The organism is Candidatus Poriferisodalis sp. (genome assembly GCF_965198245.1).
In the GTDB taxonomy this organism is placed as follows: domain Bacteria; phylum Actinomycetota; class Acidimicrobiia; order Acidimicrobiales; family Poriferisodalaceae; genus Poriferisodalis.
The window spans coordinates 3,789,731-4,251,103 of the sequence record NZ_OZ240249.1 but is presented as its reverse complement, the minus strand read 5'-3'; the positions used below and the strand labels follow the sequence as shown (position 1 = coordinate 4,251,103).

401 protein-coding genes, 1 tRNA gene and 7 pseudogenes (2 of these 409 only partly in view) are annotated in these 461,373 nt (G+C 65.2%); 241 read left to right on the top strand and 168 right to left on the bottom strand.

The genetic code is table 11. The features are described 5' to 3' along the window. The 11 genes from ACOCMM_RS18860 to ACOCMM_RS18810 all read left to right on the top strand — a co-directional run. Positions 1 to 671, top strand: partial view of a hydantoinase/oxoprolinase N-terminal domain-containing protein gene (locus tag ACOCMM_RS18860; RefSeq protein WP_419554667.1) — the end only. The gene continues 886 nt to the left of window position 1, outside the view; only the last 671 of its 1,557 coding nucleotides appear in the window; its start codon lies beyond the left edge, outside the window; its stop codon occupies positions 669 to 671. Further along, entirely contained in the window at positions 668 to 1,726 is a 1,059-nt protein-coding gene (locus ACOCMM_RS18855; RefSeq protein ID WP_419554666.1) for a dipeptidase, read from the top strand. The genes ACOCMM_RS18860 and ACOCMM_RS18855 overlap by 4 nt, the downstream gene beginning before the upstream one ends. An 8-nt stretch (positions 1,727 to 1,734) precedes the next feature. Continuing rightward, positions 1,735 to 3,321, top strand: a complete 1,587-nt coding sequence (locus tag ACOCMM_RS18850; protein WP_419554665.1) for a helix-turn-helix domain-containing protein — start codon at positions 1,735 to 1,737, stop codon at positions 3,319 to 3,321. Between the two features lie 8 nt (positions 3,322 to 3,329). Continuing rightward, positions 3,330 to 4,457 carry an NAD(P)/FAD-dependent oxidoreductase gene (locus ACOCMM_RS18845; RefSeq protein WP_419554664.1) on the top strand — a complete coding sequence of 376 codons (1,128 nt, stop codon included), beginning with the start codon at positions 3,330 to 3,332 and terminating at the stop codon, positions 4,455 to 4,457. A gap of 128 nt (positions 4,458 to 4,585) precedes the next feature. Continuing rightward, complete coding sequence (locus tag ACOCMM_RS18840; protein WP_419554663.1) at positions 4,586 to 5,764, top strand: substrate-binding domain-containing protein; 1,179 nt, start codon at positions 4,586 to 4,588, stop codon at positions 5,762 to 5,764. Then, complete coding sequence (locus ACOCMM_RS18835; protein ID WP_419554662.1) at positions 5,761 to 7,302, top strand: sugar ABC transporter ATP-binding protein; 1,542 nt, start codon at positions 5,761 to 5,763, stop codon at positions 7,300 to 7,302. The genes ACOCMM_RS18840 and ACOCMM_RS18835 overlap by 4 nt, the downstream gene beginning before the upstream one ends. Beyond that, positions 7,302 to 8,279, top strand: a complete 978-nt coding sequence (locus ACOCMM_RS18830; RefSeq protein WP_419554661.1) for an ABC transporter permease — start codon at positions 7,302 to 7,304, stop codon at positions 8,277 to 8,279. Before ACOCMM_RS18835 ends, ACOCMM_RS18830 begins: the two co-directional genes overlap by 1 nt. Positions 8,280 to 8,442: 163 nt before the next feature. Then, positions 8,443 to 9,666: an ISL3 family transposase gene (locus tag ACOCMM_RS18825; protein WP_419554660.1), complete on the top strand. Its 1,224-nt coding sequence runs from the start codon at positions 8,443 to 8,445 to the stop codon at positions 9,664 to 9,666. Positions 9,667 to 9,724: 58 nt separating this feature from the next. Continuing rightward, complete coding sequence (locus ACOCMM_RS18820; RefSeq protein WP_419554659.1) at positions 9,725 to 10,156, top strand: site-specific integrase; 432 nt, start codon at positions 9,725 to 9,727, stop codon at positions 10,154 to 10,156. Continuing rightward, positions 10,137 to 10,796 (top strand): tyrosine-type recombinase/integrase, encoded by a 660-nt coding sequence (locus ACOCMM_RS18815; protein ID WP_419554658.1) that lies wholly within the window; start codon positions 10,137 to 10,139, stop codon positions 10,794 to 10,796. Before ACOCMM_RS18820 ends, ACOCMM_RS18815 begins: the two co-directional genes overlap by 20 nt. Then, positions 10,790 to 11,578, top strand: coding sequence for a hypothetical protein (locus ACOCMM_RS18810; RefSeq protein ID WP_419554657.1), 789 nt, complete (start codon positions 10,790 to 10,792; stop codon positions 11,576 to 11,578). The genes ACOCMM_RS18815 and ACOCMM_RS18810 overlap by 7 nt, the downstream gene beginning before the upstream one ends. Before the next feature lie 22 nt (positions 11,579 to 11,600). Here ACOCMM_RS18810 and ACOCMM_RS18805 read toward each other — a convergent pair whose 3' ends face one another. After that, complete coding sequence (locus ACOCMM_RS18805; RefSeq protein WP_419551533.1) at positions 11,601 to 12,887, bottom strand: IS256 family transposase; 1,287 nt, start codon at positions 12,885 to 12,887, stop codon at positions 11,601 to 11,603. A 164-nt stretch (positions 12,888 to 13,051) separates the two neighbouring features. Between ACOCMM_RS18805 and ACOCMM_RS18800 the strand changes: the two genes are divergently transcribed. From ACOCMM_RS18800 to ACOCMM_RS18780, 5 genes are all read left to right on the top strand, one after another. Beyond that, on the top strand, positions 13,052 to 14,167 hold the full coding sequence (locus tag ACOCMM_RS18800) for a tyrosine-type recombinase/integrase (protein ID WP_419554656.1): 1,116 nt from the start codon (positions 13,052 to 13,054) through the stop codon (positions 14,165 to 14,167). Next, entirely contained in the window at positions 14,164 to 14,562 is a 399-nt protein-coding gene (locus tag ACOCMM_RS18795; protein ID WP_419554655.1) for a DUF6262 family protein, read from the top strand. The genes ACOCMM_RS18800 and ACOCMM_RS18795 overlap by 4 nt, the downstream gene beginning before the upstream one ends. A gap of 428 nt (positions 14,563 to 14,990) precedes the next feature. Further along, complete coding sequence (locus tag ACOCMM_RS18790) at positions 14,991 to 15,635, top strand: hypothetical protein (RefSeq protein ID WP_419554654.1); 645 nt, start codon at positions 14,991 to 14,993, stop codon at positions 15,633 to 15,635. A gap of 3 nt (positions 15,636 to 15,638) precedes the next feature. After that, positions 15,639 to 16,019, top strand: coding sequence for a type II toxin-antitoxin system RelE/ParE family toxin (locus ACOCMM_RS18785; RefSeq protein WP_419554653.1), 381 nt, complete (start codon positions 15,639 to 15,641; stop codon positions 16,017 to 16,019). Then, entirely contained in the window at positions 16,003 to 16,350 is a 348-nt protein-coding gene (locus ACOCMM_RS18780; protein ID WP_419554652.1) for a transcriptional regulator, read from the top strand. The genes ACOCMM_RS18785 and ACOCMM_RS18780 overlap by 17 nt, the downstream gene beginning before the upstream one ends. 547 nt (positions 16,351 to 16,897) lie before the next feature. On the opposite strand, the gene ACOCMM_RS18775 is transcribed toward ACOCMM_RS18780, so the two are convergent. The 3 genes from ACOCMM_RS18775 to ACOCMM_RS18765 all read right to left on the bottom strand — a co-directional run bounded on the left by ACOCMM_RS18775 (position 16,898) and on the right by ACOCMM_RS18765 (position 21,427). Beyond that, positions 16,898 to 19,327, bottom strand: coding sequence for a hypothetical protein (locus ACOCMM_RS18775; protein ID WP_419554651.1), 2,430 nt, complete (start codon positions 19,325 to 19,327; stop codon positions 16,898 to 16,900). 34 nt (positions 19,328 to 19,361) lie between these two features. Beyond that, positions 19,362 to 20,555, bottom strand: coding sequence for a hypothetical protein (locus ACOCMM_RS18770; protein ID WP_419554650.1), 1,194 nt, complete (start codon positions 20,553 to 20,555; stop codon positions 19,362 to 19,364). Between the two features lie 533 nt (positions 20,556 to 21,088). Next, positions 21,089 to 21,427: a helix-turn-helix domain-containing protein gene (locus ACOCMM_RS18765; protein ID WP_419554649.1), complete on the bottom strand. Its 339-nt coding sequence runs from the start codon at positions 21,425 to 21,427 to the stop codon at positions 21,089 to 21,091. Positions 21,428 to 21,701: 274 nt separating this feature from the next. Here ACOCMM_RS18765 and ACOCMM_RS18760 point away from each other — a divergent pair, with 274 nt between their 5' ends. The 3 genes from ACOCMM_RS18760 (at position 21,702) to ACOCMM_RS18750 (ending at position 23,578) form a co-directional block, all read left to right on the top strand. After that, positions 21,702 to 22,337 (top strand): hypothetical protein, encoded by a 636-nt coding sequence (locus ACOCMM_RS18760; RefSeq protein ID WP_419554648.1) that lies wholly within the window; start codon positions 21,702 to 21,704, stop codon positions 22,335 to 22,337. A 102-nt stretch (positions 22,338 to 22,439) separates the two neighbouring features. After that, positions 22,440 to 23,207 carry a TIGR02391 family protein gene (locus ACOCMM_RS18755; RefSeq protein WP_419554647.1) on the top strand — a complete coding sequence of 256 codons (768 nt, stop codon included), beginning with the start codon at positions 22,440 to 22,442 and terminating at the stop codon, positions 23,205 to 23,207. 116 nt (positions 23,208 to 23,323) lie between these two features. Then, positions 23,324 to 23,578: a hypothetical protein gene (locus ACOCMM_RS18750; RefSeq protein WP_419554646.1), complete on the top strand. Its 255-nt coding sequence runs from the start codon at positions 23,324 to 23,326 to the stop codon at positions 23,576 to 23,578. A gap of 95 nt (positions 23,579 to 23,673) precedes the next feature. Here the strand turns inward: ACOCMM_RS18750 and ACOCMM_RS18745 are convergent, their stop codons facing one another. Both ACOCMM_RS18745 and ACOCMM_RS18740 read right to left on the bottom strand, forming a co-directional pair. Next, positions 23,674 to 23,994, bottom strand: coding sequence for a superinfection immunity protein (locus ACOCMM_RS18745; protein ID WP_419554913.1), 321 nt, complete (start codon positions 23,992 to 23,994; stop codon positions 23,674 to 23,676). 634 nt (positions 23,995 to 24,628) lie between these two features. Next, positions 24,629 to 25,801 (bottom strand): hypothetical protein, encoded by a 1,173-nt coding sequence (locus tag ACOCMM_RS18740; RefSeq protein WP_419554645.1) that lies wholly within the window; start codon positions 25,799 to 25,801, stop codon positions 24,629 to 24,631. 1 nt (position 25,802) lies between these two features. Between ACOCMM_RS18740 and ACOCMM_RS18735 the strand changes: the two genes are divergently transcribed. From ACOCMM_RS18735 to ACOCMM_RS18710, 6 genes are all read left to right on the top strand, one after another. After that, positions 25,803 to 25,931 (top strand): hypothetical protein, encoded by a 129-nt coding sequence (locus ACOCMM_RS18735; protein WP_419554644.1) that lies wholly within the window; start codon positions 25,803 to 25,805, stop codon positions 25,929 to 25,931. Between the two features lie 348 nt (positions 25,932 to 26,279). Further along, positions 26,280 to 27,764, top strand: a complete 1,485-nt coding sequence (istA, locus tag ACOCMM_RS18730; protein ID WP_419554912.1) for an IS21 family transposase — start codon at positions 26,280 to 26,282, stop codon at positions 27,762 to 27,764. Next, complete coding sequence (istB, locus tag ACOCMM_RS18725) at positions 27,761 to 28,525, top strand: IS21-like element helper ATPase IstB (RefSeq protein WP_419554643.1); 765 nt, start codon at positions 27,761 to 27,763, stop codon at positions 28,523 to 28,525. Before istA ends, istB begins: the two co-directional genes overlap by 4 nt. Before the next feature lie 315 nt (positions 28,526 to 28,840). Further along, complete coding sequence (locus tag ACOCMM_RS18720) at positions 28,841 to 29,473, top strand: type IV toxin-antitoxin system AbiEi family antitoxin domain-containing protein (protein WP_419554642.1); 633 nt, start codon at positions 28,841 to 28,843, stop codon at positions 29,471 to 29,473. After that, complete coding sequence (locus tag ACOCMM_RS18715) at positions 29,466 to 29,993, top strand: nucleotidyl transferase AbiEii/AbiGii toxin family protein (protein ID WP_419554641.1); 528 nt, start codon at positions 29,466 to 29,468, stop codon at positions 29,991 to 29,993. The genes ACOCMM_RS18720 and ACOCMM_RS18715 overlap by 8 nt, the downstream gene beginning before the upstream one ends. Before the next feature lie 220 nt (positions 29,994 to 30,213). Next, positions 30,214 to 40,893, top strand: coding sequence for a Calx-beta domain-containing protein (locus tag ACOCMM_RS18710; protein ID WP_419554640.1), 10,680 nt, complete (start codon positions 30,214 to 30,216; stop codon positions 40,891 to 40,893). 27 nt (positions 40,894 to 40,920) lie between these two features. On the opposite strand, the gene ACOCMM_RS18705 is transcribed toward ACOCMM_RS18710, so the two are convergent. Both ACOCMM_RS18705 and ACOCMM_RS18700 read right to left on the bottom strand, forming a co-directional pair. Next, positions 40,921 to 41,364 carry a hypothetical protein gene (locus ACOCMM_RS18705; protein WP_419554639.1) on the bottom strand — a complete coding sequence of 148 codons (444 nt, stop codon included), beginning with the start codon at positions 41,362 to 41,364 and terminating at the stop codon, positions 40,921 to 40,923. A 47-nt stretch (positions 41,365 to 41,411) separates the two neighbouring features. Beyond that, a complete protein-coding gene (locus ACOCMM_RS18700; RefSeq protein ID WP_419554638.1) occupies positions 41,412 to 41,654 on the bottom strand; it encodes an AbrB/MazE/SpoVT family DNA-binding domain-containing protein in 243 nt (80 codons plus the stop codon). Between the two features lie 279 nt (positions 41,655 to 41,933). Between ACOCMM_RS18700 and ACOCMM_RS18695 the strand changes: the two genes are divergently transcribed. Then, positions 41,934 to 42,800 carry an NAD(P)/FAD-dependent oxidoreductase gene (locus ACOCMM_RS18695; protein WP_419554637.1) on the top strand — a complete coding sequence of 289 codons (867 nt, stop codon included), beginning with the start codon at positions 41,934 to 41,936 and terminating at the stop codon, positions 42,798 to 42,800. A 41-nt stretch (positions 42,801 to 42,841) separates the two neighbouring features. Here ACOCMM_RS18695 and purH read toward each other — a convergent pair whose 3' ends face one another. Together purH and purN are read right to left on the bottom strand one after the other, a co-directional pair. Then, positions 42,842 to 44,398, bottom strand: a complete 1,557-nt coding sequence (gene purH / locus ACOCMM_RS18690; RefSeq protein WP_419554636.1) for a bifunctional phosphoribosylaminoimidazolecarboxamide formyltransferase/IMP cyclohydrolase — start codon at positions 44,396 to 44,398, stop codon at positions 42,842 to 42,844. Next, positions 44,395 to 45,147 carry a phosphoribosylglycinamide formyltransferase gene (gene purN / locus ACOCMM_RS18685; RefSeq protein ID WP_419554635.1) on the bottom strand — a complete coding sequence of 251 codons (753 nt, stop codon included), beginning with the start codon at positions 45,145 to 45,147 and terminating at the stop codon, positions 44,395 to 44,397. The genes purH and purN overlap by 4 nt, the downstream gene beginning before the upstream one ends. 215 nt (positions 45,148 to 45,362) lie before the next feature. Between purN and ACOCMM_RS18680 the strand changes: the two genes are divergently transcribed. Next, positions 45,363 to 48,293 carry a UPF0182 family protein gene (locus ACOCMM_RS18680; RefSeq protein ID WP_419554634.1) on the top strand — a complete coding sequence of 977 codons (2,931 nt, stop codon included), beginning with the start codon at positions 45,363 to 45,365 and terminating at the stop codon, positions 48,291 to 48,293. A gap of 201 nt (positions 48,294 to 48,494) precedes the next feature. On the opposite strand, the gene ACOCMM_RS18675 is transcribed toward ACOCMM_RS18680, so the two are convergent. Continuing rightward, entirely contained in the window at positions 48,495 to 48,782 is a 288-nt protein-coding gene (locus ACOCMM_RS18675; RefSeq protein ID WP_419554633.1) for a helix-turn-helix domain-containing protein, read from the bottom strand. A 443-nt stretch (positions 48,783 to 49,225) separates the two neighbouring features. On the opposite strand from ACOCMM_RS18675, the gene ACOCMM_RS18670 reads away from it, so the two are divergent. Continuing rightward, a tRNA-Met gene (locus ACOCMM_RS18670) sits at positions 49,226 to 49,302 on the top strand. A gap of 213 nt (positions 49,303 to 49,515) precedes the next feature. Here ACOCMM_RS18670 and ACOCMM_RS18665 read toward each other — a convergent pair. Both ACOCMM_RS18665 and ACOCMM_RS18660 read right to left on the bottom strand, forming a co-directional pair. After that, positions 49,516 to 51,231 carry a hypothetical protein gene (locus ACOCMM_RS18665; RefSeq protein ID WP_419554632.1) on the bottom strand — a complete coding sequence of 572 codons (1,716 nt, stop codon included), beginning with the start codon at positions 51,229 to 51,231 and terminating at the stop codon, positions 49,516 to 49,518. Next, on the bottom strand, positions 51,228 to 52,598 hold the full coding sequence (locus tag ACOCMM_RS18660) for a hypothetical protein (protein WP_419554631.1): 1,371 nt from the start codon (positions 52,596 to 52,598) through the stop codon (positions 51,228 to 51,230). The genes ACOCMM_RS18665 and ACOCMM_RS18660 overlap by 4 nt, the downstream gene beginning before the upstream one ends. Before the next feature lie 459 nt (positions 52,599 to 53,057). On the opposite strand from ACOCMM_RS18660, the gene ACOCMM_RS18655 reads away from it, so the two are divergent. Beyond that, positions 53,058 to 53,927, top strand: coding sequence for a hypothetical protein (locus tag ACOCMM_RS18655; RefSeq protein ID WP_419554630.1), 870 nt, complete (start codon positions 53,058 to 53,060; stop codon positions 53,925 to 53,927). Between the two features lie 948 nt (positions 53,928 to 54,875). On the opposite strand, the gene ACOCMM_RS18650 is transcribed toward ACOCMM_RS18655, so the two are convergent. Beyond that, positions 54,876 to 55,940, bottom strand: a complete 1,065-nt coding sequence (locus ACOCMM_RS18650; protein ID WP_419554629.1) for a hypothetical protein — start codon at positions 55,938 to 55,940, stop codon at positions 54,876 to 54,878. A gap of 195 nt (positions 55,941 to 56,135) precedes the next feature. On the opposite strand from ACOCMM_RS18650, the gene ACOCMM_RS18645 reads away from it, so the two are divergent. After that, entirely contained in the window at positions 56,136 to 56,915 is a 780-nt protein-coding gene (locus ACOCMM_RS18645; RefSeq protein ID WP_419554628.1) for a hypothetical protein, read from the top strand. A 36-nt stretch (positions 56,916 to 56,951) separates the two neighbouring features. On the opposite strand, the gene ACOCMM_RS18640 is transcribed toward ACOCMM_RS18645, so the two are convergent. Together ACOCMM_RS18640 and ACOCMM_RS18635 are read right to left on the bottom strand one after the other, a co-directional pair. Then, complete coding sequence (locus ACOCMM_RS18640; protein ID WP_419554627.1) at positions 56,952 to 57,134, bottom strand: hypothetical protein; 183 nt, start codon at positions 57,132 to 57,134, stop codon at positions 56,952 to 56,954. 268 nt (positions 57,135 to 57,402) lie between these two features. After that, the gene (locus ACOCMM_RS18635; RefSeq protein ID WP_419554626.1) at positions 57,403 to 57,528 is read right to left on the bottom strand and encodes a hypothetical protein; all 126 of its coding nucleotides are present in this window, start codon (positions 57,526 to 57,528) and stop codon (positions 57,403 to 57,405) included. A gap of 182 nt (positions 57,529 to 57,710) precedes the next feature. On the opposite strand from ACOCMM_RS18635, the gene ACOCMM_RS18630 reads away from it, so the two are divergent. Next, positions 57,711 to 58,748 carry a TIGR04255 family protein gene (locus ACOCMM_RS18630; protein WP_419554625.1) on the top strand — a complete coding sequence of 346 codons (1,038 nt, stop codon included), beginning with the start codon at positions 57,711 to 57,713 and terminating at the stop codon, positions 58,746 to 58,748. Positions 58,749 to 59,539: 791 nt separating this feature from the next. Here ACOCMM_RS18630 and ACOCMM_RS18625 read toward each other — a convergent pair. Both ACOCMM_RS18625 and ACOCMM_RS18620 read right to left on the bottom strand, forming a co-directional pair. Then, on the bottom strand, positions 59,540 to 60,397 hold the full coding sequence (locus ACOCMM_RS18625; protein WP_419554624.1) for a metallophosphoesterase family protein: 858 nt from the start codon (positions 60,395 to 60,397) through the stop codon (positions 59,540 to 59,542). A gap of 1 nt (position 60,398) precedes the next feature. Next, on the bottom strand, positions 60,399 to 60,770 hold the full coding sequence (locus tag ACOCMM_RS18620) for a hypothetical protein (RefSeq protein WP_419554623.1): 372 nt from the start codon (positions 60,768 to 60,770) through the stop codon (positions 60,399 to 60,401). Positions 60,771 to 60,906: 136 nt separating this feature from the next. On the opposite strand from ACOCMM_RS18620, the gene ACOCMM_RS18615 reads away from it, so the two are divergent. Together ACOCMM_RS18615 and ACOCMM_RS18610 are read left to right on the top strand one after the other, a co-directional pair. Further along, positions 60,907 to 61,227 carry a helix-turn-helix domain-containing protein gene (locus ACOCMM_RS18615; protein WP_419551537.1) on the top strand — a complete coding sequence of 107 codons (321 nt, stop codon included), beginning with the start codon at positions 60,907 to 60,909 and terminating at the stop codon, positions 61,225 to 61,227. Then, entirely contained in the window at positions 61,224 to 62,276 is a 1,053-nt protein-coding gene (locus ACOCMM_RS18610) for an integrase core domain-containing protein (RefSeq protein WP_419551538.1), read from the top strand. Before ACOCMM_RS18615 ends, ACOCMM_RS18610 begins: the two co-directional genes overlap by 4 nt. A 60-nt stretch (positions 62,277 to 62,336) precedes the next feature. Here ACOCMM_RS18610 and ACOCMM_RS18605 read toward each other — a convergent pair. The 3 genes and pseudogenes from ACOCMM_RS18605 to ACOCMM_RS18595 all read right to left on the bottom strand — a co-directional run. Next, positions 62,337 to 62,942: pseudogene (locus tag ACOCMM_RS18605) on the bottom strand (IS21 family transposase); the annotation flags it as partial. Positions 62,943 to 63,385: 443 nt separating this feature from the next. After that, positions 63,386 to 63,697: a hypothetical protein gene (locus tag ACOCMM_RS18600; protein WP_419554622.1), complete on the bottom strand. Its 312-nt coding sequence runs from the start codon at positions 63,695 to 63,697 to the stop codon at positions 63,386 to 63,388. Positions 63,698 to 63,713: 16 nt separating this feature from the next. Continuing rightward, a complete protein-coding gene (locus tag ACOCMM_RS18595) occupies positions 63,714 to 64,760 on the bottom strand; it encodes a LacI family DNA-binding transcriptional regulator (protein ID WP_419554621.1) in 1,047 nt (348 codons plus the stop codon). 245 nt (positions 64,761 to 65,005) lie between these two features. On the opposite strand from ACOCMM_RS18595, the gene hisD reads away from it, so the two are divergent. The 7 genes from hisD to ACOCMM_RS18560 all read left to right on the top strand — a co-directional run bounded on the left by hisD (position 65,006) and on the right by ACOCMM_RS18560 (position 73,262). Beyond that, positions 65,006 to 66,340, top strand: coding sequence for a histidinol dehydrogenase (hisD, locus tag ACOCMM_RS18590; RefSeq protein ID WP_419554620.1), 1,335 nt, complete (start codon positions 65,006 to 65,008; stop codon positions 66,338 to 66,340). 13 nt (positions 66,341 to 66,353) lie between these two features. Continuing rightward, a complete protein-coding gene (locus ACOCMM_RS18585) occupies positions 66,354 to 68,162 on the top strand; it encodes a thiamine pyrophosphate-binding protein (RefSeq protein ID WP_419554619.1) in 1,809 nt (602 codons plus the stop codon). 125 nt (positions 68,163 to 68,287) lie between these two features. Beyond that, positions 68,288 to 69,217 carry a branched-chain amino acid ABC transporter permease gene (locus ACOCMM_RS18580; protein ID WP_419554618.1) on the top strand — a complete coding sequence of 310 codons (930 nt, stop codon included), beginning with the start codon at positions 68,288 to 68,290 and terminating at the stop codon, positions 69,215 to 69,217. Beyond that, on the top strand, positions 69,204 to 70,226 hold the full coding sequence (locus ACOCMM_RS18575; protein WP_419554617.1) for a branched-chain amino acid ABC transporter permease: 1,023 nt from the start codon (positions 69,204 to 69,206) through the stop codon (positions 70,224 to 70,226). The genes ACOCMM_RS18580 and ACOCMM_RS18575 overlap by 14 nt, the downstream gene beginning before the upstream one ends. A 46-nt stretch (positions 70,227 to 70,272) precedes the next feature. Beyond that, entirely contained in the window at positions 70,273 to 71,685 is a 1,413-nt protein-coding gene (locus tag ACOCMM_RS18570; protein WP_419554616.1) for an ABC transporter substrate-binding protein, read from the top strand. 90 nt (positions 71,686 to 71,775) lie between these two features. Further along, positions 71,776 to 72,543: an ABC transporter ATP-binding protein gene (locus ACOCMM_RS18565; protein WP_419554615.1), complete on the top strand. Its 768-nt coding sequence runs from the start codon at positions 71,776 to 71,778 to the stop codon at positions 72,541 to 72,543. Next, positions 72,540 to 73,262, top strand: coding sequence for an ABC transporter ATP-binding protein (locus ACOCMM_RS18560; RefSeq protein WP_419554614.1), 723 nt, complete (start codon positions 72,540 to 72,542; stop codon positions 73,260 to 73,262). Before ACOCMM_RS18565 ends, ACOCMM_RS18560 begins: the two co-directional genes overlap by 4 nt. A gap of 408 nt (positions 73,263 to 73,670) precedes the next feature. Here the strand turns inward: ACOCMM_RS18560 and ACOCMM_RS18555 are convergent, their stop codons facing one another. After that, the gene (locus ACOCMM_RS18555) at positions 73,671 to 73,841 is read right to left on the bottom strand and encodes a hypothetical protein (protein ID WP_419554613.1); all 171 of its coding nucleotides are present in this window, start codon (positions 73,839 to 73,841) and stop codon (positions 73,671 to 73,673) included. Between the two features lie 485 nt (positions 73,842 to 74,326). Here ACOCMM_RS18555 and ACOCMM_RS18550 point away from each other — a divergent pair, with 485 nt between their 5' ends. Then, positions 74,327 to 74,986 carry a Panacea domain-containing protein gene (locus ACOCMM_RS18550; RefSeq protein ID WP_419554612.1) on the top strand — a complete coding sequence of 220 codons (660 nt, stop codon included), beginning with the start codon at positions 74,327 to 74,329 and terminating at the stop codon, positions 74,984 to 74,986. A gap of 225 nt (positions 74,987 to 75,211) precedes the next feature. Here the strand turns inward: ACOCMM_RS18550 and ACOCMM_RS18545 are convergent, their stop codons facing one another. Beyond that, positions 75,212 to 76,042, bottom strand: coding sequence for a PP2C family protein-serine/threonine phosphatase (locus tag ACOCMM_RS18545; RefSeq protein ID WP_419554611.1), 831 nt, complete (start codon positions 76,040 to 76,042; stop codon positions 75,212 to 75,214). Positions 76,043 to 76,292: 250 nt separating this feature from the next. Between ACOCMM_RS18545 and ACOCMM_RS18540 the strand changes: the two genes are divergently transcribed. From ACOCMM_RS18540 to ACOCMM_RS18525, 4 genes and pseudogenes are all read left to right on the top strand, one after another. Next, complete coding sequence (locus ACOCMM_RS18540; protein WP_419554610.1) at positions 76,293 to 76,661, top strand: Panacea domain-containing protein; 369 nt, start codon at positions 76,293 to 76,295, stop codon at positions 76,659 to 76,661. A gap of 182 nt (positions 76,662 to 76,843) precedes the next feature. Beyond that, complete coding sequence (locus ACOCMM_RS18535) at positions 76,844 to 77,161, top strand: hypothetical protein (protein ID WP_419554609.1); 318 nt, start codon at positions 76,844 to 76,846, stop codon at positions 77,159 to 77,161. Positions 77,162 to 77,314: 153 nt separating this feature from the next. Further along, a pseudogene (locus ACOCMM_RS18530) lies at positions 77,315 to 77,782 on the top strand (integrase core domain-containing protein); the annotation flags it as partial. 102 nt (positions 77,783 to 77,884) lie between these two features. Further along, positions 77,885 to 79,222 carry a hypothetical protein gene (locus ACOCMM_RS18525; RefSeq protein WP_419554608.1) on the top strand — a complete coding sequence of 446 codons (1,338 nt, stop codon included), beginning with the start codon at positions 77,885 to 77,887 and terminating at the stop codon, positions 79,220 to 79,222. A 308-nt stretch (positions 79,223 to 79,530) separates the two neighbouring features. On the opposite strand, the gene ACOCMM_RS18520 is transcribed toward ACOCMM_RS18525, so the two are convergent. Both ACOCMM_RS18520 and ACOCMM_RS18515 read right to left on the bottom strand, forming a co-directional pair. Then, positions 79,531 to 79,905: a transposase gene (locus ACOCMM_RS18520; protein ID WP_419554607.1), complete on the bottom strand. Its 375-nt coding sequence runs from the start codon at positions 79,903 to 79,905 to the stop codon at positions 79,531 to 79,533. A gap of 22 nt (positions 79,906 to 79,927) precedes the next feature. After that, positions 79,928 to 79,972, bottom strand: a pseudogene (locus ACOCMM_RS18515) (hypothetical protein); the annotation flags it as partial. An 88-nt stretch (positions 79,973 to 80,060) separates the two neighbouring features. Between ACOCMM_RS18515 and ACOCMM_RS18510 the strand changes: the two are divergent. Then, the gene (locus tag ACOCMM_RS18510; RefSeq protein ID WP_419554606.1) at positions 80,061 to 81,347 is read left to right on the top strand and encodes an IS256 family transposase; all 1,287 of its coding nucleotides are present in this window, start codon (positions 80,061 to 80,063) and stop codon (positions 81,345 to 81,347) included. Here ACOCMM_RS18510 and ACOCMM_RS18505 read toward each other — a convergent pair. Then, the gene (locus ACOCMM_RS18505; RefSeq protein ID WP_419554605.1) at positions 81,344 to 82,090 is read right to left on the bottom strand and encodes a hypothetical protein; all 747 of its coding nucleotides are present in this window, start codon (positions 82,088 to 82,090) and stop codon (positions 81,344 to 81,346) included. The genes ACOCMM_RS18510 and ACOCMM_RS18505 overlap by 4 nt on opposite strands. A 158-nt stretch (positions 82,091 to 82,248) precedes the next feature. Further along, the gene (locus ACOCMM_RS18500) at positions 82,249 to 83,547 is read right to left on the bottom strand and encodes an ATP-binding protein (RefSeq protein ID WP_419554604.1); all 1,299 of its coding nucleotides are present in this window, start codon (positions 83,545 to 83,547) and stop codon (positions 82,249 to 82,251) included. Between the two features lie 469 nt (positions 83,548 to 84,016). Here ACOCMM_RS18500 and ACOCMM_RS18495 point away from each other — a divergent pair, with 469 nt between their 5' ends. The 3 genes from ACOCMM_RS18495 to ACOCMM_RS18485 all read left to right on the top strand — a co-directional run bounded on the left by ACOCMM_RS18495 (position 84,017) and on the right by ACOCMM_RS18485 (position 85,242). Beyond that, a complete protein-coding gene (locus tag ACOCMM_RS18495) occupies positions 84,017 to 84,181 on the top strand; it encodes a hypothetical protein (protein WP_419554603.1) in 165 nt (54 codons plus the stop codon). Between the two features lie 429 nt (positions 84,182 to 84,610). After that, a complete protein-coding gene (locus tag ACOCMM_RS18490) occupies positions 84,611 to 84,811 on the top strand; it encodes a hypothetical protein (protein ID WP_419554602.1) in 201 nt (66 codons plus the stop codon). Next, the gene (locus ACOCMM_RS18485) at positions 84,808 to 85,242 is read left to right on the top strand and encodes a hypothetical protein (protein WP_419554601.1); all 435 of its coding nucleotides are present in this window, start codon (positions 84,808 to 84,810) and stop codon (positions 85,240 to 85,242) included. The genes ACOCMM_RS18490 and ACOCMM_RS18485 overlap by 4 nt, the downstream gene beginning before the upstream one ends. Here the strand turns inward: ACOCMM_RS18485 and ACOCMM_RS18480 are convergent. Both ACOCMM_RS18480 and ACOCMM_RS18475 read right to left on the bottom strand, forming a co-directional pair. After that, positions 85,189 to 85,896, bottom strand: a complete 708-nt coding sequence (locus tag ACOCMM_RS18480; protein WP_419554911.1) for an N-formylglutamate amidohydrolase — start codon at positions 85,894 to 85,896, stop codon at positions 85,189 to 85,191. The genes ACOCMM_RS18485 and ACOCMM_RS18480 overlap by 54 nt on opposite strands. Before the next feature lie 69 nt (positions 85,897 to 85,965). Beyond that, positions 85,966 to 86,166 (bottom strand): annotated as a pseudogene (locus tag ACOCMM_RS18475) (D-alanine--D-alanine ligase); the annotation flags it as partial. Positions 86,167 to 86,253: 87 nt separating this feature from the next. Between ACOCMM_RS18475 and ACOCMM_RS18470 the strand changes: the two are divergent. Genes ACOCMM_RS18470 through ACOCMM_RS18460 form a run of 3 tightly spaced genes read left to right on the top strand, consistent with a single transcriptional unit; the run spans position 86,254 to position 88,204 of the window. Further along, positions 86,254 to 87,372 carry a magnesium transporter CorA family protein gene (locus tag ACOCMM_RS18470; RefSeq protein ID WP_419554600.1) on the top strand — a complete coding sequence of 373 codons (1,119 nt, stop codon included), beginning with the start codon at positions 86,254 to 86,256 and terminating at the stop codon, positions 87,370 to 87,372. Positions 87,373 to 87,374: 2 nt separating this feature from the next. Continuing rightward, the gene (locus ACOCMM_RS18465) at positions 87,375 to 87,917 is read left to right on the top strand and encodes a hypothetical protein (protein WP_419554599.1); all 543 of its coding nucleotides are present in this window, start codon (positions 87,375 to 87,377) and stop codon (positions 87,915 to 87,917) included. Beyond that, entirely contained in the window at positions 87,914 to 88,204 is a 291-nt protein-coding gene (locus tag ACOCMM_RS18460; protein WP_419554598.1) for a hypothetical protein, read from the top strand. Before ACOCMM_RS18465 ends, ACOCMM_RS18460 begins: the two co-directional genes overlap by 4 nt. A 58-nt stretch (positions 88,205 to 88,262) precedes the next feature. Here the strand turns inward: ACOCMM_RS18460 and ACOCMM_RS18455 are convergent, their stop codons facing one another. After that, positions 88,263 to 88,388: a hypothetical protein gene (locus ACOCMM_RS18455; protein WP_419554597.1), complete on the bottom strand. Its 126-nt coding sequence runs from the start codon at positions 88,386 to 88,388 to the stop codon at positions 88,263 to 88,265. 5 nt (positions 88,389 to 88,393) lie between these two features. On the opposite strand from ACOCMM_RS18455, the gene ACOCMM_RS18450 reads away from it, so the two are divergent. From ACOCMM_RS18450 to ACOCMM_RS18440, 3 genes are all read left to right on the top strand, one after another. Continuing rightward, entirely contained in the window at positions 88,394 to 90,142 is a 1,749-nt protein-coding gene (locus ACOCMM_RS18450; RefSeq protein WP_419554596.1) for a cation:proton antiporter, read from the top strand. 219 nt (positions 90,143 to 90,361) lie between these two features. Continuing rightward, positions 90,362 to 90,913 carry a hypothetical protein gene (locus tag ACOCMM_RS18445; protein WP_419554595.1) on the top strand — a complete coding sequence of 184 codons (552 nt, stop codon included), beginning with the start codon at positions 90,362 to 90,364 and terminating at the stop codon, positions 90,911 to 90,913. A gap of 224 nt (positions 90,914 to 91,137) precedes the next feature. Then, complete coding sequence (locus ACOCMM_RS18440) at positions 91,138 to 91,320, top strand: hypothetical protein (RefSeq protein ID WP_419554594.1); 183 nt, start codon at positions 91,138 to 91,140, stop codon at positions 91,318 to 91,320. Positions 91,321 to 91,501: 181 nt separating this feature from the next. Here the strand turns inward: ACOCMM_RS18440 and ACOCMM_RS18435 are convergent, their stop codons facing one another. The 5 genes from ACOCMM_RS18435 to ACOCMM_RS18415 all read right to left on the bottom strand — a co-directional run bounded on the left by ACOCMM_RS18435 (position 91,502) and on the right by ACOCMM_RS18415 (position 94,735). Continuing rightward, positions 91,502 to 92,494, bottom strand: a complete 993-nt coding sequence (locus ACOCMM_RS18435; protein WP_419554910.1) for an LLM class flavin-dependent oxidoreductase — start codon at positions 92,492 to 92,494, stop codon at positions 91,502 to 91,504. A 142-nt stretch (positions 92,495 to 92,636) separates the two neighbouring features. Next, positions 92,637 to 93,113 carry a mobile mystery protein A gene (locus ACOCMM_RS18430; protein WP_419554593.1) on the bottom strand — a complete coding sequence of 159 codons (477 nt, stop codon included), beginning with the start codon at positions 93,111 to 93,113 and terminating at the stop codon, positions 92,637 to 92,639. A gap of 127 nt (positions 93,114 to 93,240) precedes the next feature. Continuing rightward, on the bottom strand, positions 93,241 to 93,666 hold the full coding sequence (locus tag ACOCMM_RS18425) for an aspartyl protease family protein (protein WP_419554592.1): 426 nt from the start codon (positions 93,664 to 93,666) through the stop codon (positions 93,241 to 93,243). Positions 93,667 to 93,671: 5 nt separating this feature from the next. After that, the gene (locus tag ACOCMM_RS18420) at positions 93,672 to 93,944 is read right to left on the bottom strand and encodes a hypothetical protein (RefSeq protein ID WP_419554591.1); all 273 of its coding nucleotides are present in this window, start codon (positions 93,942 to 93,944) and stop codon (positions 93,672 to 93,674) included. A gap of 242 nt (positions 93,945 to 94,186) precedes the next feature. Further along, on the bottom strand, positions 94,187 to 94,735 hold the full coding sequence (locus ACOCMM_RS18415) for a peroxidase-related enzyme (RefSeq protein WP_419554590.1): 549 nt from the start codon (positions 94,733 to 94,735) through the stop codon (positions 94,187 to 94,189). A gap of 225 nt (positions 94,736 to 94,960) precedes the next feature. Here ACOCMM_RS18415 and ACOCMM_RS18410 point away from each other — a divergent pair, with 225 nt between their 5' ends. Then, the gene (locus ACOCMM_RS18410) at positions 94,961 to 96,277 is read left to right on the top strand and encodes a hypothetical protein (protein WP_419554589.1); all 1,317 of its coding nucleotides are present in this window, start codon (positions 94,961 to 94,963) and stop codon (positions 96,275 to 96,277) included. Further along, the gene (locus ACOCMM_RS18405) at positions 96,274 to 96,459 is read left to right on the top strand and encodes a hypothetical protein (protein WP_419554588.1); all 186 of its coding nucleotides are present in this window, start codon (positions 96,274 to 96,276) and stop codon (positions 96,457 to 96,459) included. The genes ACOCMM_RS18410 and ACOCMM_RS18405 overlap by 4 nt, the downstream gene beginning before the upstream one ends. 87 nt (positions 96,460 to 96,546) lie before the next feature. Here ACOCMM_RS18405 and ACOCMM_RS18400 read toward each other — a convergent pair whose 3' ends face one another. After that, a complete protein-coding gene (locus tag ACOCMM_RS18400) occupies positions 96,547 to 96,720 on the bottom strand; it encodes a hypothetical protein (RefSeq protein WP_419554587.1) in 174 nt (57 codons plus the stop codon). 265 nt (positions 96,721 to 96,985) lie between these two features. On the opposite strand from ACOCMM_RS18400, the gene ACOCMM_RS18395 reads away from it, so the two are divergent. The 4 genes from ACOCMM_RS18395 to ACOCMM_RS18380 all read left to right on the top strand — a co-directional run bounded on the left by ACOCMM_RS18395 (position 96,986) and on the right by ACOCMM_RS18380 (position 103,208). Further along, complete coding sequence (locus ACOCMM_RS18395; RefSeq protein ID WP_419554586.1) at positions 96,986 to 97,207, top strand: hypothetical protein; 222 nt, start codon at positions 96,986 to 96,988, stop codon at positions 97,205 to 97,207. Between the two features lie 160 nt (positions 97,208 to 97,367). Then, positions 97,368 to 101,522: an AAA domain-containing protein gene (locus ACOCMM_RS18390; RefSeq protein WP_419554585.1), complete on the top strand. Its 4,155-nt coding sequence runs from the start codon at positions 97,368 to 97,370 to the stop codon at positions 101,520 to 101,522. 67 nt (positions 101,523 to 101,589) lie between these two features. Beyond that, on the top strand, positions 101,590 to 101,787 hold the full coding sequence (locus tag ACOCMM_RS18385; RefSeq protein WP_419554584.1) for a hypothetical protein: 198 nt from the start codon (positions 101,590 to 101,592) through the stop codon (positions 101,785 to 101,787). Between the two features lie 260 nt (positions 101,788 to 102,047). Then, on the top strand, positions 102,048 to 103,208 hold the full coding sequence (locus tag ACOCMM_RS18380; protein ID WP_419554583.1) for an exonuclease domain-containing protein: 1,161 nt from the start codon (positions 102,048 to 102,050) through the stop codon (positions 103,206 to 103,208). A gap of 96 nt (positions 103,209 to 103,304) precedes the next feature. Here ACOCMM_RS18380 and ACOCMM_RS18375 read toward each other — a convergent pair whose 3' ends face one another. The 4 genes from ACOCMM_RS18375 to ACOCMM_RS18360 form a co-directional block, all read right to left on the bottom strand. After that, a complete protein-coding gene (locus ACOCMM_RS18375) occupies positions 103,305 to 106,022 on the bottom strand; it encodes an ATP-dependent helicase (protein WP_419554582.1) in 2,718 nt (905 codons plus the stop codon). A 275-nt stretch (positions 106,023 to 106,297) separates the two neighbouring features. Further along, positions 106,298 to 106,999, bottom strand: a complete 702-nt coding sequence (locus ACOCMM_RS18370) for a type ISP restriction/modification enzyme (RefSeq protein WP_419554581.1) — start codon at positions 106,997 to 106,999, stop codon at positions 106,298 to 106,300. After that, a complete protein-coding gene (locus tag ACOCMM_RS18365; RefSeq protein ID WP_419554580.1) occupies positions 106,996 to 107,127 on the bottom strand; it encodes a hypothetical protein in 132 nt (43 codons plus the stop codon). Before ACOCMM_RS18365 ends, ACOCMM_RS18370 begins: the two co-directional genes overlap by 4 nt. Continuing rightward, complete coding sequence (locus tag ACOCMM_RS18360; protein ID WP_419554579.1) at positions 107,121 to 111,656, bottom strand: type ISP restriction/modification enzyme; 4,536 nt, start codon at positions 111,654 to 111,656, stop codon at positions 107,121 to 107,123. The genes ACOCMM_RS18365 and ACOCMM_RS18360 overlap by 7 nt, the downstream gene beginning before the upstream one ends. A gap of 378 nt (positions 111,657 to 112,034) precedes the next feature. Between ACOCMM_RS18360 and ACOCMM_RS18355 the strand changes: the two genes are divergently transcribed. The 15 genes and pseudogenes from ACOCMM_RS18355 (at position 112,035) to ACOCMM_RS18285 (ending at position 129,320) form a co-directional block, all read left to right on the top strand. Further along, positions 112,035 to 114,311, top strand: a complete 2,277-nt coding sequence (locus ACOCMM_RS18355) for a GmrSD restriction endonuclease domain-containing protein (RefSeq protein ID WP_419554578.1) — start codon at positions 112,035 to 112,037, stop codon at positions 114,309 to 114,311. Between the two features lie 200 nt (positions 114,312 to 114,511). Continuing rightward, complete coding sequence (locus tag ACOCMM_RS18350; protein WP_419554577.1) at positions 114,512 to 115,264, top strand: hypothetical protein; 753 nt, start codon at positions 114,512 to 114,514, stop codon at positions 115,262 to 115,264. A gap of 111 nt (positions 115,265 to 115,375) precedes the next feature. Next, positions 115,376 to 116,350: an AAA family ATPase gene (locus tag ACOCMM_RS18345; RefSeq protein ID WP_419554576.1), complete on the top strand. Its 975-nt coding sequence runs from the start codon at positions 115,376 to 115,378 to the stop codon at positions 116,348 to 116,350. 189 nt (positions 116,351 to 116,539) lie between these two features. Beyond that, positions 116,540 to 118,684, top strand: coding sequence for a S8 family peptidase (locus ACOCMM_RS18340; RefSeq protein ID WP_419554575.1), 2,145 nt, complete (start codon positions 116,540 to 116,542; stop codon positions 118,682 to 118,684). Between the two features lie 128 nt (positions 118,685 to 118,812). After that, positions 118,813 to 118,938: pseudogene (locus ACOCMM_RS18335) on the top strand (topoisomerase DNA-binding C4 zinc finger domain-containing protein); the annotation flags it as partial. 712 nt (positions 118,939 to 119,650) lie between these two features. After that, positions 119,651 to 120,397, top strand: a complete 747-nt coding sequence (locus ACOCMM_RS18330) for a DUF5131 family protein (RefSeq protein ID WP_419554574.1) — start codon at positions 119,651 to 119,653, stop codon at positions 120,395 to 120,397. A 4-nt stretch (positions 120,398 to 120,401) separates the two neighbouring features. Further along, complete coding sequence (gene tcmP / locus ACOCMM_RS18325; RefSeq protein WP_419554573.1) at positions 120,402 to 121,478, top strand: three-Cys-motif partner protein TcmP; 1,077 nt, start codon at positions 120,402 to 120,404, stop codon at positions 121,476 to 121,478. Between the two features lie 17 nt (positions 121,479 to 121,495). Then, on the top strand, positions 121,496 to 122,242 hold the full coding sequence (locus tag ACOCMM_RS18320; protein ID WP_419554572.1) for a DUF5131 family protein: 747 nt from the start codon (positions 121,496 to 121,498) through the stop codon (positions 122,240 to 122,242). Between the two features lie 495 nt (positions 122,243 to 122,737). Continuing rightward, entirely contained in the window at positions 122,738 to 123,058 is a 321-nt protein-coding gene (locus tag ACOCMM_RS18315; RefSeq protein WP_419554571.1) for a helix-turn-helix domain-containing protein, read from the top strand. A 589-nt stretch (positions 123,059 to 123,647) separates the two neighbouring features. Continuing rightward, positions 123,648 to 123,995: a hypothetical protein gene (locus ACOCMM_RS18310; protein ID WP_419554570.1), complete on the top strand. Its 348-nt coding sequence runs from the start codon at positions 123,648 to 123,650 to the stop codon at positions 123,993 to 123,995. Between the two features lie 7 nt (positions 123,996 to 124,002). Further along, positions 124,003 to 124,617 carry a nucleotidyl transferase AbiEii/AbiGii toxin family protein gene (locus tag ACOCMM_RS18305; protein WP_419554569.1) on the top strand — a complete coding sequence of 205 codons (615 nt, stop codon included), beginning with the start codon at positions 124,003 to 124,005 and terminating at the stop codon, positions 124,615 to 124,617. Between the two features lie 107 nt (positions 124,618 to 124,724). Beyond that, the gene (locus ACOCMM_RS18300) at positions 124,725 to 125,315 is read left to right on the top strand and encodes an ArsR family transcriptional regulator (RefSeq protein WP_419554568.1); all 591 of its coding nucleotides are present in this window, start codon (positions 124,725 to 124,727) and stop codon (positions 125,313 to 125,315) included. A 150-nt stretch (positions 125,316 to 125,465) separates the two neighbouring features. After that, on the top strand, positions 125,466 to 126,308 hold the full coding sequence (locus tag ACOCMM_RS18295; RefSeq protein WP_419554567.1) for an alpha/beta fold hydrolase: 843 nt from the start codon (positions 125,466 to 125,468) through the stop codon (positions 126,306 to 126,308). 149 nt (positions 126,309 to 126,457) lie between these two features. After that, positions 126,458 to 127,567 carry a dienelactone hydrolase family protein gene (locus ACOCMM_RS18290; RefSeq protein ID WP_419554566.1) on the top strand — a complete coding sequence of 370 codons (1,110 nt, stop codon included), beginning with the start codon at positions 126,458 to 126,460 and terminating at the stop codon, positions 127,565 to 127,567. A gap of 163 nt (positions 127,568 to 127,730) precedes the next feature. Further along, complete coding sequence (locus ACOCMM_RS18285; RefSeq protein WP_419554565.1) at positions 127,731 to 129,320, top strand: HNH endonuclease signature motif containing protein; 1,590 nt, start codon at positions 127,731 to 127,733, stop codon at positions 129,318 to 129,320. A gap of 353 nt (positions 129,321 to 129,673) precedes the next feature. Here ACOCMM_RS18285 and ACOCMM_RS18280 read toward each other — a convergent pair whose 3' ends face one another. After that, positions 129,674 to 130,411: an SDR family oxidoreductase gene (locus ACOCMM_RS18280; RefSeq protein ID WP_419554564.1), complete on the bottom strand. Its 738-nt coding sequence runs from the start codon at positions 130,409 to 130,411 to the stop codon at positions 129,674 to 129,676. A 102-nt stretch (positions 130,412 to 130,513) separates the two neighbouring features. On the opposite strand from ACOCMM_RS18280, the gene ACOCMM_RS18275 reads away from it, so the two are divergent. From ACOCMM_RS18275 to ACOCMM_RS18260, 4 genes are all read left to right on the top strand, one after another. Continuing rightward, positions 130,514 to 132,046, top strand: a complete 1,533-nt coding sequence (locus ACOCMM_RS18275; RefSeq protein WP_419554563.1) for a DUF3179 domain-containing (seleno)protein — start codon at positions 130,514 to 130,516, stop codon at positions 132,044 to 132,046. Positions 132,047 to 132,535: 489 nt separating this feature from the next. Beyond that, positions 132,536 to 133,315, top strand: a complete 780-nt coding sequence (locus ACOCMM_RS18270; RefSeq protein WP_419554562.1) for a 2-phosphosulfolactate phosphatase — start codon at positions 132,536 to 132,538, stop codon at positions 133,313 to 133,315. Then, on the top strand, positions 133,315 to 133,461 hold the full coding sequence (locus ACOCMM_RS18265; protein WP_419554561.1) for a hypothetical protein: 147 nt from the start codon (positions 133,315 to 133,317) through the stop codon (positions 133,459 to 133,461). The genes ACOCMM_RS18270 and ACOCMM_RS18265 overlap by 1 nt, the downstream gene beginning before the upstream one ends. 3 nt (positions 133,462 to 133,464) lie before the next feature. Beyond that, positions 133,465 to 133,959 (top strand): NUDIX hydrolase, encoded by a 495-nt coding sequence (locus ACOCMM_RS18260; protein ID WP_419554560.1) that lies wholly within the window; start codon positions 133,465 to 133,467, stop codon positions 133,957 to 133,959. A gap of 165 nt (positions 133,960 to 134,124) precedes the next feature. On the opposite strand, the gene ACOCMM_RS18255 is transcribed toward ACOCMM_RS18260, so the two are convergent. Further along, positions 134,125 to 134,703, bottom strand: coding sequence for an NADPH-dependent FMN reductase (locus tag ACOCMM_RS18255; protein WP_419554559.1), 579 nt, complete (start codon positions 134,701 to 134,703; stop codon positions 134,125 to 134,127). 69 nt (positions 134,704 to 134,772) lie between these two features. Next, complete coding sequence (locus ACOCMM_RS18250) at positions 134,773 to 135,705, bottom strand: alpha/beta fold hydrolase (RefSeq protein WP_419554558.1); 933 nt, start codon at positions 135,703 to 135,705, stop codon at positions 134,773 to 134,775. Positions 135,706 to 135,992: 287 nt separating this feature from the next. Here ACOCMM_RS18250 and ACOCMM_RS18245 point away from each other — a divergent pair, with 287 nt between their 5' ends. Continuing rightward, positions 135,993 to 136,397 (top strand): VOC family protein, encoded by a 405-nt coding sequence (locus ACOCMM_RS18245; RefSeq protein ID WP_419554557.1) that lies wholly within the window; start codon positions 135,993 to 135,995, stop codon positions 136,395 to 136,397. A gap of 202 nt (positions 136,398 to 136,599) precedes the next feature. Here ACOCMM_RS18245 and ACOCMM_RS18240 read toward each other — a convergent pair whose 3' ends face one another. The 7 genes from ACOCMM_RS18240 to ACOCMM_RS18210 form a co-directional block, all read right to left on the bottom strand. After that, positions 136,600 to 137,535 carry a DUF1295 domain-containing protein gene (locus ACOCMM_RS18240; protein WP_419554556.1) on the bottom strand — a complete coding sequence of 312 codons (936 nt, stop codon included), beginning with the start codon at positions 137,533 to 137,535 and terminating at the stop codon, positions 136,600 to 136,602. A gap of 34 nt (positions 137,536 to 137,569) precedes the next feature. After that, positions 137,570 to 138,406, bottom strand: coding sequence for a hypothetical protein (locus tag ACOCMM_RS18235; RefSeq protein ID WP_419554555.1), 837 nt, complete (start codon positions 138,404 to 138,406; stop codon positions 137,570 to 137,572). A 71-nt stretch (positions 138,407 to 138,477) separates the two neighbouring features. Beyond that, complete coding sequence (locus ACOCMM_RS18230) at positions 138,478 to 138,981, bottom strand: FxsA family protein (protein WP_419554554.1); 504 nt, start codon at positions 138,979 to 138,981, stop codon at positions 138,478 to 138,480. A gap of 193 nt (positions 138,982 to 139,174) precedes the next feature. Continuing rightward, positions 139,175 to 139,480 carry a putative quinol monooxygenase gene (locus tag ACOCMM_RS18225; RefSeq protein WP_419554553.1) on the bottom strand — a complete coding sequence of 102 codons (306 nt, stop codon included), beginning with the start codon at positions 139,478 to 139,480 and terminating at the stop codon, positions 139,175 to 139,177. Positions 139,481 to 139,688: 208 nt separating this feature from the next. Continuing rightward, positions 139,689 to 141,080, bottom strand: coding sequence for an amidase (locus ACOCMM_RS18220; RefSeq protein WP_419554552.1), 1,392 nt, complete (start codon positions 141,078 to 141,080; stop codon positions 139,689 to 139,691). A gap of 93 nt (positions 141,081 to 141,173) precedes the next feature. Then, the gene (locus ACOCMM_RS18215) at positions 141,174 to 142,517 is read right to left on the bottom strand and encodes an ATP-binding protein (RefSeq protein WP_419554551.1); all 1,344 of its coding nucleotides are present in this window, start codon (positions 142,515 to 142,517) and stop codon (positions 141,174 to 141,176) included. A gap of 94 nt (positions 142,518 to 142,611) precedes the next feature. Beyond that, positions 142,612 to 143,343 (bottom strand): flavodoxin family protein, encoded by a 732-nt coding sequence (locus tag ACOCMM_RS18210; protein WP_419554550.1) that lies wholly within the window; start codon positions 143,341 to 143,343, stop codon positions 142,612 to 142,614. A gap of 172 nt (positions 143,344 to 143,515) precedes the next feature. Here ACOCMM_RS18210 and ACOCMM_RS18205 point away from each other — a divergent pair, with 172 nt between their 5' ends. The 10 genes from ACOCMM_RS18205 (at position 143,516) to ACOCMM_RS18160 (ending at position 170,530) form a co-directional block, all read left to right on the top strand. Continuing rightward, positions 143,516 to 143,929 carry a hypothetical protein gene (locus ACOCMM_RS18205; protein WP_419554549.1) on the top strand — a complete coding sequence of 138 codons (414 nt, stop codon included), beginning with the start codon at positions 143,516 to 143,518 and terminating at the stop codon, positions 143,927 to 143,929. 57 nt (positions 143,930 to 143,986) lie between these two features. Further along, positions 143,987 to 144,190, top strand: coding sequence for a hypothetical protein (locus ACOCMM_RS18200; RefSeq protein WP_419554548.1), 204 nt, complete (start codon positions 143,987 to 143,989; stop codon positions 144,188 to 144,190). 150 nt (positions 144,191 to 144,340) lie between these two features. Beyond that, positions 144,341 to 144,691 (top strand): type II toxin-antitoxin system RelE/ParE family toxin, encoded by a 351-nt coding sequence (locus tag ACOCMM_RS18195; RefSeq protein WP_419554547.1) that lies wholly within the window; start codon positions 144,341 to 144,343, stop codon positions 144,689 to 144,691. Between the two features lie 35 nt (positions 144,692 to 144,726). Continuing rightward, positions 144,727 to 144,930: a hypothetical protein gene (locus ACOCMM_RS18190; RefSeq protein WP_419554546.1), complete on the top strand. Its 204-nt coding sequence runs from the start codon at positions 144,727 to 144,729 to the stop codon at positions 144,928 to 144,930. A gap of 69 nt (positions 144,931 to 144,999) precedes the next feature. Continuing rightward, the gene (locus tag ACOCMM_RS18185; protein ID WP_419554545.1) at positions 145,000 to 146,193 is read left to right on the top strand and encodes an acyl-CoA dehydrogenase family protein; all 1,194 of its coding nucleotides are present in this window, start codon (positions 145,000 to 145,002) and stop codon (positions 146,191 to 146,193) included. 880 nt (positions 146,194 to 147,073) lie between these two features. Beyond that, entirely contained in the window at positions 147,074 to 166,882 is a 19,809-nt protein-coding gene (locus ACOCMM_RS18180; protein WP_419554544.1) for a Calx-beta domain-containing protein, read from the top strand. Between the two features lie 162 nt (positions 166,883 to 167,044). Then, complete coding sequence (locus tag ACOCMM_RS18175) at positions 167,045 to 168,106, top strand: hypothetical protein (protein WP_419554543.1); 1,062 nt, start codon at positions 167,045 to 167,047, stop codon at positions 168,104 to 168,106. 157 nt (positions 168,107 to 168,263) lie between these two features. Then, a complete protein-coding gene (locus ACOCMM_RS18170) occupies positions 168,264 to 169,346 on the top strand; it encodes a hypothetical protein (RefSeq protein WP_419554542.1) in 1,083 nt (360 codons plus the stop codon). Positions 169,347 to 169,356: 10 nt separating this feature from the next. Next, a complete protein-coding gene (locus ACOCMM_RS18165; protein WP_419554541.1) occupies positions 169,357 to 170,142 on the top strand; it encodes an enoyl-CoA hydratase/isomerase family protein in 786 nt (261 codons plus the stop codon). 1 nt (position 170,143) lies between these two features. After that, positions 170,144 to 170,530: a cupredoxin domain-containing protein gene (locus ACOCMM_RS18160; protein ID WP_419554540.1), complete on the top strand. Its 387-nt coding sequence runs from the start codon at positions 170,144 to 170,146 to the stop codon at positions 170,528 to 170,530. Positions 170,531 to 170,558: 28 nt separating this feature from the next. Here ACOCMM_RS18160 and ACOCMM_RS18155 read toward each other — a convergent pair whose 3' ends face one another. Beyond that, entirely contained in the window at positions 170,559 to 171,437 is an 879-nt protein-coding gene (locus ACOCMM_RS18155; RefSeq protein ID WP_419554539.1) for an LLM class F420-dependent oxidoreductase, read from the bottom strand. Positions 171,438 to 171,525: 88 nt separating this feature from the next. On the opposite strand from ACOCMM_RS18155, the gene ACOCMM_RS18150 reads away from it, so the two are divergent. Further along, positions 171,526 to 172,887, top strand: coding sequence for an MFS transporter (locus tag ACOCMM_RS18150; protein ID WP_419554538.1), 1,362 nt, complete (start codon positions 171,526 to 171,528; stop codon positions 172,885 to 172,887). A gap of 104 nt (positions 172,888 to 172,991) precedes the next feature. Here ACOCMM_RS18150 and ACOCMM_RS18145 read toward each other — a convergent pair whose 3' ends face one another. The 6 genes from ACOCMM_RS18145 to ACOCMM_RS18120 form a co-directional block, all read right to left on the bottom strand. After that, a complete protein-coding gene (locus tag ACOCMM_RS18145) occupies positions 172,992 to 173,825 on the bottom strand; it encodes a YbaY family lipoprotein (RefSeq protein ID WP_419554537.1) in 834 nt (277 codons plus the stop codon). Between the two features lie 50 nt (positions 173,826 to 173,875). Then, entirely contained in the window at positions 173,876 to 174,730 is an 855-nt protein-coding gene (locus tag ACOCMM_RS18140; protein WP_419554536.1) for a hypothetical protein, read from the bottom strand. 63 nt (positions 174,731 to 174,793) lie between these two features. Next, positions 174,794 to 175,555, bottom strand: coding sequence for an SDR family NAD(P)-dependent oxidoreductase (locus ACOCMM_RS18135; RefSeq protein WP_419554535.1), 762 nt, complete (start codon positions 175,553 to 175,555; stop codon positions 174,794 to 174,796). 99 nt (positions 175,556 to 175,654) lie between these two features. Beyond that, positions 175,655 to 176,950: a TauD/TfdA family dioxygenase gene (locus tag ACOCMM_RS18130; protein WP_419554534.1), complete on the bottom strand. Its 1,296-nt coding sequence runs from the start codon at positions 176,948 to 176,950 to the stop codon at positions 175,655 to 175,657. A 3-nt stretch (positions 176,951 to 176,953) separates the two neighbouring features. Continuing rightward, on the bottom strand, positions 176,954 to 178,153 hold the full coding sequence (locus ACOCMM_RS18125) for a mandelate racemase/muconate lactonizing enzyme family protein (RefSeq protein WP_419554533.1): 1,200 nt from the start codon (positions 178,151 to 178,153) through the stop codon (positions 176,954 to 176,956). Between the two features lie 102 nt (positions 178,154 to 178,255). Continuing rightward, a complete protein-coding gene (locus tag ACOCMM_RS18120) occupies positions 178,256 to 179,011 on the bottom strand; it encodes an SDR family NAD(P)-dependent oxidoreductase (RefSeq protein ID WP_419554532.1) in 756 nt (251 codons plus the stop codon). Positions 179,012 to 179,156: 145 nt separating this feature from the next. On the opposite strand from ACOCMM_RS18120, the gene ACOCMM_RS18115 reads away from it, so the two are divergent. Further along, positions 179,157 to 179,531 (top strand): VOC family protein, encoded by a 375-nt coding sequence (locus tag ACOCMM_RS18115; protein WP_419554531.1) that lies wholly within the window; start codon positions 179,157 to 179,159, stop codon positions 179,529 to 179,531. Between the two features lie 45 nt (positions 179,532 to 179,576). On the opposite strand, the gene ACOCMM_RS18110 is transcribed toward ACOCMM_RS18115, so the two are convergent. From ACOCMM_RS18110 to ACOCMM_RS18095, 4 genes are all read right to left on the bottom strand, one after another. Further along, positions 179,577 to 180,737: an NAD(P)/FAD-dependent oxidoreductase gene (locus ACOCMM_RS18110; protein WP_419554530.1), complete on the bottom strand. Its 1,161-nt coding sequence runs from the start codon at positions 180,735 to 180,737 to the stop codon at positions 179,577 to 179,579. A 97-nt stretch (positions 180,738 to 180,834) separates the two neighbouring features. After that, positions 180,835 to 181,095 carry an RDD family protein gene (locus ACOCMM_RS18105; protein WP_419554529.1) on the bottom strand — a complete coding sequence of 87 codons (261 nt, stop codon included), beginning with the start codon at positions 181,093 to 181,095 and terminating at the stop codon, positions 180,835 to 180,837. 165 nt (positions 181,096 to 181,260) lie between these two features. Further along, a complete protein-coding gene (locus ACOCMM_RS18100; RefSeq protein WP_419554528.1) occupies positions 181,261 to 182,376 on the bottom strand; it encodes a hypothetical protein in 1,116 nt (371 codons plus the stop codon). Positions 182,377 to 182,473: 97 nt separating this feature from the next. Then, a complete protein-coding gene (locus tag ACOCMM_RS18095) occupies positions 182,474 to 182,668 on the bottom strand; it encodes a hypothetical protein (protein ID WP_419554527.1) in 195 nt (64 codons plus the stop codon). 19 nt (positions 182,669 to 182,687) lie between these two features. Here ACOCMM_RS18095 and ACOCMM_RS18090 point away from each other — a divergent pair, with 19 nt between their 5' ends. After that, a complete protein-coding gene (locus tag ACOCMM_RS18090; RefSeq protein ID WP_419554526.1) occupies positions 182,688 to 182,852 on the top strand; it encodes a hypothetical protein in 165 nt (54 codons plus the stop codon). A gap of 86 nt (positions 182,853 to 182,938) precedes the next feature. On the opposite strand, the gene ACOCMM_RS18085 is transcribed toward ACOCMM_RS18090, so the two are convergent. From ACOCMM_RS18085 to ACOCMM_RS18060, 6 genes are all read right to left on the bottom strand, one after another. Beyond that, positions 182,939 to 183,694 (bottom strand): glycerophosphodiester phosphodiesterase, encoded by a 756-nt coding sequence (locus ACOCMM_RS18085; protein ID WP_419554525.1) that lies wholly within the window; start codon positions 183,692 to 183,694, stop codon positions 182,939 to 182,941. Continuing rightward, positions 183,691 to 184,389 (bottom strand): GntR family transcriptional regulator, encoded by a 699-nt coding sequence (locus tag ACOCMM_RS18080; RefSeq protein ID WP_419554524.1) that lies wholly within the window; start codon positions 184,387 to 184,389, stop codon positions 183,691 to 183,693. The genes ACOCMM_RS18085 and ACOCMM_RS18080 overlap by 4 nt, the downstream gene beginning before the upstream one ends. A 120-nt stretch (positions 184,390 to 184,509) precedes the next feature. Next, positions 184,510 to 185,592 carry a phosphotriesterase family protein gene (locus ACOCMM_RS18075; RefSeq protein ID WP_419554523.1) on the bottom strand — a complete coding sequence of 361 codons (1,083 nt, stop codon included), beginning with the start codon at positions 185,590 to 185,592 and terminating at the stop codon, positions 184,510 to 184,512. Further along, on the bottom strand, positions 185,589 to 186,551 hold the full coding sequence (locus tag ACOCMM_RS18070; protein WP_419554522.1) for an ABC transporter permease: 963 nt from the start codon (positions 186,549 to 186,551) through the stop codon (positions 185,589 to 185,591). The genes ACOCMM_RS18075 and ACOCMM_RS18070 overlap by 4 nt, the downstream gene beginning before the upstream one ends. Then, a complete protein-coding gene (locus tag ACOCMM_RS18065) occupies positions 186,548 to 187,378 on the bottom strand; it encodes an ABC transporter permease (protein WP_419554521.1) in 831 nt (276 codons plus the stop codon). The genes ACOCMM_RS18070 and ACOCMM_RS18065 overlap by 4 nt, the downstream gene beginning before the upstream one ends. Before the next feature lie 64 nt (positions 187,379 to 187,442). After that, entirely contained in the window at positions 187,443 to 189,092 is a 1,650-nt protein-coding gene (locus ACOCMM_RS18060; protein ID WP_419554520.1) for an ABC transporter substrate-binding protein, read from the bottom strand. A gap of 118 nt (positions 189,093 to 189,210) precedes the next feature. On the opposite strand from ACOCMM_RS18060, the gene ACOCMM_RS18055 reads away from it, so the two are divergent. The 10 genes from ACOCMM_RS18055 (at position 189,211) to ACOCMM_RS18010 (ending at position 197,424) form a co-directional block, all read left to right on the top strand. Further along, positions 189,211 to 190,230 carry an ABC transporter ATP-binding protein gene (locus ACOCMM_RS18055; protein ID WP_419554519.1) on the top strand — a complete coding sequence of 340 codons (1,020 nt, stop codon included), beginning with the start codon at positions 189,211 to 189,213 and terminating at the stop codon, positions 190,228 to 190,230. Positions 190,231 to 190,232: 2 nt separating this feature from the next. Next, a complete protein-coding gene (locus tag ACOCMM_RS18050; RefSeq protein WP_419554518.1) occupies positions 190,233 to 191,243 on the top strand; it encodes an ABC transporter ATP-binding protein in 1,011 nt (336 codons plus the stop codon). Beyond that, the gene (locus tag ACOCMM_RS18045; protein WP_419554517.1) at positions 191,243 to 192,274 is read left to right on the top strand and encodes a proline racemase family protein; all 1,032 of its coding nucleotides are present in this window, start codon (positions 191,243 to 191,245) and stop codon (positions 192,272 to 192,274) included. The genes ACOCMM_RS18050 and ACOCMM_RS18045 overlap by 1 nt, the downstream gene beginning before the upstream one ends. After that, positions 192,271 to 193,050, top strand: a complete 780-nt coding sequence (locus ACOCMM_RS18040; protein WP_419554516.1) for an SDR family oxidoreductase — start codon at positions 192,271 to 192,273, stop codon at positions 193,048 to 193,050. Before ACOCMM_RS18045 ends, ACOCMM_RS18040 begins: the two co-directional genes overlap by 4 nt. After that, the gene (locus ACOCMM_RS18035) at positions 193,050 to 194,066 is read left to right on the top strand and encodes a phosphotriesterase family protein (RefSeq protein ID WP_419554515.1); all 1,017 of its coding nucleotides are present in this window, start codon (positions 193,050 to 193,052) and stop codon (positions 194,064 to 194,066) included. The genes ACOCMM_RS18040 and ACOCMM_RS18035 overlap by 1 nt, the downstream gene beginning before the upstream one ends. A gap of 69 nt (positions 194,067 to 194,135) precedes the next feature. Further along, entirely contained in the window at positions 194,136 to 195,032 is an 897-nt protein-coding gene (locus ACOCMM_RS18030; RefSeq protein ID WP_419554514.1) for a dihydrodipicolinate synthase family protein, read from the top strand. Positions 195,033 to 195,133: 101 nt separating this feature from the next. Next, a complete protein-coding gene (locus ACOCMM_RS18025; protein WP_419554513.1) occupies positions 195,134 to 196,327 on the top strand; it encodes an aspartate aminotransferase family protein in 1,194 nt (397 codons plus the stop codon). Between the two features lie 96 nt (positions 196,328 to 196,423). Beyond that, a complete protein-coding gene (locus tag ACOCMM_RS18020) occupies positions 196,424 to 196,759 on the top strand; it encodes a transposase (RefSeq protein WP_419554512.1) in 336 nt (111 codons plus the stop codon). After that, the gene (locus ACOCMM_RS18015; protein ID WP_419554511.1) at positions 196,756 to 197,178 is read left to right on the top strand and encodes an IS3 family transposase; all 423 of its coding nucleotides are present in this window, start codon (positions 196,756 to 196,758) and stop codon (positions 197,176 to 197,178) included. Before ACOCMM_RS18020 ends, ACOCMM_RS18015 begins: the two co-directional genes overlap by 4 nt. Further along, complete coding sequence (locus ACOCMM_RS18010) at positions 197,179 to 197,424, top strand: DDE-type integrase/transposase/recombinase (protein WP_419554510.1); 246 nt, start codon at positions 197,179 to 197,181, stop codon at positions 197,422 to 197,424. It abuts the gene before it with no gap. Here ACOCMM_RS18010 and ACOCMM_RS18005 read toward each other — a convergent pair. Beyond that, complete coding sequence (locus tag ACOCMM_RS18005) at positions 197,372 to 198,748, bottom strand: IS30 family transposase (RefSeq protein WP_419554813.1); 1,377 nt, start codon at positions 198,746 to 198,748, stop codon at positions 197,372 to 197,374. The genes ACOCMM_RS18010 and ACOCMM_RS18005 overlap by 53 nt on opposite strands. Positions 198,749 to 198,797: 49 nt before the next feature. On the opposite strand from ACOCMM_RS18005, the gene ACOCMM_RS18000 reads away from it, so the two are divergent. Further along, on the top strand, positions 198,798 to 199,103 hold the full coding sequence (locus tag ACOCMM_RS18000; protein WP_419554509.1) for an integrase core domain-containing protein: 306 nt from the start codon (positions 198,798 to 198,800) through the stop codon (positions 199,101 to 199,103). Here the strand turns inward: ACOCMM_RS18000 and ACOCMM_RS17995 are convergent. The 6 genes from ACOCMM_RS17995 to ACOCMM_RS17970 form a co-directional block, all read right to left on the bottom strand. Continuing rightward, positions 199,100 to 199,483 carry a DUF4365 domain-containing protein gene (locus ACOCMM_RS17995; RefSeq protein WP_419554508.1) on the bottom strand — a complete coding sequence of 128 codons (384 nt, stop codon included), beginning with the start codon at positions 199,481 to 199,483 and terminating at the stop codon, positions 199,100 to 199,102. The genes ACOCMM_RS18000 and ACOCMM_RS17995 overlap by 4 nt on opposite strands. Positions 199,484 to 199,737: 254 nt before the next feature. Further along, positions 199,738 to 201,147, bottom strand: coding sequence for a hypothetical protein (locus ACOCMM_RS17990; RefSeq protein ID WP_419554507.1), 1,410 nt, complete (start codon positions 201,145 to 201,147; stop codon positions 199,738 to 199,740). After that, positions 201,144 to 201,521, bottom strand: coding sequence for a hypothetical protein (locus ACOCMM_RS17985; RefSeq protein WP_419554506.1), 378 nt, complete (start codon positions 201,519 to 201,521; stop codon positions 201,144 to 201,146). Before ACOCMM_RS17985 ends, ACOCMM_RS17990 begins: the two co-directional genes overlap by 4 nt. Positions 201,522 to 201,627: 106 nt before the next feature. Further along, on the bottom strand, positions 201,628 to 202,101 hold the full coding sequence (locus ACOCMM_RS17980) for a DUF7665 family protein (protein ID WP_419554505.1): 474 nt from the start codon (positions 202,099 to 202,101) through the stop codon (positions 201,628 to 201,630). 2 nt (positions 202,102 to 202,103) lie between these two features. Beyond that, a complete protein-coding gene (locus tag ACOCMM_RS17975; RefSeq protein WP_419554504.1) occupies positions 202,104 to 202,418 on the bottom strand; it encodes a hypothetical protein in 315 nt (104 codons plus the stop codon). Then, on the bottom strand, positions 202,415 to 202,615 hold the full coding sequence (locus ACOCMM_RS17970; protein ID WP_419554503.1) for a hypothetical protein: 201 nt from the start codon (positions 202,613 to 202,615) through the stop codon (positions 202,415 to 202,417). The genes ACOCMM_RS17975 and ACOCMM_RS17970 overlap by 4 nt, the downstream gene beginning before the upstream one ends. A gap of 126 nt (positions 202,616 to 202,741) precedes the next feature. On the opposite strand from ACOCMM_RS17970, the gene ACOCMM_RS17965 reads away from it, so the two are divergent. The 5 genes from ACOCMM_RS17965 (at position 202,742) to ACOCMM_RS17945 (ending at position 211,310) form a co-directional block, all read left to right on the top strand. Then, positions 202,742 to 203,947, top strand: coding sequence for a helix-turn-helix domain-containing protein (locus tag ACOCMM_RS17965; RefSeq protein ID WP_419554502.1), 1,206 nt, complete (start codon positions 202,742 to 202,744; stop codon positions 203,945 to 203,947). Further along, entirely contained in the window at positions 203,940 to 204,584 is a 645-nt protein-coding gene (locus tag ACOCMM_RS17960) for a hypothetical protein (protein WP_419554501.1), read from the top strand. Before ACOCMM_RS17965 ends, ACOCMM_RS17960 begins: the two co-directional genes overlap by 8 nt. Before the next feature lie 92 nt (positions 204,585 to 204,676). Beyond that, a complete protein-coding gene (locus ACOCMM_RS17955; RefSeq protein WP_419554500.1) occupies positions 204,677 to 206,230 on the top strand; it encodes a type I restriction-modification system subunit M in 1,554 nt (517 codons plus the stop codon). Further along, entirely contained in the window at positions 206,227 to 207,504 is a 1,278-nt protein-coding gene (locus ACOCMM_RS17950; RefSeq protein WP_419554499.1) for a hypothetical protein, read from the top strand. The genes ACOCMM_RS17955 and ACOCMM_RS17950 overlap by 4 nt, the downstream gene beginning before the upstream one ends. Continuing rightward, positions 207,501 to 211,310, top strand: a complete 3,810-nt coding sequence (locus tag ACOCMM_RS17945) for an HsdR family type I site-specific deoxyribonuclease (RefSeq protein ID WP_419554498.1) — start codon at positions 207,501 to 207,503, stop codon at positions 211,308 to 211,310. Before ACOCMM_RS17950 ends, ACOCMM_RS17945 begins: the two co-directional genes overlap by 4 nt. On the opposite strand, the gene ACOCMM_RS17940 is transcribed toward ACOCMM_RS17945, so the two are convergent. Together ACOCMM_RS17940 and ACOCMM_RS17935 are read right to left on the bottom strand one after the other, a co-directional pair. Then, positions 211,295 to 212,602 carry an ISL3 family transposase gene (locus tag ACOCMM_RS17940; protein WP_419554497.1) on the bottom strand — a complete coding sequence of 436 codons (1,308 nt, stop codon included), beginning with the start codon at positions 212,600 to 212,602 and terminating at the stop codon, positions 211,295 to 211,297. The genes ACOCMM_RS17945 and ACOCMM_RS17940 overlap by 16 nt on opposite strands. A gap of 422 nt (positions 212,603 to 213,024) precedes the next feature. After that, positions 213,025 to 213,906, bottom strand: coding sequence for a toll/interleukin-1 receptor domain-containing protein (locus ACOCMM_RS17935; RefSeq protein WP_419554496.1), 882 nt, complete (start codon positions 213,904 to 213,906; stop codon positions 213,025 to 213,027). 297 nt (positions 213,907 to 214,203) lie between these two features. Here ACOCMM_RS17935 and ACOCMM_RS17930 point away from each other — a divergent pair, with 297 nt between their 5' ends. The 3 genes from ACOCMM_RS17930 to ACOCMM_RS17920 are packed head-to-tail and all read left to right on the top strand — an operon-like array spanning position 214,204 to position 214,928. Beyond that, the gene (locus tag ACOCMM_RS17930; protein WP_419554495.1) at positions 214,204 to 214,548 is read left to right on the top strand and encodes a hypothetical protein; all 345 of its coding nucleotides are present in this window, start codon (positions 214,204 to 214,206) and stop codon (positions 214,546 to 214,548) included. A gap of 3 nt (positions 214,549 to 214,551) precedes the next feature. Further along, complete coding sequence (locus tag ACOCMM_RS17925; RefSeq protein ID WP_419554494.1) at positions 214,552 to 214,731, top strand: hypothetical protein; 180 nt, start codon at positions 214,552 to 214,554, stop codon at positions 214,729 to 214,731. After that, positions 214,686 to 214,928 (top strand): hypothetical protein, encoded by a 243-nt coding sequence (locus ACOCMM_RS17920; RefSeq protein ID WP_419554493.1) that lies wholly within the window; start codon positions 214,686 to 214,688, stop codon positions 214,926 to 214,928. Before ACOCMM_RS17925 ends, ACOCMM_RS17920 begins: the two co-directional genes overlap by 46 nt. 5 nt (positions 214,929 to 214,933) lie before the next feature. Here ACOCMM_RS17920 and ACOCMM_RS17915 read toward each other — a convergent pair whose 3' ends face one another. Then, a complete protein-coding gene (locus ACOCMM_RS17915; RefSeq protein ID WP_419554492.1) occupies positions 214,934 to 215,998 on the bottom strand; it encodes a hypothetical protein in 1,065 nt (354 codons plus the stop codon). Continuing rightward, the gene (locus tag ACOCMM_RS17910; protein WP_419554491.1) at positions 215,995 to 217,224 is read right to left on the bottom strand and encodes a hypothetical protein; all 1,230 of its coding nucleotides are present in this window, start codon (positions 217,222 to 217,224) and stop codon (positions 215,995 to 215,997) included. Before ACOCMM_RS17910 ends, ACOCMM_RS17915 begins: the two co-directional genes overlap by 4 nt. Before the next feature lie 56 nt (positions 217,225 to 217,280). Between ACOCMM_RS17910 and ACOCMM_RS17905 the strand changes: the two genes are divergently transcribed. The 5 genes from ACOCMM_RS17905 to ACOCMM_RS17885 all read left to right on the top strand — a co-directional run bounded on the left by ACOCMM_RS17905 (position 217,281) and on the right by ACOCMM_RS17885 (position 220,727). Further along, entirely contained in the window at positions 217,281 to 218,054 is a 774-nt protein-coding gene (locus tag ACOCMM_RS17905; protein ID WP_419554490.1) for an SRPBCC family protein, read from the top strand. 20 nt (positions 218,055 to 218,074) lie between these two features. Then, positions 218,075 to 218,344: a type II toxin-antitoxin system Phd/YefM family antitoxin gene (locus tag ACOCMM_RS17900; protein ID WP_419554489.1), complete on the top strand. Its 270-nt coding sequence runs from the start codon at positions 218,075 to 218,077 to the stop codon at positions 218,342 to 218,344. Further along, positions 218,341 to 218,625 (top strand): type II toxin-antitoxin system RelE family toxin, encoded by a 285-nt coding sequence (locus ACOCMM_RS17895; protein ID WP_419554488.1) that lies wholly within the window; start codon positions 218,341 to 218,343, stop codon positions 218,623 to 218,625. Before ACOCMM_RS17900 ends, ACOCMM_RS17895 begins: the two co-directional genes overlap by 4 nt. Before the next feature lie 266 nt (positions 218,626 to 218,891). Continuing rightward, positions 218,892 to 219,806, top strand: a complete 915-nt coding sequence (locus ACOCMM_RS17890) for a substrate-binding periplasmic protein (protein ID WP_419554487.1) — start codon at positions 218,892 to 218,894, stop codon at positions 219,804 to 219,806. 183 nt (positions 219,807 to 219,989) lie between these two features. Then, the gene (locus tag ACOCMM_RS17885) at positions 219,990 to 220,727 is read left to right on the top strand and encodes an amino acid ABC transporter permease (RefSeq protein WP_419554486.1); all 738 of its coding nucleotides are present in this window, start codon (positions 219,990 to 219,992) and stop codon (positions 220,725 to 220,727) included. A 33-nt stretch (positions 220,728 to 220,760) separates the two neighbouring features. Here the strand turns inward: ACOCMM_RS17885 and ACOCMM_RS17880 are convergent, their stop codons facing one another. The 6 genes from ACOCMM_RS17880 to ACOCMM_RS17855 form a co-directional block, all read right to left on the bottom strand. Next, positions 220,761 to 221,153 (bottom strand): nuclear transport factor 2 family protein, encoded by a 393-nt coding sequence (locus ACOCMM_RS17880; RefSeq protein ID WP_419554485.1) that lies wholly within the window; start codon positions 221,151 to 221,153, stop codon positions 220,761 to 220,763. Between the two features lie 183 nt (positions 221,154 to 221,336). Further along, entirely contained in the window at positions 221,337 to 222,398 is a 1,062-nt protein-coding gene (locus ACOCMM_RS17875) for an LLM class flavin-dependent oxidoreductase (protein WP_419554484.1), read from the bottom strand. A 51-nt stretch (positions 222,399 to 222,449) separates the two neighbouring features. Next, the gene (locus ACOCMM_RS17870) at positions 222,450 to 222,614 is read right to left on the bottom strand and encodes a hypothetical protein (protein ID WP_419554483.1); all 165 of its coding nucleotides are present in this window, start codon (positions 222,612 to 222,614) and stop codon (positions 222,450 to 222,452) included. A gap of 8 nt (positions 222,615 to 222,622) precedes the next feature. Further along, entirely contained in the window at positions 222,623 to 222,811 is a 189-nt protein-coding gene (locus ACOCMM_RS17865; RefSeq protein WP_419554482.1) for a hypothetical protein, read from the bottom strand. A 4-nt stretch (positions 222,812 to 222,815) separates the two neighbouring features. Further along, on the bottom strand, positions 222,816 to 223,829 hold the full coding sequence (locus ACOCMM_RS17860; protein ID WP_419554481.1) for a hypothetical protein: 1,014 nt from the start codon (positions 223,827 to 223,829) through the stop codon (positions 222,816 to 222,818). A 337-nt stretch (positions 223,830 to 224,166) separates the two neighbouring features. Continuing rightward, a complete protein-coding gene (locus ACOCMM_RS17855; RefSeq protein WP_419554480.1) occupies positions 224,167 to 224,499 on the bottom strand; it encodes a trimethylamine methyltransferase family protein in 333 nt (110 codons plus the stop codon). 322 nt (positions 224,500 to 224,821) lie between these two features. Here ACOCMM_RS17855 and ACOCMM_RS17850 point away from each other — a divergent pair, with 322 nt between their 5' ends. The 3 genes from ACOCMM_RS17850 (at position 224,822) to ACOCMM_RS17840 (ending at position 231,902) form a co-directional block, all read left to right on the top strand. Further along, positions 224,822 to 228,025 carry a hypothetical protein gene (locus ACOCMM_RS17850; protein ID WP_419554479.1) on the top strand — a complete coding sequence of 1,068 codons (3,204 nt, stop codon included), beginning with the start codon at positions 224,822 to 224,824 and terminating at the stop codon, positions 228,023 to 228,025. Between the two features lie 134 nt (positions 228,026 to 228,159). Further along, positions 228,160 to 229,275 carry a cache domain-containing protein gene (locus tag ACOCMM_RS17845; protein ID WP_419554478.1) on the top strand — a complete coding sequence of 372 codons (1,116 nt, stop codon included), beginning with the start codon at positions 228,160 to 228,162 and terminating at the stop codon, positions 229,273 to 229,275. Between the two features lie 122 nt (positions 229,276 to 229,397). Then, positions 229,398 to 231,902 (top strand): DUF5050 domain-containing protein, encoded by a 2,505-nt coding sequence (locus ACOCMM_RS17840; protein WP_419554477.1) that lies wholly within the window; start codon positions 229,398 to 229,400, stop codon positions 231,900 to 231,902. Positions 231,903 to 231,975: 73 nt separating this feature from the next. Here the strand turns inward: ACOCMM_RS17840 and ACOCMM_RS17835 are convergent, their stop codons facing one another. After that, positions 231,976 to 233,895: a flavin-containing monooxygenase gene (locus ACOCMM_RS17835; RefSeq protein WP_419554476.1), complete on the bottom strand. Its 1,920-nt coding sequence runs from the start codon at positions 233,893 to 233,895 to the stop codon at positions 231,976 to 231,978. Between the two features lie 90 nt (positions 233,896 to 233,985). On the opposite strand from ACOCMM_RS17835, the gene ACOCMM_RS17830 reads away from it, so the two are divergent. The 7 genes from ACOCMM_RS17830 to ACOCMM_RS17800 all read left to right on the top strand — a co-directional run bounded on the left by ACOCMM_RS17830 (position 233,986) and on the right by ACOCMM_RS17800 (position 243,833). Next, the gene (locus ACOCMM_RS17830) at positions 233,986 to 235,902 is read left to right on the top strand and encodes a hypothetical protein (protein ID WP_419554475.1); all 1,917 of its coding nucleotides are present in this window, start codon (positions 233,986 to 233,988) and stop codon (positions 235,900 to 235,902) included. A 35-nt stretch (positions 235,903 to 235,937) separates the two neighbouring features. After that, positions 235,938 to 237,281, top strand: a complete 1,344-nt coding sequence (locus tag ACOCMM_RS17825) for a DUF3179 domain-containing protein (protein WP_419554474.1) — start codon at positions 235,938 to 235,940, stop codon at positions 237,279 to 237,281. Between the two features lie 633 nt (positions 237,282 to 237,914). Next, positions 237,915 to 238,643, top strand: coding sequence for a hypothetical protein (locus ACOCMM_RS17820; protein WP_419554473.1), 729 nt, complete (start codon positions 237,915 to 237,917; stop codon positions 238,641 to 238,643). A gap of 45 nt (positions 238,644 to 238,688) precedes the next feature. After that, the gene (locus ACOCMM_RS17815; RefSeq protein ID WP_419554472.1) at positions 238,689 to 239,945 is read left to right on the top strand and encodes a hypothetical protein; all 1,257 of its coding nucleotides are present in this window, start codon (positions 238,689 to 238,691) and stop codon (positions 239,943 to 239,945) included. Next, the gene (locus tag ACOCMM_RS17810; RefSeq protein ID WP_419554471.1) at positions 239,942 to 241,189 is read left to right on the top strand and encodes a hypothetical protein; all 1,248 of its coding nucleotides are present in this window, start codon (positions 239,942 to 239,944) and stop codon (positions 241,187 to 241,189) included. Before ACOCMM_RS17815 ends, ACOCMM_RS17810 begins: the two co-directional genes overlap by 4 nt. Positions 241,190 to 241,299: 110 nt before the next feature. Further along, positions 241,300 to 242,574 carry a hypothetical protein gene (locus ACOCMM_RS17805; protein WP_419554470.1) on the top strand — a complete coding sequence of 425 codons (1,275 nt, stop codon included), beginning with the start codon at positions 241,300 to 241,302 and terminating at the stop codon, positions 242,572 to 242,574. Further along, positions 242,571 to 243,833 (top strand): hypothetical protein, encoded by a 1,263-nt coding sequence (locus ACOCMM_RS17800; RefSeq protein ID WP_419554469.1) that lies wholly within the window; start codon positions 242,571 to 242,573, stop codon positions 243,831 to 243,833. The genes ACOCMM_RS17805 and ACOCMM_RS17800 overlap by 4 nt, the downstream gene beginning before the upstream one ends. Before the next feature lie 256 nt (positions 243,834 to 244,089). Here ACOCMM_RS17800 and ACOCMM_RS17795 read toward each other — a convergent pair whose 3' ends face one another. Then, on the bottom strand, positions 244,090 to 244,482 hold the full coding sequence (locus ACOCMM_RS17795) for a hypothetical protein (protein WP_419554468.1): 393 nt from the start codon (positions 244,480 to 244,482) through the stop codon (positions 244,090 to 244,092). 72 nt (positions 244,483 to 244,554) lie between these two features. Between ACOCMM_RS17795 and ACOCMM_RS17790 the strand changes: the two genes are divergently transcribed. The 3 genes from ACOCMM_RS17790 to ACOCMM_RS17780 all read left to right on the top strand — a co-directional run bounded on the left by ACOCMM_RS17790 (position 244,555) and on the right by ACOCMM_RS17780 (position 247,244). Continuing rightward, a complete protein-coding gene (locus ACOCMM_RS17790) occupies positions 244,555 to 245,226 on the top strand; it encodes a hypothetical protein (RefSeq protein ID WP_419554467.1) in 672 nt (223 codons plus the stop codon). Between the two features lie 143 nt (positions 245,227 to 245,369). Further along, complete coding sequence (locus ACOCMM_RS17785) at positions 245,370 to 246,086, top strand: DUF3179 domain-containing (seleno)protein (RefSeq protein ID WP_419554466.1); 717 nt, start codon at positions 245,370 to 245,372, stop codon at positions 246,084 to 246,086. A gap of 132 nt (positions 246,087 to 246,218) precedes the next feature. Beyond that, complete coding sequence (locus ACOCMM_RS17780) at positions 246,219 to 247,244, top strand: methyltransferase domain-containing protein (RefSeq protein WP_419554465.1); 1,026 nt, start codon at positions 246,219 to 246,221, stop codon at positions 247,242 to 247,244. Here ACOCMM_RS17780 and ACOCMM_RS17775 read toward each other — a convergent pair. From ACOCMM_RS17775 to bfr, 3 genes are all read right to left on the bottom strand, one after another. Then, positions 247,204 to 248,457, bottom strand: a complete 1,254-nt coding sequence (locus ACOCMM_RS17775) for a hypothetical protein (RefSeq protein WP_419554464.1) — start codon at positions 248,455 to 248,457, stop codon at positions 247,204 to 247,206. The two genes, ACOCMM_RS17780 and ACOCMM_RS17775, sit on opposite strands and share 41 nt — an antisense overlap. 30 nt (positions 248,458 to 248,487) lie before the next feature. Next, on the bottom strand, positions 248,488 to 249,312 hold the full coding sequence (locus tag ACOCMM_RS17770) for a sterol desaturase family protein (RefSeq protein ID WP_419554463.1): 825 nt from the start codon (positions 249,310 to 249,312) through the stop codon (positions 248,488 to 248,490). A 72-nt stretch (positions 249,313 to 249,384) separates the two neighbouring features. Continuing rightward, positions 249,385 to 249,858, bottom strand: a complete 474-nt coding sequence (gene bfr / locus ACOCMM_RS17765; protein ID WP_419554462.1) for a bacterioferritin — start codon at positions 249,856 to 249,858, stop codon at positions 249,385 to 249,387. 195 nt (positions 249,859 to 250,053) lie between these two features. Between bfr and ACOCMM_RS17760 the strand changes: the two genes are divergently transcribed. Then, on the top strand, positions 250,054 to 251,778 hold the full coding sequence (locus tag ACOCMM_RS17760) for an HNH endonuclease signature motif containing protein (protein WP_419554461.1): 1,725 nt from the start codon (positions 250,054 to 250,056) through the stop codon (positions 251,776 to 251,778). 50 nt (positions 251,779 to 251,828) lie between these two features. Here ACOCMM_RS17760 and ACOCMM_RS17755 read toward each other — a convergent pair whose 3' ends face one another. After that, positions 251,829 to 252,095: a (2Fe-2S)-binding protein gene (locus ACOCMM_RS17755; RefSeq protein ID WP_419554460.1), complete on the bottom strand. Its 267-nt coding sequence runs from the start codon at positions 252,093 to 252,095 to the stop codon at positions 251,829 to 251,831. 243 nt (positions 252,096 to 252,338) lie between these two features. Then, complete coding sequence (locus ACOCMM_RS17750) at positions 252,339 to 253,016, bottom strand: metal-dependent transcriptional regulator (RefSeq protein WP_419554459.1); 678 nt, start codon at positions 253,014 to 253,016, stop codon at positions 252,339 to 252,341. 188 nt (positions 253,017 to 253,204) lie between these two features. Between ACOCMM_RS17750 and ACOCMM_RS17745 the strand changes: the two genes are divergently transcribed. Both ACOCMM_RS17745 and ACOCMM_RS17740 read left to right on the top strand, forming a co-directional pair. After that, positions 253,205 to 253,972 (top strand): SDR family NAD(P)-dependent oxidoreductase, encoded by a 768-nt coding sequence (locus ACOCMM_RS17745; protein ID WP_419554458.1) that lies wholly within the window; start codon positions 253,205 to 253,207, stop codon positions 253,970 to 253,972. A 68-nt stretch (positions 253,973 to 254,040) separates the two neighbouring features. Further along, the gene (locus tag ACOCMM_RS17740) at positions 254,041 to 256,434 is read left to right on the top strand and encodes a xanthine dehydrogenase family protein molybdopterin-binding subunit (RefSeq protein ID WP_419554457.1); all 2,394 of its coding nucleotides are present in this window, start codon (positions 254,041 to 254,043) and stop codon (positions 256,432 to 256,434) included. Between the two features lie 26 nt (positions 256,435 to 256,460). Here the strand turns inward: ACOCMM_RS17740 and ACOCMM_RS17735 are convergent, their stop codons facing one another. The 4 genes from ACOCMM_RS17735 to ACOCMM_RS17720 all read right to left on the bottom strand — a co-directional run bounded on the left by ACOCMM_RS17735 (position 256,461) and on the right by ACOCMM_RS17720 (position 261,704). Then, positions 256,461 to 259,301, bottom strand: a complete 2,841-nt coding sequence (locus tag ACOCMM_RS17735) for an ABC transporter permease subunit (protein ID WP_419554456.1) — start codon at positions 259,299 to 259,301, stop codon at positions 256,461 to 256,463. Between the two features lie 58 nt (positions 259,302 to 259,359). Next, entirely contained in the window at positions 259,360 to 260,751 is a 1,392-nt protein-coding gene (locus ACOCMM_RS17730) for an ABC transporter substrate-binding protein (protein ID WP_419554455.1), read from the bottom strand. Positions 260,752 to 260,764: 13 nt separating this feature from the next. Beyond that, positions 260,765 to 261,529 (bottom strand): ABC transporter ATP-binding protein, encoded by a 765-nt coding sequence (locus ACOCMM_RS17725; RefSeq protein ID WP_419554454.1) that lies wholly within the window; start codon positions 261,527 to 261,529, stop codon positions 260,765 to 260,767. Between the two features lie 94 nt (positions 261,530 to 261,623). After that, entirely contained in the window at positions 261,624 to 261,704 is an 81-nt protein-coding gene (locus tag ACOCMM_RS17720; protein WP_419554909.1) for a hypothetical protein, read from the bottom strand. A 105-nt stretch (positions 261,705 to 261,809) separates the two neighbouring features. On the opposite strand from ACOCMM_RS17720, the gene ACOCMM_RS17715 reads away from it, so the two are divergent. The 4 genes from ACOCMM_RS17715 (at position 261,810) to ACOCMM_RS17700 (ending at position 266,008) form a co-directional block, all read left to right on the top strand. Next, a complete protein-coding gene (locus ACOCMM_RS17715; protein WP_419554453.1) occupies positions 261,810 to 262,466 on the top strand; it encodes an RNA polymerase sigma factor in 657 nt (218 codons plus the stop codon). After that, positions 262,463 to 263,425, top strand: coding sequence for a hypothetical protein (locus ACOCMM_RS17710; protein ID WP_419554452.1), 963 nt, complete (start codon positions 262,463 to 262,465; stop codon positions 263,423 to 263,425). The genes ACOCMM_RS17715 and ACOCMM_RS17710 overlap by 4 nt, the downstream gene beginning before the upstream one ends. Before the next feature lie 132 nt (positions 263,426 to 263,557). Then, the gene (locus tag ACOCMM_RS17705) at positions 263,558 to 264,709 is read left to right on the top strand and encodes a serine hydrolase domain-containing protein (protein WP_419554451.1); all 1,152 of its coding nucleotides are present in this window, start codon (positions 263,558 to 263,560) and stop codon (positions 264,707 to 264,709) included. A gap of 45 nt (positions 264,710 to 264,754) precedes the next feature. Next, positions 264,755 to 266,008, top strand: coding sequence for an LLM class flavin-dependent oxidoreductase (locus tag ACOCMM_RS17700; protein ID WP_419554450.1), 1,254 nt, complete (start codon positions 264,755 to 264,757; stop codon positions 266,006 to 266,008). Here ACOCMM_RS17700 and typA read toward each other — a convergent pair. Both typA and ACOCMM_RS17690 read right to left on the bottom strand, forming a co-directional pair. Further along, positions 266,005 to 267,879 (bottom strand): translational GTPase TypA, encoded by a 1,875-nt coding sequence (typA, locus tag ACOCMM_RS17695; RefSeq protein ID WP_419554449.1) that lies wholly within the window; start codon positions 267,877 to 267,879, stop codon positions 266,005 to 266,007. The two genes, ACOCMM_RS17700 and typA, sit on opposite strands and share 4 nt — an antisense overlap. A 311-nt stretch (positions 267,880 to 268,190) precedes the next feature. After that, on the bottom strand, positions 268,191 to 269,723 hold the full coding sequence (locus tag ACOCMM_RS17690; protein WP_419554448.1) for a carboxylesterase/lipase family protein: 1,533 nt from the start codon (positions 269,721 to 269,723) through the stop codon (positions 268,191 to 268,193). A gap of 230 nt (positions 269,724 to 269,953) precedes the next feature. On the opposite strand from ACOCMM_RS17690, the gene ACOCMM_RS17685 reads away from it, so the two are divergent. Continuing rightward, positions 269,954 to 271,117 (top strand): MFS transporter, encoded by a 1,164-nt coding sequence (locus ACOCMM_RS17685; protein ID WP_419554447.1) that lies wholly within the window; start codon positions 269,954 to 269,956, stop codon positions 271,115 to 271,117. A gap of 65 nt (positions 271,118 to 271,182) precedes the next feature. Here ACOCMM_RS17685 and ACOCMM_RS17680 read toward each other — a convergent pair whose 3' ends face one another. The 3 genes from ACOCMM_RS17680 to ACOCMM_RS17670 form a co-directional block, all read right to left on the bottom strand. Continuing rightward, positions 271,183 to 271,602, bottom strand: a complete 420-nt coding sequence (locus ACOCMM_RS17680) for a Zn-ribbon domain-containing OB-fold protein (protein WP_419554446.1) — start codon at positions 271,600 to 271,602, stop codon at positions 271,183 to 271,185. 40 nt (positions 271,603 to 271,642) lie between these two features. Beyond that, the gene (locus tag ACOCMM_RS17675; RefSeq protein ID WP_419554445.1) at positions 271,643 to 272,815 is read right to left on the bottom strand and encodes a thiolase C-terminal domain-containing protein; all 1,173 of its coding nucleotides are present in this window, start codon (positions 272,813 to 272,815) and stop codon (positions 271,643 to 271,645) included. Positions 272,816 to 272,940: 125 nt separating this feature from the next. Beyond that, positions 272,941 to 274,638 (bottom strand): flavin-containing monooxygenase, encoded by a 1,698-nt coding sequence (locus ACOCMM_RS17670; protein WP_419554444.1) that lies wholly within the window; start codon positions 274,636 to 274,638, stop codon positions 272,941 to 272,943. A 203-nt stretch (positions 274,639 to 274,841) separates the two neighbouring features. Between ACOCMM_RS17670 and ACOCMM_RS17665 the strand changes: the two genes are divergently transcribed. Next, a complete protein-coding gene (locus ACOCMM_RS17665; protein ID WP_419554443.1) occupies positions 274,842 to 275,870 on the top strand; it encodes an LLM class flavin-dependent oxidoreductase in 1,029 nt (342 codons plus the stop codon). A gap of 61 nt (positions 275,871 to 275,931) precedes the next feature. Here the strand turns inward: ACOCMM_RS17665 and ACOCMM_RS17660 are convergent, their stop codons facing one another. After that, positions 275,932 to 276,699, bottom strand: a complete 768-nt coding sequence (locus ACOCMM_RS17660; RefSeq protein ID WP_419554442.1) for a gamma-glutamyl-gamma-aminobutyrate hydrolase family protein — start codon at positions 276,697 to 276,699, stop codon at positions 275,932 to 275,934. A gap of 144 nt (positions 276,700 to 276,843) precedes the next feature. Here ACOCMM_RS17660 and ACOCMM_RS17655 point away from each other — a divergent pair, with 144 nt between their 5' ends. The 7 genes from ACOCMM_RS17655 (at position 276,844) to ACOCMM_RS17625 (ending at position 291,273) form a co-directional block, all read left to right on the top strand. Then, the gene (locus tag ACOCMM_RS17655; RefSeq protein ID WP_419554441.1) at positions 276,844 to 278,541 is read left to right on the top strand and encodes a hypothetical protein; all 1,698 of its coding nucleotides are present in this window, start codon (positions 276,844 to 276,846) and stop codon (positions 278,539 to 278,541) included. 69 nt (positions 278,542 to 278,610) lie between these two features. Continuing rightward, positions 278,611 to 281,910: a helicase-related protein gene (locus ACOCMM_RS17650; RefSeq protein ID WP_419554440.1), complete on the top strand. Its 3,300-nt coding sequence runs from the start codon at positions 278,611 to 278,613 to the stop codon at positions 281,908 to 281,910. Continuing rightward, positions 281,910 to 285,341, top strand: a complete 3,432-nt coding sequence (locus tag ACOCMM_RS17645; protein WP_419554439.1) for a type ISP restriction/modification enzyme — start codon at positions 281,910 to 281,912, stop codon at positions 285,339 to 285,341. Before ACOCMM_RS17650 ends, ACOCMM_RS17645 begins: the two co-directional genes overlap by 1 nt. A 191-nt stretch (positions 285,342 to 285,532) precedes the next feature. Then, positions 285,533 to 286,432, top strand: coding sequence for a hypothetical protein (locus ACOCMM_RS17640; RefSeq protein WP_419554438.1), 900 nt, complete (start codon positions 285,533 to 285,535; stop codon positions 286,430 to 286,432). A 937-nt stretch (positions 286,433 to 287,369) separates the two neighbouring features. Beyond that, positions 287,370 to 288,800, top strand: coding sequence for a UvrD-helicase domain-containing protein (locus tag ACOCMM_RS17635; RefSeq protein ID WP_419554437.1), 1,431 nt, complete (start codon positions 287,370 to 287,372; stop codon positions 288,798 to 288,800). Then, the gene (locus tag ACOCMM_RS17630; protein WP_419554436.1) at positions 288,797 to 289,486 is read left to right on the top strand and encodes a DarT ssDNA thymidine ADP-ribosyltransferase family protein; all 690 of its coding nucleotides are present in this window, start codon (positions 288,797 to 288,799) and stop codon (positions 289,484 to 289,486) included. The genes ACOCMM_RS17635 and ACOCMM_RS17630 overlap by 4 nt, the downstream gene beginning before the upstream one ends. Continuing rightward, a complete protein-coding gene (locus tag ACOCMM_RS17625) occupies positions 289,483 to 291,273 on the top strand; it encodes an ADP-ribosylglycohydrolase family protein (protein WP_419554435.1) in 1,791 nt (596 codons plus the stop codon). Before ACOCMM_RS17630 ends, ACOCMM_RS17625 begins: the two co-directional genes overlap by 4 nt. 3 nt (positions 291,274 to 291,276) lie before the next feature. On the opposite strand, the gene ACOCMM_RS17620 is transcribed toward ACOCMM_RS17625, so the two are convergent. Further along, on the bottom strand, positions 291,277 to 291,816 hold the full coding sequence (locus ACOCMM_RS17620) for a DUF488 family protein (RefSeq protein WP_419554434.1): 540 nt from the start codon (positions 291,814 to 291,816) through the stop codon (positions 291,277 to 291,279). Between the two features lie 112 nt (positions 291,817 to 291,928). On the opposite strand from ACOCMM_RS17620, the gene ACOCMM_RS17615 reads away from it, so the two are divergent. Further along, positions 291,929 to 292,333 carry a hypothetical protein gene (locus ACOCMM_RS17615; protein ID WP_419554433.1) on the top strand — a complete coding sequence of 135 codons (405 nt, stop codon included), beginning with the start codon at positions 291,929 to 291,931 and terminating at the stop codon, positions 292,331 to 292,333. A 166-nt stretch (positions 292,334 to 292,499) separates the two neighbouring features. Here the strand turns inward: ACOCMM_RS17615 and ACOCMM_RS17610 are convergent, their stop codons facing one another. Then, entirely contained in the window at positions 292,500 to 292,814 is a 315-nt protein-coding gene (locus tag ACOCMM_RS17610) for a hypothetical protein (RefSeq protein ID WP_419554432.1), read from the bottom strand. Between the two features lie 176 nt (positions 292,815 to 292,990). Here ACOCMM_RS17610 and ACOCMM_RS17605 point away from each other — a divergent pair, with 176 nt between their 5' ends. The 7 genes from ACOCMM_RS17605 to ACOCMM_RS17575 all read left to right on the top strand — a co-directional run bounded on the left by ACOCMM_RS17605 (position 292,991) and on the right by ACOCMM_RS17575 (position 298,658). Beyond that, the gene (locus tag ACOCMM_RS17605; protein ID WP_419554431.1) at positions 292,991 to 293,872 is read left to right on the top strand and encodes a hypothetical protein; all 882 of its coding nucleotides are present in this window, start codon (positions 292,991 to 292,993) and stop codon (positions 293,870 to 293,872) included. Between the two features lie 184 nt (positions 293,873 to 294,056). Next, complete coding sequence (locus ACOCMM_RS17600) at positions 294,057 to 294,257, top strand: hypothetical protein (RefSeq protein ID WP_419554430.1); 201 nt, start codon at positions 294,057 to 294,059, stop codon at positions 294,255 to 294,257. A 668-nt stretch (positions 294,258 to 294,925) separates the two neighbouring features. Further along, positions 294,926 to 295,396 carry an EVE domain-containing protein gene (locus ACOCMM_RS17595; RefSeq protein ID WP_419554429.1) on the top strand — a complete coding sequence of 157 codons (471 nt, stop codon included), beginning with the start codon at positions 294,926 to 294,928 and terminating at the stop codon, positions 295,394 to 295,396. Positions 295,397 to 295,522: 126 nt separating this feature from the next. Next, complete coding sequence (locus tag ACOCMM_RS17590; RefSeq protein WP_419554428.1) at positions 295,523 to 297,373, top strand: SWIM zinc finger family protein; 1,851 nt, start codon at positions 295,523 to 295,525, stop codon at positions 297,371 to 297,373. Between the two features lie 36 nt (positions 297,374 to 297,409). Continuing rightward, a complete protein-coding gene (locus ACOCMM_RS17585) occupies positions 297,410 to 297,694 on the top strand; it encodes a type II toxin-antitoxin system Phd/YefM family antitoxin (RefSeq protein WP_419554427.1) in 285 nt (94 codons plus the stop codon). Then, positions 297,691 to 298,116, top strand: coding sequence for a type II toxin-antitoxin system VapC family toxin (locus tag ACOCMM_RS17580; RefSeq protein WP_419554426.1), 426 nt, complete (start codon positions 297,691 to 297,693; stop codon positions 298,114 to 298,116). Before ACOCMM_RS17585 ends, ACOCMM_RS17580 begins: the two co-directional genes overlap by 4 nt. Before the next feature lie 104 nt (positions 298,117 to 298,220). Further along, on the top strand, positions 298,221 to 298,658 hold the full coding sequence (locus ACOCMM_RS17575) for a GFA family protein (protein WP_419554425.1): 438 nt from the start codon (positions 298,221 to 298,223) through the stop codon (positions 298,656 to 298,658). Positions 298,659 to 298,771: 113 nt separating this feature from the next. Here the strand turns inward: ACOCMM_RS17575 and ACOCMM_RS17570 are convergent, their stop codons facing one another. From ACOCMM_RS17570 to ACOCMM_RS17560, 3 genes are all read right to left on the bottom strand, one after another. Further along, the gene (locus tag ACOCMM_RS17570) at positions 298,772 to 299,563 is read right to left on the bottom strand and encodes a pyridoxamine 5'-phosphate oxidase family protein (RefSeq protein WP_419554424.1); all 792 of its coding nucleotides are present in this window, start codon (positions 299,561 to 299,563) and stop codon (positions 298,772 to 298,774) included. Positions 299,564 to 299,655: 92 nt separating this feature from the next. Continuing rightward, positions 299,656 to 300,582 carry a HalD/BesD family halogenase gene (locus ACOCMM_RS17565; RefSeq protein ID WP_419554423.1) on the bottom strand — a complete coding sequence of 309 codons (927 nt, stop codon included), beginning with the start codon at positions 300,580 to 300,582 and terminating at the stop codon, positions 299,656 to 299,658. A gap of 3 nt (positions 300,583 to 300,585) precedes the next feature. Next, entirely contained in the window at positions 300,586 to 301,494 is a 909-nt protein-coding gene (locus ACOCMM_RS17560) for an NAD(P)-dependent oxidoreductase (protein ID WP_419554422.1), read from the bottom strand. A 257-nt stretch (positions 301,495 to 301,751) separates the two neighbouring features. Here ACOCMM_RS17560 and ACOCMM_RS17555 point away from each other — a divergent pair, with 257 nt between their 5' ends. The 5 genes from ACOCMM_RS17555 (at position 301,752) to ACOCMM_RS17535 (ending at position 307,666) form a co-directional block, all read left to right on the top strand. Beyond that, entirely contained in the window at positions 301,752 to 302,987 is a 1,236-nt protein-coding gene (locus ACOCMM_RS17555; RefSeq protein ID WP_419554421.1) for an LLM class flavin-dependent oxidoreductase, read from the top strand. Positions 302,988 to 303,148: 161 nt separating this feature from the next. Further along, positions 303,149 to 303,271: a hypothetical protein gene (locus tag ACOCMM_RS17550; RefSeq protein WP_419554420.1), complete on the top strand. Its 123-nt coding sequence runs from the start codon at positions 303,149 to 303,151 to the stop codon at positions 303,269 to 303,271. Positions 303,272 to 303,410: 139 nt separating this feature from the next. Beyond that, the gene (locus tag ACOCMM_RS17545) at positions 303,411 to 305,678 is read left to right on the top strand and encodes a UvrD-helicase domain-containing protein (RefSeq protein WP_419554419.1); all 2,268 of its coding nucleotides are present in this window, start codon (positions 303,411 to 303,413) and stop codon (positions 305,676 to 305,678) included. A gap of 145 nt (positions 305,679 to 305,823) precedes the next feature. Further along, positions 305,824 to 306,483 (top strand): exonuclease domain-containing protein, encoded by a 660-nt coding sequence (locus ACOCMM_RS17540; protein WP_419554418.1) that lies wholly within the window; start codon positions 305,824 to 305,826, stop codon positions 306,481 to 306,483. A gap of 136 nt (positions 306,484 to 306,619) precedes the next feature. After that, positions 306,620 to 307,666: a hypothetical protein gene (locus ACOCMM_RS17535; protein WP_419554417.1), complete on the top strand. Its 1,047-nt coding sequence runs from the start codon at positions 306,620 to 306,622 to the stop codon at positions 307,664 to 307,666. A gap of 35 nt (positions 307,667 to 307,701) precedes the next feature. On the opposite strand, the gene ACOCMM_RS17530 is transcribed toward ACOCMM_RS17535, so the two are convergent. After that, a complete protein-coding gene (locus ACOCMM_RS17530; RefSeq protein ID WP_419554416.1) occupies positions 307,702 to 308,097 on the bottom strand; it encodes a hypothetical protein in 396 nt (131 codons plus the stop codon). 357 nt (positions 308,098 to 308,454) lie between these two features. On the opposite strand from ACOCMM_RS17530, the gene ACOCMM_RS17525 reads away from it, so the two are divergent. Together ACOCMM_RS17525 and ACOCMM_RS17520 are read left to right on the top strand one after the other, a co-directional pair. Next, positions 308,455 to 309,315 (top strand): DNA adenine methylase, encoded by an 861-nt coding sequence (locus ACOCMM_RS17525; RefSeq protein ID WP_419554415.1) that lies wholly within the window; start codon positions 308,455 to 308,457, stop codon positions 309,313 to 309,315. Positions 309,316 to 309,356: 41 nt separating this feature from the next. After that, positions 309,357 to 310,448: an IS630 family transposase gene (locus ACOCMM_RS17520; protein WP_419554414.1), complete on the top strand. Its 1,092-nt coding sequence runs from the start codon at positions 309,357 to 309,359 to the stop codon at positions 310,446 to 310,448. On the opposite strand, the gene ACOCMM_RS17515 is transcribed toward ACOCMM_RS17520, so the two are convergent. The 3 genes from ACOCMM_RS17515 to ACOCMM_RS17505 form a co-directional block, all read right to left on the bottom strand. Next, positions 310,449 to 311,174 (bottom strand): hypothetical protein, encoded by a 726-nt coding sequence (locus ACOCMM_RS17515; RefSeq protein ID WP_419554413.1) that lies wholly within the window; start codon positions 311,172 to 311,174, stop codon positions 310,449 to 310,451. A gap of 895 nt (positions 311,175 to 312,069) precedes the next feature. Further along, positions 312,070 to 312,948, bottom strand: a complete 879-nt coding sequence (locus tag ACOCMM_RS17510) for a haloalkane dehalogenase (protein ID WP_419554412.1) — start codon at positions 312,946 to 312,948, stop codon at positions 312,070 to 312,072. A gap of 175 nt (positions 312,949 to 313,123) precedes the next feature. After that, the gene (locus ACOCMM_RS17505; RefSeq protein WP_419554411.1) at positions 313,124 to 314,008 is read right to left on the bottom strand and encodes a YceI family protein; all 885 of its coding nucleotides are present in this window, start codon (positions 314,006 to 314,008) and stop codon (positions 313,124 to 313,126) included. A 28-nt stretch (positions 314,009 to 314,036) separates the two neighbouring features. Here ACOCMM_RS17505 and guaB point away from each other — a divergent pair, with 28 nt between their 5' ends. From guaB to ACOCMM_RS17490, 3 genes are read left to right on the top strand one after another with little or no spacing between them, the layout of a single operon-like run. Further along, a complete protein-coding gene (gene guaB / locus ACOCMM_RS17500) occupies positions 314,037 to 315,116 on the top strand; it encodes an IMP dehydrogenase (RefSeq protein WP_419554410.1) in 1,080 nt (359 codons plus the stop codon). Between the two features lie 35 nt (positions 315,117 to 315,151). Further along, the gene (queF, locus tag ACOCMM_RS17495; protein WP_419554409.1) at positions 315,152 to 315,520 is read left to right on the top strand and encodes a preQ(1) synthase; all 369 of its coding nucleotides are present in this window, start codon (positions 315,152 to 315,154) and stop codon (positions 315,518 to 315,520) included. 52 nt (positions 315,521 to 315,572) lie between these two features. Beyond that, complete coding sequence (locus ACOCMM_RS17490; RefSeq protein ID WP_419554408.1) at positions 315,573 to 317,564, top strand: putative glycoside hydrolase; 1,992 nt, start codon at positions 315,573 to 315,575, stop codon at positions 317,562 to 317,564. 12 nt (positions 317,565 to 317,576) lie between these two features. Here the strand turns inward: ACOCMM_RS17490 and ACOCMM_RS17485 are convergent, their stop codons facing one another. Together ACOCMM_RS17485 and ACOCMM_RS17480 are read right to left on the bottom strand one after the other, a co-directional pair. After that, positions 317,577 to 319,301, bottom strand: coding sequence for an AMP-binding protein (locus ACOCMM_RS17485; protein ID WP_419554407.1), 1,725 nt, complete (start codon positions 319,299 to 319,301; stop codon positions 317,577 to 317,579). Between the two features lie 33 nt (positions 319,302 to 319,334). Then, complete coding sequence (locus tag ACOCMM_RS17480) at positions 319,335 to 320,282, bottom strand: LLM class flavin-dependent oxidoreductase (RefSeq protein ID WP_419554406.1); 948 nt, start codon at positions 320,280 to 320,282, stop codon at positions 319,335 to 319,337. Positions 320,283 to 320,381: 99 nt separating this feature from the next. Here ACOCMM_RS17480 and ACOCMM_RS17475 point away from each other — a divergent pair, with 99 nt between their 5' ends. From ACOCMM_RS17475 to ACOCMM_RS17465, 3 genes are all read left to right on the top strand, one after another. Continuing rightward, entirely contained in the window at positions 320,382 to 321,521 is a 1,140-nt protein-coding gene (locus ACOCMM_RS17475; RefSeq protein WP_419554405.1) for a serine hydrolase domain-containing protein, read from the top strand. Between the two features lie 55 nt (positions 321,522 to 321,576). Further along, a complete protein-coding gene (locus tag ACOCMM_RS17470) occupies positions 321,577 to 322,293 on the top strand; it encodes a type 1 glutamine amidotransferase (protein ID WP_419554404.1) in 717 nt (238 codons plus the stop codon). An 87-nt stretch (positions 322,294 to 322,380) separates the two neighbouring features. After that, positions 322,381 to 324,882, top strand: a complete 2,502-nt coding sequence (locus ACOCMM_RS17465) for a CoA transferase (protein ID WP_419554403.1) — start codon at positions 322,381 to 322,383, stop codon at positions 324,880 to 324,882. Positions 324,883 to 325,124: 242 nt separating this feature from the next. Here ACOCMM_RS17465 and ACOCMM_RS17460 read toward each other — a convergent pair whose 3' ends face one another. After that, entirely contained in the window at positions 325,125 to 325,625 is a 501-nt protein-coding gene (locus tag ACOCMM_RS17460) for a hypothetical protein (RefSeq protein WP_419554402.1), read from the bottom strand. Between the two features lie 761 nt (positions 325,626 to 326,386). On the opposite strand from ACOCMM_RS17460, the gene ACOCMM_RS17455 reads away from it, so the two are divergent. Next, positions 326,387 to 331,780 carry a cadherin-like beta sandwich domain-containing protein gene (locus ACOCMM_RS17455; protein WP_419554401.1) on the top strand — a complete coding sequence of 1,798 codons (5,394 nt, stop codon included), beginning with the start codon at positions 326,387 to 326,389 and terminating at the stop codon, positions 331,778 to 331,780. A gap of 309 nt (positions 331,781 to 332,089) precedes the next feature. After that, positions 332,090 to 334,771, top strand: coding sequence for a hypothetical protein (locus ACOCMM_RS17450; RefSeq protein ID WP_419554400.1), 2,682 nt, complete (start codon positions 332,090 to 332,092; stop codon positions 334,769 to 334,771). 283 nt (positions 334,772 to 335,054) lie between these two features. Here ACOCMM_RS17450 and ACOCMM_RS17445 read toward each other — a convergent pair whose 3' ends face one another. Both ACOCMM_RS17445 and ACOCMM_RS17440 read right to left on the bottom strand, forming a co-directional pair. Next, entirely contained in the window at positions 335,055 to 335,459 is a 405-nt protein-coding gene (locus tag ACOCMM_RS17445; protein ID WP_419554399.1) for a hypothetical protein, read from the bottom strand. Between the two features lie 239 nt (positions 335,460 to 335,698). Next, on the bottom strand, positions 335,699 to 338,158 hold the full coding sequence (locus ACOCMM_RS17440; protein ID WP_419554398.1) for a CoA transferase: 2,460 nt from the start codon (positions 338,156 to 338,158) through the stop codon (positions 335,699 to 335,701). A 94-nt stretch (positions 338,159 to 338,252) separates the two neighbouring features. On the opposite strand from ACOCMM_RS17440, the gene ACOCMM_RS17435 reads away from it, so the two are divergent. Both ACOCMM_RS17435 and ACOCMM_RS17430 read left to right on the top strand, forming a co-directional pair. After that, a complete protein-coding gene (locus ACOCMM_RS17435) occupies positions 338,253 to 339,419 on the top strand; it encodes a thiolase domain-containing protein (RefSeq protein WP_419554397.1) in 1,167 nt (388 codons plus the stop codon). 25 nt (positions 339,420 to 339,444) lie between these two features. Beyond that, positions 339,445 to 339,864, top strand: a complete 420-nt coding sequence (locus tag ACOCMM_RS17430; protein WP_419554396.1) for a Zn-ribbon domain-containing OB-fold protein — start codon at positions 339,445 to 339,447, stop codon at positions 339,862 to 339,864. A 27-nt stretch (positions 339,865 to 339,891) separates the two neighbouring features. Here the strand turns inward: ACOCMM_RS17430 and dtd are convergent, their stop codons facing one another. Continuing rightward, positions 339,892 to 340,329 carry a D-aminoacyl-tRNA deacylase gene (dtd, locus tag ACOCMM_RS17425; protein ID WP_419554395.1) on the bottom strand — a complete coding sequence of 146 codons (438 nt, stop codon included), beginning with the start codon at positions 340,327 to 340,329 and terminating at the stop codon, positions 339,892 to 339,894. 231 nt (positions 340,330 to 340,560) lie between these two features. Between dtd and ACOCMM_RS17420 the strand changes: the two genes are divergently transcribed. Continuing rightward, positions 340,561 to 341,010, top strand: coding sequence for a VOC family protein (locus ACOCMM_RS17420; RefSeq protein WP_419554394.1), 450 nt, complete (start codon positions 340,561 to 340,563; stop codon positions 341,008 to 341,010). Between the two features lie 54 nt (positions 341,011 to 341,064). Here ACOCMM_RS17420 and ACOCMM_RS17415 read toward each other — a convergent pair whose 3' ends face one another. Both ACOCMM_RS17415 and ACOCMM_RS17410 read right to left on the bottom strand, forming a co-directional pair. Then, entirely contained in the window at positions 341,065 to 341,475 is a 411-nt protein-coding gene (locus tag ACOCMM_RS17415) for a RidA family protein (protein ID WP_419554393.1), read from the bottom strand. Between the two features lie 41 nt (positions 341,476 to 341,516). Further along, entirely contained in the window at positions 341,517 to 344,018 is a 2,502-nt protein-coding gene (locus ACOCMM_RS17410) for a CoA transferase (RefSeq protein ID WP_419554392.1), read from the bottom strand. A 231-nt stretch (positions 344,019 to 344,249) separates the two neighbouring features. On the opposite strand from ACOCMM_RS17410, the gene ACOCMM_RS17405 reads away from it, so the two are divergent. The 5 genes and pseudogenes from ACOCMM_RS17405 to ACOCMM_RS17385 all read left to right on the top strand — a co-directional run bounded on the left by ACOCMM_RS17405 (position 344,250) and on the right by ACOCMM_RS17385 (position 346,145). Next, on the top strand, positions 344,250 to 344,669 hold the full coding sequence (locus ACOCMM_RS17405; RefSeq protein ID WP_419554391.1) for a hypothetical protein: 420 nt from the start codon (positions 344,250 to 344,252) through the stop codon (positions 344,667 to 344,669). Then, positions 344,558 to 344,812: pseudogene (locus tag ACOCMM_RS17400) on the top strand (ABC transporter substrate-binding protein); the annotation flags it as partial. The gene ACOCMM_RS17405 and the pseudogene ACOCMM_RS17400, both read left to right, overlap by 112 nt. Before the next feature lie 28 nt (positions 344,813 to 344,840). Then, a complete protein-coding gene (locus ACOCMM_RS17395; RefSeq protein ID WP_419554908.1) occupies positions 344,841 to 345,221 on the top strand; it encodes an ABC transporter permease subunit in 381 nt (126 codons plus the stop codon). Beyond that, positions 345,125 to 345,754 carry an ABC transporter permease gene (locus ACOCMM_RS17390; protein WP_419554907.1) on the top strand — a complete coding sequence of 210 codons (630 nt, stop codon included), beginning with the start codon at positions 345,125 to 345,127 and terminating at the stop codon, positions 345,752 to 345,754. The genes ACOCMM_RS17395 and ACOCMM_RS17390 overlap by 97 nt, the downstream gene beginning before the upstream one ends. A 109-nt stretch (positions 345,755 to 345,863) precedes the next feature. Then, the gene (locus ACOCMM_RS17385) at positions 345,864 to 346,145 is read left to right on the top strand and encodes an HU family DNA-binding protein (protein ID WP_419554390.1); all 282 of its coding nucleotides are present in this window, start codon (positions 345,864 to 345,866) and stop codon (positions 346,143 to 346,145) included. An 8-nt stretch (positions 346,146 to 346,153) separates the two neighbouring features. On the opposite strand, the gene ACOCMM_RS17380 is transcribed toward ACOCMM_RS17385, so the two are convergent. Then, complete coding sequence (locus ACOCMM_RS17380; RefSeq protein ID WP_419554389.1) at positions 346,154 to 347,467, bottom strand: MFS transporter; 1,314 nt, start codon at positions 347,465 to 347,467, stop codon at positions 346,154 to 346,156. 17 nt (positions 347,468 to 347,484) lie between these two features. Continuing rightward, complete coding sequence (locus ACOCMM_RS17375; protein ID WP_419554388.1) at positions 347,485 to 348,702, bottom strand: cytochrome P450; 1,218 nt, start codon at positions 348,700 to 348,702, stop codon at positions 347,485 to 347,487. Positions 348,703 to 348,781: 79 nt separating this feature from the next. Between ACOCMM_RS17375 and ACOCMM_RS17370 the strand changes: the two genes are divergently transcribed. From ACOCMM_RS17370 to ACOCMM_RS17360, 3 genes are all read left to right on the top strand, one after another. After that, entirely contained in the window at positions 348,782 to 349,564 is a 783-nt protein-coding gene (locus tag ACOCMM_RS17370) for a crotonase/enoyl-CoA hydratase family protein (RefSeq protein ID WP_419554387.1), read from the top strand. A 35-nt stretch (positions 349,565 to 349,599) separates the two neighbouring features. Next, complete coding sequence (locus ACOCMM_RS17365; protein ID WP_419554386.1) at positions 349,600 to 350,619, top strand: zinc-binding dehydrogenase; 1,020 nt, start codon at positions 349,600 to 349,602, stop codon at positions 350,617 to 350,619. Between the two features lie 91 nt (positions 350,620 to 350,710). Then, complete coding sequence (locus tag ACOCMM_RS17360) at positions 350,711 to 352,135, top strand: DHA2 family efflux MFS transporter permease subunit (RefSeq protein WP_419554385.1); 1,425 nt, start codon at positions 350,711 to 350,713, stop codon at positions 352,133 to 352,135. A gap of 13 nt (positions 352,136 to 352,148) precedes the next feature. Here ACOCMM_RS17360 and ACOCMM_RS17355 read toward each other — a convergent pair whose 3' ends face one another. The 5 genes from ACOCMM_RS17355 to ACOCMM_RS17335 form a co-directional block, all read right to left on the bottom strand. Next, complete coding sequence (locus tag ACOCMM_RS17355; RefSeq protein WP_419554384.1) at positions 352,149 to 353,222, bottom strand: alpha/beta hydrolase fold domain-containing protein; 1,074 nt, start codon at positions 353,220 to 353,222, stop codon at positions 352,149 to 352,151. 83 nt (positions 353,223 to 353,305) lie between these two features. Beyond that, positions 353,306 to 354,922, bottom strand: coding sequence for a SulP family inorganic anion transporter (locus ACOCMM_RS17350; protein WP_419554383.1), 1,617 nt, complete (start codon positions 354,920 to 354,922; stop codon positions 353,306 to 353,308). Between the two features lie 87 nt (positions 354,923 to 355,009). Next, positions 355,010 to 357,238 (bottom strand): acetyl/propionyl/methylcrotonyl-CoA carboxylase subunit alpha, encoded by a 2,229-nt coding sequence (locus ACOCMM_RS17345; protein ID WP_419554382.1) that lies wholly within the window; start codon positions 357,236 to 357,238, stop codon positions 355,010 to 355,012. Between the two features lie 82 nt (positions 357,239 to 357,320). Next, a complete protein-coding gene (locus tag ACOCMM_RS17340; RefSeq protein ID WP_419554381.1) occupies positions 357,321 to 358,946 on the bottom strand; it encodes an acyl-CoA carboxylase subunit beta in 1,626 nt (541 codons plus the stop codon). A 77-nt stretch (positions 358,947 to 359,023) separates the two neighbouring features. After that, positions 359,024 to 360,241, bottom strand: coding sequence for a hypothetical protein (locus tag ACOCMM_RS17335; RefSeq protein ID WP_419554380.1), 1,218 nt, complete (start codon positions 360,239 to 360,241; stop codon positions 359,024 to 359,026). A gap of 23 nt (positions 360,242 to 360,264) precedes the next feature. On the opposite strand from ACOCMM_RS17335, the gene ACOCMM_RS17330 reads away from it, so the two are divergent. The 4 genes from ACOCMM_RS17330 to ACOCMM_RS17315 all read left to right on the top strand — a co-directional run bounded on the left by ACOCMM_RS17330 (position 360,265) and on the right by ACOCMM_RS17315 (position 363,204). After that, complete coding sequence (locus ACOCMM_RS17330) at positions 360,265 to 360,924, top strand: O-methyltransferase (RefSeq protein ID WP_419554379.1); 660 nt, start codon at positions 360,265 to 360,267, stop codon at positions 360,922 to 360,924. Positions 360,925 to 360,934: 10 nt separating this feature from the next. After that, positions 360,935 to 361,717, top strand: a complete 783-nt coding sequence (locus ACOCMM_RS17325) for an alpha/beta hydrolase (RefSeq protein WP_419554378.1) — start codon at positions 360,935 to 360,937, stop codon at positions 361,715 to 361,717. 121 nt (positions 361,718 to 361,838) lie between these two features. Then, on the top strand, positions 361,839 to 362,990 hold the full coding sequence (locus tag ACOCMM_RS17320) for an amidohydrolase family protein (RefSeq protein WP_419554377.1): 1,152 nt from the start codon (positions 361,839 to 361,841) through the stop codon (positions 362,988 to 362,990). 22 nt (positions 362,991 to 363,012) lie between these two features. Beyond that, on the top strand, positions 363,013 to 363,204 hold the full coding sequence (locus ACOCMM_RS17315; protein ID WP_419554376.1) for a hypothetical protein: 192 nt from the start codon (positions 363,013 to 363,015) through the stop codon (positions 363,202 to 363,204). 12 nt (positions 363,205 to 363,216) lie between these two features. Here ACOCMM_RS17315 and ACOCMM_RS17310 read toward each other — a convergent pair whose 3' ends face one another. From ACOCMM_RS17310 to ACOCMM_RS17300, 3 genes are all read right to left on the bottom strand, one after another. Continuing rightward, positions 363,217 to 363,687, bottom strand: a complete 471-nt coding sequence (locus ACOCMM_RS17310; RefSeq protein WP_419554375.1) for an SRPBCC family protein — start codon at positions 363,685 to 363,687, stop codon at positions 363,217 to 363,219. 763 nt (positions 363,688 to 364,450) lie between these two features. Continuing rightward, the gene (locus ACOCMM_RS17305) at positions 364,451 to 364,873 is read right to left on the bottom strand and encodes a PIN domain nuclease (RefSeq protein ID WP_419554374.1); all 423 of its coding nucleotides are present in this window, start codon (positions 364,871 to 364,873) and stop codon (positions 364,451 to 364,453) included. After that, a complete protein-coding gene (locus ACOCMM_RS17300; protein ID WP_419554373.1) occupies positions 364,864 to 365,082 on the bottom strand; it encodes an antitoxin in 219 nt (72 codons plus the stop codon). Before ACOCMM_RS17300 ends, ACOCMM_RS17305 begins: the two co-directional genes overlap by 10 nt. 193 nt (positions 365,083 to 365,275) lie before the next feature. On the opposite strand from ACOCMM_RS17300, the gene ACOCMM_RS17295 reads away from it, so the two are divergent. The 4 genes from ACOCMM_RS17295 (at position 365,276) to ACOCMM_RS17280 (ending at position 368,448) form a co-directional block, all read left to right on the top strand. After that, positions 365,276 to 365,572, top strand: coding sequence for a transcriptional regulator (locus tag ACOCMM_RS17295; RefSeq protein WP_419554372.1), 297 nt, complete (start codon positions 365,276 to 365,278; stop codon positions 365,570 to 365,572). Beyond that, entirely contained in the window at positions 365,569 to 366,000 is a 432-nt protein-coding gene (locus tag ACOCMM_RS17290; RefSeq protein ID WP_419554371.1) for a type II toxin-antitoxin system VapC family toxin, read from the top strand. Before ACOCMM_RS17295 ends, ACOCMM_RS17290 begins: the two co-directional genes overlap by 4 nt. A 74-nt stretch (positions 366,001 to 366,074) precedes the next feature. Next, positions 366,075 to 366,752, top strand: a complete 678-nt coding sequence (locus tag ACOCMM_RS17285; RefSeq protein ID WP_419554370.1) for a dienelactone hydrolase family protein — start codon at positions 366,075 to 366,077, stop codon at positions 366,750 to 366,752. Positions 366,753 to 366,837: 85 nt separating this feature from the next. Next, the gene (locus tag ACOCMM_RS17280; protein ID WP_419554369.1) at positions 366,838 to 368,448 is read left to right on the top strand and encodes a M1 family aminopeptidase; all 1,611 of its coding nucleotides are present in this window, start codon (positions 366,838 to 366,840) and stop codon (positions 368,446 to 368,448) included. Positions 368,449 to 368,560: 112 nt separating this feature from the next. On the opposite strand, the gene ACOCMM_RS17275 is transcribed toward ACOCMM_RS17280, so the two are convergent. The 3 genes from ACOCMM_RS17275 to ACOCMM_RS17265 all read right to left on the bottom strand — a co-directional run bounded on the left by ACOCMM_RS17275 (position 368,561) and on the right by ACOCMM_RS17265 (position 371,460). Next, a complete protein-coding gene (locus tag ACOCMM_RS17275; protein WP_419554368.1) occupies positions 368,561 to 370,162 on the bottom strand; it encodes an ATP-binding protein in 1,602 nt (533 codons plus the stop codon). A 149-nt stretch (positions 370,163 to 370,311) separates the two neighbouring features. After that, positions 370,312 to 371,205, bottom strand: coding sequence for a MaoC/PaaZ C-terminal domain-containing protein (locus tag ACOCMM_RS17270; protein ID WP_419554367.1), 894 nt, complete (start codon positions 371,203 to 371,205; stop codon positions 370,312 to 370,314). Positions 371,206 to 371,289: 84 nt separating this feature from the next. Then, positions 371,290 to 371,460, bottom strand: coding sequence for a hypothetical protein (locus tag ACOCMM_RS17265; protein ID WP_419554366.1), 171 nt, complete (start codon positions 371,458 to 371,460; stop codon positions 371,290 to 371,292). A gap of 119 nt (positions 371,461 to 371,579) precedes the next feature. Between ACOCMM_RS17265 and ACOCMM_RS17260 the strand changes: the two genes are divergently transcribed. The 3 genes from ACOCMM_RS17260 to ACOCMM_RS17250 are packed head-to-tail and all read left to right on the top strand — an operon-like array spanning position 371,580 to position 374,871. Further along, positions 371,580 to 372,326 (top strand): lysophospholipid acyltransferase family protein, encoded by a 747-nt coding sequence (locus ACOCMM_RS17260; protein ID WP_419554365.1) that lies wholly within the window; start codon positions 371,580 to 371,582, stop codon positions 372,324 to 372,326. 23 nt (positions 372,327 to 372,349) lie between these two features. Then, positions 372,350 to 373,600 (top strand): CaiB/BaiF CoA transferase family protein, encoded by a 1,251-nt coding sequence (locus ACOCMM_RS17255; RefSeq protein WP_419554364.1) that lies wholly within the window; start codon positions 372,350 to 372,352, stop codon positions 373,598 to 373,600. Continuing rightward, the gene (locus ACOCMM_RS17250; RefSeq protein ID WP_419554363.1) at positions 373,600 to 374,871 is read left to right on the top strand and encodes a CaiB/BaiF CoA transferase family protein; all 1,272 of its coding nucleotides are present in this window, start codon (positions 373,600 to 373,602) and stop codon (positions 374,869 to 374,871) included. Before ACOCMM_RS17255 ends, ACOCMM_RS17250 begins: the two co-directional genes overlap by 1 nt. A gap of 27 nt (positions 374,872 to 374,898) precedes the next feature. Here ACOCMM_RS17250 and ACOCMM_RS17245 read toward each other — a convergent pair whose 3' ends face one another. Then, complete coding sequence (locus ACOCMM_RS17245) at positions 374,899 to 375,642, bottom strand: helix-turn-helix domain-containing protein (protein ID WP_419554362.1); 744 nt, start codon at positions 375,640 to 375,642, stop codon at positions 374,899 to 374,901. Positions 375,643 to 375,927: 285 nt separating this feature from the next. Between ACOCMM_RS17245 and ACOCMM_RS17240 the strand changes: the two genes are divergently transcribed. After that, entirely contained in the window at positions 375,928 to 377,040 is a 1,113-nt protein-coding gene (locus tag ACOCMM_RS17240; protein ID WP_419554361.1) for an LLM class flavin-dependent oxidoreductase, read from the top strand. Positions 377,041 to 377,396: 356 nt separating this feature from the next. Next, positions 377,397 to 378,560: an RCC1 domain-containing protein gene (locus tag ACOCMM_RS17235; RefSeq protein WP_419554360.1), complete on the top strand. Its 1,164-nt coding sequence runs from the start codon at positions 377,397 to 377,399 to the stop codon at positions 378,558 to 378,560. 353 nt (positions 378,561 to 378,913) lie between these two features. Here the strand turns inward: ACOCMM_RS17235 and ACOCMM_RS17230 are convergent, their stop codons facing one another. Together ACOCMM_RS17230 and ACOCMM_RS17225 are read right to left on the bottom strand one after the other, a co-directional pair. Then, on the bottom strand, positions 378,914 to 379,402 hold the full coding sequence (locus tag ACOCMM_RS17230; protein ID WP_419554359.1) for a type II toxin-antitoxin system HicB family antitoxin: 489 nt from the start codon (positions 379,400 to 379,402) through the stop codon (positions 378,914 to 378,916). Positions 379,403 to 379,405: 3 nt separating this feature from the next. Next, the gene (locus ACOCMM_RS17225; RefSeq protein WP_419554358.1) at positions 379,406 to 379,603 is read right to left on the bottom strand and encodes a type II toxin-antitoxin system HicA family toxin; all 198 of its coding nucleotides are present in this window, start codon (positions 379,601 to 379,603) and stop codon (positions 379,406 to 379,408) included. 223 nt (positions 379,604 to 379,826) lie between these two features. Here ACOCMM_RS17225 and ACOCMM_RS17220 point away from each other — a divergent pair, with 223 nt between their 5' ends. From ACOCMM_RS17220 to ACOCMM_RS17210, 3 genes are read left to right on the top strand one after another with little or no spacing between them, the layout of a single operon-like run. Then, on the top strand, positions 379,827 to 380,567 hold the full coding sequence (locus ACOCMM_RS17220; protein WP_419554357.1) for a plasmid pRiA4b ORF-3 family protein: 741 nt from the start codon (positions 379,827 to 379,829) through the stop codon (positions 380,565 to 380,567). A gap of 29 nt (positions 380,568 to 380,596) precedes the next feature. Next, the gene (locus ACOCMM_RS17215; protein ID WP_419554356.1) at positions 380,597 to 380,950 is read left to right on the top strand and encodes an antitoxin Xre/MbcA/ParS toxin-binding domain-containing protein; all 354 of its coding nucleotides are present in this window, start codon (positions 380,597 to 380,599) and stop codon (positions 380,948 to 380,950) included. Positions 380,951 to 380,952: 2 nt separating this feature from the next. Further along, complete coding sequence (locus ACOCMM_RS17210; protein ID WP_419554355.1) at positions 380,953 to 381,507, top strand: RES family NAD+ phosphorylase; 555 nt, start codon at positions 380,953 to 380,955, stop codon at positions 381,505 to 381,507. Positions 381,508 to 381,810: 303 nt separating this feature from the next. On the opposite strand, the gene ACOCMM_RS17205 is transcribed toward ACOCMM_RS17210, so the two are convergent. Beyond that, on the bottom strand, positions 381,811 to 381,969 hold the full coding sequence (locus tag ACOCMM_RS17205; protein ID WP_419554354.1) for a hypothetical protein: 159 nt from the start codon (positions 381,967 to 381,969) through the stop codon (positions 381,811 to 381,813). A 432-nt stretch (positions 381,970 to 382,401) separates the two neighbouring features. Between ACOCMM_RS17205 and ACOCMM_RS17200 the strand changes: the two genes are divergently transcribed. Beyond that, entirely contained in the window at positions 382,402 to 383,016 is a 615-nt protein-coding gene (locus tag ACOCMM_RS17200) for a plasmid pRiA4b ORF-3 family protein (RefSeq protein WP_419554353.1), read from the top strand. 51 nt (positions 383,017 to 383,067) lie between these two features. On the opposite strand, the gene ACOCMM_RS17195 is transcribed toward ACOCMM_RS17200, so the two are convergent. Both ACOCMM_RS17195 and ACOCMM_RS17190 read right to left on the bottom strand, forming a co-directional pair. Next, the gene (locus tag ACOCMM_RS17195; RefSeq protein ID WP_419554352.1) at positions 383,068 to 383,226 is read right to left on the bottom strand and encodes a hypothetical protein; all 159 of its coding nucleotides are present in this window, start codon (positions 383,224 to 383,226) and stop codon (positions 383,068 to 383,070) included. A gap of 332 nt (positions 383,227 to 383,558) precedes the next feature. Continuing rightward, a complete protein-coding gene (locus ACOCMM_RS17190; RefSeq protein WP_419554351.1) occupies positions 383,559 to 383,696 on the bottom strand; it encodes a hypothetical protein in 138 nt (45 codons plus the stop codon). A 38-nt stretch (positions 383,697 to 383,734) separates the two neighbouring features. Between ACOCMM_RS17190 and ACOCMM_RS17185 the strand changes: the two genes are divergently transcribed. Then, a complete protein-coding gene (locus ACOCMM_RS17185; protein WP_419554350.1) occupies positions 383,735 to 384,574 on the top strand; it encodes an LLM class flavin-dependent oxidoreductase in 840 nt (279 codons plus the stop codon). 206 nt (positions 384,575 to 384,780) lie between these two features. Here the strand turns inward: ACOCMM_RS17185 and ACOCMM_RS17180 are convergent, their stop codons facing one another. Together ACOCMM_RS17180 and ACOCMM_RS17175 are read right to left on the bottom strand one after the other, a co-directional pair. Beyond that, positions 384,781 to 385,683, bottom strand: coding sequence for an alpha/beta fold hydrolase (locus tag ACOCMM_RS17180; protein WP_419554349.1), 903 nt, complete (start codon positions 385,681 to 385,683; stop codon positions 384,781 to 384,783). 64 nt (positions 385,684 to 385,747) lie between these two features. Continuing rightward, complete coding sequence (locus tag ACOCMM_RS17175; protein ID WP_419554348.1) at positions 385,748 to 386,131, bottom strand: nuclear transport factor 2 family protein; 384 nt, start codon at positions 386,129 to 386,131, stop codon at positions 385,748 to 385,750. Between the two features lie 20 nt (positions 386,132 to 386,151). Here ACOCMM_RS17175 and ACOCMM_RS17170 point away from each other — a divergent pair, with 20 nt between their 5' ends. Then, positions 386,152 to 386,274 (top strand): hypothetical protein, encoded by a 123-nt coding sequence (locus ACOCMM_RS17170; protein WP_419554347.1) that lies wholly within the window; start codon positions 386,152 to 386,154, stop codon positions 386,272 to 386,274. Between the two features lie 158 nt (positions 386,275 to 386,432). Further along, on the top strand, positions 386,433 to 386,888 hold the full coding sequence (locus tag ACOCMM_RS17165; protein WP_419554346.1) for a plasmid pRiA4b ORF-3 family protein: 456 nt from the start codon (positions 386,433 to 386,435) through the stop codon (positions 386,886 to 386,888). A gap of 61 nt (positions 386,889 to 386,949) precedes the next feature. Here ACOCMM_RS17165 and ACOCMM_RS17160 read toward each other — a convergent pair whose 3' ends face one another. Both ACOCMM_RS17160 and ACOCMM_RS17155 read right to left on the bottom strand, forming a co-directional pair. Continuing rightward, on the bottom strand, positions 386,950 to 387,438 hold the full coding sequence (locus ACOCMM_RS17160; RefSeq protein ID WP_419554345.1) for a hypothetical protein: 489 nt from the start codon (positions 387,436 to 387,438) through the stop codon (positions 386,950 to 386,952). A 4-nt stretch (positions 387,439 to 387,442) separates the two neighbouring features. Further along, entirely contained in the window at positions 387,443 to 387,649 is a 207-nt protein-coding gene (locus tag ACOCMM_RS17155) for a type II toxin-antitoxin system HicA family toxin (protein ID WP_419554344.1), read from the bottom strand. Between the two features lie 124 nt (positions 387,650 to 387,773). Here ACOCMM_RS17155 and ACOCMM_RS17150 point away from each other — a divergent pair, with 124 nt between their 5' ends. The 4 genes from ACOCMM_RS17150 to ACOCMM_RS17135 all read left to right on the top strand — a co-directional run bounded on the left by ACOCMM_RS17150 (position 387,774) and on the right by ACOCMM_RS17135 (position 393,650). Beyond that, positions 387,774 to 388,625, top strand: a complete 852-nt coding sequence (locus ACOCMM_RS17150; RefSeq protein WP_419554343.1) for an LLM class F420-dependent oxidoreductase — start codon at positions 387,774 to 387,776, stop codon at positions 388,623 to 388,625. A gap of 47 nt (positions 388,626 to 388,672) precedes the next feature. Further along, on the top strand, positions 388,673 to 390,253 hold the full coding sequence (locus ACOCMM_RS17145; protein ID WP_419554342.1) for an acyl-CoA carboxylase subunit beta: 1,581 nt from the start codon (positions 388,673 to 388,675) through the stop codon (positions 390,251 to 390,253). 205 nt (positions 390,254 to 390,458) lie between these two features. Further along, positions 390,459 to 391,160, top strand: coding sequence for an ABC transporter ATP-binding protein (locus ACOCMM_RS17140; RefSeq protein WP_419554341.1), 702 nt, complete (start codon positions 390,459 to 390,461; stop codon positions 391,158 to 391,160). Positions 391,161 to 391,169: 9 nt separating this feature from the next. Further along, positions 391,170 to 393,650, top strand: a complete 2,481-nt coding sequence (locus tag ACOCMM_RS17135; protein WP_419554340.1) for an FtsX-like permease family protein — start codon at positions 391,170 to 391,172, stop codon at positions 393,648 to 393,650. 157 nt (positions 393,651 to 393,807) lie between these two features. Here ACOCMM_RS17135 and gluQRS read toward each other — a convergent pair whose 3' ends face one another. Together gluQRS and ACOCMM_RS17125 are read right to left on the bottom strand one after the other, a co-directional pair. Then, a complete protein-coding gene (gene gluQRS, locus ACOCMM_RS17130) occupies positions 393,808 to 394,797 on the bottom strand; it encodes a tRNA glutamyl-Q(34) synthetase GluQRS (RefSeq protein ID WP_419554339.1) in 990 nt (329 codons plus the stop codon). Further along, a complete protein-coding gene (locus ACOCMM_RS17125) occupies positions 394,794 to 396,005 on the bottom strand; it encodes a nitroreductase family protein (protein ID WP_419554338.1) in 1,212 nt (403 codons plus the stop codon). The genes gluQRS and ACOCMM_RS17125 overlap by 4 nt, the downstream gene beginning before the upstream one ends. Before the next feature lie 41 nt (positions 396,006 to 396,046). On the opposite strand from ACOCMM_RS17125, the gene ACOCMM_RS17120 reads away from it, so the two are divergent. Both ACOCMM_RS17120 and ACOCMM_RS17115 read left to right on the top strand, forming a co-directional pair. After that, complete coding sequence (locus ACOCMM_RS17120) at positions 396,047 to 397,615, top strand: hypothetical protein (RefSeq protein WP_419554337.1); 1,569 nt, start codon at positions 396,047 to 396,049, stop codon at positions 397,613 to 397,615. A gap of 96 nt (positions 397,616 to 397,711) precedes the next feature. Continuing rightward, positions 397,712 to 398,875 (top strand): pyridoxal phosphate-dependent aminotransferase, encoded by a 1,164-nt coding sequence (locus ACOCMM_RS17115; RefSeq protein WP_419554336.1) that lies wholly within the window; start codon positions 397,712 to 397,714, stop codon positions 398,873 to 398,875. A 227-nt stretch (positions 398,876 to 399,102) separates the two neighbouring features. On the opposite strand, the gene ACOCMM_RS17110 is transcribed toward ACOCMM_RS17115, so the two are convergent. Further along, entirely contained in the window at positions 399,103 to 400,527 is a 1,425-nt protein-coding gene (locus tag ACOCMM_RS17110) for an ATP-binding protein (RefSeq protein ID WP_419554335.1), read from the bottom strand. Between the two features lie 267 nt (positions 400,528 to 400,794). On the opposite strand from ACOCMM_RS17110, the gene ACOCMM_RS17105 reads away from it, so the two are divergent. Continuing rightward, the gene (locus tag ACOCMM_RS17105) at positions 400,795 to 401,085 is read left to right on the top strand and encodes a nucleotidyltransferase family protein (protein ID WP_419554334.1); all 291 of its coding nucleotides are present in this window, start codon (positions 400,795 to 400,797) and stop codon (positions 401,083 to 401,085) included. Between the two features lie 403 nt (positions 401,086 to 401,488). Next, positions 401,489 to 402,463, top strand: a complete 975-nt coding sequence (locus tag ACOCMM_RS17100; RefSeq protein ID WP_419554333.1) for a Swt1 family HEPN domain-containing protein — start codon at positions 401,489 to 401,491, stop codon at positions 402,461 to 402,463. Positions 402,464 to 402,515: 52 nt separating this feature from the next. On the opposite strand, the gene ACOCMM_RS17095 is transcribed toward ACOCMM_RS17100, so the two are convergent. The 3 genes from ACOCMM_RS17095 to ACOCMM_RS17085 form a co-directional block, all read right to left on the bottom strand. Then, the gene (locus ACOCMM_RS17095) at positions 402,516 to 402,797 is read right to left on the bottom strand and encodes a hypothetical protein (protein WP_419554332.1); all 282 of its coding nucleotides are present in this window, start codon (positions 402,795 to 402,797) and stop codon (positions 402,516 to 402,518) included. Positions 402,798 to 402,808: 11 nt separating this feature from the next. After that, positions 402,809 to 403,351 (bottom strand): hypothetical protein, encoded by a 543-nt coding sequence (locus tag ACOCMM_RS17090; RefSeq protein ID WP_419554331.1) that lies wholly within the window; start codon positions 403,349 to 403,351, stop codon positions 402,809 to 402,811. Between the two features lie 88 nt (positions 403,352 to 403,439). Continuing rightward, positions 403,440 to 404,582 carry an LLM class flavin-dependent oxidoreductase gene (locus ACOCMM_RS17085; RefSeq protein WP_419554330.1) on the bottom strand — a complete coding sequence of 381 codons (1,143 nt, stop codon included), beginning with the start codon at positions 404,580 to 404,582 and terminating at the stop codon, positions 403,440 to 403,442. Between the two features lie 127 nt (positions 404,583 to 404,709). Here ACOCMM_RS17085 and ACOCMM_RS17080 point away from each other — a divergent pair, with 127 nt between their 5' ends. Then, positions 404,710 to 406,008: an AMP-binding protein gene (locus tag ACOCMM_RS17080; protein ID WP_419554329.1), complete on the top strand. Its 1,299-nt coding sequence runs from the start codon at positions 404,710 to 404,712 to the stop codon at positions 406,006 to 406,008. A gap of 31 nt (positions 406,009 to 406,039) precedes the next feature. Here ACOCMM_RS17080 and ACOCMM_RS17075 read toward each other — a convergent pair whose 3' ends face one another. Then, complete coding sequence (locus ACOCMM_RS17075) at positions 406,040 to 407,203, bottom strand: Fic family protein (RefSeq protein WP_419554328.1); 1,164 nt, start codon at positions 407,201 to 407,203, stop codon at positions 406,040 to 406,042. A gap of 351 nt (positions 407,204 to 407,554) precedes the next feature. On the opposite strand from ACOCMM_RS17075, the gene ACOCMM_RS17070 reads away from it, so the two are divergent. Together ACOCMM_RS17070 and ACOCMM_RS17065 are read left to right on the top strand one after the other, a co-directional pair. Next, entirely contained in the window at positions 407,555 to 407,863 is a 309-nt protein-coding gene (locus ACOCMM_RS17070; RefSeq protein ID WP_419554327.1) for an NIPSNAP family protein, read from the top strand. Positions 407,864 to 407,981: 118 nt separating this feature from the next. Continuing rightward, positions 407,982 to 408,785: an HpcH/HpaI aldolase family protein gene (locus ACOCMM_RS17065; RefSeq protein WP_419554326.1), complete on the top strand. Its 804-nt coding sequence runs from the start codon at positions 407,982 to 407,984 to the stop codon at positions 408,783 to 408,785. On the opposite strand, the gene ACOCMM_RS17060 is transcribed toward ACOCMM_RS17065, so the two are convergent. Next, on the bottom strand, positions 408,779 to 410,353 hold the full coding sequence (locus tag ACOCMM_RS17060; protein WP_419554325.1) for a hypothetical protein: 1,575 nt from the start codon (positions 410,351 to 410,353) through the stop codon (positions 408,779 to 408,781). The two genes, ACOCMM_RS17065 and ACOCMM_RS17060, sit on opposite strands and share 7 nt — an antisense overlap. Positions 410,354 to 410,533: 180 nt before the next feature. On the opposite strand from ACOCMM_RS17060, the gene ACOCMM_RS17055 reads away from it, so the two are divergent. From ACOCMM_RS17055 to ACOCMM_RS17000, 12 genes are all read left to right on the top strand, one after another. Next, positions 410,534 to 411,367 carry a vWA domain-containing protein gene (locus ACOCMM_RS17055; protein ID WP_419554324.1) on the top strand — a complete coding sequence of 278 codons (834 nt, stop codon included), beginning with the start codon at positions 410,534 to 410,536 and terminating at the stop codon, positions 411,365 to 411,367. 85 nt (positions 411,368 to 411,452) lie between these two features. Then, a complete protein-coding gene (locus ACOCMM_RS17050; protein WP_419554323.1) occupies positions 411,453 to 412,601 on the top strand; it encodes an amidohydrolase family protein in 1,149 nt (382 codons plus the stop codon). 157 nt (positions 412,602 to 412,758) lie between these two features. After that, entirely contained in the window at positions 412,759 to 413,535 is a 777-nt protein-coding gene (locus ACOCMM_RS17045; protein WP_419554322.1) for a TIGR00266 family protein, read from the top strand. Between the two features lie 58 nt (positions 413,536 to 413,593). After that, complete coding sequence (locus ACOCMM_RS17040) at positions 413,594 to 414,658, top strand: hypothetical protein (protein ID WP_419554321.1); 1,065 nt, start codon at positions 413,594 to 413,596, stop codon at positions 414,656 to 414,658. A 49-nt stretch (positions 414,659 to 414,707) separates the two neighbouring features. Beyond that, positions 414,708 to 415,487 carry a hypothetical protein gene (locus tag ACOCMM_RS17035; RefSeq protein WP_419554320.1) on the top strand — a complete coding sequence of 260 codons (780 nt, stop codon included), beginning with the start codon at positions 414,708 to 414,710 and terminating at the stop codon, positions 415,485 to 415,487. A 116-nt stretch (positions 415,488 to 415,603) separates the two neighbouring features. After that, the gene (locus tag ACOCMM_RS17030) at positions 415,604 to 416,122 is read left to right on the top strand and encodes a UGSC family (seleno)protein (protein WP_419554319.1); all 519 of its coding nucleotides are present in this window, start codon (positions 415,604 to 415,606) and stop codon (positions 416,120 to 416,122) included. An 81-nt stretch (positions 416,123 to 416,203) separates the two neighbouring features. Then, positions 416,204 to 416,671: a VOC family protein gene (locus tag ACOCMM_RS17025; RefSeq protein WP_419554318.1), complete on the top strand. Its 468-nt coding sequence runs from the start codon at positions 416,204 to 416,206 to the stop codon at positions 416,669 to 416,671. Between the two features lie 235 nt (positions 416,672 to 416,906). Beyond that, a complete protein-coding gene (locus ACOCMM_RS17020) occupies positions 416,907 to 417,377 on the top strand; it encodes a DoxX family protein (protein ID WP_419554317.1) in 471 nt (156 codons plus the stop codon). Positions 417,378 to 417,511: 134 nt separating this feature from the next. Beyond that, positions 417,512 to 417,739 carry a CopG family transcriptional regulator gene (locus ACOCMM_RS17015; RefSeq protein ID WP_419554316.1) on the top strand — a complete coding sequence of 76 codons (228 nt, stop codon included), beginning with the start codon at positions 417,512 to 417,514 and terminating at the stop codon, positions 417,737 to 417,739. After that, the gene (locus tag ACOCMM_RS17010; RefSeq protein ID WP_419554315.1) at positions 417,736 to 418,155 is read left to right on the top strand and encodes a type II toxin-antitoxin system VapC family toxin; all 420 of its coding nucleotides are present in this window, start codon (positions 417,736 to 417,738) and stop codon (positions 418,153 to 418,155) included. Before ACOCMM_RS17015 ends, ACOCMM_RS17010 begins: the two co-directional genes overlap by 4 nt. A 74-nt stretch (positions 418,156 to 418,229) precedes the next feature. Beyond that, complete coding sequence (locus tag ACOCMM_RS17005; protein WP_419554314.1) at positions 418,230 to 423,551, top strand: RecQ family ATP-dependent DNA helicase; 5,322 nt, start codon at positions 418,230 to 418,232, stop codon at positions 423,549 to 423,551. Positions 423,552 to 423,632: 81 nt separating this feature from the next. Continuing rightward, complete coding sequence (locus ACOCMM_RS17000) at positions 423,633 to 425,423, top strand: 3'-5' exonuclease (RefSeq protein ID WP_419554313.1); 1,791 nt, start codon at positions 423,633 to 423,635, stop codon at positions 425,421 to 425,423. A gap of 18 nt (positions 425,424 to 425,441) precedes the next feature. Here the strand turns inward: ACOCMM_RS17000 and ACOCMM_RS16995 are convergent, their stop codons facing one another. Continuing rightward, positions 425,442 to 425,846, bottom strand: coding sequence for a type II toxin-antitoxin system VapC family toxin (locus tag ACOCMM_RS16995; protein ID WP_419554312.1), 405 nt, complete (start codon positions 425,844 to 425,846; stop codon positions 425,442 to 425,444). Then, on the bottom strand, positions 425,843 to 426,070 hold the full coding sequence (locus ACOCMM_RS16990) for a FitA-like ribbon-helix-helix domain-containing protein (RefSeq protein WP_419554311.1): 228 nt from the start codon (positions 426,068 to 426,070) through the stop codon (positions 425,843 to 425,845). The genes ACOCMM_RS16995 and ACOCMM_RS16990 overlap by 4 nt, the downstream gene beginning before the upstream one ends. 143 nt (positions 426,071 to 426,213) lie before the next feature. On the opposite strand from ACOCMM_RS16990, the gene ACOCMM_RS16985 reads away from it, so the two are divergent. Together ACOCMM_RS16985 and ACOCMM_RS16980 are read left to right on the top strand one after the other, a co-directional pair. Next, a complete protein-coding gene (locus ACOCMM_RS16985) occupies positions 426,214 to 427,251 on the top strand; it encodes a TIGR03617 family F420-dependent LLM class oxidoreductase (RefSeq protein WP_419554310.1) in 1,038 nt (345 codons plus the stop codon). Further along, positions 427,248 to 427,925: a DNA-3-methyladenine glycosylase I gene (locus ACOCMM_RS16980; protein WP_419554309.1), complete on the top strand. Its 678-nt coding sequence runs from the start codon at positions 427,248 to 427,250 to the stop codon at positions 427,923 to 427,925. The genes ACOCMM_RS16985 and ACOCMM_RS16980 overlap by 4 nt, the downstream gene beginning before the upstream one ends. Here the strand turns inward: ACOCMM_RS16980 and ACOCMM_RS16975 are convergent. Next, positions 427,917 to 428,216: a hypothetical protein gene (locus ACOCMM_RS16975; RefSeq protein WP_419554308.1), complete on the bottom strand. Its 300-nt coding sequence runs from the start codon at positions 428,214 to 428,216 to the stop codon at positions 427,917 to 427,919. The genes ACOCMM_RS16980 and ACOCMM_RS16975 overlap by 9 nt on opposite strands. A gap of 28 nt (positions 428,217 to 428,244) precedes the next feature. After that, entirely contained in the window at positions 428,245 to 428,868 is a 624-nt protein-coding gene (locus ACOCMM_RS16970) for a 5-formyltetrahydrofolate cyclo-ligase (protein ID WP_419554307.1), read from the bottom strand. A gap of 23 nt (positions 428,869 to 428,891) precedes the next feature. On the opposite strand from ACOCMM_RS16970, the gene ACOCMM_RS16965 reads away from it, so the two are divergent. From ACOCMM_RS16965 to ACOCMM_RS16955, 3 genes are all read left to right on the top strand, one after another. Beyond that, the gene (locus ACOCMM_RS16965) at positions 428,892 to 429,020 is read left to right on the top strand and encodes a hypothetical protein (protein WP_419554306.1); all 129 of its coding nucleotides are present in this window, start codon (positions 428,892 to 428,894) and stop codon (positions 429,018 to 429,020) included. A gap of 157 nt (positions 429,021 to 429,177) precedes the next feature. Beyond that, positions 429,178 to 430,113, top strand: a complete 936-nt coding sequence (locus tag ACOCMM_RS16960) for a DUF4032 domain-containing protein (RefSeq protein WP_419554906.1) — start codon at positions 429,178 to 429,180, stop codon at positions 430,111 to 430,113. 10 nt (positions 430,114 to 430,123) lie between these two features. Next, on the top strand, positions 430,124 to 431,068 hold the full coding sequence (locus ACOCMM_RS16955; RefSeq protein WP_419554305.1) for a sterol desaturase family protein: 945 nt from the start codon (positions 430,124 to 430,126) through the stop codon (positions 431,066 to 431,068). Positions 431,069 to 431,305: 237 nt separating this feature from the next. Here the strand turns inward: ACOCMM_RS16955 and ACOCMM_RS16950 are convergent, their stop codons facing one another. Beyond that, a complete protein-coding gene (locus tag ACOCMM_RS16950) occupies positions 431,306 to 432,034 on the bottom strand; it encodes an SDR family NAD(P)-dependent oxidoreductase (protein WP_419554304.1) in 729 nt (242 codons plus the stop codon). Positions 432,035 to 432,141: 107 nt separating this feature from the next. Between ACOCMM_RS16950 and ACOCMM_RS16945 the strand changes: the two genes are divergently transcribed. Continuing rightward, complete coding sequence (locus ACOCMM_RS16945) at positions 432,142 to 433,440, top strand: MFS transporter (protein WP_419554303.1); 1,299 nt, start codon at positions 432,142 to 432,144, stop codon at positions 433,438 to 433,440. A gap of 181 nt (positions 433,441 to 433,621) precedes the next feature. Here the strand turns inward: ACOCMM_RS16945 and surE are convergent, their stop codons facing one another. Continuing rightward, entirely contained in the window at positions 433,622 to 434,467 is an 846-nt protein-coding gene (gene surE, locus ACOCMM_RS16940; protein WP_419554302.1) for a 5'/3'-nucleotidase SurE, read from the bottom strand. A gap of 143 nt (positions 434,468 to 434,610) precedes the next feature. On the opposite strand from surE, the gene ACOCMM_RS16935 reads away from it, so the two are divergent. Continuing rightward, positions 434,611 to 435,441 carry a metallophosphoesterase family protein gene (locus tag ACOCMM_RS16935; RefSeq protein WP_419554301.1) on the top strand — a complete coding sequence of 277 codons (831 nt, stop codon included), beginning with the start codon at positions 434,611 to 434,613 and terminating at the stop codon, positions 435,439 to 435,441. Positions 435,442 to 435,541: 100 nt separating this feature from the next. On the opposite strand, the gene ACOCMM_RS16930 is transcribed toward ACOCMM_RS16935, so the two are convergent. After that, complete coding sequence (locus tag ACOCMM_RS16930; protein ID WP_419554300.1) at positions 435,542 to 437,566, bottom strand: ABC-F family ATP-binding cassette domain-containing protein; 2,025 nt, start codon at positions 437,564 to 437,566, stop codon at positions 435,542 to 435,544. A gap of 91 nt (positions 437,567 to 437,657) precedes the next feature. Here ACOCMM_RS16930 and ACOCMM_RS16925 point away from each other — a divergent pair, with 91 nt between their 5' ends. Beyond that, complete coding sequence (locus ACOCMM_RS16925; RefSeq protein WP_419554299.1) at positions 437,658 to 439,562, top strand: ABC transporter ATP-binding protein; 1,905 nt, start codon at positions 437,658 to 437,660, stop codon at positions 439,560 to 439,562. Positions 439,563 to 439,595: 33 nt separating this feature from the next. Here ACOCMM_RS16925 and ACOCMM_RS16920 read toward each other — a convergent pair whose 3' ends face one another. Next, a complete protein-coding gene (locus ACOCMM_RS16920) occupies positions 439,596 to 440,513 on the bottom strand; it encodes an LLM class F420-dependent oxidoreductase (RefSeq protein WP_419554298.1) in 918 nt (305 codons plus the stop codon). Positions 440,514 to 440,742: 229 nt separating this feature from the next. Here ACOCMM_RS16920 and ACOCMM_RS16915 point away from each other — a divergent pair, with 229 nt between their 5' ends. Further along, positions 440,743 to 442,428 (top strand): ABC transporter substrate-binding protein, encoded by a 1,686-nt coding sequence (locus ACOCMM_RS16915; RefSeq protein WP_419554297.1) that lies wholly within the window; start codon positions 440,743 to 440,745, stop codon positions 442,426 to 442,428. A gap of 111 nt (positions 442,429 to 442,539) precedes the next feature. Here the strand turns inward: ACOCMM_RS16915 and ACOCMM_RS16910 are convergent, their stop codons facing one another. Together ACOCMM_RS16910 and ACOCMM_RS16905 are read right to left on the bottom strand one after the other, a co-directional pair. Further along, positions 442,540 to 444,141, bottom strand: coding sequence for an FAD-binding oxidoreductase (locus tag ACOCMM_RS16910; RefSeq protein WP_419554296.1), 1,602 nt, complete (start codon positions 444,139 to 444,141; stop codon positions 442,540 to 442,542). 47 nt (positions 444,142 to 444,188) lie between these two features. Next, complete coding sequence (locus ACOCMM_RS16905; RefSeq protein WP_419554295.1) at positions 444,189 to 445,412, bottom strand: acyl-CoA dehydrogenase family protein; 1,224 nt, start codon at positions 445,410 to 445,412, stop codon at positions 444,189 to 444,191. A 68-nt stretch (positions 445,413 to 445,480) separates the two neighbouring features. On the opposite strand from ACOCMM_RS16905, the pseudogene ACOCMM_RS16900 reads away from it, so the two are divergent. Both ACOCMM_RS16900 and ACOCMM_RS16895 read left to right on the top strand, forming a co-directional pair. Next, positions 445,481 to 446,533: pseudogene (locus tag ACOCMM_RS16900) on the top strand (LLM class F420-dependent oxidoreductase); the annotation flags it as partial. Positions 446,534 to 446,570: 37 nt separating this feature from the next. Continuing rightward, positions 446,571 to 447,050, top strand: coding sequence for a YbaK/EbsC family protein (locus ACOCMM_RS16895; protein WP_419554294.1), 480 nt, complete (start codon positions 446,571 to 446,573; stop codon positions 447,048 to 447,050). Positions 447,051 to 447,104: 54 nt separating this feature from the next. Here ACOCMM_RS16895 and ACOCMM_RS16890 read toward each other — a convergent pair whose 3' ends face one another. Together ACOCMM_RS16890 and ACOCMM_RS16885 are read right to left on the bottom strand one after the other, a co-directional pair. Then, on the bottom strand, positions 447,105 to 449,420 hold the full coding sequence (locus ACOCMM_RS16890; protein ID WP_419554293.1) for an MMPL family transporter: 2,316 nt from the start codon (positions 449,418 to 449,420) through the stop codon (positions 447,105 to 447,107). 152 nt (positions 449,421 to 449,572) lie between these two features. Further along, complete coding sequence (locus tag ACOCMM_RS16885) at positions 449,573 to 451,210, bottom strand: HD domain-containing protein (RefSeq protein WP_419554292.1); 1,638 nt, start codon at positions 451,208 to 451,210, stop codon at positions 449,573 to 449,575. Between the two features lie 73 nt (positions 451,211 to 451,283). On the opposite strand from ACOCMM_RS16885, the gene ACOCMM_RS16880 reads away from it, so the two are divergent. Next, positions 451,284 to 451,694 carry an acyl-CoA thioesterase gene (locus ACOCMM_RS16880; protein WP_419554291.1) on the top strand — a complete coding sequence of 137 codons (411 nt, stop codon included), beginning with the start codon at positions 451,284 to 451,286 and terminating at the stop codon, positions 451,692 to 451,694. Between the two features lie 57 nt (positions 451,695 to 451,751). Here ACOCMM_RS16880 and ACOCMM_RS16875 read toward each other — a convergent pair whose 3' ends face one another. Further along, entirely contained in the window at positions 451,752 to 452,537 is a 786-nt protein-coding gene (locus tag ACOCMM_RS16875) for an SDR family oxidoreductase (RefSeq protein ID WP_419554290.1), read from the bottom strand. 105 nt (positions 452,538 to 452,642) lie between these two features. Here ACOCMM_RS16875 and ACOCMM_RS16870 point away from each other — a divergent pair, with 105 nt between their 5' ends. Further along, positions 452,643 to 452,936 carry a hypothetical protein gene (locus tag ACOCMM_RS16870; protein WP_419554289.1) on the top strand — a complete coding sequence of 98 codons (294 nt, stop codon included), beginning with the start codon at positions 452,643 to 452,645 and terminating at the stop codon, positions 452,934 to 452,936. Between the two features lie 52 nt (positions 452,937 to 452,988). Here the strand turns inward: ACOCMM_RS16870 and ACOCMM_RS16865 are convergent, their stop codons facing one another. Both ACOCMM_RS16865 and ACOCMM_RS16860 read right to left on the bottom strand, forming a co-directional pair. After that, positions 452,989 to 453,300, bottom strand: a complete 312-nt coding sequence (locus tag ACOCMM_RS16865) for a hypothetical protein (RefSeq protein WP_419554288.1) — start codon at positions 453,298 to 453,300, stop codon at positions 452,989 to 452,991. 10 nt (positions 453,301 to 453,310) lie between these two features. Continuing rightward, positions 453,311 to 453,526 carry a hypothetical protein gene (locus ACOCMM_RS16860; RefSeq protein ID WP_419554287.1) on the bottom strand — a complete coding sequence of 72 codons (216 nt, stop codon included), beginning with the start codon at positions 453,524 to 453,526 and terminating at the stop codon, positions 453,311 to 453,313. A gap of 242 nt (positions 453,527 to 453,768) precedes the next feature. On the opposite strand from ACOCMM_RS16860, the gene ACOCMM_RS16855 reads away from it, so the two are divergent. From ACOCMM_RS16855 to ACOCMM_RS16840, 4 genes are all read left to right on the top strand, one after another. Next, positions 453,769 to 455,319 (top strand): acyl-CoA carboxylase subunit beta, encoded by a 1,551-nt coding sequence (locus ACOCMM_RS16855; RefSeq protein WP_419554286.1) that lies wholly within the window; start codon positions 453,769 to 453,771, stop codon positions 455,317 to 455,319. A 226-nt stretch (positions 455,320 to 455,545) separates the two neighbouring features. Beyond that, on the top strand, positions 455,546 to 456,796 hold the full coding sequence (locus tag ACOCMM_RS16850) for an acyl-CoA dehydrogenase family protein (protein ID WP_419554285.1): 1,251 nt from the start codon (positions 455,546 to 455,548) through the stop codon (positions 456,794 to 456,796). A 70-nt stretch (positions 456,797 to 456,866) separates the two neighbouring features. Beyond that, a complete protein-coding gene (locus ACOCMM_RS16845) occupies positions 456,867 to 457,637 on the top strand; it encodes an SDR family oxidoreductase (RefSeq protein WP_419554284.1) in 771 nt (256 codons plus the stop codon). Between the two features lie 43 nt (positions 457,638 to 457,680). Continuing rightward, positions 457,681 to 458,112, top strand: coding sequence for a hypothetical protein (locus tag ACOCMM_RS16840; RefSeq protein WP_419554283.1), 432 nt, complete (start codon positions 457,681 to 457,683; stop codon positions 458,110 to 458,112). Positions 458,113 to 458,131: 19 nt separating this feature from the next. Here the strand turns inward: ACOCMM_RS16840 and ACOCMM_RS16835 are convergent, their stop codons facing one another. From ACOCMM_RS16835 to ACOCMM_RS16820, 4 genes are all read right to left on the bottom strand, one after another. Beyond that, the gene (locus ACOCMM_RS16835; RefSeq protein ID WP_419554282.1) at positions 458,132 to 459,262 is read right to left on the bottom strand and encodes a Fic family protein; all 1,131 of its coding nucleotides are present in this window, start codon (positions 459,260 to 459,262) and stop codon (positions 458,132 to 458,134) included. Between the two features lie 87 nt (positions 459,263 to 459,349). Continuing rightward, positions 459,350 to 460,171: an alpha/beta fold hydrolase gene (locus tag ACOCMM_RS16830; protein ID WP_419554281.1), complete on the bottom strand. Its 822-nt coding sequence runs from the start codon at positions 460,169 to 460,171 to the stop codon at positions 459,350 to 459,352. After that, complete coding sequence (locus ACOCMM_RS16825) at positions 460,168 to 461,148, bottom strand: crotonase/enoyl-CoA hydratase family protein (protein ID WP_419554280.1); 981 nt, start codon at positions 461,146 to 461,148, stop codon at positions 460,168 to 460,170. Before ACOCMM_RS16825 ends, ACOCMM_RS16830 begins: the two co-directional genes overlap by 4 nt. 60 nt (positions 461,149 to 461,208) lie before the next feature. Further along, positions 461,209 to 461,373: the 3' end of an RES domain-containing protein gene (locus ACOCMM_RS16820; RefSeq protein WP_419554279.1), read on the bottom strand. 447 nt of this gene lie beyond the right edge of the window; only the last 165 of its 612 coding nucleotides appear in the window; its start codon lies off the right edge, out of view; the stop codon is at positions 461,209 to 461,211.

Genomic DNA, 461,373 nt, shown 5'->3' with positions numbered 1-461,373 from the left:
CAGCGGTCGAAGTCGGCGGCGTTCGCACCAACTTTCGCATGCCTGACCTGATCTCGGTCGGGCTCGGGGGCGGCACCTTCGTGCGCCAGGACGTCGATGGCGTCGCGGTCGGACCCGACTCGGTGGGGTACCGCGTCATCAGCGACGCACTGTGCATGGGCGGGACGACGCTGACGCTGTCCGATGTGTCACTGGCAGTAGGCCGTCTCACCGGATTCGGCGATCCGGCACTCCTGAACGGCGTGGAGGACTCGGTCTGCGAGGCCGCCATCGCCTGGGTTGACGAGAGAGTCCAGGTGCTGTGCGAGCGCATGAAGGCGTCCAGCACGGCGCTGCCCCTGATGGCGGTCGGCGGCGGAGCCCACCTGGTTCCGGCGCAGCTTGCAGGGATCAGCGAGGTCGTCTGGCCGCCGCATCACTCTGTGGCGAATGCGTTCGGAGCGGCGATCGCCGAGGCTGCCGGGTCGATCGACAAGGTTTATAGCTACGACGCGTCAAGCCGTGAGGACTGCCTGCGCAGCGCCACCGAAGAAGCGACGGACGCAGCGATTCGCGCCGGCGCCAACGCATCCGATGTGCGCATCACGAGCGTCGTGGAGATTCCAATGACCTACGTGCCGGGCGGAGGCTGCAGGGTCATCGTCAAGGCGGTCGGGCCGCTCGCAGCGTGAGCTTGGGCGAGATTCGCGTCGCCGATTCGCACAACGACTTGCTGCTTGCCGTCCTGCATCAGCGAGAGCGCGGCCATGTTGACCCCTTCGGGGACTACTGGCTGCCCGAATTGCGTGGCGGCGGCGTTGACCTGCAGTTCCTCCCGATCTTCACCGAGGACCAGCACGTGGGTGAGGGTGCCCTGCGGCGTGCGTTGCTCCTGTTGGAAGAGGCGCGGCATCTCGCCGACGTTCACGCCGCCGACGTCGCGATCGTGGAAACCCGAGACGAACTCGAGCAGGCACTGGCGTCGAATCGCATAGCGCTGCTGCTGGCCATCGAAGGCTCGGAACCGCTGGGCGCCGACCTCGCGCTCCTCGCGACCTTCTACCGGCTGGGTGTTCGCTGCATGTCGCTGACGTGGAATCGTCGCACGATGATGGCCGACGGCGTCGGCGAGGCGGCAACCGGAGCGGGACTGACAGCGCTCGGCATCGACGCCGTCGCGGAAATGGAGCGACTGGGAATGGTGGTCGACGTCAGTCACTTGTCGGCGGCCGGTGTGAGGCATGTCGCCGACATCGCCATCCGTCCATTCGTTGCGACCCATTCGTCCTGCCACGCCCTGTGCCCTCACCCTCGCAACGTCACCGACGCCCAGATGCATCAGATCGCAGCCTCCGGCGGCATCATCGGCATCAACGCCTTCGGCGGCTTCCTCGCTCATGAGTCGCCGACTGTGGCCGATTACCTGTCCCACATCTCTCATGCCATCGGCGTCGTCGGGGACTCGGCCGTGGGTCTGGGACCGGACTTCATCGACGACCTGCTGCACACGATCGACCCGATTCTGGGCGCCGGACTGGTCGACCCCGATTGCCTGCCGTTGTTGGACGGAATGCGGTCGCCATCTGATCTCGGGCCCCTGGTGGAAATCCTGTCCGCCAAGCTCGGTCCGGAAGTCGCTGGGCGCGTCGCCGGAGGCAATTGGATCGATTTCGTCCTGAACAACCTGCCGTCACACCAAGCGCCCGAAGTCGCGGAGAATAGAACCGCCGAGGCTGCCTGCGTGTAGGAGCCGGTGTGTTGCATTCCAGCTCGCGAGCTCGACCACTGACCCTGCGGCAACTGCTCGCCGCGGGTGTGTTCGGCGATTGTCGCGTCGTCTCGGGCGGCCGAGGTCTCGACCGTGTCGTCACTGACGTGGCGGTGGTTGAGCGCTGCGACATGGACACGCCTATGTCGGCCGGACTCCTGATCGCCCTGAACGCGAGCTCGCTGGCGCCGAATTCCTACGCGTTGGACATCGCCCTACGTGCGGTGCGCGATGGCGATGGTGCCGGACTCGTGGCGCTCAACGCCGTGGCATCGCCTGGGCTCGCCACGCGCCGGCTAGCGGACCGTTTCGAAACCGTGCTCATCGAGGCCGCTGCGCCCGACGTGCTCGCCATGGCCGCCGCCGCACGCGAATTGCTACTGCAGCCCACCGTGCACCAAGCGGCGATGGTGTCCAGGCTGCTGAGCGGCCTGATCGATGTGGACACGGTGCCCGACACCCTCGCCCTTGTAGCGGACGTGATCGGCCGCCCCTGTTCGCTGGTCGAGGCCACCGGTGCGATCATTGCGGGTCCGGACATGTTCGTCGAGACCGGGGCGCTACGGCACCGACCCTTCAGTTCGCCCCGCGTGGGCGGTAGTGGAACCCCGGGCATGACCTGTCCCGTCATCGTGGTCCCCGGAGAACCCGCCCGGTTCTGGCTTGTCTGCGTGCTCGACGAAGCCGACGAAGCGATCATGGGCACGGGTCTCGACATGCTCGGCGTGGCCTCATGGGCGGTCGGGGCCCACCTCGTGCGGGATCGCCTTGTCATGGAGCGCGACGCCCGCCACCGGTTGGCGCTGCTCAACGAAGTCGTAGGCGGCGGGGAACTGCCCGACGAGACCGTTCTGGCGCAGATGGCCACAGCCGGATGGTCGGCTGCGGGATGGGTGACCGCCTTCCATGTCGAGGTCTCCGGCGGTGTCGATGCCGCCTGGGTGCTGGTCAACACCGACACCTTTGGCGAGCTGCTGCGCTCGTGCGGAGTCGACGGTCCGCTCATCGAACGAACCGACGGCTGGTCGAGCTGGGTGAGTTCCCGCGCTGAACCGCCGGTCGAGGACTATCGAGGCATGGCGCGGCGGCTTCGCGACGCCATCGCGCAGCTTGTCGACGGAATGGCAGATGTCATGGTGCATGCCGGTGTGGGGCGACCGTCGACGGGTCTGCCTGGCTTGCGGGCGAGTCTCACCGATGCGCGCCAAGCCGCCACGCTGGCAGGCGCCGGCGGGAAGCGTGTCGCAGTGAGACACATCGACGAGCTCGGCATCCAGCGGATCATGCTCGGCTGGTACGGCTCGGCCGACTTCGGGCGTGTCGTGGATGCCTTCTTGGCCCCGCTCGAGGCGACAGGTGTCGACGAGACCCTGCTTCGCACCTTGGAGGTTTATCTCGACTGCCAGTCATCGGCGACGAATGCGGCCGCCATGCTCGGCGTGCACCGCAACACGGTGATGAAGCGAATCGACCGCATATCCGAAGCGCTGCACATCAACTTGAACGACCCGGACCAGCGGCTGGCGCTGCAGCTCGTCATGCGCAAGCACCGGCTCGATCGGTCCCAGCAGTAGTGACACCGGTGAATCGACGGTTCGACGTCGTCATCGTGGGCGGAGGCATTGCCGGCGTTTCTGCGGCCTTCGAACTCGCAGCGCGCGGTCACGAGGTTGCCGTCGTCGAACGCGAATCGACGCTGACGGCGCACAGCACCGGACGCTCCGCTGCTCAATTCTTGGCCTCCTACGGCGAGGCCACCAACCGGCTGCTGAGTGCAGCGTCACGATCCTTCCTTGACTCCAACGCCAATGGCCTCGCGGACAGCGACGTGCTGTTGCCGCGCAATGTGCTGTGGGTAGCTCCCACCGGGCACGAGGACCACCTCGTCGAGCGCCTGGAAGCCAACGTGACGACGTCGACCGCTTGCGAGGCGCTCAACATCCAACAGGCAACCGAGATCTGCGGCGCCCTCGACACGGAGTGGCTGGCCGGGGCCGTCCTCGAGTTCGGAGGCTTCGACATCGACGTTGCGGGGCTCCATCAGGCGTACGTGCGAGGCGCCCGAGACCGTGGGGCCGCCATCCTGCGCCAGCACGGCGTGCGCGGTCTCGCCGGGGGCGACGATGGCTGGCAGGTGGAGACGGACGACGGTGTGCTCAGCTGCACAGTCGTCGTGAATGCAGCTGGCGCGTGGGCTGACGAAGTAGCTGCTCTGGCGGGCGCGCCTGCGCTCGGCATGCGGCCCCTGCGCAGGACGGTCTTCACGTTCGCGACGAGCTACGAGTGCACCGAATGGCCGCTCGTCATCTCGGCCGACGAGACCTTCTACTTCAAGCCCGAAGGCCCGGGCCAGTTGCTGGTGTCGCCAGCCGATGAGCACCTCGACCGACCCTGCAATGCCCAGCCGCGCGAGATTGACGTGGCCACCGGCATCGAGGCCATCAACCAGGCGACGTTGCTGGCCGTGCGCTCGATCCGTTCGACGTGGGCCGGGCTGCGAACGTTTGCGCCCGACCGCATCCCGGTCGTCGGGTTCGACGCTGCCGTTGCAGGGTTCTTCTGGTGCGCTGGCCAGGGCGGCACCGGAATCCAGACCGCTCCAGCCATCGCACGGCTGACGGCCGATCTCATCGGCGACGAGACTCCCGACGAGGCCTTGGTCAAGCTCTCGCCCCAGCTGAGCCCGGAGCGGTTCGCCAACACGGGGTAGCAAGAACTTATGTGCACGAACTGCACCGCATGACCCTGCAATCACAGCGATCTGCCCATTGAGAGGTAATGAGCGCGTCCTTACGGTCGCCCCAATAGGCCTGAACACCCAGGCCCAAGGGGGATCCGATGAAGGCACGCCACTTGATGAAACTGCTCGGCGCCGTGCTCGCGTTCACGCTCTTGGCTGCAGCGTGCGCAGACAGCGACGACAGCGAGACGACGCAAGAAACTGCCGCAACTGCGCAGACCGTAGCTGCGTCTTCTGACGCCGGAGATTCCGGCGACGATGAGCCCGATGGCGCCACCGACGACGGCCAAGCAGCCGCCGAGCCGGACGACGAAGGCACCGCGGACACTGTTGCGCCCGAAGAGCCTGCGGAGGACGAGCCTGCTCCCGAGCCACGCCGGATCGCGTACCTCTCCGCGAGTTCGGCCAACACGTTCCTGCTGGCGTCCGTCGGCGAGATGCAGCGTCTCGCGGATGAGAACAACATCGAAATTGTCGAGTTCGATGCGCAGTTCAACGCTGAGCTCCAGACCACCCAGCTCCAGGACGTCATCGCCAGCGGCCAATACGACGGCATCATCCTGGTAGCGCTTAACGGGCCGGGTCTGGTGCCCGACGTGGAGGCGGCGCTGGCGGGCGGGATGCAGGTCGTGCTGTTCAACCAGATCGTCGGTGCCGACCTCTCCACCAACGAACCCCAAGTGGACGGCATTGCAGCCTCGGTGCTCGCGCCCCCGGTCGTGACCGGTGAGCGGGCCGGACGGCTCACCATCTGGGCATGTGAAGGGCTAGACCCGTGCCGGGTCGTTTACTTCTTCGGCATCCGGGGGATTCCGCTGGACGTTGCGCTCCGGCAAGGATTCGACAGTGTCGTCGTTGACCATCCGAGCATCCAGGTGGTGGCCGAAGGCGAAGGCCAGTACCTCGGGCCGGAGCGAGGGATCAATGCGATCCAGGACATCCTTCAAGTGCAGCCCGAATTCGATGTCGTCGTCGGCGCCGACCAGTCGCTGCAAGGCGTCGAATTGGTGCTCACTGAAGAGGGGATGCTCGGTGACGTCGCCCTCATCGGCCTCGGCGGCTCCTCGCCGGCAGTTGAAGGCGTGAGAGATGGACGCTGGTTCGCGACGGTGTTCTATGCGCCCGCGAGCGAAGGCCGCCTCGCCATGGAAGCGATGATCGCTGCATTGGCCGACGGCACCATCACTGGCGGCGTGGACCCGAACGCAGGCTTCCTCGATGAGGGCCTGGTCACCTCGGCCAACGTCGACCAGTTCACCGCGGAGTGGGATGGGTGATCTCCCGGGCGACTCCCGGACCCGTCCACATTGAGCTGAAGGACGTCTCCAAGCGGTTCGGATCGACGCAGGCGGTGGACGGCGCCAACCTCGTCGTCCACCGCGGCGCGATCCACGCCCTCGTCGGCGAGAACGGTGCGGGCAAGTCGACGGTCGGAAAGATCATCTCGGGGCTGTACGTCGCAGACAGCGGCTCGCTTGCCGTCGATGGTCGGATAGTCCGGTTCCGCTCGCCGTGGCATGCCTTCGATGCCGGAATTACCACCATTGCCCAGGAGCTGGCGCTCGTCCCGGATCAAACGGTGGTGGACAACGTGTTCCTCGGCGTCGAGGCGACCAGGTGGGGATGCGTGCGCCGCCCCGAGTCATTGAGGCGCTTTCGCGAGCTGGCCGACCGCACCGGAATCCACGTCGATCCCGCTGTGACGGTCGGCGAGCTCAGCGTGGCTGACCAGCAGCGAATCGAGATCTTGCGCGCCGTTGCCCGCCGAACCGAACTCGTGGTGATGGATGAGCCGTCGGCGCGCCTCTCGACCGCCGAGCGCAGCCAACTCCACCGGTTGGTGCGGTCGCTGCGCGACCAGGGCATCACCGTGTTGTTCATCTCGCACTTCCTGGACGAAGTGCTCGAACTCGCTGATGCAGTGACGATCATGCGCGACGGGCGAGTAGTGCGCACCTCCGCGCCGTCGCAAGAGACGACCGACTCATTGGTCGAAGCCATGATCGGTCGCAAGCTCGACGCCAGCTTTCCGCCGAAACCGCGGCTTCCCGACGAGCAGGACGCCCCAGCGCTGCGTGTCAGGGGATTGCGGTGCTCGGGTTCATCCCCGAGCGACGACGGGCTCGATCTCGACGTGGCCGCTGGCGAGATCGTCGGGATCGCAGGACTGGTCGGCTCGGGCCGAACCGAGTTCCTGCGAGCGGTGTACGGAGCAGACCCCGTTTCCGGAGGCGAGGTCACGGTCAGCGGGCAGCGGCTTCGCGGCACGCGGCCCGATCGGGCGATCCGGGCAGGCGTGGGCCTCATTCCCGAGTCCCGCAAGGATCACGGGCTGCTGATGGAGCGAAGCGTCCGGGAGAACGTCAGCTTGCCGCACCTGCGTCGCTTCGCTACGGCGGGGGTTGTCAACCGCATCGCTGAGCGTCGACTCGTTCGAGCCGCGAACTCCGGTGCCGGCGTCCGCGACGGCGGCATGGAGTCCCCGGTGCGGCTGCTGTCGGGCGGGAATCAGCAAAAGAGCCTCTTCGCTCGCTGGCTGGTTCCGGGGCTCAGGGTGCTCATCGCTGATGAGCCGACTCGCGGTGTCGACGTGGGCTCCAAACGCGCCATCTACGACCTCATCGCGACCGCCGCCTCGCAGGGTCTTGCCGTGCTCGTGGTCTCCTCCGAGTTGGAGGAATTGGTGGGGCTGTGCCACCGCATCCTCGTGATGCGAGAAGGCCGATTCGTCGCCGAGTTCACGCATCCGGACCTGGACGAGACAGCGTTGCTCCGTCCTGCATTCGGTGAAGCGACCTCGAACGGGATGAGCTAGTGGCCGAATCGACCGCATCGTCGGCAACGGCGCCGAGTGCAGGGCGCTACCTCGGCGTGCTGGGTCGATTCGGCATCGTCTGGGTGACGCTTGCGCTGTTCGTCGTGCTGGTGGCGACGACGGACGGGTTCCTGACCGGCCCGAATCTCCGCAACGTGCTGGACCAGCAAGCCACGCTCCTGATTGCGGCGTCAGTGGCGACGCTGACCATGATCGCCGGCGGGTTCGATGTGTCCATTGCCGCCGTGGCGGTGGTGTCGCCGCTCGTCGCGCTGCGGGTGGAGAACGCCACCGGCTCGGTCCTCCTGGCGCTCCTCGCCGGATGCGCGTTCGGTCTCGTGGTGGGCCTCGCCAATGGCTCGATCGTGGCGTTCGCAAGGATCAACTCGTTCATCACGACCCTCGCCACGTCGTTCATCGTGTTCGGCCTGGGCTACATCGTCAGCGAGCGCAGCATCTTGCGCCCCGTCACGGAGAGCTTCCGTTCCATTGCGCGGACACGGGTGCTGAACCTGACGACCGCAACCTGGATCTCACTCGCGGTGGTTGCCGTGGCGTGGTTCGCGCTCGCAGGAACCCGCTTCGGACGGCATGTGTACGCCACCGGCGGCAATGCCGAGGCAGCACGATTGGCCGGCGTGCGAACGCGGCACATCGTCGTGTCGGTCTTTGCTTTGTCCGGTCTCGCGGCCGGTCTCGCGGGCGTCGTGGCGGCCTCGAGGACAATCAGCGCGACGCCGTCGGACGACTTCAGCTTCGTCTTCGGGGTGATCGCCGCCATCGTCGTCGGCGGCACGTCAATTGCGGGCGGCACCGGTGCCGTGTGGCGGACCCTGCTCGGCGCGTTCTTCATCGCGTTCATGGTCAATGGTTTCAACCTGCACCAGGTCGACCCGATCTGGCAGCGAGTCATCCAAGGCGTCGTGATTCTCGTCGCGGTGTCCGCCGACGCCTGGTCCCGATCGCGACGAACCTGAATGCCCACTCTTGGACTCAATCGAAAGGACTTGCCATGAAGATCCACATCGTTGTTGGCCCTTCGGCTTTTTGTGGGATGAGGGTGGGTTGAGGGTCCGCGGGTAGGGGTCGAGGCCCTGCTGGGATCGGTGTTTGCGCAACGCCGAACCCTGGAGGGCCTCGATGAATCGTGATGTTATGTCGGTGCGGCTGTGGCTGCCGCGGATCAGGGTGCTGGGGGTGGTCGCCGACGCGCCTGAGCAGCTGGTGGTGCGGGTGTGTTCGACGGTGTCGCGTCCGCGCTGTGGGGTTTGCGGGACGCCGAGCGGCCGGACTCATGACCGTCGGGACCGCGAGGTCCGGGATCTGGAGGTGTCGGGGCGGCCGGTCACGTTGGTGTTCTCCCAGCGGCGCATGGTGTGCGGGCCGTGCGGGCGCCGGTTCGTGGAGGACCATCGGGCGTTCGAGGGCCGCGTCACGGCGCGTCTGGCGCGGCGGCTGGTGGCCGATGCTCGGGAGATGACGGTCAACGCGGCGGCGAAGCGGCACCAGGTGGGCTGGAGGCTGGTGAACGCTTTGGTGGTCGCCTGGGCGGGCGTCGTCGGCGATCATCGCCGGCGGCGGCGGTGCCGGGTGCTGTTGGTGGAGGGGACCTCGATCCGCAAGCGGCACCGCTATGTGACGGTGCTGGTGAACGGCGACACCGGCGAGGTGCTTGCCATGGTGCCCCACCGAGACAGCGCAGCATTGTCGGGCTTTTTGGCTGGGCAGGGAGCCAAATGGTGCCGCCGCGTCAAGGTCGTGGTGTCCGACGGCTCCAAGGCGTACAAAACAGCAATAGACCGGCGGCTCGGCCACGCCCGCCATGTCCTGGACCGGTTCCACGTCATCAGATGGTTCGCGGCAGGCCTCATCGCGGTGCGCCGCGACGTGCAGCGCCGCCCCGAAGGGTCCACCCCGGCGTTCGATCGCGACGTGTTCGGGTCGCGGTTCTTGCTGATGCGCCGTCCTGACAAGCTCGACGCCGCCGAACGCGAACGCCTCGACAAGCTGTTCGCAGCCCATCCGCGGCTGCGGGCAGCCTGGGACGCGCTCGGCGAGCTGCACCAGCTCTACCTCGCCGAAGACCGCGAAGGCGCCCTGGCGGCGCTGGACCGGTTCGCCGACATCTACGGCTCCGGGCAGATCCCCGAGTTCAGCGACACCGTCGACACCTTCTTGGCGTGGCACAACGAGATCCTCGAGTGGCACCGGACCGGACGGCCCAGCAACGGCCGCATCGAAGGCACCATTCTCTGGAGTGTGTCGGAGGGTGTCGGCGATGTCGCTGACGGGCACATGGCGGGCGGTCGTGGACGCGTTCTCTGGAGCGTGTCGTTGGAGTCCGCGATGTTGCTGGCGGCGTGAGCTAGACAGCGCTTCCTTCGGCCTGCGGTCGCCGGTCGAGATGCGGTGGAGGTGGCCTGTGAGGGTGCAGCGTGTGGTGATGCCGGTGACCGGCGCGGAGTCCTGGACGGTCGTCGACGACGGATGGGCTCTGGTGGAGCCGGTGGAGCGCTACCTGGCGCACCTGGCTGGCATCGAGCGTTCACCGAACACGGTGAGGGCCTGCGCGCACGGTCTGCGGCTTTGGTTTGAGTTCCTCGGGGCCCGTCGCCTGGTCTGGGACAGCGTTGGGATCGAGGACGTCTCGCGGTTCGTGGCATGGCTGCGGGCTCGGGCCGACAACGTGATCGTGTTCGATGACACGGCGGCGGTTCGCAGCGCGGCGACGGTGAACCGTCACCTGGCCGCGCTGTTCGGGTTCTGCGACTTCCACGCTCGCAGCGGCGGCGCGGGCGTGGCGGCGCGGGTCTCGGGGTTCCTACAAGCCGTTCTTGCGCGGCATCGCTGGTGACGGGCCGGTGCGGCTGCGGCCGGTGGGGCTGGGTGTGCCGCGGCGGCTGCCGGCTGTGCTCGGCGTCGAGGAGACCGCTGTGATCTTGGCGGCGTGCACCCGGCTGCGGGACCGGTTCTTGTTCGCCTTGCTGGCCGAGACGGGCATGCGGGTCGGCCAGGCGCTTGGTCTGGGGCACGAGGACTTCGTGAGCCGTCGGCGGGAGGTGCGCATCGTGGCCCGGGCCGACAACGCGAACGGGGCACGGGCCAAGTGCTCGTCGCCGGCGACGGTGCCGGTGTCGGCGCCGCTGGTGCGGCTCTACAGCGATTGCATGCACACCGAGTACGGCGAATTGGACTCTGACTACGTGTTCGTGAACCTGTGGTCGGCGCCGGTGGGCAGGCCGCTGCGCTATGACACGGTAGCGAAGCTGGTGCGGCGGCTGCGAGCCCGCACGGGCATCGAGTTCACCCCGCACACGCTGCGCCGCAGCCGCGCCACCGAGCTGATCCGCGCCGGTGTGGCGATCGAGGTCGTGTCCAAGCTGTTGACGCACCGGTCGGTGACCACGACCAGCGCCGCGTATGTGCATCTCGATGTCGAGGACCTGCGGGCCGAGCTGGTGCGTGCGGGCGCCTGGGATGACGTCTCATGCTGAGCGTCGTCCCCGCCCGCAGCGGCCGCGGCGACCATCTGGGCGAGCTCGTGGCGGCTGTTCGCCCCGAGTTCTGCGGCGAGGTGATCGCGGTGTCGCCCGAGGATCCGGTGTTCGGTCGGGGCCGCTGCGGGGTGGTGCGATGCGGGCGCAGCGCCTGGGCGCGGGGTCTGTGCGCTGCTCACCACCAACGGTGGGCCAGCCACGGCAAGCCCGACCTCGGGGAGTTCAAGGCGGGGGCCGCTGCGGTCGCGGTCCGGGCCGGCTCAGAGAACGTGGACGGCTTCGACCTGTCGGCCCTGGCCGTCGGGCCCCGCCTGGAGGTCGCGTACGTGCTGGGGTGCCGCCACGACGACCGCACTGTGAGGGTGCCGCCCCCCACGGTGAGGCATTTGGTCGGTCTGCTGGCCGACAGCGGCGCCGGCTCGCTGCTGGACCGGCCGCTGCAGGACTGGCTCGACGAGGTGAGGTCCCGAGGCCACAAGGACCCGAGTCGCACGATCGGGCTTGTCCGCTACGCCTACCGGAGTCTGAGCGACCTCGGCGGCATCGACATCGAAGCCGAGTACGCGTCGGACGTCTGGGTCGCCTCGCGGCTGGGGATCAAGGTGACCCGGTCGCCGGCTCAGACCCGTTTCGACACCATCGACCAGCCGTGGCTGCGCGCCGCGGTGAAGCGCTGGGCGAGGCTTCGGCTGGGGTCGGGAAATACCTACCGCAGCGTGCATGTCGATGTGCGGGCGATGCTGTGGTTCAGCCGAGGGAGTGTCCGATGTTCTGTGTAAGCGGGCCGGTCGGTTGGTCATTTTAGGTGAGCGGGAGTCGTCCTGGGTAGCGGACGGCGAGCTGGTTCAAGCAGCGTTTCCATCCGATGGTTCCTGTTCCTTGTGGTCCTCCTCTGTTGGTGGTGATGTTCCTCACGGCGAGGTAGAGCAGTTTGAGGGCGGCTTGCTCGTTGGGGAAGTGCCCTCGGTTCTTGGTGACCTTTCTGAGCTGGCGGTTGATGGACTCGATCATGTTGGTGGTGTAGATGACCCGGCGGGCTTCTGGGGGGTAGTCCAGGAACGGGATGAACTGTTCCCAGCTCGACCGCCACAGGCTGACCACGGCGGGGTATCTGGCGCCGATGCCGGCTTCGAACTCATCGAGCGCCGCCTCGGCGGCTTGGGCGTCGACGGCGGCGTACACGGGCCGCAGTTCCTTGGCGACTTGTTTGCGGTCGTTCCAGGTGACGTAGCGGTGCGAGGCTCGAAGCAGGTGCACCACGCAGGTCTGCACGGTGGCCGCGGGCCAGGTCGCCTCGATCGCGTCGGGGAGGCCTCGCAGGCCGTCGCAGCACACGATCAGCACGTCTTGGACGCCTCGGTTGCGCAGCTCGGTGAGCACCCCCAGCCAGTACTTGGCGCCCTCGCCGTCGCTGTCGCCGATCCAGATGCCCAGCACATGCTTGCGGCCGTCGAGATCGACGCCCACGGCGAGATAGGCGGGCCGGTTGGCGACGTGGCCGTCGCGGATCTTCACGTTCAGCGCGTCGATGAAGATGATCGGATAGACAGCATCGAGGGGCCGGCTGCGCCACGCCTCGAGCTCGTCGAACACCCCGTCGGTGACACGGCTGATCAGGTCATGTGACACCTCCACGCCGTAGATCTCGGCCAGATGGGCCGCCACGTCGCGCACGGTCATGCCCCTGGCGTACAAGGCGATGATCTTGTCGTCGAACCCTTCCAGGCGCGATGTTCCCTTGGGCACGATCCGAGGCTCAAAGGAGCCGTTGCGGTCCCGGGGAGCGTCCACATCCACGGTGCCGACGCCGGTGTGCACCCGCTTGGGCGTGACGCCGTTGCGCGAGTTGCCCGACCCCGCTCCCGCAGGGTCGCCCTTCTCATAGCCCAGATGATCGGTCAGCTCCTCCGCCAGCGCCCGCTCGAGCACCGCCTTGGTGAGCTGGGTCAAAAGCCCGTCCGCGCCCAGCAGCTCGGCGCCCTCGGCGCGGACGCGTTCCATCACCGCGTCCAGCGCCCCCTCAGGCACCAGCGGCGTCGTGTCCGCCGCCGGCCTCGCCGGCAGCCTCTCTCGATAATTCTCAGTCATTGCGGTCCTTCCTGTCGCCTCGGCATCCATCACCGACACGACACTCTCAGACCAACCCCCTTACACAGAGGATCTGACACTCTCTCAGCCGATTCTTCACCCAACGCGATCCCCGAGCCGTCGACGAGGCTGTCGCCACCCGCGACGCGCTGGAGTCCTGCCTGGTGTGGGTCACCGCCTCACATCTCGCTGCCCACACCTCCAGCACCTACATCACGTGTCTGCGGGTCTTTCTCGATGCCTGCCGACGCCACGGCTGGCTGCCGCGGCTGCCCGCGACGGCGGCGGTCTATCACGACGATCTGCCCAGCCGACCCCGGCCCCTGCCCCGGTTCATCCCCGAGTTCGTCATGGCCCAGCTCGAAGACCCCGAACGCCTCGCAATGCTGCCCGACGCCACCACCCGGGCGCTGGTCATCGTGATCATGGAGACCGGCCTGCGGGCCAACGACGCCTGCTCGCTGCCGTTCAACCCGATCATCGACCACAGCACCCGATGGCCCTGCCTTCGCTACTTCAACACCAAGATGGCCGCTGAGCAGCTCGTGCCCCTCAGCGCCGCCGCCGCCGAAGCCATCCGAGCCCAACAGACGCATCTGCTCGACCGGTGGCCCGACGCTGTGCCGGTGCTGTTCCCCGCCCCGCACTCCAACCCCGACGGGACCCGACCGTTCAGCTACGCCACGCTGCGGGGGCGTCTGGCCCGCCGGCAACACGACATCGACCCGCGCGACGAGGTCGGCCGGCCCGTGCGGGTCACCGCCCACCAGTTCCGCCACACCTTCGGCACCCGGTTGATCAACACAGGCGTCCCCCAACACGTCATCCAGCGGCTCCTCGGCCATGCCAGCCCCCAGATGACCGCCCGCTACGCCGCGCTCGGTGACACCACCGTCCGCGCAGCCTTCGACGAATACTGCCAGCAGCGAGTCAACCTCGCCGCAGAACGCATCGCCTACGACCCCGGCGCGCTCACCGCCGAAGCCGAGCGGACCACCCACAACACGGCCCGCGTCCAGGCCAGCCTGCCCAACGGCTACTGCGGACGCCCACCACAACAGGACTGCCCTCACCCCAACGCCTGCCTCACCTGCCCCGACTTCCAGACAACCCCGGCGTTCCTCAACATCCACCGCCGCCAACGCGACCAGACCCGGCTGCTCATCGCCACCGCCGAAGCCGACGGCCGGTTCCGGCTCGCTGACAACCATCGCCAAGTCCACGACAACCTCGACGGGCTCATCGCCGCGCTCGAAGACATCGCAGACACCACACCATGACCGCCGCCCTCGCCGCTGCCGCCCGACAACGCTCCGACCAGACCCGCCAACGCGCCACCGAAGCTCTACAGCGCCTCCACGCCACCGGGCAACCGATCACATTCGCACACGTCGCCCGCACAGCAGGCGTGTCTCGGTCCTGGCTCTACCGCCAGCCCGATCTGCGAGCCGAGATCGATCGGCTCCGTCGAACCACCACAGCCCAGGCTGTCCCCGTTCCATCACCCGAACGAGGATCAGCCGAATCGCTGCGACAACGCCTCGAGGCTGCCCTCGACGAGATCACCAGACTCAAAGCCGACAACCACCAACTCCGAGAACACCTCGCCCAGCACCTCGGTCACCGGCGCCACAACCGCATCCCCGACCCCGTCAGCGACATGTCTCTCACATGAAACCCAAGCTCCAAACCACAACTGCACCAAGCCCTCCAGATAACCGCCAACAACCACCTCCAAGTGCTCAGACGCAAGGCCCACGGGTTCACCAACTACCAGAACTTCGAAGCCCGCGGCCTGCTACTAACCTGACCCCCGCCGAGCCCAGCAACCCGAATCCCCAAAAAAGACGAAGGCTCCAATTTCGCGGCGCGTCGTCTTCCAGGACGAAAGCGCGCTGGCGCGCTCTGCGCCGTGGCATCTGCGGCGTCATATGCAGCCGCCGGGCCGCATCCGAGCGGCAAGTCGGCACAGCGCACAAGGAGCGGTGAACGCTCTCGGTGCTCCGTCTGCTGTTCGCTTGTCGCTGCATGGGCGGAGAATGTAGTAAGTGACAGTTCCCGGCAGACCCCAAGTGACGCAAGGAGGCCGCTACGCCTCGCATCGTGATCCCAGGCCCCGTCGAGCCGATCGACGCTGACGGTTCGTGGCTGATCGGGGTCGCAGACGGTCTCGGCGGCCTTCCGCGTGGCCGCGCCGCAGCCCGCCGAGCGATCAGGGCATTGCCACGGCGAATCGCCGGACCGAAGGAGATGTGGTCGGCGTTCGGCGAAGCCAATGGGTCGGTGGCAGCTTTGGCGCCGCCGCACTTCTACGAGATGGTTTCGCCGATCACCCGCGCTCCGGCGAGCACGCTGTGTGTCGCCGCTTGGACCCCCGAAGGCGGAATGGTGGTTGGCGTCACCGGGGACACACTGCCTGTCCTGTTGTGGAGCGAGGGTGGGTCGTGGCACGGCAGGTCGCTGTGCGCGCCGCATCGCAGCGACGGTGATGTCGCGTATCTGACGCTGTACTTGGGCCAAAGCGCCGGGTGGCGTGACGAACCGCTCAGCATCATCGGCGACGAGAAGCAGCTGCTCGCCGGCGCTGACCTCGAACCGCCCGCCACCGCAGACACCACGGCCATCGTGATACTCAGCGACGGAGCGTGGGAGGCGATCATGCGCCCAGCGTTTGAGCAACACGCACACGGCTCCGCCACAAACAGACGCTCGCCGGCAACGATCTTGAGCGCCATTGCCTATTGGTAACGCGTGCGTTACCATGCAGGCATTGCTGAAGCGAAACTGTACGAGTCAAGAGAATATGTGGACAGCCGTGATCGCAGCCCGTTTCGTCGCTGGTTCAACGGTCTCGATGCGATACCTGCAGCCAAGATTTTCAGAGCCGTCGCCCAGATGGAGACCGGGAACTTCGCAGACCACCGTGGCGTCGGAGGAGGCGTCCTGGAGCGTCGCATCCACAGCGGCCCCGGTTACAGGATTTATGTCGCCATCGACGAGGACACATTGATCATTTTGCTCGGCGGTGGGACCAAGCGAGACCAACAATCTGATATCGCAACTGCTCAGGATCGCTGGAAGGACTACAAGAACCGCAAGGCTCAAGGAGAACAACATGCCGCTCACCCGTGATTTCAAGGAGACCGTGCAGGCTCGCGTGCAACGCGACCCCGAGTTCCGTCAGAGCCTGTTTCAAGAAGGAATCGAGTGCACGCTCGCCGGGGACATCGACACAGCCAATTCCCTGTTGCGTACCTACATCAACGCAACCATGGGCTTCTCAGAACTCGGCAAACTCACAAAGAAACAGCCCAAGAGCCTCATGCGGATGCTGGGGCCTCAAGGCAACCCAAACGCACGCAATTTCTTCGCCATCATCGGCTGCATCCAGCGTCACGAGGGAATCCAGCTCGCAGTGACGCTTCGCGGAGCAGCGCAAGCCCCAACCGTCAGCGCCGATTAGCCAACCGACACCGAGGGTGCCGATCTGAATGCACCGGACGCGTGCGGCCAAGGAGACCGTCACCGAGAGCGAGAGACCGGCTGTAGCCGCGCGAAGCGGCGATGACATGCAGAGACACGACGGGGGTCAGGTCCAAACGTCTCGAAGCCGGCTTGTCGGGCATGGGTCACGTCCTTCGGACAGGAGACACGACATCCGGCGACGCCCAGCGAGCCGCGGAGCCGCCCCAAGGTTGCGTGGACAGCTGGGAACGATCGGGCACGCCTCTGTTGGCCCCGACACCGAGTTGCTCCGCTACAGGACCACCGCACCTCCACGACGCCCCAGAGTGTTCATGCTGGGCATGGCTTTGGGTTCCAGACGAGGCCGCTGGACTCGTCGAGCAACGGTGGGTTGTCGAGGTCCGCGCACGCTTCGTCGAGCTGAGCGTAGGTTAAGCGCACGGTCGGGCTGTCCGTAGCGATATCCGCGCCGCCAGCACACGACAGGCCGGCGCCCAACAAGTTCGCTCTCGGACTAGAGATCTCGCTGAGGACTAACTCACGAACTATTCGTCAGCTGGAAATTCTTTGTCGAGAATCGCGAGGCCCATCTCAATAGCCCCGAGTGCCCGCTCTTGCTCGCTGTTCTCAAGAACTCCGCGAGCTTGATCGCGGACAATGCTCACCGCTGGCACCGGTACCTTTCCGAGGGCTGCTGCCAAGAGCAGCTCTCCTATGATCAGTCGACGGTCATGTTGTGAGCTATAGCTATTGAGAAGTTCCCGGACAACTTGAACGCTGGCATCAACTTCCCTGCCCCACCAGCATTCTTCCGGTTGCAACCATCGCAGCACCGATGCCACGATAAACGGGTCGTAGTAAGACCGGAAAACTGCAGGAATCTCGAACTGCCTCCACTCGGGCGCAATTCCAGCTGTCTCTTGAACGTGGCGTCTCCGTTGGATCGCAGAACCGACTGCGATTAATGTAGCTAATCCAGAAAGAGATTCACCGTACCAGCTTCCGGGACGCATTATTACTGGATCATCTTTGTCCAGGCCCCAAAATATTCCCATATTCTCCTGGGCATCGAGAGAACCTTCGCGCAGATAATCCAATCTTGTCCGGAAGTAGTCAATTGTTTCTATTTCGGTCCAATGGCTAAGAGAATTCAAGTAATCTTGTTCATCCCTCATCGGTGATCTGCCGTACGGCAAGAGGCTCTCATAGATCGCATGAAACCGAGAGCTTCCAAAGGGATTGATTATGGTGCTGCGTTCACGCTCTGACGGCGGACGCAAGTGAATTACTAGAGCACCCACTTCGGCAGCTGGCAGATTCAAATCACGCCGAACGTGCTGTATATATGCGAGGACATTGTGCAGCGAGGCCCCCGTTACCACGCCCAGCGCCACGAGGCAGATTTGGTCGCGGCTCTTGATCAATTCTCGCAGTTCCTTTGAAGCGTGCTCCTCTTGGGCAGAGACTGCGTGTACCTCTACACCCGGTCGAACGTTTCCGAGCAGTGTCCGGAAGAATGCCTCTCCCGCTCCATCACCGCGCTGGAACTCACTAGCCAAGCCAACGAACAGCTGAGATCTTGCCGGGAATGAGTCGGGGGAATTATCGACAAGACGTGCCAGAAATTTCGACGCTGCCTCTTGCAGCGTCTCGACGCTCTTCGGAGACTGGCCCGCCTCGGCTGGTTCTGGGCTCGCACTAGGAGGGTTGGAACTCGTCGGCAGCGAAACCGGCTCAGGCTTGACCAGTAGTGGATCAAAATCCACGCGAATGCCCATAGTGAATCTATGAGGACGGAAAGGCGCACTGGACGGATGCGGTTCGACGTCAAGCGCCAAGGCGTTCGCCCCGTCACAGATACTCCAGAAATCCCCCGACTGTTCCGCGAACCTGATGTCCGGCGTGACTAGTTTCGGGTCGGGCAATACCAGTCCATCGAATGAACGCGGATCGATCTGCACAACACGCGCACGGGTGCCACTCTTGCATAGCTTACAAGCCTGCGCTGGCAACTCGCTTCGATACGTGTCATCGATATCGGTACAGAACCAAGTGCATGTGTTGCCGACAAGGTCCCCTAGAGATGAGTCAAATGCCGTCGCTTCAGTTCCCAGCTTGTCTACGAATACATGCATTCGCCATCGATCGCCGACGACACTCTTCAGCGCAGTAACGAGTCGCTCTTTCAATGTGCCCGTCGAACTCACCGACAACAGCGCCAGGACCGGAGCATTGCGAATGGAAGCGTCGCGAACTGCTCTTGCAAACTCGGAGAGCGTGGCAGGATACGAGCGCAATGAGTGCAACGCACCGAGCTGAACACCGGCCGCAGCGCACTGGGAGCGCAACGCCAAGGCGATCGGCACAATGGTCGAAGTGTCAATCACCAAACCGCTGCCGGACTCAACGTCCGATAGCAGCCACCATGCGAGCACGTCCGCGTCTCGAACGCTGCGTACGGCGTCAGCCAACCGTACGAAACTGCCGCTATGCCGGCCGCTCGGCAGCCGGTAGTGGTAGTGCTCAGGCTGCCATAGCGCCCTCCCGTTCTTGATGAGCGTCGCCAATTCGACCTGGCGGCAGCGAACCAAGACTTGAAGGTCGAATGATTCTTGGGCACCATCGCTGTTCTGCCCGTCAAGCCACTGGATGGAATGCTGCTCTCCGACTCTGACGCTCACCAGACCGATAGACGCCGATACTCGCAACGCGTCGAGCTGATCGCGGAGTAGCTCCAAGAGCGACCGAGCAGCCGGTTCGGCCGGCTCATCAGGATTCGGCCACCGAACCACGACCATAGCGACGTTTCCCAGTCCCACCGGCGACATCCGCCGCAGATGCCCAAGAGCTTCTACGGCACGCTCCACATCCTCGATTTCGAGATCCAAGAAGAGAAGCGCGCCTGCTGTCGAAGCCGGTTGGCTCTCCATTGCAACTCGCGTCGCGGTCAATCGTGCATACATGTCTCGCGCCACGGTCGCGTTCCTAGATCCCACCAGTCGGTCTGCGCTAGACCGTTGTCTTGTCGAGGTCGTCTCGGTTGCTCTCGTCAAGTCGGAGTATCACGTGTGCAGTAGTTCCACGAAAACGGAGACGCTCATCGCGAATGATTCTTAGCTTGGAAGATTCCGCGGCCACATACTGCGAATGTGCGCGCATCGTTTGACATTGGCCGGATGAATTAGCGAAACCAGTCGTCAAGAAGAGATCGCCGCTATACTCTTTGAGGATCGATGTAATGCGGTCGTATCCTCGACCGCTGCTTCGCCCGTAGTCTGGCAGCTCTGTATTGATCAGCTGACGTATGATCAACTCAGAGCTAGACTCGTCGTACTCTCCGCTCCTGACCAACTTGGGCAAGAGCGTCGCGACTATGCCGAACCCAGTGTCTGCAGCGACGAAGTGCAGACGATCGAAGCTATTCGTGCCACCACGAGTCACATACAGCTGCACATAAGAGCGCTGCAAGAAGTTCCGCCGCGCGCGACCCGCCACATTGTGGCTACAGAATGCATAGGAAAGGTTAGTTACCAGCTCATAAATTACTCTGCGAAGCTTCCCAATCAGTTCCTGTTGTGTCTTTTTGCGTTCACCCAATTCGTGCACGCTGTCAACCCATGTCGGCCGAGTCCTGACGAGCTGTGAAATCCACTCGCCTGCCTGATTTTCAGTCAATTCCCAGACGAGGTCATCATCGGCAGCGTACGCGTGCGGATTAAGAAACGTAACAAACTTGCCATCCAACAGTACGTCAGGCTCGTCACCGACCTCAAATATGCGCTGCCGGAAGTTCGAGTCGAACGGCGACCACGTGCGGCCCCAATCAACAGCTGGCCAAGACTCTTTCTGCCGATCAGTTTCCAAGTGAGTCAAGCGAGGCGGTCTTTGCCTAATCGCAAAGGCCAAGCCAGCACGTTCGAGATTCTTGCGGCCATTAGGACTTGACGGTGGGTGAACTATCAAGTCTGTTTCGGCAAACTCAGTGAGCAAAGCGTTTGCAACTATTTCGGTTCGATGTGCATTGATTCGCTGTGGTCTGGCTCGCGCAAGGCTCCGGAAGTCGAGTGCAATCGGTGCCGAACTCGACGAACTCGCTTCGCGCAGCGAATCAACGAGTGCATAGACATCTGCATCCGACGTCAGCTTGTCGATTTTGACATCGACCGCAGTGGGATTGTCGTCTGTCGTGACCATTGAGTTCATCGTTCCAATCCCACGCTACCCCGTGTACTTCGGCGCCGTTCGCATCGTATCCTGCATGCAGAATAGCGGCTTGTTCAACTGGGGGTATCGAGAATCGTGCATGAGGGGTAGATCGCGTTCGGCGTAGCCAACCGACGAGTGGCCCTCTTGGTGCCAGCGCACCCCGTTCAAGCCGCCCCTCGGCCTCGCATCTCTTGCGGAACGGGCAATACGCTGAGCTTCGTGGCGTGGATCTTGGGACGCGGTTTTCTGGACGATGTCGCCACGGAAACGCTGCCCCTCTAGTTGTGGAGCGAGAGTGGGACGCAGCACGGCAGGCATCTTTGCTCGCCGCCTCGCAGGCAAGACGAATTCGAACGCCTCATGGGGTTCAAAAAGCCAGTGCGACTTGTGGCGTGACGAGCCGTCCAGACACAGCGGACACGTTGATCGTCGTGATTGTCAGCAACGGAGCTTGACCCCCGCTCACGCGGCCGGCCCTTGAGCAAATCGCACAACCGACCAATTGGCGCGCAACCGCCGCTCGCTGCGGTTCACCCGAGCGGCCCGTCCATGTCGGAGAGGTCGACGTCAAGCTCGCCTGCTTCTTCGGCTTGTTGCAGGAATTCTTCGATGAATTGGACTGCCTCCAGCCATGACATCGCGTCGAAGCTCGCTGCCGACGGACCGCGGCAGGCTCGCGAACCGAAGTCACGGTCCGCGAGCGCCGACGCGACCTGCCGATACAGCATCGGATCAGCTTGTCGCCACCGCGCCACAGTGCTCACGCTGACGCCTGCGGCTTGTGCTGCTGCCGTCACAGTGCTGCCAGCGCGCACGCACTCCACCACCCGCTGCTTCTTGAACTGCCTCTCACGCTGTGCCGCTGTCATAGTCCCGAGAATGCCCTCAGACCCCGAACGGCCCCGAAGCAGCGCCGAGGTCGCAGACCGCACGGGAACTCTCGGACACATCGGCCGGCTGCCGCTGAACTGGAGTACACAGCCAGCGGATCTCGGCGAGGCACGGTGGTCTGTCAGAGTCGCATCAGCGAAATAGCCCGATCTCGCCGTCAGGCGCCTCCCCATCGGCTCTCGATGGCATGGCTCCCGCGGGTGCTTGGCGCTATTCGGTTCCTTGCGGTGCGGCTCTCGTTACGTTCCCTCTATGACTGATACAACTCTTGAACTTGGTTCCTGTGTGCAGACTGTCAATGGGTTCTGCGCTGATCTTGTGGAGGACTCCGAGGTGTCATCGTTCACGCTGGAGGACCTGCGCCGACGCATAGACGAACACCGCGAAAGCTGTGATGATCCCGGTCGGGTGCTTGCGGCGTTGTCGGTCGCGTGCGGGTATGAGACGCGATCAGTCCGGCCCGGTGCTCGTTCGGACTTGGCGTTCGGGGAGTGGGTGCCGGGATGGACAGATGTCGAGTCCGACTCCATGCTCGTGTGCCCGCCGCCGCTGGGCCGCGTCGACAACTCGATCCGAGATGCCTGGGCGCAACTCGCCTGCGAAGACGGCCTTCATCCGTTGGTGCGCGCGCGCATCGCGGACCTGCTCAGCACCTTGGGATACCACAGCTCATACGAGTCGGGGCAGATCGCGGTGCAGGGATATCTCGAAGCTATCGCCGACCCCGCGATCCACGAACGAGAGCGCATGGTCGCACTCAAACGAGTCGCACTGCTGTGCTACGAGATCAGAGACCCCAGCCTGCTTCGCATCGTCGAGCAACACCAGTTCACGGGACACACGCAGCAGCACACCCAAAGCAGCGACAAGGCGCCTGCGGCTGCATGACATCACGAGACAGCAAGATCGCTCCGTAAGAGTCCGCAGGTACATTGCGCGCTGCTCGGGCCAGAGACCCGATCAGGGTCGACACGGAGTTTGGAGATCGTGATGGCTGAACTCGACATCGAGGAAGCGCAGCGAACAATCAGCGAGTTCCTTCATCTGTTGGCGCAGAACAAGTTCGTAAATGACGCTGACAGACCCCACGATTGCGATTCTCCGACAACCAGCCCTTGGGAGCACCCGTCGCATTTTCAGCTGCTTCGGTTGCAGCCGCTCATCGAGCAGATCGCCGGAGTCATCGACCCTGACGAACCTCCGGACAGATTCAAGCCGCAGGGCCAGTTCTGGCTGTGGCGCGACGCCAATGAAGCCGTCGAGCGTCTCGCCGGCATTCTCGGCCATGCCGACCGCAGGGAGGCTCTGTTTCCGACGCGAGGCCCTGCGCTCAGAGCCGACGGCCTTCACGACTGGGTCTGGGAAGCAGCGAGCAGTCGCTGGGACGACGGGTACTACCGCGACGCAGTCCACGCGGCCGCTGAAGTCGTGCAGCACAAGGCACGTGCCCGACTTGGCAGACGGGACCTCTCGGGCAAGCGCCTCTACGAGCAGGCGTTCTCGCTCGACGAAGCCAGCGAAGACAGTCCTCGTCTTCGAATCACCTTCGTAGATGCGGAAGACTCCGAGACCTGGCGTTCGGCGCATCTCGGTGCCATGAGTCTCGGCACCGCTGTGACTTCGGGCATTCGCAACCTCTCGGGTCATCATGCGGTCGACTTGAGCGAGCAAGAGGCCCTTGAGCAGCTCGCAGTGGTCAGCGTGCTGGCTCGCTGGGTCGATGCCAGCGAGCGGCTTCCTCAGATAAAGGAGGCTTGAGGCCGGCGATATGGGCTTCGAGACGCCGGGTCACGTCCTTTGAATCTGAGGCGGAACGCGAGGCATAGAAGAAGTCGCTCAAGAAGAAGTATTCACACGCGCAGCGAGAACTCGAAGTGCCCGACTCAAGCGATGTCCGATCGCAACTGGGTACGCCGCGCCGAGCCTTGCTGTCGCTTATCCCGAGCTTCTTCCACGGCTTCTACCCCAACCGCGACGATCCGATCCCCGAGACGACATCGCGGCATGCGACGGTCAATCTGCCGACCGTCGCGCACCTGACGCGAGAAAACGCCCTCTTGGCGATCATGCTGTGCACATCGCTGCTGCGTGAACAGCAAGACTGGATCGAAGAAGTCGCTGACGGCTGAGGCTCCCGCGGTGCAACCACACTGTCCGCATCCCACCTCAACTGGAACCTGTGCGAAAAGCAATGCGGGAAGCGGTGCGGAATAGTTGGCGTCGTTCAGTCTGATTCTGGTGTGTCGTGGTGATCGGGCTGCGTTTTGCGGCTGGTCTGGGGGCGTTCTCGGATGCGATCTTCGGTTTCGGAGACGATGGCTGTTGCTGGTGCTGTTCGCCGGGGACGCGGAGCTACCAGAGGACTCGAGCTGGGGCTGGACCAAGAGCCGCGTTGCTGCCGCCGCTCGTTCGGGTCGGCGCAAGACCAACTGAGCGCAAGCAGCCAACCGACAACTGTCCACCCTCCCAGAACGTTCAATGCAATGATGCGGCCAGTGCGAGGTTGCCTCCGCAACAGCGCCACGACAGACGGCAGGCAATACACCCCGGCCGCCAAGCCCCCACCGTCGATGGTCCACAGCAAGGGTGCCAAGGTCCCACCGTCGAAATTAGCGAGAACCGTTAACACTTCCCCTCCGGCCGTGCGTACTCAACCGACAGCCACAGAGTACCCAGATCGGTACAAGCGCGATCTGCCCCAGCAGAGCCGCCAGACACGTGCCGATTCCAGCCCGCAGAGATGAGATTGGCGACGAACGTCCCGAAATGACCTCCAGAAGCCCTCAAATCAGCCAACAGGAGGCGTGCCGGGCCTCAGTTTCGGCTCCCAAACAAGCCACAAAACGCACAAAACGCCACAAAATGCCGAAAATGCGGGCAAAATGAGGGGCTGAGCGATGCTCAGGTCATCGAAATCGGGTTCACAGACGGCCAAAACGCAAGAATCTGGCCGAACGTGGTCTTTGCGCGCATTCGAGCGGCTGCGCGCACCATAGGAAGCCGTCGCATTGCGATGTCAGCAGCAGTGACTCCGGAACACAGCGGAACGCTGCTCAATTTGCCCGAATCGATCTGATGCGCTCAGGATCATCTCCGCCGCCAGCGTCGAGGGCTGCTAGGCAAAGCACTTGTCAACCGCGACGATTCTGCAATCGCGCTGACATAGCCCTGCTGCAGACTCACGACCCCGGCTCCTGAAGGCGCCAATTGCTAAAGTCATCATCGACAGTCCACTCGCGAGTCTCGTCACATGGAGCGGGTGAGTCAAAGCGGAGGCTGCGACCTTCGACAATTCGAATGCCCGTGTTTGTTGCCTCGATACTGCACACCCACATGTCTGCAGTATCCACGCCATCAGCCAGCGTCAAATCACTTTGCGGCAAGGCCACCTCTTGCCACTGGACTCCGTCCAAGGAATAGAATAGCTTCGGAGGCCACTCTGCCCGCGGTCCGTATCCCCCGGCAACATTGTTCGTAGTCAGCGCATAGCCTTCGTTCAGTGCGAATAGTTCACAGCACTCGCCCGAACTCTCAGGCAAATCAGATCGTACGGGGATGCCACCCCACTCTGAATGCCAGAAAAGGCCGCGGTATTCATCCGGGACGAGATAACCCTTCATAGTGCGAAAACCGTATAGGTACCAGTCGGCTTGGGAAATTCCCAGGTCTTCGAAGGACACGAAACAATTGAGGCCTCGGGCGTTACCTCCGGTATGAACATAGAGATACAGGCCGTCTATATCGTGAGGAGACTCACCCGGCCAGGGCCAATCGCTAACATAGCTGCTGCGTGGGCCTTTTTCGTCAAAGTCGCCGGGAATGAGTTCTCGGATGCTCAGATAGGTGATGCCGCTTGCGGCGAACATCCAGCCTCTCGGGCCGATGATGAGCACTTCGGGAATGACGGCGTAGTGCAAGTGATCCGGAAGAACCTCGGGCGGGTCCAGCGGCAGCAGGTGCCGTTGTGTGCGGCCCTCGGTGTCCGTGATCTCGACGACGAGTGTTTGCGGCTCACGTGCTTCCGGGTGGACTCGCCGGCTCCCGTCCCGGTCGTGAGCGGCCGCACTGGCATAGAAGGGATGGGGAGAGATCGTCGCGACGACCTGGAAGTCCTCATCTGACGCCTCCAAAGCTGAGTAATACGACAAGTCGACACGCCCGAACCCCGCAGCATCATCGGGATCGAACTCCAACTCGTGACAAAGCGGCGGCGGTTCAGCCGGCTGCTCGGACGCAGATTCTGATTCTGCGGCACCGCCATCTTCGGCTTCGTCCGGTTCGTCAGGCTCAGGTTCGACGGCTTCCTCGGCCTCAGCTGCCGTCGTCGCGGGCACCTCAGGCGCTGCGGGCATCGTGGTGCTTGGTTCGGACGCTTCGGTGTCGTCGGGACCCGTGACGCTCACCGCATCAGACGTCGTGGTGTCGATCGCAGTCACGGTCGGCACCGGATCGGTGACAACGGACTCGTCCGCTGCCCCCTGACAGCCAGCCATGAACAGCAAAGATGCAATGCCCACAGCGATCAACGATCTTCGCTGTCGTGACCGCATCAAGAGTTCACCTCGCAATCAAGACTGCCAACCGGAGAGTAATCTCTGCATGTCAGCATCGTCGTGCCAATCGGACCGATACCCGTCTGTCGGCGGTCATGAGATTCTGCCCAGTGGCGGCCATGTAGCTGCCCGTTGGCGGTCAACAGAACTGCCCGGCGGCGGTCAACAGAACTGCCCGCGTTGAAGTCCATCTTCCGTCGGGGTCCACCGCGGCGGGGTGCTCCTCCTACTCGAATTGCCGGTGACCGCGACCGTGGCGATCGAGCAGGAGGAGCGAGTGAAGTCTCGCGAGGAAATCATGAACATGTTGGAAGCGTTCGACCTGACTGGGTCGTTGCGGGATGCCGGCGAGCTGGCCGGTTGTTCCCATCACACCGTCGCCGCGTATGTGGCCAGGCGCGACGAGGGTCGGCTGGGGGGTGCGGGCCCGGTGCGGCGGGAACGGATCATCGATCCGTGGGTGGCGAAGATCGAGGAGTGGGTGGAGCGCTCCTGTGGCAAGATCCGCGCCGATCGTTGCTATGCCAAGTTGAAGGCGTTGGGGTTCGAGGGTTCGGACCGCACGGTGCGCCGAGCGGTGGCGGAGGCCAAGAGGAGCTTCGCGGCGGGTCGGCGGCGGGTGTATCGGCCGTGGATCCCCGAGCCGGGCATGTGGGCGCAGTGGGACTGGGGCGCGGGTCCGGTCATTTCTGGGCGAAGGACGGATCTGTTTTGTGCGTGGCTGGCGTGGTCGAGGTTCCGGGTGGTGATCGCGACCTGGGACCGCACCTTGCCCACAGTGATCGCCTGTGTGGATCGGGCGATGCGAGCCTTTGGCGGCGCGCCGACGTATTGGTTGACCGACAACGAGCGCACGGTCACGATCGATCACGTCGCGGGGGTGCCGGTCAGGCATCCGGAGATGGTCGCGGTCGGAGGCCACTACGGGATCACGGTGGCGACGTGTGTGCGGGCGGACCCCGAGTCCAAGGGCGGGTCAGAGGCGACGGTGCGGGTTGCCAAGGCCGACTTGGTGCCAACCGACGCGAACCTGCGCGGCGACTACGCCAGCTGGTCCGAACTGGTCGAGGCTTGTGAGTTGTTCACCGCTGAGGTGAACGCCCGGGTCCATCGGGTGACCCGCCGGCGGCCGGCCGAGATGCTGGCTGAGGAACGGCATCGGCTGCACGCGCTGCCCGAGGCCCCTTACACGGCGGTGCTGGGCGAAACCCGGAAAGTCTCCTGGAGCTCCACGATCAGCTTCGGCGGTGTGACCTGCTCAGTCCCGCACACGTTGGCCGATGAGACGGTGTGGGTGCGTGTGGACGGCGACCACGTCGTGGTGACGCACTGCGCACCGTCGGGCCCTGTCGAGGTTGCCCGCCACCAGCGTTCGACGCCCGGGCATCCGATGATCGACGACGCCCACTACCCGCCGCGCCCGGCTGGGCCGCTGGGGCGGCGTCCGAAGCCGACGAGCGCGGCCGAGGCCGAGTTCCTCGCCATCGCAGACGGCGCCCGCACCTGGCTCGTTGAAGCAGCCGCCGCGGGAACGAGCCGCATGAAGGTCAAGATGGCCCAAGCCGTCACCCTTGCCCGACTGCACGGCGCCGAGCGGCTCGACTGGGCGCTCGGCCACGCCGCGATGTTCGGCCGCTCCCCAGACGGCGATCTGGCCTCGATCCTGGCCGCTGATGCGCCCGGACAACGCCGACGCGCCGATGACGTGCACTCGCTGCAGCCCGGCACCGCCGCTTGGGGTCGCCTCGGAGGCGACCGATGAACCCAGCACCGATCGATGAGGTCGTCGACCTGCTGCGCACCCTGCGCCTGCCCCACATGCGCGCCGCAGCACCGGAGCTGTTGGCCACCGCCAAAGCTCAGCGATGGGACCCAGCCGAAGCAGTCAAAGCGCTGCTCACCGAAGAACTCGCCGGCCGCCAAGCGTCGTCTGTGCGGGTCCGGCGCAAAGCGGCCGCGTTCCCCACCGGCAAGACCTTCGACGCCTGGGACGAGACAGCGTCATCGATCCCGGCACCGACCCAGCGGGCGCTGCGCACCCTCGAGTGGATCCACCGCCACGAGAACCTCGTCGTGTGCGGACCATCAGGCACCGGCAAGACCCACTTCTGCGAAGCGCTCGGACAAGCCGCAGTCGATGCCGGCCACAAGGTCGCATGGTTCAGTCTCGAGCACCTCGGCGCGCTCGTGCGCCGCCACGGCGCCGACGACACCGCCGCCAAGGCCATCCGCCGGATCATGCGCGCCGACATCATCGTGATAGACGACATCGGCCTGCTCCCGGTCGCCACCGAGACCGCCGAAGCGCTCTACCGCGTCGTTGACGCCGCCTATGAGAAACGCTCCATCGCTTTGTCAAGCAATCTTCACCCCGCCGGATTCGACGAACTCATGCCCAAGACCATCGCAAACGCCACCGTCGACCGGCTCTTGCACCACGCCCACATCGTCCTCACCGCCGGCGACAGCATCCGCCTCACCCAAGCCACCTCCGGCAAGGGGGTGACGCCACTGGCCAACTGAACTACGGGCAGAACACCCGGCCGCCACCGGGCAGTTCTGCTGGCCACTACTGGGCAGGTCCACTGTCCGCCACTGGGCAGATCCCGTTGGCCGTTGACAGTTGGAATCGCCGAGGGTCAGTGGCCCCTGAAGAACGAGCCGTTGAGACAGCGCCGAAACGGCAGATCGGCCGTCATCCCAAGAGTGCTGCAGCTAGCAAGATTCACTTCGGCAATCGAGGTACTGAGAAACTTGCGCATATTGCAAGGTTCTCAGTATGTCACTATGATTTCTGTGTAGAGGATCACGACGGAGTGCAAGAGAGGAGGGTTCGACATGGCTGGGAGCATCATCAGACGACTGGGGGATCTCCCTGCAGCTCAGCATGGCTATTTCACGCGCGCGCAAGCCTCGGCGGCTGGAATACCGGATTTCGATCTGACGAGGTCTGTGGGGCGCGGCCTGATCGAACGCGTGGGGCACGGCGTGTACAGGGTCGCCGGCGCCGGCGCCGACCCCCTCGCGGAACTGCGCATCGAGTCGCTCCGGCTCGACCCGCAGCGCACACCGCGCCAGCGGGCCGCCGACCCCAGGGTCTGGGTTGCCCTTCAGTCAGCTGCGAAAGTCCACGGTTTCGGGGTATTCGCCGGCGGGCCGCACACATTCGTGTCGCGCGGCCGCATCCAGCCTGGACACGGCACGAGGGTCCGCCGCCGATCGCGAGGTCTTGAGCGCAGTGAGTGGGAACTCAAGGATGGATTCGCTGTGACGACAGTGAGCCGGACCACTGCCGACCTCATGAGCGACCATGTCGACGGCGGGCACATCGGCCGGTTCGTCAGCGACGCGCTCAACGCAGGCGCAATCAGCATGGCCCAGCTGTGCGAGCGGCTCAGCGTGGACCCCGACGAGATTCAGTCCATCCTCATGCAGAGCGGGGACCACGCGGGCGCCGGCATCGATGACTGACACCGAAGGCGACGGCGGCGGGCGTTCGGTTCCCTATCGCACACCCGATGCGTTCGACCAAGCGCTCAAGGCGCGATTTGCGAGGGCTACGAGTTCCGACGCGGTGGACATCTCAGAGATTCGCCGCCAATTCGCCTACAGCCGATTCCTCTACCGAGTGTTCGCGTCGGAAGATTCCGGATGGGTGCTCAAAGGCGGCACAGGGCTGCTGGCACGCATACCCAGCCGCGCCCGCCACAGCCTCGACATCGACCTGATGCGCCGCGACGACATGAGCGAATCCATCAAGCTGCTACAGGACCTTGGACACCAGCACGCTGACACAGACTTCTTCACATTCGATGTCCAGCTGCAACGAGAACCGGCGCTCGGCACTCCCAACGCGGCGCTGACGGCGACGGCATATCTCGGAGAACGCGAGTTCGAAAGGTTCAAGATCGATCTCGTTGTCGAATCGAACATGACGGCAGAACCTGAATATGTGACTTCTCCCGGCCCTAAAGGGCCGGGCTTCTACTAAGCGGGTTGGTGCTGTTTGAAGTTGAGCCTTCGTCTTTTTGGGGATTTGCTCATGAAATAGTGCGAGTGTCACATAGAATGCCCCGGCGACGAGGGGGGTATCTGCATGACGCTCGACAGACCGGTCCATCCAGCTGAGACGGGGGACGCAACGATGGTTCCGGCCATCGCTTCTGCGTTCGCGCTGACCCCCCCCCCCCCCGCGACTTTGGGGGTAGGTCATGACCGCCTCCCGGCGTCTTGTGACGCTCCCGCTGCTGGCCTTGGCGCTGGTCGCCGTGCTCCTCGTGCCGGTGCCGCCGCCGGCGGAAGCGCAGACGATGAGCATCCTGGCGACCACCCTGGTCAAGAACACGGGGCAGTCCGCCGGCGTCCCTCGTGATCTGAGTAGTACCCAGCCCAGGCTGGCCCAGCAGTTCACCGCCGGCACCAGCGAAGCGGGCTACACGCTGAGTTCCATCGGCATCGATTTCAACACCATCACCCAGACCAGCTTCGTCGGCGGCCAGCTGACCGTCACGCTGAACGCGAACAGCAGTGGCAGTCCCGGCGCCGCTCTGTGCACGCTGAGCGACCCGGACACCTTCTCCGGCTCGGGCGTACATACCTTCGTTGTGCCGGCGACGTGCCCCACCCTTGCGGCGGGTACGGCCTACTTCGTTGTCGTCGAACGGTCGGGCTTCTTTGGCGCCGTCACATTCAACTCAACCAGCGCGAACAACGAAGACGCTGGCGGCGCGACGGGCTGGTCAATTGGGAATGACTCCCATCAATATGGCAGCGGTTCGTGGGGATCCTTCGTGCAGTCGCTCAGGATCGAGATCAAGGGCTCCGTGTTCGTGCCGCCCCCGCCGGTGCGGGTGACGGGCTTCGGCCTGGACAGCGGCAACATTGCTCCTACCGGCATGTGGGGCAACGAAGACACCTTCTGGGTGGTCAACAACGGCGCCGCCCTCGGCAACAAGGTCTACGCCTATGACCGCGCCGACGGATCCCGCGACAGCGCCAACGATTTCGACGGCCTGAGCGGCGCCAGCAACTCGACTCCCACCGGCATCTGCTCTGACGGCACGACCATGTTCGTGGCGGACAGCGACGACGGCAAGCTCTACGCCTACAAGATGTCCGACACCACCCGCGACTCGACCAAGGACATCACCCTCAACTCGGCCAACGGCCAGCCCAGGGGCGTGTGGTGCGACGAGACGACCGTATACGTGGCCAACGATGGCGCCACCAGCGCCAACAAGATCTTCGCCTACAAGATTGCCGACGGCACCCACGACACCGCCAAGGACTTCGAGCAGCTGTACGTCTCGACCGACACCGCCGCCCAGAACGCCGAGGCGCCGTGGGGCATCTGGTCGGACGGCACCACCATGTTCGTGGCGGACAGCGATGACGACAATGTCTTTGCCTACAAGCACTCCGACGAGTCCCAGGACTCGGCCAAGAACCTCGCCCTGACCAGCGGCAACGACGATCCCGTGGGCATGTGGTTCGACGGCCGGGTGCTGTGGGTGGTCGACGAAACCGACGACAAGATCTACGCCTACGACCTGCCCGGCGCACAGCCGGACAACACCCCCGCCACCGGCGCCCCGCAGATCACCAGCGCGTTCGCCCAGGAGGTCTTCACGGCAACGGTTACGCCTGCGGAAGTGATCGTCGGTTCGTCATTCGAGGCAAGTGGATACGCCACGGCGGCAGCGACTGCGCACTCTCTCGGTTTCGGGTCCATCTCTGAGTCGCTGTTCACTGTGGATGGGGTCGCGTACACCGTTCTCGCCGTATTCGACGATGAACGCCACGTCAACTCCGGTGATCTGGTCATTGTGCTGGACAGGGAACTGCCACGCGGGTTCACGTTCAAAGTGAACAGTGTGTCTTACTCCTCGGCCGACGCCGCTGAGAGCGAGCCGGGCGCAGGCCTCTATCAGTACCAGTGGGCCGCCAGCCTCCACTGGCCCGGCAACGTGACGATGGCTCTGAACGTCGAGACGCCGAAGGAGGGCGTGGAGGTGTCCGCCGACGTGTCGGGCATCACCGACTCCAGCGACGGTGTCGCGAGCGCTGCCTACGACTACCAGTGGATCCGGGTGGACGGTGCCGACGAGGCCGACATCGACGGCGAGACCGGCGCCGCGTACACGCCCACCGCCGACGACGTGGGCAAGCACCTCAAGGTGCGGGTGGTCTTCGACGACGACGCGGGCAACCGGGAATACCCCCGCACCAGCCCCCGGCTCGGCCCCGTCGCCGGCCCGCCGCCGGAGATCACATCGGTTGCCATCACCTCGACCCCGGCCACCGCCGGCACCTACATCATCGGCGAGGCCATCGTCGTCACGGTGACGTTCGACAAGGTGATCTCGCTTGGGACAGGAACGGACAACCCCTACAGCGAGATCAGGATTGGGACACGGACAGTGGGCATCGATTGCACCATCGGCATCACTGACAATAAGACGCTGACTTGCACCGCGTCCGTCTCACCAAGCGCGCAGGACACCGACGGAATCAGCATCGAAGCCAACGCGCTCAAGCTCGGCGCAGATGTCAAACCGATCCTGGGTCCGCTCGGGCAACTCGCAGTCCTGACCCACGGTGGTCTCGCGGACGACTCGGACCACAAGGTCGACGGCGTGCGGCCTGAGTTGACGGGGGCTCGGCCGTCGGCGGACAAGTCGAAGATCATCCTCACCTTCAGCGAGGTCATCGGCACCGCAGACCGCACGAAAATCACCTTCGACTCGAGCGGGACGACCCTGACCACGACGGGGACCACGGCGATCGACATTGTCACCCAACAGACCGTCACGATCACCCTGGACACGGCGCTCACCGCCTCGGACACCGACGTGACCGTCGCGCTGGCCGCCGGCGCGGTCACCGACGCGGCCGGCAACGGCAACGCCGTGCTGGCGGCCACCGCGCTGGTGGACGACACCCCGCCCGCTTTGTCGTCGACGTCCACCCCGTCGAACACCGAGGTGCTGCTGACCTACGACGAGCCCCTGGACCCGGATTCGGTTCCGGCGGCGTCGGCATTCACCGTGGTGGTGGGGGCCGAAGTGATTTGGTCGGCGACGCTCACGGTCAAAGACATCGGCGCCAACGACTTCGGATGCGACACCCAGGAGGCCAATCAGGGATGCGAGCCGAGCGACCTTCTGACCGACCATACGTTCTCCTATGACTCGGTGGACTACACCATCGAACAGCTGTACATCTCTGGCGGGCAGCTGATACTCGCAGCCGACAAGAGCATCCCCGCGGCGGCGCGGGCCGACCTGACGCTCGATGTGGGCGGCCGCTCGTTCGCGTTCGCGGACGCAGCCCACTCGTCGGGCAGACTCACCTGGACCGGCACCGGCCTGGCCTGGAGCGAGGACGACCAGATCGCCCTGGGCATCGTCGGCGGGGGGACTGCCCGGGCCGTCTCGGCGGCGTCGGCCAGCGGCACGTCGGGCATCGTGCTCACGGTGAGCCCGGCGTTCCGCCCCGGCGACACGCTGACGGTCGACTACACCGTGCCGGGGACGAGTCCCATCCGCGACATCGCCGAAAACGAGGCCGCGGCCCTGGACATCCTGTTCGTCGACAACACCCTCGCGCCCACCGCTCCGGAGGCTGTGACGGGGATGTCGTCCGCGAACACTTCGACGTTCGGCGAGGTGGGTCTCCAGTGGGACGGCGGCACCTGGGCCAACGGCAGCGCCATAACCGGCCACGAGGTGCGCTACCGGACGCCGCCCATATGGTCGGCAACGCTCACGGTCGGCGACCTGGGCTCCAACTTTTTGGGATGCGACACCGCGGAAGCCAATAAAGGATGCCTGCCGGCCCAGCTTCTGAGCGACGCTGCTTTCTCCTATGACTCGGTGAACTACCTGATCGATTCGATAGACCTCATCGGCGGGCAGCTGAGACTGCATACCAACAAACTCAGCATCCCCGCGGCGGCGCTCGCCGACCTGACGCTCGACGTGGGCGCCTCCTCGTTCGCGTTCGCGGACGCAGCCCACTCGTCGGGCATACTCACCTGGACCGGCACCGGCCTGAGCTGGAGCGAGGACGATACGGTCTCGCTGGGGATCAGCGTTCTCTCCGGGTGGACCGCGGTCGCGGACAGCGCGCCGGGTGGGGCCAACGCGACCAGCCACACGCTGGAGGGCCTGGACCTGGGCGCGCAGTACACGTTCGAGGTCCGCGCCGTGAACGACGTCGGCGGGGGCGGTGAGGCCAGTGACACGCTGATGCTGCTCGCGCCGGAGTGGAGCTTCACGTTGCGCGACTCTGGTGGCAGCGACGTGACCGGGCTGACCGAGGGCGGCGCTTCGGCGACCGCGACGGTGACCATCACCAACGCCGGCGAGGCCACGTTCGGCGCCGACCAGGAGATCGCCTTGGAGTGGGGCGGCATCCCGCTGACCAGCCGGATCCGGGGCGCAGGCAACACCTCGGCCATCACCATCGCGGCCGGAGCGTCGAGCGGCAGCCTCGTCGTCAGCGCGCCCGACAACGACATGAACCCGGTCTATATCCCCGAGACCCACGACCTCACCGCCAAGTGGGCGGACGCCGTCATCGCGACCATCGAGCAGTTCCGCCGCATCGAGGACGAGAGCCCGCCCGTGGCGCGCATCGCCGACGCCCCGGAGTCGGTGAACGAGGGCGACACGTTCGACATCGACATCGAGCTGTCCGTGCGCTACCCGGCGCCCGGAGCGCTCAAGTTCACCATCACCGACAGCGACAGCGCCCTCAGCGGGACGCTGCCCGACAGCACATTGCTGGTCTCGGGCCTCTTGGACGCCACCGTCACGCTGACCGCGGCCGAGAACACCACCCAGAACGACGGCGCCCGCGAGGTGACCTTCGCCCTCGAGACGAGCACCGACATCCCCTACACCCTCGGCGCCCCCCACACGGTGACGGTCATCGTGCGCGACGACGACACGGCGCCGCTGGCGGTGGGGAACCTGCGGGCGCAGGCGGGCAACACCGAGGCGACCCTGAGGTGGAGTGCGCCGGCGGCGCCCGCGCCGGACCACGGCCAGCCCGTACTGCATTACGAGTACCGGGTGAAGGAGGGGACAAACGCCTTCGGCGCCTGGACGATGGTCCCGGGCAGCGACGGCGCCACGACGAGCCACAAGTTCACGGGCCTGACCAACGGCACGGTCTACGCCTACGAGGTGCGGGCCGAGAACGTCGCCGGCGACGGGGCCGAGACGTCGGTGACGGTGACGCCGCGGGTCGGCGTTGCGGTCTCGTTCGCCTCGGCGACGGCATCGGTCACCGAGGGCGGCGCGTATTCGGTGGTGGTGCTGCTGGACGAGGCGCCGTCGACGGGGGTGACGGTGGTGGTGCCGATCACCGCGACACGCGGCGCCGGGCTCGGCACGACCGAGTATTCGGGCGTGCCGGCGAGCGTGACGTTCAACGCGGGCGACACCTCCGAGGTCTTCGCGGTCACGATGTTGCAGGACATGTTGGACGAGGACGACGAGGTGCTCACGCTGGGGTTGGGGGCGCTGCCGTCGGGTTACGTGCCGGGGACCAACGACGAGATCGCCATCACGGTGGCAGACGACGACACAGCGCTGTTGGGGTTCACCGTTCGCGATTCGGGGGGCAACGACGTCACCGAACTGGTGGAGGGCGGCGCTTCGGCGACGGCGACGGTGTGGATCACCAACAGCGTGCGGTTCGAGACCGACCAGACGGTAACTCTGGAGTGGGGCGGCCAGGAGATCACCAGCGGGCCCGTCATCCAAGGCGCCGCCGGGAGCGCGACCGTCACCATCGCCGCCGGGCAATCGAGCGGCACGCTCGCCGTCAGCGCCCCGCAGCGCCCGGGCGACCTGTACCACCCGCCGGTGACCGAGACACTGACCGCCGCGCACGGCGGGTCCCGGATCGGCGGCGGCATCGACCTCAGATACGTCGACGACGAGGACCCGCCGGTGTTCACCATCAGCCTGGAGGACTCTTCGGGACGGAGCGGAACCAGAGTCGTCGAGGGCGGCACAGTGCGCCTGGTCGGAACGCTCTCGCGGGGATACGACCTGGGCAACGTCTTTCTGCACGCCTTCGCCATGGGGGCGACGACCAGGATCCCCGCGCTCGGGGCCGTCCCCATCGACGGGCAGCCGAACGCTGTCTTCGCATTTTCATCAACAGAATCCGGCTACGGTCTGACGCCTACCGGCAACTCGGCGGCGGGGGACCACGCCACGGTCACCTTCGCGATCCCGTCGAACCCGGACTACTACACCATCGGCACTGCGTCGACGGCGACGCTTTTGATCCTCGACGACGACGCCGCGCCGGGCGCTCCCCGCAACATCGCCGCGAGGCCGGGGGACACCGAGGCGACGCTGGGCTGGGACCACCCGGCGACCTACGACCAGATCTGGGCCGGCGACTACCAGTACCGCCGGCGCGCCGGGACCGGCCCTTGGACGAGCTGGGCCGCGATCGGCGGCAGCGACGGCGAGACTGTCGGCCACACGTTCACGGGCCTCACCAATGAGGTCGAGCACGCCTTCGAGATCAGGGCGCGCAACGCCAACCACAACGGTGCTGTTGCCCAGGTGCAGGTCACGCCGCGCGAAGGGATAGCGGTGTCGTTCGGCGCGGCGTCGGCGTCGGTCACCGAAGGCGGCTCGGCGACGGTGACCCTGACGCTGGCCGTGACGCCCGCAGCGGGCACGACGGTCACCGCGCCGATCACGGCCACGCCCGGCACGGGGCTCGACGCGACCGAGTACTCCGGCGTGCCGGCGAGCGTCACGTTCAACGCGGGCGATACCTCGAAGACCTTCACGGTGACGACGGTGGACAACACCGACGACGAGCCGCACCGCACCTTGACGCTGGGCCTGGGGACGCTGCCCGACGGCTACGTGGCGGGGACGCACCACGAGTTCGTGCTGACGCTGCTCGACGACGATGTGCCGGTGGTGTCGGCGACGTTCGACCCGGCGTCGGCCTCGGTGCCCGAGGGCGCCCAGGTGAGCGTCACGGTGCGCCTGAGCCAGGCGCCCGAGCGCGAGGTGGCGCTGACGCTGTCGGCGGCGCGGGGCGCGAACCTGGACGCGGACGAGTTCTCGGGCGTGCCCGCCGGCGTGATTTTCGCGGCCGACGCCACCGAGGCGGCCTTCACGGTGACGTTCGGCGACGACGCCGCGGTGGAGGGCAACGAGACCCTGACGCTCGGCTTCGTGACGCCGCTGCCGGGGCGGGTGACGACGGGAGCGAACCCGCGGCTCGTGGTGACGGTGACCGACGACGACGGCCCGCCGGCGGCGCCCGATGTGTCGGTGGGCACGTCGGGGGACGGGTTCGTGGTGCTGTCGTGGGCGCCGGTTGTCAACGACAGCCCGGTGCTGCGTTATGAGGTGCGCTGGCGGCGCACCGACGGCGCGACGTTCAACGCCTGGGAGTCGGTGGGGCTGGTGACGGGCTACCGGGTGGAGGGGCTGACCAACGGCGTGGCTTATGTGTTTGAGGTGCAGGCGGTGAACGCCCACGGGTCTGCGAACGCGGCGCAGGTGCAGGCGATGGCGACCGAGCGGCTGACGGGGACCCCGAAGGGGATTCAGGGCCTGTGGGTGCGGGCGACTGACAGCGGTCGTGCGGAGCTGAGCTGGGGCCGGCCCTCCAATGCCACCGACAGGGTCACCGCGAACAGCGCGACGGCGACGTTCTCGCAGATCCAGGGCTACCGGATCGAGGTGTGCCGCACGACGTGCGTCGGCGATGAGGCCCACTGGTATGCGCTGGTGGCGAACACGGGCCGCTTCGAGCACCGCTACACCCATCAGGTGCTGGCGCCGGGCGTGATCCGGGAGAACCATTACCGGGTGCGGGCGATCAACATCAACGGCGTGGCGGGGCCGTGGTCGAACACAGCGACGCTGGACGACACGGTGGTGGAGGGCGTCTATTTGCAGACGCCGGACGACTCGACGCTGTGGGTGCGCTTCGGGGTGCGCAACCCCGACGGCAACCCGCTGTATGTGCGCTACACCGACACCGCCACCGGCGCGGTGGGCTACGCCGAGCCGTACCCGCTGTTGAGGAAGGAGGCGTGGCAGGCCGTGAAGCTGGTGCTGGGCGGTCTGGACGCGGACAGCTGGTACCGGGTGGATCTGGACTTCTCGCCGGACTTCGACTCTCCGCGCCGCCAGAGGTACTGGCACGCCACGGCCCGTGAGGGGGAGACGCCGCTGACGAGCCCTTATGCGCGTGACTTGGTGGAGGCGCAGGTGCTCAACGACGGCGCCTGGCACGACGCGTCGACCACCGCGCTGCGGATCCGGATGGGCGAACAGGGCAAGTACCGGGTGCGCCTCAAGCCGTGCACCAGGAAATACAACGTGAACCCCCAGCGCGTCTCGTCGCCGGCGGGCCGGCTCGCGACGAGCCCGATCGACACCGCCCCGACGCTGTTCACGAACCTGTGGTGCGAGGTGGAGGGCATCGGCTTCCGCACCGATGAGAACGGCAACGAGCTCACCATGAGCGATGTCTACGACATGACGAACTTCCCGGACCGGGCCAACGACCGCATCCCGATCTTCGGGGGCACCCCGAACGACTGGCACGAGGTGACCGTTACCGCGGCCGCCCTGGAGGACTACCCCTATGACCGGCGCTACGACGCGTTGTTGAGCGCGCCGTTCGAGGTGAAGTACAACCACCGGGTCTCCTACGCCCGCGACGACACCCGCTCGGGCCTGGTGTCGGGCGGCACCGGTTGGGTGCGGATCCTGGTGGACCGCCCCGCCGATGCGGTGATGGCGGTGCCGACCGGTGTGGAGATCGGCTCGGACCGGGTGATGAGCTGGGACGCGGTGCCCGGCGCGTGGGGCTATCTGGTGGTGTGGCGCCACGGATTGCATTACAGCAACCGGGCGAACCAGGGCCGCAACCTGCAGGCGGGCACGAGCATCACGCTGCCGCCGGGCCCCTCGGGCCGGGGCCCGGTCACTGCCCGGGTGCGCGCCTACAGCAACGCAGCGGTGAGCGGATGGTCGTCTGAGCACACCTGGGACTCCCGGGCGCCGACGCTGAGGGTGTTCGACGCGGCGGCGAACGAGGCCGACGGCTCGGCCGGGTTCCTGGTGACGCTGGACCCGGCTGCATCGGGGACGGTGACGGTGGACTACACCACCGCCGACGCCACCGCGGTGGCGTCGGCGGACTACACGGCCACGAGCGGGACGCTGACGTTCGCGCCGGGCCAGACGCGCAAGACGGTGTGGGTGCCGATCACCGACGACGGCGAGGAGGACACCGGCGAGACGTTCGGTCTGGTGCTGAGCAATCCGGCGGGGCGCGATGCGAACAACGGGGCGGCCGTGATCGGAGACGGCTCGGCGGTGGCGACGATCCTGAACAGCGAGCGCGAGGCGGCGTGGCTGACGGGGTTCACGCTGGTGGACGCGGGCACGAACGCGGACCTGATGGCGCTGGCGGACGGCTCGACGGTGCAGCTCGGCGAGCTGGCGGCGGCGAGCTACGGGATCCGGACCGACATCAGCCCGGGCCTGGTGCCGGGGAGCGTGCGGTTCGCGCTCTCGGGCGCCAAGACGGCGACGAGCAGCGACGACGCGGCGCCGTACTCGCTCTACGGCGACGGAGCCGGCAGGGTCAACGGGCAGGCGCTGCCGGCGGGCGCCTACACGCTGCGGGCGACGGCGTACGCGGATCCCGGGGGCCAGGGCGATGTGCGGGGCTCGCTGGAGGTGTCGTTCACGGTGACCGCGGGCGCCACGACGGCTGCGACGCCCGGCGCATCGGACACCGGCACCGGGAACACGGCGAGCGGGTCGACCCCAGTCGGTGCGGACGACGACGGCGATGCTGCCGGCGGCGGCTCTGACGGCGGCGGTGGTGGCGGCGGCGGCGGTGATTTCGATGTCGGTGTTGCGACGTTTGTGGTGGCGAACGGGTGGAGTGCTGCCGATGTGGGCGTGGCGTCGGTGCTGGCGGCTCGTACCGACGGCGCGGTGGTGGTCTATACCGCGAGCGGCGAGCTGTCCTCGGAGACCAGGGCGCTGTTGAGAGAAGCACTGCCCGCTGAGGTGGTGATCGTGGGCGGCACTTCTGCGGTGTCGCGTGATGTGCGGACCCAGATCCGTGCTGCGTCGCCCGATTCGGGCATCTCGCGGGAGTCGGGGGTGGATCGCGCTGACACCGCGGCGGCGACGGCGCGACGCATTCTGGGTGCGCCCGCTGCGGCGGGTCGGGTCACGCTGATTGTGGCCAACGGCTGGTCGCCGCCTGACATCGGTGCCGCGGCGGCGCTGGCTGCGCGCAGCGGCCGCGCCGCGGTGCTGTACACCGAGGCCGCCACGCTGTCTGAGGCGTCCGCGGCGCTGCTGCGCGACTACGACGTAGCGCGGGTGATCCTGGTGGGGGGCACCGCCGCGATCGGCCCTGACGCGGCCGACGCGGTCGCCGACGCGGCAGACGGAGCCAACATTTCGCGGCTCACCGGCGATGACCGCATCGACACTGCCGCACAAGCAGCACGCCGCGTGCTGGGCAACCCCGCTGCGGCGCCCGCCGACGTCACCTTGGTGATCGCGAACGGCTGGTCCGCGCCCGACGTGGGCGTCGCCGCCGCACTGGCCGCGGCGACCGACAACGCCGCGGTCGCCTACACCGCGCAGGGCATGCTGCCCGAGGCGACAGCATCGCTGATACGCGACTACCGGCCGACCCGGGTGATCATCGTGGGCGGGCGCACAGCAGTCGCCGAAGACGTGCGCACCACCGTCACCCAAACAGCGCCCGACAGCGCCGACATCCGACGCATCACCGGCCAAACCCGCACCGACACCGCCGCACGAGCAGCCCGACGCACCCTCGCTAACCTCTGACTCCGACTCAGCAGCGAAGGCACCTGCTCAGATCTGCAGGCTGCGAATCGGTATTGCGTGGGTGTGAGCCGCGTCGATGAGCGGTTCGTTCTCGTTGGCCTGCGCGTAGCAGATCTCCGCATCCAGAAAGCGAGCGGCAGCCAGTGCTTCGAGCGAGAGCAGGTTGAGGCGGGCCCCGTCTCGTACGAGTTCGCCCATCGGCCAGCCGATCGCGCGAAGCGGCACCAGCTCGATTGATGCCGGCAGCTCGATGACCGCGGCAATGACCTCGGCTGCGACTTCGGGCGACACACCTCCGAGCCGGCGCGACATCGACCCCACGACTGCTTGATCGGAGAGTGCACGGCAGAGACGGTGGTACCACAGCCCCGTCGTGGCGACGCCGCCGCCTCGGGGCCGCAACTCGCGTGGCTCCTCGCCGAGCAGCATCCTCAACAGGATGTGGTCATCCACGAGGACGCCATTGCTCATGGAAGCTGCGGGCTCATGGAAGCTGCGGGCTCATCGTAGAGGTGGGCTCATGCGAGATCCGGCTCGCTGGCAGCGACGCGGCGCGCGAGCGACTGGTAGCCACCGGCCTCCTCGAGAGCCTCGCCGAGCATTGACCGCAGTCCGCCTCTGCCGGCCGGCACTACCACCACCGCAGCGCCGAGATCGGCGATCTCGACTGCTCCTCCCGCAGCGATTCCCCACCGGCGGCGTGTTTCAGCCGGTAGTGCCATCTGACCTCGTTCCGAAACCCGATAGTGCGCAACAGCCACGATGCCAGTTTACAAGGGAAACATGTATATTTACAAAGCTGCATGGCAAAGCTGCTGAGCGCAGTGCGCCAGCTACATGTGCCGGTACCGAGAACTTCATTTGGCGAGTGTGACGCGCCCGACCTCCGCGATCGCAATGGTTTTTTCGCGCGCGCGTTTCGTTCGCCGGTGGCTACGGGGTCGTGGTGGAGTCATCGGGTGCTTCTGGCCGCCAGCGTTGAGGGGTGCAAACTGAGGAACGGCTGGTCCAGGTGCGTCGTCAACGGAGGGAATCGATCTATGGCCGACGCGTACGACGTCGTTGTCATCGGTGGAGGCATCGCCGGAATCTCTGCCGCGTTCGCCGTGGCGCAGCGCGGCCAGCAAGTCGCCGTGGTGGAGCGTGAGTCGACGTTGACAGCCCACAGCACTGGCCGATCAGCGGCGCAGTTTCTGGCCTCGTACGGTGAGGCGACAAACCGTCGGTTGAGCGCTGCGTCACGTGAATTCCTGGATTCGGACGCTGACGGGCTCGCTGACAGTGCCGTGCTGATCCCGCGCAATGTGCTGTGGGTGGCGCCGGCTGGGCTCGAAGACCGCTTGGTGGAGCGGGTCGAGGCCAATCAGGTCACCGAGACCGAGTGCGAGTTGATCGATGCGGCTCGCACGATCGAGATATGCCCAGCACTCGACCCGGATTGGCTGGCCGGGGGAGTGATCGAATACGGCGGATTCGACATCGACGTCGCTGGACTGCACCAGGCGTACGTGCGAGGGGCCCGGGAACGTGGCGTGACGATCCTTCGCGACCGCAATGTGCGCAACCTGATCAACAAACGCAGTGGCTGGCACGTCGACACGGCAGAGGGCTCGCTGAGCTGCGATGTCGTGGTGAATGCTGCGGGGGCGTGGGCAGATGAGGTCGCCAAACTTGCCGGGGCAGAAACCGTGGGCATGCGACCGCTACGCCGCACGGTCTTCACCTTCTCGACTGGTTTCGACCCCCGGGCCGATGACTTCGTCTGGTGCGCGGGCCAAGGCGGAACGGGCATCCAAACCGCGCCGGCGATTGGGAGGTTGGTGGCGGCGCTGATCTCAGACGAGGTACTCCCCGAAGAGCTCGCAAGTTTGACCCCAGCAGTGAGTCCCGAACGGTTCATGCACTGACTCGCGCTAGTGCCGCCTGAGCCTGGCGCTGCCGCCGCTTGTCAGTGCCGGAACTGCCTCTCCCCGGTGAAGAGCATGGCGAGGCCGAGTTGGTTGGCTCGGGCGATGACGTCGTCATCTCGCAGGGCGCCGCCTGGCTGCACCACCACAGCCACGCCGGCTTCGGCGGCGGCCTCGACGCCGTCACCGAACGGGTAGAAGGCGTCGCTGGCGCAGGCGCCGCCCGCGGCACGGCCGTCGGCCTTGGAGGCGGCGAGCTGGCCTGACTCCACCCGGTTCTGCTGGCCGGCACCGATGCCCCACGCCGTGCGGTCACGCGCCAGCACGACGGCGTTCGACGTGACATGCCCGCACACCCGCCAAGCGAATCGGGCATCGGCCAGCTCCTGCTCGGTCGGCCGGCGTTGGGTCACCACTTGCCAGTCCTCGGGCGCTGAGGCGAAGGTATGCGGCGACTGCGCCAGCCAGCCGCCGTTGATCTGCCGCAGCGAGATGCCCACCGACTCAGGCCGGGGCGCTTCCAGCACGCGGGTGTTGCGCCGTTTCGCCTCGATGCGCTCAACAACCCCGTCCTCGTACCCGGGCGCGATCACCAAGTCGGCCTGTGCTGCGGCTTCCAGGCGTTCGACCGTGTCCAGGTCGACCACCCGGTTGAACGCCACGATGCCGCCGAACGCCGAACGGGCATCGCAGTCATACGCCCGTTGGTAGACGTCTGCGAGGTCGTCGCCGACGGCCGCTCCGCACGGGTTGGCGTGCTTCACAATGACCACAGCCGAGCAGTCCTCGGCATCGCCCAGGTCGTGCACGATCCGCCAGGCCGCATCGGCGTCGAAGAAATTCAGGTAGCTCAGCGCCAGCCCTTGGTGCTGGAAGGCGTGGTCCCACCACGTCAGCTCGCCGACCGGGCGATACCGGGCCCCGAGGTGGTGCGGGTTCTCGCCGTAGCGGCACTCGTCGACCCGCTCCAGCGCCAGATGCACGGTGGGCGGCAGGGGAGCGCCCCCCGGATCGGAGGTCCCGGATTCCGCATCGTCGACCGGCTCGTCCAGCCAGCTGACAATGGCCGCGTCGTACGCAGCCGTATGTGCAAAGGCGGCCCGCGCCAGCCGACGCCGGGTCGCGGTGCTCAACGCACCCTGCTCAGCCAGCTCGGCCAGCACCGGCTCGTAATCGGCCGGGTCAACCACCACACCGACACCACCGGCGTCGTCGCCGTGGTTCTTGGCGGCAGCCCGCACCATCGCCGGTCCGCCGATGTCGATCAGCTCCGGACCCGGATCGGACCGGAACGGGTACAGGTTGCACACCACCAGGTCGATGGCCGCAATGCCGTGCTCATCCAATGACGCCAGATGGGCAGGCTTCGACCGGTCCGCCAGGATCCCGCCGTGGATCCGCGGGTGCAGCGTCTTCACCCGACCGTCGAGCATCTCGGGGCTGCCGGTCACGTCTTCGGTCGCCAGCACCGGCACGCCTGCATCGGCCAGTGCCCCAGCGGTCCCGCCGCTCGACACAATCTCCCATCCAAGCCCCGACAGCCGAGTTGCGAATTCCACCACGCCGGTCTTGTCCCACACCGAGATCAACGCCCTCATCGGGTCAGTCCCTCCTGAATCCGTTCCTGCCCGCCAGCCTGCCCGCCAGTCGAACCACCGACTGGTACGGCGACCTCATCGGTCTCGCAGCGCTCCAAGAACGCCGCAATCGTCGCCGGGTACAGCTCGCGCTCCACGGTCTTGATCCGCTCGTGCAGCGTCGCCTCATCGTCGCCCGCCAGCACTGGCACTACACGCTGGGCCAGCACCGGGCCCGCATCCACTTCGGGAATCGCGACATGCACGGTGCAGCCCGATTCGGCGGCACCCGCAGCCAACGCGTCACGTACCGCGTGCCAGCCCGGATGCGCTGGCAGCAGCGACGGGTGCGTGTTCAGCACCTGCCCCCGGTAGCGCCCGCCGCCCCACTCGAAGAACGATCCATCCAGCACAGTGCCGAAGCCGGCCATCGCCACCACGTCCACGTCTCGCCCGGCCAACACCGCTGCCAGCTCGCAGCTGTAGCCGTTGCGGTCGAACTGCCGCCGGCCCGATCCACCGGACTCGCCGCCCGCACCAGCCCCGTCGGACGGCCCAGCCCCGCCGGACCGCCCAGCCCCGCCGGACCGCCCAGCCACATCCACCATCCAATCCTCACGCACCACCAGCACCGTCTCGATCCCGGCATCGGCCGCAATCCCCAGCCCCCTGCACGGTCGATCGGCCGCCACCAAGCCCACCGGCAGCCCGCGTCCCAGCATCGCTTCGAGGATGGAACCGGTTCCCGAAACCAATACCGCCAGCCGCACCCCGATGAACCTACGCGCCTCGTCCGCCAACAGCGCGGTCCGCTCGCTGCGCTTCCCGCGCGTCCCGCTCGTCGGCAGCGCGGTCCGCTGGCTGCGCCACCCACGCGCCCCAGTAGCCTCGCTCCCGTATGCGCCCCCCCGAGGACATGCCGCCTCCGTCTTCTGAACCGCCGGGGAGACCACAGGGTCCCCAAGGACCCCAAGGTCCCCGACGGGTGCCCCGCCGCCGAAACATCAACCGTTTCCGCCTGATCATCGGCATCGTCATCGGCGCCGGGCTGATCCTGCTGCTGTCCATTCGCGGCCTCGCCGGCTTCTACACCGACTACCTGTGGTTCGACAGCCTGGGCTTCGCCTCGGTGTGGTGGAAGGTGCTGTGGGCCAAGATCGGCCTCGGCCTGCTGTTCACAGCGATCTTCTTCGTCCTGCTGTGGGTGAACCTGTTCATCGCCGAGCGCCTCGCCGCCAAGTCGGCTCCTCCAGGCCCGCCCGAGGACATCGCCGCCCGCTGGCGTCAGATGAGCCGCCGGCGCCGCGGCCTCATTCGTCTCGCCGTAGCGCTGATCCTGGCGTTCATGGTCGGCTCGGGCGTCTCGGGCCAGTGGGAAGCGTGGCTGTTCTTCATCAACAGCACCGAATTCGGCCTCGCTGACCCGCAGTTCGGCCGCGACGTCGGCTTCTACATCTTCCGCCTGCCGTTCTTCAATTTCCTGATCGGCTGGGCCTTCGCTGCCGTTCTGGTGACGTTCATCTTCACCACCATCTGGCACTACCTGAACGGGGCAATCCGGGTCCAAGCACCCGCAGGCAGCCGGGTCATACCGCAGGTGAAGGCGCACCTGTCGCTGCTGCTGGGCCTGCTGGCGCTCATCAAGGCCGTCGGGTACTACTTCGACCAATTCGAGCTGACACTGTCGACGCGGGGCTTCGTGGACGGCGCCACCTACACCGACGTGAACGCGCAGCTGCCGGTCCTGCGGCTGCTCATGATCATCAGCATCTTCAGCTTCTTGCTGCTGATCGTGAACATCTGGCGGCGCGGCTTCACCTACCCGGTGATCGCGGTGGCGTTGTGGGCGGTCGTTGCCGGCTTGGCGGGAGCGGCGTACCCGGCCATCGTGCAGCGCTTCCAGGTGGAGCCCTCGGAGTCCACCCGGGAGGCGCCTTACATCGAGCGCAATATCGACATGACCCGCATCGCGCTCGGGCTCGACGACGTGACGTCGAGTGAGTTCCAGTACGAACCAGAACTGACGGTCACCGACATCGAGAACAACTTCGAAACGGTCCGTAACGTGCGCCTGCTTGACCCTGCGGTCATGCGGGACACGTTCCAGCAGACCCAGGGCATCAAGAGCTTCTACGACTTCCGCGACATCGACGTGGACCGGTACGAGATCGACGGCCAGGTCACCCAGATCGTGCTGGCGGCCCGCGAGCTTCGACCCACCGAGCTGCCGACCGACACGTGGGAGACCGAGCACGTCGCCTACACCCACGGCTATGGCGTGGCGGCGGCGCCGGCCAATGCGGTGGACGCGAACGGCCGGCCGGCGTACGCACTGGGCGACATCCCGAATGTGATCTCTGCGGGTGCTGAGGCCTTGGAGCTGGACGAGCCCGGGCTGTATGTGGGCGAGGATCTGCCCGGCTACGCCATCGTGGGCGCCCGGCGTGCCGAGGTCGACTTCCAGGACGACGACGACCGCACCGAGACGACCCGCTACGACGGTGAAGACGGGGTAGGCATCGGCGGCATTCTGCGGCGGCTGGCGTTCGCAATGCGTTTCGCCGAGCCGAACCTGCTGGTCTCGGGTGAGATCACCGGCGACAGCCGGATCCTCTACAACCGTGACATCACCGATCGGGTGCGTCTGCTGGCGCCGTTCCTGTCCTATGACAACGACCCCTATCCGGTCGTCCTCGACGGGAAGGTGCAGTGGGTGCTCGACGCCTACACGACCACGTCGCAGTTCCCGTATGCGCAGCGGACCAATTCACGGGCGGCGACGCCCGGAAGCGACCTGCGTCAGCCGCTGAACTACGTGCGCAACTCCGTCAAGGCCGTGGTGGACGCCCACGACGGGACGGTCACGTTCTATGTGGTGGACGACGACGATCCGATCGTGCAGTCCTACATCAAGCAGTTCCCTGCGCTGTTTGCCGATGGCCCGCCGCCGGCCGAGCTGCGTGAGCACTTCCGGTACCCGGAGGACCTGTTCCGGGTGCAGACCGATGCGTGGGGCCGTTACCGCCTGGACAGGCCGTCGGAGTTCTACGACGCGGCCGGTGCGTGGGCGGTTGCGCAGGACCCGGGCGATTCGATCGGGCAGACGACGGTCGAGACGGTGCGTGACGAGACGACTGGGCAGGTGATTGCCACCGTCGAGGCTCGGATTTCGCCGCAGTACTTGCTGTTCCGATTGCCGGGGGACGACTCTGCCTCGTTTGTGATCTTCCGGCCGTTCGTGCCGTTCTCCGAAGACGACTCTCGTAAGAACCTCGAAGGCTTCATGGTGGTCCACAACGATCCGGACCGGTATGGCCAGATCCAGGTGTTCGAGATCCGTTCCGATCAGCCGATCGACGGTCCGGCACTGTTCAACTCGAACATCCAGACCGAAGAGGAGATCTCCGAGCGTCTGACGCTGCTGAACCAGAACGGCTCGGTGGTGCGGCCCGGCAACCTGCTGCTGATCCCGGTGGAGAACTCGCTGCTGTATGTGCGGCCGCTGTTCATTGCGGCGACCGGGCCGACGGCGGTGCCCGAGCTACAGCTGGTGATTGCCGGCATCGGTTCGAACGTGGCGATCTCCGAGACGTTCGAGGGAGCGCTCGAGAAGGCGATCGGCGGAGCTGACATCGACATCGGGAACGGGACGATACGGCTGGACGGTGCCGCGCCCGCCGCGACGCCCGAGGTCGAGGATGAGCCGGCGCCTGCCGCGCCTGCCGACGACGAGCCAGAGCCGTCCGTGGATACCGACACGGTGAGCAACCTGCTCGAGCGGGCCGCGAGTGCCTTCAACCGGGCCGATGCGGCGCTGCGCGAAGGCGACCTCGCGGCCTACCAGGAGGCAGTCGACGAGGCCGAGCGCTTTATCGCCAGGGCCGCCCGCATTCTCGAACAAGCCGCCACCGGCTAAGAGCGTGAGCGGATAGGTGGCGATGCCCGGCAGCCCCGACGGCTTGGACTTTGCGCAGAAATGCCGCCACAGACGGCAAAATTGCACAAAGAAAGCGTGACAACAAGTTTCCGAGACGTCACCTATCCGCGCGGCCTCTAAGCCCGCGCTCAGCGACGCATCCAATAACCCGCTCGCGCTCAGGGCGGCTGTGCGAACCCGTCAAGTGGCGCGGGCCACGAGGCGAACGTCGGCATCGAGAGCGTCAGCGATCCGCTGCAGCGTGCGCGCAGTGGGGCTCATCGCACCGCGTTCAATTCGGCAGATATCGGCCTGATTGACACCGCACTGCGCAGCCAATTGGGCTTGGGTCAGGCTGTGCTTCTCGCGTAGCTCAACGACCTGCATGGCAATGCTGTATGCCTGCGCGAGCACCTCGCCGCGTGCTGCCGCGTCTGGACCAACGCGCGCTCGGCGCGCCGCAACCACTTCGTCGTAGGCGCGTGCCATCAGCGGCGACCTCCCATACGTTATTATGGTGAATTACACATATCAAGTCAATCGCAGGATCGCCGCTCGCGGCGCTGGCGCACCTTGAACTGCACGAGCAATCGCCGGGCTTGAGCCATTCGGTTCGCACGAGCTCGAGACCACGGACTGCGAGAACATGGCGTATTGCCGCGTCGAGAGCCACGAACTTGAAGTCTGAGAGGCCATCGGTGAATCGCTCGAACGGGACGGTGCCGTCGTCGGCCTCGAACACCTCCGGCCTCCACCAGCCCTCCACCTGGCGGACCGTAGCTAGGCCGCTTTGGAACGCCCGTGTGGTTTTCGGGAGTCAGTGCGCCCCGTCGGGGAATCTCTCGACAGCTGATGGCGCAACGCGGAGCAGGCAGTTGGAGTCCACGGCCTTGCTGGCTTCGAACGGCCGCTGGTAGTGTTGTCGCTCTCGCCGCGGGGTGGAGCAGTCTGGAAGCTCGTCGGGCTCATAACCCGAAGGTCGCAGGTTCAAATCCTGCCCCCGCCACCAAGGGGTCTTGGCCAGTGCACCCCATTTGTGTTGGCCAGTTCCATTGGAAACGGGCCGATTCGGCCCGTTTCTGCGCGTTTCGGCACCGGTTTCGGACTTGTTGACGTGCTGTCTTGGCGGTTCGCGCAAATCAGGCCGCTGGCTGTGTGTGGACGCGCGCGGCGAAGCAGACGGCTTGGTGGCCGTCTGCCTCATTGAGCTATTGGTCTTGAGCTATGTCGGTGGCGGCGGGCGTGCGGGGGAGTCGGGCGCATCGCCGGCTGGCTGGCTCGAGGCCGGTTGGTCGGCGTCTTCCCGTTGTTCGGGTGTGTTGGTTGCGGTACGTGTTTTGTTGGCGGTTCGCCGAGCCTGCTTTGTGGCTTTGAGTTCTTCTTCGCCCTTGCGGGTGAGCTTGAGGTTGTACCAGACGGCTTGTGCTAGGCACATGATGTGGCGGGCGGCGCTGCCCATGATGCGGTTGACCTTCTTGGAGAGGCCGTTCTCGTCCTTGATCTGGGCGAAGATGTTCTCGGCGGGATTGCGCTGTCCGTAGACCTGGTCGTGCAGCGGTGTGCCCCACGGTGGCCACTGGAAGTAGTCGAGGTCTTCGACGATTGCGGTGATGAGTCCCTGGTGGAGGATCTCCTGGGGGAGGTTCTTGAAGATCCCGGTGAGGTCCGCCGGCGGCGGGTACAGGGGCTGTCGTCTCGGCCCGGCGGTCCGGTTGGGGTCGATGTTGAGGCGTCCGTCTCGGGTGGGCGACGAGAGTTGCTTGGCGCCGCCGTCGAGGTGCCGGTGGACTCTCAGCCCGAAGCGTTGGGCTCGTTCGGTGTAGAACTCCCGGAGCTCCTCGCCCTTGAGTCCTGCCGGGGGTTTGCGCCAGTTGGGCGGGGTGCAGGCGTGCAGGAAGGTGCCGGCGTGGAGGAACGCGGGATAGCCGCTGGGGCCGAGCCTGACTGGCTTGACGCCCGTGCGTGCTGGTTCCTTGTAGTCCATGGTGATGTCGATGTTGATGGTGTGGATTGGGCGGTTGAAGCTCGGTCCGAGCTGGCTGTAGCCGCGGTCCACGACGAGCTTTGAGATGTTCGGGCACAGGCTCAATGCGTCTTCCATGGCATCGATGCCCGTCGTGGCGACGTTGGCGGCGGCGGTCTCGAATATCAGCGACACCACATAGGGAGGCACAGGGGGACCGAACTTCACTGTCTTGGTGCTGCGGGTCAGGTGCCAGGACCTCACTGCGATGCCAGTCGTGAGGAAGTAGCCGTAGAACGGGCCGGGTCCGTGCTCTGAGTTGCCGCTGCGATGGCTGAGCGTCGCGTCAGGGTCCGAGCCGTGGCGGCCGTCGTCGTCGGGTTGTTTCCATCTGGCCCATGAGGGAACGGCGGTTGCGTCCATCGCGACGTGTTCGATCATTCGGGCGATGCGCGGCGGCATTGATGCATAGATGAGGGCAGTGGTGAACCAGCGCAGGTGGCAGTGGGTGCCGTCCTCGTCGGTCCAGCCTTCGCGCAGGGCTTGCTCGAGGCGTCGGGCCTGCTTGCACACGACGTCGTAGGAGATGGGCTTGAGCAGCGCGTCCAGCGGCTGCACGCCGAGGTCCACGGCGTCTTGGGGTTCCAGGCTCGCCAGAAAGTTGGCGACATGTGTGCGCCAGTAGGTGTTCCATTCGCCGGCGACGTAGAACAACGCGATCAGCAGAGTGCGCACGCTCAGCCGCGGTTTGGGTCCGCTTCGCCGAAGCTTGCGCTCGAGGTAGGGAAGCACGCCTGCGGCCTCGAATAGCATCTTGAGTTCGCGGATGTGCCTGCCGTCGGGCGTCTTGCGGAACACGGTGGACTGGGGATGACCTGGAGGCTCCTGATGTGCCTTCAGTCGGGCCACGATCTGTGCATCCGTGAGCTCGCCGGCCGCGTGGTGCCGTTTGGACGGGGTCAGTCGGCGGCTCATGCTGTGAGCCCCCTGATGGCTGTGCCGACGGGGTCGGCCGGTTCGGCGCAGTGGGCGAGCATCTGTTGGAGATAGGAGCCGGTGATCGGTCCGGCGATCTCGTGCAGGACGTCGAGCGGGGTGCCTGCGTTGATGTGCGCGCACACGAACGTCGCCCTGGCGCGGTGCAGCTTCAGCCGCCCGAGACCGTCGACGGCGAGTCGCGTTGCGAGTCTCGACGGCGCTGCAGGATTGTCGCTCTCGAAGAACCGGTCGCCGCCGCACAGGTCGCGGGCCTCGATGGCGAGGGCGGTGTACCGCTCGCGGATGGGGACGATTCGCTGCCGGTCGCGCTGAATCTCGATGCCGAGCCGTCCCGCGTCGAGACTCACCAGATCGCCCGGACCGAGCCCGTAGGCCTCAGTTCCTCGCAGCCCCGCGCCGAGCGTCGCGGCGACCAGCCACAGCCGTTCGCAACGCCGCTTGCGGCCCGCCATCAAGGCGGACTCGCGGAACGAGAACTCGTCGACCGCCGAGTACGGCACCACGGCATCTCTCGCCCCGACCGACACAGGACCGTCGGGCCACAGCTGCGGGCTGACCTCCCGCCCGACGCGACGCAGCACAGAACGCACTTGGGCGCGCCAGCCGTCGGACCAGCCACGGGCAGGGTCCATGGTGAACGCTTCGACGTTGCGGGGATGCAGCACGTAATCGGGATCGGCGGTGCCGAGCTCGCCCTCGGACCACAGCAGCGCATCGGTCACGATCCGCAGCCACGCGGTCGCCGAGGATCCCGACGGCGGGCCGGTGCGGGTCACCCACTCGCGTGCAGTCGCCAACAAGTGAGTCGCAGAAATGGACCGTTCGTCTCTGGGGCACCAGAGCTCGATGGCGAGCGCGATGTGTTCCGGGTCGTCGCCTGTGACACCTTCAGGGCGTCTGCGCTGCCGCGACGTGTTCGCCAGTTCCGCGATCGCACTGTCAGACGGCAGCGACCCTGTGGCGATCGCGGCCTGAACGGCCCGAGGGACTGCCCAGCGGCGCTGCTTCTTCGACAGCCGAGACTGACCCGGCCGACGACCCGTATCGGGATCTGCCCAGTCTCCGTCGCACCAGGCAACGAACATCTGTAGGGCGACGTTGTCCCAGCGGTCACCGGCAACGCGAGCCAAGTACTCCAGCAGGCTCTTCGCGAGCCACAGCAGATTGCTCCTGGTTGCGGGACTCAGCCCGTCGATCTTCCGCAGCTCGGCGAGGATCAGCGGGATCGACCCACGGATGCTCCCGCTCGCCTCGCGGCCGCGGGAGGCCTCGTCAGCCGAGACGGCTGCCGTCTCCGGCCGGCCCTTGTCTCCTTGGGCCCCGCCGGCGGCGATGCCCGTCACAGCAGCACCTCGAAACCGCGCGCGTCCCGGTGGTGGCACCTGGCGGTCTGCGGGGCCGCATCGACGACGGGTCGGTAAGTTCTCATTTGCCGGGTTCAGCAGCCGCGGTGTCGCTTGCCGAAATGGCGACCGGCACTGCGGCTGCTACCTCTGAGCAGTAATCACGTGCACCCACTGGGAGCGCCGCGATTGCCAGGTCGAAGCGCAACTCCTCAGTGTCTATGCGGCTCAGCGCATGAATCAGAAAAATCAACTCATCTGGGTATCGCGCGCGGACCCCGAAGGGCGCACAGCGCCGGGGCGCAAGTGACTCGGGTCCGCGAAGGGGCGCTCGCGGCGGGGGGAGCTGAGAGCGTTAGCTGTCGCTAGCGGCGGTTCGATCCAGTCGCGCTCTCGGACGAGGACGGGGCAATACGCGCCGTCGATTCGCGCGACGATGCGAGCCGAGGAACCCGAACCATGGCCCGCATCGTCTCCCGAAGACTCGTCGAAACGTGGACCCTCCAAGCGCTGTTCACTGCCCTGGGACCCGAGACTTGGATCTGCACACACGAGGACGCGAACAGCATCAGCCACTGGCCGGACGCGCTCGCCAAGTGGTTCATCGTCAAGCCGACCACGCCCGAGCAGATTCCGTCTGCGGACGCCCAGCCGCCCTCAACTGGATCCATCGACTCCTACATCAGGATCAACCTGGAGCTGGTCGCCGCGCATGACGCAGGCTTCCGCGAACTCAATCACCCAGACGTCATCTACGTGATACCGGACCTGTCCCAGTGGCTGACCGCCGGCTGGGAAACCAGGACCCAGACGGGTGTCGCCCCTCCTGCGATCGAGCACTTCGTGAAGCACTCCGTCGCCATCGGCGCGAGCAGACTGCTGTCACAGCTGCAACACCGCAAAGGCAGCCGCACCGCGAAAGTCCAATTCCATCAAGGCCAGCTCACGTACCGGCCCCACGCCACCCAGCACGCCGTCGCGCTCGAGACCGTGCCTCTGTGGCAGCTGCTGGCACAGCTGTTCCAATGCAAAGAACCCGCCGGGCTCGCCCTGAGACGAACCCCACGAGGACAGCCACGCCTCCACACCGACGACACCGACACGATCCACACCCGCGACATGACCATCGGCACCAACAACATCGACCGAGCCATCAGAAAGGTCAAGCACAGCCCCCCGGACCTGATCCTGTACGTAGGACAAATCCGCACCAAGCCCCGTCTTGGAGCTGATGCACGACCACGAGTCCGACGGTCACCCGACTCGAGATGGAACCTCCGGGAAATGCGATTCGCCCGGAACCGACGGCGCGGATCTGGGGGATCCTGACCTGCCTCTGCATCTGCTTGCCGGGAGCAGAAGCGGAACAAGAGCGAGTCTGCAGAGACATGTGAGCGCGAGCAGGCAAGGTGCCACCGTAAAGGTGGCCATGTCGGACCAATTCCACGACAACACCTACATCCCGAGGCGCAGAGACGGAAGCAGCGCGCAGCGGGGCTGTGCATTCTTGAGCAATGAGCGGAGTGGAAGCCCAGTCGGATGCGGTGACCAAAGGCAGTGGTGCGGGCGTAGGGATGACGGCTCTAAATGGCGGGCGGTCTGTGTGTCAGTGCGCCATGCTCTGGGTCCCCTGCATTTGGAAGGAGCACGGTAATGAGCGGTTATGTGACTTTCAAGGAAGATCGTCGTGACGGGAGACGCGTCGAGTTGCGGGCGGTTGCATCCGCGCGACGTCTGCCGCCGGACAATGCAGCCGACTATGCATGGCAAGTGAAACTAGGTGGCGGAGGCGGGCAAGCACCTCCCGCCAGCTCAGTCGTGTACTTCGAAATAGGCGACACCTACCCGATGTCGTCGATCAGGCGTCTCACGCTAGTCAGCGAGTCAACGTACGAACAGATTCAACGCAGCGCCGACGTAGCTCGTTTCCGTCCGTATGGCGAATTCGCTGCAGCCGCCAGACAGGACGCGTGACCGAAAGAGTCGGTGCCAAGACGTGGATTGCGACGCTGAGGACATGCCGGTGAGCGACCACGGCGGAATCCGGCAACGAGCGCGGAGCTTGGCCTTCGTTCCTTGGAGTTCGCTCTGGAACGCTCCCAGCCGGCGGCGACTGTCATCCCACCTACGAACCCTGCCTGTCGAACCTGCCCGACAATGCACTCAACTGCGGCGGCCTCGCCAATGACCAGGAGGTGCTTCGCCGGTGCCGCGCTGCGGTCGCTGAGGTGCGTGTCAGCTTCTATGACCGAGGGTTCGAATAGTCCCCACCCACTCTCATCTGCTGTGAATGGGTAGTTGTGCTCCGCGAAAGTAGCGGTCGTGGCGTGTCGCGTCTTCGGCGGCGGCGACCAAGCCTTCGAGGTGTCCGCTGAGCCCCAGCGCTTGAGCACCGAAACGCCGGGCCAAGAGGTAGGCGAACACAGCATCTTCGTAGATGAACACGGAGCCACGGCTCCGGTCGTTGGTGTAGTCGTGCTTGGACGGGTTCCCTACGAGCCTCATGAATTCGCCTGCGCCGGCGAGCGCGTCTGAGGGCATGAGATTCTTCGCAGCAGGGGTGCCGAGGAGCGCTCCGAGAGGCCGCTTGGCATCGCTCTTGTCCAGCGCCTTCTTGACGCAGCCTTCGAGATGCGCTGTCGCCATCTGAACGACAGAACGCACATGAATGGGGTCGCCCCAAGCCAAGCTGAGATACACGGGTACGTACCGGAGCGGCCTCAGGACCGCTTCGAACTCGTAGTCGAAGGGGTAGTCGTACTTGTCATTTCCATCCCACACAGCTGTGTGAATGCCGACACCGGGGATCTGTCGATCGACCTCTATCAGGAAGTTGTGGACCTGCGGGTTGAACGGAGGGGATGAGGCTTCCAGTTGAGCGAGCTTGGCGTGCATAGGGGTGTAGTCAGGCAGATGGTCCCGTGCCAGTGATTCGAGCCGGGATGCCTCAGGCATGGTCGGCTGCGGGCGGGGTGATGACGCCAGTATCCGGATTGCAGTCGCATCGTCGGGGAGAGCGGGGCGTATCGAGCGCTCCAACTGCGACAGCCGGTCGGCCTCGCCGAGCAGCCGTTCGATCTCAGCGACACGGACTGCGTACTCATCGTCAGTCGGCCCGTCACAGATCTGCGTGTAGTGCAACTCAGCCAAGCGACACGCGGTCTCATAGCGGACAGCGAGTTCCCATGCGACGAATCGGTGGCCGGGATGGCGGGTGCTCACATCCCAGCCGTCGTCGCGCTCGAAAACGAAACTCTGCGCCGTGTCGTAGAACAGCAGCTCAGAAGGCCAGATCCCAGGAAGCAGAACATCCTTGGGGCGACGTCGTGGGAGCAATCTCATGGTGATGCACCATAAGGACGTGTCGTGTCGCCCGGTTGGGATCTCCGTGCCCTGACGTCTCCGCATTAGCTTCAGGGCACGGTGCCTCACCTGGCATCCACCGCCACCGTTCGACGAGTCCTCTGCATGCTGCCGTGTGAGGTCGCGGAGAGCATGCGATGCCGAGGCTCTCGCGAAGAATGATCGAGGTAAGCGATGTCTGACGACAGATTCGGCGTGGCCGAACGCCGATCTCGGGATCGAATGTACGCCGCAGCTCGATCTGTAGAGAAGGAAGCCGACGAGATCAGGAAGGGGATTGGGATTGAGGCCAAGAAGGCACTGGATGAGATGGTCTCAGAGACCCGCTCAGACCTCGCTGGGCTCGACAACGAGATCGCCACGGCAATAGAAGCGGCGGGCGCGAACAGGGCTCGCTCTAAGGAGCTCTTGGAAAGCATCGAAGAGGTGCATCGGATCTCGACGGAGACAGCCTTGGGCGGATCACACAGCGACACAGCGCACGCTGAGGGCGAACTCGCTGCGCAGTGGCACGAGAGATCGATCAGGTACCGATGGGCAGCCGTTGCTGCTGCCGTCGCGACGACGGCCCTGAACGTCGTGTCACCCGCCGAGGGTTGGGAATGGGCGTTCCGCAGTCCTGCCGGGGCTGGTGTCGCAATCCTCATCTGGATGTCGAAGTACGCATCGGACCAAGGGGAACAGCACCGAGTGGCGGGCTTGATCTTCAGGCATCAAGCCTTGGCGTTCTTGGCTCTTGGCCGCTTCGCTCAGAACATGGCGGATGAGAGCGTCGTCGGGGAGCACGACTCGGATGCGGTCAACCCGTCACAGCAGTTCCTGCTGGATGTCGCAAAGCCGTTGTTCACTGAGCAGATTGATGCGCTTGTGGAGCGCAGCAAGGTACGGACCAGACGGACGTTGCGATGGCGACGCTCTGACGGCGAAAGCGCCTTGGCAGCCGATACCGACTAGGTGTCACTTCGCCTGAGGTTGTGTGCGCTGCTACCTCTAACCCCAATCGGGCTCGCAAGAGAGTGTCGACGGCGACGGTTCGGGGACGTCGAGGCACAGGTCCGGGTCGGATTCGGTCAGTTCCCGGCTGGCCTCGACGTAGATGTCGGCGATCTGCCGGAACGCCTCGGCCACGGCCGGGTTGTGGGCCGGTCGGTGGGGGTCGCCGGTTGCCGACACGGGTTCAGCGTAACTGGAGCTGCCAGACAGGCCGGCCGGATCGACAGGGGGATCGTCGCTCTGCCCGGGTCGCGGATGGCGTTGTGGCGACAAGTTCCGCTTCGATGAGTCAGGTCCCGGTTGCGCCGTCTCGCTCCGAAGTGGGACCGACTGAGCGTGCGGGCGCGTCGGCCCCGGTCGGCACGGCGACGATCCCGGAACCGTGACTGCTGCGGCAAACGGCCGGGTTTGCGCTTCTGGATGACGGTCAGCGCTCCAGCTTCGAGAATCACCGCTCCGCGAAGAATCGCTCGCGCATTGCGGCGACACTGTCGGGGTCTGGTGGACCGGACTCGGTTTCCCACTCGTCCATGAAGCTCGCGAGGGGCGCGTCGGCGGGTCTGCTCTTTGGCAAGCATCGCTCGTTCTTCGTCGCTGAGGCGAACGCTGATTGTGTCGGCCATCCCCGCAACCTAGAACAAGCGCTCTTGAGCGCAATCCGCAATTTCGCTGTCTCGCCTTCCGGGTCGGCGAGGGCGCCGTATCCCGTTACCTGCAGAAAATCTTGAGCGTCGGCTGTGTGCTGAGCAGCGCAGTGTGGTTGGACCGTCCGTCTTCGGCGAGTCCGATCACTTCGGTGCGGTCGCTGATTCGTTCGCGGTTGGCTTGGTGCCAGTGGTCGTGCAGCACGAGCTCGGGCTGCGAGCGGTCGACGGCTTGGACGTCACGACTGACCAGATTGCCGCCCACCTGCTAGATCCTGTGTCAGGATGGAATACAGATACTTGGGAGCGCTCCGCGTGGGATCCCAACGTCATAGGCAAGACAGGAGAGTGCGGCCTTGGCTCCACCCGATTTTACCGAAACGGCATGACAGCGACGGGCTTCCCCACGTTTGACCGCCCCCCAGTCGTAGAAGTCGGGCTCATCGCACAGTTCGCGGAACCGCTGCCATGGGAACACGCAGACTCACTTGCAGCCGCATGGCCCGACTACGAACGCCACTCGCGACAGGTGCTTACCAGGATGGATCTGCTGCCTGAAAGCGGAGCCACCGCGGACGAAGACGCACCCGGCGAGCGGCTGTGGCTGGAGAACGCACCCGGCAGCAGGGTGGTGCAGATCCAACCGGACCGTCTCATGGTCAACTGGTCCGACGACGACCCCACCGAGGACTACCCACGCTACGAACAGATACGAGAATTCTTCGAGAAGGCATGGCAGCACGTCGAGAGCGTCGCCGGGACGCCTTTGGAGCCCGACATCTGCGAAGTGTTCTACCTCAACTACATCACCGCACAAAACGGCTGGACCGGCCCAGAGGACACCGCCTCGATCGTTGCCCCGTGGAGCGGCGAAATGAGCAACGACTTTCTGTCCGAGCCCTACAGAGCGGCGACGTACCTGCACTTTCACGTCCCCGAACCGTGCCAATGGCTCGACATAGAAATTGGCCCCGTCACTGTCGAAGAAGAACGCATGCTCATCATCCATCTCGCCTCGCGCGGCCTTGCCCCGTCGCTCGGCCTCGACGGTGCGCTCGCGGTCCTGAACGCAGCCCATGAACAGATCGTCAAGGGTTTTGTGTCCCTTACAACTGAGCACGCCCACGCCATATGGGGGTTGGAGCGATGAGCACCCAGTCCAGGTCCCGCATCAAGACACCCGGAATCGTGACAGCGAGGAACAGTCCAGGCCGCAACGCACGATCATCGGGGCAGACGATCAGACTGTTGGGGACACGGGCACACGTACACATCTCACCGTCCAGCGCAAGACGCGGCACCAAACCGCGTCGAAAGCCCAGCCAACGAAATGACGCGCCGACTGCTGTGCCACAGCCGCCCTCTCGGGTCGGCGCATCGCCGTTCGGAGGCAGCACACTTGCGGAAGCCCGCAAACTCGAAGAGGCATACCACCAAGATTGGGTGCAGCGAGGCTCACAACGCGAGAACGAGATGTCACTTGACGAACTCGCGGAAGCTCTGTCGCGCCGCCGAAGCGAACGGTGAGATCGCCTGACGGATGGAATTGGGTTTATCCCGACGGCGGCGTAGAACGTCTTGCTGAGATGTTGCAGGGCTACGACGAGAACGAACACGAGGCTGCGCTAGAAGCGATGAGAATCGTGAAACGCCAGTCCACCGCTGAGATGCCTGGCCAACAGGTCCCCGACCAGTCAGACATCACAAGGCGCTACCACGTACATGCTGGTTGGTATGTCGAGTTCCGTGTTCTTCGTAGTCACCACCAACTGAGACTGATCTGGCTAGCACCAGCCGCCTAGATCTGAAACTGGCGGAGGTTGTTGAACGTCAGGGGTTCTCGTGAGAGAAAGTCCTGATGGACGACCGGGAGAAGCAACGCCACACCCAGCATCGCCTGGTGGCGTTTCGCCACGCTGATTGCGGAGTGTGTCGCGCCGGCTAGGTGTACGCGGCGACCAGTGACGTCTTTGTGCTGAGCAGTGCGGCGTGGTTCTGTCGTCCATCCTCGGAGAGACCGATCACCTCGGTGCGCTCGCCGATGCGTTCACGATTGGCTTGATGCCAGTGGCCGTGCAGCACGAACTCGGGCTGGGTGCGGTCGACGGATTCGGCCAGCAGCCGTCGACCGTGTTCTGCTTCTCGCAGCACGTCGAAGGGGATGCCGGTCATGCCTGACTTGAGGCCTTGGACTTGTGCGGGGGCGTCGTGGGTGAACAGCACATCGAGCCGGCCGTCGAACTCCGCTTCGGTGTTCGCGATGAGCCGCTCGACATCATCCTCGTCGAGGGCTTCTTCGGGCCATCGGTAGTGGCGCACCTCTGGCAGTCGCTTGTCGGGCGACACGGCGCCGCCGAGCGCGCCGAATGCGTGGCTGTTCCAGCGCCAGACGCTGCCGCGCCACGCCCACCACAGCGACCCGCCCAGATGCAGCGGCCGCCGCGCCTGCATTGCTTCGCGGGCGGCGGGCGTGAGGGCGTATCGGCCGAGCGCCGGCCAGATCTCGTGGTTGCCGTCGATCACGATGATCGGCAGCGGCGAGTCGCAAGCAGCCTGCATGTAGTCGGCTTGGACGGAGCTGAAGCGGCTCCAGTGTCGATCCGCCAGCCAGAAATCGCCGACCTGCACGATCGCCTGCGCGCCGAGGTCGACGGCGCGGGTGATGGCGTCGGCGAGGTGTGTCTTGGTGCCGTGGATGTCGCCGACCACCAGCACGTCACAGACCGCGTCGGGGGCGACCTCGGCTGTGTCGTCCCACCTCTTGTCGGTCGTGAACTCGAACATGTCCCGCGCAGCCATCTCAACTCTCCGAGGCCATTGAACCGGCAGAGTCCGCTGAGCGGTCGGGTATGAGGCGGGCCACAGCGATCGTGGTGTTGTCGCTCAGACCTGTGACACGGGCGGCGTCCATCAGCGTGTCCGCCGCGTTCGAAGCGGTGCCGCGCCGATCCGCCGGCAACGCGAAGCCGAGGGAGTTGTCGTCGGGATCGTCGTCGAACCACTCACGGTAGTGAGTTTCGAGGACCGGGGGGATCAGCCCGTCACTGGCCAGCACCACCAACAGGCCACCGTTGTCGATCCACCTCTGGACATGCTCTTTGGGCAAGTCGTCGACCATGTGGTCCACGTGCCCGGGCGGCAGATCGAGACTGTCATCCCCGGCGCGGGACATGCCGATGCATCTGCTGACGAACCCCAACATGTCATGTGTGTTGCGTCTGACTTAACGCGACGGGATTCTGGTTCTTTCAGGTTGCATCTGAGATGGTGGCTGGCCTTGATCATGGAGGCCGTCAACGATGACGTCGATGCAGCGAGAGCCGAAGCGGATGCTGACAGCGGAGCAGAAGTACGACTTGTGGGTGCGGATGCTGTCGGGGCAGATTTCCCAAGCGGACGCCGCGGCCGAGGCGGGGGTGGATCGCTCGGTGGTCGCTCGGCTGCGCGCTGTGGCTCGCGACGGGGCGATCGCCGCTTTGCAGGCCTCCAGGCCGGGCCGGCCGCGCCAGTCCCGCGCCGAGGCGTCGGAGGCGGCCGCGTTGCGCGCCGAAGTCGAACGGCTCCAGTCCACGGTGATCGAGCAGGCGGTCGAGTTGGCGGTGCTGCGGGGAAAATCGCACTGGGGATGAGCGGCCCGATCCCCGCCCGCGTCGACGGGGCCGCCAAAGCAGCGCTGCTCGGCTTGATCGACGACGCTGTGCGCGCCGGCTGGAGTCTCACCCGGGCCTGCGCGGCCCTCGAGGTCGACCGGGCCAGGGTGTGGCGCTGGCGACAACGCCGAGCCGCCGGCCGCCTCGAGGATCTCGCTGCGGGCGGGAACCCGATCCATGGGCTCCTCGAGTGCGAAGAGGCCGAGATCTTGGCGCTGTTCGATGACTGGGGCGACATCGACCGCTCGCACCGCAAGCTCGCCCACCGCGGCTCCTACGAACAGCGAGTGTGGGTATCGCCATCGACAGTGGATCGGGTCCTGGCCCGTCACGGCCTTGCCCTGCAAGGAGATCCGCGGCCCGCGCGCAGCGTGAAGACGCCGTGGCCGGCCTGGCATGAATGGCGCCCGAACCAGCTGTGGTGCTGGGACGGCTCCCAGTTCGAACGCTGCGCTGCCGCCAAGCACGCGTACGCGATCGTCGACCTCGTCAGCCGCAAATGGATCTCCACCCACCTCACAGCCAACCCCGACTCGGTCGCCGCCCGGGTCCTGTTCAGCCGCGGTCTCGACAACGAAGGGCTGCTCACCAACGAGCTGCGGGCACGCCTCGACGACCCCGACGCCGAACCGCCCGACGACACCACGATCCCGTTGCTGCTGGCGATCTCGGACAACGGCACCGAGATGCGCGCCAACGAGACCCGCCGGTTCATGGCCCTGTGCTCGATCGCTCAACACTTCGGCCGCCCCTCCACACCGACCGACCAGGCCTGGATCGAGTCGCTGTGGGGCCACGCCAAACGCGAGCACCCCCACCTGACCACGATCACCGACCCGACCGTGCTCACCGCCGAACTCGAACGGATCCGAGCCCACCACAACAGCGTCCGGCTGCACGAAGCCATCGGCTACGTCACCCCCAACGACGAACACGACGGCCGCGGCGACACCATCCGCGCCGCCCGCCAGCACGGGATGCACACCGCCGACCAACAACGCCGAGCCTGGCACCGGAGCCAACGATGACCCAGACCACTACTCTCACCAACCACAACCCGCCAGCAACCCACCGACGCAGTCTGAACCCAACCCCAACCCGTCGCGAAGAGTCAGAAACACCTCATTGTCGGTCAACCAATACGTCGGCGCGCCGCCAAAGGCTCGCATCGCCCGATCCACACAGGCGATCACCGTGGGCAGGGTGCGGTCCCAGGTCGCGATCACCACCCGGAACCTCGACCACGCCAGCCACGCACAAAACAGATCCGTCCTTCGCCCAGAAATGACCGGACCCGCGCCCCGATCCCACTGCGCCCACATGCCCGGCTCGCCGATCCACGGCCGATACACCCGCCGCCGACCCGCCGCGAAGCTCTTCTTGGCCTCCGCCACTGCTCGGCGCACCGTGCGGTCCGAACCCTCGAACCCCAACGCCTTCAACTCGGCATAGCAACGATCGGCGCGGATCTTGCCACAGGAGCGCTCCACCCACTCCTCGATCTTCGCCATCCACGGATCGATGATCCGTTCCCGCCGCACCGGACCCGCACCCCCCAGCCGACCCTCGTCGCGCCTGGCCACATACGCGGCGACGGTGTGACGGGAACAACCGGCCAGCCCGCCGGCATCCCGCAACGACCCAGTCAGGTCGAACGCTTCCAACATGCTCATGATCTCCTCGCCAGACCTCACTCGCTCCTCCTGCTCGACGGCCACGGTCGCGGTGACCGGCCATTCGAGTAGGAACAGCACCCCGCCGCGGCGGACCCCGACCGGAGACGGACTTCAACGCGGGCAGTTCTGTCGGCCGCCGCTGGGCAGTTCTGTTGACCGCCAGCGGGCAGCTACATGGCCGCCACTGGGCAGGATCTCATGACCGCCGACACCTGGGTATCGGCGGCGTTTGTCCCTGGTCCCTATGGCGACGTGCCTCTAGATGCTGGCGCCCTGTTGGACGTCAAGTTGCTACGTAGCTTCGAGAGGCCAACTTGGGCCCTGGTGCCAACGATGCGGAACTACGACGACTCCGTGCCGCTGAATCGATACGTGAGATGAGAAGTGAGTCTCACCGATTATTTTGCGGGCTCCGACCCTTGAGAGGACGGAGCCATGTGAGAGCAGCCGCGAAAGCACGGTCACGGCGAATCGGCGTCGTCGATCTTGATTGGCGACGTTCCGGTCAGCTCCTCGAATCTGCCTGGCGCGGAGAATTGCTTCACGAGCCGCTCGACCCATGCGGGGGTGTACAGGTAGCCCTTGTAGCTGGTGAGGTACTCCGCGTAGCTGAGTCTCATGGTCCGATCAGGCTGGCCCTTGGGGGGCCGCACCCCGAGCGCCCGTGCGACCTCGGCGTGCATCGCGGCGGTGAATCTCAGCCCTGTCATGTCGCGCACATGGTCCACGACGTGGGACGGCCGGAAGCCGTGGCGTGCGACCGCACGATGCACCGTTACGGCAACATCCTCAGGAATCGGTTCTCAGCGGCCCGGTGGTGGCTCTGACGGTGAGGCTGACGGGGAATATGTCGTGGTGCGGCGGGCTGTCGGGTTGTTCGATACGGTCGACGAGGCGGCGGGCGGCTTGTTCGGCGATGGCCTTGCTGTCCTGGCGGACGGTAGTGAGGTTGATGGCCTGCCAGGCGGCCATGGGTATGTCGTCGAAGCCGAGGACCGAAAGGTCCTCGGGTGTCGACAGTCCGCTTCGCCAGGCTGCGTCGAGCACGCCGATGGCCATGACGTCGTTGCCGGCGATGATGGCGGTGGGCGGGTTGTCTGTCATCATCAGCCGTCTGCACATCGCGTAGCCCGTCTCGTGCCGGTACGGGCCGTGCATGACTCGGTCGGGCGGCAGCTCGGTCTGAAGGATTTCGAGCACGCCTCGCAGTCGGTCACGGGTGGTGGAGGTCTCCTTGGGGCCCATCGCGACTGCGATGTCGGTGTGGCCGAGCGCGACGAGGTGGCGCGCTGCTTCTCGCCCGGCGGCGACGTTGTCGGATTCGACGGTGTCGACGTCGAGGTTGGGCACGGACCGCACAGCGAGCACGAGCGGCATCCCGCTGGCGTGCAGAGCGCGTGGGGTCTCGCTGTCGATCGTGGCTGTGCTGATGAGCACGCCGTCGAGGGAGTCGTCGAACAGCTGCCGCATGCGCGACATGTCGGCGCGCCGGTGCAGCGGATCGACGATGAGCACGATCGCATAGCCGGCGGCGGTCAGCTCTCGGTGCATGTCCGACAGAAGGAGTGGATAGAAGGCGTTGTCGATGTCCTGCACCATGACGCCGACGACGCCACTTCGGCGCGCTCTGAGATTCTGGGCGCGTCTGCTTGGGACGTAGCCGAGCTGCTCTGCGGCGGCTTCGACTCGTTTTCGGGTGTCGCTGCTGATGCGCTGGTCGCCGTTAAGCACGCGGGAGACCGTGGACTGGTGCACGCCTGCTGCCGTGGCGACGTCGCGGCTGGTGACCCGCTGTCGCTGCTCGGCGCCGCTCGGCAAGTCGTGCTGCGGGGTCATATCGGCTCGTAAGTGTACACCGCTGCACCTATCGCAGCGAACTATGCACTGCTATATGCACATATTGGTGCTGTATTGCACGGAGAAGTTGCAGAAATACCGCCGTCAAGATGTTGTCAACGCGGCAGAGGTTGTCACTTGACACCACCGTTAGCCTGCGTATACGCTCGCGCGCCACGGTTGCGCATACGAATGCATAAAAATGTGTGCATCGGCGGCCGAAAACGATCAATTCCGGGGGAGGAATGCAACTACGAGACGCCAACCTCGGGCGGTACCTCAAGGAGCCGGAGCAGCAGTACTCCCAGATCGACGTGTCCGAGACGGTCCGCGAGGTCCTGGCGGACATCTCGACCAGCGGCATCGATGCGGTGCGCGGCTACAGCCGGCAATTCGACGAGTGGGATCCGCAGTCGTTTCGGGTCCACGCCGACGAAATCCGCGAGGCCCAGTCCGTTGTCGAACCGCATCTCGTCGCTCAGATCGACTTCGCTTTGGAGCGGATCCGATCGTTCGCGATGGCGCAGAAGGAGTGCATCCTGCCTTTGGAGCACACGGCGTGGCACGGGATGCGCCTGGGGCATCGGATCGTCCCGGTGAGCTCCGCGGGCTGTTATGTGCCCGGCGGGGTATATCCGCTCATCGCCTCTGCATTGATGACGATCGCCGTCGCCAAGGTCGCAGGCGTGGAACGCATCGTCGGGTGCGCGCCCGCCAAGCCCGGCCGGGGCGTTCATCCCGTCCAGCTGACTGCTATGTCGCGTGCGGGCGCGGACGAGATCTACGCCGTCGGCGGAATTCAGGCGCTTGCGGCGATGGCATACGGCGTCGAGGGATTCGGCGGGCCGGTGGACCTGCTGTGCGGCGCCGGTAACGCGTTCGTGGCCGAGGCCAAGCGCCAGCTGTTTGGCACGGTCGGCATCGATCTGCTGGCAGGCCCGACCGAAGTGCTGCTGATTGCCGACGACAGCGCCGATCCTGGGCTGTTGGCCTATGACCTGCTGGGCCAGGCCGAGCACGGCACCAACAGCCCCGCTGCGTTGGTCACCGTGAGCGAGACGGTCGGCACAGCGACGATCGGAGAGGTCGAGCGCCTGCTCGGATCCGGTTACCCGACAGCGGACGTGGCCGGAGCTGCGTGGCGCGACTACGGCTGCGTAGTGCTGTGCGACAACAGAGAAGCCGCGGTGGCCGTCGCTGACGACATGGCGCCCGAGCATCTCGAAGTGCATGCCGTCGATCTGGGGTGGTGGCATGACGAGCTGCGCAATTACGGCACGATCTTCTTGGGCAGCGACGCGACTGTCGCATACAGCGACAAGGCGATCGGCACCAACCACGTGCTGCCCACCCGAGCGGCAGCCCGCTACACGAGCGGGCTGTGGGTCGGCAGCTTCCTGAAGACCCCGACCTACCAATACGTCGACGACGCGGCCTGCGCCGAGGGCGTTGCGCTAGCAACCGCAGCGATCAGCGACGCGGAGGGAATGTTCGGGCACGCGCTGACGGCCACGGTACGCCTCGACCGTCTCGGCCTCGCCGGGGCCCAAGCGGCAAACGGCGCCGACGATCACATCTGAGGAGGCAACCCCTATGGGCCACACAACCGGACAACTCATCGCCCAAGCGCTCAAGAACTACGGCGTCCCTTATGTCACAGGGCTGCCGGGGCACGGCAACTGGAGTCTGCTGGACGCGTTCCTCGACGACGGTTGCCGGCTTCCGTTCGTCCAGGTGTTCCACGAGCAGTCTGCTGTCCACATCGCGGACGCCCACTACCGAGTGACCGGCCAGCCGATCGCGGCGACGGCCTCGATCGGGCCGGGCACGACCAACACAGTCATCGGCCTCGCGACCGCGTACGCGGACTCGACGTCACTGCTGCTGCTCACCGGATCGACAGCGACGCACATGCGCAACCACGGCGTGATGCAGGAACTGGACCGGTTCCACTCCCCGGACTTCCCCGCCGTGTCCGCAGCCGTCACGAAACGCAACTTCGAGATGGTCCGCGCAGAGGAGGCACCGTTCCTGATGCACCGCGCGTTCAACGCGATGCTCACCGGCCGCCGAGGCCCCGTGCATATCGAGATCCCCCTCGACGTGCAAGTCGAGTCCGCCGACGTCGAGGTATCCGAGCTCGAACGCAGGCTTCCCGTCGGACGCCCCCGCGCAGACCAGCACGCCATCGAAGCCGCGGTGCGACTGCTCACAGAAGCCCAGCGGCCGTGCATCGTCGCGGGAGGCGGCGCAGTCATGTCCGACGCCGCACCAGAGCTGGCATCACTCGTCGACGGACTCCGCATACCGGTCGTGTACACGTGGAACGGCAAGGGTGCGCTCCCCGACGATCATCAGCTGAACGCAGGCACCGCGGGCTGGCCCGGTTCGCTTCCCGGCAACACCGTCGCCGCGAACGCGGACGTGGTCCTGTCGCTGGGCTGCAAGTTCACCGACTGGTCCGCGTCGTCGTGGCGCAAAGGAGCGACCTTCTCGCTGCCGCCCGGCAGGCTCATCCAGGTCGACATCGACCCGGCAGAGATCGGCAAGAACTATCCCGCCGAGGTCGGCATCGTCGCCGATGTCAAGTCGGCGCTGGGCGACATGCTCGACGCGCTCTCACCAGCGGACCACCAGCGAGCCGCCGGGGATCGGGACGCTTACCACGGCGAGATCGCACGGCTCAAGGCCGACTGGGAGGAGGTGCTGCGGCCGCGTCGCTACCACGAGGGATCGCCGCTGACGATGCTGCGGGTGCTGCACGAACTGCGTCAGGCGCTGCCGCGCAACGGCATCGTGACCGTCGGTTCGGGGCATCCCCAGTCGTCGACCAAGCAGGCCTTCCCCATCTACGAGCCGCGCACCCACATCACCTCGGGCAGCTTTTCCCCCATGGGCTTCGCAGTGCCCGCGGCGATCGGCGCCAAGCTCGCGAAGCCCGACACCCCGGTGGTGTGCATCGTCGGCGACGGCGACTTCATGATGACGATGCAGGAACTGGCGATCTGCGCAATGCTCGACCTGCCGGTCGTGTTCGTGATCCTCAACAACAAGGGGTTCATCTCGATCCGCGACGGCCAGCTGGGTCTGATGACTCGCCAGATCGGCTCGGAGTTCAGCCACGTCTCAGGCGAGGAGTACTCGGTCGACTTCGAAGCTCTCGCACGCAGCTTCGGCTTCTCCCAAGTGAGCAAAGTCGACCGTCCCGACGATCTCGCCAAGGCCCTGCAGCGAGCAATCGAGTCGAACGAGCCGGCACTGGTTGAGACCATCATCACCCGTGACGCAGCGATCGCCGCAGCCGAGGTCGTCGGCTGGTGGGACTTTCCACTGCTGCCCACAGCGCCCGCGGAGGCCCGCGAGGACTACGCGGCGGCGCTGACCGAGGAGCAGCACCTCTGAGCTCTCTCCGCGTCCCGCCGCGCCCAGCTGCGACTGGCCGTCGCAGCCCTGCGGCCGGGCGCGCCGACGCGACACAGAGCCCGCGGCCCCCAGCGATCCGTCTTCCCACTGACAGGCGTCTCGCAGTGGTCGCCCTCGCCGGAGCCATCGCGTTCTACGTCGTCTACAAATCGGTCGGGATCGGGGACCGGTCGCTGCTGGTCCTGCTAAACGGGCTGACGTCAGCGGGCCTGTACTTCCTGCTGGCGAGCGGTTTCACGCTGGTGTTCGGCTTGGTGCGGGTGACCAACCTCGCGCACGGCGGCATCTACCTCATCGGCGGGTACATCGCGCTCACTGCACAGCGCACCACCGGCAATTGGCTCGCGAGCGCAGCAGCCGGGGCGGCGTTCTCCGCGGTGCTGAGCATCGCGCTGTACCTGGTGCTGCGCCGACTGCGCGGCGACGGCCTGCGCGAGACGATGTTCACGCTCGGCGCGGCGATCGTCATCGCAGACCAGGTGCTCGCACGCTGGGGAGGCGTCCCTTCGGACCTTGACCCACCCTCGCTGCTCAGCGGATCGATCGGTCTGCCCGGTTCGGACCTGCTGTACCCCAAGTTCCGGCTGGCGGTCGTGGGAGTCGCGCTCACCGTCGGCATTGCGCTGTGGGCGGTGATGCACCGCACCCGCTTCGGCACCACCATCCGCGCCAGTGTCGACGACCGCGACATGGTGTCGATCCTGGGCATACGCGTCGAGCTGGTGTTCGCCGCCGCTTTCGGGCTCGCCGGCGCGCTCGCGGGCATCGCAGGAGCCGCTGGGGGCACGTATCTGTCGCTCGCCCAGGGCGAGGACAACCGGATCCTGCTGGCGTCGCTGATCGTCGTCATCGCCGGCGGGCTCGGCAGCATCGGCGGTGCCGCCGCCGCATCGGTGATCGTCGGGCTCGTCGAGGCGTTCGCGCAGACCCACCACCCGATCCTGAGCGTGCTGATGACCTTCGGCACCTTGATCGCGATCCTGGCGCTGCGACCCAACGGCCTGTTCGGGAGACGAGCCGATGCGCGCCTCTAGCCGTACCGCAGCGACTCTGGGCATCGCCGCTGCAGCGATCGTGGCCCTGCCGGCGCTGGTGTCGGACTTCGTGCTGCTGCAGATCGTGATCAAGTCGCTGTGGCTGGGCATCGTGGGAGCCGGGCTCGCGTTCCTGATCGGCCAGGCTGGCGTGCTGTCCCTCGCCCAGACAGCGGTCTTCGGCACATCGGGCTACATCATGGCCATCTTGGTGCTCGATCACGGTTGGGGCACTTGGTGGGCCGTCGCCGTCGCTCTCGCCTCGGGCCCGGCGGCCGGATTCGTCGTCGGGGTCGTCAGCCGTCGCAGCTCAGGCCTGTACCTGATGATGCTCACGCTGGCGATCGGCGTGTTCGTGTTCTTCTTTGCTCAGCAGTACCAGCCGATCACACGTGGCCACACCGGATTCAACGGATTCGACGCGCCGATGCTGTTCGGCTTCGACCTCAACGAGCGACGGCCGTTGTTCTATGTGACCGCCATCGCTGCGGTCGCCGTCACAGCGCTGCTGCGATATGTGGCGCGCACCCCCGCAGGTCTCGCGTATCGAGGCCTGCGCGACAACCGGCACCGGCTGCAGGCCCTCGGGTACAGCACCGAGACGACGGTCGTGTCCGCGTTCGTCGTGGCAGGCGTCGCCGCCGGCCTCGGCGGTGTGATCTCGGTTTGGTACAACGGCGCCATCTCCCCAGGCTCGATCGACATCACGCGCACGATCGAGCTGCTGATCGTCGTGATGATTGGCGGGACGCTCCGCTTCGAAGGCGCCTACATCGGCGCTGTCGCGGTCACCCTGCTGCGCAACTACGCAAGCGACTTCACCAACCGCGCCGAGACCCTCGTCGGCGTCGCGTTCATGGCTGTCGTGTTGCTGTCCCGACACGGACTCACCGGAGTCCTGATCGGGTTCCGATCCCGAGCGCGACATGCGCTCAGGTTGGTCCGAGGCCATAGGCCGGCCCCGGACCAAGAAGTGGCTGGCCGACCAGTCGGTCGCCCCGGCCCATGACCGGCCTCGGCGGAATGCCGCGGCCAGCGAACAAGGAGGAAAACACATGCGAACCCCCAAGAGGAGGGCGCTCGGGCGTCTTCTGGCGGTCTTAGCCGCTGCGAGCCTATTTGCCGTCGGATGCGGTGACAATGGCGACTCGGCAGAACCGGCAGATGAGCCGGCGGCAACAGCGGCCGGCCAGGACGCTCCCGATAGCACCGAGGCCAGCGACGCGAGCGAATCCGACAGCGACCCCGAGCCGAGCAGCACAGACGACGACGCCCCCGGCACTGACCGGATCGTCATCGGCGCCATCTCGACACTGGACGGGCCGTTCGCGGCGCTCGGGGACTTCTCGATGCACGGCGTGAAACTCGCGTTGCTGGAGTACGGCGGCACGCTCGACGGAACCGCGACCCGCGACGGCGTCTCGGGAGCATCCGTGGCAGGGATTCCGATCGAACTTGTGATCGAAGGCTCCGACGCCACACCCGACGTCGCAGTCGAGGCGACCCGAAAGATGGTCGAGCAAGACGGCGCCAACATCGTCATCGGGCCACTGTCAGGCGACGAAGGCCTAGCACTTAAGGACTACATCCGAGAGCTGCCACACGTCACCCTGGTGAACGGAACCTCGGCGTCGCAGGATCTCACGCTTCGAGATCCCGCGGACAACGTGTTCCGCTTCGGAGGCGACGGCGCGATGTGGACCTTCGGTGTGGGCACCTACGCGTATGAGGAACTCGGCTATAGACGCATTGCGACGGTCGCCGAGGACTACTCGTACCCCTACGACCAGGTCGGCGCCGTGCTCACCGAGTTCTGCGCTTTGGGCGGCACCGTCGCCGAGCGGATCTGGGTGCCGCTGGGCACCCAGGACTACTCGTCGTTCGTCGCGCAGATCCCAAGCGACGTGGACGGTGTGTTCTTCGCGATGGGCGGCACTGACGCCATCAACTTCGTCAAGCAGTACGACGAGTTCACCGGACAGGCCATTCCCCTGATCGCCGGACCCACAGCGGTCGATCAGTCGGTGCTGTCCGAGCTCGGCTCCCGCGCAGAGGGACTGATCTCGTCCGGGCCGGTGGTCGACGATTCTGGACTGGCCGAGTTCGACGCCTTCGCGGAGTACCTCGACTCGGTGTTTCCCGGGCAGACGCCCAACATCTTCAACGTCTACTACTACGTGGCCATCAAGTCCGCGCTGCAGGCACTCGAAGAGGTGGGCGGCGACATCAACGACGACAGCCGGGCGTTCCAGGCAGCGCTCGCGCAGCAGAGCTGGGTGACCCCGATCGGACCGGTGTCGCTCGACGACAACCGCCAAGCCGTCGTGGACATGTACCTCCGCCGCGTCGAGAACGGCGCTCAGGGGACGATCGAGACGCTCCCGAAGGTCAACGCCACGCTCGGCTTCGACCGGGACGACTACATCGCCCAAGGAAGCTTCAGCCGCGAGAACCCGAGCTGCGGCTGACCTTGGAGCAACTGCGAGGCGTTCCCCGACATGAGACCTGCCCGACACGACCGATCCAGGTGTGCTCCCTCCCCACTCCGGGTCGAGAGCTTGTCACGGTCGTTCGGCGGCCTGCGCGCCGTCGACGATGTGAGCTTCGAGGTCGCTGTCGGGGAACGCCTCGCCGTACTCGGCCCTAACGGGGCCGGCAAGTCGACACTGTTCAACCTCGTCTGCGGGGACCTCGAAGCCGACTCGGGACGCATCATCCTGGCCGGCGAGGATGTGACCGTCTTGCAGCTTCACCACCGGGTGCGCCGAGGACTGGCGCGCACCTACCAGACGTCGTCGGTGTTCGACGGCCTGTCTGTCGCGGAGCACCTCATCCTCGCTCGTCGAGGCATCGAAGCTCACCGCCTGTCGCTGCGGTTCAGCCGAGCCGAGCGCCAGCGGATGCGCGAAGCGGCCGAGGATCTCGCCGGAACCGTCGGTCTGACGCACCGCATCGACGACATCGCGGAAGTGCTCAGCCACGGCGAGCGCCGTCAGCTCGAAGTTGCCATGGCGCTCGCCGCGCATCCGGTGGTGATCCTGCTTGACGAGCCCGCCGCGGGTCTGTCCGCAAGCGAGCGGTCGTTGCTCACCGAATTGCTGCTCGGCCTCGACGGGAGTGTCGCGCTCGTGCTCGTCGAGCACGACATGGAAGTCGCGCTCACCGTCGCCGATCGTGTCATCGTGCTCGAATCGGGGCGGATGATCGCCGCCGGCACTCCCGACGAGATCGAGGCCGACCCGTTGGTGCGCGCCGTGTACCTCGGCGAACAGCACGGCACACGAGCTGAGCCGTCGGCCAACTCCCATCATGGCGGGGCACCGTGAGCGCGCACGACACGCTCCTCGACGTCCGCATCGACTCGGCTGCATACGGCACGGCACAGGTCCTGCACGGCGTGCGCTTCGCGATGGGCCGAGAGCGCGTCGCAATCGTCGGACGAAACGGCATGGGCAAGACCACTCTGTGCAACGTGATCACCGGGATCCACCGCGATGCGCACGGCACGGTGCATCTCGACGGCCAGCAGATCCTGGGCAAGAAACCCGTGATGATCGGACGCGCCGGCATCGGGTACGTCCCCCAAGGCCGGAGAGTGTTCGCCAGTCTCACCGTCGACGAGCACTTCACCATGCTCGGCCCCAGGCAGGACCGAGACTGGCCCACCAGCGCGATCTACGACCTGTTCCCCCAGCTCGGCGAGCGAAGGCGCAGCCTCGGCCGAGACCTGTCCGGAGGCGAACAGCAGATGCTGGCAATCAGCAGAGCCGTCGCGACCGGGCCGGAGCTGCTGGTCATGGACGAGCCGTCCGAAGGCCTCGCACCCCTCGTCGTCGACGAACTGATCGACCAATGCGCGTCGTTGTTCAGAGACGCCGGGATCGGCATCCTCGTCATCGAGCAGAACCTCCACGCGGCGCTGCGCATCGCCGAACGGCTCCTAGTAATGGTGCGTGGCGAGACCCTCCTCGACATGACCAGCACCGAGTTCGCGCACAGAACCGACCTCCAAGAGACACATCTCGGGGTTAGCCGACCGGCCTGACGGGCACCGGCTCCGCAGCCGAGACTTCACTCAGTTCGCGTTCATTTGATCAGCCGGCATTGACACGCCGACTCTCTGGACCGCTGGGCCGGAGCCCCCAAGGGGCAAGGAACTCATAACCGTGAGCGCCGCGAGGGCGCTCAGGGCGCCCGAAAACGGTCATTTCGCGCCGAACATGACCCTCTGAGAGCGCATTTCTGCACTACCCACTTGGCCTCGGTGTGCCGTGCAGCGCTCTGACCGGGGGTTTTGGCTCTGCGGGGCCAATGTGGAGATTCGGCTAGAAGCATGTGGAGATTCACGGACCGGCCAAAATTTGCCCCGTCTGACCTGGGCCAACGCGACTGGCCAACACGCCACCAATCAGCAAGCCCCGGGAGCCCAGCTCCGGGGCTTGTTTCGCGCCGTTCAGTGCTCGCGTCGCACGCCCTTGAACGGCCCGCCAGATCGCTTCATCGCCATGAATCGGCCCGAGGACATGTCGCGCTTGGTCCAGTTGCCGTTCTTCGGATTCTGGAACTGACTGCGGCCTCTTATGGCACCGTTCCGGCCGCCGCCCTTTGCGCTGTTCTTGGCCATCGTGCCTCCCGGCTCCGTGAATTCAGTGTATTTCTCCACTCATCCGACTGATGTCGTCACCCACCCAATCCCGGGCCGATTCGGTCCACCTCACGTCGGCGTGCAATAGCAATCGACCCAGCCGTGGCAGCCAACCCCTGGACGCCGCAGCACGTCTGCGGCTCCGCGGGTTTGTTGTGACACCCCCGTGGCAGTATTCGCGACCTCACCCCGCAGCGTCTCCTGCGCCCCGCCCCCACCGAATCCCACCCGACCCGAGAGACCCGAACGTGTTCAGGCCATTCCGACATCAACAAGACAACTGCCTCGGACGGCTGTTGCGCAGCCCGGCACGCCATCGAAGCCCGATGCTGCGGCACGCAGGAGTCTCGACTCCGCGGGACATGACCCAACTTCGAGCACACTCCGAATTGGCTGGAGCTAACGAAATGTCTGAGAATCCGTCTGTCGCGGCGTCTCATCATGAGACGGTTACGCTGAACTTCGTGGCCCGTCTGAGCACCGATGTCGCGCGTGCGTCGTCGGCCATGAAGACACTGCTGGGATTCGCGGCTGCTCGTGAACAGCGAATGACGCGTATGAAGGTCGCGAAGCTCCTCTATCTGGCGGACCTGCGCTCGATCGAGCACGACGGCCGCTCTGGTTCAGGCGTGGTGTGGCTGTGGCAGAAACACGGACCGTTCACCGAAGACTTGTACCGCGTGGAGGAAGCATTGAAGACGGCGGGCGAGATCAGCGTCAAGCCAACCCTGAACCTGTTCGGCAGCCCGGAATTTCGTCTTACTGCCCCACCGCTCGTATTCGAGCAAGCCGAGCGCGCAGATCGCTTCGTTGAGCACCTCGACGCGATCCTGGCGGAATACGGGCACCTCAGCCCCACCCAGCTCAAGAACCTGACCTACGAGACCGCTCCCATGCAAGAGGCTCAAGACGGCGGGGAACGCAACGTCATCCTCGACCTCGACGAGACACCCACCGTCCCGGACGCATCCGCGACGCTGCGCCGCTTCCAGCGGATGCTCGACAGCCACACCGATGATGACGAGCCAGCGCCGCGCGGATGCAGCGAGAAGATCTTGGACCCATTGAGGGCTGCCCGAGGACGAGCGAACCGGCTCCTGCTCGACGAGACGCGTCGCGCTTGATCCAGTTGCCGTTCTTCGGATTCTGGAACTGACTGCGGCCTTTCACGGCACCGTTCCGGCCACCGCCCTTGTCGCCGTTCTTGGCCATCGTGTCTCCTGCTTCCGTGAACGCAGGGTATTCCTCGGCCCATTCAACCCCGTGAAGCTGAATCGTTGGCCCTGAAATGACTCAAGTTGACCGGGTATCGCCGTTCGTCCATCTCGTAGGAGTCTCGCGGCGCTATCTCAAGCCTCTGCTGGCGTCGAATCGCCTGAGTCCTCAGAGACCTCGGGTGTGATGCGTGCGACCGCAATCGTGATGTTGTCCTGGAGTCCCGCGAACCGGGCGGTGTCCATCAGCGTGTCTGCCGCGTCCGCGGCGGTGCCGCGTCGATCTGCCGGCAGCGCGAAGCCGAGGCTGTCGTCGTCTGGATCGTCGTTGAACCACTCCCGGCCATGAGCGCCCAGGATCGGGCCGAACAATCCGTCGGTGGCGAGCACGACCAGCAGGCCGCCGTTTTCGATCCAGCGATCCACACGCTCGCCGCGCACATCGTCACCGAGATGATCCACGTCACCGGGCGGCAGGTCGAAGCTGTCCTGGCCGGCGCGGGACATGCCGATGCAACGGCTGATGAACCCGAAAGGGTCGTTGTGCGGTGTGCTGTGCCAACCCGACCCGCCTCCGAGGGGAACCACGAATCCCATCGAGTCCCCGATCCACGACAGCAGCAACCCTCCTTCGGGTGTCCATGCTGCGACGACCAGCGTCGTGAGCGCGATCGCCGACGACACGCCCTCGTTGTGGGCGCGCATCTCTGGGCGCAGCGCCCACGCCGCAGCATTCGCCGCGTTGAACGCGGCGGTCATCTCGGCTACATCGGCGATGCGCTCGGGCAGCGTGTCGACTGCCGCTTGTGCGGCTTCATCCCCATACGGATGCCCGCCGAGTCCGTCTGCGACAGCGATCATCCACGATCCGTCAGGGTTCACGACAGCGCGGGCGCGGTCCTCCTGGCGGTCGCGGGGACCGATCTCGGTGCGGGTCGCGATGTCGGTGGTCAGGTCGGAGTTCATGTCCGGTGCCCATTTCGAGTGCTGTTGTGACCGTACCGAGGAGATGTGACAGCACACGAACGCATTTGCCCAACCGCCTCGCGAACTCCCGCGGCACCGACACCGCCAGTGGTGACGATTGGGTGTTGCAGGAGCACCTCGAGCAGCCTGAACGTTGCGGATACGAAACTGGCCAACGTCCCAACATCCCACCATCCGGCAAGGCCGATGCTCCTATGGTTCGTCACACCCTTCTCGTACGGTGAATCCCATGGATGTCGCCTACGTCGAGGACAAGTTCGCCGAGTTGCTGCTGCACGTCTCGTCTCGGTTGCAGGGCGACCGCGCTGGAGGCGCCACGAAGCTCAACAAGGTGCTGTTCTTCGTCGAGTTCACGCACTTGCGGCGACATCATCGAGTGGTGTCGGGTTGTCAGTTCCAGAAGCTTCCTCATGGACCGGCCCCGCATCAGCTCCTTCCGGTCCGGCGACGGCTGATTGACTCCGGCGCGGCCGAGTTGATCGAAGAGGATTTCCTCGGTCGCCCTCAGCACCGATTGGTGCCGAAGCGCGCAGCAGACCTGACCTGGTTCACCGCCGAGGAGATGCAGACCATCGAAGATGTGCTCGACCAGCCATAGGGGATGTCCGGAACTCAGGTCAGCGAGCTGTCTCATCAGGAGCCGGGCTGGCGACTGACCGAGATCGGCGAAACGATCCCGTTTTCGACGGCGTTTCTCGACTTCCCGCAGGCTGCGACCCCAACCAGTGAGCGGCTATCCAGATCGGTGGCGGAGCGATACGGGCTTGCAACGGCTGGTTGATGTTCGAGGTTCGTGTCGGCGAGGCTGCAGTCGAGAAGATCACGAGCACGTACGGCCCCGAACGAAGCGCCACCGGACGGCCGTCGGAGTGGGACTTCTGGTCCGGGCCGCCCGCTGCCGCACTCATCGGATTTCGGGACTTCGGAAACCTGCTCTTCGACTTCCACTCGGAGATCCGCACCCTCCACATTGTTGACCCGGTCTTTGGCGCTCTGGTTTTTGCTGGGGTGCTCGTGGAGCCAGGTGTGGTCGAGATCGCCGACTACGAGGTCGATCCTGGCTACTGGGACATGATCGAGGACGACCCGAACGACTGAACCACGAACTCCGGCCACGATCCGCCGCGAGCTCGAACGACCGATCATCACCGACCTGCTCGACATCAACACCAACCGGCAGCACGAATCCGACATCACGCCGCCACCGAACCCAGGGACCCCTAGAGCCTTCACGAAACCCGGGGTGATTCAGTGGTCGAGCGGATCGTGCACCTGCGCCAGAGCTACCACTTCGGTCCCGCGCGGATCGCGATGTACCTCAAGCGTTACCACGACGTCGAGAACTCCTCCTCAGGAGTGTGGCGGATCCTGCACCGGCTGGGGCTCGGCCGCCTGCCGGCCAACCAGCGCTACCAGCGCCGCGCCCAGCGATGGAAGCGGTATGAGAAACAGCGACCGGGCCACCGGGTCCAGATCGACGTCGGCCACGTCTACATCAAGCCCGCCACGCCCAGGCTCAACGGCAAGGTAGAGCGCTCCCACCGCATCGACGCCGAGGAGTCCTACCGGCTGCTCGAAGGCGTCACCATCGACGACACCGACATGTTCAACGACCGGCTCCGCGAATGGGAGGACTACTACAACTTCGAACGACCCCACGGCGGACTCGACGGCCAGACCCCCTATGAAAGACTCAAACAGAAAACCAGCCAACCCTGATGTCAACCGCCTACGTCAGCAGCACAGCTAGTCTCCGAATGGCAGCCTCGACTGCGATTGGAACTATTGGTGTGGTCACGACAGCGACGATTGTTCATTGCTGTGGGCATTGCGTCGTTGATGATCGTGTCCGGTTGCCAGGGTGCAGTGGATGAGCCCGTTGTTTCCGCTCCGGTGCCGACCGAGGCTGCAAGCAGCGCGACGACGAATGTTCCGGTGAGCGTCACGCGTCCCGACGACACCGAAGCGGCCGAGCCAAGCACTACCACCATCGCAGCAAGCACCACGATGCCTGTAGCGCCTACGACGACCGTGTCGGAGGTGGAGGATGCCGTCGAGCCTGAAGCTGACAAATCAGACGATGCCGAGGATGGCGTTGCCGCCGAATCAGAGCCTGTAACCGAGCTACCTGCTGAGCCGCCGCCGCTTTGCCACGAGTTGGAGTTCGATCCTGCTGATGCCGCCGATTTCCAGCCGGTCGACTTGTCGTACTACTCACCTCTAAGGGCATCAGATGAGAACTATGAAATTGTCGCGGCAACCTCTCCCCATCCCTTCTATGCCAGCGAGGCAGCACACGACCGGGATGGATACTGGCGAGTCCGGCAGGAAGCATACGAGCCACAAACGCTCATTATTGACATTACGGATTCTGCAGGCCGCAAGGTGCAGCACTCACTGCCGTTGGACCCTCCAGAGGCTCTTCCGTATCCGTTGCACTATGCCGTAATCCCGGAAGCGCTCATCATCGGTCCGACGGGCTGGATGTTCGCCGCGAGCGGCATCACCTATCTGAGGATACGAGAACTCATTCCCGGCGACTTTGACGAACGCGGCCAAAGTATTAGCTATGTCAGCGATTGGGTATGGGATCAACCTAGCCACGAAACAGAAGGCCTCTACCCAACGCTATTAGTGGACGGCGGCCACGACGCCTTCACTTGCTTCGTATCTTTTGAAGACCTTGGGATTACGCAATTCGACTGGTATCGCTACGGCACGCGCAGCATGAAGGGTTATCTGAGCCCGGACGAGTACCGTGGTCTCTTTTGGCATTCAGAATGGGACGGCACGCCCGTACGATCTGACTTACCTGAATTCTCAGGAGCCTGCTGCAAACTCTTCGGCCTCAGCACAGGATATGCGCTAACCACAAGCGGAGTGCCAGGTGGGTATGGCCCACGGGCCGAATGGCCTCCAAAACTGTTCTACTCATCGGACGGAATCCAATGGCTAGAGATTGCGCTTCCGAGCAACGACTTGGCTTCCGAAGGTGACTATCGAGCGTGGGTGTGCCAAGTCGAATCGAGTGGTGCAGAAGTTCGAATTCTCGAAGGACGGGATTTCTCCATCGACGCGTGGAATCCTTGCAACAAAACCCGCGAATGGACAGCCGACGATGACTTCGGAAATTGGCGACTACAAGAGCCAGGGTCGTGAATCTGCAGCTTCGCAGCAGCCTCCAGCACCCAGGTGAGATCGTCGCTGTCGGTGATTGTGATGCTCATTGGACGGGGACGCTCGCGAAAGTGGTGATCCGGAGCGCATCAGATCGGTTCGGGCCATTTGAGTAGCAAGTCACGGAATCCGCGAGCCGCTGCAGCTGACCACGCGATGCGTCAGCTTCCGATAGTGCGCGCAGCTTGTGGGTTGCGCGCAAGGTCTCTATTGGGCCGATTTCTTGGGCTTTGGCCCGCTCGGGACGCGATTTGGGCCTCTTGAACTCCGCTTAACGGGCTCTTCGGATTTCAGTGGAGTGTGATGGTGTCGAGGAGTGTCCAGTCGGGTTTGCCGGCGTAGAGGAGTGATCGGATCCGGTAGTGCCGGAACTGGCGGAACCCGAATGCTGCTCGCTTGACGCGTTTGACGAGGTTGTTGATGGCTTCAGCGGGGCCGTTGGAGGCTCGGGCTTGGTGCCGGTTGACGATCTGGGTGTGCCACCTGTTGAGTGTGCGGCCCAGGGATCGGACCTCTGGTGGGAACTCGTTGTCTTGGAGGTCCCCGGCGAGTGCTGCGAGGTATCGGTTGGCGGTCCGCGCGTTGGGAATGTCGTAGAAGAACCGGACCGCCTCTTTCGCGTGCCAGGCGTAGGCGACCTCGCCCCGAGGGTCGCCGGCACTCATCGAGCTTGGAGTTCGCGTGCTTGACCACATGGAACGGATCGGCGACCTGTTCGGCGTCGGGAAGCATCGTGGAGAGTGTCAGATCCTCTGTGTAAGGGGGTTGGTCTGAGAGTGTCGTGTCGGTGATGGATGCCGAGGCGACAGGAAGGACCGCAATGACTGAGAATTATCGAGAGAGGCTGCCGGCGAGGCCGGCGGCGGACACGACGCCGCTGGTGCCTGAGGGGGCGCTGGACGCGGTGATGGAACGCGTCCGCGCCGAGGGCGCCGAGCTGCTGGGCGCGGACGGGCTTTTGACCCAGCTCACCAAGGCGGTGCTCGAGCGGGCGCTCGCGGAGGAGCTGACCGATCATCTGGGCTATGAGAAGGGCGACCCTGCGGGAGCGGGGTCGGGCAACTCGCGCAACGGCGTCACGCCCAAGCGGGTGCACACCGGCGTCGGCACCGTGGATGTGGACGCTCCCCGGGACCGCAACGGCTCCTTTGAGCCTCGGATCGTGCCCAAGGGAACATCGCGCCTGGAAGGGTTCGACGACAAGATCATCGCCTTGTACGCCAGGGGCATGACCGTGCGCGACGTGGCGGCCCATCTGGCCGAGATCTACGGCGTGGAGGTGTCCCATGACCTGATCAGCCGTGTCACCGACGGGGTGCTCGACGAGCTCGCGGCGTGGCGCAGCCGGCCCCTCGATGCTGTCTATCCGATCATCTTCATCGACGCGCTGAACGTGAAGATCCGCGACGGCCACGTCGCCAACCGGCCCGCCTATCTCGCCGTGGGCGTCGATCTCGACGGCCGCAAGCATGTGCTGGGCATCTGGATCGGCGACAGCGACGGCGAGGGCGCCAAGTACTGGCTGGGGGTGCTCACCGAGCTGCGCAACCGAGGCGTCCAAGACGTGCTGATCGTGTGCTGCGACGGCCTGCGAGGCCTCCCCGACGCGATCGAGGCGACCTGGCCCGCGGCCACCGTGCAGACCTGCGTGGTGCACCTGCTTCGAGCCTCGCACCGCTACGTCACCTGGAACGACCGCAAACAAGTCGCCAAGGAACTGCGGCCCGTGTACGCCGCCGTCGACGCCCAAGCCGCCGAGGCGGCGCTCGATGAGTTCGAAGCCGGCATCGGCGCCAGATACCCCGCCGTGGTCAGCCTGTGGCGGTCGAGCTGGGAACAGTTCATCCCGTTCCTGGACTACCCCCCAGAAGCCCGCCGGGTCATCTACACCACCAACATGATCGAGTCCATCAACCGCCAGCTCAGAAAGGTCACCAAGAACCGAGGGCACTTCCCCAACGAGCAAGCCGCCCTCAAACTGCTCTACCTCGCCGTGAGGAACATCACCACCAACAGAGGAGGACCACAAGGAACAGGAACCATCGGATGGAAACGCTGCTTGAACCAGCTCGCCGTCCGCTACCCAGGACGACTCCCGCTCACCTAAAATGACCAACCGACCGGCCCGCTTACACAGAACATCGGACACTCCCGCATCGTGTCGAACGCCGCCCGATACGGCCCCGACAGATCCATGACCGCCCACCCGATCCCCGCCAGCCAGCCGGGGTCCCGTGCTGCGAGCCAGCGGGCCGGGGCCCCAGCGTCACGTCCTTCGACGACCCCGAGCAACTGGCCCGATCTGGCGTCGACGATCTGGGTTGACCACCGCTGGACCCGCCAGCGCCATTCGCGCATGAACAGGGTCTCGTCGAGCGACAACGCCCGAACCGCCCCGATCCGGTCGTTGTCGGCACCCACGAGCGCTTCGCCGTAAGCGACCACGGCGTCGTTGACCGTGCGCCAGTGCGTCCCCAGCGCGTCGGCGACCTCGCTGACCCAGCGGCCCCAGCGGCCGACCTGCTCAGTCGCCCAGCGAGCCGCTCGGGCCCTCAACCGGTGACCGGCCGGCGCGACCGCGAGATGCTCAACGGTCCACGAACCGATCCCGCGCCCAAGCACCGGGCAGCGCCAACGGGTCCGGATCACCCGCAGCACCACGCGCTGATCGAACGCCGGGAGATCCACCAGATCGACCTCGCGACGATCCTTCACCCACGCGGCGGCTCCGCACCCTGCACAGCTCGGACGCTCTTCGCGAACCGCGACCACAACCACCAGCCACCCCCGCACCAACTCATCGACGCCGACCACATCGACATCAGGCAACCCGACCAACAGCTCACACATACGCGCAGGATCAATCTCCACGAGGACTCCACAGACTCGACGGCGCAACAAATCACCGATTCTTGGAGTCCTCGTCTCGCGTACCGAGGAACCTCCCGCCTAACCCAAACCCCGCTCAGATCCGAAGAGCCGGTAATCGTCGCGGCCGCCGAGGCAGCTCAGGGGCCCAGAGCGGTGAGGGGGGCCACACTCACGCCGTCGGGACGGGTGTAGGAGTAGCCGGTCGGCGTGATGACCAATAGCGCGGCGAGCGGTCCGGCTCTGGAGGTGTCCACGGCGGCGGCGACGCGACGCAGTGACCGGGCCGCGGCGTCGACGGCGTCAGGAGTGTGGGACAGCTTCACCTCCACCGCCATCCACTCGCCGGTGTAGCGGCGCCGGATGATGGCGTCGGCCTCGAGACCGTTGTCGAGGCGGTGGTGGTAGAGGTCGCACTCGTGGGCGTCTGCGTAGACGCGCAGGTCGCGCACGGCCAGCGACTCGAACAGCAAGCCGCAGGCCTCCAGATCGGCGGTGAGCGCGTCGGGGCCTGCCCGCAGGGCCGCAGCAGCCAGCGACGGGTCGACGAAGTGCCTCTTGGGAGACTTCGTTAACCGGGCGCGCGAACGCAGATGGGTGGGCCAGGCGGGCAGATCCTCGGCAATGAACAGCCGGGTCAGAGCATCGAGGTAGGCGCGCACGGTCTGGTGGTTCAGCGGCCTGTCGTTGTCGGCGTCGTAGGCCAGGCGGGAGTTGGGAGCCGTTGTAGCGGTGTTGCGTGCCAGCGAGATGAGCAGCTTCTCGACCAGCACCGGATCGCGTCGGCGCCCCGAACCGATGTCGAGGTCCAAGCGCCGCACCTCGTCGAGGTACTCGCGAAGTCTTCGCTGGGCCACCTCCGGAGACTGGTCGAGGAGCCACGGCCATCCGCCCACACAGAGGGCTTCGAGCACGTCGCGAAACTCGGCCTCGCTGGTCCCTGCAGGGGCTGGCTCACCGCCCAGCAGGCCGCCTAGGGACACCAGTCCGCTTGACATGCCAGACTCCAGCAGGGACATCGGACGCAGCCTCGCCCTCGCCACGCGGCCTGCGCCGGAGTGGCGCACGATGTCGTCGACCGGAGCCGCCGATCCCGTCAGCAGGAACCTGCCTGGCTCGCCCGACCGGTCGCATGCGTGGCGGACGTGGTTCCAGATCTCGGGAGCGAGCTGCCACTCGTCGAGCAGCCTCGGAGCCTCACCTCGAAGGACGGCCTCCGGGCTCACAGTGGCGAGCCGTCGTGCCGCCGCGTCGCCGTCGAAGCGGACAGAGCTGCGGGCGTGGCGCAGAGCGGTCCACGTCTTGCCGCATCCCTTCGGCCCCTCTATCAGCACTGCGGCCACCGAGTCCAGGCACTCGGTGACTCGGGCATCGGCCACGCGTGGCCGATAGCCGCTCGGCATGAGCGTCCGGTTGCGGGGTGCGTGAGGGGCGCTCACTGTGTCTCTCCGGCAGTCGACATATGGATGTAGCGATTCCAGTCCAGCGGGCGTAGCGATCACGTTGACGTGAGTGTAGCAATCGCGTTGATGTGAGCGTAGTGATTCCCCACGGTCTGACGAACGAAAACCCCACCGAGCTACTGCTCAGCAGGGCTTTCAACCCGGCCCTGCTCTGCGGGGGCGCCAGCGGATAGGCGGCTCGGCCTGCCGGGGCCCCTTGCTGCTCAGTTCTCTGTGCAGAAATACCCGCACAGAGGGCAAATTTGCACACAGAAAGCGTTCCAGTTATTGCCCGAGCCGTGACCTCTCCTCGTGGCCACTCAAACAAGAGAATCAATGCCCTATCGGCTATCGCAATTCCGACCGTATTCGGACTACGTATGAAACGACAATTCGAGCCTTCGCGGTTTTGTGGAATTGAGCGGCTGAGGGTCCCTGTGCAGGGGTCGAGGCCCTGCTGGGATCGGTGACGGCGCGGCTGGCGCGCTGGATCGTGGCCGACGCGCAGGTGATGACGCTCGCCTCGGCGGCGCGCCGGCACCAGGTGGGCTGGCATATGGTCAACGCCCTGGTGGGCGCCTGGGCCGGGCTGTGGGCGAGCGTCGCCGCGCCGAGCGCTGCTGGTCGATGAGACCTCGATCCGCAAGCGGCATCGCTATGTGACCGTGATCATCAACGCCGACACGGCCGCATCCCGCCGGGCGTCACCCCGGCGTTCGACCCTGACGTGTTCAGAGCCCGGTTCGTGCTGGGGCGCCGGCCCGACACCCTCACCGACGCGGACCGCCGCCAGCCCGACGCGCTGTTCGACACACATCCTTCGCCCAAATCAATGTGGAGATCGCGACGAGGGCCAAAATCCACCCCATCTGACCTGGGCAAACGGAACTGGCCAACATCCCACCAGGTCTCGTAGCCACCAAAATCCCCGTCTGTTGCCATCTAGGCGAAATCGGGGTCTTGGGGGCTGATTTTGGCGCTTCGGGCGCGCTCTTGTTGATGGACCCACTGGCATCCGGGAGGCCCCTACACGCGGTCGCCCGGCGGGTGGCCGCGCAGCGTGAGCCTCGACTCGGGCAGAATGTTCACGGTGTGGGTGTGCTTCAGCGAGCCCGTCACCGAGATGGTCATCAACGACGACTACCGGGGGACGCTGATTATTGTCGACGACGACGGTCCCGATGTCCCGCAGACCCACGACGGCGACCAGGACAACACCTACTCCCACCAGTACCTGTTCGTGGTGCCGTCATGTCGATGAGCACGCCGCTCACGGTCATCGTGAGAGCCGCGGCTGCGCTGCTCGCGGTTCTGGTCGTAGCCGGGTGTGCTCCGAGCGACCCTGCCCGAGCAGTGGCGGCGGACGAGCTGACCGCTCCGCCGGAATGGGCTGAGCAGGCGCGCGGCGAGCTGCGCACCGACTTCCTGTGCACCGGAACGGGCTGCACGTCGTACAGGGTCGAGTGGTCGGCGCAGGACCCGCCCGAGGCGGAGGACTTGCGGTCGGCGGCAACCGGCGCCGGCTGGGACCGCATCGACATCGACGAGCCGTGCCCGCCGCCGCCGCCCGACACCGAGCCGGGCCCCTACTGCACGCTCACCGCCACGAGCGGCGACGTGGCCCTGACCCTGTGGACTTCATATGTACCCCGCAAGGATCCACCCTGGCGCATCACCCTGCTCGCCGAGTGAGCGGGTGATGTAGCCGCCCCGAAAGGGATCGTTGACGTTCACCGGCCCGTCGACGAGTTCGGCGAAGCACGCCCGCATGCCCTCGATCCAGGTCCGCGGGCAGGTTCCGTCGCCGTTGCTCAGACAGATCCACGGCCGCTCCTTGCCGTGGTCGGGTCCGACGGGCGGCCCGCTCGCGGCCATCGTGTGGCAGTCGACACCCAGGGGCCACCGGCCGCTCCGTCCCAGCTCGCTGAGCTGGTCGTGATAGGGGCTGTGGTAGGCGCCCAGGAGTCGCTCGACTTCGGATTCGCTCAGCGGCCGACGGTAGACGGGCACCTTCCAGCAGGTATGGGTCTTGACGACCGCGACCAGCACATCGGTGGCAATCCGTGACGCCTCCACCGAAACCTCGCCTTGCAGCGAGCAGTGGATGCGGGGCGCGTCCACCGCTGCCATCGGTGACGAGTTCCGCAGGCGTAGCAGCACTTGCAGGATCGTGGGCGGAATGCGTTCGCTGTCGGGCGAGCCGATCGCCAGCCACGGCTCGGAGGACCGGAACACGATCGTCGGAGCCACGCTGGCCCACGGCACGGCGTTCGGGCGCAGGTAATACGGATGCGTCACGTTCTCGATCGACTGCGTCAGCGCCACGACGTTGCCGTGCGCGTCCATGACCGACAGGTGAGTGGTCTCGCCGTGCCCGAAGCGCTGCGCCACCCCGCTGGCAACCTCGACCAAGCGGTTGACGAACGCGGCGAAGTCCATGCCCACATGGGCGGCGCCCATCAGGTACGACCCGTGCTCGCCGAGGCTCGGCAGGCTGTTGACCTCGAGCACGTAGATGTTGTCGTCGTCGTCCACTCTCATGTCGACGCGGGCGCAGTCGAACAGTCCCAGCACCGAGAACGAGCGGAGGGCGATGTCCTGGGCCTGCTGGGAGAGCTCATCGGATACGCCACGCCGCCGCCCGCCCCTTCGCCTGAGTGCGGATCAGCCAGTTCGCTGTGGCGGCGTGCCAGCATCGTGTCAGTGTTGATTCGAGCACTTCAGTTCGGTGCGAGTGAGTGCGCCGAAGCCATGGAGCCGCCGCCGACGCTGCCCGCATCCGGCTGGGTGTGGATCGATATCACGGCGGCGCCCGACAAGGTCGAAGAAGTCAGCGCCTTCACCGACCTGCTGGGGCTGGATGCGCTTGCCGTCCGGGACGCAGTCCAAGACACGGATCTTCCCAAGGTCGACGACTTCGGCGGGACGGTGTTCGTTGTTCTGCATGCGCTGAGCGGCGAGCGCATCGATTGCTACGAACTCAGCTGTTTCCTCTCGCAGCGGTGCCTTGTCACCATTCACAGCGGGCAGTCGCCGTCCGTTGATGTGCTCTGGGACGGCGTCATGTGCCAGCCCGAAGTCGCCAACGGCGGCCCCGACGAAACACTTGCCCGGCTGGCTGATGTCGCGACCCGCCGGCTCGTCACGGTGCTGGATGTCTTCGACGACCGCAACGAGGAATTGACCGGGCTCGCATTGCGGGCCGACGCCGACTTCCTCCACGAGATCACCGCAGTCCGCGCCGACTTGGCGGCGCTGCGCCGGTCCGTGCATCCCCAGCGCGAAGCACTCGACATCCTTCGGCGCTCCACCTCAGCAGTAGTCACCGACGCAGGTCGGCGCCGTTTCTCGGACGTCTTCGACACGGCGTCGCGTGCCGCTCAAGGTGTCGACGGGGCGCGAACCGCACTCGCGGAGAGCCTCGACGCTTACCGGGGTGCCGAAGCCCGCCAAGCAACCGAGGTGACCAAGGTTCTGACCGTGTACGCGGCGATCATGCTGCCGTTGACGCTCGTCGTCGGCTTCTTCGGCATGAACTTCGCCGACCTCCCCCTCCTCGGTCGGCCGGGCGGCTGGATCTGGGTCACAGCATTCATGGTGCTGGTTGCGGCGCTGTCGCTCGGGGTCTTCGTCTCGGTGGGATGGATTCGTCGCCCCTCGGGCCGAACGGCCGGCGACGTGCTCGGTCGAGGCCTCATCGAGGCCGCACGCGCACCGGCACAGCTCGTCGAAGCGGTCTTCGAGATCTCCGCCACGCCGCTGCGGACCATCGCGGGCTCAGTGGCTCGCCGTCACCGGCCCAACGAATCGAGCCACGACTGATCGTGCCACGACAGCCGCGTCCGAGCGCACGATCGGTCGAAGCTGAGCCCGCGCCGCCCGCTGACGCCGAAGGGTCGCGGACTGCAGATGCGCTGGCGTACGGGGGAGGTGCGCTTGTGCTGTTCGGGCTGCTCGCACTGGCCTTCACCTGGTGGTTCCGTTCGCGAGCCGCTGGGGCCTGGGCAGTGATCGGACTTGTCGCGTTGCCGCTGGCGTTGGCGACCGGCAGCGAGACACGACTGGGCTTCACGCTTCCGCTCAGCGTCACGGTGTCCGAGGTGTCGGTCTGGGTCGCCTTGGCGCTGATGGTGGTGGCCGTGACGCTCGTCGAACAGGCCACTCGGGTGGCGGCGCGGCGCGGGAACGTTACTGACGCGACCGTCACGTGGATCGTCTTCGTTGCCTCTTCAGCGCTGGGCATGGCGCTGGTGATTTCCGCCCGCGTGCAGGGTGAGTCCTGGTGCTGTCGCTCAGCTTCGCCACGTTCGCACCCTTCGTGCAGCGGCTGCCCAGCCACTTCTCGGTACGAGCCTGGCTGCGGATGATCTGGTTCACGGGGTTCTGTGCATCCTGCGCGTTTGCGTTTGCGCCGGGCGCTTGGCCGGCCGCGGGCGGGCTGTGGGCGGTTGGGGTGATCGTGCTGGCGGCGGTTCAGCGGCGCGTGCCGGCGATCGTGCTGGCCTCATTGGCGTTGTTCGTCGTGTTCATCGTCACGGTGATCGAGATGTTCGGCGCCATCACCGGAACAGGGTTCGGGACAATCTTCTTCGGGATCACGCTGCTCGGCGTCGTGGTCGCCTGGCGCCAGTGGGTCGGCGCCGAGCGGAGCTAGCCGTGCTCTCGGGCTTTCCTGTTTCGTGGTTGGATGGGGTCGCGGATCAGTGGGTAGTTCAGGGTTCGGTTTCGAGGCCGAGACCGTCGGCGATGCGGTTGGCGTACGCGTAGTAGCCGACGACCCGGGCTCGCGGCTGCCCGATGCGGGCTCCCCGGCTGACGCCCGCACCAATAGCCTCCAAGACACATGCTGATGGCTGCGTCAGCACCACCGCTGTTGACCGAACTTGCGATTCTGCTGGTAGCAGGAACGCTGATCGCTTTCCTGTCTTCGCGGTTCGGTGTCTTGCCAATCGTCGGCTTCCTGATCGCCGGTGTGGTGATCGGACCCGGTGGCGTCGGCCTCATCGGCGACATCGATCTCGTCGGCCAGTCAGCGGACATCGGCGTGATGCTGTTGCTGTTCACCCTCGGGATCGAATTCAGCCTCGATCGGGTACGCCGATTGGCGTCGCTGTTTCTGGGCGGCGGCGCCATTCAGGTGGTCCTGACCACCGGAATCGTCACAGCGATCGTCGCCGCCTTCGGCGTCGATTGGCGAACGTCGATCTTCACCGGGTTGCTCGTCTCGCTCAGCAGCACGGCGATCGTGCTCAAGGTGCTCGCTGAGCGGCGTGCCACGACATCGCCGATGGGCAATATGTCGGTCGCCCTGTTGATCTTTCAAGACTTGGCCATCGTCGCCATGGTGCTGTTCGTGCCGCTGCTGAGCCGCCAGACCACGGGTCCCGCCGACGTGGGGATCGCGTTGGCCAAAGCGGTCGGGATCATCGTCGCCGTGGTGTTCGTCGCCCGCACGCTGGTCCCCGCAATCCTGCGGCTCCTGGCGCGGCACCAGTCGACAGAGGTGTTCCTTCTGACCATCTTGGCGATCTGTTTCGGGACCGCGTACGTGACCAGCCTGCTTGATGTCTCGATCTCATTGGGCGCGTTCCTCGCGGGGCTGATGGTGAGCGAGAGTCGCGTCGCGTCGCGAGCCCTTGGCGAGGTGATGCCGCTGCAGATTCTCTTCTCCGCGACGTTCTTCGTGTCGATCGGCATGCTCGTCGACGCCAGATTTCTCGCGAGCAACCTGCCGTTGGTGATCGGCTTGGCGCTCGGTGTTGTCGCCGTCAAGCTGTTCGCCACTGCAGTCGCCGGAGTGCTGCTGCGGCAGCCCCGAGCCGTAGTCGTTTCCTCGGCAATGGTGCTTGCCCAGATCGGCGAGTTCTCCTTCGTGCTCGAACGAGCCGGCGAGGAAGTCGGGCTGATGCCTGCGGGTCTGCAAAACGGCACCGATGCCTTCATATCGGTTGCCGTTCTGCTGATGGCACTTGGCCCTTACAGCGTGCGCTTCGGTGAGTCTGTCGCGGCGCGGCTCGAGACAGGCGACAGCGACGACTGGAGGGATCGCCCGCTAGATCGCCCCGCCCTCGAACCAGATCCCGGCGAGCACGAGCCCCTGCGCGACCACGCAGTCGTGAACGGCTTCGGGCCCCGGGCCCGCCGGATCGTGGCTGCCCTGGAGTTGGCGAACGTGCCCCACACCGTCGTCTCGATGGACCCAGCAGCACAGCAATGGGCAGCCGCGACAGGCCGCACGGTGGTTGCAGGCGACGTGTCGCGTCAATTCATCGCGGACCGGGCAGGCTTGCGTGACGCGCGGGTCGCTCTTGCCGTGGACAGCCCGCCGTTCGCCGTCGAACAATTCGCCCGCGTCGCACGTGAGCACAACCCTGAGATAGCGGTGCTCGCTTGGGCGGCCGACCCCGCCGACGCCGCCGATCTGGAGCGCGACGGGCTCGTCGACCATGTCGTCGCTGAACGGCAGGCTGCCCTCGATGCGCTCATCGCCCACGCTCTCGGCCACTTCGAAGTGCCCGAGCCGGACAGCGAAGCTGTCACGCACGCGGTCTTGCATGACGACGACTCCGAAGACGATCGCCCGAGTCCCTGACCCCCGGCAGGCGCTCGTGTCGCGGCCGGTGCGAGGTACGAGCACATAGACGAGGTCGCAGGTCAGTCTGTGAGCTGGCGGGATCGTGCCGCCTCACTACGGTGGGCCGCGTCGAGGGGAACGTTTGTGAATGCCAGCGCGGAGTTCAAGCCTTCCTCTCGAGAGCCACCGGTGAGGTCGCCGTTTTCGTGGCGTCGGCCCCGCTGGGCTGATGGGCGGTTGATCAGTCCGCGCGATGACGGGATCGCCGCGTGGATCAAGATCGGTTCTTGGTGTCTGGCCGCAACCGGATTCTGGTTGTTTGGGTTGGCGGGCATTCCGACCAGTGCAACGGTGCCCGGGGCCGGGTTGGTGGTTGTGCTGTTGGTGGCTGTGTCGGTCGGTGCTCTGCTGGTGGTGAACGTTCGGGCTCTTTCGGTGGCTGAGCGTGGGTCGTGGGCCGTTGCCCCAGTCGAGTACGTGTTGCTCGACACTGCTGGTTCGACGACTTGGTGGCGGGCGGCACGTTGGCCCGATGGCCGTTATGTGGCCGCCGCCGGCGTCGTCGCCTTCATGGCCGGGTTTGCCGCGCCGGTGGTGTTGTCCTTGGCACTGTGGGTGCTCGGGCGGATGAGCGCGCCGGATCTCGGCGTTCCGTCATGGTGGGGATCGTTGGGCTCCGCTCTGCTCATGCCGATGATGCCTGTGGGCCTCGTCTCGAGCCGGCGGCTCACGGCGCTCGCCTTGAAGGACGCGGCCGGGGGCCTGGCCAGCACTGAGCACTGGGCGTGATTGAACGCCCGCGACAATGGGGCTGGCCGAGTTCGTCGGCTTCGCAATCGGGCTGGTTGCTGCGGTTCGGCGGATTCGTTGAGAGCGGGACCGGCGGATTCGCGGTGGGCTGACCGGCGAAGCAATGCTCGGCGCTGCCGGGAAGTCGGCAGCTGGAGAAGTCAGCTGTCTCGAGAACGAAATTCAGGCGCTCGATCCGATCAGGCTGAACCTATGATCGGCATATGGCCGAGGACATCGTGACGGCGGCAGAACTTGAGAAGCTCAGCCCGGCCGAGCGTCACGCTCTGTTCGAAGCGAGCATCGTCACGGACCTCGACGAGGCGCCTCCGCAACTCGTTGAACGGGCGCGGGCGCGGTCGCGGGTGCAGCAAAAGGTCGCGGAATCTGAGCCTCAGCGAGGATGACTACCGGATCTTGATTTCGACGGGAGTGCTGGTTCGTGCGTTCACGGTCGTCGGCCAGCTGTCGGCCGACGGGGCGATCGAGTTCATCTCACTCGATATCGACCTCGGCGACGACTGGTCCTGACAGTCCGAGGTCGACGGCGGCGACCAGTTCGTCGTCTGCGATGAGGCGGCGCAGCCGCTAAGCGGCGTTGACTTGGGGCATGATCTCCTCGTCGATCTGGCGGAGATCCTCGAGCGTTTTCGATACCGGCACATCGCTGAACGGCGGCCAGAGGAGGGGCATGGTCAGGCCCGCAGCCTTCAAGTCGATCAGGTTTTGTGTGATCTGCGAGGCGGTGCCCGCCAGGAGGTTCGTCAGCTTGCCGTTCGGGGTCTGATCGGTCGCTTCGTCGGTGATCACAAACCAGCACATGCTGGAGATCTCCATGTCGTCGACGCTGTGCGAACCGTCGAGCTTGTCCAGTTCTTCGCCGATGGCGGTGAGCCACCCAGCCAATTCCTCGGGTGTGTCCTGAATGCCAATCCAACCGGACAGGTTGTACTGGGCCACTCGCTTCGCGGAGATGGCTGGGTTGCGCAAGCCGCTCATGAAGATCGGCGGATGCGGATCCTGGACCGGCTTGTGGCCGAACCCGCTGGGGTCGAAGTCTGCGAACTCGCCGTGGTACTCGAACAGGTCGTTCGTCCAGATGCCCAGGCAGATCTCGATCGTCTCGCGCACGTGCTTGTGCCGCTTTCCGAAGAGGTGCGCTGCGCTCGCAGCAGCGAACTCTTCGGGCATCCAGCCCGAGCCGACTCCCACGTTCACGCGCCCGTTGGACAGGTGATCCACCGTTGCGATCTCGGCGGCGAACACGCCGGGCGAGCGGTATGGCGTGTCGGTGATGCTCATGCCGATTCGGCACTTCGAGGTCTTCGCAGCGAGCCAGGGAATGAGCGGCCAGCCCTGGAACCACTGGCCGCGGGCCGTGACGGGGAGCTGCGTGGGAAACTGCTCCATCATCCCGAACGGGTACTGGAGCTCCCCGCGGTCGGATGCTTCAGGCACGACGATGCGGTCGAGTGTCCAGATCGAGTCGAAGTCCAGTTCTTCGGCGAGCTCGGTGAGGTCTTCGAGCTCGGAGACGGTCACGTGGTCGCGGAAGTTCGGCAGGTACAGCGCCAGCTTCATGTCGGCCATTTCTGATTCCCCTTGTTCGTGGGTCACCGTCGAGAGTAGGTGCTGTCGATCACGAGGTCGGCCGCGCTGGCTGCGGTTCCGAGTCGGGCTGTTGTTTGGGCTGCGCGCTAGCCGGTGGCGATGCCGAGGTTGTTCATCGGGAATTGCCTCGCTCGGTGCGCCACAGATCGCGCCTGCGTCTGAATTCGTAGGCGAGGTCAGCGATCAGGGCTTCGAGATCGTCGGGAGTGACCTCCTGATCCTCAAGTTGCGAATGGACGATGACGTTTCGCAAGTGCTTGACGGCTCGGCGCCGGGCTTGAACGTCGACCATGCCGTCGAGGCTTGTGCGGGGCACGAGTGCATAGACGAGGTCGCAATTGAGGGCGTCAGCGACCCTGGTGAGGGTGTCGAGCTTGAGCGTCCGTTCCCGCTCGCCTCGCTCGATGGCGGGGATGCGCGACGGGTGAACGCCCATGCGGCGAGCCAGGTCTCCGCTGGTCATCCCCAGTGAGTCGCGCAGCGTGCGGATCCAGCCCTGGGAAGGAGGGGCAAGATCGGCGAGGTCGCCATGCCGACTGAAGCGCTGGTCGAGTCGGCGCCGTGATTGGGCTCGTTTGTCTCGCAGCATTCTTGACCTGCTGTAGATATCGATATCTATAAGTATTCAAATTCAATAAGTTCAAGTATCTATATATAGCATTCAAGTAGTAGAATGAATACAAATAGCGCACAGACCTGGGCGTCACCACGACTGCTCAGGCATGCATCTCGAAGCGGCCGTCGCACATCGTGAAGCACACCCTCGACAGCACGTCCATGCCGAGCACGATGTCGCAATCGCTGATACGGCGACTCAGTCCGATCGCGATGACGGCGTGCGCTGTGCCGTACGCGTAGCCGTCGCCCCATGCGCTGGCCGCACCCGGCGTGTTGACAGGAAGAGCGATGTCCAGGTCGAAGGTGTCCGTCTGCACCTGCCCGATGGGTGTGTTGACGGTCTCGATGCCGCTCGCCGTGACTTCCAGCCGTTCAATGACTTCGCGGGTCGCCGCCGTTGTCGTTGCGCCCGTGTCGACGAGCGCCCTGTACCGGGCCGGATTCCGTTCGCTCGTCGGAGCGCTGACTTCGACATAGAACCGCACATAGCGGCCCTGTTCGATGTCGGTGTCGAATGCAGTCACCCGTGTCAGGTCAGGGCGGCGGCCATAGTGCCCAGCTCGATCGGCTCGGAACGGATCTCTTGGGTGGTGAAGTTCCCGACTCCGCAGCGCGCGTTGCCGGCGGTGCGGGCCTCGCGAACGCTCGCATACGTGCCGATGAGCTGGCCGTCGTGCAGCACGGCGAACTGCCCGAGGTGGCTTGCTTCGAGTTCAACGCGAATGGCTTCGAAGGCTGCGTAGTTCTTCAGCACTTCGGCTCGTTCCATGGTGGCCTCCGAGACTGCGGCGCTGAACTGCACGATAGCGACGCCAGCACCTCTGTTTCGGGATCGCTGGCGCTTCGACGGCTTCCTTGGTATCCGCGCTCCGCGGCTCTGTCCATGCACGCAATCGGGAGAACGATGGAGATGCCGTTGGACCACTCAGTGGAGGACCCTTTCAGCTATCCAAGTCCCCATCACTCACCGGGATGCAGGCAAGCCCTGTGTGCCTTACTGGCATCAGTGGTGCAGGAAAGTCCGTGAGCAACGTTCCTAGAGGATCACTCGGGGATCCAGTCTTCGGTTTGGAGGCCGAGCCCGTCGGCGATGCGGTTGGCGTAGGCGTAGTAGCCGACGACTTCGGTGATGTCGAGGATGTCGCGGTCGCTGAAGCCGGCTTCGCGCAGGGCGTCGACGTCGGCGTCGCTGGCGGCGGCGGGGGTCTCGGTGAGCTTGACGGCGTAGCGGAGCATGGCGGTGCGCTTGGGCGACAGTGCGGCGGTGGTCCAGTCGTGCTCGACGGCGGCGACGAGTTCGTCGTTGCGGAGCAGGCGGCGCAGACCGCGCCGGTGGTGGACCACTCAGTAGTGGCAGTCGTTGGTGAGGCTGACGACCAGGGCGACGAGCTCGCGTTCGGCTTTGCGCAGTGTGGCGGTGCCGGTCATGGCCGATTCGTAGAGGCCTTGGTGTGCGGCCATGGAGCGGGGGTTGAGCGAGTGGATGGCCAAGATGTGGTCGACCCGGCCGTAGCTGGGGTCCACGACCCGGGGGTACAGCTCGCCGAGGGGGCCGTCCCAGTCGTCGTCAGCAATGACCTCGATGCGCGCCATGAGCCAGCGTCCCACACCGGCAGGGCGCCAGTCGCACTGGGCCGCACCCCGCCTGGCAGCAACTTTCCGACGTATCGCGATCCGCACGATCACTCCGAGATCGGCGAGGACGTCGAGGCCTCAGTCCGAGCGTCCGCCAGTGGGGACGGAATCGATGCAATTGCCAAATGTGTTCGCCTCCGTGTGGCTGCTTCGTGTAAGGATTCGCCGGCGAAAGGAGCGCCTGTGACAGCTGAGGTTGTGATCCTGAATCGTGAAGCGGTGGCCATTGCAGCGGACAGCGCGGCCACCGTCGCGGGCCGGGGTCCCAAGATCTACAACACCGCCAACAAGCTGTTCTCACTGTCGACCGTGGAACCAGTGGCAGTGATGATCTATGGAGCGGGAACCTTTGGCCAAGTGCCATGGGAAACGGTGGTGAAGGAGTATCGGAAGACAGCCGGTGCGAAGACCTTCGGAACCGTTGCCGAGTACGCCGCCGACTTCATCGACCACCTTGCGAATCTGACTCAGCACGTGACCCGAGACGAGCAACTCGAGCGAGTCGCGATGACTGCGCGTTGGGAACTTGAGATGATCCACGACGTCGTGGAAGACGACGCCATTGCAGCGTTGGCCGATGGCAGCCCGCTCGACGACTCAGACATCATCGAACCCATCCTCGGCGCAATCGACGCGACGATTGAGCGACTCGCACGCGGCGCGTTCGTCGAGGGGCTCAGCGCTGCGATCGTCGGGCGGGAGATCAGCAGCGCCATGCCTGATTGGCCCGCCTTCGTCACTGCCGTGTTTCGAGGTCTGCCGGTCGATAGTCGCGTCGTACGCCGCGCAAGGGTGCTGGTACGAATGTCGTTGCGGCTCGCGGACCGTTCGCCCGGAAGCGGGGGAGTGGTCGTCACAGGATTCGGCGAATCAGAGATTTTCCCGGCGCTCTCGCACTATCTACTGGACGGAGTTGTTGCGAACCGTGTACGAGTGCATCCAGCAGGCCATGTCCGCATCGACGGCAACCAATCGGCGGGCATCTACCCGTTTGCGCAGGAAGACATGGTGGCCACCTTCATGGAAGGCGTGCATCCGGGTTTCCGGATAGCGCTTGACGAGTTTGTCGATCAGACGGTCGCACTGCTCATCGAGCGCTTCTGCGGCCTTGTCGAGAGCTCGCTTCCCGCTGCGGTTTTCGGGCTGCTGCAGGACGAGATGCAGGAGGCGCGTGCTTGGGTCACCGAGCACTTTGAGAGCGGTCTGGACGAGTTCCTTGAGCGCAACAATTCGGGGCCGATCATGTCGGTCGTGGAAGTGCTGCCCAAAGAAGAGCTAGCCGAGATGGCTGAGGCGCTCGTCAACCTCACGTCGTTCAAGCGAAGAGTGACGCCGGGGGCTGAGACCGTGGGAGGCCCCATCGATGTTGCAGTGATCTCAAAGGGAGATGGCCTCGTGTGGATCAAGCGAAAGCACTATTTCGACCCGGAGCTGAATCACCGGTACTTCGACCGCGATCGCCGACTTAGCGGTTCTGGCACACTAGGAAGAGCATCATGACACGGACGGCTGACAACGACCTTCGACAGGAATTGGCTCGATCGCGGTCGATCAGGATCAACCCCGGGCTGGACAGGCGGGACGACCCGCGCGAATTCGGGCGCCGAGTCGCACAAGAGACCTTTGAGCGCTACGTGAAGTCTCGGGACGGAACAGAGGACGCCGAGAAGCGCCGACGCTGACTCCACCTCGCGGCTGCCCTTGGGGTCGTGAGTGAACCCTGCGTAGGGCTTCCCGGCTCCTCGTTCTGCAGGGCGGGTTGCGCTGCGCTATTCCGCCAGCAGGATGCGGTTCGCCTCGGCGCGTGCTGCTCGAAGCGGGATCAACAGGTCTTCGCTGCATCCAGTAGGTGCGGGCCCGTCCTCGTCGTTGCGCGATTCGAGTTCCTTCAGGTGCTGACGGAGTCTCGCCTTGGTGCTGGAAAGGTCGGGTAGAGAGTTCACGATGCCTCGGTTGTGATGCCGGAGCGTGGGTCGTGCCGGTGTGCCACGAGGATCAGGTTCGCACAGTCGTCGCCTGTGGACTGCGCATAGTGTCAGCGTCGATGACGAGACTTGGGCTGCTCAGGTGACGAACGGCACGATTCAACGGACTGAGTTGTCGTTTTGGCGAACGGTGCGTCGGACGTTGGGGAGATTCCCGGAGTTCCGCAGTCGTGGCGAGCGGTGGGCTTGGCACCTGGCGGCTACGGCGGTGCCGTGAATGATTGTGCCGTGGTCCAGGTACTGGACCTCTCTGAGCCTGGTCGGCGCACTCGCTCTGGTGGGTGTGTATGGGGTGGTTGCGTCGTTGGCGGGTGGATGGTGGCTGCATGATGGACGCGCGCGCTTCCCGCTGAGTCCCGAAGCGGTAGAGCGCATCAAGGCACGCGAGGTCCGCAAGCAGGCACGCGACGAGCGTCGGGCTGGGCAGTGGCGAGGCACTGTCTGACCGATCAGCGTTGCGCGCGCAGAGGGGGCGTGAGCTCTCGTCGAAGTTTGTTGTCGTTTCCTGCGCAGGGCTTGCCGAGCGTTAGCCCGCGGCTCGGTTCACAGCTTCGAGCAATGCGCTTCATAACCGCTTCGGTTCGCTTGGCTATGATTCCGCCGCTATGGCGCAATCTGAAGACGACCCAAGCGATGCGTTGTCTCGTCTCGACGCGCTGGCAGCTACAACGCAAGTCCAGGACGACCGCCTTGACGCTGTGCGCAGGGCCGCTCAGCGGTGGCAGAACGAGCTGCTTGACACGACCGGCCGCAATCGGTTGCGCCGATACCGCGATCTGCAGACCGGCACGCTCGATCTCACGCCTGGAGCTGCTGCCGGCGCGAGTGCCCAGGCGCTCGACCGGCTGCTGGCCGGCCGCAAAGTGCGTCTGAGCGACATCTACTCCACGGTGACGTCGACCGTCGCGGCGCCGCCATTTGACGATGCCCGGCGACGGATGTCCGCAATCCACAAGAAGGCGCTGACGAACCTCGAGGAAAAGGGAATTGATACCTGCTTCGCAGCGATCGGCCTTGCAAGTTGGAGGGTCGAGCTGGGCACGGAGCCCAATGCACCGGTCATCCTTGTGCCGTTGCACACAGTGCCCACCGGGGCTGCCACTCGCGACTTCGAAGTTTCTGTCGCCGGTGATGCGCACCTGAATCCAGTGCTTGCACGCATGGTGCGCAGCGATCATGGCATCGAGATAGACGACATCGAGGCCGATGTTGCCGAGGACCCTCCCACATCGCTCGAAGCCTTCGATGAATTCTTGGACCAGTTGACCGGTGCATGGAGTGAGCTGCCGGAGTTTGCGATCACATCACGCGTCGTGGGAGGCAACTTCTCGTACTCGACGATGCCGCTAGTCCAAGACCTCGATCAAAGCGCCGAAGCGTTCGCACAGAACGACCTCGTGGCGGCCATCGCGGGAGTTGAACCCGCCCGGGCCGCGCTCACCGCGCGAGCATGCAATCCGAGTCCCAGCCAACCCGACGTCGATCCGCCCGAGTCAGAATTCCTGATTCTCGACGCTGACTCGAGCCAACACTTGGCCATCAACCGCGTTCTCGGTGGCGAGTCCGTAGTTATTCAGGGTCCGCCCGGGACCGGCAAGTCACAGACGATCTCGAACTTGATCGGCACCCTTGTCGCTCACGGCAAGCGAGTGCTGTTCGTGGCAGAGAAACGCGCAGCCATCGAAGCTGTCACAAAGCGGCTGGACTTGGTCGGTCTCGACGATCTGGTGATGGACCTGCATGGAGGCGTCACCTCTCGCCGGGAGTTTGCAAGCCATCTTTCAGATTCGCTCGATCACGTCGCGACGATTCCGGCCCAAGACCACACTGAGTTGCACAGTCGCCTGCAAGACCGCCGGGGCGAACTTCTTGCCGACAAAGCCGCCGTGCACGACCAACGCGCACCGTGGAACCTCAGCGTGTTCGAAATGCGCCAGCGCCTGCTTGGAGTTCCTGTTGAGGCACATACCCCGTCGCGGTTGTCGTCCGATTCGGCAAACGGCATCGATCGCGAGAGCTTTGAGCGACTTAGCCGCGACATCACGGAGTGGGTCGACCTTGCCGGGCATGATCTGCCGACTTCGCACCCGGAATGGTCGAGAAGCACCATCGAAACGACTCAAGAGGCGCAAGCTGCATTTGAATTCGTTCGGGGCCTTGCCGCAGATCAGCTGCCCGCGGCGCGCAGCGTAATCGAGGCTTGTCTCGACGAAATCGGGGCCGCCCTTCCGGTCGCCTATGCACAATGGCGTGATGCGTTGGATTCGCTCGCGGACATCAGGCAGATGTTCGAACGGTTCAGCGACGACCTGTACGCCTTGGACATCTCCGGGTTGCGGAGCTCGCTGGCGTCGGCACGGAAATCGGGGATGGCACGCGCCAGCGCACGGCTGTTCTCCGGCGCCTATCGAAGAGCGCGCAAGTCGGTCGCCGCAACGCTGAGCGAGTCGGGGGATCTGTCGCCCATAGACGCGCTCGACACGTTGGAACAAGCGGGGAAGCATCTCTCAGCGTGGTCGGAGTTCTCAGCGGAGGGCCTGCCCCGAGTACCACAGGGTCTCGACGACGCGATCGACAGGGTCACGGTGGCGGCCGAGAGCCTCGCATCGCTGCAGAAATACGGGGTTCTGACCGAGAGCGACACAACGGCTGGGCCGGTGCCGGCGCTGGCCGAAACGCTCGACCGCTTGGCATCGAGTTCCGATGTCGCCCAGAAGCTGCCGCGGATACGCGAGCTTGAGTCCGGCTTTCGCACCGCCGAGGTGATGTCGCTTCTTGAGCAAGCCGGCGACTCATACCCGGCTCACATGGCTGCCTGCGCCGTCGAGCACGCCTGGCTGTCCCGGGTGTTGGAGGACTTGAGCTTCACCGACCCGCGCCTGTCCGGCTTCGACAGCGATCGCGCGACGCGGGTCCGCGACGAATATGCGCAGTTCGACCGGCAGCACCTCGACGTTGCGCCGATGCGACTGCGTCGCCGCATTGCCCAAAGTGTGATCTCTGCCATGGACGCACACCCTGAAGAAGCGACGTTGATCCGTACCGAAGCCGGCAAGAAGCGCCGTCACTTGAGCATTCGCCAATTGCTCGCACGCGCACCACATGTGCTGACAGCGCTGCGACCTTGCTGGACCATGTCTCCAGTGCTCACGGCCGAGATGATTCCATCCGACGCGAACATCTTTGACGTCGTCGTGTTTGACGAGGCCTCCCAGATTCCTCCCGCCGAAGCCATCGGCAGCCTCGCCCGCGCGCCACAAGCTGTCATCGCCGGCGACAGTCGCCAGCTTCCTCCCACAGCGTTCTTCGGCCGGGAGAGCGCGAACGACGATGAAACCGATGACGACGAGGCACTGATTGCCACCGACGACATCGAATCGCTGCTCGAAGTAGCCGACATCTTCCTGCGCGACACGATGCTGACGTGGCACTACCGCAGCCGCGACGATCGGCTCATCGCTTTCTCGAACCAGCACATCTACGGCGGGTCGTTGACGGCGTTTCCCGGGTCCGCAACCGGCTCCCCGCTGACCCACCATCTGGTTCCGTTCCGGCCGCATGCCGAGGTCAATGGCACCCGGTCGAATCCCGATGAAGCGCTGCTTGTAGCTGAGCGCGTGCTCGATCACGCTCGCACCTCGCCCGACGAGACGCTCGGCGTCATCGCCTTCGGCCAAGCGCATGCAGACGCGATCGAGAATGCGCTCATGCGCGAGCTGCGGGACGTCAACGACCCCGCGCTCGACGAGTTCTTCTCCGAAGCCAACGACGAACGCTTCTTCGTGAAGAACATTGAACGTGTCCAGGGCGACGAGCGCGATGCCATCATTCTGAGCGTCGGATATCACAAGGATGCGAACGGCCGGCTGCCGTACCGCTTCGGTCCGCTGAATCAGGACGGTGGGGAGCGTCGCCTCAATGTGGCGGTGACCCGGGCTCGATCACGGGTAGACGTTGTGTCGTCATTCGGCCATCACGACATGGATCCGGGTCGTTCGTCCGCTAAGGGCGTCGAACTCCTGCGGCAGTACCTGCAGTACGCGGCCACCGAAGGTCACGTACTCGGCACAAGCGCTCATGACGTGCCGCTCAACCCCTTCGAACTCTCCGTCAAGGAAGGTCTCGAGCGCCGTGGAATCCCGGTGACGCCGCAGTACGGCGTCTCGGGATACCGAATCGACTTCGCGTGCGCGCACCCCGACAAGCCCGGCCAGATGGTGCTGGCAGTCGAAGCTGACGGCGCCACCTACCACTCCACACCGACTGCCCGGGACGCGGACCGGCTGCGTCAGCAAGTGCTCGAAGGCAAGGGGTGGCGCGTCCACCGCATCTGGTCGACCGCTTGGTTCAGCAATCAGGAAGCGGAACTCGACAAGGCCGAGGCTGCGTGGCGCGCGGCGGTTCGCGCCGCCGACGGATTCGGAAACACCGCCGCCAGCGTGAGAGACGTAACAAAGAGGCATGGTCGTACGGGAGCGTCGGCGACCGGACTCTCGCCCGCGACCGACGGGCCCGAGACGCAGTCAGTCCAAAGGGCCCCGCGGCCAGCAGTCCCTCGTCGTGGATCGCTTGGCTACGACAGCATCGCCGACTATCGACACGACCAGCTCGTGGCACTTGCACGCTGGATCGAGTCAGACACGTTGCTGCGCACTGAGAGCGACATGATCGCCGCGATGATGGACGAACTGGGGTTCCGTCGAGGCGGCAAGAGGATCGTCGCCGCGCTTGAGATTGCAATCCGCGAAGCTCGAAGCTAAGGCACTGTGCCGCGGTGGCGGACAAGGTCTCGTCGGCACGTGCCGGTGGAGCGCGAGACTCTCCCACATGGCGAACGAACGCAGCTATCAAGGGCTTCCCCTGCACGAAGCTGTGAGACGTATTGCGCGCCACCACGTGCACCGTGACGTGCGACACATCAACGATGAGGAACTGCACATCTTGCTGGACGCCGCCGACTGGCTGGCACGGAATGGCTGTGAGGAACAAATCGGGGGGCCGCAGCTGTTCGGAGGCAGCGATTAACTCGAGATCGTTCGCCTCAGAGGCTTTGTAGCCCGACTCCTCCAAATCGCGGCGGCAACGGGCTCAATCGTGCCCTCATGAGTGAGCATGGGGCACGCGCCGCCCGATGACGGTGCTCCAAGGCGTAGGCAGACCGCCCTGCGAGGTCCGGTTCATCCGGCGGCGGGCTCGTTCAACCCCCACAGATGACGGGGGCGCCCGATGCTTGACAGACTCTCGGGTCGCGGGATCTTGGACTTGATTGACGACGGGGGTGCATTGTGGACCGGCGCTGGGTGGTGTTCGATTGCGAGACGACAGGACTTGGGAAGCGCGATCGGATCGTCGAGATCGCAGCGGTAGAGGTGGACGTAGACACCGGCGATGTGGTCGATGAGTTCGACACCTTGGTGAACCCGGAGCGTGACGTAGGGCGGACCAACTTGCACGGCATCACCGCTTCGATGGTTGAGGCTGCGCCCACATTCGCCGAGATCGCTGCTGCGTTAGCGCGCCGCATGCACGGCAGCACTCTGGTAGCTCACAATCTGTCGTTTGATTCTCGAATGCTTAGCCAGGAGTTCGCGCGGATCAACACGGCTTTCGCTGCGGGGTCGGGCTTTTGCACCCTCAGGGCAACGTCGGAGAAGCTCGGCGTCGCATGCCAGCGCCACGAAATTGCGGCCTTTGAGCAACATCAAGCCTTGGCCGACGCTCGCGCCACTGCACTCTTGCTCACGCGCGTATACGAGGCTGAGGAATCAGACCGGCGTGACCGAGGCTTGGTCCCATGCCGCATCGGCTATATCGACGGGAGCGGGACGCCCCGTACCCAGCGGCGCGCGGGCGGGGGCGCGGTTTCCAACGAGATGGTGCGCACCATCAGCAGAGCCCACTACCCGTATTCCGATGAGGCGATGTTGGCGTATCTGGACATGCTCGATTGGGTGCTCGACGATCACGTGATCACTGCGGAGGAGCGCCGTGAGCTGACTGAACTAGCGCGGGACCTTGGAATCAGCTCAGCGCAGGCGCGACTGGCCCACCAGCGTTACTTCGACGCGGTCGTCGCTGCTGCGCTGCGCGACCATGTCGTTACGCCAGACGAGCATCATCTGATGCGGCAGATCGCTGTCGCGCTCGAACTGCCTGAGGCTCCGATCCCAGACATCACCGAATTGCCATCCGTGAACGGCATCGCCGCCGGTGCACGCGTTTGCTTCACCGGGACAGCGGTGGTGGACGAACAACACTTTGAACGCGAGGCGTTGGAGTTCCTTACAGCCAAGGCCGGACTGCAACCAGTCGGATCGGTGACCAAGAAGAACTGCGATTTGTTGGTAGCGGCCGACGCCTCCAGCCAGTCGGGCAAGGCCAAGAAGGCGAGGCAGTACGAGATCCCGATCATGGAAGTTGCCGACTTCCTGAACTGCATCGACTGAGCCGATTCCAAGCGCTTCCCGGGATCGTGAGCAGGCCGCTCCCGATCCGGTCGCGGCGGGGGTTGAGAACTGGCTGCTTGGAGCGATTCTCGTTTTCTATTGGTGTCTCGCCTTGCAGATGGTGCGGACATCGCACGTACGGCATCGGGTCCCGGGCGAAGGATCGAATTCGCGGTTACGAATCCTGTGGGCAGCTTCGTCAACTTCGCGTTCGGCCGACTGAATCGTGGCAGTGTCGATCTTGACGGGTTCTCGGGTGCCTTTGAGATCGTGGACGTAGGCACCTCGCACGTCGAGACCCTCTCTGCGACCGGCGTCGGCGTAGACCTGCAACTGGAGCTTGTAAGGATCAGTCGAACCATCTGTTGATGTCTTGTAGTCGACGATCGCGAGCGCGCTCGGGACTTCATTCTCCTCGTCCAAGATGACGTCGGCGCGCCCTGACACGGTGACAGCGTCGAGGTGAAGCTCGAACGGTCGCTCGGTTTCCCACACGCGGTGCAGATCGTCCTCGTGGTTCCTGATGTAGCCCTGGATGAGAGCCTTGGCTGCGTCCTTCATGGTCCGGTGGGCGGCCTTGTTGGCTGCGGGCAGGAAGAAGTGGTTGTCGAGCATCTGCTCAACGTCGCTCTCGGTCGGTACCGCCCCGACGGATTGAGTTTGCTCCGCGACGCGTCGTAGGAGGTGGTGCACGGCTCTTCCGTAGCCCAGCTCGGGGGCGAGCCGGGGCTGGAAGCCGACAAGGGTGCGGAGCCGGTATGCCATCCCGCAGTTGAGAAATGAAGCCAGATCGCTGAAGGTGATCGCGAGCGGGTCCTGGTCAGCCGACGAGCGAGACTCGACCTCCGGCAGCACGACGTCGCCCGGGTCGATGTGGTGGGAGTCGAGTTCCGTCCAGTAAGGGCTGGGCTGGACGTAGTTCTTGGTGACCCGATCGTGCCGCGAGACCGACAACCAATCACGTGCACGCGAGATCGCTACGTAGAACAGCCGGCGCTCATCGGCATCGGATCCTTCGTATCGGGTCGCATTGAACAACTTGCGAGGAATGATCCAGTCCCGCTCTCGCCCCATCCTGGACGGAGGGAATCGATTCTTGGTCATCGAAGGGACGAACACGGCCGGCCACTCCAAGCCTTTGGCCCTGTGAATCGTGGTGATGTCGACCGCGTCGACGGTGACGTCCGGTTCGCCGTCGAATCCTTCGTAGTTGCCTTGGGCGTAGTTGATGATGTGAATTGCGAGATTCCTGTGGTACCACTCGCCGGCCCACTCACCCCCTACCTGCTCGCCGTAGTTGTCTGCGTCCTGTCGGGAACGACGCCGGACGCTTTCGTAGTCAGCGAGGAGCGACGTGAAGCGGGCAAGCGTGCCCAGCGAGCTGAGCCGGATCGGGTCGTCGAGATTCCAATCACGAACCTCGAGTACGTCGAGCAGATCGTAGTAGTCCCCTACGAGATCGGCGGTTCGACTCTCATCGAGTGAGTTCTTCTGCCACCGCCTTAGGTGGCGCTTCAGCCGGTTCGCGTGTGTCTGGTCTCGAAGTCCAAACACCGATTCGTACTCTGCCACCAGTGACCCGAGTTCCACGGCACCGCCTGTCTCGTATGGCTCTCGCCAGTCGACGTCAGTCAGCCAGCAGTAGGTCATGCCAAGGGCCTGGGCCTCCGGCTGGTCGAAGAGCCCGGTGCGACCCCCAGGCTGGACTGGCACGCCGTTCGCGTTGAATGCCACGAGCAGCTTCGAATAGGCCGCTCTGGTCCGGACGAGTACGCCGATGTCCTTGTAGGGAAGCCCCGCGTCATGCAAGTCGCAGACCATCTCGGCGATCCCGCCGGCTTCTGCCTGTTCGTCCTTCTCGTCCCATACGACCACCCGCGGGGCAGACCCAGCCGAAGGCCGATGCGACCGCATGACCTTCGGCAGTCGGTCGGGAATGGACTTGGCGAAACCGTTGGCGGTCCTCACTATTTCGGGCCTACTCCGCCGATTTGTCGTGATGCTGAAGCTGGTCACCGGCGCGTAGCGATCCGCGAACGTGACGATGTTCTCGACGTCTGAACCACGCCACTGGTAGATGGCCTGATCGTCGTCGCCGACGACGCACAGCTCGGTGTGCGGACCGGTGAGCCGCTCGATGAGCGTTTCTTGCGCAGGATTGATGTCCTGGTACTCATCGACAATCAGGTGTCGAAGTTGGTCGTGGACTCTTGCAGCGACCTCGGGACGACCGAGCTCCTCCACAGCCGAGCGGATCTGCTGACCGTACGTCAGCAGCCGGTATCGGCTGAGAGCCGCGTGGTAGTCCGTGAGGGCCGACCTGAATTCCTCGGGGAGCCCGTCGACATCCAATAGCTCGTTGTCGACTACCTCGACATTCTCGAGGAATCTTGCAACAGAGCGAAAGAGTCGGTTGCTCTCGTCGAACTGTCTAATTCCAAGCCGGCTCGCCTCCCTGCATGCAAAGGCTGTGAGTTGATTCTCGTCGAGGACATCGAAGTTCTCATACTCGGGCACGTGCACCTGGAGCAGCCTGAAGCAATAGGCATGAATGGTGCCGACAAAGAGGCCACTGAGCTGGTCGATGGATCCGGGCCCCATCCGGTCGACGACCCGAAGTTCGATGCGCTCCTTGAGCTCACTCGCCGCTCGCTCCGTGAAGGTGAAGGCGACGATGCCATCAGGCCGGACACCATCCGCCAGCAGGTCTGCCACACGCTGGGACACCACCTCGGTCTTGCCCGAGCCAGCTGACGCAATGATCTGCAGGTGCGTGCCTCGGTGCTTGACAGCCTTGAGAGCGTCGCCGCTCAAACGTGGTGCTACGACCATTGCGTACCAACTTCTGGCATGAGGATCAGGTCGACGAATATCGAAGGACTGGCGCATTCTTGCCGAGAGCCGTTGGTCAAGCAGCCTTGCCTGAGATGACCTGGTCCCGCGCCTCCCGGTGTCATCGGCTCATGCCAAGTCACGCTGGGGCGCTGTCCGCCAGATCGCTTGATCATTCGTGGTGCAACCGGAATGAGGGGCTTTGACGGCAGGCCTGCGGCCGTATCAGTGGCTTCGTGCAGTTCAGGCTTGCTGTGTCAATCCTCTGGTGTCAGCGATGGCGGAAGTTCGCCGATGATGCGGGCGCTCTCGACGGACACGTGGATGAGCCGGCGCAGGTGCCGGATGAGGTTGTAGGGCTCGTCTGCCCACGCTTCCCATTCGTTCGGATCGTCGGTGATGCCGGACTTCGAGTCGTGCTTGTGGCGGAGGCTGTCGATCGCCCACTTGAGCGGTGATCGTCCCGAGATCGTGTACGCATGTGCAGCGTCGGGGATGTTGACGAGTCGGCAGCGGGCGTTGACCTCCAGCACGCTGCGGTCAGCCTTCTTATCCGCTCCCTTGCCCCAAACGAGTTTCTCGATCCGATACGCACTCGGGTCAGCGATCGCGTCGGAGGCGCCGTCGTTATCTACCTCGCCGTCCAGGAGGCAGTCCACTGGGTGCTCCGGCACTTCGTCGTAGCCGATGTGCAGGTCCATCAGTTCGCGTCCCGCTGCTCGGAATGCTCCGAAGTCCGACGCGAACGGCACCCGAGGCAGGTTTCGCTGCAAGTCGTGTTTGTACTTGTCGCGCCAATCAGGGGCGTGCATCACGCCGTACAGGTACTCCCAGACGTCGTCCTTCGAAATTGAGTCGTCGCCATAGTGCTCTCGGAAATGTTCCAGGCACCAGTCCGTCACATTGTCGCCATCACCATCAGATACCTCCTCCAAGCCGAGGTCAAGGGTGCTGCTCATAGCGGAACCTCACTGATCTTGCGGTGGCGGACGATGACGCGCCCGGCAGGGTCCACGAGATGAAGGTCGGGAAGCACCCCCGTTGCCAGCGCCGCGAACATGGTGCGAGTCGACGGTGTGCTTACCATGACTGCCTCCGAAGTATCACGCGCGTCTGCTGCGAACCCTTGATGGCGGCGATGTCCGGCACCGTGTCTGATGCCAACGCTTGGAATGTCATGTTCGAGGGACTTGTCACCAGGATCGCCTCCGTGGCATGATCCTGGACGGTTGAATGGTTCCAACCGCTTGTAAGTCGCCGACCCGCCGACTCGCCAGGGCTCCGAAGACTGCTCGGTTGTTCGGTGCCGTGATGAGGATCGAACTTCTGTTTCTCTCTCTCTCTCTCTCTCTCTCTCTCTCTCTCTCTCTCTCTCTCTGCATCTGGGAACAGCGAGGTCGCGGCTTTGCTCTGGGCCAAGATGCGGTCGTCGTCATAGAGCCAGCGGGTGACGAATGGGCGATACAGCACCTTGCGAATTCGATCTGAATCGAACTCAATTTCGTCTTTCCGCTTGAGAGCTTGCTTCAGAGCCGCGGTCCAGCGGATAGCACCTGGATTCTCGTTGCTGGTGAGATAGTCGAAACTCCCGCCCTGCTCGACGTACAGTTTTCGAGCCGTCTCATAAGCCTTGATGAGCCGCTTGACTCTCTCGATCAGAGCGTCGCGGCTGAACGAATAGACATATGGGTCAAGGTTGGTCTTGACGCCGAGTTCATGCCTTGACACAGCCGATGCGTCACCGTCTCTAGCGCTGGCGCACACGGGGAGCAGTTCATGGAAGCTGCCATCAGTGATGTTCACCCAGTGGTGCCTGTCGTTGACTGGCACCATTTCGAATTGATTGTTGCTGATGTCGCTGAGGTCGTTGAGCCAGCGGAATTTCTCGCCACGCTTCGTGTACGCCGGGACTTCTGCGTAGTGCAAATTGCCTTGATCGCGTCCAAGGCGTTTTGGGTCGCGAACGAGAACTGTGACTTGTACACCGTTGCGCGAGTGCTGATCGAAGACATTGTCGGCTTCGGCTTTCCGATCGTCGCCGGATTTCCTTGCATCGCCGCGCAGGTTGATCACATAGATGTCGCTGAACTCATCCCTCAGAGCGGCGCGTGCACCTGTGAGGGAAGGTGCGTTCGCCAACGAGTTCGGGTGTACAAGCGCGATGATGCCGGGCTTCTCCTCGCTGTCAGTGGACTGCTGGATGCGGTCGGAAGCCCAACGGAGCGCCTCGATGTAGAGATCCCCGGCAGCGGGTCCCATGCCGACACCGGTGACCTCCTTGTGCCTCACGCCGAACGTGGCGCGTACCCGCTGCTCGATTTCGGGATACTCGATGTTGGGGTTGTCGTCGCCTGCTGACTTCTGCCCAGCGGACCATGGCGGGTTGGCGACGATGACTCGAATGGGCAGCTTGTTCTGCGCGCGGGCGCGTGCGGAGTTGTCGTCGAATCCGGGGATGCTGCCTTGACGTGTGTTGCTGCTGAAGGTGTCGCCGAAGACGATGCCCCGGTATTGGCGGTAGTCGGTATCGACGCCTCGTTCGGCGGCTGCGGCTTCGATCTTGAGTGCTGCGATGTAATAGGGGAGTAACACGACTTCGTTGGCGTGCATTTCGGGCGGGTTGCAGTTCTGGTGTTCGCCTTCGCCGTCGCACGCGGCGGCGGCGCCTTGGAGGCACTTGCCGCTGTACTTGCGGACGAGATCGCTGTCGTCCACGAGCGGGCTGCCGTCGGGGCGTGTGGCGGTGAGCAGCCGGTGCAGGAATGTGCCTGTGCCGACGAACGGATCGAGGACGTGCACGCTCTCGGCAGTCAGCCCGTAGCCGAAGTGCTTGCGGCAGGCTGTATCAGCGGAGCGCAGCATGAAGTCGACGATTTCAACTGGGGTGTAGACGATGCCGAGTCGCGAGACCGTGTCTGCCATCGCGTGAGCGAAGAACCCTTCGTATATCTGTCTGAGCAGGTCGACGGTTTCAGCGGGGCTGTGGCTGTCTTTGAGCATTTGCTGCATGGTGCGGTAGCTGCGCGCCAAGGGTGTGAGCAGGTCGCCGAAGACTTGGTCGGCGCTGGACGCCTCCGGGTCGGTTGTGGACGCGGCGTGGGCATCGGCGAGCGCGTCCAGGAACCGATTGACGGCTCGCGAGATGGGGTTGCGGGTAGCGAACTGGGCTTCGGCGAACAGGTGGTCGAACACGGGGATGGTGACGATGTGGTGGGCGACCATCTGCTGTGCGGCGTTGGGGGTGAGGTGCGCTCCGACGGCTTCGCGCATGGCAGCAACGAATCCGTCGAAGGCGACTCTGCAGGTCGGCTCGCCGATTAGGTCCGCGGTTCGGCGTTCGACGCGTTTGCAGACATCGGCGGCGCGTTGTCCCCATGTGGGCCACATCTGTTTGTCGCCGCACTCGGTGACGATCTTGGATGCGACGGCTTCTTCAAGCCGCTTGACGAACTGGAGACTGAGAATGCCCTGCTCGGCTATCTCGGAGTCGGTGAGGACTTCAGGGTTTTCGGGTTGGTTGGGCTTGATGATGATGGGCGAGTTGACTTGGGGGTTGTTGACCCAGTAGTCGACGCGTTCGTCGTGGCTGCGCAGCGCACGCACGACTTCCCACACGGTTTTGAAGTCGCTGCCGTCGAGCACCTCGGTGTCGGTCATTTGGCAGCCGTCTGGCACGATGACCGGGATGACCACATAGCCGTAGTCCTTGCCTTCGGCTTTGCGCATCGCCCGGCCGACAGCCTGTGTCACCTGAACAGGCGACCGCTTGGGCTCCAGGAACACCACGGCGTCCAATGCGGGGACATCCACGCCTTCGGTGAACAGCTGAGCGTTGCTGATCACCCGGCAACGCGGCTCGCCAGTGGTGTCGCGGCTCTGCTGTTCCAAAGCGTTGAGAGCTTCAGCGCGTGCTACCGCTCGTGTGGTGCCGTCCACATGGTCCACTTTGAGGTCAAGGAAGTTGCGTCCGGTGTTCGCTTCGCGGACTTCCTCCGCGATGGCTTCCCACAGCCGCCCCTCCAGGCCCTCGTCCGCGAAGTAGGCGTCCTCTGAGCAGGCTTGGGAGGATCGCACGGTGTTGGTAAATGCGATCGCTGTGCGCAGATGCCGATGCTGCGCGTCGCTGGTGATCTCACCTGCGACGGTGCCCGGAGCGCGAATCTGACTCTCTGGGGTCGCCATCGCGTCCCAGCAGCCGAGCAGCTTGGTGGCGTAGTCGGAGTCCACCTTGGCTTTGCGGGCACGATCAGACGCAGTGATCTCTGTGACGCGCTTGCCCGCGCCGTGCATTGCCGCTTCTTTTTCGTTGACGCCGACCACCAGCACCCGGTAGTCGGACACCAGGTCCTGTTCGATGGCTTCTACGAAGCTCATCTCGTAGAAGACCGGACCGAACACCAACTCGTCGTCCATCGAGAACGAGTCTCCTGCGGCGCCGAGCTCTTCGACTTTGCGGCGTTGACGCTCGGTGAACACGCGCGGTGTTGCCGTTTGATACAGCCGCTTGGTTGCGGGCACGTAGTCGTCTCTGTGGACCATCACGAACGCCGACGCGGACTTCTCCTTGGTTGCTGAGCCAATGCCAGTGCTGCGGTGCGCCTCGTCGCACACCACCAGATCGAACACGACCCCAGGCGCATGCTCTTCGAGCACTTGAGACAGCAGCGGCACCGACTGGTAGGTGCAGAACCACACATGCATCGCCCCGTCAGTGACCGGGGTCTGCATCGTCTCGGCGATCTGATCCCGGTTCGTACTCGGCGGCGCCAGCAGCTCAGCCAGCTCGGACTTTGTGGCAGAGGTTCTCTTGCCGGCGGTCACATCCGAACACACCGCCCCATAGCGATGAGGCAGCGCACGATGCGCAGCCCACACACGCATCGTCTGGGACATCAACGCGATCGACGGCACCAGATACAGCACACGACCGCCTCTTCCGACCTGCTGCTCAGCAGCCCACAGCGACACCAGCGACTTGCCGGTGCCACACGGCATGTGCACCTGCCCGCGGTCATGTTCAAGGAAGCCCTTGGCGATCTTGTTGAGTGCCTCGGTCTGGTCGGGGCGCGGTACAGCGCGCTGTGTGAATTCGACCTTGCCGGGATCCTCAAAACACTCCTGCCAGCGGATCGGCCACTTGTCCAACTCGAAGCTGCTGAGCACCTCGCAGCGTTTGGTCGCGTTTTCGATCTTGCTCCACGACGGATCGGTGAGCTCCCCAGTGTTCACCAGCAGACTGCTCGTGAACGGCTGCTTGCCCGCCTCGGCCAGGAAGCTGTTGATGTCGCTGCTGGGCACCTTGGAGCCCGCCTCATAGAGCTTGCACTGGATCGCGCACACGCCGCCGTCGCGCTCCGCGGCCACCAGGTCCACGCCCGCGTCGGAGCCATAGCCGAACGTGATGCGATCAGGCCATTCCGTCCACAGCCAAACACGCTCGAATCGGTCGCTGTACTGCGGGTTCTTCTCGAATGCGGCGCGCATCACACGCTCGAATATGCGGCCCCGTTCCTGCGGCGATTCGCTCACCCGGCGCAGCGCCCGGAAGACCTCAGGATCGAAGAGCACGCCTTGATTCATCTGCTCGGCGAGTTCGCCGCCCAGGGTTGCCGCCACTACGACTCCGCTGCGCCTGTTCCCGCGCAATGTCGTGTGAGGGTGCACGGCCGCTTACACCCAGAGCCACGCGCGAAGTTGCCCCTACGAGATCGCGTGCCTCGGTTCTTGTCGATTCCATCTGCCCTGTTGCGCTGCATGACGTATGACAATAGTAACAATGCTCAATATAGGGTGCAGATAGTTCATAATCGAAGCATTGTCTTGTGATCGGCGACGGTGTGGCTCGACCTGTGAGAGCAGAACAGCGCTTTGACACGGGTGCCCGAAACGTCGTCGCGCCGATTCCGATTGGACGCTTGCGTAGCGGCTGACCTCGACGAACTTGCGGTCCCTTGGGGAACCCTCCGGATCTTGCTCCCCGTGAAAGGAACGAACATGACGCCGACGTTGTACCGGGACACGGGCTACTCGCTCACGCATCTGGTCGAGGACATCAAGCACGGCAACATCGCGTTGCCGGACATCCAACGACCGTTCGTCTGGTCGGCAGCGAAGGCGCGGGACCTGTTCGACTCGCTCTACCGGGGGTACCCGGTCGGCACGCTGATGCTCTGGGAGACAGGCGCGGACGCCGGCACACGGCAGGTCGGTGGTGGCGAGAACGAGAAAGTGGCGGAGCTCCTCATTGTTGATGGGCAGCAACGGCTCACATCGCTCTACGCGATCCTGACCGGCCGACCGGTGCTGACCAAGACGTTTGAGGAGCGGCAGATCCGCGTTGCCTTCTGCCCCGAAGACGAGACCTTCGAGGTCACAGACGCCGCCATCGAACGAGATCCCCAGTTCATTCCCGACATCACGGCACCGTGGCGCGGCGGGTTCAAACAAACCGTTCGTAGCTTCCTCGCCCGCCTAGCGGACGACGAATCGAAGCACCTGACGGAAGAACAGAAGGACGAGCTCGAAGACCGCATCGACCGGGTGCGTGATCTCCAGAACTTCCGCTTCCAAGTGATTGAGCTCAACGCTTCGGCCGACGAGGAGCAGGTCGCCGAGGTCTTCGTTCGAACCAACTCTGAGGGCGTCAAGCTCAACCAAGCGGACTTCATCCTCACGCTCATGTCGGTCCACTGGGAGAAAGGCCGTCAACAGCTCGAGCTGTTCTGCAGAGACGCCGTTGATGTTGCGGTGAAGGGCCCCTCGCCGAGGAACGCGTTCATCGACCCAAGCCCCGATCAACTATTGCGGGCCGGCGTCGGCTTGGCGTTCCGCCGCGGCAGGCTGCAGCACGTCTACAGCATCCTGCGCGGCAAGGACCTTGAGACCGGCGACGTTTCGGCTGGTCGTCGGGCCGCACAGTTCGACGAGCTCCGACGCGCGCAGGACGACGTCCTCGACCTGACGAACTGGCACGAGTTCCTGAAGTGCCTCACCCACGCTGGCTTCCGAAGCCGTCGCATGGTCACCTCAGAAAACGCTCTCATCTACACCTACGTGCTCTGGCTCATCGGCAAGCGTGACTTCGGTCTCGACCTCAAGACGCTGCGAGGTGTCATCGCCAGGTGGTTCTTCATGGCACACACAACCGGCCGCTACACGTCCTCGCCGGAGAGCCAGATCGAGGCGGACCTCGGCCGGGTGGCCGCACTCGCGCACGGCGACGGCGCGGCCTTTTGCAGTGAGTTGGATCGCTTGGTCCGGGCGAACTTCACCGGTGACTACTGGGAGATCTCGCTGCCGAACCGCCTGGACACGTCGTCGGCGCGATCGCCTGTCCTCTTCGCTTACTGGGCCGCGCTCAACCTGCTCGACGCCGAGCTGCTCTTTAGCGACCTGAGGATCCGGGAGCTGCTTGATCCGAACGTCACGGCGCCAAGGTCGATCGAACGGCACCATCTCTTCCCGCGTGCGTACCTGAATGCGCAGGGGGTCACCACGACTCGCCAGGTGAACGCGATCGCCAACATGGCCTTCCTCGACTGGCCCGAGAACGCCACGATCAGTGCGGAAGACCCTCTGGAGTACTGGCCGGGCATGACCGCTGGTATGGAGGCGGAACGCCTACATCGACAGCGCTACTGGCATGCACTGCCCGTGGGGTGGGAACAGCTCGATTACCCGACGTTCCTTGAACGGCGTCGCGATCTGATCGCGCGGGTGGTGCATGACGGCTTCAATCGCCTATGGGACGAGGATCCGGGGGATGAGGTGTCGTCGACGCTCGCTGACCTGCTTGCCGTCGGTGAATCGCAGACGGTCGAGTACAAGTCGACTGCTCGGTGGAATCTCCACACGGAACAGGTCGACAAGAAGCTGGAGCACGTCATCACCAAGACGGTGTGCAGATTCTTGAACGCAGAGGGCGGGACGCTGCTGATCGGCGTCGATGATGGCGGTCAGGTGCTCGGTCTACAAGACGACATGGCCACGCTTGGCGGCAAGGCGTCTCGCGACGGCTACGAGCTCTTCCTGCGCCAGCGGTTGGACAACGACCTGTCGATCCCGACCGCAGGCGTTGTCAAGCTCGGTTTCGAGCGGGTCGACGATGCCGACGTTTGCGTTGCATCTGTGGCTGCGAGCGGTAAGCCGGTCTTTGCTCGCCCGAGGGATGGAGGACCCGCTCCGACCGAGTTCTGGGTACGGGTCGGCAACGCAACGAAGCAGCTGCATGGCGAGGACATGCTGGAGTACCAGTCTGGCCACTGGGCTTGAGGGCTGAAGTCTCCAGAACACGTCGAGGTCCTTCCTAGGATTTGAGACACTGAAGTCGCGATGGTGCTGCGGGTACGACGACAGGGCCGCCCAAGCTGGAAAGGGCATCGATGGTAAGAGCGCCATTCTCAATCCGAAGGAGTTCTGATCCAACTGCGCGAGAGCAGTTCGAGACACTCAGAGAAGGCGTACCCCGTGGCTTGAACCCCACCCTGTTGAAGTTCGTACAAGAACACCTCGGTGAGTCGACAGGGCTTGGTAGACCGCCCAAAGTCATCGACGATCACCGGTACCGGCTGTCGCGGATTGTCGACCAGCCCTTGCCCTATTGGCTTCGTGACCTTGTCGACGAAGCCAAGGACAACCCAAGTCTGCTTCTGAACGTCGTCGACTACGTAGTTCACTACTGCCAGTTGAAGCCGTCTCGATTGCCTCAGCTGCAAGTGGCTCTCGAAGAAGGACGCAGCGCGTACGTGGTGGGTGTCGACAGTGGAGGGCATCTCGAGCTACAGCACCGTCAGCCGCCCGAACTAACGGAGTTGATGAACGAGACCTTGAGCGGTCGAGACGAAGTGGCGCGGCAGTTGGCGGCTGCTTGGTCCGGTGCCTTTGGGCGCACTCCCGACTTGAAGGCAGCGTGTGACGCAGCCGTGGTAGCAGTCGAAGAGGCTGCCAAGCCGGTAGTAATCCCGAATGACCAACGAGCGACACTCGGGCTCATCATCAAGGCGCTTGAGGACAAGCCGGAAAAGTGGACGACCGTCACGGGTTCCGACCGAGACATCGATTCCGTGATCGGAATGCTGCGATTGGTGTGGACGGGGTTCACCCGGCACGGCGGTGACCCATCGCCGATCCCGCTTACCCCAGAATTGGCGCAGATGATCGTTCACACAGCGGTGCTGCTGGTGCACTGGTTCCAATCCGGAAGCGTGCGGCGAATGACTGCCTGATCCGTCAATCTCGTTTTAGCTTGGAACCACACCTCGTCTGAGCTAGACCGTCAACAACCGCCGTCAGCCTCGGCTCTAGGCTCGGGGCGCGACGCGGACCCGGAGGGGTGCATGGCTGGCCGTGATCTCAAGGAGCTGTTCCGCGCATTCCGCAACGCTGACGAGCTGGCGTTTCGCCGGGCGGCGAACACGATCATCGAAGAGGAAGAGGCGCGCCATCACGTTGCCCTCGCCCGCGACTTGCGCAAGATCCTTGCCAGCGGTGAGTCCATCGACATCGGCCAAGGCGATGTTCGGCTGTTGCCTCCGCCAACCGACCCCGATCAAGGTTGGGATCTTGCGACCCTCCAGCACCCGGAGCGCTACCTCGGCAACCTTGTCCTCCGCCCTGCGGTGCGGACCGTACTGACCGACCTTGCCAAGGAAGTCCCTGAATGGAGCAAGCTTGAGGGGCTCGGTGTGCCACGTCGCAACCGGGTCATCTTCTACGGTCCGCCTGGTTGCGGAAAGACGTCAGCCGCCGAGGCACTTGCGGCCGAGCTTGGCGTGCCGCTAGTCGTGGTTCGACTCGACGCAATCGTGTCGTCGTACCTCGGACAGACGGCGAGCAACCTCAGGCGGATATTCGAATACGCAAGCTCCGCGCCGTGGGTCGTGCTGTTCGACGAATTCGATGCGCTTGGTCGTGAACGGAGCGATCCCAGCGAACATGGCGAGATCAAGCGAGTCGTGAATTCGTTCCTCCAGCTGCTCGACTCGTACACGGGTCCTGGCATGCTGATTGCTGCGACAAACCACGAAGAGACACTTGACCGAGGATTGTGGCGGCGCTTCGACGAGGTGGTTGAGTTTCCGCTGCCGACGGTCAGGGAGATTCGATCGATCCTGCGGCGCGGCCTCAAGCACGTGAAGGCGGAGCCGCTGCCCATCGACGAGATGGGAACCGAGCTGCGCGGTCTGCCCCATGCAGCAGCCGAGGCAACTGCATGGACGGCGATAAGGATCGCAGTGAGAAGCAACCGGACGGCAGTGTCGGTCGACGATCTCACGGAGGCGGTCGCAGCGACGAAACGGCGTCGTTGGTAATTCGTGCCGAGACATCTTCCGTTGCCGCGGCCGCACGATGTCGGATCACGCCGTGCACAGCCGGCGGGAGCCGGCGACGTGCCGCGGCCCGAGCACCGCTCCCATGGCAAGAGACTCCAAGCGAGTCTCGAGGTAGCGCTCGCCCCACCACAAGTATCAGCGCGTGTAGGGGGAGTCGAACCGAGGCTGGTGTTCAAGATTCGCGCGACGTCACGACTTACTGATGGCGACCTCTGGAATAAAGGGCTCCAGCACCTCGGTGAATCTTCGGGCTGGGACTACTTCGTCCTGCCACACGACGAGAATGCGACCACCTTCCGGGAGGCAATTGAGACGTACCGGCGCAGTGCTCAAGGCAAGTCGGTCTTCGAGCTGATCGACGACATCGAGCCGTATGGCCCCGAGGATCGACGAGGTCCAGGCATCGAGTCAGGTCAGGCGCTCACGTTCCCGCTGCTGGTCGATGTTCATCTCTGGCCAGCTTCGACGGGCATGGAGGCAAGGGAGCGCCTCGCGGCTGTCCGGACCTTGCTGCGTGAACAAGAACTCGCGGCAGACGAGCAGCCCGCTTTTCTGCTGGTTCGTGCGTTGGTAGATGAAGCGACGCTGGATGAACTGCTCTTGGTTTCCGCAGTCGAACGTGTCCGCGTGCCGCCGAGCCCCTACCTGTCTCCCAGCGACTGGATAGGCCCATCAGCTCTGGACGCCGTCGAACAGCCGCCGTCGCGTTCCGGCGTTGTTGGCGTGATCGACGATGGAGTGTTGACCGGGCACCCGCTCCTCCAAGGACTTGTTGATGGCTTCGAGGTGCCGGCTGAACGCGCTTGGCAACCTCCCACACAGCACGGGACTATGGTCGCTGGTCTCGCGGCTTACGGGGACTTCGAGAGTGCTTTGGGCGGTGGAGCCCCGCTGCCTTCACCCATTCGGGTAGTTGCGGCCCGAGTAGTCGAGGATTCGACGAGAAATGGCGCGGCGACGTTCCCCACAGCGACACCGGAGCATCGGATCCTTGAGGCGGCGATTCGCGAAATTGTTCGGCGCGGTGCACGTGTGATCAATATTTCACTCGCAGACCGGTCGCGGTACGCAGGACCCCATGTGGATCACCGCACCGAGATGCTGGACCAGCTTGCGCGGGAACTGGATGCCGTCATTATCACGGCGTCAGGGAACGTAGGGGAAGCACTCCTTCCTGATGTCGAACATTTGCATTCCGGCCATCCGGATCACCTGCTGTCCGACGAATGCCGGGTGGCCGAACCCGCGATCGCCGCCAACTGCCTCACTGTCGGGAGCGTCGCACGGTCCAGTCAAGGTGCGCATCCCGACGGTGATACGCCGCCGCAGCTTCGAGCCGTTGCCGAAGTCGACCAGGTGTCACCGTTCTCACGTTCTGGGCCGGGCTTCCGCCCGAAAGGCTCCGTGAAACCGGACCTCGTGCACTACGGCGGCAATCTCGTAAGCCAGGCCAGGCTGTCGCAGCGAACGCTGTCCAACACGAATGTTGGAGTTGCTGCGATTTCACTCGGGTTTCCCGACCTGTTCCATGCGTCGAGCGGTACGTCGCTTGCGGCACCGCGCGTCGCCAGAATCGCCGCCGTCGTTCGTGACGAGTATCCGGAGGCCTCGGCAAATCTGACCAGAGCACTTGTCGGGCTCTCGGCACGAGTACCGACTCCACACAAGACGAGGAGCACCGCCAAGGCCGCAGAGGTCGCGAAACATCTAGGTCTTGTCGGTTACGGACTTCCAGATGAGCGACGCGCGGTCGAATCGCTTCAGCACAGGGTGGTGATGACCTTCGATGGAGACATTGAGACGGACACGAGCGTCATCCATCAGATTCCTGTGCCCGAGGAATTCGCCATTGGCAAGTCAGACCGGACTATCGCGATCGCCCTCGCCTACGATCCACCGACGCGTCGCTTTCGCCGCGAATATCTGGCAGGTCGTATGCGAATCGATCTGTACCGGGCATTCGACTTGGACGAGCTGCGAGCAATCATGGCGAGGCAGCCGACGAATGCCGACAAGTTGAACCTGCCGAGTGATCGGCGACGAGTGCAGCACTTGAAGCCATCCACGAACGCGGTCCGCTTCTCGACACTTCAAGTGCGACGGTGGCATGCGCCAGCTGCCACGTCCCTCGACCCGAACGATGGGGAGACCTACTACCTCGTTGTGACTCACGTCAGCGAACCTTGGTCTGAGCTAGCGGAGCCGGGATACGACCGGCAGCGTTACGGCCTTGCTGTGGAATTGGAGGACCGTGAACGGCAACAGATCAACATTCTCGAACGAGTTCGGGCACGCCTACGCGCCGTTGTCTGAGCCTCGATGTTGGTCGTCGGCCGCTTCCGGATGAAGCGAAACTCGAGACTTCACGAGTCATGAGGTGAAGCGCCCGGCGTCGCTACGATCCTCCGTTCGTGGAGCACACGTCGAATGAACCGTCGCCAAGTCCTGCTGAAACGCCGCCTGACTGCCCGCGCTGCGGTGCGGGAATGGTTCTGCGCACCGCTCGACGGGGGGCGAATCAGGGGAATCAGTTCTGGGGTTGCCCGACCTTCCCGAAATGCCGCGGCGTCGTCCCAGTTGCCGGCTCAGAAGCTGTCGCGAGCGGCGCCCAGGACCCCGTCGGGCCCGCAGCTGAGATTCCTGATGGCCAGCCGAAAGCGGCTGAATCGGATGCTTACGCTGAACCGGCGGCACCGGACACGAACGGCGACCGCAGCGTCAACGGACGACGTCGTTGGCGGGACAAGCTCGCCAAGGCCGCCATCGGCACGGTCAAGACGGTCGACAAGACCCGGCGATTCATGCTGGAGGCCGAGGAACCGGACGCATCGGGCCGTTGGACTCCCGAGCATCGCCGCAAGGTGCTTCGTTACGTCTACGAGCGGGACGGTCGTCGCTGTGGAGTGTGCGGTGCCGAGACACGTATCGAAGCCGCCCACGTGGAGCACATCGTCCCGAAGATATTCGCCTACTTCGACATCAGCACGGCCGGCAAGGCAGTGCAGGGCACCCGGTACAAGAGCCTGCTGCACAAGCTCGACAACCTCCAGGCGTCCCACACCTACTGCAACAAGAACAAGGGCAACACGTCGGACGTGACCCGCTGGCGGCACGCGACGATGCCCCCGCTCGCGGTAGCGCTCGCCGAGGACGGTGCCGAGTTCCGGGTGCCGCAGCAGCCTGTCCAGGGCCATTAGCTAGCAACGCTCTGTGCGGGATCACGTCACCCCTGCTGAATCTGGCTTCGTGGCCGTCACAGCCCGCCTCTACGGTTGAGGCATGGCCGACAAGTCAGCGATCGAGTGGACCGAGGCAACGTGGAACCCGACCACGGGTTGCGATCGCACCTCGCCGGGCTGTGACAACTGCTACGCGCTCACTTTGTCCAAGCGGCTCAAGGCCATGGGCTCGCTGAAGTACCAGAACGACGGTGACCCCAGGACGAGCGGACCTGGCTTCAAGCTGACCCTCCACCCCTCATCGCTCGATGTGCCGAAACGCTGGAACGCTCCCCGGCTCGTCTTCGTGAATTCGATGAGCGATCTCTTCCACGAGGACGTGCCCGTCGAATTCATCGGACAGGTCTTCGATGTGATCCGAGAGACGCCCCAGCACACCTACCAAGTGCTCACCAAGCGAGCGCAGCGTCTGAGCCGAATTGCAGATGAGCTGGACTGGCCGTCGAATCTGTGGATGGGTGTCAGTGTCGAGTCGCGTCGCTACACGTTCCGTATCAATCACCTTCGCAAGACTCCCGCCGTCGTGAAATTCGTCAGCGCCGAACCGTTGCTCGGCCCGCTCGGTGAGCTGGATCTCGCAGGCATTCACTGGGTGATCGCGGGTGGCGAGTCCGGTGCCAACGCTCGGCCCATGGAACTGGACTGGGTCACTGAGCTTCGAGACACCTGCACGTCTGCTGGCGCGGCGTTCTTCTTCAAGCAGTGGGGTGGCAGGACTCCCAAGGCCGGCGGCCGGGAACTCGAGGGCGAATACTGGGACCAACTTCCGCTCAAGGTGGCGAGCTAGCCCAGTGGCGGTTCCAACCGGAGTCCTTTGGGAGCGCGACCCCCATACGGCCGCGAAGCACACGCTGCTACGTCGCTACCTGGACGCGTGGTTTCCGATCATGGCCAGCACGTTCCGGGACGTTGGCATCACATTCTTGGACGGCTTCGCGGGGCCAGGCAAGTACACGAACACCAGCGAGAGCTCGCCGGCGATTGCGATGGAGCGGGCGATGCGGGGCGAGGTAACGAGCTTGGGCACCCGGACGCGTCTTGTCTTAATCGAAGAACATCGCGGACGTTCCGAGCACCTGCAGAGCCATCTTGACGCCCGCTTTCCGCAGTCGGTCAGGCCGCCCGGATTGGTCGCTCGCGTCCATCATGGCGAGTGCGTCGATCTCTACGAGCAGGCCATAGCAAGCGTGGGCGGATGGGTTGGACCCGTGTTTGCGAACCTCGATGGTTGGGGAGCGGACGTCGATTACAGGATCGTGGAGCGCATTGCCCAACAGCGCTCATCAGAGGTGCTCGTCACGTTTCAAGGTCAACACTTCGTCCGATTCGTCAATCTCGAGCACCAGACGGGCGAGCGTGTCTTCGGCAATAGCGATTGGCGAGGTGTCGGTGACCTGCCGACAGAGGAGAAGCGGCCATTTCTGCTCGACCTATATCGCCTAGCCCTCCGTGCTGCTGGTTTCGACCATGTGCTGACTTTCGAAATGCTCGATGAGGGAGGGCGCTCGCTGTACCAGTTCTTTGGCACGAACAGCGAAACGGCCGTGGAGAAGTTCAAGGACGGGCTGTGGGAGGTGGACGGCGTCTCTGGCCAGCGCTTCCGAGATCCACGTGATCCCAATCAGTTGGCGTTCGACATTCTCGAGCCCGATTTCGCACCTCTTGAGAACACCATCTTGGAGTTGCTCGACGAGCGTGAGCAAAGCATGGAAGAGCTTCGCCAACACGCCCTGCTCGAGACGATCTACAAGCAGGCCCACGTCAAGCCGAGAGTGGATGCGCTGGTGGCCGAGGGGAAAGTGGAGCAGGTGCGCACGGGTCGGTCGTACAGGGAACGCGTCTTCGCTCGAACCCAGCAGTTGTTCTGATTCCCCGCTGTCCAGGCGTGGCTGACAAGTCGGCGATCGAGTGGACCGAGGCGACGTGGAACCCGACCACGGGCTGCGATCGGGTGTCGCCGGGTTGCGACCGCTGCTATGCGCAGACCCTGGCCAAGAGGCTCAAGGCGATGGGGTCGCCGAAGTACCAGAACGACGGCGACCCGCCGACGAGCGGGCCGGGCTTCAGGCTCACCTTGCATCGGTCATCGCTCGATGTGCCTCGACGCTGGAGCGCACCCCGCCTCGTCTTCGTGGATTCGATGAACGATCTCTTCCATGACGATGTGCCGCCCGAGTTCATCGCGCAGGTCTTCGAGGTGATCCGCGAGACGCCCCAGCACACCTACCAGGTGCTCACCAAGCGAGCGCAGCGGCTGAACCGGATCGCAGGCGAGCTCGACTGGCCGTCGAACCTGTGGATGGGCGTGAGCGTCGAGACCCGCCGGTACGCCTTCCGCATCGATCACCTGCGCAAGGTGCCCGCGGCGGTGAGGTTCGTGAGCGCCGAGCCGTTGCTCGGCCCGCTCGGCGAGCTCGATCTTGTGGGCATCGGCTGGGTGATCGCCGGCGGCGAGTCCGGTGCCGGCGCCCGGCCCATGGAACTGGACTGGGTCACCGAGCTTCGCGACACCTGCATCTCGGCCGGCGTGGCGTTCTTCTTCAAGCAATGGGGAGGCCGGACGCCCAAGGCCGGTGGCCGGGAACTCGAGGGCGAGCTGTGGGATCAGCTGCCGGTGAGCACGGCAGGCTAGGTCGGTGGCTGTTCCAGCTGGAGTATCGGCGCGGACTGCGAACCCGCTGGTATGGGCAGATTCAGAATTGCGTTGCATGGGCCGCTGGAGTGCCAATATCGTGGGCATCGTAAGCTCCTCGTCGGCCTCTCGTTGAAGCTGCTTGGGGCAGAACTTGGGGGGCGACGCCAACCGCGGCGGCGCCCCCCGATTGTTTCCCGAGGAAACCTCTGCCATGCCCTCGCCGAGTGATCAGCGGTTCTGAGCTGACCGTAGGCAGCATGCGAGTGTCGGCCGAAGCGATTTCTTCGATACGGTGTCCACACCCCACCGGGGCGCGTAACCCCGGTCCAACGGCCCCGACTTCGGTCGGGGCTGTTTAGCGTTTAGGCCTCGAATGCCTGGGCGTCGTGCTTGGAGTTTGCTCGAGCAGCGCCAGGCGGCGGCATCGCTTGGATGGAATTATCGTAATAATGCGATAATTCCATCTGCCGACAACCGTGATGGAGCCGAGCCGTGGCCAGACGATCTCGCTGGGAGGATGTCAAGGCAGGCCGCGGCGAGCCTTCCTCGACAACTCGTGCCGCCGTCGAGCAGGACCTTGCCTTGGGCCAGCTCATCCACGACCTGCGGGTGCAGGCAGGCCTGAGCCAGCGCGAGCTGGCAGAGCGCATGGGAACTACCCAGTCAGTGATTTCGCGCCTCGAGGAGGGTGGCGGAGCACGCAACCGAATCGACACCCTCGTTGGCCTTGCCTCTGGGCTGAACCGACACCTCGTGCTGTCATTTCCCGAGGAGCCTCCCAGCCAACTCCGCGACGCAGTCCAAGTCGTCTGAAGCGACCGCCATCCACTACGCCCGCGCCGCGTCATGCCGCGGACAGGTAGCCGCCCGCGAAAACGTCTGGAGTTCGTGAGCTGCCGTGGCTTATGGTGCTTGTGCACTTCGACATCGGCGCATAGGCCCTGGGCCGAACGCCACGTCCTACGGTCGCCTTCGGGCGGCCGTAGTTGCGTACCGATAGCGGTACTCCTGCGGCCGTCGCGCTGGGCAAGAATCCATAGCGTTGGATCGGGCCGAGGCCTCTCCAACGAGCGCAGCGAATAGGAGGACTTTGCTGATGCCGAGCGCCAGGAGATTCAGCGAACTGCGAGACGAAGCACGGCGCGATCCCGAACGTGCTCGGCGGATCAACGAGGCCAAGCTGAGAGCGATCGCCGAGTTACGCCCTAACAGCTCGTCGATGTCCCCACGACACGGGGAGTGACGCGGGTCAGATCAGAAGGCGGGATGACGGGCAACCACTCGGGACTGCTTGCCAAGCAGGCCACCGCTCTGTTCGTCCGCCTACTGGGGCTCAACTAGGTCGAATGCCGGAGGAACTGGTGCAGATCGTGAGATCTGGACCCACAAATACACTGGGTTGATGGCCGGCCGTCTTGAGACCGACACACGCGAAGTCGAGCGCCGTCCGCTCGGGCGGATGCCAGTCGCGATTCCGGCAGATGTTGGCGATCGATCGCTGGCCAAGGCAAAGGGCACGGTGAGGCTCCCGGACCACATCGCGTGGAGCCCGCCGTATGTCTATGACTTGGATGATCGCCAACAGCGGTGCCGGGCCTACGCCAGAGTCATGAGCGAGGGACTCGAAGCTGACGTGCGGTACTTCGTCGACATCGACGCGCTCGTCGACATATGGGACGAGATCTACCTCGCACCGCACGTGCGGGAGCGGTGGCATAACTGGCTCGCCGAACACGGGCGATTGACCTAGCTTCGCAGTGCTCACCGACCTGCAGGGACAGATTCGGCGCATCCTGACCGGGCTTGCCGAGTGCGACGAGTTCGCTCTCGCCGGCGGCGCAGCAATCATCGTCAGCGGAATCGCAGACCGTCCGACCAATGACCTCGACTTCTTCACACCGCATCCGAAGACTGTCGAAGCCTTGCTCCACGCCGCTCAGACCGCCCTTGAGCATGCAGGCCTCGAAGTGACACGCCTTGCCGAAGGAGCGACGTTCGCACGGCTGCGTGTCGGCGGGCCCGACGAGGCGACCTTCGTCGACCTCGCATCAGATGCCCGTATATTGCCTGCCCGCTCAACGGACACAGGTTTCGTGCTGGCAGAGGCCGAACTGGCGGCGGACAAGGTGCTCGCACTTGCCGGTCGTGGCGAATCCCGGGACTTCATCGACTTCCGGGGCTTGCTGAACCGCTTCGACATCGACCAGCTCTGCCAGCTCGCCGGCGAGAAGGACCCTGGCTTCGCTCCCGAGCAGCTGGCAGCCGTCTTGGAGTACTTCGACCGTATTCCGCGCGCTGAATTTGCGGACTACACCGACGATTACGACGGATTACGCGACTGCGTGCATGCAGCGCGTCAATCCCTCGAATAGCAGGCTCTGGCCGTCAACTTGTATGAGCGCTCGCCCGTAGCACCGCTCGCCGGTGAAGTGGCGCGACTTCTCACTATTTTCATAATTAGGGATATAGTTTCCAAAATATGGGCAAGTCAGCGACGCCGAAGCTGCTGCCGCTGCTGCGGTCGCGCCAGCAGGGCGAGATACTGGCTCGGCTGCTCGGCGATCCTGAACTCGAAGCCAGCGTCACGGACATCGCTGCGATGCTGGGCGTGCCGATCAGCTCTGTGCACCGCGAGATCGAGCGGGCACACGCCGCCGGCATCGTCACCAGTCGGAAGATCGGCAACGTCCGGCTCGTGCGGGCCGACACCGCCAGTCCCTACTACGGGGGACTCGCCGACGTGCTGGTCAAGGCATTCGGTCCCCCGCAGGTGCTTGCGGAAGTGCTCGAGGATGTCGACGGCATCGAGGCTGTGTACATCTTCGGATCGTGGGCGGCGCGCTGGGCTGAAGTTGGGGGCGACCGTCCCGTCGCCGACATCGACGTCCTCGTGCTTGGCGCTCCAGACCGCGATCGGCTCTACGCAGCGCTCTCCGCCGCCGAGAAACGACTCGGGCGCCCGGTCCAGGAAGCCGTGCGCCCGGCGGACTGGATTGCCAACGGCACCGACAGCTTCCACACAACCGTCGTCAGTCGGCCTCTGGTTCAGATCGATCTCGGTCAGGGCTGAACGGCCCCACGGCACCTTCTTCGCCGACCCGCTTCGGGGCTTCTACGAAGTCCTCCGCAAGCCTGGGTAGGACACCCTCCGCAAGCGGTGGTCGGCGTTGGGCGTTCGGGGGCTTGCGTACGCTGGCCGCACAGCGTCGGGAGTGTGCCGATGGAGCCGGACAGGCGAGCCGCAGCAGGCTTCATGTACTCCGACACGGGTGGCGACGGTCCCGTCGTGGTGCTGCTGCATGGCGTGCTGACCAGCGGCAGCCTGTGGGACGACGTGGTCGACGGGCTGGCGGACCGCTACCGCTGCATCGTGCCCGAGTTGCCATTGGGCGCCCACCGCACCCCGATGCCCGACGACGCAGCCCTCGACCTGGCCTCGATCGTCAAGATGATCGCTGCGTTCCTGGCTGAGCTTGACGTGCGCGACGTCACGCTGGTTGGCAACGACTGGGGCGGCGCACAGCTCGTCATCAGCCCCGGCGGCAGCGACCGGGTGGCAAACCTCGTGCTCGTCTCCTGCGAGGCATTCGACAACTACCCGCCCGGACTGCCCGGCCGGCTGCTGTGCCTGAACGCAGCGCTGCCCGGAGGCACCTTCCTGACAGCCCAGCTGCTGCGGCCCCGCTGGATCCGGCACCTGCCGGTGACCTTTGGCGCCATGTCGGCGAAGCGAGTGGCCGACGATGTGTTCATGAACTGGATCCATCCGCTTCGTCACGACCAGCGGGTGCGCCGCGACCTCGACAAGTACCTGCGCAACGTGCCGAAGAAGCGGGTGTTGCGCCAATGCGCCGAGGAGCAGCGGTCGTTCGGCGGGCCCGTGCTAGTGGTGTGGGCGCGGGACGACAAGCTGATGCCCTCGGCGCATGCCGAGCGGCTTGCCCAGCACTTCGACAACGCGCAGCTGGTGTGGATCGACGACAGCCGGACGCTCGTCCCGATCGACCAGCCCGAAGTTCTGACGGAGCATCTGCGGGCGTTTCTCGCTGCGAATGCCGCTTGAGGCGGTGCTGCGGCGTTGCGCCACGGACAGCCAGACAGCCAAGTCGCCCCATCAACTCAACTGGCCGGCCCGGACGGGGCGCCGACATAACGGCTATCGCAGCTGGCTGGCATCGCCGAGAATGGTTCAGACATGGGGGAGGGGACACGGTGACTGACGACGAGGCTGTCTATGACGACTTCTATGACGACGACTTCTGCCTGACGAACGGTCTGGTCGGCGAGGCGTTGGCGATCCCGTCCGCGAGTCCCAAGAACTTCTTTCAGGCGATCTCCGACACCGATGCGATGCCCCGCCAGAACCTGTGGGGGAAACTGTTCCTGCCCGACGGGGCGGGTCGGTCCGGTGGGGCCGGTGGGGCCGGTCAGCCCGGTCAACCCGGTGGGGCCGGTCAGCCCGGTCGGTCGGGTGGGGCCGGTCAGTCGGGTCGGTCGGGTCAGCCCAGTCGGCTCGACGAGCCCGGTCCATACCCGGTTGTGATCATTGCCCCGGGCAGCCTCGGGCTCCAGAAGCACCACATCTCGTACGCAGCCGAACTCACCGACGCCGGCATCGCAGCGTGCGCCATCGACCCCTTCGGCAACCGGGGCGTCATCAGCACCGTCGAGAATCAAGCCCAGTATTCGTTTGCGGCCAGCGCCTGGGACGTGCTTGCGACGGCTGAGCTGCTTGCGGCCCGGCCTGAGATCGACGCAACCCGCATCGGCGCGCAAGGCCACAGCCGGGGCGGTTCGGCGGTGCTGAACGCCGCTTCGGTGCACCTCGCGGCGGCATCGGGTGCGCCGAAGCTCGTCGGGGTGTACGCCGCCTATCCCTGGTCGGGACACCAGTTTGTTGATCCAGCAGTCGGCGGTACTCGGGTGCGGGCGATCATCGGGGATCTCGACGACTGGTGCTCGCCGACACAGGTCCAAGCCCATATCCACGCCATGCGGGTCGGGGGCGGCGATGCGACCGTGCGGATCGTGCCGGACGCCCGCCACAGCTTCGACCGCACAACTCCCCTCGAGCACATGCCCGACGCGGCCGTGGCACCCGGGGCGCCCACGCTCTACATCAATGATGACGGGGCCTTCATCCTCCCGACATCCGACGAGCCGGATCCCGAACTGGTCGATCTCGACGGCTTCCTCTACGCCTTCAATGCGGGGTACGCCGTGCGGGGCGCCCATATCGGTGGAAGCCCCGAGCTGGCGCCGTTGTTTGTTGAGGACATGATGGCGTTCTGGACCGGCGTGATGGGGCTGGGGCGGCGCTGACTTGGTGTGCCGCGAGCCTGACGGCGAACGGTTGTCACAGCCCTTCTCTACGGTGATGGCCATGGATCCAGGCGCCGAGGACCGACCCGATGTCGGGCGACGCGCGGCAGGCGGTGAGGTTCGGGGCGAACGGTTGTCACACCCCCCGCCTACGGTGATGTCCATGGACTCGAGCACCCGAGAGATCACTGGTGGCAGCCGGCGACCGTCGCGCCGGCCGGTCGAGAGCGTGTGCTTGTCGGAGCTGCGTGCGGGGTTGGCGCAGCGTTGCGAGACCGGCGAGGTGTGTGACGCGGTGGATGCGGCTGTGGGGCCGTTGCTCGCGGGTCCGCTCGTTGGGGGCGACGCAGTGCGCGCAGCCGATGATGGCGATCTGGTGAGGTCTGCGCAGCAAGTCCAACGTGCGCTCAATGCGCTCGAAGGCGCCCGCGTCGCCCTCGCGGCCGAGGCAGCGCGGCGCGAGTTGCATGTGCGCCGAGGGGAAGCATCAGTGGCCGAGACGCTGGCCAGCGCGACGGCGTTGAGCGGCGCAGCGGCGCGCCGTGTCGAACGCGACGCAGTGTCGCTGCAGGACCGCCCGCAGGTGGCTGATGCATTGGCGTGCGGGGAGATCAACGCTGATCAGGCCGCCGTGGTCGCCACAGCGGAGGTACCCGAAGAAGTGCGCGGCGAGCTGTGCGCCGGCGCCAAGTCCCAGACGGCAGACCAAACACGGCGTGCAGTGCGTGCTGCGGAGGCCGCATGGCGCAGCGAGTCCGAGACTCAGCGGCGGGCTCGGTTGCGGGCCGCCCGGTACGCGTCGATGTGGATCGATCCCAGTGACGGCATGTGGCACCTGCGCGCCAAGTTCGACCCGTTCACCGGGGATCGGATCAATCGTCGCTTGATGCAAATGATCCAGCGGAACTGGCGCAGTGACAAAGACCTGCCCGAGTCTCAGCGACGCAGCGTCGCCCATCGAGCTGCCGATGCGCTCGCGCAGATGCTCACCGCAGACAGCCAACGAGACGCGAGCTCCCAATTGGGCGAAGACCCGACAGACGCAGATCCAATAGGCGCAGCCGCCTCGGGCGAAGACTCGACAGACGGATCGGTGACCGGCAGCGTCGGCGACACCGCCTCCAGCGAAGGCTCGACGGCCGAATTGGCGACGGGCGACGCGACTGCCGGCACAGGTACCGCCGGCGGTCCCAATACGAACACGAACGTCGGCAGCGAGCACTGGGTTGTGCCCAGCTCGACGCAGATGATCGTGCTCACCAGCCTCGACAATCTCCGCAACAACACAGCCAGCGCAGTACCGCCGCTGCTGGCAGCACCTGGTGTCTGCGGCGTCACCGAGACCGGTACAGAGTTGAGCGGCGCCGAGCTGCGCAAGCTGGCGTGCGACGCCCAGGTCGTGCCCGTGGTCATGGGCGGCGCAAGCGAAGTGCTCGACGTCGGACGCGCCAGCCGCACCATTCCGCCGTCGATCCGCCGGGCGCTGATCGCACGCGACCAAGGCTGCGTGTGGCCCGGCTGTGAGCGAGCCCCCATCCACTGCGACGGCCACCACATCCAGCACTGGATCGACGACGGGCCCACTTGCCTGGCCAACTTGGCTCTGCTGTGCCACAGCCACCACCACCGACTCCACGAGCACAACTTGGTGCTGCATCCCCCCACCGGACCGGCACCGCCCGGCACTGGGTGGACAGTCACACCAGCGCCACCCCCCACACCCGCCCGACCCAGCACCAAGCAGATCTGCTGAACCGGGGACGACCAGCGTGAGTCGCGAGATGCACACCGTCCGATCCGGTGCACCTCCCCGGCCCAGCACGCCCCCTTGGCTCCGCAGACGCGCCCGACCCGGCGGACCTCCCCGGCCCGGCGCACCGCCCGCCTCAGCACGCGTCAGATCTGCTGAACCGGGGTTTGCTGAACCGGGGTTTGCTGAACCGGGGTTTGCTGAACCGGGGTTTGCTGAACCGGGGCCGACCGAGACGAGGAGCGAGACACACACCGTCCGATCCGGCGCAAAGCCGTGTCTGTGCCGACGATCTTGTCGAGGCGTCAGGACACACGACCCGCGTTGCGCGACAAGGACGCTGCGGCAACTCCCGGTCAGACGGTGCGGAGGGTCTCGGTGTTGCCGTCCACGCTGAGGACTTGGCCTGAGACGTAGCGGGCTGCGTCCGAGAGCAGCCATGCGCAGGCTTCGCCGATGTCTGTGCCGGTGACGAGCGTGCCCATCGACACCTGGGCGGTGTAGCCGGCTCTGATCGCTTCGGCGGTGGCGCCGGTGGCCGCTGCTTCCCGCTCGATGACGCCATCCATGCGAGGGCCCTCGACGGTGCCGGGGCAGACAGCGTTGACTCGGATGTGGCGCCCGCCGAGCTCCATCGCCCAGGTCTTGGTCAGCCCGACCACAGCCCACTTCGAGGCGGCATAGGGGCTGCGCAGGGGGTACCCGAAGATCCCCGCCGTGGAGACGATGTTGACGATCGAGCCCCCGGCGGGCAGCAGCGGTGCCGCGGCGGCGGTGCATCGGAAGGTGCTGCCGACGTTGACGCGCACGCAGTGATCGAACTCCGCCGGGTCGAGGTCTTCCACCTGGCCCGTCGGGCCTGCGATGCCGACGTTGTTGACCAGCCCATCGATGCCGCCCATCTTGGCGGCGGCGGCTTCGAACAGCCGGGCCACGTCGGCCTCGTCGGCAACGTCGTAGTGCCCGTCGACGGCGGTGTCCGGATCGATGTCGGCGCCGAACACCACGGCGCCATATCGGCGGGCCGTGGCCGCAATGGCTGCGCCGATGCCTGCGCCGGCCCCGGTCACCACGATTCGCTTGCCTTCCAACATGAGCGGCACGCTACGAGCCAGCGGGGACCCGCTTCGACGGCCGGAGTTTGTGGTGAGCAGGGGCGAGGCAACTACAGCCTCACCGCGTCATAGGGTGGCCGCGTGCGGTTCCGCTTCTTCGCCCCGCTGATCGGAGCCGCACTGCTGGCCGCAGCATGTGCCGGCAGCGACACGACCACGCCGACGTCGGCCATGACCCCGACGTCGGTGGCTGAGGCGGCCGAGGATCCCGTCCAGCAGACCGCCTCGGCCACCACTTCGGCTGGCATATCGACGTCGGAGGCTGGATCGAGCCAGGATGCCGTGCTGTTGGACCCGCGGGAAACCGGGTCGCTGCGCAACCACCTCGGGTACGCGTTCCCGCTCCCACCGGAGGTGCCGACGGGCCCGCTCGCACAAACCGCAGTCGACGACCTCGAGTTCATCTGGTCCGGCTTTCAGACCGAAGTCAATTTCAGCGGCCTCACCGTCGCCAGACTCGCCCAGTCGGGCGATCCGAGACTGGCCTGGATTCTCTCGGACCTGCTCAGGTTCTTCCCCCGTGGCGACATTGCGGACGGGGCCGTCTCGGCCTTCCAGTCGCTGACCGGCGCGAGGCTGGCCGACGACCCCGTGGCAGCCCGAAGCCCGTGGCAGTCCGTGACCGATCACCTGCTCGCATGGGATCTGCCCGCCTTCGACGGCTACGACGACTACAAGGAGCGGCTGTTCACGCTGGTCGAGCCGGGCTGGCAGCCGTTCTTCGATGACGCCGACGCCGACATCGACTGGCGCATCGTGAGCTGGGGCGGGGTGCTGATCGACTACCGTCAACTCGGCGACGCCCGCCCGTGCCCGCGGGGCTGCATCCCGGCCCTTGACGACCCTGCGGTCACCGACGCGTCGGGAGGCTCGTGGTACCCCGACGACGGCATCGTGTTCGCAGTCGTCATCGGCGATGAGGCCCGGGCGTACCCCCGCCACATCATGGAAATCCACGAGATGGTCAACGACACGCTCGGCGGGCGCCGCATCGGCATGCCGTACTGCACGCTGTGCGGCTCAGCGCAGGCGTACCTGACCGATGCGGTTCCCGATGGCGTAGCAGTGCCCGTTCTGCGGACATCAGGATTGCTCTCACGATCGAACAAGGTCATGTACGACCTCGTCACCAAGTCGGTGTTCAACACGTTCACCGGCCGGGCGGTCTCGGGGCCGCTGCGTGAGCAAGGCATCGTGCTGCCCCAGGCCACCGTCGTCACCACCACCTGGGGCGAGTGGAAGGCCGCCCATCCCGACACGACGATCGTGGCCCGAGACGGGGGGACCGGCCGCCAGTACCCGTTCAACCCGCTGGGCGGCCGCGACGACCACGGGCCCATCTTCCCGGTCGGCGACGTCGACGGTCGCCTCAGTGTTCACGACCAGGTCTTCGGCGTGGTCCTCGACGACGGCACCCCCGTTGCATTCCCCGTCGCCGCAGCAGTGGCTGCGCTCGAAGCCGGCGGGACCGTGGAACTCGGCAGTGTCACGCTGCACCTCGACGGAGGCGGGCTGCGGGCCGTCGATGCTGCCAGTGCGGAGATTGAAGGTCACCAGTCGTTCTGGTTCGCCTGGAGCCAATTCATGGCCGACACGCTCCTGTGGGAGCCCTAGGAGGGTGGTCGGCAATGGGTGTCAGGCCCAGATCGCAAGCCTCTGACCTGCGGTTTCGCGTGCATCAAACACCCGAAATGCGACTTTCCGACCACGCTCCTAGGCCGCGCTCTGGCAGGCTGCTGAAAAGCCCTCTTTGGGCGCACCCGCAACGCGCTGACCTGCTGTTTTGCACGGATGAAACAGCGAGTTGGGCACCTTTTCAGCACCCTGCTGGCCCCGAGTCGTCAAGATCATCGCCGAGCTGTAGTACACGCAGCATCGGGTGGGCGCAGGCCTCGGTGCCGGCGAGACCACGACGGGCCGAGTGCCCCAGCCGAGGTGCCGGTAGCCCGGCCCGGTTGGCCGTATCGTGCGCATGGCTGATGACGGCCCCTGAGACGTCGCAGCATGAGCACGACTGAGCACGACTGAGCACGACTGAGCACGACTGAGCACGACTGCGCACGACTGCGCACGACTGAGTACCGCTGAGCGACGGTGAGGCACATGGTTGAGGTCCATCTGGAGTGGGGGCCTCGTGCTGTCGAGGTGTTCGGGGGATGGGCCGATGTAGTTGTCGTGGTCGACGTGCTGAGCTTCAGCACAGCGGTGGACGTGGCGGTGTCGCGCGGTGCGGCGGTCGTGCCCTGCGCAGTTGACCGTGCGGAAGCGGAACGACTGGGTGCGCAGCTCGGGGCCCAAGTGGCCGTGCTCCGTCGCAAGACATCGCCGGTCCGGCCGTACTCGCTCTCACCCGTATCGCTCGCCTCACTGCCGGCGAACTCGACCGTAGTGCTGCCGTCGCCGAACGGCGCGGCGTTGACCGCTCGACTCGTCTGGACCGATCTGACCGTCGTGGCTGGGTGCCTGCGCAACGCGGCCGCCGTCGGCGCTCATGTGGCACGCATCGGATCGCGGGTGGGAGTGCTTACCGCGGGGGAGCGGTGGCCGCACGATGACAGCCTGCGGCCAGCATTCGAGGACTTCATCGGAGCTGGTGCCGTCATCGCCTCCATTGCCGGCGCCCGCCGAACGCCGGAGGCCGAGACGGCAGCGGCCGCATACCTCGATGCCAGAGATGATCTGGAACAACGCTTGTCGGAGTGCGTCTCGGGACGCGAACTCACTGAGCGCGGCTACGACATCGATGTCACGTGGGCTGCGGCGGTCGACGTCAGCCACACGGTGCCGGTGCTCGTCGACGGCAAGTACGTCTCGGCGCCATCGGAGGGACCGACCCCCGAACAAGTCGTCGGGCATGAACCGGACGGGATCGATGGTGTCTGATGCGTGCAGACGCGCAGAACTTGCCGTTGATGCCGTCGTCGGTGACCGCGCCGATCACGTCGATGGTGTCTGATGCGTGCAGACGCGCAGAACTTGCCGTTGATGCCGTCGTCGGTGACCGCGCCGATCACGTCGACGGTGTCTGATGCGTGCAGACGCGCAGAACCGGTGAGCTCAATGTGCAGTGCGGTCGCGTGACCGCCCCGGGGCCGATGGAAGCTGCGGCCATGGCCGGAGCGCGTTGGCCGGTGTCGGTCAAGGGAGTGCTTGGCTGGGACGGCCGGATCGTCGTGCTCCGAAACCACCGCGGCGAATGGGAACTGCCCGGTGGTCGTCTTGAGACCTCCGACGACAGCCCGCAGCACGCCCTCCGTCGAGAAATCAACGAGGAACTCGGGCTCGATGCCGAGATCGGCCCGCTGGTCGACTCATGGATCTACGACGTCGAAGGCAAGCGAGTCCTGATCCTCACCTACGCATGCGAAGCCCCCCAACCCGAAGCGCTGAGCCACAGCGACGAGCACACGGATGTCAGGCTGGTCACACCCGCCGAACTCGCCGACGCCCCCATCCCCAGCGGCTACCTCGGCTCCGTTGAGACGGCCCTAGCAGGGTGGTCGGAAAGTCGCATTTTGGGTGGTTGATGGACACGAAACCGCAGGTCAGGGACTTGCGATCCGGGTCTGACAGCTATTGCAGACCAAACCATCGCTTGCTGGAATTGGACCACCCAACTCCCTGAACACGTTGCCTGGCAATCGCAGCAGCAACGGTGAACTTGTCCATGACCTGAGCCTGAGCCCTGAACCTCACGATGTGGTGTTCTCGGTGACCTTGGACAGGGTGGCGAGGGCGTCCCGCAATTGAGCATCGAGGTCGGCATCGGCAAGGGTCCCCGTGGCCGTGTCGAAGTTCTCCCCGAACCGTGGGATGGCCAGGCTGGCCAGCACCTCGTTGCCGAAGTACTGGGCGAGGTGACCGGCAGTCCGCAGCACGAACCCGCCCCCGCCGCCCCCCGGCGACGTCGACAGCATCACAATCGGCTTGTCGTGGTACACGCGCATGTTGATCCGTGACGCCCAGTCGAAGACGTTCTTATAGGCGACCGTGTAGGAGCCGTTGTGCTCCGCGAAGGAGATCAGCAGCGCGTCGGCGGCGCCGATCGTGTCGTAGAAATCGTGGGCCGGCTGGGGGATCCCATCAGCGTTCTGGCGGTCGATGCTGTAGATCGGCATCTCGAAGTCGTTCAGGTCGATCGTGCTGACCTCCACCTCACCGGAAGGAACGCCCTCAATGTGTCCGTCTTGGAGAAGGCGGACGGCGTAGGTCACGAGCTGCCGGTTGATCGACTGGCTGCTGTTGGAGGCGGCAAACGCCAGGAGCTTCATGTCAGGTGCCTCGATTCGTCATATCCCGGTCATAACCCGGTCGTGTCCCGGTTCAGGACCCCGTCGAATTCACCGACGAGGGCCGGCGTGAGCAGTGTGGCTGATGATCGCGTCAATGAGCATCGGCCACAGAGGCGTCGGCAGGTCGTGGCCCATGTCGCCGACCAGCAGCAAATTGGCGCCGGGCACGAGCTCGGCAGTGCGCTCGCCGCCGTTCGGCATGATCAGCGGGTCGTCTCGACCGTGGATCACCAGCGTCGCCACGTCGAGCTGCCGCAGGCTCTCGACCCGGGACCTCGAACACCGCACGGCCGCCATCTGCCGGGGCAGGCCCTCGGGGTAGAACATGCGGTCGTAGGCGGCGGCCACCATCTCTGCCACCCGGTCGGGGTCGAAGTAGCGCCGGCTGGAGCTGATCTTGCGGGAAGCGACGCTGGCCGCGATGTACCCCTCACGGTCGGGCGGCGGCGGCGTCATCAGCGCCGCCATGGCCTCGGGCGTGGCCTCGAAGTAGCCAGGCTCATTCGTCGTCGACATGATCGATGTCATCGACAGGACCCGGTCGGGATGGTCGATGGCCATCTGCTGCACGATCATCCCGCCCATCGACATGCCGGCGATATGCGCGGCCCCGATGCCGAGGTGGTCGAGCAGTCCCGCGGCATCATCGGCGAAGTCGGACAGCGTGTAGGGCACCGGCGGCATGGGCTCGCCGCTCACAGCTGCCGCGGCGGCGGCCTTGCTCACCGCGGCGAGATCCACCTCGACCCCATCGAGGTGTGTCGACAGGCCGACGTCCCGATTGTCGAAGCTCACGACGAACCGTCCCCGCTCGGCGAGCTGCTCCCGGAATCCCTCGAACCACCCGATGATCTGCGACGAGTACCCGTTCACCAGCAGCAGCGCCGGATCGGCCGGATCGCCGTGGGTCTCGTAGTAGAGCCGGATCTCGGTGTCGTCCTGATCTGTCCCTGCGAACTGGTTGACGGACGCAAAGGGCATGGTGGTCTCCTGCTCGCTGCCGGGGCGACGGCGAATCTCAGCATCCGACTCGACTGCTCAGCTCGGATAGCCGGTTCCAACGGCGAGCAGTCTGCCGCGGCAGCGCCAACGTGCCACTGACGCAGCCGTTGGCACCCCTGTGCTGTTCCGCACGTCACGGCACGGAGACGACCGATGCAACGCCGCGAATCAGCCGGCCGGCGTCACCAGTTGCTGTAGACAGTTGGTGCTGCTGGTTGGTGCGACCGGTCAGATCGCGCGTCGCTGGGTGCCGTAACGTGCGGGCCATGCGGCGGATGCACATCGGGTTGCAGGTCGACGACCTCGACGAGTCGATCGAGTTCTACACGCGGCTGTTCGGCTGCGAACCAACGCTGCGGCGCTCCGACTACGCCAAGTGGATGCTGGACGACCCCCGGGTCAACTTCTCGCTCGACGTCCACGGCGACGGACCGCCCGGCTCGGCCCACTACGGCATCCAGGTCGAATCCCGAGACGAACTCGAGGACATGCGCACCCAGATCGACTCGGCCGACCTGTCCCGAGCCGACCAGGACGACCTGGTGTGCGGCTACCAGCTCCAGCACAAGTCCTGGGTCACTGATCCCAACGGCCTGTGGTGGGAGGCGTTCTTCACCGAGGGTGTGGTGGACGGGGGCTACGGCACTCCCGAGATGCCCGGCCCCGCCTAGCCAAACTGCCCCGGCCGAGCCTTGGCCCAGCCCTGCCCAGCCATGGCTGGGAGCGCGCCAAGCACCAGCGAACCGCCGGACGGCCCAGCGAGCCCTCCGCTAGCAGGCTGTTGAAAAAGCCCGTTTCAGCTGCTTGACCAACTCTCTGACCAGCGGCTTTGCATCTGCCGGTCTGCGGTATCGGCACTTTTTTAGCATCCTGCTACAGGTACACAGGCTGCGCCCGCCGCCGTCTCGGGTTGAGCGGATTCGGAATGAACATCGGAACCGCGGCCTGGTAGCGGCTGTAGCCGGGGTATCTCGCGCTGGAGATCTTCTCGGTGAGCTGCGTCGAGCCCAGAAACAGCACCACCAAGATCACGCAGCCAAGTCCGGTCCAGTGCCACAGCCGACCGGATGCCGAAATCGCGAACAGGTTGAACACCACCCACATGCCCATTTCGCACGCGCAATTGGGATGGCGGCAGTAGCGAAACAGGCCCTCGGTCATGAACGGCCGCTCCACCTCGGCCCCCGTCGCCACCAGCCGCTTCTTGTCCTGCTGGAAGCGCCACATCTGTCCATCGGCGACGCTCTCCAGCACCAGCAGGGTCAAGAATGCCGCGATCGCGACATAGTCCAGCCAGCCCAACGGCACCTCGGCGTGCAGCCAGGCCTGGTGAATGGGCGACGTGAACCACCACACGATCGCCAACTGGATGAATGAGACCAGTGTCACGTTGAACAACTGGAATTGCAGCTCAGTGAGCTGATCCTGGATGTAGGTCCACCGGTAGTCCTGACTGCCCGCGCGGTACCCGCCCCTGCGTGCCAGGTTGAATGTCAGCCGAGCCCCCCACAGGCACGCCAGCACGGTCATCACGGTGATCCGGGCGGAACCGAAGCCCACGTCGGCAACCACGATCCCGCAATAGAGCGCCGGCACCAGTGACCACAGCCGGTCGACCCAGGAATGGTCGCGCGTCACGATCGAGGCCATCCAGCACAGCACCACCAGAGCGAGGCAGACGTTCAGCGCAGCCCCGTACGGCGTGCCGACGAACCGATGGTCGATTGCCGAATAGACGCTGACGCCCAGCACGAACGACACCACGCCAATGGCGACTGCGGCGAGCACGCGCAGATGGCGTCCGCGCATCACCGCCGCCCCCATCCGTCAGCAGCCGCCCCCCTTAGTTGCAGAGACCCTCTGCGCTGACGCCCCGCTCGGTGTAACACATCACGGTGCTCTCGACGTTGCGAAGCGTGAACGATCCGCCGCCATCGCTCGGTGTCGCAAACAGGTGCAGCCGGAAGCCGCGGATCGAATCGTCAGGCTGACCGACGACATCCATCGTGATCTCGCTGACATCTCCGACGGTGGGGGCACCCGAGATCCTCACACGCGACTCGGGCTCCTCCGATGCCACAGCCCCCGCAACGATCCGACCCAACGCCGTCATGTTGTCCGCGCTGGGCGTCTCGCCCAGGAGCGCAACGATCTGCGTCGTGGCGTCGATCGTGACACCCAGCGGTGTCACGTACTCGCCGCTGACCCAGCCGACGACTCCAGCTGCGTGCACCTCGTACCAGATCGCCCCGGTCACCTCTCGAGTGGTGCCGGTGGGAACTATTCCCGCGGCGTCCGAGTCGAGCTTGCCGACGATCTGGCCTCCCGGCGTCTCGCGCACGTTCAGAGTGCTGTCGTGGCCGATGCCCACGACGGCCAGCAGGTTGTCCGAGAACTCGGAGTCGGCCATCTCGTCCGACTCAGCAGCCGTCGTGGCCGTCACGATCAACTGGGTCGCGGCCGTCGTCGCGGGCGCCGGAGCCAGCGTCTGAACGGTGTGCACCGTGGTGGTGGTCTGGAATGCTTGAGTCGTCGCTGGCGCAGACGCTGTGACGCTTGTCTCGGGCTCGTCGACGGCGTCGTCGCTGTCGGAGTCGCTGACGGCGACTACCAATGCTGCGATCGCTACCGCGAGCGCCAGCAGCGAGACGCCGATCGGGAGCCGGTCCTTGGGTTCCATAGACGAGTTCTAGTCGTTGGGCGGCCCCGCGCTCGGGACACCCCCCGGCCCGAAGCGCTCAGGCGAAGTGGTCAGGCGAGACGGTCGTCGTCGTCGGAGAAACTCTCAGCGTCCAGCGGGGGACCGGAGCGCCCAGCATCGCTTTGTCCGCCCTGTCCGCTCGACCCGCGGGGTCCACCGGGCTCACTCGGCCCGCCAGACCAGCCGGCAACCGAGATGCGCTTGGAGTAGCGACGCACGAGCACCGAGCGAACAGCGATCCGGGTGGGTGGGAACAGCAGCAGCAGTCCCACCGCGTCGGTCAGAAAGCCGGGCGTCAGCATGAACGCCCCGGCCAGCAAGATCAGCAGCCCGTCCACCAGTTCGTTGCCGGGAAGCTCGCCCTGGGCCAATCGGGTGCGGATCTGGTTCAGCACGCCGAGCCCGGAGCGGCGCACCATCCAGGCGCCAACCACCGACACGACGAGCAACAGCACGATCGTCTGGCCCGCGCCCAGCCCGCCAGCGACCTGCACGATCACGTAGAGCTCCAGCAGCGGAACCGACACGAGCAAGAGAACCAGCACCGCCAACACGCCGCCCAGCGTACGAGAGCCTCCAGGCGTCGCTCCGCCGCAGACATCGTTCATCAACCGATCGATCCAGAATTGCCTTCAGTTCGGCTCACACCGTCGACGAGCTCGTCGGTTCTCTCCATGTCGACCCCGACGACGACATCGATGCTGTGGAGTACGGATTGCATCAATGAGGTTCGCCGACACGTCGTTCTCAGAGGTCGAGGCCGACCGCCGCGATCGGCGTGGTCATCTGCATCTGGGGCGGTGACGCCATGAGCGGCATGAACGCTGCCATCGCCTCCTGCATGGCGGGGGTTTGGCCGTGGTGCTGCATCGACTCGGCATCGCTCATGAGGGCAAAGAACCAGAAGTGGTTTCCCTCGCCGCGGTGATACGAATAGATCTCAACGCCCGGCTCGTCCTTGGCGGCCTCGACCATCGAGGCCAGCACGGCCTCCATCTCGTCAGCTTTGCCGTCTTGACAAGCGAAGCTGCCGATCACCGTTGCCTTGCCCATGACCCTGCTCCTCAGTTGCAGTCGGCTGCGCTCGTGCCAGGATGCGATTCGCGCCGCGGCTGTATGCCTCGGCCCGTATGACTAGCAGGGCCGGCGCGAACTTGCCTGCGCGGCAGGCACAAAGGAGCTGCCCTCGGGTGCCAGGCGGCGGTCTTCAGGCGCGCCAGGCCGCGGGGTCGGCATCGTCGGGCAGCGCACCGAGCGTCGCTCAGTCACCGGCCCACAGCGGCGGGCTCGGCATCGGCCCCCGTGCCGCCTCGTACGCCGCCGCCAACGCAAGCGACAGCGTCTCGTCGCCGCCGCGGCACATGAACTGGATCGACGTCGGCAAGCCGCCCGCCGACACGCCCGTCGGCACGGTCGTCGAACACAGGGCCAGATAGTTGGCCGCTCGGGTGAACAGCGCCGGGGTGTTCGTCTCGTCGGCCTCGTCCACCGGCAGCGGCAGCATCGGCGTGGTCGGCGTCACCATCGCGTCGAAGCCCTCGAACGCTGCCGCAAACTCGGCAAGGTCGATGCGCCGCTGCAGCGCGGCCGCGATGTAGTCGCTGGCTGAGATCTTGGCCCCCGGGAGAACCCGAGCCCGCACGCGCTCATCCACTTTCGACTTCGGGTCCTCCATCAGCTCGCCGTAGTAGTAGTACGACTCCGCGGTGACGACGACGAACCGGGTGTTCTTCATCTCCTCGAACGACGTCGGCACATCGAAGGACACCACGTCGGCTCCCAGATCGACCAGCACCTCAAGCGCGGCGTCGTACGCCGCGAGTTGGGCGGCATCCACGCCGACACGTTCGGCATCGCTCATGCAGCCGATGCGGCGGCCCTCAATGCCGGCTTGCAGCGCCCCGTAGCGACCGGTGCCCGCCAGCCAGTCCCGCTCGAGGGCGTTGGGCGGCGTGCCCAGCATGGCGTCGAACATCAGTGCCGCATCGAGCACGGACCGGGTCAAGGGCCCCGGCGTGTCCAGCGTGTGCGACAGCGGAACGATCCCGTCGATCGGCAGCAGGCCCTCAGTGGTCTTGAGCCCGACGATCCCGCACATCGCAGCCGGCAGTCGCACCGACCCGCCCGTGTCGGTGCCCACCGCGCACGGCGCCATGCCCGACGACACCGCCGCGCCCGAACCCGACGACGAGCCGCCCGGAGTGCGGGCCACGGCCGGATCCCAGGGATTCCACGGCGTGCCCATGTGCTGGTTGGTGCCCCAGCCGCCTATCGCGAACTCGACGGTCTTGGTCTTGCCCAGCAGGATCCCGCCGGCTTCCAGCAAGCGTCGCGCGATCGTCGCCGTCGTCGGCGAGATCCGATCCGCCCACTCTGCGCACCCAGCGGTCGTCACCCGACCCTCGACGTCCACGATGTCCTTCAGCGCGAACGGCACCCCCCAGAACGGCCCCAGCGGCTCACCCGCCGACAGCGCCAGCGCCGTATCGGCAGCCTCCGCCGCCGCCCGAGCCTCGTCCGCGTACACCGCCTGCCAGGCACCGACCCGCCCATCCAGCGCCGCAATGGCAGCCAGGCATTCCTCGGTGGCCTCGACCGGACTGCGTGACCCGTCCCGGTAACCCGCCGCCAGCTCAGTAATCGTCGCCGTCACAAGTCCCCCGCTCGCCGCCCGTTCAAGAGCCAGCGAGCAGTCTCGCGCTCAGCAGGGCTCGCCGCCCATCCGCTGTGTCTTGCCCGCTTGGTGTCAGTTCGGCAGTGTGAGCATCCATTCATAGGCGGGTTGGGTCGTCACGTCGGCGGGTGTTTCGGTGGGCAGGCCGCGGCGGTCCTGGATCAGCAAGCGCTTGGCAGCCGTCGGGAACATTTCGGCCGCGGCGGCGAGGGCCCTCAGCTCGCGTGCAGCGGTGGCTTGGTCCGAGGCATCGGCGCACACCTGGATCAGCTCGGTGCTGCCGTCGTCGCCGCGGGCCAGGAAGTCCACCTCGTAGCCCTCCGGAGTGCGCACATAGGTCACTTCGCAGCCCCGCCGCTCCAATTCCACCAGCACGGCGGTCTCCAAAGCGTGGCCTGTGTTGGCGCGACCGCTGCGATCGAAGACCCCGATCAGACCCGCGTCGACGGGGTAGGCCTTGCGAGGGTTGACCATTCGCTGGCGCTCGGAGCGGGACTCCATCCACACCGTGCGCACGAGGAAGCAGTCCTCGAGATGGGCCAAGTGCTGATGCACCGTGTCACGGGCAACGGCGATGCCTTGCGAACGCAACGTCGCGTGGAACTTCTCGACGCTGAAAGACGATCCCGCGTTAGCCAGCAGATGCCTCGCGAGCCAGCGCAGGCCCACCACATTGCTTGTGCCGTGGCGGTCGATGACGTCCCGCAAGATCGCCACGTCGACGTAGTCCGCAAGCAGCCGCCTGCGACTCGGCGCGTCCAGCCCTTGGGCCTCGGGGAAACCGCCAGTCTCAAGCCACGTGGCAAACGACGACTCCAGGCGGGCACGCGCTGGCCTGCCCATCGCCGACGGGTCATCGGGCACACGCTCGCCGTTGTGGCGCAGCGCTTCGTCGAAGCCGAATGGGTGGATGAGCACCTGCCAGGAACGCCCTCGGAGTGCGGTCGCTATCTCACGCGACAACAGGGCCGCCGACGACCCCGAGACGAACACTTCTGTGCTGCGCGTGTCGAGCAAGCGGCGCACGAGCCGCTCCCAGCCGGGCACGACCTGTATTTCGTCGAGGAACCACGCCACTGGCCCGCTGTCGTCCGCGGCGAATTGCTGATCGGTGTACTCGTCGATCAGCGAGCCGAGCTGTGCAGCATCGATCCCGGTGAGCCGCTCGTCCTCGAGCGACAGCATCGGTAGACGCCCCGTCGGTGTCCCTGCGGCGGCGCGCTCGCCACGCAACTGCTGCAAGAACGTCGTCTTGCCCGCCCGGCGCATCCCGACCACCGCAGTCGCTTTGCCGGCGAACTCCACTCGGCCCCGCACTCGCCGCTGTGTCAACCCGGCCGGCGGCTTGTGGGGTCCGGCGGCCTGTTCAAGAATCACGCGCCGCAACGCCGGTCCAGCGGTGGACGAGTTGTCCATAGTTCTCCTTTCCATAAGGAGAATTTAGGCCATATATCTCCTTTTGACAAGGAGAAATAGCGTATGAAGCCCCGGCGCAGCGGGCCCGCCGCCCTCAGTCGGCTTCGGGGTCTTGTTCCTTGGCGTTGGGGAGCTGCTGCCAGGTTTCGGGCAGGTTGCCGATGGCGGGGAGGCCGTCGTTGTCGCGCAGCATCTTCGCCGTGTGCATCAGGTTCCATGACATGAAGGTGGTGTTGCGGTTGGTGAAGTCGTTGTCGTAGCCCTCGTGGCCGCCGTCGGGGCGGGGGTCGCCGTAGCTGGGGCCGGGGCCGGCCTCGCCCAGCCAGGCACAGTCGGCCTGCGGCGGGACGGTGTAGCCGATGTGCGACATGGCATACAGCAGGTCCATGGCACAGGCCTTGGCCCCGTCCTCGTTGCCGGTGATGATGCAGCCCGCCGTCTTGCCGTAGTACAGGTACTGGCCCTTGGCGTTGCGGTCGCCGCTGTAGGCGTACATGCGCTCTACCACCAGCGTGGCCACGCTCGACTTGACGCCCAGCCAGATGGGCGTGCCGATCACGAAGATGTCGGCCTCCATGATCTTGGCGTGGATCCCGGGCCAATCGTCGGCCATGCCGTTGATCGTCTGGTCCTTTTCCATGCCGAAGGCGATGGTGTGGGAGAGCGCATGGATGATCTCCACGTCGACGCCTCGGTCACGCATCACCCCGGCTGCCCGGTTGATGAGCCGCCGGGTGTGCGACTGGGCGGGGTCGTGCTTGATCGAGCAGTTGATGAACAGCGCCCGCAGGCCGCTGAAGTCGGGAAGTTCGTCAGTGTTCGTCATGCTCGCTGCTCGTCTTTGTTGTCTGTCGATGCTTGATCGTCAATGTAGGACTGGGGCGCCGCTCGGTGAACGCGCCCCGAGTCGACCGCAGCGACGGGCCTACGGGGAAGCCCGTCAAGCACCCGGCGAGTAGGTTCGCAGCGGTCAGCGGTTCAACCTGGGGGAGGCCGCGATGACACTTCCGGCAGACGAAGACGACCGGTTCTCGCCGGCAGGCGTGACGATGCTGTGGGCGCTCGCAGTTTTCGGGGGCCTGACCCTGATGTTCCTGCTGACGCAGTGGGGCGTTCTCGACAATGTCCCGAACTCCGAGACCAGCCTCGGCATTGCCATCGGAACGCACAACGCCATCGGGATCGTGGCACTCGGCGGGTGGAATGCGATCGGCATTGTGACGATCGGCGGCGCCAACTCCATCGGCGTGATCAGCATCGGCGGGCTCAACAGCATCGGGGTCATCTCGTTCGGCGGCGTGAACTCGATCGGTCTGTCAGCTCTCGGCGGCTTCACTGCTTTCGGGGGGAGGGGAGCCTCGATCTTTGGCTGGATGCCGAGCAAGATCCGCAATGGTTCCTGCTTCCCCTAGCCGAGGGCTCCTCAGCCGAGGGCCGGAGCGCGGAGCGCTGACCGGCCCGGGACGGATATGACCACCGGCCCCGGCGAAGCCGACGTGCGCCAGCGCAACCCGAACATCTGGCCCGATTCGATGATGGAGCAAGTCGTGCTGGCCGACGCCGTCGAGCGCGGCGCCGATACCGACGCGATCCTGACCGAGTTGGGCCGAACGCCCGAGACCATCGCGGAACTACGCGCTGCCGGAATCGTGCTTGAGAGGCCACGTCAATAGGCGAACCTTCTCGCTGTCGCACACGGGCCGCTCGGGCCACGGCTTCGCCCATCGGCTCAGCCTCTTGGGAGCCGCGCCGATGAGTGCGCCGCCACAGGCGATCCCAGAAAACCATTGGATGCGGCGGCCCGGGCGAGATTGACTTTCCCGGTGTGGGAGATCGTGACGACGGCCGAGTACCGCGCTTGGGCAAGATCTCTGCCCGACAGGGATCGTGCGCGGCTGCAGCGGGCCGAACATCGCATCATCGACTCCGGCCCACGCTTGGGCAGACCAATCGCCGACAGTGTTCGGGGCTCCAAGCACAGCAACATGAAAGAGCTTCGTCCGGCGCGGACACTCCGCGCGTTCTACGCCCTCGACCCTCGGCAGCGCATCGTGTTGCTCTGCGGCGGTGACAAGACCACTGGCCAGCAGGGAGCGAGGTGGTACCGCAAGGCGATTCGCCGAGCGGATCTCCTCTACAGCCGCCACTTGGCAAACATTGAAGCGGAGGCATAGAAGCCGTGCCCAACAGGGTTGCTAGCGTCGGAGCGATGAGCTGGTTCCGACGTCGCCGCGATCTCGAATTGCAGCCGCTCGCCGAACTGCACGACGAGTTCGCGAACCGCCCTGATGCGGAACGGCTTCTGGCAGAAGCCGAGGACGAACTGACGCGCCGCGAGCGGACCGACGCCCCCTATGCCAAGCAACACCCAGCGGGAACTGAGAACCTGAGCCAGCAGGCACAGACCCCATAGCTGCGGAGGCGGCAGCAGACTCTGCGACACCCTACGACGCCGAGCAGGAAGTGCAGTAGGAATAGTGGGATGAGCACGACCGATGTGCCCGGTTCGGCTGGCCCGAACGGTTCGGGCCGGGACCTGCGCATCGACGAGCGTACGGGAGCGGTGCTGGCTTCCCATGCCGCATGGAACGAGGAACACCGACATCTCGCGGAAGGGGCATTGACGGCCCTGCGCGACGCCGGTGCCCTGCGCCTGCTGGTGCCCGAGCGCGCCGGAGGCGACGAGCGGGAATTCGCCGACATGGTTGCCAACGTCCGAGAGGCCGCCCTGTACGACGGTGCCGCGGCGTGGGTGCTGATGGTTCTGGTCGGGCACAGCTGGATGCTCGGGTCGATGACCGAGGACCTTCAGGACGAGGTGTACGGGGCCGATCCCGATGCGATCGTGCCCGGCTCGCTGGCACCGGTCGGTTCCGCCACCGAGTGCGACGGCGGCTGGCTCGTCGACGGCCGCTGGCCGTTCACCAGCGGTGCGGTCTGGGGTGACTGGTTCCTGCTCGGCTCTCAGGTGCTGGCGCCTGGCGAGCGGCCGCGCCTTCTCCACGTGGTGATCCCGCGGTCCGACATCGAGATCGACGACAACTGGTATGCCATCGGGCTGCGCGGCACCGGCTCGTGTGACGTGGTCGCAGACGAGGCGTTCGTGCCGACGCACCGTGTGATCGACTCCGGCGACCTGCTCGGCGGCCGCTCGCCGTGGTCGAGCCGCCACCGCACCAGCGTGTACCGCACCCCGACCCTGCCTGGGTTGGCCGTGCATGTGGCAGCGACGACGCTCGGACTCGCCCGTGCAGGGCTCGACGATGCCGCCGAGCGCTTCGGCATCCAGGACGACCGTTACATGGGTTCGTCGAAATCCAAGCGCCCAGGGCTGCACATGCGCCTGGCCGAGGCCAACACCGAGGTGCGGTCGGCCGAGTTGCTCATCGAAGACACGCTCGGATTGCTGCGCCAGGCAGCCGAAGGAGCCGATTCCAAAGAACTTCGGGCCCAAGCGAAATACCAGGGCAGCTACGCCATCGACTTGTGTCGCCGGGCGCTCGACCGCGTCACCACTGCGGCGGGAGGACGGGCCGTGTTCGACGGCAGCCGCCTGCAGCAGACGTTCCGCGACGTGACGATGGCCTCCCAGCACCAAGTCGCCGATCTCGACACGGTCGGCGAGGCCTACGGCCGCACCCGCCTCGGCATGGACCCCGGCCCCCACCCGCTGTAGGAGACATGCGGCGGATGGGCTAAGGAGCCGCGCGGGCAGGTGCTCGCCGGCGCCGCGAAGCCGTGAACGGGCAACGCTTTGCCCCGCGGTTCCCCGCCTACCGGCTCGCCTCCTAAGCGACCCTGCGGAGAAACCGGCCAGACGCTGCCGCAGTCGCGGGCAACGCCAGCCGACGAGTCGGATCGGGTTCGCTTGCCCGTCGAGATTGCGTTGCCTGCAGCCCTCGCGGCGGCTCATGCCCTCATGGCCAGCGGGTTGACGACTCACGCTCGTCGTACTGATGGGGATCCGATAGTTGACCCAGTCGTTCTGGGTGCTGGGCTGTACATGGACTCATAGTCATTTGCGTCAACATTCATAATCTGTCTATTGTTGGCCATGCGATCAATTCATACAGTCGTGAGCACAGTCGCCGCGTCCGGCTGATGGTTGCCGTCGCGAGTTCGGCATTTGTCGGATGCATCTGTTCTGCACATCTTCGAACCTGTCGCTCGAGCGCGTGAATGAATGGTTCGGCGTCTGATGCTGCCCAATCGGGGGGGGGGGGGGGGGTAAGAGCCGCGGGACACAGCCGCCACGGTTCGGGCTGCGCTGCGCAGCGGCCCTCATTGCACTGTGCCTGGTCGCCGGGTCGCTGGCAACGACACTTCCGCCGGCAAGCGCCCAAACCTCGGAGACGCCCGAATATTCGGTAACGGCGCGCAACGAGTCGGTCAATGAGGGCGAGACCGCCTACTTCGACTTCACGCGAACTGGGAGCACCTCCGGCGTCGTCTGGATACTGGTCGAGATCGAGGCAGTCGGCGCGTCTTTGACGAACCATACGGGGCCGACGAAGTCTGTTCGCTTCGCAGCAGGACGGGCAGGTGCCAGCATTGGCTTGGCGACTGCCGACAACCTCGACATCGGTCCAAACGGTTCGGTCACTGTCACCATCAACTCCGTCTTCGGTTCGTCGACCTACATCGGCGCCAGCGCCGTCGTCACCGTGCTGGACGACGAGATGCCTGAGGTGACCATTGAGGCGCAGCAGAGCCAGATCACCGAAGGCGGCGACGCCAATTTCCTTGTTCGGCGCCGCGGTAGCGATGCATCGCCGCTCACTGTCGCCGTGAGCGTCACCGGCGGGGACAGCTTCCTCGCCGAGCGCCCGACCGAGGTCACGATTCCCGCCGGGGCCGCCAGCCAACAGCTCACGCTGTCCACCACGTCGGACGTGAACGTCAATGAAGACGAGACCGTCACGGTGACGTTGACCGCTGCTGCGGACGCTGTGTACAGCCTCGGCAGTCCGGCAAGCGCCTCGACCGCCATTCAGGAGTCGAGCACTACCCACTCAACAGTGACCATCGTGGAGACGGAGAGCCGAGGCTGGGTGTATGAAGGCACCGATGTCGAGTTCACGCTGACCAGAGGCTTTACGAATATCGGCAGCAGATTGAGCGTTGCAGTGCAGGTGGTCACGTTCTCATTCGAGAGCAGCTTCGCCTTCGGCGCGCTTTCGGTCAAACGTGAGATCCAGAACCTCGAAGCGAGCTTCGCCGCGAATTCCTTCACCACCACCTTGACGGTCCCCTCGGTGGACAACAAGCTCAACGAGGGCAACAGGCAAGTACGGGCGACGATCTTGCCGGGACTCTATGCCGTGCCTGTCGACAGCAGGCAGGCCTCCGTCTGGGTCCGCGACGACGATCTCCCGACGCTCACCCTCACGCCGGTGACCGAGGATCACGTTGAGAGCGACGATTCGTTCCCGCAGTACACCCTGCAGCGAAGCTGGAGTTCCGACGACGCGGAGGAGTACGCCGAGGCCGATGTCGCACAGTACGACTTGATCGCCCGCGTGGGCCGCTACGCCATTCGCTGGTTCCCGGATTGTCCCTATGTCGTCGGCCCCGTCCTCTATGAGGGCTCGCGTCTCAACGGCAGTAGCTGTGAGTTCGGCATGGAGGACATCGAGGACGGGACTGAGGCGAGCCTGCTCCCGGTTGACATGCCGCCCCAAGGAGATGTGTTCCCCTACTCGTCATCGACCCACTTCCTGCCTGTGCAGATGCCCAGCGGCGATTCCAGTCACACCTATGACATGCCGCCTCGACATGTCCTTGCCTTGGGAGGCTTCGCCTACGTCGCCCTGCAGCCGTTCAAGTGCGATGTGGTGCCAGGTAACTGCGGCTACTGGCCCCAGTACGAGATCGGGACGCCCGACGACGCCAAGGTGAACCTCCACAACAACGCCCAGGGTGTTCGCATCGAGTCGGACCACCAGTGGGTCCTCGAGGGCGAGGACATCACCTTCACGATGAGCCGCTACGGCGGTGTGCCGGTCAATTCCCGCCAGGCGCTCTCGGTGGGCGTCGCTGTTTCCCAGGATGGCGAGTTCATCAGCGGCAGCACGCCCCAGACGGTCTCCTTCGCCGCTGCGAAAGAGGGCGAGGATCGCGACCTCTCACAGACGGTGACGATCTCGACCACCGACGACAGCATCGATGAGGCCGATGGAACTGTCACGCTGACGATTCTCGATCCGCCGGCTGCGCTCATAGGGGAGAATGTCGCCAACTACGAGCCCGTCGGCGCAAACGGTGCGGCTGTGGGCTGGTACCGCACGATCACGGTCACTGTTGCGGACAATGACGATCCGGCGGTGGAGGTGGACTTCGAGCATGCCGCCTATGAGGTGGACGAGGGCGACTCGGTCGATGTGACGGTGACGTTGAACAAGGATCCCAAGCGAACGGTCGTGGTGCCGCTCACGGCGACTGGCCAGGGGGGTGCGTCGGACACTGAGTATTCGGGTGTGCCCGAGTCGGTGGAGTTCTTGTCGGGGGAGACCATCAAGTCGTTCACGTTCACCTCGATCGACGATGACGATTTCGAGGACGGGGAGAGCGTGCTGCTGGGCTTGGGGGCGTCGCTGCCGGCGGGGGTGAGTGCGGGCACCGTCGCGCAGTCGACGGTGTCGATCACCGACGACGACGCCCCCCCGGCGGTGACGGTGGCATTCGCGCAGGACTCCTACAGCGTGAATGAGGGCGACTCGGTGATGGTGACGCTGACCTTGTCGGAGGACCCGAAGCGCTCGGTGTACGTAGAGCTCCAACCGACGCTCAAGGGAGGCGCGTCGGGCTTGGACGGCAATGGGGTGCCAGCGGGCGTGTTGTTTGTCTCGGGGGAGACCTCGAAGACGTTCACGTTCACAGCGCACGCCGACTCGGTGAGTGACGACGGCGAGAGCGTGCTGGTGAACATTCTCGAGGGCACTTTGCCGGACCGCGTCACCGAGGGCACGATTGCTCGAACGGAAATCACGATCGTTGACGTGCCGGCGGTGACGGTGAAGTTCGGGGCGGCGTCCGTCGCTGTGGACGAGGGCGACTCGGTAACGGTGGAGGTGACGTTGAGCGCCGACCCGAAGCGCACGGTGTGGGTGCCGATCACGACGGCGTATCAGGGCGGCGCATCCAGAGACGACCACGAGGGTGTGCCGGGGAGTCTGCAGTTCTCGTCGGGGCAGACCAGCAAGTCGTTCACGTTCACCGCGACCGACGATGACGTGGACGACGACGGCGAGTCGGTGAAGCTGGGCTTCGGTTCGCTGTCGACCGGTGTGACCAAGGGCACCCCCGCGGAGTCGACGATCTCGATCACCGACGACGACGACCCGGCGGTGACGGTCAGCTTCGGCGCGGCGTCCTACAGCGCGGACGAGGGCGGCACGGCGACGGTGGAGGTGCGGCTGAATGTTGAACCCGAACGGGAGGTGGTGATCCCGCTCACGGCGGCGGGCCAGGGGGGCGCGTCGAGTCCTGAGGACTATTCGGCTGTGCCCGCCAGCGTGACGTTCGCTTCGGGGGAGAAGTCGAAGTCGTTCACGTTCACGGCTGCGGCCGACGACGTGGATGATGACGACGAGTCGGTGCTGCTGGGGTTCGGGGCGTCTCTGCCGGCGGGCGTGACCAAGGGCACCCCTGATGAGTCGACGGTGTCGATCGGCGACGACGACTACCCGGCGGTGACGGTGAATTTCGCTGCGAGCGCATATGAGGTGAACGAGGGCGACTCGGTGACGGTGGTGATGACGTTGACCGCATCCCCTGAGCGCACGGTATGGGTGCCGGTCACGATTGCGTATCAGGACGGCGCATCTAGTGCCGATCACACGTCGGTTATTCCCGTGGCTATGCCGTTCGCGTCGGGGACGACCTCCCGGTCGTTCACGTTCACGGCGACCGCGGACTCGGTGGACGATGACGACGAGAGCGTGAAGCTGACGTTCGGGGCGACGCTGCCTGCGGGGGTGACCAAGGGCTCGGTGGACGCGGCGACGGTGTCGATCGTCGATGACGACGACCCGGCGGTGTCGGTGTCGTTCGGTGCGGTTTCTTACAGCGTGGCCGAGAGCGATGACGTGTCGACTGCGGCGGTCAGCGAGCACGAGGCGGTGGTGACGGTGACCTTGTCGGCGGCGCCTGAGCGCACCGTGGTGGTGCCGATCACGGCGACGGGCCAGGGGGGCGCGTCGGCTGGGGACTATTCGGGTGTGCCCGCCAGCGTGACGTTCGCGGCTGAGGACACGTCGGCGTCGTTCACGTTCGCGGCGACCGCGGACTCGGTGGACGATGACGACGAGAGCGTGAAGCTGACGTTCGGGGCGACGCTGCCTGCGGGGGTGACCAAGGGCTCGGTGGACGCGGCGACGGTGTCGATCGTCGATGACGACGACCCGGCGGTGTCGGTGAGCTTCGGTGCGGTTTCTTACAGCGTGGCCGAGAGCGACGACGTGTCCACGGCGGCGGTCAGCGAGCACGAGGCGGAGGTGACGGTGACGCTGTCGGCGGCGCCTGAGCGCACGGTGACGGTGCCGATCACGGCGACGGGCCAGGGGGGCGCGTCGGGCGATGACTATTCGGGTGTGCCCGCCAGCGTGACGTTCGCGGCTGAGGACACGTCGGTGTCGTTCACGTTCGCGGCGACCGCGGACTCGGTGGACGATGACGACGAGAGCGTGAAGCTGACGTTCGGGGCGACGCTGCCTGCGGGGGTGACCAAGGGCTCGGTGGACGCGGCGACGGTGTCGATCGTCGATGACGACGTGCCGGCGGTGTCGGTGTCGTTCGGTGCGGTTTCTTACAGCGTGGCCGAGAGCGACGACGTGTCCACGGCGGCGGTCAGCGAGCACGAGGCGGAGGTGACGGTGACGCTGTCGGCGGCGCCTGAGCGCACGGTGACGGTGCCGATCACGGCGACGGGCCAGGGGGGCGCGTCGGGCGATGACTATTCGGGTGTGCCCGCCAGCGTGACGTTCGCGGCTCAGGACACGTCGGTGTCGTTCACGTTCGCGGCGACCGCGGACACCGTGGACGATGACGACGAGTCGGTGCTGCTGGGGCTGGGGGCTTTGCCTGACGGGGTGGCCGAGGGCACGGTGGACGAGTCGGTGATCTCGATCGTCGATGACGACGACCCGGCGGTGTCGGTGAGCTTCGGTGCGGTTTCTTACAGCGTGGCCGAGAGCGACGACGTGTCCACGGCGGCGGTCAGCGAGCACGAGGCGGAGGTGACGGTGACGCTGTCGGCGGCGCCTGAGCGCACGGTGACGGTGCCGATCACGGCGACGGGCCAGGGGGGCGCGTCGGGCGATGACTATTCGGGTGTGCCCGCCAGCGTGACGTTCGCGGCTCAGGACACGTCGGTGTCGTTCACGTTCGCCGCGACCGCCGACGACCTCGACGATGACGACGAGTCGGTGCTGCTGGGGCTGGGGGCCCTGCCTGACGGGGTGGCGGCGGGCAGCCCCGACGAGTCTGTGGTGTCGATCGTCGATGACGACGTGCCGGCGGTGTCGGTGTCGTTCGGTGCGGTTTCTTACAGCGTGGCCGAGAGCGACGACGTGTCGACTGCGGCGGTCAGCGAGCACGAGGCGGTGGTGACGGTGACCTTGTCGGCGGCGCCTGAGCGCACGGTGGTGGTGCCGATCACTGTGTCGGGCCAGGGGGGCGCGTCGGGCGATGATTATTCGGGTGTGCCGGCGTCGGTGTCGTTCGGGGCTGAGGACACGTCGGTGTCGTTCACGTTCGCGGCGACCGCGGACACCGTGGACGATGACGACGAGTCGGTGCTGCTGGGGCTGGGGGCTTTGCCTGAGGGGGTGGCGGCGGGCAGCCCGGACGAGTCTGTGGTGTCGATCGTCGATGACGACGTGCCGGCGGTGTCGGTGAGCTTCGGTGCGGTTTCTTACAGCGTGGCCGAGAGCGATGACGTGTCGACTGCGGCGGTCAGCGAGCACGAGGCGGTGGTGACGGTGACCTTGTCGGCGGCGCCTGAGCGCACGGTGGTGGTGCCGATCACTGTGTCGAACCAGGGCGGCGCGTCAGGGGATGACTATTCGGGTGTGCCCGCCAGCGTGACGTTCGCGGCTCAGGACACGTCGGTGTCGTTCACGTTCGCGGCGACCGCCGACGACCTCGACGATGACGACGAGTCGGTGCTGCTCGGGCTGGGGGCCCTGCCGGCGGGGGTGTCGGCGGGCAGCCCGGACGCGGCGACGGTGTCGATCGTCGATGACGACGACCCGGCGGTGACCGTGAGCTTCGGGGCGGTTTCTTACAGCGTGGCCGAGAGCGACGACGTGTCGACTGCGGCGGTCAGCGAGCACGAGGCGGTGGTGACGGTGACCTTGTCGGCGGCGCCTGAGCGCACGGTGGTGGTGCCGATCACTGTGTCGGGCCAGGGGGGCGCGTCGGGCGATGATTATTCGGGTGTGCCGGCGTCGGTGTCGTTCGGGGCTGAGGACACGTCGGTGTCGTTCACGTTCGCGGCGACCGCGGACACCGTGGACGACGACGACGAGTCGGTGCTGCTGGGGCTGGGGGCTTTGCCTGAGGGGGTGGCCGCGGGCAGCCCGGACGAGTCTGTGGTGTCGATCGTCGATGACGACGTGCCGGCGGTGTCGGTGTCGTTCGGGGCGGTTTCTTACAGCGTGGCCGAGAGCGATGACGTGTCCACGGCGGCGGTCAGCGAGCACGAGGCGGTGGTGACGGTGACCTTGTCGGCGGCGCCTGAGCGCACGGTGACGGTGCCGATCACTGCGACCGGTCAGGGAGGCGCGTCGGGCGATGACTATTCGGGGGTGCCTGCCAGCGTGACGTTCGCGGCTGAGGACACGTCGGTGTCGTTCACGTTCGCGGCGACCGCGGACACCGTGGACGATGACGACGAGTCGGTGCTGCTGGGCTTCGGGGCTTTGCCGGCGGTGGTGACCAAGGGCTCGGTGGACGCGGCGACGATCTCGATCGTCGATGACGACGACCCGGCGGTGTCGGTGAGCTTCGGTGCGGGCTCTTACAGCGTGGCCGAGAGCGACGACGTGTCGACTGCGGCGGTCAGCGAGCACGAGGCGGTGGTGACGGTGACCTTGTCGGCGGCGCCTGAGCGCACTGTGGTGGTGCCGATCACTGTGTCGAACCAGGGCGGAGCGTCGGGCGATGACTATTCGGGTGTGCCCGCCAGCGTGACGTTCGCGGCTCAGGACACGTCGGCGTCGTTCACGTTCGCCGCGACGGCGGACAGTGTGGACGATGACGACGAGAGCGTGGAGCTGGGGTTCGGGGCGTCGCTGCCTGAGGGCGTGACCGCGGGCTCGGTGGGCACTGCGACGGTGTCGATCGTCGATGACGACGTGCCGGCGGTGTCGGTGTCGTTCGGTGCGGTTTCTTACAGCGTGGCCGAGAGCGACGACGTGTCCACGGCGGCGGTCAGCGAGCACGAGGCGGTGGTGACGGTGACCTTGTCGGCGGCGCCTGAGCGCACTGTGGTGGTGCCGATCACTGCGACGGGTCAGGGGGGTGCGTCGGGCGATGACTATTCGGGGGTGCCGGCGTCGGTGTCGTTCGGGGCTGAGGACACGTCGGTGTCGTTCACGTTCGCGGCGACCGCAGATGACCTCGACGACGACGACGAGTCGGTGCTGCTGGGGCTGGGGGCTTTGCCGGCGGGCGTGTCGGCGGGCAGCCCGGACGCGGCGACGGTGTCGATCGTGGACGACGACGACCCGGCGCTGTCGGTGAGCTTCGGGGCGTCGAGCTACAGCGTGGCCGAGAGCGACGACGTGTCGACTGCGGCGGTCAGCGAGCACGAGGCGACGGTGACGGTGACGCTGTCGGCGGCGCCTGAGCGCACCGTGGTGGTGCCGATCACTGCGACGGGCCAGGGCGGCGCGACGGGCGATGACTATTCGGGGGTGCCCGCCAGCGTGACGTTCGCGGCTGAGGACACGTCGGCGTCGTTCACGTTCGCCGCGACGGCGGACAGTGTGGACGATGACGACGAGTCGGTGCTGCTGACGTTCGGGGCGACGCTGCCTGCGGGGGTGACCAAGGGCTCGGTGGACGCGGCGACGGTGTCGATTGTCGATGACGACGACCCGGCGGTGTCGGTGAGCTTCGGTGCGGGCTCTTACAGCGTGGCCGAGAGCGACGACGTGTCGACTGCGGCGGTCAGCGAGCACGAGGCGACGGTGACGGTGACGCTGTCGGCGGTGCCTGAGCGGACCGTGGTGGTGCCGATCACGGCGACGGGCCAGGGGGGCGCGACGGGCGATGACTATTCGGGGGTGCCCGCCAGCGTGACGTTCGCGGCTGAGGACACGTCGGCGTCGTTCACGTTCGCGGCTGCCGCGGACTCGGTGGACGATGACGACGAGAGCGTGAAGCTGACGTTCGGGGCGACGCTGCCTGCGGGGGTGACCAAGGGCTCGGTGGACGCGGCGACGGTGTCGATCGTCGATGACGACGACCCGGCGGTGTCGGTGTCGTTCGGTGCGGGCTCTTACAGCGTGGCCGAGAGCGACGACGTGTCCACGGCGGCGGTCAGCGAGCACGAGGCGGTGGTGACGGTGACCTTGTCGGCGGCGCCTGAGCGCACCGTGGTGGTGCCGATCACGGCGACCGGCCAGGGCGGCGCGACGGCTGGGGATTATTCGGGGGTGCCGGCGTCGGTGTCGTTCGGGGCTGAGGACACGTCGGTGTCGTTCACGTTCGCGGCGACCGCGGACACCGTGGACGATGACGACGAGAGCGTGAAGCTGGGGTTCGGGGCGTTGCCTGACGGGGTGGCCGAGGGCACGGTGGACGAGTCTGTGGTGTCGATTGTCGATGACGACGTGCCGGCGGTGTCGGTGAGCTTCGGTGCGGTTTCTTACAGCGTGGCCGAGAGCGACGACGTGTCCACGGCGGCGGTCAGCGAGCACGAGGCGGTGGTGACGGTGACGCTGTCGGCGGCGCCTGAGCGCACTGTGGTGGTGCCGATCACTGCGACGGGCCAGGGGGGTGCGTCGGGCGATGACTATTCGGGGGTGCCCGCCAGCGTGACGTTCGGGGCTGAGGACACGTCGGTGTCGTTCACGTTCGCGGCTGCCGCGGACTCGGTGGACGATGACGACGAGAGCGTGAAGCTGGGGCTGGGGGCCCTGCCGGCGGGGGTGGCGGCGGGCAGCCCCGACGCGTCTGTGGTGTCGATCGTCGATGACGACGTGCCGGCGGTGTCGGTGTCGTTCGGTGCGGTTTCTTACAGCGTGGCCGAGAGCGACGACGTGTCCACGGCGGCGGTCAGCGAGCACGAGGCGGTGGTGACGGTGACCTTGTCGGCGGCGCCTGAGCGCACTGTGGTGGTGCCGATCACGGCGACGGGCCAGGGCGGCGCGACGGGCGATGACTATTCGGGTGTGCCCGCCAGCGTGACGTTCGCGGCTGAGGACACGTCGGTGTCGTTCACGTTCACGGCGACCGCGGATGACCTCGACGATGACGACGAGAGCGTGAAGCTGACGTTCGGGGCTTTGCCTGACGGGGTGGCCGAGGTCAGCCCGGACACCTCGACGGTGTCGATTGTCGATGACGACGTGCCGGCGGTGTCGGTGAGCTTCGGTGCGGTTTCTTACAGCGTGGCCGAGAGCGACGACGTGTCCACGGCGGCGGTCAGCGAGCACGAGGCGGAGGTGACGGTGACGCTGTCGGCGGCGCCTGAGCGCGCCGTGGTGGTGCCGATCACGGCGACGGGCCAGGGCGGCGCGACGGGCGATGACTATTCGGGGGTGCCCGCCAGCGTGACGTTCGCGGCTGAGGACACGTCGGTGTCGTTCACGTTCGCCGCGACCGCGGACGGCCTCGACGATGACGACGAGAGCGTGGAGCTGACGTTCGGGGCGACGCTGCCTGAGGGGGTGACCAGGGGCACGCCCGACACTTCGACGGTGTCGATCGTCGATGACGACGTGCCGGCGGTGTCGGTGTCGTTCGGTGCGGGCTCTTACAGCGTGGCCGAGAGCGACGACGTGTCCACGGCGGCGGTCAGCGAGCACGAGGCGACGGTGACGGTGACCTTGTCGGCGGCGCCTGAGCGCACTGTGGTGGTGCCGATCACGGCGACGGGCCAGGGCGGCGCGACGGGCGATGACTATTCGGGTGTGCCCGCCAGCGTGACGTTCGCGGCTGAGGACACGTCGGTGTCGTTCACGTTCACGGCGACCGCGGATGACCTCGACGATGACGACGAGAGCGTGAAGCTGACGTTCGGGGCTTTGCCTGACGGGGTGGCCGAGGTCAGCCCGGACACCTCGACGGTGTCGATCGTCGATGACGACGTGCCGGCGCTGTCGGTGAGCTTCGGTGCGGTTTCTTACAGCGTGGCCGAGAGCGACGACGTGTCCACGGCGGCGGTCAGCGAGCACGAGGCGGAGGTGACGGTGACCTTGTCGGCGGCGCCTGAGCGCGCCGTGGTGGTGCCGATCACTGCGACCGGCCAGGGCGGCGCGTCGGCTGGGGACTATTCGGGTGTGCCCGCGAGCGTGACGTTCGGGGCGGGCGAGACGGTCAAGTCGTTCACGTTCGCCGCGACCGCCGACACCGTGGACGATGACGACGAGAGCGTGAAGCTGACGTTCGGGGCGACGCTGCCTGAGGGCATGACCAAGGGCACGCCCGACACCTCGACGATCTCGATCGTCGATGACGACGTGCCGGCGGTGTCGGTGAGCTTCGGTGCGGGCTCTTACAGCGTGGCCGAGAGCGATGACGTGTCCACGGCGGCGGTCAGCGAGCACGAGGCGGCGGTGACGGTGACCTTGTCGGCGGCGCCTGAGCGCGCCGTGGTGGTGCCGATCACTGCGACCGGCCAGGGCGGCGCGTCGGCTGGGGACTATTCGGGTGTGCCCGCGAGCGTGTCGTTCGGGGCGGGCGAGACGGTCAAGTCGTTCACGTTCACGGCGACCGCGGACACCGTGGACGACGACGACGAGTCGGTGCTGCTGGGGCTGGGGGCTTTGCCGGCGGGGGTGTCCGCGGGCAGCCTCGACGCGTCTGTGGTGTCGATCGTCGATGACGACGACCCGGCGGTGTCGGTGAGCTTCGGTGCGGGCTCTTACAGCGTGGCCGAGAGCGATGACGTGTCTACGGCGGCGGTCAGCGAGCACGAGGCGGAGGTGACGGTGACCTTGTCGGCGGCGCCTGAGCGCGCCGTGGTGGTGCCGATCACTGCGACCGGCCGGGGCGGCGCGACGGGCGATGACTATTCGGGGGTGCCCGCGAGCGTGTCGTTCGGGGCGGGCGAGACGGTCAAGTCGTTCACGTTCGCCGCGACCGCCGACACCATGGACGATGACGACGAGAGCGTGGAGCTGGGGTTCGGGGCGACGCTGCCTGCGGGGGTGACCGCGGGCTCGGTGGACGAGTCTGTGGTGTCGATCGTCGATGACGACGTGCCGGCGGTGACGGTGTCGTTCGGTGCGGCTTCTTACAGCGTGGCCGAGAGCGATGACGTGTCCACGGCGGCGGTCAGCGAGCACGAGGCGACGGTGACGGTGACGCTGTCGGCGGCGCCTGAGCGCACCGTGGTGGTGCCGATCACGGCGACGGGCCAGGGCGGAGCGTCGGGCGACGACTATTCGGGTGTGCCCGCCAGCGTGTCGTTCGGGGCGGGCGAGACGGTCAAGTCGTTCACGTTCGCGGCGACCGCCGACGGCCTCGACGATGACGACGAGTCGGTGCTGCTGGGGCTGGGGGCTTTGCCGGCGGGGGTGGCGGCGGGCAGCCCGGACGCGGCGGCGGTGTCGATTGTCGATGACGACGACCCGGCGGTGACCGTGAGCTTCGGGGCGGCTTCCTACAGCGCGGACGAGGGCGACACGGCGGTGGTGACGGTGCGGCTGTCGGCGGCGCCTGAGCGGGCGGTGGTGGTGCCGATCACTGTGACGGGCCAGGGGGGCGTGTCGGCTGGGGACTATTCGGGTGTGCCTGCGTCGGTGTCGTTCGGGGCGGCCGAGACGGTCAAGTCGTTCACGTTCACCGCGACCGCCGATGACGTGGACGATGACGACGAGAGCGTGAAGCTGACGTTCGGGGCGACGCTGCCGGCGGGGGTGACCAGGGGCACGGTCGACACCTCGACGATCTCGATCGTCGATGACGACGACCCGGCGGTGTCGGTGTCGTTCGGTGCGGTTTCTTACAGCGTGGCCGAGAGCGACGACGTGTCCACGGCGGCGGTCAGCGAGCACGAGGCGGAGGTGACGGTGACCTTGTCGGCGGCGCCTGAGCGCACCGTGGTGGTGCCGATCACGGCGACCGGTCAGGGCGGCGCGTCGGGGGATGATTATTCGGGTGTGCCCGCCAGCGTGACGTTCGCGGCTCAGGACACGTCGGTGTCGTTCACGTTCGCGGCGACCGCCGATGACCTCGACGATGACGACGAGTCGGTGCTGCTGGGGCTGGGGGCTTTGCCGGCGGGGGTGGCGGCGGGCAGCCCGGACGCGGCGACGGTGTCGATCGTCGATGACGACGACCCGGCGGTGACGGTCAGGTTCGGGGCTGCCGGCTACAGCGCGGACGAGGGCGACACGGCGGTGGTGACGGTGCGGCTGTCGGCGGCTCCTGAGCGGGCGGTGGTGGTGCCGATCACTGCGACCGGCCAGGGCGGCGTGTCGGCTGGGGATTATTCGGGTGTGCCCGCGAGCGTGTCGTTCGGGGCGGCCGAGACGTCGAAGTCGTTCACGTTCACCGCGACCGCCGATGACGTGGACGACGACGGCGAGTCGGTGAAGCTGGGCTTCGGGTCGCTGCCGGCGGGTGTGACCGAGGGCAGCCCCGACGAGTCTGTGGTGTCGATCAGCGATGACGACGTGCCGACGGTGTCGGTGAGCTTCGGGGCGTCGAGCTACAGCGTGGCCGAGAGCGACGACGTGTCCACTGCGGCGGTCAGCGAGCACGAGGCCGAGGTGACGGTGACCTTGTCGGCGGCGCCTGAGCGGGCGGTGACGGTGCCGATCACTGTGTCGGGCCAGGGCGGCGCGTCGGGGGATGACTATTCGGGTGTGCCCGCGTCGGTGTCGTTCGGGGCTGAGGACACGTCGGTGTCGTTCACGTTCGCGGCGACCGCGGACACCGTGGACGACGACGACGAGTCGGTGCTGCTGGGGCTGGGGGCTTTGCCTGAGGGCGTGTCGGCGGGCTCGGTGGACGCCTCGACGATCTCGATCGTCGATGACGACGTGCCGGCGCTGTCGGTGAGCTTCGGGGCCGGCTCTTACAGCGTGGCCGAGAGCGACGACGTGTCCACGGCGGCGGTCAGCGAGCACGAGGCGGAGGTGACGGTGACCTTGTCGGCGGCGCCTGAGCGCACCGTGGTGGTGCCGATCACGGCGACCGGCCAGGGGGGCGCGTCGGGCGATGACTATTCGGGGGTGCCCGCCAGCGTGACGTTCGCGGCTGAGGACACGTCGGTGTCGTTCACGTTCACGGCTGCCGCGGACAGTGTGGACGATGACGACGAGAGCGTGCTGCTGGGGCTGGGGGCCCTGCCTGAGGGCGTGTCGGCGGGCTCGGTGGACGCCTCGACGATCTCGATCGTCGATGACGACGTGCCGGCGGTGTCGGTGAGCTTCGGGGCCGGCTCTTACAGCGTGGCCGAGAGCGACGACGTGTCCACGGCGGCGGTCAGCGAGCACGAGGCGGAGGTGACGGTGACCTTGTCGGCGGCGCCTGAGCGCACCGTGGTGGTGCCGATCACGGCGACGGGCCAGGGGGGCGCGTCGGGCGATGACTATTCGGGTGTGCCGGCCAGCGTGACGTTCGCGGCTGAGGACACGTCGGTGTCGTTCACGTTCGCGGCTGCCGCGGACTCGGTGGACGATGACGACGAGTCGGTGAAGCTGACGTTCGGGGCGACGCTGCCGGCGGGGGTGACCAGGGGCACGCCCGACACGGCGACGATCTCGATCGTCGATGACGACGACCCGGCGGTGTCGGTGTCGTTCGGTGCGGTTTCTTACAGCGTGGCCGAGAGCGACGACGTGTCGACTGCGGCGGTCAGCGAGCACGAGGCGGTGGTGACGGTGACCTTGTCGGCGGCGCCTGAGCGCACCGTGGTGGTGCCGATCACTGTGTCGAACCAGGGGGGCGCGTCGGCTGGGGACTATTCGGGTGTGCCTGCGTCGGTGTCGTTCGGGGCGGGCGAGACGGTCAAGTCGTTCACGTTCACGGCTGCCGCGGACACCGTGGACGATGACGACGAGTCGGTGCTGCTGGGGTTCGGGGCTTTGCCTGACGGGGTGGCCGAGGGCACGGTGGACGAGTCGGTGATCTCGATCGTCGATGACGACGACCCGGCGGTGACGGTCAGCTTCGGTGCCGGCTCTTACAGCGTGGCCGAGAGCGACGACGTGTCCACGGCGGCGGTCAGCGAGCACGAGGCGACGGTGACGGTGACGCTGTCGGCGGCGCCTGAGCGCACCGTGGTGGTGCCGATCACGGCGACGGGCCAGGGCGGAGCGTCGGGCGATGACTATTCGGGTGTGCCCGCCAGCGTGTCGTTCGGGGCGGGCGAGACGGTCAAGTCGTTCACGTTCACCGCGACCGCCGATGACCTCGACGATGACGACGAGTCGGTGCTGCTGGGGCTGGGGGCTTTGCCGGCGGGGGTGTCGGCGGGCAGCCCGGACGCGGCGGCGGTGTCGATCGTCGATGACGACGACCCGGCGGTGACCGTGAGCTTCGGGGCGGCTTCCTACAGCGCGGACGAGGGAGACACGGCGGTGGTGACGGTGCGGCTGTCGGCGGCGCCTGAGCGGGTCGTGGTGGTGCCGATCACTGCGACGGGCCAGGGCGGCGCGACGGCTGGGGACTATTCGGGTGTGCCCGCCAGCGTGACGTTCGCGGCTGAGGACACGTCGGTGTCGTTCACGTTCACCGCGACGGCGGACAGCGTGGACGATGACGACGAGTCGGTGCTGCTGGGCTTCGGGGCTTTGCCGGCGGGCGTGTCGGCGGGCACGGTGGACGAGTCGACGGTGTCGATCAGCGATGACGACGTGCCGACGGTGTCGGTGAGCTTCGGGGCTGGGTCCTACAGCGCGGCTGAGGGCGATTCGGTGACCGTCGTCGTGGAGCTGCACAAGGATCCTGAGCGGACTGTGGTGGTGCCGATCACGACGACCGACCAGGGCGGCGCGTCGGGCGATGACTATTCGGGTGTGCCTGCGTCGGTGTCGTTCGGGGCGGCCGAGACGGTCAAGTCGTTCACGTTCACCGCGACCGCCGACAGCGTGGACGATGACGACGAGAGCGTGAAGCTGGGCTTCGGGGCGACGCTGCCTGCGGGGGTGACCAGGGGCACGGTCGACACCTCGACGATCTCGATTGTCGATGACGACGACCCGGCGGTGTCGGTGTCGTTCGGTGCGGTTTCTTACAGCGTGGCCGAGAGCGATGACGTGTCCACGGCGGCGGTCAGCGAGCACGAGGCGGAGGTGACGGTGACCTTGTCGGCGGCGCCTGAGCGCACCGTGGTGGTGCCGATCACGGCGACCGGTCAGGGCGGCGCGTCGGGGGATGATTATTCGGGGGTGCCTGCCAGCGTGTCGTTCGCGGCTGAGGACACGTCGGTGTCGTTCACGTTCGCGGCGACCGCTGATGACGTGGACGATGACGACGAGAGCGTGCTGCTGGGCTTCGGGGCTTTGCCTGACGGGGTGGCCGAGGGCTCGGTGGACACGGCGACGGTGTCGATCGTCGATGACGACGTGCCGGCGGTGTCGGTGTCGTTCGGTGCGGTTTCTTACAGCGTGGCCGAGAGCGACGACGTGTCGACTGCGGCGGTCAGCGAGCACGAGGCGGTGGTGACGGTGACGCTGTCGGCGGCGCCTGAGCGCACGGTGGTGGTGCCGATCACTGTGTCGGGCCAGGGGGGCGCGTCGGGCGATGATTATTCGGGTGTGCCGGCGTCGGTGTCGTTCGGGGCTGAGGACACGTCGGTGTCGTTCACGTTCGCGGCTGCCGCGGACAGCGTGGACGACGACGACGAGTCGGTGCTGCTGGGGTTCGGGGCTTTGCCTGAGGGGGTGGCGGCGGGCAGCCCGGACGAGTCTGTGGTGTCGATCGTCGATGACGACGTGCCGGCGGTGTCGGTGAGCTTCGGGGCCGGCTCTTACAGCGTGGCCGAGAGCGACGACGTGTCCACTGCGGCGGTCAGCGAGCACGAGGCGACGGTGACGGTGACGCTGTCGGCGGCGCCTGAGCGCACCGTGGTGGTGCCGATCACTGTGTCGGGCCAGGGCGGCGCGTCTGGCGATGATTATTCGGGTGTGCCCGCGAGCGTGACGTTCGCGGCTGAGGACACGTCGGTGTCGTTCACGTTCACCGCGACGGCCGACGGCCTCGACGATGACGACGAGAGCGTGGAGCTGACGTTCGGGGCGACGCTGCCTGCGGGCGTGACCAAGGGCTCGGTGGACGCGGCGACGGTGTCGATCGTCGATGACGACGACCCGGCGGTGACCGTGAGCTTCGGGGCGGCTTCCTACAGCGCGGACGAGGGCGACACGGCGGTGGTGACGGTGCGGCTGTCGGTGGCTCCTGAGCGGGCGGTGGTGGTGCCGATCACTGTGACGGGCCAGGGGGGCGTGTCGGCTGGGGATGACTATTCGGGTGTGCCTGCCAGCGTGTCGTTCGGGGCTGAGGACACGTCGGTGTCGTTCACGTTCGCCGCGACGGCGGACAGCGTGGACGATGACGACGAGTCGGTGCTGCTGGGCTTCGGGTCTTTGCCGGCGGGCGTGTCGGCGGGCACGGTGGACGAGTCGACGGTGTCGATCACTGACGACGACGACCCGGCGGTGACGGTCAGGTTCGGGGCTGCCGGCTACAGCGCGGACGAGGGCGGCACGGCGGTGGTGACGGTGCGGCTGTCGGTGGCTCCTGAGCGGACGGTGGTGGTGCCGATCACTGCGACCGGCCAGGGGGGCGCGTCGGGCGATGACTATTCGGGTGTGCCCGCGTCGGTGTCGTTCGGGGCTGAGGACACGTCGGTGTCGTTCACGTTCGCGGCTGCCGCGGACACCGTGGACGACGACGACGAGTCGGTGAAGCTGACGTTCGGGGCGACGCTGCCGGCGGGGGTGACCAGGGGCACGGTCGACACGGCGACGATCTCGATCGTCGATGACGACGTGCCGGCGGTGTCGGTGTCGTTCGGTGCGGCTTCTTACAGCGTGGCCGAGAGCGACGACGTGTCCACGGCGGCGGTCAGCGAGCACGAGGCGGAGGTGACGGTGACGCTGTCGGCGGCGCCTGAGCGGGCGGTGACGGTGCCGATCACTGCGACGGGCCAGGGCGGCGCGTCGGGCGATGATTATTCGGGTGTGCCCGCCAGCGTGACGTTCGCGGCTGAGGACACGTCGGTGTCGTTCACGTTCACGGCGACCGCTGATGACGTGGACGATGACGACGAGAGCGTGCTGCTGGGCTTCGGGGCTTTGCCGGCGGGGGTGACCAGGGGCACGGTCGACACGGCGACGATCTCGATCGTCGATGACGACGTGCCGGCGGTGTCGGTGTCGTTCGGGGCGGGTTCTTACAGCGTGGCCGAGAGCGACGACGTGTCCACGGCGGCGGTCAGCGAGCACGAGGCGACGGTGACGGTGACGCTGTCGGCGGCGCCTGAGCGCACCGTGACGGTGCCGATCACGGCGACGGGCCAGGGCGGCGCGTCGGGCGATGACTATTCGGGGGTGCCCGCCAGCGTGACGTTCGGGGCGGGCGAGACGGTCAAGTCGTTCACGTTCGCGGCGACCGCCGACGGCCTCGACGATGACGACGAGTCGGTGCTGCTGGGGTTCGGGGCTTTGCCGGCGGGGGTGGCCGAGGGCAGCCCGGACGCGGCGACGGTCACGATCAACGATGACGACGACCCGGCGGTGACGGTCAGGTTCGGGGCTGCCGGCTACAGCGCGGACGAGGGCGACACGGCGGTGGTGACGGTGCGGCTGTCGGCGGTGCCTGAGCGGGCGGTGGTGGTGCCGATCACTGTGACCGGCCAGGGCGGCGTGTCGGCTGGGGATTATTCGGGTGTGCCCGCGAGCGTGTCGTTCGGGGCGGCCGAGACGTCGGTGTCGTTCACGTTCACCGCGACCGCCGACAGCGTGGACGACGACGGCGAGTCGGTGAAGCTGGGCTTCGGGTCGCTGCCGGCGGGTGTGACCGAGGGCAGCCCCGACGAGTCTGTGGTGTCGATCAGCGATGACGACGTGCCGACGGTGTCGGTGAGCTTCGGGGCTGGGTCCTACAGCGCGGCTGAGGGCGATTCGGTGACCGTCGTCGTGGAGCTGCACAAGGATCCTGAGCGGACGGTGGTGGTGCCGATCACTGTGACCGGCCAGGGCGGCGCGTCGGGCGACGACTATTCGGGTGTGCCTGCGTCGGTGTCGTTCGGGGCGGGCGAGACGGTCAAGTCGTTCACGTTCACCGCGACCGCCGACGACGTGGACGACGACGGCGAGAGCGTGAAGCTGGGCTTCGGGTCGCCGCTGCCGGCGGGCGTGTCCACGGGCACGGTGGACGAGTCGGTGATCTCGATAGTGGACGACGACGACCCTGCACTGACGGCCAGCTTCGGCGCTGCCGGCTACAGCGCGGACGAGGGCGGCACGGCGGTGGTGACGGTGTCGTTGTCGGTGGCTCCTGAGCGGACGGTGGTGATCCCGCTCACGGCGACGGACCAGGGGGGCGCGTCGGCTGATGATTATTCGGGTGTGCCCGCGAGCGTGACGTTCGCGGCGGCCGAGACGAGCAAGTCGTTCACGTTCGCTGCGACCGCGGACTCGGTGGACGACGACGGCGAGTCGGTGAAGCTGGGCTTCGGGGCGCCGCTGCCGGCGGGCGTGTCCACGGGCACGGTGGACGAGTCGGTGATCTCGATAGTGGACGACGACGACCCTGCACTGACGGCCAGCTTCGGCGCTGCCAGTTACAGCGTGGACGAGGGCGACACGGTCGAGGTGAAGGTGCGGCTGTCGGTGGCTCCTGGGCGGACGGTGGTGCTCTTGCTCCTGAAGGCGCTGGGAGGTGGCGCGTCGGCTGATGATTATTCGGGTGTTCCCGACATCGTGTCGTTCGCGCCGGGTGAGACGGTCAAGTCGTTCACGTTCGCGGCGACGGCGGACAGCTTGGACGATGACGACGAGAGCGTGCTGCTGGGGTTCGGGGCTTTGCCGACGGGTGTGTCCACGGGCACGGTGGACGAGTCGGTGATCTCAATAGTGGACGACGACGAAGCATCCCGGCCGACCACGAGCTTCAGCAGCGACCCGCCAAACCGGAATCAGCCCGATGACAGCAAGCAGCCCAAGGATCCCGTTCTGGACCTGCCGGAGTGGTTTGGCCGCGAGAGCGACAAGGGGACCGTGATGGTGGTCAACGGCTGGCGTTCACCTGATATCGCTGTCGCGTCAGTATTGGGCGGCATTGCCAGCGGCGCGGTCATGCTGTACACGGACGGAACGGAAATGTCCGATGTCACGCAGCCGGTGCTCAGCGAATACGAGCTCGACGGTGCCTGTGTCGTCGGGGGCCTGGCTGTCATTTCCGACACGGTTCACAGCACTCTCAGGCACAAATTGGGTCCGGACCGCGTCGCATGGGCCTACGGCCTCACCCGTCTTGAAACCGCCGCCGCAGTGGCACGACAGCAGCTCGGCGAACCCGACCACGCCAACCCTCCAACAATCATCGTGGCCGACGGCTGGCGTCCTCCCGACACCGCGCTGGCGGCTGTGATGGCGGCTCAGGCGGATAACACCGCGGTGCTGTACAGCAAAGACTCCAAGTTCTCCCCCGCAGCCATCGCAGTGCTGCGCGACTATCAGCCTGAGCAGGTGATCCTCATCGGGGGCACCTCAGCGATCAGCAACGAACTACACGCCGATGTGACCGCGGCGGCGGCGAGGGCCCGCATCGAGCGCATCAGCGGAGCCACGCGCATCGAGACAGCGTCATTGGTCGCACGGCAGAGGCTCGGCAGTCCCGATAGTGCCAACCCCCCCACGATCATCGTTGCCAATGCATGGAGTCCGTCCGACGTGGGCTTAGCAGTTGTGCTGGCCGCTTCCATGCCGCACGCCGTCGTTCTCTACGTGGACGCCGACACGATGTCTCCGGCCACCGCATCAGTAGTGGCTGAGTACGGCCCCGAGCGCGTCACGATCTTGGGTGGTGAGGCCGCTGTGGGACCTGCAGTAGAAGCGGCTATCAGAGGTGCTCTGCCGGCGGGCGCCATCGTGTCACGCATATCGGGCTCAACCCGCGCCGAGACAGCGGCTGCCGTCGCTCACGACATATTCGAACGCTTCGGCAACCGCATGTGAGATGGACCACTCCGGCGAAGGCGGCTCAGACCGGCGAATGATGCCCATGCTGAGTTCACCGGCGATCCCATCTCGTCGGCACAGCTGCCAGCGCCGGTCCCGGCCGAAAGACCTGACGCTGCGCGGACATGAACTACTGAGATACTGGCCGAAGGCCGGTTCGTGTCAGCGGTGCCCGTCCGACAGCGCCGCCGCTCCGGCAAGGAGATGATGATCGTGAAGGCTCGCTGGGCCAAGGTTGCCGCGGCCCTCGCGGCGCTGGCGCTCGTCGCCACTGCCTGTGGTGGTGGCGGAGGCGAAGTCGCAACGCAGGCGACGACTCAAGAGATCTCTGCGCCGGCAACGACCGCTGCGCCCACGACCGCACCGCCGACGACTGCAGCCGCTCTTCCTACTGATCCGCTGGAGCTGCTCACGCATGCGTTCGAGTCGAGCGCAGGGCGCTCGGTTCGCGGCGAGATGCAATCTGACTTCGGAGGAATGGCAGCGATTGCGCTGTCGTTCGAGGTCGACCCCGACGCCAACATGGCGATGACGATGAGCGTCGACGACCCGGCAGCGGGCGGTCTCGCCTTCGAGATCCTGATGATCGACGGCACCAACTACATCCGTTTCGTCATTCCCGAACAGATGCAGGGTCTGACCCTTGGGGCACCGCCTGAGGGTTGGTTCACGCTCGACGCCACCGCAGCAGCGGGCATGGGCATCCTGTGCCCCTCGCCGCTGCCCGGTGTGGCCCCCCGCGCCGGCGCCTGCCCTGCGCCGAACGAGAACTCCCATCTGATCGAATTCGTGACCGATGTCGAGACCATTGGTTCTGAGGACATCGACGGCGAGCCGATGACCGTCCTCCGCTACACCCTCGATGCTGTGGCCTTGGCCGAATCGCAGGGGACCGGGCCCGACATCAGCGACGGGTCAGCTCCGTTCGCTGCGGAAATGTTCGGCGACGGCCTGGCCACCGACATCTGGATCGACGGCGATGGCCTCACGCGGCGAGTCAGTCTGGATCTGGGGTCGATGTTCGGGGACCTCGCGGCAGGATTCGGCGCCGACGCCGAGGACATCCCCGAATTCGCCATCGTGATCGACTTCTTCGACTACGACGCCGACATCACGATCACCGCACCGCCCGCCGATGAGATCGTGGGAGATTTCGGCGACATGATGGGCCTCGGCTTTGACGAGGGTTCCGGCACCGCGCCTGGCTACGGCGGTTCATAGGGCTGCTGCTGCGACCGACTCGAGCCGGTCACGCTCGTCGCCTGGGCATGGATCGTGGCGCCCACCCTCTGCAATCCGGGTGACTCCCGCAACAAGAACTGAGATCCCTGGCTCTTCGCGGACATGAACTGCTGAGATACTGGCCGAAGACCGGTTCGTGTCAGCGGTGCCCAACACATGGTGCCGCCGTTCCGGCAAGGAGATGATGATCGTGAAGGCTCGCTGGGCGAGACTTGGCGCCGGACTCGCGGCGCTGGTGCTCGTCGCCGCCGCCTGCGGTGGTGGCGCTGACGACGATGGTGGAGGCGAAGTCGTAACTCATGCGGCGACTCAGGAGACCTCTGCGCCGGCAACGACCGCTGCGCCCACAACCACACCGGCGACGACAGCCGCCGCGCTTCCCACTGACGCGAAGGAGCTTGTGACCGTCGCCTTGCAAAACAGTGCGACTCGTTCGGTCAAGGGCGACATGCGCATGGACATGGGCGATCTGGCGACCGTTGCCGTGCATTTCGAGAGCGACGGCAACCAGAACTTCTCGATGCTGATGAGCTTCGAGGAGATGATGGGTGCTGGCGAGGCGGGCTTCGGATTCGAGATCCGGTTCGTTGACGGCGTTCAGTACCTGCAGTTCGCGGTGCCCGAAGAGATGAGCGACCTGGTCGGCGATGCGATGCCCCAGGGCTGGTTCACCCTCGACGCAGAGACAGCTGCCGCAATGGGAATCGTGTGCCCGTCCGCGCTGCCCGGCGCGACGCCGGACGATGGCCTGTGCCGACTGCCCAACGACAGTACGGACATGATCGAGAACGTGACCAGCGCCGAGATCGTCGGTCCCGAGGAGCTCGATGGCGTGCCGACGACACGGGTGCGCTTCATATTGGACTACGCCGCCGCATTGGATGCCTACCTTGCTGAGCCCGAGGGCAGCGACAGCGCGCTTCCCTTCGTCGGTGACATGTTTCCCGACGAAGTTGCTTACGACATCTGGATCGATGCCGAGGGCCTGACGCGACGCATGAGCGTCGACTTGGGCTCCCTCATGGAGAACCTCATTGGCGGCCTCGATGATGCCGAGACGGAGGGCCACGAGGACGAGATCGCAAGTCTGTTCAACATCACCAACGTCGTCGACTTCTACGACTACGACGCGGACATCACTATCGAGGCGCCGCCCGCCGATGAGATCGTGGGCGATTTCGGCGACATGATGGGGGAGGGGTTCGGAGCCGCCGGATAGGAGTTCAGCGATGTCATTGGAATTGGAGACAGTGCGGGTGGACGGCGACGGTCCGGTGCGCCACCTGGTGCTGAACCGGCCCGAAGTGCACAACGCCGTCAACGCCCAGCTGGTCGCTGATGTGCATGCGGCGTGCCTCGCGCTTGACGCCGACCCCGGCGTGCGGGTTGTGATCGTGCGTGGCGAGGGCAAGAGCCTCTCGTCGGGCGCCGACCTCAAGCAACAGCGCGGCAGCAGCCTCGATGCGATGCTCGGCTCGAAGCACGGCGCCCGCATGTACGACACGCTGATGCACCTCAATCCGATCACCATCGCCCTGTGCCACGGCTACATGATCGGCGGGGGAGGGGTGCTGCCCGCAGCCTGCGACTTCCGCATCGGCAGCCCGTCGATCAGCCTCACGCTCAACGAGGTCAGCATCGGCTTCAACCTGACGTGGCACTCGCTACCGGCGCTCGTCAACCTGGTCGGCCCGCACCGCGCCAAGGAAATGCTGATCCTCGGGCGCACCTACGGGATGGAAGAGCTGGACAAGTTCGGCTTCTTCACCGAGACGGTTTCGAGCGACGACGAGTTGGTGCCCGCTGGCGAACGGCTGGCCGCCGCGATCGTGAACCAGCCGCCGGTGCCGGTGACGGCGTCGAAGGCGTCGATCAATGCGCAGGCGATGCCGCTGGGCCGAGCGATCAACCACCTCGACCACGTTGCCGTCGGCTACATGGGCAAGAGCGACAGCTCGCGTACCGCCCGGCACACCTACTTCGACCAGAACGAACGCAACTGGTCCGACGATTGACATGCGCCGTCGAGATGTCGGCTGGCCCAACCAGCGGACACTGCTGCTGTACCTGCTGGGCGGATTGCTGATTGCGGCGATCCCCGTCGTCGTCTCGCGCTTTGTCGATCAGCCCGATCCCGTCACTCACACGATCGACATCCCGCCGGGAACAGCCGAGCGCCTGGCTGCCGGCGAGGACGTCGAAGTCATTCCCGACGAGCTGGACTTCAAGCTGCGCGACGTGCTGATCATCGTGAACCGCGACTCGGTGGCACACACCATCGGCCCCTTCGAGGTTGGGCCGGGTGAAAGTTCCGAGCACAGCTTCGGTGAGACGGCGGCTTTCAGCAGCTACTGCTCGCTGCACCCCTCCGGCAGCATCCGCATCTCCATCGGAGACGGCTGAGGCACCGCCGGGCGAGCGCCAAGCGTCGTCATGCCTCGGCGCAGGCCGGCAGGGCATCGGTGGCGAACTGAGCGATGGCGTCCTCGGGTTGACCCATGCGCAGCGCTGCGGTGTTCACCAGCAGCCGCTGCACGCCATGATCGCGGTACACCTCAAGGCCTTCGAGGCCCTCGCGGTGGTAGTTCCAATAGGCAGTCAGGGACAGCTCGGCGGGGTCGCGGCCTTGGCGGTCGCATTCGGCGTGCATCTCGCCGATGAGCCGCTTGAAGTCGTCGAGGTCTTTGTGGATGACGTACCAGCCGTCCCCGCGGGCCACCAGGCGGCGAATGGCAGGCGGCGTTGTGCCGCCGATGAGCAACGGCATGCGGGGTTGCTGCGCCGGCGTCGGCAGCATCGAGAAGCCTGACCAGTCCACAAACTCGCCGCGAAAATCCACGTCCTCGCCGGTCCACGCAGCGGTCATCGCGTCGATGTATTCATCGGCTCGGGCGCCCCGACGGCCGAACGGCACGCCGATGGCGTCGAACTCCTCTTCCAGCCAGCCCACGCCGATGCCCAACTCCAGCCGTCCGCCCGACAGATGGTCGAGCGATGACGCCTGCTTGGCGAAGTACAGCGCGTTGGCCTGAGTGACGATGTTGACGCCGGTGCCCAGTCGCAGGTGCTGCGTGGCCCCGGCGACGTACGTCAGCGCAATGAACGGGTCGGTGAAGCCGGCGTTCGTCGGGAGGCCCAGCTTGCCGCTGGGGTGGTACGGGTACCGACTCTCGTAGTCGTGGGGCACGATGACGTGCTCGAACGTCCACACCGACTCGTAGCCGAGTTCTTCGAGCTGCTGTGCGAACGACCGCAGGAATCCAGGGTCGAGGTAAGCGGCGGAGTTGATGGGAGTGATGCCGACGTGCATCTGCGGGACCTTACGCGCACCCGCGCCGGTGCCGCCGTGGCCGTGGGGCCTTCCACCGTGGGCCGTTGACCGTGCGAGACACCCGTGCATGGGCCATGCTGTTGCGATGTCGGGGGACTCGGTGTTCGCGGTGCATCGCGCGTCCGCGTACTCGCGTTCGGACCGGCAACGCATCCAAAAGCGCACCATTGTTGTGCTGATCGCCAGCCAGGCCGCGGGCGGTTTCGGCTTGGTGGCGACCTACATCGTGAGCGCCCTGCTCGCAAAGGACATCACCGGCAGCGCGACACTTGCCACTATCGCCGCGAGCTGCTTGTCGATCGGTGCGGCGGTGGTCGCCGTGCCGATGTCGAAGTTGATGAACCGCAACGGGCGGCGCGTCGGGCTGCGTTTCGGGTACCTCGTAGGGGCCGCGGGTTCGACGCTCGCGGTGCTCGGCGCAATCCTGCTGAGCTATCCGCTGCTGTGTCTGGGCGTGTTCGGCGCGGGAGCCGGCAGCGCCGCCAACTTGGCGACTCGCTACGCAGCTTCCGATCTCGCACCCGAGCACCGGCGCGCCAGCACGATCAGCATGATCGTGTGGGCCACAACATTCGGCTCGACCGCCGGCTCGGTGGTGTCGGGCTTCGCGAGCGACGTCGGCCGTTCGTTCGGACTGCCCGATAAGACCGGCTCGTACGTGTTCGCTGCTGTGATGTTCCTGCTGGCCGCTGCGATTGTGGAGCTGTTCCTGCGGCCTGACCCGCTGGAGGTCGCGAACGAAGTCAGCGAATCACGCAATGGCGCCCGCGGCCGATCGGAAGCGTTGCCGACGCCAACGACGCGTGACGCGCTGGCACTGATCTGGCAAAAACCGGAGGCTCGTCTGGCCGTGCTGGCGATGGTCGTCAGCCAGGTGACCATGCTGGGCGTCATGGCGCTGACGCCATTGCACATGGATGCGGGCGGCCAGTCCCAGAACGCCATCGGGTTCATGATGGGATTCCACATTCTGGGCATGTACCTGTTCTCGCCGGTCATCGGGCAACTCACCGACCGCATCGGCAACTATCCGATGCTGTACATAGCGGGCGGCCTGTGCACCTGGGGGGCGTGGTGGGCGGCAGTCACCCCGCCTGCGGGAGTGGTGGGTGTGTTCATGGGGAACTTCCTCATCGGCCTGGGTTGGTGCTTCGGGGTGATCGCAGCGTCGAGCCTGCTGGTGGCGCTGTACCCCATCCACCAGCGAGTCGCAGTGCAAGGCGTCGGTGACTTCGCCATGATCGGCTCGGGCGCATTGGCTGGGCTGACCTCGGGTGCGCTGTACGCGACATTCGAATACCAGGGCGTGAATTACGCCAATGCACTGTTCGGCGTGGCGCTAGTGGTGGCCACCTTCTTCACCTTCACCGGGGTGCGCAGGGCGATGCGGCGCCCGCAGCAGCAGACGGCCGCAGCCGTCGGCGGCTGAGCCACAGCGCCGACGAAACGCCAAGCTATTCGACGGCTATTCGCTGGACCGTTGCCGCAGGACCGGCCCGGGCGGCGTTGTGCGCGGCCATGCCGCGCTGCGAACTACGGCGCGGTGAATGTGAAGGTGCGCTCGTCGTTCAGGACGACTTCGAACGTCTCGCCTGAGATGAACCCGTTGCCGAGGTGGACGATGGCGTCGAGCTCCAGATCCCGCTCGGAGCAGTCCTGCGCCCACGGCTCCGGCGCCGGCACGCGTGCAGCGACGGTGACCTTGTAGCGCTGGACGCCGTTGCCGGACTCGTCTCGGGCAGCTTCCTCACGGCCCTGGTGGTAGCAGCCGTCTTGGCTGGACGTGGCAAAGGCAACGCGCAGGTAGCCGCTGTTCTGGCTGCCGGTCGAGCCTTCCCAGATCATGTGTACGTCGGTGGCGTGGACCGGTGCCTCGACGCGCTGAGAATCGGTGCGGTTCCACCCGTCGGGGACAAGTTCGGGCGGCGGCTCCACCATGACCAGGGTCATGTCGACGTGGCGCGGGTTGCCGCGAGTGATCACGTCGTAGGCGGTGTCGTTGGTGAAGGCCATGCGACCGTCGCCTTCGGTGATGACGACCGCGATCGAATACGTGTTGCGGTCGTCGATCTCGTCGCTGACATAGCGCACGTTGAAGTCGATCGGCACCTGGCCGGGATTGCTGATGATCTGCTCGGCGATGAGCACGGAGGCTGCATCGGCGTAGGACGTGTCGCGCAATTGGATGGTGACGACCGCATCCGGCGTGAGCGCAATGCGCTCCCGGTAGGTGATGGAGCCCCTCACGGAGGCGTCTGCACCAACCGGTTCCATTCCGACCTCCACGGTCGAGTCGTAGGCACACGCGCTGGCGGCGAGCGCGAGCGCTGCACCCGTCAGCCGGAGTGCTCTGCGCAATGCGTGCATGGGTCCCCGCTCGAGTCGACCACGCGTCGGCGGCCGCCCGGTCGACGTCCTCAACGCTCGCGCCTCCCATTCGGTTCCGTGGCCAGTTGCAGCGAGGACAGCAGCGAGCCTTGGTGGCCCAGTGGCGACACGCCGAGGGTGCGGAAGATCCGCCAGTGCAGGCTGATGTCTGAGGAGATGACCGGGACGCCGAGCTGTTCTTCGATGTCGGCGGCCAGGCTGACGAAGCGCTGCGGCAGACCGTCGTAGCCGCGGTAGTTGGACATGCCGTTGACCAGCACCGCGTCCACGTCCGGCGCCTGGGCGAGCGTGTACTCGGTTGATCGCAGAGCAAGGTCGCCGGGGAAGATCCAGATGCAGTCGTTCACTTCGTCCTGGGTGGCGTACCGACCCTGGTCAACGAAGTTCCCCGCCCACACCACGTCGATGCCCGCACTGCGAAGGAAACGCACCACGCCGTCGCGCCAATCAGGCCAGAAATAGACAGCGTTGAGTGCGACCCGCTCGTAGCCATTCGCCTCGCAGGCCTCCACCAGTGTCAGGCCGGCCATGTGAAACGGCGTCTCGTACTTGTCAGACATCTCGGCCGTGAACCGGCGGATGTCGGAGGCGTCGGTCCCGGCGGCATGCACCCAGTTGGTGCCGACCTGCCCGATCACGTCGGCGGCGCTGTTGGACAGGCAGTGGACGGTTTCTTCGAGCAGGTGGAAGAGCCCGGCGCGGTCGCTGAGCTGGTGGGAGTAACCGGGCGCGTGCAGCAGGCGACCGTGCACGCCGACCGACGGCGGGCACATGCGCAGGAAGTCGCTCGGAGCGGCGTCGAAGTCCATCGGCGGCGCGGTGAAGCCGACTTGGTGCGGGAACAGCTTCTTGGCCGGGTCTTTCCATTGCTCGGGCTTGCTCACCAGTCTTGCGACCTCTCTCGTTGTTGCAGCTCCGCTGCGGGATTCGGGACGATCGGTGAGCGCTCAGGCGCTCCAGCCGCCGTCGACGTGAATGGTCTGGCCGGTGATGTAGCTGGCACCGGCGCACAGGAACAGGCAGGCGTCGGCGTACTCGGCGGCGGTCCCAGGACGGCCCAGCGGCAGCGACTCGGAGTCCTCGAAGACGGTCTCCCAGCGGATCGGGAAGTTGGTGGAGTCGGGATGCACGTAGCTGGGGGAGATGGCGTTCACCCGCACGTCGGGGGCGAGGCCGCGGGCGAGCTCTTTGGTGAGCGTGATGAGGCCCCCCTTGGCGACGCTGTAGGGCGAGCTGGAGCCGCCGCCTCGCCAGCCCGACATCGACGCTGTGTTCACAATGGCGCCGCGGGACGCCTTCAGGTAGGGCGCTGCGGCCTTGGCCGTGCGGAACGCGGAGAGCAGGTTGACCGACAGTGCCTCCGCCCAGAGCTCCTCGGTCTGCGATTCGAGGTCGCCGGCGGGAATGGTCTGGAGCGTGACCGGGTGGCCGGCGATGTTGAGCAGGTAGTCGATGCCGCCCATCCGGCCGGCGGCGGCTTCGACCATGGCCGCCACCGAGTCGGTGTCGCGCAGGTCGCAGGGGGCTTCGAACACGTCGAGGCCGTCGGCTTGCAGCGTGCTCACGGTGTCGGTGAGGCGATCACCGGGCAGGTCGGCGATGGCCACGGTGCTGCCGTTGGCAGCGAATGTGCGGGTCACGCCGAGGCCGATGCCGCTGGCACCGCCGCTCACGATGCTGCGCTTGCCGGTCAGGTCGGCGCTGATCACGAGGCGCTCATCATGGGGCAGTCTCCGTGTCGGTTCGCAGTCGAGGTGTGTCGGTCAGGAGTCTGTCGGTGAGTGCAGTGTCGGCGTGCCGGGGCATGCTCATGAGCCCTGCGGCAGGTACTGGTCGTGGGACCACGGGTCGAGCCGCAGGCTGAGCTCGCGCAGCCGGCCGTGAAACTCGTCGCGGGGCACGTGACACAGCCGGATGTGGCGGCCAGAGGCAGGGTCAAACTCAGTGCGGCCGTGCATGACCCGGTGGTTGTCGATGAGCACACCTTGACCGGGCTCGACCCGGATCACGGCCGTGAACTCGGGGCTTGCCATCCGGTCGCTGAAGGCGCGGATGGCGTCGTAGAGCCGGTCGACATCGGCGGCTGGCACGTCGAGCGGGCCCAGCGCCCGGTCGAAATAGCGAACACCGCTCGGGCGGCCGAACTCGTCGAGCCGGATGAGCGGGCTGCGGCTGCGCATGTTGATCTCGCCGGGGTGCCGTCGCACGTGGGTGACCGGCAGGGTCGTGAGCGCTTCGTAGGCGGCGGGTTCCTCAAGCCGCAGTGACTCGGCGATGGCGAAGCCGTCCACGTAGGTGCTCATGCCGCCGACGTCGGTATTGGACAGGCAGTGGAAGATGTCGATGCCGGGCGGGGAGTAGTAGAAGGCGTCGTCGATGTGGGGCGCCTGGGCCATGCCGGTCTTGGCGCCCAGCTTCGCCACCGGTTCGGCACGCACGTCGTAGATGCGGCCATAGACGGTGGTCTCGTGGATGGGGCCGACGAGGTTGGCGAGCTGCTCGGTCTGTCGGGGGTCGGTGCCCAGGTGGTCGATGCGCACGATGCCGTAGTCACACAGCAGCCGGTACGCGCCGAGTTGGCCGACACCGCCGTCGCTGGCGTCGTCCCAGTCCACGGTGGGGAAGCAGTTCGCCAGTTCGGCGCGCCACGTCGTCGGTTGCCACGCGGCACGCCGCTGGCGGGCTTCGTCGTCGTAGGCGTTGGCGGCCAACCAGTCGCTGCTGTAGGTGGACCGGTGGCCGTCGGGCCACGTGAGCACGAGGTCGCCCTCGTCGGCTTCGGCCAGAGTCGGCGTGATGTCGGCGGGGAAGCTGGCCACGGTCACAAAGCGGATGCCGTCGGATGGATTGCCGCACTCGGCGCACCAGCAGCAGTGCCGCAGCCACTGGGCAGCGAAGGTGCGGCACTGGCCGTCCGAGAACTCGACGTGTACCCGGCGCCGGTCGATGGTTGCTGCGGTCACCGCGGGTGCATCGGCGATGCCGAGCCGGTTGCCGAGGTGCGGGTTGTGGGTGGTGATGCTGCCGACGGCCCCGTGTTCGTTCGAACTGGACTCAGGACCGCGTGCCGACTCCGCCGACAGCCCAGCCGACGGCTCGCTCACCGCTCAGTCGCTCCCGGTGCCGGCGGCGTCCAGCGTGTGGGCCGCCACCAGCTCGTCGTTCAGTTCCACGCCGAGGCCTGCGCCGGTGGGCAGGGTTGCGTACCCGTCGATGATCTCGGGCTCGGGAGGGTGCACCAGCTCGGTGCGCAGCCGAGACGGGCCGAGCCGTGACGAGCGGAATTCCACCATCGGGATCGTCAGCGCTGCGGCTTGGAGATGGAAGTTGGCGACGTCGGTGATGCCGGTGGCGAAACTGTGGGGGATGAGCTGCGCACCGTGCAGTTCGCACAGCTCGGCGATGCGCATCAGCTCGGTGAAGCCCCCGGCTCGGCTGACCCCGGGTTGCACCAGCGACACGCCGCCGGTGGTCAGCCACTCGCGCACCTCCCAGCGGCCCGCTGCGAACTCGGCCCCGCCGACCCGGACGGGCGACACCGCAGCCAAGCGGTTGTGCCCGGCGAGGTCGTCGTGGCGCAATGGGGCCTCGGCGAAGGCGATGTCGAAGTCCTCGATCCGCCGCAGCGTCCAGGCGGCGTCGTGCCAGTCCCACCAGCGGTAGCCGAAGTCGAGCGCCAGCGTCATCTGGTCGCCGAGATTGGCCCGGCAGGTGCCGACGAATTCGACGATGTCCCGGTCAACCACCTCGTTGCCGAACAGCACTGGCACCTTGACAGCGGTGAGGCCCTGGTCGGCGGCGATGGTGGCCTGGCGGGTGATCTCGTTGAGCACGGCGTTCATCGGGCCGTCGTAGATGTCGCCTGGGTAGCAGGTGGCGTACGGCCGGATGCGCTCTGTGCGGGCCCCACCGAGCAGCTTGTATACCGGCAGTCCGAGCTGGCGGCCAGCGAGGTCGTAGAGCGCGATGTCGACGGCGGAATAGGCCTGGATGTAGGTGCCGCGGCGCCCGTGGTAGAAGCTGCCGTGGTATGCCCGGTCGTACAGCGCGGCGGCTTCGATCGGGTCGGCACCGACCACCACGTCTGTGATGCCCTGGCTCCAGAAATGGATGGTGCGCTGGTCGATCATCGCCTTCGTGACCGCCGGTGTGCAGACCGACTCGCCGATCCCGACCCGCCCGTCGGCGTCGATGACCTTGACGAGCAGAGTCTCCTCGGAGCCTTCGGCGAAGGCGTTGCCCACGGCGGGCACCGACACGATCAGCGCTTCGATCGCGGCGACCGGGCACGGCTGGCGGGCGGTCATCACCGATGTTCCGCCCGAGGGGTCACCCCGTGGCCCCGTCCGAGCCACCGGTCCGGCATCGCACTTGCCGCAACGTGATCACACGCATCAGCCGCTCGGATCTCATCCGATGGGGCTCTGTGCTGTGAGGCCACCGTCCACAGTAAACACGCTGCCTGAGATGAAGCTGGCCGCCGGACCCGCCAGCCAGGCGACGACCTCGGCGACGTCGTCGGGAGTGCCGAGCCGGCCGACAGGATGGCGGCCGACGGCCTCGGCACGCGCAGCTGCGGGATCGGTCTGCAGATCGAACACAGCGTCGGCCAGCGCTGTGGCGATCCATCCGGGACTGACCGCAACGCAGCGGACGCCCTGGTGCCCGTGATCGACGGCAATGGCACGGGTGAGGGCCTCGACGGCACCCTTCGAGGCGTTGTAGACGGCCATGCCAGCGTCGGCGTGGGATGCGGCAATCGAAGCGATGTTGATGATCACGCCGCCACTGGGCAGGCCGGCTTCACTGCCGGATTGCTGGCCCGTCATCTGACGCACGGCCGCTCGGCACATGTTGAAAACGCCCCGCACGTTGGTGTCGATGACGTGATCGAACTCCTCGTCGGTGGTGTCGGCGATGGTCTTTTCCACCTGTACGCCCGCGTTGTTCACCACCACATCGAGCTGGCCGAATTGCTGGACGGCCGCGGCAACCAGCGCATCAGCCTGAGCCGGGTCGCCAACATCGGTACGCAGCCACCCGGCGCCCTCAAGCGCAGGCTCGCTCCGGCTGCCGGTCAGCACGTCCCACCCGTCGGCCAAGAACCGCCGGGCGATTGCCTCGCCGATCCCCGAACTCGCCCCAGTCACCACCACCCTGCTCACGGCTGTTCCTTTGTCTCGGTTGACGCTGTCGTCTTGCTCACGTCCGCCCCTTCCCACCGATCTGCCGCCACAGTTGGCAGGCTTGCAGCATGACCGATGTGCAGCGCGCCGCTCGCACACCTGCCGCCAGCGACGGAGCGGTCACATGATGATCGTCGCCATCGACCACGTGCAGCTCGCCATGCCTGCCGGCGAGGAAGCGGCCGCCCAAGCGTTCTACGAAGGCCTGCTCGGCCTGCCGCGGGTGCCCAAGCCTCCGCACCTTGAAGCCCGCGGCGGCTGCTGGTTCGAGAGCAACACCGTCAAGATCCACCTCGGCGTCGAGGATCCGTTCCGCCCCGCCCGCAAGGCTCACCCCGCCTTGTTGGTCAGCGACTTGGCGGCACTGGCAGAGCGACTCCGAGCCAACGGTGTCGCAGTCCGAGACGACGAGCCGCTGGAGGGCTACGACCGCGTCTACGTCGACGATCCGTTCGGCAACCGCATCGAGCTCATGGAGCCGCTGGAGCTGCGCTCCTAATGGAGGTGATTTCGCCGGCGGCGTCTCGTCAGCGTCTTCCCCTCATCAAGTGTCCGAAGGCCGGAATGACGCGAGCTTGAGTACCGGGTCGCTCCAGCCTTCGTCGCTGAACAGCGTCCCAGCCAGCCGCCCGATCTCATCGGCCGATTTTGCAGCCGAGCCGCAGCCGCCGACCGCGACGGCGACACGGTCATCGACCCAGTCGATCCATGGCAGGTCGTGCGGAGTGTTCGTGACCACGCAGGGCTTGATTTCGCGTGAACGGATCGTGCGGTCGGGGAGGAATTCCCGCAGCCGGCTCTCGAGGTCGTCCGCCTCGGCTTGGCTCCCGCCGCTGCGGAACCAGTCGCCCACGGTGGCGACGTCCTCGGCGATGGTGGCGGCGGGGTCATAGCCGCCGATCTTCAGCATGACCCGACCGTCTGGGAACCGAACGGGCGGAACCCAGTAGACGTCGTGGCGGGGATCTGCCTCACACGTGGCCGGGTCCGTCCGGGAGATGAGGCTCGGCAGCGTCGGGCCCTCGTCGAGTTCTGCCATCAGGATCGTCCGCAAGCTGCGCTCCAGCGGCAGGTCGACCCCGACGAGTTCGGCCGCCCACGCCCCTGTGCACAAGAGGACCTTGTCGGCGAGCATCGTGTCGTTCCCGACGGTCAGCTGCACGCCGTCGGGTGTCGGCACGGCCGCAGAGACCGGCGCCTCCACAACGAGTCCGCCCGCTGCGGCCGTCAACTGGCTCTGCGCCACGATCATCCGTCGGGGGTTGATGTGACCCGCCGGCGCAGCCTCGAGGATGATCGTGTCCGCGCTAGACATGTCAATTCCGAAGCGCTCTGCGACCTCAGCCACGCTGATCTCATGTGCGTCGACGTCGAGCTTCCGGGCATGAGCCAGATCCGCTTGCGGATCAGCCGGGGAATAAACGAGTCCGGCACCGGTATGAAACGGGATGCCCGATCGTTCCTCGATGTCTGCGTACCTGGCAATCGAGCGGATCGCCATGTGCGACCAAGCGGGATCAGGATCGATCATCCGCGTGATGCGGCCCTCGTCGTAGTGGCTCGCGAACGGGCCCTCCGAGGTTGCGTAGTCCGCCGGTTCGCCCGGTCCGATCAGCGCTACGGAGCGCCCGGCCTCTGCAAGATGTCTCGCAGCAGCGCTGCCGATCAGACCTCTACCGACAACCGCTGCCTCGACGTTCGACATGGGTGCAACGTAGATCCGTGCTGCTAGCGCTGCAGCGCCGCGACGTGGACGATGGTGCTGCCCGTCACCCGGTCAGTGATCGAGCGGCCATCGCCGCTCAGCAGCGATACACCTGCGTCGAGGAGGAGTCCAAAGCCGAAGGTGACGCTCCAGAAAATAAGTCGGAAGAGTTCACGGACGGACATGCGGCCCAACTGAACGGGGTGCCGTCGCGGCGCACAGCGACGATGCCCACAAAGAGCTTGCCGGGCGTCTGGCCCCAGGCCAGCACGATGAGCCAGAACAGCAGCAACAGGGGGAAGAGCAACCAGATCAATATCACCGGCAGAAGGAGAAGCTCGTCGACGAGTTCGGACACGAAACGTCGCATTGGTCCTGCCCTGATCTCATCGAGCGAGACGTCGCTTGGCGGCGGCTCCGGTGCCATCGACACGGGCAGGATTGTCTCAGAAGCGACCGCGACGGTGCGCGGCTGCGCGAATCCCTCAGACGCTGGGCCGATTGTCCCTGATTTTGGTTGCTGCTACCAGTTGCTCGCCAACTCCCGCAGGCCTGCCAAGCCGAGTCGGCGATCATGGCACCACCACCAGGCGTAGCTGTACACGGCGCCATTGGTGAGGTCATAGGAGTCGGTGATCTGGCGCAGATGATGGATCGACAGGTACGCCTCGGTATGGGCGTAGGCGATGACTGCAGGATCCCAGCGGTCGGTGTCGACACTGGCCCATTCGTATGCGTGGGCGAACGTGGCCGTGGCCAGGCGCACTGCGGCAGGAACGACGGAGCCGTACCAGTCCTGCACTGATGCCTGCACTCGGTCGACCTCTGCCGGTGACGGGTCTGGCACATCAGGGTTGTCGCGGGCCCACAGATAGCTGTGCAGCATGGCGGCGTCTTCCTGCTGGCTGACCCGCGTCCCGGCGAGGGCGTCGTCGAGATCGCGCCGGGCGACGCTGAGCGCTGGCGAGGCTTCGGGAGGCGGCCACACCACCGGGCTGGGAGCAACATGCGCCAAGCTGAGTCCGAGCGAGCTGGCAGCACTCACGTCGTGCGCGAGTTCCATGACCGCGTCGAGCGCCTCGTACATGCCGGCCGGCCTCGGCGCCTCGCCCTCGCAAACCGACCGCAGCGAGACACTGTGGTCGTACAGGACCGGGTCGGGCTCGAGGCCTGCGTGGGGGCTGGTGGCTGCCTCGTCCAGCGCCGAGTCCCAGCAGCGCGGGTACGCCGTGCGACACAGATCGTGGGCCTCGTACGGCGACGCAGCTCTCGTAGCGATGCCGCCCAGCAGTTCCGCTGCCATGGCAACCTCGAAGCCACCGTGTGGCGTGCAGCTCTCGTCTGCAGCGTCGCCGCCGTGGCCTCGTCGGGCATCGGCCCGGGTTGCCAACTGCTGTGTGCCGCCGCCGGCCTGAGGCCGAACTGCGCTCGGCGGGTCGCTGCCGGGACCGGGGAAGCCGGGGAGCCCATCGGCGGCGGTGGCCATTTCGTCGCACGCGCGCACGACGAATTCGGACCAATCGATGGACTCGTCCGTCGGCAGCGCGGCGCACAGCGCCTCTTTGGCGCCATGCACCAGCCACGGCGGCCGCTCGGCTGAGTCGTATCGGGGAAGGATGCGTGTGGTGTGTTGTGTCATGGCCCGCACCGTACGCAGGGGCTGTCACGACCCTCGTCTGAAATACGGCATGAGGCTGCGCCGCCGTCCTCGGTCCCCGATCGTCGGCAAGCCAGCTTCAGCAGTCAGCGACTGCTCGGAGGGCCGCGCACATGCGCTCGCGGCCGATCGCGTCGAGCTGTCCGAGTCGCCGCGTCAGCAACGTCTTCGGCACTGCAGCGAGGCTGTCGAACGTCACCGCGCTCTCGTGTTCGATCCCGTGTTCTGGGCCCACCGGCACACAGGTCGGAATGTCTCGGATGGCGCGTGTCACCGGCGCCACAATCACGTTGTTGAGCATGGGAAGGGCGGGCAATGGGCGCCAGAAGCGCCTCCAAGGGCACGGAGTGCTCTTCGGGCGTCTCGTTGAGGCTCAGCCCGTCGACGCGGTCCAAGAGGCCGTCGACCAGAAGGTCCTCGACAGCGTTCCCTGCAAAGTCCGGGACAAGCTGGCGTAGAGGGATCACACCAACGGACTCGTCGTCGACGGAGTCGCGACGGACGCCAAGTTCAGCACCATGAGCGCCTCCGTATCGCACCAACTTCATGTTGCACTCGCTTTCGATCGGACAGCGAGATTGGACGCGACCGAGCCAGCAGACACCACGTCAGGTTTCAAGCTGTAGGCGTGGGCAAGTTCGCTGGGGTCATCGCTGCTCCACACCCATACGGCCAGCCCCGCGTCCTGCATTTCTCGTACGTGTGCCGCGGTGAGCAGACTCGCCGTGTGAAACACTCCTTCGGCTTGCAGGAGGCGCGACACTTCGAGGTGCTCGGCTACGTCTGGCGGCCGATCTTCTGGCATCCAAGGGAGCAGACGCGCGTTCGAGAAGTTGCTTCGCACCGCTGAGAGGGCCCCCATGTCAAAGGAGGAGATGAGGTGTTCTCCGAGGGCGCCATGGCTGGACAGCGTTTCAGCAAGAACGCCTGCCGTTTCCAAGGCTTCTTGGGGGCTCTCCGCCTTTACCTCGATACACAGATCTATGGAGGCCGACTCGGCGAACTCCAGGATCTGAGGAACGGTAGGAACGGTGCTGGCGAAAAAACGCGCGTCGAACCACGAGCCTGCATCGAGCTTGCGCACTTCAGCCAGCGACATTGCTCCTACTCGACCGGAGCCGTTGGTCGTCCGTTCCAACGTTGCGTCGTGAATCACGGCGAGCTGCTGGTTGGCGGTCAACCGGACGTCAAGCTCGACGGTGTCAGCGCCGAGTTCGACAGCACGGCTGTACGCGAGCATCGTCTGTTCCGGACGCTCATCTGTTGCGCCTCGGTGCGCGCAGACCCGTGGGACGCTCATTTGGTCGCCTCCGTCACATGCGTTTGATCCCTCTTGAGCGTTTGATCCCTCTTGAGGACCTCCGCAAGTCGCTTACCGTCGGCCAAGATGTGTTCGTCGACGACGGTTTGCGCTCCGCTGGTATCGCCACTCCTGAGCAGCGTGATAAATACTTCGTGCCGATCCGCCATCTCGTCAGGGTCCTCGTAGAGGAGGTGGACGAATGAGAGGAAAGTAGCTATCTGGTCGCCCAATCCTTCGAGAATGGTATCGAGGCGCGAGTTTCCTGACTTCGACGAAATCAACGAATGGAACGCTCGATGGCGATCGTACAGTTCATCGGGGGTCGAGGCGCTACGCATCTCCTCGACCAGTCCTTCTGCCTCTTCAATCCACTGTGGATCGACTTGCTGGAGGGACAACTTCAGGGCAAGCCCTTCGAGGGCTACACGTAGCACCATTATATCATCGATGTCCTCTGAGGCAAGCGTCCGGACGAATGTTCCTCGTCGGGGGCGTATTTCTGCCAGGCCTTGGCGTTCAAGCTCGCGCAATGCTTCGCGAACTGGCGTCTTGCTAACGCCGAACTTCGAAGCCAGATCCGGCTCAACCAATCGATCTCCAGGCTTCAAAACGCCAGACTTGATGGCTTCACGGATTTGCTGCGCAACAACGGCAGCCAGTGACTTGCGCGATGAAAGCTCGCTAAATTCCATTTCGTGACCTCATAGCTGTCCGACGCGCATAACTACGTGTCAACCATTCTCCAGAATGGGGCGGAAGCCAGTCTCCATTAATGTAGTTTCCCTTAGGGGCCAGCAAGTCGTCTTTCACAGTCATGACGGTCTCTCCTTTCGGCTCGGGCGAGCAAAAGAGAATGCTCGCGCTGGATTGTCGATAAGTAGGGCATCAATCTCGCGTTGACTCAGGCCGACATACTCCAAGATGGTGGGCACCATTCGGAGTATGTACCCGTAGCCGTGCCCGCCATATTCGGCGAGTCTGTGTTTCATGGCGATGTCTTGGCCAACCAGAATGTTTTCGCCATATCCGCCGTCGATGAGCGCGGCAATCATTTTGGCGCGCTCGACATCGCCGGGCATCGGCATGCCGCGCGCTTCGGGTGCGATCCACGGCTCAAGCCCGAAACAGTCGAAGGCAAGAAAGCACCCCGTTGCCGCAAGTTGACGCAGGCCTGCGTCGTCATCGATGCGACGATCCACGTGGCAGATCACCACACTTGAGGGAGCGACGCCCTGCTTGCCAAGTTCGTCGACGTGGTCTCTAGCGGCCTGGCGGTTCCGGCCTGTATGCACGCTGATGGCTACGCCAGTGTGACCGTGGGCAATCGCCCCGGCGGCCAAAACCTTCCGCTCGTTCGGTCGGACAGGCCACGAACATCCCAGTTCGCCGATCACGCCTGCGCGAACACTCGATCCGGCTATCCCCGTCTCGATGTCGTCGACGAAACGGGCAGCTATACTTTCGACCGGCTCATCGTCCAGTCCTGCAGGGTGGGAGTCTTCGACGTAATGGCCGCACCCGAGCACGATCTGCACGCCTGATTCGACGGATATTCTTCGGACATCGTCGGGCCGCGGCCCGAGTCCATCGCAGGTGACGTCGACGATCGACGCACCGCCAGGCTGTTTGAAGTGGCCGACCTCGCGGATAGCAAGATCGATGTCGTCAAGCACGCAGTTGTCGAGGACGTCGATGTGGTGCTCACGGAGCCACCAGAGTTCACTCTGCGCGACAGATGTCACAAGAACGTCACGATGGTCGGAGGCTCGGGTTTTGCCGGCAAATCTCCACGACATGTCGCAGAGTATATGTTCGTGCGCCGAGGTTCGTCCGAGGTCCCTGGGCGCGATATCGCCCGTGACGGTTCGGATGATGCGCCCTTCGGAGTGATTCATGACTTTGTCCTCATGGTTCGTACTCTGGGATCGATGATGCCGTAGACAAGATCGGTGAGGAAGTTGATCGTCACATATATGGCCGCGATAACCAGAACGGCGCCTTGCACCATCGGGTAATCCCGCTGCGCGATCGCATCGACGACAAGCCGCCCGAGACCAGGAAGGGAAAACACCGCTTCGGTAATGACGGTTCCGCCGAGCAGAGTGCCGATTTCGATCCCGACGACCGTCAGAACGGGGATGGACGCGTTCCGAAGCGCATGCCGATTGGTAATCGACAATTGGTGCAGGCCTTTGGAATACGCCGTCCGTACGTAGTCTCGACTGAGCTCATCGAGCATCGCACCTCGGGTCATTCGAGTAATGCCAGCGGCGCTCGTGAGGCCGAGCACCAGCGCAGGCGTAATGACCGTCGAAAGGTTTCTCAATGGGTCTTCGAACAACGAGGTGTACCCAGTTGGGGGAACCCAGCCCAACCACATCGATCCGACAAGGAGAATTAGCGTTGCCGAAATGTAGGGTGGTATCGCAGCACCCAAAAGGGAGATCCCTCGGGTGATGTGGTCCAGCAAACGATCTTGGTTGCGTGCACCGATGACGCCCAGAGGAATGCCCACGAGCAGCGCAATAATGATCGAAAACAGAGCGATCTCGGCGGTCAGAGGTAGGCGATCGAGAATCGTGTCCATGACGGGCTCAGCAGTTCGCCAGGACGTTCCTAAGTCGGCGCGAAGGACATTGCCGACCCACGAGAAGAATTGCACGTAGATAGGCCGGTCGAGACCGAATTCTCGCTCGAGCCGGAGCGCAAGCTCGGGAGAACTTGCACCCTCGACACCGAGTATGGTCTGGGTGACATTCCCCGGTATTGCTAGGAGGACGACAAACACAATCGTCGACAAGCCGAAAAGGGTTCCTATCCCGTTTACGACTCGCCAGGCCATGAAGCGAATCATCGGCTCCCCTTTGGGTCGAGTGCGTCTCGGATGCCGTCAGCCAGGATGAACAGCGAAAGGACCGTGAGGGTGATCACGGCGCCCGACGCCAGCGTCATCCAAGGCGCGACGGTCAGCACGAAACGACCTTCACCGAGGATCGAGCCCCACGAAGCGGTCGGCACCTGGGCGCCCAAGCCCAGAAAGCTCAACGCCGACTCGATAAGGAGTGCTTGTGCGAGCCCGAGACTGACTTGCACGGCGATAGGTGTTGAGATGTTCGGCACGAGGTGGCGTACCGAAATTCGCCGACTCGAGGCACCGATGACTTTGAGTGCAGCCACGTAGTCGTTCGAGACTTCCATAAGAACGCGGGCGCGTGCGACACGGGCGAAGACTGGGATGTAAATGATTGCAATCGCGATGGCGGCGTTTCGTGCGCTCGGACCGAGAGCGGCTGCTAGCGCGATTGCCAGCAGCAGGGGAGGGAAGGCAAAGAGGATGTCGACCGCGCGCATGATGATTTCATCGACCTTGCCACGCAGGTAGCCGGAGACGACCCCGATGGCCCCACCGACCAGCGCACCAACGGTGATACTCACGGCAGCGACGAACAGCGACACCCGGGATCCGTAGATGATGCGACTGAACAGGTCTCGTCCGAAGCGGTCGGTACCCAACCAATGTCCGCTTGACGGTGCCACCAGTCGTTCGAAGCGGCTGAGGGTGTTGGGTTCGTGGACCGAGACTATCGGCGCGAACACCGCTAGCAGGATGACAATCACCAAGAAGCTCACCGCCAACAATGATGCCGGGCGGTGACGCAAGTCGCCGATGAACTCCCTCACCGTCTGTATCCGATCGAAGATGGGGGCGGGCGATGGCTTGTGCCATCGCCCGCCCCCATCGGGCCTAGTTCTCGATAAATATGGTCTCGAACCGCCGCTCGATCAGCGGCAGTGGCTCATAGCCCTTGACTTCGTCCGCCCAGCCCCACAGGGACCGCCCGACAAACAGGAAGGAATACGGCATGAGATCGTTCACGAGCTTGCGTTGCAGCTCGTGGTAACCAGAGATCCTGTCTTCGTCGGAAGCGGCCCACACCTGGCGGACCAACTCGTCGAACGACTCATCGCAAACGCCTGAGTAGTTCCACGGTCCGTTGCACATGAACGAGTTGCCGAAGGGGATGTCAGGATTTGGCGCTCCACCACTCGAGCCGAGGATCAGGTCGTAATCGAAGGTCGTCAGCCTGTCTATCCAGACGCCGGACTCAACCATCTCGATACTGACGGAGATGCCGACGGCTGCCAACTGCTCAGCGACCACCGGTGCAATTCCGACATGCGCTGCGTTCCCGCTGTTGGCCGTGAGCGTCACCGACAGGTCAGTGACGCCTGCTTCGGTGAGGAGCTGTTGCGCGCGCTGAGGATTATGGCTGTACGAAGTGAACTCACTGAAAGGAAGGACGAGTTCTGTCTGGGCGGGCACGATTGGTCCCGTGACGTCTGCTCGTCCGTCGGCCGCCAGGTCAACGACCGCTTCGCGGTCGAGGGCGAAACTGATCGCCTGACGCACATTGGGATCGTCGAAAGGAGGCAGGTTGAAGTTGTAGGCCAGGTACTGGTAGGCCAGTGACGGCGATTCTGTATAGGTCAGGCCACTCGCCCCATCAATTTGCGTAGCGACCAGTGGGTCGCTGAATTGGAACCAGTCGATCTCGCCGGCTCGCAACGCTGCCACAGCTGATACCTCATCGGGAACGATTTTGAACACCAGTTCGTCAAGATGCGGTTTGCCTTCATCCCAGTAGTTGGGATTTGCGACGAGGACGATCTCGCTGCCGGATCGCCATTCCCCAAACATGAAGGGTCCAGACCCGCCGGAGGTGCGCCGCAGGTCGCCGTTCGATTCAACGACGTCGCGGTCCATGAGCAGGCCGCCATTCGCCGCAAGAATTGCCAGCAGCGCATTTGGCGCGGCATCAATGAGCGTGAACATCACCGTGTAGTCATCGAGTGCTTCCACGGACGACACGTTTGCGAACAGGCCCTGACTTATGGCCTCCTCTGACGTCCATCGTTCGTAGGAGTAGACGACGTCCGCTGATCTCAGTGCCCGGCCGCTGTGGAACGTCACGTCCTGTCGAAGGACGAACGTGACCTCCAAACCATCGTCGGACCAACTCCACGATTCCGCGACCTGTGGTTCGTAGGCGAGATCGGGAGCGAATCTGACGAGCCGGTCGTACATCGGAAGAAGGACGAGATAGCTCGTGAGAGCGGTCTCAAGAACTGGGTCAAGAGAAGTGGGCTCTGTTGTAGTGCCGGCGGTGAGACGCCCGCCCCGAGCGGGTTCCTCGACCGGTGCCGGCTGCTGCTCGGAAGTTGCCGTCGTCTGCTCGGAAGTCGTCTGCTCGGAAGTTGCAGGTGGTGTCGTATCGACCACCCCCGAATCTCCGCCGCTGCAGGCCGCAGCGAGCATCGCAAGCGCTCCCACCACAGCAATCCGTCGTATGCGTCGCACTTTGCCACCTTTCGGGTCGTGCTCGTCATCGAGCATGGAATAGAGTCGACTGTGGTTGGTCGACAGTGTTGACCCTAGCACTGCCGCTGGACTACGGTCACCAGGAAGAAGAGTCAGCCGGTGTCTGGAGCTCAACGTGGGTCGAATCTCTGGATTGAGCACGCCCCTGAACGCTGTGGAACCAGCGAACGGTCGGCCCACGGTGCTCGAGCTCCGCAACATCGATGTGCTTTTCCGACGCCGAAACCAGTCCGTGCACGCTGTTCGCGGGGTGAGCCTCGACGTGGGAGCTGGCGAGGCCGTGGGAATTGTCGGAGAGTCTGGCTGTGGCAAGAGTGCGCTGGCGCTGTCGGTACTCGGCCTACTGCCGCCGAGCGCGCAGGTCAGCGGCAGTGCCCGCATGCACGGCCAGGAAATCCTGTCCATCCGGCGGGCCGAGCTGCGCAAGTGGCGTGGCAATCAGGTGGGGATGGTGTTCCAGGACCCGATGGGGTCTCTCAATCCTCTCATGAAGGTCGGCCAGCAGATCACAGAAACCATTCGTGCCCACAAGGCGGTCTCTCGCAAAGCTGCGCGGCGCAGGGCCATTGAACTGCTCGAGATGGTCGAGTTGAAAGATCCGAAACGGCACGTGGATTCCTACCCGCACGAGTTGTCGGGCGGGATGCGTCAGAGAGTCATGATCGCCATCGCCTTGTCGTGCGAACCGACGCTCTTGATCGCAGACGAGCCGACGACGGCACTCGATGTCACCGTGCAAGCCCAACTGCTCGACACGCTGGACCGTCTTCGAACCTCATTCGGGATGGCGCTCATCTTGATCACGCACGATCTAGGGGTGGTTGGACGGGTCTGCTCGAAGATTCATGTTGTCTATGCCGGCCGGATTGTCGAGTCAGGCCCACTGGGTGCGGTCATGCGATCGCCCGAGCATCCCTACACGATGGCTCTGCTGTCGTCCCAGCCTCGGGTTGGGAGCAAGAGCCGCGAACCGGTGCGTTCCATCGACGGATATCCGCCTTCCATGGAGGACCCAATCGTCGGATGCAGCTTCCAACCCCGGTGTATTCATGCGACGGACGAATGCTCCCATAGTGATCCTGCGTTGGTGGGCGTGGGTGACGGTCGCCGGGCTGCATGTATTCACGTCGGCGCGCTTGACCGGCGGTTATGAGCATGGACCCCTCGTTGCTTCGCGTGGAGGATCTGACCGTTCGATTCTCACGCCGCGGCATGCCGGAGTTGACGGCTGTCAAGGCAGTGAACCTTGAGTTGGCGCAGGGCGAGGCCCTCGGCGTCGTCGGTGAGTCCGGTTCCGGCAAGTCAACCCTGGCGCGGGCAATCGTTAGCATCCAACGCCTCACATCCGGCACCGTGGAGATTGATGGCCACGATCTGTCGCGCTACAAGCGCGTGCCTCTGCACCTTCGCCGAAAGGTGCAGATGGTATTCCAGGATCCGGCGAGCAGCCTCGATCCACGCCAACGCGTTGGATCGGCCGTTGAAGAGCCGCTCACTGTCCACAGCCTGCTCGAAAGGTCCGAGCGCAAAGCTCGAGTCGCTGAGATTCTGCAGATGGTCGGCCTCAATGAGCATCACGCGGCGCGATTCCCGCATGAACTTTCGGGTGGTCAACGCCAGAGAGTCGCGATCGCCCGCGCACTGGCCGTTTCACCGCAACTGATTGTTTGTGACGAAGCCGTCAGTGCACTGGACGTCTCAGTGCAGGCGCAAATCATCAACCTTCTCATCAAGCTGCAGGATCAGCTGGGCCTGGGACTCATCTTCATTGCTCATGATCTGACGGTGGTTCGCCACCTCGCCCACCGTGTAGCGGTCATGCATCAGGGCCGGATCGTTGAAACCGGACCTACTGCGCAGGTCTACGACCATCCGCAGCATCCGTACACGATGGCGCTCCTTTCGGCAGTCCTGCCCGCGCACCCCGACGACCGCCTTCCCGATCGCATCATGCTCAACGCTGACGTCGGCGAACTCGACGAGCCAACCGAGCGAACACCTATTGGAGGATGTGCGTTTCGTAGTTCGTGCTGGCGTTGGAAGGAGAATGGCGAACACGCCATCTGCGCGACGACCGAGCCACAACTCGATGAGATTTCGGCTCATCACCTGCACGCCTGCCATTTTCCGACGGCCAAAGCCATCTTGCCGGCAGGAGGTCAGTGATGTCCACTCGTTCGATTGAAGTCATCGACTCGCATACGGAAGGCAATCCGACGCGTGTTGTCATTGGGGGAGTGCAGCAACCGCCCGGGAATTCAGTCCTCGAGCAGCAGCGCTGGCTCGCCAAGAACGACGACGGGCTACGTAAGCTGCTGAACTGGGAGCCGCGCGGTAATCCGATGATGTGCGCGGTCCTGCTTGGCCCGGCGCACGACTCAAACCTTGATTTTAGTGCCATCATCATGGAGCAGGATGTCTACGTACCGATGTGCGGACATTGCGTGATCGGTGCCGCGACGACAGTCTTGTACGCGGGCATCAAACCGATTGAAGGCGACGAAACAACCGTCCAGTTCGATACACCTGCCGGTCCCGCCCGATGCACCGTTGATACGAGCGGCGGAGAGATCGGCGCTGTCACGATCGCCAATGTGCCGTCGTTCTTGCTCGAGGAGGGACGTGCCATTCAAGTCCCGGGTGTGGGTCGCGTCACCATCGCTCTCGCCTTTGGCGGCGACTTCTACGCCATCGTCGACGCCGATGCGCTCGGCGTGCAGATCGACAGAACGCAGGAAGGTCCGGTCGGTGAGCTTTCTCGACAGATCATCCGTGCGGTAGAGGCATCCGGAGGAGCACGGCACCCAAACCGCGAGGGAATCGACCGATGTTACGAGGTGTTGTTCACGACAGCGCATCCCTCACCGCGAACGTTTCGCCACACCGTGGCCTCACCGCCCGGAAAATACGACCGCAGCCCGTGCGGCACGGGGACCTCTGCACGACTCGCGGCGTTGATTGCCAAGGGCGAGGCCCAGTGCGATGAAGCCTACGAGTTTGAGGGTCCGCTCGGCACCAGATTCAAGGCCATCGCCACCGAGGGGCCGTCGGTTGCGGGCGTCCCAACCATCTTGCCGAAGATCACCGGTCGGGCCTACGTGACGGCACGATCCACAATTCTCGTGCATCCGGACGACCCGTTTCCCGACGGTTACCGGATCGGCCCTGACAGCGAGCATCAGGCGGTGACTTCATGAGCATGCCAAGCGCGCTCGACCTGACCGGACAACGCGTGGTCATTGTCGGCGGAACGAGGGGAATGGGCCTGGCAATCGCCGAGCTTTCGATGACGCTGGGTGCCGATATCGCCATCGCGGCGCGCACGGCTTCGCGGGTTCAACTCGTCGCCGAGGACTTTTCGGCCCGATTCGGCCGGCCGGTGCAATCGGCCGCCTTGGACATCGCCGACAGACCTGCGGTCGCCGACTTCTTCGAGTCGCTCGGTGCCTTTGAACACCTGGTGTTGCCAGGTTCAGAAGTCAACCCGCGTCGCTACGACGACTTGACGGACGAGATCGCACGGGCGTCGTTCGACAGTAAGTTTTGGGGCCCGTTCTGGGCTGCGTTTGACGCACGACCGCATTTGAGTGCGGGGGGGAGCGTGACGTTTTTCAGTGGCGTGGCCGCAGATCGCCCCGTGCCCGGTTTTGTGATTGGTGCAGGCATCAACGGGGCGCTCAATGCACTCACCCGGTCGCTCGCCCTCGAATTTGGCCCGCTCGGCGTGCGGGTCAACTGCCTGGCTCCGGGAGCTGTGCGAACACCGTTGTGGGACAACATCGATCATGGCCTCAGTTCAGATGAAATGGCGACCCGAGCTGTCGCTTCCCTGCCATTGCGGCGGGTGGGGACAGCCGAAGATTGCGCCTTGGCCTGCGTCTTGCTGATGTTGAACAAGTTCGTGACCGGTGAGGTGCTGGGCGTTGATGGTGGCGCCGAATCGATGCCGCTCAGTCATGTGGGGAAGGCCTAATGCGTGCGGTGACCGTGACGGGCGAGATAGATGAAGCCTCGATGGGGATCACGCTCGCCCATGAACACCTGTACGTCGATTCACGCTTCCTGTGTTCCGACCCGAGCGCCATCGACGTCCCGATTGGACAGGTAGACGAGGAACAATTGCGCGCTGAGCCGATGCGCTTCGTCCAGAACCTCGACATGCGCGACGAACGAATTGCGGAGGCGGAGCTGTCCGCGTTCAGCGCTGCAGGCGGAAAAACACTGGTCGATCTGACCTGCCATGGGCTTTCGCGTGACCCTGAACTTCTCAGGCGCCTGTCGATCTCGACGGCAACCAACATCATCATGGGCACCGGTTGGTACGTAGAAGCCGCGCACCCAGCCGGCCTCACGCAGCGGGGCTGTGACGCGCTGGCCGGCGAGATGGTCGACGAGATCGTCGTCGGCGTCGGACCAAACAAGGTGCGTGCTGGAGTTATCGGAGAGATCGGCACCGGTGATCCTTTCACCGACGCAGAACGCCTCGTCGTAGCTGCTGCCGCACGGGCCCACCTGGAAACCGGCGCGCCGGTGAATGTCCACATGGCTGCTGGATGCCGCCAGGTGATGGCCGTTCTCGATGTCTTCGCCGACGAGGGCGTACGAGATCTCAGCCGGGTCATCATCAGCCACATGGACGTTGTGCTTGACCTGCCGCAACAACGCGAGGTGATCAGTCGTGGAGCGATCGTTGAATACGACACGTTCGGCCACGAGAACTATCCGGATAGTCGTGGATTTCTGATGCCTACCGACGACACCAGGCTTCAGGCACTGGCGACGCTGTGGGAAGAAGGGCTGATCGGGCGGGTGCTCGTGAGTCATGACGTCTGCCAACGGTCCCTGTGGCTGCACTATGGCGGACATGGGTACACAAAACTTCTCGCCGACCTTCCCACCAGGCTGGCGAGCGTCGGTCTCCCTAGCCGCGTCTGGATGGACCTGCTCACGGTCGGCCCGCAGGGGGTGTTCGGCTATTTGCCGACATAGTGCAACTCCAACCATTCAATGATGCAGTCGACTCAATGATACAGTCGACTTTGTACCGAAAGGATTATCATGTCTGAGATGCGCGGGATCGTCGTCCCACTTGTTACACCGTTCGCTGCCGACAGCAGTATTGACGTCGACCGACTCGTCAAGCATGTCGATCGTGTGATTGAGGCAGGGGTCCACGGTGTGATCGTTGCGGCGAGTACGGGTGAAGGCGTGTCACTGCTCGACGGCGAACGGGATCTCCTGATCAGAACGACGGTGGAAGTGGCGGCGGGTCGCGTGTTGGTCCTTGTCGGCTGTTCGTCGTACGCGACGAACGACGTCGTGGCCAAAATTGACCGTGCCGCCGAATTGGGCGCGGTGGGGGCGATGATCACCCACCCGTACTACGCACTGCCAGACGAGCGCGAGTTACTGACGCACTACGAGACGGTTTCGGGGCGTGTCGCACTGCCCGTGATGGTCTACAACAACCCGGCCACGACCGGCATCGATATGCAGCCTGAAGCGTTCGCCGAGGTGCTGAGCATGCCCAACCTTGTTGCCGCCAAGGAAAGCTCTGGAGATTGCACACGAATCCCCAGGCTGCGCCGCCTTGTTGCACCGGAGTTCCCACTGCTGTGCGGTACCGATAACCAGGCCTTGGAGCAGTTCGTGGGAGGTGCCGACGGCTGGGTAGCGGGCGTAGCGAACGTCATCCCGGCGCAGTGTGTGGCGTTGTTCAACTTGGTGGCTGCCGGCGATCTGGTCGGCGCTCAGTCGCTGTATCGACGCATCTACCGGTATTTGACGGCAGCTGAATTGACGGGCAAGTACGTCCAGGTCAACCGAGCCGGTCTGGAAGTGCTCGGTTTCCCTGTCGGACCGCCGCGGCAGCCACTGCTTGCCATCGACGAGGAACTGATGGCAGAGGTTGCGTCAGCCGTCGAAGAAGCCAACAGGACTCAGGAACTGTCATGACGGGGTCAGACGCCGATAGGTATCGTCGTTCTCGAGAGCTGCTTGCCCGCGCCCAGGCCTCGATCCCCGGCGGCGTTACGTCATCGGTGCGAGCAGGCGCCGTGCCTCTTCCGCTCTACTTCGACCGGGGTGCCGGGTCTCGGCTCTGGGACGTTGACGGCAATGAATACATCGACTTTCTGCTGGCCTACGGCCCTTCGTTTCTCGGCCACTCACCTCCCGCTGTCGCCGAAGCTTTGTCTCAGCAGGCCCAACGTGGGCTCACGTTCGGTGCGCAGCACGCCGCCGAAGCCGAGGCAGCCGAACGGATTCTTCGCGCGGTGCCAGGCGCGGAGAAGGTCATGTTTGCGTCAACCGGTAGTGAAGCTGTCGCGGTTGCCCTTCGCGTCGCTCGCGCCTACACCAACCGACCCAAAGTCGTGAAATTTCAGGGCCACTACCACGGATGGCTGGACGGGATGTTTGCCTCCGTCGGTAATGCCATGTCACCGGAACATCCTGCAGAGAACTTGGCCTGGCCGCAAACCGCGGGGACGTCGCCCGGCGCCACGGCCGACACGTTGACCTGCCGTTGGAACGACCTCGAGGCGCTGAGCCAACTGATGGCGGAACGAGGCCACGAGATCGCCGCCGTCATCGTAGAGCCGGTCAACGTCAACGGCGGGGTAATCCTGCCTAGTCCTGGGATGCTCGCGCTGATCCGCGATCTCACGGCGCGCAACGGTGCAGTGTTGATCTTCGATGAAGTCATCACAGGGTTTCGTATCGCACTCGGAGGGGCACAAGAGCGCTACGGGATCCAAGCGGACTTGGCGGTTTTCGCCAAAGCGATCGCTGGCGGATTCCCGGTCAGCGCAATCGCGGGATCCGACGAACTCGTCTCGGTCATCAACGATGGCCGACTCGCGCACAATGGCACCTTCAACGGCAATCCGATGGGGACGGCAGCCGTCATCGCCACTCTCGATGTGCTGCTCGGGTCGGCGGACGAGATCTATCCGCGGCTCGAACGACTTGGCAATCGGCTTGCTGACGGGCTTGCTGCGCTCTCGCCGTCTTTGACGGTGCGCTCGATCGGGCCGATTTGCGCGACGAGCTTCGACGAACCTGCCGATGTTGTTCGCATCCAGGACCGGACCGGGGGTGACGTTGACAAACAGCAGGCCTTCGCCACGGGACTGATCGACCGAGGCATTCATTCGACCGGATTGTGGTACCTGTCGACAGCCCACACTGAAGGTGACGTCGACGCGGCGCTGGAAACGGCAGCAGACGTTATGGCAACCATCACCTGAGGCTAGGACGACTTATGGAGTCCGTTGCGAACACCAGGCCTTATCTGCTGGAGTGGGGGTCCCCCGTTGACCGGTCACCTCGATTAGGAGGTAGCCATGTCAACGACGCAGGCACAGAGCCGGTCGGGGCCGGTGTTGCCGCAGGGTCGTACGCGAAGATCGTTCCCCAGAGAATTCAAGGCTGACGCTGTCGCTTTGGTGCTCGACGAGGGCCGCACGATTGTGTCGGTGGCTCGGGCGCTGGGGATCGGCGAGTCGAATCTGGGCAACTGGGTCCGTCAGGCGCGTATCGACCGCGGCGAACGCGAGGGGCTCACCACCGGCGAGCGGGCCGAGCTGGCGCGGTTGCGGCGGGAGAACGCGCAGCTGCGCATGGAGCGCGATCTGCTCAAACGAGCGACGGCCTTTTGGGTGAAGGAATCGGGACAGTGACCCGCTATCGGTGGATCGCTGCCCGGAAGGCCGAAGGGTTCCCGACCGCGATGTGCTGCAGGGCTGCGAAGGTGAGCCGGCAGGCGTTCTATGACTGGCGGCGCCGGTGCGCGGCTGGTCCGACGGACCGTGAGGCGGCCGAGGCGGACCTGGTGGCGGAGATCAGCCAGATCCATGCCGCCTCGGGCGGCGCCTATGGGTCTCCTCGGGTGGCAGCGGAACTGCGCGCCAGAGGGCATCGGGTGAACCCAAAGCGTGTCGCCAGGCTGATGAGAGCCCACCAGATCGCCGGGATCCGCCCTCGGCGCCCCAAGCGCACCACCACCCCGGCACGCTCGGCGCCGAAGCTTCCCGATCTGGTGGGCCGCCGGTTCGCTCCGGGCCGGCCCGACCGGGCGTGGGTGTCGGACATCACCTAGGTGCGCACCGGCGAGGGCTGGCTGTATCTCGCGGTGGTGCTCGACTTGGGCAGCCGCCGGCTGCTGGGACACCAGATGAGCGAACGCATCGACACCCGGCTCGTCGCCGACGCGCTCGACATGGCCGCCAACACCCGAGCCGGTCGCACCGCCGGGATCGTCTTTCACTCCGACCGCGGCAGCCAAGCCGGATTCAAGGGGTCGTCGCAACACCGGGCTGTTGAAGAGAGCGTAGGTGTTCGTTGAAGGCTTCGGCGGGCGTTTGCCAGTCGAGTGTCTTGCGGGGTCTGGTGTTGAGGGTGTGTGCGACTGCGTCGATGTCGTCGCGGCTGTGGCGGGCGAGGTCGGTGCCTTTGGGGAAGTACTGGCGCAGCAGTCCGTTGGTGTTCTCGTTGGTGCCTCGCTGCCAGGGGCTGTGGGGGTCGCAGAAGTAGATGTCGAGTCCGGTGTCGGTGCAGAGCTGGGCGTGCTGGGCCATCTCGGCGCCTTGGTCCCAGGTCAGCGAGCGGCGCAGCTGTTGGGGCAGTGTGCTGACCGACGCTGCGATGGCGTCGCGGACCGCTTCGGCGCCATGCCCGGCCAGGGGCGGCCCGTTCTTGACCCGTGGCTGTTGGCCGTGGCCTTCCATGCGGGGCAGGTGCAGCAGCATCGTGAAGCGGGTGCTGCGCTCGACGAGAGTGCCGATGGCCGAGCGCTCCAGCCCGATGATCAGATCGCCTTCCCAGTGGCCGGGCACCGCCCGGTCCTCGATCTCGGCGGGCCGCTGGGAGATCAGGATCTCCGGGGTGATGAACTTCTTGCCACGCTGGCGAGTGCGGGCCCTGGGCACTCGCAGCGCCCGCCCGGTCCGCAAACAGGCGACGAGCTCTCGCTTGAGGGCGCCGCGTCCTTGCACGTAGAGCGCTTGGTAGATGGCCTCGTGGCTGATTCTCATGGTTTCGTCATCGGGGAAGTCGAGCTTCAGCCGATGCGAGATCTGCTCAGGGCTCCATGCGGTGGCCCAGCGCCGGTCCGCCCGGCGACCGTGACGGCGACCAGTGAACGGCACCTCGGGGCCGGCCACCAGCCCGCCGTCGGGCCTGGCGATCCGCCCGGCCAGACGATCGGCCACATAGTCCCGCAACCGGTCGTTGGCGGCGAGCTTGGACACCTTCGGACGGCTCGCTCGCCGCTCGGCGTGCCATTGCGCCGTCGACGCCCGATACGCCAGCTCGTTGCTGCGCGTCGACGCGTTGCGGCGAAGCTCACGCGAGATCGTTGACGCGCAGCGGCCCAGCTCCCGGGCGATCGCCCGCACGCCAGTCCCCTGTGCGTGCAGGATCGCGATCTCCTCACGCTCGGCAAAGGACAGATAACGGCCCGAAGTCGGCGACACCTCCACAGGACACATCCCGCCAGCCTCACGGAACCATCTGGTCCCAACCGCCTGGGACACCCCCGCCAACCCGGCCGCGTCCTCGCTCGACACCCCACGAGCGATCGCCTCCCAGAACCGAACCCGGTCCTCACGACACGCCACACCGGGCCGGCCCGGCGACCAGACCTTCCCACGAAACTCCCGCACCGCCATCTGACGCTGATGCCTGGTCTCGGCCACGAACCACCTCCATCACGAGGCGTTGCAACCACCGATTGAATCCGCCCAATACCTCGCCAAGAACCTCCGCACCTGCGTCGCCGGCTGGGGACTGGCACAGTCGGTGGGCCGTGTCGGCCCGTCCGCGGACAACGCCGTGGCCGAGGCGTTCTTCTCCAGCCTCAAACGAGAACACGTCCACCGGCACCGCTACCCCGACCGCGCGACAGCCCGCCGGTCGATTTTCGAATGGCTCACCCACTACAACACCACCAGGCGCCACACCAGCCTCGACTGCCGAACACCCGACGAATACGAAGCCAACTACCGTCACACCACGAGCGACTAGCCCGTCTTAACCACCTGACCAGTCAACGGGGGGAAGTGCCTGTCGAGGTCCTCGTTGTGGAGTACGAGCAAGACCGGCACGTCGCATCCGAGCCAGAAGTTGAAGCGCTTCTTGTTGCGCTCCAAATACCACCAACCGACGATCCCACGGCCCTCCCCTCTCTTCGGTCGCCCGAAATATGACTCTCCCGTCTTGACCTGCACTCCAATGTGGAATTCCTCCACGCCAAGACTCGAATCGCGGGCTTTTGCGAGCAGGTCTATGCCTCGGTCGTCTCGCGCGTTGTCCGCGATGCCCCACCAAAAGGGAGGTCGCTCCAACTTGAGTCCGACAGCGCTGACACCAATGTTCCCAAGCTGTTGCGGAGTAGGTCCCGTCATTGCGGGACCTTCGGATTCGCGCACATCAGACCGTCGCCTTTGTCTCCTGTCACGCCGACGCCGGGTTGACCGACTGCGGTGCTCAAGTCAGATCCGGGCTGCGGTCCACCCGTCGCCACAGCGGCGATGCTGGCCAAAGCGATCTCGTCGGACGATCCCACGAACGCCGCGCGAACCTAGCCGTGGGACTTTGGCGCATTTCCGAACTCCGCGAGGCTGACCTGTGCACCATGCCCTTCGACGTACGAGCCCGATCAGGCCGCTCGATCTTCGTCGAGTCGCGGCGTGGGAATGCTGGCTGGCGCGAAGCCGGGATTGGTCGGCTGCTCGAGGCCTATGGCTAGGGCGGTGAGGATGTTGTCCGGGCTTCGAAGGTCGAGGCTGATGGTTGCGTAGTGGCGGCCGCCGTGGAGGATGCGCAGCAGGTCTGCGACGCTTAGAGCGCCTGCGATGGCACCGACGAAAGAGGCGGCTGCCGTGGCGCCGGCCAGTTCGATGACTCCGCAGAGCGCATCGCCCGGGGGCTCGCCTTGACCGGTGCGTTGGCTGATTTCGGATTCATAGGCGGCGGCCAGCGGATAATCCGCCTTTTCATGGTCCTCGAACGCCGTCATTGGCGTGAGTTGCGACGGAAACGAGTGGATGAGCATGTCGAGGTAGCCGGTTGGGCCCGCGCCAAGTCCAGCGTCGACAACCCGAGAGAACTTTTTGCCGAGGGCTCGCCGAGGCTCAGGCTTGTCGAAGCCGGCGAGCGCCAATCCCGGCTCCTGTGGCAATGGAATCGTGTTGTCGTCGAAGCGCCGTTCAGCCAGACGGGTTCGATGGCCGAGCGCTTCCAGATGTGCCTGCACGACGCGGGTCTTGTAGCGGCCAATGTCGGATTGGTCGGTCAGCAGTCCAGTGGACCAGTTGGCCTTGATGATCTGGTCGAATTCGACGAGGAACACCTCGAGCTCCTCAGGCCGCTCGTAGGGCAGGCAGCCGAGATTCCACGCATTCGCTTGACCGAGGTGACCCAAGCCGAGCAGCCAGAGGCCGTTTGGCAAGAACTGAAGTGCTGGCCCGAGTGCATCAGATGACCGCCATCCCAAGTCTGGCCGCCACAACGAGAGCCCAACAGTGCGGCGGGCGGCGATAGGGGAGCCGAGCAGGTGCTGGAACAACTCCGAAATCCCTAGTGCGCCGGCCACGACGCCGGCTAGCGGGATTGCTGGTTCGCATGATTCGGTACCGGTGGAATCGCTCACGCCACCGCACCAACCGTGCCATGCGAGGTTCAACCGCACCTCGTGTCGGGCCTGGTGACGTGGGAGAGGTGTACCGATTCGCAGCGCCGGACGGTCAGGGTCTAGCTGGTCCACTACAACGCCCCTGAATTCGCCAATTGCCTCAACAAGCTTCTGGCCACGTGCCCACGGCAGCGAGAGATCTGGGTTGTCGGTGATGGCCACTTGAACGCCGCCGAGCATCGCTCGATGTCCTGTGTTGAGGGTCGTCAGCAGCGCTGGCTGCGCGGCGAGATCCGTGGCGATGTCGGGCCCCACCTCAACTTGGAGAACAAGGTCATTGAGGCGACGGTAGGCATCGTCGATGTTGTTCGCCTGATTCCCGTCCATCAGGACCTTGGCCGTTCGGTTGAGCTCGTCGCGGCCGATGGCGTTCATGCCCATCTCCTGATCGACAGGCGTCGAGCAGCATTCCGCCCGAACCAGGAAGCCCATTCACCATTGCCGAAGTACTGATGCACACCGACATGGCGGGGCTTGACTCGGCGTGTCGCAAGGTGAGGCACGATCAAGGCGACGTGCTCGACGCGGGCGACCATCGGATTGTCCCTGTCGATGTAGCTCTGCTGGACCGATGAACCACTGTGGGTGTGGACATCCGCGATCACGGTGAGCTGCCTCGCCTCGCAAATGTCCCAGAGCTTGCTGAAGGCGTGTCCCTCAATTTCGATGTGCCCGCGCAAGCACGCTGGGTCGAGATCATCGAAGTACTCGACGTGAGCGACGGTGCGTGAACCGGAGGGCGGCGCCAAGAGAAACGCCCCAGCCTCGCGCCTGCAATCTCCTCGGCGGCCGAGCTCTCGGATCAGCGAGCGCCACTGCCGACGGGTGAGCCTGACGAGCGGCTGACGAGCCGTACTAGATGCCCGTGTAGTCATCAGCGTTCAGCAGTTCGTGGACACGGCCGAGGAAGAACGCGATGTCACGTCCGGGGTGCCAAGCGTCCCCTGGATGTTGATTGGGCCAATCGGAGTGGCCCTTCAAGGCCACGCGATCCCACGGGGCGTACAGCGCTCGTCCATTCTTCCAATCAGTGCGAAATACCCAACCAACTCGATCACCCTTCGGCCGCCGGTCCGGAGCGAGGAGCGCATTGAGACCAAGGTCCCAAGGTGTGGCAGTCGGCGCCTGCTGCGGATAGCCCGACAGGTCAATTCGGAGTCCGTACTCGCTTGGCGAGTCGGGGCGCCCGGCAGCGGACACGGCGAAGTTGCCGATCGGCCAATCGAGATCGATCAGCCGCCAACGCCCGCCATCGACGCCACCCCGGAAGGCAGCGGAATTCAAGGCGGCGCGCAGTGCCCGCTGGTCAGGCGCCAAGTCCAACGCCATCACTAACCCTCAAACCGCTTTCTCGGAACGAGGTCAAGATCAACATCACAGCGATCGCTGGTCACGAGGGAACCCAGATGAACCTCGGGATCGACGATCTCCTTGCCGCCGCGGACGATGAGGCCATGCTTGGGGATCTGCTCATTCGGCAGCTTGAAGCCGTCAGGACCCGCAGCCCAGCGATGTACCCGAGCAACTTGCGTCGTCGGAGGGAAGGCCTCGTCGAGACTCTGGTCGTGATGACGGACGCGCGCCTTGACACTGGCACAGCGTCCGCGGTGCACATGGCACTGGTCGGTGACCCCCGCGTCAATCAACGGGCAATCGATGTCCAGCGGTTCGCCTTGGTCTGACAGCCAGACTGAGTCGACGGATGCCCCGATTCATCAGGCGCCAGCAGGTCCCGCACGTGGCCATCACGGCTGACTGAGAGCACCTGCAGGTCCATCACGCCCTCGGTGTGGACGTAGACCTCGATGACGTTGTCCGTGTCGGGATTGTTCGTCGTAGTCAATTCAGTTCCTCCTGTTACGAGATCGAAATTGATCCATGGAGAATTGTAACAGCAAGAGTGTTGCGTTTCGCGGCGAGTTGCACCAGAATCCGTAACAGACCCGTTGTAGGGGACCGGAGGGGCAAGATGAGCAAGCTGGACGAGGTGCTAGCGCGCGCTCGCGCGCGCGCCCACTATTCGCAGGACGATGTGGGCGCAGCGCTCGGCATCAACAGAGTGATGGTGTCCTACTGGGAGGCCGGCACTCGAACGCCGAACGACCGGCAGCTGAGCGCGCTAGCCCGGCTCTACGGGATCGAACCTGCTGACCTCGTGGAGGGCCGGCACGTCGAACCTGCCCCTAACGACTTGGCAGGCATGCTGCTGCGCGCGGAAGATGACATCGATCCAGGAGCCGTACCGGGCATCCGTGATTTTGTCCACTTTCTCGATCGCTTCGCCGAGCTGGCGAGAATCCTGGGCGAACCCATCCGGGGCCTGACGCAGAGCCCATTTGTGTTTCGGCAAAAGTTCACTCAGAAGGACGACATTCGTCGGAAGGCTGAGGAAGTCCGCGCGTACCTCGGACTCGGCTCTGGCCCGATTTCGGACTTGGACCCGGTATGCGAGACGCTGGGTGTCGCCGTCTACCGAGCGCCCCTTGGATCAGATCTAAGTCGAGCGCCGTCTGGGGCCTTCTTGAGTCATCCCGAGGTTGGGTATGCGATTCTCGTGAACCTCGACATGACGCCGGGACGGCGGAGGTTCACCGTTGCGCACGAACTGGCCCACGCTTTGTTCCACAGCAACGAGACCAACCGCGTGCTCTCGCACGGCAGAGGGCCGCGGGAGAGCTTCGCCGACGCATTCGCTGGCGAATTCCTGATGCCGAGCGAGGGCATTCGACGCTTCGCCGAGGAGGTCGGGCTACCACCCCGCATCGTCGATCCAATCGACATCGTTCACATGCAGCGGTACTTCAAGGTCTCCTGGCCGACCGCGCTGGTGCGGTTGCGCCAGATGAGTGCAATACCACCTGACAGGTATGAGGAACTCAGGGCCTCAGTGCGTCCGGTCTCGCTCGCACGCGCGCTCGGCTACACGATCCACCCCGAAGAGGATGCGCAAGATGCCGAGCGGTGGCGAATACAGCGCTTCCCCATGTCGTTTCGTCGGATGCTGCGCCAAGCGGTCGTGACGGAAGTCATGTCGCCGCCGACTGCCGCCTCGTTCGCCGGGCTGGCGGTTCCCGACATTGTGCAGATCCTGGGCCAACCTCTCGGCGGCGCCGAGCAAGAATCGCCGTACCTCCAAACAGAGTTCAACGAATTCGAGGCCTCTGGCGTTGTCTGAGAACTCGCACATCATCGACACCGTGGTGCTGATGTATTTCCTGCTCGTCGGGCAGGAAAGGCTCCTAGGGGAACTCCTCGGCAAACCGCTCCAAGTTCCCTTGGCGGTCTACGACCCAGATGATCGGACGCCTCAGGCGGGAACGGTGCCAAGGTCGGAGTTCTTGTCGGAAATGCGGCAGTCGGTGAGGCACTACGAGAGCGGGGCAGCGTACGCCGAAGAAGAAGAAGCCGTAGACCACGAGATCGAGTCGTTCACCAGGATCAAACGTGTCGATGATCTCTACGACGACGGCGATCTCGTACCCGTATCGATGACCTCGGATGAACGATCGCTGGCCGCACGTCTCCAGAGCAGTGAAGTTGCCACCTACGGACTCAAGGTCGCGCTGGGGCCCGGCGAGGCGGCGTGCGTCGCGATCTCGTATCAACGTGGGTGGACAATCGCGACGGACGATGCTGATGCTCTCAAGGTGCTCGACCGACTGCACGGTGCTCGGGATTATCCCTACGAACGCATCCGCAAGCTGCTCAAACGCGCTGCGAACGAAGGCCGCGTCACACGCGAGGACGCGAGTCGGCTCCACGGCGAGATGCGTTCGCTCGGATTTTGGGACACCGGTCAGTTGTTCGACTGATCGCCTCGTCGTGGCGCTCGCTACGAGCCCCTGCGACGTCGTCGCGACGTGGACTTGCCGTGACGGCCACAATGGGGCGTTCCTGCGAAAGGATGAGCGTGGCGACAGATCTTGGTGAACTGCAGCGCAAGCTCTGGGAGACGGCGGACCAGTTGCGGGCCAACTCCGGGCTGAAGGCGTCGGAGTACGCCTCGCCAGTGCTGGGGCTGATCTTTTTGAGGTACGCCGACCAGCGATTCGCCCAGGCAGCTGATGCGGTGGGGCCGGGCTCCGACCGTCGTCCGACCGGGCCCGAGGACTATCAAGCCGCAGGGGCTTTGTATCTCCCCATGGAATCCCGGTTCGAGACCCTGCTCGATCTGCCAGAGGGCGCCGACATCGGCAAGGCGATCAACCAAGCCATGGGCGGCATCGAAATCTTCAATCCAGCTCTCCAAGCTGTCCTGCCGAAGGACTACTCCCGCATCCCCGACGACATTCTGGGCGAGCTCCTGCGGCTGCTGAAAACACTGCCAAAGGCGATCGAGGGTGACGGGTTCGGGTTGATCTACGAGTACTTCCTCGGCAACTTCGCTTTCTCTGAAGGTCAGAAGGGCGGCGAGTTCTTCACGCCGACCTCGATCGTGCGGCTCATCGTGGAGATCCTGGAACCATTCCACGGCAAGATCTACGACCCTGCCTGTGGCTCAGGCGGCATGTTCGTGCAATCTGCTCACTTCGTCGAACGTCACCGTCACGATCCCGGCCAAGAATTGTCGATCTACGGTCAGGAGAAGATTGGCGACACCGTCCGCCTAGCCAAGATGAACCTCGCCGTGCACGGGCTCGACGGCGACATACGAGAAGGCAACACCTACTACGAGGACCTCCACGATTCGGTTGGCAAGTTTGACTTCGTCATGGCGAACCCGCCGTTCAACGTGAACAAGATCGATAAGACCAAGCTCGAAGACGATCCGCGGTTCCCGTTCGGCTTGCCGAAGCCCGACAACGGCAACTACCTGTGGATCCAGACGTTCTACTCCGCTCTCAACGACACCGGGCGGACTGGGTTCGTCATGGCCAACTCAGCGTCAGACGCCCGCGGCAGCGAACTCGAGATCCGTCGCAAGCTTGTCGAGGACCGCAGCGTGGACGTGATCGTCGCCGTCGGGACAAACATGTTCTACACCGTCACCCTTCCGGTGACCCTGTGGTTCCTCGACCGCGGAAAAAGAAGCACCGACCGAGCCGACCAGGTGCTCTTCATCGATGCCCGCGAGATCTATAACCAGATCGACCGAGCCCACCGAGACTGGACGCCACAACAAGTTGAGTTCCTCGCCAACATCGTTCGGCTCTGGCGGGGCAAGAAGCCTGAGTTCGACGCAGGAAGCGAGAAATTGCTTAACGCCGTGCTCCCCAAGGGGATGTACGAGGACGTACTGGGTCTCTGTGCGGTCGTAAGCTCCGATCAGATCGCCGAGCATGTGTGGAGCCTGAACCCAGGGCGTTACGTGGGCTACGAAGCCACCCAGGCTGTCGGCTCCAGTTTTCGCGAGCGGTTGGAAGAGCTGACCGAAGAGTTTCAGGCTCTTGCTGAGCGGTCGAGCGAGTTGACAAGACAGGTCGGTCGCAGCCTCACTACGGCCCGCACTGGCTCATGACAAATTGCTGGCCGTTCGCAAAGCTTGGTGATCACATCGACCTTCTGGCTGGCTATGCATTCAAGAGCCGAGACTTCACCGAGGAGGCCGATGACATCAAGCTATTGCGAGGGGCGAATATCGGTCAGGGATGCTTGAAGTGGGATCGGGAGCGACGGTGGCCCCGGTCGAGGGCTGCCGAGCACTGCAAATTTGAGCTTGCCGCGAACGACATCGTGCTGGCGATGGATCGCCCATGGATCGAAGCGGGACTCAAATGGTCGGTTGTCCGTGAGCCGGATCTGCCGATGCTGTTGGTTCAGCGAGTCGCGCGGCTGCGTGCGACTGGGCCGCTTAGTCAGCACTACCTCAGGTACATGATTGGAAGTCCTCAATTCGAAGCGTACGTGCGACCGATTGTTACGGGAGTAAACGTTCCGCACATAAGTCCAACACAGATTCGTGACTTCTCATTCGGGCTCCCGCCACGTGGTATTCAGGACTCCATATCTGGCCTTCTCCGTCCGATGGATGATCTGATCGAGAACAATCGGCGGCGGATTGAAATCTTGGAGGAGATGGCTCGATTGCTGTATCGGGAGTGGTTCGTGCACTTTCGGTTCCCTGACCATGAGGATGTTGAGTTAGTCGACTCCGACCTCGGCCTAATCCCCAATGGCTGGGGTCAAACCTGTCTAGGCGAGGAAATCGATCTACAGCGGCTTAATATTCGTCCGTTCGAGTATCCGGACGAGGAGTTTGACCATTATTCGATTCCGGCATTTGATGATCGAAGGTTTCCTTCGGTTGAGTCCGGCGCGGAGATAAGAAGCGGCAAGTACCTCTTATTGGGCGAGAGCGTGATGGTCTCCAAGCTCAATCCGCGATTTCCAAGAGTTTGGCGCGTGGATCGTTCAGCCCTCGTTCGACGCGCTGTCGCGTCGACAGAGTTTCTCGTGCTAGTGGAGCCCGCCAGATGGACGCTCGCCTATGTGCATGGACTCGTCACTTCTACCGACTTCGCAACTCGATTGGCAACGACGGCGGGAGGAACCTCGACAAGTCATCAGCGCGTGAAACCCACTGATGTCATGAACATGGTCGTAGTGCAACCACCCGAAGAGGTGATGCAGCTATTCACACGACAAGTAGAGCCGATGTTGAGGCTTGCCGATAATCTCATCCAACAGATCGAAGTTCTGCGAGACGTTCGAGATCTACTGCTTCCGCGCCTCGTCACGGGTGAGCTCGACGTGTCGGAGCTTGTCCTGAAGTTGGAGGCGTTGGGGGTGTGAGCGCGGGGCGTCTGACCGAGGATGAGCTGGTTGAGCAGCCAGCTCTGCAGCTGCTGTCGCAGTTGGGCTGGGAGGTGGCGTCGGGGTTTGAGGAGACTTTGGGCCCGACAGGCACCCTCGGCCGCGATGCCCAATCGGAGCCAGTCCTCGGTCATCGGCTCCGAGACTCGCTGCGCAACCTGAACCCCGGTCTGCCGGTTGCGGTGCTTGATGAGGCTGCGGAGAAGCTGGTCGAGGATCGGTCGGCGATGGATCGGGTACGGGCGAACCGCGAGGTCTACGACTTGCTGCACGAGGGCGCCAAGGTCGAGACGACCGACAGCGGTGGCAAGCGCCAGACAGTCAAGGTCCGGTTCATTGACTGGAACCTAGCCGACGAGAACGACTGGCTCGCGGTCTCGCAGTTCTGGATCATCGGCGACATGTACAAGCGGCGTGCCGACGTGGTCCTGTTCGTCAACGGCATCCCGCTGGTGTTCATCGAGCTCAAGGCTTCGCACAAGAACGTCCGCGACGCTTTCGACGCCAACCTTCGCGACTACCGCGACACCGTCCCGCATCTGTTCTGGTTCAACGCCTTCGTCATCCTCTCCAATGGTGCCGAGACAAGAGTCGGCTCCACGTTCGCGCCTTGGGCCAACTTCGCCGAGTGGAAGAAGATCAACTCCGAGGGCGAGCAAGGCGTCGTCTCGTTGGAGACTGCGCTGAGAGGCACATGCGAACCGCACCGGCTGCTCGACTTGGCCGAGAACTTCGTCGCCTTCACCGAGCGCCCTGGAGGCCTCGTCAAGGCGTTCGCCAAGAACCACCAATTCCTCGGAGTGAACAACTCGTTGGAGGCGCTGCGAGAGCTGAAGCAGCGGGAGGGCCGGCTCGGGGTGTTCTGGCACACCCAGGGTTCGGGCAAGTCGCTGTCGATGCTGTGGTTCACCCAGAAAGTGCTGCGCAAGGAGCCCGGCAACTGGACGTTCGTCTTGGTGACCGACCGCAAGGAGCTCGACGAGCAGCTGTACGAGCAGTTCGCCGATTCCGGAGTGATCACCACCGGCCAAGAGGTCCACGCCGAGACGTCGGCCCATCTGCGCGGGCTGTTGGCACAGGACCACCGGTACGTGTTCACGCTGATCCACAAGTTCATCCCGCCGGAGAAGGGCCAGCCGATGCCGGTGCTGTCTGAGCGCGACGACATCGTGGTGATCACCGACGAGGCCCACCGCTCCCAGTACGACACGCTGGCCGCCAACATGCGCCTGGCGTTGCCCAACGCCTCGTTCCTGGGGTTCACCGGTACCCCGCTCATCGCCGGCGAGGAAGAGCAGACCCGTCGGGTGTTCGGCGACTACGTGTCGATCTACAACTTCCGGGACTCGATCTCCGACGGCGCCACGGTTCCGCTCTACTACGAGAACCGCATCCCCGAGCTGCAGCTCACCAACGATGACTTCGACGATGACCTCGAAGACCTGCTCGAGGCGGCCGAGTTGGACGAGGCACAGGAGCGGGCGGTTGCGCGACGGTTCTCACAGCAGTACGAGCTGATCACGCGTCCGCAGCGGCTCCGTGAGATTGCCGCGGACCTGGTCCATCACTTCGTCAACCGGGGCTTTCGGGGCAAGGCCATGTACGTGGCCATCGACAAGGCCACCGCCGTGCGGATGTACGACCTGGTCGAAGCCGAATGGGCCCGCTATCTGGCCGAGCTCGAGGACCGACTGGCGGACACCGCCGAGTTGGAGCGCCCGCATCTGGAGTTGCTCATCGAGTTCATGCGCTCGACCGACATGGCTGTGGTGGTGTCGCAGGCCCAGAACGAAGTGGCCCACATGGCCGACGCCGGGCTCAACATCGCCAAACACCGCAAGCGGATGGTGGACGAAGACCTCGACTCGAAGTTCAAGGACCCCGACGACCCATTCCGTCTCGTGTTCGTGTGCGCCATGTGGCTGACCGGGTTCGATTCGCCGTCGACGTCGTCGGTCTACCTCGACAAGCCGATGCGCAACCACACGCTGATGCAGACCATCGCCCGGGCCAACCGGGTGTTTCCCGACAAGGACAACGGCCTCATCGTCGACTACGTGGGCGTGTTTCGGAACCTCGAGAAGGCCCTCGCCATCTACGGCGCCGACCGCACCGGCTCGGGCGTCGATTCGCCGATCCGGCCCAAGGACGACTTGGTCGATGAGTTAAACGCAGCGCTTGCGGAGGCCGCCGAGTTCTCCGAGGCCCATGACATTGACCTCGACGACATGGAGGGCGCTCGGGGCTTCGAGTTCATCGCCCTGCAGAAGGCGGCCGTCGAGTCGCTGCTGATCGACGAGCAGACTCGCCGCCGGTACGTGTCGTTGGCCCGCCAGGTCCGCAAGACCTTCAAGGCGCTGCTGCCGGATCCTGCGGCAATGGCCGTCACCCACCGGGTGGCGGTGATCCGGTCGATGGCGTCGAAGATCGAGTCGTCGTCGGAGTCGCCTGACATCCGCGGCGTGATGGACTCAGTGTCGGAACTGCTGGACCGGTCGGTGGGGGCCAGGGAGTACATCATCCGCAGCGCCGGTGGGGCCGATCCGCTGATCGATCTCAACCAGCTCAACTTCGAACAGCTCGCCCTGCGCTTCGCCGCCAACAAGCGCACTGCGGCCAAGGCGATCGAGAAGGATCTTGAGCAGCGGCTTGACGAAGCGGTGCGCAAGAACCCGACCCGGCTGGAGTTGGCCGAGCGGTTCCGCCGGCTGATCGAGGAGTACAACGCCGGCGCCCACAATCTGGAGGAGTTCCTCCGCCGGCTCAAGGCCATCAACGACGAGCTGACCGAAGAAGAACAGCGTGCGGTTCGCGAAGACGCAAGTGAGGCCGAGCTAGCGATTCTTGATCTGCTCACCAAGCCCGAGCCGGAGTTGAACGCCACCGAGGCGATGAAGGTGAAGGCCGCGGCGACGAAGCTGTTGGAGCACATTGAGGAGAAGCTGGTTCTCGACTGGAAGCGCCGTCAGCAAACTCGCTCGGCTGTGCGGGTCGCAGTCGGCACCGTCCTCGACGCCGAGCTGCCCGACATCTACGGTCCGGAACTCTTCGACCAGAAGGTCGATGCCGTCTACGGCCACATCTACGCCAGCTACTTCGACGATGGCGGTAGCGTCTACGACACTCCCGGTGCTGCTGCCGACGCGGGGATGGCTGTCGCGACACTGCCGACCAGGGCCGAGGAGGTCACAGACGATCTCCTGACCCAGGTCCGCGCCGACCCCGAGCTGTTCGCCCGCCTCGTGGAAACCGTCTTCGGCGCGAGTGCGACCTGGGCCTGCCCCACCGAAGAGCTTCTGATCGACGACGAAACCCGAACGGTCGAGTACAAGCAGACCGCTCGCTGGAACGTGCGCGAGCAGCGCCGGGATACAGCGATGGAGCAAGTCATCGTGAAGACGGTCGCCGGAATGCTGAACGACCGCGGCGGCACCCTGCTGATCGGCGTGACCGACAACCGAGAACCCGTCGGCCTCGACAACGACTACGCCCAGGTGAGACCGGCCGACGCCGACGGCTACGTGAACTGGCTCGACACTCTGTTCGAAACCACTCTCGGCCACACCGGCGCCAGCCGCCTCGACATCCGCATCGACCGCATCAACGGCCACGATATCTGCCGCATCGACATCCCCGCCAGCTCCCGCCCCATCTGGGTCAAGAACCCGAACGGCGCCGACACCCTCTACCAGCGTCGCAACAATTCAACCCGTGCAATCTCCGCCGGCGAGATTGATGACTCCCTCACCGACCGCTTTGGCGGGCAAAGTCAGTCGAGTCGCTGACTCCAACAGTCCTGGTCAGCGCCACATGCGAACACGGCTCCGAAGTTCGAGCCTTCGCGGTTTTGTGGGATCGGGCTGCTGGGCTCGGTGTTGTCAGGCTGTGTGATGAGGATGCCGCGGGCTTCGAAGTTGGCGTAGTTGGTGAATCGGTGGGCTTTGCGGCGCAGGACCTGCAGCAGGTTGTCGGTCCGGTCGATTCGGCCGTTGGGGGGCCGTCGGGCTCGGTGCCAGTCGAGGATTTCCTCGTGCCAGGCGAGGAACGTGTCGACGATGTCGCTGAACTCGGGTATCTGGCCGGTGCGGTAGATGTCCGCGAACCGGTCGAGCGCTTCGAGGGCGCCTTTTCGGTCCTTGGCGAGGTAGAGGCCGTGCAGCTCGCCGAGCGCTGCCCATGCAGCCTTGAGCCTCGGGTGGGCGGCGAAGAGGCCGTCGAGGCGTGCTCGCTCGGCGGCGTCGAGCGTGTCGGGGCGGCCCATGAGCAAGAACCGTGCCCGGAACACTTCGGGGTCGAACGCCGGCTTGGAGCCCTCGGGGCGGCGCTGGACGTCGCGGCGCACCGCGGTCAGCCCCGCTGCGAACCATCTGATGACCCGGTACCGGTCCAGCACGTGGCGGGCGTGGCCGAGCCGCCGTTCGATTGCTGCCTTGTATGGCTTCGAGCCGTCGGACACCACGACCTTCACGCCCTTGCACCATCTGTGCCCCTGGGAGGCCAGGAACCCCGACAGCGCCTGGGCGTTGCGGTGGGGCACCATCGCGAGCACCTCGCCGGTGTCGCCGTTCACGAGCACCGTCACGTACCGGTGCCCACGGCGGATCGAGGTCCCCTCCACCAAAAGCAGCCGGCATCTCCGCCGCCGCCGGCGGTCCGCGACCAGCCCCGCATAGACGACCACCAGCGCATTGACCAGACCCCAGCCCAGCCGGCGGCGGCGGGCCGCCGCGTTGACCGTCATCGCCCGCGCGTCCTGGACCACACGACGGGCCAGCCGGGCCGTGAGACGGCCCTCGAACGCCGGGCGGTCCTCGCAGAACCGACCGCCGCACGGCCCCCACACCAGCCGCCGCCGCTGCCACACCAGCGTCACCGGCCGACCCGACACCTCCAGATCGCGCACCTTGTTGTCGCGGCGGTCATGCACCCGCCCGCTCGGCGTCGCGCAGCGCGGGCACTTCGCACCCAGCACTGTCGAGACGACCCCCACCGCCAGCCGCTCGGGCAAGTCGACCAACACCCCCAGCACCCCCACCTGCGCCAGCCACAGCCGCACCCACACAACATCTCTCGCCATCGAGACCCTCCAGGGTACGGCGTCTGCAAACACCGATCCCAGCAGGGCCTCGACCCCTGCCCAAGGACCCTCAACCCACCGTCATCCCAAAAAATCGCGAAGAGCCCGAAGTTCAGACCCGCCGCGACATCGCCAAATGGATCACCGACTGGCACAACACCCGACGGCTCCACAGCACCCTCAACATGACCAGCCCCATCGACTACGAAAAAGCCAATACTGACTGACCAACCCTCCACAATTTGGGGGGAAGCCCACTAATCCGTCGGTATTGGTTGCGCGGAGTCTGGCCTGACGTTTGACACATACACAGGTGACGACACGTTCACCAATAGAGTCGCGGCAGTCTAAGATCCTTTTCGCTTCGCGGTTGGCGAAGACTAGCTTGACCCGTGACGTACACCCGGCGAGAGTCTGCTGATTCAGAAAGGCGGCTCTTCGTCGAGACCGTGAGTAGCGTCGATTCTGGTTTCGATCGCAGAGATGTGTCGGTCGAAGGAGAAGGCTTCTTGCAGTTGCCGGTTCTCTTTCTCGGCATTGCGTAGTCTTTCGACCTGATCTCGTGAGACTAGCGAGGCCTCTTCGTCGAGAATCTGGGACAGTTGATTCGCCTGCTTAAATGAAGTCGCATCGATCAGCCCGTTTACTATGGCCTCCGTCAGTCTTCCGGCGGTCCTCTTGTCTTTCAACAGTATCAGGACAAGCCCTCTTGCGAGGTCCTTCGGTTGTAGGTCGACTGCATTGTTCACAGCTTGTACTGAGCCAAAGAAACCGTATGGGAGGAGGTCATATTGAATTGGCACGACAGGGATCCCACGACCCAAAGCAATTCCGACTTCTTGATCGCACCAATCGCTCTTGCGGAATCCGTCGTGAAGAAGGCCCGCCAGTGCATCGCAGGAACGTAGCGCTGACTCAATGACTACTTGCCATTCTTTGCCCGCTTGAATGTCATCATGCGCGACGAAGGCGTCGACGCCAAAATAGCGGAGGTGAGATTTTAGAGTGTGAGCGATCTGCTTTCTCTTGGCCAGATGCGTCAGGAACAGCCGGAAACCCTCGCCTTCCCAAGGCTCATCGCTGGGGCGAGGATGTCCCATGAGGTACTGATCGATGGCAGAGAGATTGTCGTCGTCTCCCTGCTTTAGGCAGTCAATGACATATGCGTCCTTGGTTCCGTTCCATTCCCAACGGATCGGAAAACCAAACTGTTCCAGGACGAGATCGATAATGGTCCAGTCATCCTCTGAACCGAGTCGAGTCGCTACGCGTCTGATGACGTCGACTCGTTGACCTGGTTGCATGCTTGAATGCTATAGGTCATAGACACTGGACGTGTTCGGTGAGAGTGCCTCGGAGTTCGTCAGTCAGATTGCGCCTTCCGCATTGGCAACAGTTCGCGCAATATGGGCCCGAGCCGGATTGGTGCCCTGTGTCAGGTCGTCGGTGACGGTTTCCGCGGGCAAACGTGCTACCCCGCGACAGGTCTGGCGTAGAGCGTGGCTGCACGACGTGGAGACAGCAAGACTCTCGGATGTCTCGATGCCGAAGCCGAGACGCCGATGTCGCAGAAGCCAGTTCGCGGAGGCAGGATTGGGGGCATGGTGCATTCGGGACGGGTGATTGATCTGCCGGTCGAGGTGATCGGCGACGTTGAGACGGTGTGGCGGGCGGTGGCGACGAGGCCGGGAATCTCGTCGTGGTGGGTGCCGCACACCATCGAGGAAAGGACCGAGGGAGCTGCGATCGTGTCGTTCGGACCGGAGCCGGAGATGCAGATCCCTGGTCGGGTCGCGGCCTGGGAGCCGCCGCATCGGGTGCCGTTCGACGGTGGCGAAGACGTCGAGGGGCTGACGTTCGAATGGATCATCGAACCCCATGACGACGGCACCTGCTCCGCGCGCCTCCACAACGCTGGCTTCGGCGACGACGATCCTCAGCACTAGGCCATGGTCGATGGCTGGAAGCTGTTAATGGCCAACCTCCAGCTCTACTTGCAGCACTTCGCTGGCCAGACCGCAACTTCCACTTTGCCGATGGTCATGTGGCAGATCACTCCCGACGAGGGCTGGGCATTGACGAGATGCCTGCTGTTGGCGACCGACTCGACGTGGGAGTGGACGACGTGACGGGGCTGGCGGGCACGGTGATCGAAACAGCCGCTCGCCGGATCACTGTGCTGACCGACCAGCCAGCACCGGGAACGGCGTTCCTGACGTCCGAGGACGCAGGCGGGTTCACGATGGTCTGCGCCTGCGACCTTGAGTCGCCTGGGCAGCATGTGATTCGTGCTGCACGCTGTCGACGATCACCCGCCGCGGCGTGACGTGGCTACAACTCGTCGAACAGGGTGGCCGGTTCTTCGACCGCGGTCTCCAGATTCGTTGCCGGGTTGGCCGGATCCGCTCGTTCGAGACGGTCGGTGACCGCTTCTTGAACCTCGGCGTTCGGAAGGCCTACTTCTCGGCAGTCGCCTGAAACTCGACGCACCTCCACCACCGGCTTGAGTGCTCTATCCACAATCTTTCCAACGGCTTCGCTGAACTCTTGCCTATCGGTGTCTCGCCACTGATCGAACACACCAAACGTCGCGGCGCTCAAGAGTCGGGTGCCATCGAGCATCAGCGTCGTCGGAGGCCGTGCCTGGCCGACCGCGGCGAGCATGTGGGTGAGTACGCGCGCCGTCAATTCCTGAAGCCCGGAAGAGCGAAGTTCTGGTTCTTGGCTGTCGTCAATACCCGGCATCCAGGGAACGAAGTAGAGGGGCCGTACATCGTTTTCCCCATCGGCTTGAAGAACGATCGGTCGGTTGGCGAGTGCGGCGCCGAGCGGGGTCGGCAGATCGGCCGGATTCGGACTCGACAAGGCGACCCCTTCGGCTTCGAGTGAGAGACCGATGGCCCCGGTTGGCGCAGCGGGAGCGTTCTCCGCGACAAGGGATTGGGCCAAGTCCTTGAGCGTCGAAGCGAGTCCGTCGGCGTCGGCGGCAGTGGTTGCGTAAAGGACGTGACCCGGCCGTTTGCCTGGCTCGGCGAGCGACGGCGCGAGGTTGAAGGCTGCGGCGATGAGCTTCAGGGCCTGTCGACGATTTGACGAGTCCGGTGAGAAGCCACGCGCCTTCAGTTCGACGATGGGCTGGACAGGGTCGCTTGAGTGCCTCAGCCAAAGGTCCGGACGACATGGCGATCGATCTGCGGAACCGGTCAGATTCGTGAGCGCCGCGATCGCCCGCTCACCGCTCGGCATGAAAACGCTTCTGCCAATGGAGCCGAGGTAGTAGCCAGCTTGCCGTAGGACCGGTTGGATCTGGCTCTCGTCAGGGAGATCTTCGAGAGCCCACAAGAACGTGTTGAGCTGGAAGACCTGATCCGAGAGAAGTGAGGATGCGTCGGTCATGCGGCGGCCAGCATGGAATTCTCGACAGCAGTTTCGTAGCGCTCGTTTCCGAGCCATACGTCCACGCTTGGGTCGAGGAGGCGCTGGACGTTGGTCACTAGCCGGTGGATCGTGTTGCCGCAGGTCCCGCGAGGCAGGACGGCGACAAGTTGCTTGCTCGTAACTTCGAGAAGGAACGGTTGCCAGAGGTGACGATCGATAGCAGCGACATGGACCTTGGTCGGTCCACGTCGCGTGACATAGCCGCCGATTCGAAACCGACTGGTCCGGCGTTCAAGTCCGAGATCGACGAATCGATTGAATGTCGCCTCGCTCAAGGGTTGACGGAACTGGATGGTGACCGGCGCGCCCTTAACCGTGAAGCCGTCCTCACCAACCTCGGTTGTGTCGACCCAGAGCTGATCTTCAGAGTGCTCGGTGATGCGCCGATACAGACCGAGGACCTGTGCAACTGCCGCCCGATGCTCAACGAACGAGTCACTTCGATTGGTCGCGTGGCCGTCGTGGTAGAGCAGGTGGCCGCCCCTGCTCCCGCTGGGGATCTGCAACTGAACGAGCGAATGCATCGGGTCGTACAGGGTCAGGAAGTGCGGCAGTTTCTCTTGAAGGACACCTAGCCGCTCGGTGAGCGCCACCTTCGACCGTCGGCGCTCGACAAACCCTTGAGCCGCTTCGTCGTCGGCCGGCTCTTCGCCGTCGACCTCGGCCGCATCTGTGTCACCGAGGTCGGAGGCGGTCTCATACCACGCTTCGTGCTCGAAACCGAGGCGGACGTAGCGGTGGGCTGGCGTGGTGCGTTGCACGTACTTCCAGAGTTCGAACAGAATCGGCGACGAGAGCCAGAGCCGGTCCAGCCACGGGTTGCGGTCGACGACCTGCCGAACCCACTTGTTGCTGTCGTCAGCGGCCAGCGTCGTATAGAACACCGGATGCCGCTCTTCGAGCGATTCCAGCAGTCCGACGACGCGACCCTCGTGAGTTGCGTCCTCGACGCGGTAGAGCGTGTCGTCGAGGCGATGCAACTGAACGTGAGGCGGGAAGAGCGCCGTCAGCGCCGGGGTCGCGTGGTCGTGCCGGGCTGTCTCAAGCATGTAGGTCTTGAGCAGTTTTCGAGTCAACCTGCCATCACGAAGCTCGGCCACCGTGGGCTCGGTGTAACCCTCGAGGTGGTCGACGAACGCTTCTCGGGACTGGAGCCGGGGCAAGTATCCAGAATCCGTCGCCATGGCTCGTCAAGCGTACGCAGTTGCGGAGTTGGCCACGAGACGGGCAGGCTGGGGGGATGGCGAGCACGGGACGGGTGATCGATCTCTCGGTCGAGGTGATCGGCGACGTGGAGACGGTGTGGCGGGCGGTGGCGACGGGGCCGGGGATCTCGTCGTGGTATGTGCCGCACACCATCGAGGAGCGGACTGGGGGAGCGGCGACGGCGTCGTTCGGGCCGGAGCCCGAGATGCAGATCGCAGGCCGGGTCGCGGCCTGGGAGCCGCCGCAGCGGGTGCTGTTCGATGGGGGTGAAGGCGTCGAGGGGCTGACGTTCGAGTGGACGATCGCGCCGCACGACGACGGCACCTGCACCGTGCGCCTCCACAACGCCGGATTCGGCGACGACGACCCGCAGTACGAGGCCATGGTCGACGGCTGGAAACTATTCATGGCCAACCTCCAGCTCCACCTGGAGCACTTCCCCGGACAGGCTGCGACCTCTGCATTGCCGATGGCCATGTGGTCGGTGAGTCCCGACGAGGGGTGGGCGATCCTCGCGGGCGGGTTGGGCATCGACGAGATGCCCGAGGTCGGCCATCGTCTCGAGGTGGCTGCCGACGACGTGGCGAAGCTGGCAGGCACGGTGATCGACACGGCCGCCCGCCGGATCACCCTGCTGGTCGACGAACCAGCGCCCGGCACGGCCTTCCTGACATCGGAGGACGGTGGCGGATTCACGATGGTCTCGGCCTGGCTGTACCTCTACGGACCCGATGGCGCCGCCGCGGCTGAGCGCGACGACCCCCGCTGGCGACAGTGGCTCGCCGACCGCGTTCCGGCAACCGGATGATCCGTGGCACAATTGTGCCCATGACCACTGAATCGCTGAGAACAGTGAGGGACCGCTTCTCAGACTTCGTCGAGCGAGTCCACAGCCACCACGAACGGATCGTCATCACTCGCAACGGAACGCCTGCGGCCGTCCTCATGAGTCCCGAGGATCTTGAGTCGATCGAGGAGACGCTGGCGATCCTGTCCGACCCGGATGCGATGCGGGAGATTGCGCTGGCCGAGCGTGAGATAGCCGAAGGCAACGTCGTGCGCGGCGTGGAGGCTGTCAGGGCGCTTCGGCCACGGTGAATGCGGCGCCGTACCGCATCGTTATCGCACGCTCCGCGGCCGCCGCGATCGCCGAGCAGCTTCCCGAATCGGTCGCTTCGGCCATTGTCGAGTTGATCACAGGAGCTTTGGCTGAGGCGCCGCGCAGGGTCGGGACGCCGTTGCGCGATGACCTTGAAGGCAAGTGGACTGCGCGTCGCGGCACGTACCGAGTCGTGTATCGCATTGACGATATGCAGCGCGAGATCGTGGTGCTTCGGGTGGCACACCGCCGAGACGCGTACCGGAGCCTCGGTAGCTGAGGACTCCCAGCGGCCTCGAGGGGCGGCGGTTCCCACCTTGCCGCCGCCGATCAGCGCCAGGATGCGGAACTTCAGCCCCACCCCCTCGTCGGACTCGTTCACGTAGATGTTGGTCATCGTGTGGGTGCGGGGATGCTCGGCTTCGTCGGCCGACCGAGACGACCCTTGCTGGCGAGCCTGGCGCGCCACCCGCGCCCCAACTCCTGATTGAACCGCTGTGAGCCGCCAGCGACACGCGATGTGTGAGACTTGACAGGTTTGCGCCGATGAGCGGCGCGCAGCAGGAAGAGTGCACCATGAACCATCTGTCTCACTCGCACCGAACCGGCGAGGGGCGTGTCTACGACCGCCGAAATCCGAAACGAAACAGCATCGGGCTCCGCCGCTGGCCGCTCGGCCTCGTGGTTGCGATGCTGCTTGGATTGGGCTTGGCCGGGTGCGGGTCCGACTCAGACCGCGGCGAACTGACCATCGCCGTCGAGAATGCCTACCTGCCGTTCAACTATCTCGACCCCGAGACGGGCGAGCCGACCGGCTGGGATTACGAGGTGCTCGACGAGATCTGCGAGCGCATCGGCTGCACGCCGGTGTTCGAGAACTTCCCGTGGGAGCCGATGATCCAGGCCGTTGCCGATGGGCAGTTCGACATGGCGGCCGACGGGATCACCATCACCGCCGCACGCGCAGAGATCGTGGACTTCTCCGATGGCTATATCAATGTGGACCAGCGGCTGATGGTGCGCAAAGGCGAAGATCGCTTTGTTGACGCCGCCAGCTTCGCCGCCGGGAATTTCGTGCTGGGAACTCAGATCGGCACGACCAACTACGACACCGGCGTCGAGCTGGTTGGCGAAGACCGGGTGGCGCCCTTCGAGGAGTTCGGCTTCGTGGTGCAGTCGCTGATTGCCGGCGACATCGATGCCGTCATCATCGACGAGACTGCCGGTCAGGGATACATCGGCCAAAACGCCGACCAGGTCGAGCTGGTCGGCGGGTCGCTGTCATCGGACCAGCTCGGATTCATCTTCCCCAAGGGCAGCGAGTGGGTGGAACCGATCAACGAGGCACTCGCCGACATGAAGGCGGATGGAACGCTCGAAGAGATCAGTTCCCGGTACTTCGGCGGGGCATTCACCATCACGTACGACGATCTCGAATTCCCCGAATACGACGGGGAATAGCCTGAGCCATCGACGTCGGTCTGCAGCGGTTCCGGTGGACTCACTGCGGATACGGTGCCGATTCGGCGCAGTGCGGAGCACCTGACCGTGCGATCGCTGCGCCGAATGCGTCGAGGGCACACGCGAAGCCAACCCGGGGGTGGGCGCGCCAGATTCAGCGCCGAATCATTTCCTTACTGGGCGGTGCTGCTCGTCCTCATCGTCGGCTGGCTGGGCTGGCTGTCGCTGTTCACCGAGCGCTACCGCGACGCGTGGGACCGCATCGCCGTCGGCATCGGGTTCACAATCCGCACGACCGCGCTCGCATTCGTGATCTCGTTGGCTCTCGGGCTGGTGCTGGCATTGGGCCGGATCTCACGCAACGTCGTATTGCGCAACGTTGCCCGTACGTACATCGAGTTCATCCGGGGCGTTCCGATACTGCCGCTGATCTTCTTCTTGGCGCTGGTTGTCGTTCCCGACGTCGCCGCCTGGCTCGGCTTCGACAATCGCAGCATCAGCACCGAATGGCGGGGCGTGATCGCGCTGGCCATCATCTACGGCGCCTACATCGCGGAAGTTTTCCGCGGCGGAGTGCAGTCGGTGCCGCGTGGGCAGACCGAAGCCGGTCTTTCCCTCGGGCTGAGTCGTCGGGCGACCCTGCGCCGGGTGATCTTCCCGCAGGCGATGCGGGCCGTGATCCCGCCGCTCGGGAATGATTTCATAGCGATTCTGAAGGATTCGTCGCTGCTGTCGGTGCTGGCAGTCGGCGAGGTGACGCTGAGGGCTCGGCAGTACGCCGCAGGGAGTTTTCGGTTTCGTGAGAGCTACGTCGTGCTGGTGTTCATTTACGTCAGCCTCGTCTTGGTGCTGTCGTTCGGTCTCAGCCGACTCGAACGCCGCCTCCGCGGGGGCGAACAGCCTCAAGAGGCGCATCACTAGGCAGCGGCGGGCAATCGCAGCGAAGTTGACAACTCAGTCGGGATACACCTGGGTGCGGCGGTGCTTCAGCATCCGGTCTTGGACGCGCCAGCCGTTCGGCGTGCGCACCACGAGGTCGTGATACGAGGCGGTGCCCACCTTGCCGCCGCCGATCAGCGCCAGGATCCGGAACTTCAGCTCCACCCCAGCGTCGGTCTCGTTGACGTAGATGTTCGTCATCGTGTGGGTGCGGGGATGCTCGGCCTCATCGGCCATGAAGTCCCGGATCGCCGTTAGTCCCTCCAACCGGGGCGCACCCAGATCGGTCAGGTCGAACACCGCATCGTCGGTGAAGATCGTCCCCAGCCGGTCCCAATCGCGGTCGTCGATGATGTCGCCGTAGCGGCCCGGCAGCTCGTGCAATTCCAGACGGTCAGCAATGTCCATGGCCGGACCCTAAGTCACTACCGGTCACCCCAGCCAAGCCCCGAGCCGCTGCTCGATCGCCGCCGAGCCGACGATCAGGCACCGCCGAGCCGACGATCAGGCACCGCCGAGCCGACGATCAGGCACCGCCGAGCCGACGATCAGGCACCGCAGCACAGTCGTCCGACGGCGAGTGCGTCGTCTTCACTGCAAGGAAAGGTTCGCGCGGACGCGGGGGATCACCTCGCGGGCCATGCGCTCCAGCGAGTCGTTCATGACCGATGGGGGCAAGCCTGGCGGGCCGCCCCAGGTGACCAGGTCGGTGACGTCGTGGTCGCGGATCATCGTGGTCAACTCGGCAACGCAGTGGTCGGCGTCACCGGCGGTCCACACCAGCGGGTTGAGCGGATCTGGCTGGCGAGAACCGGTCCGGGCCGAGCGTTCGGCAGCGGCCTGCTTGTGGTCGGCGCTGGCCTTGATGATGCCGATGTAGACATCGCGCCGGTACTTCTCGGCCGCTGCAATCGCCTCCCAGGTCGGGTCGTCGGCGGGGTCCGATCCGTCGGTCACGTAGACGCCACGGATGATCCCGACCCGCTTGTCCCCGATGTCTCGACCGTCGGCTGCCAGCGCTGCCTTCCATGGTTCGAGCACCTTGGCTTTGGGTCCTTGCGGCAGCAGGTTCGTGTCGAATCGGGCCGCCCGCAGCGCACCGGCCTCGCTGGTGGCTGCCACCCACAGCGGGGGACCGCCGTCTTGCACCGGGTCGGGCGTGACCCGCAGATCGCTGTAGCGGTACCGCTTGCCCTCGAACGTGAACGGCTCGCCCGACCACGCCAAGCGCAGGATCTCGATGGCCTCCTCGGTCAGCGACACTCGCCGGCTGATCGGCAGGCCGAAACCGGCGAACTCGTGCGCGGCGTAGCCCATGCCGATTCCCAGCTCCATGCGGCCGCCGGAAACGTTGTCGAGCACGGCAAGGTCCTCGGCCAGCCGCACGGGATCCCGGAACGGCATGAGGCAGATGTCGGTGGAGAACCGCATGGTGGTGGTCAGCGCCGCCGCCGCACCTGCCACCGGCACGAAGTTGGGCAGGTAGCCGTCGGACATGAAGTGGTGCTCGGTGAACCAGCACAGCTCCATGCCGATCTGCTCTGCATGGACAACCTGGTCGAACGTCTCGGCGTACACCTGCGGCATCGTCACGTCGCTGCCCGGCGGGCAGCGGAAGTCGTGCACGATCCCAAATCTGAGCGACTGAGCCATACCTTGCTCCTCGTTCGGATACGGGACGCTAGTTGGACGCCCCCTAACCGATCAGGCCTTCAACTCGTGGAGCAAGTCGCCGACGAGAACTACAAGTGACGACGCGACGAAGTCCGGGTCTTCGAGCGTTCCGACAGCGCGTACGGCCATGCGAACGCCGAGGCCGTCGGCGGTGCCGAAGAGTGAGCCCAGTAGTGCAATTGCTTCATCGGTCACCCCCTTGCTCAGATCGTCCTGCTGCAAGCTGTCGAGCCGAGCGCGAAATCGGCGTCGGTCGTGTACTCGTCGACGACAAATTCGGTCTCGCTGGTGTGCGCATAGACGGCTTGAGCTCCCACGAGCACGACCGCATCGAGATGAACCCCCAGCGCATCGGCGGCATCCAGAAGGCCCGCACGTGCACGTATGTACAACTGTCTACGTTCGCCAAGCTTGTTCATTGCTCGTCATCCAATCGAAGAGTGCTTCGCCTTGCGACGGCTCTCGACCTGGTCCAGTCAGCAAGTCGACAGCGAGTTGGCTCGGGCTGACGCAGCGCAGACGGTTGCGGATCGTGGCGCCTTCGAACACGATCGGGTCAAACGGTTCGAGCAGAACGACGTTCGCGCCATAGTCGACTTCGCGCAGGCCGAGTTCGTGAGCCGCTTCGTAGGGGTCCTCGACAAAGAGCGTCGCCGTTCTCGCGCCCGCGATCGGGTTGAAGCGTTGGGCCGCGAAAGCACCGGTGGCCGCATACTTGAACGAAGTGCGTGCGAGGCGACGTTCGGTGGTTCGAAGCCCGCGCGGATCAAGCAACATGGACGGCTGGTTTGACGTCAACTGTCCGTAGTCCTCGGCCCACCGGCGGATGGCGGCTTTCCAATCGACATCAAGAACGCGGCCGCGTGGCTCGCGCGTAGTGATCCCTTCGCGGTCGAGCAATTCAATGACACGCGAGAGCGTCGGTGCTGATGCCGCGGTGGTTTCCGCAAGCCGTCGGATGCCGAATGGCGGCGAATTGTCGATGATGGCTCGCAGTGCGACAGCAGCGCCGCGACCACGGAGAGAAGTCAGCGGATACTCCGCGGGCCAGGGATCACGGTCAGCGCCCGCAGCCGAGATGAACAGTCCCGGCGACGAGACTTCCAACTTGACGTTGCCAGTGGTGTCGATGTAGCCGACGCCGCAGCTCACGAGTGTGTCTCGAGTGCGCGGCGAGAGGTAGGCGGCGCCAACGATTGGCACTGCTTCCTCTTCTAGGGCGGTGCAGTACTGCTGCACCTGGTCCACCACCGATCTTGCCGCGCGAGGTTCGATCCGCCGTTTGGCCTCGATGACGATCTGAGCGGACTCTCCACTCGGCGACTTAACCTTGACGACGGCATCGGGCCTGAGCGCCGTTGCACCGATTCGTGCGTCGAGGCCTACGTCGGCGTTCCAACCTGTCGGCAACCGAGCAGCAAGCGTGCGAGTCAGGTCTCGGATTATTCGAGTTTCGCTGGGAAGGCTTGACGATGGCATGGTTGCTCGGGTTCCGGGATGGTGGACAGTGATTCGAGTTCGTTTCATATCTTACTCTGTTTCAATAGCAGTGAAACAAGTAATTTTCTGAAACATCCTGAGAGCGTTAGCAGATAAGCGGCGATTCCCGGCAGCCCCGACGACAGACTCTGCGCAAAAATGCCGCCACAAACGGCAAATCTGCGCACAGAAAGCGTGACAGCAGCATTCCGAGCGGTCGCCTATCCGCGCGGCCCGGTGCGGGCGGCATGCTCAAGAACGAGCGGGGTCAGTACCAGGCGTCGGGCGCGGCTGCCTTGCAGTCGTCGACGAAGGCTTGCAGCTCACGGTCGACCGGCGGGTCGAGCGGCGGCGGCGGCTCGTAGTCGGCCAGCATCTGCTTCCACTGGTGGTTGGCGCGCTGGGCCATGTCGAGGCTGCCTTCCTCGGACCATTGCTCGAACGACCGGGTTTCGCACAGTGCCGACTCGAAGTTGGCCGTCTCGAAGTTCGCCATGGTGTGGGCAGTCGCCAGGTAGTTGCCGCCCGGACCGGCCTCGCTGAACGCCGACGTCCCGAGGGCGTTGTCGTTGAGGGTGAGCCCCTCGAGCAAACGGCGCACCAGGTCGCACGAGCTGGGTGAGGGCGATCCCAGTCATGGCTTCCGCATGCGCCTCGAGCCGATCCAGGGTCGCATCGTCCAGCAGCTCATAGGTGGGAATGCGTCGGCGCGGTGTCGGCCCGCCTGCCGATGGCGACGGCCCGGCGGTGCGTGCAGCGACCCGGCTCGACCGTGCGCGCCGCACGCCGCGTCGGCGACAACTGACTGTGCGCCGCTGCCCGACGGCCGCCGTGACGCACAGCATCGCATCGCATCGCACACACAAGGTGCACTGCACGCATGAAGACATGAAGCCATCCTTGTGCGGCCTACAATTCTGTGCATGGCATACATGCATCGCGATCATGGTCACAGCTCCTCCGGGTCTTGGGGGTCTGCCCGCAAGCGAGGGAGGCTGAAGCGATTGCTCATAGCGACGCTGGCAGCGGCTCTGGCCACGGCGACGGTCGCCCTGCCTGCCGCAGCACAATCCGGGGACGATGACGCCTCGGTCACCTGGGATCGCGACTCGAACCGGGACATCGACCTGCACGCTGCCTGGAACAGCCCGACAGCGATTGCTGGGATCGGGTCCACCATGTACGTCAGCACGCGCGACTCGAGTCAGGTGCGCGCACTTTCCCTGGAGGACGCTGGTGCGTATCGGTTTGGCGATCAGATCCATGAGGACGACATCGACACCGTCGCGGTTGCCGATTCCCACTCAGGCATTTGGGCCAACGACCAGTATCTCTACGTGGTCGCCCCAACGCCTGGGTCCCCAGCGGATGGATCCGCTGCACCCAGTGGAACCAACCAGCGAACGATTGTGGCGTTCGACCGTGAGGCAGGCCAGCACGTTCCGGATGTAGAAATTGCGCTCGACGCACCGAACCGGCAGCCGGAAGACATCTGGTCCGACGGCCAGACGATCTATGTGCTCGACAGCCATTTCGACCTGATTTTCGCTTATGACCTCTTCACGGGCGATCGTCTGCACAATCAAGAACTCACATTGGATCCCTTGAACGGAAGCCCGCGAGGACTCTGGTCCGACGGTGCTGTCATGTGGGTCAGCGACCTGAGCGGCGCCAAGCTTTTTGCCTATTCGATGGACGAAGACTCGCGCGGCGAACGCCAGGTCGAGCATGAGTTCCAGACTGACGGTGACAATGACCGGCCGCGGGGCATCTGGTCTGACGGCACGACCATGTGGATTGTCGACGAGGCCGATCGCAAGCTGTTCGCATATACGCATCCGGGCGACACAGAAGAAGAACAAGCCGTAGATCCCGGCGTGGAGCTGATGATTCCCGACACTTGGGGTGATGTCTTCGAAGGAGACAGCGTTGCGTATTCGCTGGTCCTGCGGGCTGAGCCCGACGCCGATGTTGTCATTGATGTCACCCACACCGAGAACGAGGACTTCTCGATATCGCCGAGCTCGTTGACGTTTACTCCGCAGAACTGGTACACGCCCCAAGACATCACGATCAGCATCACCCATGACAGCGACACGTTCAACGACGGCATCCAGATCACCCATACCGTCAACGCCGAGAGCAGCTCGGACGAATACGACGCCGTCGTCATCGACACGCTTGGGCTCACCGCACTCGACATCGATACCGCCGGGATAACGGTTTCCGCCCTCGCACTGGTGATCGACGAACCGAGCAGCACCCCCTACACCGTGGTGCTTGACTCAGCCCCTGCCTCAAATGTCGTGATCGAGGTTTGGAAAATGGGAGATGCCACCGTCTCCGTCGCACCCAGCCTGCTGACCTTTACGCCGACGAATTGGCTCGAAGAACAGCAAGTCGTCGTCACTGCGAGCGACGACGCAGACCGGGCCGACGGAACCGCAACCGTCTTTCACCGTGTGACCGTCGACGGCACGTCGAGCAGCGAGTTCGTCGGTGTCCGTATCGACCCGGTCGCGGTGGCTGTGAACGACACGGACGATGTGGTTGTCACGGTCGATTCGCTGGCATTCGATGAGGGCAGCAACTCCTCGTACTCGGTCGTGCTCGACGCGGCTCCAAGCAATGACATCCTCATCGGTGTCACGGTGAGCGGGGACAGCGATATCACCGTGTCGCCGTCGACACTGACGTTCACGAGCTTGAACTGGTCCACATCGCAAGACGTCACCGTGTCCGCGCTTGAGGACGCTGACAGCACGGACGACGAAGCAACCATCAGCCACACAGTCAGCCCTGCCAGCGCTCACATCACCGTCAGCGACGTCGCCATTGCCGTCACCGACAACGATGAAACCAGCGGTGACGACACTTCTGGGGATGACGAGTCTGGGGACGACACTTCCGGGGACGACGATTCTGGCGACGACGCCGTTGTGATCGCTCCGGGAGCCACCGTCTCGGTCAGCAGGCTGACGGTAGATGAGGGTGGCAGCGGCACCTACACCGTTGTGCTCAACGCCGCCCCGACGTCCTCCGATGTCGTCGTCAAAGTAGCGGTGACCGGCGTCTGGGAAGTCGAAACAAAGCCGGCCAGCCTGACGTTCACTGCCTTGAACTGGTCCACGGCGCAGACCGTCACAGTTACTGCTGCCCACGACGCTGACAGCGGCCATGATTTCGCTCGTCTTCTCCACCTTGTCGACGCAGACGCCAGCTCGAATGAGTATGACAGCGTCGGTATCGGCACTGTCTCCGTTGCCGTCACCGATGATGACATCAACGTGAACGGTTTCGGGTGCAGTGGCGAGACGCTGACAGACTCGGATACGTCGAACGATTCCACAACGTTGTTCGGCCGAGTGCAGAGCAAAGACATCAACTTGAATGCCGGCTGCAACGACGATCAATATCGGTCGAAGAGTTCACGAGGCGTATCAGGTGACGCAGGCCGCAACCTTGTCTGGGTGGCCGATCAGGGGCGTGACGCGGCGTTGGCATGGTCGATTGGCGACGACTCGTTCAGCGAATATAAACCCGACGATTCGTTTGTGTTCCCTGGCCATGTGTCTGCTGTACGCGGCTTCTGGGTCGATGTCGACTCTGGCAGTTTCCATATTGCCAACGGCAAGCGCTCCACTCACTTTTGGCGTGATGACATCTACTCGAAGTTCTATGAATTGAACTCCTCGGGTGAAGAGTTGGCATCCGCCGATTACGACTCTGCGAACGAGTTTGCATACGGCATGTGGGGCAATGAAACGACGACGATGTGGGTGCTGGACAAGAGCGATTCGAGAATCTATGCGTATGTGCTCGAGACCGGAGCTCTGGACCCCGAAAGGGATATCGGGCTCCATGCAGACAACCAGGATGCGAGCGGCATATGGTCCGACGGCAGCATCATGTGGGTGGTCGACGAGCGCGATGACATGGTCTACTCCTACCGCATGACCGACACGGAATGGGGCGCCCGCACCCTCACCCAGGAGTTCAATCTTGCGAGCGCAAATGACCATCCGCGCGGATTGTGGTCAGACGGGTCGACGATGTGGGTGCTCGACAGCACAGATCACAAGCTGTACGCCTACAACGCGACCGGTCAGCGCGCCGGCGGTCTGTAGGAAATCGCGCAGACAGTCATCGGTCGATCCGGGTGACGTAAGCGCCCGAATCGACCGATGACTGTGCCGCGCCTCATTGTTTGACCTGTTCGGGAACGAACCCGACGAAATCTGACGGCTCGGAGAAGCTCATCATGAACAAGAAGAACATTGCCCTCGCCGTGATGCTGGCTGCCGTGACGCATCTGGGAATCGCCGGCTGCAGCGATGAGGCCGATGACGGCGATGCCATGCCGGAGTCCGATGCGCCGTCGGTGACGGCGGCAAGCGCAGAGACCGAAGGCGGCACTGCGGCGCCTGTTGTTGCTACCGAGCCTCCGACGACCACGTCCGGTCCTGGCAGCGACGACGGGGGCAGCGACGACGGGGACAGCGACGACGGGGGCAGCGACGACGGGGACAGCGACGACGGGGACAGCGACGCAATGGCCGCCGCACCGCCGAAATCTGAAGCTGTGCTGTACACGCGCTGGGTCGTCGACTCGGCGATCGAGAAGTACCGCAGCGATGGCCGCGAGGCCACGCTGGCCCACTACAGCGACATCGAGAGCGTCGACGACCAGTGGTACGTATTCATCGTCGACACCGAAGGGGAAGTCCTCGCCCACTTCGACCCGGAGCGCGTCGGTTCGTCGTTGACGAGCTGGGTGGGCGTCGATGCCGGCGGCTACGCCTTCGGGCCCGAAATGCTGGCCGCAGACGAGAACGGCACATGGGTGACCTATGTGTTCCAGAATCCCGCGACGGGCGACTTGGAGGCAGGGGACTTCGGGGAGACCCAGCTCAAATCTGCCTGGGTGGTGCGCCACGACGGGCTGCTCTTCGCGTCCGGTTACTACATCAACGCCGACGGGTTTGTCGAGGACGGCGTCGCGGCCGCCATCGCCGGCTATGACGAATCGGGATTGGACGGCTACACAGACCGATTTTCGAGTTCCGACTCTGTCCTAGGCAGCATCACCGCGACCCTCGCGTACTACAACACGTCGAACTTCGATGCACGGTGGATCGTCTTCGTCGCCAATCGGGACGGCGAGATCATCTCGGCCTTCTTCGACCCTGAGCTGGAGGGTCGCAGCATCGTCGATGTGCTCGGTTCGGCTGCACTTGATGCGGGCCCGGAGGGCGTGTGGATCACTGAGGCCGACAACGAGGCCGGAACAGGCCCCGCGTACATGCGGTCGTGGGTCGTGCGCCACGACGGCCTGATCTTCGGCGCAGCACGGACCGACTGGAGCTACCTCGAGTAGCGCACCGAACGGGCCTCAGCAGCCGGTCGCGTCGTGCAGGCGTCGGCCGGTTGGCCAAGCCCTTTTCTTAAGTTAGGAGAATGCAATGCCAACTGCGATACCCCCCCCCCCCCCCTCCCTCGGTGAGACGACATCGCCGAGGTTGGGCTTCGGCGGTTGTGGCGGTCGTGGTCGCCGCGGCAGTGCTGGCGCCGGTGGCGGCGCATGCGGCGCCGTCACCCGACCGCCCGTCGAGGCCTTCCGCAGCGATCGTCGACGGAGTTGTGGAGTTGAGCTGGGGCGCGCCCGCGCAGGACGCTGCATCGGTGACGGGCTATCAGGTGCTGCGCCGCCGTCCTGGTGTGGACGCAATCGGAGCGTTCCATGTGATTGCCCACGACACGACGGCGACTGACACCTCGTTTGCCGACGTGTGCGCCCGTGACGCGGGTGCTTCGTACACCTATCGGGTCAAAGCGTGGCGCGATGGCGAGCTGTCGGGCTGGTCGGGGTACAGGCGAATCAATCTCCGGAACGACTTCGTCGCGGCTGAGAATGCGCCGGATTGCGACCCGGACACCGGGGTCATCGCCGGCGACAGCAGTGACGACAGCGATACCGAGATCGACGCTGACGACACCCAGCTGTTGGGCGTCCTCGCGGGGAAGCAAGGCGGTGCAGTTGTCGATGACGGCGGAGGCGACACCGACACCGACGACGGCGACGACAGCGACGACAGCGACGACGGTGACGACGGTGACGACGCGGACGACGGTGAGGACGTCTGTGCACGAGCAGGCACACCGGCCGCAGATGAGCAGGCATCGGAGGAGTCGGAGTCGGGCGGCGTGTACCGCATCGCCTATTCCAACCCCGGCGACGCGTTCTCCATCCAGGTGATGGATGCCGACGGCAGCAACCAGGAAATGGTCACGAGCCACTCGAGCGACGTGCACGGAACCGAGTGGTCGCCCGACAGCACCAAGATCGCGTACTACACCGAAGTCGCCGCCGACTACGAGCTCTTCGCCATCGGCGCCGACGGCACCAACCGTGTGCGCCTCACCGATGACAGCTACGAGAACCGTTACCCGTCGTGGTCCCCTGACGGAACCACCATCATCTACCAGACCGAGCAGGCCCTCGGCCACCCAGCCAAGATCAAGTCCATTGCGCCCGACGGCACCGACGAAGCCGTGTTCTACGCCGGGAAAGCCAGGGAGCCCGTATGGTCGCCCGACGGCACCAAGGTGGCCTTCTACAACCGCGACTACTACGTCGTGGACTCCGCTGGTGAGAACCTCGTGCAGGTCAACGACACTGTCACGGTTGATGATCAGATGGCGTGGTCGCCTGATGGCACCAAGATCGCCTACCGCAACTACGGCAGGATTTACGTAGCGAGCGTCGACGGCAGCGGCAGCACCGAGGTCGCAAAAGGCAAGGATCCGGTGTGGTCGCCCGACGGCAGCAAGATCCTCTTCTGGTCCTATGACCAGCGTGAGCTGTACACCGCCGAGCCCGACGGCACCGATCTCACCCAGGTCACCACCAGCGGCCACACCGAGCAAGCCGCATCATGGTCGCCTGACGGCACCAAGATCGCCTACTACGCGTGGGGCGCCCACGGCGGCGAGATCTTCGTGGTGGATGCCGACGGCAGCAACGAGACCAAGCTGACCAGCGACCGCAACCACAACATCGACCCGGTGTGGTCGCCCGACGGCACCAAGATCGCCTTCAGCAGCAAATCCACCGACGACGAGATCTTCGTGATCAATTCCGATGGGACCGGCAAGCAGCGGCTCACTGACAACGACGTCGACGACTGGGCCCCTGACTTCTCGCCTGACGGCACCCAGATCACCTACGTCACCAACGACGGCGACCCGGAGATCGCTGTGATGGCGGCCGACGGCACTGACGTGGTGCATCTCACCGACAACACCACGTCCGATTCGCTGCCGAAATGGTCGCCTGACGGCACCAAGATTGCCTACGAGATCGATGACGGCGACAAAGAAATCGGGGTCATGGCAGCCGACGGCACCGACGTGGTGCATCTCACTGACAACAGCACACATGACACGCAGTTCTCGTGGTCGCCCGACGGCACCAAGATCCTCTACACCAGCAACGACGGCGACAACGAGATCTCCGTCATCGGCGCCGACGGCACCGGAGGGGTGCAGCTCACCGTCAACGATGTGCCCGACGAAGACCCGGACTGGTCGCCCGACGGCACCAGGATCGCCTTCACGCACATGGCCTCCCCGGGCGATTTCGAGGTGTTCACTGCGGATGCCGACGGTGGTTGTCCTCAGCAGATGACCAACGATCCGACGCACAGCTACCGGCCGAAGTGGTCGCCCGACGGCACCAGAATCCTGTTCACCAACAGGCTCCTGTGGCTCCAGAGGCCAGGAATCCTGATTGCCGACGGCACCGACGACCGGACCACCCAGCAGCAGATACTCGGGATGTTCCTTGCAGCCCCGAATCCGAAGTGGTCGCCCGACGGCACCCGCCTTGCTTTCGTCCGGGCGGGCATCGGCGTCATGAACGCAACCGGCAACGGCATTCGACGGCTGACCTACAGCTACGACGACCGCGACCCCGTGTGGTCCCCCGTGCCCAATTCGGACTGACGATCGACTGCCATCAAACAAGGACTGCGGCTGCTCGCTCAGGAACGCCGTCGCCGAGCATCCATCACTGGCGCTAACCGGCGGGCTGGGCTACCCGGTCGGACCTGAACTCGAATAGGTACGGGTCGAGCGATTCCTGGGCCGCAATACGGAACTTGTGCCAGTAGCCGCCGCCGTAGTACGCCAGGCTGCCCGGCTGCGCTTCACCGTGGCCGTTGTAGTACGACAGGCAGTCACGCAGCGGGGCGGTGGTGATGTCGGCTACGCGGCAGTGCTCGGCGTACTTCACTTCTGAGTCGGCAGTGATGTCGACCACGTTGAGGGCCTTGTCGCGCATCTCGGTCAGCATCCAGATGATGTAGTCGCCGTGCTGGTCGATGGCGTCGGTGAAGTTGAAGCTGCCGCCGCCGCCTTGGGGCCCCGACACGATGAACAGGTTCGGGAATCCGTGGCTGTGCAGGCCCAGGAACGTCCTGGTGCCCTCGGTCTGCCACTTCTCGCTGAGCGTGGTGCCCTCGCGGCCTCTGATCATGTTGAACGTCGCGGTTGCCATCCACTGGAAACCCGTCGCGTAGATCAGCACGTCCAGCGGGTACTGGACGCCGTCGTGCACCACGCCGCGCTCGTTGATCTCGCTCACGCCCATCGGCGCGGTGTCCACCAGGTGCACGTGCGGCAGGTTGAACGTGGGCAGGTACTCATCGTGGAAGGTGGGCCGTTTGCAGCCGTAGGGGTAGTACGGCTTGAGCGCCTCGGCCGTCTTGGAGTCTTCGATGATGGCGTCAACACGGGCTCGGATCTGTTCCATGATCCGGAAGTTCGTGTTGAGTTGTTTCTGCACCAGTTCTTCGGGCGTCAGCTTGCGAGCGTGCTGCTTGCGTTCCTTGAAGTCCGCGACGCGGCCGGCGAGGTAGTCGTCGTTGGCCTTGATGGCGGTACGGCCCGACGAGATGCGCGCGAATCGCTTGCGGCGGGCCCGCGCCCACCCCGGCTCCTTGCTCCACTCGGCGATCTCGTCTGGGTCGGTCTCGCGTTGGTCGCGCACGTCGATCGACGACGGCGTCCGCTGGAACACGTACAGCTCATCGACGACCTTGGCGATCTCGGGGATGACCTGCACCGCGGTGGCGCCGGTGCCGATGATGCCGACGCGCTTGCCTTCGAGGTCGACGTTGTAGTCCCAGCGAGATGTGTGGAACGACTCGCCTTGGTACGTCGCCATGCCGTCGATGCGCGCCAGCTTGGGGCTGGTCAGGATGCCGTTGGCCAAGATCACGTAGCGCGCCTTCATGGCGTCGCCGCGGTCGGTGATCACCGTCCAGCGGCCGGTGTCCTCATCCCACTCGGTGGCGTCGACGGTGGTGTGGAACAGGCAATGGTCGTAGAAGCCGAACTTGGTGGCCATCGCCTGGCAGTACTCGAGAATCTCGAAGCCAGAAGCGAACTTCATCGACGGGATGTACCCCATCTCCTCGAGCAGCGGCAGGTAGCTGTACGACTCGACATCGCAGGCGATTCCCGGGTAGCGGTTCCAGTACCAGGTGCCGCCGACGTCGCCGCCCTTCTCGCAGAAGCGGACATCGGTGATGCCGGCGTCGCGCAGCTTGTGCCACAGCAGCAGCCCGGCGAATCCGGCGCCGATCACCAGCACCTCGCATTCGTCGGTGAGCGCCTCGCGCTCGATGGGCGGCTCGGAGTACACGTCTTCGAGGTAGCGCTTGAACTCGCCCTCCATCGCCATGTAGTCGGCGGCGCCCCGGCGGATTTCCTTGAACTCCCGGTACTTGGCCTGCTCTTCGGCATTGAAGACGGCGCCCGGCGGGGGAGGCGGCAGTTCCTTCAGGTGCTCGTCCGCATTGACCGAGTAGCCCTTGCCCTGGATCTTCTCGGAGGCCTTCGCCGCACGTGTGTTGAAGATCTTCAAGCCGGTCTCGGGATCGAGGCTGATCGCGGGTCGCGTGAACGTGTCCGTTGCCGTCTGGCTCTGCGCCATGAGTCCTCCGACTTCATTCGATTCAGTGCCCGTTCGATATTACGTGAGGCGCCCTCTGGCGTGCCGGGATGTGACAGCCTTCCCAGCGTCATGCAGCGCGTCTTCGTCTGGTTCACAGTGGCGATGGCGGCCCTGATTGCCGTGCTTGCCGGCCATCTCGTCACTGCGATGTCCGCGGGCGGGCCAGTCGCCGTGCCTGACGTTCCGGCGTATCTCAGCATCGCCCAATGGGTCGGCGGTGACGGGCTTGCACCCACCGACGTGCCGTTCCAACCCGGGTACGGGCTGCTGGTGGCGCCGCTCGTAGCGGTGTCGCAGGTTTCGCTTCTCGGTACCCAGGGCGAGGTGGTGCACCTCCTGGGGTTGGTGGTGAACTCGCTGGCAGCGGTCGCCGCTGTCGTGGTTGCGGGCCGGCTGGGGTTGGTCTGGGCGCAGCGATGGTGGGTGGCGGGGGCCGCCGGGCTCATCGCAGCCGTGCATCCGTCGCTGTCGAGCGCTTCGCGCATCGCGTGGTCCGAGACGCTGCTCGGGCTGGCCGTGCTTCTCGCGGCGCTCGCGGTGGCCGGCGCGGCGCTGCACGCCGGTACAGCCACGAGTTGGCGCTGGTGGGGTCGCGCAGGGCTGCTGGCGACCTTGGCTGTTGCGCTGCACGCCCGCATGGTCGTGCTGGTTGTCGCCGTCGTCATGACGGCGCTGGCGTGCCGGATCAGCCGCCGAGACTGGTCGGGGCTCGTCGGCGGACTGCTCGTCGGCGGAACTGCGGCTGCGGTGGCCCTCACGCTCACCCACACCTGGCCGACGGCCCGCCTGAACGAAGCGGCACAGCTCGATCGCGGAGTGGAACCGATCGCCACCGTGTCGGGACAACTGTTGGCGCTGGGCGGCGGCACCGTCGGACTCGGGCTGCTGGGCCTGATCGCCGGTCTGGGCATCGCTGTCCGGCTCGTTCGAAGGTGGCCCGGCAACAAGACCGGCAGCTCGAACGGCATCGGTCCGCTGGCCGCGTCAGCGCTGTTTGTCTCGCTGGGTGCCTTGGGCGCGGTCGTGCTCGGCGGTTGGACGCTGACCGGCAGCGATCGTGCCGACGCATTGCTGTATGGCCGCTATGTCGATCCGTGGGCCGTGCCGCTCGCTGCCGTTGCTATCGCTTGGCTCGCGACACGGCGGGCACGGCGTCGTCGCGACTGGCGTGTGTTGGCTATCAGCGCAGCCGTGGCGCTGGCTGCCTGCGCTGTGGTCATCGGGGCAGCCGATGCCTACGACGCACCATCGCGCCGCATCATGACCTTGTCGTTCAGCCCGGCATGGACTTGGCTCGATGGGCGCCTGCCCGCTGTCGCCGTGGCTGGGTTCACCGCAGTCCTGCTTGGTGTGCTGCTCGCGGCGATCGCACAACGCCAACACGGCGAGACTGATCAGCAACCAACAAGTTCGCCGTCCGACGAGACGCCGCACGACGACGAGACGCCGCCCGACGCGGAGCCGCACGACGACGAGACGCCGGACGACGACGAGACGCCGGACGACGAGACGCCGGACGACGAGACGCCGGACAACGACGAGACGCCGGACGACGAGGCGGCGCAGGGGCGAATGGCGACGGGTCCAGTTGCAGCTCTCGGCGTACTCGTCGCAGCAATGCTCGCGCTCGGAGCTACCGCGACCGTGCTGAACCATCGCCATCTCGCAGATGTCGGCGCCGTCGCCCGCGATCAGGTCACCGCAGCGCACACGGTTGCCGATGCCGTCGACAACGACGGTTTGGCCTGCCTCGCGCACGACCGGACATCGGTACCGGACTACGCACTGTGGCTCTACCGCCTCGAGCTGCCCGAGATCGCCCACGAACGGGTACGCCTTTCTGCTGGCGACCGGCCCTGCTCGGAACTGGTCATTGCTGACGATGACCTGGGGGAGCGGTGTACGAACGCCCGGCATCTCATCGACGAACCCGCCGCGTCGTGGGCGCTGTGGCACCTGCCAGCACGCAAGTGCACCGGCGTGTGAACCCTCCGAGCAGGGTGCCGAAGTAGCGTCGCATGATGGCTCCACGACAGCGGCATGCGTTCCGGCTGAAGTCCGCGCCGGCAGGACGGGTCGCCACCGGTGGGGTTCTGACTCTGCTGGCAGCGGCTCTGCTGGCCGGCGCATCGGGGTGCGCCGACACCTCGTCCGGCGACGACCAATCCGCGCCTGACCCGACGGCCACCTCCGCTCCGGCCACCACCGCTGCCGCCGCAGCCCCGGCGACCACGACAGCGGGGCCGATCATCGACCTCAAGGTCACCCAGATCCCCGGCGGTCCGCGCGAGTCCACCGTCTCGGCGTTGCGCGACGGCATGACCGCACCGCTGCTGCCCGAGCCGCTGGTGTCCCCCATCGACGTCCTTTCCGGCGGTCCGCCGCCCGACGGCATCCCCTCCATCGACGCTCCGGACTTCGAGCGAGCCTCCGACGTCGAGTTCCTGCAACCCCAGGAAGCCGTCGTCACGCTCACGCTCAATGGCGACGCCCGCGCCTACCCGGTGCAGGTGATGCTCTGGCACGAGATCGTCAACGACACCGTCGGCGGCGAACCGGTCACCATCACCTACTGCCCGCTGTGCAACACGGCCATCGGGTACCACCGGCAACTCGGCGACCGGATCTTCGACTTCGGCACCTCGGGCCGGCTCTACAAGTCAGCGCTGGTCATGTACGACCGCCAGACCGAAAGCCTGTGGGCGCACTACACCGGGCAAGCCATCGCCGGCGCCTTGACGGGATCCCAGCTGGAGCTGATCCCCGTTGCCACCGTGGCCTTCGAGACGTTCGTGGCCGAGCACCCCAATGGCTTGGTGATGAAGCGCCCCGGCGGTTTCGGGCGGTCGTACGGCAGCAATCCCTATGTCGGCTACGACGAGCCCGATGGCAGACCGACCTTCTTCGGCGACGTTCCCGATCCGCGCCTGCCTCCCCAGACCCGTGTGCTGGTCATTCGGCACGGCGGCGCTGCTGTAGCGGTGGAACTCGACACGCTGCAGGCCGGCGGGGTGATGCCGGTCGATCTGGGAGGCGTACCGGTGGTTGCCTTCCACTTGCCTGGCACTGCGACGCCGATCCAGAACCAGCAGGTGGCTTTTGGCCGTGACGTGGGTGCAACCGGGGTGTTCGACCCCACCGTGGAAGGGCAGCTCCTGACGTTTGTGCGCATGCCCGACGCTGCGAGTTCAGCAGGGCCGGGAGGGTTCACCGACGATCAGACCGGCTCGACGTGGACAGTGCTCGGCCAGGCGCTTGACGGCCCGCTGGCGGGAACCCAGCTCGAACCCATCGAGCACGTCGACACGTTCTGGTTCGCAGCGGCTGCCTACGATCCCGACATCGAAATCCTCGCCGCCCCCTAGCAAACGATCGTCGGCGTCAAGCTCCGTCGTCGATCTGTAACTGCAGGTACCGCTCAACGCATGGGACCGCATCATGGGCCTGCGGCTGGCTGATGTGCCATAGACGGTTCGATCCACAAGGCGCCGTGCGGCGGCGAAGGAATCGGCAAGAGCCCTGTCGACAGGCGAAGACTGGGCTGGAAGTGGTCCGCGGCCACCGACGCGGCCGGCACTCCGGTGAGATGGGCCGCTGGGGCTGCGCTGGATCGTAGAGCGCACCAACTCGTGGCTGTCGAACTATGGACAACTGCGACGCAACACCGACCGATGGCCCGAGCACCGTCTCGCCCAGCTCGCCCTTGCCGTCACCTTGATCATCGCCATCGAACTCATCGACCACCGCAACCGATGGCAACCCCATCGACCAACTATCCTCATACTTTTATGCCGCTCGTCAATCCACAACTCGGCCAGCGGGCGCCGGCGGCATACTCCGGACGCCACCGGCGTCTGATGTCGCTCTTCGTGCGATGCCTTGTCTGGGTTGCGCTGCTCTGCCTTGGAGCGTGCGCGTCCGACGACACGGCGTTGCCGGGCGACGGAGGGCGGGCCGTCGAAGCTCCCCCTGACACGGCCTCTGTCGCCTCGTCCGACATGACACATGCAGATGCGGTGTCGGCTGAGACGGTGCCGGGCGACGGCCCCGACGCCGGCAACGGCGCCGCATCGAGTGCGCAGGCGTCTTCGACGACGAGGCAGCCGTCTGCTGACCGGCCCGTGTGGGAAAGCCCTGCGACCTCCGGCAGCGCACCTGACTGCGCCGGCCAGCGGGCCAAGTGGCCCGACGCCCCGTCGAGCGGCAACACACCGACCGCAGAGCCCTGGAACGGCCCGGCCGTGTTCGATCTCGAACTCGCCGTCAACGGCGCCACACGCGCCGTCGAGTTGGTGTCACAACCCGGCACGGGCCGTCTGTTCGTGGTCGGCCGCGACGGGATCGTCAGCGAAGCCCGCAACGGCGGGCTGGTCGAACCCGCTTTCTTGGACATCGAGGCCGGGGTGCTGTCTCAATCCGACGCAACCGACGGAGACTCGGCGCCGCCCCCCGGCGCGGGCGTCGAGTCGCTCTCCTCCGAGCAGGGCCTGCTCTCGCTCGCGTTCCACCCCGATCACCAGGCCAACGGGCTGCTCTACACCTTCCACACCCGGTTCGGCGACGGGGCCAGCGTTGTCACCGAGTGGCGGGCCCGATCCGGCGGCGAGATCGACATGGGCTCGGCACGAACCGTCATCGTGTTCGAATTCCTCGACTACATCATGATGCACGGGTTCGCAGACCAGGCGGCCGGGCACTACCAATGGGGTGGTCTCATTGACCTGTGACGAGGCGTGCCGACGCACGCACGGGTGATCTGACAGGAAGCCGATATGGGCAAGATGCTTCGCGCAATGTCGGCCGGTATCGCAGTTGCGTGTGCGGGAGTGTCGTGCGCTCAGCCCGTGCCCTCGGACGGCGCCGAGGCACCGATGGGGTCAGTTTCAGACCTAGGCGCTGTTCAGGTTGCGTTGCCGGCAACTTCTGCAGGGCACACGGTGCCGGTCGGCAGCGATATCGAGTTGGAGCCGATCACCTCGACGACATCCACGGCAGCGACCACCACCGTCGCGGAGGTGACATTCGACGAGCCCGATGTGAGCGCGGCACCCGTTGCCGACTCGGCCCCGGCGCAAGCGCCCCCGGCTACGGCCGCGCCTGCTTCCGGTGATGAGGACGACACGGTCGGCTCGGCCGAACAAGTGCCACCAGAGGTGCTGAACACACACCTGCCGTCGGCTCCGTTCCGGGGGATCGTTCACATCCACTGGAATCCGGACACCAGGGAGGATCTCTTCAGTCCTCGTGTGAAGTTGTTCGACACTGCCCGCTCTGAGCTGACCGAGACTCAGCTCGACCCCGGCGAACTGGGGCCAGCACCCGTAGGCGTGGACAGGTGCTTGATGTGGCCGGTCGTGTCGCCCGCGGGAGTCGAGCTGTGGTTCTACGGCACCCAACGCATCAACGATGAGGTGTGGCCTCATGGGCTTGTTGTGGCTCAGGCGCCGTGGGGCGGACCGATGGTGGTGCACACAAGCGACCGTTCGGACTGGGACTTCAAGTATGCGTCGTTCGGGATGGCCGCTGCGTACGGCAACGACCGGATCGAGCTGACCGCGGACGACGGCGGGTTCACGCTCACGCTCGGCTCGCAGCAGGCACACTTCGACCTGGATCCCGGGCGGCCTGCGGGGGCGCCGCCCACGATCGTGGACCCCGACTATCGGCCCGAAGTCGACATCGGCTGGCTGTCGTGGATGGCGGGAACCAACGGGGAGCTTGTTGCGGTAGAAGCGTGGGACGGTCACGCGTGTGGCCGGCCCAATCGCCTGTACATCATCTCGTTTCGCACCGGCACTGTCGTGTCGTGCACGTCGAGCCTCGACCGGTTCGCGCTGGTCGCCACTGCGGACGCCAGCGACACCGAGGTGTGGCTCGAAGACGCGCAACTGCCGCCGTCCGCCAACCTCTCGGGCATGCCGTGCGAACCCTACGACGGCAACTTCGCCGCCCTCGTCCCCTCAGGCTCGCGAAGTGCTTCGGGTTCTTCTTTCGATTCCGACAACGGAACCACTGACACACGGCCATGAAGCGTGTGGTTGTTGTTCTCGGTGCCGTGGCGATCGTCATCAGTGGCTGTGACGGGGACCCGGGGCCGCCCCATGTCGACTCGCTGCCGGCAACGACTACCGCGATCGAGCAACCAGCACCCACCACCACCGAAGTTGACAGCCAAGAACTCGCCGATTCAGGCGATAACTTGCCGGAGCCTCCAATCACGTCTTCGGACGAACCTCTCGACCTCGACACGGAGACAGCGTTTCACGACGCAAAGGCCGACACAACTGTGCCGAAGGATTTGTCGATACCTGAGGTGACTGCTGGCGAACACCGCTCCGAGGAAGATCCTCAAGCTGAGCCCGCTGCCGAAGAACCTGTGAATGAGGCGACGCAATCGTGGGATATCGCCTGTGCGTCAGCGGGGTCCCTTTCAGCCCTGTCACCGAGCGCTCCTTTTCGAGGACTGGTGCATGCCGGCGCCCGCGAAAGGGAATCGGAGACGTTCGGTTGGGTTCTTGATATCGGCTTCAGTTACTTGAGCTCAAGCGATTATGAAGTAAGTCGTCTGTGTCTGGAAGTACCTCAAGTGAGCTATTGTCAGACTTGGTTGGGGGTATTCCCGCACGGCCTGAACTTTGATGTCTCTGGAGGTGTCGAGACGGGCACGGTGCGCTCGAATTGGGACAGCCTACCGCAGTGGCAGCCGGGTCCGCCGGAGGTATTCGAGTGGCCAGGGTGGCCGGATCCCACGTTCGGGCGGTTCCTGAGATATGGCAATGACACCTTTGAGCTGACGGAATATGCCAACGGGTTCGCGCTCGAATACCAAGACATCCGCCGCGAGTATTACCTAGGGCCGTGGGAACCCTACCGTGGCAACCATGATGGACGCCTGTCCCCCGACGATGCCCTTTCGGGAAGCGAGTACGACAACTACGGTACGTTCTATTTCGCGGGCACCGACGGCGAGCGTATCGCGATCGAATATTCGCACTATGAGCCTGCGTGCCACTACCAGAGGGATCTATACATTATCTCGCTCACTGAAGGCATTGTCGAGCCGTGTATCAGTTTCACCAGTGGGGATGACTTCAGACTGGCTGCAAGCGACGGTGCCTATGAGCCAATTGAGGATGTTCGATTGCCTCCCAGCGGATGGCTCTACGAAACCCCGTGCACCATATTCAGCTCGAGTGTGCGCGGTGCCAGATTCGGAGGACCAAACACCGACTGGCAGGCGCTTGCAGAACTTGTATTCCCCTCAGAGAAATAGGGACTCAATTCAAGTGGAAGTGTTCCGACTTGGAGGGCAATCATGAGCCCCACCGTGACCTGTAGCGACGCGTGTCGGCGCACGCATCGCTGATCTGACAGGAAGCCGATATGGGCAAGATCCTGCGCACGATGGCGGCCGGTATCGCAGTTGTGTGTGCGGCAGTGTCGTGCGCTCAGCCTGTGCCCTCGGACAGCGCCGAGGCACCGGTTGGGTCGGGTACTGGGCTAGGCGCCGTTCAGGTTGCGTCGCCGGCAACTTCTGCAGGGCACACGGCGCCGGTCGACAGCGACATCGATCTGGAGCCGATCACCTCGACGACATCCACGGCAGCGACGACCACCGTCGCGGAGGTGATTGTTGACGAGCACGCGGCCGAACCTGACGAGGACACAGCATCCGACGGTGACACGGCCTCCTCGTCGGAGCTTTCAAGTTCGGCGACGACCGAGCCGGCGCCCGACGCTCAAGACGACACCGCCGACGCGATCGGACAAGTGCCACCACAGGCGCCGAACACGCACCTGCCGTCGGCCCCGTTCCGCGGGATCGTTCACACCCATTGGAGTTACGTCTGGGGAGCGGACGAAGCCCCTCCTCGTCTGCTGTTGTTCGACACCGCCCGGGCTGAGCTGACCGAAACCGAGCTCGACCCCGGCGAGTTCGGGCCCGCACCCGTTTTCGTGGAAGGGTGCCTGATGTGGCCGGTCGTGTCGCCGGTGGGGGTCGAATTGTGGTTCTACGGCACCCAACGCATCAACGATGAGGTGTGGCCTCATGGGCTTGTTGTGGCTCAGGCGCCGTGGGGCGGACCGATGGTGGTGCACACAAGCGACCGTTCGGACTGGGACTTCAAGTATGCGTCGTTCGGGATGGCCGCTGCGTACGGCAACGAACAGATCGAGCTGACCGCGGACAGCGGCGGGTTCACGCTCACGCTCGGCTCGCAGCAGGCACATTTCGACTTGAATCCCGGGCGGCCTGCTGGGGCACCGCCCACGACCGTGGACCCCGACTACCGACCCGAAGTCGAGGGAGGCTGGTTGTCGTGGCTGGCGGGAACCAACGGAGCATTCGTCGCCGTGGAGGCCTTCGACGGCCACGCCTGCGGCTGGCCCAATCGCCTGTACATCATCTCGCTTCGCACCGGCACCGTCGTCGCATGCACGTCGAGCTTCGACCGGTTCGCGCTGGTCGCCACCGCCGACGCCAACGACACCGAGGTCTGGCTCGAAGACGCGCAACTGCCGCCGTCCGCCAACCTCTCGGGCATGCCGTGCGAACCCCACGACGGCAACCTCGCCGCCCTCGTGCCCTCAGGCTCACCAAGTGCTTCGGATTCTTCTTCTGAGTCTGACAATGGAACCACTGACACACGGCCATGAAGTGTGTGGTCGCTGTTCTCGGTGCCGTGGTGATCGTCATCAGCGGCTGCGCCGCCGAACCGGGGCCGCCCCATGTCGACTCGCTGCCGGCAACGACTACCGCGATCGAGCCTTCGACGCCCACCATCACCGAAGTTGACAGCCAAGAGCTCGCCGATTCAGGCGATAACTCGCCTGAGCCTCCAATCACGTCTTCGGACGAACCTCTCGACCTCGACACGGAGACAGCGTTTCACGACGCAAAGGCCGACACAACTGTGCCGAAGGATTTGTCGATACCTGAGGTGACTGCTGGCGAACGCCGCTCCGAGGAAGATCCTCGAGCTGAGCCAGCCGCCGAAGAACCAGTGAATGAGGCGACGCAATCGTGGGATATCGCCTGTGCGTCAGCGTGGTCCCTTTCAGCCCTGTCACCGAGCGTTCCCTTCCGAGGACTGGTGCATGCCGGCGCCCGCGAGAGGGAATCGGAGACGTTTGGCCCCGTTCTTGATATCGGCTTCAATTACATCCATTCTCGCGATCAGGGCACTACTCATCTTTGCTTGGAGATACCTGGGTCGTGGTATTGCCAGACCTCGTTGGGTGTGTTCCCTAACGGCCTGAACCTAATGATTACTAGAGACTTCGAAGAGGGCACAGTGCGCTCGGATTGGGGCAGCCCACCGCAGTGGCAGCCGGGTCCGAGTGAGGTGGTCGAGTGGCCGGGATGGCCGGATCCCACATTCGGGCGGTTCCTGAGATATGGCAATGACACCTTTGAGCTGACGGAATATGCCAACGGGTTCGCGCTCGAATACCAAGACATCCGCCGCGAGTACTTCCTAGGGCCGTGGCCACCTCGTCATGGCAACGACGACGGGCTGACTTTCTCGAATGCTGTCCTATCGGGAAGCGAGTACGACAACTACGGTACGTTCTATTTCGCGGGCACCGACGGCGAGCGTATCGCGATCGAGTACTCGCACTATGAGCCTGCGTGCCACTACCAGAGGGATCTGTACATTATCTCGCTCATTGAAGGCATTGTCGAGCCGTGTATCAGTTTCTACAGTGGCGATGATTTCAGACTGGCTGCAAGCGACGGTGCCTATGAGCCAATTGAGAACATTCGGCTGCCTCCCAGCGGATGGCTCTACGAAGATCCGTGCACCTTGTTCCGCCCGAGTGTGGCAAGTGCCAGATTCGCAAGCGCCAGATTCGGGGGACCAAACACCGACTGGCACGCATTTTCAGAACTCGTGTTCCGCTCGGGGGAATAGGCACTCAATTCAACTGGAAGTGATTCGACTTGGAGGGCAATTGTGATATTCACCGATTGCGATTCCGCAAATGTACCAACGTGACGGCAATTGACGTAGTGCTCGGCGCTGCCGAGGCCAGGCGTTCTGATGAAGCCGAGGCTCCGTCCGATCGTCACCTTGGGCTCGTCGAGAGCCTCGGGATCTTCGCCCGACGTGACAATCGAGCCAATCAAACACAGCCATGAGACGCTCTCGTGCATGCATCAGTGATCTCTCAGGGAGCTGATATGGGCAAGGTGATTCGCACAATGTCGGCCGGCATTGTTGTTGCGTGTGCGGCGGCGTCGTGTACCCAGCCTGAGCCCTCCGCCGGCACCGATACGCCGATCGGGTCGGGTTCTGTGATGGTCGTCGTAGAGGCCCCATCACCGACAGCCTCCGCCGGGCAAGCGGTGCCGGTCAACAGCACCGACGAAGTGGGACCGAACACCTCAACGACGGCCACGTCAGTGACGGCCGCCACCGCGGAAGTGACACGCGACGAGCCCCACGTGAGCGCGGCGCCCGCTGACGACACGACCCCGGCGCAGGCACCTCCGATTACGGCCGCGGCTGCTTCTGGTGATGAGGACGACACGGCCAGCAGGCCTTCGAGTGACAGATGCACGCCGCCACGATCACCTTCCGCCGATGTTCCTCCCGAGCCGTTTCGTGGGTTGGTGCATGCGGGGATGCCCTGGTGGATCGTCCAGACGGGCTCTTGTTCAATGCCCCGATCAGCGGCGACTCTGGGTCATTGGAACTCAATGCGCACCTGAGATGGGGCAGCGCCCTGCAATTCGAGCTCGAACCCGAAGATCCGTCGGCCTGGCCACCGTGGCCCGACGGGGCTTGGGAGCGAACTTTGCCCTACGGCGACTATGTGTTCGAGCTCGCCGACTACGGCAGCGGATTCGTACTCGAGTACGGCGGCATTCGCCGTGAGTACCACATCGGGCCTTGGAGCCATGAACGCGTGAGCGCCTCCAACATCCAGCCCGGAGATGCCCCGGGGCACAGGCACGAACCGCCCGACGCCCCGCTGTCGGGGACAGCCGATTACTACGGCATCTTCTTCTTCGCAGGTACCGACGGCGAGCGGATCGCCATCGAATCTGTTCACAACGAACCGACATGCGGCGCAGCCAGGGAGGTCTATCTGATCTCGCTGCGCGACGGAACCGTGCAGACCTGCATCGGTACCAATGGCGCAGTGCGGCTCGCTGCGAGCCCTGGCTCATACACACCCCTCGACGATCTTCGGCTGCCGCCGAGCGGCTGGCTCTACGAACAGCCGTGCATCTCTTACAGCCACGAACGACTGCCAGCAGTCGCAGCTCACATCACCCCGCAGAATGCGGGCAGGAGGTGAATTCGCTTGCCGGGCAGACGGCGCAGCCTCATGGACACATTGGACACGGCATGTTCGGGGAGCGCGAGACGGCGCGCTGATGACATGCGGCGATGTCACCGCGACCACAGCCGTGATCGGTACCACTGTCGCCAGACGTCCCGATGAAGTCGAAGTCCCCTTCGGCGGACACCTCGTCGGTCAGACATGCACGCCCAACAGCGGCGACCTTGCGTCACTCGTCGCCCCGGGCTCGTCGAGTGCGTTGGGTTCTTCGCTCGAACCTGACAATGGGCCAGCAACACACAGCCATGAAGCACACCGGCACAGTCCTCTGTGTTCTGGCGATCATCGGTGGTGGCTGTGCCATCGGTCCGGAGTCCCGCCCACCCGGCTCGCTTCCAGCAGCGACTACCGCGATGGAGCCATCGACGCCCACGGATACCAAATTTGACAGCGAAGACGTAGCTGTCCCAAGCGACACTTCGCATGAAGCTCCTGTCGAGACGGCGGTTCCAACCACTACGGCCGCAGCAGTCGAACTAGGCGGTGTGGCGGTGGTTGCCTTCCACTTGCCTGGCACTGCGACGCCGATCCAGAACCAGCAGGTGGGCTTCGGCCGCGACGTGGGCGCAACCGGGGTATTCGATCCCAACGTCGACGGGCAGTTCCTGACGTTTTGGCGCATGCCCGACGCTGCGAGTTCAGCAGGGCCGGCCGCATTCACCGACGATCAGACCGGCTCGACGTGGACCGTGCTCGGCCGGGCACTCGACGGCCCGCTGGCGGGCACCCAGCCCCAACCCATCGAGCACGTCGACACGTTCTGGTTCGCAGCGGCCGCCTACGACCCCGAAATCGAACTCCTTGCCGTCCCTTAGCCCGCTGTTTCGGTGAGACGGGCAGCTGTGGGGGGGGGGGGGGCAGGGGCGTGTGTGCGGCACCCCAGCAGTTTCGCTGCATGCCGCTAGCCTGCGCTGTGCTGAATCCTGGATCAGATCGGGTCACGACTCATGCCGACGCGGCTCTCTCAAATTCTCAAGCGATCATTCGATCCCGAGGCTGTGAAGTCGAGCGTCGAATCGCACGAACGCAGTTTCGAGTTTGGTCGCCGCAATGGTCGAGATCGTCGCGTCACCGACCATTGGGGTTTTGTAGAGAACTACTACGATCTCGCCACCGACTTGTACGAATACGGCTGGGGCGAGTCATTCCACTTTGCGCCGCGGGTACCCAGCGAGAGTCTCCGTGAATCGATAGCGCGTCATCAGCACTATTTCGCACTCACTCTTGGCCTGCGGCCGGGCATGCGTGTGGCAGATCTGGGATGCGGTGTGGGTGGCCCAGCGCGGGAGATCGCACGAATCTCGGGGTCGCAGATCGTGGGCGTCAACATCAGCGCCTACCAGATCAAGCGCGCTGTCAGGTACACCGAGGATGCCGAGCTGAGCCACGCAGTCACCTACATGGAGTCCGACTTCACCGACATCGATCAGCCGGACGAGTCATTCGACGCCTTGTACGCGTTCGACTCCACGTGTCATGCACCTGACCGGATCGATGTGTTCGCAGAAGCCTTTCGCCTGCTCAAGCCCGGCGGCTGCTTCGCCTCGCACGAGTGGTGCGTCACCGATCGGTTTGACCCGCAGGATTCGCACCATCAGCAGATCAAGAACGACATCGAGCTGGGGGGAGGGCTCCAAGACATCCCCTCCACACACGAAGTGGACAGCGCTTTGCAAGAGGTGGGTTTTGAATCGCTGGAAGCCCGCGACCTGGCCGAACAGAATGGTCCCTCGATCCCGTGGTATGAGCCTTTGGTCGGCACCGGCCTGTCGCTGGTGAGCCTCAGGAGTTCGCGCCTCGGACGGTCGGCGACCTACCATTTCCTGCGGCTGCTCGAGGCTCTCCGGGTGGTGCCACGAGGCACACCAGGAGCGTCGAGAATTCTCAATATCGGTGCGGCGGCACTCGCAGAATCCGGCCGGTTGCAGATCTTTACCCCGATGCACTTCGTGGTGGTGCGCAAGCCGGCGTAACCCCTCGCGAGTGTCCCGGCACGGACGGCCGTGCGGTCGCTGACTGCACGCGACGATGGCCTGTGCGTTCAGGCGCGCTCTGCGGCTCGCTGCCGCGCCCCCACGCGCCGAACAACACGGTGAACACCACGATCCCCGTGAGCGCGAGGCTTCCGACGACTGCGGCATACGCCGGGTGGTTGGAGTGTTCCCTGCCGCACACGGTGTACCACTCAGCCCCGTGCGCCGGCGGCGTGGCGCAGTCGAACGAGTAGTCCTCGTCGTAGTCCGACACGCAGAGGTATTTCTCGCGCGTCCCACCAGTGATGTCGGACTCCTCGACGCCGCAAGGGCCGGGCAACTGGTGAATGCCGACGCTCACATGGGACTGCGGTGCGAAGAAGGTCATGTTGAAAGCGAGCATGAGGAAATAGACGGCGGCTACGCGCCCAAGCCAGTCGACACCGAGCTTGCCCGGGCCCGAACGGCTGCGCTGTGCCAATGCCACGATGCCGTAAATGGCCACGCCGACGCCGAACGCCGCATAGCCAGGCGTGCCGCCGTCGGTCAACTGCAATGTGAACATTTGCGCCATCATCGTCGGAGTGATGAGGCACGCAGCCAGCGCGAGGCCCGTGAAGAACCGTGTGCGGGTGACGTTCCTGTCACGCACGACTAGATCGATCGCCAGCGCGAACGAGCCCGTGAACGTGAGCACCCACAGGCTGCTGCTGAGAGGAGCTCCGAAGAACCGCTCCGCTATCGCGGGGTCGGTGTCATGCCAGGTCCACCACAGGAACTTTGCGCCGACGATGTCGTAGGGCGCATAGAACAGGCAGGCGACCAGGCCGGTGAGTGCCGACGCAGACCAGCGCCCTAAGCCCAGCCGCCGGATGCCGACCGTCGGCCAATACATGAACAGCACGTACACGCACGGGATGTACAGCGGCAGCCGTGGAGTGAGCATGATGCTCGCCTGCGCCTGCCAGAAGTTGTCCACCAGCGGCAACGCAATGAAGATCAGATCGTTGGCCGTGCCGGCGATCAGTGCGGCAGCCCAGATGAACCAATTGGCGCGCCCAGAACGGAGCGCGTGGACCAAGGCGAGCACGGCGCACCCGATGATGACGTATTCCCCGATCAGGAACGTCGGCTGCGCGGCCCACTGCTCAGCAGGGCTGGTGAACACTTTCCATGGTAGATGCGGCGACGCATCCCACGGGAGAGTTCTCATTGTCGGGACACGCTGCCAGCACCTGGCCTGTCAGTACCTGATGAACGGCTCGAGACCACGCCCCTCGCCGGCGTCGCTGCGATCGCGTTCGCCGCGCCCGCCGAAGACCTCCGGGCCATAGCGCCTGCCGTGCCTGCGAAGCGTGCCGTGCAGACGGTCCCAGATCATCAGATGCTGTCCGAAGTTCACATGGACCCAGGCGTGATGGTCATCGTGGAACCGGGAGGGGGGCTGCCACGGCAACGCCGAGGTCAGCCTGACACCGGAGTGGTCCACGACGTTGTACACGAGGATGTACAGCAGGATTGCGGCGACCGACGCTGCGTGAAAGGGGATGACGAGCAGCGGTGTCAGCGTGGCCGCCTGCAGTGCTAGCAGTTCGACCGGGTGCAAGGCGATCGCCACGTACGGCGTAGTCGCGACGAAGCGATGGTGAAAGCGGTGCAAGCGCCTGAACAGCAATCTGGTGTGCAGCGCGCGGTGCACCCAGTAGGCGATGTAGTCCATCAGCACGAACAGCAGAACGGTCGAGCCGATGGTGTACGCCCAGCCGGAAGCCCCAGCGATCTCGGTGTAGATCGGCGGGTCGAAGCTGCCGCTGACGATGGCGTAGACCAGAACGCCGGTCAGCACACCGCTCAGAGCCATGTTCCTAGTGCCGGACCGAATGGCAAGGCGGTGAAGCTCGGGCGTCAGGAAGCGCTCTGGCTGGAGCTTCCACGACTCCAGTGCGTCGCGCCGGCGGACGTAGTAACGGTAGTGGAGGTAGCCGGCCACGGCGTGATAGACGGCAAGGCCCACGAAGCTGGCACCGCCGACGCATGCAGCGAGAAGGTCCCAGTCGACATCCCTCACACGGGCTGATCCACACGCTGTGGCACCGTCATGTCTGTCGCGGATCCTCGGTGAAAGTCTGTCACGACAGATCTAGCCGGCGCCGATCTGGCTGAGCAGGTACCGCTCGACGCCGATGTCATCGATGAGGCTCTGCTGGGTCTCGATCCAGTCGAGGTGCTCTTCCTCGCCTGCGAGCACGTGTTCGAGCAACTCCCTGGTGCCTGCGTCGCCCTCTTCCAGGCACAGCCGCACGCCCGCCCGGTAGCGCTCGATGGCGTGTTCCTCGAGCTGTCGATCCAGCGAGAGCTGCTCGGGCACGGTCTCACCGACCATCACCGTTCCGAGGCGCTGCATGTTGGGGAGCGCGTCGAGCAGCAGGATGCGCTCAATCAGCTTCTCGGCGTCACGCATCTCGGAGATCGATTCTTCGTGGTACTTCGAGGCCAGCCGGCCGTAACCCCAGTTGTCGGCGATCTTCGAGGCTGCAAAGTACTGGTTGATGGCCGTCAACTCGGCCGTCAGTGCTTCGTTCAAGAACTCAATGACCTCGGGTGATCCCTGCATGGCACCACTCTATGCGCCTGTTGTGACAAGACCGGCATGAGATTGCGCTGCGGCCGTGCACCGGGTTGACGAATCGCGGTGAGGGAAGCAGGCCTGTGGCGATGTGGGTTGGGCCCGGTTTCGGCTGCTGGCTCGGCCGTGGTGGCCGTCGTGACGCTGCTTTTGATGTGACACCGTGTGTTTATGGTTCTTGTCATGAAGCGCACAGACGTTCGCAGCGGTTTGGCGGAGGGAATGCCGACAGGCTCGGTGCCGCCGGGCGACGCTGTCGGGGCGGTGTCGGCTGGGCTGGCACCGACTGTCGGTTCGGTGTCGTCGCTTGAGCCGGTGTCGTCGCTTGAGCCGGTGTGGCCTGTCGGGTCGGTGTCGCCTGTCGGGTCGGTGTTGTCGGTGTTGTGCGGGGCGCGTGACGTGGTCGCTGGGGCGTCGCGGGTGCCGTTGGGTGACGCAGACAGCGAGACGCTCATCCAGGTCATCGCCGCCGCCGGGCTTTTGCGCTCAGCGACACAAGCGCTGCTGCTGGGAGCGACCGCTGCTTTGGAAGCCGCCCGTCCCGGCTCGGGCCGCACGGCGCTGCGCGACCAGGCACGTGCGAGCGGGCGCGCTGCCAAGCGCACCGTGCAGGTCAGCGAACAGGTCGCCCAGATGCCCAACGTGGCACGCGGCCTCGCCGCGGGCGAGCTCACCGCGGAGCACGCCGAAGTGCTCGCCGACACCGCCCGGCGCACCAGCCCCCAAGCCGTCAACGACGCCGCAGAGCTGCTGCGCGCCGCTGGAGAGGTCTCGCCTGAGACGCTGCGCCACGACGCCCGCAGCTTCGCAGCCCACCACGACCCCGACTCCGCCCGGACCGTGCTGGACCGCCAACGCCGCGACCGATCCGCGGCGCTGTTCGTCGACAAGGCCACCGGCATGGGCGTGCTCAACGCCCGGTTCGACCCGATCAGCTACGCATTGGTGCTCCAAGCAGTCGAGAACTACAACGACGCCCTGTGGCGCCAAGACGGCGGACGCGACGGCACCCCAGCCCAGATACGCGACAACCGCCAGCGCCTCGCCGACAGCGTGTTCGAGATGCTCACCGACCGAAACGCCCTAGCCACCATCGGACACCCCGCCGCCCGCGCCCAGCGCAGGCACAGCGACACCACCCACAACGCCGACAGCGACGCCGAATCGGTCCACGACGGCGCTGCCAGCCACGATGCCCACGACGGCGCTGCCAGCCACGATGCTCACGGCGGCGCTGCCAGCCACGATGCTCACGGCGGCGCTGCCAGCCACGATGCTCACGGCGGCGCTGCCAGCCACGGTGCTCACGGCGATGCCGAATACCGTCCGCGCAGCGAAACCGAGCGCGACCAGGGCGGCGGCGGTCCTGGCGGGGACGACGATGTCGTGCCTGTGGGCACTGCGGGTCGCTCGGTTGAGCGGTGGCGGCCCTCCCAAGCACCCAACCAGCTCGTGATCATCGCCGACATCGGCGTCATCGACGGCACCAAACCCAACGGGCTCTGTGAAGTGCTCGGCACCGGACCCGTCCCGCCAGAGATCTTGAACAACCTGTCGCCGGACACGCGTATCAGCGGCGCGATCTTTGGTGGACCTGGACAGGTGCTGTGGCTGGGGCGCGGCCGCCGACACGCCAGCATCGCCCAGCAGCTCGCCATAGCGATACGAGACAGCGGCTGCGTGCTGTGCCGCGCCCCCATGCACCGCTGCAAGTTCCACCACATCGACGAATGGCACGCCGACAACGGCAGCACCGACACCGACAATCTCGCCGCCCTCTGCGGGGACTGCCACAACCATCTCCACAAGAACAACCAGCGCCTCCTCCGGCACCCCACCACCAGCCGATGGACCACCGAACCTCGCACCGACCCCGACGACACGTGCGTCCCGAGAGCGCCGCCTTGATGCAGCGCGGCGACACATCGTCGCCGGCAGATGCGTCGCTTGACGCAGTGCTAGACGCCGACGGCGATGGTGTCGAAAGCGATCGAGTGAACCGCCGTGTGCTCGGGATCCATCAACTCAAGCCTGCACTGTTCGAGCACGGCGCGGATCATGCCAACGCAGCTGCCGCAATCGGTGCCGGCACCGCACGCTGCACCTATTTCGAGCGCTGTCGTTGCGCCCTGTGCAACGAGGTGCCGGATAGCGGCCTCGTTCGTGGCGAGACACTGGCAGATGATCATCGAAGCAACGATCTCCAGTTCTGCACAAGCGGGCACCTGCGAGCGGTACACGCAACCTTGATGCTCAATGTTAGGCACCGCTAACGCGGCGCGCACAAGCACCGACACCCAAGTACCGGCATCGGAGCATCACTCGACCGGCGCTCGATCTGTCTGCTGCGCAGGCGTTCGCGCTGCCGCTGGTCGGACGTTCCGCTGCTGTTCGGACCTTCGCGCTGCTGTTCGAGCGTTGCGCTGCTGTTCGAGCGTTGCGCTGCTGTTCAGGCGTTCCGCCGCTGCTCAGTTGTTCGCAGTGACCAGGATCCGGGCTGCGGTGTAGGCGCTGACGCCCACGGTGCCCTCAACCATCTCCACCGTGGCCGTGCCGTCGGGCGACACTGACATGAGCGTGCCTGTGCGGCCCGGCATCAGCCCCGACTGTTCCAGGAATTCCAGCTGTCCGGGTTCGAATTCGAGTTCCTCGGGAATGCGTTGCACGATGAAACCACCGGTCGCCCCGACGTCGGCGAGCGGCTTCGCATTGACCGGCGCGACGTAGTCGGAGCCGGGGATGGGATTGCCGTGCGGGCAGGTGTTCGGGTCGTTGAGCACGTGCATCATCGCCCGCTCCACGACAGGAGAGATCACGTGCTCCCAGCGGCCCGCTTCGTGATGGGCATCGGCCCAGCTCAGCTTCAAGATGTCGGTCAGGAACCGCTCGGCCAGCCGGTGCCGGCGCACGACCGTCGTGGCGATCTGCTGGCCCTCGTCGGTGAGGGTGATGTGGGCATCGTCGTCAACCTTGACGAGGCCTTCACGCTGCATGCGCCGGATCATCTCGGACACCGCGGGCCGCGAGACTTCAAGCCGCTCGGCAATGCGGGCCTGGATGACCTCGACGCCGTCCTCTTCCAGCTCGTACACCGTCTCGGAGTACTCCTCGAAAGCAGGGTGGTATTCCACCGGCGTGTACCCCATGGTCGCCACCATAGCTGTGACCCCGAGACCCGCTGCACCGGGTTTGCGGGTAGCTGGTGCGTTCGCCGGGGCAGAGTTCTTTGCCGTCGCACCAGTACGGCCTCAAGGTTCGCGGGCGCTCACGTTCCGGCCGGGGCAGACTGGCGCAGCGGTTCGGCCCCGACGGCCGGAGAAAAACGGAGCGCGTGATGGATTTGCAGTTGGCAGGCAAGAACGTCCTGGTGACAGGCGCAGGCCAGGGACTCGGCCTGGCCATCGCTGCTGCGTTCGCCGACGAGGGCGCCAACGTCGCCTTCGCCTACCACGCGTCGAGCGAAGGGGCCGAGAAGGGCGCCGCCGCAGCACAGGAAGCCGGCCGGGCGGCGCTCGCCGTGCGATGCGATGTCACCAGCCAGGAAGACGTCGAGCGCACGGTTGACGAGGTCGTGAGCGAATTCGGCGGCATTGACGTGCTGGTCAACAACGCCGCGTACACCGACACGGGACCGTTCATCGACATTGACCCTGACGAGCTCCAACGCATGGTTGACGTGACCGTCATGGGCATGATGCGGATGACCCAGGCCGTTGTGCGGCACATGGTCGCCGCCAATATTGCAGGATCGATCGTGTCGCTCATGGGCGACTCGGGTCGGGTGGGCGAAAGCCGCCTGGCGGCCGTGGCCACGACACGGGCATCCACCATGGGCCTGATGAAGTCGGTGGCCAAGGAATTCGGCCGCAACGGGATCCGAGCGAACACGGTGTCGCTTGGCCTGGTGCGCTCGGAGCGATTCGCCCATCACACCGGCAATGCCGACGGCGAGCGCATGGCCCGCATCGCCAAGATGTACCCGCTGCGCCGGGTCGGCGTTCCCGACGACGTGCCGCCGATGGTGCTGCTGCTGGCCTCGCCGCTGTCGGGTTGGACGACCGGCCAGACCATCTCGGTCAACGGCGGCTACTCAATGGTCTAGACGACCCATTTCGTCTACCCGGCTCGCGCCCGCGCAGCCGGTCGGACGTCGGTCGAGGAGAAAAAAGCGTGGCAGACGAGCCGTTCCGACTGGACGAGACAGCGCCGACTGAGGGCGACCCATTCGGCCAGTCGATCCCGCGGCGAGAGGATCCGCGACTGCTGCGGGGCCGGGGCCGCTATATCGCGAACGTCCGCTACGACGGACAGCTCGCGGTCGCGTTCGTGCGCAGCCCGGTCGCACACGCCCGCATCGTGAGCATCGACACCTCCGCTGCGCTCGACGCCCCCGGTGTGGTCGACATCGCGACCGGTTCCGACCCGGACTTTGCCCCCATGGCGCTGGTGGCCGAGTCAGCGCTGCGGACCCACATCGCCACGCCCCAGCCGGTGCTGGCGGCGCAGAAGGTCCGCTACCAGGGAGAGGCGGTAGCCGCCGTCGTCGCCACGAGCTCAGCGTTGGCGGCCGACGCCGCAGAACTGGTGGACGTCACCTACGCCGAGCTGACCTGCCACGTCGACGCGGTCGCTGCGGCCGCCGATCCGGCCGATCCGGTGCACGACCTCGCTCCCGACAATCTCATCGTCACGAGGCTGTTCGACGCCGGCGAAGTCGACCGGGCACTCGCCGACGCGCACATGGTGATCGAGCGGGAGTACCGCACGAACCGCCACGGCGGGACACCGATGGAAGGCCGTGGCGCGGTGGCGCGCTGGAGCAGCGACCGGACCAAGCTGACGCTGCACGCGACCTCGCAGGTCCCGCACCTTCACCGCAACGGCATCGCAAAGGTGCTGGGCGTGCCCGACAGCGCGGTGCAGTTGCTTGTCGGCGACGTGGGCGGCGGCTTCGGCATCAAGGCGGTGCTGTATCCCGAAGATCTGGCGATTGCACAGCTGGCGCGACGGCTCGGACGCCCAATCGGCTGGATCGAGACACGCTCGGAACATCTGCTGACCGCCCTGCACGCCCGCGACCACCACTACACAGTGCGGGCCGGTTTTGATCCTGACGGGACGCTCATTGCCGTCGACGCGGTGCTGCACGCCAACGTGGGTGCATACAGCGCGCCGCCGTGGACCGCAGGGGTCGAGCCGCTCATGGCGGGCGGGCTGCTGACCGGGCCCTACAAGCTCGGCCACTACCGCTGCAACGTGCTGGGTGTCGCAACCAACACCACGCCGACGGGTCCCTATCGAGGTGTGGCGCGGCCCGCCACGGTCTTCGTCATGGAACGCCTGCTCGACGACGCTGCCGCGGCGCTGGGCCTCGACCCGCTCGACATCCGCCGCAAGAACCTGGTGACACCCGACGACCTGCCCTATGTCGCACCCACCCGGCTGGTGCACGACTCGCGCACCTACCTCGACTGTCTCGAAGGAGTCGTCGAGCGTGTGGGGTACGACGAGTTCCGCGCTCTGCAGCGGGCATCTACGGCATCAGGCGGCGACGGCCGGCTGCTCGGCATCGGCTTCGCTTGTTACAACGAGCTGACCGGTCTGGGCCAGAAGGCTTCCGCGGGGCCACGGCTGCCGTTCCGCACCGGCCACGAGTCGGCCAGCGTGCGCATCGACCCCACCGGTGCGGTCACCGCTGCGATGGGTGTGACCTCCCAAGGCCAGGGTCTCGAGACCACGATGGCCCAGGTGGTGGCAGCCGAATTGGGCATCGACGTCGACGACGTGTCCGTAGAGATGGGTGATACCGACCGGATCTCCTTCGGGCTGGGAGCATTCGCCAGCCGCCAGGGAGTCATCGGCTCGGGGGCCGCAACCCTCGCAGCCCGCACCGTGCGAGCCAAGATGCTCACCATCGCCGCGCACCTGCTCGAAGCCGAGCCGGAGTGGTTGACCATTGACGACGGCCTGATCCACACAGCCGATGCGCCGGCGGTCGGCGTGACGGTGGCCGAGGTGGCTCGCGTCGCCTACTTCGAGCCGCAGCGCCTGCCACCCGGCACCGAGCCTGGCCTCGAAGCCTCCCGCTTCTACGACCCGATCACCGGCACCTTCGCCGCGGGCGCCCAAGCCGCCATCGTCGAGGTGGATCCCGACACCGGCGAAGTGGAAGTGCGCCGGATCGTGTGCGTGGAGGACACCGGGCGGACGATCAACCCGATGATCGTGGACGGCCAGGTGCAAGGCGCCATTGTCCAGGGCGTGGGCGGGGCGCTGTACGAGCACTTCACCGACGACGGCAACGGGCAGCTGCTGTCGGGCACGTTCATGGACTACCTGGCGATCTCAGCGGACCGTGTGCCGCCGATCGAGCTGGGGCACATCGCCGATCCCGCCCACAACCTCAACGGCATCCGCGGCGTGGGCGAGGGCGGCACGCTCGGCCCGTACGCCGCAATCGCCAACGCGGTGTGTGACGCGCTCGCCCCCTACGGCATCACGATCGACGACTTGCCGCTCAGCCCTGCTCGCGTCCACGCTGCGCTGGCTGCCGCACGCCAGTAGCCGCTACGCGTGCTTCTCGCTGCGGCTCAGGCGTTGGCCCCTGAGCCGAGGTAAGCATCGACGACGGCTTCGTTGACCCGGATCTCCGCCGGCGTGCCTTCCGCGATGATCTGGCCGAATTTGAGCACGTAGATGTAGTCGCAAACTTCCAGGACGAGGCCCATGTCGTGGTCGATCAACAGGATCGACACGCCGCCCGACGCCACGTCGGTCAGCCGGCGGCCCAGCGCCCTGCTCTCGGTGTTGGTCAGGCCGGCGGCAGGCTCATCGGCCAGCACAACGCGGGGCCCCGGAGCCAGCGCCCGTGCGACACCGACAAGCTTCTGGCGACCGAGCGGCAGGTTCTGGGGCCGCGCCTCGGCGTCACCGACCAGACCCACAAGTTCCAGCGCCTCGTCTACCTGCGACTCGTCTGCGGGTCGCGTCGGCACCACCATGTCGGCAAGCACGGCACGGATCGAAGACCGCTCGGCTGCGACCTGAACGTTCTCGCGCACCGACAGGTCGCCGAACAACTCGAGCGACTGCCACGTCCGCGTCAGGCCAAGTCGCGCCCGTTGGTGCGGCGCTTGGTGGGCCAGTTCCTGCCCGTTGAAGGTGATGCGCCCTTGCGAAGGGACAAAACCGGTCAGCGCGTCGACCACGGTTGTCTTGCCGCCGCCGTTCGGCCCGATCAGCCCCACGATCTCGCCCTCACGGATACGCAGCGATGCCCCATCCACAGCCGTCAGACCGCTGAATCGAACCGTGAGGTCTTCGACGGCGAGCACCGTCGGTGCCGCATCGAAGCTCGACGGGCGTGCGGGGCGCGCGTCGTCTGCCATAAGCGCGGGAGAATCGACGAGGGTCGGGGCGGCGCCGGGGAGTTCAGCCGTGCTGCCGCCGCCTTCACGGACGGCCCTGACGGCACGCCTCGCGGAACGCATGGCCCTGAACTTTGCGAGGTTCTGGCGGTATGCACCGGCGACGCCTTCGGGGAAGAAGATCGCGGTCAGCACCAGTCCGATGCCAGCCAGGAACTGGTACCACCTCCCCAGCGATGCCGCGCGGTCGGCCACGACGTAGCCGATGCCGAGGGGCGCAAAGATCCCGGCGATGATTGCCCCCGCAACACTGGTAATGCCGCACAGGTAGGCGAGTGCCAAGAAGCTCAGGCCGACCAGCACTGCGAAGCTCTCAGCAGACAGCTGGCCTCGGCTGTAGCCGATGAACGCACCACCCACGCCGGCCAGGAACGAGGAAATCCCGAACGCCAGCAGCTTGGTCTTGGCAACGGAGATCCCGACCGAGGCGCCAGCGCGCTCGTTTGATCGCACTGCCAGGAATCGCCGCCCGGTGGCGCTTCGGGCAAGATTTCCGACCACGACGCCGCACACGGTCACCACGATGAGCACGAGGATCCCGAACTCCAAACGGGCGAAGTTCCGCCCCTCGCGCACCCCCAGGTTGATCCCGAACAAGGACGGATCCGAAATGGGGTTTCCGAACAAACCGGTGATGGAGGGATTGCGGAAGACGAACTCCTCGAGCGCGACGGCACCCGACAAGGTGACCACGGCTAGCTGTGCACCCCGGATGCGAAGGGCTGGAATCCCGACCAGAACACCGAAGACCGTCGCCATGAGAGTCGCCAGCAGCGGCGAGATGGGAAACGGGATGCCCATCGAGTCGCCCAGCTTGCTGAGCGCGAAACCTGAAGCCCCGGCGATGGCAGCTTGGGCCAGCGAGATCTGCCCGACCAGACCCGTCAGCACCACCAGCGACAGCATGACGATCGTCATGATCATGCTGGTGATGACGCCCAGCCGGTAACTGCCGTGGGTCACGACGGTCAACACGCCTGCCGCCAGCGCAACCAGCACCACCACTGACGGGCGCATCCGTGGCCGGACCACCTCCGGCAGGGGATCAGCTTCGACCGCACCTCGGGTCGGCAGCGAATGGCCCAAGCCGAACAGGGCGATCACGATGACCCCGAACGGCAGCGCATGGGACAGCCCGGTGATCGCCCAGTCCGGCCACCATGGATTGGTGGTCTGGTAGACGACGATCGACTGGAAGATGCCGAGGCCGAACGCGGCCGTCACCGTGATGGCGATGGACAACAACCGGCCGATGACCGCAGCGGCCAGCGCCGGCACGATGGCCAGCACGTAGGTCAAGGGATTCAAGGTCACAAGCGGCGACGTCAAGATGACGAGGAAGCCGACGATCGTGCTTGACAGCACCCACGTCGAGCCGGCGAGGACCTGCGGCGAGTAGCGGGCGAGGCTGATGGCCCGCTCATTCTCGGTGGACGCCCTAGTGGCAAGGCCCAGGCGAGTGAACCGGAACCAGGCCCATGCCAACGCGGCAGTTACCAACACGACGGCGGTGAGCCACAGGCGGTCGCGTGAAAAGTTGATGCCGGCGAAGCTCACGGGCTCGTTCGGCAGGATCGGGCTGACGATGCGAGCCGAGCTGGTGAAGTGCATCACGATCATCGCTTGGATCACCAACAGCACGCCGACCGACGCCACGACTCGCGCCAGGATCGGGGCGCGTCGCAGCGGCCGGAACACGAGAAAATGCACCATCAGGCCGATGAGGCTGCACGACAGCACGGCGAGCACGATCGCTGCCGGAAACGGCACCGAGCCTGAGCTGCCGCCCAGGCTGACGCGGTGCCGAACGACGATGACCGGCAGCACGAGGTCGCCTGTGCGGCTCAGCTCCTCGAAGACGTATGCCCCCCACATCGCCATCGCGCCGGTGGCGAAGTTGATGATGCCCGTGCCCCGGTACGTAATGACCACGCCCATCGACAACGCCGCGTAAATGCTGCCGAATCCCAGCCCGACGATTGCGAAGAGGAGGTACTGCTGCACTTCAGTCGGGCCGACCCCTCATGTCTGATTGCTCTGCGCGTCTCAGGGCGTCTCGCGTCTAGAAGCCGCTGTAGGAATAGGCGTCGAAGAAACCACCGCCGATCGGTACCCGGCCCACCGTTCCGTCATCGCGTTCTTGGATCTGCCAGACCATGATCTCCGACGTGCAGTGCGAGGACTCCGCTGGCCATGGCGCTTGGCCGCAACGCAGGTTGGGACCGAACCAGCCAGGGGTCTCGCCTGCATTGCCAAAGGCCGCAATGATCGACTCGGGCGTGATCGGGCCTTCGATGGTCTCCAGGATGAACTCCAGCTCGCGCCACGCCGAATACGGGGCCACAGCGAAGCCGTCGATCATGTTCGCGTAACCAGCGGCTGTCATGTCCTCCCTGAATGCCTCGAGACGCTCCGCGATCTCGGGTGGTGCGAATTGTTGGATCGACGGAATCCACTGGTCGCCCTGGGTGTAGGTGCCCAGTGCGGCCGGACCCAGCAGGTCGATGTAGATGGTGCATGAGCCGGCGAAGATCGGCTTGTCGAAGCCGCTCGCGGCAGCCGACCCGACCATGCCGATACAGCCGAACTCGTCCAGCTGGCCCATGAGTCCTTCGACGCCCGCCGTCTGCGCCGCCGCGATTGCGGCGGTCCAGTCGGGTGCTGAGGAATCGACCACGATGCGCACCATCTCGATCCCGTTGTGTTCGAGGACGGGCCCGATGATGTTGTCCAGGAAGTCCAAGCCGGTGGGCGAGTCCTGGGTGATCACGCCGATGTGGTCGATGCCCAGATCCTTGAACGTCTTGGCCGGGCCCACGGCGTAGGCCCCGGATGCCGCGTGCAGCAGGAACGCGCCAGGACTGTTTCTCTCGGTGGGGCCCCACGAGTTTGACGAGACATAGGGGATACCGGCGTCGAGCCACAGGTGGATCGCTGCTTCTGAGGACAGTTCGAGTCCCATGTAGGCGAGGACGACGTCTTCCTCGATGAGCTTGATGGCGCAGTTGATGGCACCTTCAGGCGTGCCGTCGGACAGGCAGACGATCGGCTCGATCATCGCCCCGTTGATCCCGCCGGATTCATTGATGGTCTGGATTGCCACCTCACCGCCGACTCGCAATTCGGGCAGCGAGATAGCGCCTCCCTCGTTGTTGACGTAGCCCACCTTGATGACTTCGCCCGTGCGGTCGACGGCAGTCGTGTCGTCTGAGGTGTCACCGCTGCCGTCGCCGGCTCCATCACCGCCATCACCCGCCGAGGCGTCAGCTGCGCCGTCGCCGTCGTCGGTGGTGACTTCGGCGTCTGTCGTGTCGGCGCCAACGTCGGATTCGGTGGTGGCTGCAGGCTCTTCAGCGGCGACACCGTCGTCGGAGCCGCCGCATGCGGCAGCGGCGAGGCCGAAGGCGAAGAGCAGTGCGAGCAGTCGAGACAGTCGAGACAGTCGAGATGTCATGAGGTCCACGACGCTACTCGTGGTTGAGTGTGCGCTCGCCGAGATAGCTGGCCTCAAGCACCTCGGGACGCTGCGCCAATTCGTCGGCAGTTCCTGACAGCGCCAGCTCGCCATGATTCAGCACGTACGCCCGGTCGGCGATCGCCAGCGCGGCGTGCACGTGCTGCTCGACCAGCAGCACTGCCGTGCCCGTCTCGTCGGCTATGCGTCGCACTACCGGAAGCAGCCGCTCCACAATGATCGGGGCGAGGCCGAGGCTCATCTCGTCCACCATCAGGAGCTTCGGATCGGCGATGAGCTTGCAGCCCAGTGCCAGCATCTGCTGTTCGCCGCCTGAGAGCAGTCCCGTCCGGCGGTCCAGAAGATCCCCCAGGGCCGGGAACCAGCCCACCACGTCAGCTTCGGTGACTTCGCTGCGACGGTGGCGGTGCAGGCGCAGGTTCTCCGCCACGCTGAGCTGGAAGAAGATGCCGCGATCCTCGGGCAACAACGCGGCGCCCCTGCGGGCCACCTGATGTGCGCTGGCACCGTCGAGAGGCATGCCGAGCACATCGATCTCGCCGTCGATGGGCTTCAAGACCCCTGCGATGGTCAACAGCGTGGTCGTCTTGCCGGCGCCGTTGGGTCCCAGAAGCGCCACCACTTCGCCGGGATGGACGTGCAGGGACAGGTCACGCACGGCCGGCACGCCGCCCCAACCGGCAACCAGGTTCCGTACGTCCAGCGCGGGCGCCGTAGCGGCGCTGCCGTTCGGGGTCGGGGCTTCCCCTGGGTTCATGTGACTGGGTTCATGTGACTGGGTTCATGTGACTGGGTTCATGTGACTGGGCTCATGTGACTGGGTTCATGTGACTGTGTTCATGTGACTGGGCTCATGTGTGGACCTCGGAACCAAGGTAGGCGTCGATGACGGCCTCGTTCGCACGAATGTCCGCTTGGGTGCCCTCGGTGATCTCGGATGGCGCAAACTCGGCCGATCCTGTGTCGCACCACGCTTGACTGTCGTTGGTGCCTGCAGCCTTGCGCTGCCATGGTGAAAGAGTCGGGCGGGTCCGGACATGACAGCCATGATGGCTGTCTGCATGCTAGGTGCCCACGACAAGGATTGGTTCCGGGATGTCTATTTCGAGACGTACCGGCCGCTGCTCGCGTACGCGCGTCGCCGGGTGGACCACGCAACCGCCGATGAGGTCGTCGCCGACACGTTCTTGACAGCGTGGCGCCGGCGCGACGACCTTCCCGACGGCTCCGAACGGCTGTGGCTGTTCGGCGTGGCCCGCAACATGATCCGCAACGCCGCACGCTCGAATAGGCGACGCCAAGCAGCGCATGATCGGCTGCGCATTGCGAACCCTCCAGAGGCGTTCGACAGTGTCGCCGATGTCGCTGATGACCGTTCGACACTGCTGCGAACGGCACTCGACTCCCTGTCCGAGGCCGATCGTGAGGTGCTCATGCTCGTGGCTTGGGAGGAACTCAGCCATGGCGAGATCGGGCAGGTTCTGGGCATCTCGGCCAACGCCTCGGCGATCCGTGTCCACCGGGCTCGCAAACGGCTCGCCGCGCGCCTTGAGCACCTCGAGCATCTCGACCACTCAGAGGCGGGCGAATCGAACGTGAAAGAGCTGCGCCGACGCGGACAGGCAGCAAGAGAACGGGTCGATGAGCATGAGCCAGAGCGGCCCGACGACGATTCGGCAAGGAAGGCCCAATGACCGGCACCGATATCCACGACGCTCTGCTCATCGAGCTGCGCCGAGCCAACCCGGTCAACGTCGATTCGCTCGCATCAGCGACCGACCCGGACCCGGCGTGGACGCTGGAGATGATCCTGGCGGACACCGGAGACGCACCACCGCCCGTTCGAACGCTTCGCAGCGCATCCCCATTCGGTCCACACGCTCGTCAGCGGTGGATCAATGCCGCTGCTGCAGCCGTCGTGATCTCACTCGTAGCAGCGTCGACGATCGTCGCCTACGACACGGGCACCGGCCGCGACGCGACTGCTGCGGTGCACCAGGCCGTCGAGGCCACGATTCAGGTCAGCGACTCCGCCACCTCGCAGACGACGGTCACGTTCGACTTCGACGACTTCGCTGAGCCGTGGGAATTGACCGTCGAGGCGACGTTCTCGGACGGGAACGTCCAGTACCGGCTGACCCCCGGACCCGCCCTGCCGGAGGTGGGCATCCCGCAGATGGACTCCTACACCGAGGTCATCGTCGACGGTCAGGCGTACCGTTCGGTTGCGGAGGGACCATGGGAGGGTCCCATTCCGATTGCTTCCGAGACAGATGCTCCAGGCTCCGTCGGACCCATCCAGTCGAACCTGACGTTCGGCGTCGCGGTCGACGACCTCGGAGGTCTCTACGACTTCATTGACGTGGGTGACGAGAACCTCGATGGCACCGCAGTGGCGCACTACCGCACCCACACCACGCCTGCCGGCGCAGGGGCCGGCTTCCACATGTCGCTCGGCATGTTCATGATGATGACGAGCCAGGCGCCAGCCACCCAGCCCGACGGCATCCAGCTCGACGTCTGGGTCGACGGTGACGATCTCATCCGACGGGTGAGCTACAGCGCCACCATCGACGGCACCGGAACCTTCAGGGTCGTCACGGACTGGGCCGATTTCGGCGACGCCCCGCCGATCACTGCGCCTACGAACTGAGCCCCGCCATCGTCACGTGCCGGCCGCCGCCGATTGAGCGCAGATCCGGCTTGGGCGACCCCTGGTCTCGACTGCAATGATGAACCCCAGACGTGTTGGCCCAGCGGGCTGGCACCGCAAGGGGGGCAGTTCATGGAGATTCACGGGACGTGCAAAGAGGGCTTCGAGGCAGTTCGTGACGCCTTTGAGCAGAACTTCGCCGAAGGTCTTGAAGTCGGTGCAGCGGCGGCCGTGACGGTCGACGGCGAGTCCGTCGTGGACATCTGGGCCGGTGACGCCGGTCCCAACGGCGATCCGTGGGAGAGCGACACGATCGTCAATGTGTACTCCACCACCAAGACCATGGCGGCGACAGCGATGCTGGCGCTCGCCGACCGAGGCGAGTTGGACTTCGACGCTCCCGTATGCCAGTACTGGCCCGAATTTGCCCAGAACGGCAAGGAAGGCGTGCTGGTCCGCCACGTCATGTCGCACACAGCAGGTGTGCCCGGCTTCGTGCCGCCGGCGACAGCTGCCGACCTGTACGACCTCGACGCCATTGCCGAGTGCCTCGCAGCCCAGGAACTCTGGTGGGAGCCGGGCACCAAGTCCGGCTATCACGCTGTCACCCAAGGCAACCTTGAGGGCGAGATCTTGTACCGCATCACCGGCGAGCGCATGGCTGACTGGTTCCGCGACGAGATCGCCGGGCCGCTGGGTGCTGACTTCCACATGAGCCTGCCCGCCTCTGAGGATCACCGGATGGGGGAGTTGCTTCCGCCAGAGGTCCTGTCTGAGGGACTGGAGATCAACGGGGTGAAGGTTGAGCTGGACTCGATCTGCGCACGCACGCTGATGAGCTGCCTGCTTGACGCCACCGAGCCTCGGACTCGGGAGTGGCGTGCGGCCGAGATCCCGGCCGCGGGTGGCATCGGCAATGCCCGCTCCATTGCACGGATCCACTCGATGCTGGCCTGCGGAGGCGAAGTTGACGGGATTCGGATCATGTCCGAGGCGGGGGCGCGTAAGGGCCTCGAGGAGCAGATCGACAACGTCGACGACGTGCTGTACATGCGGTTGCGACACGGCATCGGCTTCGCCCGCGAGCTCGAAGGCTGGGTGAGCAGCCCGAACCCGAACCACATGTTCTGGGGCGGCTGGGGCGGCTCGGTCGCCGTCGTCGATTTCGACGTGCGGGCGTCGGTGTCCTATGTGATGAACAAGATGGACGCCGCCATCACCGGCGACCCCCGCGGCGGCCGCATCGTGGACTCGGCCTTCGCCAGCATCGCGGCCGCCGGCTGATCAGCCCAACGGCCTACAACCTCCAAGAAGACACGGGGAATCGCCATGCGTTTCAGCATCTTCTACGAGCATCAATTGCCGCGCCCGTGGGACGACGGGGCCGAGGCACGGGTGGTCCACGAGGCCCTCGAGCAGGTCCAGCTCGCCGACAAGCTCGGCTTCAGCACAGTGTGGGAGGTGGAGCACCACTTCTTGGAGGAGTACTCGCACTCGTCCGCGCCTGAGGTGTTCCTGGCAGCGTGCGCCGCGACGACGGAGAACATCCACATCGGCCACGGCATCGTGCCGGTGCTGCCGGGCTACAACCACCCCGCCCGGGTTGCGGAGCGCATCGGAACGCTCGACATCATCTCGAATGGTCGGGTCGAGTTCGGCACCGGCGAGACGTCGAGCGACATGGAGCTGCTGGGCTTCGAGATCGAGCGGGCCGACAAGCGCTCGATGTGGGAAGAGGCGGTCCCCGAGATCGCCAAGATGATGTCGCAGACGCCGTACGAAGGGCACACCGGCAAGTTCTTCTCGATGCCGGCCCGCAATGTGGTGCCCAAGCCCACCCAGCGCCCGCACCCGCCCATCTGGGTGGCGTGCAGCCAGCGCGACACGATCCTGATGGCGGGCAGCCGGGGCATCGGGGCGCTGAGCTTCGCGTTCATCAATCCTGAGGAAGCGAAGCAGTGGGTCGCCGACTACTACGCAGCGTTCGAGGCGTGCACCGACCCGGTGGGCCTGGCGCCGAACCCGAACATCGCAGTGACGACGGGCTTCATGTGCCACCCGGACGAGCAGACGGCGCTGGACCGGGGTCTCGACGGCTTCCACTTCTTCGCCTACTCGCTGCTGCACTACTACCAATTCGGCACCCATACGCCAGGCCGCACCGACATCTGGACCGAGTTCGAGCAGAACCGTGCCGAGATGGGCTTCGAGAAGCTGAACGCCCAGGTCGACGAGGCCAGGGCTGACGACGGCACGGGCATCGAGGAGGGCGGGCTCGACTCGCTGCGTGGCTGCATCGGCACGCCCGATCAGATTCGCGACTTCGTGCGCGCCTACGAGGACGCCGGGGTGGACGAGCTGATCTTCGTGAGCCAGGCGGGCCGAAACCGCCACGAGGACATCTGCGAGTCGATGGAGCTGTTCGCCCGGGAAGTCATGCCCGAGTTCGCTGAGCGTGCTCCAGAGCGCGAGGCCAGAAAGCGTGAGCGCTACGCGGAGACCATCGAGCGGCTCCAGAACTTCCACAACATCGACTTGGCCCCGCGCCTGGAGCTGGCAATCCCCGCCAACCCCAGCGTCTAGCCCTCGGAGGCGTTCGTCCGCTGGAGGCGCTTGCGGGCGCGGCCGCGGGCGGTGGCGTCGATGACCGTCTTGCGGACGCGGATGGCGTTCGGAGTGACTTCCACGCATTCGTCGTCGCCGATGAATTCCAGCGCTTGCTCGAGCGACAGGACACGCGGTGGTGTCAAGCGGATGGTGTCGTCGGAGGCAGCGGCGCGGACGTTGGTCTGCTTCTTCTCGCGGCAGATGTTGACGTCCATGTCCTCGGTGCGTGGGTTCTCGCCGATGACCATGCCCTCGTAGACCTCGTCACCGGGTGCCACGAACAGCGACGCCCGCTCTTGCACAGCAGCCACGGCGTAACCGGTGACTGAACCTTTGCGGTCTGCGACGATCGATCCCGAGTGGCGGGTGCGAAGCTCGCCGAGCCAAGGTGTGTAGCCCTCGAACACGTTGGCCATGAGGCCGGTGCCCCGCGTCTCGGTCAGGAATTCAGTGCGGAAGCCGATGAGGCCACGTGCCGCCACGATGTAGTCCAGCCGAACCCATCCGGTGCCGTGGTTGGACATGGCGACCATGTCGGCCTTGCGCTCGCCGAGTAGCTGGGTAACTGCCCCGACGGAACTCTCGGGGATGTCGATGGTGACGCGCTCGGTGGGCTCGTGAAGCGTTCCGTCGATGGTGCGGGTGACTACCTTGGGCTTGCCCACGGTCATCTCGAAACCCTCGCGGCGCATGATCTCCACCAGCACTGCCAACTGAAGCTCGCCTCGCCCCTGGACCTCCCAGGTGTCGGGCCGCTCGGTGTCCAGCACTCGCACCGACACGTTGCCGATCAGCTCGACGTCGAGGCGGTTCTTGATGAGGCGGGCGGTGACCTTGTCGCCCTCGAGTCCTGCCATCGGAGAGGTGTTGATGCCGATCGTGATGGACAGACTCGGCTCGTCCACGGTGATGAGGGGCAACGGCTCGGGGTTGGTCGGATCGGCGAGCGTGTCGCCGATCGTGATGTCCTCGATGCCCGAGATGGCGATGATCTCGCCGGCGCCGGCCTCGTCGGCGTCCACTCGATCGAGGCTTTCGGTGACATACAGCTCGTTGACCTTGGCTGTGGTGGTCGTGCCGTCGGTGCGGCACCACGCCACGCTCTGGCCTCGCTTGATGGTTCCGTGCATGACCCGGCACATCGCGATGCGCCCCACGTAGGGACTTGAGTCGAGGTTGGTGACCCACGCCTGGAGCGAATGCTCGGGGTCGTGCAACGGAGCGGGCACGGTCTCGAGCAGCGTCTCGAACATCGGACGCAGGTCAGTGCCTGGCTGGCCGAGATCGAGCGTTGCTGTGCCCTGGCGGGCGTTGGTGTACACGATCGGGAAGTCGATCTGGTCGTCGGTCGCGTCGAGGTCCAAGAACAGCTCGTACACCTCGTCGACGACGTCAGCAATGCGAGCGTCGGACCGGTCGATCTTGTTGATCACCAGCACGACGGGCAGTAGCAGCTCCAGTGCCTTGCGCAGGACGAAGCGCGTCTGGGGCAGTGGGCCCTCGCTGGAGTCGACCAGCAGCAGGACGCCGTCCACCATCGTCAGGGCGCGCTCCACCTCGCCGCCGAAGTCGGAGTGGCCCGGCGTATCGACGACGTTGATCTTCGTCTTCTCGCCGCTGTCGCGCACGTAGCGCACAGCGGTGTTCTTGGCCAGGATCGTGATGCCCTTTTCGCGTTCGAGGTCCATCGAGTCCATGACCCGCTCGGCAACCGTCTCGTTGGCGCGAAAGGCCCCTGACTGCCACAGCATGGCGTCGACGAGGGTGGTCTTTCCGTGATCGACGTGAGCGATGATGGCCACATTGCGCAGGTCTGCGCGCGCAACGAGATGAGGGGATGCAGCCATGGTGATCCTCGCAAGGAGACGGCGCCGACGCAGCGTTGGGTTGCAAGCTCACCCGAAGTGAGCGGAGTCGAAGGACTCCGGGCGCAGAACGGAGGCCCACCGAATCTGGAGGCTCTGATTCCTGCCGGATTCGAAGGCCTCAGCAGAGCTTGATTCTACGGGCGGGAGCGAACGGCACGTCCGCACGATGCGGACACGTGAGCACTTGCAAACAACGCAACAGAACGATTGCAATCCATGCATTGCGTACGTTGCAATCCATGCACCGACCTGTGGCTGATGGCAGGCCGGCGCTTGTGTGTTCCGAGCGGCTAGATCACGCCGTCCCAGAGGCTGATCTCCGCGGCGGCGGGGCTGTTGGCGACTCGGCATTCGTCGTCGAAGAGCATCGTCGGGCGATTGCTCGCATCCCAGCGCGGCCAGTCGGGCAGGCCGCCGTGGTTGGGATTGCCGTCGGTTGCAAACCGGACCCATGCGTCGTGCGTGGCCGCGATCAGATCGGTCGGCGGGTTATTGCCGACGAAGCCCCGACCCATGTCGTTGTCGGTCTGGTCGAATGCGAACGGCACCTCGATGAAATGGTGCGCGCCCCATTCGCCTTCGCGCTCAGGGTTGTCCCAGTCGAAGCGGTACGTCCACAGGTCCGAGTTGTGCGCGGCTTGGGCGTCGGCCATGCGGATGGCCGGCACGGTGAACATACGGTCGGTCTCGACGGCCGCTGCCAACTCGTGCGGCGCGGCGCCGGGCCGATTCTCGCTGTAGAGCTGCAGAGCCGCATCGCCGTCCTTGCCGGCCATGCCGAAGACTGCTCCCACGGTGGCTTGCACGAGTTCTTCGTTGAACATCTCTTTGAGGTCGACCACGAAGATCAGTGCTTCTTCCTTGGTCGAGCCGACCATGACCGAGACATCTTTCGCCGAGCCGGCAGCGATCGCGTCGATCGGCCGCTGCGGCAATTCCTCGGTGAAGTAGACGGGCTGGAAGGCCATCGGCACCGCCGCTGCCTCGCGGTACTTCTCCGGGTCGCGTGTAGCGCTCAGATCGTCGGTGATCGCGATCTGCGCGGCGAGCAGGTCGTCGTTGCTGACCGCCGCCAGCGCAGCTGTGTCGCCCGGTGTGATGCCGACCGCGTCCAGCACGTAGCTGCCGATGAGCGAGGTTGTGTCGGCGCTGAGGCCGTTGTGGGCGGCGCCGCTCTGGGGGATGGCAGCCCGGAACAGGCCCTTCGCCGCGGGCATCGCCATCAGCGTCGAGCAGCTCATGCCGCCCGCAGACTCGCCGGCAATGGTGACCTTGCCGGGATCGCCGCCGAACGCGCCGATGTTGTCTTGTACCCACTCCAGCGCAGCGATCTGGTCGAGCATGCCGTTGTTGCCGGATTGGGACAGGTCGGGGAAGTGGCTTGCCAGATTCCAGAATCCCTGCACGCCGAGGCGGTAGTTGATCGTCACGCAGACGACGCCATCGCGGGCAAACGCTGCACCGTTGTACACGTCGTCCACGCCGCTGCCGGCGTAGAAGGCGCCGCCGTGGATCCACACCAGCACCGGCATGCCGCCTGCAGTGGGGTCCGGCGTCCAGACGTTCAGCCGCAGGCAGTCGTCACCGGCGGGGTTCGGCGGGGTGCCCAGCTCGCCGAAGATGCCGGGCATCGACTGCTGCAGCGCCACTGGGCCGAAAGCCGAGGCGTCGCGTACGCCGTCCCAGCCGGCTGGCGCGACCGGCGGCCGGAAGCGCAGGTCGCCCACCGGAGGCGCCGCATAGGGAATGCCCTTGTAGGCGTGGACGCCCTGGTCGTCGGCGCCTCCCAGTCGCCCCGAGGTGATCGTTACTTCTGCAGCCATGCCTGCCCCCTGTCGGTTCCCGGCCGATCGCCGGCCGGTTTGTGCTGCCTGGGTCTCGGCGGGCTCACCGGCAACCCTCCCACTGCAGGCAGACCGTCGCCGTGACGCCGTGACGCCGTGGCGGCGATGCTAGGCGCGAGGTGCGCGGAGCCGCTGCGGCCGCCGGATGCTGCCGGCAATCTGCCCCGAACGGCCTGTAGCTCTGGCGCAGAACTAGCGTGCGAGCGCTTATGAATGGACGGTTCGCGGGTGGGCAGTGGCGCCGGGTGCTACTCTATCTCGGCGGACTGATGGGACCGCTCGGCACCTTCGTGATGCTGCCGATGATCCCCGAGCTGCGTTCGACCTTCTCGGTCACGACGGGTCAAATCGGGTGGGCGTTGTGGTGCTACCTCTTGCCGTTCGCGGGACTCTTGCTGGTGTCGGGCACGATTGCCGACCGCTGGGGCCGCGCCCGGATATTGCGCCCTGCCGTTGTGCTGTACGCAGTCGCGACCGCTGCGTGCGCCGCGGCGCCCTCGTACCTGTGGTTTCTGGCGGCCCGCGTCGGCCAAGGCTCGATGAACGCGTTCATCACGCCGCTGCTGCTGGCGACACTGACCGAGACGGCACCAGCGGATCGCGTGGGCCGGATCGTCGGCCGGTACGCAGCATGTCAAGCGCTCGGTCAGCTGGCCGCCCCGGTTGTGGGCGGCTACGGCGCCGACCTGAACTGGCGCTTGGCCTATGTGGCGACGGCAGTCATCGGTGCGGCCATTGCGTTGCTGCTGCCGAGCGTCTCTCACCTCGGCGAATCAGGCTCGCATCAGGCCTCGAGCTCACCGCCTCGCTTGCGTTCCCTGATTCGCCGCCCGACGCTCTTGCTAGCGGTCACAGCGCTACTGAGTGCTCTTGGGCCCGTCGGGGCAAGGGTCCTGGTCGGTTTGAGTGGCCGGGATGTCATCGGATTGACGGGTTCACAGGTCGGCTGGCTCTTGTTCGGCGGAGGATTGGCCGGCATGTTGGCGGCTCCATCGTGGGGGATCATGCTTGACCGTTTGGGCGGGAGACAAGCGGCCACCATCGCGATCGCCGTCTGCTCGGGGCTCGTGGCGCTGCTCCCCGCCGCACAGTCGACATGGTCGCTGGCGATCTTGTGGTTCGTCACCGGCGCCGCGACGCAGTCCGTGGTAGTCAGCTTCCAATCGCTCGCCTCGGTTGCTGCGCCCGACAACCGTGCCGGCGCGCTGTCGTTCACCCTGTCGCTTCGATTCGGGGGTCACGCGCTGGGCGCGATCATCTGGCTTCCCGTCTTCGCGATCAGTCCGACCACGGCCTATCTCGCCTCCGCCGCGGTCGGCGGATTGGCCATCGTCGCCGTACTCGCCAGCGGGCTCGACACACGGAGTGCTTGAGCGTCGCCCCGACCGTCGGAGCCGGCCGTCGGCGGCTCCCGCCTCGGCCGTTCGACGCCGATGCCTCAGACCAGGTCGACCCAGAGGTAGGCGAATTCTTCGCCCCGTGGCTCGACCGAGATGTGCACCTGCCGGCCGAGGCTGGCCTCGCCCGGCTGCACGTCGCGCAACGAACCGACCACGCGGGGGCCCTCGTCGAGCTCCACGACTGCGGTGATGTACGGCAGCTCGTCGACCCAGCCGCGATCGACGGTGAAGTGGTTGACGGCCATGGAGTAGATGCGCCCGCTGCCGCTCACCGGAGCGAAGTCGTAGTTGCGGCTGTGGCACGACGGGCAGTACCAGCGCTGCGGGTGGCGGAACTGCCCGCAGTCCGAGCATCGCTGGATGCACAGCAGTCCCGCTTCCAGACACGCCAAGTGGAATTCGAGGTTCAACCCCTCGGGCTGGGGGATGTACTTGCGGGCCGGCTTGGCCGGGCTCATCGGGTCGGGCTCATCGGGTCGGGCTCATCGGGTCGGGTCCTCAGCCCCGGGCCAGCACGGCGATGCTGCCGTCGCCCAGATCGCCGTAACCGGTCACCAGCCCCACTTCGGCGCCAGGCACTTGGGCGTCGCCGGCCTCGTGGCGCAGCTGTCGGGCCGCTTCCACGACGTGGTTGAGGCCCCATGCGTGACCCTGGGACAGCAGGCCGCCATGGGTGTTCATCGGGTAGCGGCCGCCGAGCGAGATGTTCCCGTCGGCCACGAATTCCTTTGCACCGCCCTTCGGGCACATGCCGATGGCCTCAAGCTCCATCAGCACGACGTAGGTGAAGCAGTCGTAGATCTGCAGGAAGTCCATGTCGGACGGCTGCACGCCCGCCATCGCGAACGCCCGGGGAGCTGCGGAGTCGAGGCCCAAGCGGAGCATGTCGGGCCGATTGGTGATCTCGTCGGCGGGGTAGGGGTGCCCCTCGGCACCGCCCAGCCACAGCACCGGCGTATGGCGCAGGTCTTTCGCCCGCTCAGGCGAGGTCAGCACCACGGCGGCTGCGCAGTCGGTCTCCAGGCAGCAGTCGAACTTGCGCATCGGCTCGGTGATCAGCGGTGAGGCCAGGTAGTCCTCCATGGTCATCGGCCGACCGCCCATGAGGGCCTTGTCGTTGAGGTGTGCGTGTTCGCGGCAGGTCAATGCCACCTGAGCGGCATCGGTCGGCTCGACGTCGTAGATGTCCACATAGCGCTGGATGTACATCGAGTACCACTGCACAGCCGAACGCACGCCGTAGGGCGCATAGAAGTTACGGCTCACGTCCACGAACGGTCCCGGTTCCAAGCGTCGCTTGGTCGGACGGGTCTCGGGCCGGGGCCGCATAGCCGAGTAGCCGTTCCAGCCCATGGTGATCACGACGTTGGTGGCAACGCCCGCGGCGATGGCCATCGTGGCCGACTGCAGCGCTGCGACCGGGCTGGCGCCGCCCATGTGCACCGTGACGGCGTAGCGAATGTCACGAGCGCCGAGGTTGGCGGCGATCTCCTCGGACGAGATGAACCCCGGGGGCGGCAGGATGCCGTCGATCTCGCTGGGATCGAGTCCGGCATCGGCGATGGCGGCCATCGTCGCTTCCAGCACCAGTTCGGGCACGCTCAGCGAGGTGCCACGCATGTAGTCGGTCTCGGCAACCCCGACGATGGCAGCAGCTCCAGAGATGTCCACGATTCACCTCAAGTCAGGAACGGTCAGATGCACAAGCGCCGCGAGGGGCCCGCTATCAGCACCTCAGGATCCATAGCCCAGGATCCCCAGCCCAGGATCGGCAGCTCAGGATCGGCAGCTCAGGTTCAGCCGACTCCGACCGCCGTGCGCTCGGTTGCGAACGACACGCCTTCGTAGTCATGGTCGGCGATCTCGTCGATGCGGCGCTTGTACTTCGGCGCGCCGCCGTTGTACACGAGGTAGCGAATGGTGCCCTTCTCGTGTCCGTCCACATTCGAGTTGTAGCCCGTGAACCAGCCCTGGGCCTTGCGCATCAGCATCATGCTGTACATCTCGACGACGTGGTTGGTCCAATCCCGCTCGGCGTCTTCGTTGGCCTCGAAGCGGGTGTAGCCGTTTTCCCAGATGTGGTCGAGCATCCCGGTCACCCAGTCGACGCCGATCTCGATGCCCCGCGGGTAGTTGGTGGATGCTGAGCCACTCTGCGGCCCGGCGATGGTCAGCAGGTTGGGGAATCCGTTGACCATCAGACCGATGTAGGTGACGGGCCCGTCCCCCCACTTGTCCCGCAGCTTCAGGCCGCCGCTGCCTTGGAAGTCGATGCGGTCGAAGGCGCCGGTGATGGCGTCGAAACCCGTGGCGTAGACGATGAGATCGAACTCATAGTGCTGATCGGTCGTCTGGACGCCGGTCGGGGTGATCTTCGTGATCGGCGTCTCCTGCAGATCCACCAAGTCCACGTTGGGCCGGTTGTACGTCTCGTAGTAGAGCGTCTCGAGCGGGACCCGCTGCACGCCGAAGCCGTGGTCTTTGGGGACGAGCTTCTCGGCGATGACCGGATCGTCGACCCGCTCGCGGATCTTGTCGCCAATGAACGCCGACAGCTCCGCGTTGGCCTCTTCGTCGAAGAAGATCTCGCGGAAGTTGGCCATCCAGATGCCGAATCCCGGCTCCCCGTACAGCTTCTCCCACATCGCCCGGCGCTCTTCGGGCGGCACGTTCCAGAAACCGCGACGGTCTGGCTCGTGCTCGAAACCGCCAGGGGTGCGGGCGCACTTGTCGAAGATCTCGTCGTAGCGGGCTCGGATGCCCGCCATCTCGGAATCGGAGATCTCGCTGTTGTGCAGCGGTGCACACCAGTTCGGCCGCCGCTGGAAGACCGTCAGGTGCTCGGCCTGCTCGCCGATGGCGGCGATGGCCTGCACCCCCGTGGCGCCGGTGCCGATGACCGCGACTCGCTTGCCCTCGATCTCGACCGGTTCGGCCGGCCAGTGGTAGGTGTGGAACGACGGGCCCCCGAACACATCAGTGCCGTCGGCGTTGACGCCTTCGATGCGGGGATAGGTCGGCGCGGACAGCAGGCCCAGTGCGGTGAGCAGGAAGCGGGAGGACAGGTCGCGACCGTCGGCAAGGTGCAGCCGCCACATATTGTGGGTGTCGTCGAAGTGCGCCCATTCCACAGTGCAGTCGAACTGCATGTACTTGCGCAGGTCGAACTTGTCGGCGACGTAGTTCAGGTAGCGCAGGTTCTCGGACTGGCCCGAGAAGCGCTCTTGCCAGTGCCACTCGTCGAGCAGCTCGTCGGAGAACGAGTAGCCGTAGGTGTAGCTCTCGGAGTCGAAGCGGCAGCCGGGGTAGCGGTTCCAGAACCACGTGCCGCCCAGGTCGCTGCCCATCTCGAGCACGGTCGCATGGACACCGCGTTCGGCGAGCCGGTACATCTGGTAGATGCCGGCAACGCCTGCACCGATGATGATGACCTCGTAGTCGGGCTCGTCGCTGGTGCTGCCGTTCGTCGTGCCGTTGGTCGTTGCTGCTGCCATGTCTGGATTCCCCCCGGTGAAATCGCTCGGCGCGTCGCCGTATCGGACGACTTGAAAGCGGCGAAGCCGTCCCGGCCCGCTCGAATGCGCTCGATTGATCTGCCTCCCCACAATAGTCGAACGGGCCTTAGGAAATTTTCAGACGGCACGGCGTCGGCGGGCCGGCCAGCCCGAGCTTGCCGGCTTGGCCCTAATCTCCGGCCATGGTTCAGCCACTCCGATTCGGTGTCGTTCACGATCTTCGCAGCCCGCCCGGCAGCGAGGTGTCGTTGCAGGAGATGTACGCACAGGCGCTCGACCAGATCGAGATGGCCGACGAGCTGGGCTTCGATCTGGCGTGGTTCACCGAGCATCACTTCCTCGACGATGGCCACCTGCCGAACTTCGTGCCGGTAGCGGGCGCTGTTGCCGCTCGCACGTCGAGAATTCGCATGTCGACCGACATCCTGCTGGCACCGTTCGCCCATCCGATCCGGCTCGCCGAAGACTTGGCGATTCTCGACAACATCTCCAATGGGCGCATCGAGCTGGGCATCGGCATGGGCTACGCGGCCCACGAGTTCCGCGGTTTCGGGATCCCGCAGTCCCGCCGGGTGTCGCTGACCGAGGAGCTGGTACAGATCCTGCGGCTGGCGTGGAAGGGCGAGCCGTTCAGCTTCCATGGGAAGCGCTACCAGTTCGACGACCTGCTGGTGACCCCCGCACCGGTGCAGCCCGGCGGACCGCCGCTGTGGATTGCCGGCATGAGTACCAATGCGGCCGTCCGGGCCGCTCGCTTCGACACGCATCTGCTGCCCCAGGGCGCACCCGAGGTGGTGATGGATCCGTGGAAGGCGGAGCTGCGGTCGACCGGACGTGACCCCGACGACTACCGCGTGGGCATCATCCGCTCGGTCTTCGTGACCGACGACGCCGAGCGTGAGTGGAACCCGATCAAGCCAGCGGAGCGTTACCGGCTCGGGGTGTACGCCAAGTTCTTCGCCGAGACGCCCGACACGTTCACTGCGTTTGATCTGACGAAGGGTGCGATTCCTCAGAATTGGATTGTCGGCGACGAGGACTATTGCGTCGCCGAACTGGTCGACTTCATCACGCGCTACGGACTTACCGACGTGTGCACCTGGGGTGCCTCGCCCGGCATGGCCCCGTCGCTGTTCAACTCGTCGCTCGAACGGCTCGCTCGCAATGTCATCCCGCGGGTGCGCGCCGCCGTCGAGGGCGGGGGCGATTGATCGCTATCGCCGGACTCTCCGTAGCCGGCGTCCGAGCTGGGTCACCGGCCAGACGCAGCGGTCAACGGCTGGCGTGATCGACCAGCCAGCGGAAGCAGGGGTCGGCCAGCGCTCCGGTCATCAGCTCGGGATGCCATTGCACGGCGATGATCGGGAACTCGGCGTGCTCCATGCCTTCGATGATCCCGTCGGGGGAGTGAGCGGTGGCGACGTAGCCGTCTCCGAGCTGGTCGGCGGCTTGGTGGTGCAGTGAGTTCACGGCGACCTCCGGCCCGTACAGGCGCCGCAATTCGCTGCCTTCGGTGGTGGTCACGACATGCGGCGTGGCGTCGGGAGGTCCGTCCACGAACGCGTGAGCAGGCAGGTCCGGGTGCAAGGTGCCGCCGGCCGCGACCGTGAGGAGTTGGATGCCGCGGCAGATGCCCAGCACCGGCACGTCGGCGGTCACGGCGGCGTCGAGCAACTCAAGCTCGAAGGCGTCGCGCAGCGGAATCTGACCGTCTGGCACGACGGCGTCGTCCGGCGTGTCGAAGGCGCTCACGGCGCTGGCACCGGACCCGTCTCCAGCTTCGGTGACCAGCCGGTCGGCGTACAGGCTCGCGGCCACGTCTTCGCCGCCGGTGAGCAGTACTCCGTCGAGTCGGGGGGCAATGTCTGTGGGGTCAGCGTCGAGCGGCAGGTAGACCGCAATGCCGCCAGCGGCGTTCACGGCCTGGGCGTAGTGGGCGATGTACAGGTCGACGTCGACATCGGTGAACACCGGCGGGAAGCCACCGATTCGTGATCCTTTGCGTCGGCGTCCGACGAGCCCGATCAGCGGTTTCGGCACTCGTCCACCCTAGATGGGTCGTTTCAAGACCCCCTCCGCCACACCATTCGCGGGCACGCGCAAGTACGGTCAAGCCCATGGTGGTGCGTTGCCCGAGCTGCCACGGCGGGCTGGGCCGGGAGCGAGGTCGGGAGGCGTTCGCAAGTGCCGACTGAACGCGAAGAACCGGTGGTGGTCGTGCCGCTGGAGCCGGCTGACGGCGGGTCGTCGACCATCGAGATCGAGCAGGGCTCTGATGGGCCGCGAAAGCGCTGGTGGCTGGTAGCGACGATCGCCGCCGCTCTGCTCGTCGCCGCTGTTGCTGTCAATTCGCAGCTTGGAACAAGCCGGGGCGCTGACGATGCCGAGACGGCAGAAGCGGTGGATGGCGCAAGCGCGGACGGATCGTTGCCCGATGATCCAGCGGCACCGGAGGCGACGACCTCCGAATCGGAGACACCGGCGCCGCCGGAGCCGGACATTTCAGGCGACGAGCGCGCAGGTGTGGGCGACGAAACCGGTGCGGAGCCGTCGCGGGCTTTCGGTGAACCAGAGCACCCGGTCTCGGGAGTGGAGCCGTACATCCCCAGCCGAATCCGGTCCGATGAGCCTGGTCCGCCTGCGGAATTCTGTGCTGGCAGCTTTTCGGCGACCCGATTCCAGCTTTCGCTGCGGTTCGCCAGCACGAAACCGGAGGGCGTTGACTACCTGTCGTGGGCGCCGGACTGCCGGAGAATGGTGTTCCGGGTTGGGAGCACGCTGTGGGTGGCGGATGCCGATGGCACGAGCGATCTACCGTTTCTCACCGCTCAGCATGGTCTGAGCGCGCCTGCGTGGTCACCCAGTGGCCGGTGGATCGCTTTCTCGCAGGGAGCGATTGTCGACGGGGAGCGGGCGAGTCACATCTACATCGTTCAGTCCGATGCGCTGGGTCTCACGCAGATCACGGACGGTGTGGTCTTGGACCAAGACCCAGCCTGGTCTCCCGACGGGACGCGGATCGCGTTCTCGCGCCGAGCACGGGCCAGCGAAGAGTCAGCCACGGGCCAATTCGACCAGTACATCGTGGTGGTGGAGCTCAACACCGGCAGCGAGCAAGTGCTGACTGCAGGCGGTGAGCACGAGTCCGCACCGTCTTGGTCTCCTGATGGCGAATCGGTCAGCTATCGCTCGGGCGGCTCGCTGATGCAGTTGCGACTCAATGACGCCGTCGAGTTCGAGCGGCTCGCAGGCATAGTGGGGCGCGGTGCATCGTGGTCGCCGAATGGTTCGCGAGTCGCAGCATTCCGGGACTGGTTCGACGGCAGAGCGACGATCGTGGTCAGTGACCTGCCGGGGCTGTATCCCGGGGATCAGCATGTGATTGCTGTGGAGGGTCTCGAGCAGGCTTCGCCCACCGTGGTGCCGACGCTGCGGTGGAGCGCTGACGGCCAGCGCCTGCTTTTCCACAGCTCCGACACGCCTGTCAGCCACTGGGCGCACTCGATCGTGGTTCCAAGACCAGCCCGCTCGGCGGAGTACTGGGCGATGCTGGATGTCGCCGAGGGGGTCGTGCGGGAGGCCGGGTACGAGGTAGTCGCCGTTCAGCATTCAGTTGCGGTCGAAGCAGAGTTCTCGGTTCGGGGTCGGGCCGGCGAGACGACGATCGAGGCCTGGATCGCATTCGGGCGCAGCGAGCCGCGCCGCTTCTTTGAGGTCATCGAGAACCCGCATTCGGAATTGCCCGGCATCCGCCGCAGTCCCGAACGGATCGGCGTGTGGTTCGAGTGCGAGGGGGTGTACGGCGAGGTACTCGCCTTCTCGCAGGCTGCCGCCGATGCTCTCGCTGCAGACCTGATGCCAGCCGCGTGCCCTGCCAACTAGCTCATACTCAAGTGCAGGTAGTTGCTCACTCGCCCATTCGTGTTGCACCGCGCCGGTATGGTCGCGCCGATGAGTGGTCTTGCTCGGAGGCGCAGCAGCGGTACCGACGGCAGCGAGCTGTTCATCGTGGACAACTCGGTGTCGGGCTGGACCGGGCTGGAGTACCTGCGGCAGTGGTGCGAGATCTCGCGCAGCTTCGACATTGCCACCGGGTTCTTCGAGATTGGATCACTGCTCGATTTAGACGGGCACTGGCAGCAACTCGACAAAATTCGCATTCTCATGGGCGAGGAGGTGTCGCTGCGCACCAAGCAGGCCTTCACGACGGCTCTCGCCGAACGCATGGACCGTCTCGACGGGAGCTTGGAGGGCGAGAAGGACCAGAACCCCTTCTTGGCAGGAGTCGACGGGATCGTCCAGGCGTTGAAGAGCGGCCAGATTGAGTGCCGTGTCCTGCGCAAGTCGAAGTTTCATGCCAAGGCCTACATCACACACTCCAAGCTCGATGTGGTCGGTGCCAGGGCGCTGGTGGGTTCGAGCAACTTCACTCGTCCGGGGCTCACGCGAAATATCGAGCTGAACATCCAAGTGCAAGTCGGGGCCGAGGTCGCACAGCTGCAGGACTGGTTCGATGAGCACTGGGACCGCGCTGAGCCGGTCACCGACGAAGTGCTGCAGACGATTAGGCGCCACACCGCCGAACTGACGCCGTTCATCGTGTACGCCAAAGCGCTGCACGAGTACTTCCGGGGCCATGAGCTTCCGGGTGGCGAGTGGGATCGAACAGGATCCAAGGTGTTCGACCAGCTCGACCAATACCAGCGCGAGGCGTACTGGTCGCTCATGAAGATCGCCCGCCAGCACGGCGGGGCATTCCTGTGCGATGGCGTCGGATTGGGCAAGACCTTCGTCGGCCTCATGCTCATCGAACGCCTCGTGTTGCGCGAGGGAAAGCGAGTCGTGCTGTTCGCGCCGAAGGCAGCGGTTGAGGGTGTTTGGATACCGCACCTAAGTCAGTGGCTCGGCCACATCGGAGGTGCGGGTGGCGGTACTGACTTTTCCAACCTCGCGGTCTTCGCTCACACCGACCTGAGTCGTGGCGGCGACTACCCCGAACGGTTCGAGCGGATCGCCGGATTGGCCGATGCCGTGGTGGTCGATGAAGCCCACCACTTCCGGAACCGTGGTCGTCAGGGCGTGTACGAGGGTCCGGGAGGCGATGACACCCGCTCGCGCTATTGGCGGCTGTTCGATCTCATCCATGGCGCGCCTGACCCTCGCACCGGGGTGCGCAGCGCCTCTCACCGGCACAAGCAGCTGTTCATGCTGACAGCGACGCCGATCAACAACCGCGTTACCGACCTTCGCCACATGATTGAGCTGTTCACCGCGGGGGACGACAGGTACTTCGCGCAGACGTTGGGGATCAACAACCTGACTACCCACTTCCGCAACGTCGAACGTGCGCTCGAAGGACGTCCCAGCGACGCTGATGATGGCCAGCCGGTGCTGTTCGAGCTCGCCGATGAGAGCATCGGCAAGATCGGAACAGGGGCGATCTCTCGTGAGCTGGTCGTGCAGCGCAGCCGCGTGTACGCCAAGCAAAGCCAAATCGCGCAGGGTGCCAGCGCAGCGATGTTCCCTCGCCGACAGGAGCCCGAAGTCGCCGACTATTCGATTCGTAAGTCGTACGGCGAAGTGCTCGACATGTTTGAAGAGGCCTTCAAGCGCGAGAACCCGCTGTTCACGCTGCCGATCTACTACCCGTTGCACTACTACATCGGCGACAGCGCCGACATCAATCCTCTGGAAGAGAATCGCCAGAGACAAGTGGTCGGCCTCATCAGGTCGATGTTCCTGAAGCGTTTCGAGAGCAGCGTTTTCGCGTTCCACCTGTCGCTCGACAGGCTCATGCGCAAGCTGCTGGCCTTTGCGCGGTCGAACGTCGAGACGACGCGTGAACGCGCCGAACTCGACCAATGGACCTATGACAACGCTGAGATCATCGGCTTCCGTCCGGAACAACAGCTTGGCCTCGATGTCGATGACGATGAAGCTGATGGCGACGGAGACAGCGAGGACATCGTTCCGCCAGAGTGGGAAGAGGCAGCCGAGAAGCTGAACCGCGATGAGTACGACGTCTCCGCCATCCTGGTTGAGGTCCGGCACGACCTGAATCGCATTGCTGGGTTCCTGGCCAAGACCAAGGAGTTCAAGCCCAGCGATGACGACAAGCTGCGCCGGCTCATCGAGTTGCTGAAGAGCGATGAGGTGCGGGAACGCAAGGTGCTCGTGTTTACGGAGTTCGCCCACACGGCCCGGTACTTGGCGAAGCACCTGCGCGAAGCGGGCATCACCGGACTAGCGCAGCTCGATGGCGGCTCCTCAGCCCGGCGTGCTGCGGCGATACGCCGGTTCGCTCCGTACTACAACGGCACTTCGCCAAGCGACTTGGAACCGGGTGAGGAGATCACTGTCCTGGTATCGACGGACGTCTTGTCCGAGGGCCTGAACCTGCAGGACGCGACCCTGTTGATCAACTACGACATCCATTGGAATCCGGTGCGACTCATGCAGCGCATCGGCCGCGTGGATCGCCGCATGAACCCCGCGATCGAAGAGCAGATCAAAGCCAACAACGCTGCCGTCGGTGCGGAACGTGGCGAAGTGAAATTCTGGAACTTCCTGCCGCCGGATGACCTCGACCGGATCTTGAAGCTGTACGGGCGGGTGAGCGGCAAGACGCTGTTGATCTCGAAGACCTTCGGTATTGAGGGCCGCAAGCTTCTGACGCCCCAAGACGACTACGAGGCTCTCAGGGAGTTCAATGCTGGCTACGAGGGTGAGGTGACGTCGATTGAGCAGATGCACTTGGAATACCAGGACTTGCTCCGCGAACACCCTGGCCTCAGCGACCGCCTTGAAGCGTTGCCGGGCGCGACCTTCTCAGGTCGTGAGCGTGATTCACAGTTGCCGGCTTGGAAGTCTCGCGATCCGAAGCTGCCCGGAACCCCGGCCTCCCTTCAAGACGACGCGGACGAAGGCGTGCGCGGCGTGTTCTTGTGCTACACGCTGCCAGCACTGGACACCGAGACCGGCACATTCACCCTCGAAGCTGGGTCAACGCGTTGGTACCTCTACGACGCCGACACCGATGTGATTCACGAGGCGGACGATGACATCGGTGATATCGCTCAGAGCATCCGGTCGATGCCGAAGACTCCGCGCCGAACCAGTTTCGACCCTGCCGATTTGGTCAAGGTGCGCGGTCGCGTGCTCGTTCACATCGCCAATGGCTATGAACGAGTGGCCCAGGTCCCGGCCGACGCGCCACGTCCGCGTCTCGACTGCTGGATGGAGTTGAACTGATGGCTGAGCCACGGCCGATGCTGAGCGGTGCCGTGCTGCGGCGTATCCGCACCCAGTCCGATCTTTTCGAATACCTGGCCGATGAACTCGACTGGCCGCTCGATGTCGCAGACATGGACGAAGAGCTCCTGACGTGGGAGTGGCTGCCGGACGAGGTCGGCATCGATCCGGCTGAGATGTCGAGCCTGCGACGGCTGCGCCAGTTGCGGCCGCTGAGTGCCGACCAGCCGTGGGGCATCTTCTTTGTCGAGTTCGACCGCGAACGGCTGCCCGTCACTCAGTTCCGCCGTGTGGCCCAAGCATTCGCCCGCCGGCGGAGCCAACGGGCACCGGGCGATAACCGACCGCGTTGGGACGCCGAGAATCTGCTGTTCGTGGTGACCACTGGAGGTGACCAGACGGTGCAGCTGCATCTGCTGGCGCTGTGGAACCGCGAAGGGCGTGCAGACGAAATCCGCTCGTTGGCGTGGCGGCCTCGCCAAGGCAGCGACCGTCACTTGGCGCGGCTGCATCACGAACTGCTGCCCCGCCTGGCATGGCCTGCCGACGATCAGGCAATCGCGGACGCATGGACGGTGCAATGGCGTGAGGCGTTCAAGCTGCCGCTCGGTGCCGCTATCTCGACTGCTTCCCGACTGGCTGAGCAGATGGCTGCCTGCGCCAGCGACCTCCGCGACCAGATCGCTGAAGCGTTGGCTGCCGAAGGGGGATCGGGTCCGTTCACGGCCATGCTCGGCACGGTCCGCTCGCAGCTGATCGCCGATGTGGACGAGGCCCGCTTCGCCGACATGTGCGCGCAGACGCTCGTCTACGGATTGCTGTCGAGCCGGGTCACCTCGCCGGAGGACTTCGGCACCTCGCCCGTGTACTCCTCGGTGCCGCTGTCCAATCCATTCTTGGAGGCGTTCTTCGAGCAGGTGCATGACGAGGCCAGCGTGCTTGATCTGGCTGGTAGCGGCCTCGATCATCTCATCGCTGATCTGCGGGTCAGCAACGTCGAAGCGATCCTCGACCAGTTCGGCACGACCGCGAAAGGCGGCGACCCGGTCATCCACTTCTACGAGGAGTTTCTGAAGCAGTACGACCGCAAGCTGCGCGCCGACGCCGGAGCGTTCTACACGCCCCAGCCCGTGGTCGACTTCATGGTGCGCGCAGTCGACGAGGTGCTGCGCGAGCGATTCGGCCTCGCCATGGGCATAGCTGACTCCTCCACATGGACCGAGGCCGCTGAGCGCAACGGCTTCGAGGTGCCCGACGGAGTGCCCGTAGATCAGCCGTTTGTGACCATGATCGATCCAGCCACGGGAACCGGCACATTCCTGGTGGCCTGGCTGCGCCAAGCCCGCGAATCGTTCCTGTCGAGCGGCGGCAGCGAGAATGACTGGCCGGAGCACTTGCGTCGCCATGTGCTTCCGCAGATGCATGGCTTTGAGCTGATGCTCGGCCCCTATGCGATAGCGCACCTCAAGGTGGCCTTGGAGCTTTACACCCACGGCGTTGCCGATGCGAATGTGAACGTGCTGCTTACCGATTCGCTTGAGCACCAAGCGGCCCAAGGCCAATTCGGCACGATGGTCGACCCGATCTCCGTCGAGGGCGGGGCCGCTGCGGACCTCAAGGCGCAGAAGCGCTTCACAGTCGTGATTGGCAACCCTCCATACGACCGCGAACAGAAGGCCTTGGGCGATACCGGCAAGCGAAAGGGCGGCGTCATCCGGTTCGAGACTCCCGGCGTCGAGGGTTCGCCGCTGCTGCGAACGGTCACTGAGCCGATGAGCCAAGCCGGACTCGGTGGCCATCTCAAGAACGTCTACAACGACTACGTCTACTTCTGGCGCTGGGCAGTGTGGCAGGCCACTGAACTGCCGCCCGGGCCCGGAGTGGTGGCGTTCATCACTGCATCGTCGTATCTCGACGGCATCTCAATGGGCGGGGTGCGCAACTTGCTGCGTCAGGCGTTCGACGAGATGTGGATCGTCGATCTCGGGGGCGAGGGCCGAGGCGCCCTCACGGAAGAGAACGTGTTCGACATCCAAACGCCGGTCGCGATCGCTATCGGTGTCCGGACTGGCGCCGAGTCCACGGGCGAATGTGTTGTCCATTACCTGCGTGTCGAAGGTGACAGAACCGACAAGTTCGCTCGCTTGCGCCGCATGAAGCTCGGCAGCCAATCCAAACGAGTGAACGGCGAGGGTTTGGAACGCCTCGTCCCGCTGAGTGCCCACGAATATCACGACTGGCCCGACGTAACCGGCCTTTTTCCCTGGAGTCACTCCGGGTGCCAGCTCAAGCGCACGTGGCCCATCGCCGAGTCCAAGAGCCTTCTCCAGAGGCGTTGGAGGACGCTGCTCACAGCCGTGCCACGACGACGAAACGATCTCATGCGCGCGACCGACTCCCGGAATGCGGCCGCCACGCCACTGCCCATAGCGGGCGGTGGTCGAAGACTGCGGTCGCTGAATGCCATCGGTCGCGACGGTTCACCAGAGGGCATTGAGCGCTACGGCTATCGCAGCTTTGACCGCCAATGGATCATCGCTGATAACCGGCTCGCGGACCGCCCGCGGCCCGATCTGTGGCGGGTTCGTGGTAGCAGTCAAGTGTTCTTGACCACCCTCACCTCAACCAAGCTCGGTTGGGGTCCTGTGCTCACCGTTTCGCCCTACGTGCCCGACCTCGACCACTTCCGCGGTTCCTACGGCGCCAAGAATGTGATGCCGCTGTATCGCGACGCTGAGGCAGAGACAACCAATGTCACCGAAGTCGTCTTGACGGCCCTCGGCAATGTACTTGGTGAGGCTCCGACTTCCGAAGATCTCTTGGCCTACGGCTACGGCCTCGGCGGAACTTCGGCGTTCAGTGAGCGGTTCGGTGACCAACTAGCCGAAGCCGCTGGACCCGTCCGCATGCCGATGACGAGCGATTCGGACCTGTTCGACGAGGCCGTTGCCTTGGGGCGTGACCTCCTGTGGTGGCACACCTGGGGTGAGCGTTTCGCCCCCATCAAGAACGCCAAGCTGCCCGAAGGCCGAGCCGTCGAAGTAGCGGCCGTCAGCGGCATGCCAGAGGACTACGACTATGACCCAGAGAGCGAAGAACTCTTCGTGGGCAGCGGCGTCTTCACCCCGGTCAGCCCAGAAGTCTGGGAGTTTGAAGTCTCCGGCCTCCGAGTCCTACCGTCATGGCTCGGCTACCGGATGAAGACTCGCAAGGGCAAGAAATCCAGTGAACTCGAAGACATCCGCCCGACCCGCTGGACCCAATCCAAGGAACTCCTGCTCCTGCTCTCGATCCTCGAACACACCATCGAGGTCACCCCGCAGGCCGCCGACATCCTCGAACGCATCGTGAACGGCCCACTCATCCCCGCCGCCGACCTCCCAACCCCCACTCCCGCCGAACGCAAACCCCCGAAATTCCTAAGCAAGTGAGCCACCTTAGGGTCATTCGCTCTATGCCGAAGGGTGCCAAGTCAAAGAGGAGTTGCGATCGGATCAAGCTCGGGATTACTTAGAACTAGGTCCTACCGATGTCCCGAGAGCGGATTATAGATCTCGTTTGGCCACACGATCGAGTTCGACGATACACTTTGGCTGACTCTGGGCAATGATAGAGAGGTAAGATGAACTCAAATGCAAACGAACGGGAATTAACCGGAATCATATTGTCGACTAGACCCGTCGATTTTCCTGAAGACGGTCACTCTGTCTGCTTCACGCGAGATGCCTTGGAAGGAGTGGCGGCTCAAATCAACGAGCGCCAGATACCTCTCAACCGCGAGCATTTGCGGTTTGTGCCTCCGCTCGGACACGTCACATCTGCTCAAGTCGAAGAAGCCGAAGATGGCGAATTCGAGCTGCATGTCAAGGGTACGTACGTCACCCAGACGGTTGAAGAACGCGATCTTGATCTATCGCTGTCGTCAGATGGATTGCTCAATGCTGCCGATGTCCAACTTCAAATCAACGTCGAATTTACGCCAAGGAACTTCGACCCAGACGTAGCGACTGAGATTGCCGATCATCTTGGCGACAAGGCACGGCAGAATGAGAGATGGGCAGAGCTACCGCCTCTAGAATTTGCCCTTGTAGTGCCCATGCTGTGGGGTGCTGTCCGCTTCGCAGGCGCGTTCTTTGACGCATTGGGGCAAGCGGCGGGGCAGAGTCTTGCTTCCAAGGTTGCAAGTTGGTGCCGGCGAAGTCGGCAACCCGAGCGCGTTCCAGTCATTGCCATCTATTTCGAAATGCCTAATGGGCGCTTCGTATCCGGATACAGCATCTCATCGGGTCGTGACGCAGAAAGCGCTGTTAGCCAGCTTCTTCAACATGCAGAGTGTCTGGCGGAAATTGCCGGATTTCTGAGTCAGAGTCAGATACTCCCGGGCATGAGGGATGCGGCATTCTTCCTGCAGGACGGAGAATGGCAACTCGGATGGTGGAACGATGATAGGAATGTCTATGAGACGAGCTGGTTTCGAGGCAATAGGCCGGACCTAAGTCAATTCTTGGACGGGCCGGAGTAGCCATTAGCTATGAAACGGATTGGAAAATGATGTGAATCAGTCAACGTCGGTTCATTGAGTTCTAGGGCAAGCACTTGGCCATTCCAGTTGGAGACTAGTGTGATTCGAGAGATCCACTATCGAACTCAGTAATGGAGTTTATCCAAATGGATGACGCTGGCAACAATGCTGCCGATGCCAATCTACGTGCTCCGAGATCCGAAACGAGTGGTCAAGCACTGTTTCTGACGAAACTGCTACCAAGATCTAGAGGTCCTAGAATGTTCTCCATTTATCGTGCGATCTATTTGGCCCGTATCTGGCTGATACGGGCGGTGCCAACTGCCGTCGTATTCTTCGTACTCCTTACGCTTGAAGCCATTGCGTTGGCACTTGTATCGATTGTCGTATTCCAAGGTCTAAAGTTGATAAATCTCTTGCTAGGGCAACCCATGCCACGCTGGTGGCGAGCATGGGGCGCATGGCGGATTGCGCGCAATAGCTCTAGTGGCGTACGCGTGCGTGACATGTTGCACAAGGCACGATGTCCTGGCTCCAAAAAGCCACCCCGGTCTAGTAGAGATTCCCAGTCGTTCGAATGTGCCCATTGCTGGTACGAAACCGACGTCGTGAACGGCCGAGTCGCTGCCCACCTACTGCCACAGATGCACTTGGGGGCGGAACCGATTCCAGTCGTGTGTGACCCTCGTATCGCAACTCTTACGCTTCGAGAATGGCGCAGCGACATTTGAACTAGTGCCTCGAGTTTTGTGCTGTACGAGTAATGATACGAGTCTAAGTGTGTGGTTGATACGAATGTGCTATGGCCGCTGCGGCAGACGGTGCCAGCATCCATTGTTCGTGAGCAGTGCGACAAACGGCGGTCTCGGGTTGACGTCGTCTACAATGTTCGCTACGTGGTCCCAGGCAGTGGGGCCGACAATAGAGAGCGATCGAGATGCGCACCTTGCCGACCGTCACGCCGACACCCGAGCAGCTGAAGGTGCTCGCCGATGTCAAGCCGGGGTTCCGAATAATTCGGGGTGCTGCAGGAAGCGGCAAGACCACGACGGCTCTCTTGAGGCTGAAGGAGCAGATCCGGGTTCGCTTGGATCGACGCGAACGTCTCGGCCACGATGCGCCCGTACGCGTGCTCGTCCTGACCTTCAACAGGACTCTTGAGGGCTACATCACCGAACTCGCTCGGAACTCGGCGCCGCAGGACGATGCGCTGGACCTAGAGATCAAGACCTTCAGCCGGTGGGCAAGGTCGCTCGTGGGCCGTGTTGACATCGTCGGCGGCGATGAGACCTCGGCAATGCTCCGGCCACACACCGATGGTTTCGCTACGAATCGCCAACATGAATTCTTCGTTGACGAAGTCCAGTACGTCATGGGCCGTTTCGAGTATGACCCCGTTAACTTCGATCCGGACGATCTCTCGGGCTACCTCACGGTTGATCGGGAAGGCCGAGGCAAGGCTCCGCGTGTCGCCCGTCCGACGCGTGAGAAGTTGATCTATGGCGCCATACCCGCCTATATGGACTCCAAGCGGCAGCGCGGGAAGATCGACTGGAGCGATCTCTCGATGCTCGCCGCCGCGGCCGCGTCCTACAAGGCCTACGACGTTGTGATCGTTGACGAGGCGCAGGATTTCTCGGCCAACCAGATACGCGCCATTCAGCAACACCTACAGGACCCGCACAACACGACATTCGTGCTCGACGCCGTGCAACGCATCTACCCGCAGTACTTCAAGTGGCGCGAGGTTGGCATCAACGCTCGTCCGGAGATCATCCACACCCTCAAGACGAACTATCGCAATACCGCCGAGATAGCAGCCTTCGCCTACCCGCTGGTCAACGGGCTCCCGCTCGAGGATGACGGCACGCTGCCAGACTTCGAAGCGTGCCGCCGTTCAGGATCAAAGCCGCTGGTGGTGGCGGGTAAGTACAGCGATCAGCTCAGGATCATGATCGACCGGCTCGAACTGACGGCCGATCTTGAGAACGATTCCGTCATTTTACTGCAGACGCGTGGCGGCGGTTGGTTCAGCGAGGCGCGCAAGGTGCTGGCCCAGCGCGTAATTCCCTACTGCGAACTGACAAGGCAGAACGAGTGGCCCACCGGTCCCGAGGTCGCCGCCTTGTGCACGATTCATTCCGCGAAGGGCCTCGAATTTGACCACGTACTGCTTCCCGGCCTGAGCCAACGGGTCACTCCGCATGGCACCGATGACGGCGACGCCGATCTCGAACGGCTTCGCCGCATGATGGCGATGGCCGTAGGCAGGGCCCGCAAGTCCGTGATGGTCGGATACAAGCCAGGTGAGGAATCTTCGCTGATCGGCTTGCTCGACCCCTCAACGTACGAGCTGGTCTCGGCATGAGCACTGGCAAGCGGGTGCCGGAATCAGAGCCGCAGACGCGAGAGCAGGTGCGGGAAGCTCCACGGTGCCCAGAAGTTGCTAAAGCTGCGACCGAACGCAGTATCACCAGCATCGTGCACTTCACGACAGTCAAGGGGCTTGTGGGGATTCTGTACAGCAAGGCCGTGAAGAATCGCCAGGATCTTCCAGCGGACGAATTAGTGCAGCATGTCTTCGAGCCCAACGCCGTCGATCGGCACCTTGACGAGCGCTGGCACACCTACGTCAACTTGTCGGTGACAGACATCAACTTTCATATGTTCAACTTCTCGCGGCGCAGACGCCCAAAGGAAGAATGGGTGATCCTGAAATTCGGTCCTGAGATCCTCGGTGATCCCGGCGTCGTGTTCTGCACGACGAACAACATCTACCCAGCCGCGCAGCGCTGGGGCGACCTCCAGGGCTTCGAGCAGCTCTTTGCGCCGAGCGTCGCTGGCCGGTACGGACATCCGACTGAGCGAAGCGGCAAACCGGCCAACCGCACTACGGATCGGCAGGCCGAGGTGCTGTACCCGTTCGAGCTGCCGCTAACGCATCTGCACGAGATCACCGTTGGCAACGATGACGCCTACGAGGCAGTTATCGCAGCCCTGAGTCACTTCCCAATCGAACCTAGAGTCGAGATCAACCCGGAGGCGTTCCGATGACCGAGGCGACGCACGCCGTCCATCAGCAATCGGGTCTCTTCCCGAGCGACGGCAGTGGCGACCCCGCGACTGCCGAGGATCGTGCCCACTCGGCGAAGTCGGATACGGGCGAGGAGGGCCGTGATCCCGTTGTCGACAGCGTGTCTGGGCCTCGCATTGAGGGTCTACGCGAGTCCAGGGATGTCCCCGGATCACACGCGGGAGCGGTATCCGAGTCGCGGATACGGAATTCGATGCTGTGGGCTGCGTACGGCGACGCGCTCGGCTTCATAAGCGAGCTGACGGATCGCAAGGGCCTAGAACGCCGCACACATGGCCAGCCATTGGACCGGCTCATGGCCTGGCGGCGACGCGTTGGCGGCAGGCAGGGGACCGAGGTTGGGCTGCCTCCGGGGTGCTGGTCCGACGACACTCAGCTCCGAATGGCGGTGAGCAGGTCCATGACCGGCCGCGGATTCGACGTCGAGACGTTCGCTCGGATCGAACTTCCGGTCTGGCCCTCGTATTCCTTGGGAGGCGGCCGGGCGTCCAAAGCGGCCGCGAGGAACCTAGGCAAGCCCCGGACGCTGTGGTACGCCAACACGTTTCGTGGATGGGTCGACGCGGGTGGCAACGGCGCCGCGATGCGCATCCAGCCGCATGTGTGGGCATCAAGAGACCGGCTGGACGACTTTCTGCTCGAAGTGATCGCCGACAGCGTCTGCACCCACGGCCATCCGCGCGCCATCGTGGGTGCCTGCTTCCACGCGGCGACACTCGCCCATTGCTTGAGACACGGCTCTGTCCCTGATCTCTACGAGTGCCACCACATTGCCGCCGAGATTGAAACTTGGTTCCTGTCGGTCGAGACTCATTCGAATCTGGGATCCACTTGGATGAGACTCTGGCAGGACACCGCGAGGATGTCGTTCGAAGAAGGGTGGCATGCAGCCGTTGGCGAACTGCATCAGGCCATCGGCGATGCTGAAGGCTGTGTCGGCACGGCCAAGCACGCCGATGTGGCCTACCGAGAGATCGTTGACCGCCTCAACCTGACCGATTCTCGCCAGCGCGGCAGCGGGATCCTGACGACCGTCGCTGCCGTGGCCGTGGCAGTCGTAGCTCGTGACGCATATGAAGCGGTCGTCGTAGCCGCTAACGCGGTAGGCACCGACACCGACACGATCGCCACCATGGCCGGCGCGCTGCTGGGTGCCTGCCATTCGGCTGGTCTGCCGCCTGAAGAACCTCTCGACAGTGGCTATCTGCAGAGCGAAGCACGTCGTCTGGCTGCTCTCGGCCGAGGTGAATCGGCTAAGGCACACGCTTATCCGGACGTTCTGACGTGGACGGCGCCGAAAGCCCAGGCGGATGCACTCGTCATGAACGACGGCCGCTTGGTGGTCGAGGGCCTCGGGCCAGTGCAGGAAATCGGAGGTGAGATCATTCGCGCGGCCAATGACGACTTTGGCTGGCAATGGGTGATGACAACCTTCGGCCAAACGCTGTTGATCAAACGGCGCCCGAGCCTTCGGGAACTCAGCGAGGGCAACAAGATTGAACTGCCGCTGACGAAGCGGAAAGAGGCGATTCGTCGCAAATCGAACCCCGCCCGGAAGGCAGCAAGCAGTTCGCCGCCTAAGCCGCTGGATCGTGGACTGTGCGTGGACGACGCTATCGATCACGCGAGGAAGAACATCTCCGAAGACAAGGCCCTCGGTTACACCGTTCGGCGGGTGGCGCGGGATGGCACGATCGCCGACCTCGCTGCCTTGGTGACGGCTCTCCGCGACGATCTGCGCCGCTGAAGATCACTCGCCGCCAGCATCACTGAAGATGGTCAACTGGTGTCCCGACTCCCGATTGCAACCCGCCAACTCGGCTTCGGTGACGAGCCGACCGTCGCCTCGAATGTGCATCGCCGTCGGTGGGGCGTCGTCGTTGAGCAGTGCCCGCGTGATGAGCAGCCGCCGATGGCATCGCGTCGGGTCTTCTTCGCTGCACATGGCCGCAACCTGCTGCGTCGCAGCAGTGGCCATCAAGCGATGCAGCCCATCGGCGAAGCGTGAACTGCGGGCGACCAGGTCGTACATCACATTGCCGGCGTCGTCGTAGAGCTCCGGTTCCTTCGGCCGGCCGCCCAGCTCGTCACCTAAGAACAGGTAGCCGACGCCGATTTCCGACAGCAATTCCCGCAGGCGCGACTGCCTGAAATGGGGTGAGAAGCGGCTGTAGGGCTGCGAGCGGACATCGACGACCGTCTCGATGCTGTGCTGTTGGAGCAGGGCGAGGAAGCGATCTGCGGGGTGATTGGAGTGGCCGATCGTCCAGAGCTTGGAGGGCTTACCCACAGCGGAGCCTTCAGCAGCAGTTGGGCGCGTTCAATACAAGTCTGGCGCGCCCATCGACGTGCCGAGGTCATCCCTACTCAGGCTGATTGACGCTGCCATTACGCTGCCGGCCGTGCAGAGCCGGCGCCACCCGACGACGTCGGTACTCCTGCTTCGGCTGGGACCTTGGCAGGTCGAGCGGGCCGAGATGGAAGCGGGGACATTCAGGGAAGGACACGGCTACCGCGACGGCATGTCAACCCGGGAGTTGGTTGACTCGACGCGCGCTTGGTGGGTGATGAATCCCGATCGGTTGGTGCGTGACGGCATTGAGTACGCCGTAGCGGTGCATCAGGGCATCACGCGGGCTGTTGTGACGATCGAAGACTTGTTTCAACGATCGGACGGACGGTGGGCGTTCACGGCGACATTGCTGACCGACGGCCAAGTCTTCGACGAGTGGGTCGGCCTACGGGGGCGCAGCGTCGACTTCGCGCGCGGCGCTCAGAATCCGGTCACCTACTGGACGCCCGGCTGAACACGTTTGACCTTGACATGAGCAGGGTTGCCTCCGACGCAGGTGCTTGCCGGAGTGGCAGCGAGACGGTGGCTCGTCACCACTCGACGACACCGGTCGGGTTGGCGCCATAGGTGTGCACATCGAGCGGCTTGCGAGCGCACCAGTTCTCGACGGTGGCCGTGATCTAGCGGGGACGTGGCGGCAGGCTGAGTCTGGCCAGCCTGATCTTCATGTCCAGCTCGAGGCCATCCGAGAGAACGGCGTAGTTGCGGCCGTCGCATTCGGCAGTCACGACTTGGTGGAGGACTTCGTCGAATGGGTACACAGAGACGATGCAGGCCGTTGCGCTGGCCTCGCCGAGCAGAACGCGTTTCCCGTCGGGCCGAGCCCACATCACATCGGCGAACGGACCGATGGGACTGTGCGGCCAGTCGCCGATCACGAACCGATGACCCGAAGCGAACCCCACCGATGTGATCGAGCCCCGCAACGTCTCCATCACCTGCCTCCCATTTGGCGCAGTCGTCGAATCATCCTCACGTAGCGAGTTTGATCCAGACTTGGTGCTCGACAGAGGCTCTTCAGACGACCGATGGCTACTCGACATCGTCCTGACTGCCTCGTATTCGGGGCGACTCCTGGACCTGTCACAGCCCGGGGGTACGGTCGCCGTCCATGGTGACAAGGGTCGTGAATTGGAACGTGGCAAAGCGGCACGCCCCGTGGCGCGAGCTGGTCGAGATGGGCGTCGATGCGGCGCTGCTGCAGGAGGCCGGCAACTGTCCGACCGATGTTGTCGACAGGGTCGACACCGGACCCGCCGCAAGCTGGGATGCGCATCGCTGGAACTCGGACTGGTGGCATGGTCGGTGGCCGAGGCTGTTCGACCGCTGGGCGAAAGTGGTGAAGTTGTCGAACCGCGTTGACGTCGAGTGGTTCAAACAGGTCAGCCCAATCGGCAGGGTGTCCGACGACGAGATCGCCGTCAGCGGCATCGGAACGATCGCGGCGGCCCGTGTAGCGCCGGCCAGCGCCGAGCCCTTCGTAGTGGTGTCCATGTACGCCCGCTGGCTTTCACCGCACCCGTCGACGCACAGCAAGCGGGGTACCGGCTATTCGGACGGCTCGGCGCATCGGATCATCTCCGACCTCTCCGCGTTCATTGGCAGCACGGATCCCGCCACACACCGAATACTCGCTGCTGGAGATCTCAACACGTTCTACGGAGCTACCGATGACAACCGATTGGTGCTTGCAGCCCGAGACAGAACTGTCTTCGAACGGATGAATGCGCTGGGGCTGGAGTTCCTTGGTCCACAAGCACCCGAAGGCGGTCTGCAGGCCGACCCGACGCCACCGGGACTCCCGGCCGACACCCGAAACGTGCCGACGTTCTACGCAGCGGGTCAGAAGCCAGGCGCAGCGGCGAACCAGCTCGACTACGTCTTCGCGTCACGTGGCTTTCATGAGCAGGTCAAGGTTCGAGCGCTGAACTCACCCGACGAGTGGGGCTCCAGCGACCACTGCCGCATCCTCATCGAGAGCCAAGACGAGTAACGCAGAGAGCGGACTGCTCCGACGCTGGCTGCCCAAAGGCACCCCTCGACCTCAACGCCGTACTCCACTGGTGGTTGCGACAAGATGCTGGCGCACACTGCTGCGCGTCGCATGGCATGCATACTCTTGGCGGGGCGGGAGTGCGGCGCCTCACGATGTCCACATCAACTCGAGGGGAGTTCCGGTGTGCGAGACCTTGCCCACCATGCCCGAGGAACGCAGGAACGAGCCGACGCTGGTCGAGCGTGTGGCCCGCGCGCGGCGTGCCCGTGAGAAAGCAGCGGAGCGGGTGGCGCGCCGCTACGCGAACATCAAGCCCGACGAGCGTCGCTGGCGGGTGCGTGACGAACTCGATCTCGGCTCGGAGCGCCCGCATGTCAGATGAGGAGTACCTGTCGCCGCACTCTTCAGCGTGGGATCACCTCTGTCGGCTTCACGCGCGCGACGCGTTTCTCCTCGGTCCGCAACCTCGTGAGAACCTGATCGAGGGCCGCCGGGTCTCATTCCGTACAGAGTTGAACGTGCCGCGAGTCGCCGTTGACGACGATGAGCGCACCGATGCACACGTCCTCGGTGAACTCCGAGGTCTCGGCGTTTTCTCGTCTCGCTCCTACGAGCCAAGGGACGACTCTGTCGGTGCGGTTCACATCGATCAGTCGGCGACCCAGTGTGGGGCGATGTGAACAGTGCCGCGACCGTAGTCGTTCGGCATGTGTTTGAGCGGAAAGACAACGCTTGCAAGCTCAGACGCGCTGCCTTAGCAGCGGAACGTCACTTGCTGGTCGGGGTGGACCATGCCGTGCTCACCGCGAACGCCGCCATGCAGGTCGGCGAACGAAAGGGCCTGCTTCCCAGCGAAGTGCCGGAGCTTCCACCCGAAATCGACGTTGTCTGGTTGGCGCTGTCGCTCGACGACCGCGTCCTGTGGCGATTGGACAGCGACGGTTGGTGCAGTCTCGGGAGGCCCTGCTTGAATTCGAGTTCCGGCGCGGATGCTGGCTGACAACCCTGGGTTAGTGCAGCCGGTGAGCCGCAGACTCCGAAGGGCGAACGATGAATCTTGAATTGCCTGACGAATTCCCCGAAGGGGCTACCTACCTGCTCACGTGGAACCCGGACCAGTGGGAGCTGACCGTTGAGGAGTACTATGCGCGTGTCCTGATCACGGCCACGACCGGCGGGTTCATGAGCGGGTGGACGCTCGGCACAAATTACCGGCAGATGCGGCCCGGAGATGAGGTGCTGGTCTACCGCCACGGCGGCTTCGGCGGGATCGTCGCCCATGGACTCGCCGTGTGCGAACCGTACCCAGGTGACGCAGACGGCAACGAGGTGGTCGAGTCCTCGAAGGAGGCGTGGTGGGTTCAGGTCGCATGGCAGGCTTGGCAGCCGCTTGAGGTGAGGCTGCGACCTGAAGAACTGGCAGAGATTGCGCCGGTGACGTTCGGGGTTCCGATCAGAGCATCAGGGCACCGTGTCGCCGCCGAGGAAGCCGACGCCCTGCGCGACGCCTTCTACGGCTGAGCAGGGTTCGCTGATGGCATGTGTGAACGCCGTGTTGTGGAAGTGTCTCGAAGTGTCGTACCGGGATGGCGGACCCGTTTCTCGGACGGCAAGGGTGGTCGGCTGCACGTCACGGCGCGTTGAACTGTGAGCATCGTCGACGAGTTGAGCGCGACGCTCGACGCTCGCATGATCGGGGATATCGCTGGATCGGCGGTATTCGAGCGGGGCGTCGGGTATTGGGAAGACCATCGCGTGCAGTCGGTGGATGAGGGGGTCGGGCGGCTGGAAGCGACCGTGCGGGGCACCGTGCCGTACCGAGTCGAGTTGTGGTTCGACGATGAAGAACTGCGGTGGGCGTGTTCGTGCCCTGCAGCCGAGGACGGCTCGTTCTGCAAGCACTGCACTGCGGTAGCCCTGTCGCTGCTCTACGCCGATGAGCCGCAGGATCGGCTCGACGCAACGCCGCGGGACCGGGCAGGCAGCCAGAGCACCGACCACGACGACGAACTGCTCGCGGATTTCGTCGGCCGGCTCGAACACGGACGGCTCGCGGAGATCGTGTTGAGCCAATCGGCCGCCGACTGGCGACTGCGAGAGCGGTTGCTGCTGGAAGCCAGATCAGAGCGGGGCTTGGGACTCGACATGGCACAGTGGCGCGGGCGAATCGACGGCGCATTCAGCTTCGGCGAGATCGACCGATGGGGCCACGCGCACTACCGCGACGCCGCTGACTGGGCAGACGAGGTAAACACCTTGATTGACGCGCTTGCCGACCTCATCGAAGCAGGTCAGGGCGAGGCGACAGCGGAACTCGCCGAGCACGCGTACATGAGGACCGATCTCGCAACGGGCGAGATCTACGACGAAGACGGCTCGCTGATGATGATCGGCGAACGGCTGGCGGACCTGCACTTACAGGCATGCGAGGCAGGATCGCCCGAACCCGCCAAGCTCGCGCAGCGCTTGGCGAAGCTGGAACTCAACTACGAGCTGGAAGCGTTTTGCCGGTCGGCGGCGCTCTATGGGGATCTGCTGGGACCGGTAGGGCTCGCGGCGTTCCGCGAAGCCGTCGAGCCGAGTTGGCTCAAGATCGACCCTGCGGACGGCAAGTGGCGTGCCCGGGACTACAACGCGCGAGAGGCGATGATCGGGTGGGCGCTCGCCACCCGCGATCCGGACGCACTCGTTGAGGCGTACCGGCGTGAGCGCATCCGCCCGGATGACACGTTGGAGATCGCACGGGCGTATGAGGCCGCAGGACGAGATGACGAAGCGGTGACATGGGCGCGCACAGGGCTTTCCGGTTACGGCCATGGTTCGTGGCAGGCGGGCGAACTGCGCGATTTCCTGGCTCGAAAGATGCGTGAGCAGGGCTACGCCGGCGCAGCGGTCGACCTGTACTGGAACGCGTTCACGGCCAGCCCATCGCTCAAGGCGTGCCGGACGCTGGTGCAGCAAGACGACCGGCCTGGCGGTCCCGATTGGCTGGAGCGTTGCCTGCGGCATCTGCACAGCCGCTTGGGGACGAGTTCCTCGACGGTGTCATCGCCGCCGACGCTGCCGGCCGATGTCATGGCCACGGCTGCCGAGCGGCCGCCAGCAGCGGCGATCGTCCTCGTCGAGATTCTGCTGCACGAGGGCCGCGCGGACGAGGCGTGGGTGGTGGCCTTGCAGCAGGGCACCAGCTGGCAGCTATGGATGACGCTCGCACGAGTGCGTGAGCCGACGGCACCCCGTGACTCGATCGCGATCTACGAATCGCAGGCTTTGGCAGTCATCAACCGCAAGAAGCCCAAGCAGTACCGGGTTGCCGTTGATCTGATGTCTCGGATACGGCGCTTGGCTGCTGAGGCCGGCGAGTCGACGCTGTTCGATTCACTGCTGCACCGCGTCAGAACCGATCACAAGGCGAAGCGTCGCCTCCAAAGCGAGATGAAGGACCTGTCGCCGCTGGCGGACACACCGGCTGGAACGGGGTCCGAAGTCTCTTTGTGACCAGTATGATCATTTGAATATGACTAGAATAGTCGTATGAGTTCCGGCGCGGTGTCTGTTTCCGAGTTGAAGGCGAACCTGTCCCGGTACCTGCGCGAAGTGCGGCGAGGCGGCGAGATACAGGTGACCGATCGGGGCACGCCGGTAGCAAGGCTTGTGCCCCCCGCAGAGCCCGAAGATGAGCAACTCGATCGATTGATCACGTTGGGCGTGCTGCGAGCGGGGCAGGGAGATGCCGCTGCCGTGCTCGACGAACCTCCCCTGCAGGTTCCGACCAGTCTCACGGAGGCGTTGGCTGAGGAGCGAGAGGACCGTGCGTGAGGTACTGGGATACCTCGGCGCTCGTGCCGGTCATTGTTGCTGAACCGACAACCGATGCCGTGCGATCGTGGCTGCGCGAGGACGGTGCCATCGTTACCTGGGTGTGGACTCGCGTCGAGGTCTCGAGCGCAGTAGAGCGGCGCACGCGCGTTGGCGAACTGTCACGGAATCAGCGCCGCGGCCTCATGCTTCGCCTGGACGGGTTCAGCGCGATATGGCACGAAGTGGTCGAGGTGCTGGCAGTGCGGTCGCGCGCGACCGCGTTACTGGCACGGCATCCGCTGCGGGCGGCCGACGCCGCTCAACTCGGCGCAGCATTGCATGTCCAAGAACAACTCGGCGCCCCGTTGCAGTTCGTGAGCCTCGACCAACGCCTCGCCGAAGCAGCCGAACGCGAAGGGTTCGCCGTCCTCTCCACATAGAGGACGCGTTCGCTCGCTCCATTCACATGTCGCCGATGAAGAACCAGGTCCCATAGGACCATCGCAACCATGCCCGTGTGGCGGCGGGCTATCGGAGGATTGCCATGAACGAAACGGACGAGTCTGCGTCTGAGCCGGTGGCCTCGGGGCACTGCCTGTGCGGTGGCGTGAGCTACGAGGTGCATGGCCCGATCCGTCAAGTTTGGAATTGCCACTGCTGGCGCTGCCGACGCTGGACAGGCCACTACATGGCCGCCACTGGATGCATGCGCTCCGACCTTCGCCTCGTTTCGGACTCCACGCTGACCTGGCACCACCCGGCCGACGACCCGAACGTGGCCTACGGCTTCTGCCGGGAGTGTGGCGCGTCGCTCTTCTGGAAGGTCATCGAGGGTCAGCTTGATCAGGTCGACACCATCGCTATCTGCGCCGGCACTCTCGACCTTCCCTCAGGTCTGCACACCGAGCGAGCGATCTTCGTCGACGATGCCGCCGACTATCACAAGCTTGACCCCGTGGTCCCAGCTTGGGATCGCGAGTAAGCCCTCCGCGTCGGGGAATTTTGGTCAAGGGAGTACGTGAACGAAGCCAGCGGCGGCAAAGTCGCCGTCGAAGGCCAGCAACCGAGCGACCCATCATCTCGTGTCGGCGAGCTTCACGCGCCGTAGACGGCGTCGTCGATCTCGCCTGGCTCCACGCTCAGTCCTTCTGGCCCGAAGCCTGCGCGGTCATTCCAAGGATCATCAGCCTTCGTTGGCTCGTCGGACTGGCGGGTGTCGGGGGTGCGGTTGGCGAGGTTCGCTATGGCTGCGGGCGTGGGGATGCCTTCGGTCAGGTCGGCTGAGGGGGTTGGCAGCTCGAAGCGGGTGGTGAGCGGCACCACGCCGGCCCACCAGTTGCCGGCCATGTCCTCGGCATCGTCGACTGGATCACCGGTGCGCACTTTGGCCGATGCCTCGGCCAGCGGGAGCTCCAGCACCAGCGTGGCCCGCAGATCCTCAGCACTCGGCGGCCGGGAGGTGTCCCAGTTGGCGACGATGTGATCGGTCACCAGCTTGAGGGCATGTTCCTTGGCCGCTGGGTCGTCAATCCGGAGGGCAAGACCTCGCACCACGACGCAGCGGTAGTTCATCGAGTTGTGGAACGGCGTACGCGCCATGACCATCCCGTCGAGGTGGGTGACCGTCACGCAGATCTCGGCACCCCCGCCGGAGTTCAGCAAGTGGTTTGCAAGTGCCCCATGCAGGTACAGATTCTCCTCATCGCGCCCGTAAGCCATCGGCAGCACCAACGGCCCGTCGGGCGTGTTGACGCCCACGTGGGCAATGAGTCCGGCGTCGAGTATCCCGACCACCTCGTCATGGCCGTAGCGGCCGCGCTCGGCCATCCGTCGCAACTTGGTGCGTGCTGAAGGTGCCTGGGCTGTGCTGTCTGACGATTCGCTCACGCCCGAACGGTAGGCCGCGCACCGGCGAGGGAAGCGTCGATTTTCTGACACGAGTCTCGAGGATGCCGCGCCGACTCTGCGGGCGACGTGGCTCAGTCGAGCAGGTCGTCGTCGCGGACCCGGCGTCGCTCAGCCTCTTCATGCTCGGGCAGCACGCGGCCGAACAGCTGGCGGGTTCGTTCGACTCGCCCGATGACGCCGGATTGGTGGGTGTAGGCGAAGATCGCCGCGTGGCGAGGCTGCGAGCTTGCGGTCACCCGGGTCACCCGGTGCAGCGAGTAGCGGCCGCGGAAGATCTGCAAGTCGCCCGGTCGCAGCTCCAGCGTGCGAACGCCGTCGCGCCCGCCGGCCAGCAGCGATCCGATGACCTCGAAACCCTCGTCGTCGGCAGACCGCACCCCAGGTGCGTACTCGAACAATCCGCCCTCGTCGGCGGGCTGTACCAGCACCGTCACGGCGAAGTCATTGGTGTCGAAGTGCCAGGGGAATTGCTGACTGGGATCCAAGATGTTCGCGGTCAGGCCCGCCAGCGGGTCGGCGTAGCAGTGGAGCTCGTCGATCTCGAGGCAGTCAGCCAGCAGTCGGCACAGCTGCGGTGAGCGGAAGACCGTGTCGATGGCGCACACCGCGGGCCAGGCATCACCCGGTATGAAGCCGCTCGAGCGTTCGGTGAACGTGTTCACCGGATGATCGTCGCTGAAATCGGGATCGATGTGGGTGTGGAAGTACGGATTGATGACCTGTGTCGAGAAATGGGTCTTCGGCTTCGCAGCGACAATCTCATCGTTGAGCTGCCGCACGCCGAGAGCCGTCACGAAGCGCTCAAGCACGGCGCAGCCGTCTGATCGCAACCCGCTGCGGGCGTACTCGACAACATTCCAGTAGGCCGAGTGCCTGGGGTCGGACGCAGGCAGGTCCCGCCCGTCGAGTGGGAAGCCCTCGATGTCGATCAATCGACTCAGATCGACAGCGTCGGTCCGTGCTGCAAGACCGGGCGACGCAGCCGTTGTCGTGCTCATCGGTCATGCCTCCCAGTGCGGCACCCAGTCGCCGTCGAGCCGCAGTGACAGGTGCGCATCGTCTTCGATGCGGCGGGCCACGCTCAGCTCTGCGGCATCGAGGCCGTAGCGCTCGGCAGCCCGTTCAAACGCTGCACGCGCAGCCGCCGTCATCGGCAGATCGGTGCCGACGGCCGACTCCAGCTCGGCCACCAGCCCAAGATCCTTCACGCACAGGCCCAACGTGAACGACGGGTCGTAGTGGCCGGCGAAGATGCTGGGTGCGTCATGGCGGGCCACGAAGCTGTCGGCGACGCTGTCTTTGATGGCTTCCCACAGGTCGCCGAGATCGACCCCGTTGCGAACTCCCACGGCCAACCCTTCGGCCAGCGCGGCAGCACCCACGAACCAGAGCTGGTTCGTCACCAGCTTCACCACACAGCCGGTGCCGAGTGCGCCGCACTTGATCACGCGCCCCAGAGGTTCGAGCAGCGAGCGCACCCGCTCCACGGTCTCGGCCTTGCCGCCAGCGAACAGCGTGAGCGTGCCGTTTCGAGCGCCGTCCACGGCTCCGGTCACCGGCGAGTCCACCACGGCCACGCCCTCGGGCGCCTCCGCGGCCAGGCGCTGGATCAACTCGGGGCGGCTCGTCGTCAAATCCACCCAGATCGAGCCCGCTGACAACGCCCCGAGCACCCCTGCGTCGCACATCACCGCCTCGACATGCGCAGGCGCCGGCAGCGAGGTCATCAGCACGTCAACCCCGGCGGCGGCCTCAGCAGCCGAGCCGGCGGCAGAGGCCCCTGCTGCCACTGCGGCTTCCAGTGCATCTGGGTTGATGTCGAACGCTTGCACCTGGTGGCCGGCGTGAGCCAGGCGAGCGCACATCGGTCCGCCCATCGTGCCCAACCCGACGAATCCGACTGTCTCCATCGTCGCTATGTCCTCGCCGCCACTCTTCTCACCAAACACTAATGTTTGTTCCGCCCCACCGAGCCCCGAGGACCCCTCTCCCCGGAACTTCCGCGAGTCTCGCACTCAGAGACTGAGCCGATGGGCGGCGAAGCCGTGGCCCGAGCGGCCCGTGAGCGCAGCGAACAAGAGCAGGAGACAAGAGGTTCGGCAACCAAGGGTTCGCCTGTTGGCGCTGCTTTAGGATGACCGGCGGCCAGTCAACGAGGGGGCGTGCCATGAAGTTCGGGATCTTCTACGAGCTGCAGCTGCCGAGACCGTGGAACGACGACTCCGAGTACGTCCTGTTCCAGCAAGCGCTCGACCAGATCGAGCTGGCCGACAAGCTCGGCTACGACTACGCGTGGGAAGTCGAGCACCACTTCCTGGAGGAGTACAGCCACAGCTCCGCGCCCGAGGTCTTCCTGGCCGCTGCCAGCCAGCGCACCCGCAACATCCGGCTTGGGCACGGCATCGTGCAGCTGCCCACGAACCACCCCGCCCGGGTCGCCGAGCGGATCTCCACGCTCGACCTCGTCAGCGGGGGCCGGGTCGAGCTGGGCATCGGCGAGGGCTCCTCGGTCACCGAGCTGCACCCCTTCGACCGCCGCTTCCGGGACAAGCGCGTGGTGTGGGAGGACGCCGTGCGCTGCCTCATGCCCATGTTCGGGGAGGTGAACCACTCCTACGACGGCGAGATCTTCAAGTTCCCGGCACGCAACGTGGTGCCCAAGCCCTACCAGAAGCCGCACCCGCCGCTGTGGGTGGCATGCAGCCAGCTCGACACCATCGTCATGGCGGCGCAGCGGGGCATGGGCGCGCTGGGCTTCTCGTTCGTGTCGGCCGACGCGGCGAGGGCCTGGGTGAACGCCTACTACAACAACTACCTCAACCACCTCGACCTGCTCTGCGACTACCAGACCAATCCGGGTGTTGCCGTCGTCAGCCCGTTCATGTGCGCAGAAACCGACGAGGAGGCCCAGGCCAAGGCCGAAGGCTGGACCTTCTTCCAGTTCTCGCTCGTCTTCTATAACTCCCACGGTCCCGTCGAGCCGGGCTCGGTCAACCTGTGGGACGAGTACCAGGAGTGGAAGAAGTCGCCGAAAGGGCAGAAGGCCAGCAACAACGTCGGCCTGGTGGGCTCACCCGACACGATCCGCCGCAAGCTCGAGATGTACGAAGACGCCCACGTCGACCAGCTCATCCTGTTGAACCAGGCCGGCAAGAACACCCATGAGGACATCTGCTCGAGCCTGGAGCTGTTCGCCGCCGAAGTGATGCCGGAATTCCACGAGCGCGACGCCGAGCACCAGGACTGGAAGTCAGCAGTGCTGGCCGGCGATGTGCTCCTCGAAGACATCGACACCGACATCTACCAGGTGATCACCAACCAGACGCCGGTCGCCAAGCGCACCGAGATCGAGCGCAAGCAGCGCGAAGCCCGAGCCCGCCAGGCTGTCGGATTGGCAACCTGAGCCAGCACGGGCAGTGCGGCAGATCTTCGATCTCGAAACGAGGCTCGGCCGGAGAGTCAACGCCGTCGCCACGACCCTGATCGTGGCGTCCATGGTCACACTGGTGGCCGGCACTCACTACACCGCTCAGCACCGGCGGCAAAGTGCTCAGCATCGTCATCGTGCTGATCGGACTGGGCGTGGTGGCGGTGCCCTCAGGCCTGCTGGCCTCGGCGCTCTACAAGTCCGATATCGAGCAGCAGGGAAGCACCACCGACAAAGTTGACAGCCAAGCCGACGACTGAAGCCGGCAGCCAGCAGCACGGCGGCGTACAGCACGAACACCTTCCTGAGCATGATGCCTCATTGTGCTCGGACATTGAGCTGCTGGCTTGCATGAGTCCGCAGGCAGGCTGCCGCAGGGCCGCGCGAGACTCCGCGCCCATGGCGTTCGCTCTTGTCACCACCAAGTCGTACTTCGATTCTGTTGCCGCACTGGCCGGCGATGACATCTACGTCAGCGCCTTGGACAGAACACACCGCTGGCTTGAAGAACGCCCCTTCCGGCACCCCAGCCTGCACACCCACGATGTCGGCCGGGCAACGAATGGCCGCAAATTGTTCGCTTCCGATGTCGGCGGGCGCGCCAATGATCGACGCCTCGTGTGGCAGCTCTTCAACCACACCGTTGTGCTGCTGTTGTACGGCACCCATGCGATCTACCGACGCGCTCGCCGCATGCGCATCGACTACGACGAGGTGGGTGATCTCCGGGTCTTCGAACGCGAGGCTGAGAACTCGGCCGACGAGAACTACGACACCGTGCGCGGCCGGCGCCTCCGCAACGAAGGGCTGACCTTCAGTCCTTGGAGCCATTCCGAGCTGCGGCAGTACGGCTTTAACGATGAAGACATCGCACGGCTTCGACTTGTCAACTCGGACGATGATGTGATGGCGCTTGAGTCCACACTGTCGCCGGAACGCTTCGACGCGGCATTCAGGCTCGCGGTGTACGGGGTTCCCGACGACACCGGTGTGCGCGAGATCGACCGCGAACGCACCGAAGCGATACAGCCGGTTCCGACCGAAGAGGACCGACTCATCGAGATCGACCTGACAGGCGATGCGGGTGCTGGCAACTTCGCCGAACTGGATCCCGAGCAGCTTCGAGAGCTGCTCGGGAAACCGGTTGAGGACTGGATGGTGTTCTTGCACCCGCGCCAGCGAAACCTCGTCGAGCGCGACTTCGCTGGACCTGCACGAGTCAGCGGTCCGGCTGGCTCGGGCAAGACCGTCGTCGCACTGCATCGAGCGGCGTGGCTGGCCAGCCAGCGCGCCGAACGTCGACGACGAGCCGAAGAGCAGCTTCCGCTGCGAGCATCAAGCGGCGACGGTGACGGTGGCGCAGACGAGCTGCCGATCCTGTTCAGCACGTACATCAGGTCGCTGCCTGAGGTATTCGCAGCGTTGTATGGACGCATCGCCGACGCCCATCGGGATCAGATCGAGTTCGTGAATGTCGACCGTTTGGCTCGACGGACTTGTGAACGTCACGGCATCAGTGTGACGACGGAGCCCCAAGCCATCGAGAGCGCCTACCAGGCCGCCGCTTCCGCCGTCCTCAGAAGGGAATCGGCGTCTGGTCTGGCAACCGCGTTCACCGACCGTTACCTGCAGGACGAGATCGAACGCGTCATCAAGGGCCGCGCGATCAGCACACTCGACGACTACCTGGCGGCGGAGCGAACGGGCCGCCGTGTGCGGATGACGGAGGCGCAACGTCGCCGAGTGTGGGAGCTGCGCGAAGCATGGGACGCCGAGCTGGCGGCCCGCGGCACCATGAGCTTTGCTGATGTGCTGCTGCGCGCACTCGGCGTGGCGCACGCTGCGCCGCAGCGCCGGTACTTGGCGGCGGTAGTGGACGAGGTGCAGGATCTCACCATGACCGGCCTGATGCTGATCCGAGCGCTGGTCAAACGCGGAAGCAGCGATCCGCGCAACGGCTTGTTCATGGTCGGCGACGCGGCGCAGCGGATCTACCCGGGCGGATGGACGGTCAGTCAGGCTGGGCTGGACATTCGCGGACGTTCGGCAGTCTTGGGCGTCAACTGGCGCACGACCGCGGAGATCGCGACCGCTGCACGGGCTGTTGCCTCTGGTCTGCAAGTCGAAGATCTCGACGAGCGCTACGACCGGTCCGAGCAGACGACGGCCGAACTGCGTCACGGACCGCTCCCGTGTCTGGTGAGCTGCCGCAGCCGAGACGCTGAACTCGGGGAAGTGGCGGCGCGGGTCCGATCAATACTTGAGTCTCCTGATGCTGCGCCCGGTGATGTGGCCGTACTCACGAGCACCCGCAGCGAAGCGCGTCAGGTCGCGACTCGCCTGCGTGCGGAAGGAGTGCTGGTCACCGAACTTGAGTCCTACGACGGACAGAGCGGGCGAGGCGTCAACGTCGGCACTCACTTTCGGTCGAAGGGTCTCGAATTCAAGAGTGTGCTGCTGCCCGGTCTCGGCGCTGACTTTCCGTCCATCCCCTCGAACTGCCGCGATGAAGAAGAGATCGCTGAGCATGTCACGATGCGCATGTCTGAGCTGTACGTCGCCATGACCCGCGCTCGCGACGAACTCGTGCTTCTCCACACTGGTCGGGTGCCTGCGCGAGCGATTGCGGTGAACCTCGAAAGGTTCCAGCGGGAGACCCATTCGTGACGGCAATCCGGCGGTCACGTTGCGCGATACAGCTAAGTCCACCAGGGCATGGGGCACAGGACGCCGAACACAGGATGAGACAACCAATGAGGGTGAACGACGGCAGTCGACGACAGGATGGCGGAAGCAGGATCGGGAGGCTGTGGTGAAAGTGCACCGAATCGTCGCGATCGATTGTGAGACAACGGGTTTCTCCAAGCAGGACCGCATCGTGGAGATCGCTGCGGTCGAGATCGATGTGGCTCGTGGTCAAGTCACCGATGAGTTCGATTCGCTGGTCAACCCGATGCGCGATATCGGTGCCGTGGATATTCATGGCATCACGCCATCGATAGTCCAGGCTGCCCCGACGTTCGAGGAGCTTGCCTTTGAGTTGGGTATCAGCGAGGCCCAGGCGCGACGCGCGCATCGCGCATACTTCGAGTCCATCGCGACGGCGGTCGTGCGGGACCATGTCGTGACGCCGGAAGAGCACGAGTTGCTGATCCGCATCGCAGCCGCGCTCAACGTGGGCGACGTTGAGATTCCCGACGTCACCGCGCTGCCTAGCGCCAGAGATCTCGGCGCTGGCCTGCGCGTCTGCTTCACCGGCACGGCCACCATTGACGGATCATCAGTGACGCGTGAGTTGCTGGAGGAAGCTGCCGCTCTCGCAGGCCTGGTGCCCGTCCTTACCGTCACCAAGAAGAACTGCGATCTGCTGGTAGCGGCAGACCCTGCCAGCAGTTCCGGCAAGGCCACGAAGGCTCGCAACTATGGCATTCCGATCATGTCGGTTGCGGAGTTCCTGGAGCAGCTGCGCTGAAGCCGGCGTTCGGTGCCGCTCCGGGGTTCTGTATCGACGCGCAGGCGGTGCACGCCGCAGCCTGAGGCACCTTCGGCACAGTCATGCGTTCTGTGTTCTCGCATACAAGAACACAGAACGCATGTAGGCTCGTATTGTGCCGAGACGGATAGTCGCAGCGTTGGAGGATGATGCACTGGCGGCGCTGATCGAGACGCTGGCGCGTCTTGGTGTCGTTGCCAAGGTGTTGTCGAGAGTGTCTTGGGGCGATGATCGTTCAGTTGACGCTGTCGTCGAAATTGCTGGTCAGCGATTCGATGTCGAGGTCAAGTCGATGATCACCGCGGAGCACGGACAGCGATTGGCTGGAGGCGTCAGGCGGAGAGCGCCCGTGCTCGTCATTGCCGATCGCATTGCTGCCGAAGCCAAGCGGACTCTGCGTGAAGCGGGGGTGAACTACCTCGACCGGCGCGGAGAAATGCGGATCATGGCCCCACCTCTGATCGTCGACACGGTCGTAGAGTCCACGCTCCCCGAGAAGGGCGGGTTCGGTAAGTCACTCGACAGCCAGGTCGCCAAGGAAGTAGCAATCTGCTGTTTGTTGACTCCCGACGAACCCCACGGAGTCCGCCAGACAGCGCGGCTCATTGACCGTGCGCCGAGCGCTGTTTCCAGCGCCATGACCGGACTGAGAGACGACGGCCTGCTCACCGCGGCAGGTGAGCCGCTCATCCCAGACCTTTTCCATGAGTTGACGACGGTCTGGAAGCGGCGAGCAATTGCATTGGCGGCACTCCCCCCTACACGTGCCCAGGCCTCGCAGCGGCTGGAACTCGGACTCGACGAGCCTGAGCACACGCTTGGCTGGGCGCTCACCGACTCTCGAGCTGCTGCGTCGTGGGGCATGCCAATTCTTGCGCGGGGGGATCACCCGCCAGATTTCTATGTGCAGTCCGACTCAGTTCTGCGCGCCGCCCGATTGCTCCTCGGTGATGCCGACGATCCCGCTGTCAGGGCGTGCACTGTTGCGGTGGCACCTGTGCGGCTGGTCTGCCTGCGCCGTCTCGACCACTCCCAGACATCCAAAGAGCGGTGGCCCGTGGCTAACCACATCGTCGTCGCCCTGGACATCGCCCAGGACAAAGCTCGCGGCCTCGAAGCACTTCAGCAGTGGGAACCTGAACGGATTGTGCGTGCTTGGTGATCCAGTTGTCCTCGTCGGTGATCGGGGTGGCTCGATCAGCGGTTACCCAGCCAGTCGGCGATGGCCTGGCCGATCTCGTCGGGGCTGTCTTCCTGGCAGAAGTGATTGCCTGCCACAGTCACCTCGGTCTGGTTCGGCCACGTGCGGCAGTACTCCAGTTGGGGGCCGTTCAGGATTGCTCCTGGGTCTGCGTTGACCGGCAGCTTCGGCACGTCTGAGCTCGACAGCCATTCGCCGTAGTCGGTCACGATCTGGGTCACGTCCGCTGGTTCACCCTCGATCGGGATCTGGCGGGGCCACGTGAGGGCCGCGGGCGCAAGGGTCGGACGCTGATGGCGGGACTCGAAACTCATTTGGCGAAGAACGAAGTTCCGATCCACAATGGTGCGTGTACGCGGATCCGCTGCGTTTGTCGCGTTGGAGTTGGGCATGGCGCCAAGAGGCCCCTACACCCACATTTGTTCTCACCGAACCCATCGCGCTCTCGCTGCAGGGTTGTCCGGCGGAAGCGTGCATTGCTACGCCATAGCCCGCAGGGTCCACCAAGCTCGCCGGGTGCGCGACTACAACAGGACGAGCAGTACACCTCCGCGGGCGGCCAGCCCATATCGCGCACAACTTTCTCACGCACTCCGAAAGCTAGCGTGTGGTGAACCGGATTCCGATGGGGTGAACGCCGTTAATGTCGAATCACATGCGTCACTTGGAGTCTTTGAAATGGTCTTAGATGGAGATGAGGACAAAGAAGATTTACCAATTCCGCCGAGAATTGCTGCCACAATTCAGCCATGGAGCGGACAATTTCGGTGAATTCGACAAACTTAGAGCTGATGTTCCAACACAAAGATCCCCCCGGCTCTTGGTCAGGTCACGGTACGGTCAAGCGAAGCGCCGCACTTAGATACCCGGGCTCAAAATGGTCGATTGCCGAACGAATAGTATCCTATTTTGGTGACCACTACCACTACGTCGAACCATACTTCGGCAGTGGAGCAGTGTTTTTTACCAAGGCACCTTCACCTCACGAATTCTTGAACGATTCCAACAGCGTCGTGGTGAATCTCTTTCGTGTCCTTCGAGACCGCACGGAAGAGCTTTGTTGGGCACTGGAAGCCACTCCTTGGGCCCGCGACGAGTATGATCTGTCTGACAGAATCACAGGTGATGCGCTAGAGGATGCGCGGCGCTTTGTTATCAGAATCTGGCAGGCGCATGCTAGCGATTTAGCTAAGAAAACCGGTTGGAAGAATCGCGGGGCCAAACAGCGAGCGCGGGGAATGTCACATCGCTGGCAGCGAGTTCCTACCGAGCTTGCACAGCTGGCTACACGTTTGAAAGATGCTGAAATCGAAAACCGACCGGCTCTAGATGTCCTGCGCCGCTTCTCGAGTGCGGACTGCCTCATCTATGCTGATCCGCCATATCTCCCATCAACTAGAACGCAGAAGATGTATGGAGAGGAGATGACTGAGGCAGATCACTTAGAAATGTTGGACACCTTGAGAGCACATGACGGTCCGGCGGTTCTGAGCGGATACGACAACAAGATCTACAATTCGCTACTGTCAGATTGGGAACAAATTTCAGTCAAGCCACCGAAAGTGGAAAAGGCCGCCGTTCGGGTAGAAAAGCTCTGGGTCAAACGCTAGTGGTTCGTCGTTGAAATGGTTGGGGCGCGTATGGTGGGGGCATGACTGCTGGATTTGTCGTGTCGGATGCGGATCGTTTGTCGTTGGAGGGGGTGGCGCGCTCGGGGTGCGAGCCGTGGCGTCGGGTGCGGCCGGCGAGGGCGCTGTTGGCGTTGGCGGCCGGCGGGTCGGTGCGCGGGGTGGCGAGGGATATGGGAGCCCATCAGGACACGGTGCGCCGTTGGCGTGACTGCTTCGAGTCGGGGGGCGTGGCCGGGTTGGGCGTGGTGGCGCCGGGGCGGGGCCGCAAGCCCAGCGTGCCCGCAGCGGTGGTGGAGGCGATCGTGGCCGACACGCTGTGCGCCGAGCCGCCCGACGCGGCGGCGTGCTGGTCGACGCGTGCGATGGCGGCCCGTCACGGGGTGGGCAAGGACTTCGTCGCCCAGGTGTGGCGCGAGCGGGGGCTGCGCCCGTGGCTCGCCGACGTGTTCAAGGTGTCCGCGGACTCCGACTTCGAGGCGAAGCTCCAGGACGTGATCGGGCTGTACGTGAATCCCCCCGAGCGCGCTGTGGTGTTCAGCTTCGACGAAAAGACCCAGATCCAGGCGCTCGACCGCACCCAGCCGTCGCTTCCGATGCGCCCGGGCCGCAACCGCACCCTCACCCACGACTACAAGCGCAACGGCACCATCGACCTGTTCGCCGCTCTCAACGTCGCCACCGGCGAAGTCCTGGCCCAGACCCGCAAGCGCCACACCGGCGCCGACGTGCTCGCGTTCTTCAAGTGGATCGACCTGCACACCCCCCGCCGTCTCGACGTCCACGTCATCTTGGACAACGTCTCAGCCCACAAGTCCGAGCCCGTGCGCACCTGGCTCGCCCACCCCCGCCGCAAGCGCTGGCACCTGCACTTCACACCCACCAGCTCCAGCTGGGCGAACCTCGTCGAAGGCTGGTTCTCGATTCTGACCCGCAAAGCCCTCAAGACACAAGCGTTCACCTCAGTCGAACACCTCAAAGACGTCATCGAGCACTGGGCCGCGCACTGGAACCACGACCCCAAGCCGCTCAAATGGACCAAGACAGCCGACCAGATCATCGCCAAAGTCAAACGAGCCCGAACCGCCCTCAACAAAACCGCGACACACCACTAGTCACGGCCACATATCCGGGAAATACTCTTGTACTCTCTCAAAAATGCTCTTGAGAGGCGGTGTTTCGAGAGTAAAGAATGAGGATGTCCAGTCCGCCCAGCCGAGCGGCGGAAAGAACTTTAGCTGTCCTCCCGAACGTTGAAACAACTGCCAAAGTCTGTGGTGACGGCCATCATAATCAATGTAACCTGCTACCGTAGAAGGACCGCTAAGTGTATCTCCTCCTTCATTAACCCACGTTACGTCGGATTCCGGATCGGCAATCTTGAGGTCGAGCGTATAGCAATGAAGTTGAAAGTAATGCCATGGCCTATCGTGAGATAGCACTAAGTAGCGGCTGGCGTCGAGGTCGACAGTACTCGCAACCGCGTGGTGCCAGCTTGTTACGAGGTCTACGACTGCTGGACCTGCCAATTCGGGCTCCTCTTGCCAGTCTATGCCGAGCCGCTCGAACTCATCGCTGAACTTCTTCTGTGAGTTCGAGAGCTCCATGAAGCTTGCATCATGGTCTTCGCGTTGAGCAGTAGACATTTTACAAGAAATGCCGAACGGAAGCCCCGAGCTAGTAGGGACAATGACATCGAAGATGCCCTTGCTCTCAACTGTTTCGCCATCGCAGATCAAGGCGGTGACTCTCTCGAAGTCGAGATAGTCGGGCATGTACTCTCTGATGGATTTGACGAACTGACCGCTGCCATCACGAAAAACGCTCAGTGCTAGGCGCATCCTCTCGGTTTCTGCGATAGAGAGGGGACGGTCCTTTATCGGTTGACCGTCGTCTTGCGATTGGTATGTTCGTTGTCCTTGCATAGCGCAATCGGCAATGCTCGCGCGATTTGAGGGTCACTGCAAGAGGCTGATGCTGTCAGCTACGGACAGCGCGACGGATGACGATTCTGGCGAGGCAGAGCGGGGCGCAGGTTGGCCGTCCCAACTCCGACCGACAAGTGCGGCTGTGGCTTCTTTCGAGTCTCCGCCGATGACCCAACGGCTGTCGACGTACATCGCTCTTGGCTACCGGCGCGGGTGTTCTGCGACGGCGGAGCTATGGAACTCATATGAGGGGCGACATGCACTGGAGCCTCGCATGATTTCGGTATGGGTGAGGGATCCGGTCATGCTCTGCGTCTACGCGTGCCAGAGCGCAATCCGGCCAAATCGCAGACGGCGTGGGCCATACGGGCCGCGAGGAACCTGATTTCGAGCGCTGTGTGGATCAGGGTGAATTGGTCTTCTTGCGGATACCCGCGTCAAGCCGTAGCAGCCCGAACACGGAAATCGGTAGTCGTCTGGACTTGGTCCACATCGCCCACGCGTTTCGTCGTCTTGCTCCAAGGGCAGTCAGAGTTCGGTGTTCACAGTGACCGGCGGATCCGAATCGCGCGTAACCATTTCGTGCATTCCTCGCTAATAGACAGCTGCCTGCGCTGGCCGGCGACATCGCGCTCGACGACATCGACACCCAGCTGTACCAGGTGATCACCAACCAGGGGCCGGTCGAGAAACGTGAGGAGATCGAACGCAAGCAGCGCGAGGCCCGTGCTCGCCAAGCGGCTGGGTTCGGCTAGCAGAGGCGAAGTCGGCCAGCAGAGCCAGCGACGGTGCTGGACCAACCGCTGAATCAGCGGTTTCCCAGCCAGTCGGCGATGGCTTGGCCGATCTCGTCGGGGCTGTCCTCTTGGCAGAAGTGGTTGCCCACCACGGTCACCTCGGTCTGGTTCGGCCACGTGCGGCAGTACTCGAGCTGCGGGCCGTTGAGGATCGCGCCCGGATCTGCGTTGACCAGCAGCTTCGGCACATCCGAGCCCGACAGCCACTCGCCGTAGTCGGTCACAATCTGGGTCACGTCGGCCGGCTCGCCTTCGATCGGGATCTGACGCGGCCACGTCAGCGTCGGACGCCGATGCTCAGGCTCGACGAACGGGCGGCGGTACTCGTTCATCTCCTCTTCGGACAGCTTGCGCCGAATCGAGCCGGGCAGCACCGCCTCCACGAACAGATTCTTGGTGATGACCATCTCCTCGCCGGCGGGGGAGCGGAAGCCCTGGAAGATGCGGGCGGCAGCCTCGGGCCACTCATCCCAGGTCATCGGCCGCACGATGGCCTCCATGTAGACGAGACCGGCCACCCGGTCGCGGTTCCGGTTGGCCCAATCGAAACCGAGCGCTGAGCCCCAGTCGTGGATCACGAACGTGATGTTGTCGCCGAGATCGAGTTGGTCCAGCAGGCCGTCGAGGTACTCGCGATGCTCCACGAACCGGTACGAGTCGGGGCCGGTGTCGTCGAGCTTGTCCGAATCGCCCTGACCGATCAGGTCCGGCACGATGACGCGGGCATGCGGTCGCACGTGAGGCACGATGTTGCGCCACAGGTACGACGACGTCGGGTTGCCGTGGAGGAACACGATCGCATCGCCGGATCCGGACTCGTGGAATGCCATCCGCTTGCCATTGACGGTCGCGTAGGTCTTGGAAAGCGGTTCCGCAGAGAGGGTTGCCATCGGTGCTCCTTCGTTTGGCCGGATCGGCGCCACATCATGCCTGACCCGCCCAAACGTTGCACCCGTCCCTAGGAAGCTCGTCGGCTGTGTCTGATGGTTCCGGCGCTCAAGAGCGCCGCCGTGTCTGATGGTTCAGACGCCTAACGGCGTCTGCTGCGTTTGATGGTTCCGCCGCCTAGCGGCGTCTGAACAACAGCTGGAACTCCATGACGCCGTGGTCTTCGGCGGAGAGGACGACCGGCACCTGCGGCACGGTCACGTCGAAATCGGCGAACGTGACCTCGACAGAACCCACTACGGCGATCACGCTGCCCACTAGCTGCGCCTCGATCTCGATGACAACGGGTCGCGTGATGCCGTTCACGGTCAGGTCGCCTGGGGCCGACAGCATGATTGCTGTCCCTGAGACTGCAGCGTCTTCGATGTGCAGCTCCTCGGTGAGCGAGAACGCGGCGGTTGGATGCCGGGAGGCGCCCAGAGCCCGTTGAACTGCTCCGTCCCGACGCCTGTCGTCGGTCTGGAGCGTGGTGAGATCGACCTCGATCTCCACTGACGTCACGTGCTCTGAGACGATCTCCATCGTGCCGCTGACGTCGCCGGTGCGCCCCACCGCGGTGAACGCGCCGATGCTCGCCAGCTCCTCGTCGACGCGGAAACCGGCGAACGAGCCGGTGGCGTCTTCCAAGGTGAACGAGCCAGTCTCGGCGTCGACGTTCCAGCTGCCGTTGATGTCATCGATCGTGACCACGTCGTCTGAAGGAGAGGCTGCATCGGCGTCGCTGCCTTCCGGGACGACCACGACATATTCCTGGTCTCTGTCATGGTCGCCGGCCCCGCCCTCGGGTGCTGCATCACTGCTCTCATCACCTGTGGCAGCCACCGTGGTCGTCGCACCCGGTGCGGCATCTTCTTGCACGAGCTCGGCGTCAGCGACCGCTTCGGCCAAGCTGACTTCCTCAGGTGAGGAGCCGAGCACCCGCCAGACGCCGAAGGCCGCCGCCGCGGCGACGATCACCAGCAGCACAACGACCGTCACCACAGTTCTGCGCCGGGGCCTCATGGCGGGTCACGGTAGCTTGGAGCCGCTCATGAAACTGCGCGACCTGAGAACCGGACTGACCTTCGACGACGTGCTGATCGTGCCGCAGCGCTCGTCGATCCGCAGCCGCAGTCACGTATCGGTGCGCACCCGCCTGTCACGCAACATCGAAATTGAACTGCCGGTGATCGCAGCCAACATGGACACGGTCTGCGAGCACGAGATGGCCATCGCCATGGCCCGTCTCGGCGGTGCAGGCATCGTCCACCGGTTCATGCCGATCGACACGCAGGCGAGCCAGATTGCTGCGGTGAAACGGGTTGACGACGGCGCTCTGGTGGTCGGTGGCGCGGTGGGCACCGATCACGACATGGGCGACCGGGCCAAGGCCCTGGTTGCGGCAGGTGCAGACGTGCTCGTCCTCGACATCGCGCACGGTCACGCCGATCACGCCCTCGACGGCGTACGCCGCCTGAAAGAGCACTTCGGCGAGGTCGACGTCATCGCCGGCAACGTCGCCACGATCGACGGTGCAATCGACATGGCAGAAGCTGGCGCCGATGCCATCAAGGTTGGCGTCGGACCTGGCGGCGTCTGCACGACACGACTCGTCGCGGGAGTCGGCGTGCCGCAGCTGACTGCGACCGACAACGTGATCAACGGCTTGGCCGATGCCGGGCTCGACGTCCCAGTCATCGCCGACGGCGGCATACGTAACTCGGGCGACATCGCCAAGGCACTTGCCGTCGGCGCGGAAACCGTGATGATCGGCAGCATGCTGGCCGGCACCAAAGAGAGCCCCGGCGAGGTCGAGCAGGGGCCGCACGGGCTGCGCAAGCGCATCCGGGGAATGGCCAGCTTCGAAGCCATCGAGGCGCGAGCCGAACGCCACGGCGAGGAAATCGACGACGAGTACTTCGAGCAGCGGGCACCCGAAGGCGTCGAGGGCACGGTGCCCTACCGGGGCGAGGCCGGCAAGCTGATCGGCGAACTCATGGCCGGCCTCCGCAGCGCCATGAGCTACACCAACGCCCGCAACTTGGCCGAATTCACCGAGCGCGCAGAATTCGTTGCCGTGACACCGCTCGGGTTGGCGGAGAACACACCGCACGCCACCCTGTCCTACTGACCGGTAGCGGCACCTGCCAGTCGAGGAGATCCGCAATGGCAAGCGAACCGTCCAAGGACCTCATCGCGCTCGACGATCCCTACCCGGACCGCGACTACGAGGTGCGCTGCACGACGCCCGAGCTCACGTGCGTCTGCCCCGTGACCGGGCAGCCCGACTACGCCACCGTCGAGATCGCATACATCCCAGACCGCCGCATCGTGGAGTTGAAGTCGCTGAAGCTCTACCTGTGGAGTTACCGAGACGAGCCCGTCCATCACGAGGCCATCACCAACCGCATCCTCGATGACTTGGTTGCTGCCGTCGCACCGAAACAGGCGACGGTCGAAACGCGTTGGCTGGTCAGGGGCGGCATCACGACCACCGTCACTGCCCGCCACCCCGCGCAGGCGTCACTGGGCTGAATCGTCGGTGCCTGACTAAAGGGTGCTCAGCAGCCTCAATACACTCGATCCGATGCCGTTGTTGGCGCCTGCCGACAGGCGCATACTGCGCGAGCTGCTCCTCCGTGGGGGTACGGCCGAGATCGGCGAGATCAGCGCGGCTGCAGCTCTGGACAACCAGGTCGTGCAAGCGTCGCTGGGCACATTGCAGCGATCAGGCATCGTGGCGCCGGTGGACTCGGTACCGGGGCTGCGAGGCGCTCGCTGGTCGCTGACCCAACACGGCTTCGAAGTCGGGCCGTCGCTGGTCGGCAATGACCTCGGCGGCCGCGTCGATAGCCAGACTACTCCCCAGGCGGTTGACCCGGCGGAAGGCTGGGGATTTCCCTGGCGGCCGCCGAAGTCCGAGGCACCGCTGTATGCGACGGGGTTGAGTCGTCGTGCCCGCCGGGTGGCTGATCGTGCTGTCATCAGCACTGCCGGACGGCCCCACGGGCGCCGCCGTGGTGGCCGCTTGATCGCAGTGATCCTGCTCGCCGCGGCGACGATCGGTGTCGGGATCGTGGCGGTCGGGGCGCTGCGTGTCACCGAGATCACCATCAGCGGCATCCATGAGGGTGCCATGTTGCAGCCCGGTCACCTCGAGGGAGCCGTCCTGGAATTCAGCGTGAGCGGTGGTGACGTCGAATCGGCCCAGATGCTGCTGGACGGCTTGCCCGTGAGCGGCGTGCAGCGTTACGACAACCGGATCGTGTGGCCGGTGCCCGGGTTGACCGAGGGCCTGCACATCGTCACGCTGGACGTGGACCGGCGTTTCTTCGGGACATCCCAGGCGGCGGTGACATTCACGGTCGACGGGACACCCCCGGTCGTCGACCTGCCGAGAGTTCACGACCCGGTGCCTCTGGGCGAGCCGGTGGTCTTGGCTGGGCCTATCGAGGCCGGGGTATCCCTGCAGATCGGCGATCAACGGCTCGACACTTCGTCTGGTTCGTTCAGCCTCACCCTGTCAAGCCCGCCCGGCGGCCCACTCCCGGTGGTTGCGACCGATGCTGCTGGCAACAGCACCACCTTCGACATCATCGTGCCCATCGGCTACCCCCACACCACCGGTGTGCATGTCAGCGCCGCCGCATGGGATCACGACGGGCTGCGCTCGGGGATCGTGGAGCTCATCGAACAGGGCCGGATCAATACGGTCCAGCTCGACCTCAAGGACGAGGATGGCTACATCGGCCATTCGACATCGATTCCGCTGGCGCGCCAGGTTGGCTCCTCCAAGGACCTCTTCGACCTACGAAGTGCTATTGACGAGTTGCACGACATGGGCGTGCGCGTGATCGGCCGCATCGTGGCGTTCAACGACCCGGTGCTCACTCGCTACGCGGCTTCGACCGGCAACCTCGACTGGGTATTGCAGACCCCGGACGGCCGGCCGCTGCTGTCCACCTATGGCGGCTTTACCAATTTCAACCACGCGGTTGTGCGGAAGTACAACTTGGACATCGCGGCCGAGGCGGCCGCTGCAGGCATCGACGACATCCTCTGGGACTACATGCGCCGACCCGAGGGAAACCTCAGCGGCATGCGCATTCCCGGTTGGAACGGCGGCGATCCCTCGCCGGTCATTGTGAGCTTCCTCGCGGAAGCGGGAACGATGCTGCGGGAGGCCCAGGTGTTCCACGGCGTGTCGGTGTTCGGCATCGCCGCAGACCGCGGCGAGTGGATCGCGCAGGATGTCGGCGCGATGTCAAGTCATGTCGACTATGTGGCGCCGATGGTGTATCCGTCGCACTGGGGCCGGGGCGAATATGGCGTCTCGCACCCTGAAGCGCAGCCTTACGACATCACGCGGGCTTCGCTTGCCGAATTCCAGAATGTGCTGGCCGGCACCAACACGGCGATCGTGCCCTGGCTGCAGGACTTCTCGTTGAGTGTCGACTACGGACCCGCTGAGGTGCGTGCTCAGATAGATGCCGCAGCCGACCTCGGCATCACCGACTGGCTGCTGTGGGACCCGAGGGTGACCTACACGACCGCGGGCATCCCCGTTTCGTACCCCTAGCGGGTGCCGGCCTTAGTCGAGACCGGCGCAGTCGAGACCGGCGCAGTCGAGACTGTCGCGCAGGCGGTATTTCTGGATCTTGCCGCTCGGCGTCATCGGGAACTCGTCCACGATGACGAGGTCTTCGGGCCAGAACTGGCGGGTCACGTTGTGGGCGTCCAGGAATTCCGTGAGATCGGCGAGCGTGGGTGGATCGCCTACGGGCTGCACGAAGGCGCACCCGATCTCGCCGAGACGCTCGTGGGGCTTGGCGACGATCGCCACCACGCCCACTGCGGGATGCCGCAGCAGGACATCCTCGATTTCCTTCACCGGAACGTTCTCGCCGCCGCGGATCACCAGGTCTTTGCTGCGACCGGCGATACTGATGTAGCCGTCGGCGTCCATGATCGCCCGGTCGCCGGTGTCGAACCAGCCGTCGGTCCAGTGCTGAGCGGTGAACTCCCGGCCCGCCATGTAGCCGGCGAACAATGCCGTCCCCCGGCACTGCAAGTCGCCCTCGGTGTTCAGCACCGGCTCGCCGGCCTCGTCGACGACGCGCACGTCGTTGTCGCGCACTGCTCGCCCATCGGTGAGGCGGCGCTCCAGCGGATCATCGGGCATGCCCACCGTCAGCAGGCCGCACTCGGTCATGCCCCAGCCCGGCATGACCATGCAGTCCGGCAGCAATTCTAGCGCCCGTTCGAGCACGGGGCGGGGGATCGCGGCGCCTGCGCACAGGAAGCGTCGCCACGAGGACAGGTCGTGATCAGCCAAGCTCTCGACGTTGAGCACATCAGCCAGAAACGGTGTGGCGCCCATCGAGAACTGGATCCGGTGCTGCTCGATGAGACCCACGAACTCGACCGGATCCCACACGTCCTGCATGACGACGTGGCCGCCGACATGCAACGGCAGCCGCATCCCGTAGAGGTAACCGGTCTGGTGGCCGAGGGTGGAGGCCATGTGGCTGACATACGCCTGCGGCGCCCCTGCACCGGGATGCGGCGCAAGCCCTTCGCACACGGTGTCCAAGAACGCGTCGACGGCCACCTCCAGGATGTTGTGGGTGTGCATGACGCCCTTGGGCAGCCCGGTGGTGCCTGAGGTGAACATCATTTCGCAGATGTCGTTCGGCCCCGGCCGGCACAGGTCGACGGCGGCGCGGTCGTAGGACGAGAAGCGGCCCTCCTCGATCAGGTCCTCCCAGGTCATCGCGTCAGCGGGCAGCCACGATTCGTCCCCATTTGAGTTTGACGGCGCGATGGACGGGCTCGGCACCACCACGAGCTCAGCGACCCATTCGCAGCGCTCTCGGAGCTCGGCATGCATCTGTGCCAGTCCGAAGCCCCGGTAGCTGTCGGCGGTGATGACCACAATCGGCCGGCCGAGCTCGCTCATGACCGAGACTTCGTTGTGCCGGAATATCGGAGCAACCGGATTGACCACGGCGCCGATGCGTTCACAGGCCACCGCAGCCACGACATAGTGGCGCCAATTCGGCAGTTGGACCTGCACGACCACGCCTGGACGGACGCCGATTTCCAGCAGACCCTTGCTGGCGGCGTCCACCTCGGCACCGAACTCGCCCCAGGTCATCGTGCCGAAACGGTCGGTGATGACCGATTCGCTGGACCGCTCGGCGGTCCACTTGGAGATCTGATCGTCAAGCAGCCGGTTCGGCCACCCCCCTGACGCGCCCAGATCGTCGATGCGACCCGCTTCGAGCGTCGTCTCAAAAAACCGCTTTGCTGTCATGCGATCTTCACCCCTGCGCTTTGGTGAGGCTGGTTACTGGCCGCGGATCCTCCGCAGCACTTCAGCGGCCATGAAGCGCTCGCTCTCCTCTATGTAGTGCATCGGGGAGGCTGCGCTGAGCACGACGGTGCGGGCGCCGGCATCGATGTACTCCCGCAGTCGAGCAACGCAGCGGTCCGGGTCGCCGGCGATGGCGAATTTGTGCACGAGCTGGGAGAAATCCTGGGCGTATTGCTTGGACAGGCGCTCAGCGGCGTACTCGATGGCGGTGTCGTTGTCGGGGTGGCAGCAGAAGAACACGAACATGCCCGACTCGACCGGTGTCGGATTGCCCTCGTCCTCGCGGTACCCCGCAATTGCTTCGATCGACTGCGCCAGGCGCTCGGGCGTGTACATGTACGGCAGCCAGCCGTCGCCGTAGCGAGCCGCTCGCTTCCACGCAGCGTCTTGGCGGCCCGACACCCAGATCGGCGGCGGTGAGGCGGGCTTGGGCGCGAGCGTCACGCCCGACAGCGTGTTGAAGCGGCCCTCGAACGTCACGTCGTCGGTGGTCCACAGCCGCTGGATGATCTCGAGCGCCTCGTTGGTGCGGGCGCCGCGTTCACGCACCGGCACGCCGCAGGCTTCGAACTCTGACGGCATCTCGCCGCCGACCCCCACGCCGAGGTGGAATCGCCCTCCCGACGCCACATCCAGCGACGCGGCGAGCTTGGCGCACAGCGCGGCCGGATAGAGCGGGATGAGCGTGATGGACGACATCAGCTTGAGCGTCGTGGTGGCACCTGCCGCGACTGCCAGCGAGATGAAGGCGTTGGACGTCGGCACGTGGAAGAACACGTGCTCACCGGTGGTGGCGTAGTCGTACCCAAGCGCCTCGATCTCGCGGGCCTGGCCGGCGATGTCGTCGCTGCGGCGAATTGCCAGCCCGAACTCGATCGTCTCGTTGGTTGCGGTGTCGTCTTTCATTGGGTCGTCTTTCATTGGGTCGTCATTCATTGGGCCGTTGCTCATTGCGTCCCCCTTGTGCGTCGCGACTCAGGAATCGTGCGAGACGGTAGCCGCGGGTGCTAGGCCAAGGCCGTGAGCACTGCAACCCACACGTCAACCACCATCCAGCAATCCCGCATTGAGAGCCTTTTCGATCGCTGCGGTCGCGAGATCGAATCGGGACTCCTGCCGAGCTGCCAGGTCGCTGTCGGCTTCGAGGGTGAGATCGTGGCGCAGGCCACCTACGGCGACGCCACCGACGACACTCGCTACTGCATCTTCTCGGCAACCAAGCCGTATGTGGCCTCGACGATGTGGCAGCTCATCAGTGAGGGAACGGTGGAGCTCGACGCCACTGCGGCCAGCTATGTGCCGCCCTTCGGCGAGAACGGCAAGGACCAGATCACCGTCGAACAGGTGATGCTGCACATGTCGGGCTTCCCGCACGCGCCGCTCAAGCCGCCGCAGTGGGATACCTCTGAGTCGCGGCTGAGAGCCATGGCGAACTGGCGGCTGAATTGGGAGCCCGGCACAAGGTACGAGTATCACCCCACCTCCGCGCATTGGGTCCTCGCTGAGATCATCAACGCGGTCACCGGCAACGACTTCCGTGACGAGGTGCACAACCGGGTCACCGGGCCGTTGGGTCTGCCTCGCATGCTGGGTCTGGCACCCGAGGACCAGGACGGCATCGCCGAGCTGATCCTGGTGGGCGAGCCGGCCACACCCGACGAGCTCGAAGCGACGTTCGGCGTCCGCGAGCTGCCGATGACCGAGGTCACCAACGAAGCGATTCTGCGCTTCAACGAGCCGTCGGTGCGCGAAGTCGGCGTGCCTGGCGGCGGGGCTTTCGGCACCGCGGTCGACGTGGCACTCTTCTACCAGGGCCTGCTGGGTAACCCGGATGGACTGTGGGACCCCGAGATGCTGGCCATCGGCACCGGCGAGGTGCGCAACACCCTGCCCGACCCGATGGGCATGCCCGCCAATCGCTCGATCGGGCTCTTCCTGGCAGGCGACGACGGGATGTCGAACATGCGCGGGCTGGGCCGCACGGTGTCGCCGATGGCCTACGGACACAACGGCGCGGGCGGGCAGCTGGCCTGGGCCGACCCGGCTACTGGCTTGTCGTTCGGCTACACCACCAACGGCTACGACGAGCACGAGGTGCGCCAGCCGCGCCGCGATACGGCGATTGGCAGCCTCGCCGGTCTGTGCACGACGCCGGAATGATCGCAGGCCCATCAAGGGCGTAACCCGCCACCCCCAGCGTGGTAGCAACGGGGCGATGCGACTCCTCGTTCTCCAGCACATCGACTGCGAGCATCCCGGCCGGCTGCGCGACTTCCTGCGGGCCGATGGCGTCGAGTGGACCGCGGTGGAACTCGACGAGGGCGAGCCCATCCCGTCGTTGGACGACTTCGACGCCATGTGGGTGATGGGCGGCCCGATGGACGTATGGGACGTGGAGGAATGCCCGTGGCTGGTGCCCGAGAAGCGGGCCATACGTCGCTGGGTGCGCGAGCTGCAGCGACCTTTCCTGGGGCTCTGCCTGGGGCACCAGTTGCTGGCCGACGCTCTCGGGGGAACCTGCGGACCGCAACGCCCGCCCGAGATCGGAGTGCTGGCCGTGGATCTCACCTCAGAAGGCCGGGCTGACCCGATCTTCGACCAGATGGGCGATCGCCAGCACGCCCTGCAGTGGCATTCGGTGCAGGTGGCCCAGCCTCCCGACGACGCCGTTGTGCTGGCTGGCTCGCCGGAGTGCCGGGTGCAGGCCATGCGGGTCGGGCAATGGGCGTGGTCAATGCAGTACCACGTGGAGGTGGAGGACGACACGGTGCGCAACTGGGGCGAGATCGAGATCTACCGCAATGCGCTGGAGTCGACGCTTGGCTCCGGCTCGCTCGATGCCCTCGCTGCCGACGCGGACCGCTCCATGGACGGATTCGCCGCCGACGCCGAGCAGCTCTACCGCAATTTCATGGCCGCCGCAGCCGGCTAGCCGCGGACATCCCTTGGCGCTGCACCCCCGAGACGAACTCCACACGCCATCGTCTGGCACAGCGGTGGGGGCTAGCTTCGGGCCGTCATGAACCAACCCTCCCCGCGACAGAGCCGGGACCCGTCGGCGGCTCAGGGAGCACTGTCGGGATTGCGCGTCGTCGACCTGACCGGCGATCCGGGCCGCTTCGCGACGAAGCTGCTGACCGAATTGGGCGCCGACGTGGTGCGGGTCGGCACCGGTTCGCTGGGCTTGCCGTTGGCTGATCGGGCTGCGGCCGCGCTCGGTGGCGTGGCCGATTGGTGGTACGACGGCGGCAAGCGCCGCTGCCGGTTGGACGTGAGCACTGCCGAGGGTCGAGACGCATACCGGCAGCTGACCTCGGCAGCCGATCTGGTGATCGAGACGGAACGCCCCGGGCGGTTGGCCGAACTGGGCATCGACTACGCGGATGCGGCCGCTGAGAACCCAGCGCTGGTGCAGGTGTCGATCACGCCGTTCGGGCGCACGGGCCCGCGGGCGCAGTGGCTGGGCTCCGATCTGGTGTCGGCCGCCATGGGCGGGATGATGGCGCTCACGGGCCTGGCTGACCGCCCACTCAACGTGTGGGGCCGGCAGGCCTACAACTACGCAGGGTTCGTGGCAGCGACCTCGGGAGTCGCAGCAGCGTTGTCGGCGCGCTCGACAGGGCGGGGGGCGCATGTGGACCTGTCCATCCACGAGACGGTCACCGGCTCGATCGAGAACCTGTTCATGCAGTACTTCTTCGACGACGTGTTGCCCCTGCCCAAGGTGGCTCCCCGGCAGGGCGCCCTGCACTGGCTCGGTGCCTACGACCTCGCTGAGTGCCGGGGCGGCGAGGGCGGCTACGTCATGATCACGCTGACACCGACACCCGATCTGCTGTTCGAATGGATGGTCGAGACCGGCTTTGACGAGGTTGCGCGGTGGGTCGGCGCGGACCCAGCGGACGTGCTGCTGGACGTGACCGAGGTCATGGACGCCGTCCGGCGCTGGATTGCTCCCCGCGATGCCCGCGAGGTGTGGTGGGAAGCGCAGGAGCGCCATGTCGCCTTCGGCGGCGTGCTGGACGTTGCCGAGGTGTGTGCCAATCCCCAATTCGCTCACCGCGACTTCCTTGCCGAAGTTTCGACACCGGAGAGGATCGCTGCGAACGGCTCGCACGTGCCCGCAAGTGCAGCGACGGGTGGGGCAGGCACTGTGAACATGCCGGGCCGACTGGTGCGCTGGAGCGACACCGGCAGGTCCGGTTCGATTCCGCCTTGTCCCCCGGCCGAGGTGGACACGCCCCTAGATGAGATCTTGGCGTCATGGGCGGCGCCGGCGAGTGAAGCCCGAAATGGGACCAGCCGCAGACCAGTCAGCGCAGCGTTGAGTGAGGGCGCCGATGACCGGCGGCCACTTGACGGGATACGGATCGCCGATTTCACCTGGGTGCTCGCCGGACCGTCTGCCACGAAACTGCTCGGCGATCTGGGTGCCGACGTGATTCGGATTCAGAGCGAGGAGCGGTCCACGCTCGTCAACTCGCCCGACTTCCCCTACTACTTCGTGTGGAACCGCTCCAAGCGCAGTGCCACGCTCGACATGCAGCATCCCGACGCGTTGACTGCGGCCCGGCGGCTGATCGAGACGTGCGACGTGCTCATCGAGAACTTCAGCGCCGGAGTGCTGGATTCGTGGGGTCTCGACTGGGCGACGGTCCACGAGTGGAACCCGCGACTGGTCTACGTGACGATGTCAGGCTGCGGCCATGACGGACCGTGGCGGCATGTCATCTCCTACGCACCGACCGTGCACGCGGTGTGCGGCATCACGCACCTGACCAACTTCGCCGATCGCGGCGACGTGGGTCCGGGCTTCTCGCTCAGTGATCACCTGGCGGGCTTCGCCGCAGCGGTCTCGACGGTCGGTGCGCTGTATGCCCGCGAGCGCACCGGTGAGGGGCAGCGCATCGACATGGCGCAGCTCGAAGTAGGCGCCTATGCGATCGGGGCGGCGATCATCCGCCAGTCGGCCGGCGTGTCGCCGCCCAGGCCCGAAGGCAACCGTGACGGCATTGCCGACCACGTTCCCAACGAGGTGTACGCGTGCAGCGATGGCTTCGTGGCGGTGACCGTGACCGAGCCGGCGCAGTGGCTCGGGCTCTCGGGGCTGTTGGCCGACACGCGACTCGACGATCCGAGGCTCGCCACCGAAGCGGCGCGCCGAGACCGCAGGTCCATGATCGATGCGGTTGTGGGGGAGTGGGCTGCTGAGCGAAGCGCGACGGAGGCCGCCGAGGCCTTGCAGGCCGCAGGCGTTCCTGCGGGACCGGTGCAGGACTCTCACCAGTTGTTCGCCGACGATCCCCAGCACGCGGCTCGTGGCTTCTGGCAACCCGTGGACCATGCGGTATTCGGCGAGCGCACCGTCGATGCCTTCGCCGGGCTGTGGAACGGCCAGCGCTGGTTCCCGCGCTATCTCAGCCCCGCCTACCTGGGCGAGCACAACTTCGACGTGTGGACCGACGTCGGCTACGCGCCCGACGAGATCGCCGAGGGCATCGGCGACGGTCTGTTTCTCTAGCTGGCTCAGCGGGGCCGGTCACCGAGCGCTCAGCGCGTGCAGTTCTGCGCCATTTGCGCATGCTGGAGTTGTCGCGGCCAGAAGACCCGGTTGCCGAGCGCTGAGAGGCCGCGCGGATAGGTGACGTCTAGGAAAGTTGCTGTCACGCTTTCTTTGTGCAATTTTGCCGTCTGTGGCGGCATTTCTGCGCAAAGTCCAAGCCGTCGGGGCTGCCGGGCATCGCCACCTATCCGCTCACGCTCTTAGCCCGTGGCGACCTCGGCGATGAGTTCGAGCAGCGCGTCGGATGTCTCGCGGTCCTGGGCGATGCGATCGTCGGTTTCGTAGGTGATCTTGCGGGCGATGCGTGTGCCCGAGTCGGTGACGGCCCCAATGTGCGCCCGATCTTCGCCTCGCCGTGGCGGATCAGTCACCAGAGCGGCGGTGCACGAGATGCCGGCAAGCGGCCACGGCTCCGATCCCGGCTTCGGTGTCGAGACGAGATACTGCGCCCGGGCCAGGCAGCCGTCGGCCATCGCCAGCGCAGCCTCGTCGGACACGTGGGGCTCGAGTTCTGAGCCCATCAGCTCGTAGAGAGATTTCACCGAATACGGGACGCCGGCCTCGAGGAGCGTGCGAGAGCCGCCCGGAATCGTCAGCAGGTCGCTCAGCGCCAGCACCCCGCCGCCGGTCACCGAAAGCACGATCCGCAACGGAGAGTCGTGAATCAACCGGATTGCTCGAAGCCGCTCGTCAGCTGTCATGCCGCCCCAGTATGTCTTGCAACATCCAACACATAGCCGCCCAGCCGAGCGGGTTTGTCTGACGCTCCCTTGTCAAGCGGCGAGTGTGTGGGTGTGTTGTGGGGCGGTTTCGTCTCGCCACATGCGGCGGATGACTCGGTTGGCGAGGTGGCGTTTGTGGGCTCGTCGGGCTTCGCGCCGGGTCTTGGGTTCGGCGGCTTTTCGGGCGAGGTAGGCGTCGGATCTCGCGGCACGCTGTGCGGTCGGCTTCGATGAATCCTTGGAGCCATTCGAGCCGATACTTGCCGGCCGGGGTCGATTCCCCCGACTGGCGGTGTCATGCTGTGCTCCTGGCCGAAGTGATGTTCCGGTGGGTCCCCGAACGGCAGGGGCGCTTCGTCACAACCGAGTCGAGACAGTCAGGCTCCCTTCAAGACAGGAGCGCTCCTGCCGGTCCCACACTCGACGCGACAGGTCAGACAACAGGCACAAGGCCAGTATTTTGTGGAGTCACCGTCGAGCATGGAACGGGACCGTAACCCCCTGGCAGAAGGCGCCGGCAACCCCAACAGTGACATTCGGGAACGCTGTGTCTGCTCTTGAGCGCGGTTCGATGTTGGCAATAGACTCGAGCTGCACTGGGGTACAACGGCATGAATTTATGAATTACAGTCATTGCTGCGACAGCCGATCGTCTTCTCGACAACTTCTTTAGTCGCCTGATGAACATCGTGAGGAGTAACCATCCATGACCCCCCCCCCCCCGCCGATGGCCAACCACGTTGACGCGTTCGCGCATTGCAGCGGTTCTCGCTGTGTGCGTTGCGGCCGCTGCTGTTGCGGTGGCGGTGCCGTCGCCCCAGCAGGCACGTGCCACGACACAGCAGAATCCGGCCTCACAGGCGCTTGACGCTGCCAACGGCGCGGCACGGGCAATCTGGTCCGACGGAACGACGCTGTGGACAACCAATCTGGGCGGAACCGTCTACGCCTACCGCCTAGCGGACATGAGCCGTGACGCGGGCAAGGACATAGCGTCGCTGCGGGCGGCGGGCAATCACAACCCGAACGGCCTGTGGTCCGACGGTCAGACCATCTGGGCATCAGATGACGCCGATGACAAGATCTACGCCTATGACCTGCGCACCGGCGAGCGGCGGACCGGCCGGGAGATCAACTCGCTGATCGGTGCGGGCAACCGCAATCCCAAGGGCCTGTGGTCCGATGGGAAGACCATGTGGGTCTCGGACCACGTCGACAACAAGCTGTACGCGTACAGCCTCGACTCGGGCGCACGTATCTCCCACAGCGACATCAACACGGTGATCTATGAGCCCACCGACGAGGCGGTGGGAGCGGTGCTGTCCTCGTCGCTATCGGGCGACACCAGCGTCGCCTCCCCGTCACTGGCCGAGCATCGCCACGCATTCGCCACAGCCGACAATCACCGTGCCGCTGCTTTGTGGTCCGACGGCGTGACCATGTGGGTGAGCGACGACGCCGACGCCAAGATCTACGCCTACGACCTCGCGACGGGTACCCATCAGCCCGACCTGGACTTCGACGGATTGCGGGGCGCGGGCAACGCCAGCCCCAAGGGCATCTGGTCTGACGGCGTCACAATGTGGGCGGCCGACAACCAGGACCGGGCCGTCTACCGCTATTCGATGCCCCAGAGTGCCGCGCTGAAGTCCCTCACACTCAGCGGCGTGGACTTTGGCACCTTCGCCATGGGCCGTTTCGATTATGAGGTCCGGGTGCCCAATACGGTGACGACCACCACGGTCGATGCCGTCGCAGTTTTCGCCGATGCAACGACGGTCGCGGTCTCCCCAGCCGCTGACGCTGATCCGGACGCTGACGGTCACCAGGTGAACCTCCGCATCGGAACCAACACGATCTCGGTCTCTGCTGTCAACGGCGCCGATACCCGCACCTACACGATCACGGTCATCGGGGTCGACGCAGCGGAGCTGACCTCGGACGCCGATCTGGGCTCGCTCGCCCTCACCGATGTCGACCTCGGCGTGTTCGATGCGTCGGTGCATCGCTACGTCGCGGGCGTCGCCGCCAGTGTGTCTCGGACGACGATCACTGTGTCGCCGTCGGAACCCGCAGCGGAGGTGAGCATCAGCCCCGCTGACGCCGACCCCGCCACCGACAGCCACGAGATCGATCTGAGCACCGGCGTGAATGTCGTCACGATCGCGGTCGCTGCGACTGACGGCACTGCCGCCAACACCTACCGGGTGCAGCTGAACCGGGCCACAACTGCTGATTTTGGGTGGAACAGCGTCCTGGACATCGACGCCTTGTCGAGATCGAGCTGGTCCGACGACGCCACGCTGTGGTCCGACGGGACCACGATGTGGGTCGCCGACTACTTCGACGCCACCGTGTACGCATACGACCTCGCAACCCGCGAGCGAATGCCCGACCGCGACATCGACACGCTGAGCGCGGCAGGCAACCAGCACCCCTCAGGCATCTGGTCCGACGGGCGCACCGTGTGGGTCGCGGACTATGTGGACTCGAAGATCTACGCCTACGACCTGCGTACCGGCGAACGGATGCCGCGATCCGATCTCGACACGCTCCTCGATGCAGGCAACGGCCATCCCGTCGGCGCATGGTCCGACGGGGCCACCATGTGGGTCGCCGACTTCGGGGACTCGAAGATCTACGCCTACGACCTCGCAAGCGGCGAACGCGACGCCGGCAAAGATCTCAACACGCTGCGACAGGCCGATGTCACCTTCCCCGAGGATTTGTGGTCTGACGGGGAGACCCTGTGGGTGTCGGACTACCTGTACGGCGAGATATTCGCATTCGAACTCGGAACAGGCGACCGCAAGAGCTCTCTCGACTTCAGCGCCACGATGCAGTCGTACTCGCCGACGGGTCTGTGGTCTGACGGGGAGGCCATGTGGGTCTATGACGGCGAACGCGGCAAGATCTTCGCCTACAACCTGCCCGAAGCCCCGCTGCTGGGATCGCTGACGCTGGAGGGCATCGACATCGGCGTCGTCAATGTCGGTCGCACTCACTACGTGGCTCGCGTGCCCTCCACGGTGACATCGACCACGATTGCCGCGTCGGTCAAGTTCGATGGCTCGACGCTGGCGATCAGCCCGGCCGAGGACGCCGATCCGCACACCGGCGGCCATCAGGTCGCCTTGAGCACGGGCGCCAACACGATCACGGCGACGGTGACCAGCGGCGCCCGCACGAAGATCTACACAGTCACGGTGATGCAGGCCGCCGCCGCCACGCTCAGCGATGCCGCGTTGCTGTCGGACCTGTCGCTCAGCGGCATCGACTTCGGCACTTTCGACAGCGCCACGAACTCCTACAGCGTCCATGTGGCGGACTCGGTGAGTTCGACGACGGTCACCGCCGCTGCCGCCGACCCAGGAGCCACCGTCACCGTCGACCCAGCCGCCGACGACGATGCCGACGTCGACGGCCAGCAGGTCGATCTCGACCCGGGTTCCAACGTCATCTCGGTGACGGTGGAGTCCTCCGACGGCACCGTTCGGCGGACCTACCGGGTGATCGTGACCCGTGCCTCAGCCGCGGCGCCCAACTGGGGCACGCTGCCTGCGTCGGAGTCGCTGGCATCTGCCAACGGGTCGCCACGGGCGCTGTGGTCCGACGGGGCAACCCTGTGGGTGCTGAACCGCAGCAACCGCATCTACGCCTACAGCCTCGCCGACATGAGTCGCTTGGCGGGCAAGGACATCACCACGCTGCGGGCCGCGGGCAATCGCCATGCCAGCGCCATGTGGTCCGACGGGGCCACCATGTGGGTCGCCGACGACATCGACGACAAGATCTACGCGTACAGCCTCCGAACCGGTGCCCGCATCTCGAGCAGCGACATCGACACGCTGGACAGCGCGAGCAACAACTACCCCACAGGCATGTGGTCCGACGGCGTCACCATGTGGGTGGCCGACAACGGCCGCGACAAAATCTACGCCTACGACCTCGCAAGCGGCGCCCGCCGTGCCGGCCGCGACATCGGCCGGCTTGGCGGCGGCGCATTCGGCAGATCGGGCAACGGCAGTGCTGCGGCACTGTGGTCCGATGGCGTCACCATGTGGGTGGCCGACGACGAGGACGCCAAGATCTACGCCTACGACCTGCGCAGCGGCGCCCGCAGATCCGATCTGGAACTCGACGCCTTGGGCGACGCAGGCAATGACAGCCCCGCTGGGATCTGGTCCGACGGCACGCACATGTGGGCGGTCGACGACGAGGACGACCTCGTGTACGCCCATCGCATGCCCGCAAATGCCCGGCTGGCATCGCTCGCGCTCGAGCCGGCCGACATCGCCACGTTCGACCCTGAGCGCACCGAGTACACCGCACGCGTGCCGAACACCGTCGCATCGGTGACGGTGACGGCCAAGACCGCCGATGACGATGCGACGGTCACGATCAGCCCGTCCGCGGACGCGGACACCGGCACCGACGGCCACCAGGCGAGTGTGGTCACCGGCGAGAACATCATTTCAGTGACGGTCACCAGCGGATCGGTCACCAGGACCTACACCGTCACCGTCACCGGGGTCGATGCAGCAGTGCTCACCGATGACGCGTCGCTGTCGGCGCTGACGCTCAGCGGCGTCGATTTGGGCACGTTCGACGGCGCAACCACCGGGTATTCGGCCGACGTTGCAGCCACGGTCAGTGTGGCCACGATCACCGCCACGCCCAGCGACCCGGCGGCCACGGTGGCCCTCGATCCCGCAATCGACGCCGACACCGGCACCGACGGCCACCAGGTCAACCTCACCACCGGCATCAACGCCATCCGCGTCACTGTGGAGTCCTCCGACGGCACCGCTCGCCGGATCTATCAGCTGAACGTGACCCGTGCCCCAGCAGCGGCGCTCGACTGGGGAGCGTTGCCCGCTTCGAAGGCGCTGTACCCGGCTCACCATGCAGCTCGGGCCCTGTGGTCCGACGGCATCACGGTGTGGGTGATGAACGTGGGCGATCGCATCTATGCCTACAGCCTGGCGGACATGTCCCGTGACGCGGACAAGGACATCACCACCTTGGGGGCCGCCGGCAATCACCACGGCAACGGCATGTGGTCTGATGGGGCCACCCTGTGGGTCAGCGACGACGACGACGACAAGCTCTACGCCTACAACTTGGCCACAGGTGCCCGCATATCCCGCAGCGACATCGACAAGTTGCACCAGCGTGGCCCGAGCAACGCCCACTCCAAGGGCCTGTGGTCTGACGGGACGACGATGTGGGTGGCCGACCACCACGACAACAAGGTGTATGCCTACGACCTCGCCACCGGTGACCGGCAATCCGCCAAGGACATCAACGGTCTGGGCGATGCGGGCAACGACCACGCCGCGGCGATGTGGTCCGATGGGACCACCTTGTGGGTGAGCGACGACGACGACGGAAAGATCTACGCCTACGACCTCGCCACCGGCGACCGCATGGCCGATTTGGACTTCGACGGGTTGCTCGCAGCGGGCAACGCCAGCCCCAAGGGCATCTGGTCCAACGGCACCGTCATGTGGGTTGCCGACGATGACGACGACGCCCTGTACGCCTACGACATGCCGGCGACCGCCTCGACCGTCTCGACAGCCTCGACAGAATTGTCACCGTCCGGCACAGACGGCGAGCAGGGCACAGACGGCGAGCAGGGCACAGACGGCGAGCAGGGCAGCGGCGACGGCAAGGGTCCCGCGATCGAAGACGCAGTCACCGACGACAACGGGGGCGACTCCGCCGTTCTGACGGCTGAATTCGTCGAGTCGACGATTCCCCCATCGCATGCGGGCACGGGCCAGTTCACTGCGCGTGTCCAGTTCAGCGAGCCGATCGCTGTGAGCTTCCGCACGCTGCGTGACGACTTGCTGGAAGTGACCAACGGCACAGCCCTCAAGTTCAAGCGTGTCGACGGGCGAAGTGATCTGTGGGAGATTCACGTCAAGCCGAGCGGCACAGGCGATGTGACGTTGTTGCTCCCCGCAGCGACTGAGTGCGCGACGTCGAGCGACGGCCAAGCCCGCTCCCAGACTCAGGTATGCACGGCTGCGGGCACGCCGCTCTCGCATTATCTCGAGCTCGACGTGCCATATCAGCCAGCCGTTGCCGTCGGAGGAGTAGTTCGGCGCAGTCAGCTGCACCACTGAGACGCTGTTTCCAGCCGAATCGCACCGGGATCGTGCGGACGCTGCCGGGGTCACCGGCAGGTGCGAGTGCACGGGTGCCCTGGCTGTTGAATGCATCTATCTCATGTGCTATTGCTATCTGGTTCATGGACGGTGTAGCGTTTCGTGCCAGCCACCAGCAGTCCCTGCCCGGTGCCGCGCAGCAACATGCTGAGCGGTGCCTGCGCAGGCCCTGAAGTCCTCTTGGAGCGAAGCCCGTGACACCTGACCGCACTCTGTCTCAGACCCCCCCCCCCCCGCGGAATGAGGCCCCGCAGGCGCAGACGGTCGGTGCCCGCAGCGCTGGCGGCGATGGCGCTCGCGGCAGCAGTGCTGTCTCCTGCTGTGGGGGCGTCGTCTAGCTCTTTGCATCCCAAGGGCCTGTCCGCGTCGCTGGCGGACGGGACAGTCACCCTGACCTGGAACGCGCCCATCGACGACGCCGAGGGAGTCACCGGCTACCAGGTCCTGCGTCGCCGTCCCGGGGTGGACGCGGTCGGGTCGTTCCATGTGATCGTCGACGACACTGCCACCGATGCGACGTCGTTCGTGGATCGCTGCGCTGATCAGCCCGGCACCGCGTACACCTATCGGGTCAAAGCGCGTCGCGGCGACCAGCTCTCGCGCTGGGGGAACTACTCGCGTGTGGACCTGCCCGCGGGCTATGTCGCTGCTGACCCCCAGGCCGGCTGTGATCCCGACACCGGCGCACCCGCACCCGACCCAGAACCCGCACCCGACCCAGAACCCGCACCCGACCCAGAACCCGCACCCGACCCAGAACCCGAGCCTGATCCCAGCAACGACGGCGATGGCGGCGATCCCGACGACGGCGACGACGGTGAGGGTGGTGTTGTTGGTTCGGCGGTGTCGGTGAGGTCGGGCACGACTCAGCAGCAGGACCCACAGCAGGACGACAAGCAGTTCGTGCCCCCGCCCGACGACGGCGAAGGGGCGGTGGTGGTGCGGTCCTCGTCGCAGGTCACGGTCCCAGCACAGTTCCAGGACCGCTCCACCCTGCCGGGGCTGCCCGCGAGCTACCCGAACTCGCTGGGGTTCGATCCCGGCGCTCCCCCGGCGTTCGCCAGGGAAGACACCCTGACACCGGAGAACGAGAACGACCCCGACCGGGTCGCTGAGATCACCGGCCATGACGCTTCGCGGTTCGCGCCCCGCGTCACCGCGGAACTGACCGATGACGGCATCTTGATCAGCTGGCAACGGCCCGAACGCCCGGAGTGGTGGGCCTGCGCCGAGTACGACATCGAGCGGGTGCCCGGCCCTCAGACCTCGCATTCCGAGAGAGTCAACCGCAGAGTTTGGGCGGTAATAGACGGCGTCGGCCGCTGGTTCCAGAACGATTACATGCGCTATTGGGTGGAAGAGGACCGCACCAAGGCCTACTGGAAGTACACCTGCGTCGACAGGCGCTCCATAGACAGCTATGAGATCTACCGCACCTCGTTCGGGCACGTCTACCGCAACGGCACCGTGGAGCTGCTCTCGGACAGCCAGCCCCACCTGATCGGCACCGTCATCGGACAAACTGGCATCTTCAGTTTCACCGACACCAGCCGTGACGCGCTGGTCGGCCCGCGCCGGCACATCTACCAGATGCGCACCCTGTACGGCACCGATGTCGACGTGTTCGAAAACGACCGCGACTTCGGCAGCCGCCTGTCAGCCGGTACCTTCATCGAACGCGTCGAGGACGCCGCACGGCCCGACGCGGAGTCCCCCCAGGGCCTGACCGTGTCGATTCCGACCAAGCAGGCCGTGGCCGACGGCACGACGTTGGCGATCGAACTGGACTGGGACCCGCCCAGCCAGGACGCGTCGTCGGTGACCGGCTACGTCATCCAGCGGCGCCTCGTCACCCAATCCGACCGCGCGCTGCCGTTCGCGGACGTCGCCACCATCACCACCAGCGGCACCACCTCGTGGTCTGACACCGGCAGCGACGTGACCGCGACGGTGACTCGCTCGGGGGTCGGCTACCAAGAGATCGCGCCGTTGACCCAGTTCTCCTATCGGGTGATCGCCGTGCGCGGCACCGCCCGCAGCAACCCCTCCAAAGCGGTGTCGGTCGATTCGGAACGCCAGCTCCCCGCAGCCGGCCTCGTGACCGTCACCAATGTGTGGAGAACCGGCGCCACGATCCGGGTCAACATGACCGGCACCGACCCGAACGGCAGCCAGCTCGGCAACCACGCCAAAGATCACCTCGCCCTGTCACCGCCGCGCTCGGGCCCTGAGAACCGGCTGCTGCACGTGGGCATCGGCTACAAGGGCTGGGGGCACAACACCTGCCTCGCCAACCGCGACAGCACCGACACGACCGACAAAGTGACCGTGAGCAAGGCATTCGTGGAGCTGACTCCGGGTTCGACGGCCACCTACACCGTGACACTCGAACAAGTCCCCACGACAGATGTGCACATCGAAGCGAACGTCCACATCTCGAGCGACATCATCGTCGACGGCTTTGCGAATAGCCGCCTGATCTTCAGTCCGAGCGACGCAGTCGGCGGAAAGATCACCAAGACCGTGACCGTGGGGGCGCGCACGAACTCTGGCAGCAATGTTGCGGGGTGGATCGGCCACACCGTGATCGACAGCGCCAGCGACGACGCCTTTGACGGGCTCTCCATCGACCCGGTGATGGTGGTCGTCAGCGACGCCGACGGCCCCTACGGCTACCAAGCCGCCCAAGCCCGCTACCTCAGCCCCGCCACCGACTGCACCCACACCAACGACGCATACGTCACCGTCTCGGGCCTGACCCCGGGCACCACCTACACCGCCGAAGCGCTGTTCCGACTCGTGTCCGAAGAGCAGTTCATCGGCAGCGGCGGCTCGGGCTACATGCAGCCCACCGACTTCATCCCCACCTGGGACGGCGGCTTCTACCCAGGAGGCATCTGGTCACCCGCACACCTCGTCGGCACCGTCACCTTCACCACCGACCCATAGCCGAACATGATCCACCTGCCTTGGATCGACACCTGCATCTCATGTTCCGCGTACTCGGCGTGAGAATACAGAGGCGCGTGATCGCCTATGTACATCCTGATGACGATGCCCGAGAACCGGCAGAGTTCAGGCATCTGCCGGAGCCCGCAGGCCCGGCATCATCTCCTCAGGGGCGCAGCCGTTAGCAAGATGCCAATAGAGATGGGTCTCGCAAGATACGCAAGCCTCTGACCTGTGGTTTTGGGTTCGCAACACTTGAGACTCGGGACTCTTCGGCACCCTGCTAGAGCGCGTTCAGCAGCGAGCCCAGTACCACCGTCATGTTCGCCCCGAACAGTGTCGTCATGATGCCGACAGCCCAGTAGTGGCGATGTCGCGACGTTCGCAGATCGGCTTCACGCTGCTCTGCTGCGTCCTTGCGGTCCGCTTCGCGCTGTGCTGCCAATGCACCGATCAATGCTGCTGTTTCCTTACGGTCGGTGTCTCGCTGTGCTGCTGTTTCTTTGCGGTCCGCTTCGCGTTGTGCCACCAGTGCACCGATCTTGGCGGCGAGGTCGCGCACATCGGCTTTCGTTGCGATGTCCGCCAGCGGGGCCGGCGCCAAGCACGACATCACATACTCCGCGAGCGGCTCGTCGGCGTGGTCACAGAACCAAGCGTAGAGCCGAGATCGTTCTTGTTCAGACACAGCTGAGTCCCTCTCATGGTCCTGGTGAACGCAGCCGTGCGCACGCGACAGCGCCGCGATGGCGTGCAGGCACGTCCAGTAGTGCACACGACAACGGCGGCTCGGGCTGTGTGGCTCAGGCTGCGTCGCTGGCTGCGCAGTCGGCCGCGGCTGCGCGCGGCGATCCAGGAGCGACCGTAGCGCCGGGCCGAACGAAGACGGGCTTCATTTTCCTGTCGCGGCCGCCCCTGCCGGGCTGTTCAGCCGATGGCGCCGGCGATCGCGAGCTCGACGATGCGGTCGTCGTCGTAGCCGAGGATGTCTCTCAAAACCAGGTCATTGTGCTCGCCAAGGCTGGGGCCCGAGCGGGTGACCACGTGAGGCGTGGCGCTGAGCTGCAGTTTGGGGGCCTCGACGATCATGCGGTCGTGCACCGGATGGGCCACGTCCATCCAGTGGCCTCGGTGGATGAGCTGCGGATCAGCGAAGCAGCCCAGACCGTTCTGGTTGGCATGCGCCGGCACACCGACGGCCTGCAGTGCAGCCTCGGCGTCGGCCGGTGTGCGTTGCGCGGCCCAAGCGGCGATGGCGGCGTCGACCTCGGCGCTGCGCCCAAGGCGTCCTGCTGCGTCAAGGCCGGCGAGGTCGGACGGCACCAGCTGGCCGTCGTTCTCGAGCACGCGGCACAGTGATTCCCACTGATGCTCGGTCTCGCACACGACTGCAATCCAAGGGTCCAGCGCTTCGAGCGGATTGTCGGGGTCTGCGTCGCCGGGGTGGCACGGGTACATGGCATGAGGGCACATGAACGCATCCGCGTTGCCGGTCCGAGTCGCGGTGGCGCCGTTGACCGTGTGCTCGAGCACTTCGGTTGCCAGGAAGTGGACTGCAGCTTCGGCTTGAGCGAAATCGAGGTGCTGGCCCCGGCCTTCGGGATCGGCATCACGAGCATCGAGCGCTGCCATCAGTAGCGGAACCATGTACTGCGGAGTGACGTAGTCGGTGTAGGCCAGGAAGGGTCCTGCGGGGGCACGGTCGGGCCACCCCGTCATCTCGTAGAAGCCGGTGATGGCGCCAGCCAGGTTGCCGAAACCGGCGAACGTAGCAAGCGGTCCGGTCTGGCCCATCAGGCTGGTGCTCAGCAGAATGAGACTCGGGTTGCGCTCCGACAGCGTTTCCCACCCGATGCCCCAGTCGTCCAGCGTGCCGGGCGTGTACGACTCCACGAAGATGTCCGCCCACTCCACGAGATCGCAGAAAGCGTCGCGGCCTTCCGGGACATTCAGGTCCAGGGTCACGCCGAGCTTGCCCGAGTTGAGCGTTCCGTACTGGATCGACGCGTCAGGTCCCATGTCGCCCCGCAGCCCGCCGCCGCTGCCCCGGGCGGCATCGAAACGAGCCGGCCCTTCCACCTTGATGACGGTCGCGCCGAAATCGGCGAGCACCCGCGTGGTGAACGGCCCGGCGTACACCCAGCTGGTGTCGAGCACCTTGATGCCGTCGAGCGGCCGCGGCGCTGCGGGGTCACGGTTCGCATTACGCAGTGCCTGCGCGGCGTCCAGCAGCGCCGAACGCGGCGTCGTTCTCACCGCTTCGGTGTGGGCGCCGAGTTCGGGCGGTCCGCCGAGCGAGCGCAGCGGCGTCCGGCTGGGCTTGCACCACGCACCGGGAGTGACGACGCTGCCCAAGGCCGGGTCGTCGACCGTGTCCCAGTAGCCGCGTTCGTTGAAATGCTGGACTGCGGTCAGCTCCGCCGGGCTGTACACGGGCGCGAGCAGCAGTTCACGCTTCTGTGCCTCCGCGAATAGCTCGGCCCGGGTCCGAGTGCTGGTCAGGCGGGTAATCGCGGCCTTGGTCTGCTCGAGCTGCGCCGGTGCGCTATCAGGATCGGTGAACAGGCGCATGCCGAAATCGACCCAGTCAAGGTTGGCCAACTCGTCGTCGCAGCAGCCAGCCTCGTGAACCCAGTCCATCAGTCGAGCGGTGAAGCGGCCGATCGTGTCACCGAAGAGCAGCGTGATCGAGACGTAGCCGTCCAGCGTCGGGTAGACGAACTGGAGGTGAAAGTTGAGCAGCAGGATGCCGCCCGACGTCCGCCGCGCCGACGGGTACCCGTTCGGAGCGTGGACGTGTCCAGGAAACGCAATCTGCATCAGCGCCTGCTGCGCCGAGATGTCGACGTGCTGGCCATAGCCGCTGCGGTCACGCTGGCGCAACGCGAGCGCCGTGCCGACCGCGGCATGCGATCCGGCGTGCAGCCAGCTCTGCGGTGCCGTGATGCGCAGCGGTGCCCGGTCGGAGTCGCCGGTGATGGCAGCGCTGCACGCCGATGCGGCAATGGTGAGATCCGACGCTGCCCATCCGGCCTTCGGGCCGGTGCTGCCGAAGGCGGTGACGGTGGTGTGCACGAGGCCCGGGTTGACGGCGCGCAGCTCGTCGTAGTCGAGACCGAGGCCGGGATCGGGTGATTCGATCAGCGCGTCGGCGCCCACCGCCAGTTCCAGCAGCTCGTCGCGGTCGTTGATGATGCAGCTCTGCGCGCCGCGGCGAAGGTTCCACCAGCCCAACGACGTGCCGTCGGGTCCGTGCTGGCGGTGGCTTCGGCCCCGCCCGCCGGGGCCTTCGACCAGGATCACCTCGGCGCCCAGCGAGCCGAGAATGGAGGTGCACATCGCGCCCCGGTGATCGGTGAGGTCCAGCACTCGATATGGCTTCAGCATCGCCGCGAAGCTAACGCTCGCTCCCGTCGCAGGCCGACGAGCGCCCACATTGCGATCGGGCATCGCGTCGGGGGCGGCGGCTAGCGTGCCGCCGGTGACGATTCGAGGCAAGGCACTCATTGCCGGGGTGTACGAGCATCCGGGGCGCGAACTGCCGGACCGCACGCTGCCGCAGATCCATGCCGACGTAGCCGCCGGAGCACTGGCCGATGCGGGGCTGACGCTGGCCGATGTCGACGCCTACTACTCCGCGGGCGATGCCCCGGGGTTCGGTGCGCTGTCGATGGTGGAGTACCTCGGGCTCGACTGCACCTACATCGACGACACCGAGACCGGCGGCTCCGCCTACCTGGTGCATGTCCAGCACGCCGCGGCTGCCATCGCCGCAGGTCAGGTGAATGTGGCGCTCATCACGCTGGCTGGCAAGCCCCGCACCGGCGGTGCAGGGCCAGGCGGCAGCGCCCGATTCAGCTCGGCGCCCGAGGCGTCTTTCGAGAATCAGTTCGGCATGTCGGTTCCCGGCGGCTACGCGCTTGCCGCGGCCCGTCACATGCACGAGTTCGGCACGACCTCCGAGCAGCTTGCCGAGGTCAAGGTGGCAGCGTCCACGCACGCGCAGCACAACCCGAATGCCTTTCTCCAAGAAGTCGTCACGGTGGACGAGGTGGTGTCATCGCCGATGATCTCGGACCCGTTGCACCGGCTGGACTGCTGCGTCATCACCGACGGCGGGGGAGCACTGGTGCTGGTTTCCGAAGCTGTAGCGGCATCGCTCGACCGCCACTGCGTCCCGGTGCTGGGCACGGGCACATCGATCAAGCACACATCAGGCGGCCGCATCGATCTCACCCACACGGGTGCGTCGCGCTCGGGCCCGCTGGCGTTCGCAGAGGCAGGTGTCACGCCCGCCGACATCGACTACGTGTCGATCTACGACAGCTTCACGGTCACGGTGCTGATGACGCTGGAAGATCTGGGCTTCTGTGCCAAGGGCGACGGGGGACGCTTCGTGTCCGACGGGGCTCTGCAGTCGCCTGGCGGCGTTCTCCCTTTCAACACTGACGGCGGCGGGCTGTGCAACAACCATCCGGCCAACCGCGGCGGCATGACAAAGGTGGTCGAAGCCGTGCGGCAGCTGCGCGGCGAGGCACATGCAGCGGTGCAAGTGCCTGACTGCGAGTTGGCCTTGGCACACGGCACCGGCGGCAGCCTCGCGACACGCATGGGCAGCACCACGCTCGTCATGGGCCGATCGACATGAGCCAGGTCGAAGTGAGGTCGTCGTTGTGAGCGATCTGGGTCCGTCCGGTCTGCCCGTCCCGCCGCCGAACGCGAACCTCGAGACGCAGCGCTTTTGGGATGCCACGGCCGAGGGCCGCCTGGAGCTGCCCCGCTGCGACGACTGCGACCACGTCGTGTGGTACCCGCGCGAGCGCTGCGACCAGTGCGGCTCGACGTCAGTGACCTGGTTCGAGGCCTCGGGGCGCGGTTCGGTGTACAGCTGCACGGTCACCCGGCGCATCCCCGGCTCGTGGCGCAAGGCGGCACCGTTCGTGCTGGCCTACGTCGAGCTTGACGTAGGCCCCCGCGTGGTCACCAATATCGTCGGCTGCGACCCCGAGACGGTCCACATCGGCCAGGCCGTGCAGGCAGTCTTCGACCCCACTCCAGAAGGCCCCGCACTGCTCCGTTTCACCCCCGCCTGAGCCTGCCCAGCGCCGCAGCGCTTCGGCTCAGACTTCGAGCATCAGCGTCACTGGTCCGTCGTTCGTCAACTCGACTGCCATGTATGCCCCGAACGAGCCGGTTGCAACCGTGGCGCCCAGGCGTCGCAACTCGGCGACCAGCTCGTCGATCAGCTCAGCGGCGAGGTCGGGAGCGGCCGCGGCGACGAACGACGGCCGTCGGCCCTTGCGGGTGTCGCCATAGAGCGTGAACTGGCTGACCACCAGCACTTCGCCGCTAGTGTCGGCCACTGACCGGTTCATCTGGCCGTTCTCGTCGGCGAAGATGCGCAGGTTCCAGATCTTGCCCGCAAGCTTGCGCGCCGACTCCCGGCTGTCGTCGTGCGTCGCTCCCACCAGGCAGCACAGCCCGCCGCCGATCTCGCCGATGACCTCACCGTCGACGCGCACGCAGGCTTCAGAAGCCCGTTGAACCAGAGCACGCACCCGCTCAGCGTAGGTTTCGGCCGATCGCAGTCAGAGGCGCTCGATAGGCAACGCCGTCGAGGGCATCGGCTCCCGTCGTCACAGCCACTTTGTGCAATGCAGTGCCTACACTCACCACGGCCAAAGGCTCAGCATCGCAAACGCCCCCAATGGCGGCGGCGAGCACTCCCGAACCTGATGCAGGCCAAGCGCTCTGAGCGGCGGAGCCACCAGCAACGAAAGGAGAGTGCAATGCTGACACTCGGACTGGACCACGTCGCGGTCATCACTGGAGATTCGGACGCGCTGCAGCGGTTCTACATCGACATGTTCGGGGCCACGATCGAGTTTGACGGCGAGGAATACCCCGGCGGGCCTCGCATGACCGTGATCAACATCGGACCCAGTACCGAGCTCAACGTGTTCGAGATCGAAGGCAACGACCAGGCCGAGCACCAGACGCCGATGTTCGGTCGTGGCCGACTTGATCACATCGGTCTTCGTGCCGCCGATCTTGACCAATTCGGCCACATCAGGCGGCAACTGATGGACGCTGGCGCCACCGACGGCACCGTCACGGACTTCGGGCGCAAACTCAGCCTGTTCTTCCGGGACCCTGACGCCATGGAGTGCGAAGTGCTCGTCCCCAACCCCGAGCCCGGTCGCCACCCTGTCGGCTCGCGTTCTGACCTGTTTGAGTAGTCGGACTCATCCCTCGCGCCGCAACGGGGCGTCGGCGAACGTCTGCCGCAAGCGTCAGGAAATGATCGCGTCGACTTCGATCTCGATGACCAGGTCGGGATGAATCAGCGCCGACACCTCGACGAGGGTCGAAGCGGGTCGGATGTCGCTGAAGACTTCTCCGTGGGCACGGACGAAGTCTTCGGTCATGGCGATGTCGGTCACGAACGACCGTGTCCGCACGACGTCGCTCATCTGGGCACCCGCTTCGTTGAGCACACTCTCGATGAGCTCGAAGATCGTCTTCGCCTGCCTGTAGCAGTCGCCCGGGTGCGCCACGCCATCGGGTCCGAGCGTTGTGCTGCCCGACACGGCGACATGGTTGCCCAGGCGCACCCCCCGCGAATAGCCGGCGACGGCTTCAAGGGGCCCGCCGCTCGAGATGTTCTGCCTGTCGGCGCCTGAAGTGCTGCTGTCGTTGTTCATGACGACATTGTGGGGCGCGGCAGGCACGCCGTGCTGCGCTGTCAGGTGATGGCGCCGGCGATGACCAGCTCGGCGATCTTGTCTGTGTCGTAGCGGAGGATGCCTTCGAGTACTTCCATGTTGTGCTCGCCGAACATCGGCCCGCCCCACAGCGGCCGTCCGGGCGTGCGCGACAGCTCGAAATTGCTGTCCTCCACCCAGGTGTGGCCGTGCTTGGCGTGCGGTACCGACAGGAAGTGCTCGCGGGCGACGATCTGCGGGTCGGCCATGAGATCGGCAGCGTCGTTCACCCGGTGAGCTGGCACACCGCACTGCTGCAGCGTCGCCTCGATAGCGGCTGCTTCTTGGGGCTCGGTCCACGTCGTGATCGCAGCCTCGACGGCGTCGCTGCGGGCTTGGCGACCTGCAACGTCCAGGGCCGCAAGGTCAGCGTCTGCGCCAATCGCCGACAGAGCGTGCCCCAGATCGCTGTTCTCGCCGGCGGCCCCCACAAGCAGTCCGACCAACGCGCCCCACTGCACATCGGTCTCACAGGCAATCGCGACCCAGCGATCCTCGCCGGCCGCGGGATAGACGCTGTGGGGGCACATGTGGCGGTCAGCGTTGCCGTTGCGACCGGCAGTGCGCCCATTGATCTCCTCGTCGGCGAACTCGGTCGCCAAGAAGTGCAGCGCGCCTTCCATCTGGGAGAAATCGATGTGCTGGCCCCGGCCGGTGCGGTCCCGCTCGGCCAGCGCAGACAGGATCAGCATCACGCCCAGCTTCGGCGAGATGTAGTCGGTGTAGGCGGTGAACGGACCCGCCGGGATGCGGTCGGGCCAGCCGGTCACCGGATAGAAGCCGGCGATGGCGGCCGCCATCGTGCCGAAGCCGGCGTACATGCGCATCGGCCCGGTCTGGCCCATCAGGCAGCTGGAGAACATCACGAGGTCGGGATTCACTTCGCGCAGCACGTCGTAGGTGAGGCCCCAGTTCGCCATCGCCTTCGGCGAGAACGACTCGGTGAGCACGTCGCACCACGCAGTGAGGTCCAGGATCACGTCGAGGGCCTCGGGCAGCGACAGATCGAGCGTCAGGTCCATCTTCCCGGCGTTGATCGAGTGGAACTGCAGTGCGTTCTCCTGCCCGCCTTCCTCGCCGATGAACGGATGCACGCCGCGCAGCACGTCGGGGTGCAACTCGCTCTCGACTTTGACGACCGTTGCGCCGTAGTCGGCCAGAGTTCGAGTCGCACCAGGCCCCGCCAGCGCCCACATGAAATCGAGGATCTTGATGTCTGCGAGCGGGCGCACCATCGATGGCCCGGTCTGGGCGAGCTCTGCCCGGGGACGGGTCGTGATCGCCGGACCGGCCGCTCCATCGGCCGTCAGGTACCGCCCGGTGTGCTCCCCGAGACGCGGTGCGACCGCAAGTTCTGCGAGCGGCTCGCCGGTCGTCTTAGCCATTGCGCCGCACAGTCGGACCGGCTCAGGGCCGCTGACGCGAGGCACCTCGGTGAGCTGCCAGTAGTCGCGCACACCCAGGTGATCGAGCGCGAGCACATCGGCAGTCGTCGTGACGGGCGCGATGAGCAGGTTGTCCGACAGTGCTCGCTCCAGCAACTCCGCCTTCGTCTTTGAAGCCGCAAACGCGGTCAAGCACTTGATGGCATGGTCGAAAGTGTCCATCGACTCACGGCCTTCGAAGATCGCCATGCCGAAATCGACCCAATCCTTGTCTCGCAGCTCGGCGTCGCAGTAGCCCTCCTCGCAGACCCACGTCAGGAGTCGGGTCGTGAAGGGTGCGATCATCGGGCCGAACAGGAACGTGACGGTCACGTAGCCGTCGGCGCACTCGTACACCCACGGGATGAGGAAGCCGCCTAGGTTGACCGCTCCCGGGAGCCGCACCGGAACCTCGCCACCGGTGAGCACGGCCATCATCTGGAATTGCGTGCAGTCGACGAAGGACTGTTGAGTCGAGGTGTCCACGTGCTGGCCCAGCCCCGAGGTCTGCCGCTCGTGCAGCGCCATGAGGATTGCGCCGGCGGTGTCCACCGCAGCGTTGTGCCAGGTCTGGGGTGAGCCGATGCGCACCGGTGCCCGGTCACGGTCGCCCGTCAGCGACATCGTGCCGCTTGAGGCGGCGATCGTGAGGTCGGTTGCCGCCCAGCCGGTCTTTGGCCCCGTTTCGCCGAACGGCGTGATCGAGGCGGTCACGAGCTGGGGGTTGGCGGCACGCAGCACATCGAAGTCGACGACGAATGCGCCACACGAGATCACCGCATCGCAGTGGGCTGCCAGCTCGGCGATCTGAGCTGAGTTCTCGATGACCACCGAGTGCTTGCCCCGGTTGTAGACCAGAAACTCGATCGACCGCTCCGGATCCGTGACGTCGTCCACATAGGGGCCGCGGTGGCGGGTGCGGTGTCCGTCGGGCGGCTCGGCGAGCACCACCTCGGCTCCCAGCTGCGCGAGCAGCATCCCGGCCAAATGCCCCCGGTCGTCGGTCAGATCCAAAATGCGGTAGCCGTCCAGCACCTCGGTGTGCTCCCGTGTCGCCATTTGGCCGGCATGTTCGGCCGAATCCCGCAAACTCTGCCAGACGCGTCCTGCAGGTGCTCAGAGGTCGAGCGGCACTGCAGCGGTGCCTGTCAGCCCGGTTCGCCTCGACTCTGTGCAAAAATGCCGCCACAGGCGGCAAAATTGCGCAGAGAAGGCGGGAAGGGCGCCGCGCCAGCCTTGACCGATGCCCAGCGGCCGCCCCCGGCCGTGAGTACAGCGCATTTTTCTGCCATGACAGCAACGTTTGCTGATGATCGGCCAACACGCGACGTGAGGCGTGCCAAGGCTGCGATGCCGCGACAAGCAATGCGACGGCGCTGGGCTGCCGCAGCCTTCGCGACCACGCTGATGCTCACCGCATGCAACGGCACATCGGTCGACGAGTCTGGGCCCCCAGCCACCGACGGCGGGACGGCCGCAGGCAGCACCGCGGACAGCGCCGATGACAGCCCGGGCGGCGGCACGCTCGTGCTGGCGGTAGAGCAGTGGCCCGAGTGCCTGAACCCGGTGACGTCGTGCAGGAACGCCACGTGGACGCTGTGGTCGACGCTGATCCACGTGCTGCCTCGGCTGATGGAGCTGGACACGAAGAACACGTATGTGGCCTCGTCACGGCCGACGACGGCACCTTCACGCTCACATTCCAGCTGAACCCCGCGGCGACGTGGAGCGACGGCACGACGATCACCAGCAGCGACGTGCGGTTCACCTGGCGCGCTGCGCTCGACACCACCGGCACGCTCAGCACCCCCGGCTACGACCTCATCACCGACACCGACCATTCCGATCCGCACACCGCAGTGATCACGTTCAGCGAGCCCCATGCGCCATGGCAGACGCTGTTCGACCTGGTCCTGCCAGCACACGAACTTGGACCCGACACCGACATCGCCGACCAGTGGAATCTTGATCCCGGTGACGACACAGGCTGTCCTCGAGATCGGTTTGTTGATCGGCGGTCTCATCGTGACCGAGCAGGTGTTCCAGTACCCGGGAATGGGCCTGCTGTTCCTTGGCGCCCTGCACGCGGGGGATTACGCAGTACTGCTGCCTGCGGTAATGGCCGTGGCAGTCGCCGTGTTCTCTATGGCGGTCGCATCTCGCTGGTGGTCGGTGTGTCGGTGGCGATCCTGGCATCAGGCTTCGGCACCCTCGTCGGCCTCGTTGCCGGGTACCGCGGTGGGTTCGTCGACGCCGCACTGATGCGGATCACCGACACGCTGCTTGCACTGCCCAGCCTGATGGTGTTGATCTTGCTGGCCCGGATCCTTGGCGGCAGCGTGCTCGACGTGGTGCTGGTGCTGTCGCTGCTCGGATGGATGCCACTGGCGCGCATCAGCCGCGCCAAGGTGCTGGCTCTGCGTGAGCACGATTACATCGCCGCTGCCCGAGCCCTGGGATCAGGGACTCCGCGCATCTTGTTTCGGCACTTGTTGCCGAACTTGGTGGGCGAAATCACGGTGGCAGTCTCGCTGGCAGTCGCAGCGGCGATCCTGGCTGAATCAGTTCTGAGCTTTCTCGGCCTCGGCGTCAGCCCGGTGCACGGTGCCACCTGGGGCAACATGCTCGGCGGCAATGAGGGGCTGATGACGACTGCGCCTTGGCTCGTGTGGGCCCCCGGTTTGGCCATTGTGATCACCGTCCTGTCGGTCGACTTCGTCGGCGATGGCCTGCGAGACGCCTTCGATGTCAAGGCGGAAGTGCGTCATCAAACGCCCGTCGATCCCCACGTGTGAGGTGTGTCGGAGCGCTCGTACCGGTAGACAGCGGGCCGCAATTCCACCACTTCGGCCTGTTTGTGTGCTGAGGTGATACTCCGAATCCCTTTAGGAGAGGAACTAGACCGTGGCGAACAAGGCAGAGACCATTAAGGCGGTAGCCGCTCAAGCCGGTGTAACTGCGGGTGACGCAGAGCGGACGCTGGCAGCGTTCTTCGATCTCGTTGCAGCGGAAGCGAAGGCCGGGGGCAAGGTCACCTGGCCAGGATTTGGCGCCTTTTCCATGTCCGAACGTGGCGCCCGGATGGGACGCAACCCGCAAACTGGCGAATCCATCGAGATTGGTCCGAGTCGCTCGTTGAAGCTGGCAACCGCGGCTGCCATGAAGAAGCAGCTGATGGAGGGCTAAGCCAGCGCTCAGCCAGTCGGCGCCTGCTGCGGCGCCGTACTTCGAGAACGGCGCAGCGTCGCCATGCAGATGCACGACGTGAGGGCCATCACCGCGATGACTCCGTAGGTCGCGTCGAAATTGCCTGTCCTGTCGGCGAGCCAACCGCTCGCTGCTGGACCGATGACGGACGCCGGGCCATAGAACATCGTCATCGTGCCGAGCACCGCCGCAAACGTGCGGTCGGCTACGTGATCGCTCACAAACGTGGCGGTAAGCGACGGGTAAGCGAATGACGCGCCGCCGAAGACGACCACGGCGGCGACGATGATTGCTGCATTGGGAATGCGCGCGGCCAGCACGACGCCGGTGCATGCGCTGATGGCCATCACGGTCGCCATGGTGGCGGGACGGCCCATGCGATCGCTGAGACGGCCGAACGCCAAGGCGCCGACCATCGAACCCGCTCCCATGCCGGAGAACACGAGCGTGGCTGCCAAGCGGTCGAAGCCGTGGTCGCGCTCGAGTGCCAGACCCAGGAAGTTTGCGAATGACGACGTCGTATAGGCGAACGCCATGTACGCCACGACGGCCCGCTTCCAGCCCTGAATCTGCCGCAACGCTGCGAGTCCGCCGACGGCGGCAACACGTTCAGTACGGCCCGGCCTGACGAACAGCGTCAGCGCAACGAGCAGCAGTACCGAGATCGCTGCTTCGCCCAGCCAGAGTGGCCGCCAGATCGCGTCGCTGCCAGCAACATTGCGCATGGTGGCAGTTGCCAGGGGAACGCCGATGAATGCTGCGCCCATGGTGGCGGTGAGCACGCCGAGCGCGGCGCCTCGCCGAGCCGCGGGCACTCCCTCGCTGGCGATGACTGGAGCGGTGAGCCAGATGCCGCCTCCTCCGAGGCCCGCCAGTGCAGTTCCGATTACCACGGCGAACGGAGACGACGCCGTTCCCACCACGACGAGGCCGATTGTCGAGGTGACGATGCCGGCCCGCAGAAGCGTGAACGGTTCGACGCGGCCCGCGCTGAACGTGACGATCACCACACCCGTGAAGTACGCGCCCATGTTCGTCGAGCCGAGCGCGCCGGCCAGCGTGTCGCTCAGCCCGAGTTCGGGGGCCATAGCGGGGAGCAGAACTCCGATGGTGGCCCGACCGAAGATGTGCGACACCACCCCGGAGAAGGCCACGAGCACGACGCGGCCCCAGCGCACGCGGTCGAAGTCGACCCCGTCGCCGACCACATCGGCAGCTGCCGCCGGGCCCAGCGTCGGCACGGCATCGCCCAGTCCTGTCGCTGCGGGCGTGACCCTGAAGGCGTCGCGCAAGCGGCCCATCTGCGCAGTGGCTGGGGTCAGTGCCCCGGCGTGAACCTGATGGGCAGAACCGCCGGACCCCAGATCCCGTTCGAGAGCGGCTTCCACTCGACGTTGCCGTCGAGCTGAAGGCTTGGCATGCGGCGTGCGATGGCCTTGAATGCCTCCTGCAGCTCTGCCCGGGCCAGGAAGGCCCCCAGGCAGTGATGGATGCCGCTGCCGAAGGTCATGTGCGGGGTGCCTGAACGGCGTGTGATATCGAAGTCTGTGGGCTCGACGAACTTCTCGCCGTCGTAGTTGGCGCCTACAAGGCTCGGGAAGATGAAGGTGTTGGCCGGGAACTCGATGTCGCGGTAGGTGATCGGCTCGCTGGCGTAACGGGCCGTGCCGCGTATCGCGCCGAGATACCGCATGACTTCTTCCACGGCGCCCGGCGCCAACGATGGATCGTCCGCCAGGACTCGGAACTGTTCAGGTTGCTGTGTGAACAGCGCTACCGCGCACGCGAGCTGGTTGCGAGTCGTGTCAGTGCCCGCGAGCAGAAGTGAGTTGGCGAGCGACAACAACTCCTCCGTCGACAGCCGATCGCCTGCTTCGGACACGGCGATGAGGTCGGACAGCAGGTCGTCACGCGGCGCCGCCCGGCGCTCGGCGATGAGCGCCGTCATGTAGGCCTCCATCTCGTCCTGCGCAGCGACGATGGCCGGACCGTCCCGGTGGAGGTTGCCGTTGAAGATGCGGAAGATGTCCGTCGCCAAGCGTCCGAACAGCTTCCAGTCCTCGCGAGGAGCACCCAGCATCTCGCAGATGATCGGAATCGGATACGGCTCGCACACCTCGCTGACGAACTCGGCCTCTCCCCGTGCGCACACGGGATCGAGCAACTCGTCGATGACTTCGGCCATGAAGGGCCGCAGCCGCTCCGCCGATTTCGGAGTGAAGGCGGGTCCGACGAGGCGACGGATCCTGTGGTGTTCGTCACCCTCCATTGCCAAGATGTTTCGGCTGCTGCGCTGCCTGAAATCTGGGTCGTCGTAGCCCTGCATGTCCGCGATCAGTCCGATCGCGGAGTACCAGCGGCCGTCACGCAGCATGGCGGTCGCGTCGTCGTAGCGAGTGATGACGTAGCCGAGCGGAGTCCGCGCAATCCAGTTGCCGTTCTCGAGCAGACCGAGCGCCAACTGCCGCTGTTCCTCCCACGTCACCGGATCGAGTTCCAGATCAGGCATGTCCACTTCGGCAACCGGCACGGCCATGGGCGCACCCTAACCATCCCGACCCGGGCACTGGCCTCGGCTCGGGCACGCTGGGGGGCGCAGCCCTAGCATTCGCACGATGAATGAAGCAGGCACACCGGGCAATGGCACATCGGGCAATGGCACACCGGGCAATGGCACATCGGGCAATGGGGCATCAGCCAATGGCCCCGTTTCAGCTGAGCGACACGGCAGCGTGCTGCTGGTCCAGGTGGACGACGGCAAGGCGAACGCGTTCTCGGTGCCGATGCTCGCGGCGCTGGACGCGCAGATCGACGCAGCCGAAGCCGATGGCGGCATCGGCGCGGTGGTCATCGCCGGCAACCAACGGGCTTTCTTTGCGGGGTTCGACCTCAACGTGATCCGCGGCGGCGACCGTGCCGCGATGACCGAGCTGGTGTCGGCAGGAGGCGCCATGGTGCGGCGGGCCTATGGCTCATCGGTACCCGTGGTGGCAGCGTGCACCGGCCACGCCGTCGCAGCGGGAGCGTTGCTGCTGCTGGGCTGCGACCATCGCGTCGGACCTGACGCCCCAGTGAAGATCGGGCTGAACGAAGTGGCAATAGCGCTGACGTTGCCGGATTGGGCCATGGCGATTTCCACCGAACGCCTGTCCAAGCGGCACCTGCAGCGCTGCGTGGCGAACGCCCGCCTGCTGGACGGCGTGGGTGCGACGCAAGCCGGCTTCCTCGACGAGGCGGTGGCACCGGATGCGGTCGTCGAGCGGGCGCTCGAGGTCGCTGCGGAGCTGGCCGACACGCTGGACACCCGTGCCTACGCCGGCACAGTGCGGGCACTGCGCGGCGACGTGCTTGCCGAGATGGACGCATCCGTCGAACGAGACCGCGCCTCGGCGGCATGAGAGACCGATGAAGGTCGGCGAATAGGGGCACTGCCATGAAAGCAATCGTCTTCTCGGAGCACGGAGACATCGATGTGCTGTCGTATCGCGACATCGACACGCCCGAGTTGCAACCCGGCGAAGTGCGGATCGCGGTGAGGGCCTGCTCGCTGAACTACCACGACGTGTTCACACGCCGGGGCATGCCAGGGATCAGGGTGCCGCTGCCAGGCATCCCGGGCTGTGATGCCGCAGGGCAGGTTGCGGAGCTCGGTCCCGATGTCGAGGGATGGTCAGTAGGCGACCGGGTGCTCGCAGACCCGGTCCATTGGGACCGCGGGAGCGGCAAGTTCTCCATGATCGGCGACACCCTGTGGGGTGCCTATGCCGAGTACGTCACCGTGAGCGAAAGCCAGCTGATCCCGCTGCCCGATGACGTTTCTTACGAGGATGCCTCGTGCCTGCCCGTGGCCTATGGCACGGCGCACCGGATGATGATCACCCGTGGAGAGGTCGGCCCCGACGACAGCGTGCTGATTCTGGGTGCCAGCGGGGGAGTGGGCACCAGCGCGTTGCTGATCTCCAAGTTGCGCGGTGCGAAAGTGATCGCTGCGGCGGGCACCGACGAGAAGTGCCAGCGCCTCGCCGACCTGGGCGCCGACGAGACGATCAATTACTCCGAGGTCGACATTGCCCGCTATTGCCGAGAACAGACCGGCGGTCTGTTCGGCGGGGGCGGCTACGACGTAGTGGTCAATTTCACCGGCGGCGACACCTGGGCCCGTTCGCTGCGATGCGTGCGGCAGGGCGGGCGTGTGGTGACCTGCGGCGCTACTGCTGGCTACAACCCGCCGACTGACCTTCGCTTCATCTGGACCGCCGAGATGGACATCCGAGGTTCCAACGGGTGGAAGCGCGACGACCTTGATGAGCTGCTGCGGATGGTGCAGTCGCGCGAGCTGGTGCCCGTGATCGATTCCCTGGTGCCACTGCCCGACGGCGTTGAGGCTCACCGGGCCATGGAGGAGCGACGCTTCTTCGGCAAGATCGTCATCACCGCCGACGCGCCGGTCTAAACGTCGCCGCAATGACCCCCCACGGGCCGGCGGCTGCCGACGCGGATGGTCGCAAGCACCTGCGCGACAACGCCGCCCGAGTCCTCGGCCTATGAGCGCACCGCCTCCGTCCGGCGCCACGTCGAACGCAGCTGCGTACCGAACACTGTTCGTCACCTCGCTCGTCGGTTTCATGGTGGCGCTCGAGATCACCGTCATCGCGCTGGCTCGTGATGAGATCGCTCAAGCATTCCCAGACGCGTCAGCGGCCTCGCTGTCGTGGGTCATCACCGCCTACAACATCGGCGTCGCGTCGGTGCTGCTGCCAGCAGGCTGGATGGCTGATCGATTCGGCCGAAGAAGGATGTTCCTGTGGGGGCTGGCAATCTTCGCCGTCGGATCGCTGCTGTCAGGACTCGCGATTTCCGCTGAGCTGCTGATAGCGGCTCGCGTGCTGCAGTCCTTGGGTGGGGCGCTCCAGTTCCCGTCTGGCCTGGCATTGCTGCTGACGGCGTTTCCGATCGAGCGACGGCAGATGGCCATCGGCGTCTGGGGCGCCATGGGCGGGCTGGCGGCGGCGCTGGGCCCTTCAGTGGGCGCGCTGCTCGTCGACGCCCTGGGCTGGCGGTCGGTGTTCCTCATCAACGTGCCGGTGGCGCTGATGGCAATGCTGCTCGGACCGACCTGGCTGGCTGAGAGCAGGGGTGAAGGGGTGGCGCGGCGTGTGGACCTCGTAGGCGTGCCGCTGGCGTCAATCGGCGTCGGAGCGTTCGTGCTGGCCATCGTTCAGGTATCCGACTGGGGCTGGACCGCTTTCGGGACGATCGCCTCGTTGACGGTGGGCGCCGTATTGCTGGGCTTGTTCATTGCGCGTTCGCATCGCCACGCAGCGCCGCTGTTCGACCTGGGCTTGTTCCGGCTCCGCAGCTATCTCGTCGGCAATCTCGGCACCGTCGCCTTCGCTACAGCCTTCTTCGCGTGGCTGATCGTGCTTCCCGAGTTCCTTCAGCGCAGCTGGGGCTGGTCGGTGCTGAAGTCGGGATTCGCCATGGCGCCCGGGCCGATGGTGTCCTCAATGCTTGCCCCGATCGCTGGCCGGTTCGCCGATCGGTTCGGGTCGCGCCCGCTCTTGGTCGCAGGCGGGTTGTTGGGCGTGACGGCGGCCGCGATGCACTTGGCGTGGACCGGTACAGAACCCAGCTACGTCAAGGGCATGTTGATTCCCGGAGTGGTCGTGGGCTTGTGCGCCGCCTGCGGTTTTGCGCCGCTGGTCGGAGCGGCGATACGCGACGTGCCCCCTCCTCGATATGCGATGGCTGGCGCAGGCCGCACCACGATCTTCCAGCTCTCGGTGGCTCTCGGCGTCGCCGCGGCGATCGGCATTGTCGGCCGACCCGCATCGCCTGACGAGTTCCTCGGCGGAATGCGCTGGGTGTGGCTGTTGTCGCTGGTTCTGTTTGCCACTCAGGCGCTGCTGTTCGCGACGGCGTACCCCCGGCGCGATGGCATCCCAGTCGCCCGGGCGCGTTCAAGCTGAGTGCGCGAGACAGCTACACCGAATAGGCGAAGGCGCGCAGCGCAGCGGCGGTTGAGGCGTACACGTCCGGCAGGGCGCCGCGGAAGATGACATCGCCCGCGTGGCAGGTGCCGTTCAGCGTCCGGGCAACTGCCGTATTGCCTGCAGCGGTCAGCTTGCGGTAGTACGTCAGGCCCTCATCTCGCAGCGGGTCGAGCTCGTTCACCGAGATGACGTGCGGGGGCATGCCCTCCAGCTCCTCGACGCTGACGTGCACTGGCCACGCGAGCGGATTTGTCGCATTCTCACCGGACGGGTCGTACACCTTCGCGAGGGCGCCCAGGTTCTCGCAGCCCAGGAAGTACAGGTCATTCTCGTGCAGCGACGGCAGGTCGGCGGGCGGATTCGCGTACATGCCCGAGATGTATGGGCACTGAGCGAACACGCCGTCGATGATCTCGAGATAGCCGTCGCGCTTGGCCTTGAGCGTGGTCGCCAGCGTCAGGTTGCCGCCGCCAGACTCGCCCGAGACGGTGATCGTGGAAATGCCCAAGTCGGCCTTGTTGGCAGCGACCCACTGCAACGCAGTGCTGCAGTCGTTGAGGCCGGCCGGGAACGGGTGGTTGCCAAGCGCACCGCCGCCGTTGCGGTACTCGACGCCCACGGCCACGAGGCCAAGCGCGGCCAGTTCGTCCCGCCAACGACAGAACGAGGCGTCGGCTGCTGTGAGGATCACCATGCCGCCGCCGTGAATGTGGAAAACGGACGGCAGCGGTGCGTCGACGCCGGCGGGACGGTGGATGTACAGGCCGATCTCGTTGCCGTCGGGCCCAGTGATCGTGACGTCGTTCCGCTCGACACCCTCAATCGGCGGCAGGCCCGCATAGAGCACGTCGAACATCATCTGGAAGCCCGGCTCGGCCTCGTTGCAGTAGGCATAGAGACCCTCGATGGGCGTGTCGGCGTTGATCGGCGTGGGCTCGCCGTGGCCGTCGAGGCCGAGCTCGGCCATCACGGCGACCATCCGGCGATCGGCTCGCGGATCGGTCCCCAGCGTCATGTCCGGGTCGCCGAGCCGTCCAGGTCGGTGTACTTGCGCTGCGTCCATGAGTGGTCCCCTGTCCACCAGGCGGCACGGCGCCCCCAGATCGCGCTGACAGTAGTCCCAGGGCCTGTTGCCACGCGTCGCGTCTAGTCAAGCAATTGCCGGGCCGCTTCGCGGGCTTCATCAAGGGTTGCCACGATGTGCTCGTCACCGACTTGGCGCAGAACGTCCAGTGAGGCGAGGGTCGCCGCGGGGGCGCCGTCGAGGGCCATGACGATGCAGGTCGCATCCGCGGCCTCTGCCGTGTCGATGAGCTGCTCGATCACCAGGGCGGCGCTGTCGTCGATGTAGTCGGTCTCGGAGAAGTCCAAGATGACGACTTCGTGGCCGACGATGTCGTCGCCGATGGTGCGGATGAGCTTGCTCGACGACGCAACAGTGAAGCTGCCACGCAGTTTCACGATGCCGACGCGTGCGGAGTAGGGGCTGATGCCGTGGGTGTCGGGCGTGTGGTCGCGGAGGAAGATCTGGTCGAGCAGCGGCACCGACACGACGCTGTCGAGCTGGAGGCGCTCGAATTGGCGGGCGCCGATCATGCCGGCCACGATCAGCCCGACCGCGACGGCTGTCACCAAGTCGACCAGCATGGTGACGCTGAGCGTCGCCAGCATGATGACGAGGTGCTCGCGCTGGAGGCGATGGAGGCGTGCGAGGAACCGCCAGTCGATGAGCTGCCAGCCGATCACGACGAGCATCCCCGCTATGGCGGCATGAGGGATGTACTCGAGGTATCGAGCCAGCCCCAGCACGAGCACCAAGAGCGTGAGCGCCCGGATCACCGGTGAGACGGGCGTCCGTGCGCCAAGCCGGTGAGCCACCATCGTCGGTACGAACGTCATGTGGCCCGGAAGGCCCCCGATGAGCCCCGCTGCCACGTTTCCGGCTCCCACGCTGAGCAGCCCTCGATCCGGATCTTGCTGTGTCCGGGTTTGCGCGTCGACCGCGAGCGAAGACAGCAGCCCGCGTACCGTGCTGAGCAGAGCGACGGTAAGCGCCGGCACGACGGCGCTCGCCAGAAAGCCCAGCGATACGACGGGGCGCTGAATCTCGGGCAGGGCAGTCGGGATGCCTTCGATCGTCGGCACATTGTCGAGCCAGACGAGGCTGAGCAGCGTGCCGAACAGCAGTCCCGCGAGCGTCGACGGCAGCAGCTTGTGCAGCTTCTTGGGCCACAGCAGCGAGATGACCAGCGTGAAAAGGCCGATGGCCAGCGCGCTGGCGTTCGCTGCGCCGATTGCTTCGGGCCACGCTCGAATGGCGCCGACAGGTTTGGTGATCTTGATCGGATCGCCGAGAAAAGACCCGACCATCGAGATGACGATCATCAGCCCGATGCCGGAGGTGAATCCGGCCGTCACGGAATAGGGCGTGTACGAGATGTAGCTGCCGATTCGCAGTGCGCCCAGAATGATCTGGAACACGCCGGCGAGCATCGCGATGGTGAACGCTTCGGCCATCGAGTCGGCGTGCGTTGCGATAACCGTTGCCATCGCGACGGCCATGACGCTGCTGGTGGCTGCCATCTGGGCTCGCGCCCTCTGGAATATGCCGACGAAGAGGCCGACGGCGATGCCGCCGTAGATCCCGCTTGCGGCGCCCAGCCCCGAGACGATGCCGAACGACGCCGCAGGCGTGATTGAGATCGCGGCGGTTGTCAGGCCGCCTGCCAGGTCTCCCCGGAACGTCTGCAGGTCGTAGCGCATATCGGTGCTGGGTGACCCCCTCGAACGCCGACCCGAATGACGCTATTCGACGGGACGGCAGCGCTCTTCGACTGGGATGCCCGTCGGCTATTCGTCTGCCGTGATGACGACGAGCAGTTCGCCGTTGTCGACCTGATCGCCGACAGCAGCGCGCACCTCGCTCACTTCGCCGTCGGCCGGTGCGGTGATCTGGTGCTCCATCTTCATGGCCTCCATCACCACCAGCGCCTGGCCCGCGCTCACCCGGTCTCCTTCGGAGACATTGACCATCAGCACCTTGCCGGGCATCGGCGCGACCAGCCCGCCCTCGACAGCCTCGGCGTCCGGGTCGGGGAATCGAGAGCGCTCCCGCAATGTCGCCGAACCGGTGAGCGGCCCAGTGACGTACCAGTCGTGACCGCGACGGCTGATCTGCCAGGTGCCTCGCATCCCGCCGCCAAAGGAATTGAGCACAGTGACGTCGAGTTCGGCATCGAATTGCTCGGCGGGGGGTGCGTCGATCACCTCGCCAGCCAAGTCGTCCACGATCGGGTGGATCTGGATCGAGTGGGGCCGCACGACGAACTCGCTGGAGTCCGGCAGGCCACCCTCGCCGTCGTCGTCGGCGTCGCTGTCCCCGTCGGCCTCGCCGTCGTTCGATTGGGGTTCGCCATCTTCTGGTGGCGCATACGGCGCGTCGACTCGCAGCGGCGCGACGCGCAGCCGATAGCTGCCGTCGCGCTGGCGCCGGTAGGCCACGCTCACATCCACCTCGCCCGCGGCCGGATCGAGAGCCGTGAGCGGCAGCACCTCGTCGGGCATGACGCTGTTGCGGTACCCCGATGTCATGAAGCCCAGCGCAGTTGCCAGCTCACGATTTCGGGCCTGCGACACCAGCGCCACGGCCGACGCCGCTGCATGCAAGAACAGGCCGCGGTAGGGCGGCGAGTCGGTGGCAAGCCCCGTCCGGTCGATGAAATCGGTAGTGGTGTCGCCGGCGAGAAACTCGTCGCTGCGCAGCACCGCCGAGAGGAAATCGCGATTGGTGACAACACCGCCCAACCGGGTGCGGTCGAGCGCCGATGCCAGTCCCAGCGCAGCCTCGGTACGCGTCGGCGCCGCCATGACCACCTTGGCGAGCATCGGATCGAACTCTGTCCCGACCACCGAACCCATCTCGATGCCTGAATCGAAGCGCGCCTGCGGCTCGCTTGCCGGCGCCCAGAGCTCGACAGTGCCGGTTGCGGGCAGGAATCCGTTGGCGGGATCCTCCGCGTACAGGCGGGCCTCGACGGCATGGCCTGCGATCGCCAAGTCAGCCTGCGCGTAGCCCAGAGGCGCCCCGGCAGCGATTCGGATCTGCTCACGCACCAGGTCGAGACCGGTGATCTCCTCGGTGACCGGATGCTCGACTTGCAGCCGGGCGTTGACCTCGAGGAACCAGAACTCGGCGTCGTCGCCGCTGCCTTCCAGCAGGAACTCCACGGTCCCAGCCGAGTGGTAGCCAATCGTGCTGACGGCAGCGACCGCAGCAGCACCCATGCGCTCACGCAGCGCCGGTGTCACCGCCGGCGACGGTGCCTCTTCGATGACTTTCTGATGCCGCCGCTGGATCGAGCACTCCCGCTCGAAGCAGTGCACGACGTTCCCGTGCGTGTCACCCAGCACCTGGATCTCGACGTGGCGCGGTGCTGGCAGGTAGCGCTCCAGGAAGACCGTGTCGTCGCCGAACGCACCGGCCGCTTCCCGGCGTGCTGCCGCAACGGCGTCGGAGAGCGAGCTCGCCGAGTCCACGATGCGCATGCCCTTGCCGCCGCCCCCAGCCGAAGCCTTGACCAGCAGGGGATAGCCGACGTCAGATGCCGCAGCAGCCAGGTCGTCGGGGGACATCGCTTCGGTCACCGGGACAGACGGCAGCGTCGGGACGCCCGCGGCGACCATTGTCTCCTTGGCGGCCAGCTTGTCGCCCATCGCCGCAATGGCCGCGGGGGGCGGCCCCACCCAGATCAGCCCAGCGTCGATGACAGCCGTGGCGAAGTCGGCATTCTCCGACAGGAAGCCGTAGCCCGGATGCACGGCATCGGCGCCGCTGCGCTGTGCGGCAGCGATCACCTTGTCGATGGACAGGTACGACTCTGCCGCTGTTCTCCCGCCGAGCGGCACTGACAGGTCCGCATCGGTGACAAACGGCGCTTCGGCGTCGCCGTCGGAATACACGGCGACCGTCGAGATGCCCATGGCGCTCGCAGTGCGGAAGACGCGGCGGGCGATCTCGCCCCGGTTGGCAACGAGCAGCCGCCGCAGCGGGCGTTGCTGTGTTCGAGTGTTCTCGTTCATCGCACGCCGCCGTTGCATCCGGAAGACCCGTGTTGATGCGGTGTCTTCGGTTGGTGTCGTTGCTTGCTCATCCCAGCCGCCTCTACATCCGGAAGACGCCGAAGCCGTCGGCGCCCTTCACTTCGTTGTTGTGACACGCCGACAGCGACATCGCCACGACATCGCGGGTGTCACGCGGGTCGATGACGCCGTCGTCGGTGACTCGCCCGCTGGCGTAGGCGGAGAGCGATTTCAGTTCGTGGTAGTGCTCGACCTGCTCGGTGATCTTGCGATCGGCTTCCTCGTCGAACTCGATGCCGCGGCGCATCGCCTGGCCTCGCCGCACGATCGACATGACGCCGGCGATCTGCTTCGGTCCCATGATGGCGATCTTGGCGGTCGGCCACAGGTACGTGAAGCGGGTGTTGAACGCCCGACCCGACATGCCGTAGTTCCCTGCCCCGTAGCTGTTGCCGAGGATCACGGTGATGTGCGGCACCATCGAGTTGGACACGGCGTTGATCATCTTCGAGCCGTTCTTGACGATGCCGCCCTGCTCGAAGTCCTTGCCCACCATGTAGCCGGTGATGTTCTGCAGGAACAGCAGCGGGATGTCCTGCTGGTTGCAGAGCTGGATGAACTGGGTGGCCTTCTCGGAGCTGTCGCTGAACAGCGGCCCGTTGTTGCCGATGATGCCGACGGGGAAGCCGTGTACGGAGGCCCAACCGCAGATGAGTGTGGCGCCGTACCGCGACTTGAACTCCTCGAAGCGGGAGCCGTCCGTGATGCGGGCGATGACCTCGCGGCAATCGATCATGGCTTGGAGGTCCCGCGGCATCAGCCCGAGCAGCTCTTCGGGATCGTGGACCGGCGGGTCGGCTGGCATGCTCGGGCCGGGACCCAGCTTGCGCCAGTTGAGGTGCGAGACCACTTCCCGGCAGATACGCAAGGCGTCCGCTTCGTCCTCGGCGAGGTAGTCGGCCAAGCCCGATATCTCGGCGTGCATCTGCGCTCCGCCCAGCGTCTCGTCGTCGGAGTCCTCGCCGGTCGCCATCTTCACCAGCGGCGGTCCGCCCAAGAAGACCTTGGACTGGTTGCGGATGAAGATGTTGTAGTCACTCATCCCGGGTTGGTAGGCGCCGCCGGCCGTGGAGCTGCCGAATACCACAGAGATCGACGGAATCTTCAGCTTCGACAGCTCGGTCACGTCGTAGAACAGCCGGCCGGATTCCGCGAAGTGACTCTCTTGCTCGCGCATCTGCCGTTCGGGGTCGTCGTTGCCTCGCAGATCGCCGCCGGCCGATTCGACGAACTGGATGTACGGCATCCGGTTGTCGCGGGAGATCTCGATGGCTCGCATGATCTTGCGGCCGGCGAACACCGTGATGGCGCCGCCCAGAACCGTCGGATCGTTGCCTTCGACCATGCACTCGACGCCGTTCACGACACCGATACCCATCACCAGCCCGCCGCCGACTGCGTAGTTAGAGCAGTAACCGGCCAGCGAGCTGATCTCGTAGAACGGCGAGTCACGGTCGACCAGCATCGAGACGCGCTCGCGGACCGGCATCTTGTCCCGGCTGCGCATGCGCGCCATGGCCCGGGGCCCGCCACCCGCCGCGGCCTGCTGCTGCAATTCGTCAAGCTCGACGAGCTGTTCGCGCATGTCGTCGCAGTTCTGGGTGAACCACTCGGCGGAAGTGTCGATGTGAGATCGCAGTACCGGCATGTGACTCCCGTGTGTAGGCAATCAGCGCGAACGCAGACGCGAACCCTCGCAGTCTGCTTGAAGCGAGTCGCTAGTGCCTACCAGCCGGTGTACGGCGAAGGCCCGGTGGCAATGTGCCATATCGGCGGGCACGTGGAGTGGGGCAGAGTGAGGAAGTCATCGCCGACATCGTCGATGCGCCCCTCGGCGCTGCCGCCGAACTCAATCTCGTCTCCGTCACGCATCACGTGCTCGTCGTTCACAACGGCGGGGATTGAGGCATCGAAGCTGAGCCGCTCGGAGTGGGGGAACACGAGCGTCCGCTGTGTCGGCCCATCGCCGTACTCGGCCCAGATGCACTCATCGCCGATGCGCAGAGTGCTGCGATTCAAGTTGTCGGTCGACATCTGCACGAATGCGACAACGAAACGGTCCACCGCCGGCGGCGAAATCTCGTCGGGATCGAGCAGCCACTCGATCTCGTAGGTGATGCCTGGCCGTCTGGGCAAGGCCGCTTCGACGGCCTCACGGTCAATGGGCACTCCGCCGACGAACGCCTGGCCAATGCGGGCCTCAACCGTCCGGGTCACGACGTAGCCCCCGTAGTCGACATTGCGTATGCCGAACTCTTGCAGGGTCTCCCAGATCTCCTCGGCAGCGCGCTGGATCTCTGCAGCAGTGACGGTGGACGATTGCTCGAATCGGAACGGAAGACCACTTGCGCGTGCTTCGGCCAGCACTTCAGGCGGCACGGCACCGTTCCAACGCACGGTCAGGTTGAAGGCCACGTCGAGTTCGTCGGGGTACTCCGCCCGCCAGCGCGAGGTGAAGGCATCGGAGCGGTCCTCTTGTTCCATCTGAATCAGTGCCTGCCATGGCGGAATGCCGAAATCCGCAGCCATGTAGCAGGCGATCAGCACCGCCCCTTCGGGGGCGGTGAGCGTTTCAGAGTCTTGTTGGTCTTCTTGGTCTTCGCGTTGATCGCTGTCGGGCGGCGGCTCGGGATCGCATGCTTCGTGTGTCAAGGGCGCATCGGGGTCGTACACCAGCCACGGCAAGTCGGGATCAGAGCCGAGTACTCGCTGGACCAATTCTCGCAGCGGCATCGATTCGGCGCCCTCGATCGGCGTTCCTTCGAGAATGATGATGTTCGACTCATCCGAGCGATCGTCTGCAGATGCGACGTCGACGTCAGGCGTCGAGCCGGAGGTGTCGGGGCCTGGGCCGCCGGCGACGATCTCGGTCTGAACGCTTGAGCAGGCAACCCCGAGCGCGACCATTGCAGTGAGGCCAGCGATTGCATGGCAGCGCTTCATTGATGCACCGTAACCTCGTCGCCGTGTCTCGCCAGAGCGCCTTCGTCGAAGATCGAGTTGCGTCATACGCAGCCGCGCACTCGCTGCAGCCCACGGCGATCCAGCGGGAGCTGATTGCCGAGACGGCAACGCTTGGGCGGGTCGCGGGCATGCAGATCAGCCCGCTGCAGGGGGCGTTCATGAGCGTGCTGACGACGGCGTTGCGCCCCCGGCTCGCTGTCGAGGTGGGCACGTTCACGGGCTACTCAGCACTCTGCGTTGCGAGTTCGCTTGAACCGGGTGCCGAGCTCATCTGCTGCGATGTCTCCGAGGAGTGGACCTCGGTCGCCCGCCGCTACTGGGAGCGAGCAGGCGTGGCTGATCGCATCGACCTGCGCATCGGGCCGGCGCTGGACACGCTGCGTGCCCTGCCGACCGAACCCCCAATCGACTTGGCGTTCATCGACGCCGACAAGTCCAGCTACATCGACTACTACGAGGAGATCTTCGGCCGGCTCTCGCCGGGCGGCGTGATTCTCGTGGACAACGTGCTGTGGGGCGGAACGGTTGCCGATCCCGCCCGAGACGACGATGGCACCGAAGCCATGCGGGCATTCAACGACCGCGTCGCAGCGGACGACCGGGCGGGCAGCGTGATGCTCCCCATCGGCGACGGCCTGACGATGATCACGCGCCGCCAATAACATCCCCGCCGTGCGTGACTCGGCCGCTTGGCCCATCGAGACCCACATCCTCCACCGTCGCGACGCCGACCGGACCTACCAGTTGTGGGTGGCGCTGCCGATGGGTTACCGGGCAGACGCTTCCCGGCCGTACCCGCTCGTTGTCTGTTGCGACGCGCCATGGACCTTCGGCACCGCAGTGGACACGACCCGGATCCTGTCGATGTCCCGGGAGACGCCCCGCTGCGTGGTCGCGGGCATCGCGCACGACACCACCGACATGCGCGAGATGCTCGACTTGCGGGCAATCGACTACACGGTGACGCCGGCCGAGGCCCCGCCGATGACCGGCATCCGGGCGCCTGCCGCTGAGACGGGTGGGGCCGAACCGTTTCGACAGTGGCTTGCCAGCGATGTGCTGCCGCTGCTGCGAGACCGGTACCACGTCGGCGAGACCACCTACGTCGGCCACTCGTTCACGGCGCTGTTCGGGCTTCACGTGCTCTTCAACTCTCCGGACATGTTTGCTCGCTACCTGCTTGCGAGCCCGTCGGTGTGGTGGGACTACGAGGTCATGTTCCGCCTCGAAGCCGAGCACGCTGCTGCTGGCGGCGATCCGGACGTCAAGGTGTTCATGTCGATGGGGGAGAACGAGACCGACGAGTACTCGCCCCAAGCCAAGTTCTGGGACCAGTTCTCGGCCCGCGGGTACCGCAACATCGACCTTACCTGGCACGTCTTCCCCGGAGAGAACCACAACACTGTCGTCGGCCTGGCTGTCAGTCGCGGCCTTCGAGCGCTGTACGCCGACTGATCGCTGCTTCGAAGTTCCAGCTCCCGAGCGGCATCCCGAACTGCGGTGACCCGGCGTCGTTCCGCGCCGATTGCGGGGGTGGGGCAGAATGGGCTCACTGGGGCAACGGGGAGGCTGTGACATGGCCATGACGCAGACACGCAAGGGACTTGGGCCGCTTGCAGCGAACGGCAAGGTGCCGGTGTACGACGCGGATGCGCACATCGCCGAGCCGCCGTCGGTGTGGACCGAATACGCCGATCCGAAGTTCCGCGACCGGATCATGCAGTGCCGGATCCTGGACGACGGCACCGACGCCGCGTTCGCCGAAGGAAAGAAGCTGCGCAACGGCATCGCGCCGGCGTGCATCCCGCATGCGTACGGCACCAAGGTCACCTGGAACGACATCGTGCCGGGCAGCTACGACCCAGCAGCACGCCTGTCGGTCATGGACGACGAGGGCCTCGACGCAGCGCTCATGTTCCCGTCGCTCATGCTGATCTCCGGTGACATCAACGACCCCGAGGTCGCTGTGGAGAATGCCCGTGCATATAACCGTTGGATGACCGATTTCTGCTCGGAGGACCCGAACCGGCTCTTCGGCATGGGCGTGTGCCCGCTGCAGTCGATTGACGGCGCAGCAGAGATCATCGAGGAAGTCGCCAACGCAGGGCTGACGGGGATTACCTTCCGCCCCGAGCGTTACGGCGGGCTGGAGCTGTTCTCGCCCGAGATGGATCGGGTGTGGTCAGCCGCCGAGCACCACGACCTCACCGTCGGCATCCACGGCAGCTTCGGCTCGGGAATGCCGAGCTTCGCCAAGACCCGCTACGAGAATCAGTTCTACGTCCACATGGTGTGCCATCCCTTCGAGCAGATGGCCTCGGTGATGGAGATGGTGGCGTCGGGCGTGCTTGACGACCATCCCATGCTGAGGGTGGGCTTCTTCGAGTCGGGCCTGGGCTGGCTGCCGTATTGGCTCGACCGTCTCGATGAGCACAAGGAGGCCATGGGCCACCTGGTGCCGCGGCTGAAGCGTGACCCCACCGAGATCTTCTCCGAGCAGTGCTTCGTGACGATGGAGGCCGGCGAAGGCGAGGCGTTCGAGCAGGTTGCGGCCATGGGCTTGGCGCACACGGTCGTGTGGGGCTCGGACTACCCGCATTACGACTGCACGTTCCCCGGCGCACTCGCCGAGCTCAACGAAACCTTCGAAGGCTTCGACAACGAGGTCAGCAGCCTGCGAAACGAGGTCGTCTACACCAACGCGCGCCGCTTCATGGGGCTCTCGTAGCCCGGTTGGGCACGATCGCAGGGTGCTCGACGGCGGACCACCGCCCGACAGCGAGGCGTTCGCCAAGGCCGTACGTCATCGCGACACCTGGCTGGCTCGCAACTGCGACGGGGCCGTCCCGGTTCGCCGCGCCGACGACCGCACGCTGGCGAGCGTCAATTGGCAGCTTGAGAGTGCGCTCGATGGAGACGTCTGGGTGATCGAGCCCGACTGAGCAGGCCTTCGGTCAACTGGGGTCAAGCTGCGTGTCGCCGTCGGCTGCTGGCTCGACGAGTGCGGCCAGCCGCGCAAGCGTGGCTTCCATGTTCGGCACATTCTTCTTGTGCGCCCCGAAGAGTTCGGCGACGCGTGGCCATCGTGACGTCCCCCAGTTGAAGGTCTCGCGCACCAGCGTGCCGCCGTCGTCCTGAGGCTCAAGCTCGTAGCGCCAGCGCTGCCCTTGCCAGTGCGCCCACTCGATCAACCGGCTCTCCTCAAATTCGAGGACCCGGTTATTCGTGGGGTAGGTGACGCCGACCCGCACACGCATCGAGAACGTGCTGCCGAGCGCCAGGCGGGCCTGCGAGCTGGTCATTTGCACGAGGGTTCCCGAGCCGTCGATCTCGCAGCGTCGGCTGGGGTCAGCCAGCACATCAAAGATGCGCTCCGCTGGTGCGTTGATAAGCCGCTCGACGCTGACAGTTCGATGTCTAGCCACTCAAACGCTCCGAATCCGGCACGCCAGTCGACATCAACAGTAGATAATATCAAGTCAAACAAGCTCAGATCAGACATGAGCAGGTTTGAAAAAGCCAGGCTTGCGATGCTCGCGAGTGTCGTGTTAGTCGTGGCGGGGTGCACCGGCAGCGGATCAGCCGGGCGGCTGCGAAGTGCCTGTCGGTGAGTCAGCTCCACACGAAATCGCCGTTTGCTCCAGACGAGATTTTGCGTTTGTGCAGGTCAGCAGGCGTTTTCGCTTGCCGCCTTTGCGCTGTTGGCCGAGCGCAGTTTGCTGGTTGTGACCAGGTGACAGCGGGTCTTGGTTCTGCGTGATCGTTGTCGGCGTGCATTGGGAGCGCCGATATCGCGCCTGTGGCTCGCCCTCTCGGGTGACCGCCGAGGCCGGGCTCGACGGCGGTCCGCCTCGTCGGCTGTCTCGGTCAGCGCTTTGCTGAGGGTCCCTGGTCGTGCCTGTCAGACGCCGCGTCGTCTTTCAAGCCACCTGACGCTGGTCTCGTGCACTTCAACTTGAGTCAGGAGAATGCTGAACCGAGGATCGGTGAGGCTCAGATCGTTGAAGCGCTTGAACTGCTTGGTGGTCCGTGGCTCAGTGCGCTCGCGTCCGTGGACGATGAAGGCACTACTGTTCGGTGTGTGCCGGCCGCTGCCGGGCGCGTCGTCGCGCAGCGTCTGCGTTGGCTTGCCGAAGCGTTCGATGAGGCAATGGACGACGAGATCGGGTCATCCGGATCCGCCTGACCTCACTGGGGCGGTTCGATCGCAAGCCGTTGGACGGGTTGGTCGGTGACCTCTGCGATGAGTTCGAAGTCCTTGTCGACGTGCAAGATCGTCAAGCCCTCGAACTCCGCCGTCGCGGCGAGCAGCAGATCCGCAACCGACGGCGCTCGGTGGTGACCCCGCTCGGCCAGCAGCAGCTGAACTTCGACGGCGCGGTCCTCCATTGCGGGCCGCAGGTATGCGACGGGCATGTCGGCAATTGGCACCTGCTGGAGACTTCGCCGGTGATCATCGGCGGAGCGAGCGGAGAAGCCCACTTCCAGTCGTGTGACAGTCGAGATGTGGACCAGCCCGTGATGGCACCTCAATACCCACTCGTCGGTGTGTGGACTGCTGTGCAACCGAATGAGCGCGGAGGTGTCAGCGAGCCATCCCGTCACCGCCACGCGCCTGCCATGATGTCTGGGTCGAGAGCGTCGGCGCAGATCTCGGCGAGACGCTCAAAGTCTTCTCGCGTTACCCGCTGGCGTCGATCGCGTTCGCGAGCGAGCACTCGCCGCAAGTATTCGGCGCGCGAAAGCCCTTGGTGCTCGGCGTTGGCGTCGATGGTCGCAACAACGTGGGGGGGCACGTCTCGTATCAGAATATCAGGCATTGGATTCCTCCCACATCCTTGGATATCGCACGCTATCGCAATTTCTCTTGCCCGAAGACACCCGCACCGGACCCGCACCGCCCTGTATTGCATCAGCATCGCGCACGGCCCCAACACACGAACTACCCGGCCAATCGATCAACAGACTCCCAGGTCGCAATCTGCATGACTGCATGACTGCTACCATGCAGTCATGCAGCAGATCACTTGGCGAGCAGACGAGGAACTCGTCGCCCGGGTAAAGATGAGTGCCCAGGACCAGCGCATCTCGATGAACGAGTACCTCACCCGGATCGTGCAGGCGGCAACTGACCCCTCACTCTCATCGAACGCAATCGAGGAGATCAGATCGCGCCTCAGACTCGCTGGCCTTCTCTCTGACTTTGAAGCTCGCGACATTGTGCGACCCGATGACGACGCGGTTGCCGCCGCCCGCCAACGAGCCGGTCAGGGAACACCGCTGTCTGAACTGGTTCGCGCCAATCGGTGACGGTATTCCTCGATTCATCCGCTCTCGTCAAGCGCTACGCCAACGAGCCAGGAAGCGACTTGGTCCAAGCCGTCTCGGAGCCGATGATCGCCAGCGACCTGGCTGCTGTGGAGGTCCCAGCCGCGTTATGGCGCAAGCATCGCGTCGGTGAAATCTCCGCAACCGACGCTCAGGTCTTGTGCTGGCGATTCCTGACCGATATCTCCGCTTCCACCCGGGACAGCGACACCGTCCTCATCGGGGTAGGCGAAGACATCCTTCGCTCAGCAATCGATCTCGTAGCCCGTCACCCGCTTCGTGCCTACGACGCCGTGCAGCTTGCGTCGGCGCTGGCCGCATCTCGCCTCATCGGCAGATGTCCATTCGGCTGCTTTGATGAGCAGCTCACTGATGCCGCCGTGGCCGAAGGTCTCATGCTCCTGTGGTGAGTGCGCACGAAATCGCAATCGCCGAGAGCCGCAGCACCGATTGTCGCGGGGTGGGTCCGCTAGACATTTGCGCCATGGGACAGACGATCGAATTGACAGCTTCTGATGGCGCGACGATCAGCGCTTACCGGGCCGAGCCTGCGGGCGCGCCGAAGGGCGGCGTCGTGGTCGTGCAGGAGATCTTCGGTGTGAATGACCACATCCGCAGCGTTGCCGATGGCTACGCCGCGGATGGTTACCTCGCCGTGGCGCCGGCGTTCTTCGACCGTGTGCGCGGCGGCGTCGAGCTCGGCTACGACGCGGAGGGCATCGACGTGGGCCGCAAGATCGCCTTCGACAATCTCACGGTGGACCAGGTCATGGCCGACATCTCAGCAGCCGCCGACTGTGCATCTGAGGGCGGCAAGGTCGGCGTTGTCGGCTACTGCTGGGGCGGCTCGATGTGCTACGTGGCCTCAGCTCGCCTGGCCGGCAAGATCTCGGCCGCTTCGGGCTACTACGGCGGGCAGATCATGCCGCACCTCGACGAGCGTCCGGAAGCGCCGCTGCTGCTGCACTTCGGCACCGAGGATCACGGCATCCCGCTGGAGAACGTGCACGCGATCGCTGAACGCTGGGGGCACATCGCCGTGCACATCTACGATGGGGCAGACCACGGCTTCAACTGCGATGCCCGCTCCAGCTTCCACCCCGATGCCGCGGCACTGGCGAAGCAGCGCACGCTGACTCACTTCGCTGAGCACCTGAGCTAGCCGTCCAGCGGGCCAGAGCGCCCGCATCCCAGCAATTCGCCGGGCTGACGACGCGCCACGAACAACGCCTGAGAGGATGACGCCGATGCGCAGGCTGGCGTCAGGATTGACAATCGCAACGGCGATCGCGCTGGCCGCCTCAGCATGCAGTGCCGCCGAAAACGAGCGGGCCGCGACCACACTGCCGGCGGCGACGACGACCATCGCGGTCGTCGTCCCTTCCACGACGGTGGCGCCCCCGCCGACAACGGCATTGGCGGTGCCATCCACGACGGCCGCCGAGCCAGAAGCACCCGCCACGTCGACGACAGCGGCGCCGCCCGTTTCAGACGACGAAGCGGATGCAACGCCGCCACCGGGTGCGGGCGCAGGCGACAGCTTCTACCCGTGGCTCGGCAACAGCGGCTATGACGTCACCCACTACGACCTCTCGCTCGATGTGGATCCCGTCGCCAACACGATCGACGGCCTGACAACTGTTCACGCCGTTGCGACTGAGGATCTCACGACGATCTACCTCGATCTCTTCGGCCTCGAGGTGAGCACGGTGAAGGTCGACGGCGTCCCAGTCGGCTTCGCCCGCGAGCGGGCCGAGCTGATTGTCCAGCCGGCGGAGTCAATCCCCGCCGACGCAAGCTTCACGGTCGAAGTGGCCTATGCGGGCACACCCGAACGAATCAGAGATCCTGGTGTGCCGTTCGTTCGCATCGGCTGGTTCGGCGTCAACGGCGTGGTCTTCACCTCCAACGAGCCGTCGGGCTCGATGACGTGGTTCCCGTCAAACAATCACCCCACTGACAAAGCGACCTTTACCATCCGCATCACCGTGCCGGAACACCTGACGGCAGCTTCGAACGGGCTTCTCGTCGACGAGATCGTGCTCAACGACCGTCGTACCGCGACCTGGCAGATGGACGATCTGATGGCGCCGTACTTGGCAGCGGTGTATGTCGGCGAATTTGAGCGCCACGCCCAAGCGTCCCGCGACGACCTGCTCATCCGTGACTACATTCCGCGGTCGCTGTCCGAGCCCCAGCGGCAGGCGACGCTCGAGGCGTTGTCGATCACACCCGGAGCCATCGAGTACTTCGAGGAGCTGCTCGGCCCCTACCCGTTCGATGCCTATGGCACGATCGTGATGCCGTTCACCCTGGGCTTCGCCATGGAGAACCAGACGCTCTCGCTGCACGGCACCCAGACGCTCGGCTCGCAGATCATCGCCCACGAGTTGGCGCACCAGTGGTTCGGCAACTCGGTGACCGTGGCCGATTGGAGCGACATCTGGCTGCATGAGGGCTTCGCTCACTACCTGAGCTTCCTGTACCTAGCTGAGGTGCAAGGCGAGGATCTGGAGGCTCTCATGGCTCGAGAGCTGGAGACGGCGACGTTTGCGGGAGCAGCACCGACCGGCGGCATCACGGTGGCGCAGCTGTTCGACTTCAACGCGGTGTATCGGAGGGCGATGTTGACGCTGCATGCCCTGCACCGCCGCGTCGGCGACGACGTGTTCTTCGACATCTTGCGACGCCACTACGAATCGTCAGCTGGGGGCACGACCAACACCGCCGAGTTCTTGGCCGTCGTGGAAGAACTGGCCGGTGCCGGCGCCGTGGGACTTGTCGAGGCGTGGCTCTACGACACCGACGTGCCGTCGACCCTGGGCGACTCCCCGCCCGTCAGCGAGATAACAGAATGACGCCGCGGTCTACTGCTGGGCCGCCCGCGATCGCGCTTCTCTGGGGCATGATGCGCCCTTTATGACATAGTTAGCAAATTCTTGTCAACAACTGACAACTATGTCATAACCACTAACCGGGCGGGCCCGGCAGCGTGTAGTAGGTACCTCGCCGCTGACCATGTCGCACCAGCTGGCCGGCAGATACAAGCCGACTCAGAAAGCGCAGAGCTTGTAGGCGGTCCACGGTCAACCGCTCACGCACCGCTGTGTTCGTAAGCGGGCCTTCTTGAGCAAGAGCGAGAACCAACGTGTCGATCTCGTCGTCGGACAGTCGCAATCCTGCCGGCGCGCCGAGTTCGTCGCTGGCGACATACGTCGCGCCGCCGCGCTGGCCGAGCTGAGTCAGCAACCTCGCGTCCCGCAAGCGCTGAAGTGCCTGACGCGCTTGCACGCTGTCGACGCCGAGGATGTCACGCACGACTGAATTGGTGAGCTCAACGCCCCGTGCTGCGTGAACCAGGATCAATCGGTCGGCCCCGGCGAGCGATCCCCGCTGTTCGAGTTCGGATACCCATGCCCGCTCGAGCGGTGTCACCGCACCGACCGTGCGAAGGGTGACCGATACCGAGTGGCCGTTGTCGAGGAACTCCGGCGGTTCCAGGAGATGTTCGGCCATCTCGTCTTGCATGACGTCCACACCGCGACCGGCGTCCTCGGCCAGTCCATAGCGTCGGAGCGTGTCAATGACGGCCAGATTCCGGGCGGCGTACTGTTCCCGGATATTCGCGACCGTGACTGGCTCCGGCAAACCGCCTGGAGAGGTCACGACCACTCGATCATCGTGAAGCTCGATGCGGACCGCGGTGCCCTTCGCTTCATAGGAGCGATGCGCGACTGCGTTCGCGATGGCCTCTCGCAGGACGACTTCGGGCAGGCGTGGCAGATCGTGGCGCTGCGTACCAATCACGACGTAGTCGATGCCGATTTCATCCAAGACGGCCGAGGTAGCTGCTTCGAGCTGGTCGGCGATCGGTCCCATGATTTCGATGCGTCGATCCGGCTCGGTCGCCTCGCCTCGATAGCGGAAGATCTCGATGTAAGCCTTTCCCAGCACGGCGTGGGGTTCAGGCAGCAGGTGTAACGCCCCGGCGACCGTGAGTCTGGGCTCGGGACCTTCGAGTGCGACCAGACCGTGCTCGATCATCCGCTCCGTTCTGCCGTCGGTGTGCCAACCCCACGCCGAAGCCAACTGGTCAACGAGTTCGGGGGCGGCGCTGCTCAGCGGAATTCCCGTCGGTGTGGTGTCGAAGCGCCCCAGAGAGCGCCGACTGACGAGCCGGATCAGATCTTCGCCGAGCAACGCACGGTTCGAAGCCCCGAAGCGACCGAGGACGCTGCCGTCGGAGAGCTGAGCGAAGCCTTCGGTACGGTTTGCGATCGAAACCACTACGACCGGCTTGTCATCGACTGCGATTTGGCGGACTTCGTAGCGACCCGGGTTGACCACCCCTCCGAACACGTTGTTGTTGAGCTGCGCGCTGCCTTTCGAGGTGAGCACGAAGCCTTTCACCGTGCCGTCGTCGCTAGCGCCGAGCAGAATCACGCCGCCGTCGGTGTTCGAGAACGCCACGATCGCGCGGCGCAACTCCTTGACCGACAGCCCCTCTTTGAATTCGACGTGCTCGCTTTCTGCCGGAAATGCGGCACGAAGATCCTCGGCAGTCATCACCATCGGAACAGGCGCGTCATGACGAGGATGAAAAAGCGGATATGACATACTTATCTCTTGCAGTCAGCTATACGACAAATATGTCATAAATGTACAATGGTTTGCATGGTTCGTACGGGTGAAGACCAGTCGTGTGCTCGTCCGCTGACGGCTCAGCCGCTCAGCAGAATCACGCCGCGGTCTACTGCTGGGCCGCCTTCGGCGTTCAGCACTTCGAAACGGGCTGCTTCGGCGGCATCTCCGAGGCCGGTCACTGGTGTCAGGTCGTGAATCCGGACCGTGATCGTCGACGGCATGAGCACCATGGCGCGGAAGCGGCAGACGATGCGGCGAACCCGGTTCGGATCCCCGTCGGCAACCGCGTCGACGACGGCCGAGACGCCGAGAGCCAGGGTGGCGGTGCCATGCAGGATGATGCCGGGCAGCCCGGCCTTGCGCGCGACGGCGGCGTCGGTGTGGATCGGATTCCAGATGCGAGCGCACTCCGTGTAGGCATGTGCCGCTCCGTGAGCCACGGGCACCGGAAGCTCAATGAGAGGCTCGGCTGGCAGATCGCTGAAATCCGGCTCTGCGGGCGCGTCAGGGTCGGGGCGATCGGGGCCGACGGTTTCGACGCCGAGGTAGATGCCGCCCTGATACGTCGTTGCGATCGGGTCGCCGTTGGCGTCGACGGTGTCGAGCCGCATCGTCTGAAACGTGCCCGGCTTGCGTTGCTCCATGCCGGAGTAGGTGAGGCTGGTCGTCAGCCGGTCGCCCGGTCGCACCAGGCGGTGCACGGTCAAGTCGTGCGTGGCATGCACCGAGCGCCGGATCTCGTCGAGGCTGATGCCCCAGCGGGCCGAAACGTCACGGCCTGCCACGATGGCCGGCCACTCGGGACACACCGCGAACATCGGGTGCGCCACGACGCCGTCGTCAGAAAGCGTGTCGAAATAGCAATCGTGGGTGTCGTCCAGCGACGCTGAGTAGGCCATCGTCCAGCGGGCGTCCACATCATGGGTGACCGGCCCGATCACCTCGCCCACCATGTCTGTCGGTACTGGCATGCTGTCAAACCCCCGCTGTTCGCGGGCACGAGCGTAGTGATGCCGCGAGGCCCCGCCGACTGGCGGTCGGCGGGATTGTCGAGCTCAGTAACCGCAGGGCGGGCGCCGGACGGCGGTGAGCACCTTCAGCATGCGCCGGCACAGCTCGCTTGGCTGCGACGGGCGGGTGCAGACGGTGTGTCCGTCGATCCGACGCCGACGTGCGATCCGTTGCCGACGGAACTCGGCGTGATCGGGGATCGTCAGTCGGGTCATGACTTCACTGTAAGTCTGACCGCAGAAAAAGTGTTCGCGGTATTCGCCATTTCTTGCATACCTTTCTTGCGCGGTCCCCATGTCGTCGCGCGGTGCCTTCGAAACGCCAGAATCACTGTGTGCCGAGACGGGCGAACAGATGGAGATTGCGCGGCCCAGGAGGTTTGCTGGCCGCCGACGGCACCGCCGGCTATCGGGCGTGGCGGGCGGCGCGCGGGCTCATTCGCATCGTGCTGTACCGAATGTTCCGCGTGCGAGCCACAGGGCAGGAGCGCCTGCGAGCGAACGGCCCATTGATTTACGCGTCCGTTCACCGCAGCCACCTCGACGGCCCACTCGTCGGGAGCCTCACCCATCATCAAGTTCGCTACCTGGGCAAAGAGGAGCTCTTCCATCCCAAGCCGCTCGGCTGGTTCATGCGCTCGATCGGGACGTTCCCAGTGCGGCGCGGCGAGGCCGACCTCGACGCAATGCGTGCAGCGCTGCAATTGCTGCGAGACGGCGCGGCGATGCTGGTCTTTCCTGAAGGGACGCGACAGCCCTCCGATGACATCGGCCCCATCTTCGATGGCACTGCGTGGCTGGCGGCCAAGTCGGGGGCTCCAGTGCTGCCTGTGGGAGTCGCCGGCACACGCGAGGCCATGCCCAGCGGCGCGAAGTTCCCCAAGAGGACACAGGTGGCGATCGTGGTGGGCGAACCCCTGGCACCGCCGAGCGGGCCAGACGGGGGACGTGCCCGGCGACCTGACATGACTGCGTGGACAGCGACGTTGCGGGACGCGCTGGAGGACTGCCAGCGGAGTGCACGAGCGCTGGCGAACGAGCCCGGCCGTGGGCGCACGCCGATGCGCGATCTTGTGCCGTGATGAGACCCGATCACCTTTCACCGGTGTGGCCGAAGCCCGAGCCCGGAGCGCTAGCTGGCATCCGCATCTGCGACTTCACCGGGCAGCTTGCGGGCGCTGGCGCCACCAAGATCCTGGCGGCCCTCGGTGCGGAGGTGATCCGCATTGAAGACCCCGTGCGGCAGGGCCGTTGGGACATCCTGCGGGGCACCCAGCCGTTCGTGGGCGAGCACCGCGGCATCGAAGCCGGGGGCTCGTTCAACAATCACAGCGCCGGAAAGCTGGGTATTACGCTCAACCTGCGAGACGACCGGGCGAAGGAGCTGCTCGCTGAACTCGTCGCGGTCAGCGACGCGGTCACCGAGAATTTCGCAGCCGGTGTGATGGACCGCCTCGGCTTCGGCTACGAGGCGCTGTGTGCCATCAAGCCCGACATCGTCTACGTCTCGAACAGCGGCTTCGGTGCGAATGGTCCCTATGCCAGCTTCCGGTCGTGGGGCCCGATTGCCCAGGCGGTGTCCGGCCTGACGTTCCAGTCCGGCCTGCCCGATCTGCCGCCTGCCGGCTGGGGCTACTCGTTCATGGATCACACCGGCGCCTACTACATGGCGATCGCGGTCGGCATGGCGCTGTTTCATCGTCGGCGCACCGGCGAGGGCCAGTGGGTGGACTTGGCCTGCATCGAGGCGGCGGGAACCCTGCACGGCGCAGCATCGCTGGACTTCTCCGTGAATGGCCGGCCAGCGCGTCGGCCCGAGATGCCCAATAGCAACCGTTCGCAGTCGCCGGCGATGGCGCCCCACGGCATCTTTGCGTGCAACGGCGGCGACGAGTGGGCGGCGATCGCCGTCCGCAACGACGAGGACTGGCAGCGGTTCGCCGATGCCGTCGACGAGCCGTGGACCGCCGACGAGCGATGGACTCGCCTCGCCGGCCGATTGGCGCAGGAGGACGAGCTGGAGCGCCTGGTTGGGGAGTGGACGGTGACGCGGGTCAGGCACGATGTCTCGCAGCACCTCATTGCCGCGGGCGTACCCGCGGCACCGGTGCTGCGCCCCAGCGAACGCATCGACGGCGATCCGCGTACCAAGGACTGGGGGCTGTGGGTCACGGTTCCGCACCGGGAGGTGGGCGACACCCGCGTCGAGGGCCTGCCGGTTCGCCTGTCCGAGACTGATTGGGCGATCGGACGCGCCGCGCCATGTCTGGGCGAGGACAACCGCTACGTGTTCGGCGAGGTGTTGGGCCGCAGCGACGCTGAGCTAGCTGCGCTGGCCGCAGAGGGCGTCATCTAATGGCCTCGGCTGCCGGTACACGCCCGCTTGACGGCGTTCGGGTCATCGAGCTGACGTCGGAGCGATGTGCGCTCGCGGGCAAGCTGCTTGCCGACATGGGCGCCGATGTGATCGTCGTGGAGCCGCCCGGCGGGTCGCCGATGCGCGCCTACGAGCCATTTGCAGGCGACAGTCCGGATCCCGAGAGTGCCCTGTGGTGGTGGCACTACAACACCTCGAAGCGCTCAGTGGTGGCAGACCTCGACAGCGCCGAGGGCGCGGGTGACTTCCGGCGCTTGGTAAGCACATCCGACGTCGTGATCGAGGCCGAGCCGCTCGGCCGCCTTGCGGCGCTCGGCCTCGATTGGAGCCAACTAGGGCGAGCGGTTCCGAGTGCGGCAGCCGATGCGGCCCAAACCTCGCCCGATGCCAGCGGGCGCAACGAGCGGCTCATCTGGGTGTCGATCACGCACAACGGTCGACAGCGGTCCGATCCGCCCGCCACCGACCTGACGGTTTTGGCCGAAGGGGGTCCCGCGTGGTCGTGCGGCTACGACGATCACACCATCCCCCCGGTCCGCGGCGGCGGGAACCAGGGCCTGCAGATGGCGTGCCACTACGCCGTCGCGACGCTGATGGCCGCGCTGTTATGGCGGGAAGACTCGGGCCGCGGCCAGCTCATCGATGTGTCCATGCTCGCCACCGCGAACGTGACCTGTGAGTTCGCGACCTACTTCTGGCTGAACCAGCAGATCGATGTGCAGCGCCAGACCGGCCGTCACGCGCTCCCGCAGATCTCCGAGCCCACACAGGTTCGTTGCGCGGACGGGCGCTGGCTGAACACCGGGGTGCCGCCTCGGCGCGGACCGGAATTTGCTGCGCTGGCTGAGTGGGTTGCCGAGCTGGACTTGACTGACCAGTGCCCCTACACCGAACTGCTGAAGCTAGGCGAGGCCTACGAGCTGATCGACATCCTGCACCTCGACGCAGATCCGCTCGGCGCCGAGGTGTTCGGCGCCGGGCGCGACACCATCAACTTCCTGGCCGAGCGGCTCGGAGCGCACGAGCTCTTCGTTGGCTTGCAGGCGAAAGGCCTCGCCTGCGGCATCGTCTACTCACCCGAGGAGATGCTCGCCGATGAACACTTCGTGGCCCGAGGCTTCCCCGTCGAAATCGACCACGACGGCACCCCTGTCACGTACCCGGGCGCGCCCTACCAGTTCTCGGCGACGCCGTGGCGCGCGACGCGGGCGCCTCGCCTCGGCGAGCACCAAGATCTTCTCGCCGACTGAGTGCTGCAATGCAGCGCCCAGCCTCAGCTACTCGTCGGGGTTGTGGAAGCGGGCCGCCTTGGCGAGCTCTCGCACTTCGGCGCGCTCGTCGGGAGTCAGGCACTCGAAGTCGGGGGCGTGCAGCTTGTCGGTCAGCGACTCGATCTCGTCGCGTGCATCGGTGAGGTGGCTGACGTCGGGATACGGCCGCTCCCAACCGAAGAACTCGGCGTTCCACTCGCCCGCGGGGCCTGACAGGATCGCCTCAAGCGGCCTCATGTCCAGCGCCTGCACCGCGACGGCGTGTCGACCGAAGCGCAGCTCCCGCATGATCTGGGCCATGAAGAACGCACGGGCTGGCCCGGGCTCGCCGGGCCGTGGCAAGTCTCGCCAGCCGACAAATGTCGGAGCACCTTGGGGAACGGCGGAGTCCACGACCCGCTCGAGCAACTCGCCAAGACGTTCGGCGCCTTCCATGCCGGCGAGCCGCTTCTCACCGTACTCGGCGCAGATGTCGGCCCAGATCAGCGCTCCCTCGGACGGCTTCATGACCGCCCGTCCTTGCGCCACCATCGAACGCATCTTGTCGGGAGCCCAGAAGAAGGCAGCGCCGACGACGTTGTCAACCGGGCATTCGCCCAAGACACCGAGCCGACCGGTTGCGTAGGCCCCGAAGCCTTCCGCCATGCCGCGCTGGGCCGCCTTTTCGAGCGTCGACGGGTCCATCAACCAGTCCATCGCCAGCATTCCCACTGAGCCGCGCATGCTGCGCGCAACCGCTGCCGTCTCCATGACGAATCCTCCCTATGACGCAGGCCCTCGCCGCCAGTCGTCGAACACGTATGCGCCGCACAGTTTGGCTGATGCGACCGAAGCGCGCCGGATAGGCCTGCACACGCCGGGTTGGCATGCGCGCGCTGGGAAACTCTGGGTTGGCTTGCAAGCCCCGGGGCTATCTGAGCGAGCCCAGGGCGCTGTGGCCTAGCCTCGAAGTCGCCAGCATCGCTGGATCGCCTGAGCACGGGCGCCCCGACAGCCCACTGACAGTCTCGGGAAGATCCGAAAGGGGAGCACGTCATGCATGTCGGTTACTCGGCCGTCTTCCAGAACCCAGAGAACGCACTCCCGGACCGAGAGGTTTGGGACCAGGAGATCCGCATGGTCTCCGAAGCCGAGGATCTCGGCTTCGACTCGATCTGGACGGTGGAGCATCACTTCACCGACTACACGATGTGCCCCGATCCTGTGCAGTTCCTGACCTGGGTTGCCGGGAAGACGAACCTGCAACTCGGCACCGCCGTCATCGTGCTGCCCTGGCACGACCCGATGCGCGTCGCCGAACAGGTGACCATGCTCGACAACCTCTCCGACGGCCGTCTCATCCTCGGCATCGGGCGCGGCCTGGCCCGCGTCGAGTACGAGGGCTTCCGTGTCGACATGAACACCAGCCGGGAGCGCTTCCTGGAGTACGCCAAGATGATCATCGAAGGCCTCGAACAGGGCTACGTGGAGCACGATGGCGAATTCGTCACCCAGCCCCGCCGCGAGATTCGTCCCAAGCCCGAGCATTCCTTCAAGGGCCGCACCTACGCCGCTGCCGTGTCGCCCGAAGGCATGCCGCTCATGGCGCAGCTGGGCATCGGGCTGCTGGTGATCCCCCAGAAGCCTTGGGAGATTGTCGAGTCTGACTTCGCCGCCTATCACGGCGAATGGGCTAGACACCACACCGCGCCGCCCCCGCCCCCGCTGTTAGGCGGGTTCTGCTGGGTCGACACCAACGCAGAACGTGCCGAAGAGAAGGCGATGGAGCACATCGGCAACTACTACGGCACGGTGATGAAGCACTACGAGTTCGGCCCCAAGCGGCCGCACGAGGGTGTCAAGGGCTACGAGTTCTACGAGGGCATCTCGAAGTACATCGACCGCCACGGCGCCCGCGGCGCAGCCGAGGACTTCACCCGGTTGATGCCATACGGCACGCCCGACCAGGTGCTCGAGAAGCTCCAAGTCATCAGGGACAAGATCGACATGGCGGCGTTCTTCCCGAACCTCTGCTTCGCCGGTATGAACTGGACGGAGGCGCGCCGCAACCGCGACCTGTTTGCCGCCGAGGTGCTTCCCGTGCTCAAGGAGTGGGACGCCCCGCCGGTGGGCCTCGCCGCCACCGAGTTGGCAGCCGCTGCTGCCTGATCACATCGCGGCAACTAGAGCGCTTCGCATCCCAGGTGCTCGCAAAGGAAACTTCCGCATCCGGTACGCGGTTGCCGCTGGAGCGCTTGTTCGATGCCCGCGCTATGCGGGACGGCGCTGGAACACAGCGGGCTTGGTGAAGTCCTACGGCCAGCGCGAAACCCAGTGTGAATCACCGCGGGTCACTAAGCTCACACACTTTCCTATAAGGAGAGTTCATGACATCCCGCGGGAATGGGGTACTTGTCGGAATTGTGTTGGCAATTGCGTTGACCGCTGTGCATGCCGCACCAGCCGCCGCTGCTCCGAGGCTGCCACCCGAGGCCACGGCAGATTGCAGTGGGCAGGTGCCAATAGTGGTCGGTTCGGACGACGCCGCACAATCTGACATCTACGCCGCAGTCACCCTGGCAGGAGTAGTCGGCACCAGGTGCATCGTTCTCGCCGGACCGCGCGATGACCCGATGACCGCCGATCAACGTGCTCGACTCGAAACTGCCGAGCCGGAGGGCTGGATCGTGGGCGGCACTGGCGCCGTGCCTGCCGCGAAGGTGGCTGGCAGGACGATGGTGCGTCTCGCTGGCGTTGACCGCTGGCACACAGCTCGCCTAGTAGGAGCGGTCGCTGCTGACCCCAGCGGCGACATCGGCGAACTCACCAGGCGCACCGCGCCCCAGACGGCATCACCGACCCGCAGCTCTAACGCGACTGCTGTCGGCACCGTCGCCGTCAACGGCGTCCATTCGTGCGCAATTCGCACCGATCAGACGGTCAGTTGTTGGGGCGCTAACGGTGATGGCCAAGCTGGCGCGCCCGGTGGCACTTACGACACTCTCGCTGCCGGCTTTTTCCATTCCTGTGCGATTCGCACCAACAAGTCCATCAACTGCTGGGGCTCAAACAGGTTCGGTCAGTCGGTTGCGCCGAGTGGTACCTATGTCGCCATCGCTGCAGGCTACGACTACACATGTGCGATCCGCACCAACAAGTCCATCAACTGCTGGGGTCGCAACAGCATCGGTCAGTTGGATGCACCTCGTGGCACCTACACCGCTGTCGCTGCCGGCATTGCGCACTCGTGCGCGATCCGCACTGACCAGACAATCATCTGTTGGGGTGTGAACGACGGAGGCGAACTCGACTTCGGTCAGTTGGATGCGCCGAGTGGCACGTATACAGCAATTGCCGCGACCCTTGTGCATTCGTGCGCTCTCGGCACCGATCAGACAATCGCCTGTTGGGGCGATAACGATGAAGGTCAGTTGGATGGGCCGAGTGGCACCTATACCGCTGTCGCTGCCGGTGGAGCGTACTCGTGCGCGATCCGTATTGATCAGGCCATCGTGTGCTGGGGTGACAACGAATTCGGCCAATTGCGCGCGCCAAGCGGCACCTACATCTCAATTGCCGCTGGTGGTGGCTATTCGTGTGCGATCCGTACAGATGGGACAATTGTCTGCTGGGGGCGCAACAACGTTGGCCAGACAGACGCACCTGCAGGACGGTTCGGAAACCCCTAGTCCAGTGCGGGGTTGCCGTGTGCGTCTGGCCCAGAGTCACTACGCCCGGATGGTTGGTCGATGGCGGTTCGGTTCTCAGCTAGAGCGAGCGGTGATTGCCTGATCCATCGGCTGATCCTCGACTCACAGCGTCCTGCCGAGCGCCGTGAGTGCCCGTTCAACATCAGCCGGCCTAGCGGGGCGATGGACGTCGATGAGGCGCCTGGCTCACCGCGGGCGCATCCCGAGGCGATCTGCCAGCGATTCGATCGTGACGCCCTGCTCGCGCAACGCGGTGTACAGCGCGAACTGGCTGGCAGCGGTGGGGCACACGGTCACGAGCAGCTGACCGGGCTCGGGCGCGTTACGTTGGTTCAGAGGGCTGGGGCGCGATCCGGGCTCGGTGTCCACTGTTTGAGCGGGGCGGTTTCGCTGATCATGTGCAGGCCCACAGCGGCGAGCGCTCGTTCGATCTCGCTGGGCTTGGCGGGGCGGAATATGTCGGTGAGACGACGAGCACGTGAGGGGCGCATGCCGATGCGGCGCGCAAGTTCTGTTGCCGTGACGCCCTCAGCTCGCATGGCCTCATGCAGGGCTAACTGTGCTGCGACTGGCGCTGACACTGCGACGAGCACCTGACCGGGCTCGGGCTCGCTTGGCTCTGGTAGGGATTCGTTGTTGTCGATGCAGAAGCTCAGCGCCGTCTCGAGGCAGTCCCGCAGGTGGCCGTTTACTTCCTGCACCGACCAGCCGCCGGTGATGGCGGGTGGCACGTCAGGAAAAGTTGCGACGTAGGCCTCTCGACCTGTGGTCTCGGCCTCCTCGTCGTCCAGCACTACCTCGCATGGGTAGGAGTACCTCATTGATCAGAACTCCACCTTGTCGATGCCGAGCTGCCGGAGCATGGCCCGCAGCTTGCCGGGCTGCAGTTCACCCTTGGACAACGTTGTTGCCCTGTCGCCGAGCCAAGTTCTGGCGTGGCTGCCCTTGCCGCGGTCGGGTCGGTAGTCGATCTGCATCGGGCGCTTGCGAGCGTAGCGGCGGAGGAATTCCTGGTCGGTCACGGCTCGCCGTGCCAGTCAGGTCGCTAGCGCGCGGCAAGCGATTTTCGACTGGCAGGAACACGTGACGCTGACCGGCCATGATGTTCGCCGCTGCGCCGTCCGAGCGTGGCGGACAGGGGCCCCACATGAGACTCAAACTGATCTCTGCGAACTCGAAAGTCGACGACGACGCGACCAGTCACGCAGAGCGAGTGGCCAGCCGGCGACCGTGCGGAGCGCAGCGTTGAGCGCCGCGCGCACTTCTGAGCCCGAGGAAATGCCGCTCTTCGATCTGCTCATCACCCTCGACGGTGCCCATGTGCAAGTCGACCGTCGCGTGTTGGTGCCCGGGCAGGCCACGTTGGGGGATCTCCATGTCGTCATCCAGCTCGCGATGGGTTGGCAGGACTGCCATCTGCATGCCTTCACAGATCGCAGCGGGACCACCTACGGCGATACCACCCTGAGCGATTTGGACTTCGCCGAAGAGTCGAAGGTCCGTGTGTCGGAGGTTCTTGCCGAACGAGGCGACGAGATCGAGTACGAGTACGACTTCGGCGACTCGTGGCACCACCGGATCGAGCTGGTGAAGATCCGGCCCGACGAAGGACAGGGAATCCGGGGCCTAGCCTGCATCGGCGGTGGGGTGGTTGTGGACGTGCCTGAGCGGCTGATGGTGCGGGTGGGGTCGACGGTGTCGCGTCCGAGGTGCCCCGGCTGGTGGACGCCCATCTGGCGGTGTCATGACCGCCGGGAACGTGAGGTCCGTGACCTGGAGCTCTCGAGGCGGCCGGTGACGCCGGTGCGGCGACGGCGGTGCATGGTGTGTGACGCGTGCGGCCGACGGTTCTGCGAGGTTCACCGGGCGCTCGAGGCGCTCGAACTGACCCGCGACACGACCGACGAAACAGCGCGGCAGTCACGAAGCGGACTTGTTGGCGATACCAAAGCGAAATCTACTACGACATCAAATCTGCTATGCTGAGTGTCATCAAGGCGAGCATGGGGCATCCGATGACCGAAGCAGCCAGCACCGCAGGCGAGAGCTACGCGCTCGTCGTCGAGAAGATACGCGATGTCGGCGTCTCGTCTTCAGAACTCGCCGAGATCGTCGGCGTGGGCGAGCGCCAAGTCCAGCACTGGGCCGCAGGGAGCTCACGGCCTTCCGCAGCGAGCCGCGACCACCTAGTCGACCTCTACTACGTCGTCGATCAGCTCGAGGAGGTCTATACCCCCGAAGGCGCCGAGATCTGGCTCCACTCCAGGAACCGGCTCTTCGACGGCCGACGCCCCATCGAGGTGCTCCGCAGAGGCGGGTTCAGCGAGGTCATCGACGCGGTCGAATCGCTCACCCACGGGACGACCTAACGTTGCCCGAACCCACCGCGGGCATCAGCCCAGCGGACACGATCTCAGTCGACGGTGTCTTCCAGCGGCACACCTCGCCGAGGATCCGTGCGTTGGCCGGCTCGACGTCGGGAGGGCGATGGGGGCCCAGCGGCGAATTCGGGGTCCTTTACCTAGGACGGCCGACGGACTCCATCGTGATCGAGGCGTACCGGCATCTTGTCGATGTCGATCTCGAAGGCCGCTTGACCGCTGACATGGTCGGCCCCAGGAACCTCATCACCTGCCGCGTGCAGCTCAGCCGAATACTCGACCTGCGGGACCCTGGCGCGCTTGGCCGCGTCGGGCTCACTACTGCCGATCTCAACTCGCCAATCGGCGACTACGAGGCCTGCCAACAAGTCGGCCGCGTCGCACATCAGCTCGGACTCGGCGGAATCATCGCACCGGCCGCGACCGGTCAGGGCGAAACGCTCGCAGTATTCGTGCAGCGCACTCGGCCAGCAGATTCCCTCGAAATCGTGTCGGTTGAGCGCTGGGAATCCCTGCCCAGCGATCCCCGCCTGACACCTGCGTGACAGCTACACCCAATTCGGCTATTCGCGTCTTGGCGTGCTATGCGTCGCGGACTTCGCCGCTGGGGTCCCCGGCTGCGAGCAGTCCGCGCAGCTTGGCTCGGCTCCGGTCGGATATGCGCGGTAAGGCCACCGCCGCAACTGCTTCGCGTCAACTTTTTTTCTGAGCGGTCACCTTGACGGCTGACCGGCCATGATGTTCGCCGCCGCGCATGTCAAGATCGACTGGTGCGTCAGGCGGCAAGCTGCCACAGCATGTTCCGTAGCCCTCGAATACTGCCAGCGGCTCGAGGCAGCGCGGGCTGTTCAGAGGGCTGGGGCGGGTTCGGGGCTCGGCGCCCACTGCTCCAGGGGAATGGCTTCGCTGACCATCTGCAGGCCGAGGGCCGCGAGGGCTCGTTCGACCTCATCGGGCTTTGCGAGCCGGAAGATGTCGGTGAGACGATCGGCGCGCGAGGGACGCATGCCGATGCGACGCGCCAGTACGGCTGCTCGACGTCGAGATCACGCAGCATTTTGCGCAGCAGACCAGGGCCGAGTTCTCCGCGCCGCACGCTTGTCGTGCGCGCGCCGAACCGGATTTGAGCGTGACTGCCCTTGCCACGGTCGGGTCGGTAGTCGATCTGCATCGGGCGCTTGCGAGCGTAGCGGCGGAGGAATTCCTGGTCGGTCACGGCTCGCCGTGCCAGTCAGGTCGCTAGCGCGCGGCAAGCGATTTTCGACTGGCAGGAACACGTGACGCTGACCGGCCATGATGTTCGCCGCTGCGCCGTCCGAGCGTGGCGGACAGGGGCCCCACATGAGACTCAAACTGATCTCTGCGAACTCGAAAGTCGACGACGACGCGACCAGTCACGCAGAGCGAGTGGCCAGCCGGCGACCGTGCGGAGCGCAGCGTTGAGCGCCGCGCGCACTTCTGAGCCCGAGGAAATGCCGCTCTTCGATCTGCTCATCACCCTCGACGGTGCCCATGTGCAAGTCGACCGTCGCGTGTTGGTGCCCGGGCAGGCCACGTTGGGGGATCTCCATGTCGTCATCCAGCTCGCGATGGGTTGGCAGGACTGCCATCTGCATGCCTTCACAGATCGCAGCGGGACCACCTACGGCGATACCACCCTGAGCGATTTGGACTTCGCCGAAGAGTCGAAGGTCCGTGTGTCGGAGGTTCTTGCCGAACGAGGCGACGAGATCGAGTACGAGTACGACTTCGGCGACTCGTGGCACCACCGGATCGAGCTGGTGAAGATCCGGCCCGACGAAGGACAGGGAATCCGGGGCCTAGCCTGCATCGGCGGTCACGGGCTGTGCCCGCCCGAGGACTGCGGCGGCATCTGGAGCTACGCCGAGATGTGCGAAGCGCTGGCCGATCCGCGCCATCGGGACCACGAAGAGATGGTCGAGTGGATGCGCGAAATCCAAGAGCAGCCGTTCAACTCGAGCCAGTACGACCCGAATGCCTTTGACCTCGAGGCCGCCAACGAGGCAGTACGGACGCTGCTCGGTCGGCCCTGACCAGGTTCGTAGCCCGTTGGGTTCCGGGCGTCAGGTCGGCCGGCGGGCGCGTCAGATGGTGGGCTGGGCGAGGGTGTACTCGACGTGCTGTGCCCTGGGAACGGCCTCGGCGACCAATGACAGGCCGAGGGCTGCAAGTGCGGCTTCCAGTGCGGGGAGCTTGGCAGGGCGGTGTGGGTCAATGAGGCGCCGGATCCTTGCAGGACGCACGCCGAGTCGGTGAGCGAGGCTCTGGCTGTGACGGCTTGCGAGCGCATTGCCGTGTACAGGGCCAGTCTCGCGGCCACAGCGGGAGACACAGCAACCAGGATCTGACCGAGCCCGGCGCTGCTCGGCTCGGGGAGGTCTTCACTGTCGTGCAGATAACCGCCCAAAGCGGTTTCAAGGCAGTCCTGCAGTCGGTCTGTCATCTCTTCTGCTGTCGATCCGCATGTGTGCGCTCCATGCACATCGGGAAATGACGCGTTGTAGGCCTCGCACCCTGTCAGGCGGGCTTCCTCTTCATCGGGCACGACATCGCACGGATAGGCGTATCGCATTGCTCAGAAGTCCTTCTTGTCGATGTCGAGGTCTCTCAGCATCGAGCGGAGCGTCCCCGGTCGCAGCTCGCCTGTCGGCATGAATGTTCGTCGGTCTCCCAGCCAGATTCCGGCATGGCTGCCCTTGCCACTCGCCGGCACGAACTCGACTGCCAGCCCGCGTCGCCGAGCAGGTGACCATGCTCGACAACCTCTCCGACGGCCGTCTCATCCTCGGCATCGGGCGCGGCCTGGCCCGCGTCGAGTACGAGGGCTTCCGTGTCGACATGAACACCAGCCGGGAGCGCTTCTTGGAGTACGCCAAGATGATCATCGAGGGACTCGAGCAGGGCTACGTGGAGCACGATGGCGAATTCGTGACCCAGCCCCGCCGCGAGATTCGTCCCAAGCCTGAGCATTCCTTCAAGGGCCGCACCTACGCCGCTGCTGTGTCGCCCGAAGGCATGCCGCTCATGGCGCAGCTGGGCATCGGGCTGCTGGTGATCCCCCAGAAGCCTTGGGAGATTGTCGAGTCTGACTTCGCCGCCTATCACGGCGAATGGGCCAGACACCACACCGCGCCGCCCCCGCCCCCGCTGTCGGGCGGGTTCTGCTGGGTCGACACCAACGCGGAACGTGCCGAGGAGAAGGCGATGGAGCATATCGGCAACTACTACGGCACGGTGATGAAGCACTACGAGTTCGGTCCCAAGCGGCCGCACGAAGGTGTCAAGGGCTACGAGTTCTACGAGGGCATCTCGAGGTACATCGACCGCCACGGCGCCCGCGGCGCAGCCGAGGACTTCACCCGGTTGATGCCATACGGCACGCCCGACCAGGTGCTCGAGAAGCTCCAAGTCATCAGGGACAAGATCGACATGGCGGCGTTCTTCCCGAACCTCTGCTTCGCCGGTATGAACTGGACGGAGGCGCGCCGCAACCGCGACCTGTTTGCCGCCGAGGTGCTTCCCGTGCTCAAGGAGTGGGACGCCCCGCCGGTGGGCCTCGCCGCCACCGAGTTGGCAGCCGCGGCCGCATAGCAGCCCGAGATGTGCGCAGCCGTCGGCGCCGGTTCCTGCGCACAAGCGCTCGATGCGGGATTGGTCGGGCGAGCGGGTTCGAGGTGATTGCGTTGGAATGCGCAGTGCCATTGGCGTTGCAGGAGCCTGCGATTCCGTAGACGAAGACTGGGGCATGTACTGCGCCCGTTGCAATACGGCGGCAGCTTGGCTATGACGTGCAGCGGCTATGAGCCAAGTCCCTGAGACTCCAGAAAGTCGATGGTGAGCGTCGCAGTGATCTCTGGGTCTTCGACCTGCAAGAAGTGCGTGAGATCAGGAACGAAGTCATAACCGACGGTTATGAGCTCGGACATGTCCACGGTCGGCAGAAACGAGAATGGCACAGTCGGATCGCCGCCGATCACTTTCACTGGTATCGGCAGGCGGCCGATGATGCCCGGAAGTTGCATCGTGAACCCGAAGGTCCACTGGGAAAGCGCAGTCTCGTGTTCGGGTGGGCAGCGCAGTCGCCAGCCCTCGGCGTCTTCCACCAGGATCGAGCGGGCGAAGAGTTCGAGTGTGGTTGGCGGCACGAGTTGAAACGCAGGGTTTCGGGCGAGGCTCTCTGCGAGCTGGTGGGGATGATCGAATCGCTCGCGACGCTGACTGGCGGCGCGCGCCATGAATTGGCCGATTGCTTCGATGTCGTCTGGAGCACCGTCCGTCGGTCTAACGGGGGGATCGAAGAGCACGAGCGCGGCGAATTCCGGCTCTTGGGCTGCGTGATGCAGCGCCACGACGCTGGCGAGCGAGTGATGTACACCGACAGTCGGCTTCTCTCCGAAGGCCGATTGTGCGGTCTTGAACACGGACTGGCTGTCCCGGACCAGCGTGGGTACATTCAGCGTCTCGAGCGGGCCGAGGCTGCTGTATCCGTGGCTGCGCATGTCGTATGCGATGATCTCGTACCGGATTGCGAGCTGAGACCAGAACGGCAGGTATGCGTCGGCCGCGAGGCCGCAGCCGTGACCCAGCAGCACCCGGCATCGACTCGCCAGGTTGCCGTGCCTGCGCACGCTCAACATCACGTCGTCGTCGACTGTCACATCGATGACAGCGTGTGGTTCAGGCACAACCCAGTCAGACACGGCCGACGGATCCCCTGAGACGAGTTTCGGTAGCTGCACAGCCGCTGGCGAGGGCGTCGCGGGGCTAAGACACGCCGCGGCGACGCTTCACGGTGAGGTGCCGTAAGCGCCAGCCGTCAGTCGTGGATACGACGAGGCCGCGGAACGACGTGGTGCCGACCCGACCGCCGCCGATCAGCGCCAGCAATCGGAAGTGGAGCACCCCGCCTTCGGGCGTTTCGTCGACGTACACGTTGGTCATTGTGTGCGTTCGCAGGTGCTCGACATCGTTGGCAACGAACTCCCGTATCGCCTCGAGACCTTCGAGGCGGGGTCCTTCGAGATCGGTCAGGTCGAATGCGGCGTCATCGGCGAACACAGTCCCGAGGCGGTCCCAATCTCGGTCGTCGAAGATGTCGCCGTAGCGGCCAGGAAGTTCGTGCAGTGCGAGTCGGTCGCCGAGATCCATACAAGTCATGATAGATAATCATGACTGACGCGCTGACCGTTGGCGTCACCGCCGTTGGCCACTGTGCCGCCGAGGACAACTCCGATACAGGCCTAGTCGAATGCCTCGGCGGCGGCGAGTTCGGCAATGTGATCGGGCGATGAAGTGAATGGACGATTCCGCTTGGGAGAAGTCTAGGTAGCGGCCTTCACCCGTGCGCCGCTGATGATCGATCGCTGCCAGCAGGCTCGCCGCGCTGCCGCCGCCTGAGCGGCTTCGCTGCGGGCCACAACGCTGCTGCGTGTTGCAACTCGTTGATTCGGTGGATGATTCGAAGCTTGTCGGCTCAGGAGCAACGCAGCTCTACGAGTTGGAAATCACCTTGGAGGGCGCCCATGTCGATATCGATCGACGCGTCTTAGTGCCCGGCGAGGCCACGCTGGGTGACCTTCACGCTGTCATCCAGCTAGCCATGGGCTGGGCGGACTGCCACCTGCACGCATTCCGCGAAGGCGACGGCACCAGCTACGGAGACTCGAGCATCGGCGGCCACGGAGTGTGCCCGCCTGAGGACTGCGACGGTGTCTGGGGCTACGCCGGGCTGTGCGAATCGCTGGCCGACCCGCGCCATGGGGATCACGATGAGATGGTCGAGTGGATGCGCGAAATCCAACAGCCGTCGTTCGACCCGAGCCAATTCGACCCATCCGCCTTCGACCTCGAAGCCGCCAACGAGGCAGTACGGACCCTGCTCGACCGGCCCCGATCCGGTTCATAGCCCGCCGACGACCGGGCGTCAGGCCCGCCGGCAGACGCGTCTGGCGGCAGGCCGGGTTGGTTCAGAGGGCTGGGGCGGGATCCGGGCTCGCTGTCCACTGTTCGAGCGGGGCGGCTTCGCTGATCATGTGCAGGCCCACAGCGGCGAGCGCTCGTTCGATCTCGCTGGGCTTGGCGGGGCGGAAGATGTCGGTGAGACGACGAGCACGTGAGGGGCGCATGCCGACGCGGCGCGCCAGTTCGGTGGCAGTGACGCCCTCAGCGCGCATGGCCTCGTGGAGTGCGAACTGTGCAGCGACTGGCGGTGACACCGCGACGAGTACCTGGCAGGGCTCGGGCTCGCTCGGCTCCGGCAGGGGTTCGTTGCTGTCGATGCACAAACTCAGCGCCGTCTCGAGGCAGTCCCGCAGATGGCCGTTCACTTCCTGCACCGACCAGCCGCCGGTGTGCGCCGCATGGACGTCTGGGAACACCGCGAGGTAGCACGTCCGCCCCGTCGCCGCAGCCTCCTCCTCATCGCGTTCGACGATGCACGGATACGCGTAACGCATCGATTCAGAACTCCTTCTTGTCGATGTCGAGATCCCTCTGCATCTTGCGCAGCAGACCCGAACCGAGCTCCCCATGCCGCAAAGTCGTCGTGCGTTCGCCCAGTCGAACCTGGGCGTGACTGCCTTTGCCGCGTTCCGGGAGATACTCGACCGCGAGCCTCCGCTGTCGAGCGTAGCGGCGGAGGCGGCGCAGGAACTCCTGGTCCGTCATGCGCCGCAAGACCACTGACGCAGCCGCCTCGTGTCAACTGCTTTTCTGAGCGGGCATCTTGAACGCTGATCGGCCATGATGTTCGCCGCCGCGCCGTCCGAGCGCGGCGGACAGGGGCTCCCAGATGAGATTCGGCCTGATCTCCGCGAACTTGATGGGCAACGTCGACGGCGCTGCTGCACGAGAGACCGCCCAGACTGCTGAGGAAGTCGGCTTCGACTCGTTGTGGGCGATCGAGCACGTGGTCGTGCCGAAGTCGTACAACTCGACCTATCCCTACGACGAGGGCGGCCGCCTGTTCAAGGGCGCGAGCCAGATCGACCACTCGGACCCACTCATCTGGCTGGCGTACGCCGCCGCCGTGACGTCACGCATCCGGCTGGCGACGGGCATCCTCATCCTGCCCCAACGCAATCCGCTGATCCTGGCCAAGGAGATTGCCTCGCTGGACCGTCTGTGCGGCGGGCGATTCGACTTCGGCATCGGCGTGGGATGGCTGCGTGAGGAATTCGAGGCCCTTGGCGTGCCGTTTGACCGCCGGGGTGCCCGAACCGACGAATACATCGCGGCGCTGCGGGTGCTGTGGATCGAAGAAGAGGCTGAATTCCACGGCGAGTTTGTGGACTTCGACCCGGTCTACTCCCAGCCCAAGCCGGTCCAGCAGCCGGTGCCGATCCTGGTCGGCGGCCACAGCGATCGTGCAGCCCGGCGCGCCGGCGAGCTCGGCGATGTCTTCTTTCCGGCCGAACGGCCAGCCGAGGTGCTCGCGGAATTGTTCGACTCGGCCCGCAGGTACGCCGAGGCTGCGGGACGCGATCCGGCTGAGATCGAGATGTGGACGACGGGCGGAACCGACCGGGCCCATCTGGACCAGCTCGTCGCGCTCGGGGTCGACCAGATGATGGTGCCAGGACGCCGCCCAGCCCAGCTCGGCGAGACGTACGGGCAGATCCTCGCTGATTACGCGGATGCGTAAGTTGTCCGAGGCATCCATGACTTGTTCAACACCTGAGGAGGCGAGCGATGCCTGAATACGGCGACGGCGACGCGATCAGCCACGAGCAACGGGTTGCCGAGATGCAGGCTCGAGCCGAGGTGATCCGGCGTGACATGGGTGGGGCTTCCAAGGTTCGGGCGATGGCCGCGGAAGGCGATCGCACTATCCGCCAGCACATTGACGGCTTCTGTGACGAGGGCACGTTCCGTGAGATCGGCACGTTCAGCCGATCGATCCGTCCAGAGATGCGCGACATCACTCCTGGTGACGGCAAGATCGGCGGGCACGGCAACGTCGACGGGCGCCCTGTAGCGGTGTTCGGCGACGACATCACCGTGTTGCGCGGTTCGAGCTCCATCATCGGCACCCGCAAGGAGGAGCGCCTTTACGAGCGGGCGTTGGCGATGGGCATCCCCATCGTCCATTTCGGCGAGACCGGCGGTGGCCGCATCCCCGACCTCATGGGCTCCGAAGGCATCTCCGAGCCGGGCGGGATGTTCGACATGGCTCGTCGGCGCCACCGAGTGCCGATGGCAACGATGATCTGTGGCCAGTCGTTCGGCGGTTCGTCGTTCGTGTCGGCGCTCAGCGACTACGTCGTCATGGTGCGCGGCTCGTGCCTGGCGGTGACCTCGCCGAAGGTGTTCGAGATCGCCACCGGCGAGGTGATCTCGTTCGAGGACGTCGGCGGCGTGGACGTCCATGCCCGAATCACGGGGCAGATTGACCTCGGCGTCGATACCGACGAGGAGGCCTACGCGGCGATCCGTCGATGGCTGTCGTTCATGCCGTCGAACGCGTGGGAGCCAGCGCCGCGCGCTGAGCCGCGTGGCATCGACGGCGCCGACCCTGAGCTCGCTGGGATGGTGCCCGCACGGCGCACGCGCGGCTACGACATGCGCCGGGTCGTTGCCCGCATCTGCGATCCCGAGTCGGTCTTTGAATTGCAGCCGGGCTACGCCCGCAACGTCGTGTGCGCGCTCGCACGGCTCGACGGGTACGCGGTCGGCGTCATCGCGAACAATCCGATGTTCCAGGCCGGAACGCTGGACCCGCAGGCCTGCCACAAGATCATCCGCATGGCCACCGTGTGCGACTCGTTCAACATCCCGATGATCTTCCTCGTGGATGTCCCCGGATTCATGGTCGGCAAGCGCGTCGAGCACGACCTGATGCTCCATTGGGGCATGCGCATGATGCACGCCCTGCAGAACGCGTCCACGCCGACGTTGACCGTGTGTTTCCGCAAGGCGTTCGGTCTGGCGTGGCAGGCGATGAACGGCTCACGCATGCCGAGCCATGGCATCTATTGCTGGCCTGGCGCGGAGATCGGGTTCATGGACCCCGAGGTGGGCGTCAACGTGGCGTTTGGCTCCAAGCTGAGCCGTATTGCCGATCCCGACGAGCGCGAAACTGAGCGCCTGAAGCTGGTGGCAGAGGTAGCCGAGGCCACGAACCCGTTCGAGGCGGCGGGCACCATGCGCATCGACGAGATGATCGACCCGGCCGATACCCGTCAGGTGCTCATCTCGGACCTTCGGATGCTGGCCAACCGCCCGGTGCCGCCGCCCGAACAGCGAGCGCTCAGCTACTGGCCGAGTTGCTGAGATTGGGCAGTGCGTGCACGCAATGTGAGCACAGCTCGATGTATTGAGATGCAGATGCCAAAGATCAGGCTGTGATAGACAACGGCTCAATTGGCTTGAGACTATGTCCGTGGTCATTTGATGCCTTGCGACTCGGCTGCGCGTTGGGCCGGTACCGCTGGCCCTGTCCGCGCCGGTTCCTTTTGCTAACGGGGAGTTCTGTGCCGTGATCGATCTCGAAGGTGTCACCAAGCACTACGAAGTCGGCCCCGTATTGGTCACGGCGCTCGATGGCATCGACCTGCATGTCGAGGCCGGCGAGTTCGTGGTGGTGCTCGGTCCTTCCGGGAGCGGCAAGACCACCACGCTCAACATCATCGGCGCACTGGACATGGCGTCATCGGGAACGGTGAATGTCGGCGGTCGCGACCTCACTGCGTCCAGCCGGAGCGAGCTCTTTGCGCTGCGACGCGAGACCGTGAGCTTCATCTTCCAGAGCTTCAACCTCTTCCCCGGCTTGACCGCGACTGAGAACGTCGAGTTCGGGAAGGATGTCTCTGGCAAGAGCGAATCGGGCGACCCCACGGAGATTCTCGAGTCCGTCGGGCTCGGCCACCGCCTCGGACACTTTCCGCATGAGCTGTCCGGCGGCGAGCAGCAGCGCGTGGCGATCGCAAGGGCGTTGGCCACCGGCAACCCCGTGCTGCTCGCCGATGAGCCCACGGGGGAGTTGGACTTCAAGACCGGTGCCCAGATTCTCGAATTGCTCGCCGATCAGGCTGACAAGGACAGAGCGGTGCTCGTGGTGACGCACAACCGCGAGATCTCCCGGATGGCCGACCGCGTCGTCGAGATGAGCAGCGGGCAGATCATCAGCGATGGTCCACCGGAGGGCGGCAAGACCCCGCTGTCCGAACTGCACTGGTAGGTCTCGAACGTGTGGCTTCTTCGGCTGCGCTGGTCCCTGCGGGACGCGCGTGCACGCTGGATCCAAATCATCGGCATCGCCTTCACGATCGCCATCGGGATTGGCACCTACGCCGGACTTTCCAGCGTCACCGAGTGGCGGCTCGCAGCCATCGACGAGAGCCTCGAACTCACCAACATGTACGACCTCCGAGCGACGGTCAGTGGGGGCTCCGATGTGCCTGCGGGCACACTCGCGCAGCTTGCGAGTGGGATCGACGGCATTGACGAGTACAGCGAGCGCCTCGTCATCGACACCCAGCTCGAGACCGAGGTAGACGGCGACGAGCTGCTCGTGCATGGGCGCGTCGTCGGCGTCGAGATGACGGCCAATGGACCGAGCGAATGGGGGCCGCACGTCAACGGTGTCGAGGTCATCGAAGGCGACGGACTGCCGCAGCCAGAAGCCTCCACACCGCAAGTGCTCCTGGAACGCAGCTTCGCTGCGTTCCGCAACCTTCCAACGAGCGGCCATGTGACGGTTGGCGGTGATGTCGGCGTCGACTACGTCGGCCACGCCGTCTCGCCGGAGTACTTCCTCGTCATTGAAGGAAACGGCTCGCTCGGCAAGTCCAACCTCGCCGTGATGTTCGCCCCGTTGTCGGTCGCGCAGGACATCGTGGCCAGACCGGGGGCCGTCAACGACCTCGTGCTGACGCTGAAGCAGGATGCCGACATAGATGCGGTGTCACAGCAGTTGACCGATGCTGCAGCGTCGCTGGACGGAACCCTGCTTGAAGTGATCACCCGCGACGAGACGCCGTCGTACATCGGGTTGACCAACACGCCGGAGACCGATCGGAGCATCTTCAACCTCATCGCGCTCCTGCTCTTTGTCGGCGCGGCCTTTGCGGCACTGAACTTCTCGGCACGGATGGTGGAAGCACAGCGGCGCGAGATCGGCGCGTCGATGGCGCTTGGCGAGACTCCACGGTCCATCGCCATCCGACCACTGTTGATCGGCCTGCAGATCGGCATCCTCGGTGTCGTCGTCGGCATCGGGGTGGGGTTCCTCGTCGGTTTCCAAACGGTGGACGCCTTCCAGCAGATCGTGCGGCTTCCGATCTTTGAGACACCGTTCCAGGGAGCGATCTATACGAGAGCGGCGGTGATTGGCTTTTTGGTGCCGGTGCTCGCAGTGTTCTGGCCCGTCGTACGCGCCGTTCGGGTTCGACCAGTCGAGGCGATCCGGTCAGGTCACTTGGCATCGCGCGGCGGCGGACTCTCACCCATCATTAGCCGACTGCCCCTGCCTGGCCGCAGCCTTGGGCGGATGCCGTTCCGTAACTTGATGCGAGCCCCCCGCCGAACCTTCCTGACACTGCTGACGTTTACGATGAGCCTGGCGATCCTGTTCAGCTTGTTGGGTTTGAGCAGCACTTTCTCGGTCACCTTCGAGCGTGGCGATCAAGAGTTGCTCGGGGGCGAGCCTGAGCGCTTCATAGTGCGATTCGACTCCTTCTACCCGAGCGATTCGCCACAAGTGCAGGGTGTGCTCACCGACCCGACGGTGCAACTCGGCGAGGCAGCTTTGCTCCTCGGGGCCAGCGTTACATCCGAACCGTCGGCTGGGAACGACAGCGCCGGAGACGAGGGTGTGGATGAGTTCACTCAACTTGACCTCGTCGTCCGGTTCGTTGACTTCGGCAGTGACGTCTGGACGCCGACGGCGTCGCAGGGCGAGCTGTCGCGCGGTCAACCGGGAATCGTGCTCGCCGACAAGGCAGCACGGGACTTCGGCGTCGGGATAGACGACCACGTCGTGGTTGCGCATCCCGAGTTCACAGATGGAGCGTTCACCTACAGCACCCATTCACTGCCCGTGACGGCCATTCACCCACATCCGCTCCGGATCAATGCCTACATGGACCTCTCTGTGGCGTCCGATTGGGGCTTCGACGGCCTCGCGAACGTCGTGACCGGTGTCCCAGCAGACGGCAGCAACCTGATCGACGTGAAACGGGCGCTCTTCGGCACAGGCGTGGCGCTGGTGCAGGGACTGGGTGAGTCATTCAAGTCGGTGCAGGACACGCTGGATCAGTCGACAGGCGTCTTCATCCTCACCCGGATCTTTGTGATCTTCTTGGTGCTGCTGATTGCATTCAACACTGCCAACATCAACGTGGATGAGCGCGCTCGCGACCACGCAACGATGTTCGCCTACGGCGTGCCGGTGCGCAGGGTGGTCGCCAACCTTTCCGCAGAAGGATTGCTGCTCGGCGTGGCAGCGGTCGTGCTCGGCGGTTTGTTCGGCTATGCGCTGCTGCTGTGGATGGCGTTGTTCTTGATGCCGACCGCCATTCCCGAGGTGGGCATGGTCGTGTCCGTGCGCTGGGTGGAGATGGTGGTGTACTTCGTCTTGGCGCTTGTCGCAATTGCGGTGGCGCCGGTGTTCCCGGGCCGCAAGCTCAAGAAGATGTTCATCCCAGGCAAGCTGCGGGTGATGGAATAAAGCGGGACTTCGCCCAGGGAATTCGAGGTTGCGCGGATGGGTGCGCCCGCTGAAGCGGCGGCAGGGCCCTCTGCTCCGGGAATCCAGCAGGTTCCAACCTCGCAGAGTTTCCCGCCGCCGCCTCAGCTATGACATCTGGGCCTATCCGCGCAGCTCCTCAGTCCGTCGTGCCGCCCGAGGTCACGGGAGCCTGGGGCGCATGGATCCATGGCTCCGTCGGCAATGCCGCAGGATCGAAGCGCTTCGCGACGGCCGGCAAGTCCGCTGCTGACCCCACTGGCTCGAGTCCGACGCTGTGCAGCAACAGGTTCACGACGTCAAGCGGCGTTTCACCAAGCGCCAGCCGATCGGTGAGGGTCACCGCACCGTCGCGCTTCGCGAGCCGGTGCCCCTGCGGGCCGAGCACCAGCGGGACATGGGCATAGGACGGGGGAGCGATGCCGAGCAGGCGGGCCAGGTACACCTGCCGCGGGGTGGACGGCAGCAGATCGTCGCCCCGCACGATCTCGGTGACGCCTTGGGCATCGTCGTCGACGACGACCGCGAGGTTGTAGGCCGGGGTGCCGTCACCGCGCTGGATGACGAAGTCGTCGACCACACCGCAGTAGGGGCCGAGCTGCCGGTCAGTGACGGTCAGCTCGACATGATCCCGGTCCGAGGCCCCGCCATCGTGAGGGCCGGCACCTCCGGCGACGATGCGTAACCGCAGAGCCGGAGGCCGGCCGTCGCTGCGACGCTGTTCGCGTTCCCCGCGAGTGAGCTGCCGGCAGGTTCCGGGGTACGCACCCTCAGGCGAGGGGCCGTGGGGCGCTGCAGTCGCCTCGGCAATCTCACGCCGCGTGCAGAAGCACTCGTAAATGAGGCCGCGATCGCGCAGTTCCGCAATGGCATCGCGATACAGCTCCAAGCGGTCACTCTGGCGCACAGGCTCGCCGTCCCAGTCCAGTCCCAGCGCGGCAACGTCGCGCAGCTGCGAGTCGTAGAACTGCGGCCGCACGGCGCCGTCGAGATCTTCGAACCGCCACAGCAGCCGCCCCCCGTCCGAGCGAGCGAACAGCCACGCCAGCAGTGCGGTGCGCAGGTTTCCGAGGTGCAGATCGCCGGTCGGGCTAGGCGCCCAACGGCCCGTTGTCGGGTCTTCGCTCAAGTGTTGCCTTCGGCGAGTGCCTTGATGCCCTCGACGCACCGCTCCATGTTCGCCAAGTGCTCGCTCTGGCGCCGCGAGACGATGCGCGGCTCTTTGTCAGGCATCGCTTCGATCGCGGCGCTGAGGCCAGATGGGCCGGGTCCGAGGCGGACCGTGTGGCGCAGCCGCGAGCGCTGACCATGCAGATGGTCGATCTCGTAGCGCCAGCGGGCGCCGGCGACATCCTCGGTCTCGCCAGTGGCCCAGCCGAAGAGGACGTTCGGCTCGCACTCGGTGATGGTGAGATCGATGTTCCACTCGCCGATGGCGGGATGCTGGTTGTGCCCGATGAACTTGGCGCCGAGGGCGGGGCCGTCGTAGCCGGGGGCCCACTCGGCCCGCACGAACTCTTCGGAGAAATTCGCGCCCACATTGATGTCGCTGACGATTTCCCAGAGACGTTCGGGCGATGCGTCGATGTCCAGTTCGAACGTGGCACCGGGCCCCTCGCCGATGGCGCGAGCCGTCGCTTCGTTCCCCCGTTGCTCCCAGGTGCGGCCCCAGCCGTCGACGTAGGCGATCTCGTTGGCGCGACGACGCGGGACGGCCCCGAACTCCGTGCCCTTCGCAAAGGCCAGCGGCAGCAGTGCAACCGGGGTGACCCCGTCGGGAATGCCCAGCAGCTCGCGCAGCTCGTCTTCCTTGTTGAGGATCGCAGTGGTCCACGCGGTCGCCATGCCACGTGCACGAGCCGCGAGGCAGAAGCTCCACGCCGACTGCAGCACGGAGTCGAAGAGTCCGGGCTTGCCGCTGTCGTCGTGCACACCCCACACGCAGGGAATGACGATGACCGGAACCTCCGCGAGGTGCTCCGCGAGATGGGAGGCAGATTTCATCACCTGTTCCATCGGATGGCCGGTGCCCGCTGTGGCATCGCGGCCTTGGCGCATGAATGCGCCGACAACCGAGTCGTACATCTCGCCGATTGCCTGCCGCTGGGCAGGGTCGCGGATCAGCAGCCAGCGCCGGCTGGCCTGGTTGCCGCCGCCTGGACCCTGCTCGGCGATGTCGATGCAGTCGAGCACGAGGTCCTGGGGGACCTCTCGCTCCAAGTCGAGACGGAGCCGCACGGAGCGGGTGGTCGACAGCACGCCATCCACCGACGCGAGGTCAACCCCGGCGGTGTCGTAGCGAGCGGGCACATGGGGGTTCAGCTCTGGTGTCGCCATAGCCGCCAGTATTGTCGCCGCGCTCAATAGTTTCTCCGAGCGTGACGAAACCCTCGCCGGCTGGCCGGCACGCCGCGCAGTCGACCACGGCCGGTGCAGTGCTGGCTCTCGCCATCCTCGCTGCTCTTGCTAGTGCGTGCGTGCCCGGCTTCTCGGAGACGCAGGAGACGCACGGGTCTGCCGCGCCCGTCGAGGCGGGGACGACCGTTCCTGTTGCGCCGGAGCCCTCCACGACCGTTCGGGACTGTTCGCCACGGGATCCGGCGGACAACCTTGTGGTCGACACCGCTGCTCCTGTGCTCCTCAGCGTCGAGATATCGCGCTCCCTCTACGGCTGCGCCGACGAGATCGGTCTGGCGTTCGCCAACGATTCCGAGGCGATCCTCACGCTGGCCGCACGCGGGATCCACGGACCCCTGCTGCTCATGGAGTCGTGGTCGGACGCTGAACCGATGACAGAAATACGGCGCCTGGCACCAGAGCGGATCGTGGCGGCCGGCTTCAATGAGCAGGACCTCGAACAACGACTCGCCGGTTTCGCCGTCGAATGGCTGCCTGTCAATCCGGAGGCGGCGCTGCCGCACCGCGACGTTCGGTACGAGCGCGTGTGGATCGTCGACAGCGCCGAGCAAGCTGCGGTGCTCGGGGCCGTCGGGAGACAGATCGACGCAACGGCGATGACCGCAGTCGGAGACTTGCGGGCCTTGGCCCCACGAGAACGCGAGATGCTCCGCGAGGCGGCGCGTGTGGAGCTGCACGCAGACCTTGGCCTCGATGCAGCGTGGCAACTGGAGGTCATCCGTCGAGGTGATGAATTGCCCGGAGGCGGCCTGCTCCTGTTCGAGCCAGAGCGCGCCCGCCGTTTGGTGGCCATGTACGGCCACCCATCGACATCGCAGCTCGGCGTGCTGGGCGAACAGGACCCGTCGGAGGGCGTGGTGCGCCTGCGGTCCATCGCGGCGGGCTATGACGCGGACGGATCGGACGTGCTGCTTGCCTTCGAGGTCATCGCCACCGTGGCCTCAGCCAGAGCTGGTCGTGACGGCGATTACTCCAACGAGACCGCCCTGGATGAGATCAGGCCGTGGATCGAGGTAGCCGCTGCCAACGACATGTATGTGGTGTTGGACCTGCAGTCGGGCCGAACCGACTTCCTCACCCAGGCCAAGCAGTATGAGGAATTCTTGCGGCTTCCCCATGTCGGCCTGGCGCTTGATCCTGAATGGCGACTCGGTGCCGACCAGGTGCATCTACGCCAGATCGGCACCGTCGATGCCGCCGAGATCAACGAGGTCGTGCATTGGCTGGCCGATCTCGTCCGTGCGGAGGCCCTGCCTCAGAAGCTGCTCATCCTGCACCAATTCCGCTTCTCGATGATCACCAACCGCGAACTGATCGAAACCCCCGCCGAGCTGGCGGTGCTGGTCCACATGGACGGGCAAGGCCCGATCGCGACGAAATTCAGCACGTGGGATGCGTTAACAGGCGAGCCGGACGCCTATCGCTTCTACTGGGGCTGGAAGAATTTCTACGACGAAGACTCTCCCACCCCCACCGCGGAACAGGTGCTGGGTCTCACCCCGTCGCCGCTGTACGTGTCGTACCAGTAGACCGCCGGCCACGTCGGGGTGTCCCAGTCTTCGTGACGCACGCCAAGGGCAGCGCGTCGCGGAGAGAGTCCGAAGATTGCGCGTAGCCTCCGCAGCGTGGCACGGCTGCCGTACGTGAATTCGCGCCTGCAGGGCTACCAGTCGACGATCTTCGCCGAGATGTCTGCATTGGCGGTGCGGACCGGGGCCATCAATCTCGGCCAAGGCTTCCCAGACACCGACGGGCCGACCGAGGTGCTCGAAGCGGCGGTGGCAGCGATTCGCAGCGGCACGGCGAACCAGTACCCGCCCGGTATCGGCATTGCGGAACTGCGCCATGCTGTGGCGCGGCACCAGGGCCGGTTCTGGGGGATGGAGGTCGACCCCGACAGCGAGGTGCTCATCACGGCGGGCGCGAGCGAGGCGCTGGCCGCGAGCATCCTGGCGCTGACTGAGGTGGGCGACGATGTGCTCACCTTCGAGCCCTGGTACGACCTGTACGGCGCAGTCATCTCCATGGCGGGAGCGGTGCGCAAGGTGGTGACCCTGCGGCCGCCCGACTACGGATTCGATCCTGACGAGCTGGCGGCGGCGGTGACGCCGCGCACCCGGCTGCTGGTGCTCAACAGTCCGCACAACCCCACCGGCAAGGTGTTCAGCCGGGCGGAGCTGGAAGCCATCGCATCGGTGGCCGTCGAGCGAGATCTCATCGTTGTCACCGACGAGGTGTACGAGCACCTCACCTTCGACGGCGAGCACATCCCGATCGCGACGCTGCCGGGTATGGCTGACCGCACGGTCACCATCTCGAGCGGCGGCAAGACCTTCGCCGTGACCGGCTGGAAGATCGGCTGGGTCTGCGCACGCCCGGAGCTGGTTGCGGCGGTGCGCACGGCCAAGCAGTGGCTCACCTACGTGAGCGGCGGTCCGTTCCAGCACGCGATCGCTGTAGGGCTGGACCTCGGCGATGACTACTTCAAGGCCCAGGCCGATGAGTTGCGTGCCAAGCGGGACCGGCTGTCCGCTGGCCTGTGCTCGACCGGTCTCGAAGTCTTCGAGCCGTCCGGCACCTACTTCATCACGGCGGACATCCGCTCGATCGGGCACGACGACGGCGTCGAATTCTGCTGGAACTTGCCGGAGCGGATCGGCGTGGCGGCAGTGCCGAACGTGGTCATGTACGACAATGTCGACGAGGGCCGCCACCTCGTCCGCTTCGCGTTCTGCAAGCAGCACGACGTCCTCGACGAGGCCATCACTCGCCTTCGCACTCTGACTTGAGGCAGCTGAGGCCAAGTGCGGTCACAGCTTGGAATAGCTGGAAAAGGGGCAGTCTGAGGAGGACGGGCCGGGCTCGAGCTGGCCCCTGCGAGGGCGTTCAGTCTGCCGAGAACTACTCTAAAAAATTTAGAGCAGTTGAGAGTAGGTCGAAAAACTCAGGGTTCATGCGGGTTTCCGAGCCGCAAACCGTTAACAGCAAGTTGAGACTTGTTGAGAGCGGGCCCGAATCAGCCGAGTGGGTTCCGCACCCGCCAATACGCCCACGGGTCGTTGCGTGACCGCCCTAGCCACTCGATGAGGCCAAGTTCTCGAAGCTGGCCGAGGTCGTTGAGCACCACGGGACGGGACCAGCCACTGGCGTCGACGGCATCGCCGGTTGACAACCCGTCATGGGCACGCAGCAGGCCGAGAAGTTGCTTCTGCCGCGGCTTGAGCTGCTGCTCGAGTTCTACGTTCACCGTGAATCCCGACAGTGTGAGCTGCACTGACGTTGATGTCTGGGTGTACGTGGGGTCAGCGAGTCCGGCGCCGCGCATCTCATCGAACATGCGCCGGATGCCCTCGCCGAGCTCCTGCCCGTAGCGCAGCTCGGCACACACGCGGGCAATGCGCGGATTCCGGGCAAAGCGCATGACCTCGCGCGGATCGACCGGGTCGGACAGGCCGGGGAAACGTCCTGGACTGTGAACTTCGATCCGGTCATCGAATATCTCGAAGCGAATGTGGTCGCCCCCATAGCTGTACGAGCGATGCACAACAGCGTTGACCAAGCCCTCGAGCCATGCATCCGTAGGAATGATCGGCACGTCCCGAAATCGTCCCTCGCGACCCAATGCGCGTCGAGTCGGGATCAGACGGGCCACGGTCTCGCGCGCTGCTTCGAGCTGGCGCGGCAGCGGACCGTCGATGCGCACGTCATCGAGCAGCTGCTGGCGACTCCCCGATCCTCGTTCACGGCCGCGGTAACGCACGATGCGAACCTCGGCGTGAGGCAGCCAGGTCTGCGGTGTCGGGGCGAACAGCAACGCGGCGGCAACGGTGACCCCGCCGTCGGCAGCCACGAGTCCTCGGGCCACGAGCAGCCGCCGAACGTCCGACGAGCCGGTCGCCTGTACGTACTCGTCAAGCAACGACGTATCGAAATGTTCGATGCTCAGGTTGGGCAGTGACGTTGCCTCGTAAACCGCTTGTCCCTTGTCGGCGAGCAGCTCGCGGCGCTGGTCGAAGCGCAGTTTGCGCGTCTCGTCGCCGACTCGCAGGAACGCTGTGTCGTCGGTGGTGGTGTGCACGACGCTTGATGCCTCGATGCGTACTACGAGCAGTCGGTCCTGCTCGCCGCGGTGATTGATGCACTCCACGAACCGGGTCTCGCACGGGATGGTTGGCATCGTGAAGTCCATGGCGGCCTGCTGCCAGCCGGACCACGATTCAGCCCCGGCGGCGTTGATGCCTTCCACGCGTCCATCGCCGAGTCCGATGACGATGGTGCCGCCGTCAGCATTGGCGAACCCCACGAGCACCTCGCCCAGTTGTCGCGCCCCGAGTCGTGAGCCCTTGCGGTCGAACCACTGGTCTTCCGTCAGCCCGAGCAGAAGCGTTCCGCGCTGCTGCATATCGGCGGCCAAGGCAAGGTCCGCAGTCTTCGCTGTCATAGGCCGGCTCCCGATGCCGCGTTCCGCATGTGCATTTCACTATAAAAAATTTACAGTAGTTGAGAGCAGGCCGAAAAACTTAGTGTTCATGCGAGTTTCCGCGGCGCGGGCTGTTGACAGCAGTTGAGATTCGTTGAGGGCAAGCTGTCAGGAAAGCTCGCTGGGCGGGTCGAAACGCTGCTGGGTCTCTGACTCGGACACGACGAGGAGCGCACCGATGCGCTGCCACGAGGCGCCGTCGGCAACCGCGCCGATACAGTCGAAAGTGTGAACCGTCGCGACGTCGTGCTCGAGACTCATCGGGTAGCGATCCGCATCGCCGCGGAACGCGCCAAGGCGCGGTCGATATCGCTGATTGGCTCGGTGGCCCGAGACGAGGACACGGACCGGAGCGACTACGACTTCCTCGTCGAATTCGACGACGACGCTGACCTCTTCGACATTGCAGGCCTGCAAGTGGACTTGACGGAATTGCTCGGCCAGCATGTCGACGTTGTTGATTCTTCGGCAGTGCGTGAGAGCCACCGGGGAATGTTCGAGGACGCAATACTTCTGTGACCCGCAGCGACGCCGAGCGTGTCCACAACATTCTCGATGCGTGCAACAAGCTGGTCGAGATTGCGGCGCTGGGCCGCGCGGAATTCGACCGAAGCTGGATTCTCCAGAGCGCCGCTGAGAGATAACTCGAGATCATCGGCGAAGCGATGGTGTGGCACTCCAGTCGCCATAGCTGTGTTCTGCGTCGCGTCCGCTGGGATCCCGCCGACGACGACCAGCACCTACGGGAGTCGGCACCTTGCGCTGTGCGTGTGCTGTAAGCACGAAGCAGTCCTTGACGACACCATCGACCGCCTCCGCTCGCTCTGACCTGATGCGCGGCCCTACTATGCGCGGCGGCTCTGGCAACTGCTGATTCGCTCGCGAATCTCACCAGCGCTGGTCAAGGAGGTCTTGGGCAATCGTGGATGCAGAGAACGATTGGAATGATCCCCGCAACAAGTTTCCGGCGATCCTGTTTCGCCTCAGCCACCGGACGGACGACGAATTCCGGAGTGGATATCGCAAGGGCGACAGCGAACAAACCGTGGTCAACTCAATGCGCGGTTGGTGGGAAATCGACTCTGATGACGTTCTTGCCATGAGCGACTCGAAGGCTCTCAACGTGCGTCATGCAGTTGCCTTTCACAGGGGACGTGCGCGCGCCGTCGTGCGGATCGACGGTTGGCGGTGGGCTGCCGGACTGGTCGGCGACGCGCATCACCGCGTTGATGTCGATCAAGTGGAATATCGCGATCACACCGGAAGCGTCAAGTTCGGCCGACTTCAGGATGACGGTTGGCGTGACAACTCGAACGTGCGCTGGGCATTTGATGCCAAGCCCGCGCTTCCCGAGGCGCGCGACGCATGGCTGAGTAGCGACAGTTCGAGGATCTTCAAACAGCGACGCGAGACTCTGGTCTCCGTTTGGCCCTGCTCATTGGCTGACGACCAGCGCAAACTGGTCGAGCGGGCGTTGCTGACTTTGGCGGTAGAACTTCGATGTCATCTGACATCGGTCTTCGGCGATCCGACCGTCGCTGCTTGGCGCCAGAACTTCGAGGACGACAAGAAGGTGGAATGGCGGAACTCGGACGTTGCATTCTCGGACGATGATCCGTGGCTCTGGCTTGAAGTGGCAAGGAAGAACGGGCACCAAGTTCGAACGTCCATGTCCAGGCGCACCTATGAGTATCTTGAGCAACTCCGGCATCTGCGGAATCGCTGGGCGCACTACGCCTTCAATGAGCACGTCTCACAGGACGAGGTTGACAGTCTCGGTCGGATGCAGTCGTTCTTCAACGACATCGGCAGCGAGAATTCGGCGCGGGGCGTGGGCTTCATTCGTCGAGTGCTGGAGACGCACGTAGGGCGTCGGGAGGCTGGAGGAGCAGCTTGAGCCGCCTGGCCGCGAGCCTTGTCGTGTTGTGCTGCTGTGAGGGTGGTTGTTATCAGGAGGGCTTGCTGGGCGAGTCGTAGCGCTGCTGGGCTTCTGCCTCGGACACGCCCAGAAGTTCGCCGATGCGCTGCCATGAGACGCCGTCGGCGCGGGCGGCAGCCACCTTGGTTCGAAGCAGATCGTCAGGATTCTTGGGGTCGCCGGCGGCGCAGCGGAGCCACCAGTCTGAGATTGGGCGGTGAACGGCTCGTTCGACATCGAAGCCTTCGAAGCGTCGCGCGACTTCGTCCCAATCGCCATTGTCGATGAGCTCGTCGATGGTGGGCCTGGTCATGGTCGGTTGTTCTAGCGCGGGCGGGGTGGGAACAGGGCAACCGCGATTGCTGATCCAATCATGCCGCCGCCGGTGGACAGCACGAGATCGGCGACGGTGTCGTCGTAGGTGAGGTCCAGTCCGCCGCCCGCGCCGGTTTCAGCCACGATCCACTCGGCGGCTTCCCAGCCCACAATGGCGAGCGCTCCCAGGCTGGCGCCGAGCAGCCAAGCATCGGCGCGCGACAGGTTGGCCCCGCCGCGGCGGTAGCGCCATGCATGGAACGCACCGACGAGCAGGATCCAGTTGAGCGTGTGCAGCACGTCATCGGTGGCTTCGAACGTGTCGTACACGTAGGCCAGGTTGCCGAGCGTGTCGATGAGGAACGGAGCCACAATCAGCACATCCGCGGTTGCGGGGTAGGGCCGGAATCGTCCGCGCCACGCCAACGGCACCACCACCGCTGACAGCATGAACAGCGGGAAGCGGAACAGCATTCCTTTGCCCTCGAGATGGTCGAGCGGCACGACGATCGCCACCACGAAACACATCGCCAGTGCGACCTTGAACGCCATCGCCACGACGACCGCGCGACGGCGACTGTCCAGCGCCGAAACGCTGGAGCTTGGGCCTGTCGCTTCGGTCACAGTGCTGCGGCCCGGCTCACGAGCGAGCCCGCAGGGGAGCGATGACGCCTTCGGCGAACTCGTTGAGCATGGCCAGCTCCTCGTCCTGTTCGAAGTAGCCGACGTGGTGCCACAGGAAGAACTCGGTGACGCCGAACTCCTCGTGCAACGAGGCGACGTGGTCGAGTTCCTCCTCCCGGCTACCACGCCACACGCGTCCCATCGGCACGACATAGGGGGGTGCGTTGTAGGCCCAGTTGAACAGCTCTTCAAAGCCGGCATACAGGTCGGCGGCCTCGGCTGGGGTGCGGCCCATCGTGAGGTGACCGCCGATCGCCAGCGCATCTGCCGCCGTGGTCTCACGCCCCGAGTTGTGGGCTTCTTCGAGATAGATGCCGAGCGCTGTGCCGATGAACCTCTGCCGCTCGGGTGCGACGAAGCTGACCATCTTGCCGCCCTCGCGAGCCCAGAACTTTGACGTCTCCATGCTGTAGCTGAACGGTGCGTACACCGGCGGGTGCGGTTGCTGCAGCGGCCGGGGAACAATGCCGATCTCCCTCAGTGTCTTGTTCTCGTCGACCGCAGTCGGGTCGAAGTCGTCGGTGGGCGGGAAGTGCCACTCCATCTCGGGCGGGGCCTGCCAGAACTCGCCTTGGATGGATACCTTCTCCTGGGTCCACAGCGACTTGATGAGGTGCCAGTTCTCATACAGCGCACGGCGGTTGCGCTGGTCCGACTCGGACTTGTCGGATTCGGTGGAGGTGATGCCCAAGTGCTGGCCGAACGTTCCCGTCCAGCGAGGAGTGTTGCCACGTGAGAACCCCACAAACGTTCGCCCACCGGTGAAGTGATCGAGCATGGCGATGTTCTCGGCGAGCTGGATCGGATTGACGGCGGTGAGGTTCATGCCGAGCTGGCCGACCCGCATGCGCTCGGTGTGCTGGGCCACGAAGTAGTCCCAGAACAGCGGGTTCGTGGTGGTCTCGATGCCTTCCACCTGCAGGTGCTGCTCCGTCATGGCGAAGCCGTCGTAGCCCACCGACTCGGCGAACTGCATCTGGGTCCGCACGTGGTCCATGAGCGTCTGCCAGCGATCCGGCATCGATCCGGCGAGGCCGATTTGCTCGCCGCGACGGCGCATGTAGGGCACCACCAGGATCGTGAAGCGGAAGTCGGTCATCGGGATTGAGGGTCCTTTCGCCGCGCGGCGCTTGGCAGGAGCGAGCGCACAGACTGCAACACTAGGAAACTGGCTGACGCAGGAATTGACGTCGTCGCCATCGTCCGAGCGCGGAAGGAACCGCCACATGCCCAAGTTCGAACCCGTTGAGGGGCGGGGTCTGCATCCCATCGAGAATGCGCCGATTGCCGAAATCCGAGCCCTCCAGCTGGAACGCTTGAAGTGGAGCCTGGCGCACGCCTATGCCCACGTGCCCGCGTACCAGCAGCTGTTCGACCAGGCGGGCGTGCAACCCTCGGACCTGCGAACCCTTGAATATCTGCAGCGCTTCCCGTTCACCTCCAAGACGGAGTTGCGCGAGAACTATCCGTTCGGGATGTTCGCCGTGCCCCGGGAACAGGTGCTGAGGGTGCATGCCTCATCGGGCACCACGGGCAAGCCGACCGTCGTGGGCTATACCCAGTCCGACCTCGACATGTGGTCTCATGTGTTCCAGCGCTCGCTGTGCGCTGCCGGCGCGCGGCCCGGCGATGTCGTGCATGTCGCGTACGGCTATGGCTTGTTCACCGGCGGGCTGGGCGCTCACTACGGCGCGGAGCAGTACGGCTGCACGGTGGTGCCGGCGTCGGTCGGCCAGACCGCTCGACAGGTGCAGTTGCTCGTGGACTTCGACGCCGACGTGCTGTGTGCGACGCCGTCGTATGCCCTCGTGGTGGCCGACGAGTTCCGTAAGCAGGGCATCGACCCGGCTTCGACGTCGCTGCGGGTCGGCATCTTCGGCGCGGAGCCGTGGTCGGAGGCGATGCGGGCCGAGCTTGAGGACGCGTTCGGAATCGACGCCGTGGACATCTACGGCCTCTCGGAGGTCATCGGCGGCGGCGTGGCGAATGAGTGCGTCGAGACGAAGGACGGTCCGACGATCTGGGAGGACCACTTCTATCCCGAGATCGTCGATCCCGATTCGGGCGAGGTCTTGGGTGAGGGCGAGACCGGCGAGCTGGTGTTCACGTCGCTGACCAAGGTCGCGATGCCGGTGATTCGGTACCGCACCCGCGATATCTGCTCGCTGCAACCTGGCACCGCCCGCTCGATGCGTCGCATGGGACGGGTTGCCGCCCGCAGTGACGACATGCTCATCATTCGCGGCGTCAACGTGTTCCCCAGCCAGTTCGAGGAGCTGGTGTCGTCGAACCCCCACCTCACGCCGCACTTCGTGCTCGAGGTGCATCAGCGCGGCCGCCTCGAAGGCATCACTGCCGTCCTGGAACCGAAGCCCGACGCTGGCGATCACGAAGCGATCGCTGCGGAGTTCGCAAGCACTGTGCGTCAGCGCATCGGCATAGCCGTGGATGTGCGCACGGTGGCGCCCGAGACGATCGAGCGCTCGGCGGGCAAGGCGATGCGAGTGCGCGACCTGCGGGGCTAACGGCTCAGCGCCGCGCTGAGGCTTCCGCCCCTCAGAGCGGCTCAGTGTCCTCGCTGAGGATGTCGAGGTATTCCGTGTACACGAAGACGCGATCTCGCGCACGTCCGGTTACTTCGCGTGCCACGCCTAGCCGACACAGCCGACTGAGTGCTGTGGCGACGGTGGGCCGCGAGAGGCCAGTCTGATCGGCGATCCGGTTGATGTTGGTGACGGGACGCTCGCCCAGCGCGCGCAAGACACGCAGTGTGCTACTGGTGGTATGAGCCGCCTGTTGCACTCGTGCTAGGTCTCGGTCGGTGACTTCGGCGATCCTCCGAGCCGTTTCGACTGCTGAGTTGGCGGCGACAGTCACCGCATCAAGAAAGAACAAGAGCCACTCTTCCCAATCGCCGCGTGTTCGAACGGCGTCGAGCAGTTCGTAGTACCGCGAGCGCTCCTGCTTGAGGTAGAGGCTGAGGTAGAGCGCCGGCGTGGTGATGGCACCTCGATCCAGCAAGATGAGCAAGATCAGCATCCGGCCGACACGCCCATTGCCGTCCAAGAAGGGATGGATGGTCTCGAATTGGACGTGTGCCAGTCCAGCTCGCACGAGTGGAGGAAGCCCGTCTTCGGCGTGGAGGTACTTCTCCAGCTCGGATATTGCCTCGGCTGCCTGCTCGTGCGGCGGCGGCACGTAGTGGGCTTCGCCGGGTCGCCTGCCCCCGATCCAATTCTGTGACTTGCGGAACTCACCAGGAAGCTTGTCGGCGCCCCGCGTGCCTGTCAGCAGGATCTCGTGAATCGCTCGCAACAAGCGATTGCACAGCGGCAAGCCGTCCGGGCTTGCCATCTGCCCGCGGGCGTGATCGAACGCACGCACGTAGTTGGAAACCTCGATCACGTCGTCGAAGGGAACGCCAGTGGCTTCGTCGATCTCGTAACTCATGAGGTTCGACAGCGTTGACTGGGTGCCTTCGATCTGCGAGCTCAGTACTGCCTCCTTGCGGATGTAGGAGTACAGCAGCAGTCCTTCGTTCTGCAGCAGCGGGGCCGCTCCGTCGAGGCGGCCGAGTGCATTGGCTGCGTCGTTCAGTGCGTTGATCAACGTCAAGTCGAAGCGCAGGGGCGGGTCGGGCGGCAGCGGACGCGGCACGAACGCTTGCACTTCCTCGTCGCCGTAGGGCGTCGATACGTAGTGCCCCGTAATGTGGTTCATGTCGACGCCCCTTCGTGGATGCATGCATCAGCATAGAAGATGTGAAAAATTTGACAAAATACTTTCGTAGCGGCTGCGCTTATGAACGAAGTCTTCATTAGCCCGAGTCCTAAGAAAATAACAATCAATAATTTTCGTTAACTTCCGACGTGCGAAAGTTCCTTGCGTAGGTGGGGGTCTCGGCACCTCGTCGTGCTGAACTGACGGAGCGCCTTGATTTCGCTCGTCACAACGAGAGGATCGCTATCGGGCTACGGTGCGCCTGCTGCGGGTCGGGTCCACAGCAGCAGGCCCGGCGCAGCCTTGTTCGGCCGCTGGGCGGCTGCACAGGCACAGTCGAAGGAGACAGCCATGAGCTTTGTGGAGATGCGGCGCTACCGGCTGAAGGTGGGCGCACCCGACCGCTGGGTCAAGGAGTACTTCGAGAAGGGCTACGAGGCACAGCGCAAGTACCTCGGCGAGCCGGTCGGCTACTACACGACCGAGTTCGGCGGCATCAACGAGATCATCCACATGTGGCGCTACGACACGCTCGAGGAGCGGGCCCAGAAGCGCAAAGCGCTCTTCGAAGACGCCCAGTGGCTGGAGTTCGTCAAGGAGATCGCGCCGCTGGTCGAGACGCAGGAAAACGCCATCCTGCGCGACATCTTCGAGACCTGAGCAGGCGACGGCGAGGGGTCGGTCCGAAGTCGGACTGGTTCCAAACCGCTGCATCGGTCTGCACCGACGCCCTGAACTGACAGCTTGAGACACTGACCCGAGACGGGAGCACACATCCATGCCGAACAACATGATGGACAAATGGGCGGCTGGCGACGAGACGCTGGGCACGTGGCTCTCCATGGCTTCCAGCCACTCGGCCGAGATCGCCGGGCGTGCTGGTTTCGACTACGTCTGCGTGGACATGCAGCACGGCGTTGCCGACTACCAGGTCGCGGTGGAGATGATGCAAGCCACCGAGATGAGTGGCGGCACGCCCATCGTGCGGGTGCCGTGGAATGAGCCCGGCATCATCGGGCGGGTGCTCGATGCCGGCGCACGGGGCGTGGTTGTCCCGATGGTGAACTCGGTCGCCGAGGCGCAAGCAGCGGTCACAGCCTGCAAGTACCCGCCGCTGGGCGCCCGCAGCTTCGGCCCGGTGCTCGTGGCTGCACGGGCCGTAGCGGGGGAGAACTACTTCGAGGTCGCGAACACGACCACGGCCTGTATTCCCATGATCGAGACCCGCCAGGCGGTCGAGGCCCTCGACGACATCTTGGCGATCGAGGGCGTCGATGCGATCTACGTCGGCCCTGCCGACCTGTCGATCAGCTACGGCTACGGACCCGGCTACACCGATGACCATGCCGACTACAAGGCGGCGCTGGAGCACATCGCCGAGCGGTGCGCCGCGCACGGCGTGGTGGCCGGCATCCACTCGACGGCTTCGCTGTCGGCCGACCGCCGCGGCAAGGGCTTCCGCATGCAGACGGTCGCGGGCGACGCCATGGCACTCGGCCGCGGCATGGCCCGCGACCTGCGCACCGCCCGCGAGTCCGGCGTCGCCGAGGCCACCAGCGGAGCCGACTCCAAGATCTACTGAACCTTGCAGCGCCCCGAGGCGGCGACCGTCGTCAGGCCGTAGGCGGGGCCGATTCGTCGTCTTCGAGATCCACTGATTCGTCGCGATGAACGAGTTCCTTGGCTCGCCGAGCCGATTGAGGCGCTTGTCGCGGCAACGCCACGCGTTGCCAAGCGACCAGTCCCCTTCGCGCCGCTGGCCGCCGCGCGACCGGCTGCAGCTGCTTGGTCGGCGGTCAGTCGGCCGACAGCCGATGCTGAACCCGCAACGAACTTGCCCGCGTTCGCCGTGCCGCCCGCGACGGCGCGGCCGCTGTCGGTAGCGAGACTCCCGATGGCATCGCCAATGGCAATGGCTTGCTGGGAGACTTGGCGGGCGACTGTGGCCGCATCTTCCTTGACGAATTTGCTGATCGCATCCAGCGTGACGTCCTTGGTGGCGGTGTGCGCGAGCACTCCTGCGGTGACACCTACGAGCAACGCAACCCCAGCAGGCCCGCCTGCGACGCCGACAAGTGCCACGGCACCCAAGCTGGATCCGTTCGCGAACGCGCCCTTGAGCCCACCCTCGGCAAGTTCGGCGTACTCGTTCGAGGAATTCGCCTTGTGAAATGCGCGCGCCAAGGCAACGATCGACACCGGCATCAGTAGCGGGTTCACACTGACGGCGGCCGACATGCCAATGCCTGCCGCGAGCCTCGCAAATGTCTCGGTGTCGGCTCGATTCCAGCCGAAGATCACCGAAACCACGCCGACGGTTCCTCCCAGAAGGTCGCCGGCGTCGTAGGTGTTCAGGTCGTAGAACCACTTCTTGGGTATGCCGAAACTTGAGTCCAGCGAAGCTGCAACGGCGTCAAAGGTCTCCTTGTCCCAAGTGGCGAGCGGCAGTCCCCGCGGCGTCGACACGTCTCGCAGTAGGCCCTGGATCGCGCCAAGCGCTTCCTGGATGAGGGAGTCGTCTGGGGATGCGTTGTGGGACGCCTTGAATGCCCCGAAGATCGTGTGTCCGCCATCGAAGAGCCGGTGGTAGCTGCCGCCGACGCCGCTCTCGATGAACGCAGTATCCATCGCCTTGTCGAAGATGGTCGGAGCGCCCTTGACGGCGGCAGCGACGATTTCGTTGACGGTCGTCGACAGGTCACTGGCCACGAGCGCTTGTGCAGATGAGAACGCCTGCGCGGTGGCTGCACTGGTCGAATCGAACACCCATCGAGCGCTCTTGCCGACGGCTTGTCCACCGGCAACACTCGCTTTGGCGGTTGCACTGCCGACCGCTTGCGCTGCTGATGCACCAGTTGTCACTGCAGTCTTGGCGCTATTGCCGATGGCCCGAGCTGTCGACACTCCGGCCGAGCCGACAACCTCGGCCGCCTCTTGGCTTCCGGAGACTGTCGCATCGGCCGCCTGCTTGCCGGTGGCAAGTGCGGTGTCAGCAAGACGCTTGAGACGTCCGGCTTCGTCATTCTCGAACTCTGGTTCGGCCGGAGAAGCGGGGTCCGGCGCGATCGGGTCGGGACTTTCCGAGGGTGGTCCTTCCCTTTCCGGACGGTGAGCAGCAACCTCGTTCGTGTCTGGCAGTTCCTCGTCCACCTCGTGGAGGTTAGGGCCGACGAGGTTTCTCAGATCGATTCGCAGGTGACGGGCACCTATAGCTGTAACACCCCCTCTCTACCTTGGAAATGAGAGAGGCGGCGGCCGAAGTACGGCACCGCAACCAGCGAATCCGGCCGCTATGGCGAGGGCGCTGGGCTCTGGACGAAGGGAAGAGACATGGGATCAACAACAGCCGACGGTTCAACGAACGGGCAGCTCGAGCGGAGCGGCACGGCACCTTGGGAGCGCGGCGACGACCGCGGAACTTCGGCGGATGACGCACGGCAGGCGAAGAGCACCAAGAGCGGCAAGAGGAGCGGCGATGGGCCGTCGTCGGACCGGTCGAAGGTGTGGATGCTGTTGGATCGATCGGGCTCAATGTCGGGTCGGGAGGCTGCCGTCGTCAAGGGCGTGGGTCGCTTCATCGCCGAGCAGGCGGTTGAGCCGGGCACATGCCGGCTCACGGTGGCCCAGTTCGATTCGGAAGCGCCGTTTGAGGTACTCGTCGACGACGTCTCGGTGCACAAGGCCGATCCGCACTTCCTCGAGCGGTACAAGCCGCGGGGACTGACGCCGCTGTTTGACGCTGTCGCGAGACTGATCAGTGGTGCCGACCAGCGGGTCTCCCAGCGCGCCAAGGCGGGCAAGAAGCCCGAGGATCAGACCTTGGTCATCGTCACCGATGGTCTCGAGAATGCCAGCACCGATTACTCAGCAGCCGACATCCACAACCTCATCACCAAGCGGCGGGAGCAGGGCTGGGCGTTTGTGTACATGGGCGCCAACCAGGACTCGTACTCCGAATCGGCGCGCCTGGGGTTCGACGCCCGGAGCGTGCAGAACTACGAGGCGTCCGACGAAGGCATCGACGAGGCCTTCGCGTCGGTGAGCCGTGCACAGCGAGATCGGCGCACAATGTCGTCTGTCGGGCTTGCGGCAAGTCAGGACGACTTCTTCGGCGGCGTACGCGAGGCCGAGGAAGGGATGCGTCGTCGCGGTAGCGGGGACTAGCTCCGGTCGTTGCGCTTGGCTAGCCCGGTCGCGGCGTACGGCGGCAAAGTACGATCCGCGACGGGCCTGGACAGAAGGAGGGAATATGGACGTCGACTATCCGATTATCTCCGCCGACTCGCACATCGCAGAGGCGCGCAACTGCTACACGGACTACATCGACCCGAAGTGGCGTGACGTCGCGCCGCACGTCCAGTGGACCGAAGAGCGTGGCGACGTCTACGTCATCGACGGCATGAAGCGCACCATTGACATGGGACTCATCGCCGCGGCGGGCCAGAAGCCGGAGGAGCTGAAGCGCAGCGCGGCCTACGAAGAGCTGCCGCGCAGCAGCTACGACTCGACGACGCGCACTGCCGACCAGGATCGCGACGGTGTCTCCGCCGAGGTGATCTACCCGTCAGTCGGCATGGTGCTGTGCAATCACAGCGACCCCGACTACAAGAAGGCGGCCATGGACGCCTACAACCGGTGGATCGCCGACTATTGCTCGGTCGACACCGATCGGTTGCTGGCGGTCGGGCAGACGGCGCTGCGCTCGGTGTCCGAGGCCATCGAAGACATCGAGGCCATGGCCGAAGCGGGCATGCGCGGCGTGATGATGTCCGGCAACCCGCACACCGAGTTCGACTTTGACGATCCCCGTTGGGACCCCTTCTGGCAGGCGGCGGTAGACCTGAACCTGCCGGTCTCTTGGCACATCCTGACGAGCCGCGGCCAAGGCCGGACCCGGGGCCCGAAGGCGAACGCCTTCATGACCATCATCCGGGCCAACCAGGACATCATGGGCACGCTGGTATTCGGCGGCGTGTTCGAGCGCAACCCCGGGCTGCGGGTCGTCTGCGTGGAGGCCGACGCCGGCTGGGTGCCGCACTACATGTACCGAATGGATCACGCCTACAAGCGCCACCGGTACTGGCTGCCGCCGGGACAGGAGCTCTCGAAGCTCCCGAGCGAATACTTCAGCGAGCACATCTACACCACGTTCCAGGACGACTGGGTGGCGTTCAAGATGGTGAACGACGTCAACCACCGGCGCCTGCTGTGGGCGAACGACTTTCCGCACTCGGACAGCACGTGGCCGTGGAGCCAGGAACTGCTCGACGAGCACTCCGCACACCTCACGCCTGAGCAGGCCCACGACATCCTCTGCAACAACTCGGCCGAGCTGTACGACATCGACCTGTCAAAGCTGCCGGTCGGCGGCGACCGGCTTGCAGCAGCCTCAGCCTGACCGGTAGCAAACGGGCGCCTGATCCGACGCGATCAGAGCTTGAGCGAGACCAACTCCCGTGCCCCCGCGCGCCCCAGGCGCCATCAGGCCGAGGGGTACCGTGGGCAGCGTGCGCCCCGCGCGTACGCATCCTGCGAACGAGGAGCCCTCAATAGCCATGAAGAGCCACGAAGTCGACTACGAAGTCTTCGGCGATGACATGCAATTCGTCGAGGTCGAACTCGATCCCGGCGAGACCGTTGTCGGCGAGGCCGGCACGATGATGTTCATCGAAGACGGCATCTCGTTCGAGTCGGTCATGGGCGATGGGTCCGAGCCTGACTCAGGGATGTGGGGCAAGCTCAAGGGCGCCGGCAAGCGTGTCATCTCCGGTGAGTCGCTGTACCTCACCCACTTCACCAACACAGAGGCCGCCGGCAAGGCCAAGGTCGGATTCGCAGCGGGCTATCCAGGCAAGATCATCCCAGTGGATCTCGCGGAGATGGGCGGCGAGATCATCGCCCAGCGTGACGCATTCCTGTGCGCGGCGATGGGCACCAAGCTCGACATCGCGTGGCAGCGCGGCGTCGGCACCGGGCTGTTCGGCGGCGAGGGCTTCATCCTCCAGCGCTTGACGGGTGACGGGATGACCTTCCTGCACGCTGGCGGCTCCATCAAGGCCGTCCAGTTGAACAACCAGACCGTCAGGCTCGACACTGGCTGCCTCGTCGCACTGCAACCGTCGCTCAAGTACACGATCGAGCGGGCGGGCAACCTCAAGTCGATGTTCTTCGGTGGGGAGGGCTTGTTCCTGGCGACCGTGTCGGGCACCGGCTGGGTGTGGCTGCAGTCACTGCCGTTCGAACGACTGGCGTCTCGGGTGCTCGCCAACGCAGCGGGACCGATGTCGGACGACTCACGCGGCTTGCTCTCGGGTCTGTTGGAGCGCAACTAACGCCGCACAGCGCTCTCACCGGCTGCCCGGTTCGTGTAGTCGCCATAGGGTCACGGCCATGCAGTTGACGTCGGGCCACATCAACGTCGACGACCTTGCCGACGCGCAGGAGGCGTATCACTCACGCGGCTGGACAGACGGCCTGCCGGTGGTGCCCCCCACCGCCGACGCAGTGGCGGCTTGCTTGGAGTGGGCGATGCTGGCGCCGGACCACCTCATCGGCATCGAGCCCGTGAGAGCCCGAGCAATCACCGCAGAGAAGGCCGCCATCAACGCCGTGATGGCGGGCTGCCTGCCCCCGCACTTTCCGGTCGTGGTCACGGCGCTCACCGCCATGCTGGAGCCGGAATTCGGCCTCCACGGGCCAACGGCCTCCACCGGCGGTTGCGCCGTGCTGCTGATCGTGAACGGCCCCATCAGGCACGAGCTGGCGATGGATGCCACCTTCAGCGTGCTCGGGGGAGCCGACCGGTCACGGGCGGTCATCGGCCGGGCGGTGCGCCTCGTGCTGGCAAATGTGCTCGACGTGCGGCCGGGCGGAATCGACCGCTCGACGCTGGGCCACCCCGGCAAGCTCGGCTACTGCATCGCGGAAGACGAGGAAGCAACCGGATGGGTGTCGCTGGGCGACCAGCGGCTCGGCACCACGACCGTAGAACGCGGCCAAGTGTCGTCAGTGACGGCGGTGGCCTCGATGGCGCCCCGCCAGATCATGAACGAGTGGACGACCGACCCGGCCGAGCTGTGCCAGACCATCGCCGCTGAGATCCGGGCCAACCAGCTCAACTACTCCATCTGGCCCGGCAACTACGCAGTGGTGCTGCCGCCGCAGCTGCGCGAGCACTTTGACACGGCTGGCTGGTCGAAGGACGACATCGCGAGCTGCGTTCACGAGCGAGCGCGCGTGCGCCGGGGGGACTGGGCCGCCGTCGGCAAGGGTGCGGTCGTCAAGGACCGGGCCGAGCGCGAGTACCCGGCGCTTGAGGCACCCGAAGACCTCTTGATCGTCGCTGCGGGAGGACCTGCGGGTGGCTTCGCCGCTGTCATCCCGCCTTGGTTGGGCACCCGCAGCCACGCCGCCACAGTCGCAGTCGGTGCTTGCGTGGACTGCGAAATGCGCTGAACCTGTAACCCGCTACCCAACCGACCGTCCATCGCGCAAGACTCGCAATATGAAGGACAATTCCGGCCCGCAGCAGCCGAAGCACGCCTACGGCGGTTTGCTCACCGAACTGCCGGAGGACTACCTGGCATCAGTCGAGGACTACCACCGGCTGGCGTATGCGGTGGTCGGCGAGGCGCGACGTGTCGCAACAGGACGGTTCGGTCTGCGGAGCCTGGCTGAAGGTTTCGGCACCCCAATCTTCGATGTCCCCATGGGCCGAGCCGGTGAGATGGAGTGCCGCGTGTGGATCGCTGGCGACGAGCTGCACGCGGAAGAGGGCGGCGTGCCGCGCAGCATCCACATCACGACGCTGGCGGCGGCAGCAGCTTTCGTGGGTGTCGCACCGGGGACGGAAGCTCGAGAGCACGACAGTCCTGAGCTTGGTGATGCCGAGCGCTGGCTGCGCGTCAGTCCCGAGGTGGGTGCACATCTGGTGTCGTGGTTCAGACTTGGCAACGACGTCTTGGAACAGCTGCGGGCATTGCCTGGCGCCGTTGACGCCGACGAGGTTCAGCTGTGGCCCGGGCACCTCGACATCGCAACAGCAATCGGCGATGCCGAAGGCGGAACCCGAGCCACATTCGGCCTGTCTCCGGGCGACGCAGCCCATCGGTACCCCTATGCATACGTCGGACCATGGGGCGAGGTGGATGGCGCCGACCCCTATTGGAATGACGCGGCGTTCGGCGGCGCCTCGCTTCCGTACAGCGAGATGCTCGGAACTGCGAATCCCGCCGACGCGGCGTTCGAGTTCTTGTTTGCGGGCTACGACAGCATCAACGGCTGACCTGCCAACCAGAGTGGCCAGTCCGGCGCAGAGCATGCCGGTCGGGGCGATCCTCGTGGCAGCATGTACTCAGCCGGGTGCCAGCGGGAGCGCGGTGCCGCCCAAGGAGGCGTGACGTGGAAATACTGAACCCGACCCACGAGCAAGACCCTGCGGGGTTCGCGGCGCCGGCAAGGCTCGCCACCCTGAAGGGCGCCACTATCGGCATCATCTCCAACGGCAAGGAGAACACCAAGCCGTTCTTTGAACATGTCGAGCGTCTGCTGCGCGACCGCCATGGCGTGGCCAAGGTGGTCTGGAGGATCAAACTCAACTACAGCGCGCCCGCGCAGCACGAACTGCTCACCGAGGCAATGGGCTGGGATGCCGTACTGGCCGGCGTCGGCGACTGAGGCAGCTGTTCGTCGTGCAGTCTGCACGACGCCGTCGCAGTCGAGCGGGTCGGAGTTCCCGCCGTCAGCGTCATGACCAGCGCCTTTGTGGATGCGGCCGAGTTGATGGCCCGGGTCCAGGGCGTGCCTGAGCACCCGTTCACGATCATCGAGCACCCAATTGCGAGTGCTGACGGTTCAGGACTCGAGGCTCGCGCCGAAGCAGCCGTCTCGCAGGCTGTTGAGGTCCTGCTTGCCCACTAGCGTCAGGCCACTCCCGCCCTCCGGCGGACCGAACTGCGATTCGCTCCAGGTGGAGCCAACGAACTTCTGGAGCAGCTGATCATGGTGCAACCCATTCCTGACGACTACCCACGTGTCTCCCCGACACTCAGCGTCGACGGCGCCGCCGAGGCGATCGACTTTTACATCAACGTCTTGGGCATGACCGAACGGATGCGCATCGACATGGGCGGCAAGATCGGTCATTCCGAGCTGGCGCTGGGCGATTCGCTCATCATGGTGGCCGACGAGTTCCCCGAAATGGGATTCGTTGGGCCCAAGAGTCTCGGTGGGACGCCGGTCCACATGACTGTCTATGTGGAAGACGTGGACGCCATTTTCGCTGCAGCACTGGAGGCAGGCGCCTCCGAACTGCGTTCCGTCGAGGACCAGTTCTATGGCGACCGATCCGGGCAATTCGAGGATCCGTGGGGCCACGCCTGGAACGTCATGACGCACGTCGAGGACGTTGATCCTGAAGAAATGGCGCGCCGGTCCGAAGCAGCCATGGCCGAGATGTCGGAAGGCTGACGGTTCCCACCCAGCACTTGGCCGACAGCCTCAGCCTGGGAACAGACCGACGGGGCGAGTTGCCGATCATCCCCCTGAGGCCGCGGCCACCGGACGCGGCAGCCGCAGAGTTGCCGATCTCGTTCGCAGGCCAGATGCGGCCCAGAAATCCCGAATTCGGGTCTCGTGCGGACATAGAGTCACTGGCCGTACGTTGCATGCATCAGTCGCATGCACTTTCATCAAGGACTTCAACATGCAGATGCAGAGCGATGCTGCAACAGCAGCGTCACCGCCGCTCTTCGGCCAATTTCTTGAACGATGGTCAGAGGAGTTCTATTTCCTCTTCCGACTCTTCTTCGCGTTCTTCGCATTCCTGCACGGGATCCAGAAGGCGTTCCTGCTCTGGGGCTTTCCCGCCGACCATCCGCTGGGCGTCAAGGTCGACATCGCCGGCTGGGTCGAATTCATTGCCGCGATCCTGATCGCGACGGGTGTCTTGACCCGTCTTGGGGCGGGCGCGCTGGTCGTGCAGATGATCTGGGCCTATTTCGACGTGCACGCCCCGAATGGCATCTGGCCGCACATCTTCCCGGCAGGGGCGGGTTTCGGCGGCCACGGAGGCGAGGTGCCGCTGCTGTGGTTCGCCATCGCCGGCATCATCGGTGTCCTGGGCGCCCGCAAGTACAGCCTTGAGCGCAAGCTCCTCGGACGCGAACTGCTGTAGCCAACCCGCACCCAGATCCATCGTCACATCACCAAGCGCTACAGCGCGCCCTCGTCGCGTCCAGCCTCCGCGTCCCGGACCTGGGAGTGGTTTGCGTTGGCGACACAATATATGGCGCAATATATTGTGGTTTCATGAAGCAGACGACGATCTACCTGCCCGACGATCTCAAGGTACGACTTGAGAGCGCCGCCGCCGAATCGCGTTGTTCTGAGGCCGCCATTGTGCGCGAGGCCTTGACAGAGGCTCTCGCACGGCGCGAGGCGCGGCCGACGACCCCATTGTTCAGCGAAGGCTGGGGTGATCCCGATATCGCTGAGAACGTCGACGAGCACTTGGCGCGAACCGGCTTCGGCACGTGATCGTTGATACCAGCGTCTTGCTGGCGGCTTTCGTGCCGGACCAGCGAATGCATGAACCGTGCGCCCGAGCGCTTTCCGTGGGCCGTCCCCTGCTGATTTCGCCGTTCGTCCTTGCCGAGCTCGACTATCTCACGGCCCGCATCGCCGGGGTTGACGCTGAACTAGCCGTGCTTGATGAGATGTCGTCGGGTCCGTACGAGATCGCTGGATTCGATGCGATCGATCTCATGCGAGCGCACGCCGTCATCGAGCGGTATCGCGATCTGCCCCTAGGCCTGACTGATGCCTCATTGGTAGTGCTCGCCGACAAGCACGACGAAGACGCAATTGCGACGCTCGACGAGCGTCACTTCCGTGTCGTCCAATCACTGCGCGGCAAGCCGTTCCGCATCCTTCCCGCTGATGCCGAGCTCTGAAGACGACATCGCTAACCCGATCCGATTGTCTCGTCTAGCTTGCCTTTCGATTGTTGGCCTCCGGAGTGTGGGCAGTGCGCGAGTACGTAGTGTTCGATCTTGAGGCCAATGCGGATCGCTCGGACCCGCCGGCCCATGAGATCATCGAGATCGGGGCCGTGCTCGTCGTCGACGGCGTCGAAGCCGACGACTTCGCAACGTTGGTGAGACCAACCCGACCGTTGCGCTCCCATACCCGGGAACTGACGGGCTTGACAGACACGGATCTAGAGCAGGCGCCGACGCTTGCTGAGGCGCTGCCGCGCTTCACCGCATTCGTTGGCGACCGTCCAATTCTGGCTCATAACGGATTCGGCTACGACTACCCGTTGCTCGATGCGGCTGCTGAGCAGTCGGAGCTCCCGTTGATCGGTGGCCAACGTCTCGACACGTTGGAGTTGGCACACCTCGCGCTCCCGAGGGCCGGTCGGGAAATGACGATTGGAAGTGATGACAGCAAGCCCCCGCGTGGGCGAAGCCTCGACGATCTGGCGGAACGGCTCTTGGGGCGTACCGCCCGTTCCGAGCACCGGGCGCTCGGTGATGCCCGTCTGCTTGCTGATGTGCTGAGCCAGCTGCTTGCGTCGATGAACGAAGCGTCCCGGCCTCGCCGCCTTCAACGCTGGGTGCTGCACGTGACCGCCCACCCATGGTCCGCATTCCTTGACGCCGAATCCGACCTGCCCTCGCTGGCCTTGACCATCCCGGTGCCCAAGCAACGGCAACGACCCGAACCGACACGCAGATTCGATCCAGAAGCCATCGCGGGCATGCTCGACGACGGCGGAGCGCTGATGTCGCACGGTCGCTCACCACGCGCGCAGCAAGTCGAAATGGCTCGCTTGGTGGCGTTGGCGCTGTTCAATGGCGAACCCAGGATCATCGAAGCCCCGACGGGCACGGGCAAGACCCTCGCGTATCTCGCACCCGCGATCGAATACGCCCGCGCCAGCGGCGCAACGGTCGCGCTTGCCCCGCATTCCAAGGTGCTTCAGGATCAGATCGCGCACTCCCTCGAGGAACTGAAATCGCTCTTGGCACCCTTCAACTGGATTCTGCTCAAGGGCAGGGGCAACTACATCGACGTGGCCGCGCTGGAGAGTGAGCTTCGCGAGTTGGATATTCGAGGTGATCACTCCGGCAACGCACAGGATGTGGTCGCGGGCAGCACCTCGCCGCCGGGGCACGATTCCGATCACAGTGCAGGCTCGCCTCGGGCAGTTCGCGGCCTCGCGCTCGCGGTCCTGAGCGGTTGGGTCTCGCAAACGCCGACGGGCGATTGGGATGACCTGAACACGTGGGCGCTGGGCAGCGGCTTTCGGAACGTCATGTCCAGTCTTCAATTTGTGCTCTCGGTGAGCGAGCGGCCGGGTCCGGCAAAGACTGACTTGGACGAGCGGTGCTTCTATCGCCGTGCTCGTGACGGGCTGCGGCATGCAGACGTGGCCGTGCTGAACCATGCACTGGTCGTGACCGATGACGAGTGGCTCGATCACGCCAAGCACCTGGTGCTCGACGAGGCGCACAATCTCGAAGACTCGGCAACCGACGCGCTGACGGCGGAGATCGGAGAGAACGAGGTCGACCAGCTCTGCGACGCAATCGCTCCGAGCGGTAGAGGGGGCGGAACGGTTGGTCGGCTCGCCCGCGCCGCCCGCTGGTCCGTACGCGACGCGCCGTTGACCGACCTGCGCCGCTGTGTCTCCGGCGTACGGGATCAGCTGCCGCGATTCGGCTCGGAGCTGTCGGCCTACCTGCGGGTGCGGACAGCAGCGAGCGCTGACGATCGTTACCCCTCGTCGTATCGAATTCGACGCGGAATCGACACCGCGCACCCAGACTACTACGTAGTGCTGCGCGAAGGGCGGTCGCTGGCGGAGGCCCTGGAGGGCATCGCCGGCGAGCTGAACGAAATCAATCTGCCGGAACAACTCGAAGGTCGCTACCGGCGCGACCGCCTCGAAGCCGAGATGCGACACCTTGGGCGCTTTGCCCGAAATGCCGCCAAGACGCTCCGCCGCGTCATCCACGCCGACGCAGGCTCCGCTAGCCCGTCCAGTCCCCAGGCTTCGGGGTACGACCGTGGCGGCGACGCGATACCCAGCGCCAGTCTCATTGCCACTCTTGAAGAGCAACAGCGCGTTGCAGTCAGTCAGATTGAGCACGTCGACGGACGCTGGACATGGCTGCTGCGACATGTGCCGCTCTCGGTAGCACCGCAGTTGCGGCAATTGTGGAATGGCCTCGAGGCCACCGTCGCAACATCGGCGACACTGCAAGTAGGCGGCAGCTTCAGTCACATCCTGAACTCACTGGGACTCGGTGCCGCCCAGACGAAGGCGCTGCCCACGCCGTTCGAAGCGCTCAGCGAACAGCATCTGCTGATCTTGGCTGACTGGCTGCCATCCCCCAGAGCACGCCTGATCGACGAGTTCACCGAGGCGGCAGGCCGCGAGACCGGACGGCTGATGCTGTTGGCGGGAGGCCGGACGATGGCGCTGTTCACTGCTCGTTCCCGCATGGAAGCGGCCCGAAACAAGCTCCGTGGCTACCTCGATGAGCACGGAGTTCCGTTGCTGGCACAAGGCGACGGGCCTGCTCCCGCGCTTGTCGCCCGGATGAGAACTGAGATGGCCACCAGCCTGCTCGCCCTGCGCTCGTTCTGGGAGGGCGTCGACATCCCCGGCGAGGCGCTGAGCTTGCTCCTCTTGGAGAAGATCCCCTTCGACTCTCCCGCAGACCCGATCTCGGGCGCTCGCATGGAAGCTGTGGAGCAGCAGGGCAAGGATGGCTTCGCCGACTATGCCGTGCCACGCGCCGCACTGAGGATGGCCCAGGGAGTAGGACGGCTGATCCGTGCGGCAGACGATCGCGGGGTGACCGTGATGCTCGACAACCGCCTGTGCCGGGCCACCTCATATGCCGATCAGATCCTCTCCACGCTGCCCGGCCCGCCCGCTCAGCATCGCGTCCGTGACCCCAAGGGCGCATACGAACTCATCTGCGGGCATCTGGACGGCATCGAGCTGACCGATGAGCTGCTGAACGCCATGGATGCAGTTCCGGTCGATGACACCCTCGCGAAGATTCGAGCGCTCGCGCTCGACGAGGATCAGGCCCGAGACGCTCGCATCGTCGAGCAGCGGCTGAACCGCGTGCGTGAGATCTTCGGCTTCGAACGATGGCGACCCGGCCAGCTCGAGACCATGCGGCGCTTCATGGCAGGCGAAGACGCTCTCTCGGTGCTGCCGACAGGATCGGGCAAATCGATCACCTACCAGATCCCGGCACTGCTGATGCCTGGCGTGACGCTTGTGCTGTCGCCGTTGATCTCGTTGATGAACGACCAAGTCGAGAACTTGCGGCGCCGTGGCATCACGGAGGTGGCGGCCATCCACAGCGGCGTGGGGCAAAGCGAATGGCGCGACATCTTGCGAGGAGCAAGCTGGGGCGACTACAAGCTGCTGTACATCAGCCCCGAACGGCTGTGGTCGCAGGAGTTCATCAGTCTGCTCTCCAACGTCGACGTTGCTCGGATTGCTATCGACGAAGCGCACTGCATCTCGCAATGGGGACACACATTCCGGCCCGAGTACGCCAGGATTCCCGAGGCAATCAAACTGCTCGGAGGGACTCCGACGAATCGTCGCCGCCGCATCGTTCGAGGCAGGGCCTCGCCAGCCGGCGATCGCCCGGCGCTGTTGGCGGTGACGGCCACCGCCAATGCCCGAGTGCGCGCTGACATCGCGGCTTCGCTGAATCTGCGGATTCGTGAGCCGACCGTGCTGTCACCAGACCGGCCCGAGATCAGCTACCACACCGAAGACTGTGCGAACCGCAGCGACCGCGATGTCCGCATCGCTCAGGTGGTGGAGGCGTTTCGCCGCCAAGCGAGCGTGGTTTATGTGCCGACCCGACGCGACGCCGAGCGCGTCAGCGGGTTGTTGCGCATTGCCGGCCACACGGTGCGCGCCTACCACGGAGGCATGGAAACAGCGGCAAGGTCGCACGTCGAGGACGCATTTCGTCATGGTGAGATCGACGTGATCGTTGCCACCAAGGCCTTCGGCATGGGCATCGACAAGCCTGACATCGCTCTGATCGTGCATTCCGAGATGCCTGCCACCATCGAGGAGTACGTCCAAGAGACCGGCAGGGCCGCCCGCGGTGCCGGTCAGCCCGGCATGCCTACCGACGGCACAGCAGTACTGCTGAGCATGCCGAAGGACTGCTCCATTCATCGAATCTTCGTTCGCAGCGCTGCGCCGTCAATCGAGCAGGTGCGAAGCATCTGGGCGAAGCTGACACCTGGCGTGGGCTCATACGTCCCAGAGGATCTCGTCGACGGCCCCGACGACGCGACCCGCGAGAGCGACGCGGAATCGGTCGCGACCTCGCTCGCCGTCCACTACTTGGCGCTCGCAAACGTTCTGAAGCGGCACCCCGACACGCCGTGGGAGGGCCGCGTCACGATTATCGACGACACCCGCAAGCGACTCGGCGAGCTGCGCCTGAGCGACGCGTCGGGCGATTCCAACACGCCGGACGCCGACAGGGTCGCGGGCCTACAGGGAGGCGCGGCAGTCGAACCGGAGTTCATTGCACGCGCTCAGCGGCTCATTGAACTGGCGGAGCAACATGACGGCCGCTACAACGCACGGCAGTGGTCGAAAGACCTCGGCCGGTCCGAGGTGGAGGTCGCGCAGGACCTACTTGAGCTTCACCACCGAGACGTCATCGGGTTCACCGTCTGGAAGTACGGATGGGTGCTTCAGCGTTCGCAGGGCGAACCGGACTGGGCAGAGGTCGAACGACAGTGCCAGCAGCGCCGCAGCGAAGTGGCTGAGAAGTCTGACCGTGCCAAGGCTTTCGCCCGCGACCGGCGCTCGTGTCGAGTCGTGGGCCTGCTGGACTATCTGGACGCGGCGGCTGGTTTGCCACAAGCTGCCGACGGCGGCTGCGGCCGTTGCGATGTGTGTACTGAGCTGCCGCGGCCTTGGGCCGACAGCCATCTCAGCGAAGCCGGGCTGCGAGAGGCGTTGCCGGTCGCTCAGTCGATCCTCGGCCTGCTGGCAGATGTCACCCCTTGGCGATACTCACGCAAGAACATCGAACGCTGCCTCGCGGGCAGCTTGTGGGGCGCCGGGACGGCGAAGTCAGATGGTGCGCATTCACGGTTGGCGAATCACCGGTTGGCAGGCCGTTTGGCGTTCCTTGGCGAACGCGATGTGCGCGCAGCGGTTGACGGGTTGGTCGAAGAAGGCCTCGTCGCTGCCGTCACCGACGAGTTCGACGGCACCTCGTACGTTCGGCTCGAACTCACGGACGACGGTTCTGAGCTCGCCGGCACCATGTAGGCCCTTCATGGTCATCGGCCCGAAGTCGCAGCGGGCGTGACGCGTTGACTACATTCGTAAGGCCCTGTCCGCGGAGCACGCATGGCATTCCTGCAGCCCGAGAATCTTGCGAGTCGAAGCGACGTGCCGGAGCGGCTGCAAGAGGTGGCTCGGCACCTTCGGGACGACTTGCCAGAGGAAGTGACTGTCTGGCTTGAGCGCACCGGGGAGGGTGAAGCGGCGGCGCTGCGGCGTGAGTTCGACGGCGCTGCGACGCCAGACGACGACAGTGACTGCTATCTGATAGTGCTCGACCCACAGGCCGGGATCGCCGTCCTGCAGGCGCCGTCGCGCCGGCAGATCAAGGCTTCTCGCCGACGACGCGTACGGCTCGACGAGGGAGCGACCCATCGATTGGTGGTGGAACGGGTGACGCAGCTTGGCGGCAGTGCCGCTGAAGCCCCGGTCGAGTCGTTGCCGGTGCGTCACGTCCTCGCGTTGCCGCAAACCAGCCACGAGCACGCAACCGATATCGACAGCCGGCTTCCGCTGCTAACGCGCGACGACTTCGAGCCGGGCACATTGCGGCCTGCACTTCAGCGAGCCATTGGCGGCCAGATTCTGCCGCTGGGCGGACCCGAGCAAGAGCGCACCCGAGCAGTGATCAAGCCCGAGATCGTCATCACGGGCAAGACAGCTGCGATGTTCCGAGAACCCGATCCTGCCAGCGAGGAGATCATTCGAACGCTCGACCGCGAGCAAGAACGCGCGGCCCGCCACTTGGGTTCCGGGTATCGGGTGATTCGTGGCGTGGCCGGCAGCGGCAAGACGCTCGTGCTCACCCACAGAGCCCGACACATCGCCCGGTACTTTCCTGATTGGCGGATCCTGTTGATGTGCTTCAACGTGCCGCTGGCCTCGGCACTGCGGGCGCAGGTGGCGGACTGCACCAACGTCTTCGTCAGGACTATCGACCAAGTGGCTCACCGATTACTGGCGGGGGCCGGCATCATCGACGACGCAGGGGCCAAGCCGGATTTTGAACAGCGGCGCCGCGACACCACAGCCTTACTCCGAACACTTACGGAGGCTCAGCGACGAGAGCGGGGCTACGACATGGTGCTCGTAGACGAGGCGCAAGACCTCGGTGCCGACGGCTTGGACATGGCATGGGAATTGTTCAAGCCTGATCGTGACCATTTTGTGATGGCATTCGACGGCGCACAGCGGGTCTACCGCGGCAACCGTCGTCGCTGGTATCCGCCGGGAATGACAGCGCAAGGGCGCACCAAGGTTTTCGATGTCAACTACCGCAATACCGAGCAGGTTCTCGAGGAGGCGCTGTTGGCGCTGGGTGATGTTGCGGAGCGAGACCGCTCTGGCAGTGACGGAGTCGATCTCGATGTCTTCGTGAAGCCGGGGAAAGCAGCTCGACGAGGATCGCTGCCGATGAGGCTTGCATGCGGGTCGATGGAAGCCGAAGCCGGTGCCATCGCCGAGCACGTAGCAAAGTTGCGAAACGGTGGTACACCCCCCGAGCACATCGCAGTGCTGTCGGGCTGGCCGGATCTTCGCGCGAATCTGATGCGGCGCATTCCTGACGCTGTAGAAGTCAAAGGTGCACAGCGCGACAAGATTGCTGATGCCGTCGGCATCGTGCCGGTCGCGACCCTGTGGATGCTCAAGGGTCTTGAGTTTCCACATGTCGTCATCGGTGGTGCCAATGACATCTGGGTCGAAAATGACGAGCCCGACGAGCAGGATCGCCAACGCCGTCGGCTGCTATATGTGGCCATGACGCGGGCCAGCGAGACGCTGACAGTCACCTACTCCGGCGAGGGAATCATGGACGACATCAGCCAACTGCCGGAACTGCGGCCGTCCCAGCCTTGATGTCGGCGCGGAACGTCGCTAGGCGATCAAGTCGACGCGCAGCGGCAGCAGATCGGCCGGCCAGGGTGCGCGTGCGGTGCGGGCATCGAGCGTCACCAAGGGAGCGTCGAGCATCACCGCCAGTGCTGCGAATGACGCGTCATACGCCGTAAAGTTCTCATGCAGTCGCCAGATCACCGGCAGCAGCAGCTCGTGCGTATGCGCCATGATGCCGAGCCGTGGGAATTCCTCTAGCGCACGCTGCCCTTGCTCGGCCGAGAGGTCTCCTCTTCGCACGTAACGCTGCAGTACATGCGCAGCTTCCACTTCGAGCAACGCGGGCGCGTGCAGCGAATCGGACGACAAGACACGCCGCTCAACGTCGGTCGCTTCGGGCAGACGAAGCAGCCAAGCGATGACGGCCGATGTATCGAGAACGATCACCTCGCGTTGCGTATCGCGCGCACCGCGTCGGCAGGCGACTCGGTTACCTCGACGCGATCAAGTGCCGCGATGCGCTCCATCATCTCCTGGCGTGTCGGCACATCGAGCGAACGGCGCAACTCGCGCAATACATACTCCGCCATCGATTGGCCTTCCAGAGCAGCGCGTGCCTTCAGCCGCCGATGCAGTTCATCTGGCATGTCTCGAATCTGCAGCGATGTCATGCAGAAATCATACTCTCATGCGGTATTCATGCAATCTCACCGGTGGAATACCGTCAGCCTGCAGACGCTCCATCGGGCGATATGCATCGAGCAATCTGGGCACTGTCGCCCGAGAGCGCCATGCACGACGGGAGATCCAACCGATGAATGCCAAGCCGACGACACAGCACCGCATCGACGGGGCGACAACCTCTTCGACACCTGGCGGCTGCGCGGACGAAGCAGCTCAGTTCGAGGAGATGGGCCTTTCGGCGGCGTGGACGTTCGAGGCATCCCACGATCCGTTCCTGCCGCTGGCACTGGCATCGGAGCGCACGGAGAGCATCGAGCTCGGCACGGCGATTGCCGTCGCCTTCGCCCGCAACCCGATGACGTGCGCAGTCACGTCGTGGGACCTGCACCGCATGAGCGGTGGCCGGTTCATCCTGGGGCTCGGCACTCAGATCCGGCCCCACATCACCAAGCGCTTCAGCGAGCAGTGGTCGCACCCCGCAGAGCGCATGCGTGAGTACATCGAGGCGGTGCGGGCCATCTGGCACACCTTCGAGACCGGTGAGCGGCTCAACCACCGCGGCGAGTTCTACACCCACACCTTGATGACGCCGTTCTTCAATCCAGGCCCGCTCGGCATGGAGCCGCCGCCGATCTACGTGGCCGGCGTGGGCCCGCGGATGGTCGAGGTGATCGGCGCCGCCGCCGACGGGTTCTTCGTCCACCCCTTCCACACGGCCCAGTTCATGTCCGATGTCACGCTGCCGGCGATGGCTGCGGGCGCCGAGTCAGCAGGGCGTGACGTCGACGATGTCACCGTTGCGTGCCTGATCATCGTCGCAATGGGCGAGGACGACGAACAGCTCGACAAGGCGCGCCGATCGGCTGCCGAGCAGCTGGCGTTCTACGGCTCGACGCCCGCCTATGCAGGTGCGCTCGATCACCACGGTTACGGCGAGCTGCAGCCGCGCCTGAACACGCTGTCCAAGCAGGGCAACTGGCGAGAGATGACCGACCTCATCGACGACGATCTGCTCGACCTCATCGTCGTGTCCGGCACGCCGTCGCAGGTCGGAGCTCAGATCGCCGAGCGCAACGCCTTCGCCGATCGCACGACGATGATGTTCTACGGCCCGTCGCCTACGAACGACGCCATTGCCGAAGCCGTCGCCGCCGCCAGCAACACATGACCCAGCCGGTCTCAGTGCCCTCGGGCCTCCGGCGACGAACCGACGGGACGCTGGCCTGCTGGTGGGGCGAAGGGCACGACGACTACGAGGCGTACCACGACACCGAGTGGGGCGTACCGGTCATCGACGACGTACGGCTCTACGAGAAGATGTGCCTGGAGGGCTTCCAGTCAGGGCTGTCATGGCTGACGATCCTGCGCAAGCGGGAGAATTTCCGGGCCGCCTTCAGCGGCTTCGACTTCGAGGCGGTGTCCCGGTTCGACGAAGCTGACGTCAGCCGATTGTTGAGCGACGCAGGCATCGTGCGGCATCGAGGCAAGATCGAGGCGACCATCAACAACGCCCGCGCTGCACTCGACACGATCGAGATGCACGGCAGCCTGGCGGCTTTTTTCTGGTCGTTCGAACCGAGCCCCGACGACCGGCCGACGGTCATCGACTACGGCACGATCACTTCGATGCCCACGACGCCTGAGTCGACGGCCCTCAGCAAGGCATTGCGCAAACTGGGCTGGCGCTTCGTCGGCCCCACCACCTGTTACGCCCTGATGCAGGCGTCAGGCATCGTCAATGACCACATCGAAGGCTGTCATCGCCGACCCGCAATTGAGACTGCCCGCGCTGCGCAAGCGCGGGAGACACACCGAGGTCGGTCAGGCTCGCCGTCAGTTTGAACCGGGTGCGATGACGGTGTCCACCATGGACACGTTCATGCCCGTGACTCGTTCAGGCTGGTCTGCGAAGACGGCCGCCCGCTCAGGCGACGCTGCGAATTCCTCGTACGCGGCTTCGTAGTCACCGGGGTGGCTGACTGCCCAGACGAGCTGATTGTTCTCACGATCGGCATACATGAACTCGACCTTGAAACCGAACTTCTCCCGCACGGCGATGATGTTGGGGAACCACTCGAGCAACGAATCCATCTGGCCCTCGACGACGTCGTAGCGGCGCAGTTGTGTTGACATGTCAGCTCCTTTGAAGTTCCTCCGGATTCTATGGAGCATCCTCTTTGGGGTGGAGAGCGACGACGCCGTCCTCGGTGGCGAGATGGGTCATGGCCACGTCGTGGGGCTCGGCAGGCAGCCGGTCAAAAATCAGCTCACGAGGTGCGATCCCGATCCGGGGGCTCTCAGCAGGCAGTCTGGCTAGTAGCTCGTCGAAGTAGCCGGCACCGTGGCCGAGACGCGTCCCGGTTCGGTCGAAGGCGATGCCCGGGACCAGCGCCAGCGCTATGTGATGGGGCTGCAACTCGAATGCGGCAGCGATCGGCTGTGGGAAGCCGAATCGGTGCTGTTCCATGGCGCCGATTGCCGGGTGCAGCGTGAGCGGACCGTCCGGGGGAGTCCGCGTCACGGCGAAGCGTTGCCAGCCCAGCGCATCGGCGAGGCCGTCAAGCGAGAGCTCCTGCGGCATCGCACGGTAGAAGAGAATCAGCCCGTTCCCGAGAGGCGAAGCGCCGCCGACCCGGTAGTTCCAGGTGTCATCGGCAGACTCGATGAAGCGGTGCAAACTTGCCACCAACGTTGCGGCGGTGCCGGGATCGACCTGGGTCTGCCGATCGCGCAGCCAGCGCCGCCACGTATCCTTGGATGCTCCCGCAGTGGGAGGCTCGCGCACCGTGCACACGCTAGATGCAGCAGATGCGACCGATCGGACTGGGGCGGCCAGCGCGGGCGGGGGCGACAGTCAATGTGGCAGTCGAGATCGCTGTGTCGGTGCAGAATCTCTACTTCTTCGATCTCGGGGATCACACGGCGATCTGGGACTGACGACGAGGGCGCGGTGCCTGCTGGTTTGCAAATCATCACTCGGCAAGGGCATCCAGATTTTCTCGATCTGCCATGGGAGCAGCCGCTCGAGCTTTGGGGCGGCACGACAGACCGGCTGATCAGCGTCCGCCGGGGACTAAGCCGCCACGTCGTGCGAATGGTCTCCTACGACGGCAGGGTCTACGCGCTCAAGGAAACCGAACAGCGGCTCGCGGAGCGCGAATATCGGGTGCTTCGACACCTCGAGGATTCGCGCCTGCCCGCTGTCAAAGCAGTCGGTGTCGTCACCGGTCGTCGCAGCCGCGATGGCCGGGATCTCAAGTCGATGCTGATCACGCGCTTCTTGGACTTCGCGCTTCCGTACCAGCACCTGTTTCGCACCACTGCGACCTCGTTGCTGCGCGATCGCCTGCTCGATGCCGCCGCCGACCCGATCGAGATCACCGATGAACTTCTTGACCGATACCGCTGGCTCTGGGCAGAGCTGACACGCGAGGACGACATCGCAGCGCATGAACGGTGGCGCATCCGCGAGCGCATCGAGCGACTGAACGCGATGGGCTTCGACGTCGAAGAGCTCTCCGTGGTGCAGTCGTCCGACGGCTCTCGGCTGCGGATCCGGCCTGTGGTGGTCGAAGAGGGCCACGCACACCTGCGACTACGGCGACTGACTGGTCTCGAGGTCCAAGAGAACCAGGCACGGACGCTGCTCAACGCGGTCGACGCGTACGGGCTGGCGCTCGAACGAGAAGCAGGTCATGTGCTGCCCGAGTCGGTGAAGGCCTACCGGTGGCTATCCGAGCGGTACGAGCCGGTGATTGCTGCGATTCCAGACCGGTATCGGGACCGTCTCGACGACGCCCAGCTGATCTACGAGTTCATCGAGCATCGGTTTGAGCGCTCGAAAGCGGCTGGCCGTCAGGTCGAGAACGACGAGGCGATGGTCACCTTTGTCGACGAGGTGCTCGAGCGGCTGCCCCGAGAGCGGACGCTCATCGATCATGACGGAGGCAATGACCCCGGCGATGTCTTGCTGGGGGCGCCTGAGCTGGGGGCGCCTGAGGCACCCACCCCAACCGCAGGCGAGGCGTAGGCTGCGCGCAGTGGGGATCGGGGAAGTCACGCTTCCGCCGCTGTACGAGCGTCCGTCTCGGCCGCTGGCCATGACGCGCTGGCTGGTCACCAGGTATTTCTGGTGGCAGAACGCGCTCTGGATTGTCATCGGCGTTGTGGCGTGGACGTGGCTGACGCCATCGCTCGACCGGTTCGCCGCGCCCGCCCCGTGGGCGGTCGCGCTGGTGTATGCGCGCAACGTCGGGCTCATGGTCGTCATTGTCGGCGGTTTGCACTGGTGGCTGTACATGCGGCGCTCCCAAGGGACGCAGCACAAGTACGACGAACGATGGCTGTCAGTCGGGCGGCGCCCGTTCCTGTTCCGGCATCAGACACGCGACAACGTGTTCTGGTCGCTGGTGAGTGCCTGCTCGATCGCAGCGCTGTACGAGTCGCTGATGCTGTGGCTGTATGCCAACGACCTGATCTGGACGATCCCGGCCCGCAGCAGCCTTCTGTATGCAGTTGCGTTGACGTTTGCCATGTTCCCGCTGGTGTCAGTGCACTTCTACGCCAACCACCGACTGCTGCACACCCAGCTCCTGTACCGCACGGCGCATTCGCTGCATCACCACAACGTGAACATCGGTCCGTGGACCGGCGTTGCCATGCACCCCGTTGAGCACGTGCTGTATTTCTCAGCGCCGCTCATGTTCCTGCTGATACCGGGCAACCCGTACCTCGTGACGCTGACTGCCACGTACCTGCTGCTGTCACCTGCACCGTCGCATTCGGGCTTCGACCGCTACGTGATCGCCGGCGGGCGCACCATTGCAGGCGGCGATCGCTTCCACACGCTTCACCACCGTTACTTCGACTGCAACTACGGCACGTCGCTGGTGCCCATGGACAAGTGGTTCGGGACGTGGCACGACGGCAGCGACGCCGCCACCGAGCGCGTCGTCGAGCGCCGCCGCCGACTCGCCGCCCGCTAGGCGATCCGGTCAAGCAAGCCTGTTCAGGACATCGGCGGATAGGCACAGACGTCATAGCTGCGATGAAATTCGCACATCGTGCGGCGCAGCCTGTTCGTAGGGTGATCCGCGAGGCGGGTTGCTGTCACGACATTGACAGGCCAGCGCAGCGACCCGCCTCACTTGTCGGATCCGCAGAGCCACGGTACCACGCTGCGGCACCGAATCTGCCGCCCGACGCATTGGGCGCTGTGCCCGTCAGGCGATGGTCTCGGGCTCGGTGGTGACGAGCAGTTCGGCCACCGACGCGGTGTTGGGCAAGCGCAGGATGGTCGCGACCGTGTGAGCAAGGTCGTCCGCCTGGATCATGATCGAGGGGTCGACGCCGAATTCTGCGGTCATGTCGGTCTGCACGTAGCCAGGACACACTGCGGTGCAACGGATCCCGTCAGGGAACGTCGCGTGGCGGACCGAATGGTGCAGCGACATCGCGGCGTGCTTGCTCATGGCATAGCCAGGGGCGAAGGTGCCGCGCACCCGTTTGCCCGACATGGAGATCACGTTCACGATGCGTCCTTCGCCGCTGTGACGCAGGTGCGGCAGCGCAGCCCGGATCATGCGGAACGGGCCCTTCGCGTTGACCTCCCACAGCAGGTCGAGAGTCTCCTCGGTCAGCTCATCGAGGGTGTCGGTCGAGGCGACGCCCGCATTGTTGACGAGGCAGTCGATGCGGCCATGGGCGTCGAGCGTCTCCGCGGTCCAGCGTTGCGCGCCGGCTCGGTCGGTCACCTCGTAGTGGTGCAGGCTCACTGCGGGACCACCGCTCCAATCGGTCCGATACGCCGCGGCCGACTCCTCGAGCGACGAGAAGTCGCGGGCCCCTAGTGACAGCGCCCAGCCGTCGGCATGCAGGGCCGCGGCGAGTGCTGCGCCGATGCCTCGGTTGGCTCCGCTGATCATCGCTACGCATCCGGTGATATCTCGCATCTCGCACCCCTTCGGGCGGGTCATCCGGGCATGCAGCAATGCCCCGCAGTAGCGTTCCCAAGCGGCCCCGGCGCCAAACCCGGCACGCCGAAGGGGAGGCTAGGGCGATGGTGCAGAGCTTGTCGGCGGGCGGCGAGGGGGCTGCATACCTCCCAGGCACGCCCGAGCGCGACGAACTGGCACGCCGAACCATCCGGGTACTGCAACTCGGCGTCATCCCCGGCGGGTTGGCCATGACGGCGTCGTTCTCCGCGGCGACCCTGATTGCGCAGCAGATGACCGGGGACGAGTCGAAAGCCTCCCTCGCGGCCGTGTGCCTCAGCCTCGGCGGCACGCTTGCCGGCATCCCGCTGGCCGCCGTCATGGCGCGCCATGGGCGCCGCGCCGGACTGGCCGGCGGCTATCTGATCGGCGCCGCGGGTGCCGCCATTGCGATGCTGTCGAGCTTCGTCGGGCGCTACTCAGTGCTCGTTGTGGGGATGGTGATGATCGGCACAGGCCAAGCCGCCAACTTGGCCTCCCGCTACGCGGGCGCCGACCTGGCGACCGACGAGACCCGCGCCCGGTCAATCAGCCTCGTGCTGTGGGCGAGCACCATCGGATCAGTACTCGGGCCCACGGTGGGGTTGGGGGCGAAGAGCCTTTTTGCCGACAGCGACTCCCTGAGTGGATTCGCGTTGCCCTATGTGCTGGCGCTGGGGCTCTTCTTGATTGCGGCCCTGAACATTTCCCGACGGCTGCGCCCCGATCCGCTGCACGTAGTGGCGGTGGATGCGGGGTCGGTGGGGGTGAAGCTGCCGAGCCTGGCCGAAGCGGGGCGCATCTTTGCCCACCCGGTGGCCTCGATCGCCCTCATCGGGATGATGCTGTCGCAGGCCGTGATGGTGGGCGTGATGACGGTGTCGCCGATTCACATGTTCCAAGGCGACCAGAACTCCTTCATCATCGGCATCATGCTGTCGCTTCACATCGCCGGCATGTTCGCGTTCTCGCCATACGTCGGGTGGTTGGTCGACCGGGTCGGCGGCCAGATCATGATCGTCCTCGGTGCGCTCGTACTCGCCGTCGGCGCTGCGACCGCCGCCAATACCGAGGCTGAGCACGCCACTGGCTTGCTCTCTGGGCTGTTTCTTGTCGGAATCGGCTGGAGCTGCTGCGTGGTCGCCGCGAGTTCGCTGCTGACTGCCTCATTCCCGGTCGAGCGGCGTGTGGGCGTACAGGGCACCGTCGACGTGCTCATGACGGCATTCGGCACTGCCGCCGGGGTGAGTTCAGGCTTGGCGGTGAAGCACCGCGCGTACTCCGATCTCGCCAGCTGGGGTGCCTGGGTGGCCGTGGTGTTGGGCATCGCGGCCGCGTTCATGCTGGTCCGGAACTTTCGAGTGACCCGGCGCATCACCCTGTAAGCGCGAATGGATAGGCGTGATGCCTGCCGACCGTGACTGCCCCGACCTTGTGCAGAAATGCCGCTGCAGGCGGCAATTTTGCGCAGAGAATTGCTTGGCGTTGGACGTTGTGCAGAAATGCCGCCACAGACAGCAAATCTGCACACAGAAAGCGTGACAGTCGATTGCGGAGTCGCAGCGTTTAGAACAGCCCGTCGAGGCCGGCAGCGAGCTTGGATTCGGGCACTGGCGGCTGGGCAGTGATGCGCGACAGGAACGACACAGAGACGTAGCCACCCATGACTGCGCCGGTGTCGACCTCGACGGGCATGTCGACCGCATCGCCCCAGTTCATCGCGACCCGGAAGGCATCTGCGTTGTCGGGGTGCGGTTCGAGGTTGACCGAGGTGATCGAGCGGGGTGGCAGGGTGCCGATTTCGGTGTATCGCCAACCCTTCATGTCTGTGACCTCAAGGTTCGGCACGTTCAGGTTCACCGCCCACGCGGTGTCGTGGTCGTCGGCGAGCAGGCCGCCGACGACGGCGCTTGCGACCTCGGCTGCCGAGTGCCACTTCTGGTCGGCGATGGCCTCTTCCCAACCCTGACCTTCCACGCCGAACCCGTCGACGGTCTGGCTGACTGCCAAGCCCGGAATGCTGCCATTGCGACCCGTCAGCACCGCTCCGACGGTGCCGGAGTGATACACGGACCGGCCCACGTTCGCGCCCGGGTTGATTCCGGACACCACCAGGTCGACCGGCCCGAAGGCGCCGAGCCGCGCGAACATCACGCACAGCGCCGGTGCTCCTGAGACTGCCCACGCATCTTCGATGCCTTCGAAGCGAACCTTGTGAACTTCGGGATCCATCAGGTGCAGGGGACCGATCGCTGCGCCAGCGCCGGAGTACTCCGAGTCCGGTGCGACCACCGCAACATCACCGTGGGCCGTCATGGCGCTCGCAAGGACGTACAGGCCCTCCGAGGAGATGCCGTCGTCGTTGGTCACCAGGATCCGCACCGTGTCGAAGGTACCGCCCGCTGGTGACATGTCGACGTATGGCCCGCAAACGGGTGATGCCGCAGGGCTGACACCCAGTTGACAGGCGATGCCACGCTGCGTCGAGCCAATGGCTCTGGGCCGAGGTCCCCAGCCGGAGTCTCCGGCAGCGTGCCGTGGCAAGCTGTTCCGCTGTGAAGGGGCGGGCCGAAACTGGGGTGACGAAGGCGTCGCCAGAGGCCGGGCGCACGTTGCGGGTCCTGCACACGTCCGACGTTCACATCGGCCATGTGCGTGGACCCCACGGGGCGCACCGCGACGTGTGTCAGTGCCCCATATGGGCCCTAGCCGAAACGGCTGTGCACCACGGAGCAGATGTGTTGCTGATCGCCGGCGACCTGTTCGACCACGCCCGGCTGAAGAGGTCCGATGTTACGCACACGATGGAACTGCTCGGTGGTGTCGACGCGTCAGTGGTGATCATTCCCGGCAACCACGACGTTCACGACGAGCGGACCTTGTGGGGCACCCACGCCGACCACGAGCATCGGCTGGAGGTCACCGGTGCTGGCGTGATCTTTCTCGACGACCCCGAGGGTGCCACGCTGCACTTCGGCGAGCACGACCTGACTTTGTGGGGCCGCGCCATGGACTCGCATGACTCCGACTACCGCCCCCTCGCCGGCGTGCCGTCCCGTCCCGATGACGGCTGGTTCATCGCTGCGGGGCACGGACATTTCCAGCGCACTGCCGACGATGCGCACCGGTCATCGCCGATCGCCGCCGCAGAGATCGAAGCCACCGGCGCCGACTACGTAGCACTCGGCCACTGGCACGTGCCCACCGACGTCTCGGTCGGCGAGGTCATCGCCTGGTACCCGGGCGCCCCGATGGGCATACCGTCGAACGGGACAGCGTGCTTGGTCACCTTTGAACAGTCCACCGACGGCCGTGCTGGAACAGTCTCGGTTGACCACGTAGCCGTCATGCCACCCCCCGATGGCTGCGCCGAGGAGCCGGCTTGAAACTTCTGCAATTCATGTCGTTGCGGAAACTTCGCTGAGCATCCTTCCGTCATGGAAGGTGCTGCGGAATGGACCGCCCACCGATCTCAGCCGCAGGTGACTACAGGTCGGCCGCGGTGCGCTCGATGCGACGTTGCAGTGACTCGCATTCGGTCATGTGGCGCATGGCCTCGGATTTTGCACTTCCGTAATCCTCGGCGACCTGGCGGGCAAGGTCCGAGTCGTCGTAGGTGGCGGGATCGCCGAGGCGCGCCTGCAATTCTGCGACCCGGTGCTCGGCGGATTCCCAGGCACGCTCGGCGGCCGCCAGCGCCCGGCGCAGCTCCGCGGTCGCATCGTGGGCAGCCCGGCGCTTGCTGGCCCCCTCGCGGCGGCGCTCAGCAGCGGCCGCTCGGGATGTCGGTGCTCCGGTGACGGCGCCGGATCGACCGCTGGACCTGCCTGCGGCGCCGCGCCGACCATCGGCGTTCTGTGTGCTGGTGCTTCCTGCGGTGCTCCCTCCGGCGGTCCGTCTCGAACTCAGCCCAGGCGGCCGCAGCAGGTCCTCGTCGACGCCCGGGTGCAGGGTGGCGGTGCCGTCGCGCACCACGATCAGCGAGTCGGCCACGCTGCGGATGAGATGGCGGTCGTGGGTCACCAGCAGCACCGTGCCCGGATAGACCGACAGCGCATCCTCCAGCAGGTCGCAGCTCGGCAGGTCGAGGTGGTTCGTCGGCTCGTCGAGCACGAGCAGGTTGACGGGATTCGCCATGGTGATCCCGAGTGCCAGCCGCGTGCGCTCGCCGCCGGACAGGTCGGCCACCTTGCGATCCGCGGCGTCGCCTGGGAAGCCGAAACCGCCGAGCATCGTTCGCACGTTCCGCCCCGGCCGGTCGCCCACCGATGCGGTGAACTCCTCCACTACCGACCGGCGGGGGTCCATGACCTCCGTGAGGTGCTGAGCGAAGGTGGCCATGTCCACGTTGCGCCCTCGGTGCAGCTCGCCGCCTTGGATCCCCAGTTCGCCCTGCAGCACCCGCAGCAGCGTTGTCTTGCCTGCGCCGTTGGGTCCGACCACGCCCACCTTGGTGCCGCGTTCGATGACCAGGTCCACCCCTTCGAGCACCGGCGCATCGCCGTCGTCATAGCCGAGGACAGCGTCAATCAGCTCCACGACCACCCGCGACGAGCGCCGCGGCGTGCCGAACCCGAAGCGAGCTGCCAACTCCTTGCGGCTCGGAACCTCGACCGGCGCCAGCTTGTCGAGCGCTTTGATCCGGCTCTGCACCTGGCGGGCTTTGCTGGCCTTGTAGCGGAATCGCTCGATGAACCGCTCCGTGTGCGCCCGGCGGCGTGACTGCGTGGCCGCGGCCGCTTCCGCGGCTGCGATGCGCTCCTCGCGAGCAGCAACGAACTCCGCGAAGCCGCCGACGTGCTCGTGCGCGCTGACGCCGTCCATCTCGATGACCCGATTGGCGACCGCGTCGATGAAGTCGCGGTCGTGGCTGACGAACAGCAGCCCGCCGTCCCACGAGGCGAGCTGGTCTTCCAGCCAGGCCACCGAGTCCACATCGAGGTGGTTGGTGGGCTCGTCTGCCAGCAGAACATCGGGCTTCGCCAGAAGCAGCTGCGCCAGCGCGACCCGCATCCGCCAGCCGCCCGACAGCTGCGCGACGGGCCGCTGAGCGTCGTCGGGAGCGAAGCCCAGCCCGGCGAGCACCCGGTGGGCTTCGGCTTCGAATCCGTACCCGCCGATCTGACGGAAGTGGGCCTCCCGCTCGCCGTAGCGGGCAAGCACGTCGTCGTGGTCGGCAGCGTCGACATCGGCCAGCCGCGCCTCCAGCGAGCGCAGCTCGGCGGTCATCGCGGTGATGTCGCCTGCGCCGGCCAGCGTCGCCTCGAGCACGGTGCCCTCAGTGATCTCGTCGAGCTCCTGGGGCAGGTAGCCGAGGGTCAGCCCACTCTGGCGGTGGATCTCGCCCTCATCTGGCTCGGCGATGCCCGCCAGGATCTCGAGCAGCGTTGTCTTGCCGACTCCGTTGCCCCCCACCAGCGCCACTCGCCGCCCTGCCGCGAGCTGCACGCTGACATCGGCGAACAGCCGCCGCGGCGGGTACGACTTGGCAAGCGACGAGGCCCACAGCACGGCCTGAGTCTGCCGGTGGGCCAGCCTGCCGGCGCATGAGGCACGCGCCGGCCCGCAGGCGGCGCCCGGGACGGGTTGTGATTCTGCGACGATGGGCGCCGTGAAAGAACCGCACACTGACCGCTCTGGTGCCGACGGCTTCAGCTGGCGGCGGGTGATCGGGCTGTTCGGGCCGCATCGTGGTCGCGTCATCGGCGTCGCGCTCTTGGTGTTCTTCGTAGCCGGCTTGGGAATTGTCAACCCCCTGCTCCTACGGGTGGTGTTCGACGAAGGGCTGTTCGCTCCCGCCGGCGTCGACTTGGGATTGGTGCTGCTGCTGGCTGCCGTCATGGTTGCGACATCGGTGGTTTCGGGCACATTGGAGGTGTTCCAAACCGTCGCCACCAACCGCCTCGGTCAGGGTGTGCTGCGGGATCTGCGCAACATGCTGTACGCGCATCTGCAGCATCTCTCGGTGAGCTTCTATGCCAGCACACGCACCGGCGATCTGCAGTCACGGATCAACAGCGATGTGGGAGGCATTCAGACGGCGGTAACCAGCACGATCACCTCGGTGCTGTCGAATGCCGTGACGTTCGTGGGCGCCCTCGTCGCGATGGCATTGCTGTCGGTTCCGCTGACGGTGCTGTCATTGGCCACCGTGCCGATCTACGTGTACGCGACCAGGGTCGTCGGCCGTCGCCGGGAGCGGTACACCCACGAGACTCAAACCGCCACCGCTGAGATGAGCGTCATCACCCAAGAGACGCTGTCCGTGTCGGGCATCACGCTGTCGAAGCTGTTCGGGCGTTCGGATGCAGAAATCGCTCGATTCGCGGCTGCCAATGAGCGGTTGGCTCAGGCCGCGACCAAGCAGCAGTCCATCGGGTATGCCTTCTTCTCCGTGATCGGCACGTTCATGTCTGTGGCGCCAATCGCCACGTATCTGGTGGCGGCATTGCTGTTGCGCCGCGACTTTGCCCTCACGGCAGGCACGGTCGTGGCGGTCACCACCCTGCAGAGCCGGTTGTTCTATCCGGTGGCTCGTCTGCTGGAGACAACCGTGGAGCTGCAGTCCTCTCGGGCGCTCTTCCGCCGCATCTTCGGCTATCTCGACACGCCGATCGATATCGCCGATGTCGAGAATCCTGTCTCGCTGGTGCCTGCGACGACTCAAGGCGAGGTCCGGTTCGACCATGTGCATTTCGCGTACGGGTCCGATCCCGGTCACGAAGCACTTCAAGACGTGACGCTCACGGCATCACCGCGCCAGCTCATCGCATTCGTCGGGCCGTCGGGAAGCGGCAAGACCACCATCTTGAATCTTGCCGCTCGCCTCTACGACCCCACGCGGGGCTCGATCACCATCGACGGCACCGACTTGCGGCAGATCGCGCTCGCCTCGCTGCCCCGAGCAGTCGGCTTTGTCACCCAGGAGAGCTACCTGTTCGCGGGGACGCTGCGGGACAATCTGGTCTACGGCAGCCCGACGGCGACTGACGAGGAGATCGAGAAGGCGTGCCGAGCGGCGGCCATCCACGACCGGATCGTCGAGTTGCCCGCCGGCTATGACACCGGTGTCGGCGAGCGCGGCACCCGGCTGTCGGGCGGCGAGCGCCAGCGGGTCGCTATCGCCAGGGTGCTGCTCGCCGATCCACGGGTGCTGGTGCTCGACGAAGCCACTTCCGCGCTCGACACCGCCTCAGAACGGCGCATTCAAGAAGCGCTCGGTGAGTTGCTGAGGAGCCGGACGACGCTGGCGGTCGCGCACCGACTCTCGACGATCCAGGCCGCCGACACGATCCATGTCATCAACCACGGGAAGATTGTCGAGAGCGGCGACCACGACACCTTGCTGGCGGCCGGTGGCGTCTATGCCGGCCTGTACTTCGAGCAATACGGCGGCGGCACTATCGAGGCGATGTGCCACGACGGTGTGGTCTACGCCAACGGCAGCTGCAGCTACTTCGAGAACCGCGACTTCGAACGCAGGCTCACGAGCCTGCAGAGTCGTTGAACACGGCGAGTGTCGTGTACCCAGAGCGGAGTGCTACGCGAATTGGGGGGCCACGTCGGCCATGAAGGCGCGCAGCGCGTCGAGGCGGCCCTCGATGCCGCCGCGCGCCACTGGGTCGAGCACTAGGTGCGTCACGCCGGTATCTGCGACGTGGCCCACGCTGTCGATCATCTGCTCGGTGCTGCCGGCAATCGACACGGCCGGCTTCATCGCCGACGCCGGGTCGAGGTAGTAACGCAACGACAGGGTGATCTCGTTGCGATCGCGGCCGGCAGCATCGCATGCCTCACCCACCTGCGACCAGCCGGCCGTGACGTCGTCCAGCGGTTCGAATGCCGCATGGAAGCCGTGCCCGTACCGCGCCACACGCCGATACGCAGCCGCCGAATTGCCGCCCACCCACACTGGTACCGGGTCCTGTACGGGCTTGGGCTCGAAGCCGACCGCCGGGAACGAATAGAACTCACCGTCGAAGCTCGGGTCGTCTTCGGAGAACAACGTGCGGAACACTTCGAGCTGCTCGTCAGAGCGCTTGCCGCGGCGCTCCCACGGCATGCCCAGCACCTCGGCTTCCTCGCGCATCCAGCCCACGCCCACGCCCAGGATCAGCCGGCCATTCGACAGCACGTCGATGGTCGCCAGACGCTTCGCCGTCTCGACCGGTGGTCGGTAGGGAAGGATCAGCACGCTGAAACCCAACCGCAGGTTCTCGGTGACCGCTGCAACGAATTGCAGCGTGCCGATGGGGTCGAGCCATCCGGTCTTCGGCGGCGCCGGGAACGAACCGTCGTCAGAGTAGGGATAGTGCGAGACCAGCTCGGCGGGCCAACAGACATGATCGGACGCCCAGCCAGAAGCGAAGCCGAGCTGATCGACTTCCGAGGCGAACGTGATGAGCCCGTCGCGTGTACCGACGCGTCCCAAGTGCGGCAGAGTGACTCCCCATTCCATGGGCCGACACGCTATTCCGAGCCGCTTGAGCGTGCCGTGCAATCGAAATTCCATCGTCCAAGTCCGGGATTGTCACAGGATCGTCGCAAGTCAGCGAAACACGCTCTGCGCAACGCGATTACTCTCGCGCGAACCGCCGCGGCGGTCTTTGGGGGACGGTCGAGGGCCACGGCCCTCGTCGTCCATCTTGCGATGCTGCGGTGGCTGCAGTTCCACCGAGGAGGGACCCATGCAACTATCCAAGAACCGCCTTCTGCGCTTGCTAGCGCTGCTCTTCGCGTTCTCGCTCGTAGCGGCCGCCTGCGGCGGCGACGACGACGGCGACGACGCTGCCGAGACGCAGACCACCGAGGCCATGGCCGAAGAAGAGGAGATGGCCGAAGAGGAGGAGATGGTCGACGAAGAGGAGATGGCCGACGACGAACCTGAGGAGGAGGCCGGCGGTCTCAGCCAGGACGTCATCGAGCAGGCGTCGCAAGAGGACGAGATGGCCGAAGAGGAGGAGGTGGTCGACGAAGAGGAGATGATGGAGGTTGACCGCTCCACCATCGAGGGCATCTTCGCAGAAGCCGAGTCTCGTCGTGCGAAGGTCGTTGAGCGGCTGACCGCTGGCATCGAGTCCGGCGACTTCGGCGTCGGCGACGACAACATCCTGCGCGGCCCCGAGGGCTTCACGATTGACCTCAATGAGTGTCCTGACGACTGGTCGAACACCGAGGGCATCACCGACACCGAGATCCGTATCGGTCAGACGGGCCCGCAGTCGGGCACGCTGGCGTTGTACGGCAACGCTCGACTCGGCTGGCAGACGTATCTCGGCCACGTCAACTCCGAGGGCGGTATTGCCGGTCGCAATGTCGTGATGAAGTCCTATGACGATGCCTATGTCGCTGCACAGACCATTGAGTTCGTCGACGAGCTGATCGAGAACGACAACGTCTTCTCCATCCACACTCTGGGTTCGCCGAACACGCTGGCGGTGTACGGCACGCTGAACGCCGAGTGCATCCCGCAGCCGTTCGTGTGGACGGGCCACCCGGCGTGGGGCGACCCCGAGGTGCATCCATGGACCACTGGCAGCATCCTGTCCTATTCGACGGAATCTGTGCTGTGGGGCAACTGGATCAAGGAAAACCTTGCCGGTGAGCTGCCGGTCAGGGTTGCCGGTCTGGTGATGGACAACGACTTCGGCTTGGCCTACGAGCTGGGGTTCGAGGACTACGCGCACAACAATCCCGACGTTGTGTCGGAGTTCATCCCGGTGCGTCACGACCCGGCATCGCCGACGATCACGAACGAGATCACGACGATCGCAGCAGGCGATCCGGATGTCTACATCTCGATGACCGCGGGCAACGCGTGCCTGCTGGCCATTCAAGAGGTGGCGGCTTCGGGTCTGAAGGAAGAGCTGTCCGCGGCCTTCACTCCGTCGGTGTGCAAGGCACCGGCCAGCTGGATCTCTCCCGCTGGAGATGATGGAGACGGCTGGTACATCGTCGGCGGCGGTGTCAAGGACACCACCGACCCGGTGCTGATCGAGGGCGATGCGTTCATCCAGTTCGTCCGTGCGAGCTTGGAAGCGAACGATCTCGATCCCGACATCGCGATGTTCGGCAACGGCTACATGATTGGCTACCCGTACATCGAGGCACTGCGCATCGCTGCGGAGCTGCCGGACGGCCTGAACCGGACGAACTTCATCCTGTCGGTGCGGGCGATTGACATCCATCACCCGATCTTCCTGGATGGCATCACGTTCGCCATGAACGGCAACGCAGATGCGTTCCCGATCGAGGGCACGGACTTCAGCCAGTACGACTCGTCCACGCACTCCTGGATCGTCTCGAACGTCATCGACGTGAACGGCGCTTCAGGCAACTGCGTCTGGGACAAGGACGACGGCGGCTGCCGCTAGGCAGGCGCCGCATCAGAGTCGGGGCTGCCGTTAGTCCTGACTGACTGAGCGAGACAGAGCGGCCGTCGCCGCCGGGGAGCAATCCTCGGCAGCGGCGGCCGCTCGTCGCGTCTATGGGTCGATGAGGACGCCGGGGTTGAGAATGCCGTTGGGGTCGAGGCGCTTCTTTGCGGCTCGGATGGCCTCGGCGAACAGCTCTGGACGCTGGCGGTCGTACGCGTTCGGCCGGTGCATGCGGCCCACCGCATGGTGGTGGGTGGCGGTCCCGCCTGCGGACACGAGCACTTCGTTGGCGGCGTCCTTGACGGTTTGCCACTGCTCGAGCTCGCCGCCCTGGGTGCCCATGCCCGACCACGTGTAGTACGGCGCCGGGCCGTCGGTGTAGACGTGGGTGAACCGACACGAGAGCGAGTAGTGCTCGCCGAACACCTCAGCGAGCACCGCGCCCACCTTCTCGCGCACGACGGCGTCGAATTCGGGCCATTGGTCCCAGGTGATCGCAGTCTCGAAGGTGTCATTGATGAGGCCCAGCGAGGTCTCGACACCATTGCCGACGCCGATGAACGCACTGCGCCATGCCCCCACGGCACCGCCACGGCCGGTCGGCGTGCCCGTGCCGTCGTCGATTTGGATCTCGTCGTCGGGAAGATGCCCACCGCAGCTGCGTGCGATCTCGGCGGCTTGTGCGATGTTGTGGCGCTGGGTCAGCTCTGCTGACTCGAACGACACGATGACCAGTGCGTGCTCGCCGTCCATCCCGGCGGCACGGCCAGCCTCCGCGGGGTCGAGGATTCGCAGATTGGCCGGCCACAGCTTCGCCTGTACAAGGTGTCGCACGGCGTCGTACCCGGCTTCCCACGATGGGAAAGTGATGCCGGCTGTGGCTCGGAACGTGGGCCGCTTCTGGATGCGCATCCACGCCTCGGTAATGATCCCGTAGATGCCTTCCGAGCCGATCACCATGCGGTCGGGGCTGGGGCCCGCGCCCGAGCCCGGCAGGCGGCGCGACTCCCACCAGCCCGACGGTGTGATCATCCGCGCCGACTCCACGAACTCGTCGATGTGCGTGTGGTTGGTGGCGTAGTGGCCGCCTGAACGCGTGGCGATCCAGCCTCCCAGCGTCGAGAAGCGGAACGACTGGGGGAAATGCCGCAGCGTGTGTCCGCTCGGTCGTAGCTGGTCTTCGAGATGCGGGCCGAAGACGCCGGCCTGGATGCGAGCCGCCCGCGACACGTTGTCGATCTCGAGCACTTGGTCGAGTTGGTCCAGCGAGATGATGACGGTGGGACCGCGGTCTTCGGGGGGTGCGAGACCCCACACCACCGACGAGCCGCCCCCGTAGGGCACGGCGATGTAGCCGTTGGCGTCGCACCAGTCGAGCGTGGCCTCCACCTCGGTCTCGTTGCGAGGGTGCGCCACGACGTCGGGCGGGTTCGGGAAGTCCAGGTTGAACGCTCGCACCCGCTCGGTGAAGTGGGCGCCGTAGGCGTAGCGGGCACGGTCGTAGGTGCTTACCGAGCACCAGTCCGCGACCGAGTCCGGAATCGCAATGCGGGGTGCGCGCAGGTCGGCGTCGTCGACCGAGGGCACCGGCTTGGCCGTGATCTCAGTGCCGTACTGGGCCGACAGCTTTGCTGCCAGCGCCGCTCGATCGGCGTCCGTCGGTTCCTCTGATTCCAGGCACCACGCCCAGAATGACTTGCGGTCTGCCATCTCTCATGCCTCCACGTGCGTGAGCGTCAAACTAGGCGCGCAGCATCTCAGTCGTCGGCGAGCAGTGCCCTGCTGATGACCAGCTTCTGGATCTCGCTGGTGCCCTCGCCGATGATCATCAGCGGCGCATCGCGGTAGTAGCGCTCCACTGGATATTCGGTGCTGTAGCCGTTGCCGCCGTGAATGCGCATGGCATCCAGCGCCAACTCCGCGGCGGTCTCGGAGGCGAACAGCTTTGCCATCCCCGCGGCCAGATCGACCCGCTCGCCCGCGTCGGCCTTGCGGGCGGCGTCGTAGGTCATGAGCCGTGCAGCGTGCAGCTTGGTGGCCATCTCGGCGATCTTGAACGCGATGGCCTGGTGCTTCGCTATGGGCTTGCCGAAGGCCTCGCGCTGCTTCGCGTACGCCACCGCCGCGTCGTAGGCGGCCTGAGCCACGCCGACGCCACGGGCGGCCACGTTGATGCGGCCCAGCTCCAGCGCAGCGAGTGCCCAGCGAAGCCCGTTGCCGATGCCCCCTGCTCCATTGAGACCATCGCCGCCCAGCACCCGGTCGGCGGGCACGCGGTGATCCACGTAGGACATCTCGACGGTCTCGAGGCCGCGGTACCCGATCTTGTCGATCTTGCGGCTGACGGTGATGCCGCCCGAGGTCTTCCCCGGTGTCTTGTCCACCAGGAAGCAGGTGATGCCCGAACTGCCGGACGCATCGCCTTCGGGCACGCGCGCCAGCAGCGCCACGATGCCCGCGCGCTCGCCGTTGGTGACCCACATCTTCGTGCCATTGATGACGAACTCGTCTCCGTCGCGGACTGCTCGGCAGCGCAGGGCGCCGGCGTCGGAGCCGCTGTCGGGCTCGGACAACGAGAAGCAGCCGCGCAGCTTGCCGGTGGCCATCCGCGTTAGCGAGCGGTCCTGTTGCTCTGCGGTGCCGAACTGCGAGATGAGCTTGGCGCAGATGAGGTGGCTGTTGATAATGCCCGCCAGCGACATCCAGCCCCGTGAGAGTTCCTCGATCACCCGTGCGTAAGTGAGGTGGTCGAGGTTGAGTCCGCCGTGCGATTCACCGATGGTCGCGCCGAACAGACCGAACGCCTCCATCTGTTCGGCCATCTCGGTGAGGTACTCGTCGGCAAGCTCCAGCGCCGACGATCCCGGCACGACAACGTCGTCCACCCAGTGACGCAGCGTGTCAATGATCTCGTCGGCAGTGTCGTCGACTGACCCGTCATTCGGGACCTCGCTGGCACCTGTGTGCGTTGCATCGCTCATGCGTCGGCCTGACGTCGGTGTGGTGTTGCTTCTAACATGCGCGCCGACCCCCCAGCGGATGGAGTACATCGATGAAGATATCCATGGCGATTGGAGCCGGTGCGAGCTTGGACCCCAAGCGGCTGAGCCGACATGTGGCCGATCTCGAAGCTGCCGGCGTCGACATGCTGTGGGGCGGCGAGATCTACGGCTTCGATCTGGTCTCCACCCTCGCGTACGTCGCGGCCAAGACCGAGCGCGTGCAGCTCATGACCGGCATCCTGCCGATCTACTCGCGCAGCCCAACCATCCTTGCCCAGACCGCCATGACGATCGACACGCTGTCGGAGGGCCGTTTCATCCTGGGTCTCGGCACCTCGGGCCCGCAGGTGATCGAGGGCTGGCACGGCGTGCCGTTCTCGAAGCCGCTCGGCCGTACCCGAGACGTGATCGAGATCTGCCGCAAGGTGTGGGCGGGCGACAGGGTCGTCCACGACGGTCGGGCCGTCAGCCTGCCCCTGCCCGAGGGCGAGGGCAGCGGGCTGGGCAAGCCGCTCAAGCGCATGGGCAAGCCGTATCGCCAGGACATCCCGATTGCGGTGGCTTCGATCGGGCCGCGCAACGTCGAGCTGACCGCAGAGCTGGCCAACGTCTGGCAGCCGATCCATTTCCTGCCCGAGAAGTTCAACGAGGTGTGGGGTGACCCGCTGGAGACCGGCGGCGCCCGCCGGGCCGACGACCTCGGCGATCTGCAGATCGTGGCCGGCGGCACCGTGGCGCTCGGCGACGGCCCGATGGTCGATTCGGTGCGCAAGGGCGTGCGGGACACTGTCGGCTTCTACGTGGGCGGCATGGGCGCGCGCGACAAGAACTTCTACAACGACCTGTTCAAGCGGTACGGCTACCTGGACGAGGCGGAGAAGATCCAGGACCTGTTCCTGACCGGCAAGCGCGACGAGGCGTTCGCCGCGGTGCCTGACGACTATGTCGACCGGGCCAGCCTCACCGGCGATCCCGAGCGGGTAAAGGAGCGTGTCGAGGTGTACCGCTCGGTCGGCGTGAGCTACCTGGATATCACCATCCCGCCCGAGACCGAGAACCCCCTCGAGGTCATCTCCCAGATCAAGGCGTGGGCTGAATAGCCAGACGGCGTCTGGGGCAGCGGCCGACAGCAATCACATGAGCTCGGGGCGTGCGAGCGCTCGCGAGCGATTCTTGGCCGGAGCACAAGAGGTGGGGATGGCGCCGGAGATCCTGCGCTTTCCCGACGGCACGCGCACGGCCGCGCAAGCGGCTGCAGCAGTGGGCTGCGAGCTGGGCCAGATCGTGAAGTCGTTGGTGTTCCTGTGCGACGGCGAGGCCGTGCTGGCGCTGACGTCGGGTGCCAACCGTGTGGACACGGCGCAGCTCGGGACGGTGCTCGGCGGCACGATCACCCGAGCCGACGCTGACGGGGTGCGCGACGCCACGGGCTATGCGATCGGAGGCACGCCCCCGTTCGGCCATGCTCGTCCGCTGCGGGCAGTGGTGGACCGAGCGCTGCTGACCTACGACACTGTGTGGGCGGCCGCAGGAACGCCCGACACGGTGTTCGAGCTGACGCCCGACGAGCTGGTGCGCGCCAGCAGGGCAGAGGTTGCTGATTTCGTCGATGGTTGACCGCCTCTGGCGGGGCGCCGACCGCTGAGACTCGCTGGCGTTGCGGTCTCGCCCTCAGGCAGGCCGCTGGGACTGCTCACGCAGCTCGCCCTCAATACGAAGATTCGGGATGATGCGGTCGAGCCAGCGTGGCAGCCACCAGTTGCGGGCGCCGAGCAGCTCCATGGTGGAGGGCACGATGAGCATCCGTACGAGCGTCGCGTCGATGGCGATGGCCGTCGCGAGACCCATACCGAACAGCTTGACGACCCGGTTGTCCTCCAGCACGAAGCTGCCGAAGACCACCACCATGATCGCCGCCGCGGCGGTGATCACCCGAGCGGTGGCGGCAAGGCCGTCGGCGACGGAGTTGACCGGGTCGCCGGTGCGCTCGTACTCCTCTTTCATGCGCGACAGCAGGAAGACTTCATAGTCCATCGACAGCCCGAACAGGACCGCGAAGAGCATCATCGGGATGAACGGCTCGATCGGCGCCGCCTCGATCCCGAGCACGCTGCCGAACCAGCCCCACTGGAACACGGCCACCAGCACGCCGTAGGACGCACCGATCGACAGCATGTTCATGACGACGGCTTTCAGCGGCACGATCAGCGAACGGAAGACTGCCATCAGAAGCAGGAACGACGCTCCCAGCACGGCGGCGAAGAAGATCAGCATGCGCCCGGACAAGAAGTCGCTGAAGTCGATCTGGAACGCCACTGCGCCGCCGACCAGGGCGTCGACGCCAGTGCCGTCGAGGGTGGCGGGAATCACGTTGTCACGCAGTGTGTGAACCAGCGACTCGGTGTCGGCGTGCTGGGGGCCGGTGGTCGGCTGAACCCGGATCAGCGCCGCCCCTCCGTCGGGGCTCGGCACCGCCGGCGACGCAAATGCGACGCCGCCGGTTTGGTTCAGCGCCCCCGACAGCCCGTTAAGCGTTCCGAGATCGGCAGGGGCGGATGTCTCGGCCACGATGAACAACGGGCCGTTTGCACCGGGGCCGAATCCCTCGGCCAGCAGGTCGTACGCCTTGCGTGTGGTGGTGTCGGGCGGGAAGTTGCCCTCGTCAGAGAAACCGAGCCGCAGGCCCAGCACTGGAGCCGCCAGCACGAGGAGCACTGCCGTGCCGCCCAGCGCGAACAGCCACGGGCGCGCCTGGACCACCCGGCTGAGGCGGTACCACGCTGTGTCCCGCAGCGCCTTGGGCTCGCGGTGACCCAGGATGCGTCGCAGCGGGTTGCGATTGCCGCCGAACGCTCCGGCAATCAACACCGCAGCGGCTGCGGGGAGCGCGGCGAGCAGGGGGCGGATACCGGTGCCGAAGCCCAGGAGGGCGACTGCCACCAGCGCTGCGGCCGTGATGCCGCGGACCCTGGTGGTGGTCATGCGGTCGCCGGTCAGACCCAGCACGGCGGGCAGCACGGTCATGGAGCCGACCATCACGATCGCCACCGTGACGGCCGCCGAGAGCCCGATGCCGGCCACGAAGGGCAGGCCGATGAGCAGCAGCCCCAGCAGCGAGACAACCACCGTTGCGCCGGCGAACACCACTGAGCGGCCAGCGGAGTCCAGCGCGGCGCCCACGGCCTCGGAGGGCTCGAGCCCTCTGCTGAGCCACTCCCGGAAGCGGTTCAGGATGATGAGCGCGTAGTCGATGCCCACGCCGAGGCCGATCATGACGCCCAGCGTTGGCGCGAATTCGGGCACGGTCACGGTGTTGCTGAGCGCCGTGATGGCCAGCACGCCGATACCGACCCCGATCAAGGCCGTCCCGACCGTCACGCCCATGGCGACCACCGAGCCGACGGCCGCGATCAGCACGAAGACGGCGAATGCGAGCCCGATGGCCTCGGTTTCGGGTGGCTCCTGGCGGGCCAGCCAGGAACCGCCCATCTCGACTTCGACGCCGTCCATGGAGCGCAGCCCGCTGGCGTCGATGAGGTCGATGATCTCGAGGCCCAGGGGTCCGGCTTCGTCCACGTTGAAGTTGCGGCTGAGCTCGACATCGGCGAAGGCGTACTTGCCGGCGCCCGGTCCCCCGACGGCGATGCGGCGACCGCCGTCCCGGCCGTAGGGCGAGCTGACCGTCACCTCGTCGATGGCGTCGACCGTGGCGAGCAGTTCGGTCATGGCCGTACGCACCGCCGGGTCATTCACGCCGGACTCGGCCTTGAGCACGATGGTGCCGTTGATGGTGGAGCCGACGCTGCCGAAGTGGTCTTCGAGCACCTCGGCGCTGCGGTTGGCCTCGGAGTCGGGGGTTGACAGTGCTGCGCCGTAGGAGGCGCCAAGGGTGCCTGCGAGCACGGCGGCGGCCACGGCGAAGACCAGCCACGATGCGAGAATGCGCCACGGGTTGCGGAAGCACCATTGGCCCAGAGCTGCGTACACAGTCGTCTTCCTTCCGCGAGGGTGAGCGCCGTTGCCGCCCAGCGCGACGACCAGGGGCCGGGGTGCGGCGCCCGGAGGGGGGGACCAAGCGGCGAAGCTACTGGCCTGAGTGGGCTGTGCTGTGCTTGGATCGGGCGGCTTGTGCGCTGGCTTCAGTGCTGGCTGGCGGGTTCGGCAGGCGCCGCTGCTTTGCTGGCGGCCAGACCATTTGTCGGGTGCACTGCCTTGCCTGTCTCCGCGACCTCGAGCTGGATCACCACCGTGCGTCCCGTGATGACTTCGAGCAGTGCGCTGCGGGCTCGGGCGGTGAACAGCTCCACCGAGGTATCGGCGCCTGGTGAGACCCGTGCTATCAGCCTGAGTTCATGGGGGCGCGCGTCCGCCACCCGCACGCGCGTCACGACCTGACGGTTGGAGCGGTCCAGGCCGATCGCCACCCGAAGCATTGCCGCCATCCACCGCACCTTGTTCTTGTCTGTCGAGCTCAGCGAGGCGAAGTCTGCGTGCTTGGACTTGGGCGCGCTCTTGCGGTGGTAGCGGGCCACCTGGGCGATGATCTCGATCTCGCGCTCGGTGAAGCCAGTCAGGTGCTCGCTGTTGCGGATGATGTAGTAGCTGTGGCGGTGGTGGGCGCTGTGGGAGATGAAGATGCCCACGTTGTGCAGCAATGAGGCTGCCTCGAACAGCTCCCGATCCTCATCGTCGAGCCCGTGCTGCGATCCCAGGCCGTCGAACAACTCGAGTGCCAGATCGGTGATGTGCTCGGCGTGCCCGAGGTCTTCGTGGTAGCTGTTCGCCACGTACATCACGCCTGAGCGCCGCAGATCCTCGAGGCGATGGAACGCGTCCAGCTCCGGCGCAGCGGCCCGCCGCATCTGCTCGAACAAGATGCCTTCGCGCAGTGCGTAGTCGGAGACCTCCATGCGCTTGATGCCGAGCAGCTTGAACGTCTGCTCCAGCAACAGCACGCCGCCCACGATGATGTCCGCCCGGCGTTCTTCCAACCCCTCGATAGCGAGGCGGTGCGCGGGTTCCGTGGCGTTTACGAGATCCTCGGTGAGCGAGCGAAGTTCCTTCGCCGTGAATGACAACCGCCCGGTACGACTGTCGCGATCGCCACGCCGGATCGCGCAAATGCGCGCAAGTGCCGCGATGGTTCCCGACGAGCCGACCGCGGTCTCGAAGCCAAGCTCCGCGATCTCGGACGGCAGGTGCCCGAGGAACGACTCGATGTAGATACGGCACTCCAGCACGGACTGCTCGCAGGTCCGACCTTCGGGAAAGAAGCGATCAGTCAGCCGGATCGAGCCCAGCTTCAGGCTGCGCAACAGCAGAGGCTCGGAGCCGTCGCCGATGATGAACTCCGTCGAGCCGCCGCCGATGTCGATGAGCAGATGGCGTTTGTCGAGCAGTGGGACCGCCGCCAGCACGCCGAGATGGATCAGCCGGGCCTCTTCGACGCCAGACACCACTTCGATGTCCACGCCGGCCTCAGTTCGGGCGCGCTCGGTGAACTCGTTGCGGTTGTCGGCCTCGCGAACCGCGCTGGTGGCCACCGCTGTGACGCTCGTCGCGCCGGCATGGGTAGCGATCCGTCGCATCCGGCCGAGCGTTTCGATGCCGCGATCCATGGCGTCGGGTTCGAGGCGCTTCATGTCCTCGCCGCCCGAACCCAGCCGGACCGGTTCGCGTTCGCGGGTCAGCACCTCGAAATGGCCCTCGGCGTCGACGGATGCGACGACGAGGTGGAACGAGTTCGTTCCCACGTCGATCGCTGCGATGACGCTCACGTACCGCAACGCTAGAGGGATAGGTGCGCGACCCGGAAGATGGCGGCGGCTGTTGCGCCCTAGCGTTGCGCCGATGGCGACCCACGCGACCACGATCGTGCCGCGCTTCGGCGAGTTGGACCCCTACAACCACGTCAACCACGCGGCCTATGTGTCGTACTTCGAGGCAGCCCGCTGCGTGGCGCTCGAATCGGCCGATCTCGCGTTGCCGGACCTGTCAGACCAGAACGTGCAGATCGTGGTGACCAACCTCGAGGTGCGTTTCCGAGAACCTGCGACGGCGCGAGACACGCTGCGTGTCGAAACCGAGCTGGCGGAACGTCGGCGCGCGAGCACGCGCTGGCAGCAGCGGATCATCCGCGAGGCCGATGACGCGGTGCTCGTGGAAGCCAACCTCGTCGCAGCGATCTGCGACAACGACGGCAAGCCCCGCCGTCCGCCCCCCGATCTGATGGGCAAGCTCGAAGCGCTGCTGGCCGGCTAGACGACGGGGGACAGCCGCCGCAGTGTTGGTTGCGACGGCGGGTTGGGTTTCGTGGCGCTAGACGACGGGGGACAACCCGCCGTCGATGTTGATGGCGGTGCCGGTGACGTAGCTGGCGGCATCGCTCGCGAGGAACAGGGCGAGGTTCGCGAACTCTTGGGCATCGCCCATGCGACCGGCGGGAATGCGGTCCCCGACCGCTGCGGTGAATTCGGTGAACGTGGTGCCGGCTCCCTCCCGCTCCCAGCGCGTACGCCACTGGTGAGTGACGAGCAAACCGGTGATGAGTGCATTCACGAGGACGCCGTCGGCGGCGAACTCCGACGCGAGCGCCTTGGTCATCGCCATGCCTGCCGCCCGGGTTGCCGCGGTCGGGCACGTCTGCGCGCTTGCGGCCTTCGCTCCGATGTTCAGCGAGTTGATGATGCGACCCCAGCCCTGGTCGCGCATGTGCGGCAGGCACAGCCGGCACAGCCGGATCGCAGAGAAGAGCTTCAGGTCGAAGTCGTCCTGCCAGTCGTCATCGTCAATCTCGAGAAACGGCTTGGCGTTCGATGTCCCGCTGTTGTTGACGAGGATGTCGATCGGCCCGCATGCGGCCACGGCCTCGGCATGAGCCCGAGCGACCTCTGAGGCCTGACGGACGTCAGCGGAGATCGCCGCATGGGCTGCATGGGGGTTCGCAGCCTGCAGTGCCGACAGCGTCTCGTTGAGCACGTCGCGGTCGCGTGCCACCACCGCAACTGATGCACCCGCTGCGGCGAATGTCTCGGCCATGGCGCGGCCAAGACCCCGGCTGCCGCCGGTGATGAGGGCTGTGCGGCCGTCGAGTCTCAATTCCATGCGCGCACGATATGTGCGGGCGCTGTCACGCGCTGAGTCCGGGCGCTGTCACGCGCAGAGTCCGGGCGCGCCTTTGCGCCCTGGCTCAGCGAGATCTCGCAGGACGTGAGCGACGATGTGGTGTGCGTCGTCGGCTGCGGCCCGATCGGCTTGCTCGGCAGCGACGCCACGATCCGCCCGAACCGCTGGCTGTTCAAGGAGATCTCGGTGGACACCTCGCTGGCGTTCAGCCTTGATGAGATGCGGGCTGCGGCCAGTTTCATCGCTGACGGCCGCATCAGCGTCACCCCACTCGTGAACGGCACGGTCACCCTCGACGAGCTGCCGCAGACGATCGACGATCTCGCCACGAAGCGCAACGCCGCCGTCAAGCTGCTGGTTGACCCCACCGCCGGCTGACCTGGCTGCGCAACACGCGGTGCTCGGTCCAGGCGGGGTCCGCCCGAGATTGCTAGCCCGACGGCGCGATCGGCGCGCAGGCCACGAGCGTGTCGTGCATCGCTGACAGTCGGCGTGCCTCGGCCTTAGGGATGTCAGCGCCTGATCCGTACTTCCTGAGCACTTCGGCATAATTCGGGGCACCGCCAGCCGCAAGCACGCGGTCAATCTCGGCGGCGGGAACTGCGACGTTGCGATCCGGATCGGGGCCGCCCACGATCTCGCCCCATTCGATCATGCAGTAGATGTCGAACAGATCAACACCAAGCCGCTCCGCAGCAAGTCGCGCACGCACTGGCTGGTCCTCCGGGACGAGATGTCGCATGGTCGGCGGCCTAGACATCGTGCCCTCCGTTCATTTCGAGAATGTCCGCGAGCTCGTCCCAGAGCTTACGCGTGATGATCAGGATCGCAGCCTCTGCAACCCGCTGCTCATGCGCGCTTCGAGCTGCCGCTTTTGCGCTGTCGAGTGCGTCCAACACAGCGAGCGCCTCGTCGCGATTCAGCTCGATGGCACCGGGCAACCGAACGAACGGCGCATCCGCAGACACCGCTGAGACAGTAAATGGAAATAACACGAAAATCACTGTTATTTTAGCAATGGCCTGTCCACTTGGACACGAGAGCAGCAGCCCGACAGCAGTCAAACTCCAGGCAAGACACCTGCCAGAAGCAGCGCGCCCGCAAAGCACCTCGGCACTGCGCGTACCCTCAGGACACTTGGATCCTGCTGTCGCGTGTGAACGGCTGCGGTCCCATGACCCGAGGGGCGAAGGCAAGAAGAGGGGGCCCGATGAGCTGGGAGCGCGAGATTGCTGAGCTTCGGCGCCGGGAGACGTTTGCCGAGGCGCTGGGCGGGCCCGACAAGGTCGAGCGACAGCACTTCTTCGGCAAGATGACCGTGCGCGAGCGCATCGACGCCATGGCCGACAAGGGTTCGTTCCACGAGATCGGCAAGACCGCCGGCGTCGCGGAATACGACGATCACGGCAACCTCGTCCACCTGACGCCGTCGAACTTCATCTTCGGCCTCGCTCGCATCGACGACCGTCCGGTCATCCTGTCCGGCGACGACTTCACAGTGCGGGGCGGCTCGTCGGACGCCACCATTCCGGAGAAGCGCAACGCAGCCGAGTCCATGGCCTACGAGATGCGGCTGCCGCACATCCGGCTGGTGGACGGCATGGGCGGCGGTGGATCGGTGAAGTCCATCGAGATGGCGGGCCGCACGTACATCCCCGAGCTGCGCGGCTGGGACACCATCGTGAACCACCTCTCAGTGGCGCCGTCGGTATCGCTGGCATTGGGCTCGGTTGCGGGCATCGGCGCCGCCCGCGTGGCCACGGCGCACTACTCGGTGATCGTGCGCGACACCGCGCAGATGATGATCGCCGGACCGGCCTTAGTGGAGCAGGCGTCACTGGGCGACCACGGCAAGGAAGAACTGGGTCACGCCGACATCCACACTGCGAACGGCGCCATCGACGACGTGGTCGACAGTGAAGCCGAGGCGTTCGAGCGCGCACGGCAATTCCTGTCGTACCTGCCCTCGAACATCGACGAGCTGGGAGAGCGCGTGCTCAGCGGCGACAGCCCGCAGCGCCGTGACGAGGAGCTGATCTCGATCGTGCCCCGCGAGCCGCGGCGGGTCTACAAGATGCGATCCATCGTCGAATCGGTGTTCGATCAGGGCAGCTTCTTCGAGATCGGGAGCCGCTGGGGACGCTCGATCATCACTGGCCTTGCTCGCCTCGACGGCTGGCCGGTGGCGGTGTTCGCTGAGGATCCCTACGTGTACGGCGGCGGCTGGACTGCCGATGGATGCCGCAAGCTGATCCGCCTGCTCGACACGGCCTCCACGTTCCATCTGCCGGTCGTGCACCTTGAGGATTGCCCAGGCTTTCTCATCGGCAAGGAATCCGAGGAGAGCGGCACCATCCGGTTCGGTTCGGCTGCGCTGGCGGCGCTCGGGCAGTTGACTGCTCCCTTCGCGTGCGTGGTGATCCGCAAGGCCTTCGGTGTCGCAGGCGCCGCCAACAACAAACCCGGCGCGCGCAGCTTCCGCTTCGCCTGGCCGTCGGGCGACTGGGGCTCGCTGCCGATCGAGGGCGGTATCGAAGTCGCCTACAAGCAGGACCTCGCCGACAGTGACGCCCCCGACGAGCTCCTGGAAGACATACGCGAGCGGCTGAACATGGTGCGCTCGCCGCATCGTTCGGCGGAGTTCTTCGAGGTCGAGGAGATCATCGACCCTCGCGAGACTCGCCCGCTGCTGTGCGAATGGGCAGATCTGGCCCGCCGCTCGCTGCGGCCCGGGCCAAGCACGTTCGGCTACCGGCCGTAGCCGAACCACTGGGCACGGCGGCTACCGGCCCTGAGAGCATGCGCGGATTGGCACATACGCCATAGCGGAGGAGGCGGCAGGGAACTCTGCGAGGTTGGAACCTGCTGGATTCCCGGAGCAGAGGGCCCTGCCGCCTCCGCCGCGGGCGCACCCATGCGCGCGTCCCCTGAGCCATCGCAACGAGCCGCGTGGCAGACTCAGCGGCGAGCAATAGGGGAGCGCGACCATGGATCCCACATACACCGAAGAGGCGGAGGACTACCGGGAGAAGATCCAGGCGTTCCTGGCCGAGCACCTGCCGCCCAACTGGGGCGGAATGGGCGATCTCTCCGAGGAGGCCCGGGAGCAGTTCGTCGAGGAGTGGCGTGCGCTCTTGTCCGAGAACCAGTTGCTGGCTGTGTCGTGGTCGATCGAATATGGCGGCGCCGGGCTCAGCGAGGTGGAGCGTGTCGTGCTTGCCGAGGAGTTCTTGACCGCAGGCGTGCCGACGGGAGGTGACAACGACGGCTTCAGCATCACGATGGTGGGCAACGCCATCATCGAGTGCGGCACAGAGGAGCAAAAGCGCCACTTCCTGCCCAAGATCATCTCCGGCGAGCATCGTTGGTGTCAGGGCTACAGCGAGCCCGACAGCGGCTCGGATCTCGCCAACCTGGGCACTCGCGCGGTGCTCGATGGAGATGAGTGGGTCATCAACGGCCAGAAGATCTGGACCTCCAGCGGCCACACGGCCAACTGGATCTTCGTGCTGTGCCGGACGAACCCCACCGAGGCCAAGCACCGTGGCATCTCGTTCCTGCTGGTCCCGGTGGATCAGCCCGGCGTCGAGATGCGCCCGATTATCAACATCAACAACCGGCACGACTTCAACGAGGTGTTCTTCACGGACGCCAAGACGGCGAAGGAGAACGTGGTCGGCGACGTGAATGACGGCTGGCGGGTGGCGAACGTGCTGCTCGGCTTCGAGCGAGGCCACGGGGCCACCACCGACGCGCTCCGGTTCCGCAACGAGCTGGACCGAGTCACTGCGGTCGCCGTCGAGCGGGGGGCAACCGACGATCCGCTGGTGCGTCAGAAGCTCGCGCAGGCCCACTGCAAGGTCGAGATCATGAAGTGGATGGGCCAGCGCAACGTCACCAACGTGCTTGCGGGCAATGCGCCTGGGCCGGAATCGTCGCTGCACAAGCTGCTATGGAGCGAGTACCACCACTGGCTCACTGAGTTCTCGCTGGAGATTCTGGGCATGGAAGCCACTGCCCCGAGCGGCCATCCGGCGGTGAACGGCATCAACACCGACGCGGTCGGCGCAGAGTTCTCCTCGCTCTCATGGGTGCAGACCTTCATGGGCGCGAGGCCGGGGACGATCTACGCCGGCACGTCCGAGGTGCAGCGCAACATCGTGGGCGACCGGGTGCTCGGGCTGCCGCGTGAGCCGCGCGCCGACGGCGGTCCGTGGAACCAGATCGGCAAGAATTGAGCGGGTCAGAACTCGAACCGCAAGAACTAGGCGCGCACGCGCACTCACCCATGACTGAAGGGGACTGAGCATGGAATTGCGACTGGATGGCAAAACCGCACTGGTGACCGGCGGCTCGGCTGGCATCGGCAAGGGCATCGCGAAGTCGTTCGCTGATGCTGGCGCGAACGTGATGATCACGAGCCGCAAGGCCGACAAGTGCGAGGCCGCTGTTGCCGACATTGGCGGCGAGTGCGATTACATCGCCTCGCACATCGGCCATCTCGATCAGGCCGAACGTGTGATGGGTGAGACCATCGAGCACTTCGGATCGCTGGACATCCTTGTCAACAACGCCGCGACCAACCCGTGGGCCGGTCCGATGGTCGATTGCGACGTTCCGCGGCTCGACAAGACCTACGAAGTGAACCTGCGGGCGCCGTTGCAGTGGACCCAGACGGCGTGGCGGATGTGGATGTCCACCCACGGCGGTTCGGTCATCAACATTGCCTCGGTCGGCGGGCACCACACCTCCGAAGCGCTGGGCGTCTATTGCATGTTCAAGGACGCGCTCATGCACATGACCCGCCAACTCGCAGCCGAGTTGGGTCCCAATGTGCGGGTCAACTGCATCGCCCCGGGGCTGATTCGCACCGATTTTGCGCGCGTGCTCTGGGATGGGCCGCGCGGGAAGATAATCGCGAACCAGCTGCCGATGAAGCGGCTCGGCGAGCCGTCTGACATCGGCGAGGCGGCACTGTTTCTCTCGGCGGCTGCGACCTGGATGACTGGGCACGTCATGGACATCGATGGCGGCGAGTGTGTGAAGATCTCGAGCGACCTGCCGCTCGAAGAGGGCTAGCAACGGTCCGCAAACACGCACGAGCGGCGGCATCATCAAGGTGATGCAGTCCACGAACAAGGCACCGCTGCGCCCGAATGGCGCTCGATTTCCGCTGTTGATTCTGGCGGCGTGGACCGTGGCGATCTGGTTGACTCGCATCGTCAACGTCTCCCAAGCGGGCGACCTCGGCTTCGGGGGAACGCTGTGGCGCGTGCTCGTTGCCCTCATGTTTGTGAATCTCGGGCTCGCGACGCTCGTCTGGGCTGTCTCAGGCAAGTTCGGCCCGAGGTGGTTCGTGATGCTGGCAACGCTGTCGGTGCTCTACTGGCCCATACGCAGCGCGCAGCTCTGGGCCGGCAGCACTCAGACGACTGGCTTCAAGCTGGTGCACACAGCGCTGATGCTCGCCACTATTGCGGCCGTGGCGTTCGCGGTCTGGGCAGTTCGCCGCGCTCGCCGGTTAACAACGGAGCCAGTTCAGGAACTTGGTTGAGCTATCACCCATGTCCGATTCAGGCGAATGGATCGGTGGTCTCCATTGGGTCGCGCGTGGCAATGATTTCCTCGCGTATGGCGCGCAATTGTGGTGCAGCGCGATAGAAGCGGCCGCGTTTCTCTCCCTGGGGGACGAGCATTTCGACATCGACGAGGCGACGCAGATCTCGACCGGCTGCCTCGTCGCTCAGTTCCTCAGAAGCTGCTCGATAGGTGGCGTTGCGCACACGCAGGCCATTGGCTGCCATTGCGAGTGCATTGAGCGAGCGTTCTGGCAGGGAGAATTCAGCCGAGATTCGTTCCAGTTCGTCCCACAAACGTTCGGCTTCACGCACGCGTCGCAATTCGATCCGTCCCTGGCGCAAGTGAGCGGTGAGCACGAAGCGAATCCACGCACGAGCATCGCGATGTGGCTGCCACGAGCCGCCACCAACCGAACCAAGCACGTCGTAGTAGTCCTGCGTGTGAGCACCGAGATATTCCTCAAGCGAGCCGAACACTCGGTCACCGACGCCCTCTTGCGCCAGTACAAGCGTCTGCAAACAGCGCGCCATGCGTCCGTTTCCATCGCGGAACGGGTGGATCATCACGAGGTTGAGGTGAGCCATCGCGGCGCGAACGAGGACGGGCTCGTCTGGGGTTGGATTGTTCAGTGCCAGGAGTATTTCGCGGATCAGCGATGGGACCTCGTCGACATCTGGACCCTGGTAGACGACGATCTCCTGAGCGTCGTCGCGGACAAAGACGTCGCCGATGCGCCATTGGCCTGGCCGCGCAGCGAGGTCGTAGTTGAGCATCATGAAGTGCAGACCGCGCAACAAGTGCTCGCTGTAGGTCGGATCGGGATCGTCAGCGATTTGCAGGACGTAGGTCATGGCGTCCCGGTATCCGCGAAGCGCCTGCCGCGTTTCCTCGGCGGCGTCAAGAGGTTCCGCATCGTCGCTGATCGCGAGGACGTCATCCAGCGACGCGTAGTAGCCCTCGATGCTGTTCGACCCTTGCACAGCGCGAGCACGAGCCATTCGCCGTAACAGGCCGTGCCAGCGACGGGGCTGTCGCAGGCGGAAGCTCAACCGTTGTCGCAGGTCCTCGACCTCGGTGACGACGTGGCGCTCCGTGGCGTCCAATTCAGGTGTGGTGAACAACATGCCGGTAACTCGGATATTTTCCTCGGTTATGGCAGATAATATCCGTGTTTGCGCGGTTTGTAACCGGTTATCCGAAACTCCGAACTTTCAGAAGGCCCCAGCGAACGCGGGAAGGGTCGCGAGCCACGCTGCGACAGCCCGAGGGTCCTCGACCATGGCGTTGTGGCCGAGGCCGAAGAACACGTGCGGTGTTGTGACCCCGGCGGCGAACGGGTTTGTGGCGGCAGTCGCGGCCAGGTCGTCGTGATGATCGGGGGCGGCGAGCGGATCGTGCTCTCCCAGCGCCATCACCACCGGGCACTTCGCTGCGGGCAGCAAGCCCGTCATGTCCGGCGGACCGACGCCGACCGTGGCGGGATCCTGGGTGGTTCTCCAGAGCCAATCGGCGCCTACTGCGCCTGAGGCCTGATCGGCGATCACACCGGAGTCGATCGTTGCCGAGAGACGCGGGTCATCAGGTGCGAACACGCCAAATAGCCCCGACAGCTTCATGAACCACTCGACGGCGCCGTCCCGGTCTTCGAACATGCGCGGCGGCCGCGCAGCGAGGCCGTCGATGCGAGACAGCTCCTCGTCGGACCAGCGCAGCTTCACTCCGATCGTCGCCACATGTGTCGGCGGCGGTCCGAACCAGCCCGAGGCGAGCGCAAGCCCGACCGCCCCGCCCATCGAGTGTCCGACGACCGCGTACGGCCCCGGGCCGCGGTCACGCTGCAGCGCCTCGGCCACGTCGGCCGCCATCACCCCGAACGAGTAGTGCCCATGCCACGGCGCCTCACCGTGCCCGCGAAAGTCTGGTGCGTAGACATCGCCGTCCCACAGCTCGGCCACGACGTCCCACACGTGCCGGTTGGCCCCCAGCCCGTGTAGCAGGACCAGCGTCAGGCCGTCACCCGCCTGCCCGCTCATCGCGGCCGCTCGCCGTAGTCGCCGTGGGGAGCATCCCGCTCAGCGATGACCTGGCGGAAGCCCTTCGTCTCGAAATGCTCCACCCAGCGGTAGGCCTCCTCGGTGTGGCGGGTGACACCGTCGAAGAACGTGCCGAGCAACTGACTCGTGCGCAGTCCCATGTTCTCGAACGCCTGGTTGATGAGCAGCTTGTTGAGCGCTAGCTGGTTCGCCGGGATATGCGCAAGCCGGCGGGCGAACGCCTCAATCTGCTCGCCGAGCTCGTCGGGCGGGTACACGTAGGCGACCAGCCCGATGCGATGGGCCGTCTCGGCGTCAATGGCGTCGCCCGACAGCAAGAACTGCTTGGCGTGCTCGAGGCCCAAGCGGTAGACCCACATCATCGTGGTGGGCGTGCCGTAGATGCGTGAGGGGGCATAGCCGATGTACGCATCTGAGGCCATGAACAGCAGGTCGCAGCACAGGATCATGTCGGTGGCTCCGCCGATGGCCCAACCGTGGATCTGACCCAGCACCGGCTTTGGGCATTCCCAGATCTTCATGAATCGCTTCACGTTGTGGCCCATGAACTGCCAGTCCCGGACAGGGTCCCAGGCACCCTCGCGAGGCTTCGGACCAGGAGCGCTGTAAGGACTGCCCCACGAGTCGTACAGCTCCCCTGAACTCGATTCCACGGTGCTCGCTGCCACATTGCCGTGGCTGCCGCCACGGGTGCTGCCCCCGCCGGGGTTGAGGTCATATCCCGCCGTCAGCGTTGGGCCGCTGCCTCGGAGCACGATCGAGCGAACGCTTCTCGATGCCGTCGCCCGATCGATCCCGTCCGCCACCCCCGCAATGACGCCCTCGGTCAGCGTGTTCATGCGCTCGGGCCGGTTCAGGGTGATGAAAGCGACAGTGTCGGCCTCGGTGTACAGCACCACCGGCTCAGCCTCTGCTCTACCTCCCGGACGGCCTTCTGCGGATGGTTCTGCGCTCATGACGCGGACGCTAGTTGGGCGTGCAGCCGAAGCTCGGAGTGAAGTTGCTTTGAGGGCAGCTCAGTCTTCGACATGCAGACCCAACGCCACGGCAAGTTCGGTCACGAAGGCCAAGCCGTTGCCGACGCTGAGGTCTGCGTGAACGATGTCTGTGTTGAACCAGTCGTGGCCTCGTCCGTTGCTGTCGTAGATGATTGCCGTATGTCCAGCTTGTTCGACGATGGC

Excerpts from the sequence above, each read along its gene's own strand:
- ACOCMM_RS18840 (WP_419554663.1), top strand. The coding sequence starts at position 4,586 with ATGAAGGCACGCCACTTGATGAAACTGCTCGGCGCCGTGCTCGCGTTC.
- ACOCMM_RS18825 (WP_419554660.1), top strand. The coding sequence starts at position 8,443 with ATGAATCGTGATGTTATGTCGGTGCGGCTGTGGCTGCCGCGGATCAGG.
- ACOCMM_RS18810 (WP_419554657.1), top strand. The coding sequence starts at position 10,790 with ATGCTGAGCGTCGTCCCCGCCCGCAGCGGCCGCGGCGACCATCTGGGC.
- ACOCMM_RS18805 (WP_419551533.1), bottom strand. The coding sequence starts at position 12,887 with ATGACTGAGAATTATCGAGAGAGGCTGCCGGCGAGGCCGGCGGCGGAC.
- ACOCMM_RS18795 (WP_419554655.1), top strand. The coding sequence starts at position 14,164 with ATGACCGCCGCCCTCGCCGCTGCCGCCCGACAACGCTCCGACCAGACC.
- ACOCMM_RS18780 (WP_419554652.1), top strand. The coding sequence starts at position 16,003 with ATGCCGCTCACCCGTGATTTCAAGGAGACCGTGCAGGCTCGCGTGCAA.
- ACOCMM_RS18770 (WP_419554650.1), bottom strand. The coding sequence starts at position 20,555 with ATGAACTCAATGGTCACGACAGACGACAATCCCACTGCGGTCGATGTC.
- ACOCMM_RS18765 (WP_419554649.1), bottom strand. The coding sequence starts at position 21,427 with ATGACAGCGGCACAGCGTGAGAGGCAGTTCAAGAAGCAGCGGGTGGTG.
- ACOCMM_RS18760 (WP_419554648.1), top strand. The coding sequence starts at position 21,702 with ATGACTGATACAACTCTTGAACTTGGTTCCTGTGTGCAGACTGTCAAT.
- ACOCMM_RS18755 (WP_419554647.1), top strand. The coding sequence starts at position 22,440 with ATGGCTGAACTCGACATCGAGGAAGCGCAGCGAACAATCAGCGAGTTC.
- ACOCMM_RS18740 (WP_419554645.1), bottom strand. The coding sequence starts at position 25,801 with ATGCCCGCAGCGCCTGAGGTGCCCGCGACGACGGCAGCTGAGGCCGAG.
- istB (WP_419554643.1), top strand. The coding sequence starts at position 27,761 with ATGAACCCAGCACCGATCGATGAGGTCGTCGACCTGCTGCGCACCCTG.
- ACOCMM_RS18720 (WP_419554642.1), top strand. The coding sequence starts at position 28,841 with ATGGCTGGGAGCATCATCAGACGACTGGGGGATCTCCCTGCAGCTCAG.
- ACOCMM_RS18715 (WP_419554641.1), top strand. The coding sequence starts at position 29,466 with ATGACTGACACCGAAGGCGACGGCGGCGGGCGTTCGGTTCCCTATCGC.
- ACOCMM_RS18710 (WP_419554640.1), top strand. The coding sequence starts at position 30,214 with ATGACCGCCTCCCGGCGTCTTGTGACGCTCCCGCTGCTGGCCTTGGCG.
- ACOCMM_RS18705 (WP_419554639.1), bottom strand. The coding sequence starts at position 41,364 with ATGAGCAATGGCGTCCTCGTGGATGACCACATCCTGTTGAGGATGCTG.
- ACOCMM_RS18695 (WP_419554637.1), top strand. The coding sequence starts at position 41,934 with ATGGCCGACGCGTACGACGTCGTTGTCATCGGTGGAGGCATCGCCGGA.
- purH (WP_419554636.1), bottom strand. The coding sequence starts at position 44,398 with ATGAGGGCGTTGATCTCGGTGTGGGACAAGACCGGCGTGGTGGAATTC.
- ACOCMM_RS18675 (WP_419554633.1), bottom strand. The coding sequence starts at position 48,782 with ATGGCACGCGCCTACGACGAAGTGGTTGCGGCGCGCCGAGCGCGCGTT.
- ACOCMM_RS18665 (WP_419554632.1), bottom strand. The coding sequence starts at position 51,231 with ATGAGCCGCCGACTGACCCCGTCCAAACGGCACCACGCGGCCGGCGAG.
- ACOCMM_RS18655 (WP_419554630.1), top strand. The coding sequence starts at position 53,058 with ATGGCCCGCATCGTCTCCCGAAGACTCGTCGAAACGTGGACCCTCCAA.
- ACOCMM_RS18650 (WP_419554629.1), bottom strand. The coding sequence starts at position 55,940 with ATGAGATTGCTCCCACGACGTCGCCCCAAGGATGTTCTGCTTCCTGGG.
- ACOCMM_RS18645 (WP_419554628.1), top strand. The coding sequence starts at position 56,136 with ATGTCTGACGACAGATTCGGCGTGGCCGAACGCCGATCTCGGGATCGA.
- ACOCMM_RS18625 (WP_419554624.1), bottom strand. The coding sequence starts at position 60,397 with ATGGCTGCGCGGGACATGTTCGAGTTCACGACCGACAAGAGGTGGGAC.
- ACOCMM_RS18620 (WP_419554623.1), bottom strand. The coding sequence starts at position 60,770 with ATGTCCCGCGCCGGGGATGACAGTCTCGATCTGCCGCCCGGGCACGTG.
- ACOCMM_RS18615 (WP_419551537.1), top strand. The coding sequence starts at position 60,907 with ATGCAGCGAGAGCCGAAGCGGATGCTGACAGCGGAGCAGAAGTACGAC.
- ACOCMM_RS18610 (WP_419551538.1), top strand. The coding sequence starts at position 61,224 with ATGAGCGGCCCGATCCCCGCCCGCGTCGACGGGGCCGCCAAAGCAGCG.
- ACOCMM_RS18595 (WP_419554621.1), bottom strand. The coding sequence starts at position 64,760 with ATGACCCCGCAGCACGACTTGCCGAGCGGCGCCGAGCAGCGACAGCGG.
- hisD (WP_419554620.1), top strand. The coding sequence starts at position 65,006 with ATGCAACTACGAGACGCCAACCTCGGGCGGTACCTCAAGGAGCCGGAG.
- ACOCMM_RS18585 (WP_419554619.1), top strand. The coding sequence starts at position 66,354 with ATGGGCCACACAACCGGACAACTCATCGCCCAAGCGCTCAAGAACTAC.
- ACOCMM_RS18575 (WP_419554617.1), top strand. The coding sequence starts at position 69,204 with ATGCGCGCCTCTAGCCGTACCGCAGCGACTCTGGGCATCGCCGCTGCA.
- ACOCMM_RS18570 (WP_419554616.1), top strand. The coding sequence starts at position 70,273 with ATGCGAACCCCCAAGAGGAGGGCGCTCGGGCGTCTTCTGGCGGTCTTA.
- ACOCMM_RS18555 (WP_419554613.1), bottom strand. The coding sequence starts at position 73,841 with ATGGCCAAGAACAGCGCAAAGGGCGGCGGCCGGAACGGTGCCATAAGA.
- ACOCMM_RS18545 (WP_419554611.1), bottom strand. The coding sequence starts at position 76,042 with ATGAACTCCGACCTGACCACCGACATCGCGACCCGCACCGAGATCGGT.
- ACOCMM_RS18540 (WP_419554610.1), top strand. The coding sequence starts at position 76,293 with ATGGATGTCGCCTACGTCGAGGACAAGTTCGCCGAGTTGCTGCTGCAC.
- ACOCMM_RS18535 (WP_419554609.1), top strand. The coding sequence starts at position 76,844 with ATGTTCGAGGTTCGTGTCGGCGAGGCTGCAGTCGAGAAGATCACGAGC.
- ACOCMM_RS18520 (WP_419554607.1), bottom strand. The coding sequence starts at position 79,905 with ATGAGTGCCGGCGACCCTCGGGGCGAGGTCGCCTACGCCTGGCACGCG.
- ACOCMM_RS18510 (WP_419554606.1), top strand. The coding sequence starts at position 80,061 with ATGACTGAGAATTATCGAGAGAGGCTGCCGGCGAGGCCGGCGGCGGAC.
- ACOCMM_RS18505 (WP_419554605.1), bottom strand. The coding sequence starts at position 82,090 with ATGTGTGAGCTGTTGGTCGGGTTGCCTGATGTCGATGTGGTCGGCGTC.
- ACOCMM_RS18485 (WP_419554601.1), top strand. The coding sequence starts at position 84,808 with ATGAGCACGCCGCTCACGGTCATCGTGAGAGCCGCGGCTGCGCTGCTC.
- ACOCMM_RS18480 (WP_419554911.1), bottom strand. The coding sequence starts at position 85,896 with ATGGACGCGCACGGCAACGTCGTGGCGCTGACGCAGTCGATCGAGAAC.
- ACOCMM_RS18460 (WP_419554598.1), top strand. The coding sequence starts at position 87,914 with ATGATCTGGTTCACGGGGTTCTGTGCATCCTGCGCGTTTGCGTTTGCG.
- ACOCMM_RS18450 (WP_419554596.1), top strand. The coding sequence starts at position 88,394 with ATGCTGATGGCTGCGTCAGCACCACCGCTGTTGACCGAACTTGCGATT.
- ACOCMM_RS18440 (WP_419554594.1), top strand. The coding sequence starts at position 91,138 with ATGGCCGAGGACATCGTGACGGCGGCAGAACTTGAGAAGCTCAGCCCG.
- ACOCMM_RS18435 (WP_419554910.1), bottom strand. The coding sequence starts at position 92,494 with ATGAAGCTGGCGCTGTACCTGCCGAACTTCCGCGACCACGTGACCGTC.
- ACOCMM_RS18430 (WP_419554593.1), bottom strand. The coding sequence starts at position 93,113 with ATGCTGCGAGACAAACGAGCCCAATCACGGCGCCGACTCGACCAGCGC.
- ACOCMM_RS18405 (WP_419554588.1), top strand. The coding sequence starts at position 96,274 with ATGACACGGACGGCTGACAACGACCTTCGACAGGAATTGGCTCGATCG.
- ACOCMM_RS18390 (WP_419554585.1), top strand. The coding sequence starts at position 97,368 with ATGGCGCAATCTGAAGACGACCCAAGCGATGCGTTGTCTCGTCTCGAC.
- ACOCMM_RS18385 (WP_419554584.1), top strand. The coding sequence starts at position 101,590 with ATGGCGAACGAACGCAGCTATCAAGGGCTTCCCCTGCACGAAGCTGTG.
- ACOCMM_RS18370 (WP_419554581.1), bottom strand. The coding sequence starts at position 106,999 with ATGAGCAGCACCCTTGACCTCGGCTTGGAGGAGGTATCTGATGGTGAT.
- ACOCMM_RS18365 (WP_419554580.1), bottom strand. The coding sequence starts at position 107,127 with ATGGTAAGCACACCGTCGACTCGCACCATGTTCGCGGCGCTGGCAACG.
- ACOCMM_RS18355 (WP_419554578.1), top strand. The coding sequence starts at position 112,035 with ATGACGCCGACGTTGTACCGGGACACGGGCTACTCGCTCACGCATCTG.
- ACOCMM_RS18345 (WP_419554576.1), top strand. The coding sequence starts at position 115,376 with ATGGCTGGCCGTGATCTCAAGGAGCTGTTCCGCGCATTCCGCAACGCT.
- ACOCMM_RS18330 (WP_419554574.1), top strand. The coding sequence starts at position 119,651 with ATGGCCGACAAGTCAGCGATCGAGTGGACCGAGGCAACGTGGAACCCG.
- ACOCMM_RS18310 (WP_419554570.1), top strand. The coding sequence starts at position 123,648 with ATGGCCGGCCGTCTTGAGACCGACACACGCGAAGTCGAGCGCCGTCCG.
- ACOCMM_RS18300 (WP_419554568.1), top strand. The coding sequence starts at position 124,725 with ATGGGCAAGTCAGCGACGCCGAAGCTGCTGCCGCTGCTGCGGTCGCGC.
- ACOCMM_RS18295 (WP_419554567.1), top strand. The coding sequence starts at position 125,466 with ATGGAGCCGGACAGGCGAGCCGCAGCAGGCTTCATGTACTCCGACACG.
- ACOCMM_RS18285 (WP_419554565.1), top strand. The coding sequence starts at position 127,731 with ATGGACTCGAGCACCCGAGAGATCACTGGTGGCAGCCGGCGACCGTCG.
- ACOCMM_RS18280 (WP_419554564.1), bottom strand. The coding sequence starts at position 130,411 with ATGTTGGAAGGCAAGCGAATCGTGGTGACCGGGGCCGGCGCAGGCATC.
- ACOCMM_RS18270 (WP_419554562.1), top strand. The coding sequence starts at position 132,536 with ATGGTTGAGGTCCATCTGGAGTGGGGGCCTCGTGCTGTCGAGGTGTTC.
- ACOCMM_RS18265 (WP_419554561.1), top strand. The coding sequence starts at position 133,315 with ATGCGTGCAGACGCGCAGAACTTGCCGTTGATGCCGTCGTCGGTGACC.
- ACOCMM_RS18255 (WP_419554559.1), bottom strand. The coding sequence starts at position 134,703 with ATGAAGCTCCTGGCGTTTGCCGCCTCCAACAGCAGCCAGTCGATCAAC.
- ACOCMM_RS18250 (WP_419554558.1), bottom strand. The coding sequence starts at position 135,705 with ATGCCCTTTGCGTCCGTCAACCAGTTCGCAGGGACAGATCAGGACGAC.
- ACOCMM_RS18245 (WP_419554557.1), top strand. The coding sequence starts at position 135,993 with ATGCGGCGGATGCACATCGGGTTGCAGGTCGACGACCTCGACGAGTCG.
- ACOCMM_RS18240 (WP_419554556.1), bottom strand. The coding sequence starts at position 137,535 with ATGCGCGGACGCCATCTGCGCGTGCTCGCCGCAGTCGCCATTGGCGTG.
- ACOCMM_RS18235 (WP_419554555.1), bottom strand. The coding sequence starts at position 138,406 with ATGGAACCCAAGGACCGGCTCCCGATCGGCGTCTCGCTGCTGGCGCTC.
- ACOCMM_RS18225 (WP_419554553.1), bottom strand. The coding sequence starts at position 139,480 with ATGGGCAAGGCAACGGTGATCGGCAGCTTCGCTTGTCAAGACGGCAAA.
- ACOCMM_RS18215 (WP_419554551.1), bottom strand. The coding sequence starts at position 142,517 with ATGGACAACTCGTCCACCGCTGGACCGGCGTTGCGGCGCGTGATTCTT.
- ACOCMM_RS18210 (WP_419554550.1), bottom strand. The coding sequence starts at position 143,343 with ATGACGAACACTGACGAACTTCCCGACTTCAGCGGCCTGCGGGCGCTG.
- ACOCMM_RS18205 (WP_419554549.1), top strand. The coding sequence starts at position 143,516 with ATGACACTTCCGGCAGACGAAGACGACCGGTTCTCGCCGGCAGGCGTG.
- ACOCMM_RS18200 (WP_419554548.1), top strand. The coding sequence starts at position 143,987 with ATGACCACCGGCCCCGGCGAAGCCGACGTGCGCCAGCGCAACCCGAAC.
- ACOCMM_RS18190 (WP_419554546.1), top strand. The coding sequence starts at position 144,727 with ATGAGCTGGTTCCGACGTCGCCGCGATCTCGAATTGCAGCCGCTCGCC.
- ACOCMM_RS18185 (WP_419554545.1), top strand. The coding sequence starts at position 145,000 with ATGAGCACGACCGATGTGCCCGGTTCGGCTGGCCCGAACGGTTCGGGC.
- ACOCMM_RS18165 (WP_419554541.1), top strand. The coding sequence starts at position 169,357 with ATGTCATTGGAATTGGAGACAGTGCGGGTGGACGGCGACGGTCCGGTG.
- ACOCMM_RS18160 (WP_419554540.1), top strand. The coding sequence starts at position 170,144 with ATGCGCCGTCGAGATGTCGGCTGGCCCAACCAGCGGACACTGCTGCTG.
- ACOCMM_RS18155 (WP_419554539.1), bottom strand. The coding sequence starts at position 171,437 with ATGCACGTCGGCATCACTCCCATCAACTCCGCCGCTTACCTCGACCCT.
- ACOCMM_RS18150 (WP_419554538.1), top strand. The coding sequence starts at position 171,526 with ATGGGCCATGCTGTTGCGATGTCGGGGGACTCGGTGTTCGCGGTGCAT.
- ACOCMM_RS18145 (WP_419554537.1), bottom strand. The coding sequence starts at position 173,825 with ATGCACGCATTGCGCAGAGCACTCCGGCTGACGGGTGCAGCGCTCGCG.
- ACOCMM_RS18125 (WP_419554533.1), bottom strand. The coding sequence starts at position 178,153 with ATGACCGCCCGCCAGCCGTGCCCGGTCGCCGCGATCGAAGCGCTGATC.
- ACOCMM_RS18115 (WP_419554531.1), top strand. The coding sequence starts at position 179,157 with ATGATGATCGTCGCCATCGACCACGTGCAGCTCGCCATGCCTGCCGGC.
- ACOCMM_RS18110 (WP_419554530.1), bottom strand. The coding sequence starts at position 180,737 with ATGTCGAACGTCGAGGCAGCGGTTGTCGGTAGAGGTCTGATCGGCAGC.
- ACOCMM_RS18100 (WP_419554528.1), bottom strand. The coding sequence starts at position 182,376 with ATGACACAACACACCACACGCATCCTTCCCCGATACGACTCAGCCGAG.
- ACOCMM_RS18085 (WP_419554525.1), bottom strand. The coding sequence starts at position 183,694 with ATGAGCGTCCCACGGGTCTGCGCGCACCGAGGCGCAACAGATGAGCGT.
- ACOCMM_RS18080 (WP_419554524.1), bottom strand. The coding sequence starts at position 184,389 with ATGGAATTTAGCGAGCTTTCATCGCGCAAGTCACTGGCTGCCGTTGTT.
- ACOCMM_RS18075 (WP_419554523.1), bottom strand. The coding sequence starts at position 185,592 with ATGAATCACTCCGAAGGGCGCATCATCCGAACCGTCACGGGCGATATC.
- ACOCMM_RS18070 (WP_419554522.1), bottom strand. The coding sequence starts at position 186,551 with ATGATTCGCTTCATGGCCTGGCGAGTCGTAAACGGGATAGGAACCCTT.
- ACOCMM_RS18060 (WP_419554520.1), bottom strand. The coding sequence starts at position 189,092 with ATGCTCGATGACGAGCACGACCCGAAAGGTGGCAAAGTGCGACGCATA.
- ACOCMM_RS18050 (WP_419554518.1), top strand. The coding sequence starts at position 190,233 with ATGGACCCCTCGTTGCTTCGCGTGGAGGATCTGACCGTTCGATTCTCA.
- ACOCMM_RS18045 (WP_419554517.1), top strand. The coding sequence starts at position 191,243 with ATGTCCACTCGTTCGATTGAAGTCATCGACTCGCATACGGAAGGCAAT.
- ACOCMM_RS18040 (WP_419554516.1), top strand. The coding sequence starts at position 192,271 with ATGAGCATGCCAAGCGCGCTCGACCTGACCGGACAACGCGTGGTCATT.
- ACOCMM_RS18035 (WP_419554515.1), top strand. The coding sequence starts at position 193,050 with ATGCGTGCGGTGACCGTGACGGGCGAGATAGATGAAGCCTCGATGGGG.
- ACOCMM_RS18030 (WP_419554514.1), top strand. The coding sequence starts at position 194,136 with ATGTCTGAGATGCGCGGGATCGTCGTCCCACTTGTTACACCGTTCGCT.
- ACOCMM_RS18020 (WP_419554512.1), top strand. The coding sequence starts at position 196,424 with ATGTCAACGACGCAGGCACAGAGCCGGTCGGGGCCGGTGTTGCCGCAG.
- ACOCMM_RS18005 (WP_419554813.1), bottom strand. The coding sequence starts at position 198,748 with ATGGCGGTGCGGGAGTTTCGTGGGAAGGTCTGGTCGCCGGGCCGGCCC.
- ACOCMM_RS17995 (WP_419554508.1), bottom strand. The coding sequence starts at position 199,483 with ATGACGGGACCTACTCCGCAACAGCTTGGGAACATTGGTGTCAGCGCT.
- ACOCMM_RS17990 (WP_419554507.1), bottom strand. The coding sequence starts at position 201,147 with ATGAACGCCATCGGCCGCGACGAGCTCAACCGAACGGCCAAGGTCCTG.
- ACOCMM_RS17980 (WP_419554505.1), bottom strand. The coding sequence starts at position 202,101 with ATGGCGTTGGACTTGGCGCCTGACCAGCGGGCACTGCGCGCCGCCTTG.
- ACOCMM_RS17965 (WP_419554502.1), top strand. The coding sequence starts at position 202,742 with ATGAGCAAGCTGGACGAGGTGCTAGCGCGCGCTCGCGCGCGCGCCCAC.
- ACOCMM_RS17955 (WP_419554500.1), top strand. The coding sequence starts at position 204,677 with ATGAGCGTGGCGACAGATCTTGGTGAACTGCAGCGCAAGCTCTGGGAG.
- ACOCMM_RS17950 (WP_419554499.1), top strand. The coding sequence starts at position 206,227 with ATGACAAATTGCTGGCCGTTCGCAAAGCTTGGTGATCACATCGACCTT.
- ACOCMM_RS17940 (WP_419554497.1), bottom strand. The coding sequence starts at position 212,602 with ATGGCGAGAGATGTTGTGTGGGTGCGGCTGTGGCTGGCGCAGGTGGGG.
- ACOCMM_RS17935 (WP_419554496.1), bottom strand. The coding sequence starts at position 213,906 with ATGCAACCAGGTCAACGAGTCGACGTCATCAGACGCGTAGCGACTCGA.
- ACOCMM_RS17930 (WP_419554495.1), top strand. The coding sequence starts at position 214,204 with ATGGTGCATTCGGGACGGGTGATTGATCTGCCGGTCGAGGTGATCGGC.
- ACOCMM_RS17925 (WP_419554494.1), top strand. The coding sequence starts at position 214,552 with ATGGTCGATGGCTGGAAGCTGTTAATGGCCAACCTCCAGCTCTACTTG.
- ACOCMM_RS17920 (WP_419554493.1), top strand. The coding sequence starts at position 214,686 with ATGCCTGCTGTTGGCGACCGACTCGACGTGGGAGTGGACGACGTGACG.
- ACOCMM_RS17915 (WP_419554492.1), bottom strand. The coding sequence starts at position 215,998 with ATGACCGACGCATCCTCACTTCTCTCGGATCAGGTCTTCCAGCTCAAC.
- ACOCMM_RS17910 (WP_419554491.1), bottom strand. The coding sequence starts at position 217,224 with ATGGCGACGGATTCTGGATACTTGCCCCGGCTCCAGTCCCGAGAAGCG.
- ACOCMM_RS17905 (WP_419554490.1), top strand. The coding sequence starts at position 217,281 with ATGGCGAGCACGGGACGGGTGATCGATCTCTCGGTCGAGGTGATCGGC.
- ACOCMM_RS17900 (WP_419554489.1), top strand. The coding sequence starts at position 218,075 with ATGACCACTGAATCGCTGAGAACAGTGAGGGACCGCTTCTCAGACTTC.
- ACOCMM_RS17890 (WP_419554487.1), top strand. The coding sequence starts at position 218,892 with ATGAGCGGCGCGCAGCAGGAAGAGTGCACCATGAACCATCTGTCTCAC.
- ACOCMM_RS17880 (WP_419554485.1), bottom strand. The coding sequence starts at position 221,153 with ATGGACATTGCTGACCGTCTGGAATTGCACGAGCTGCCGGGCCGCTAC.
- ACOCMM_RS17875 (WP_419554484.1), bottom strand. The coding sequence starts at position 222,398 with ATGGCTCAGTCGCTCAGATTTGGGATCGTGCACGACTTCCGCTGCCCG.
- ACOCMM_RS17850 (WP_419554479.1), top strand. The coding sequence starts at position 224,822 with ATGGCATACATGCATCGCGATCATGGTCACAGCTCCTCCGGGTCTTGG.
- ACOCMM_RS17845 (WP_419554478.1), top strand. The coding sequence starts at position 228,160 with ATGAACAAGAAGAACATTGCCCTCGCCGTGATGCTGGCTGCCGTGACG.
- ACOCMM_RS17835 (WP_419554476.1), bottom strand. The coding sequence starts at position 233,895 with ATGGCGCAGAGCCAGACGGCAACGGACACGTTCACGCGACCCGCGATC.
- ACOCMM_RS17830 (WP_419554475.1), top strand. The coding sequence starts at position 233,986 with ATGCAGCGCGTCTTCGTCTGGTTCACAGTGGCGATGGCGGCCCTGATT.
- ACOCMM_RS17825 (WP_419554474.1), top strand. The coding sequence starts at position 235,938 with ATGGCTCCACGACAGCGGCATGCGTTCCGGCTGAAGTCCGCGCCGGCA.
- ACOCMM_RS17820 (WP_419554473.1), top strand. The coding sequence starts at position 237,915 with ATGACACATGCAGATGCGGTGTCGGCTGAGACGGTGCCGGGCGACGGC.
- ACOCMM_RS17815 (WP_419554472.1), top strand. The coding sequence starts at position 238,689 with ATGGGCAAGATGCTTCGCGCAATGTCGGCCGGTATCGCAGTTGCGTGT.
- ACOCMM_RS17810 (WP_419554471.1), top strand. The coding sequence starts at position 239,942 with ATGAAGCGTGTGGTTGTTGTTCTCGGTGCCGTGGCGATCGTCATCAGT.
- ACOCMM_RS17805 (WP_419554470.1), top strand. The coding sequence starts at position 241,300 with ATGGGCAAGATCCTGCGCACGATGGCGGCCGGTATCGCAGTTGTGTGT.
- ACOCMM_RS17800 (WP_419554469.1), top strand. The coding sequence starts at position 242,571 with ATGAAGTGTGTGGTCGCTGTTCTCGGTGCCGTGGTGATCGTCATCAGC.
- ACOCMM_RS17785 (WP_419554466.1), top strand. The coding sequence starts at position 245,370 with ATGAAGTCGAAGTCCCCTTCGGCGGACACCTCGTCGGTCAGACATGCA.
- ACOCMM_RS17780 (WP_419554465.1), top strand. The coding sequence starts at position 246,219 with ATGCCGACGCGGCTCTCTCAAATTCTCAAGCGATCATTCGATCCCGAG.
- ACOCMM_RS17775 (WP_419554464.1), bottom strand. The coding sequence starts at position 248,457 with ATGAGAACTCTCCCGTGGGATGCGTCGCCGCATCTACCATGGAAAGTG.
- bfr (WP_419554462.1), bottom strand. The coding sequence starts at position 249,858 with ATGCAGGGATCACCCGAGGTCATTGAGTTCTTGAACGAAGCACTGACG.
- ACOCMM_RS17760 (WP_419554461.1), top strand. The coding sequence starts at position 250,054 with ATGAAGCGCACAGACGTTCGCAGCGGTTTGGCGGAGGGAATGCCGACA.
- ACOCMM_RS17750 (WP_419554459.1), bottom strand. The coding sequence starts at position 253,016 with ATGGGGTACACGCCGGTGGAATACCACCCTGCTTTCGAGGAGTACTCC.
- ACOCMM_RS17745 (WP_419554458.1), top strand. The coding sequence starts at position 253,205 with ATGGATTTGCAGTTGGCAGGCAAGAACGTCCTGGTGACAGGCGCAGGC.
- ACOCMM_RS17730 (WP_419554455.1), bottom strand. The coding sequence starts at position 260,751 with ATGACATCTCGACTGTCTCGACTGTCTCGACTGCTCGCACTGCTCTTC.
- ACOCMM_RS17725 (WP_419554454.1), bottom strand. The coding sequence starts at position 261,529 with ATGAACCCAGGGGAAGCCCCGACCCCGAACGGCAGCGCCGCTACGGCG.
- ACOCMM_RS17715 (WP_419554453.1), top strand. The coding sequence starts at position 261,810 with ATGACAGCCATGATGGCTGTCTGCATGCTAGGTGCCCACGACAAGGAT.
- ACOCMM_RS17710 (WP_419554452.1), top strand. The coding sequence starts at position 262,463 with ATGACCGGCACCGATATCCACGACGCTCTGCTCATCGAGCTGCGCCGA.
- ACOCMM_RS17705 (WP_419554451.1), top strand. The coding sequence starts at position 263,558 with ATGGAGATTCACGGGACGTGCAAAGAGGGCTTCGAGGCAGTTCGTGAC.
- ACOCMM_RS17700 (WP_419554450.1), top strand. The coding sequence starts at position 264,755 with ATGCGTTTCAGCATCTTCTACGAGCATCAATTGCCGCGCCCGTGGGAC.
- typA (WP_419554449.1), bottom strand. The coding sequence starts at position 267,879 with ATGGCTGCATCCCCTCATCTCGTTGCGCGCGCAGACCTGCGCAATGTG.
- ACOCMM_RS17690 (WP_419554448.1), bottom strand. The coding sequence starts at position 269,723 with ATGGCTGCAGAAGTAACGATCACCTCGGGGCGACTGGGAGGCGCCGAC.
- ACOCMM_RS17685 (WP_419554447.1), top strand. The coding sequence starts at position 269,954 with ATGAATGGACGGTTCGCGGGTGGGCAGTGGCGCCGGGTGCTACTCTAT.
- ACOCMM_RS17680 (WP_419554446.1), bottom strand. The coding sequence starts at position 271,602 with ATGAGCCCGGCCAAGCCGGCCCGCAAGTACATCCCCCAGCCCGAGGGG.
- ACOCMM_RS17670 (WP_419554444.1), bottom strand. The coding sequence starts at position 274,638 with ATGGCAGCAGCAACGACCAACGGCACGACGAACGGCAGCACCAGCGAC.
- ACOCMM_RS17665 (WP_419554443.1), top strand. The coding sequence starts at position 274,842 with ATGGTTCAGCCACTCCGATTCGGTGTCGTTCACGATCTTCGCAGCCCG.
- ACOCMM_RS17650 (WP_419554440.1), top strand. The coding sequence starts at position 278,611 with ATGAGTGGTCTTGCTCGGAGGCGCAGCAGCGGTACCGACGGCAGCGAG.
- ACOCMM_RS17645 (WP_419554439.1), top strand. The coding sequence starts at position 281,910 with ATGGCTGAGCCACGGCCGATGCTGAGCGGTGCCGTGCTGCGGCGTATC.
- ACOCMM_RS17640 (WP_419554438.1), top strand. The coding sequence starts at position 285,533 with ATGAACTCAAATGCAAACGAACGGGAATTAACCGGAATCATATTGTCG.
- ACOCMM_RS17635 (WP_419554437.1), top strand. The coding sequence starts at position 287,370 with ATGCGCACCTTGCCGACCGTCACGCCGACACCCGAGCAGCTGAAGGTG.
- ACOCMM_RS17630 (WP_419554436.1), top strand. The coding sequence starts at position 288,797 with ATGAGCACTGGCAAGCGGGTGCCGGAATCAGAGCCGCAGACGCGAGAG.
- ACOCMM_RS17625 (WP_419554435.1), top strand. The coding sequence starts at position 289,483 with ATGACCGAGGCGACGCACGCCGTCCATCAGCAATCGGGTCTCTTCCCG.
- ACOCMM_RS17610 (WP_419554432.1), bottom strand. The coding sequence starts at position 292,814 with ATGGAGACGTTGCGGGGCTCGATCACATCGGTGGGGTTCGCTTCGGGT.
- ACOCMM_RS17605 (WP_419554431.1), top strand. The coding sequence starts at position 292,991 with ATGGTGACAAGGGTCGTGAATTGGAACGTGGCAAAGCGGCACGCCCCG.
- ACOCMM_RS17595 (WP_419554429.1), top strand. The coding sequence starts at position 294,926 with ATGAATCTTGAATTGCCTGACGAATTCCCCGAAGGGGCTACCTACCTG.
- ACOCMM_RS17585 (WP_419554427.1), top strand. The coding sequence starts at position 297,410 with ATGAGTTCCGGCGCGGTGTCTGTTTCCGAGTTGAAGGCGAACCTGTCC.
- ACOCMM_RS17575 (WP_419554425.1), top strand. The coding sequence starts at position 298,221 with ATGAACGAAACGGACGAGTCTGCGTCTGAGCCGGTGGCCTCGGGGCAC.
- ACOCMM_RS17565 (WP_419554423.1), bottom strand. The coding sequence starts at position 300,582 with ATGAGCACGACAACGGCTGCGTCGCCCGGTCTTGCAGCACGGACCGAC.
- ACOCMM_RS17560 (WP_419554422.1), bottom strand. The coding sequence starts at position 301,494 with ATGGAGACAGTCGGATTCGTCGGGTTGGGCACGATGGGCGGACCGATG.
- ACOCMM_RS17555 (WP_419554421.1), top strand. The coding sequence starts at position 301,752 with ATGAAGTTCGGGATCTTCTACGAGCTGCAGCTGCCGAGACCGTGGAAC.
- ACOCMM_RS17545 (WP_419554419.1), top strand. The coding sequence starts at position 303,411 with ATGGCGTTCGCTCTTGTCACCACCAAGTCGTACTTCGATTCTGTTGCC.
- ACOCMM_RS17530 (WP_419554416.1), bottom strand. The coding sequence starts at position 308,097 with ATGCCCAACTCCAACGCGACAAACGCAGCGGATCCGCGTACACGCACC.
- ACOCMM_RS17525 (WP_419554415.1), top strand. The coding sequence starts at position 308,455 with ATGGAGCGGACAATTTCGGTGAATTCGACAAACTTAGAGCTGATGTTC.
- ACOCMM_RS17520 (WP_419554414.1), top strand. The coding sequence starts at position 309,357 with ATGACTGCTGGATTTGTCGTGTCGGATGCGGATCGTTTGTCGTTGGAG.
- ACOCMM_RS17515 (WP_419554413.1), bottom strand. The coding sequence starts at position 311,174 with ATGCGCCTAGCACTGAGCGTTTTTCGTGATGGCAGCGGTCAGTTCGTC.
- ACOCMM_RS17510 (WP_419554412.1), bottom strand. The coding sequence starts at position 312,948 with ATGGCAACCCTCTCTGCGGAACCGCTTTCCAAGACCTACGCGACCGTC.
- ACOCMM_RS17505 (WP_419554411.1), bottom strand. The coding sequence starts at position 314,008 with ATGAGGCCCCGGCGCAGAACTGTGGTGACGGTCGTTGTGCTGCTGGTG.
- guaB (WP_419554410.1), top strand. The coding sequence starts at position 314,037 with ATGAAACTGCGCGACCTGAGAACCGGACTGACCTTCGACGACGTGCTG.
- queF (WP_419554409.1), top strand. The coding sequence starts at position 315,152 with ATGGCAAGCGAACCGTCCAAGGACCTCATCGCGCTCGACGATCCCTAC.
- ACOCMM_RS17490 (WP_419554408.1), top strand. The coding sequence starts at position 315,573 with ATGCCGTTGTTGGCGCCTGCCGACAGGCGCATACTGCGCGAGCTGCTC.
- ACOCMM_RS17485 (WP_419554407.1), bottom strand. The coding sequence starts at position 319,301 with ATGACAGCAAAGCGGTTTTTTGAGACGACGCTCGAAGCGGGTCGCATC.
- ACOCMM_RS17480 (WP_419554406.1), bottom strand. The coding sequence starts at position 320,282 with ATGAAAGACGACCCAATGAAAGACGACACCGCAACCAACGAGACGATC.
- ACOCMM_RS17470 (WP_419554404.1), top strand. The coding sequence starts at position 321,577 with ATGCGACTCCTCGTTCTCCAGCACATCGACTGCGAGCATCCCGGCCGG.
- ACOCMM_RS17465 (WP_419554403.1), top strand. The coding sequence starts at position 322,381 with ATGAACCAACCCTCCCCGCGACAGAGCCGGGACCCGTCGGCGGCTCAG.
- ACOCMM_RS17460 (WP_419554402.1), bottom strand. The coding sequence starts at position 325,625 with ATGACAGCTGACGAGCGGCTTCGAGCAATCCGGTTGATTCACGACTCT.
- ACOCMM_RS17440 (WP_419554398.1), bottom strand. The coding sequence starts at position 338,158 with ATGCTGAAGCCATATCGAGTGCTGGACCTCACCGATCACCGGGGCGCG.
- ACOCMM_RS17420 (WP_419554394.1), top strand. The coding sequence starts at position 340,561 with ATGCTGACACTCGGACTGGACCACGTCGCGGTCATCACTGGAGATTCG.
- ACOCMM_RS17415 (WP_419554393.1), bottom strand. The coding sequence starts at position 341,475 with ATGAACAACGACAGCAGCACTTCAGGCGCCGACAGGCAGAACATCTCG.
- ACOCMM_RS17410 (WP_419554392.1), bottom strand. The coding sequence starts at position 344,018 with ATGGCGACACGGGAGCACACCGAGGTGCTGGACGGCTACCGCATTTTG.
- ACOCMM_RS17405 (WP_419554391.1), top strand. The coding sequence starts at position 344,250 with ATGACAGCAACGTTTGCTGATGATCGGCCAACACGCGACGTGAGGCGT.
- ACOCMM_RS17395 (WP_419554908.1), top strand. The coding sequence starts at position 344,841 with ATGCGCCATGGCAGACGCTGTTCGACCTGGTCCTGCCAGCACACGAAC.
- ACOCMM_RS17380 (WP_419554389.1), bottom strand. The coding sequence starts at position 347,467 with ATGGGCCGCTTGCGCGACGCCTTCAGGGTCACGCCCGCAGCGACAGGA.
- ACOCMM_RS17375 (WP_419554388.1), bottom strand. The coding sequence starts at position 348,702 with ATGGCCGTGCCGGTTGCCGAAGTGGACATGCCTGATCTGGAACTCGAT.
- ACOCMM_RS17370 (WP_419554387.1), top strand. The coding sequence starts at position 348,782 with ATGAATGAAGCAGGCACACCGGGCAATGGCACATCGGGCAATGGCACA.
- ACOCMM_RS17365 (WP_419554386.1), top strand. The coding sequence starts at position 349,600 with ATGAAAGCAATCGTCTTCTCGGAGCACGGAGACATCGATGTGCTGTCG.
- ACOCMM_RS17360 (WP_419554385.1), top strand. The coding sequence starts at position 350,711 with ATGAGCGCACCGCCTCCGTCCGGCGCCACGTCGAACGCAGCTGCGTAC.
- ACOCMM_RS17355 (WP_419554384.1), bottom strand. The coding sequence starts at position 353,222 with ATGGACGCAGCGCAAGTACACCGACCTGGACGGCTCGGCGACCCGGAC.
- ACOCMM_RS17350 (WP_419554383.1), bottom strand. The coding sequence starts at position 354,922 with ATGCGCTACGACCTGCAGACGTTCCGGGGAGACCTGGCAGGCGGCCTG.
- ACOCMM_RS17345 (WP_419554382.1), bottom strand. The coding sequence starts at position 357,238 with ATGAACGAGAACACTCGAACACAGCAACGCCCGCTGCGGCGGCTGCTC.
- ACOCMM_RS17340 (WP_419554381.1), bottom strand. The coding sequence starts at position 358,946 with ATGCCGGTACTGCGATCTCACATCGACACTTCCGCCGAGTGGTTCACC.
- ACOCMM_RS17335 (WP_419554380.1), bottom strand. The coding sequence starts at position 360,241 with ATGAAGCGCTGCCATGCAATCGCTGGCCTCACTGCAATGGTCGCGCTC.
- ACOCMM_RS17320 (WP_419554377.1), top strand. The coding sequence starts at position 361,839 with ATGGCCATGACGCAGACACGCAAGGGACTTGGGCCGCTTGCAGCGAAC.
- ACOCMM_RS17300 (WP_419554373.1), bottom strand. The coding sequence starts at position 365,082 with ATGCCTGATATTCTGATACGAGACGTGCCCCCCCACGTTGTTGCGACC.
- ACOCMM_RS17295 (WP_419554372.1), top strand. The coding sequence starts at position 365,276 with ATGCAGCAGATCACTTGGCGAGCAGACGAGGAACTCGTCGCCCGGGTA.
- ACOCMM_RS17285 (WP_419554370.1), top strand. The coding sequence starts at position 366,075 with ATGGGACAGACGATCGAATTGACAGCTTCTGATGGCGCGACGATCAGC.
- ACOCMM_RS17280 (WP_419554369.1), top strand. The coding sequence starts at position 366,838 with ATGCGCAGGCTGGCGTCAGGATTGACAATCGCAACGGCGATCGCGCTG.
- ACOCMM_RS17275 (WP_419554368.1), bottom strand. The coding sequence starts at position 370,162 with ATGGTGATGACTGCCGAGGATCTTCGTGCCGCATTTCCGGCAGAAAGC.
- ACOCMM_RS17270 (WP_419554367.1), bottom strand. The coding sequence starts at position 371,205 with ATGCCAGTACCGACAGACATGGTGGGCGAGGTGATCGGGCCGGTCACC.
- ACOCMM_RS17265 (WP_419554366.1), bottom strand. The coding sequence starts at position 371,460 with ATGACCCGACTGACGATCCCCGATCACGCCGAGTTCCGTCGGCAACGG.
- ACOCMM_RS17250 (WP_419554363.1), top strand. The coding sequence starts at position 373,600 with ATGGCCTCGGCTGCCGGTACACGCCCGCTTGACGGCGTTCGGGTCATC.
- ACOCMM_RS17245 (WP_419554362.1), bottom strand. The coding sequence starts at position 375,642 with ATGGAGACGGCAGCGGTTGCGCGCAGCATGCGCGGCTCAGTGGGAATG.
- ACOCMM_RS17240 (WP_419554361.1), top strand. The coding sequence starts at position 375,928 with ATGCATGTCGGTTACTCGGCCGTCTTCCAGAACCCAGAGAACGCACTC.
- ACOCMM_RS17230 (WP_419554359.1), bottom strand. The coding sequence starts at position 379,402 with ATGAGGTACTCCTACCCATGCGAGGTAGTGCTGGACGACGAGGAGGCC.
- ACOCMM_RS17215 (WP_419554356.1), top strand. The coding sequence starts at position 380,597 with ATGACCGAAGCAGCCAGCACCGCAGGCGAGAGCTACGCGCTCGTCGTC.
- ACOCMM_RS17205 (WP_419554354.1), bottom strand. The coding sequence starts at position 381,969 with ATGCGTCCCTCGCGCGCCGATCGTCTCACCGACATCTTCCGGCTCGCA.
- ACOCMM_RS17185 (WP_419554350.1), top strand. The coding sequence starts at position 383,735 with ATGCTCGACAACCTCTCCGACGGCCGTCTCATCCTCGGCATCGGGCGC.
- ACOCMM_RS17175 (WP_419554348.1), bottom strand. The coding sequence starts at position 386,131 with ATGGATCTCGGCGACCGACTCGCACTGCACGAACTTCCTGGCCGCTAC.
- ACOCMM_RS17170 (WP_419554347.1), top strand. The coding sequence starts at position 386,152 with ATGACTGACGCGCTGACCGTTGGCGTCACCGCCGTTGGCCACTGTGCC.
- ACOCMM_RS17160 (WP_419554345.1), bottom strand. The coding sequence starts at position 387,438 with ATGCGTTACGCGTATCCGTGCATCGTCGAACGCGATGAGGAGGAGGCT.
- ACOCMM_RS17155 (WP_419554344.1), bottom strand. The coding sequence starts at position 387,649 with ATGACGGACCAGGAGTTCCTGCGCCGCCTCCGCCGCTACGCTCGACAG.
- ACOCMM_RS17150 (WP_419554343.1), top strand. The coding sequence starts at position 387,774 with ATGAGATTCGGCCTGATCTCCGCGAACTTGATGGGCAACGTCGACGGC.
- ACOCMM_RS17145 (WP_419554342.1), top strand. The coding sequence starts at position 388,673 with ATGCCTGAATACGGCGACGGCGACGCGATCAGCCACGAGCAACGGGTT.
- ACOCMM_RS17125 (WP_419554338.1), bottom strand. The coding sequence starts at position 396,005 with ATGGCGACACCAGAGCTGAACCCCCATGTGCCCGCTCGCTACGACACC.
- ACOCMM_RS17110 (WP_419554335.1), bottom strand. The coding sequence starts at position 400,527 with ATGACAGCGAAGACTGCGGACCTTGCCTTGGCCGCCGATATGCAGCAG.
- ACOCMM_RS17095 (WP_419554332.1), bottom strand. The coding sequence starts at position 402,797 with ATGACCAGGCCCACCATCGACGAGCTCATCGACAATGGCGATTGGGAC.
- ACOCMM_RS17090 (WP_419554331.1), bottom strand. The coding sequence starts at position 403,351 with ATGGCGTTCAAGGTCGCACTGGCGATGTGTTTCGTGGTGGCGATCGTC.
- ACOCMM_RS17085 (WP_419554330.1), bottom strand. The coding sequence starts at position 404,582 with ATGACCGACTTCCGCTTCACGATCCTGGTGGTGCCCTACATGCGCCGT.
- ACOCMM_RS17080 (WP_419554329.1), top strand. The coding sequence starts at position 404,710 with ATGCCCAAGTTCGAACCCGTTGAGGGGCGGGGTCTGCATCCCATCGAG.
- ACOCMM_RS17075 (WP_419554328.1), bottom strand. The coding sequence starts at position 407,203 with ATGAACCACATTACGGGGCACTACGTATCGACGCCCTACGGCGACGAG.
- ACOCMM_RS17070 (WP_419554327.1), top strand. The coding sequence starts at position 407,555 with ATGAGCTTTGTGGAGATGCGGCGCTACCGGCTGAAGGTGGGCGCACCC.
- ACOCMM_RS17065 (WP_419554326.1), top strand. The coding sequence starts at position 407,982 with ATGCCGAACAACATGATGGACAAATGGGCGGCTGGCGACGAGACGCTG.
- ACOCMM_RS17055 (WP_419554324.1), top strand. The coding sequence starts at position 410,534 with ATGGGATCAACAACAGCCGACGGTTCAACGAACGGGCAGCTCGAGCGG.
- ACOCMM_RS17050 (WP_419554323.1), top strand. The coding sequence starts at position 411,453 with ATGGACGTCGACTATCCGATTATCTCCGCCGACTCGCACATCGCAGAG.
- ACOCMM_RS17045 (WP_419554322.1), top strand. The coding sequence starts at position 412,759 with ATGAAGAGCCACGAAGTCGACTACGAAGTCTTCGGCGATGACATGCAA.
- ACOCMM_RS17040 (WP_419554321.1), top strand. The coding sequence starts at position 413,594 with ATGCAGTTGACGTCGGGCCACATCAACGTCGACGACCTTGCCGACGCG.
- ACOCMM_RS17035 (WP_419554320.1), top strand. The coding sequence starts at position 414,708 with ATGAAGGACAATTCCGGCCCGCAGCAGCCGAAGCACGCCTACGGCGGT.
- ACOCMM_RS17025 (WP_419554318.1), top strand. The coding sequence starts at position 416,204 with ATGGTGCAACCCATTCCTGACGACTACCCACGTGTCTCCCCGACACTC.
- ACOCMM_RS17020 (WP_419554317.1), top strand. The coding sequence starts at position 416,907 with ATGCAGATGCAGAGCGATGCTGCAACAGCAGCGTCACCGCCGCTCTTC.
- ACOCMM_RS17015 (WP_419554316.1), top strand. The coding sequence starts at position 417,512 with ATGAAGCAGACGACGATCTACCTGCCCGACGATCTCAAGGTACGACTT.
- ACOCMM_RS17000 (WP_419554313.1), top strand. The coding sequence starts at position 423,633 with ATGGCATTCCTGCAGCCCGAGAATCTTGCGAGTCGAAGCGACGTGCCG.
- ACOCMM_RS16990 (WP_419554311.1), bottom strand. The coding sequence starts at position 426,070 with ATGACATCGCTGCAGATTCGAGACATGCCAGATGAACTGCATCGGCGG.
- ACOCMM_RS16985 (WP_419554310.1), top strand. The coding sequence starts at position 426,214 with ATGAATGCCAAGCCGACGACACAGCACCGCATCGACGGGGCGACAACC.
- ACOCMM_RS16980 (WP_419554309.1), top strand. The coding sequence starts at position 427,248 with ATGACCCAGCCGGTCTCAGTGCCCTCGGGCCTCCGGCGACGAACCGAC.
- ACOCMM_RS16975 (WP_419554308.1), bottom strand. The coding sequence starts at position 428,216 with ATGTCAACACAACTGCGCCGCTACGACGTCGTCGAGGGCCAGATGGAT.
- ACOCMM_RS16965 (WP_419554306.1), top strand. The coding sequence starts at position 428,892 with ATGCGACCGATCGGACTGGGGCGGCCAGCGCGGGCGGGGGCGACAGTC.
- ACOCMM_RS16960 (WP_419554906.1), top strand. The coding sequence starts at position 429,178 with ATGGTCTCCTACGACGGCAGGGTCTACGCGCTCAAGGAAACCGAACAG.
- ACOCMM_RS16950 (WP_419554304.1), bottom strand. The coding sequence starts at position 432,034 with ATGCGAGATATCACCGGATGCGTAGCGATGATCAGCGGAGCCAACCGA.
- ACOCMM_RS16945 (WP_419554303.1), top strand. The coding sequence starts at position 432,142 with ATGGTGCAGAGCTTGTCGGCGGGCGGCGAGGGGGCTGCATACCTCCCA.
- surE (WP_419554302.1), bottom strand. The coding sequence starts at position 434,467 with ATGTCACCAGCGGGCGGTACCTTCGACACGGTGCGGATCCTGGTGACC.
- ACOCMM_RS16925 (WP_419554299.1), top strand. The coding sequence starts at position 437,658 with ATGGGCGCCGTGAAAGAACCGCACACTGACCGCTCTGGTGCCGACGGC.
- ACOCMM_RS16920 (WP_419554298.1), bottom strand. The coding sequence starts at position 440,513 with ATGGAATGGGGAGTCACTCTGCCGCACTTGGGACGCGTCGGTACACGC.
- ACOCMM_RS16915 (WP_419554297.1), top strand. The coding sequence starts at position 440,743 with ATGCAACTATCCAAGAACCGCCTTCTGCGCTTGCTAGCGCTGCTCTTC.
- ACOCMM_RS16910 (WP_419554296.1), bottom strand. The coding sequence starts at position 444,141 with ATGGCAGACCGCAAGTCATTCTGGGCGTGGTGCCTGGAATCAGAGGAA.
- ACOCMM_RS16905 (WP_419554295.1), bottom strand. The coding sequence starts at position 445,412 with ATGAGCGATGCAACGCACACAGGTGCCAGCGAGGTCCCGAATGACGGG.
- ACOCMM_RS16895 (WP_419554294.1), top strand. The coding sequence starts at position 446,571 with ATGAGCTCGGGGCGTGCGAGCGCTCGCGAGCGATTCTTGGCCGGAGCA.
- ACOCMM_RS16880 (WP_419554291.1), top strand. The coding sequence starts at position 451,284 with ATGGCGACCCACGCGACCACGATCGTGCCGCGCTTCGGCGAGTTGGAC.
- ACOCMM_RS16875 (WP_419554290.1), bottom strand. The coding sequence starts at position 452,537 with ATGGAATTGAGACTCGACGGCCGCACAGCCCTCATCACCGGCGGCAGC.
- ACOCMM_RS16865 (WP_419554288.1), bottom strand. The coding sequence starts at position 453,300 with ATGCGACATCTCGTCCCGGAGGACCAGCCAGTGCGTGCGCGACTTGCT.
- ACOCMM_RS16855 (WP_419554286.1), top strand. The coding sequence starts at position 453,769 with ATGAGCTGGGAGCGCGAGATTGCTGAGCTTCGGCGCCGGGAGACGTTT.
- ACOCMM_RS16850 (WP_419554285.1), top strand. The coding sequence starts at position 455,546 with ATGGATCCCACATACACCGAAGAGGCGGAGGACTACCGGGAGAAGATC.
- ACOCMM_RS16845 (WP_419554284.1), top strand. The coding sequence starts at position 456,867 with ATGGAATTGCGACTGGATGGCAAAACCGCACTGGTGACCGGCGGCTCG.
- ACOCMM_RS16840 (WP_419554283.1), top strand. The coding sequence starts at position 457,681 with ATGCAGTCCACGAACAAGGCACCGCTGCGCCCGAATGGCGCTCGATTT.
- ACOCMM_RS16835 (WP_419554282.1), bottom strand. The coding sequence starts at position 459,262 with ATGTTGTTCACCACACCTGAATTGGACGCCACGGAGCGCCACGTCGTC.
- ACOCMM_RS16830 (WP_419554281.1), bottom strand. The coding sequence starts at position 460,171 with ATGAGCGGGCAGGCGGGTGACGGCCTGACGCTGGTCCTGCTACACGGG.
- ACOCMM_RS16825 (WP_419554280.1), bottom strand. The coding sequence starts at position 461,148 with ATGAGCGCAGAACCATCCGCAGAAGGCCGTCCGGGAGGTAGAGCAGAG.